The following is a 461373-nucleotide window of genomic DNA, read 5'->3' as shown; positions in this document are numbered from 1 at the left end:
ACGGATGAATTTGGTAATAAATATTATTATGACGAGCAGCAAAAAGTCAAGATTTATGAAATCAACGGCGAGCCTGTAGTTGTATTAGATGAATTGGTTTTGGTTAATAAACCAAGATTTAATAATCAGTTAGATAAAAATTACTATTATTTCCTTAATAAAAAACTGTACAGAGTGTATCCGCTATTTGTTACTGCACTACAACAGTATAGAGATATCCAGAAAGATATGAATGATATGGATAGTAAGGCTAAAAGAAAATTTGTAAGAGAACGACAGAATATGCTGGCAGATCAGTATGAAAAACAACTGAGAGATCTTACCACTACCGAAGGGCAGGTTTTTGCAAAGCTGATGAACAGAGCTACCGGAAAAAACGTCTATGAAATCATCAAAGAACTGAGAGGTGGATGGAGCGCTTTCTGGTGGAATGTAAAAGGAAAAATGGCCGATATTGATCTGAAAGACCACTACGATCCACATAACAACAGAACTGATGAATTTGTAGAGTCACTGCTTCAGTCCAATTGGAATTCAGGGTATCTGCAGCCTTATCCGGGAGCGAATGATTTTAAAGTCAAGAAATAATATAAATTCCTGTAAGAATACTTACAGGAATTTTTCTTTTAATTTATCAAATACAATCTTGTCTATCGGAAGAGGGAAAGGGTTGTCTGGTCTGTCTATGTCAATCCACTCTGTTTTTTCGATGCAGGGATCCAGGATAATAAAATCTTCTTCATTCACTATATCTACTATATAATATATGGTAAGAAGCTGTTCGTTTTCTTTGAAGCGGGAAACCAGGAAGTTTTCCTGGGTATAAAAATGTTCCAGGACATTGATCTTTACATTCAGCTCTTCATCAAACTCACGATGCAGGCATTCCAGTACTCCTTCACCATATTCCAATCCGCCACCCGGAAATTTCATTAAAGGTTCGCCGGCATATTCTTCAAATAAAGTCAGAACTTGTTTATCTTTTACTGCACACGCATACACTCTAATGTTGATCTTATCTATCATATATATAATGTATAATAATTTGTATAGCTAATGTAAGGATTTTTGTTGGAAAAAATAGCCGGATGATGGAAGCGCGAAGCTGGAAGTTTTAAAAATTTCCGAATTCATCTACCTTTATCCAGGCTTCCATTTTACAATTTAATTGCATTGATCATCTCTCTCTTTCCCGGAGGCCCCTGCTTTTTTTCAACCTGGAAATTCAGTTCCTGAAGAATTCTTCTTACGCTGCCTTTAGAAGAGTAGGTGGTTAATAATCCGTTAATGGCCATTTTGTCAGAAACCAGTTCAAATAATGGTTTTTCCCAAAGATCAGGCTGCACTCTGGCACCAAAACAATCGAAATAAACAAGATTGATTTTAGGCAAATCGATGTCTTTTAGGTCAAAAAAATCACATTCTATCTTTTTTAAGTGGAATCCACTAATAATTTCTACTGACTTCTCCCAATCTGCCAGATGAATTTTCTGATAAATATTTTTAAACTCAGGGTTGTCAAAATGTTCAAAGTAAGCCAAATCCTTAACTTCGGATTCATTTATGGGATATTTTTCAAGCGAAAAATAATTGATGACATGATTTTTGTCAGTTTTTAAATATTCATTAATTGTTACTAAAACATTCAAACCTGTTCCAAAACCGAGTTCTAAAATATTAATTTCGCAATCATTTATCAAATTTAGTCCGTTTTTAATAAACACATGTTCAGCTTCCTGAAGTGCTCCGTGATGAGAATGGTAGTTTTCATTTAATTCATTGATAAACAATGTTTTACTGCCGTCGTTTGTGGTCTTAATTTCTCTTTTCAAGCTATTTTTTTGTCAAATTTACTCTAAAATTTTTATATTTAGAAAATTATGTTAAATTTGTAGAACATCGTAAAAATTTTAAAAAATGATAATTCAAAAAACTGAAAACTCCAGAATTTCTACATTTGACCCTAACGATTTTTCATTTGGTGGTACTTTCATAGATCATATGATTATATGTGAGTATGAAAATGGGAAATGGGGTGATGTAAAATTAGTTCCTTACGGTCCGATTCCATTTACCCCTGCCATGATGGGAGTAAACTATGGACAAGCTTGTTTTGAAGGTATGAAAGCCTATAAAGATAAAGACGGGCAGGTTTTCCTTTTCAGGCCTGAAAAGAATTTTGAACGTATCAATAAGTCGGCAAAACGTCTTGCTATGCCTGAGGTAACTGAAGAAATGTTTTTAGACGGATTAAAAGCGTTGGTAGATATGGATAGAGAGTGGATTCCACAGGGGGAAGGAATGTCTCTTTATATCAGACCACTGATTTTTGCTACGGAGGAAGCTTTGAAAGCAAGAGTATCCAATAAATATATGTTTGCCATTGTTGCAACACCAGCAAAGAGCTACTATTCTGAGCCGGTATCTGTAAAAATCTCTGATCACTACTCAAGAGCGGCAAACGGAGGAGTAGGTTCTGCAAAAGCTGCAGGTAACTATGCTGCTTCTTTCTATCCTACTCAATTGGCAATAGAAGAAGGTTACGAGCAAATCATCTGGACAGATGATGCTACTCACGAATATTTTGAAGAGAGTGGTACAATGAATGTATTTGTAAGAATCAATGATACTATTTATACACCTCCAACTTCTGAGAAAATTCTTGATGGAGTAACAAGAGACAGCTTCATTCAGTTAGCTAAGAAAAGAGGAATCGAAGTAAAAGTAGAGCCAATTCCTGTGAAAACAGTGATTGAAGCTTTGAAGAACGGTTCTCTTAAAGAAGTATGGGGAGTAGGTACGGCAGTGGTAACTACTCAGTTCCAGGCTTTAGGATATGAAGGTGAAAAGCTTGAACTTCCAAGGTTATCTGATGAAGAAAGCTTTGCTGCTATTCTGAAGAAAGATCTGGTAGATCTGCAAAACAATCTTTCTGAAGATCCTTTCGGATGGAGAGTTGTGGTAGATCACGCTTTGGAAACAGTTTAATATTTTTTTAAATAAAACTATATAAAAGTCGGGGTTTTTCCCGGCTTTTTTTGTATTTATGTATTCATGTAAAAATGTAAAAATGACTTTTAATGACAGGATTCATTCAGTTGTTCTGTTGTATTGGCAGATTGATACATTCTTACATTCACATATTTCCGGGTCAAGTTTTGTAATTGATTCGCGAAATGTGTATTTTCGCAAAAGTTTATGAAAAAAATACTCTTCATATCAGTCATAAGCCTGTTGAGCTGCAACAGAAATGCACAGACGGCCCATCCTCCTGTAGGTGGTGTTTTAAGCCAAAAAGATCTGGATGTTTCTAAAAACAGGATGAAAAATCTTAACGTCATAGAAAGAGGCCAGATTCAGGATTGGATCAGTGGGCAGTCTGTGAAGTATTATCCTACGCAGCTTAATTACTGGGTAACGGCGGAAGGTTATGATCAGAGAGAAAGAAGAAAAGATGAAACTTTGATTTCCTATTCTTATGATCTGTATGATTTTGACGAGACTAAAATCTATGACCAGTCTTTTGAGAGAAGAGATGCCAAATTCGGGCACTTTGATGAACTGAGAGCTGTGGAGAACGCTTTGCGTTTTATACATGATGGAGAGGAAGTAACGCTTTTGGTACCGTCTTCTTTGGCCTACGGAACTTACGGAGACGAAAAGAAAATAGACAACGACATTCCATTAATCATAAAATTAAAAGCCCTATAATACATGAAATTGTTTAACAAGAATATAATTCTGGCAGCGGCAAGTATTTCGCTGATGAGTTGTACCCCAATTTATAAAAAAATGAACGTAGACAAAGAAATTTACGAAGGTCTTAATGACGGACTTTATGCCAATCTTCAAACTACAAAAGGTAACTTAATTGTAAAATTTGAAGACAAGAAAGCACCAGTAACTGTAGCCAACTTTATCGGTCTTGCAGAAGGGAAAATTGACAACAAAGCTAAGGCTAAAGGAGTTCCTTACTATGATGGAACTATTTTCCACAGAGTGATCAAAGATTTCATGATCCAGGGGGGAGACCCTAAAGGTACTGGAGCTGGTGATCCGGGATATAAGTTCGAGGACGAAAGAAACGACCTTAAACATACAGGAAAAGGTATTCTTTCTATGGCAAATTCGGGACCTAATACAAACGGTTCTCAGTTCTTCATCACTGAAGTTGCTACTCCTTGGTTAGACGGAAAACACACCATCTTCGGAAAAGTAGTAAAAGGTAACGATGTGATTGATGCTATTGCTAACGTTGAAAAAGGAGCTCAGGATAAGCCTAAAACAGATATCGTTTTAGAAAAAGTTTCTGTTTTCAGTAAAGGTGACGAGTACAAACACTACGATGCAGCTAAAACTTTCACTGAAGGAAAAGCTAAAATCGCAGAAAACAATAAGGCTTTTTTAGCCAAAGAAGAAGCTGAAAAGAAGAAAAGAGAAGAAGAATTCAAAGCTAACCAGGAGAAATTAGTTGAAAACTTAAAAGCTGGTATGCAAAAAACTGAATCAGGTCTTTACTATAAAATCACAAAAACAGCTGACGGTAAAGCTCCAAAAGCTGGTGACAACGTATCTGTACACTATGCAGGTAAATTAGTAGACGGAACTGAATTTGATTCTTCATTCAAGAGAAATGAGCCGATCGAAATTCCAATCGGAATGGGAAGAGTAATCAAAGGATGGGATGAAGGTATCCTGTTATTGAAAGAAGGTGAAACTGCTACATTATTGATCCCGCCGGCAATGGCTTACGGAGAAAGAGGTGCAGGAGGAGTGATCCCACCAAACTCTTGGTTGGTTTTCGATGTTGAGCTTGTAAAAGTAAAATAATTGAATCTTTTTAAGATATGAAAACCGTTCCGGAAGGGACGGTTTTTTTGTTTATACAAATACCGTAGAAATACGGATTTCAGCAAATGTCAATTACGTCTATCTTTACCCAACACTTATAAGAAACAAAATAAAAATATGTTTGATCTGAATTACGACCACATAAAAAAAGAAATTGAGTCAGAAACGTGTGAAGAACACGGTCTGCATCCGGAATTGATTAAAACAGATGAAGGCTTCGGAATAAAAGCATGTTGTGAACCTTTCAGAGAAAAGATGGTTGAAAAGTCCGGAAATATGATCGAAGAAGAAACCAAAAAGATTCTTGATGAAATGATGAAGGATCTGTTTAAAGAATAAGTTTTTACGATGTTAAGATAACTTTGTTATCACTGAGCTGCTCCGGATGGAGTGGCTTTTTTTGCTGAAAATAGGGTTTGTGATCAAAATTATGAAAACAGACAAACGATATATTTTTATTAATTTAAAAAACCGCCCCAAACAGGACGGTTTTTTCAGTAAAAATTAATTGAAAGTTATATGTTCTCTTATCTTTTCTTCATACTTGTCCCGGTCAGGGAACTGATGAATACAAGGCCGAAGCCGATATAAGCGGCAAATGCCGTCAGATATATAATTAAGCTGTTAAAGCTTGGTTTTAAGGCGTATACCAATACAGAAAAAGCAGCAAAACTTAATACGAGCAATAGGCTCCAGATGTTCATTTTTGCAGCATCTTCATTTCTCTTAAAAATCATTTCAAAAAAGGCTCTCATCATTACTTACATTTTAAGGGTTATACATTAATTAAATAAGATAAAGGCGTGCTCATCACGGTAAAAAGAATAAATTCCTTTACTGGGCTAAGGTTCATGATGACTTTGCCATTTATTTATATCGCAATACCGGGCTGAAAGTCCGGGATATTTTTGTTTTTTTTGAATCAATAAATGATTCCTGGTTATTGATGATACCAGTGAGATACGGGGTGCAAAATTGCTGTGAAAAATCAACGGGGGTTAATTAATCACGAACCCGTATCTGTTACGGCATCGTAGAAAAAAAAGGATTCATATACTAGATATGAATTTGAATCAGTGGAAAAACTGAAAATCCACAGAAAACCTTTTTTCTCATCCTTAGTGTTTTTTTAATTTTTTCTCAATATTTTACATGCTAATATCATGCCAAAGTGAATGTTTGGCGATTAACACTTTGTTTCACGGGATTGTTTAAGCTCCTGCTGAAACGTATTTTCATCTATTATTTCCTTAAACAAAGAAAAATTTTCTATTTTTGAGATCAGGTTGTTAGAAATAAAGAAAATATTACGGTATAATTTTTTTTCTATATTTAAAATACTTTAGAACAGTTTAGAAAATGAACCGGGAAAGTTTAAGAGACAGTATCAATATCTGTATAACCAATCTTTTAGGGTTGGCGAAAATTAATTGTTGGAATACCATTTCCCCCAACTTGTTTTTCATTCTGTCTGATTTTAATGAATTTAAAGAGCAGGATCCTACTGAACAGAGGATGTCCCGGAATAGGATCAATAATTCAAAAACATTGCTTACTTTAGATTCAGCACTGGATATTCTGCATAAAGAATGTAACGACCTTTACGACGTCAATCTTTATATTTTCCGGGCAAATAAAAGAGAAACTATTATAGAAATTCAATACTACAGAAAATCAAATTTTGATACTGATTACTTTGCGGTAGTAAAAGATAATCCACCAATGTTTCATTCTAAAGTTCCAATGCCTGTCTATGCATGGGAAGGAAGTAAATTTGATATCAATTGGGAATCCGGAGGTGGAATATATCATGACTGGAAAAGCTTTTTATGGAGAAATTTTTTGTGTAAACGTAAATTTAAAGGTAAAAAATACAGATAACACAAATAGCTTTATACAAATTTTATCAATATAATAATTCAAAACTCATTCCTCAAAAAATATCCCCAATCATCTGCGTCAATTTGTGAAATCCGTGATTATAAAAGCAATTTTAAAATCATTGTAAGTTTCGGCTAAAACCTGTTCCTATTGAATTCGTGTTATCCGTGAAATCATTAGTGCTATTTGTGTTTAATCTTAAAGCCACAAATGTTTTTGCACAAATTTCACAAATAGAATAAGACCAATCAATTCATCATATAAAGTTAAACGAGCTAAAGTAAGTTCCTGTTGAAATGATGAAAAGCTCCATTAAAAAAACAAAACCGCCTCTAAAGACGGTTTTTATATTTGTTACCAGTTTTTATCAATCATATAAATAATCTGTGTCAAAGCTGTAGCTCCCAATAAAAGCTCTCTTCGGTTCACCTTTTCAAAAGTATCTTCTTCTGTATGATGAATATCGAAATAACGTTGAGAATCCGGCATCAGTTCAGCGGCGGGAATTCCCATATCATGAAGAGGATATAGGTCTGTTCCGGAAAACCGCTCTTCAAAATTGTAAACTCCGTAAGGAAGGAAAAGATTTGACCAGCCTTTAATCTGATTTCTTTTGGCATCATCCATATCCAGGGCAATTCCTCTTGGTGCAAAGCCTCCGGCATCTGTTTCTATAGCAAAAAGATGTTTTTCATTGTTTTCTTTGGCAATTCTACCATATTGAATTCCACCTTTTACTCCGTTTTCTTCATTGGCAAAGCAGACTACCCTGATGGTGTGGTTGTTCTGAATTCCCAACTTTTTAAAGGTTCTCAGTACCTCAATACTTTGTACAATTCCGGTTCCGTCGTCATGAGCTCCTTCTCCTACATCCCAGGAATCAAGGTGTCCGCCAACAACAATGACGCTCTGGTCTTTTTTGCCGGTGATTTCCCCAATGACAGAATGGGAAAGCTTTTCACCTTTCATTCCACAGTTGGAATTAAGTTTAGCGGTAATTTTCTGATTTTTCAGTAAGGTTTCCAGTTCATCTGCGGTAGTACTTCCGATGGCTACTGCAGGTATTTTAGAGACTTTGTCCTCGTATCGCATTGCTCCGGTATGAGGTACATCATCAAAAGCAGATGACAGAGATCTTACGATGGCAAATTTACCTCCTTTTTTAGCAGTTAAAGAAGCTGCTGTAGTTCTGTATTTTGCTGCATCACCATATGCTTTGAAAGTCTCGACAAATGATTGGCTGAAAGGATAATTGAAGAATACAATTTTATCTTTCACTTTTTCAGCTGGAAGTTTGTCGTATTCTTCCATAGATTTTACCATGATGATCTCTCCTGAAATATCTTTTCCTCCTGTTCCTTCAGAATTTCCAAGGGAAAGCATTTTAAGACTTTTCCATTTTCCGTTAGATGTCTGGATGTGCAGAGATTCTTTTCCTCTTACCCATACCGGGATCATGACTTCCTGAAGCCAGACTTTATCAGCCCCGGCATCACGGAGTTTCTGTGCAGCCCATTGTACAGATTTTTCGTAAGCTTCAGATCCGCTTAAACGATGTCCGATGTTTTTTGTGAGCTCTCTCAGCTCTGTATATCCTTTTCCATTATTCAGGATTTCTGTAGAGATTTTTCTGAACTGGATGGAATCTTCTTTAGATTGGCCAAAAGCAGCCATTCCAAAAAGTAATAATGAAGTTCCTAGTATCTTTTTCATTGTTTACCAATTTTTATCAATCATATAAATAAGTTGTGTCATTACCGCAGAACCAAGTAAGAGTTCTCTTCGGTTGACTTTTTCAAAAGTGTCTTCTGCTGTGTGGTGAATATCAAAATAACGCTGCGGATCCGGAACAAGCTCAGCTGTGGGAACTCCCATTTCATGAAGCGGGGCAATATCCGATCCGGAATATTTACCTTCAAAATTGTAAACACCATAAGGTAAAAACAGGTTGACCCAGCTTTTGATCTGATTTCTTTGAGGATCATCCATTTCCAGGGAAATTCCCCGTGGTGAGAAACCTCCGGCATCTGTTTCTATAGCAAAAAGATGTTTTTCATTGTTTTCTTTGGCAATTTTGCCATATTGCTTTCCGCCTTTTGTTCCGTTTTCTTCATTGGCAAAGCATACAGCGCGGATGGTATGGTTATTTTGTATTCCTAATTTTTTAAATGTTCTCAGAACCTCAATACTTTGAACAATTCCGGCTCCGTCGTCATGGGCACCTTCCCCTACATCCCAGGAATCCAGGTGTCCGCCGACAACAATAACGCTCTGATCTTTTTTACCGGTAATTTCCCCGATTACAGAATGGGAAAGCTTTTCACCTTTCATTCCACAGTTGGAATTAAGTTTGGCTGTTACTTTCTGCTTTTTCAACAGGATTTCCAGTTCATCAGCAGAAGTATTTCCTATCGTAATGGCCGGTATTTTTGAAACGTTTTCATCATAGCGCATATTGCCTGTATGAGGTACATCGTCAAGAGCGGAAGAAAGTGACCGGATGATGGCAAATTTTCCTCCTTTTTTAGCTGTCAATGAAGCAGTGGATCTTCTGTAAGCACTGGCATCGCGGTAAGAAATGAAAGTCTGTACATTTCCCTGATTAAAAGGGTAGTTGAAGAATACAATCTTATCTTTTACCTTTTCTGCGGGAAGTTGGTCATATTCTTCCAGTGATTTTACCATAATAATTTCACCTGAGATATCTTTTCCGTTTGTCCCTTCAGAATTCCCGAGAGAAAGCATTTTAATACTTTTCCATTTTCCGTTAGATGTCTGGATGTGCAGAGATTCTTTTCCTCTTACCCATACCGGGATCATGACTTCCTGAAGCCATACTTTATCAGCTCCGGCATCACGGAGCTTCTGTGCAGCCCATTGTACAGATTTTTCATAAGCTTCAGAACCACTTAAACGGTTGCCTATCGTTTGGGTAAGTTCTCTCAGTTCATTATATCCTTTACCGTTGTTCAGGATTTCTGTGGAAATTTTTTTGAACTGAATGGAATCTTCCTTAGATTGGGCAAAAGCCATCATTCCAAAAAGCAATAATGAAGTACTTAGAATCTTTTTCATATTACCAGTTTTTATCAACCATAAAAATCATTTGTGTGATGGCAACCGCTCCGAGAAGCAGCTCTCTTTTGTTCACTTTGTCAAAAGTATCTTGTTCGGAATGGTGATAATCAAAATATCTTTGGGTATCAACCACCAGTTCCGCTAAAGGGATGTCAAGTTTTTTTAAAGGCGAAATATCCTGAATTGCCTCTGTCTGGTCAAAATCATAAACGCCATAAGGAAGGAAATATTCTTTCCATGGGTAAATTAATCTTCTTCTTTGAGGTGACATATCCAGAGAAAATCCTCGCGGAGAATAACCTCCGGCATCTGTTCCTAAGGCAAAAACGTGTTTTTCATCTCTTTTTTTTACGAAAGCAGCATACATCTCACGGCCCTGGCCTCCGTTTTCACTGTTGGCGTACAAAACTACGCGGATAGTGTGGTTATTTTCGTATCCCAATGCCTTCAGTGTTCTTAAAACTTCGATACACTGAACAACTCCTGTTCCATCATCAATGGCACCTTCACCAAAATCCCACGAATCAAGCTGAGCACCTAAAACAATGACTTTAGAATCTTTCTTTCCCTGAATTTCAGCAATAATATTTGGATTTGTAGTATCTCCTTTAGATTCAGCAGTCATGTTGATTTTAGCCGTGACTTTTTGCTTTTTCAATGTTTTTTCCAACTCATCTGCAGATCTTACTCCAATGGATAAAGCTGGAATTTTAACTTTATCATCTGGCTCATAGTAAATCATTTTAGCATGAGGAGTATCATCATTGGCTGTTGTAAGTGATCTTATAATTAATGCTTTTGCACCTGTTTTAGCAATGATAGAAGCGGAAATTAATTTTGATTTTGCGGTCTGTAAATAGGAGTCACTTGTATTGATGATTTTCGGGTCCATAGGAACATTCACGAAAACGATCTTGTCTTTTAACTGGCCTATTGACATGGCATTAAGCTCGGATGTGGAATTAATTAAGACAACTTCACCTGTCAGGTCTTTTCCGCCTGTTCCTTCAGAATTTCCAAAAGAAAGCATTCTGATATTTTTCCAGTCACCATTTCCGACTTTTATCTGTAAAGATTCTTTTCCTCTGATCCAGACAGGGGCTTTGGCTTCTTGTCTCCAGATCATATCAATACCTATTTCCTTGAATTTTTTTTCAGCCCATTCTACGGCTTTTGTATAACCGGGAGTTGCGCTGAAACGTGATCCGATCCCTTTTGTAAGTTCTCCAAGATTATCATAAGCCTTACCGTTGGTCATGATTTCATCTGAAATTTTTCTGAATTCATCATGATAATTGAATTTGGCAAGAGTTGTCTTTTTTGCCGGACTTTTTTGTGGCTTTTTTTGAGAAAATAAAAATCCACTCAAAAAGAGTGGAAGTATAATGAATATTTTTTTCATTTTTTATTTACCTTTCTTTTTCCTCTGATAAAAGTAGGGAAAAAATGGGAATTTATTAAGGTTTCATATCGTACATTACCAGAGCTGTAATCAATTTTGGTTCAATAAATGTACATTTCGGGGGCATGCTTAATCTTAGATCCGAAATTTTAATCATGTCATTAAAACTTACAGGATAAATTCCGAAACCAACTTTACCTTCACCACTGTCTACTTTTTCTTTTAAAAGATTGATTCCGTTGATATTGGATGTTCCTTTTACATAAGAAATAAGCTCAGAGCTGTCCGGATCTTCAATTTTCAGGATATTTTTGAAAATATACTTGTCAATAAGATGATGATCCAGGTTATCAAGAGACATTTCCTTGGAACGGAGATCATGCTTCACGTGAAGAGAGTAGAACTTCCCATCCATATACATTGAAATATGGAATTTCTGAGAAGGGTAGTAGGAGGTCTCTCCTTTTTCATGAATAAGGAAATAATGTTCAAGCTCCTTTAGAAAAGCTTCGGGAGAAATACCATTCAGGTCATGTAAAACTCTGTTATAATCATGAATTTTAATAGACTGATTGGAAACAATAAAACTGTAGACAAAGTTGTAAAGCTCAGTACCATTATGTTTTTTGTTTTTCTCTTTATGATATTTGGCATTTATTGCTGTAGAGCCAATTCTATGGTGTCCATCAGCAATATAAAATGAATCGATCTGATCTATTACTTCTTTAAACTGTTGTAGTTTCAGGCGGTTGTCTATTCTCCAGATTTTGTGTCTGATACCAATGGTATCCACATGGTTGAAGATAGGGACATTTTTTTCCTCATGATTCATTAGCAGCTCAATTTTTGAGTTGGCAGGATAAGTAAGCAATACAGGTTCTGCCTGTAGGTTTACTTTTTCAAGGTAATGAGCAAGTTTTTCTTTTTTCTGAGGAATGGTACTTTCATGTCTTTTGATTTTTCCATTCCAGAAATCTTCAATACTTGCCAATCCCAGAAGTCCTCTGAACACCTGTTTGTTGGGGTAGATCTGCTCATAAAGATAGTAGGCTGAATTGTCCTGGACCAATTTCTTCTCGTCCAGAAGCTCTTCAAATGTAGAACGGATCTTTCGCAGGTTCCGGTCAATATCTTTAGATTTACTTACAACATATGGTTTGATCATATTGATGTAAGTATTTTCAACTTGAGCCTTCTCAGTGATCTCTTCCTGGGTAAAATTATCCAGTGGATGGGTAGGGAAAGTGCTCTCGAAGTCTCTATGAGGTCTTATTCCACGGAAAGGTTTAAAAACAGGCATATTTATCTTATAGTTTCTTTTTGTAGCTTAATAATTTGTTCTGCAAGTTCGATACCGATTTTTTCCTGAGCATCTACTGTATTTCCTCCAACGTGTGGAGAAAGAGATAGGGCAGGGTTCATCAGTAAAGGTAGCTCCGGACTCGGTTCGTTTTCAAAAACGTCCAATGCAGCTCCGGCTATTTTTCCTGACTCAATAAAATCAATCAGTGTCACTTCATTGATGACACCTCCTCTTGCAGTATTTACAATATAGACCCCATCTTTCATTTTTTCAAACTGAGGGGTATCTATAATATATTCATTCGTTTTCGGCGTATTGATACTGATGAAATCTGCATTTTTCAGGAATGCATCCATATCATTGGTGGAAGTGATTTCAAAGTTGACAGACTGTCCGTCAAAGAAATTCAGGGTTAGAACTTCTGTTTTAGGGCTTCTTGTCAGAACGGTTACTTTCATTCCTAAAGAGATTCCTATTTTTATGACTTCCTGGCCAATACTTCCAAAGCCGATTACTCCTAATGTTTTCCCTGAAAGTTCATACGCATTGCTAAATGACTTTTTCATAGCACTGAAATGAGTATCTCCTTCCAGAGGCATCAGTCTGTTGGATTCGTGAAGGAATCTTGCCAGTGAAATGAAATGTCCAAAAACTAATTCTGCCACCGATTTTGAAGATGCCGTAGGAGTATTGATTATTTTAATACCCTTGCTTTTGGCATATTCCACATCAATGTTGTCCATCCCGATACCGCCTCTTCCTATAATTTTGAGACCGGGACATGCATCAATCAATTCCTTTCTCACTTTCGTTACACTTCTTACAAGAAGAACGTCCACATTATTATCGTTGATAAAATTAATAACGTGATCCTGAGCCACTCTATTGTCCAGGATTTCTATTCCGGCTTCTTTTAAAGCGTTTTCTCCTGCTTTTGAGATTCCATCGTTTGCTAAAACTTTCATGAGTTATTTGATTTAAAGATTGAAAAATATAAATATTTCAAAATTTTAAAACTGAGGCGCAAATTAATAAATTTAAATTAACTGCTTTTCAATCTTTCAATCTTTGAATTTTTAATGCTTTAATTATTTGATTGACTTCATTACATCTACCAAAACCTGTACACTTTCAATGGGTAAGGCATTGTATAAACTTGCTCTGTATCCGCCCAGGCTTCTGTGTCCGTTTAATCCACTGATTCCTGCTGCTTTCCATGCATTGTCAAACTCTTCCTTTTTGCTTTCATCTGTAATTTTGAAAGAAACATTCATCAGTGAACGGTCTTCTTTCACGCAGAAAGTTTCAAATAGGGGATTGCTGTCGATTTCGTTATATAGAAGTTTAGCTTTTGCTTCGTTTCTCTGTTCTGCAGCAGCAATTCCTCCGTTCTTTTCAAGATACTGAAGAGTAAGTAAAGAGGCATATACAGGGAATACCGGCGGCGTATTGTACATGGATTCCTTAGCGATATGCTGGGAGTAATCCAGGATAGAAAACATATTTTCTCTTCCTGTTTTTCCAAGGATTTCTTTTTTTATCACGACTAAAGTAACTCCTGCAGGTCCCATATTCTTCTGAGCACCGGCATAGATCAGATCAAATTTGGAAAAATCCAGTTGTCTTGAGAAAATATCAGAACTCATGTCACATACCATCAGCGTATCCACTTCTGGGAAAGATTTCATTTGAGTTCCGTAGATCGTGTTGTTGGAAGTGCAGTGGAAATAATCGTATTCTGCACCTATCGTATAGTCTTTAGGAATAAAAGAATAATTTTCTTCTTTTGAAGAACCTACTACATCTACTGTTCCTACTTTTTTTGCTTCTTTGATGGCCCCGGCTGCCCAAGTTCCTGTATCCAGGTAAGCTGCTTTTCCACCTACTTTCATAAGGTTGTAAGGAACCATGGCAAACTGCAGGCTGGCACCTCCCCCTAAATAAAGTACTTCATAATCATCACCAAGATTCATCAGTCTTTTTACAATTGCACGCGCTTCGTCCATTACTGCAACGAAATCTTTACTTCTGTGAGAAATTTCAAGAAGAGACAATCCAATACCATTGAAGTCAAGGATAGCCTGTGCAGATTTTTCAAATACCTCTTGTGGTAAAATACATGGCCCCGCGCTGAAGTTGTGCTTTTTGTTCATATTTTTATTTTTTGGTTGCTTCCGGATTGTACATTCCTTCAGCTTTATTTTTGGTTAAATTGAATTTTTGGACAAAAAAACCGCCTCACAGATCATGAGACGGAATTTTTTTATTCGCCGTGTAAGAATGCTTTTTTATTAAGCAGAGATTCTTCAGATTCTACGTGATCCTCGTCAGGAACACAACAGTCTACAGGGCATACCGCCGCACACTGAGGTTCTTCATGGAATCCTTTGCATTCTGTACATTTATCTGTTACAATGAAATATACATCATCACTTACAGGTTCCTGTGGTGCATCTGCATCTACAGTAAGTCCCGACGGCATTGTAATCGTACCTTGAAGAGCCGTACCGTCAGAAGCTTTCCAATCTACAGCTCCTTCATATATTGCATTGTTTGGACATTCCGGTTCGCAAGCCCCACAATTAATGCATTCATCAGTTATTTTAATAGCCATCGCTAATTTTTTTTAAATTTGCACAAAATTACAAAATATTCCCCAATTTTAAAGTAATTATGAATACCGAAAATCAAGTTTTAGGACTTATTAAATTAAGTGATTATATAAAAGCGTTTTTAGCGAAGAAACCGGAGGATCACAATGAGGATGATGCTGATATTGAATTATTGTTGAAAAGGTCTGAAATAGAGAACCCGTGGTTTACTATTGATAATCAGAAATTTGCTTTACAGCAGTGGGCAGATCTTTTAACTGAAGAAAATATCAAGAAGTGGCTTGGGAATTATTCAATCTCTAAAATATCAAAAAGAGTTGGACTTATTTTAGCCGGAAATATTCCTTTGGTAGGCTTTCATGATGTGATGTCCGTTGTTTTGGGCAATCATATTCCTGTTATTAAACTGTCTTCAAAGGATAAGCGTATGATTCCGTTTTTATTAAAGAAATGGAATGAATTTTCCAATGAGAGTGTAGTGTTTGAATTTGTAGAAAAATTAGAAAATTTTGATGCAGTTATTGCTACAGGAAGTAATAATACAGCCAGATATCTGGAGTATTATTTTAAAAATCATTTAAGCATTATCCGTAAGAACAGAACTTCTGTTGCGGTGTTGAAAGGTGATGAAACGAGTGAAGAACTGGAGCTGCTGGCAAAAGATATTTTCCAGTATTTTGGACTTGGATGCCGAAATGTGACGAGAATTTTTATTCCGCAGGATTTTGTCATTGACAGATTGTTTGAAAGTTTCTTAGAATTCCAGGATATCATTAATCATAATAAATATGCCAACAACTATGATTATAACAGAGCGGTTTATCTTTTGAATCAGGATAAATTTTGGGATAATAATTTTGTGATGCTGAAAGAAGATGATAAACTGTTTAGCCCACTTTCTGTAATCAATTTCAGCAGATATGAGTCTTTGGATGATGTGAAAACTTTTATTGCTGAAAATGAAGAAAATATTCAGTGTATAGTAGCAAAAGAAGAGATCGGGTTGAATGCGATTTCATTTGGTGAAGCGCAAAATCCAGGGCTTGATACTTATGCGGATAACGTGGATACAATGAAATTTTTAGAACTGGTCTGATTTTCGTATCTTCCATCACTTATTTCACCAGATAACAAAAATGAATACTATGAAAAAATTATTGTTGGGACTTGCTCTTGTGGGGGGACAGTTAGTGTTTGCTCAGAAGACGGGTGTGAAGGTTGAGAACAGTCAAAAGAAAGAGCAGCCAGCTGCTATAAGTAAGGAGAAAGTAAGTCTGTACAATGACAACTTTCTTAAGTTTGTTGAGGCTTTACAAGCTTCTGACCGTGCAACTATTGATGGATTACTTTCTGAGAAAGTAAAGGAAATTGTGACAGACAATGTTCTGAAAAAGGTCAAAGATGGCATTGACCCAAATAAAAAGCTTGAAATCTTAAAAGCAGGATATTATAAAACAATGGATGGTACCAATCATCCAAGTATTAAATATAAATATGCAGGAGAATCATCTTCCAAAGAAGCCATTACGGCTGTGTTTGAAGATGATGGGAAAATTCTGGGTGTATTGCCTGCGAAATAAGATTGAAAATTTATTTTCGATTAACTAAAAAATATTAACTATGATGACAGATGTTTTAGTCGCTCATTCTTCGGATGTGGAGAAGGCGAGTTTTTACAAGAAGACGTATTTGCATGTTGCTTTATCTATTCTTGCATTTATTGGGGTTGAAACGATATTATTGAAAACTGTTCCGAAAGAAATTATTTTCATGATGTTTGCTCAGAAATATATTTGGTTACTAATCATTGGAGTTTTCTGGTTAGCTTCTGTATTAGCCTCTAAATGGTCGCTTTCCCAAAGTAAATCTACTCAGTATTTAGGACTAGGTTTTTATATCCTTTTGGAGGCAATTATCTTTATGCCTCTGCTTTTCATTGCCACTAATATTGAAGGAGGAGCCAATGTAATCTTCCAGGCTGCTACTTTAACTATTGCTATGTTTGCAGGTATTTCTGCGGTAGCATTTACTTCTAAAAGAGATTTTTCTTTCTTAAGAAATATCATCGTAATTGGTGGATTTATCTCAATCGGGCTGATTGTAGGAGGAATGATCTTTGGTTTTAACCTTGGATTGTGGTTCTCAGTTGGAATGGTGATTTTAGCCTCAGCTACTATTTTATATCAGACCAGTAAACTAAAAGACTCATACGGGACGAATCAGTATGTAGGAGCGGCATTACAGCTTTTTGCTTCTATTATGCTTCTTTTCTGGTATATTCTGAGTATTTTGATGAGCAGAAGAAACTAATTGATAAGTTAATTTTATCTTTTAAAATAATAGTCCCGGTGATTCTTCATCGGGATTTCTTTTTTAAACACAAATGTCACAAATGATTTCACGGATAACACAAATTCAATAGAAATGAGTTTTAGCCCGTTTGTCTTTTATGATTATCTTCTGATGGCATTAGCCGAAAATTATATTGATTGTAATTTTTTTATAACCACGGATTTCACAGATTGACACAGATGATTGCGTATATTTATTTGTGAAATTTGTGCAAAAATATTTGTGCTATTCGTGTTTTAAGCCATAAGCCCAAAAAATCCTGATGATATTCTCACCGGGATTTTAATTGGTTATTCTTTACAATTTTTCATACAACTTCCAGCTTCATGTGACCGGTTAAAGTCCTTTGAAGTACATTCTACAGTTGAAATAAAAGATTCTTAAAGAATAGAAAAAGTATAGAAATGAGGAAAACCTCAGGTATTGTATTTTGTGTTTTTACAGTCTTTTGATTAAAAATAATCGCAAGATGTTATTTGTCAATTGATCCTAAAACCTTCTGAGCAAAAGAGTTTAAAGCATCTTTCTCACTCATTCCGTTCTGTACGTTGGCGTGAACTTCTAAAGCTCCACAAATGTTGGTAATCAATTCTCCTGCAACATTTAAGTCTTCTTCGCTTGTTCCTCTGAATTCGCAGAAACTTTCCAGTACTTCTAATGTTTTTTCAAGGTTTTCAGGAGTCTGATTCTGATAAAACTGTCTGATTACGGGTAATTTCATTATGCTAATTCGTTAAAAAGATTAATTAAACTTTCTGTCTGGTTAGATTGAACCTGGTTGACCAATTCACCGTTTTTAAAGATGGCGAAAGTAGGTAAGTTGTCTACTTTTGCTAATTTTCTGCTTTCAGGAAGCTTTTCAGCATCTACATATAAAAATGGAATAGAGTCATTTTCAGATGCTAATTTTTTGAATTTTGGTTTCATGATTCTGCAGTTTCCACACCATGTTGCGCCATATTGAACAACTACTTTTTCGTTGTCGTTAACTATATTTTGTAATGTATCTTCGGTTAATTCTGTGTACATAGGTTAAATTTTAAGAATTAAAATTTAACAATGTAACAATTTAATAGTGTATCAATGTACCAATAAAAAATATCTATTGCTACAACGATACATTGTTACATTGTTAAATTACTAGATTGTTAAATTGAATTAGTTCTTAGCTAAATATTCTGCTGTAGAAGTTCTGTCAGCTTTCATAGCGTCTTTTCCTTCTTCCCAGTTTGCAGGACATACTTCACCATGTTTTTGAACGTGAGTGTAAGCGTCGATTAATCTTAAGAATTCTTTTACATTTCTTCCAAGAGGCATATCGTTTACCGCTTCGTGGAAGATTTTTCCAGTTTCGTCGATAAGGTAAGTAGCTCTGTAAGTTACATTAGAACCTGTGAAAACTTCGTTTCCATCCTCATCATATTCAAAATCCTGATCAACAATTCCCAAAGTGTTTGCCAATTGTCTGTGAGTATCAGCTAAAAGTGGGTAAGTTACTCCTTCGATACCTCCGTTATCTTTTGGTGTGTTCAGCCATGCGAAGTGTACTTCGTTTGTATCACAAGATGCACCGATTACTTTAGTGTTTCTTTTTTCGAATTCACCTAAAGCCTCCTGAAAAGCGTGAAGCTCAGTAGGACATACGAAAGTGAAATCTTTAGGGTACCAGAATAAAAGAACTTTTTGCTGGTTGTTTACTGCTTCATCAAGGATGTTGATTCTTAGATCGTCACCCATTTCCGACATTGCGTCAATTGTTAAATTTGGGAATTTTTTTCCTACTAAAGACATAATTTTCTGTTTTTATATTTAAATTTCTATTGCAAAGATATGAAAGATTCATCTATCGAACAAACAAATATTGATAAATAAAATCTATAATTGTTTTTGGCGTGTTGTTAAATAAAAAAGCCCTGATATCAGGGCTTTTGTTTATATTAATAACCAAATATTTCAGTTAAATTAAGTTTTTTTACTTCACCTAATTTCTTCATATCGGCCTCATTCACTTTGTCTTGGGAAGCCACAAGGCAGTATGTGTAGTTTTTATTCTTCATTTCCTTATCATAGAAAGAATTGATATCTGTGAAAGACAGTTTTGGTGCCTGTTCGTAGACGTTCTTTCTCATGTCAAAACTGTTTCCAAGTTTTTGAGATTTCAGATAAGAGAAGATGATTCCGTCCTGAGTGATTCTTTCAGAAGCAATTGATTTTTTCAATCCGCTTTTTGCTGTTTCGAATAGCTGCTCAGATTTTGGAAGAGTTGTTAAAAGCTCATTCATGGCCGTCGTAGACTCATTGAATTTGTCTGCCTGCGTTCCTACATATGCCATAATCATATCCTTATCTGTTTTCTTGCTAGGAAGTGCAAAATATGAGTATGTAGAGTAGGCAAGAGCTTTAGATTCTCTGATCGTCTGGAAAACAATAGATCCCATTCCGCCTCCGAAATAGTTGTTGAACAAACTTACGGTAGGAGTTGTAGAAGGATTATACTGGTCAGAATTTCTTACCCAGAAAACTTCTGCCTGCACCATATCATAATGAGCGAATAATACCTTGTTTTTATCTGTTGGGATCTGAGCGAAAGTTTTAGACTTAGGAAGATCTTTCAGGGCTGCAGGAAGTTTGTGGACAGGTTTTAATGATGCCACCACTTCGTTTCCTGATTTCGGACCGTAATACAGTACCTTATGTTTGAAATTGAAGAGGTCGTGAAGTACATTAATAAGATCTTCTGCTTTTAATGCATCAAGCTCAGCATCGCTTAGTACATTGTTGAAAGGGTTTTGTGCTCCATACTGTGCGTAACTTCTCAGTCCGGCCATGATGGTTCCTTTGTTTTGTTTCGCATTCGCTCTGGCTTTTTTCAGTCTTGTTTTGTAAGCATCAAGAGCCCCTTGGTCTGCCTGGCAGTTTTTAATCAGATCTTCAAATAAAGCAATTGTTTTATCAAAGTTTTCATTTAACCCTTCAAGAGATACATAAGTTTCTTCATTTCCAGCTCCTACATTAAAGCTTGAAGCAAGTTTGTAGAATTCTTTACTGATTACTTCTGAAGATTTATCTTTAGTTCCTAAATACTGAAGATATTCTGCTGCTATAGGAAGAATTTTGTTATTCCATTTTCCTGAATCAAAGTGATAATACATTCTGAACAGCGCATTGTCTGTATTTTTTACAGAAAGTATGTCTACATCAGCTAATTTGTTTTTAGCAATGTCTTTATCATAATTCAGCCATACCGGAGCGATTGGGTTTTCAGGCATTTCATCAATCTTCTTAAGGAATGGAGACTGGTCTTCTCTGTTTACAGAAACTGGTGTGATGGTTGGTTTGTCAACTTTCACGATACTCTTGTCTTCTCCTTTTCTTTTATAAACCGCAACATAGTTGTTATTCTGAAGATATTCGGATACGAAATCCATGATGTCTTTCTTTGTAAGCTTGGAAATTTCATCAACATATTCCAACGATGCTTTGTGGTCAATGTCTGAAGTAAATTCATCCATCAGAATACTTGCTCTTGATGAATATTTTTCATCCTTCTGAATAATACCTTTCTTTTCGTTGTTGACGATAGATTGAATAAGATCATCAGAAAAATCTCCTTTTCTTAATTTATCAATCTCCTGAAGAAGAAGATTTTTTACTTCATCCAGAGACTGTCCTTCAGTTGGTTTTCCTTGTAAAAGTAATACTGAATAATCTTTTAAAGCATAAGAACCTGCATATGCTCCCAATAATTTTTGTTTTTTTACCAGATCAAGGTCAATCAATCCTGCCTGCCCGTTGGTAAGCATGTTTCCAACAAGGTTCAGCATTCTTGCGTCTTTCGTAGAAGCTCCTGGGAATCTGAAACCAAGCATTACATTTTCAGGATTAGGGCCTACAACTTCTTTTACAATAGGAGATGTAATTGCTTTTTCCTGTCCTACTTTATATTCAGGAATAGCTTTAGGTTTCATGTATGAGAAAGCCTTATCAATCTTTGCAATTACTTCATCCGGATTAAAATCTCCGGACATAATGATTCCCATGTTGTTGGGAACATAATAATTATTGTAATATTCTCTGATAGCATGCAGAGATGGATTTTTTAAATGCTCAATGGTTCCGATGGTTGTTTGTTTTCCATAGTTGTTGTTAGGGAAAAGATTGGCAAACATCGTATCAAAAACTTTATCTCCATCATCATCAAGAGATCTGTTTTTTTCTTCATATACCGCTTCAAGCTCTGTATGGAAAAGTCTTAAAACAGGCTCTCTGAATCTTTCAGCCTGCACAGCAAGGAATTTGTCAAGAACATTGGACGGCACATCTTCTGTGTACACTGTCTGTTCAAAGGAAGTGAAGGCGTTGGTTCCGTCAGCTCCCATACCAGCCATCATCTTGTCGTATTCATTTGCAATTGCATATTTGGCAGCCTCTCCTGAAACCTTATCAATCTCTTTGTAGATTTCTTTTCTTTTAGCTTCGTCCTTAGTCTGGTTGTACTTTTCGTAAAGAGCATCAATCTGGTCTAAAAGAGGTTTTTCTTTCGCCCAGTCTTTAGAGCCAAACTGATTGGTTCCTTTGAAAAGCATATGCTCCAGATAATGGGCAAGACCTGTGTGGTCTGCAGGGTCGGTTTTACTTCCTGCCTTTGTGGCAATATATGTTTGTATCCTCGGGTCCTTATTCGTAGGACTCAGGATAACTGTTAGTCCGTTCTTTAAGGTATAGTACCTTGCAGAAGTAGGATCATTGGTAACGTATTTGTACTTGTAGCCGTTAGAATTTCCTTCTTTCCACTGGAAATCCTGGCCAAAAGCATATCCTGCAAAACTTGCGGCTGCAATACTGGTTGCGATGGTTAGTTTTTTTAACAGATTCATTGCTGTTGTGCTTTATTTTTGGTTATTAATTTGTTAATTGAATTGTTCCAATAAATTTTTGATTCGTTTCATAGCTTCTCTCAAATCTTCCTCAGAAGCGGCATAAGAGAACCTGATACATTCCGGACTTCCGAAAGAGAATCCTCCAACACAGCCTACATGAGCATTTTCCAGAAGGAACATGGCAAAGTCATCAGAGTTTTTGATTTCGGTTCCGTTCAACGTTTTTCCGATATAGTGCGAAATATCCGGGAAGAAATAGAATGCAGCTTTAGGAAGTAATACTTTAAATCCTGGGATTTCTTTGATCAGTTCATACACAAGATCTCTTCTTTCTTTGAAAGCGTCAATCATATATCTGTATTCAGAAGGATCTGTTTTTAATGCAGTAATAGATGCTCTTTGTGCCATAGTGTTGGCTCCGCTGGTCATCTGTCCCTGTACTTTTTCACAAGCTTTTGCCAGCCATTCCGGACATGCAGAATATCCGATTCTCCATCCTGTCATTGCGAATGCTTTTGACATTCCGTTGATTACCGCTGTCTGTTCATAAACTTCAGGAAACTGTGCGATAGAAGTTGTTTTTGTTTCGTAATTGATATACTCGTAAATCTCGTCAGAAATTATTGTCACGTGAGGATATTTAGCGATAACTTTAGCGATTGATTTTAATTCGTCGTAGGTATAATAGCCGCCTGACGGATTACATGGAGAACTGAAAAGTACAGCTTTGGTCTTCTCTGTAATAGCTTCTTCAAGCTGTTCTGCAGTTACTTTAAAGTCTGTTAAATAAGATGTAGGAAGCATCACAGAAGCTCCACCCATCATTTTTACCATTTCATCATAGCTTACCCAATATGGAGCTGGAAGAAGAACTTCATCCCCATCATTGATAATGGATGCAAGAACATTCAGAATAGCTTGCTTAGCTCCATTTGAAACACAGATCTGAGTAGGTTTGTATTCCAGGTTATTATCTCTTTTTAATTTGTAAGCGATAGCCTCACGCAGTTCCAGAAATCCCGGAACAGGAGAATAGTGGCTGTAGTTTTGGTTGATGGCATCAAAAGCTGCCTGTTTGATATTGTCCGGGACATCGAAATCCGGTTCACCAAGAGTTAAGCTGATCACATCTATTCCATTGGCTTTCATTTCTCTGGCTTTGTTTGACATTACAAATGTCTGTGAGTATCCTAATCTTTTTACTCTATCTGAAAGTTTGTCCATCTATTTTTTGAATTTTAACAAATATATAATAAAAACGTTTTGCGGGAATAATAAAAGTGGGGCTAGTTTGAAGATTTTTGTCAGGTTTTGATCAATTGTATTCTGTTACGAAATCATTATGCTTTTTTGCAGTTGGGCAATTATCAATCTGTAAAAAGGGTAATTCATCATAAAAAATGACTTCTGAGACTCAGGGTTTTGTATCTTTAAAGAATCTAAGACCTATCCTATGAAATATTCCCTTTTTTTATTGCTGATTTCCTGTGCTGCTTTCTCTCAGAAATATTCAAAAGATGATGAAGTGAAAAAATATGTTACGCAGGTAAATGAAGATTCGTTAAAATCATACATTGGTAAGCTGGTAAGTTTTGGAACGAGGCATACTTTAAGTACAACAGATGATCCAAAACAGGGGATAGGAGCCGCAAGAAACTGGGTTATTAAAAAATTCAATGATTATGCAAAAAATTCCGGAGGCAGAATGGAAGTGTATCTTCAGCAGGAAGATATTCAACCGGATGGCAAAAGGGTTGATAAACCGGTCAGTCTGGGAAACGCCGTTGCTTTTCTGAAAGGTACAGATCCCAATGACAAAAGAATCTTTCTGATTGGCGGGCATCTTGATTCAAGGGTGACGGATGTGATGAACAGAACTTCCACAGCACCCGGAGCCAATGATGATGGCAGTGGAGTAAGTGCCGTTATTGAATCTGCAAGGATACTAAGCAGATCTTCATTTCCAGCCTCCATTATCTTTGTGGCTTTTTCCGGAGAAGAGCAATCTTTGCTGGGATCTAAACAATTGGCAGAAAAAATTAAAAGAGAAAATTTACAGCTGGAAGCCGTTCTGAATAATGATATGATTGGCAATCCTAAAGCAGGAGAAACAGGAGAAATCAATACCCGTACACTCCGTGTATTCAGTGAAGGCCTGCCGTATAGAGATTTAGACAAAAAGGCAATGACGATCAGGAATCTGGGTTTTGAAAACGACAGTGAATCCAGACAGCTGGCAAGATATATCAAAGAAATTACGGAACAATACGTTAAAGGACTTGAAATAAAACTGATCTACAGAAATGACAGGTTTTTGCGTGGAGGAGACCATACCAGCTTTGTTAATAACGGATTTCCTTCCGTAAGATTGACGGAGTACTATGAAAATTATGATCATCAGCACCAGGATATAAGAGTAGAGAATAGTAAACAATATGGTGACCTTCCGGAATTTATAGATTTTAAATACCTGAAAAAGAATGTGGCTGCCAATATTGCAGTACTGGCCAATCTTGCAAAATCTACTTCAAAACCTGAGAAAGTGGAAATGGATGTTAAGGAATTGACGAATTCCACAACGTTGCATTGGGAAAAACCAAAATCAGGAACTCCTGCAGGATATTATGTGCTGGCAAGGGAAACAGACAGCCCGGTATGGCAGAAAAAAATATTTACAACAGGGCTTTCCATTAAAGTTCCGCTTTCCAAAGACAATTATATTTTTGCCGTACAGACAGTCAGCCAGTCCGGGAACCTGAACGTTCCTGTAATTCCGGGTATTGCGAAGTGATGATCTCTGTTGAAAAACCGGGATCAGGGCCTGCCGGGAAAAGTAGATTTGAATACAAGAGAAATAAAACTTATTTTTGCTGTTTATAATAATTCACATGTCTGCATCGTTACTATTAAAATATTTCCCGGATCTTACTGAAAAACAGAAAGAACAGTTTTCAAAATTGGAAAATCTGTATAATGAATGGAATGAAAAGATCAATGTAATTTCCAGAAAAGATATGGAGTCTCTGTATGAAAAGCATATTCTACACTCTTTGGGAATTGCAAAAGTGATGGAATTTGCACCGGGAACGAGAGTCTTGGATATCGGAACCGGAGGCGGTTTTCCAGGAATTCCTCTGGCGATCCTGTTTCCTGAAACAGAATTCACTCTGATAGATTCTATCGGTAAGAAAATCAGTGTGGTACAGGCTGTAGCAGAAGGAGTAGGATTGACGAATGTAACGGCTATCCACGGAAGAGCAGAAAAGCTGAAAGAAAAATTCCACTTTGTAGTCAGCAGAGCGGTAACCCAGATGCCGGAATTCTTAAGATGGCTGAAAGGGAAGTTTGAAAAAGAACAGTTTAACCCTAAACATAACGGGATTTTATATTTAAAAGGCGGTGATCTTGCAGAAGAACTGGCCGGAATTAAATGTGAAATTTTCAACCTTAAACACTATTTTGATGAAGAATTTTTTGATACTAAAAAAGTAGTTTATGTATCAAAAGGTAATTTTAATTCCTGATTTTTATGTAAATAAGGAATAATTTTTGCTAATATTTGTTAATAATCAGAAAATTGAAGGTTATGAAACAACTTTTAAATATTGGATTTTCAGTATTACTGTTTGGCGGGCTTCTGGTTTCGTGTAATGATGACGATTACCATACAATCGAATCTATCGATAAGATCAAAATAGACAGCGTAAAAATTGTCAATGATACTATGGACGTTTTTGCGATACAGAGCATCAAGACTTATTCCACCTATCCATCTCATTGTGATGGCTTTTATGGTTATGATTATATTTACAATACTAATCTTGAAAGAACGGTTACTTCCTACAAATATATCACAAACGGACCTTGTACGCAGGGAAGTTATGTAGGAGCCAATCAAATCAATTTCAGCCCGCAAAGAAAAGGTACCTATACTTTTAAATTCTGGAACGGAGGAAATAACTGGATTACAAAAACAATTGTGGTAGAATAATGAGATTGACTTTTGTGTTGTGTTTATTGGCCGCTGAGATGGTATTCGGGCAAAAGATTACCTGGGAAGAAGGCAGAAAACTGACGTGGGATAATTTTAAAAGCCCGGTCAACAGGAAAAAAAATCCTGATGTAGCAGCATATACCCATTGCGGCTGGGAATTTTCCTCTATAAAATCTTCCAATCCAAAAGCGCCGGTTACCATTACCATTAAAACGATATTTAACGAAGAGAAATCCTGGAAGGATGTTAAAAAAATGGATGATTACATCCTGCTTCACGAGCAGAAACATTTTGATATTGCAGAATTATTTGTAAGAAAATTCAGAAAGGCAGTCGCTGAAAAAATCAGAACTTCCGGTGATTATAACAAATATTTCAAAGCAATTTATGATGGGATATCCACCGATTATCAAAACTTCCAGATGGCCTATGACAGAGAAACCCGTCACGGGATCAATAAAGAAAAACAGGCAGAATATAATAATACGATTTCTGAACAACTAGACAATTTAAAAAGCTATCAAGCCCCTTGAAATTCCTCAATAAGATCATTCACGAACTGCTAGCGCAAAACCAGGACCTTTCTGCGTTTAATATCATTCTGCCCGGAAAACGTCCCATTGTGTTTATCCGACAGATCCTGGAGGAAAATAATTATTCAGGGCTTCTTCCCAATTTTTTTACTGTTGAAGAACTCATCAATAAAATTGCCGATCAGCAGCCGATTCAGGGAATTCCGCTGTGGCTTTTCTCATTTGATGTGTATAGAAGTCTGAATCTTATTCCCCGGGATGATTTTTCGGACTTTTTGAAGTGGTTTCCTACACTGCAGAAGGATTGGGATGACATTCTCAAATTTTCAGACAGTGATCAAGCCGTTCTTCAGTATATGTTTGACGAGGAAAGGATCAAAGAATGGGCTCAGGATCTTGGTGAGGATGATGATGTCCCAAGAAAGAAGTTCCTTAATTTCTGGCAGAATATGAATGTTTTTCTCCCTGTTTTGAAGGAGAGACTGCAGGAAAAGAACTGGGCGACTTCGGGAATGATTCATGAGGCTGCGAAAGCTAAGATTGGAGATTTTGCTGAAAATACCAAAGAAGAGTTTGTCTTTTGCGGGTTCAATGCCTTTACCCCGGTGGAGGAAAAGCTGGTAAGAAGTCTTTTGAAATGGAATAAAGCGCAATGTTTCTTTCAGGCAGATCATTATTATTTCGATGACGAAAGACAGGAAGCCGGAAAGTTTCTGAGAAACCATAAAACCTGGAAAGAATTTGATGAAAACAGGTCTTTTCAATGGATAGAAGACGACTTTAATCAACCGAAAAAAATCAAGGTATACGAAGTATCCGGGAATGTAACCCAGACCAAAGTACTGCCTGAAATTTTTAAGGAAATCAATAATAAAACCTATTCCAATACAGCAGTGGTATTGCTGGATGAAAACCTTCTTCCTGCAAGTTTGGATGTGATGCATGGTGTGGATAACTTGAATATTACGATGGGATTTCCATTGAAGAATTTATCTTTCTCCAACGCTGTGAAACGTCTGTTTTATCTGCAGAAACAACTGGAAAAAAACAAATCTTCCTATTACTACAGAGATGTTTTCCCCATTCTGGAAGAGCTTCCTAAATCTGATGAAGACGAGCTTGTTATCAATGATTTTAAAGCCAAAGTAGAAGAAAGGAATATTGTTTATATTTCTAAAAATCTTCTTCATGAGTTGCTCAACGGGCTATCATACTTTAATCTTCTTCAGAAAGCTGAGGGAACAAATAGGTATCTGGATATGCTGATTACGTTCTGCCAGCAGGTAAAATGGCTGGAAATAGACGATATTCAGTATGAGAATGTTTCTCACTTTGAAAATGCATTCAGAATTATCAAAAATCAGCTGACTCCCTACAGTATTGAAATTAAAATGGAAACGCTGGAAATCCTGATCAACCAGCATATCAATTCTGAAAGTATCGATTTTCAGGGAGAACCGTTGAGAGGATTGCAGATTATGGGATTGCTGGAAACCCGTCTCCTGAATTTTGAAAACGTTATTCTACTTTCTGTGAACGAAGGAAAACTACCGCTTGGTAACTCTCAGAATACCTATATTCCTTTTGATATCCGAAGGTATTTTGATCTCCATACTTTCCTGGAAAATGACAGTATTTATGCTTATCACTTTTACAGGCTGATTCAGGATGCGAAGAATGTTCATTTACTGTACAATGCGTTAAGTTCAGGAGTGAATACTGGAGAGAAAAGCAGGTTCATCACACAGATTGAAATGGAAAGTTCGCATGAGATCGAGCACCTGATTATCGAAAATTCTTCTGAGCCAATTACCACAAAACCTATAGAAATTTCCAAAACGCAGATTGTACAGGAACGTCTTCAGAAATGGAAGGAAAAAGTATCTGCATCCCACCTTACAAGCTACCTCTATAATCCGATTGATTTTTATCTTTCCAAGATTTTGAATACCTCGGAAACGGATGAAATTGAAGAAGAGCTTTCTGTGAAAAATTACGGAAATCTGGTCCATTATTCACTTCAAGAAGTGTATGAGGTATTGAAAGGTAAGGTTTTAAAAGAAAGTGATTTAAAAGATTCAGTTAAAGCAATAGATCATTATATAAATATTGCCATTGAAAAACTGAAACACCAGCCGGAATTCTATGAGAAGGGAATGAATTATATTCATAAAGCCATTGCTAAAAAAGTGATTGAAAATATCCTTACTCATGATCTTGAATTGATAAAACAGGGAAACAAACTAGAGATTATTGATATCGAAAGAAAGTTTGAAAACATCAATTTTCCTCTTGACGGAAATGACAAAATTTCTTTTTTCGGATTCATCGACCGGATTGATAAACTGAACGGGACTTTAAGAATTATCGATTATAAAACGGCCAAGATCAAAAATCTCAGCGTGAAAATTGATGGAGACAATGTAGATGAATATTTCCATAGCAGTGAAAGAAAACAGGCGCTTCAGCTTTGTATTTATCATTATGTGGTGCAGCATCTTCCTGAGTTCTGGGGATACCCTATCGAAACGGGAATATGGAGCTTTGCAGATGCTAAAAAAGGAATGGTATCACTGCAGTTTGACAAAGGAAATATTGATGATGCCATGAAATCAGTGAAAAGTCTGATCCTTGAAATCCTGAATCCGGATGTTAATTTTGTTGAAACTATAAAAGCATATTAAAATTATTTAATATTGATTCAATGGTTTGTATTGCTTGAAAATCAATATGTTATTTTCTTAAAGTAATACACCGAAATACATTTATTTACTTCGCAGAAACGTCTGTAAAGCAGGTGACTTTTTTGTGTATCTTTACTTTTTATAACTTTTAAAGTTTCAATCGGATACACCAAGAATCAACAATGAAAAAGATCCTGATATTTTTTGCCATAGCTTTCTCTCTTACTATCAAGTCTCAGCAAAAGAATGATTCCCTGAATATTGCGCTTCAGAATGTGACCAAAGACACTAAATTCGGTCTTGCTCTCAGTGGTGGAGGTGCAAAAGGTTTTGCACACATTGGGATTCTAAAGATGATCGATTCATTGGGAATCAAGGTGGATTACATCACAGGAACCAGTATGGGTGGTATCCTGGGCGGTTTGTACGCGATGGGATATAATGCCGACCAGCTGAAGCATACGATCTATAAAATGGACTGGAACAGGATTCTGAGCAATAAAATTCCTTACAGCAAAGTCAATATCAGTGAAAAAGACGAATATGATAAGTATATTCTTGAATTTCCGGTAGTCAAAGGATTTCCAACTCTTCCAGGCTCGTATATTGAAGGGCAGTACATGGGAGAGGTCCTTAATACACTTACTTTCAATGCAAAACATATCAATGATTTCAGCAAACTGAAGATACCTGTTCAGCTTACTTCTTCCGATATTGAAAACGGAGGGCTGGTGATGCAGAAACAAGGCTCTTTACCACTTGCTATTCGTGCTACATTGGCAATTCCTGCGGCTTTTGCACCCGTTTATATTGATGGAAAGCTTTTGGTAGATGGCGGATTGGACCGTAATTATCCAGCCAATGAGGTTAGAGAAATGGGAGCGGATTTTGTGATTGGAGGATATACGGGCTTCAGGCTTTTTACCAAGAAAGAGATTGAAAATCCGATGAAAATGATTTATCAGACGCATGCCATCCGTTCGGTAGAGGATTTTAAACATCAAAAGGAGCTGTCTAATGTATTGGTAGACTTTGTAGATCCATTGGGTGATATTACGACGAAGGATTTTGCCAAATTCAGGAGGATCATCAAAATTGGAGAGGTAGAAGCGAGAAAACACCTTCCTGAGTTTGTAGCCTTGGCAGAAGCTCAGCGGAAAGCAGGAATCCAATATGAACATCAGATGATTGAAGAGGTGAAACTGCCTACTACAAAATTTACTTTTAACGAAGAAGACGGAACTCCTATCAATGATGCCGCGGAGATTGAAGTGCTTAAAAAGCAAATGGGGCTGACGGAAGGGAAGTATTACGATGCAAAAACCGTAAATGAAGCAATAGACAGAGTCTTTGGAATGCGCCAGTATGTAAAGGTGTATTATACCTATACGAATGAAAATGATGGTCTTGTGATGAATGTTTTTGTGAAAAGAGCAAAAAAAGGGGCTTTTAAACTGGCTCTGCATTATGACACGGAACAATCGGTAGGAATTATTGTTAATTATACTTACAGGAATATCCTTCTGAACAGATCCCGATTTCTGGCAACCGTAGATATTTCCGAACGTTTCAAGGCTAAACTTGCTTATCAGCAGTTCCTTGATAGCGGAGAGCGTTTGTGGCTGGATTTGGAAGCTAAGATGGTTAATCTTAAGAGTAATGATCTGAACTTCAGATTGTATGATGTAAGCGAAGATGGCAGCGATCGTTTTCCTAACCATATGTACCGTAATATCACCGGAAAGATTGCTCTGAATTATAATATTACTCCAAATGCCTACTTATCATTGGGAACGGAGTTCAGCACCGAAAGAATGTACAGCTTACTGGATAAAGTGGATCAGGCCAAAGTGGATAATTACAGTAAGAAATTATATAACCATAGCAATTTCAATACATTCCTGAAGTTTGAACAGAATAATCTTAATAAAAGATATTTTACAACAAGAGGAAATCATCTTCAGGTAAGCACAAGATTTTATTATGGTGACAGGTACCAGCTTTATGATCTGAATACAGTACAGCCGCTCCTGTATCTGATACTTAATCCAAAAGAATCTTATTATTACGAACCTGAAAACCTCGTTTCATTTACTTTAAATGAGAACTTTTTTTACCCTATCACAAGAAGACTGACTGTCAAAGCAAATGTGTTTTTGGGGGCAAGTTTCGGATCAGGGAAGGAAGGCAAGGTTCCATATCTTTTCCTGAATCAGAAATACAATCTTGGAGGAAGTGAGTATAATTATGATCTCTTAAGCCCTGAGTTCAACGGTCTTCGCCAGAAAGAGCTTCCTATGACCTCAGTTGCTAAAACAGCAATATCATTGCAGTACAGGATTATGAAAAGACTTTATCTTACCCCTTCCTTCAGCTATGGTAAAGTGAGTGAGGAGCTTTCTCCTTTTAAGGACAGTTTCGATATGTTTGGATATGGAGTAAACCTTGGATACGAATCTCTTATTGGTCCTATCAGTTTAAATGTTTCCAGAAACAGCCAGCTTGATTTTTCAAGAATATACTTTAGCGTTGGTTTTAAATTTTAAGCATCAGTTAGAATTTTTATCTTAATTAAATAATGCAAGTAAGGTTATTTATGATTTTGTATATCAGTTGTTTGTTGATATAAAAAAGCACTTCATTGCTGAAGTGCCAAAAATTAACTTGAAATGAGATATGAAGAGTGATTGATTTTACAGTTTTACTTTTTTATTAATAATTTTTCCATTAGAAAGCATGATTTGTACCAGATACACGCTAGATTCTAGGTTTCTGGATTCAAATAAAGGTTTATTGACTTCCTGCTGAACGATCAGAGTACCAGAAATACTGTAAATTCTGATGTTTTTAATGTCATTGGCGGATTTTGCAATGATCTGCTGTTTCTGAGCATAAATATCAGTACTGCTTTCTGATGATGGAGTATTGCCAACAGCTTTATTGAACTGAAGATTGTAATATGGCGTAACTACTTCAAACGTATAGTTTTTATTTTCCAGATCCTGAAGGTTGATTCCTCCGGCTTCACGGTACTGTTTTTGAGAAATGCTTTTTACTAACGTTTTATTTTCATCAAAAATATTCACAGCAGTAAGTTCTTCCTGATCAACTTTTAATTGTAAAAGCGATGCATTTGCTGATTGTACAATCTCGTTTTCTGCAACTTCTTTAGGGGTGTTTTTGATGTATGGAATTATTTTATTTTCATTGTTTTCCGATATTTTCAATAGATAAACTCCGTCTTTTAAAGTTGATAAGCTGCGGTCATTAGCTGTTCTGCTTTGAGCTTTTTCTTTGTTAAAATCCGTAATTTCAACCAATTGCAAGCTGCCCAAATCCGGTTTGATCTGTGAAGATAGCAGGGAAGGCTTTTCATTCGTTTTCTCAGCTGACTGCTTACCGAAGATAGACCCTGCAATAGCCCATTCATTAAGAAGCCCGCCACTTCGTAAAGTATTGAATTTGGCATTGGAAGCTAGAGTAAAGGGAAGAATTCCTCCTACGTGCCCAAGCGGTCCCCAGTAGAAAGAATCCAGCTTGTATTTATTCAGATCCCACCAAGGATAATATCCGCGCTGAACATCTATGGTTTTGGAAGTGTTTTCAGGTGGAATAGCTAAATCGACAGTAGAATGCCCCAATGTCATAGGTGTTTTGTTGTACCAATCGTACACATCTTTAGGTTTCATGCACTGTCTCAGCTTGTTATTGGGATTATTGGTGACATCATTTACGAAGCTGGTTGTAAAGAGTTTTCTCCATATTACAGGGCCCCATAAAAGTCCGCCATTATCCTGTACAACATGATAGTTGTATTTATCAAGGTATTCTGCAGAAATAACTTCTGAAATATTGCTATTGTATGTTTTATATCCCGTATTGTTGCAGGTGTGAAGAACATTGGCAAGGAATGAGGTAAACGGGTAAATATCTTTTTCCAGAACTCCTTTATTTAAAGTCACACCGGAGAAATCATACGGTCCGTCTCCCATATAAGCATATTTAAATTTGATATTATTGGGATTTGAAATGCTTAATCTTTTTAAAGTAGACATCGCAGCATGGGCCCCCTGGGAATATCCGGCTAAAAAGTACTCATCATAGCGTTTGACACCCAATTGAGCCAGTACTTTATTAGCAGCGGTAATGAAATCAATGGTAGCGCCTGCTTCTGTGGCATAATCTACATAAGGGTGTACTCCGTCTCCGGTTCCCATCCCTACATAATCAGGAGCCATTAAAATATAGCCATTGAGGACGTAAGACAATTCAACAACAAAACCTGCTGTTAATGCCCCTTTGAAATTAGACGGAACATTATTTCTGCTGTCTGTTGTGCCATGATTGGATACAACTGTTGATAATTTGAATCCTACATTGGGATACATTAGCAGTCCGGTAGCTTTTGCAAGAACATTGTTTTCGTTTTTGGTGTAATAAGTAATCTTGTAGCCCTTTAAGCCCACATTAAAACTGTTCAGATAGCTGGCAAATTCCGGAGCATCCTGATCACCAAGATTATTGGAGATAAAATTGATGACTCCCTGTGGTGTTAAATCCAGTTTCTGTTCTGCACTTACAACATCTCCAGCCTGCTGTGCAAAGTAGAATGGAGCGGTAAGACCTAGTAAAAAAGTTGTGATTTTTCTCATATTGATACATTTTCTATGGTATTAAGGTAATAACTTTAATAAATCTTTGAAAATATTGCAACATCAACAATTATTCATTGAATATCAATTCTCTGCAAAGTGAGTAAAACAAAAGAGTCTGACCATTGGCCAGACTCTTTCTTTATATGTTTGTCTTTCTTTAGAAAGCGTTAATTCCTGTAATATCTAAACCAGTGATTAACAAATGAACGTCATGTGTTCCTTCATAAGTAATCACAGACTCCAGGTTAGCAGCGTGTCTCATCATTGGGAATTCACCCATGATTCCCATTCCACCAAGGATCTGTCTTGATTCTCTGGCAATTTCAATAGCCATATTGACGTTGTTACGTTTAGCCATAGAAATCTGAGCCGGAGTTGCTTTGTGGGCATTTTTAAGATTTCCTAACTGAAGACATAGTAACTGAGCCTTTGTAATCTCTGTTAAGAATTCAGCCAGTTTTTTCTGTTGAAGCTGGTAAGAACCGATTGGTTTTCCAAACTGCTTTCTTTCTTTAGCGTATTGAACAGCAGTACAGTGGCAGTCAATGGCAGCACCGATTACTCCCCATGAAATTCCGTATCTGGCAGAGTTCAGACAAGATAAAGGTCCTTTCAGTCCTGTTACTCCAGGAAGAAGGTTTTCTTTCGGAACTTTTACGTCATTGAATACCAATTCTCCGGTTTTTGAAGCTCTTAAGCTCCATTTATTGTGAGTTTCAGGAGTGGTGAAACCTTCCATTCCTCTTTCAACAATCAGTCCCTGTACTTTTCCTTCTTCATTTTTTGCCCATACCACAGCGATATCGCATAGAGGAGAGTTAGTGATCCACATTTTAGCCCCATTCAAAAGATAATGATCTCCCATATCTTTAAAATACGTTTCCATAGAACCTGGGTCAGAACCGTGATTAGGCTCTGTCAATCCAAAAGATCCGATCATTTCTCCCGCAGCAAGCTTAGGAAGATATTTCATTTTCTGTTCCTCAGAACCGAATTCATTGATAGGAAACATCACCAAAGAGCTCTGAACCGAAGCAGCAGAACGTACTGCAGAATCTCCTCTTTCCAACTCCTGCATAATAAGACCATAAGAAATCTGGTCTAATCCTGAACCGCCATACTCAACCGGGATATAAGGTCCCAGTGCTCCGATTTTCCCCAATTCTCTCATAAGATTAGGTATATCTGTATGATTTTGAGCGGCATGATCAATCTGCGGCATTACAAAACTTTCAACCCAGTCTCTTACAGATTGGCGGATGAGTTTGTGTTCTTCAGTAAGTAAAGCATCAATTCCATAATAATCAGGGATGCTTGTAAGAGGATAATATGACATGATTTTTTGATTTGGTTAAAAGTAACATTTTTCGTGGTGTCTTGAAAATTTTTTTGAAAACTTATATTTCAGTTGGTTTTCAGACAGATAATGCTCTTTTTATTTGTTTATAAGATAAATTCTGTGTTTTAAGTCTCCTCATCATTGGATATAGGATACTGATTGGTAGAATTGTGGACCTTGCTTTTAAATTTATACAGATAGGGCGCTTTATTGGCTGAGCCATCATACAATTTTTCCAGTCTGTCAAGAATATTTAAACTTAAAATTTTACGCTGGAAATTATTTCTTCTGAATTTCTGTCCTAAAATAGTTTCATAAAGAGACTGAAGATCTTTCATCGTAAACTTTTCGGGAAGCAGATTGCTGGCCGCTACCTCTGTATTGATGTTCATCCGCAGGTATTCTAATCCTGTTTCTATGATTCGGTCATGATCAAATGCCATCTTAGGCAGATTGCTTACCTCAAACCACTCACAGCTTTCATTGAAGGCATCAGGGAAAGTATTGGCCATTGAAAAGTCAATAAGGCTGCAATAACCCACCGTGATGAATCTTTGAAAGATCCAGTGATCTTCAGGTACCTCAATTCCTTTGTTGTTGAGAAGGATCTGATGAACATTATTCTCTGTACGGTCTATTCTTCCGAACGTATGAAACTGTTTCAGAAATATATCTTTAAGATGTGTTCTTTCAAATAAAACCCTTGCTGCGGCTTCCCTTAAATCTTCATCATTGAAAACGAAACCACCTGGAAGTGACCATAAGTCAAGATCGTGATACTTTAAAAGCAGGACTTTCAAAATATTATTATGAAAGCCGAATATAGTACAGTCAACAGATATATGGGCAACAAAATCTTTGGTATCGATAAGTTCCCGAAGTGTTTCTTTACTTTTTGTGTCTTTGATTTTCATGGCTGTAAAAATAAAACTATTTTCTTTTTGAAACGTTAAAAAATACCAAACTAGTCACAAAAAGAAGAATTACGAAAGATAAGATATATATTGGATAAAAATTTAATAATTGTTTTTCGAACAGAACTGCCATGATAATCGAGCTTACAGAGCTGCCCAGTGAGGAAAAAATAACAATAAGAGAGGTGAATAAGTTTACTTTTTCCTTGTCCATCTGTGCAATCATTTTTGAATTAATGACAGGGTAGAGTGGTGACAAAAATAAACCGATCACCGGAAATAAAAAGAGAATTATCTTTGAATCTGCTGAATCAAAATACTGCACACCTACAATAATTGCCAATAAAGAAATGATAAAAGCCATACATGAAAGATAGTAGCCCGGCAATGAAAATCTTCGGATAATATTGGCTGTTACTGTTCTTCCCACATAAGAAAATACCGCCAGAAAAGATGTTGCCTGAAGGGCAAAAAATGAATTGACTTTCAGATGATTCTTATAAAAAGAGGGAAGCCATGAGTTGAATCCCTGCTCTACAAAAACGATAAAAAATATAACCCCAAGGAATAATGTTATAGAAGGAGTTACAAACCCTGAAAGTTCAGAGAATACACTTGTGTTTTCCAAAGGTTTGGCCTCAGAAATTGTAATTTTTGATAATAGGAATATTGTTAATGCAGATAAGAAAGCAATTAATAAAAAACAAAATTTCCAATATTCAGAATATTCACTGGATACCACCCATCCAAAACAGGTATTGACTACAAAGATTCCGATCATAAATGAAGCTTCTACACTGTTCATCGTCTTTGCCAGCGATTTTTCATCCGAAATATTATTCCTGATAATTCCAAAAACACAAATTTTACCAATGGCAAAACAGGCTCCAATGATGGCAAACCATAATTTGAAAAACCAGAAAACTTCTATAAATGGCAGCAGACAAGAACAAAAGCCAACAATTATCAAAGCCGAAATCAGTGCTTTTTTTGTTCCCGTTTTGTTAATGAAACTTACTGCAAAAAGAGAAATAAAAGCGATGGGTAAGTCTTTAAATGATTCTAAAAAACCCAATTCTCCATAGGTGATTTTCTCTTCAGACAGCTGCAGAATGATCAATCCCATACAGTTCAAAACCATTGAAAAAATAAGAAAGGTGAGTTTTAACGGAAGAGAAATTTTAGAAAGCTTGATGATCATTTTGGGAGACTTCTTTATTGTTTTTTTGTGAAAATTTATGAAATATTGATGCGAAGATAGGGCTTCTAACCCTGAAAAATAAAAGAAAAATTAAAATATTTATGAATAGAATGTTAATTAATTGAAAAAAAATATATTTTTATTGTCTCAATTTGAGAATTAAACAATAACTGTATATGAATGTAAGAATATCACGAAGCGTAGGAGTGGTTGCCGTCCTCTATTTTACGGCCAACTTCAGTGCCCAGACCACCAAGGCGAAGGACACAATTGCTAAAGAAAACAAAATAGACGAAGTTGTAGTGATTGGCTACGGTACTCAGAAAAAGAGTAATGTGACAGGTGCTATAGCAAGTATTAAAGCCAGCGATATTGAGAATATTCCATCCGGTAAGCCAGAACAGGTATTACAAGGAAGGGCTGCCGGAGTTTCTGTAGTGACGAACTCAGGACAACCTGGAGCTGCTGCTACTGTACGTGTAAGGGGTATTACCAGTTTTGGTGCAGGAAGTAACAGTCCTCTATGGGTAGTAGACGGTATTGTAGTAGACAATATCGGATGGCTTAACCAGTCGGATATAGAAAGTATTGAAGTATTAAAAGATGGTGCTTCATCCGCAATCTACGGTGTTTCTGCTGCAAAAGGAGTAATCCTGGTTACTACTAAAAAAGGAAAAAAAGGAAAACTGACCCTTTCGTATAATGGGTTTTATGGTTTTTCAAATGCTTCAAAAAAGCTGGATCTTCTGGATGCTACACAATATGCTAAAATTATCAATGAAGGTTTTGTAAATGATGGAGGAACTCCTAGATTTACTAATCCGGAATCATTTGGAAAAGGAACCGACTGGCAGGATGCTATTTTCGGGACAGGTGAAAAATCTTCTCACGAAGTAAGCATTACAGGAGGTAATGAAAAATCAACATACTATACATCATTTGGATATTTTGACCAGACGGGTATTGTAATGAGTGATATTTCCAATTACAAAAGAATTAATGCCAGATTTAACTCAACCCATAAAGTTACTGATTACCTTACGATAGGTCAAACCTTTGCTTATACACACGTAAAATCTCAGGGAGTAAGTGCCAATGAGGAATTTGGAGGTCCATTGGCTTCAGCAGTTAACCTGGATCCTATCACTCCGGTAGTGGTAACAGATTGGTCAATGGTAGATCCAAGTGGCTATACCAATCCTTACATCATCCGCGATTCTGAAGGACGTCCTTATGGAATTTCAAGATATGTAAACAATGAAATGACCAACCCTCAGGCTTTTCGCTACCTACAACAAGGGAATTATAACTGGTCTGATGATTTTGTAGGGAATGTTTTTGCTGAACTTAAGTTTCTGGATCACTTCACCTTCAAAACAAGTTTAAATGGTAAGAAATCCTATTGGGGAAGCCGTACTTTCACTCCGAAATACTATTTAAGCCCCAATTTTAACAATACCAGCTTCAACAGCCTGAATAAGGTAGATGAAAATAAGTTTGAGTGGAGCATGGAAAACACATTAACCTATCAGAATAAGTTTGGTGATCACAATATCAACATTATGGTAGGGCAGGGAGTATACCGATACAATATCGCTGGCGGAGCTAGTCTGACATACAGTAATCTGCCTATTGATAACTGGCAGGATGCTTCTTTCAATTTTAATATTCCTCAGGATAATATTACTGCAACAGGATGGGATGGGATTCAAACCCGTAAAGCATCTTATTTTGGTAGAATTATTTATGATTATGCAGACAAATATTTATTTACAGGAACAATTCGTAGAGATGGTTCTTCAAAATTTGCAACGAATCAGCACTGGGGAACTTTCCCGTCAATGTCCTTAGGATGGAATGTTCATAAAGAAAACTTCTGGCCAGAGAATAAAGTGGTAAATAACCTGAAGTTGAGAGGAGGTTATGGAGTATTAGGAAATGATGAAATGGATAACTTCAGATTTGCAAGTTTCATGGTTTCTGGAAGTAATTATACCAACTCCAGTAATAATATTATCATTGGTTATGCACCAAGTACAATGGAAAATCCCAACCTGAAATGGGAGCAGACAAGTCAGCTGAACATTGCTGCAGACTTAAAATTATTCAACAACTTTACCCTGACCGCAGACTGGTACAAGAAGAAAACAACCGATATCCTTAGACAAATCAATATTCCTGGTTATGTAGGGGTTCCTAACCTACCTTGGTCAAACGTTGGAGATATGGAAAACACAGGTGTTGAACTTGAATTAGGTTATAAAAAGAACTGGGAAGATTTCACCATCTCGGTGAATGGTAACTTTGCTACCATAAAAAACAAAGTTCTTAGATTAGAGGATGATATTGAATACTTCAACCTGGCTTCTTTCCAGACCATGGGAGCTGTATCCAGAGTAGCAGTAGGGCAGCCTTACGGATCATTTTACGGGCAGACTTATAGCGGGGTTTTCCAGAATCAGGCACAAATTGATAATTACGTAAATGCCAATGGAGTAAAATTACTACCTGATGCAAAACCTGGAGACTTTATCTGGCAGGATAATAACGGAGATGGGAAAATTGATGATAATGATAAAGTAAACTTAGGAAGCTCTATTCCAAAATATACTTTTGGACTTACCGTGAACATGAGCTATAAGAATTTTGACCTGATGATGTTTGCACAAGGGCAGGCTGGTAACAAGATTTTCCAGGGGTTGAGAAGATTAGATATTCCTGATGCGAATTACCAGACAAGAATCTTAGACCGATGGACAGGTGAAGGATCTACCAATGATAATCCGAGAATTACCCGTAATGACCCTAATCATAACTATTCATGGATGTCTAATTATTATCTTCAGAAAGGAGATTATGTACGTTTGAAAATTGTTCAGTTAGGCTATACCATTCCTCAGGATGTTACTAAACGCTTTGGAATGAGTAAAGTAAGGCTATATATCACAGGAGAAAACCTGCTTACTTTCACAAAATATACCGGATATGATCCGGAAATTGCAGGAAGGAATAATTCTGAGCAGGATATTATCGGGGTAGACAGAGCGTATTATCCTCAAGCCAGAACATTCCTGATAGGAGCTAATATTCAATTTTAATGACCAACAAAATGAAAAATAAGAATTTTATATATAAAGGACTTGCCGTTGCGTTTCTGACAGGTCTTAGTTTTACCAATATAGGTTGTAGTGATTCCTATCTGGATGATGTACAGAATTCAGGATCTTTTAATACTGATCTGTATTTTCAGAATGAGCAGCAGTCTTTTAGTGCACTGATTTCCGTATATGATGTTTTAAGAAAATATTCCAGCGGATTCGAGAACACAGTTACCTTCTTTAATGCAGGATCTGATGACTTTTATTCCGGTGGTGGAAGCTCAAATGATGGTGCGGGTATCCAGGGATTGAACAATTATATGATTAACCCGAATACAATGCCTGCCAGCTACTGGAAAGATTATTACCAGGGAATTGCACGTGCGAACCTCCTAATAGAAAGAGTTCCGGGAGCAAATATGAATGAAGATCTTAAAAAGAGATATATTGCAGAAGCCAAAGTTCTCCGTTCTCTATATTATTTTGAATTATTAAGAATGTTTGGAAATATTCCTTTAATTCTTAAAACCATAAAGTTTGATGACGATTACTGGAATATTCCACAGGCTAAGCCTAGTGATGTTTATACGCAGATAGAAAGTGATATACTTGCTGCTATTCCGGACCTGATGATGACACCTAGTATCAGTGATAAGGGGCGGATCACTCAGGGAACGGCCAGAGCTATATTGGGTAAAATTTATCTTTATGATAAAAAAATGCCTCAAGCAGCGGCTCAGTTTGCCGAAGTAAATGGCACACCGGGAGGAACCAGCCAGTATGGATACAAGCTTGTGGCAGATTATGCAGATTTATTTAAAGTTGCTCTGGAAACTGATCAGGATCCGAATAAATACAAATTCTTATCAGAATCTATTCTTGAAATAATGCATACCAACAAAGGAAGTTCCGACTGGGGGTTCTGGGGACAGGGAAAAGATGAAGGAAACTCCATCAATGTAATGGTTGGCCCTCGTTCTTACTCACTGAAAAATGTCCCGGGTAATAATGCACCAGATATCTATTCAGGCTGGGCATTTAATACTGTAACAGAGAATTTTGTAAGTTTTATGCAGGGAGATCCAAGACTGGATGTAACGGTTTTCAATGCAAAAAAACTGGTGACAGAAGGTAAAGTCACTTATGCTCCTGCTTTTGCAGATACAGGATATTTCCTTAATAAATATTTACCTACGAATGCTTTAAAAAGCTCACTTCCAGGTCCGGCTGAACTGAATTTCAGACAGAATTATATTGCTATAAGATTAGCAGATACTTATCTGATGGAAGCAGAAGCTTTAGGTGGTGCAGGGGCAAGAGCCCAGGCTTTATTAGATGCCGTAAGAACAAGAGTAGGCTTACCATCGGTTCCGGTTTCTTTACAGGCTATTAAAGATGAAAGAAGAAGAGAGCTCGCAGGAGAAGGACACAGATGGTTTGATCTTGTCAGATGGGGAGATGCTCCTTCTAAGCTTGCCTTCAAAGGGTTTAAAGCCAATAAAAATGAAATTCTTCCAATTCCTTTCAATGAATTGCCGAATACAGCTTTAAAACAAAATCCTGGTTACTAACACATGAAGTTTCACAACTTATATAGTTTCTTTAGAGGTGCCGCACTACTTAGTGGTGTGGCCCTTTTTTCTTTGTCGTGTACTTCAGTAGCATCCAATAAGGGAAATGAAGTGCAGTACTGGCTTACAAAAGGTGATGAAAGTGTAAAATTACAGCAGCAGACTTCGGTTAAATTTGTAAATAACACCAATAGCTTCCAGAATATTGAAATTGATGATTCTCAAAAGTTTCAATATGTTGATGGTTTTGGATATACACTAACAGGAGGAAGTGTTGAGGTAATCAACAGATTGTCGCCTTCCAAAAGAAAAGCGCTGCTTAACGAACTCTTTGGAAAGGATAAAAATTCAATCTCCATCAGCTATTTAAGACTTAGTATTGGTGCTTCCGATCTTGATGGCGAAGTATTTTCATACGATGATCTGCCTGAAGGACAGACTGATCCCTCTCTTTCAAATTTCAGCCTGGCAAAAGATAAAGTGTTAATTGCTATGCTGAAAGAAATTCTGACGATCAATCCTTCTATTAAAATCATTGCTGCACCGTGGTCAGCTCCGGTATGGATGAAAGACAATGGGAAGTCAAAAGGAGGAAGTCTGAAACCCGAATTTTATGGAACATATGCCCAATATTTTGTAAAATATATCCAGGGAATGAAAAAGGAGGGTATTACCATTGATGCAGTAACCCCTCAGAATGAACCTCTACATCCGGGAAATAACCCGAGTTTGTATATGCCGTCTAAGCAACAGGGAGATTTCATTAAGAACCATCTTGGTCCGGTTTTTAAAACCAATGGAGTCACCACCAAAATTGTTGTCTACGATCACAATTGCAACAAACCTGAATATGCTATTGATATTTTAAAAGATTCTGAAGCTAATCAGTATATAGACGGATCTGCTTTTCATCTGTATGAAGGAGATATTTCTGCATTAAGTACAGTACATAATGCTTTTCCGGATAAAAACATATACTTTACCGAGCAGTGGACCGGTTCAAAAGGAACTTTTACCGAAGATCTGAACTGGCACACCAAAAATGTAATCATAGGTTCTATGAGAAACTGGAGCAAAATTGCTTTAGAATGGAATCTTGCCAACGATCCAAAATTTGCCCCACATACAGAAGGCGGGTGTACAGAATGTAAAGGAGCCATTACAGTTTCCGACAGCGAAAACTTCACAAGAAATGTTTCCTACTATATTATTGCCCATGCTTCGAAATTTGTTCCGGCAGGATCTCAGCGTATTGCGTCCACACAGACGGATAAGCTTTCAACTGCGGCTTTTAAGACTCAATTTGGGAAAATAGTTTTAATTGTGCAGAACGATAGCCCTTCAGATGAGAATTTTAATATTAAATTTGCCGGGAAAACCGCTGCTGTAACAATTTCAGGACGTTCTACAGCAACCTATATTTTTTAATTTGATACTATGAAAAGAGTTTATTTCTTACTGGCATTTTCCGCATTGGGATTGAATGCTTACGGACAAAAGACAATTGATCAGAAAGTAGCAGAATTGCTGTCTAAAATGACCCTTGAAGAAAAAGTAGGGCAGATGGTCCAGTACAGTGGGTTTGAATACGCTACAGGGCCGCAGAAATCTAATTCAGCAGCCGTTTTAGAAGAAATTAAAAAAGGTAAAGTAGGTTCTATGCTGAATGTGGCAGGCTCTGAAGAAACCAGAGCTTTTCAAAAACTGGCGATGCAGTCAAGGCTGAAAATTCCTTTATTGTTCGGGCAGGACGTTATCCATGGATATCGTACCACATTTCCGGTGAACCTGGGACAGGCGGCAAGCTGGGATCTGGGAATGATAGAAAAATCGGAAAGAATTGCTGCAACAGAAGCTGCTGCTTATGGTATTCACTGGACTTTTGCTCCAATGGTGGATATTGCCAGAGATCCCAGATGGGGAAGAGTAATGGAAGGTTCCGGGGAAGATACCTACCTTGGAACAAAAATAGGATTAGCAAGAATCAAAGGATTTCAGGGCAGAGGTTTAGGAAGTCTTGATGCGGTAATGGCCTGTGCAAAGCATTTCGCAGCATATGGTGCGGCTGTAGGAGGAAGAGATTATAATTCCGTAGATATGAGTCTCAGACAGTTGAATGAAACTTACCTTCCACCATTCAAAGCCGCAGCAGAAGCAGGAGTAGCTACTTTTATGAACTCTTTCAATGATATCAACGGAATTCCGGCCACGGCCAACAAATATATTCAGAGAGATCTGCTAAAAGGAAAATGGAACTATAAAGGTTTTGTGGTTTCAGATTGGGGAAGTATTGGAGAAATGGTTCCTCACGGTTATGCCAAAGATGCTAACGAAGCCGCAGAAAGAGCAATACAAGGAGGAAGTGATATGGATATGGAAAGCCGTGTCTATATGGCAGAACTTCCAAAGCTGGTGAAAGAAGGGAAAGTAGATCCAAAACTGGTAGATGATGCAACGGGAAGAATTTTAACCAAAAAATTTGAAATGGGCCTTTTCGATGATCCTTACCGATTCAGTAATGAAAAGAGGCAGAAAGAACAGACCGATAATCAGGAGAACAGAAAATTCGGAAGAGAATTCGGATCAAAAAGTATTGTTCTTCTTAAAAATCAGGGAAATATTCTTCCCCTCTCAAAAACGGTAAAAACAGTTGCCCTGATCGGACCTTTCGGTAAAGAAACAGTGGCAAATCACGGATTCTGGTCTATTGCATTCAAAGACGATAATCAAAGAATCGTTTCACAATTTGAGGGAATTAAAAATCAACTGGATAAAAACTCTACTTTATTATATGCTAAAGGCTGTAACGTTGATGATCAGGATAAAAGCCAGTTTGCGGAAGCCGTTGAAACGGCAAAAAAAGCTGATGTTGTTATTATGACATTGGGAGAAGGTCACGCGATGAGCGGAGAAGCAAAAAGCAGAAGTAATATTGGGTTTACAGGCGTTCAGGAAGATTTGTTGAAAGAAATTGCCAAAACAGGTAAGCCAATTATTCTGATGATCAATGCCGGAAGACCTCTGATTTTCAACTGGGCATCAGACAATATTCCTGCAATCATGTACACATGGTGGTTGGGAACTGAAGCAGGAAACTCTATTGCAGATGTTCTTTTCGGTACTGTGAATCCAGGTGGGAAACTTCCAATGAGCTTTCCGAGAACAGAAGGCCAGATTCCCGTGTATTACAATCATTATAATACAGGAAGACCGGCAAAAAATAATACAGACAGAAACTATGTTTCCGCATATATAGACCTTGATAATGATCCGAAATATCCGTTTGGATATGGCTTAAGCTATACAGATTTCAAATATTCTGATATGGTTTTAAGCTCTGCAAGCCTTACAGGAAATCAGACCCTGAATATTAGTGTTACCATTTCCAACACAGGAAAATATGATGGTGAAGAGGTTGTTCAGCTTTATATCAGAGATCTTTTCGGGAAAGTAGTAAGACCGGTAAAAGAGTTGAAAGGATTCCAGAAAGTATTCATCAAAAAAGGAGAAAGTAAAAAGATAGATTTTAAGCTTACCCCGGAAGATCTGAAATTCTTTGATGATAATCTGAATTTTGACTGGGAAGGTGGAGAATTCGATATTATGATTGGAACCAATTCTCAACATGTGCAGACCAAAAGAATTAACTGGACGAAATAAAATTCAATTCAATAGGAACGGGTTTTAACCCGCTCATTAAAACGTCAGAAAAATGGCTTTAGCCAAAACTTAAAACCTAATACACATGAATTTCAAAGCTAAAAATATCATCAAAATATGTGCAGCAGGAGCTTTCTTCTTTTCTGTTTTGAATTGTGTTTCCCATAAACCTGATTCTCACAGAACCATGATCTGGAATGATGAATTTAATGGTAAAGGTCTTCCGGATTCATTAAAATGGAATTATGATACCGGAGGAAGCGGTTTTGGAAATGAAGAAGCTCAGTTTTATACCAAAAACAGGCTTGAAAATGCCAGAATGGAAAAAGGAAATCTGATTATTGAGGCTAAAAAAGAAAACTGGGAAAACAAAAAATATACTTCCGCAAGACTTTTAACCAAAGGAAAATTTGCTTTTCAATATGGAACCATAGAAGTAAGAGCAAAGCTTCCCAAAGGTCGAGGAACCTGGCCGGCAATCTGGATGATGAGTGAGAATATGAAAAAATGGCCGGATGACGGTGAATTGGATATTATGGAGCATGTTGGTTATAACCAGGGATTTATCCATGCTTCTGTCCATACTAAAAAATATAATCATATCCAGGGAACACAGAAAACAGATACTTTGTTTGTAAAGGATGCCAGCGAAAAATTCCATGTCTATAAAGCAGACTGGACCCCGGAAAAGATTGACGTTTACATAGATGACCAGAAATTTTTCACCTATGAAAATAAAGAGAAAAATAATGAGGCATGGCCTTTTGACAGACCTTATTTTATCATTCTAAATCTTGCTGTAGGAGGATTTTGGGGTGGAAAAGAAGGGATTGATGATACTATTTTTCCACAGAAGTATTACATAGACTACGTGAGAGTCTATCAAAATAAATAATGAAAATGAGGACAAGAGGTCCAAAAACAGAAAAAAAATCATGAGAAAACTAATTGTAAGTTGTTTTGTTGTAGGCGTTGTCATCAATGTCAGTGCGCAGAATTATTGGAAAAAGAATGCAGGAAAAACAGCTAAGGTGATCCTTACTAACTCGAAAGCGGATGAGAAGATGGTGGATAAAGGAGCCGTTAAATTTGAACAATTTGGACAACCCAAAGAAACAGAAGCCTGTATTTTTGTGGCTCCCCATTTTAAATATCAGAAACTTATAGGAATTGGCGGGGCTATCACAGATGCATCTGCAGAGACTTTTTATAAAATGCCAAAAAATAAACAGAAGGAAATCCTGGATGCTTACTTTGGCAAAAATGGGTTGGGCTATACGGTAGTACGTACCAATATGAATTCCTGTGACTTCTCCAGTGATTCTTACACTTATGTAGAAGATAATGACACTTCTCTGAAAACGTTCAACGTTGCTCATGATGAGAAGTATAAAATTCCGATGATCAAAGAAGCCCAGAAAGCGATCGGAAATAATTTCACATTTTATTTCTCCCCATGGAGTCCGCCAGCCTGGATGAAGTCAAATAAAAGCTTGTATAAAGGCGGAAGATTGGAAAATCAATACTACCAGACGTGGGCAGATTATTATATCAAATTCATCAAAGAATACGAAAAGAGAGGAATTAATATCTGGGGGCTGACTGTTCAAAACGAACCCATGGCTACCCAAAGCTGGGAATCATGCATCTATACTGCCGAAGAAGAAGGAGAATTCCTGAAAAAGAACCTTGGACCAACGCTTTGGAAGAATGGATATAAAGATAAAAAAGTAATGATCTGGGATCACAACAGAGACCTTATTTACCAAAGAGCAACCACCACTTTAAGTGATCCCGAAACATCAAAATATGCTAGCGGAATCGGATACCACTGGTATGAAACATGGAATAATAAAACGCAGCTTTTTGATAATTTAGCAGAAACTCACAGAGCTTTTCCGGATAAATTTCTGGCATTCACTGAAGGGTGTAAAGAACAGTTCAGTATGGATAAGATCTATGATGTAAGTCTGGGGGAACTGTACAGCAAAAATATGCTGAATGATTTCAACAAAGGAAATGCTTTATGGACCGACTGGAATATTCTATTGGATGAAACCGGAGGACCTAATCATAAAGGAAATTTCTGTTTTGCCCCGATTATTGCAGATACCAAAACAGGAGAGGTGTTCTATACCTATGAATACTATTATATAGGCCACGTTTCAAAATATATCAAGCCGAATGCTCAGAGAATCGGCAGCTCATCCAACAGAGCCGCGCTTACATCTTCTGCTTTTATGAATGAAAACGGACAATTGGTAACTGTTATTATGAATGATTCAGACAATGATATTGAAACAAACCTATGGATTGAAGGAATGGCTGCCAAACTGAATGCTCCTGCACACTCTATACAGACCGTAATTTTATAATATCATATTAATATTATTTTTGACAGATCCGGCGGCCTCTTCGAGGCCGCCGGGTTTATTTTATACAGCTTATTCATTCAAATTAATTACTGAATTTTTCTATTTGAAAAACTTTTCTATTTGATTCCAAATGAAAATGGATGAGGTGCCGGATAATAGAAAAAAGAAAACCCATGAATCCGTTTCATGGGTTTTCTTTTATGGTAAACGAAACTTTATCAGTTCGTTATTTTTTATTATTCAGTATCATATTTACTGATCACTCTCTGAGTAACCCCTGAGCTGCTGAAACCTCCGTCATGGAATAGGTTCTGCATGGTTACTTTTTTAGTAAGATCAGAGAATAAAGTTACACAGTAGTCAGCACATTCAAGAGCTGTAGCGTTTCCTAGTGGAGACATATCTTCTGCATATCCAAGGAATCCTCCGAAACCTTTCACTCCGCTACCCGCAGTAGTCATTGTAGGAGACTGAGAAACTGTATTTACACGTACTTTTCTTTCTCCCCAATAGTTTCCGAAAGTTCTTGCAATGCTTTCAAGATAAGCTTTGTTATCAGACATATCATTATAATCCGGGAATGTTCTCTGAGCCGCGATATAAGTAAGCGCCAAAATACTTCCCCATTCGTTCATACAATCTTTTTCCCATGCTACACGCATTACTTTATGGAAAGAAACAGCGGAAATATCCCAGCCTTTTTCCAACCAGTCGTAGTTCATTTCTGTATAATGTTTTCCTTTTCTTACGTTGATAGACATTCCGATAGAGTGAAGGATAAAGTCAATTTTTCCAAATTTTGCAACAGCGGCATCAAAAAGTTTTTCAAGATCTTCTATAGAAGTAGCATCAGCACCTATTACTTCAGAACCTGTTTTTTCTGCTAAACCATTTAGTTCTCCCATTCTTAAAGCAATAGGAGCATTGGATAAGATAAATTCAGCACCTTCTTCATGGCATCTTTCAGCAACTTTCCATGCGATAGATTGTTCATTAAGGGCTCCAAAAATAATTCCCTTTTTGCCTTTAAGTAAACCGTATGACATAATTTTTTAATGTTTATTATAATACAAATGTAGCAATAATTGTGGTTATGACATAATAAAAAATGGAGCCTTATCAATTTAAGACTCCATTTTACTGAAAATATTTATATGACTGAAATACTAATTGGTTTTCTTATTCCATTCTGCCTTTACATCCTCTGCCGCATCTTTGGTTTTTTCCCATGCCTCATCTGCTTTATCCTTAATATCCTCCCAGGCATCGGATACATTAGCTTTTACCCTGTCAAGCCAGTCTTCCTGGCTGGCCTCCTGATCATTATTCCGCTTCTCATTGATATAATCTTTGGCCTTGTCTGCCAATTCATTGATTTTCCATTTGGTTTTATCTGCTGCATTCTGTAAAGAGTTTTCTACATTATTTACTGCATTTTCCGCTTTGTTATACTCTGAATTGTTCATAATATTATAAATTTGGTTAGGTATCAGTAATTAAACAATAACCATTCCTAAAACAGGATGCCTCTGTTAAACTTTTCATAATCTTTTGTTATATTTTTCCAAATCAGTAGTATATTTAGTTGATAAAATTTGATAATTATGGAAACAATACGATGCGGATGGTGTGAAAAAGATGACCTCTACAGAAAATATCATGACGAAGAGTGGGGAAGACCTGTCTATGATGATGAAACAATATTTGAATTCCTGATCCTTGAAAGTTTTCAGGCCGGACTGAGCTGGTATACTATTTTATCTAAAAGAGAGAATTTCAGAGACGCTTTTGATCATTTTGATTATAAAAAGGTAGCAGTCTATTCAGAGGAGAAGATCGAAGAATTAATGAACAATCCAGGAATTATCAGAAACAGGCTTAAAATTCTGGCAGCAGTTACCAATGCTCAGCGATTTATGGAAATTCAGGAAGAATTCGGGAGTTTTTCCAACTATATCTGGAACTTTACGGGCGGGAAACCAATTGATAACAGTCCTGTGACTTTAGCTGATGTTCCTGCTACAACAGAAGTTTCTGATCTTATTTCAAAAGAACTTAAAAAAAGAGGGTTCAAGTTTGTTGGTTCTACAGTAATTTATGCCCATATGCAGGCTACCGGAATGGTAAATGACCACATCAGAGACTGCCTTACCAGAAAATAACAGTTGTTTTTCATTCAGAATTCAGGGATATTTTTAATGAAGCTTTCGGGAACGGATTTCCTTGCGGACATTTTGCCAGCTATTTCTAATGATGAGATACAGTGGGAAAAAAGCCAAAGGAAGCGGTGTTATGCCATTAAAGCCTTTCTTTATTGTTACATAGATACAGGCTGCCACAAGTATTCCCATAATAATACAAAAGGAAATATGTGCTGCGGAACGTTTTTTTTCTTCTTTTGTAAGTTCCTCAATGGAGAGTTCTGAAAGTTTATTGTTTTCAGGTCGATTTGTGTTCTTCATGTTTAAGGGTTAGTTTTTAGTTGGGCTAAAATAATCAAATAATCAAAGCCTGAAATACAATCCGAAATAAAATGTATTTAATTTTTTCACTTCACCAATTATTTGATAAATATTTTAAACAAAAATATTGTGCACAAATTAAATAAATTATCTTTGTTGATTAAAAAAGAAGATGATCCCTTTATCAGAACATTTATGTTTTAAAACCTATGCGGTTTCCCGGTATATCACAGGTTTATATAAACCCTATTTGGATGAAATTTCATTGACCTATCCTCAATATCTTGTCATGATTGTTTTGTGGGAACACGGCGGAATGAATATCGGAAAGATTGGCGGGCACCTTCACCTGGACAATGGAACACTTACTCCACTCCTGAAACGTATGGAAAAAAACGGTCTGATTATCCGAACCCGCAGTTCAGAAGATGAAAGAGTTGTACTGATCAATCTTACAAAGGAGGGTGCGAAACTTAAAGATAAAGCGAGGCATATTCCTGAAGCTGTTCAGAGCTGTATGCATCTGAGCAATGAGGTAAAAAGCCAGCTGAAGAATTCTTTAGACGAAATATTATCAACTCAACCTGTATCTGAAATATGAAGAAAATAGGAATTATCGGCCATGGCTGGTTGGGAAAGAGAATAGCCTCTTCCTTATCCGGAAAATATACAATCTCTGCAACGACAACAACAGAAAATAAAGCCAGTGATTTGAATAGCAAAGGAATAAATGCTGTAGTGGCTTCTTTCCCGGATTATCAGTTGGCAGAACCCATTTCCCAATGGTCTGAAATTAAAGATATGGATGTTTTGATTATTACCATTCCGGTCTCTGAAAAAAGCTGCTGTGTGAGTTCTTTATATAACAGAATTCAGAATTTGTCAGTTTTTATCGGAAGCTTTAAAGGACAGATATTTCTGATGAGTTCTACAGGTGTTTACCCAGATCTTCCCAAAGAATTTACAGAAGAAGATGTTCCATTGGAAAGTGTGTCAGGAGAAAGAATGCTTAAAAATAAATATCCGCAGCTTAATATCCTGAGATTAGGAGGCTTGATGGGAGACAACAGACTTCTGAAAAATTATAATGTGGGAAATCTGGACCTTGCAGTGAATCATATTCATTATGCTGATATCAGTGCCATTATCATAGAAATGATTGAAAGAAAAACAGAATCAAAACTCTATAATGTAACGGCTCCGATTCATCCGGCAAAAAGCCAGGTGATTAATGCACAGAAAAATATACCTGAAGGAGAGCATTTTGAAATAAAAGGGAAGAAGGTTTTATCGTCAAAACTGATTTCAGAGCTGGAGTATACATTTCATTATCCGGATCCACGAACATTTCATCTATAGTTAATTATAGTATTTAATTGATTATTACTTACAGAATTTCTTTTAACACCTCTGTCATTCCGCAGGAATCTCTACGCTATTTTTAAAGTTTTGTATTTAGATTCCTGCGGAATGACAAGGTGAGTGGTGAGTTCTATTCATTGTGAAAGGATCAAAACTCAGATTCAATAGAAACGGGCTTCAGTCCGTTTATCATTATAGAAACCTTCCAATGGTCTTAGCCAAAACATAAAAAACTCCGGAAAATATTTCCGGAGTTTTTATTTTATCGTAAACAGAATGAATTACTTAATAATTCTTTCCAATACCCAATCAATAAGGTTTTTCTCAGAAGCATGATGGTCTGCAGAGAACTCACCGCGTCTTCTGTTTGCAATAACGTTATTTACAGTAATTGCTTTATGGCCCAATAATTTTGAAAGAGCATAGATGGCAGAGGTTTCCATTTCGAAATTGGTGATTCCAAGGTCATTCAATGTTTCCAGGAATTTATCATCTACTGCTTTCAGACGAAGCTGTCTTCCTTGTGGAGCATAGAATCCTGGGAATGTTGCAGTATTTCCATGGTATTTGGCATCTTTGTAATAGTCACCCATTTCTTCAGCCCAGTCTGAGAAGTAAAGCATCGGCTTGATTTTTTCATAAGGGAATTTTTCAAGGAAGTTTTTAGAAAATTCATTTTCGAAGTTATAATCCTGATAAAAATGCATCAATCCATCTAATCCTACTACATTTTGAGTTACCAGCATGTTGTCAACCTGTACATCAGGGTTTACACTTCCACAAGTTCCCATACGGAAAAGTTCAAGAACTTTGTGCTCAGTCTTAAATTCTTTATTTTTAAGATCAATATTCACCAGGGCATCCAGCTCGTTCATTACAATATCGATGTTTTCAGTTCCGATACCTGTTGACATTACGGTAATTCTTTCTCCGCGAAGCGTTCCTGTATGCGTATAGAATTCTCTTTTATTTTTTTTGATCTCTACGGTATCAAAGTATTTTGAAACTTTCGCCACTCGGTCAGGATCACCTACAAGGATGATTTTGTCAGCAATATCTTCAGGTAAAAGATTCAGGTGGTATACACTTCCGTCTTCATTCAGAACAAGTTCTGAGGCAGCAAGTTTGTTTAGCATAATATGTATATTTTTTGTTTTTTTAATTAATCATAATGGCTTCTTTATAAGGAGATGGCATAACCTCGTAGATATCATTGTATTCTTCTACAATCCTTTTCTGGCCATTCATTACCTCATATACAGTAACAACCGTTTTTTCAATGTTTTTAGGATCTTTTCTCTGTGAAGTGATTTCGTAGAAATGATCGTCTTTTTTAAGAATAGAAATAAGTTCTTCCTTTGTTGAATTGTTGGAAGTCATCATTCCGGGAAATTCTGTTACAATATCTTTCAGATCCGTATAATTTTTATAGGGTTTTGTGACACCGTTGGAATACACATAAACATTGGGAATCTCTTTATCTTTTTCAAGGCGGATCAGGTAATAATCAGAACCTTTTTTCTCAGCGTATACAGCCATTTCCTGCGGCTTTCCGGACTGTTTTTCCGGTTGCTTTTTTTTCTGTGAAAATGCAGTCAGAGAAAGGAAACTTGCTGCAACAGCAAACCATAGTTTTGTTTTCATAATACTATTTTAGTTTTTTTGATGTGTTGAATTCAATTAAAAAAAATCCTCGCCCAATAATCTCCCACCATTATTTTTACCGGTATTTCGAAAAACCGTTTCCTTTAGAATAATGAATTTGATTTCGGGGTTTAAAATTAGTGAAAAATATGATATCAGAAATATAAACATTATTTAATCTGTTATTAAAACTGAGATAACATCAGATTGATACTTTTGCCGCTAAAAATTCATGAGATCTTATCCACTGCTTGTAATCGTCCTTTTGATAGGATTTGCAGTAATGTCTTTTAATCCTGTTTATAAAGGAAAAGAAAGCGAAAATACATTTGTCAATAAAGGGTTGTCCAACTTTAAAACCAAGCTTGAACAGCTGAAATCAGATGTTGATAAGTTCTCTGAAGACCGCATTTCTCTACAAGAATTACAGAAATCACTGAGCAGTACAAGAAATTCATTCAAAGAAATAGAATTTTATGTGGCTTATCATTATCCTGAATTTACGAAAACTCATCTTAACGCTGCACCTCTTTTCCATATTGAAGCTGCAGGAACATCAGCATATACACTTCCTCCTGAAGGGCTGCAGGTACTGGATGAACTTATATTTTCAGAAGAAGCAGCCAATGAGAAAGAAAAGATCAAAACCATTACTACGTTTTTATACAACAGCTATTCCGGGTTTTATCTAAGTGCTTTAAAAAACGGCTTAAGCAAAGGCAACAACAAGACATTACCTTTACGTGTAGAGCTGATCAGGATCTATTCACTCGGAGTTACGGGTTTTGATACTCCCGGTTCATTGAATATTTCCGAGGAAACAATCCATGCTTTTTCAGGGATGCAGAAATACATTAATGACGATCCTTATTTTAAAAATTATAATACTGGTAAGGCTAATCAAATATTAACAGAAGCAATCAGCTACCTTTCAAAAAATACCGATTTTGAAACTTTTGACAGAATTGAGTTTTATAAAAAATATGTACAGCCTTTGTACGAAGAGCTCGGAAAATGGGACGGAAGACCTGATGATCTTAAAGAATTTTCCGGTTGGAATGTAGGAAACAAAAACTTTTTCAGCAGTGATTTTTTAGATCCGTATTTTTATACCTTATTGAAATCCTCAGAAGATAATCCGGAACTCCGAAACCTTGGAAAATCTATTTTCTATGATCAGAACTTAAGCGGTAACGAAAAGATGAGCTGTGCAACCTGCCACCTGCAGGAAAATGCTTTTACAGATCTTAAAGCCAGATCACAAAGCAATGTAGAAGGAAAAACGGTTTTGAGAAATTCTCCATCTTTGTATAATGCTGTTTTTGCCAAAAGATTTTTCTATGATCTTCGTGCTTTTTATCTGGAACAGCAGGCAGAACACGTTATTTATAATGAACAGGAATTCAATACAAGCTATGAAAATATTATTCAGAAGCTAAAAACAAAACCTGAATATAAAAAGGCTTTCCGTGTAGCTTTCAAGGATGGAAAGATCAGTAAAGAAAACTTTTCAAAAGCATTAAGTTCTTATGTAGCTTCATTATACTCATTTGACAGCGATTTTGACCGTTTTATGAGAAATGAAAAGAATGTTTCCGATGATGTGAAAAAAGGGTTCAATCTGTTTATGGGAAAAGCCAATTGTGCAACCTGCCATTTTACACCTCACTTTTCCGGATTGGTGCCGCCTTTTTTTAATGAAAATGAATCTGAAGTGCTGGGAATACCTACCAGACCAATCAAACAACTTCCTGTGGAGCTTGATCAGGATCTGGGAAGAGGAAACAGTCCTGTAAAAAAAGAAAAATCATGGATTTATGATTACTCTTTCAAAACTGTTACAGTGAGAAATATTGCCCTTACCAAACCATACTTTCATAACGGAGCTTTCAATACATTAGAAGAAGTTCTTGACTTTTATAACGAAGGAGGCGGAGAAGGATTAGGATTAAAAATGAAAAACCAAACCCTTGCGCCGGATAAATTAAACCTTACCGAAACGGAAATAAAACAGATCATAGCCTTTCTGAATGCTCTTACGGATGTGAGTAAAGCGAAATAGGCGGGGTGAGAGTTACAGGGTTCGAGGGTGAGAGAGTTGGAGTGCTTGAGATTCGGATGTGAATTACAGGTCGTGGAGAGGTTTAGGATGAGAAGGCTTTGATGTATTTTAATGCTGACTATAAGAAATATGGGATTTGATGAACTTTAAGCAAGCTGCTTATTTTTTATCTTTATTTAATCATATCTCACCTCAAAAACTCCCACTCAACATCTAGAACTTCCACAACTCGCACCTCGTACCCCGCAACTTCAACACTCCAACCCTCAAACTCTCTCACCCCGAACCCTGTATCATTTAACAAAAAATTAATCCCATTAACATTAGGTTTTTGATAAGTTAATATTTGCTGATTTATATTTAAAATCCTATTAACAGAGGAAAAGCTCTAAAAAAATAGTTTTGCAGTGTCTAATAAATCAAATAAAAAATGAAGAAAAAACTACTAACAGTTGGAGCTTTGGCTATACTGGCCAGTTCTGGTATTCAGGCGCAGACATTGATATTCAATAAAAATGCGTCATGGAGCTATAAAGATAACAATCAGGCTCAGCCTGCCGGTTGGAATGCCAAAACCTATGATATTTCAACATGGGCGGTAGGAAACGGTCCGTTAGGGTATGGAGATCCTGTAACCACAACAATCAATTCAGGACTTACTACAGCTTATTTTGCTAAAGACTTTACAGTAGATTTTTCAACGCTTTCCGATAATATGGAATTGGGAGTAATGAGAGACGACGGTATTATAGTATACCTTAACGGAGAGGAAGTTGTAAGAGACAATATGCCTGCAGGTGCTGTTACTTTCAATACTTTTTCATCTACAACTATTGATGGGGCAGCAGAAAGTGTTTATAACCTTTTCTCTATTCCAAAATCAAAATTTGTAAACGGGGTCAACAGACTTTCTATAGAATTGCACAACAGAAGCACAACCAGTTCAGATTTAAGAATTGATGCATACCTGAAAACTACAGCCAATACAACTATTCCTGTAACTTGTAACGGGACGCATATCAGCTGCTTTACTTCAATTGTACCTACGGCACAGACCGATAAACTGATTATCCCTGCAGAACACAAATACCAGCTTATTTTAAAAGAAGGAGACAATTATACTGAAGGAGGAGGATTAGTGGGAGGTCAGAATGACTTTACAGCTTATGTTGCAAAAGCAGGAAGCAGTACGAACGGATATCTTTCTGTAAACCATGAAACGAATCCGGGAGGAGTTACCATGGCAGAAATCAATTATAATGCGATTTCAAAGCTTTGGCAGTTAACAAAGTCAAGAGCGGTAAGTTTCTCAGATCCAAGTTTGGTACAAACCATCAGAAACTGTTCTGGAGGAATTACCCCTTGGGGAACGGTAGTGACGGCTGAAGAATCTGTGACTTCCAATGATGTGAACAATGATGGCTACAAAGATTACGGTTGGTTGGTAGAAATTGATCCTGCAACAGCTCAGGTGATCTCTAAAAATACTGATGGTTCCAAAGGAAAACTTTGGCAGATGGGAATCATGAACCACGAAAATGTAGTGGTGAATAATGCAGGAACAACTGCTTATTTTGGTGAAGACGGTGGAACGCACATGGTGTACAAATATGTGATGGATACTCCAAATAACCTTTCTTCAGGAAACCTGTATGTTTTAAAATTGGATCAGGGATTATCAACTGCGGGAGATCCGGTAGGAACTACTGCAACATGGATTCAGGTTCCTAATAAAACAAAAGCAGACCAGAACAATACGGCATCACTTGCTCTGTCATTAGGAGGAACGAAGTTTAATGGAGTAGAAGATGTGGATATCAGTCCATTAGACGGGAAAATCTATTTTACAGCTAAAGGATTAGACAGAGTATACCGTTTACAGGATAACGGAACTACAGCTTCTCAGGTAGAGACATTTGTAGGAGGAGGTTCTTCTGTATATTCTTTCAATACTGCTCAGGGAATGAAATCTGAAGCTTGGGGAGACGGAAATGATAACCTTACTTTTGATGAACTTGGAAACCTTTGGGTACTTCAGGACGGAGGTAAGAACTATATCTGGGTCATTGCTCCGGATCATACACAGGCTAACCCTAAAGTAAAACTATTTGCTTCTATGCCGGCTGGTTCAGAACCTACAGGACTTACATTTACGCCTGATCATAAATTTGGTTTCTTCTCTATTCAGCATCCGGATTCAACAATCTCTACAGATGTGGATGCTACAGGAAATACAATCAATTATAAAGGGAAATCAGCAACCATCGTAATTGCACTTAAAAATAACCTTGGAACTGAAGGGACTTTAGGAACTATTGATACTAAAACTGCAGAAAATACAGTAACCGTAGCACCAAACCCAACTTCCGGAATCGTAAAAATCAATTCAGCAAAAGGATTGAAAGATATTTCTGTAACCGCTTACAGCATGGACGGGAAAATCGTTTATACGAAAAAGTTCAACGGAACTAACAAAGTATTGGATCTTGACTTTACACAACAGTTGGAAGGATCTCGTGTTTTAGTTTTAAATATTGAAGCTGAAGGAGGTTTCCAGAAAACAGTTAAACTTTTAAAGAAATAAATTATTTATAATTCTTGTCTGTCGGCAGCCTAGGTTGCTGGCAGACCTTTTATTTTTATGAAAAAACTTTTCTTACTTATTTCTCTGCTGTCACTTTCTCAGATCAAAGCACAGATTGATCCGGTGAAGTATCCCACTTTTACCAATATTGAAGACGCTTTAAAGAGTGAAAAAACAGTCTATAGTATGAGTTTCAGAGAGAAAGGTCTTTTTAATCTTCCTCCTCAGATTGTGAAGCTGGATTCATTATTTTTTCTGAATATCATGGCTAATAAGCTTGAGAAAATGGATCAGGAACTCTTTGAATTGAAGGAGCTGGAAATTTTAAATGTAAATGAAAACAGCATTAAATACATTCCGGATGAGGTAAGCAAGCTTAAGAAACTGACCTCTTTTTCAATGAATCTGAATAGCCTTACAAGCATTAATCCTAATCTTGCAAAGCTTCAGAACTTAAAAGTAGTGCATTTTGATGCCAACAACCTGAATACCTTTCCCGAAGCGCTTATGGAAATTGCAACGTTGGAAGAAATTAACCTTCAGGGAAATCAGATCAGTTTTATTGCAGACAAACTTGATCAGATCAAAAACCTGAGATTCCTGAACCTTTCCGATAATCAGATCAATGACCTTGGAAATTTATCTTTTCCTAAAAACTTAAAATATCTTGAACTGCAGCAGAATTCCATCAACAAGCTTCCGGAAAATCTCTTCAAATCTCAGCACCTTGAATTTCTGAATGTAAGCGGAAATAATATCTCGGAAATCTCACCCAAAGTAAAAGGGTTGAAAAACATTGTCAGCATGAATCTGGCCAACAATAATCTGAAAGATATTCCTGTAGAAATCAAACAGCTGAAAAATCTGAAAACTTTGATTCTTACAGGAAATCCTATAGAAAAATCTACAATTGAAAATTTAAAAACCTTACTGCCGGAAACCCAGATCTATTTCTAGATCTATCCGCCAACACGTTTGGTTTTATATCCCATTTCTTTAAGGATATTCATTATTTTATCACGGTTGTCCCCTTGAATGATAATCGTTCCATCCTTTTCAGAGCCGCCTATACCCAGGGTGGTTTTTATTTTCTTTGAGATTTTTTTCAGGTCATCCTCACTGCCTTCCCAGCCTTCAACAATCGTTACAGGCTTGCCGTTTCTCCCTTTTTTCTCAAATTTGCACACCAAAGGTTCTTTCTGCTTGAACTGCTCTTCAGGCATCTCAAAATCCTGCTCTTCATGATCAGGAAAAAGATTCTTCAATTGATCTCGTAAATCCATACCGCAAAATTAAAAAGATTTAATGACTAATGAAGGGAATTGTAGATGAAATTTTATGATAAAAATGATCTTTTTCATTCAATAGAAATTCATCTGATCATTCCCGGATTATCTGCGATATCATCCTGATGATCAATAATCAATAAAATTAGGTCCTTCAAATTCTTCTATTCATAGGAAATTAGGTAAATTTGTCTAACAAAAGTTTTACAAAATGTCGAAAAAAGCAATACTGGCAATTCTTGACGGATGGGGATTGGGAACAAACCCTAACGTTTCTGCAATAGATAAAGCAAATACACCATTCATAGACAGCTGTTACCAGAAATTTCCGCACACTACACTTGAAGCAAGTGGATTGGCGGTAGGTTTACCAGCCGGACAGATGGGGAATTCTGAAGTAGGACACATGAATCTGGGAGCCGGAAGAGTAGTATACCAAAACCTGGTGAAACTGAATATGGCGGTTGAGAACGGAACATTGGGTCAGGAAAAAGTGATTCAGGATGCTTTTGAATACGCAAAAAAAGAAAATAAAAAAGTACACTTTATCGGATTGGTTTCCAATGGAGGTGTACACTCCCATATCAATCACTTAAAAGGATTACTAACAGCGGCAAAAGAATTCGGATTAAATGAGAACGTTTTTGTTCACGCATTTACGGATGGCAGAGACTGTGATCCGCACTCTGGATTAGGATTTATTGATGAGCTTCAGAAGCATATGGATGCTACTACAGGAAAACTGGCAACAGTGGTAGGAAGATATTATGCGATGGACAGAGATAAAAGATGGGAGCGTGTAAAACTGGCCTATGATGCCCTTGTAGAAGGAGTAGGTGAACCATCAACAGATGCCTTGGCTTCTATTAAAGCTTCTTATGATAATAATGTTACCGATGAATTCCTGAAACCAATTATTTTAATGAATACTACAGCTACAGGAAATGTAGTGCCGGTGGCAAAAATTATTGATAATGACGTAGTGATCTGCTTCAATTTCCGTACAGACAGAGGTAGAGAAATTACAGAAGTTCTTTCTCAGAAGGATTTCCCGGAATATGATATGAAAAAGCTGAACCTTTATTATATCACATTAACGAACTATGATAAAACATTCCAGAATGTACAGGTCGTTTTTGATGAAAATGTATTAACGGAAACAATGGGAGAAATTCTTGAAAAAAATGGAAAAACCCAGATTAGAATTGCAGAAACAGAGAAATATCCACACGTTACCTTCTTCTTTTCAGGAGGAAGAGAGCAGGAGTTTGAAGGGGAGAAAAGACTGCTTTGTCCAAGCCCGAAAGACGTTCCTACCTACGATCTGAAGCCGGAAATGTCAGCATATGATATCACCAATGCTATCGTGCCGGAACTGGAACAGGGGACAGCTGATTTTGTTTGCTTAAATTTTGCCAATACAGATATGGTAGGGCATACAGGAGTTTTTGAAGCTGCCGTAAAAGCTGCTGAGGTTGTAGATCAATGCATTGAAAAAGTAGCAACAGCTGCTTATGAAAACGGATATGCTGTTTTTATTCTTGCCGATCACGGAAACTCAGACGTAATGATGAATCCGGATGGAACTCCTAATACACAGCACTCAACCAATCTTGTGCCTTTCATCGTAATGGATAAAGACCAGACCTGGAATTTAAAACCAGGAAAATTGGGAGATGTAGCCCCTACAATCCTTAAAGTAATGGGCGTTGAAATACCGGCTGCAATGACGGGAGATGTTTTAGTTGATTAAAATTCAATAATATTGTCAAAAGAATGCCGTTATACCTTGTATAGCGGCATTCTTTTATGATTTATGTCAGATAAAGTATGACTTGCATACTTTATTATGCGCTAAATAATAAATAAATCATATCTTTGTAAATTAAAACTGAATAGTAAAATGTATCAAAAGCTTGTAAGGAAAGAAGTAATGGGATTATTGGAAAAGGAAGTAGGTTCTTTTCTTGATAAATTTTTAACGCCAATTGAAAAAATCTGGCAGCCTTCCGATTATTTACCAGATCCTTCAAGCGAAGAATTTAAACACGACTTAGAAGAAATTCAGACTTTTGCCCGCGAAATGCCTTATGATCTTTTTGTAACACTGATCGGGGATTGTATCACAGAAGAAGCTCTTCCTTCCTATGAATCTTGGTTAATGGGAGTTGATGGAATCAATCAGGAAGAAAAATTAGGCTGGGCCAACTGGGTAAGAGCATGGACAGCTGAAGAAAACAGACACGGAGATTTATTAAACAAATATCTTTATCTGTGCGGAAGAGTAAATATGAGAGAAGTGGAAATCACTACTCAATACCTTATTAATGACGGATTCGATTTGGGAACAAGTATGGACCCGTACAGAAACTTCATTTATACAAGTTTTCAGGAAACAGCTACTAATATTTCTCACAGAAGAGTAGGAACGCTGGCAAAACAATCCGGAAACGGAAAATTGGCGAAAATGTGTGGGGTAATTGCTGCAGATGAAGCAAGACACGCTAAAGCATACAAACATTTCGTAGCTAAAATCCTTGAAGTAGACCCTTCAGAAATGATTCTTGCATTTGAAGATATGATGCGTAAGAAAATTGTAATGCCTGCTCACCTGATGAGACAGTCAGGACAAAAGGCTGGAGAACTTTGGGGACATTTCTCAGATGCCGCACAAAGATGTATGGTATATACAGGTCAGGATTATATCAATATTATGAAAGACCTTTTAGATGAATGGAAAATTGAGCATGTAAAAGGACTTACAGAAAAAGCAGAAAAAGCTCAGGAATACCTGATGAAACTTCCTGCAAGACTTCAGAAGATCACAGACAGAGTTTCTACTCCGGATCTTCAGTTCCAGTTTAGATGGGTAAAAAGCTAATAAGATCTGTAATATTATTTAAAATATAAAAGTTATTGAGTGCCTTTCTTTTTGGCACTCTTTTTATTTCTTATCTTTGCAAAGCTAAAAAAAGAACAAAATGTTAAATAATAAAAAGATTGCTGTTGACTTTGACGGGACTATTGTTGATGATGCTTACCCGGCAATCGGAAAACCGAAAACTTTTGCATTCGAAACTTTAAAAAGACTTCAGGCTGAAGGATACAGACTTATTCTTTGGACTTACAGACACGGAAAAACATTAGATGAAGCTGTAGAATTCTGTAAAAAAAATGGAATAGAATTTTACGCCGTAAACTCAAGCTTTGAAGGAGAAGTTTTTGATCATGAAACTCAATCCAGAAAATTAGATGCAGATTGGTTTATTGACGACAGAAATTTAGGAGGATTCCCAGGTTGGGGTGAGATCTATAACATTATTCAGGAAAGAATAGAATTCCGTGTAGAAGGAAAAGAAATTCTTGCCTATTCAAAACTTAAAAAAGAAAAGAAAAAAGGACTTTTTTGGTAGAATATAGAAATTAGAAGCTAGAAATTAGACGTTAGTTTTTAACGGCTAATCAAAGTTTCTGTTTTTATCGAAAAGAGTCTATAGATTGTTATAATATAGAAATACACATAATGCTGTACTCTAGCTTCTAACATCTGATATCTAATATCTATACAACAATGATTCAATTAAAAACGATAGACGAATTACGTCTTATGAAGGAGAGTGCCCGACTGGTTTCTAAAACATTGGGAATGTTGGCAAAAGAAATCAAACCAGGGATTACGACCTTATATTTAGATAAACTTGCTCATGATTTTATCAAAGATCATGGTGCTGAGCCTGCATTTTTAGGGTACGGAGGATTTCCAAATTCTCTTTGTATCTCTCCGAATGAGCAGGTAGTTCATGGTTTCCCAAACAATGATGTGGTAAAAGAAGGAGATGTTCTTTCTGTGGACTGTGGAGTTATTCTGAACGGTTTTGTAGGAGATCATGCCTACACTTTTGAAATCGGGGAAGTGAAGCCTGAAGTTAAAAAATTACTACAGGTTACCAAAGAATCTCTGTACAAAGGAATTGAGCAGTGTGTGAGAGGAAAAAGAATAGGAGATATCTCCCATGCAATCCAGGCACATTGTGAAAAAGAAGGATATGGAGTGGTAAGAGAGCTTGTAGGACACGGATTGGGAAGAAAAATGCATGAAGACCCACAGGTTCCTAACTACGGAAGACAAGGAAGCGGAAAAGTAATTAAAGACGGTTTAGCAATTGCTATCGAGCCGATGGTTAACATGGGAACTGAGAAAGTGAAGTTCCATAATGACGGCTGGACGGTAACAACTTTGGATAATATGCCATCTGCTCACTTCGAGCATGATGTAGCTGTAATCAATGGTAAGCCGGTATTACTTTCAACATTTGATTATGTATACGAAGCTTTAGGGATTGTAAGTGATGAAGAAAAGCAGTTCCAACTGGATTTTTAATGAAAAAGTTAACTAAGCTTTTACTGAATAAAATTCCACGTCCTATGCTTATTAAAATGAGCATCTGGGCAAGACCGCTTATTTATCAGTTTTTCAAAGGGGATGAGTTTTATGACCCTATTGATGGAAGATCTTATAGAAAATTTCTTCCATACGGATATGGAAAACAAAGAGAAAATGCTCTGTCTCCGGGAACGCTAAGTTTAGAGAGACACCGTCAGATGTGGCTGTATCTTCAGAACGAAACTGATTTTTTCATTAAAAATTATAAAGTTCTGCATATTGCTCCTGAACAGGAATTTTTAAGGAAATTCAAGAGAATGAGTAACCTGAACTATATTTCGGCAGACCTATACTCTCCGATTGTAGATGTGAAAGCTGATATCCTGGATTTACCTTTTGAAGATGAAAGTTTTGATATTATTTTCTGTAACCATGTTCTGGAACATATTGAAGACGATGCCAAAGCAATAAGTGAGCTATACAGGGTAATGAAGCCCGGCGGATGGGGGATTCTTCAGGTTCCGATGAAAAATTCATTGGAAAAAACCTACGAAGATTTTACCATTAAAGACCCTAAAGAACGCCAGAAACACTTCGGCCAATATGATCATGTCCGCTGGTACGGAATGGATTATTTTGACCGATTAAGAAAAGCAGGCTTTGAAACAGAACCTAACTTTTATTCACAGAAATTCTCAGAAGAAGAAATTAAAAAATATGGGTTAAGACACAACGAAATCTTACCTATAGTTTACAAAAAATAAGACAAAAACCCGTTTCAACTATTGAAACGGGTTTTTTATAATGTAATTTTATTCTTTAATAAAGGGGTAAGATTTATAATTTTCCACTGATACAATATATTGCCCTTTCTGTAGGCTGCTTGTATTAATTGAAGTTTTGCTGCGGTTAGTTCTGGTTTCAAATATCAGTTTTCCTGACAAGTCGTAAATCTTAAGCGGAAGGTCTTTTTCAATATTTTCAAGATGCAAAACCTCTTTTACAGGGTTTGGATACGCTTTAAAGATTTTTGTGGCTGCTTCAGCTTCTTTAGTGCTTAGTTGTGCAGTATTGTTATAATAGATTTTGTTTCCTGAAGGATCTGTCATCACCAGGGTTTTTACATTGCCATTGGTTGTAATTTGGTAACTGTATATGGAGGCATAAGCTCCTAAGCCATAAATGTCACAGTTTTTCTGATCATAAGCACGAACAGGCGCTGCATTTCCACCGTTATAAAACAAAAGAGTACATGAGCTTGATGTTTTGATAAGATTGTTGCTTCCGGGCATAATTCCGAAACCCATTATTGAAGTATTATAATACCTAGAATTAATAACATAGCTTGTTCCTCCCGCCGAATTAAATGTAGTGGCAGGAACTCCATTATCTATTAAAGGAGTATTAGTTGTCTGGCCGCTGCTTGTTACCATTTTAGAAATATACCAGCTATTGGAAAGTAATTCAGAGGTTTGCTGAGCGGTTAATAAACTGCCTGCTAAAAGGAGTATTATTTTTTTCATGAGTTAAAAGTTTCCCATAAAGATATAAAAGAATTCCTCTTTCTTGTTAAATTAATCAGATTCTAAAAATGATGTTAAAAAAACCGCCTTCATTACGAAGACGGTTCCATTTTAAATATTGATAGAAGTTTATGCACTTTTTAGTGTGAGGAAGACACAGCTTTTAAACCTACTACAGAACCAATAAGCGTTACAATAAAGAAAACTCTCCAGAAGCTTACGGGATCTTTGAAGAAAATAATTCCCATTAGAGCCGTTCCTACAGCCCCAATTCCTGTCCATACCGCATAAGCAGTACCAATTGGCAATGTCTGAGTAGCTTTGATCAGCAAAAGCATACTGATTGTCATTGTTACCAGAAAACCTGCATACCACAGGTACATTTCAGTTCCTGATGTTTCTTTTGCCTTACCCAGACATGATGCGAAGGCAACTTCAAATAATCCTGCGATAACTAATATTAACCAATTCATTTTTTAAATTTTTCTACTGCAAATTTCAGAATTTGATGTGAGAAAAAATTTTACAATTGTTAAAAAATGAAGATGTGGAAAGATTGAAGAAAGGAAGATGGGAGCTGGAAGATGGAAGAAAAATTAGGTGATCATAATCAATAGGAGCGAACTTTAATTCGCTTTCAATATAAATAATCATTCCTTTGACTTTAACCAAAACATACATAAAGAATCACAGAATTTTTAAATCTTTAAATTCTTCAATTTTTTAATTTACTTGATTTCTGCCCGTATTCTACTCAAGCTTACTTGCGTAATTCCAAGATATGAAGCAATATAACCCAGCTGAACTCTTTTAAGCAAGTCTGGCTGATAGGCTATAATATCTTTATAGCGCTCCAGCGAAGTTTTAAACTGTCTGGAAATAATAAGTTCTTCAGATTTTATCATTTCTGCTTCTGCCAGTTTTCGGCCCCAGTTGGCAATATGGATATCTTCATTAAACAGTTTTCTGAGGCTTTCTGTTTCCATTCTGTACAGATCACAGTCTTCCAGCAGTTCTATGCTTTCATAGCCGGGTTTATCCTCCACATAGCTTTTCATAGAAAGAATACACTGTCCCTCACTTCCAAACCAGAATGTAATATCATTATCAGCGGTGGAAGAATAGGCACGTGCGATCCCTTTACGGATAAAATAAAGATAGGGAATCACTTTATCAGCTTCCATCAGGCAAAAACCTTTAGGATGAGAAACCTCAGTGATATGCTCTTTTAAACTGTTTTTTGATGCTTCAGGAAGAAGGTAAACCTTATCAAGAATCTGGTCTATATTCATAAAGATGAATTCTAATATTCAAAAATATCAGTTTTAGGTGATGCAATACAAAATTATCTTATAATTTTTATCAGAAATCTTGTAATGAATGTGATCAGAATTATCCCGAATTCAACTTATTTATCGCCAAGATTACAAAGAATAGAGGCAAAATTCACATCCATTGGAGGGGTGGCAAAAATTCAAAGAATTTTTGCCGGGGTGGTTGAAGCTTCCAACATCCCTTATTTCACAATATGACTCTCTTTTTTCTTTTAAATATTGAGATTAACTGTAAAGACCAATTTTGTTTTAGTAACTTTGCAGTTCGTAATATTATTTTTATGCACAAAGCAGGATTTGTAAATATAGTTGGAAAGCCCAATGCGGGAAAATCGACCTTGCTCAACCAATTAATGGGAGAGAAGTTGGCGATTGTAACGCAGAAAGCTCAGACAACCCGCCACAGAATTTTTGGTATTTATAATGAAGATGACCTTCAGATCGTATTTTCTGATACTCCGGGAGTATTGGATCCAAAATACGGATTACAGGAAAAAATGATGGATTTTGTAAAGGACTCTTTACAGGATGCCGATGTTTTTCTGTTTATTGTAGACGTTACCGATAAAGCGGAACCTTCAGAATTTTTAATTGATAAACTGAATAAAATCCCTGTACCTGTACTTCTTTTATTAAATAAAGTAGATCAGACCGATCAGGCAGGCCTTGAAAAATTAGTAGAAGACTGGCACAACAGAATTCCGAAAGCTGAGATTCTTCCTATTTCTGCTTTAAATGCCTTTAATACAGAAGTCATTTTACCTAAAATAAAATCGCTGCTTCCTGAAAATCCTCCTTACTACGATAAAGATCAGTACACGGATAAACCCGAAAGATTCTTTGTAAATGAAGCAATACGTGAGAAAATTCTTTTGAATTATGATAAAGAAATTCCATATTCTGTAGAAGTAGTAACTGAGCAGTTCAAGGAGAAAGAAGGAATTATCTTTATAGATTCTATTATTTACGTAGAAAGAGATACTCAGAAAGGAATTATTATCGGGCACAAAGGAGAGGCCATCAAAAAAGTAGGAACTGAAGCAAGAATAGATCTTGAGAAATTCTTTACCAAAAAAATTCACTTAAATTTATTTGTAAAAGTGAAAAAAGACTGGAGAAAGAACGACAGAGATCTTAAAAATTTCGGTTACCGATAAACTAAAACGGCTGGAATCCCGTTGTATTAAAAGATTTTTATTACCTTAGTATAAATTTTTTAGTAAATGAACTATAATAATTCAAATTGGAGCTCAATACCTAAAGATGTTATTTTATTAGCAGTGAGAGTATTTGTTGGTTTTGCAATGCTGTCTCATGGCTTTCCGAAACTTCAGATGTTATTGGCGGGCGGTAAAATCGAGTTTTTCGATTTTATGGGACTTGGGCCTCAGATCTCTCTGATTCTTACAGTTTTTGCTGAATTTGTTTGTTCAATACTACTTATATTAGGGCTTTTTACAAGAGTTTCTTTAGGTTTTTTGGTCTTTACCATGATCATAGCTGCTTTTGCAGTACATGGAGCAGATCCTTTTGAGAAAAGAGAAATGGCGCTGGTTTATCTTTCCGTTTATCTTTTGCTTATGGTAATAGGGGCTGGAAAATTTTCTGTAGATCATATGATAGAAAGAAGAAAAAGAGCTTCAGACTGGTAATCTCACAATAAAAACAATACAAAATAAAAGAAAGGCACTTCAGAAAATGAAGTGCCTTTTCTGTTCTTAATAATTGCAATTTGGTAAGCAATCCCAGATCAACTTTCCGTTTTCATCTCTTACTCTGCAAGCCATAAAGCCTGCATCACATAATGGAGCATTTCCTCCTTTAATCGTTTTCAAATTGCTCTTTGATAATTTTCTTAAATTTTTCATATTATTTTAATTTGTAAGATAAAAGTAACGAAAAAATAAATATGACACCAAAAAGAGTCTTATTTTTTAGTGTTAGAAATATGTTAAAATTCACTACATTCGTAGAAAATGAATTTATATGAAGATAAAACTGACTATTTGCCTTCTGGCATTTCTCAATTTTTATGATGCACAGGAAAATATTACGTATCAGAAACCTTCTGCCGAAATTTTAAAACTGGCAGATTATGAAAGACCTCCAAGTGTTCTGATGAATAGCAAAAAAGACTGGGTAGTTTTTACTTATCGTCCCACATATAAAACACTTGAAGATCTCAGCCAGAATGAGATGAAACTTGGCGGGCTTAGAATCAACCCGGTTACTAATATTTCAAGCAGTATGACCTACTCAAATAATCTGAAGATCAGAAAGATCAATGATAAAAATGAGATTCAGGTAAAAAATCTGCCTTCCAACCCGAAAATTGCTTATGTTTCATTTTCACCGGATGAAAAGAAACTGGCTTTTACCAATACAACAAATAAAGGAGTAGAGCTTTGGATCGTAGATATGGAAACAGCTTCTGCCAAAAAAATTACAGCTGATAATCTGAATGCCAATTTAGGAATGCCTTATGTATGGTATAATGATTCTCAAAGCTTCCTGATCAGAACACTTCCACAAAACCGACCTGCTCTGATAGATGCAAGCAAAGATCTTCCAACCGGCCCGATTGTTTCAACAGCGGATGGTAAAGTTTCTCAGAACAGAACTTATCAGGACCTTTTGAAAAATCCTCAGGACGAAAAAAACTTTGAAACGCTTACTGCTTCTGAAATTTATAATGTAGACCTTACAGGAAATCTGAAAAAATTGAAAGACCAGGATATGTATGCCGGATTAAGCTTTTCTCCTGACGGAAATTATCTGATGGCTACAACGATTAAAAAGCCGTTTTCCTATATCGTTCCACTCAACAGATTTCCATCTACAACGGTTATTTATGATATGAAAGGAAATGCTGTAAAAACAGTGAATGAAGTTCCTTTGAACGAAATAATGCCAAAAGGATTCTCCTCTGTAAGAACCGGAAAAAGAGATATGACATGGAGAAGTGATGCTCCTGCTACACTTACCTATGCTGAAGCTTTGGATGGAGGAGATCAGTCTAAAACAGCGGACTACAGAGACGAGATATTTACCTGGGAAGCCCCATTTACAGCAGCACCAAAATCTTTCTTCAAAACGAAACAGAGATATGATGACGTAGTATGGACCAATGATCATTATGCCATTGTTTCTGAAGGCTGGTATGATACAAGAAATACAAAATCTTACCTGATAGATATCAATAATGGAGAATCTAAAGTGTTTGATGACAGAAATTATCAGGATGTTTACAGTGATCCGGGGCATTTTAACACCACGAAAAATCAGTACGGAAGATATGTAATAGACATGAAAGGCGGAAAAGCATACCTGATCGGAGATGGATTTACCAAAGATGGCCAGCACCCTTTTATTGACGAAATGGATGTGAAATCACTGAAAAAGAAAAGACTTTACACTTCCAATATAAAAAATGGCAAAGAAGAAATCATTGATATTCTTAATGCTTCAAAAGGTGAAATTCTTACTACCCAACAGTCACCAAGCCTTTATCCAAATTATTTCAAAAAGAATATTAAATCTAATAAAGCAGAAGCGGTAACCAACTTTGCAAACCCTTTTGAAAGCATCAAAGACGTTTACAAAGAAGTGATTACTTACAAGAGAAATGATGGTGTTACTTTAACAGGAACGCTTTATCTTCCTGCTAATTATGACAGGAAAGCGAAAAAAGAGAAGCTTCCGTTGCTGATTTGGGCTTATCCTACAGAATATAAAGATAAAAATACAGCAGGGCAGAACACCCAAAACCCGAACGACTTTACATTCCCATATTACGGATCTTTTGTATACTGGACAACGAAAGGATATGCAGTTCTGGATGATGCCGCTTTTCCGATTATTGGCGAAGGAAAAACTGAACCTAATGATACTTTTATCCCACAGCTGGTAGCTAATGCAGCAGCAGCAATTGATGCAGTGGATCATCTGGGATATATTGACAGAAAGAAAGTTGCTGTAGGCGGACATTCTTACGGAGCTTTTATGACAGCAAACCTTTTGACACATTCAAACCTTTTTGCATGTGGAATTGCAAGAAGTGGTGCTTACAACAGAACTTTGACACCATTCGGGTTCCAGAGTGAGCAGAGAAACTATTGGGATGTTCCGGAGATTTACAATACCATGTCTCCGTTCATGAATGCTGATAAAATGAAAACACCGCTTCTTCTGATTCACGGTGATGCAGATAACAACCCTGGAACATTTACTTTGCAGACGGAAAGATACTTCCAGGCATTAAAAAATCTGGGTGCTCCGGTAAAAATGGTTCTTCTTCCAAAAGAAGCTCATGGATATCAGGCTAAAGAAAACATCTTACACCTTTTATGGGAACAGGATCAGTTCCTTGAAAAGTGTTTGAAGAAATAAATTATAAAAGAGACTGTTTATCACAAACAGTCTCTTTTTTTGTTTAAAAAATATTAATTAAAACTTTATAGATGTAATTGCTTAAAGCGAAGCTTATCTTAATAATCTTATTAGCTTAATAAATCTTAATGGTTTAAATATTAAAGATACTTCAGAATTTCATCAACATTCTTAAGCTCCATAAAATTTGGATGTTCCAGATTGACATCATGCTGTTCATGGCTCCATGTGACATGGTAAGGAATATGAGCTGCTGATCCTCCGATTTCCAATACCGGAAGGATGTCTGATTTTATAGAATTCCCAAGCATCAGGAAGTTTTCAGGCTTGCAGTCCAGATGTTTCAGAAGCTTTTTGTAATCATTTTCTTTTTTATCACTCATGATCTCAATATGATGGAAATAATTCTGTAATCCGGAGTTTTTCAGTTTACGTTCCTGATCCAGGAGATCTCCTTTCGTAGCTACAACCAGCCTGTATTTCCCCTTTAAGCTTTCAAGTGTTTCTGTAACTCCATCCAATAATACAATAGGTTTCTGAAGAAGATTCTGACCCAGCAGAATGGCTTTATTCACCAGTTCCAACGAAGCAGTGTTATTGGAAACCCTGCCAATCGTTTCAATCATACAAAGCATAAATCCTTTTACACCATAACCGTACAGATGGAGATTCTGCATTTCCGCTTTAAATAATTCCTGTGATACCGAATGTTGTGGAAGATAATCCTCAAGCAGTATGCAGAATTCTTTTTCTGCCTCCTGAAAATAGGGTTCATTGATCCAAAGGGTGTCATCTGCATCAAAGGCGATTGTAGTAATATGATTATTCATTTTTGTTTTGTAATTTTCTGTTCGCAAAATTCAGTATAAAAATTAAATAAGCAAAGGACAATTGTCCCGGGTGAATATGTTAAGGACGAATCAGACATTTTTAAATTATCTTGACGATCTGTATGAAAAACAGAACGGTAGTGATGAGATTACATTACAATCTTTTTCTGCAGGGAATAAAATATTAGTACAGGATCATCAGCCTTCGCATGTGATGTTGATTAAAAAAGGGATTGTCAAGTGTTATTTTGTCGAAGAGAACGGGAAAGAATATATTTTAGAATTCCTAGGAAGTGGGGAAGTGATAGGGGAAGTGGAGCTTATCAAGAATATAAACTGTCTGTGCAGTATTGAAGCCCTCACGGAAGTGACGGTGTATGCAGTGAAAATTCCTGCTTTCAAATCTTTGATTAAAAACGATCTTGTCCTGAATAATTTTCTTTTAGAGTCTTTTGCAGAGCGGATTATCAATACTTCCAGCAGAGCGTCCTATCAACAGTTATATACGGTGGAACATACTTTAAGACAGTTATTGCAAATGCAGTCTAAGCAGAATATTCAGATTTCCAAAGAGAATATGGCGGCTTATCTCGGAATTGCGGTAAGAAGCTTGAATAGAATCTTGAAAGATTTGAAATGATTTTGCTGCAAACGCAAAGAATCTTACAATTATATGTCTTTAAAGTGCAAGAACATTTTGACTTCGCTCAATGTGAGATTTTCAGCAAATAAAAAGTAGTTTAATTTTCTCGCAGATTGAGAAGATTTTGCAGATCTTTTCATTATGATCTGTTTAATTTGCATAATCTGCGAGCGGTAAAAATAGTGGTATTCAATTTTATCGGAGATAAAATCTTCGCGCTTTAAAAACAGCAAAATCTTGCACTCCATTGCGTCTTTGCGATTTTAAATAAAGAAAGTTCTATATTTGATTGAAATGAAGAAATGTGTGTTTTATTTGAGGGGGTATTTTGTTTTAATATTGAAATTTAGATAAAATATTGAAATTTTATAGGGGTGATTTTAAATTTTAGTATTTTTGCATTAAAATAAGTTGAATCCAATATTCATGGAAAAATTAAAGTTCAGAAATGCTGAGTTGGAAGATTTAAACAAAATCGTAGCCATATATAATTCAACAATCGCTTCAAGAATGGTTACTGCAGATATGGAAGAAGTCTCTGTAGAAAGCAAACTAAAGTGGTTTGAAGAGCATAACCCTCAGACAAGACCACTTTGGGTGGTTGAAGATGAACAAAGCCAGATCATTGGTTGGGTAAGTTTCAGTTCATTTCATGAGAGAGCAGCATACAATGGAACGGTGGAAGTAAGCATTTATCTGGATGAAGCCTGCAGAGGAAAAGGGTATGGAAAAACCATTCTTCAGTATTGTATTGATAATGCCGGAAAATTTGGAGTAAAAAATCTTGTAGCGCTTATTTTCCTTCATAATGAGCCCAGTTTGAAGTTATTCAGACACTTTGGATTTGAAGATTGGGGAAGTCTGCCTAATGTAGCAATTTTGGATGGTGTTGAAAGAAGTCTTAAGATCTTAGGAAAGAGAATAGATTGGTAAAAAACAGAACTTAAAAAAATATAACTTAAATAAAAAAATAGCTGTCTTAAATTTGAACAGCTATTTTCTATTTATTCAGCATAATATATAGTAATAATTTTATTTCTCCATGTTTTTATCTGCTTCACAATTTCATCTAGATCTCTTCGGGAATTTAGGGCAATAACGCCATTGTATACAGGGTAATCATGAATATTTAAATTATAATGACTCAAAGCTTTTTGCGGAGATTCCAGTTCATTTTTTAAATATTTTGCCAAGATAAAAATCAATGAAATATTGGGCTCGGAATAATAGAGTTGAGAGTTGTCCTCTTCGTTAACGATTTTATAATCTTCTATGGTTGTTTTTAGATAGTGTTCAAAAGCAAGAATAGCCAGATTACATATTGATTCATGTTCATACTTTTCATCCATAGTTCCCCACCAATCAATGCTAAGTTCACTGTCTGATAAATAATTTAAAGCATTTTTAAGCCCATTAATGATGATCTTTAATCTTTCAAAGCTAAAATCATAAGTTTGGGCATCGTTTCGAAGGTCTTCTTTAGTTAAATCCATAGTTGACTTATATTTTCATCATTACGAAATTAGAAATAATAAAGTTCAATAAAAAACGCAGAGCTCAAAAACTCTGCGTCAATATTTACGATTTTTATTTTTTATGAATTCTGCTTAATTCTTTTCGCAGACATATTCAGGAATCGTTTTACCAGGAAAACAGCAGAAACTGTCAATCCTAATCCGAGTGCAATCCACATTCCGAATGCTCCCATTTCCAGGGTTACACACAAGAAATATCCCAAAGGAATGGTAATTACCCAATAAGCAATAAAAGTGTAAATAGATGGAATTTTCACATCCTGTAAACCTCTCAACATTCCTAAAGCAGTTACCTGAATTCCGTCAGAAAGCTGGAACAGCGCTGCGATAATCATTAGTTTTGATGCCAGGGTAATCACTTCCACTTCTTCTTTTTTGGTGAAAAAGGTTGGGAGTATATTTCTTCCTAAAATAAATACCAATCCACAGATACACATGAAAATAAAGGCAATCTTCAGGTTGTTGATTCCTACCTTTCTGAGTTCCACAAAATTCTGTTCACCCACTTTTCTTCCGATCATTACTGTAGAAGCAACACTAAACCCAACACATAAGTTAAAGGTGAAAGAGGCCATACTTAAGGCGATCTGGTGGGAAGCAATATCATGAGCAGAGATCAGTCCGCAGATAAATGCAGCTCCGGCAAAAGCGGTTACCTCAAAGAACATCTGTAGGGCTGTAGGCAGTCCCAGTTTCACCATTTTATCAAACATTTGCTTTGAGAAATCCTTAATTTTTAAAGAGAAGTCTTTGATATAGCGTCTTGTTTTTTCTTCTTTCACCAAAACAAAATACAGGAAAACAACCATGAAAATTCTGGAAATCAGGGTTGCCAGAGCAGAACCCTGTACACCCATTGCAGGAATTCCCCAAAGTCCTTTGATAAAGACATAGTTTAAGGCAATATTGATGATATTCGCGATAATAGTTGCCTTGGTAACTCCAATGGTATAGGACAAACCTTCGGAAACCTCACGAAGCGTCTGAAATGCCATAAATGGGATCATACTGACCACCATGATACTTAAGAAACCTACTGTATCAGGAATGATTTTGGCTGGCTGCCCGGAGTGATAGAGTAGTGGCATCCCCATAAGTAAGATTACCATCAGGATCACCCCAACAGCCATATTGATGATAAAACCGTGACTGAAAACAGAATTGATTGTAGCATGATCCTGTCTTGAATGTGCTTCCGAAACCAATGGAGGGATAGCAAATGAAAAGCCCAGAGCTAATACAAATATGGAGAAAAATACAGCATTCCCCAATGAAACGGATGCCAACGCATCAGCACCCAAAAGTTTTCCGACAATAATATTATCGAATAAGTTTACGGAAACCTGCCCCACCTGGGTAAGCATCACAGGCAGAGCCAAAGTCAGGCATTCTTTCGTATAGTTTTTGTTTAAAAATTTCATAATATTTTAAGATTCATATAGTTTATAATTCAAATAGGGCAAAAAAAAATTTGCAGTGGTAACACTGCAAATTTTTATAATATCGTAAATAATAGCTTTATTATTTCCTTACAAAACTTGCAACGTCACCTTCAGAAACAGTGTTTCCACCAAGAATAATCAATCTCTCCACAACATTCCTTAACTCCCTGATATTTCCAGTCCATGAAAGGGATTTTAAAGCATCAACAGCTTTATCATCAAACTTTTTCACAGCAGTACCATGCTCATCAGCAATCATACCTGAGAAATGCTCAACCAGCAATTTGATATCCTCTTTTCTGTCATCCAATGGCGGAACATAGATTTCAATAACAGAAAGTCTGTGGTAAAGATCTTCTCTGAATTTCCCTTCCTCAATTTCTTTCTGCATATTCTTATTGGTTGCTGCAATTACTCTTACGTCAACTTTTATTTCTTTATCACTTCCTACAGGAGAAACTTTGCTTTCCTGAAGAGCTCTCAATACCTTAGCCTGAGCAATAAGGCTCATATCACCAATCTCATCAAGGAAGATTGTACCGCCGTTAGCCTGTTCAAATTTTCCCTGCTTATCTTTAATAGCCCCTGTAAAAGAACCTTTTACGTGTCCGAAAAGTTCAGATTCAATAAGTTCAGATGGAATTGCAGCACAGTTTACTTCTATCATAGGGCCTCTTGCACGTTCACTTTGATTGTGGATGGCATGAGCTACCAATTCTTTTCCAGCACCGTTAGGTCCTGTAATCAGAACTCTGGCATCAGAAACGGCTACTTTTTCGATCATATCCTGAATCTTTTGAAGAGCAGGAGAATCACCGATCATCTGGTATTTTTTATTTACTTTTCTCTTTAAGGTTTTGTTTTCAGTCTGAAGATTTTTGTTTTCTTTCTTCAGGGTTTCCTTCACCAAAGCGTTTTTCACGCTCGTGATCAATCTGTTGATATCAATTGGCTTGGAGATAAAATCGTATGCACCCTCTTTCAAACAGGAAACAGCAGAATCAATGTCTGCGTGGCCTGAGATCATGATAAAAGTAGTTTCTGGTTTTAATGCGAGACTTTGCTTCAAAAGTTCAGTTCCAGAAAGTTTAGGCATTTTGATATCAGAGATCACCAATGCGAAATCTTCTTTTTCTACCTGTTTGTAACCTTCAAGGCCGTCTTCAGCGATAACAAATTCATAATCGGTTAATTCATCCGAAAGAATACTGTGAAGTACTCCCGAGATTGCTTTTTCGTCTTCTACTATAAGGATTTTTTGCATAGTTGCAAATTTAAATTTTTTGTTTCAATTATTAGCAAAAACTGTACCTAAATATTCTATTTTGAATAGTCTCTTCTTCCAAAAATTGCAGATCCAACTCTCACAGAGTTAGCACCACACTCAATAGCTGTCGGGAAATCATCACTCATTCCCATTGATAATGTATTTAGTGTTTTTAATTGATTTAATTCATCAAAAAGACCCTTCAGGATTAAAAATTCATTTCTTACCTGCTGCTCATCATTTGTGAATGTTGCCATTCCCATTAAACCGGTAATTTCAACATTAGGGAATTGACCTTCAAAATACAGCTGAAACAGATCTTTCGCCTCAGTGATTTCAAGTCCGAATTTACTTTCCTCAGCGGCAATTTTTACCTGCAGCAGAACCTTGATGACCCTGTTGTTCTTTCCTGACTCTTTGTTGATTTCTGCTAATAATTTTTCAGAATCCACACTTTGTATCGTATCTATGAAAGGAGCAATGTATTTTACTTTATTGGTCTGTAAGTGGCCGATAAGATGCCATTGGATATCCTGAGGAAGAAGAGGGGATTTCTCCATCAGTTCCTGTACCTTATTTTCTCCAAAAACTCTCTGTCCCAGATCATATACTTCCTGAACTGCAGAAGCGGGATGCGTTTTAGAGACAGCAACCAGCTGAACATTGGATGGCAGCTGATCTTTTATAGATTTATAATTTTCTTTAATACTCATAGATGCAAATTTCCGAAAATTCCCTGACAGTTGCCAGTGATGGATACATTTTACATTGTTTTTTTTATATGAAAATTAATTCAAAACTTCATTGATCTTAGGATATTGAGAAATCTTTCTGAAAACAAACTTGTTGCTTTTCTGTAATTTTTCAATAAACAGATCCAGCTCATTGATAGAGTCTGTATCTCTGAGATATTGATCATGAGTAAGGAAAACAAGGTGTCTTGAAGTTTTCTCAAGATCGTTAAAGAAAATACTGTCAACTTTCTTGATCATTGCTTCATGGCTTCCTTTTAAAGTCATTTTCTGGGAAGGTCTCCATTCAAGATCCCAGCCGATTACTTTATAACCTGCTTTTTTAAGACCATCTGCCGCTGCAGTAGAACTTTTGATATCGGTTACGTTAATATTGTTCAGCCTCCAGATATTTCTTCCGGGAGTTCTTGCTATTTTATCGGAAAGCTTCAGGCTGTCTTTGGCGATCTCAAAATCGTGGACTACAGACTCAGCATTTTTATAAAAATCAGTGTATTTGTTATGGGCGTGGCTAAAGCTGTGGTTGGCCAGTTCTACAAGAGGGTTTTGCTTCAGAAGCTGCAGATCATCTTTCTGTTTTTTGCTTCCATAGGCATGTTTCCCTACCAGAAAGGCAGTTGCACAAACATTTCTTTTGTCCAGGATTTTTAAAAGATTTTCGGTTCCCTGATTGGGTCCGTCATCAAAGGTAAGGTAGATCACTCTTTTATCCGGATCTATGCTTTCATCGTCCATTTTGGAGGGTATTTCTGCGGAAGGATGCTCCTGTGAATTGACGACGGGGTCGCTCTTCACTTCATTCTTGAAATTACAGCTATACAATAAAGCCGAAGTTGCACTCATCAATGCAAACATCCCGAGAAAAGTCTTATTTGTTGACTTTCCCGCAAAAATTTTTCTCATAAAGATAATGGAATTTAATTTGTTAAAAATCGTTAAAAATAACAGTTGAAAGTTAACAAATTACATGCCATGCTGTGCAGGTTTTTTCTTTTTAAGTTTATTTTAAGAACTTTATTTTAAAGGAGATTTCAATTGCTTGATCAATTGTAGATTTATTGTTTTGTTTTCTTTAAATCTTAACATTTATAAATGTGTAAACGATAGTCTTTTTCTATTTTTATTACACTTTTAATATTCTTCATTTGATAGGGAATTATTTTATTTTAACAATCAAATAATTGCAGCTGTTCGTTATTTTAAAATACTTTTTAAGTAAAGTGAATTTTTGATGGCTGCAGTTCCCCAGGTATTATTGAAAAATATAAAAGCGGTTCGTTGAGCGTTTTTAATCTTCCCGGCAAGTTCATTCAAAAAATGTTCGCTGTATTCAGATTTGTAAAGAAGGGGTATTCCGTGAAGCCTGTAATAGAGGATCTCCGGATGATTAATAATAAGTTCTTCAGGAAGATCACCTGGAAAACTTACACCTGAGAAGACGATATTATGTTGTTTTAAAAAAACGAATATTTCTTTTTGCCACCATGAGCTGTGACGGAATTCAATTACATTAAGGAATGTGTGATCAATAGAACTGATTATCCGTTCTGTATTTTCTGCTGTATTTTTAAAAGAAGGAGGAAGTTGATAGAGAAATCCTGCAAGTTTACCTTTCAGATTACTTTGAATGTGTTTGCAGAAGGCTGCAATGTCTTCCTTTGAATTTTCAAGGCGGTTTTGATGGGAAATGGATTTTGGAATTTTAATGAAAAACCTGAAAGAATCAGGAGTTTCATCATGCCATTTCAAAAGTGTTTTTGATGTTGGCTTTCTATAAAAGGTAGAGTTGATTTCTACCGCGTTGAATGTTTTGGAGTATAAAGAAAGAAAATCTTTACTTTGGGCATTTTCAGGATATAAAGACCCTTTCCAGTCGTTATTATAAAATCCTGAGCACCCTATGTAAAGATTTTCTTTTATCATAATGTTATTTTATATCCAGATCCACGGAGTTTAATCTCAATGAATTCAGAATCACAGACAGGGAACTGAAGCTCATTGCTGCAGCTGCAATCATTGGTGATAGCAGAATTCCAAAGAATGGATACAATAATCCTGCCGCTACCGGAACTCCCAGTACATTATAGATGAACGCGAAGAACAGGTTTTCTTTAATGTTTTTGAGAAGTTTTTCACTTAATAATTTCGCTTTTGCAACTCCCAGAATATCTCCTTTTAACAAGGTGATCTCAGCACTTTCAATGGCTACATCTGTTCCTGTTCCCATGGCAATTCCTACATTTGATTGTGCAAGGGCAGGAGAGTCATTGATTCCATCTCCGGTCATGGCTACAATCTTACCTTGCTTTTGCAGCCTTTTTACCTCATTCAGTTTATCTTCCGGAAGACAGTTGGCTTTGAAATGTTTGATTCCTAATTCATCGGCAACGGCTTTGGCTGTGTGCTCATTATCTCCAGTCATCATAATCACATCAATTCCTTCGCTCATCAGCTGTTTAACTGCTTTTTTGGAACTTTCTTTTATTTTATCTGTAAAGCTTATGAAACCAAGCACCTGCTGATTTTGTGCAATATAAGAGATCGTATGTGCCTTTGACTGTACTTCCACAGCTTTTTGCTTTAAACTTTCCGGAATGGTGATCTGATGTGAGGTTAACAGGCTTTCGTTTCCTAAATAAGCTGTTTTAACATTGATATTTCCTTTGACTCCTTTTCCCGAAATATTCTCAAACTGATCTACTTTTTCAGGAGTTATATTTTCTTCTTTCGCTCTTTTTATTACAGCATTGGAAAGTGGGTGCTCTGAATTCTGATTTAAAGAGAAAGCCAGTTTTAAAATCTGATTCTGATCTCCGGTTACGGTTTCAATATGTTCTACTGAAGGTTTTCCTTCCGTTAAAGTTCCTGTTTTATCCGTGATCAAAACATTTACTTTGTTCATTTGTTCCAGAGCTTCTGCGTTTTTGATCAGAATTCCGTTTTTGGCGCCTTTCCCGATTCCTACCATTAAAGACATAGGAGTTGCCAGTCCCAGGGCACACGGACATGCTACAATTAAAACTGCAACAGCGTTCACGAATGCAAATAAAGTTCTTTTTCCTTCCGGGCCGAAAAACTGCCACAGAATAAAAGTAAGTACGGCAATAAGAATTACAACGGGAACGAATACTTTTGAAACCTTGTCAGTGAGTTTCTGGATCGGAGCTTTGCTTCGGCTGGCTTCATTCACCATTTTAATGATCTGTGAAAGCAGTGTTTCATCACCTACTTTCTCAGCCTTCATGATGAATACCTGATTACCATTTATCGTTCCTGAAGAAACTTTATCATCTATATTCTTTTCAACAGGAACGGGTTCACCTGTGATCATACTTTCGTCTACAATAGAATTTCCCTCAGTAATTTTTCCGTCTACGGGAATTTTTTCACCCGGTTTTACTTTTAATAAATCTCCAATTTTTACCTGAGAAAGCAACACTTTCTTTTCTTCACCATTCACCATAAGGTTGGCTTCGTCCGGAGAAAGATTCATCAGTTCTTTGATGGCATTACCTGTTTTCTTATGAGCAGCAGCTTCCATCAGCTGGCCTAAAATAACAAGGGTTAAAATCACACAGACAGCTTCAAAATATAATGGAATTTCATGATTATGTCCACGAATTTCATGCGGAATAATGTCCGGAAATACTAAAGCCACAATACTGAAAATAAATGCGGCAGCCACACCCAGCGCAATAAGACTGAACATGTTGAGATTCCATGTTTTGAAAGAAACCCCTCCTCTTTTCAAGAGAAACCATCCGGAATAAAACATCACCGGAAGCGTTAAAGCAAGTTCGATAAATCCCTGAATCTGATGGGAAAAAGGAAAATTGATCAACATTCCGCCCATTGATAGAATGAAAACGGGAATCGTAAATGCTAGTGAAGTAATGAATTTTTTCTTTAATATATTGTATGTTTCATCCTCTTCATCATCACTGCTGTCCGGCATTCTTACGAGATCCATTCCACAGATCGGGCAGTCTCCAGGTTCATCACGAATAATTTCCGGATGCATAGGACATGTATATTTTGCAGTTTTCTTTTCAGGATACTTTACCAGGTCCATACCACAGACAGGGCATCCTACATTAGAATCATAGGTTTTGTCTCCTTCACAATACATTGGACAGTAATACCTGCCTGCCATTTCATCAGTTACTTTAGAAGCCTCGTGGTTATGGCTGTGATGATCATGATGATGATGAGCGTGGGAGTGAGAATGTTGTTGATGTGAACTTCCTTTTTGAACAAGCTCTTCCGTTATCGGTTCTAAATGCATATGGCAAACCGGGCAGTCTCCTTTTTCATCGTACACTTTATCTCCTTCGCAAAACATCGGACAATAATATTTTCCTATATTGTCTTTAAAGTTTTCCGGAAGATTGGTTGTGGAAAAGGTTGGTTTATGATTGGGGTCTTTGGCGAGTTTTTCTTCAATAGGTACCAGGTACATTTTGCAGACAGGGCATCTTTCACCTTGTTTAAAATATACTTTATCTCCTTCGCACTCCATTGGACAATAGTATACTGAAGACGGAGATACACGGTCCTGAGGTTTTACAAAGGCTTTCTCAGGATTATTTGGGTCTTCAAGTCTGTATTTTCCTATTTCTGCCAAAGCATCATTTAAAACTGAAAGCTTTACTCCATGACTGGAAGTAATTGTTGCGGTATTGTTTTCCAGATTGACATCTGCTTGAACACCTTCAACACTGTTCAGTTGATTTGAAATTTTTTTCTGGCAGCCGGAACAGGTCATTCCGAGTATTTTATACTGTTGTTCCATGATTCTTAAATTTATACTACAAATTTCCAAAATGGAATGCTAAGGTTGTTATAAATTTAAGGATAATAGTTATAAAATTAGGAGAGGATGAGTTTTAGGGTTGGAGAGTGTTAGAGTGGGAGAGTTGTAGGGTGTGAGCGTTTAAGAGTTTGTAAGTGAAATACAAATATTTAACTCCTTCACTCTCAAACGCTCAAACTCTCTTACTTATAGATTGTCAAGCGTTTTACGGTTATGTTCTTTAAGTTTTTTGAATTCAGTAGGAGGGAACCCGGTTATATTCCGGAATTGGGTAGAAAGATGCTGAACGCTTTTATAGCCAAGCTTTCCTGCAATTTCAGTAAGATTGAATTCGTTGTAGAGAAGAAGTTCTTTCACCTTTTCGATTTTCTGAAGAATGAAAAACTGTTCTAATGTAATATTTTCGTTTTGTGAAAATGCTTTGGAAAGTGAACTGTAGTCTTTATGAAGTTTTGAACTTAAAAATTCTGAAAGCAGAAAATCTTCAGCAATATCAAGATCGCTGATCTTTATAATGATCAGGTTTTTGATTTTTTCAACAATCTGATGCGCGGAATCCATGATTCTTTCAAAGCCTGTATCAAGCAGTTCTTTTTCTATGGCCTGCATTTTTTCAGGAGAAACTTCAGTTTCAGTTTCTGCTTCACCTAATACAACGGTGCTTGTTTTTACATTAGCATTACGGAAAATATTTTCTACTGCCGCAATGCACCTGTTGCACACCATATTTTTTATGAAGATTTTCATAGATTACTGTTTAATCTGTCTTTTACAAATTCAATCTGGGTTTTGCCATGGGGAGCAGGGTTGCCTTCCGCATCCAGGTTTACCATCACGATTTTTTCTACAGTAATAATAGTTTGATGGGTCATTTTATTCCGCACATCACATCTTAAAGTAACGGATGAGGACCCGAAATGAGTTGCCTCAATACCTATTTCTATAATGTCTCCCTGTTTAGCAGAGCTGACGAAATTAATCTCAGAGATAAATTTGGTGACTACTTTTGTGTTTTCTAACTGGATAATGGCATACAATGCGGCTTCTTCGTCAATCCATTGCAGGAGTCTTCCCCCAAAAAGAGAGTGATTTGGATTTAAGTCTTCAGGTTTTACCCATTTTCTGGTATGGTAGTTCATATCTTTTAATAATTTGTACCACAAATTTAGTGTTAAAAGCTGATGTTTTCAAAAGAATAGCATTTATTGATCTGAAAATAATGATTCATTTTCTCAATCATTTTCTTTTGGAACGCATGGCTTTTGTTTTTGTGACAGAAGTGCTATTCAATAAATCCTGATATTCTTTACTTTCTATAAGGAACAGAGCAATTTTCTTATCTGTATTATGATGGATTCCAAATCCATATCTTTTAGCTAATGGAGAAGATCGGAGGCATGCCTGACCTTTGGAAAAGAATTTTTCTCTTTCTTCCTGCTTTTTGCTTTCTGAAATATCATTTTTAATAGCATAACATTCAAAAATGATATCATCTGATGAATATTGATAGGGATTTTTTATAAGTTTCTCATATTGAAGACTGGCAATTGTTTTTTCTTTTTTCTCAGGAGGTATCTGAGCCTGGGAAACAGGGCAGTCTTCGGCTACTTCAATAAAGGTGTTGATGTAATTAGTTGTGTGTTGTTTCATCTTCTGACTTTTAATTGATATTTAATAGTAAGGGTGCTTATAAATAAAATACTATCTTGTGGATTATCAAAGTAATAGATCTCCAATATTGTTTTTATTTAAAAAAAATTAACTAATTTTATAATAACGAATTTTTAAATATAATTATTTGTAAATCAGTGTGTTTTATTGTGTTTGGGTTGTTTTTAACTTTAGAGATTCAACATAATGTGAGAAATATTTAAAAAAAGCTTTGATTTGAAATTTTTAATTGTATCTTGCATACGTTTATATTTGGAATCAATATTTGTTCATTAATTTATGTTGTTTTTCTTTTATATACCAAATTTTTATTAATTTTTTAATTTATTCAAAATGAACATTTTTGTTTCAAACATCAATTACGCAACTAAAGAGTATGAGTTGCACGATCTATTCGCAGAATTTGGAGACGTATCATCAGCTAAAATTGTTACAGACAGAGAAACTGGTCGTTCCAGAGGTTTCGGTTTCGTAGAAATGGGTGATGAAGAAGGAAAGCAAGCTATTGAAGCTCTTAACCAAAAAGAATTCAACGGAAAAGCTTTAAACGTATCTGAAGCTAAGCCAAGAGAAGAGAAGCCAAGAAGAAGCTTCGATAACAACAGAGGCGGAGGTTATGGTAACAACAACAATAGAGGCGGAGGCTATGGTAACGGTAACAACCGTGGCGGAGGCGGAAATCGTTGGTAAAAATATGGAGCGGCTTTTAAGCCGCTTTTTTTATGCAATTTAATTTCCAGTAAATCATTTGATTAGAGTTTTGTATTGAGATATCGAGGTGTTTTGGCATAATTTTAGAAAATTATCAATCAATCAAAAAGTAATTATAATGAAAAAACATTTATTAGCATTAATGATGGTGTTTGGTGGATTATTAATCAATGCACAAAACATTTATACTGGTCAGACCCTAGAGCAAAACAGAAAGTATTGGGCGAGTAACAACCGATATTATCTGATTTTTCAGAATGATGGTAACCTGGTTTTATACAATAGAGCGGGTGCTTCAATGTGGGATGCCAAAACAAATAATAAGGGAGTGAGAGCTGTTTTTCAGGAGGATGGCAACTTAGTAGTTTATACTCCGGGAAACGGAGTGGCTTTCAGTTCTAATACCAATGGAAGAAGAGCAGAAAGATTAACTGTTCAGGATGATGGTAATCTTGTGATTTATAATGGTTCAAATCCTTTATGGGCATCAAAAAGTGATTTGAAAAATGGCGGAAGAAATAATGGCTTTGGCCGTGGAAATGGTAATGTAAGTACAGGGCACAGATTCCGTAAGGGAGAAAAAGTGTTTTCTCCTAATGGAAGCTATTATTTAGCTTTCCAAAATGATGGAAACCTAGTTTTATCCTATGATAGCGGTGATGTAATCTGGGCAGCGGGAACTGATAATAAAGGAAGCAGAGCTGAATTTCAAAGCGATGGAAACCTTGTTGTATATGATTCTTATAATAAAGCTGTCTGGAGTTCAAATACTTCCCGCAGAGGAGCAAACAAGCTTTCCGTACAAAATGACGGAAACTTAGTAATCTACGGAGATTATACTCCATTATGGAGCTCAGGAACCAACAGATAAAACAATATTCTATATACAAATAAAAAAGACTGTCCTTGTGGCAGTCTTTTTTATTCATTATTTTAATCTTATCAGAATGTAAACATCCTCATAATAAATGCTGGCCAGTTCATTATCAGAATATTTTTCTTTTGTAATTTCATTGAAAATAAGCTTGACGTGGTATTTGCCCAAATCAGATTCCATTGCTATGTCAGGAACTCTTACGGTTCCGTTTTTGTTTTTATTTTTTTCAAATAATTGAATGATTTTCGGTCCGAAATCTACTTCTTCCTTAGAATTTAATCTCAGCCTCAATGAGGATTTATCAGTCAGCTGATCAGTGAGTTCAAACTGGTCTTCATTCAGCTTCTGTGGATCTCTGCTATAACGATGAAAAGTGAGTAAATATTGATAATTTTGGATGTCTATAATTTGCTTTTCAGGAACAAGGACAATTCTGTTCAGTTCATAAGGCTTATTTTTAACGGTGATATTTACATCCGAAAATTTATTTTGAATATTGTAATTAATATTATAAAATGCACCCTTTTCAATATTATCGGATAACTCGGATTGATCTTTTTGATTCAGAAGATCTGATAAAAATTCACTTTGTTTTCTTTCTGCCAGAAATTCAAACTTATCAGCAATTTCATTACGAACTGTATCCGTAATTTTTTTATTAAAATTAATTTTACCGGCACTGATTAACTGATTTTGATTTAAAATATTCATGAGTTCTGTCTTCTGACTTCTCTTGGCAACACTGAAAGCATTGAGATAAGGAAAAATTAAAGCAAAAGCTCCAAACAAAAATAAGCTGACCGGAATAAATTTTATCGTTGCTTTTCTACTGAAAATAAAGTAAATAACAATACTCAGCAGCCAAAGTGCTATAAGAAAAACAAAATATCTTGGTTCTGTATAGCCATATTCCAGAATTCTTGTGAAAATGGCTGTGAAAAGCAGAATGATCAAAGGAACAATGGTGTAGTAAAATGCTTTTGAGAATATCTTAACCCACGATTTTGCATTTTCTTCTTTTAATGGATGTACAAGAAGCAATGCCAGAACCCCAACAATGCTGTAGGCTAATACAAGATAGGAAACCCAACCTCTTGGAAGCTGCCAGTTCATCAGGATTTTAAAAGAATAAAAATAAAGAATTGCTACGTAAATAAGGAGTAGCGGGATTAAAATAAACTGAGTGAAAAACTTTAAAACAACAGGATATGTTCCATCTTTTTCAAGATTATTTAAACCTTTGTCACTAAATAAAAGAAAAATAAAACTGCTTCCGAAAATAGCCAGAACAAAAAATGTATCAGTATAAATTCTGTGATGAAAATGAAAATCAAAAAGTTTATCAACAGCTAAAATGGCCAATTCAACTCCGCCGGTCAAAACTCCTGTAAATACAATAGTAAGGAAGAAATTTACAAAAAGATTTTTGTTATACTGCCAGAATTGGAGCTCCTTGTCTTTTTCAAGAAACGGAACAAAAGAAACCAGCAAGTGGGAGAGAAGAGCTGTAACTGCAATGATATAGACGTAAACTTCGGTGAAATTATTCTTTTTATCCGGCAAAATACAATAGAATCCAACAAGAAAAGCAACACCACATAGGTGTAATAGTAATTCTTTCCCGATTCTCTGTGATACCATTTTCAGGGCAAACATCAGTGAAATTCCAAGACAGGCACAAATAGTGAACTTAATGTACGTGGTAACCTCCTCAAGCTCTGTTTCAGCAATGCAGATAGCACCAATTGCAGCTAATAAAGCCACTGCCAAAACCATTGGATAACGAAGGATTACTTCATTGGCCCGGCTTAAAGTTTCCTGGAATTTTGTTTTCATGATTTGGTGTTTTTGACAGTAAGATTAATCTTTTTTCTTCTTTTTCTTTTTGTCTTTTTCCTTTTCTTTCCCTTTGGTTTTCTTCTCTTTTTTAGGACTTAAGATTTCTTCAGCAATCTCAAACTTTGGTTCTTCAACTTTTGCTGGTTTTATTTCGATTTTTAAATCAAAATATCCTTTCATATCTTCCTGGGAGATTAATTTTTCGCTTAATAAAAACTCCAGGATTTCTTTCCCTGAATTATTAAAGAAGTTATGCGAAAGTTCTTTCAATAAGAATTTTTTATATCCTTCCAAAGGAACAAGCACCGAATATTTGAAAATTCTTCCTTCTTTTACAGTGGATAGATAGCCTTTTTCAACCAATATTTTCAAATAAGTAGAAACCGTATTCTGGTGTGGTTTAGGTCCCGGATGCTGCTCCATAACGTCCTTCAGATAGAAAGATTCCATTTTCCAAAACAGCTTCATAAAGTTTTCTTCTGCGGCAGTAAGATGATTTATTTTCATAGAGTACTCTAATGTTGAAATTGAATATTGCAATAAAGATAGATAAAAGATACCAAAAAAGCTATTCCAGCCCCCATAAATACTTCTTTTACTGTATGACGTTTTAAAATAATGCGGGTAATTCCGACCAAAGCGGCAATTCCCAGCCATAGCAGACCCATTTTCCAATCAAGACTAGAAAATAAAGCTGCTACAAATATATTGAATGCGGTATGCATTGAGCTTTTGATAAAAAGATTGCTGACCTGAAGAGCAAATAGAAGTATTAAAATAAAAAGCATGACAAGATCAACAGATCCGTTTCTGATGTAATCGAAAACAAGATAAGTAATCACACATACTGCGATAAATATATACAGTGTTTTTCTTTGAACCCGGTTGGATACGTCCATATTGGTATATCTTCCTGTTTTCACATTCCATACCAGCCAAATGACAACCGGAATAATAATCATTGCTAGTACGGGAATGAAGTACATCATAGAATCTTTAAGAGTGTATTCCCTGATGCTCATATATATGAAAAAAATAATCAGAGAGACCAGAGGATTAAAGAAGTCGGAAATGACTTTTGAAATTTTATGTAGTAATGAAGACTGTTTTTCTTCCATAATCAATTTTAAAAATCAAATATACCATTATAACCTCAAAAAACAAACGGAAAACAGAGGTGTTAAAGGTGCTGAATTATGTGAAAACGGCTCAATGTCAGTCACTTTTAATATGATGAAATATTTTCAGTTATTTTAAATTAATATTGAATTTTGCCGAAAATGTATACCTTTAACTAATTGGTTTTAATCATTAATATAATGAAATATCTATTCACAGTCTTCTTGATAATTGCAGGTTATTTTGCTTTTGGGCAAAAGCTTTCTCAGGAAAAAATTTCTACGATGCCAGCTCCTGTGCATCAGTTAAGGATTTATGAAGTTCCCAAAGAGAATAAACAGGTTTTTCTGGATCGTTTCCGGGATCATGCACTCAGGATAATGAAGAAATATGGTTTTACCATTGTGGCAACTTGGGAATCGGAATTCAGGGAAAAAACAGAATTTGTTTATCTGCTTGAGTGGAAAGATGAAGATGCAATGAAAACTGCGTGGGAAGGATTCATGGCAGATAAAGAATGGAAAGAAATTAAAGCCAGAACAGCAAAACAATATGGTAATTTCGTTAATGAAATTGAAGACAGAACCCTGAAACTTACAGATTTTTCCCCGGAAAAGAAGCTCTTGAAATAACCAAAAGATATATTAACAATAATTAAAGAGGAAAGAAATAGGATTATAAAAAGTACCGAATTTTGATATCTCCGAATTATGTGTTGTTTCAGAAAAACCATATGGATAGGCTGATTCCTTATATATCGCGGTAAGAATATAATGGATAAAACACTGCTTTATCTTTCTTTCAAGGGGTCGAAAATTAAGAATAATCCATTCGGCCTGCAAATAGATTTTACAGAAAAAACGAAAAGTTATCTATGTATAGAATAAAAACAAAGTTTTTTTCATAATTTTGCTCAACTATTTCATCATAAAAAAGCAAGAGCTAACACATGAAAGAATTTTCTAAAGAGGTATACCTGAAGTGGTATGAAGATATGACAATGTGGAGAAGGTTTGAAGACAAATGCCGTTCTCTTTACCTAAAACAAAAGATCAGAGGATTTTTACATTTGTATAACGGTCAGGAAGCTATTCCTGCTGGATTTACACATGCAATGGATCTGACAAAGGATAGTATGATTACTGCTTACAGATGTCACATCCATCCAATGGCGATGGGAGTAGATCCTAAAAGAATCATGGCTGAACTTTGCGGTAAAGCTACAGGTACATCCGGAGGTATGGGTGGATCTATGCACATTTTCAGTAAAGAACACCGTTTTTACGGAGGACACGGTATCGTTGGAGGACAAATTCCTTTGGGTGCAGGTATTGCTTTTGCAGATAAATATTTTGACAGAAAAGCTGTGAACATCTGTTTCTTTGGAGACGGAGCTGCTAGACAAGGTTCTTTACATGAGACATTCAACATGGCAATGAACTGGAAACTTCCTGTGGTATTTGTGGTAGAAAACAACCAATATGCAATGGGAACTTCTGTAAAAAGAACTGCCAACCACGAAGATATCTATAAACTAGGATTAGGATACGAAATGCCTTGTCTTGCTGTAGATGCAATGGATCCTGAAAAAGTAGCTGAAGCTGCTTATGAGGCTATTGAAAGAGCAAGAAGAGGAGATGGTCCTACATTCATTGAAGCAAGAACTTACCGTTACAGAGGACACTCTATGTCTGATGCTGAGCCATACAGATCTAAAGAAGAAGTAGCTATTCATAAAAATGATGACCCAATCGAGCTTGTAAAACACAGAATTTTAGAAAACGGATGGGCTACAGAAGCTGAATTGGAAGCTATGGATAATAAGTCAAGAGACTTTGTTGAAGAGTGTATCGAATTTATGGAAAATTCTCCATATCCAGAGACAGAAAAGATCTATGAGTATGTATATGCTCAGGAAAACTATCCATTCCTAGACAAATTAGAAAACTAAAAAATAAAAATTAATTTGAAATTTGAAGTTTGAAATTTCTGAAATCTCAAATCTCAAATCTCGAATCTCAAATCAATATAGATTATGGCAGAAGTAATTACGATGCCCCGCCTGTCCGACACGATGACGGAAGGTAAGGTGGCTAAATGGCATAAAAAAGTAGGAGATAAAGTAAAAGAAGGAGATATTTTAGCTGAAATTGAAACTGATAAAGCAGTTCAGGATTTCGAATCTGAAATAGAAGGTACCCTTTTATACGTAGGTGTAGAAGAAGGTGCTGCTGCTGCTGTAGACTCTGTTTTGGCTATTATCGGGAATGAAGGAGAAGATATTTCAGGATTGACAGGTGGAGCTGCTGCTCCCGCTGCAGGAACTGAAGAAAAAAAATCAGAAGAACAGCCTAAAGCAGAAATTGCTGCACCTGTTGCTGCAGAAGTTCCGGCAGGAGTAGAAATTATTACAATGCCAAGACTTTCTGATACAATGACAGAAGGTAAAGTAGCTAAATGGCACAAAAATGTAGGCGATACAGTAAAAGAAGGAGACCTTCTTGCTGAAATCGAAACAGATAAAGCGGTACAGGATTTTGAATCTGAATTCAATGGAGTATTATTGAAGCAAGGTGTAGAAGAAGGAGGTGCTGCTCCGGTTGATTCCGTATTAGCAATTATTGGCCCTGCAGGAACAGATGTTTCCGCTGTAGGAGCTCCAAAAGCAGCAGCTGCATCAACTGAAAAACCAGCTGAACAAAAAGCAGAAGTTAAAACAGAAGAAAAGGCAGCTCCTGCTGCAGATTCTTCATCTTCTGACAGAATAGCAATCTCTCCACTGGCTAAGAAAATGGCTCAGGATAAAGGGGTTGATATCAACAGTGTTCAGGGATCTGGTGAAAACGGAAGAATCGTTAAAAAAGATATTGAAAATTATCAGCCAGCTGCCAAACCGGCTGCTTCAGCTCCGACAGCAAGTACTGCTCCTGTTGCCGTAAGCTTTGTACAGGGTGAAGATACAGAGACTCCAAACTCACAGGTAAGAAATATTATTGCAAAACGTCTTTCTGAAAGTAAATTCTCTGCACCTCACTACTATCTGATGGTTGAGATCAATATGGATAAAGCCATTGAAGCAAGAAAAGAAATCAATTCTTTACCTGATACTAAAATCTCTTTCAACGATATGATCATTAAAGCAACTGCAATTGCTTTAAGAAAACACCCTCAGGTAAATTCAAGTTGGGCTGGTGATAAGATCATCCACAGAGGAAATATCAATATTGGTGTAGCAGTAGCTATTCCGGACGGATTGGTAGTTCCTGTATTGAAAAATACAGATCAGATGACATATACTCAGATTTCTGCATCTGTGAAAGATATGGCATCAAGAGCTAAGAGTAAAGGTCTTAAAGCTAACGAAATGGAAGGATCTACATTCTCTATTTCTAACTTAGGAATGTTCGGAATCGAAACCTTTACAAGTATCATCAACCAGCCAAACTCTGCTATCCTTTCAGTAGGAGCAATTATTGAGAAACCAATCGTAAAAGATAGTCAGATTGTAGTTGGAAACACAATGAAACTTTCATTGGCATGTGATCACAGAGTGGTAGACGGTGCTACAGGTGCTCAATTCTTGCAGACATTAAGAACATATTTAGAAAGTCCATTAACATTGTTACTGTAATTTTCTGAAATGAAAAATAGTAAAACCTCCCAAGCCGGGAGGTTTTTTGTTTTTGATAAATTAAAATGCAAATGACTGATAAAACCTATGAGGCTTCATAAACAACATTATAGGTTTATAAATAAATTCTGAAAAAGAAAATAATACTTTTTTACATATGTTTTATAGCCAAAATATGAAGAAAATAATTAAAAAAATTAATAGAAAAGACCTATATAAATGAATTAGAAAAATCTAATCGTAATAAAACTAAAATAAAATATAAACCGCTTCAAAAAGCGGTTTTTTATTTGAAGGCAATTCACTATTTTTGAATCATGATTAAAGCAAGAAATATCCATAAATCTTATGGGAATTTAGAAGTACTGAAAGGAGTTGATATTCATATCAAAATGGGTGAGGTGGTTTCTATTGTAGGAGAATCAGGAGCAGGTAAATCTACGTTACTGCAGATTTTAGGAACTTTGGATCATCCAACCCAGTCAAACAAATATGATACTGAAATTGAAATAGCAGGAGAATCATTTATTAATATGAATGATAAACAGCTTTCAAAGTTCAGAAATCAGAATATTGGTTTTGTATTTCAGTTTCATCAGCTTCTTCCGGAATTTACAGCGCTGGAAAATGTATTGCTTCCAACAAAAATAGCCGGAGCCAATGAAAAAGAAGCCCTTGAAAAGGCCTATGCTTTATTTGAAGATTTAAAAATAGAACAAAGACTGCAGCATAAACCCAATCAACTTTCAGGTGGAGAAGCGCAAAGGGTAGCTGTAGCAAGAGCTTTAATCAATTCACCCAAAATTATTTTTGCGGATGAGCCTACAGGAAACCTGGATTCCAAGAATGCAGATGATCTTCACAGATTGTTTTTTGATCTTAGGGATAAATACAACCAAACATTTGTCATTGTTACCCACAACCCGAATCTCGCAGAAATTACAGACCGAAAGCTCGTTATGAAGGACGGAATGATCATAGAATAGGAGTATATAACCCCAGATGATGAAACACTTTATTTTTCTTTTTTTAATTTTAATTTCCTGCTCAAAAGCTGAATCACAGCAGTTGAACTTACAGCATGTGCCTCAGGAAAAGATTTTGGAGATTAAAAATTATATTAAAGGAAAAGAGTATAATCAGGATCTTGCTGTTTTTATCAATTTTAAGATACCTTCCGGAAAATACCGTTATTTCATTTATAATCTGAAAAATAATACCATTGTACAGCAGGCCGTCGTATCCCATGGTTCAGGTTCAGTCATTCCACGGTCAGATGCTTTAAAATTCAGTAATGTTGAAGGTTCCTATCAGTCATCTCTGGGAAAATATGCCATTGGGGAAAGCTATGTAGGAAAGTTTGGTAAAGCTTACCGATTAAAAGGTCTTGATTCTACTAACAGCAATGCAATGCAAAGAGCTATTGTTCTTCATTCCTATGGATGTATTCCTGATGTGGAATCTCAGACTCCTGTATGCCTGAGTTTAGGGTGTCCAATGCTTTCGGTAAATGCACTTAAAGAAACAGCAAAATATGTTGATCAGTCGACAAAACCGGTGATCCTGTATGCATTTTATTAATTCATAATCTTTTTTTTTTCATGGCTATAAAATTTCTTGCAGAAGATGACAGACCCAGAGAAAAGTTTTTGCAGAAAGGCAAAAGCTCACTTTCTGATTCTGAGCTGCTGGCTATTATTATGGGAAGTGGAAATAGAGAGGAAGATGCTTTGGAACTAGCACGGAAAATTTTATCCTCAGTTAATAACAGTTGGCATCAGTTGAGCTTACTTTCTGCTAAAGATCTGATGAAATTTAAAGGAATTGGAGTAACAAAAGCGATTTCAATAATTTCAGCTTTAGAAATCGGAAAAAGAAGAACGGTACAGGAAATTCCTGAAAAAGCAGTGATTGGTAACAGTAATGATGCTTATCTTATTCTTCAAAACCAGCTTGCTGACTTAAGGACAGAAGAGTTCTGGGCTATTTTTCTTAACAACAGCAACAAAGTGATTCATGTTTCACAACTAACTCAGGGAGGAATAAGTCAATCTATTGTAGATGTCAGAGTTTTGTATAAAACAGCACTGGATCATTTTTCAACAGGTATTATCATTGCCCACAACCATCCTTCCGGAAGTTTAAAACCAAGCCGGGAAGATCTTAATATTACACAAAAAATAAAAGAAGCAGGAAATACTTTAAGTATCCAGCTTTTAGACCATATTATTGTCACGCAGGATTCCTATTTTAGTTTCTCGGACTCAGGATTATTATGATTAGAAGATTGAAATATCATGAAATTGATTTTGTAAAATATGCTCAATGTTTAGATAATTCCGAACAAAGAAAATATTCTGCTACAAAAGAATTTTTAGATACAACTTCTACAATGCCATGGGAAATTTTGGTTTATAAGGATTATGAAGCTGTGATGCCCGTACCTTTTGTAAGAAAATATGGGATGAAAATTGTTCATAATCCGAAACTTTGCCAGCAACTCGGTGTTTTTTCCACTAAAGATGATGTTGACCTTAATGAAGCTTTTTTAGAATATCTGGAAAAAAATTACATGATCAGGGCCTATTCGTTCAATGATGTAAACCAACTCCGAACGAAGATCAGAATTAAGAAGAACTTTTTATTGTATCCTGATACTTACGAGAAAATCCGTGCCAATTATTCTCCCAAAAGGAAAAGAAAACTTCGTTTAAGTGAAGAAGTTTTAAAAGAATCAGAAGTTAAAACCATTTCTTTTGACAAAGCAGAGACTTTTATAGAAGTCAACACAATAGGGCTGAGCAAAGACAATGATCTGTATGAATTCAGGAGGATTTTTGAAAGTTTTTATAAGTTGGGTTATCTGAAGTTCACTGCTTTTTATTATCAAAACAAGATTGTCAACGTAATTGCTACTTACACAGATTGTAATATGGTAGCACTTTTAGGTAATTTTAATGATAAGGATTATGTCAAATTATCAGGCGCATCAGTGTTGATTGATACTGTTATTAAAGAAAATATAGAAACTCATATTTTTGATTTTGAAGGGGGAGAGCTACCCAATATTGAAGAGTTTTTCAGAGGGTTCCGCCCGGAATTAAGACCTTACGGAATTATTGAAAATTCAAAAAAGAACCTCTTTAAAAAATTAGGCTATCTTATAATGAGAGGAAAGTCATTTTTATGGTGAAAAGCATTGTTTAGATTGGTTCTAATTAAGTAATATTCCGTAACTTTATAAAATCCTAGTCAAACATTTATGTTACAACAGATTCGTCAATACAAACTATCATATATGCTTTATAACTTGTTTAAAAAAAATAAGTTAAAACATAATATCCCACTGTATAAAAAATACGGTATTAATAAGAGTTATTTTTCAAGTATTTCGAGTAAAGATTTTGCAGATCTTCCTGCCAGCGATAGAAAGGTAGATTATGCAAAACTTGCAGAAACTCCTTTTTTTAAGAAGCTGACGGGAGAAAATAGAGAAAGCGCTCTTCAGTATGATGATAACGGGTATATGATTCTGAGAAACTTTCTGACGCCGGAAACAGCTGATCAAATTAATACAGAAATTGATAAGCTGATGGAAGATGGTACACTGAAGTTTATTTACGGAGGAAAACTGATGTTTGCTATTCATCATTCAGAAATTATTAAAAAAATTGGAAATGATAAGGAACTGTTAGACTTTTTATCTGTTTTACTGGACGGAAAATCTAAACTTTTTCAAAGTATCAACTTCATCAACGGAAGCCAGCAGAAAACCCATTCTGACAGTATTCATATGACGACTTATCCCTTGGGGGGATTGCTGGGAGTATGGATTGCCCTGGAAGATGTGGATGAAACCAATGGTGCCCTTCATTACATTCCTAAGAGTCATAAATTACCTTATTTCCTGAATTCTGATTATGATAACGAAGGTACAGACTGGAAAATCGGTAAGAAAAGTTACAGAGCTTATGAAACTTTCCTGGAGGATAAGGTAAAGGAGCTGGGATTGAAAAAAGAAGTCTTTAAGGCAAAAAAAGGTGATCTGTTGATCTGGCATGCCAACATTCTTCACGGTGGTGAGCCTCATATGGATAAAAAAAGAACAAGAAAGAGTCTTGTTTATCACTTCTTTGATGAAAATAGTGTTTGTTATCATGAAGTAACCCAAAGGCCTGCATTGTTTGAACTGTAATCCTTTATTATAAAAGCTTTTTATAAGTTTAAATGATAGTTTTTTTACATTTGTATACTTATAATATCAATAAATGAAAAAAAGGGAAAATATTCTTGTTTTTATATTTTCAATCTATGTGTGCTTCATGTCATACTACCTATATATCAACCATTATTACAACACTGATATGGAAGCTTATATGGGGTTGATTTATAAAACAGAATATCCCGAAATGAAAATTGAAGAGATTCATCAGAAAGTATATGATGAATTGAGGGAAAAGAACCCTGATTTTGCAGGATTAGGTCCTGTAGATCCAATGGTAAGAGAAGTGGCAGAAGGTGAAAGTACTTATTACAAAATATTATCACAGAATCCTAAAGCTTATGAAGAAGAATTACAGCTTTTTGCTGTAAAACCTTTTTATAATTTTATCAATTGGTCGTTCTTTAAATTGGGTTTCAGTGCATCAGCATCTAATTCTTTAATTTCAATTATTTCTTACGGCCTGATTCTTATTCTGATTTTCATTTTTTTGATAAAAATCCTGAAAAATTATAGTCTTGCTTTTATCATCACGATTTTAATTTCTCTGTTCAAACCCTTTGTGGAGTCCGGCAGACATGTCTCTGCAGATTCTTTATCATGCCTGTTGATTCTTTTAAGCTTCTATGTATTTTTAGTAAGAAGAAATTTTTTTCTCGCGGGTATTTTTGCTATGCTGTGTATTCTTACAAGGCCGGAATATTTTATTTTTTATTCTTTCCTGTATGGTCTTATTTATCTTTACAGAAATAAGCTTCAGGTGAAAACAGCTCCATTATTGATATCATACGGATACCTGTTTCTTTCTTTCTTTTTAATACAGGCTTTTAATCAGGTTTCATGGTCTACACTATTTATGAATCAGTTTACTAAAGTTCAGATTTATCCTGTCTCGCAGCCTGATCCGTTTTCTTTTTCAGATTATATTTATTTCATTAAAAGCAAAATAATGCTGGAGTTCAATGCTTCCTATTTTCCGGTTCTGTTGCTCTTTATTGTCATTATTCTGGCTAATCATTTCTCGTTCCATAATAAAAAGAATCAGGCTCAGGTCTTGTTTTTTGCAGTTATTTATGTAACAGTTATGCTTAGATTTTTAGTTTTTCCGTCTTTGGCCAATAGGATGATGACGGGCTTTTATCTCATAATTATACTTGCATTGATTTATATACAGATTTCTAAAGTGGATATATTTAAAAACTCTTTAGAAGACGGAAAATAATTAGTAATTTTGCAGTCTAAAATTATGACGAGTCTTTCAGGATATCTACCGTATGCATTTGCATTGATTATTGCAATTCCTTTTCTGGTTTTGCTCAGACAATTTGTACACTCGTACATTACCCTTAAAAATCAGGAAATCAAACTACTTACCGTGAAGTCGAATTCTGAGAATAAGGCACATTCTTACGAAAGAATGACCTTGTTCCTGGACAGAATGAAGCCGTCAAACCTTATCCAGAGGTTTGATAGAGAACTGGCTGTACATGAGTTTATTTTCCTTACCGAAAAAACAATCAATGAAGAATTTGAATATAACTCTTCACAGCAGTTATACATCACAAAAAATTCATGGAAGAATATCGTAGACTCTAAAAATGCGATCATAGAGTTGCTTCACAAAACTTATGACGGATTGAAAGGAGAGGTTCAGCTGGATGAATTTAAAACGATTTTCATCATGAACTACATGGAAGGCAATGATTATATTGTGGAAACAATAGAAGACCTAAGAAAAGAAATTTTAATAATAACTTAAAAAATAACAGATAAAATAATGATTCCAAATTTTAAAGCACATCCATGGCACGGAATTTCTGCAGGAGAAGATGCGCCAAATGTTGTAAACGTATTTGTGGAAATTGTTCCTTCAGATACTATTAAATATGAAGTAGATAAAGAAACCGGATACTTAAAAGTAGACAGACCACAGAAATTCTCTAACATCATTCCTGCTTTATATGGTTTTGTTCCAAGAACATACTGTGATAAGGAAGTAATGAGACTTGCTGTAGAATCAGGAGCTACTGATGTTACAATGGGAGATCATGACCCTCTTGATATTTGTGTTTTAAGTTCTCACAATATTCATGCCGGAGGTTTATTGATGGAGGCTATTCCAATCGGAGGTTTCAAAATGATTGACGGAGGTGAAGCTGATGATAAAATCGTTGCAGTAATGATCAACGACCATGCTTTCGGACACTTCAGAGATATTTCTGAATTGCCAGAAGCTGAAGTAAAAAGATTAATGCACTACTTCCTTACCTATAAAAATTTACCGGATGAGCCTGCAAAATGTAGAATCCAGGAGGTTTACGGAGCTGAGCACGCAAGAAAAGTGATTAAAGCATCTCAAACAGATTATGCAGATAAATTCGGAGGATAAGATTCTCTTAATTCAATACAATAAAAGGGTAGACAGTTTCTGTTTATCCTTTTTTATTGAAACAAAGTAAAGTTCTTTCCGGAAATTATACAACGAATTGTCATCACGGGCAGATATTAAGCAATCTTTTTTATTCAATTATTAAATCTGAATAGTTGAAATTATTCAAAGAATTTTCATGCAGGTAATTTCTCTGAAACCTTTATTCAATACCGTTTTTTTATAGATTTTGATCCATATTGTTTCGTTGCAGAATTATGATTATTTTGGATGATAAACATCATACTGTTAAGTTTTTTAATGCTTTGATGGTAATTATTTATTATATTTAATTTTCTATTACCAAAAAAATATTAAACTATGGATCTATTTGTGTTAGTGCCAATTTTTGGTGTCGTAGCGTTACTTTATACATTTCTTCAGAGCAACTGGGTAAATAAACAGAATGCCGGAAATGAAAAAATGAAAATAATCAGCGGTCATATTGCAGACGGTGCAATGGCTTTTCTAAAGGCTGAATATAAAATCTTAATGTATTTCGTGGTGGTAGTCGCCATTCTACTTGCCGTAATGGGATCAAGCAATGCCAACTCACATTGGAGTATTGGAATTGCTTTTGCTGTAGGAGCAGTATTTTCCGCATCAGCCGGCTTTATCGGAATGAAAATAGCGACTAAAGCCAATGTCAGGACAGCAGAAGCTGCAAGAACTTCACTATCGAAAGCTCTTAAAGTATCATTTACAGGAGGTTCTGTTATGGGAATGGGAGTTGCCGGACTTGCTGTTTTAGGATTAGGATCATTATTCCTGATTATTAAGCAGATTTTTGCGCCTGATGCCACAGTAGATTCTCATGAAATGGAAAAGACCATTGAAATTCTTACCGGATTTTCTCTAGGTGCAGAATCCATAGCCCTTTTTGCAAGAGTAGGAGGCGGTATTTATACAAAAGCGGCAGATGTAGGTGCTGACCTTGTTGGAAAAGTAGAAGCTGGAATTCCTGAAGATGATCCCCGAAATCCTGCAACGATTGCAGATAACGTAGGAGATAACGTAGGAGATGTAGCGGGAATGGGTGCCGACCTTTTCGGATCTTATGTTGCAACAGTTCTGGCAACTATGGTATTAGGCAGAGAAACGGTTTCCGATGATGCCTTCGGAGGCTTTGCTCCAATCCTTTTACCAATGCTGATTGCAGGAACAGGAATTATATTTTCAATGATTGGAACTCTATTTGTGAAAATTAATGATAATGAAGGTTCATCCACTTCCAGTGTACAGAATGCTTTAAACCTTGGAAACTGGGGAAGTATTGTTATTACAGCCATTTCATCTTACTTTCTGGTAACTTATATCCTTCCTGAAAAAATGATTTTAAGAGGGCATGAGTTTACTAAAATGGGAGTATTTGGTGCCATCATGGTAGGATTGGTTGTAGGTACTTTAATGAGTATTATTACAGAATACTATACCGCAATGGGTAAAAGACCTGTTTCCAGCATTGTGAAACAGTCTTCTACCGGACATGCAACAAATATTATCGGAGGGCTTTCTGTTGGTATGGAATCTACTTTACTTCCGATTATCGTATTGGCAGGAGGAATCTATGGATCTTATCTGTGTGCCGGACTTTATGGAGTTGCTATTGCAGCGGCAGGAATGATGGCTACTACAGCTATGCAGCTGGCGATTGATGCCTTTGGACCTATTGCTGATAATGCAGGCGGTATTGCAGAAATGAGTGAACTTCCCAAAGAAGTACGTGAAAGAACAGATATCCTGGATGCTGTAGGAAATACAACGGCAGCTACCGGAAAAGGATTTGCAATTGCTTCAGCAGCGTTGACAGCATTAGCATTATTTGCTGCTTTTGTTGGGATTGCAGGCATTGATGGTATTGATATTTACAGAGCAGATGTTTTGGCCGGCTTATTTGTTGGCGGAATGATACCGTTTATTTTTTCATCATTGGCAATCACTGCAGTTGGACAGGCAGCTATGGCTATGGTAGAAGAAGTAAGGAGACAGTTCCGTGAAATTCCTGGGATTTTAGAAGGAAAAGCACAACCTGAATATGAAAAATGTGTTGCCATTTCTACAGATGCATCCATCAGAAAAATGATGCTGCCTGGTGCTATAGCGATCATTTCTCCACTTTTAATCGGATTTATTTTCGGTCCTGAAGTGTTGGGAGGATTTTTGGCTGGTGCTACGGTATGTGGTGTTTTGATGGGAATGTTCCAGAACAATGCAGGAGGTGCCTGGGATAATGCTAAAAAATCATTTGAAAAAGGAGTGGATATCAATGGTCAGACTTATTACAAAGGTTCAGAGCCACATAAAGCATCTGTAACAGGAGATACGGTGGGAGATCCTTTTAAAGATACTTCCGGACCATCTATGAATATCCTGATCAAATTAATGTCCATCGTTTCTTTGGTAATTGCACCTACTTTAGCAGTATTGCATAAAGATAAAATCGAAGCCAATAGAAAGGCGAAAATTGAAAGTCTTACCGGTGTATCTGCTACAGCGGCTGGCCATACAGATCTTACAACAGTTCCGGTTTCCCCTGGTGAAGTTCAGGGACATCTTAATGAAAGTGGTGATTTTGTATATGAAACAGGAAATATTCAGAAAATAAAACTGGATGGAGGAAAAACAATTGCTATAGGAGATGGAAGCCAGCTTTACCAGCTTTATAATGTGGTGAAACAAAAAGATAAATCTGCCTTAGACCCCAATAAATGGTATACTATTGAAAACCTTTATTTTGAAACAGGTTCCAGTGATCTGAAAGCAGAATCCGCACTACAGTTGAATACTTTAGCTGAAATCTTAAATGCATATCCGGATTTGAAAATAAAACTCGGCGGATATACAGATAACAGTGGTAATGAAGATAGTAATATTAAGTTATCCAATCTAAGAGCTCAAACCGCGAAGCTGAAACTTCTTGAGTTAGGCATTTCTGCAGACAGAATAGAAGCGGAAGGATATGGATCACAGCATCCTGTATGTGAAGCTAATGATACTGACGAATGCAAAGCGAAAAACAGAAGGATTGATGTAAGAGTTCTGGCTCTTTAAAATCAATTTAAATACAATAGAAAAGCATCGCCCTGGCGGTGCTTTTCTATTGTATTAAAAAAATAAGCAAACAAAGTACCCATAATCATCTGTGAAAATCTGTGTAATCTGTGGGAAAAAATACATAGAAAAAATCAAAGATTCCTTTTTAAATGTTCTAAAGCCTGGATAATCAGTTCATCCTTTTTAGCAAAGCTAAACCTTACATAATCTGAATTTTGTCTTGAATTGTAAAAAGCCGAAAGTGGAAGACAAGATACTTTTTTCTCAATCGTAAGCCATTTTGAAAACTCCACATCCGTCATTGTTGCAGAAATATTCCTGAAGTTAACGATCTGAAAAACACTTCCTTCCGCCTGTTGCTCTACTTGGAGGGGAGTTTCCTGGATCAGCTGATTAAAAATATCTCTTTTATTCTGCATTATTCCTTTATTGATTGCCGGGTCAAATACATCCAGATACTTTGCGATAGCATATTGCGCCGGAGCATTGGCACTGTAAGAAATATACTGCTGATGACATTGAAATTTTACAGTTAAAGCTTCAGAAGAAAGCATGTAACTGACTTTCCACCCGGAAGTATGAAACATTTTACCAAAAGAAAAAATACAAAACGTCTTTTCCCTAAGCTCTGGATGCATAAAAGAACTGTAATGTTCAGCTTCGTCATAACAGTAGGTATCATATATCTCTTCAGAAATCAAATAAATATTACGGCCCTTAATCAGTTCATATAACTGATCCCATTCTTCCTTTCTCCATACTTTTCCGGTTGGATTCTGGGGAGAGTTTACAATAACAGCTTTGGTTTTTTCAGTAATGCAGTTTTTAAACAAATCCCAGTTGATCATAAAATCACTGCCAAGATCATAATAAACAGGGATTCCACCATTCATGACAACAGCAGGTCCGTAAGTATAGTAAGACGGCTGGATAATAATTACTTCATCATTCTGATTAAGAATTGATTTGAGGGAAGTATATAAAGCAAAGGTTGCACAGGGAACAATGGTGACTTCTTTATTTGTGATGCAGATTTTATTAGCCCTTTTGGCATTGAAACGGATGATACTTTCAATCAGAAGGGGATTCCCGGCAAGAGGTTCATAGTGATAAGTCTCTTTTTCGGCAGCTTCTTTTAAAAAAAATTTAAGTCGTTCATCAATATCAAAATCGGGAAGGCCCAGAGAAAGATCAAAGCTTCCGTGTCTGGTTGCCAGTTCGGACATTTCCGTAAAAAAGGAATAATGAGTAAATCCGTAAATTTTATCCACCTATTTTGTATTTTAATCAAATATAATAAAAATTCAATATTATTTTAAGTTTAAAATTGAAGTATTGTTAATTTTATAATGAATAACATATGATTTTGTGATTTTGATATCTCATGTGGGAATTCAATAAAAATTGTTATTTTTAAGAAATTTATTCTTTATGAAAAAAATACTTATCCCGTTATTGGGCATGGCTGTAGTGACCAGTTGTGGAACGGCAAAAATACCTGATGGGAATTCTTCACATCCTGTTTCTAGAAAACACAGTAAGGCATTTAACAATGCATACAAGGTGATTAACGCTGAGGATTTAAAGAAAAATCTGTATGTTATAGCAGCAGATGATATGGAGGGACGTGATACAGGAAGTAAAGGACAGAAGAAGGCGGGAGAGTATATGATTAACTACTATAAAAATCTTGGTATTTCCGGGCCTAAAGCATTAGGCTCATACTATCAGAAAGTTCCATCTGAATTTATGAGACAAAGAGGTGGAGGCAACCTTCCTGATTCTGAAAATATTTTAGCTTTTATCGAAGGAAGCGAAAAACCGGATGAGATTGTTGTGGTTTCCGCACATTATGATCATGTAGGTACAAAAAATGGAGTAGTATACAATGGAGCAGATGATGACGGAAGCGGAACTGTAGCTGTAATGGAAATTGCTAAGGCATTCCAGCAGGCTAAAAAAGCAGGAAAAGGGCCTAAAAGATCGATCCTTTTTCTACACGTTACGGGAGAAGAGCATGGATTATTTGGTTCAGAATACTATTCCGAAAATCCTGTTTTCCCATTAGCCAATACCGTTGTTGACCTTAATATTGATATGATTGGGCGTGATGATCCTGCCAACAGAGGAAAACAATATGTGTATGTCATAGGTTCTGAAATGTTAAGTTCTCAGCTTAAAGTAATTAACGAAGCAGCCAACAAGAGAACCAATAACCTGGAACTTAATTACAAATATGATGATTTGAATGATCCTGAACAATTATATTACCGTTCAGATCACTATAATTTCGCCAAACATGATATTCCTGTAGCATTCTTCTTTGATGGTATTCATGAAGATTATCATAAACCAACAGATGATCCTGAAAAGATTGATTACCAACTGTTAGAAAAAAGAACCCAGCTTATTTTTACAACAGCCTGGGATATTGCCAACAGAGAAGAAAGAATTGTGGTTGACAGAAAATAATCGTAAGATTTTAAGTTACACCAAATAGGAATCTTTGTCAAGGTTTTAAAACTTGACAAGGATTATGAGTAAAAAATATTTACGCCTTTGCGTTTATCAACAAATTACCATGAACATCATTATCCGAGAAGCAAGACCGGAAGATATTCCGCAAATACAGATTGTGAGAAACTCCGTGAAAGAAAACACACTGTCAGATCCAGGTTTGGTTACAAATAAAGACTGCGAGGAATTTCTTTTTCATAGAGGAAAAGGATGGGTATGTGAGGCAGAAGGTAAGATTGTAGGCTTTTCCATTGCTGACCTGAAAGAAAACAATGTCTGGGCTTTGTTCGTACATACTGATTTTGAAAACCAGAGAATCGGCAAAAAACTTCATGACATCATGCTCGACTGGTACTTTGAACAAAAGAAAGACAATCTATGGCTTGGTACTTCACCCGGAACACGGGCTGAGAATTTCTACAGAAAATCCGGATGGAAAGAAATGGGAACCCATGGAAAAGGAGAGATCAAGTTTGAAATGACCTATGAACATTGGAAAAATAAAACAGTATGACACCGAAGCTAAAATCCATCAGACCTTTTATCGGAGCACAGAATTTTGAGATCAGTAGAAATTTTTACAGAGATCTCGGGTTTGAAGAAGTTGTTCTGGAGCCCAAACTATTGCTGTTTAAGCGGGAAGAAATAGGCTTTTACCTTCAGGATTATTATACAAAAGATTGGGTTGATAATACCATGATCTTTATGGAAGTGGCCAATACAGATGAATTCTGGAAGGAGCTTTTATCTTTAAAGCTTACAGATGTTTATGAGAATGTAAAACTTACTCCTGTAAGAACGATGGAGTGGGGAAAAGAGTGTTTTGTGCATGATCCTTCAGGGATCTTGTGGCATTTTGGCGAGTTTTTTTAAGAGAATAGAATATGATTTACGCATTTGATACCTATTATTATGAGGATTATGCCAATACTGTATGTATTGCATTTGAGGATTGGACGTCTGAAAAAGAAGTGGAAGTTTTTGTAGAACAGACTGCTGTAAGCTCAGGATATGAAAGCGGGGCGTTTTACAAAAGAGAATTACCCTGCATTTTAAGTTTGCTGACGAAAATTGTATTAAAACCAGAAGATATTATCATTGTTGACGGATATGTTACTCTTGACAATGATGGGAAAATAGGTTTAGGTGGGCACCTTTATGAAGCATTGGAAGAAAAATGTCCTATTATTGGGATTGCAAAAAATGAATTTACAACTCCGGATTCCCAAAGGAGAAATGTGTTTCGCGGAGAAAGTAAAACACCACTTTTTGTGACGGCCAAAGGAATGGATGTAGATGAAGTTCAATTAAAAGTAGAACAAATGCATGGCACTTACAGAATGCCCACACTGCTTAAAAAACTGGATCAGCTGAGTAGAACATAAAAAGTTAAAGTCTTACTTATTACAGTAAGACTTTTTTAAAATATTTAATATACCAATCGGTATATTTTGATTATCTTTGTATTAGTCTCTTGTGAAAGTAAAGGGAATTTTTTTAATTATAAATATACCGATTGGTATTTAAAATTAATTCAAATGAAAGAAGTATTTATATTAGCTGCAAAGCGATCTCCGGTAGGTGGTTTTATGGGAAGCTTGTCCGGGCTTACAGCTCCTCAGCTTGGAGCAGCTGTAATTAAAAATGCCTATGAAAACATCGGATTGGCTCCGGAGCATATAGACAGTGTGTATATGGGAAATGTGCTCAGTGCCGGACTGGGCCAGTCTCCTGCAAGACAGGCAGCTATTTTTGCTGGAATTCCCGTAGATAAAGATGCAACAACGGTAAACAAAGTCTGTGCTTCCGGAATGAAGTCGGCAATGATTGGTGCTCAGCAGATTCAGCTTGGCCTGGAACATATTGTGATGACCGGGGGTATGGAAAGTATGAGCAATGTTCCACATTATGTTAAACTTCGTCAGGGAACAAAATTAGGAGATACCAGTCTTACGGATGGTGTGATCAAAGATGGTCTGTGGGATGTATACAATGATTTCCATATGGGAAGTGCAGCAGAGTTGGGTGTGAAGAAATATGGATTAACACGACAGCAGCTTGATGAATACGCTTTGTTTTCCTACCATCGTGCTCAGGAAGCAGCGAAAAACGGTAAGTTCAGCAATGAATTGATCCAGATATCAACTAACGGAAAGAAAGGACCTATAATTGTAGATAAAGACGAAGATATTGATAAACTTATTCCGGAGAAGATTTCTCTTTTGAAACCGGCATTTGAAGCAGATGGTACACTCACAGCCGCTAATTCCAGTAATCTGAATGATGGAGCTGCAGCAATACTATTAGGATCTTCACAGGCTCTACAGCAGCATAATCTTGAACCCTTAGCCAAAATCATAGCATATGCAGACGCGGCTCAGTCCCCGGAATGGTTTACCACTTCTCCGTCTATTGCCATTCAAAAGGTGCTGGAACAAACAGGTCTCAGTTTATCCGATATTGATTATTTCGAGATTAATGAAGCATATTCCTCAGTTATCTTATCCAACCAGCAGATTTTGGGTTATGATCTGAATAAAGTAAATGTATATGGTGGTGCGGTTGCTTTGGGACACCCTATTGGTGCTTCAGGAGCAAGAATTATCACAACATTAGTTAGTGTACTTCGTCAGGAAAAAGGAAGATTGGGGATAGCTGCCATCTGTAATGGAGGAGGCGGAGCGTCTGCTGTTCTCATCGAAAATGTAAGTTAACCGATTAGATTTCACTCTTTAAAGCAAAAAGATCTTTCTTGAAAAATAATTTAAGGAAGATCTTTTTTATGGGTAACAGATTGATTATCCATAAGTAAATTAAATTATTTAACATTCATTAATTGAATGCAAACCACCTATTTTTACTAAACTGACAAATATCATTACATTGTTATTTTTATTCATTCTAAATAAATATAAATTTGTCTCAAGAAATTTAATCAAAAAATGAAAAAAATAACTACTCTTTCTGGTATTGTACTTTGTTCACTGGCAAATGCACAACTGCAATATTGCATGCCTGCGTTCCAGTATGGAGCTGACAGCAATATGATCAGTAATGTTACCTTCGGAAGCATTAATAATTCATCGCCGGTTCAGTCCGGAAATGCGCAAATTTATGAGAATTTTACATCAATGTCTACAGATTTGCAACCCGGAAGTAATTATAATATATCTGTAACAGGTCCTTCCAGTACATTTCCGAGTGATGTAGTTGTTTTTATAGACTTTAATCAGAATGGTAATTTTGATGATGCTGGAGAAAGCTTCTACATTGGGAGACTTGAAGCAGCCAATCCGGCCAATGCATTTACGATCAATAATATTATAACAGTTCCTGCGAATGCTGCCAGTGGAAGTACAAAAATGAGGGTTCTCAAAAATACAAATGTCCAGGCCTACTCAAATCCAGCAGCTGCTAATTCTATAAGCTCAGCTTGTGACGCCAGCTTAAGAGCAGGGCAGGCTGAAGATTACACTGTCAATATTGTCGGAAATACAGCTAATTTCCCGGCTCCTTACTGTGGTACTGAAAATGTGACCAGCCTTACGGTAAGCGAAATAAGTAAGGTGGAATTTGCAGGAACTGTAAGAAACAGTGCCATTGATGGTAATTCAGACGTTCTTGAAAATTTTACGGCGACTGTCTTTACTGTAAACCGCGGAAATAGTTATCCTATAACGGTAACAGGAGGTACTCATGGACAGAATACTGTATCAGTGTATGCTTACATTGATTTCAACCATAATAATCAATTTGATGCTGATGAGAAGTTTAACCTGGGTTATCTGGATAATTCCAATCCGGTTACTACAACAGAATCAGGAATTACATCTGGTACTATTACAATTCCGGCAGGAGCACAGCTGGGAGAAACCCGTTTCAGATTGGTAAAAGCATATGAATCCAGTTCATGGATGGGAACTTTGGAGAATCTTCCTTGTCCTTCAGGATGGTTTATAGGGCAGGCAGAAGATTATACGCTTAATATTCAACCGGAAAGCCTTTCCACTGTGGATGTTTCTAAAGATACTTCTGCCAATGCTAAAATATATCCAAACCCTACAACAAATTCGGTGAATATCAGAATGAAAGAAGGGCTGGAGAAATATGAAATTTACAATATGTCAGGGCAGAAGATGTTGGAGGGAAGTTCGATGACAGTTTCTATGGACAATTTTATCCCCGGAACATATCTTATTAAAATCCTGACAAAGAATCATAAAACAGTCACAGAAAAGATTATTAAGAAATAGACACATCATATCTAAATCATATCCATATCAATTTTTGTTTTTTAATCGACAGGTCCTTTACCTGTCGGTTTTTATTTTTAAAAATATTTAAATATTATGAACCGGACTCCAGTAAATCCATAAGATCCTGTTTAGAGAATCCCTGAAGTTTTTTTCCATCAGTGGTGAGCAGATTCTGAGCCAGCTGTTTTTTCTTTTTCTGAAGGGTGAGAATTTTCTCTTCTACGGTATTTGAGCAGATCATCCGGACGGCAATTACATTTTTGGTCTGTCCTATACGGTAGCTTCGGTCAATAGCTTGGTTCTCCGCAGCAGGATTCCACCATGGGTCTACAAGGTAAATATAATCAGCCTGCGTTAGGTTGAGACCAACACCACCAGCTTTTAAGCTGATAAGAAACACCCGGATATCATCATTTTTCTGGAAATTCGATACTTTTTCTCCTCTGTCTTTAGTTTGTCCCGTTAAATATTCGAACTGGATATTGCAGCGTTCCAGTTCTGTCTTTATCAGATCCAGCATTCCGACAAATTGTGAGAAGACCAGAATTTTATGATCTTTTGATTTCCCAAGGATCTGTTCCATCAAAATCTCGATTTTAACGGCATTTTCACCGGAATATCCCTCTTTCATCAAGACAGGAGAATTACAGATCTGTCTGAGCCTGGTAAGTCCTGTAAGAACATGCATGCTGTTTTTGTTCAGGTCATCGTCATCATTGGCCGCAATAAACTCGCGAAGCTCTTTTTCATAAGCGTCATAGATTTTGCGCTGTTCTGCATTCATTTCACAGTAGATAACTGTTTCTGTTTTTTCAGGAAGCTCTTTAGCCACCTGTTTCTTGGTTCTTCTGAGGATAAATGGCTTTATCTTTTGCTGAAGCTCAGTGGCACGTTTACTGTACTCGAATTTATCAATAGGAATAGCATAAATATCTTTAAAATACTGCTTGCTTCCCAAAAGTCCCGGACAAGCAAAAGAAAGCTGGCTGTAAAGATCAAAAGTGCTGTTTTCAACAGGAGTACCGGTCAGTACAATCCTGTTTCTCGATTGAAGCAGCCGAGCCGCTTTATATCTTTCCGAGTTTGGGTTTTTAATCACCTGTGATTCATCCAGAAAAATATAATTGAAATTAAAATTTTTCAAAAACTTAATGTCCGAAAGAAGCATTCCATAAGTAGTGAGGACTACTTCATAATCAGGCATATGAGTCGTTGTCTTTGGCCGGTCTGCTCCATAATGCAGCAGGACTTTTATAGAAGGCGCAAACTTGCTGATCTCGTCCTGCCAGTTGAAAAGCAGGGAAGTAGGAACTACAATAAGATTCGTGGTGTGTCCCCGTTTTTCCCTCTGAGAAAGAATGAAAGCAATAATCTGAATGGTTTTCCCAAGTCCCATATCATCTGCGAGACACCCTCCGAAGTTGAATCCGTCAAGAAAATTAAGCCAGTTCAGCCCTTCATGCTGATAATCTCTGAGTTCAGCGTTAAGTTCAGCCGGGATATTGACGTTGGGAATATTTTTTACTTTGGAGAACTTGGTGGAATACGTGGTGAGTTCCTCCTGAACTTCCTGGCTCAGGATTTCCTTTTCAAATAATGAGGTAACTTCCGTAAAATTAATTTTCGGAATCTTTAAGAGCTCTTCGTCAATTTCTCCTGCATGAAAGTAAGCCGCAATCTTTTTCACCCATTCTTCAGGGAGAATCCCCAGGCTGCCATCGTCCAGCTGAACGAATTTACTTTTATTACGGATCGCCCGGTGAAGCTGTTTTAAAGAGGCTTCTTTAGGACCAAAACCCACTTTTAATTTAGCATTAAACCAATCCAGGCCACTGGTAATCTGAATGTTGATTTTTGCCCGGTGGGAATTTAATTTGTTGTTTTTTAACTCGTTAAAGCCTAATATCGTTATCCCTTCATTCCTCCAGATCTCAAATGCATCAAGAAACCAGTTGTTATCCAAGAATTTATCCCTGTGAAGATAAAAATACTGATAGCCGTCCATCTGCTCTTCAAAATCAGGGTGCTGTTGCATGATCAAAGAAGTAAAGCGGGCTTCTGCCGATTCATTTCTCTCTATTTTAAAGGGATTTCCATTCTGGTCCGTATCAAAAAGCTGTTTCCGGGAATACACAGGAACTTCTACGTCTCCGTATTTCATTACCGGTGTGATTCCTATATAATTTTCCTGTTGGCGGAGATAAATTACTTTTTCAGTCTGAAAATTCTTATCTTTAAGCTGTACTTTTGTTGCAGGCTGTATGTAGCTGTAATTTATATGAATACGTTCTTCTATAGCAGAGAGGATGTTTTGCATAAACACTTCATATTTTGAAGAATGAACCAGTAGAATTTCATTATTGGCCTTGAAGAACCGGATGATTCTGAGCATGTCCGGATCATCTACAAAGCTGAAAATGTTTCGGTTATATACAAAATACTCATTTCTGAGAACAATATTTTTGAAAGGAATGGAAATGTCATTAAACAGTAATTCTCCGGTTATTTCATAAAATGGATCTTTCTTAAATACAGATAATTGAACCTCGGCATCTAAAGTATTTAATTCAACGTGAGAAAGTGACTTTGCGGAAACCGTTTCTGCAATTTCCCGGTCGTGATAATAGACTTCCAGCTGAAGAGGATTCTGTACGATGAGTTTTAAAGCTTCCAGTTCCGAAGGGTTGTAATCTTCATTGTAATTATTCTGGAAAGAGGTAATGGCTGTATAAAATTTAATGTCTGCGGGTTTCTCTGCTTTCCAAATTAACTGCATGGCATCTACAGAAGTCACAGGATTTTTGATCTTGCCTGCCTGTGTTATTTCAGCTTCCATTAGGGAGAAGGTCATGTGGTTATAATAACGGTGCTTACCGATAACCAATATTTGTTTTTTTCCTGTTTCCAGCACAGTCAGTTCATCCAGTCTGGAAGGAAGCTGAGGAAGAAGATCTCTTTGAAGCATCACCTCATCTACAGGAAGCATTTCCTTGATCTTAGGAAGGATTTCAATTTTATCCTCTCTATATTCAAGCTGAAAATATTGATCCAGATCCGGTTCATTTTCCAGTCCATATCCTTTGGCTTTGGGGAGAAGGGCTTTTTTACGGAGAATATCATCAAAAAAAATGCGGTAATTTTTATCCTCAATAATACAATGGATAATTTCTGCCTGATGGGAACAAAGTTGGTCTTTCTGGTTATCACACGTGCAGGAGCAGAGTAATGAACTGCCAACCTTGCTGATGCTGACCATTGGAAAATCCTGTAATGAAGATTGCTTTGTAAATATTCCTGTATTGTTTTCAATAGCAGCAGGGTAGATTTCGCGAAAATCCCTGATTCCGATAAATGCACTGTCTGAGGTATGTTTCAGCAGGTCATATACGGAAAGTGTACTGATATTGATGTTGTCAAGAATATATTCTGCCATAAAAATAGATGGAGACAAACTTACAAAAAACAAATGTATTTAAGAATCCGTTTTGGCTACAGCTTACCCCATTTTGGCAACTCCTGTGTTTCTTCTAATGCTGAACTTTGTCCTGTAATTTTAAACAAAGAAAAATGAAAACAATTTTTATAACAGGTGCTTCTACAGGATTAGGAAAAGCAACTGCCCAATTATTTCAAAACAATGGATGGAGAGTAATCGCTACCATGAGAACCCCTGAAGCTGCTGCTGATCTTGCAGGTTTGGAGAACGTAACTGTACTTCCATTGGATGTTACCAATCCGGAGCAGATTAAGTCTACAGTAAAACAGGCTCTTGAACTTGGAGCAATCGATGTGGTATACAATAACGCAGGATATGGTTTAATAGGACCTTTGGAAGCGCTTTCTGATGAGCAGATCGTAAAACAGCTGGACACGAATTTACTAGGGGTTATACGTGTTACACAGGCATTTATTCCTTACTTCAGAGAACAGAAAAAAGGAATGTTTATTTCTACAACGTCTATAGGAGGACTTGTTGCATTCCCATTGGGCTCTACTTATCATGCTACCAAGTGGGCGCTTGAAGGATGGAGCGAAAGTTTAGCTTTTGAGCTTAATACTTTAGGAGTTGATATTAAAACGGTCTCTCCGGGAGGAATCAAGACCGATTTTGTAAGCCGCTCTCTGGACTCAGCATCCAGCCCTGCTTATGAAGATATGACGAACTCTCTGTTTTCTAAAATGGAAGGAATGATGGAAGCTGCTTCTACCCCTGAGCAGATTGCAGCAGTAGTGTATGAGGCTGCTACAGACGGTAAAAAGCAGCTGAGATATGTAGCCGGAGAAGATGCTAAGGCGATCTATGCACAGCGTCTTGAATTAGGTGATGAAGCATTCAGAGAGCAGTTTGGCAAACAGTTTATTTAATCAGGTTTTTGGAAGACAGTATAAAGTAAATCACATTTATACTGTCTTTTCAACCAAATAATTTATAATTTTATATCATGGAAAAGAAAGATAACATTCCTCTGAAAATTTCATCCATATCGGAACTGCACGACATGTTGCAGCTCCCTAAGCCGCTTCATCCGTTGGTAAGTCTTGTGGATAATACAAAGATGAGCATTAAAAAAGATATGCTCAAGAGAAGCTTTATCCTGAATTTTTATAAAATTTCGTATAAATATTCTACTGTTGGAAAAATGGGTTATGGACAGGGATATTATGATTTTAATGAGGGAGGAATGATGTTCACGGCACCTGGACAGGTTCTTTCCACTGATGAGAATGCGGAATACTGCGGTTATACGTTATTGGTACACCCGGATTTTATAAGAAGCTATCCTTTAGCAAAGAATATCAAAAACTTTGGTTTCTTTTCTTACGATACAAATGAGGCGCTTCATTTATCTGATCAGGAAAAAACAATGATAACTGGACTACTTGATAATATTGGAAATGAATTAAATACAGCTATTGATGAAGTGAGCCAGGACGTTATTGTTTCTTATATTGATGTTCTTCTCAATTACAGCAACCGTTTCTATAAAAGACAGTTTATCACAAGAAAGGCTGTAAATAGTGATCTGTTGACAAAAATGGATGTTGTACTGGAAAACTATTTCAATCAGCAGGAAACATTGAATAAAGGGCTTCCTACAGTAGAGTTTCTGGCCTCTACACTCAATCTGTCACCGCATTATCTGAGTGATATGCTTCGCAACCTTACAGGATTAAATGCCCAGCAGCATATTCATGAAAAACTGATTGAAAAGGCAAAAGAATATCTTACCACTACAGGTTTTTCTGTATCTGAAGTAGCATATGCACTAGGATTTGAGCATCCGCAGTCATTCAATAAGCTGTTTAAAAAGAAAACGGATAAAACTCCTCTGAGTTACAGGCAATCTTTCAATTAGATAAAAAATACCCGGTTCAAATGTCGGGTGTTTTTATTTTTATACTGACTTTGAATGTTTTTAGTCAGGATTTTGTTTTTCTTTTATCAAAACTTCAATTTTGTTTTTTGCAGTTGCCCATTCATCATCCAAAATACTGTAATAAGCTGCATTTCTTGTACTGCCATCGCTGAGAATTTTGTCTTTGCGTAAAATACCTTCAAATACACCACCGATTTTTTCGATGGCTTTTCTTGATCTGAAGTTATCATCTTTGGTTTTCAATTGTACCCTGTTTGTTTTCAGCACATCGAAGCAGAAGGTGAGTAGTAGTAATTTGCATTCAAGGTTGATGGCTGTTCCCCAGAATTCTTTGGTGATCCATGTCCATCCGATTTCCAGTTTTCTGTCTGCCGGATATATTTCAAAAAAACGGGTGGAACCAATCAGTTTTCCGGTTTCTTTATAGCGTATTATAAACGGGTATTGATTCCCGGTTTCTCTTTCTGACAAAGCAAATTCATACGTTTTATAAAACATTGTTTCCTCTGAACAGTCTGTAGGAATCATTTCCCAAAGTTCTTTATCTGAAGCAGCAGCATATAATTCTTCAAAATGCAGTTTTTCAAGAGGAATTAATTCCACTGTTTCTCCTTTCAAAACTGTCGGATAGGGAATCCATTTTTCTTTCATGATTCATTTTTATACATCGAAATTAATGAAAAATGAATATCCGTGTTCAAAAAACAAAGTGATTTTCTACCATAATAATCTAGTGCATTTCTGTTATTGGTTAAAATGGAACATAAAAATGACAAAAATGAACTAGATTTTAATGGGTGTGTCTATCTAAATTTGCAGAAGGAATTTTTATCATCCTGTTATAATGAACGAGAGAGAATCTTTTAATGCAAAAATGCCAACAGCCTGTTTTTTACTTTTCTTTGCCCATGGACTTGTCTTTTCTTCCTGGGCGAGCCGAATTCCTATCATTAAAACCGCGCTTTCCATCAATGAAGCACAATTGGGAACACTTTTACTTCTCATGCCGATAGGGCAGCTTTCAACAATGGTTTTAGCCGGAAAACTGATCAGTATCTATGGAAGCAGCGGCATTATTAAAAGATGCTTTTTGCTGTATCCTTTTTTTCTTTTGTTAATTGGTTTATCACCTTCTTACTGGACGTTGGGTGTTGTTCTGTTCTTCTTTGGAGTTTCCGGGAACATGTGTAATATAGCAATCAATACCCAGGCCATTGAAATAGAATCTATAACGAAAAGAACCCTTCTTTCTTCTTACCATGGAGCCTGGTGTTTTGCGGGGCTTACAGGGGCTGTTGTTGGTTTATTAATGATCAACCTTCATGTAGGAACCTTTTACCATTTTGTTGTTATTTTTATTCTGGTAGGAATACTTTGGTTCTACAGTAAAAGAAATCTGACCAATATTATCCATAAGGCAGAGCCGCAAACCCGTTCAATATTCAAGGCTGTGAATCCTACACTGGTTGGCTTGGGAATTATAGGATTTCTGAGTATGGCGATTGAAGGTGCTATGTTCGACTGGAGCGGGGTTTATTTTCAAACTATAGTTAAAGCCCCGGAAAATCTTGTTATACTGGGATATACAAGTTTTATTTTAATGATGACTTTAGGTCGTTTTATCGGGAACAGGATCATTGAGAAATATGGAAAAAAGATCGTTCTGCAGTGTTGTGGTATTCTGATGAGCGGAGGCCTTTTTCTAAGTGTTTTCTTCCCGGAACTGTGGATCTGTATCATTGCTTTTATGATTATTGGCCTTGGTAGTTCGCTGAGTGTGCCGTCCGTTTATAGTACAGTTGGAAAGGTAAGTACGGTAGCTCCCAGTATTGCATTATCATTTGTTTCCAGCATTTCGTTTTTAGGATTTCTGATGGGGCCGCCTCTTATCGGGTATATTGCTGAAAGTTTTGATCTCAGATATTCATACGGTCTTTTTGCCTGTTTTGGGATTTTACTGGCGGTTATGGCCGGGCAGATGAAAGTATTCAGAAAATCATAATGAATCTCTTTTGCTGGGAATTTTGTCATCGGTTAAGAGTTTTTTGATATGTTTTAGCTTATGATCGTTGATTAATCTTGCAATTCAAAATACTCTTTATCTTTATTAAAAATTTATTTTCATGAAACCGGTCTCAGGAATTGTAACCGAAACTACTATTCATAATTCTTTTTCCATAAAAAGGCTGGAGGATGATGTTCCATATTCAGAAGAATGGGTAAGACTCAATTATCATCATATTGTAATAATTGAAATTGGTAAAGGAGTACTTACGATAGACGAACATTCTTTTGATATAGCAGCTCATGAAATTTTTTTATTGGCTAAAGGCCAGATCTGCAGGTTTGAAAAAGTGTCTTCTGTTAGTGGTTATCATATTTCTTTCGGAGACTGTTTTTGGGAAAGAGTGCCTTCCAGTGCCAGTAATTGCAAGGCGGTCTTGTTTAATAACGCGGCTGCAAATCAAAAATTAATGCCGGATCAGACGGAAATAAATGAATTTTTAAACTTATTTAAAAATTTACTAACGGAATACAACGTTGAATCTTATACCAATCAAATGGATGTGCTGGCTGCCTATTTAAAGATTATCATGATCAAGCTGGCTAACGTAAAAATTGTAAAAGAAGAAACTTTTGACAGCCAGGATTATATCATTTACCGCAAATTTATGGAGCTGTTGAGCAGTAAGTATCATATTCTGCATGCGGTAAATGACTATTCAGAGCTGCTGAATATTACCCCACGGAGATTGAGCGAACTGTGTAAACGATGTGCTAATAAAAGCGCAAAAGAAATCATCAACGGACAGATTATTGCAGAGGCCAAAAGACTTCTTCAGTTCAGTTCTCATTCTGTAAAAGAAATTGCTTATCTGCTTAATTTCGGTACCTCAGAACAGTTCAGCCACTTTTTTAAGAAAAATACAGCAATATCTCCTGCAAACTATCGCAGTAATTTCATTCATATCGGAGTTTAATCTTTACCGAAATTTTGACATGTCATCGGCATTTATTGCTATTCTCAGGCATCTGTAATCACGATACCTTTGGATAAAATTATGTAAAGAGATGTCAGTAAATCGTATGAAAGAAGTTGCGGGAATCATCATCCCGGACAGTAAAATTGCCACAGAAGCAACGGATCTTCTATTGGAACACGGAACAGAATTTATTTACAATCACTCCCTGCGAGTTTTCCTGTTTTCCTCATTAAATGCAAAGCGGGAAAACAAGGCGCATGATTCAGAGCTGTTGTATGTTGCATCCGTGTTTCATGATCTGGGACTTGTTTCTCATTACAGCAGTCCTGATCTGAGATTTGAGGTAGACGGAGCCAATGCAGCAAGAGACTTTTTGAAAGGTCATGGTATTGCCCAGGATAAGCTTCAGCTCGTTTGGGATACCATCGCGCTTCACACTACTATTGGAATTGCAGAACACAAAGAGAATGAAGTCGCCTTAATGTATTCTGGAGTTGGGCTGGATGTGATGGGAGAAGGATATGAAAACTTGAGTACCGGAAATCGGGAGGAAATTATCAAAGCTTTTCCGAGAAATAATTTTAAAAAGAAAATTATTCCCACTTTTTTCGGTGGTTTTGAGCATAAAACAGAAACTACTTTTGGAAATATTAAAGCTGATGTTTGCGCCTTCATGATTCCGAATTTCCAAAGAAAAAACTTCTGCGACTGTATTTTACATTCGCCGTGGTCTGAATAAGCAAACTATACAGCCCTGAATATCCAAGGATAAACAGGGCTGTTATAAAATTATGGATATTTATATCCAGTTTTCTATGAGATGAAGCCAAAGTGCTTTTTCTTTATTCAGCAGAAAGATAGCTGATGATTTTCTTTTGGTTGTGACATCTCCTGTAACCTGAGTTTCAATATAAGTGGCCAATCCATGATGCTCAGAATGATTTGTTTCTATATTCTCAACCCGAATAGTGCGTTCAGGAAACTTTCCAAACACAGTTGGTAGCCAGTCTCCAAGCATAGGTAGAGTAACAATATCTCCGTTTCCATTAATCATCTTGAAATCAGGAGAGAATCCGGATAATAATTCCTTATAAAGATTTTCCTGATTTTCTGTTTTGCCTTGAAACCATTTTTCAATATTCCTGTGAAATTCTTCAATTTCCCAAATGATCTTTTCTGTATTGTTCATATTTTAAATGTATAGTATTTATTGATTTAAACCTGTTTTTCATCAATGAATTTTCTTAATCTGTTTCCTGCCCATAGTCCAACTACCTGAAAAATACCTATTATTCCTACAGACGCTGAGAATGCATCTGAGAATCCCAGAACTTTTATCAGATTAAAAAATAATGTTCCAATAACAGCTCCTCCGGTCACACTGCCAATCTGAATGCCAATGCTTACCAGACCGGAAGCCTGTCCCGCTTTATCTTTCGAAACCAGAGAAATGGCTGTCCGCATCATAACCGGCATAATGGTGCCATGCCCGAATCCGGCTATAAACAAAGAGATATGAGTGATTAAAGATGGTTTTTGCTGAAAATAAAAAGCAGCTGCACTTATCACAAAACCTGTCATCAACAATCCCAATCCTACGTAGATCACTTTAGCAGCGCTCAGTTTTATCCGGCTGGTAATCAAAGGTCCCAGGAAAAAAGCAAGCCCATATGGAATAATGGCCAATCCTGTCTCCATTGAATTCTTATGAAGAAACTGCTGCAAATAATAAGGATAGCAAATGAATAAACCTGCGGTAAAATTGTAAAAGAAAATGATCAGAAGGCTTAATGCAAAAGGTTTATGCTGCAGCAGTGCCGGATCTACAAGTACCGGACGATTTTTTTTCAGCTGCTTTATCTCGTATTTTAGAAACATGATTGATAAGAAGATTCCGGTAAATAGAATTCCAAAAATCCACCATGCCCATTCAAATTTTTGTCCAAAAATAAGAGGACAGATAAGCATAAGCAAAGCCAGAATTAATAATAAAGCTCCTGTAAAGTCAATACCTGTCTCTTCTTTCTTATTACCATTGTTCATGGTAAAATGTACACCCAGAATACAGATAATCGTAATCGGTACATTCACAAGAAATACCATTTCCCATGAAAAACTTCCCCAATGCATGCTTAAAAGAACTCCGCCAAGCAATTGTCCAACCACAGAAGCAAGACCAAATACCGAGCTGAAAAGACTTACTGCTTTAGGCTGCTCCTGATTACTGAAAAGATCCTTTATAGAAGCCAGTACCTGAGGAGCCAGCAGTGATGCTCCGACCCCTTGAAACAGTCTGAAAATGATCAGCCATGTAACATCAGGAGAAAATGCACAGGCGAGGGATGAAAACAGGAAAGTATATAACCCTGATATAAACACTTTTTTACGGCCGTAAATATCACCCAGCCGTCCGCCACAAACAACAAGCGCTGCATAAGTAAGCCCATAAATAGCAATAACCATCTGAAGCTGATGATCGCTGGCACTGAATGCTTTTTTGATAGACGGCAAAGCCATATTTACAATAAAATAATCCAGAGGCGAGAGAAAAGCACCTGTGATCAGAAAATTGAGTGCCTGCCACCGTTTCGGATGTGTATTCATATTTTTTTATGCAAAATTACCCGCTTTATGTTCTGTTAAAATTGTACTTTTGGAGGAAAAACCAGTGTGTAATGAAAGGACTGCATCTTGAAGGAATTGATGTAAGAGAAATAACATTGAAAGAGGGAGAAACCGTGTTTAAAACAAAGACTTTTCTCTCATTCATTTATATCGCCAAAGGCAAAGGTACGCTTGTGTATGATGATCGTAGTATTGATTTCTCGCAGGGTAAGCTTTTCATTATTCCGCAGCAGGAAGTATACCGCTTTCAAAGTGAAGCCGCTCAGCTTATCAGTATTCAGTGTCCAATTGAGTTCATCGATAAAATCCGTTTGGAAGCAGACCGAATTGAAAGTTGTGAAAATTTGTACAAATTGCAGTATATCAGCAATAATTACCACGCCAGAGCTGGATGTGTTTTCCGCAATAAAAATGATGAACATTTTGCTGAAACTCTTATTCTTCAGATCACCCGTGAATTTAAAAACAAAGCGGAAGACTATCTTATTATCCGAAACTGTATGTCAATCCTTCTTAATCTGATTGCCCGAAATATCATTCAGAGTGAAACTTCTGACCTTCAGGAAAATCGCAAAGCCTTTTCAATAATGAAGATCATCACTTATATTCAACAACATATCAAGGATCGTGAAAAAACCGGAATTCAGACTATTGCTGAGCATTTCGGAATTTCCGGAAATTATTTCGGAGAGTATTTTAAACAGCAAACAGGAGTTTCCTATCAGGATTATCTGCTGGACTATAGATTAAAATTGGTAGAAACGTATCTAAAATACAGCAGCATCCGATTGAGTGAAATTGCTTATGAACTCCAGTTTAGTGATGAAAGCCATCTTTCCAAACTTTTTAAGAAATACAAGGGAGTGACACCTGGTGAATACAGGAGAAACTTCAAATAGCCCTTTTTTATTAAGATTTTTAATTCAGTAAAAATAAATATAAAGTCAACTATATAGTTGACTTTATATTTTATATATTTGTTGTAAATATATTTCAGATGGATTTTGACTTTATTAAAGAATTAGGATATAAAGCTTTGGACAGCAGGCTGAAAAGAATCAGTGACAGGATGTCCCATGATGTTCGGAAATTTTATAAAGAATTTGAAATTGATGTTGAGCCCAATTGGTATCTGGTTTTTATGCTGCTGAAAAAAAAGGGTGAAATTTCAATTACCGATATTGCTGAACCGCTGGGATATTCACACCCATCAGTTGTAGTTATTGTCAAAAAAATGAATGAAAATGGTTATCTCATCATTAAAAAAGACAGTGTGGATAAACGAAAGCAGATCATTTCACTATCTCCAAAAGCCATTGAAATGCTTCCTCAGTTGGAGCAGATCTGGGACAGTTGTGAAAAGACAATCCTGAAAGTATTATCAGAAGATCTTGGGATTTTCACTTATCTGGATCATATTGATCAGGAATTAAAAGAAGAATCTTTCCATCATAGGTTTAAACATGAATATTTAAAATCAATCAAATCATGAAAGCATTAATTCTCATCACAGCATTTCTTTTTTCCAATCTTATGATTTCGGCAACGGAAACAAAAATCATGATAAGAGCAAAAGCGAGAGATGCCAAATTTATAGGAACTTCATTGGGCGGGGCTCATATCATCATCAGGAACAAACTCAATCAAAGAATTCTGGCAGAAGGAAATACAACAGGAAGTACCGGAAATACAGATCTGATTATGAAAACGCCCAAAGTCAGAGGAAACTCAATCACAGACGCACAGACCGGAGGTTTTATGGCTGCAGTGGATATTGATGAACCTACATTCGTGAACATAGAAGTGATTTCTCCTTTGAACAGCAAACAGGCTCAGGCGGTTGTAAGCACAGAGCTATGGCTGATTCCCGGGAAGCATATTTTAGGAGAAGGTATTATCCTTGAAATTCCGGGATACATTATTGATATTCTGAAACCTAGAACGCATCAATATATTGCATTGAACAGTATTAAAGATAAACCTTTCCTGTTTCAGGCTAATGTTGTCATGATGTGCGGATGTGTCATAGATAAAGGAGGTGTATGGAATTCCGATGAGATTGAAGTGAAAGGAATTCTGAAAAAAGACGGAAAATTTGTAAAAAATATAGACATGTCACTGGTTTCAACCAATCTTTTTGAAGGAAGTCATAGCATCAGTTCTCCGGGAAACTATGAGCTCGTGCTGTATGCTTATCATGAAAAAACGGGAAATACGGGTGTAGATAAGGTAAATTATGTAGTCTTCGAATAAACAGATTAAATGAAAAAGATTGTCTCCAAGATGTCATTCTGAATGTAGTGAAATGTAATGAAGAATCTCATGTGTTTGGTTATTAATGATTGAGACGACTTTTTATTCACAACAGATCATCATAAAACCTGAAGTTCTCTAAATACTTCAATAATTGCTTCTATAAGACCTCTATCTATATTTTTTTCCGCAGTAGCATCCGGAAGGAGAGCTCTTAAGTCACCGTGATCATCACGTTCAATAACAACTTCAGTTCCATCTACATCTACATATAATTTATATCCATAAGAGAATGTAGCAAGCTTTCCGTTGAAAAGCAGTTCTTTACCCTTATAGATTACCGGTACTTCAAATTCTTCCATTGCTGCGGGTATCTATTTATCTGACAAATGTCGGAAAATTTTAATTGATATTCATCATAGCTCAATACCAGAGCTGAATAATGTGACGTGTTAAAAACTCTATTTAGTAAAATCTGTATCTTTATCCGTAGTTATGAAATGTATTATAACGATAGAATGATAAAGTAGTTTGAATTACATGAAACATAAAGTTACCCTATTCTGGTTCAGACGTGATTTAAGGCTGGAAGACAATGTAGGTCTTTTCCACGCACTTCAGTCTGATGATCCGGTAATGCCCGTTTTTATATTTGATACTGATATTCTGGGAAAGCTGGAAGATAAAGAAGACCGCAGGGTTGATTATATCCATCAGGCTTTGATTGATATTAATATTTCATTGAAAAAGTATCATTCAAGAGTTAATGTATATTATGGTAAACCCATAGAGATATTCAGGAAATTATCTGAAGAATATCATATTCAGGGCGTTTTCTGCAATAGGGATTATGAACCTCGGGCAATTGAGAGAGATAAAGAAGTCTATTATTTTTTCACAGAAAAGAATATTCCTTTTAAAGCCTATAAAGACCAGGTAATTTTTGATAAAGACCAGATTATTAAAAAAGATGGTTCACCTTACACCGTTTACACTCCTTTTGCAAAGAAGTGGCAGGAAGCATTAACTCCTGAACATTATAAATCTGTTGAGTTAAATCTTATCAATCTCTTTTCACAGGAATATTCTGATATTCTTACTTTAAAGGAAATAGGTTTCAAAAAAACTGAAATTGATTTTACAAAACCATTTCTGGATGTTTCTATTATAGACAATTATGATCAATACCGTGATTATCCGGCTTTACAGCATACCACACAGCTGGGAATCGCTTTGCGCTTTGGAACAATCAGCATCAGGAAATGTATTGCCTTTGCATTGAATCATAATGCGACATGGCTTTCAGAATTGATCTGGCGTGAGTTTTTTATGCAGATTTTGTATCATTTTCCGCAGGTGGTACATCACTCTTTTAAAAAACAATATGATAATATCAACTGGCGTAACAATGAAGAAGAGTTTAAACACTGGTGTGAAGGAACTACGGGATATCCCATTGTAGATGCCGGGATGAGGCAGCTTAACCAGACAGGATATATGCATAATCGTGTGAGGATGATTGTGGCGAGCTTTCTCTGTAAACATTTGTTGATCGACTGGCGTTGGGGTGAAGCCTATTTTGCCTCAAAACTCAATGATTATGATCTGTCTGCCAACAATGGAAACTGGCAGTGGGCGGCAGGCAGCGGTTGTGACGCAGCTCCTTATTTCAGGGTTTTCAATCCGACGGCTCAGACTGAAAAATTTGATAAAGACCTGCTTTATATAAAAAAATGGCTTCCGGAATGGAATACGCCAGCATATCCTTCTCCTATAGTAGAGCATACTTTTGCCCGTGAAAGAGCTTTATCTGAATACAAAAAGGCATTAGCATAATTCACATAATATCAGCAAAATGCCCGGTAACAAAAACGTCACCGGGCATCAACCAATTGATATTAATATGAAAGTAACTGAATATTAAATCGTTTTCAGATACAGTTCCTGTAGTTCCTGAGCTGTAAATGCTTTGGAAGGTAAGTTCTGTACCAGTTCTCCCTGTTTCATAATTCCGATATTGGAAGCTACACTTACCGCATTGAAAATATCATGGGTAGCCATTAAAACAGTCCGGCCTTCTTTACCGAGCTGGCGCACAATTTCTGTAAATTCTGCGGTGGCTATAGGATCCAATCCGCTTGTAGGCTCATCAAGGAGCAATACTTTTGCATCTTTGGCGAGGGCAATGGCAATTCCTACTTTCTGGCGCATTCCTTTAGAATAACCTCCCAATGCTTTCTGGTGAGCTGTTTCCTGTAATCTGGTGCGCTTAAGGAGTGCAGATAATTCTTCTTTCTGATAATTAAATCCTGCAATTTTGGAGAAAAAATCAAGGTTTTCTATTCCTGTAAGATGCGGATATAAAAGCACTGTTTCAGGAATGTAAGCCAGATGCTTTTTAATTTTTTGCGGCTCATCTTTTACAGATATACCATTTATGAAAGCATCTCCGGAAGTCGCTTTAATGAGCCCCAGAAGAATATTGATCGTTGTACTTTTTCCGGCTCCGTTTTGTCCCAGAAGAGCGAAGATTTCCCCTTTCTTTACTTCCAGATTAAGAGAATGAAGGGCTGTGAAATCGTTGTATTTTTTATGTAAGTTGATGGTTTTTAACATAGTTTTCTGTATTTGTTTTGTGAGAGGATTATGAATAAAGCAATGAAGATAAGATAGGGCAGGAATAGCTGAACCCATTTCAAATGTTCAGACAAGCCGGATACCTGTATGGTTTGCTGTGCCCAGTTTATAGATTCGGCATTCTTTCCCGAGAAAATAAGCGGGTAGAAGAACAACCGTTTTTTCTCATGGAATTTCTTAAGTGAAGAAGCATATTGCAATTGATTATTCATATCAGTTCTCGCCAGATGACTCCCTACGAGCTGGGTATGAAGATTCGGAAGGAAATAGCCTAAATAGACGGCTGCCTGATTTCGTTTCTGCATTTTTTCGGTATACAATTCTGAAGATTTTGCAGACTCCAGATCTCCCATATGCTGCATGGCATAATACCAGGTCCAGGTAAAAGTATCATTTTCTTCTACCTTGAAATTTTTGTACTGAGGATATACTTTATAAAACTTTTCCATAGTAGGACGCTTGGCTTCATCCCATTTGTTGTGATAACCCTCTCTCTGTTCCATGACAGCTTTAAGGGACTCATGAACAGGATAGGTTTTTTGGATCAGGATATTACTGCTCATCGGAATAATAAAATTAGCGCTAACCCACACAATGAGAAGGATCAATGCATTCTGAGCTGATGATTTCCGAAAAGAAATAACCCATCTGCACAGCGCAAACCAAAACAGAATATAAAGCCATCCACTGATCACAAATGCAATATAATAAAGGTCTAAAGATATTTTTATCCAAACTGAAGCGATAATCATTAGAGTGAAATACACAGCCGTTACCGCACCCAGCCGGATGAGCATTTTATGATCCAGAAGCTTTTGTAAATTGCCACTTTGTACCGAAAGAAGCTTCCAGGTTCCTCTTTCTTCTTCTTCAGAAATCAGATTATAACAGAACGCGATAATCACCAATGGGAAAAGGAAAACAATCACAAAACTGAAATCAAAGTTTCCGACAGCAGCATTGGCAGGATTATAAAAATCAGAATTATAACGCTGTTCTTCAAGATTTCGGATAGTTACTCCCTGTATGGAAGGATTTAAATCACGCATTCCGATATTTAAAGCAGCCAGTCTGGGAGTTTCATTCACCAGATTAAATTTAATATAATAAAGAACCAATCCCAGATCATCTTTATGAAACTTTGTGTTCCTTTCTATGCTTTCTTTTTGAAATGCTCCGCTTTTGGAAATGATATCTTCATTCCTGTCCAGAAATTTTTTCCCTGTGTAAATAGCCATAATCCCGGCCATGAACAAAAATAACAATGCAATGATGTAGGCTTTGTTACGGTAAAATTGGGTATATAAATAACGATTCATTTAGATTAATTTTAATTTTCTTCCACTTATTTCAATTGCGAAAATGCATATTGCTAACCAAAGAACTAAAGCAATAGCAGGGATGAATTGCTCTTTCAAGCTGTCTGAAACAGCAGTATACTGATAATTAAAGTCAGGGAATTTCTTCCAGTTGTCTTTATCTATCACAGCAGGCGGTCCTCCTTTCTCCGGTTTAATATTGCTGATATGCTCAATCTGCAGATCATTTAAATGCTGAGCCATTTGATAGCGATACTCTTCAGCCTGCTTTTGAAATTGAGTATAAGAGAAAAAATCAGTGCCCGTTGCTATCATGGAAAAGTTTTTAAGAGCAATGGCTGGATTAATTAATCCCGAAATATCAGTGAGATTTTGTTGTCTGTGATAAATGGTCTGCAATTCTTTTTGATGTCTGATATAAATTTTGGAACTTATCTTTTCTCCTTCTTTCATGACAAATCCTCCATAGTTGAAAGGAAGTTCATTGGTGGTGTTTACCTTATAATGAGCAAGTAAAGAATCTTTAATTTTCTTAAAATGAGGATCGTCAGGATTGTGGCTATCCCCGGATTTTAAAATATCCTTTTCCAGATTGGTTTCAAAAGCAATACGGGAAGGAGCCGGATATAAATTCTGGGCAGCAAACTGAACCCCTTTTGGCAAAACAATAATGAAAAGAAGCCAGAAACCGATAAGGCTGATCAGTGCTGAAGATGTACTTTTACTGTTCGCAGAAACGAGAACCGTTAAAGTGCTGATGAAAAAGTAATACATCATATAAGCGGGCAGCAGGAACAACAAACGGATTAAAATATCTGTTGAATCTGTCGTTTGTGACAGCAGTGCGGCCACAAAAACTACAGGAATTACAGGAATCAGGAAACATAGGGAAAACAGCCACAGTCCCAGAACTTTTCCCCAGACAATATCTCTTCCCGAAGCGCCCTGCACACTGATGATTTTTAAGGTGGCATTCTCACGTTCCTGTACTATTAATCCAAACCCTAAAAAAAGAATAATCAAAGGAACAATACTCTGCAGAATAAAAGCACTGCTGAAAGCTCCGAATCTGACCAGAGTACCTGAACTTCCGGCTTCTGAAAGATTGGCTGTATTCTGTTTATGTGCTTCCAGAAATATGACGTTTCCAAGATAGTCGTCTAGCCCATTATCAAAAATATTTAGTGGATGTCCGATTCTGAAAACCAGATAACCATAATGAGCCATACGATGCGGATGCTTATCAGGTCTTTGTTCCCAATGCTCCCGGACTTCTTTCCGGTATTCCTTTATTTTTGAAAAGGAATCAGTGTATTTTGTAAAACCGATGCCAATGCTCAGCATACAGAAGAGGAGTACAGTAATGGTGATAAGCAGATTCTGTTTCCCTTTAAACAGGTCTTGCCAGGTCTTTCTCACCATCAGTTGTAAGTTTGAAATAGTCATAATTTAAAATTTGTAAGTAGCAGTTAGTAAATAATTTCTTGGTGTTCCCGGAAATAGCCTGAGGTAATTCTGAGCCCCGATCCAGTAGGCTTTATTGGTAATATTATTCAGATTAAAAGCCAGCTGGACAGATTTTGCAGGAGTATAATACAATGCAGCATCTATAGTAGTATATGCCGGAAGTTCAAAACTTCTTGTAAACCACGGCACTTTTGAACTCTGATAAAGAATCCCTGCTCCAATGCCAAAGTCTTTTATAAGCTCTATGGTTGAAAAATTGTAGCGTGTCCAGATATTGACAGAATTTTTAGAAGTATTTTCTTTCCTTTTCCCTGCAAGATCAGGATTGGTATCATCCAGTATTTTAGCATCAATATAGCTGTAACCTCCATAAATATGCCATTGAGGAAGGATGTGCCCGGAAAGCTCAGCTTCAAATCCACGGCTCCGGTCTGCACCTCGCTGTACAAGCTCATCAGGTTCTGAAGAATTGTTGGCATTGATTAAAATGTTTCTCTGGTTAATCTCATACACAGCAATATTCAATAAGAACCTTCCGAAAAGCTCTGCTTTCATCCCCAGTTCTTTAAGGTCTGAAGTCAATGGTTTAAATCGCGCTGCAGATTCGGTACCTGTGAGGCTGGAGGTATTGGGCATTAATGTTACCGTATTGGATTGCGGCTGGAATCCGGTAAGATAAGTTCCGTAAAAATTGATATGATCTGTAAGACTGTATGTAATCCCGAATCTGTATAGAACTTTATTATTTCGGAATGAAGACTCATTGGGCTCTTTGAAATTGGTGGTGTCCTGAAACCATTCCTGACGTATTCCTGATAGAATTTTAAACTTTTTCCATGTGAAAAAATGCTGGATATAAGCAGCGTGTGTAGTTGTAAGAGCAGAAGGAAGAGGAGTTATGATATTCAACGTATTAAAATCATTATTTTGATAGTTTTCTGCACCCGGATTCAGATCAAATGGAGTGACATTGGGTTTAGGAATAAGTATTCCGTTATAATTGAAAGTCTGGTAATCATCAGCGTTAGCAGGTTTGTAAGAAGGAGCTACAGAGCCGTTCTTTAACAGAAAACCTCTTGCGGCATTCTGCTGTCCGCCTTTACGCTTTTCCCAGATTTGACTGTCATAGCCTATTAAAGCCTGATGCTGAACAGCGCCTGTTTTGAATTTAAAATTAAAATAAGCATTAATATTGTCTACAGCCCAATTTTGCTTTCTTTGTACAAACTGCATCATCGCGAGGCTGGAAACCGGTTTGTTATCCATATCTGGAACAAAGGAATTGGTTGTTCGGTGTTCCTGCAGGTTTTCTCTCCAGTATTGCTTCATATAAGATGCATTAAAACTTATAGCTTCGTTAAAATGATGGGCAGCACTTCCCATTATAATCAGTTCCCTGGTTTTAAAAAAGTCATCAGGTGCTCCCAGGTTTAATGTTCTTGGAGTACTGTTCAGATCTGTTTTTCCTGCAACGGCACCGAAAATAGGCTGCCCTCTGTCCAGGTTTCCATAAAGATCATTAAAAATCATTTCTATATTCACAGATGTTTTTTCATTCGGAACAAATGTGATAGAAGGAGAAATTAAAACGCCACTGTTTTTAACATGATCCCTGAACGACTGAGCATTTTGGTAAGCGCCATTAAAACGATACAGCAAGGTTTTACTCTTATTTAAAGGGCCTGTAAGATCTGTGGTGACACGGTACGTATCAAAACTGCCTCCTGATAAACTGATCTCGTGACGGGAAACAGACAATGGTTTTTTGGTAACCATATTAATTGTTCCTCCGGGATCTACACTGGACATGGTAATGCTTGCAGGACCTTTGAAAACTTCCACACGCTCTATATTGGAAGTCATAGGCTGTAAAAAATAATACTGTCTGGTCCGCATTCCATTGATAATCTGCCCTTCTTCATTTTGACTGATCCCCCGAATGTTGTATTGGTTGTAATAACTGGAAGGAGAGACTCCGTTCACATTTTTCATAACATCTCCAAGCTGAAAAGCCTGGCGGTCGGTAATCAATTCCTTGGTAACCGTATTAAGAGTTAAAGGCAGATCTTTGTTTTTCATAGCAATCTTGGTGGCGGCAAAAGAGTAGTCGGAAGTATAATCTTTAGACTTTCTTCCGATAATTTCAACCGTTTGTACCATTGTAGATAAAGAATCTTCAGGGCGGGACTGCGCATACAGAAATGAGGATACGGTAATGAAACTTAAACTTAAAAGTTTCACAGAATTTGGGGAAATACAAAGAATTATTTCCGGATAATTAAAATTACTGGTAGTCATGAACAGGGATGTACGGACATTGAATATGCCCATTAATAAAAGGATATCTTTAAGTGTGTGAAAACACAGGTATCCACGGAATAACAGTACAGACTAAAAAATCTGTATATGAAAAATGGCAGCAGTATAAATTAAGCTGCTGCGAAAAATGAAGATGGGGGAGCCCGGGAGCTGAAGAAGTCGAGAAGACAACGGTATGAAATAGCTTTGGGCTGAGGCATTTCGTTGTCATTCGTAGTATTGATAACAAAATCCATATCCAAAGGTTCAGGAAGGAGAACATTGTTCATATGCATATGGAGCGCACACTGACATTCATCATCCTGTGAAAAGGTAGGAATTTTCTCTTCTTTGGAACCTTTTTTATAGATCACTTTACTTTTGGCATGATTAGCATGATCAAAACACGTTGTTACGCCGCTGACATTAGAAACAAATATCAGAAGTAAAGAGAAAACAAAAAAGACTCTGAGAAATTTTTGCATAATAAAAAACAAAAGTACAATTTAATTTGATAAAAATTGAATGATGAATGAAAAGTAACAGATATTTTTCAAGCGATAATTTCAAACCTAATGGTTTTATTCTTCGTTGCATACATGAAATATTTTCCATAGCAGTATGATCCGGATCATATTTTGTGATAGTAAACACTTGCTATATTTGGCCCATTGAAATTTCATATTTCTGACAAATTACAGTATAACCTTCCGGTGACTCGGGAGGTTTTTTTGTTTTTATAAGTTACAACCTCAATACATTCAGAGATTGGGCAAATTCAACAAACGTCCGCTAAAAAAGTGGAAAATAAAGTTGAAAAAGCCGAAGATAAACAGCAAACAAAAAAAGATTAGACACTAGAATTAAAATAGGGGTTTTTCCTCACGATTTTGGGATTTACAATTTTAATTTTGCTGAATAATACATAAAACTAAATACATGAAAACATCACAAAAAGGAATCAATCTGATTGTATCATTTGAAGGCTTCAGCTCAAAGCCTTATCTGGATTCAGCAGGAATTCCGACAATAGGATATGGTAACACTTACTATCCCGGAGGAAAGAAAGTAACGATGAGAGATCCGACAATCACAAAAGAAAAAGGAGTAGAATTATTCGCTGCAGTCCTGCCAACTTATGAAAAGATCGTGAATTCAAAAGTGAAAATAGCACTTAATCAGAATCAGTTTGATGCGCTGGTTTCTCATGCTTACAATACCGGAGGATCTGAGACTTTGTTTTCTCTCATCAACAAAAGAGCAGCAGATTTAGAAATCAGAAATTGGTTTACTACGAAATATATTGCTGCTGGCGGAAAAATATTAAATGGGCTTATCCGAAGAAGAAAGGCAGAAGCAGATCTGTTCTTTGGGAAATAGATATTCCCCACTGTTAGGTTGGGATTATTTATTAGCTAAAAAAGCCGTCAGATTCTTTTCTAATAAACTTTAATTCATGCTCTAAAAATTTATCATACCCGTAGAGTTATGACTACAGTCATATCCGTAAATTCCTGTTTGTATTATATTTGGAGATTGGATACTTCAAATTAGTTGAAAAGAGACATTTTTTTACCTCCTAATGCATAGGAGGTTTTTTTGTTGGGAAAGTATTAAATATATATGTGACCTCACCAGGGATCGAACCTGAATCTAAAGTTTAGGAAACTTTTATTCTATCCATTGAACTATGAGGCCTGATTTAAAAGAAGCTCTGTCTTTACTTTTCTAAACTTCATTCTCTGAAACTTTTTTCAAACACAAAGACAAAATTCAATCCATTATTAATAAGGAAGCTAAGAAACGACAATGTCGCAGATGAAGCTATACGTTTGCTTATGAAGAATCAACGAAGTTGATTACATCTTTGCTCCCTTTAGAATATAAATTTTATATTATTAAACCTTTGCGTCAAAATGTAAGCAGTACAAAATACTTTTTTCCAGATTTTGACTGAGTCAAATAATCTTCAGAAAGCGTTATTTAAAAAGGGTATATGGATAAAAGAATCTGCCCTTTAGGAGCAGATCCAGTAGATAAATACATCTCATTTTTTTAATTAGACAACAATAAAAAGCACAGCCGACAATGCTGTGCTTAAATTTTTATTTCAAATTTAATTGCAATTTCAATAGTAGTAAGAAAAGCAAATAAAGTTTCCACTTCGATTTTTATTACATAGTAAATGTAGTAATTATTTTAATACGAAATATGAATTTAATGTTAAAATTCACAAGTTATCCACAATTTGTTGTGGATAACTTTGCAGCTAGTTTAAAATCCAGGTTTTTGCTGCCTCAATATCCATATCCTTTCCTTCTTTCGGTTCTACAGGAATGTCCGGATCTATCTTTCCGTAATAGACTTTTCCGTAACGGTCCATTTCGTAAGAAGTGGCCAAAGCAAGACTTTTACCGTCACTTAAAGTATAAGGTCTGTTTGCTGAAGTATATCCTGCTGAAGGCTGCCCAATTAATTTTACATTGTTCTTTCCAATAAAAGCAATGGTGGTAGCTTCTCCGGAGCTTGCTGTACTTGGACCAATCAGCACCGCTATTTTTGACTGACGGCTCTTAAGCTCATAAGGTTCCTCAATTTTATGCGGACCAAACTTTCTGTTTTTATAGATCCATGGACTCTTTTTACCATTATAAACAAAATACCCCAGTGTTCCTTCACCGATCAGGCTTCCAAGTCCACTGATCATAGGGTGCATATTTCCTCCGGTGTTGGTTCTCAGGTCTACAATCCAGCCTTTAATCTTATTTTCAGAGTCCAGTTTTTTAATCATATTGTGAATCTGTAAGGCAAAAGCATCCCCAACTTCCGTATTTAAAGAAGCAAAACCCGGAACAGAAACATACCCGATGTTCTGGTCGATTAGTCTGGAATCAGGCTTTGCATCATTGGTATTGGTGGTTTTCAGCTTTTCTGTACGTTCTTTGCCATCAATGAAAGAATGGTTATCACCAGCCTCTCTCAGACTTTTGATGATATAATTTAAAGCGGTATCTGTATCATCAATGGTTTTCATTCCTTTTGCAAGGTAATTCAGATTGGTATCAATATTCTTCCAGTCTAATCTATCTGAAAAAATAGAATTCTTTTTCACAATATCTCTAAACTCCTGAATGTATTTGGCAGAAACTTTTGAAGGTTCCTCCTTTGAAAACGCAATTTTATTGAGCTCAAAATGATCAAACCAAACTGTTCCGTTCCCTGTAAATACCCCTCCAAGAAGCAGGCTTTTTACATTTTTATCAACAGTGAAAATTAAAGAATATTTTGTCCAGTCTTTATTCACAGCAATAGATTTTTGCTGTGATTCTGAATTTCCGAAGTCAATCATTTTACCATTTTCATCTTTTACCTGAGTCCATAGATTGATTATTCCATGGGTGTTTTCAGATTTTACATAGGCACTTATTTCTATTTTCTGTAATTCCTGAATGTCAAGAGGAACTTTTTGAGAGAAAGATTGAAAGTTTTTGGTATCATCAGATTTTCCTGTAAGCTGCATCGAGGCTTTTCCTCCGAAGTATTGTGTATAATCTACCTTTCCTTCGTATAAATCCGTTTTTTTAATATTCCAGTGATTGGGTAACCCATCTGTCATGTTTTCAAAACCGGCATTTTGTATTTGAGCTTCCACTGAGCAGAACAGAAATGCTGCTATCATAGTGTAGGTCAATTTTTTCATAGTTATTAATTTTGGCTAAAATAAAGAACTTGTCAACAAATATACACTCTGTTAACAAATTTTAGTAATGGTTTAGAAGGATTAACAAATTTTAGACTTTACATATGATTTCTTAAAATTACTGTTCAGAAAGATATTTTAACACAAAATCATTTAAGATTTTTTTCTCGTCATCACTGCCTTTATTGTCCATGTGACTATGGTTGATGGAGGTTGTTTGTACTGTCATAGAATACTTTTTTTGTTCTGCTTCATTGGGAAGTACACCTTCATCAGCCGGATAATCGTTAGAACGTAAAGTATAAATTTTAGGAACTGAAGTTCTTGGCAGGAACATTCTCCGGTTATCCATTGTAATCAGTTTATACACCAGGTTAGGGTGCTGATTACCGAATAATGCTGCCATATCACCACCATTGGAGTGTCCTATTAATGTCAGATGTTTATAATCCAGTTCCGGTTTTGTCTTTTTAAGTTCATTAATTACAAACAGAATGTTATCCGAACCATTTTGCCAGAAAGGCCTTCTTACCAACTGTAAATTTCCTTCTGTTGGTAAAGGGCTGTCTGTCGTCAGCTCATGTTGAATGCTTACCGTAAAATAACCTTTTGAAGCCAGTTTTTCCGTTAAATAAGAATACACAAAATAATCTCCGCCTTTATTGAAACCATACCCATGATTGAAGATGACGATCTGCTGGCCGGGAATCTTTTTATCAGCTTTTGGATAATAAAAGGCAACAGGAATCTTACGGTTTCTGCTTTGGTCAAACATAGCTAACGTATCCAGTTTTACTTCATAATTATGACTTTCAGTGTTTTTCTTTTGTACAGTACAGTCGGTTATAAAAATAGGAATGGCAAAAAGGGTAGAAAAGAAATACTTCATGGATTGTTTTTATTTGAAAGAATAAAAGAATGATCTTAGTTCATCTGCAAATATATGAGGTAATTCCAGGGCGGCAAAATGACCGCCTTCATCCATTTTTTTAAAGCTGGTTACATGTACAAAACGTTCTGCCCATTCTTTCGGAAACTGGGCTTCACGGGGAAATACGAGTACTCCGGCCGGAACATTGCTTTTGTGATGAACGTGAGTTCCGCTCCATAAAGCAGCAGCGTCTTCTTTATACATTCTGGCAGAAGATCCTATCGTTTGAGTTACCCAGTAAATCATAATATTGGTGAGGATTTCATCCTTTCCTCCAAAGGCAGTTTCTATTAATTCCGGTGGCGATCCGGCGTTGATAAAGCTTATGATCCAGCCTGCAAGTCCGATAGGAGAGTCGTTCAGTCCATAAGCAAGAGACTGAGGTTTGGTAGACTGTACCATCGCGTAAGCTCCTTCACTGTACCACCAGTGCTGGACAAACTGCGCGAATTGTTTCTCATCTTCACTCATTGTTGCCGGATCTTCCTGACCGGTTGGGTATCCTACATCTGTAAGATGAACGGCTTCCAGTACTTCCGGATACTTTGAAATCAATGCTTTTACTACTCCCATACCTATGTCACCTCCGGCAGCACAGAATTTTTCATACCCGAGTACTTCCGTCATCAGTTTTTTCCAAAGATCAGCAACTCTTTCACTGCTGACCGTCGTTTTATCAGAAAACCCAAATCCCGGAATTGAAGGGATAATCAGATCAAAACTCTGTTCGCCCTCGGTAAGCAATGGAATGATTTTATGAAAACGGTAATAGCTGTCCGGCCAGCCATGGGTAAGGATCAGTGGCTTAGGATTGGGGCCTTTTCCTCTGATGTACTGGAAGTGAATCAGAATTCCATCTATGCGGGTTGTATACTGCGGATACTGATTCAGCTGCTGTTCATGCATCTTCCAGTTGTAATCGTTCATCCAGTAGCTGGTAAGCTCTTTCAGATAAGCTTCGTTGGTGCCGTAGTTCCAGCCAGAGCCATCTGGTTCAGCCGGCCATCTGGTGTTTTGGATACGGTTTTTCAGGTCGGTTATTACCGATTCGGGAATGTTTACTGTAAATGGTTCCATATTATTATTTTGTTTTGGTGTAAGTGTTTTTTTTTTTTTTTTGGAATATGTTGATAGTAAGATTGTTATCAAAGTTAAACACTTTCTCTTTTAATAAATGTTGTCAAAATCATAAATTTTTTGATTTTTTAATGATGGAAAATAGGTAACTTTAATTCATTAAAATCTCGTAACACATATTACTATTATCAGGTGTTATTTTTAGCCCTGAACATCTTAGGTTCAATTTTCTGAACCCAATCCATTTTATATCATATTTAAAAGCAAAGACAATACGTCATTTGCAGTATCAACAGTCATTAGCGGTTAATCTGCTGTTGATTATTAATGTTTAATATTAAAAAAATCATTATGAAAACCTATAAAATTGCCATCATCGGCGGAACAGGAAAATCCGGACAATATCTGGTTCAAAACCTTTTGAAAAAAGGATATTCCCTTAAACTTTTAGTAAGACATCCTGAAAATTTTACCACTCAAAATTCCTTAATTGAAGTGGTAAAAGGAGATGTAAGAGATGAAACAGCTGTCCGTTCATTGATTGAAGGAGCTGATATTGTAATGAGCACTTTAGGGCAGCCAAAAGGAGAGAAATCTATATTCAGTGATGCTGCGAAAAATATAATCAGGGCGATGAATTATCATGGGATCAGTCGTTATATTGTAACCACAGGTTTGAGTGTGAATACACCATTTGATCAAAAAAATGAAAAGGTAAAAATGGCAACAGACTGGATGTACCAGAATTATCCTGAGACAACAGCAGACAAACAAAAAGAATACGAACTTCTTTTGGGAAGCAATCTGGACTGGACTTTGGTAAGGTTACCGTTGATTCATCTTACAGAAGAAAGTTTTGAAGCTGAAACAAGTCTCACAGACTGCAAAGGTGAAGGTATCAGTGCTGCAGATCTTGCTGAGTTTTTGGCTTCTCAGATTGAAAATTCTGAGTATATCAGGAAAAGCCCGTTTTTGTATAATCTGAAAGAGTAACTATTTTATTAATAAACAGAAGTAGTTGTCTCAGAAATGTCATTCTGAACACAGACTGACATTTCTGAGACAGCTGTTTCTGTTTTAATGTATTTTATTTCTTACGGCCATACATCAGGATGCGTTTAAATGCATAGATGGCTGGATATTTTGTAAACTTTTGTGCGATGCGTGATTTAAATTCAGTAATGAAACTTTCTTTCTGATCTCCTTCCAGACGTTCCAGGTAAGGTAATAAGGCTGTTCCTGAAATAAATTCATATAAAGCCTCATAATCATCTGCGATAATAGGATAAACCTTCTGGAAAATTTCTATATCCTGAATTCCGTTATCAAATAGGATCTGCGCATAATCATCCATCGAAAGCACCGGTGAATCACGGTTGAAATGATCTAACTGTGATATATAAGGTTCTTCATCTGCCATTTCCGTTAAAATCTGATTCAGGATATTTTCTTTCTGAACAGGCATCTGAATAGCTAACTGACCTCCGGGTGATAGCAGTCCAATGATTTTAGGAAATAAAGTTTCGTGATCATCAGCCCATTGTAATGCGGCGTTACTGAAGACAAGATCCCATTTCTGATCAGACTGTGCTGTTTCTTCAATAGTCTGAAGTTTAAAATGCAGATTTTCATTCTCATACTTCTTCGATTTTTCAAGCATTTCTGCTGATGAATCAATTCCTAAAAATGTAGAACCTGTTAGTTTTTCTGTTAAAATGGAGGTTTGTTCTCCGGTGCCGCAGCCTAAGTCAATGGCTTTTATATTGCTTTCAGACTTGATCAATGCAGCCAAATCGTAAAAGGGTTTGTAGCGTACATCTTTGTACTGATCGTATAGTTCGGGATTCCAAGGCATAAAGAAATAATTTTGTAATGGTTGAATAAAGATAGATAATCTAAATAAAAAATCGGCTGTTTTAAAACAGCCGATTTTATTTATTGTTCAAGTTTTTCTTTGATATATTTTGCCGTATAGGACTTTTTATTTTTAATGAGGTCTTCAGGAGTTCCTGCAAATACAACTTCGCCACCGTGTTTTCCTGCTTCCGGACCGATATCAATAATATAATCTGCACATTTGATAATATCAGGCTGGTGCTCAATAACTATCACGGAATGTCCAAGATCAATCAATGCCTGCAGTGATTTCAATAGCTTCTGAATGTCATGGAAGTGAAGTCCTGTGGAAGGTTCATCAAAGATAAATAAGGTTTTATCCGTTGTTACCCCTTTCACCAGGAATGAAGCCAGTTTTACACGCTGTGCTTCACCGCCGGAAAGTGTAGAAGAGCTTTGTCCAAGCTGCAGATATCCTAAACCAACTTCCTGAAGAGGTCTCAGTTTCGTTACAATCTTATCTTCATTGTTATCTTTAAAGAATTCCAGTGCTTCATTTACGGTCATATGAAGAATATCCGAGATGTTTTTCTCATCAAATTTTACTTCAAGGATCTCGTTTTTAAATCGTGTTCCTTTACAAACCTCGCATTCAAGCTCAATGTCTGCCATAAACTGCATAGAAACGTTGATAACTCCTTCTCCTTTACATTCATCACATCTTCCGCCATCTACGTTAAAAGAGAAATGTTTAGGCTTGTAACCCATCATTTTCGCTACTTTCTGTTTGGCAAAAAGATCACGGATGTCGTCGTAAGCTTTTAAATAGGTTACCGGGTTTGAACGGGATGATTTTCCAATCGGATTCTGATCAATCAATTCAATATTTTTAATCAGTTTTTTCGGGAATTCTACAGAATCATAATCTCCTTTTTTTCCACCCATTCCAAGCTGGATCTGAATGTCATTGGTAAGGATTTCTTTCATCAAAGTAGATTTTCCGCTTCCTGAAACCCCGGAAATTACAACCAGGCTTTCCAGTGGAACATCTACATCTATATTTTTAAGGTTATTCTGACGGGCTCCTTTAATGTGAATCCATTCTTTTCCTTTTCTTCGTTTTTTCGGAACTTCAATTTCCAGTCTTCCGGTAAGATATTCTGAAGTAAGCGTGTTGGCTTTTTTCAGGTCTTTATAATCTCCGGCAAATACCAGTTCACCACCAAGATAACCCGCTTCAGGGCCGATATCAATAATATAATCAGCGGCTCTCATTACATCTTCGTCATGTTCCACCACAATTACAGTATTTCCAAGGTCACGAAGATTTTTCAATACTTCAATCAGGTTTTCCGTGTCTTTAGAGTGAAGACCAATAGAAGGTTCATCCAGAATATAGATAGAACCTACCAAAGAACTTCCTAAGCTGGTCGCTAAGTTGATTCTCTGACTTTCTCCTCCTGAAAGGGTATTGGAAGTCCTGTTTAATGTTAAATATCCTAATCCTACCTTTAGTAAAAATTCAAGACGGGTTGTAATTTCATAGATCAGCCTTTTAGCAACTTCTTTGTCGTGATCTGAAAGCTTCAGCCCATTGATCACCGGAGCCAGTTCATCCAAAGGAAGTTCTATCATCGACTGGATGTTATGTCCGTCTACTTTTACCCAGCTGGTTTCTTCACGAAGCCTCAATCCTTCACATGTAGGACAAAGGGTTTTTCCTCTGTAGCGTGAAAGCATTACCCTGTACTGAATTTTATATAAGTTTTCTTCAAGCATTTTGAAGAAATTATTGATGGATGGGAAACTGTTTTTTCCGTCACCTTTCCAAAGGAAGTTTTTCTGCTCTTTTGTTAATTGGTGATAAGGTTTATGAATAGGGAAATCTCCAGCCTTTTTGATGAAGTCTTTTTTCCACTCACTCATAGTCTCACCTCTCCAGCTGACAACGGCATCTTCGTAGATAGATAATGTTTTATTGGGGATTACAAGATCTTCATCTATTCCGATTACTTTTCCATATCCTTCACATGCAGGACATGCTCCATATGGGTTGTTAAAGCTGAAAAAATGAACATTCGGTTCAAGAAACTCCATTCCGTCCAGTTCAAACTTATTGGAGAATTCTTTTACCTTTTCAGTATCTGTATTTTTTAATGAACAATAGCCTCGTCCTTCATAAAATGCCATCTGAATAGAATCTGCAAGTCTTTGTAAAAAACTTTCGTCCTCTTCATAGGAGAAACGGTCAATAACAAGATTGATCGCCATTCCTTTTTCAGGAGCAAATCCAAAGCTTTCCAGGTCTTCAATTCCTGCTAGGTTCCCGTTGATTTCAAGTCTTGTGAAACCTGCCAGCTTCAGAATATTCAGGGTTTCTTTGAAATTGTCCGCATCATATTCCAAAGGAGCTGTCAATAAAAAAGAAGTGTCTTTTTTGGAAGCTTTGATAAAATCTACCACATCAGAAACCGAGTCTTTTTTCACTTCTTCACCCGAAACAGGAGAAAAAGTTTTCCCGATTCTGGCAAAAAGAAGTTTCATATAATCATAAATCTCCGTAGATGTTCCTACCGTAGAACGCGGGTTGGAAGAAATTACTTTCTGCTGGATCGCAATAGACGGCGCAAGTCCTTTGATATCATCTACTTTTGGTTTTTCTAATTTTCCCAAAAACTGACGTGCATAAGAACTTAAACTTTCAACATATCTTCTTTGCCCTTCAGCATAAATGGTATCAAAGGCCAAAGATGACTTACCGCTTCCTGAAACTCCTGTAATAACAATCAGTTTATTCTTCGGGATCAGGACATCTATATGTTTCAGATTGTTAAGATGTGCATTCTTAACAAAAATCTGTTTTTTTATGTCTATTTCTGTTGTATTAGCCATATTTTGTTTATTCATAAAAGTGACTGTACAGCATTAAGGCCGTCAGTATAATGGTGTTTTGCCACTGAATATTTCAGGGCGGTCATCAATTGAACTTTTAAGCTATTCCTCAATCTATCTGATCCCTGTAACATCATTTTATTAAAAAGTACTGTTTAAAAATACAGTTGAAAAAGAATAGTTTCATCGTAAAATTAAGACCCACAAAATTACGAATTTTTACTGGAAATTTTATGCATATCTTATTGTTAAAAATTATTATCATAAACGGAAAATTAAGAGAAAAAAATTGAAATATAGTCATTGGAAAATGGTGAAATGAAACTGATTTTGTGATTTATTCTTATTTTATTGCTTATTCTACAGTATTCTGTATAGTTTTAGAAATTATGTTAACTTTTTTTATGAAACTATTGTTTTGTATTTTAAAATTATTTAAAATTGTATCCTTAAATATGTAATAAGAAATGAGAAAATTATTCAGAGATCTGGTTACACATTTAATGAAGAAAAGATAGAATTACTCCCTCACAAAGATGCAGCGCTATGCTGCATCTTTTTTTATGATAACTATCATTTGCCTGTCTTAGTGAACTCTCTTACTTTTGGGATCTGTTATAAAAAACTACGGAAACGATTATGATCAAAAAGATAGGAAGTGCTTTTTTTCTGGGATCTTTACTTTGGGTAAATGCACAGGAGAAGACAACAGATATTGAAAGCATTGAATTTCAGGGAAAATTTATCTCTACACCTTATAAAAGTGCTAACCAGAATATCAGCGTTATCAGCAGAGAAGATATTGTAAATTCTCCGGCTAAAAGTATAGACGAAATTCTTCAGCAGGTACCAGGAATGGATATCAGAAGGAGAGGAGCCAATGGGGTGCAGAGTGATATAGGTTTCAGGGGAAGCTCTTTTGAGCAGGTGCTTCTGCTTCTGAACGGAATCAGGATGAATGATTCCCAGACCGGACATAATAATATGAATATCCCGGTGGATCTTGATGACGTAGAAAAAATAGAAATCATAAAAGGGCCGGCTGCCAGACGTTTTGGACAGAATGCTTATGCCGGTGTTATCAATATTATTACCAAAGCTGTTCCTGGGAAAAAAGTGAAAATCAGTGCGGATGGAGGAGATTTCGGTACTTACGGCCTTGGATTCAATGCTCAGATAGGAAATGAAAAGTTTACTAACTCCCTTCAGGCTAATTCTGCTTCTTCAGAAGGGTATATGTTTAATACTGATTATGAGATCAGAAATGTCTTTTATCAGGGGAAACTGAATATTAAAAATGGAGATGTGAGAGTACAGGCCGGCTTTTCGGAAAAGAAATTCGGGGCTAATGGTTTTTATGCTTCCAGTGCAGCAACAAAACAGTATGAGGAAACGCAGGCTTCTATTGTAAGTGTGGCTCATCAGCAGACTTTTGGAAAGTTGAAACTTAATTCAAACGTATATTGGAGAAGAGGGCAGGATATGTACCTTTATGACAGATGGAATCCGGGTTTCTACCGAAACATGCACATTGGAAATAATGTAGGAGGCGAAGTGAATTCCATCTACCAATGGGGATTGGGAACAACCGGAATTGGTGTAGAACTTAGAAAAGAATTTCTGGTAAGCAGTAATCTGGGCGACAGAAACCGTTTTGTATCTCAGGTTTTCTTTGAACATCATTTTTCATTACTGGATAAGAAACTTAACATCAGTCCGGGAATTTCCTGGGCCAACTATTCTAAAGAAGGGAATTTCTTTTATCCTGGTTTGGATGTCGGCTATAACTTTAATCCTAATAGTAAAATCTACGGAAATATTGCAAAAGTACACCGTATACCAACCTTTACCGAACTTTATTATGTAAGCGGAACGGAACAGGGAAATCCGAATTTACAGCCTGAAAATGCGCTTTCATCCGAGGTAGGATATCAATATCAGAATAACAGAATTTTAGCTAAAATAAGCGGATTTTTAAGGAACTCCAGCAATTCTATTGACTGGGTTAAAAATGACCTTAAAGACAAAGTATGGTTTGCAGAAAATGTAGGAGACATCAAAACCAAAGGAATCGAAGCAGAGTGGAGCCACAGGCCGGTAGACTGGCTGAAATATACTATTGGGTATACTTATATTGACAGTAAATATGAAGAAAAGAATGGTTTGGTTTCAAGATATATTCTGGATAATCTGAAGCACCAGTTGGTTTCCAAATTAGAGGTGAAATTCCTGAAAAACTTTACCAATGAGCTTGTTTACCGTTACAACGAAAGAGTGAATCTGGGAACCTATAATCTTGTTGATGAAAAGTTGAGTTTTGCTAAAAAAGATTACTCAGTGTATGTATTAATTAACAATATTACCAATACGAATTATACGGAAGCGTTTGGAGTGGCAATGCCGCAAAGGTGGTTCCACATTGGATTTTCTTACACAATTAATATTAAGTAGGTGTTAATTCAATATTAATGAAAGTTAATATTAACAAATTGTTAAAAAATATACATTTGCAAAAATTTTTTATGAAACGTCTTATAGGCCTAGGTTTACTACTTGGAATTTCTTTTTTTAAAGCACAGGAACATATTTCCAGCTTCAATGCAGTGACTCTGACCTATAAGTTTCATCCGAAATTTTTCCTTTATGCAGAAGGGCAGATGCGTGGCAACGAAGATTATACCTATCCTGATTATTATGAGATAAAAGGGGGAATAGGGTATAATCTTACCAAAAACCACAAGCCTTTCGTAGGATTGGGAAGATATGTGAACTATAAAGAGCACAGCTTAAGCAGAGAGGAGTTCAGAGTATGGCTTCAGGATGTCATTGATATTAAAAAAGGCATCGTAAAGTTTGAAAACCGTTTTCGTGTTGAAAAAAGCTGGTTCTATGAGCCAAAAACAGATCTGACTTCCCAGAGAATGCGTTACAGATACCGTCTGAATGTAAGTGTTCCTTTAAATTCCAAAACCATTAAGAAAGGAACTGTCTTCGCTAATGCATATGACGAAATCTTCTTTGTAAGCCCAATGAAACCTAGTTTTGCCAGAAACAGAGTTTATGGTGGTTTTGGCTATCAGATTGATGATTACTTCGGAATCGTGAGCGGATATCTTTGGCAGCGTGAATTTGAAGCGAAAGGAAACAAAAATTTACATTTCGTCTATCTTGCGTTAAACATCAACATCGATGGAACGGATCATCACACAAAGACCTACGATTTCCCTGGTGCGGATTAATTCTTATTTAAACTTGACTGAAAGTTTAATAAATCCAGTTTAGAATTAAGATAGTGATCATTGAGTAATGCCCTATATTTTTCAATCAGCAAAGATACAGCACTTACTTCATGCTCAAGATATTGGTCTTTGTTGAAGTAAATATATTCAGAATCTACAAATTCCTGTAAAAGGGTTTTATCTTCATCGGTTAAGGCTTCCTTATAAGCTGAATTTTCAAGAAGTTCCCTGGTTTTTTGTTTAAAGGGTTCTTCTGCTTTTAATAGTTTAGCTCTATGTTTACGGATTTCGTCAAAGGGTAAAGTGACTGCCATGAACTGCAGATATACGGTGAACTCATTAAGGCTTTTCTGGAAATCATCAAATTCCTTATCTATGACTGCCAGGTTTTTATACTTGGCGAGCAGGTCTTTTTTCAGATCCTCATTAGAAATATGGTAATAATGCTGAAAGATAGCTTTGTCATTTTCCAGAAGCTCTTCTTGTACCTTTTTCAGTTCATTTTCCAGATCAGGAATAAGATTTCCTGCATCTTTTGCTTTGTATAGACTGCCATCAAATCTAAAGGTTTTTATTTCTTTAGGATAAGACACCAAGTATTGCAGAGTCTGTATATCACTCTCTATTCCGGATTTCTCGTAGACTAAAGATACTTTTTTATCACTGAAAAGATCGGAATCTTGATGAGGTGAAGAACTTGAAATTAAAGACTCAATATTTTCTACAATAGGATTATGTCTTTCGTAATATCCGTTAAAATCTGAGCTGAAAGTTTGATAGGTATTATTATCCAGATAGAGTTTTATAAAGCTTTCATCATCTATTACTTCTCCTACATCTTTTACACTGCGTAAAGTAAGAAATTTGGCGGTCATTATTTCGCAGATATTATCAAAACCACTGATGATTTCTTTTGCATATCTGTGGTCTGCAGCGGTATTTCTGGTTTTATTTGTTTTAATCCTTTCAATTCTTTTCAGGATATCGGGATGTGAAGTCCATTGATCTTCAATTTCTATTCTGGATTTATTATATCGGGTAAGATCTTCGGCATCTATTTTAGGAAGTCCGTTTACATAAGGATGATTATTTCTTTCACATAAAATTTTCATTAAAGAAATCTGGTTCTTATAAAGATCCTTTGGAAGATATTTTTGCTGGCTTTCAACATAAAAATTAAAAGAATAATTAAAAGCTGCATCACTCAATTCAAGCCTTAGTAAAGATGAAGCCTGCTCTTGAGGATTGGTAATAAAGGTTGAAATTGCATCAGCATGGTATTCCATTTCTCTCTGGAGAGATGCATGATTTTTGAAAAGAAAATTTGAAATACTTTTAAGAACAGATTGAAATGCATTGATGAAACTGACTGATATCAGACCAAAAATTTTAAAAACGGCATTGCCTCCCGAAAATTCCAATATAAAATTTTCATACTCTTTATTATTGTAAACCGTTTCAAAAATTATTTTTTCAGCCTGATTCACATAGCCACCCACCTTCATGCTTTTTTGAGAGAAATGTCCAAATTCATGGGCTAAAATAGTTCTTAATTCTCCTACACTGGTTGAATTGATAAGCCCAACACCAATCGTCAGATTTTTCTTTACCGGTAAAAACATACTCCAGAAAACAGAGTTATAGCTTACACTGGCATTCACGTCGGGTGAAAGAAAAACTTTTTGTGGAGCTTTTACTTTGGTTTCAGCTACAATTTCATCAATAATGGCAAACAGCGCAGGCTGGTGGGATCTGTTGACTTCTATCAGGTGGCGGGTGCTGTAATGCGTCTTTTTAAAAATGAATTTAACAAGAAATATAAACACAAAAACTCCAACACTTAATAATCCTGCTGCACCAAAAACTGTGAAGTAGTTGAGAGAAACACTTAACAGCTTTATTGCCCCATATCCTAATAAGAATATCATCAGGAGAGATGCGAGTATAAGTATCAGATAAATCAGGAAAAAAACCGAAATAGATACAATAGCAGAGACCAGCTTGGATTGATAAGCTGATGAAATTTTAGGAAGGTTATTAGTCATGTGTTTTTATTAATATTTCTCTATCAGATAACGATAGGCTTTCAGATATTTGTTGAATCTTTTAATATCCTTAGGCGTAAGTTCTCTGTTTACTCTTCTAAGGTCCATATTGTCACGAAGATCATTCAGTTTTACAGCAACAGAGAGCAAAGATCTTTCTGTTCTTTTAATGAAATCATCATAATCTTCTTCCGGATCAAATTTTGTAAGACAGCTGATAGCAAAAATGATATATTCAGGAAACCCTTCAGACCTTAAATAATCCAGACTGAATTCCTCCGGATGGTCTTCTACTACGTCATGCAGTACTCCAACGATTTTTTCGTCCAGTGTTTTACCATAATTCATTACACGCATTACGTGGGCTATGTAAGGGGCATGATATTTATCGGTTTGTCCTTTATGGGCTTTGTCGGCAATTTTGATTGCTCTATTCAGTAATTCTTCTTTTGTCATTTCTAATGAAAAATAGAGTACAAAAATAAAAAATGCCTTAAAAAAATAAGACATTTTTATCAAGATTATTTCAATTCAATTCAAAGATTTGCTTCATCCTCTACGTGAGCGTGTGGAGCATTGTTTTTTACAGATTCTATTCCGTTTTCCATGCCGTTGTCAGATTCATACATCTGGCTGGTTCCTATGATCTGTCCGTTTCCTGCCTTTAGATTGAAATAACATCTGCCGTCTTTGGCAGTATTTCTTTCAAATTTTGAATCTTCCTGTGAATAGGTCTTTACAGATCCTATTCCGTTTTCGCATGATGGTTTTGTGCTGTAGCCCTGGCTGGTTAAAATAACCTGTCCGTTTCCTGCTTTGAGGTTAAACTGAAAGTCTCCGTTTGTTCTTTTAGAGATAATAAATTTTCCCATGATAATAGTTTTTGTGATTATTTAGATGGTATTAGTTTTTTAGGATTCATCTGGATTTTGTTTGGGGTAATGGCGTTTAAAATTTTGTATTGCGAATAGTCCTTTTCGGGGTCTTGCAAAGCCAGATAGACCATAGTGTCACTAGGTTTTTTGATCAATATTTTATAAAGCCCTTTCTGATGATGAGTTGAAGTCAGTTCAAAATTTTTTAGCAAATCTTTATTCTGAATTTTTAAAGTATCTGCTTTATGAAAAGATATTAATTTATCTCTTTTTTGTGCCGTCAAAGCGGCCGATATAAGGAGTAAGGGAAATAATATAATTTTCATGTGTTATTTAATTTTAAATAAAAATAATATTTTTTTTTGAATAAAACCACTGAATCTCAGTAAATTCAATGGTAATAACAATAAGCAACGGTGAAAAATAAAAGCGCCTCAAAAATTGAGACGCTAAATCAAATTTATGTTATTAAAGACTAATAAGCTCCTTTCTCGATATAGTGAGCCGCCACTTTTTCAGTTAAAGCTACTACATTCGGATGGTTGGTATACTTCGTGAATCTTCTTAATCCGGAAAGCATCATTCTCTGTTCATCTCCTTCAGCGAAAGAAATGATTCCTTCTTTAGCGGCCGTGATGATTTTCTCAACAGCTTTGTAAAGGTTCAATTGAGCCATAGCTGCTTCTACAGATTCAGGTGAGAAGTGTTTCTCAGCTCTTAATACTGCAGATTCTGCCATATAAATCTGGTTTAGGATTTCAGAAGCATTCAATAATAAGTGCTGTTGTTTCTCAATATCCATCATGAATTTCTGAAGTGCAGCTCCGGAAACCATCAGGAATACTTTCTTAAGATTGGCAATAATTGCTTTTTCCTCACTCATGAATTCTGAATAATCAGGAACTTCAAATGAAGGGATACCCATCAATTCTTTGCTGATTGCCATTGCAGGAGATAAAAGATCTAATTCACCTTTCATTGCTCGCTTGATAAGCATTCCTACAGCTAATAATCTGTTGATTTCATTGGTACCTTCATAGATTCTTGAAATTCTTGAATCTCTCCATGCAGCTTCCATAGGAGTATCTTCAGAGAACCCCATACCACCGTATACCTGAATTCCTTCATCTGCTGTATGCTGAGCAAGGTCAGAAACGAATACTTTAAGGATTGAACATTCTACAGCGAATTCTTCTACACCTTTCAATTCTGCTTCCTGGTGGCTTAATCCACTTGCTACTAATTCATCTATTTTATCCTGAACATTTTTAGCCGCTCTGTAAGAACCTGCCTCACTTACGAAAACTCCCGTTGCCATTTCAGCAAGTTTCTTTCTGATTGCTCCGAAAGTAGAAATAGAAACACCAAACTGTTTTCTTTCATTAGAGTACTGGATAGAGTGGTTTAAGATTCTTCTTTGTGCATCAAGACAAGCTGCAGCCAATTTGATACGGCCTACGTTCAATGCATTTAAAGCGATTTTGAAACCATTGTTTCTTTCTCCTAAAAGATTTTCCACAGGGATTTTCATATCATTGAAGAAAACCTGACGGGTAGAAGAAGCACGGATACCTAATTTGTGCTCTTCTTCTCCGAAAGTTAGACTTTCAGGGTTTTCAAGTTCAGATCTGTTGATGACGAAACCTGTGATATTTTTATCATCATCAATTTTAGCGAATAATGTAAATGTATCTGCAAATCCTGCATTAGAAATCCACATTTTCTGACCATTAATGATGTAATGTTTTCCGTCTTCGGAAAGTTTTGCTCTTGTTTTTCCTGAGTTGGCATCAGAACCGGCATCCGGCTCTGTCAGACAGTAAGCTCCAAACTTAGCTCCTGTTGCTAAATCCGGAAGGTATTTTTTCTTTTGCTCTTCAGTTCCGTAAAGAACGATAGGAAGAGTTCCGATTCCTGTATGTGCTCCATAAGCCGTTGCTAATGAACCCGTAGTTCCGGAAATATAATCGCAGGCAAGCATTGTGGTTACAAAGCCCATTCCAAGACCTCCGTATTCTTCAGGAACAGCAATTCCCAACAATCCCATATCACCCAATTTACGCATTGTCTCTTCAGTAAATGCATAATCTTTCTTTTCAAAACGCTCTCTTTGAGGAACTACCTCTCTGTCTATGAATTCTTTTGCTGAATCACGAAGCATCTTTTGCTCTTCGTTCAGTTCTTCAATACTGAAAATTTCGTTTGCAGGAATTTGTTTGATTAGGAATTCCCCGCCTTTTAATGTAGCCATATGTTATTTTGTTATTTTAGATTGATTATTCTGTATTCAAGTATTCATGTAAAATGTATTTATGATCTTATGCTTGTGAATCATAAATACATTTTACGTAAATACATCAATACGCTTTAAAGTAGTTCAAAAATAGAAGCCGCTCCTTGCCCTGTTCCCACACACATGGAAACCATTCCGTATTTGTTGCCTCTTCTTCTCATTTCATCAAGAAGTTGAACCGTTAGCTTTGTTCCTGTACATCCCAGCGGGTGTCCAAGTGCAATGGCTCCTCCGTTTACGTTTAAGATATCAGGATTTAAACCTAATTCTTTTTTGATGGCAACGGATTGGGAAGCAAAAGCTTCATTAAGCTCGATCAGGTCGATATCTTTTAGTTCTAATCCTGCTTGTTTTAATGCCTTAGGAATAGCATAAATAGGTCCCATTCCCATGATTCTAGGTTCAAGTCCGGCAGCAGCATAAGCTACTAATCTTGCTTCAGGCTCCAGTCCTAATTCTTTGACCATTTCTTCACTCATTACCATTACAAAAGCTGCTCCGTCACTCATTTGGGAAGAGTTTCCGGCTGTTACGCTTCCTCCGTTGGCAAATACAGGTCTTAATTTTGCTAGGCCAGCTAAAGAAGTGTCTGCTCTTGGGCCTTCATCTATTGAAAAATCAAACTTTTTTGTCTGTAGTTTCTGATTTTCATCCAGGAAGTTATATTCTACAGGAATCGGAACAATCTGGTTGGCAAATTTTCCTTCCTGATTGGCTTTTAAAGCTTTCATATGAGATTCAAAAGCAAACTGATCCTGTTCTTCTCTCGTAATATTATATTGTTTTGCTACTTCTTCCGCAGTGTAACCCATTCCCCAGTAGTAATCCGGGTTTGTTTTTGCAATATCCGTTTCAGGAACCGGTTTGTAACCTCCCATTGGAATGTATGACATAGATTCTGTACCACCAGCGATGATACAATCTGCCATTCCAGCCTGAATTTTTGCAGAAGCAATAGCAATGGCCTCGCTTCCTGAAGCACAATATCTGTTGACGGTTACCCCCGGAACTTTATCCGTATTTAATCCCATTAAAGAGATCAGACGTGCAACGTTCAGCCCTTGTTCAGCTTCCGGCATTGCATTTCCTACGATAAGGTCATCAATTCTGTTTTTATCTAATTGTGGTAGCTCAGCCATTAATTTTTCAATAACGGTAGCCGCCATGACATCAGGTCTTGTAAATCTTAAACTTCCTTTTGGAGCTTTTCCAACGGCAGTTCTGAAACCCTTTACTATATATGCTGTTTTCATTTGTTTGTATTAATGTATTTACGTAAAATGTATTTATGATTTAAAATGCTTGAGTATTAAATTTTTGTTTCAATTTTGCCAACATATTTTGTATGTGTTTGATTTCAGAATAACTAATATTAAAATCATCATTTTTAAAGAATCCCAAATCATTAGCAATTAAGATTTGAGTTTCAAATTCAAATGAAGAGCCTAACGCAATATTCAGAAAATGTGAAAATTGAGCATCTGTATCCCGGCCTGCACCTTCAGCAATGTTAGAAGGAATTGAATATAAGCTTCTTCTTGACTGTGAAGTCAATCCGAACATTTCATCTTTTGGAAAATTACCTGAGGCTAAGTAAAATACTTTACAGAGTTTCATTGATTTCGTCCAAACTTCTAAGTCTCTAAAATTGTGCATCGTTAATACATTAATACTTTTTACATTTTACAAAAGATCTAATTTCTTAATGGTTTTCCGTTCTGTAACATGTACTGGATTCTTTCCAAAGTTTTTCTTTCTCCACAAAGCTGAAGGAAGGTTTCTCTTTCAAGATTCAATAGGTATTGTTCTGTAACGACTGTTGGTTCAGATAGATTTCCGCCTACCATCACGTTGGCCAGTTTATCCGCAATTTTCTTATCGTGTGCAGAGATGAAGTTTCCGGTTAACATCTGGTCTGTTCCTACATAGAACATTCCTAATGCATCTTTTCCAAGAACTTTTACTTTTTGCTCGATTGGCTGAGTATAGCCCTGTTCTGCTAATAGTTTTGCCACTTTTTTAGCTTCAGCAATCTGTCTGTTTTTGCTTACGGAAACGATGTCTTTACCTTTTTCAAGGATTCCCATGTCATAAGCTTCATAAGCAGAAGTAGCTACTTTACCCATTGCGATATTCATGAACGCATCACGAAGTCTGTTATTTTTCACATCATCGTTGTGGAATTCTCTGGAAGTTCTTAAGGTTAATTCTTTAGTACCACCTCCGCCAGGAATTACACCAACTCCCGTTTCTACTAGTCCTATGTACGTTTCTGCTGCTGCAACCACTCGGTCTGCATGCATTGTCATTTCACATCCTCCACCTAGAGTCATTCCGTGAGGAGCAACTACTACAGGAATAGAGGAGTAGCGTACTCTCATCATTGACTTCTGGAAGTAAGCGATTGCCATATTCAAATCATCCCAATCCTGCTCGATAGCCATCATAAGGATCATAGCAAGGTTAGCCCCTACTGAAAAGTTAGCTCCCTGGTTTCCTACAACTAAACCGTCATATTCTTTTTCTGCTAAATCAATTGCTCTGTTTAATCCATCAAGAACTTCGCCTCCAAGAGAATTCATTTTTGAACGGATCTCGAAGTTAATGATTCCGTCTCCTAAATCTTCAATAGCAGCACCGGAATTGCTCCAAAGCGTTTTGTTTTTTCTGATATTGTCTAAGATGATGAAAGCATCCTGACCAGGAATTTTGTTGTAGTCTCCTGAATTTTTATCAACGTAAATAGTTTGTCCTTCATCATTTACTTTATAGAAGGTTTCTACGTTTTTCACCCAGTCTGAAACTTCGTATCCTGCATCTTTTGCCAGTTCAATACCTTTTGCAACACCTACAGCATCCCAGATTTCAAATGGCCCGTTTTCCCATCCGAAACCAGCTCTCATAGCATCGTCTATTTTATAAACTTCGTCAGAGATTTCAGGAACCTTATGAGAAACATAAGCGAATAGTGCTCCTAAAGACTTTCTGTACAATTCACCTGCTTTATCCTTACCTCCAATCAGCACTTTGAATCTGTCAATTGGTTTGTCTATAGCTTTTGTTAATTCTAAAGTAGGGAATGATGATTTTCCTTGAAGTTCATACTCTAAAGTGTCAAGATTTAATCCATGAATTTCAGATTTTCCTTCTGCGTTTTTCACTTTTTTGTAGAAACCTTGTTCTGTTTTTGAACCTAGCCATTTATTATCCATCATTTTCTGGATATAAGGTGGAAGGGCAAATACATCATTGAAATCATTGGCTTCAGCACCACTCTGGCGAACTCCATTGGCTACCATTACCAAAGTATCAAGGCCTACAACATCAGCTGTTCTGAAAGTAGCAGACTTTGGACGTCCGATTACAGGACCTGTTAATTTATCAACATCAGAAACGGTAAGTCCTAATTTCTGTACATTATGAAGAAGATCCATCATTGAGAATACACCAATTCTGTTGGCGATGAAAGCTGGAGTATCTTTTGCTAAAACGGTTGTTTTACCTAAGAATTTCGCCCCGTAGTTCATATAGAAATCTATAATTTCAGGAGCGGTATCGTTGGTAGGGATAATCTCTAAAAGAGGAAGGTATCTTACCGGGTTGAAGAAGTGAGTTCCTGCAAAGTATTTTTTGAAATCCTCGCTTCTGCCTTCTGTAAGGAAATGAATAGGAATACCGGATGTATTAGAAGAAATCAATGTTCCCGGTTTTCTGAACTGTTCAATCTTTTCATAGACAGACTTCTTGATATCAAGTCTTTCTACTACTACTTCAATAATCCAGTCTGTGTTTTTTATTTTCGGAAGATCATCATCGAAGTTTCCGATTTTAATTCTGTCTGCAAACTTCGGTGAATAAAGAAGTGCAGGACTTGCTTTTTTAAGTTTTTCAAAGTTTTCGGAAGCAATTCTGTTTCTTACTACCTTATCATCTTTGGTCAAACCTTTTTTCTGTTCAGCTTCAGTAAGTTCAAAAGGAACAATATCCAAGAGTGATACTTCAACACCGATGTTGGCGAAGTGAGCAGCGATACCGCTTCCCATAATTCCCGAACCAAGAACCGTTACATGTTTGATTCTTCTTTTCATATGTAAATTTTTATTTTTATAATATTACATGATACCCAAAGGTTTCATCATAATTTATTTTCTGTTGTTTAATAATTCGTTTGCTATTTTCATGATTTCGGTCATCACGTCTTTGAAGGCATCCAGCTTTTCCGGAGCTATTTTTTCCATCACCTTCTTATTGAAATTGACAACAACTTCTTTTGACATGTTTCTGGAGTTTAAACCTTTATCTGTAAGCTTAATAATAACCTCTCTTTTATCAGTGGTTGTCTTTTCTTTATAGATATATCCGTTATCTTCCAGAAGTTTGATGATTCTCGTTAAGGAAGTGGGTTCAATAGCCATCTTTGGACCAAGATTGGTACTTCGGGTTCCTTCTTTGGGATCAATTTTAAGAAGAGTAAGCGCTTGTACCGCTGTGGAATCATGTTCCTGAGCTAGTTCTGTGTACATTTTAGAAACAGCCAACCAGGTCTGTTTTAAAATTAAATCTACGTTTTCTATTTTTTCTTTATTATTATCCATCATTTTTGCGCCAATGGTTTTACCCAAATTTAGTAAATATTATGCATGCATAGTATTTATTAACGTTAAATTTTGTTAATAACCTGATAATAAATAGATTAAATTGTATGATTAGCATAATACTATGCATGCATAGTATATGGATTAATTAAGGAAATCCCAGTATTAATGAATGTTTGTAACTAAATTTATGATTTCTTCAAAAGATTCACATTGGTATATTAAGGAATCTTTAGTAATTACCCAAAAGTCGTTCTGAAACTCGAAATTTAGGCCAGACAGGTCTTTTTGGAAGTTTTTTTGAAGCAGAGAATACAGCATTTCCTTATGAAACTGCGGTGCAGAGATAAAAGGCGGAATAAAAGTCTCATTAATTTGAAATAATGATGCATTGGTGAGTTCATCATGCTGAAGTAAAATATCCTCAACAATCCCAGAATACAAATGGTTTTTCTTTACATACCATATTTTGTCTGCAAACTCTTTGGCCAGCCGCCAGTCATGAGAAGAAAACAGGATAAGTTTATTTTGTTCTTTAGCCAGTTTTCTTAAAGTTTTAAGAATAATTATTTTATTTTTCTCATCCAGATGGGTAGTTGGTTCATCCAGAATGATGATTGGAGAATTTTGGGTTATTGCACGTCCGATAAATGCTTTCTGAAGATTTCCGTCCGACAGGTTTTTCAGAAGGGTATATCTATATTGGCTTAAATCCAGTTCTTCAATGATGTGGGCAACTTCTTCACGGTCTTCTTTTTTTAACTCAAAATAAAAAGGGTAGTAGATGTATTTTCCCAGAGAAATAAGATCTTCAACCGTATAATGCTGCGGAATGACGGACTTTGAAAAAACAATAGCAATATTCTCAGCAATTTCCTTTACAGAAAGACTTTTTACATTTTTTCCATTAATAGAAATCTCCCCATCCAGTAAAGGCAGCTGATGCAGAATAGATTTGATAAGCGTTGTTTTCCCTACACCGTTATTACCAATCAACAGACATACATCACCAAGCTTCAAATCCGCATTGGCATTGGAAATTAAGGTTGTATTGTAGCCGATATCAGCCTGTTTGATCTGTAAGTGCATGTTTAAAAGAACAATAGTATTAGAAATAAAAGGATAGGTAGAAAACTTAAAAATAGATATAAGAATTTATTTTTTTTAACTTTCCATAATGTGTAACCACCTAAAATAAGGCAGCCCCAGAATGCTGCAGGTAACGCAAGCATAATCCACCAATTATGACCCCAAGAATAAATCCAATGTAACCTCTGATTCATCCGAAACATTTTTGAATATTCCAGAAATACAAAACTTACTACAAACAAAATGATGTGTGCAGAAATTAGTTGTTTTTGTGTTATTTGAATTTTCATTGTTTCGTTTATAACTATATAAGTTTTACTTAATAAATCATGCTGAAAGCATCTCTTCAAAGTTGATTTAGATTCCTTCGGAATGACACATTACGAATATTTTCTCTTTTTTATTTCATGAAGAAAGTTAAGAATTTATTCCCAAAATATGCTTCATCTGCATAATCTGTGAGAGTTTTAAATTAATGATTTATATTTTCATTGATGTTTTTACACTTTATTCTGCTTCAGAAGCATCATCAGAATCACAGGGATTCCAAACACAGAACTTATCACATTCAAAGGAATCTGGGTTTTTTCTGCAATAACAGAGAAGAAAAGCATAATCAGCATCCCTAGAAACATATTAAGAATCCATTGCTGCCATAGTTTTGAGGGATTATAGACCAGTCTGCAAAAGTGGGGAACAATGATTCCGATAAAAAGGATAGGTCCTAAAAATGCCGTAACAGAAGCGGATAGGAGAGAGGACGCCACGATTATTAAAAGTTTCAACTGTTTCAAATTTACACCTAAACTTTGTGCATAGGAATTGCCCAGAGAATTTCCAATGAGTGGTTTTATCGCTCTGAAACAGATAAGCATACCAATTGAAACTAAAATAAACAACACATAAATCTGGTTTCTCGTTACCATATTATTCGCCCCGAAAGACCATAAAATATAGTTTTTCAGACTCTGGTTTTCTGCATAAAATTGTAACAGTGAGACAATAGCACCAGCAAATGCAGAGACAAGAAATCCAAAAATAATGAGATAGGATTTGTCCTGAAATCTATTGGACATTGATAATAATATCAGCATCAGGAGCAGACTTCCTCCAATAGCTGATAAGCTTAAGAAGCTGTTCTGCAGAAACTCAGGCAGTAAAATGTCATGAGAAAAGAAAATATAAAAGGCAACAGACAAACTGGCAACCGAAGTGATTCCCAATATATCAGGTCCTGCCAGCGGGTTTTGAAAATATTCCTGCATCAGAAAACCTGAAGTAGGAATTGAAATTCCGGCCAGCATCATTACCAAAACACGGTTGATGCGGATTTCAGCGATTTGATTATGATCAGAACTTTGGAAGAAATCCTGAAAATTTAAACTTAAAAATCCTGTGTTCAGATTGATGACAGCGCTCATAATAATGGCAATCAGGAATAGCAAACACAGGATTTTAAATCTTTTTGACATGATTCGGAAAGAGTTCAGTCTGTTTTTATTGTAAGAAAGAATCGATTTTTGAATTTAATACATCTTCCGTCATCATTCCCAGGTATTCATCGGTTTTATCACCTTTTCTCATGAAAGTAAAAGGAATAGAACCTCCGTCCCATTGTTTGAAATTGGAAGAGAAGAAATTTTGATCCAGTTTTTGTCCATCAAGTAAGATAACACTTTTCCCAAGCTTATTTTCAGTTGCAAAATTCTTTACAGCACCAGCCCAATCAGCTTTGTCGTCAAGATTGATGAAAGTGAATTTTACGGGCTTGCCCTTCAGTTCCTCCATTTTACTTTTAAAACTTGGAATCTCTCTCATGCATGGACCGCACCAGGTTGCAAAAAAGTTGGTAACATATAAAGTATCATTATTTTTTGCTAAATACTGACTTACATTTTCAGGAGAAAGTTCTTTGGGAATATACGTACTTTCCTCAGCACCTGTGGGTTGAGTTACAGAAAGAGAATCTGCAGCTGCTGTGTTTTCAGTTTTCTGGCCTTCTTTTTTACAGCTGTATAATGCAGTAAGGAGTAACGTGGATAAAATTATCTTCTTCATAAATTATTTTTTATCTATTTTTGAATTGAAGTTATGGAACAACAAATCTATAAAGGAAAACTGATACAGTTTCATCCGTTAAAAATAGCGAAAAAGGAAGAGCTGACCAAAAATACTTTTTCTCTGGAGTTTGATATTCCTGAGAATTTAAAAGAAAATTTCAGGTTTGAAGCAGGGCAGTTCGTCAGTATAAAATTTCAAGCCCATGGTAAAGAGGTTATTAATGATTATTCAATGACTTCGGCACCTTATGAGGGGAAAGTAAGTCTGGGAATAAAGATGAATTCTCCTGAAGGTGCTGCTTCCCAGTTATTTCAAAACTATAATGTAGGTGATGATCTGTGGGTGAGTGAACCCGGAGGAAGATTTACATTGGTTTCCAAGCCCAGTGAATTCAGGACTATTGTTGCTTTCGCAGCTGGTATAGGAATCACGCCCATTTTGAGCCACTTCAAGAATATTCTTCACACAGAATCCAGAACCCGGTTGTTTCTATTTTTTGGAAATAAAAGTTCAGAAGATCTGGTGTACCGTGATCAATTGGATAATCTTGCAAGAACGTGTGGTGACAGGCTTCAGATTTTTTACTTCTTCTCGCAGGAGAAAACTGGAGATCAGTTTTTTTATGGAAGATTGGATGCCAAGAAATTGAATCTTATCATTAATCAGATTCTCCATTTGGATGATACCGATGAAGAATCTACAATCTGGGATGCTGTAGACGAAGTGCTGATCTGCGGAAAAGGTGAAATGATAAAGACTTTGGCCAATGCCTGCTATCACCATGGAATTCCGAAAAAGAACATCCATTTTGAACTTTTTGAGGAATTTAATGATGATATTTATCCTGTAGAAAAAGAATTCCCTTTGATTGAAGATATAGAGATTGAATTTACCATGCTCGGAAAAAAATACACTACTTATCTTCCTGATAATAAGGATAAAATTCTGCAGCAGCTTCTGATTCAGAAGTTTCCGGTTCCTTATTCATGCAAATCCGGAATCTGTGGAAGCTGTGAATGTTCTTTAGAAGAAGGGGAAGTGGAACTGCTGGAGAATGAGTATCTTACTGAACGAGAAGAAGAGCAGGGGCATATATTGGCTTGCATGTCTATTGTGAAAAGTAAAAAAATAAAGCTTAACTTTGATCTTAGTTGAGAGTCATTAGGAACATATTTAACCTGGGTTTTATATCATTGGAATTGGGAATTCTGATGATATGTTTCTGTAATGTGTGGGTTTTCGGGCTTACCAACGGGAGAACCTATACCAAAATCTCAAAAATTCCACCAAGAGAGGTTGCATTGGTTCTGGGAACATCTCCGAAAATGAGATCCGGAAAATCTAATCCCTATTTCACAAAAAGAATGGATGCTGCGGCTCTTCTTTATCATCATGGGAAAATCAAGAAAATTATCGTAAGCGGGGAGAAGAGTACAGGTTACAATGAACCGAGAGCAATGAAAAATTACCTGGTTTATCTGGAAGGTGTTCCGGAAGATATTATTATGGAAGATCCTAAAGGTTTCAATACCTACAAAAGTATTCTCCGTTGTAAGGATGTTTATAAAAAGAAAAATGTCATTATTGTATCTCAGGGATATCATAACCTGAGGGCCTTGTTTTTTGCAAGAAACAATGATATGAATGCTTTGGGATTTGATGCTCAGGATGTCACAAAATCTGAAAGCTTCTACAGAAATCAGACGAGAGAAATCCTCGCCCGTGTGATTGCTGTAGTCTATTTTATTTTAGGCGTTTCTCCGGATTAGAAAGGATATCCGAACGCGATATTAACAGTAGGTTTGAAAGGCTGGAAATATTTGAATCTCCATCGGTCTCCATCAGGTTTATTCGGGTCATAGATCTTGTAAGCAAGGTCAATTCTGGCCGTTACATAGGCGATATTAACCCTTAATCCGAATCCGCTTCCGATACCCACTTGTTTCAGGAATTTATTGAATTTAAACTCATCTCCATATCCGTCATTATAGTTACGAAGACTCCAGGTATTTCCTATATCTGTAAATAAAGCTCCCTCATAAGTCTTATTGAACGGAATTCTGTATTCAATATTGGTGGTAAGCTTTACATTGTCTGTCATATAAGTACGTACTCTTTCATCCACCTGAGAATCTGCAGGACCTAATCCTCCAAATGCCACCCAGGCTCTGATATCGTTGGAACCTCCATTGAAATATGATTTGATGATCGGCATGTCCTGAGAATTTCCATAAGGTATCCCCACCCCGATAAACTGGCGAAGTACCAAGGTCTGGTTGCCATTGAATTTGAAATACTTTCTGGCATCAATATCAAATTTTACAAACTGTGCATATGGTAACCCGAAAATGGTTTTCTGGGGACCGGTAACAACACCTCCGTCGTTATCTTTTTTATTGAATAGGCTTAAAATGTTACCTGCAAGCTCAACTTTCCCATTGAAATAAAATGCGTTTGGATATTCTTTTTTCCCGATTTCACTGTATACAAAGTTATAAATCATGGAAGAAATAAGAACATCCTGCGTCTGCCTGTCTTTATTCACTAAGGTCCCTCTGAAGGCCGTCAAAAGATCTGTTCCTTGTTGATTAAGACTTGCACGGTAAGCGTCGTTCTCAATAATCTTTTTGGAAACTTCATCTACACTAAGTTTTCCATCTTTATAATCTTGTCCGGTTTGTGCAGTTTCCGGATTAAACATAAAATAATTCCCGAAAACTTCATCTTTTACCCTTCCGTCATTCACAAAATAATCGTAGTAGGCATCTTTATTTTTGGTAAGACTGACCTGAGTATTAAATAAAGTAAGCTTATGATACACCTGATCATTGACACTTGCCTGATAGTTCAGCCCAGTATTGAAAATCAATCTCCCCAAACCGATATTGTTCTGTATGGATGCCCCTAACAAAATAGATGAAGTAGGCGTATATCGTTTAGGAATGAATTTATAATAATTAAACGGAAGCAAAAGCCTTGGGAAATTCAAAGATGCCTGAGCTGATATTTCATAGGCGGCAACTCTTTTATCAATATCTTTCGTACTTCTGATAGATCCAAATGTTCCTGAAAGGCTTGTGGAAAGGTTTTCTGCCCCTCTGAAAACGTTTCGGGTGGTAAGGTCTACGGAAGGAGAGATACCAAGATTTAATACCTGGGAATAATTAATATCTGTTCCCAGTTTAAACTCGTACTTCGGAAGCGGTTTCAAAACATATAATACATCAACAATGCTGTCGTTAGGTGAAGCCATTCCTCCTTGTCTCAGGGAGTCTCTTGCCTTAACGATGCTAAAATTGTTCATCGCCAAAAGATTTCTCTTGGTAACATCAAGCTTGGTTTGATCAAAAACCTTTTTACTGTCCGGAATAATAGCTCTCCATATGGATGAAAGTTTATATTTATCATTCATCGTATGGAATCTTATTCTTCTTAAACTGTCTTTTTTGGTATTTTTAGGATAATCACCCGGTTCATCTATAATGGCAACATCTATATTTCCGAAAGTTGAAATCTTATATGGAGTATCCAGAGAGTCTTTATGAATTTCCAGTGTCAAAGGAATCTGCTTTCTGCTTTTAAGAGAATCTGCCACAAAATAGACTTCATCATTTGAAGCATTGAATCTATAGAACCCAAACTCCCTCATCAGATCCGTAATTCGGGTTACTTCTCTTTCAAGAACGGTCTGATCAAGAATCTGTCCTGATCTTACAAGACTTCTGTTCAGATTATAATTGTAATAACCTTTGATCCCCTGATCCGGAATATTGTAAAAATAATCCTTGATCCGGGTAGGTTCATTATGCTTAATAGAATAATGAACAGATGCTTTTTTAGAAGCAGAATCCAGAGTATGTTTGAATGTTACATCAGAATCCCAGTATCCTCTGTAGGTAAGTCTTTTCTTAATAGATTCAGCACTTTTTTCGCTTCTTGTCTGATCAAGTATTACCGGCGGTGTTCCCCAATTGTGCAATAAACGATCAAACAGCAGGCTTTTTCCAACACTGCTTTTCATATTGTATTTAAGGAATAAAGAGTCTCTCAGTTTCTGATTTCTCATCTCTCCGGGATAGGTCATGTATTCGTTAAGTATCGTATCGTATTTTGTATCAGCCATATTGTACAGAAGAAGACTTAATGGCATGAAAAGGAATTGCTTTTTATTGGGTTTTTGCTGAATATAATCTTTGAGTTCCTCATCGAAAAATTCTTTCTTATCCTCGAACCCTAATGTGTTCTTGGTAAGCAGATATTCGCCTTCAGGAACTTTTTTTGTTGTACTACAAGCATAAAGGAGACCAACAAATGTTGCAAATGAGATAATTTTATAATATTTTTGAGGAGAATTCTTATAATGCTTACAGCTCATACAATAAAAGTTTTACAATCTTTGGATAAAAAGAAGTTCAGACAAAAATACAATTTGTTTTTGGTTGAAGGTAATAAAATCATTTGTGAACTTTTTAATTCTAACTTTAAAGTTAAAGAAATATTGTCAACCGATCCACAAAAATTGGACCGTACTGATATTCCTGTTACCCATATCTCTGAAAATGAATTAAAAAAAATTAGTTTTCTTAAAACGCCAAAAGATTCCGTAGCGGTATGTTATCTTGCTGAGGAAGAAAAATTAGCGGATAAAAACATACAGTTGGTTTTGGATGGAATACAGGATCCTGGAAATCTTGGAACGATTATACGACTGGCGGACTGGTTTGGAATAGAGCAGATCATCTGCAGTGAAGATACCGTAGATGTCTACAATCCGAAAGTGATTCAGGCTACTATGGGCTCTTTTATCAGAGTGAATGTAGTATATACTGATCTTGTGGAATATCTTTCCTCAACAGAGAATATAAATATCGGAACGGATATGGAAGGGGAGGATATCTATACTTTTGAGAAACCTGAAAAAATCAATCTGATTTTAGGAAATGAAGGAAACGGAATGAGACCGGAAACTGAAAAGCTTTTACAAAAAAGTATCAGCATTCCAAGGTTCGGAAAATCCCAGTCTACAGAAAGCCTGAATGTATCAATGGCTGCCGGGATTATTCTGGGACAGTTATTTTCAAAATAGAAGCCAGAAACTAGAAGTTAGAGAATATCCAGTGATTTATACTAATTTCTAACCTCTAGTTTCTAACATCTAATTTCTATATCAACTGTTCCATGCTGGAAACACTTTTATTTTTCTGATATACTTCCATCTTTTTTCTGACATACTTCAGCGCTATAGGTGCAAGGTAAATCAATGCAGCACCAATCAGTTTTTTCTTCCAGTTGGAGCTTTTCATATTCTTTTTGGCGTAGTTTCCTACGATAGCAGTAACTCCTAGTTTAACGAGGCTGTCTGTAATATTTCCTCCTTTAAAAGCGGAACTAGCAATTCCTACAGCTGTATTTTTGTTAATCAGCAGGTCTTTTACTTCTGAGGTAAGCTGTTTGGCAATGACGTCCTTTCTCAGAACCACTTTTTCATCACCATCTTCATCTATCTTTTCCTGAAGGTACTGGTCACTTAATCCGTTGGTAAATGCACTTAGGCTTTCCTTCGTGTTTTTGAAGGTAAGAAGATTCTCCAGATCACTTATTTCACCTTGAAGCAGTTTTTTCTTTCTTCTTAATTCTTCTATGCTCTCGTATTTTCTGCCCATAGTTTAATGATTTAAAAATTTAATAACCTGATCTGCAACAGTATTGACAATCTTAGTTTTGAAGGCAACAACAAACGCCATTACCAATGCATAGAATGCAGCAACAATTAAGAATCCGTAAGAGTAATTATCCAATGCTTTTCCGATAAGGAAAGCGATTCCAAAATTGAAAAGGATAATAAAAAAAGCAAAAGCAACAAGCAGTACTACAAAGTAAGTAATGAGCCCGGCAGAAAGAGAAGACTTTTCAGTAGCTTCAATTTTCAGAAGATCTATTCTCTTGGAGGCGTATTCTTTAATAGTTTCTATCATTGTTTTTTTTTAAAGTTACAAAAAAAGGAACTTTCGCACAAAAGTTCCTTTCTGTAATTTACTTAAAAAAGATAAATTACTTATTTTTTCAGATCATTCAGTTCCGCTTCTACATCTTTTGCCAAATCTGCAGTTTTAGAAACAATCTGATCTTTGTATTTGTCATATCCGTCTTTCACAGTATGTGCTACGCTGCTTGCAGTTTCTTTGAAAGTAGAAGAAATATTGCCATATTGGTCTTTTACTTTTTCAGAAACCTCTCCGTATTTATTTTTAGCCTGATCTTTAAGATCATTTGCCTTATCCTTTATCTTTTTTCTGGTTTCTTTACCTTCTTCCGGTGCGTATAACATTCCTAAGATTACACCTGCCGCAGCACCTGCAAGAAGTCCTGCCAATATACCTGCTGTATTATTTCCTTTTCTAGACATTTTAAGTTTTTTAATAATTAATAATAGATTAGTTTTTACAGTAATAAAACTTACAATTTGTATACCAAAGGAGGCTTGAAGCCTATTAAAAATTGTTAAATCTTTTCGATGTGAGATAAAATAAGTTCTATGGTTTCTTCTTTGGTTAGTTCAGAATTATCAATAACGATAGCATCTTCAGCCTGCTTCAATGGGGCTATTTCACGCTCACTGTCAATCTTGTCACGTTCTATCAGGTTTTGTTTTACCTGCTCTTTATCTGCTTCTATTCCCAGACCTTTCAGTTCCAGAAACCTTCTGTTGGTTCTTTCGTCAATGCTGGCAGTAAGAAAGAATTTATAGTCCGCATTTGGCAGAACTACTGTCCCAATGTCACGTCCGTCCATAATAACACCTCCTTTTTCTGCCAAAGTGCGCTGTGACTGCAGCAAAAAGTCTCTTACCTCTTTCTGTTTGGCAACAAGGCTTACGTTGTCAGATACTATATTGGTGCGGATTTCCTTAGAAATATCCGTGTCATTAAGGAAAAGAATAAGGGTGCCGTCGTTATTTTTAAATTCAAGTTTGATCTGATTAAAAGAAGAGGACAGTGTGTTCAGATCAATCTCACCGTTTTCATTCAGACAATGCTGCAAAGCATACCAGGTAACTCCTCTGTAAAGCGCTCCTGTATCCATATGAATAAGTCCCAGTTTATCAGCAATGACTTTAGAGATAGAACTTTTTCCGGTAGACGAGTACCCATCGATAGCAATTACAGGTTTTTTCATACTGCAAATTTCAAGATTTTTTCTTAAAAATCAAGAGGAAGTAAGAAAATTTCAGAATAATTAAGAAAATTTCAGCCGGAAAGATTACTCTCCTCTATGGCTGGAAAGGTCCATGGAAATTCCTATCTGATTGACATTCGAAGAGTTGTGGTATCTTACATGAGCATAATCTATACGGAATCTGGAAACTTTCACTCCAAATCCTGCAGAAAGTCCTGAGAAGTTTCTTTGATCCGCAACTGCCAGTTCATTTCCTCTTTTAACATTATATCCCAGCCTGATATTGAAATTCTTTTCCGGAAACAATTCAGCTCCCAATGAAAAGTGGTCTGCAATTTTTCTGCCGGCTTTTACTTCCTGTCCATCAAGGTTATATTCTGAAGAAATATCAAATTTCTGAAGATCATGCGCTGTAATAGTGATCGCAAGAGGGAAGTTCTTGATTATTTTGGTGTACCCAAGATCAATTCTGAAAGGAAGATTTTCTCTTGTTCCATTGAATGACTTCAGCTGGAAACCAAAATTTCTCATCACTAAAGAAAGAACTTCTTTAGTTTTTTTATTATGATAGGTAACTCCCGCTGTTCCTGAAATTGCGGAAGAAGTATAGTTGTCAATTTTTGAGGTAACGAAATTAAGTCCTCCACCAATCGTCCAGTCTTCTTCAAACTGGTAGGCATAGCCTGCACCAATAGCTACATCTGAAGCTTTGAATTCTCCGTTTTCGAAACCGCTTTCATCCGTTCTGGGTGTGCTCCCATAGCTCATATATCTGGCATTGATGGTAGCCATATGGCCATTCTCAAAGTCTTTGGCATAAGCAATAGTTCCGTATTTTGAATCGGCAAGATAAGCTGTTGCATTTACAGAAAGCTGTTTGTCAGAATCTTTATTTAACAGGGCAGGGTTTGCAATAGCAAAGGAAACATCATAATCTCTTATCGAAATTGCATCACCACCCAAAGCAGCCTGTCTTGCAGATACAGGTACATTTAAGAACGGATAAACATTTGTTCCTGTTTGCGCATAAGAAACAATTCCTGATAGAAATAATGAAAAAATGATAATTTTCTTCAACTCAATTTATAATTAATGCAAAAATAATCCTTTTTCGTACTTTTCAAAATATTTCTTACATTATTTCTATTTAAATATTTTTCTTTTATCAATATCTTTAATGATTATATTTGCAAAATCAAATTCTGGGGAAACCCATACTAATAAAAAGTTACTAAAAATAAAAGATGAAATATAAAAGAATCCTTCTGAAACTAAGCGGTGAGGCCTTAATGGGAAACAGACAATATGGTATTGATACCGAAAGACTGCAGGAATATGCTGTTGAGATTAAGAAAGTAGTCGAAAAAGGCTGTGAAGTTGCGATCGTCATTGGAGGAGGAAATATTTTCCGTGGTGTTGCAGGAGCTGCAAAAGGAATGGACAGAGTACAGGGAGACTATATGGGAATGCTGGCAACTGTCATCAATGGTATGGCATTGCAGGGAGCATTGGAAGATGCAGGAATCAAAACAAGACTTCAGTCTGCTATCGAAATGGATAAAGTAGCTGAACCTTTCATCAAAAGAAGAGCAGTAAGACACCTTGAAAAAGGAAGAGTAGTGATCTTCGGAGCAGGAACAGGAAACCCTTATTTTACTACAGATACAGCAGCTACTCTAAGAGCCATCGAAATTGGAGCTGATGTGATTTTAAAAGGAACAAGAGTAGATGGAATCTATGACAGTGATCCTGAAAAAAATGCTGATGCTGTAAAATACAATTCATTATCTTTTGATGAAGTATTTGAGAAAAACCTTAAGGTAATGGATATGACTGCCTTTACTTTGAGCCACGAAAACAAATTGCCAATCATTGTATTCGATATGAATAAAGACGGTAACCTGTCAAAAATTGTAGACGGAGAAAATGTAGGTACTTTGGTTGATTTATAATCAATTTTAGTAGAAAAATATAAAAAAACACCTGCCACGATTATCGTGACAGGTGTTTTTGTTTTTATAATAGTTTTAACACCTATTTGTCTGCTTCAATATTTTGTGTGGCATTTTCCTTTTCAACCAGAGTGTAGTGGGAGAAAATCCATTCAATGATCTGATTTATTATTTTCATGATCATCTCAAATTCTGTGACAGCAGTTACTCCCGGTACTAGTTTCACAACGCCCGGTTTAGGTAATGGCTGTGGTAGAATAAGACCAGTTACCTGAGGATCAGATCCGGTTGCAGGAATACCATTATACATACCCACATGCTGTACTGATAACTGAAGCATATAATCCTGCAAGGTTGCCGGAGGTGTTTTGATGCTGATTGAGGAGCTGCTTGAGTGCTGCAGTTGGCCCGGAAGTGATTGGTTTTGTATCCTTGTATAGCTGGCTCCTGATTTTGAAGAATCATCAATAGCCATCTTCTGTAAAGCTTTTAATATGGAAGCTGTCATATTGGTAGTGGCCTGTCCATATATAGTTGCAATTTTTTCCAGTTCTGATACCGGCCACGCATGAGGGACAACATCCAGATCATTCCAGTGCATGGTATTCCAGCTTTGGTAAGTACCTGATTGTTGCTGCCATCCTGGTGGCAATGGCGGGAATTTGCTGTTGAACAGGCTGGCAAATGCTGCCTCACCCGGAGTTGGTCCTGCGGTAGGATATACAAGTGTTACACCGAATGCATTCAGATCTTTATTTTCTTTCAGATAAAGAGCAAGGGTAGGTGATAATGCTCCTGCAAGACTGTGTCCGCAAAATATAATAGCTGTACCCGGTTCCGGATTTAAGCCTGCAAGAAACTGCTGCAGTGTAGTTTTAGGTGAAGCTGCAGAATCAGGGCTTTCAAGTCCGAGAAGGATGCTTACACCGGTAGCGGTACCTTTTGAAATATAAGGATCAGTGCCATTATAAGCTGATGGAGCGAAATTGGAAGGGTTGTATGTTGTCCAGTTTACGACTTCTGCAACTGAGAAATCTTCTGTTTCCCAATCGTAAAGGGATGATGGATTAGTTGCTGCAATAGCTACAACATAAGCAGGCAATGTAGGGCCTCCCGGAAATGCAACAGCGTCACATTTCACTACGTATAATGCATTATCTGCAACTCCTGTAGGAACTCCCTTTTCATTTTTTTCCTCGATCAGGGCAGGCCCCCATACAAGATCCCAGTTTCCTAATATCGGCAGCACTGATGGATCAGCTGTTGAAGGTGTTGTTTGGTTCATTATTTTAACAGGAGGAACATTGTTAAAATAAAAAGATAAGTCATACTGAAGCTGTTGCTGTAGTTGAATACCCAAACCGTTGTAACCTCCGGCACGGTTGGCAAGACCAGCCATACCAAAAACTTGTTGATAGGCGTCTAAAGATGGATTTGTCATAATGTGATTGGTTTAAATTAGTTTATAAAGTGAATTCTTTTACATAAAATTCTCTTTTGTGTGATATTATAATCTCTGTTGAGAACTTTACTAAATGATAAAGTAAAATAAGCCATAAAAAATGGCTTGCAAATCAGTAGAAATAACCAAAATATCCTATAGGTATTTGTACCGGAAGACTTCATTTAGGATCATTAAAAGCCATCTTCTTTTTTCAAAACAGGGACAAGTACACAAAATCCATCTGTGAAATAGCTATTATTCAAAACAATCATGATCTGGACGCAGAACATTTTCATTATTAATACGGGTTTCCGTAAAATGTTTTATTTGGAATATTTCTATATTTGAGGAAAATTAATGCATGGAAAAAATATTAATTATAGCTTTATTAGTGGTAATGGCGCCCTTTAATGCTCAATCTAAGAAAAAGGTAGTAAAAGATACCTTTGTAAAAGATTACATAGAAATCCTTAAATCTCCTAGTGTCCCTCCTTATGAGGTCTCAATGTTTGATAGATATTTTTCGTTAGGAAATCAATATGAGAAACCAACTTTACTTGACGACAAACCCGAAGTTAAGTATAATGAAAAAATAGGTGTTTACACTTATGTTTTTAAGCTTGATGATGTAAATTATAGCTTGTATTTAAAGGAAAACAGAATAGTAGAAAAAATGATTACTGTCTTTGATATTACTCATTTTGTTGCATTATTGAAGTTGTATAATATAGAGAGTAGTGAATTTGTGTCGGGTAAAGGATTTAAGGTAAATGAGAATTATATTTTAGTATCTAAATCAAGGTTCGATGAATATGATAGCTATTCTTTTGATATTAGAAGTCCGGAGTTTTTCAATTTAAGGGACTTGTTAAATAGCAAAAAATAAAATATCCATGGGAAAATTAATTATTTTAATAACAACTTTTGTGGGAGTATTAGCTTTTTCGCAGGAGCTAAAATATGAAGAAGTGGTACATGTTGATTCAAGTGCAACGAAGGAAGAGCTATATAAGAGAGCTAGGACCTATTTATCCAAGAACTTTAAAGATGAAGGAGAATTATTCACAATAGAAGATAAAGATGATGGTGAACTTACTGGAAGTGGAAGAGTGCGATATTATACAAAGAAGATATTTGTAGGTGCCTTGTGTACTATTGGATATGTGAATTTCAAAATCAATGTATATCCTAAGGATGGCAGGTATAAATATGTCATACATTCACTGGTTCACGAAGGTACAGATTGCAGGAAAAATAGTGCTATTAATTATGGACTACTAACATTGAGCGATAAACCAGATAAATCAAAAGATGTTTTTCTTCGAAAAGGACCATGGCAAGATATAAAAGAAAAAACAGATTTAAGAATGATTGAGGTAATATCCGGATTAAAAGAAGCCATGAACAAGCAACACGAAACAAGTAAAGACTGGTAGATAAAATAAGTAAAAAACAACCCAAGTAATATGAAGGTCTCTTTTGTGGAGGCTTTTGTTATATTTGTGAAAAACTAAAAATTATGGAATTTGGAGACAAACTTTTTGAAAAAATACAAAGCCAGCTTTTCAAGATATTGGATTTGGCAGAAAAAATGCACGTAATGGAAGAGGCATTAAATTTTTACTACGACAAAATTTTTATGAGCCCTGATAAAACTATTATTTCTACTTATCCTATAGGATATAATGAAAACTATGGGGTATGGAGGTCTAGTACCGAACATAATATTGATTCTTATTTAAATTTTATCAACAATGATTGTCGGATAGGCATTCCTGTAGATGGCATAGCAAATCTTACAACTATCATGGAGGTAACATTTTCAGATGTAATACTAGAGATTGTGAAAGAGTACCCCAAAAAAATTGCTGATAAAGTAAAAATTGAAACTCCTAAAATTTTTCATTTCGAAACGCTTGAAGAATTACATCATTATGCGGCCAAAAAATTAATTAATAATATTTCATATAAAAGTCCTAAAGACTTTATGGAAGAGTTTAAAAATATTTCAGGAATAGATCTTAATGAATGTAAGCAATATCAGAAGTATATTGAGTTAAAAGCAACTAGAGATGTCTATGTACATGGTGTCGGCATTGCAAATGAAATTTATACAGGGAAAGTTGGTAAAGAATTAAAAAGAGCTGAAGAAGGAGAGCTTTTACCTTGTGATTTTGATTACTTGTATAAATCTTATGAAGTCTGCTTAAATATACTGGAATTTTTGGAAGATGAATGTCACAAGAAATGGAAAAGTGAAAAGTATGTTAGAATGGTGGATGGATTAAATTCTAGAATTTCCTAAACTAAAATCACTTTTACTGCAATACATTTATAATTACTCAGAAGAAAACAACATAGACACAAAATCTAGATATAGAAGCTTCCGATTTTGGTATTTGCAAATGAGATAAAACAACCATTTATAATCAATTTATTAAGTATTGTTTTTTAACGAAAAAGGATTTGCAAATGAAAATACAGAAGCCAGTCTTACCAAAATATGGAAATAATCATTATTTTTGCAGCACTGAATAGTAAAAAATAGTAAAAAACAGGCTATTTATAAAGCTTAACTATTTGATTATCAGTTGATATGAAAATATGTGTAATTTATCAAACTTTAATATAATAATGGAAGAATTAGATCTTATATTAGAATCTGTAAAACAAGACATGGATGCAGCAGTAAAGCACCTGGATCACGCATTTCAAAGAATTAGAGCAGGACGTGCTTCTACGGCAATGGTTCAGGATGTAATGGTAGAATATTATGGAGCTATGACTCCTATCAACCAGGTTGCGAATGTTTCTGTTCCGGATGCAATGACAATCTCTATTCAACCTTGGGACAGAACTGCGATCAACGCGATTGAAAAAGCGATCATCAATTCAAACTTAGGTTTTGCACCTTCTAATAACGGAGAAAACATTATCCTTAACGTTCCGCCTTTAACAGAGGAAAGAAGAAAGGAACTTGCAAAACAGGCTAAAGTAGAAGCTGAGAATACTAAAGTAACAGTAAGAAACGCAAGACAGGATGGTTTGAAAGAACTTAAAAAATTAGACGGAGTTTCTGAAGATGTTGTAAAAGGAGTGGAAGAAGAAATCCAGACTTATACGGACAAATATGTAAAACTTTGCGATGAGCATCTTAAGACAAAAGAAGCTGAAATTATGAAAGTATAATTTTCAGTTTTTTGAAAATAAAAAGAGGTTTCCGATGGGAAGCCTCTTTTTTTCTTTTAAATATGTTTGTTCTATTGATTTTAGATTATGTATTTAGTTTTTTTGGGTTAGAACTTTATCGTAAAGATGTCTCATTCCATAATATATTGATGAGTATTTGCGTTAATTCATTATATTTATAAAATTATTCCTGCAAACTGAATTTAAAACAGGAAATTAAACATTTTAAAAGTGATGACGAAGATTATTGGTGTAGGCAACTACATACCATCTGAAACGATAACTAATCTATTTTTTGATAAGCATATTTTTCTTAATGAGAAGGGAATATTATTAAAAGAAAATAATACATCTATTACAGATAAGTTAAAAAAAATTACAGGTATTGAAGAAAGAAGATATGCTCATAGTACAGAGGTTACTTCAGATCTTGGATTTATCGCAGCTAAGGCTGCCATTGAAAATGCAGGAATAGATCCTGAAACATTAGACTATATTATTTTTGCCCATAATTTTGGAGATGTTCGTTTTGGAACAGTTCAATCCGATGCGGTTCCAAGTCTTGCGGCAAGGGTAAAGCATTTATTAGGAATAAGAAATAACTTCTGCGTGGCGTATGATGTCCTTTTTGGATGTCCTGGCTGGATTGAAGGAGTGATACAGGCTAATGCATTTATTAAAGCCGGAATTGCAAAACGATGTTTGGTGATTGGCGGGGAAACTCTTTCCCGTGTAGTGGATATCCACGACAGAGATAGTATGATCTATGCTGATGGAGCAGGAGCGGCTGTGCTGGAGGTTAACAATGATGATGACTCCGGAATAAAGGCTCATTTGTCAGCTTCTTATACTTTTGAGGAGAAAGATTATCTGTATTTTGGGAAATCTTACAACAATGATAAATGTCCGGATACAAAATACATCAAAATGGATGGGCGAAAGATTTATGAATTTGCCCTTATCAATGTTCCTGATGCTATGAAAAAGTGTCTGGACAGCAGCGGATACTCCATCAGCCAGTTAAATAAGATTATTATTCATCAGGCTAATGAAAAAATGGATGAGGCTATCGTTAACAGATTTTACCAGTTGTATCATACGCCGGTTCCTGAAAATATAATGCCTATGGTTATTCATAAACTGGGAAATAGCAGTGTGGCTACCATTCCGTCCTTACTGACTATGATTCTAAAGGATGAACTGGAGCATCATAAAATCCAGAAAAATGATGTGGTTTTATTTGCTTCTGTGGGTGCGGGAATGAATATTAATGCCTTTGTTTATAAGTTCTAAACTTATCATGAAAAAAGCTGGAATTATGAAGAATAATTTTTAGTTTTAAGAATATAAAAAGAGGTTTCCATTGGAAACCTCTTTTGCTTTTACAGACATTTGATTGGTCCTTTCTGATTTTTATGTTGTAGCAGAGATTGATAAGTTGTAAGTAATTCATCAGTATTACACTGTACTTCTTTACTTGGAATATTGTCCGCTGTTTTTACTTTTTGATCAGATTTTATGCTGTATTTCTTTTCAAGGCATTTCAGTGGTTTGTTATTTTGAAGATAAATGCGGGTTTCTGTAATATCATCTTTAGTAATAGGTTTTTCAGGAGTACCACCATCAAAATTCCATACGGTTTCCTGTCTGAATATAAAAAAAGGTTTTCCATCTTTTATAAAATATTTTTCAGATCCTGAGAAATGGCTGTGTTCTGCATAAAAATGTTCTATCACTTTAATCTCATTTTTGTCAGAATAAAAGGTCACTTCACCTGAAGGTTCGTCATTGCAATCATAAGTAAACTTTGATTGACTTAGCTTTTTAGCCTCCAATTGAAGCTGAAGGGCAGCATATTCTTTTTTAATCTTATCAATAGGATCTTCCGCTACGCTGATTTGTGCTGTATCTTTTTTTACGGAAAAACTATCCATTGAAGCAGATTCTTTATGAACTGCTTTATCATTTTTACATGAAAAAATAAGAAACAGACCTGCTGTAAGAAATAGGATTTTCATAAGGTAAATGAGTTTGATGGCTGATAAAAATACAAAAAAAATAATGTCATAAAGAAGGGTTCAGTAGAAGGCCATTTTTTACATCCAGAATAATTCAACAAAAAAGCTCCGAAAAAAATCGGAGCTTTCTACTTTTATTACTTACATCAGAATTATTGATATCTCTGATGTTCTTTACTTTTGGTAAACCTTTTGGTAATAGGTTTGAATAATGCTTTGTATTTTTCAGCATCAAATAATTGTGAATCTGTAAGGGCTTTATAAGTCATCCATACTCCAAAAGGAAGAAGGATAAGGTTAGGAAGCCATGCTGCAAGATAAGGATTCATTTTTCCGCTCCAGGACATGTTTTCTACCCCAACATTCATTACATAAAAGATAATGAAAATCACAATGGCTATGATTACAGGAAGTCCCATTCCTCCTTTTCTGATAATAGAACCTAAACTTGCTCCAATCAGGAAGAAGATAATACAGGTTACCGAATAAGCTACAATCCTCTGCTGATAAATGACAACCTTACTGAAGTATTTTACATTGGAACTGTATTCATTCTTTTTAGACTCCAGTGTAGACTTCAGATTATCCAGTCTGTTGTAAGAGTTGTAAATAATTTCCAGCTTTTTGTCTCCTTTTATTGTGTCCAGTTTGATCTGTGTTTTTGGAGCTACTTTATGTTTGTTGCCCTTATCCATATAGGTTACAACAGAATTGGTTTGGTTAAGAACCTCGGAACCGATATTATCAAAGAACTGCTTATTATCTTTTTTGTTTTTGTTTATCGTTCCGTCAAGCTGATTATAGGTCTGAAAACGGTAGTCATCCGTGATCTGCTCTTTTTCGATCGCTTTATTAATGATTTCACTGATGTCAAAGTGTGAAACTAGTGTGTCGAATTTAATGGCCTGATCGGGTTGTTTCTGTCTTACATTATCTCCTTTTCCGGCAAAGGCATCTTCAAAGACATATCCGTTATACAATACAAGTTTCAGGAAATTTTTATTAGCTGCCGGAACAAACTTTCCTTTTTCTGCTACAACAGATTGTTGATTTTCGTAAGCATTGGCTTTTTTATGGACAAAAACTCCTTCAATATTTTCTCCGTTTTCCCCGTATATTTTATCAAACTTTACCATATACCCGGGAATCTGATCAATAAACTGTCCAGGAGTAAAGTTGATTGCCGGTTTTGTCTGGGCAATATTGAAAAGCATGTTTTTGGCTTTTTTCTGAAAATCCGGGATAATATTATTGGAGAAGAAAAACAGCATAATGGCAAGTGCCGTTGAGATTCCCAACAAGGGAGTCATAACCCTGGTCAAAGGAATTCCTGCCGCCTTCATTGCTGCAAGCTCATACCGTTCTCCAAATTCCCCGAACGACATGATGCTCGCAAGGAGAATGGTAAGTGGCAGCACCATACTGATGACGTTTACCCCAAGATAAAAAAGAAGTTTGAGGATCTGCCAGTAGCTTAATCCTTTTCCCATAAACTGTCCTAACTGAACCCAGATAATGTTTACAATAAAAATGAAAAACAATACGCTGAATATAAAGAAAAACGGTCCAAAGAAGGTTTTTATGATATATCGGTCTAGTATTTTTAACATGCGCCAAAATTAATCAAAAAGCCACAAAGTTTACTTGTGGCTTTTTATATTTTGTTATTTTTTTAACTTAAAAAGTAAATTTGCTTAGTTGCCAATTCACTTTCAGCTTTTTAAAGTTCTGTAATTACGTAATTTTTAAACTTATTCTTGTCAAAAACAAACATATTAGGGTCCAGTTGCTGATTTTCTTTGTATTCTTTAATCGCAATTACTGCCACATCTTTGTTGTTTCCGTGTTGTTCCAGTTTTACCATTTGCTTTTTAGCAGAATCTACAAAAAGATATACGAACTGTATTCCGTTTGCTTTTACCGGTGTAAGTTTAATAAAATCAGCATTTACACCATTTACCATCTTCTTACCATTATATGTTACATTATAATCGTTTCTGTAAGTTGTAAGATAGTTGATAGGGGAGAACATGGTACCGCTTCCGTTAGGCTTGGCAATTGTTACTTCCATGTCATCCGCGTTGATATTATAAATCTTGCTTCCGTCGAAGATCTGTTCCGTGTCCATGATCTTCAGTTTGTATTTTTCTCCCGCAGCATAATAAATACCTGGTTCTGTTTTCGTAACCTGCCCGTTAAGGCCGCTTCCAAAAGAAAATTTGAAGTAAGAATTCTTTTTAGAATTGTAGTTGGCTGTAATATCATCCAATATCTTTTTTGCCTTAGCATCAATCTTCTGAGCATTGGCCATACCTACTGCACCTACAACAAAACTTCCTAATATAACTTTTGAAATAATATTTTTCATTTTTTTATTTAATAATCTTTAGACATTTTAAATTTTGAAAGGTTAAATCATTCAATTTTTCCCTTAACTACGCAGATCTTCCAAAAACTGTTCCAAAGAATGTAGATCACTGATCAGGACCTCTCTTGCTTTAGCCCCGTTGAAGCCTCCAACAATACCGCTGGCTTCCAGCTGATCCATAATTCTTCCAGCTCTGTTGTAACCCAGTTTCAATTGTCTCTGAAGCATTGATGTAGATCCCTGCTGAGTAGACACAATAATTCTTGCCGCATCTTCAAAAAGAGCATCTTTTTCGTTCGGATCAAAAGTACCTACTGAGCTTGTAGAATCTTCAGAAACATATTCAGGAAGTAAGAATGCTGAAGCATATCCTTTCTGCTCACCAATAAATTCTGCAAGTCTTTCCACTTCCGGAGTATCTACGAATGCACACTGAAGTCTCAGGATCTCATTTCCGTTGAAATAAAGCATATCTCCCTTACCAATCAGCTGATCTGCTCCCGGAGAATCAAGAATGGTTCTGGAGTCTACACTGGAGATTACTCTGAAGGCAGCTCTCGCAGGGAAGTTGGCTTTGATCATACCGGTAATTACGTTTACAGACGGTCTCTGTGTTGCTACAATAAGGTGAATACCTACGGCTCTTGCAAGCTGTGCCAGTCTGGCAATCGGTAGTTCAACCTCTTTTCCTGCTGTCATGATCAAATCTGCAAACTCATCTACTACCAATACGATATAAGGTAAGAAACGATGCCCGTTTTCAGGGTTTAATTTTCTTTCAGCAAATTTTTTATTGTATTCCTTTAAGTTTTTACAGAAAGCATTTTTAAGAAGGTCATATCGGGTATCCATCTCAATACACAAAGAGTTCAGGGTATTGATTACTTTATTGGTATCTGTAATGATTGCTTCTTCTGCATCCGGAAGTTTTGCCAGATAATGTCTTTCGATTTTTGAATATAATGAAAGTTCAACTTTCTTAGGGTCTACCATCACGAATTTCAGTTCGCTCGGGTGTTTTTTATAAAGAAGGGAAGTAAGAATGGCGTTAATCCCTACAGATTTACCCTGACCTGTTGCTCCGGCCATTAATAAGTGGGGCATCTTTGAAAGGTCGGCCATGAAAATTTCATTAGAGATTGTTTTTCCGAAAACCACTGGAAGATCCATATCTGTATTCTGGAATTTCTGGGAAGCAATTACAGAACGCATAGAAACCATTGTAGGGTTTTTTCTTGGTACCTCAATACCGATTGTTCCTTTTCCAGGCATTGGAGCAATAATCCTGATTCCTAAAGCGGAAAGGTTCAATGCAATATCATCCTGCAGTTTTTTAATCGCGGATACTCTGATTCCTGCTTCCGGTACAATTTCATATAATGTAACAGTGGGACCAATGGTTGCCTTGATCTCTGCAATGCCTACGTTGAAGTTTTTCAGAAGGCCAACGATCTTATTTTTATTTTCTTCTAATTCTTCTTTATTAATGGAAATTTCTTCACTGCCATAATCTTTCAGTAGTTCTACAGGTGGCATTTGAAATTTAGCCAGATCAAGTTTGTGATCATACAAACCATGTTTTTCTACAAGTTCCTGTGACTGCTTCTCAGAATCATCCAGAATGTCAATTACAGGAGCTACTTCTACATTGAATTTAATGTTTTCCTGTGCAGCAGTGTTAGTGTTTACAGCAGAAGACGGAGCAGATGGTCTGATATCAAATGCTTCTTCCGGAGTAGAAACCGGGACAATAGGTTTTGTAGAAAGATTTAAACTTACCGGTTGGGCAACCTCTCTTGGCTCTGCTTCGAAAGAAGTGTGATTAGGAGTAGTAATGGTTTCTATATTGGAGGAAAGCGGAACTTCTGGAAATCCTTTCGGAATGCTTACAGGTTCTGGTTCTCTCATTGTATTGATTGAATTATTGGAAGTGTTGTTGGTAACATCACTTACCGTAACACGGGATGCTGCTGCCTCTTCAATTTCTTCAGCTTCCTCTTTCAATTCCTCATCTGCCTCGAAATCATCATTAGAGTCAGGAATCATAGATTTTACTTTTCCAATAGTATTTTCGTTGATCTTATCCAGTTTTGCTTTGATAGAACTTGGACGAAGATTAAATTCAAGAATAAAATATAAAAGAATACTGGCTGCCAATACGGTCCATAGGCCTACCGTTCCAATAATTGAATTAAGGTAATCCATAATCTGATATCCATATACGCCTCCTAAAACACCTTGTCCTTTAGTAAGTGCTCCCATAAAAATAGGAAGCCAGCAGATAAAAAATAATGAGTGCCCGAAAGTTTTCCATGGTTTGAAGATTTTCTTCTTAAGGATCAGTGTGCCGACTACAAGAAATAAAAATGCAATGATGAATGAAGCAATACCAATACTCTCGAAAATAAAGATATTTCCCAGCCAATCACCTGCCTTGCCAAAGATATTGGAAGATTTTATACTCTTGTCCAGCATCGTTCCTGCCTGGCTTTGATCTGCTTTCCAGTTCATTAAATAAGAAATGAATGAGAATGCAAGAACAGCCGATAAAAGTATAAAAGTAAGCCCGGAAAAAATACGTGGCTTAGATAAAATTTTGCCTGTTTCAGGCGATTCAGTCTGTTTTTTTTGTGTCTTTTTATCCATAATATCAATGTCGCAAATTTAATGTTTTTTCAACACTAAAAGAATCTTTTTTCTCCAAAAAACATTTTGGAAATCCCGCTTTTTACAACGATTATTTAAAATTTGATTATAAAATATTGTTCGCAATTATAAAATAAAAATAGGGCTATTTTTTTTGTTTATGCAAATCTGATGCTGTTAAATTATATTAACTAATCATATTTGTTTTTCTTTAAATAAGATAATAAAATTTCTGATTTAAATTTAGAGAAATGAAAAAAATAATAATATTAAAAATTATGATTGATATTATTTAAGCTCAAATGTATTTTTTGAACTAGTTCAAAGGTCAGGATTGGTAACCATTATAATTTTGTCTCAGAAATTTTACACATGGAAAACAGATTCAAAACTATTCTGACCTTAGGTCTGATATTTATTTCACTGATTACAATGAACGCACAAAAACAAAAAATGGAAAACACAGCATTATTAATTATCGACGTACAAAATGATTATTTCCCCGGAGGAAAAATGACATTGGAAAAAGCTGAGCAAGCCGGAGAAAATACCAGGAGAATTTTAGAGTATTTCAGGAGCAGTAATCTTCCTGTCATTCATGTCAAACATATCTCAACCAATGAAGGGGCTACTTTTTTTCTTCCGGATACAGATGGTGTTAAAATCAACCATCTGGTTTCACCGAAAGATGATGAAAAAGTAATTACCAAACATTTTCCTAACAGTTTCAGGGAAACAGATCTCATAAACTATCTCCAGTCAAAGAAAATCAAAAACCTGGTGATTACAGGAATGATGACAGATGTTTGTGTAGAGGCAACTACCAGAGCGGCTTTTGATTTTGGATTTAATAATACAATTATTGGAGATGCTACAGCAACCAGAAACCGTGAACTGGATGGGGAAGTGATAAAGGCTGAAGAAGTTCAAAGATCCTTCTTGGCGGGGATATCTGCTCTTGGAGATCTTTATGCCCGTGTAATAAATACTCATGAATTTTTAAAATAATATTATTCCGGGCAAGCAAAGACGCTAAGGATTTTATCTCCGATGAAATTTAAAACAGTTCACCTTGCTGAATATCTTCGATTTTCATGTGCCTTAAAATAAATACAAAGCATAATAAGCCTTCGCGCCTTTGCGTTTATCTAAAGAACAAAAGTGTTATGTAAAATAACTTAACATAACTTAATTCAATAAAGGTGTCAATAATTTTGATACCTTTATTTTGCTTAAATAAAACAATGTTCGATTTACTTCTTAAAAATATCAGTCAATACATACACCTTTCAGGAGAGGATTTTAAACAGTTTGTAAAGCTATTTGAATACAAAAAGTTTAAAAAGAAGGATATTGTTCTCAAAGAAGGAGACTATTGTGCTTTTGAAGGATTTGTTCTGAGTGGCTGTTTCAAAATCTATTACCTGAACGAAAACGGATTTGAACAAACCCTGTATTTCGCGGTAGAAGAATGGTGGATCACGGATATTGACAGTCTTATCAATAATGTTCCGAGTATTCTGAATATTGAAGCCCTTGAAGACAGTGAAGTATTGATGATTTCCAAAAAAGACAAAGAATATTTGTATGAGACCATGCCTCAGATAGAAAAACTTTTCAGGATAATGAACCAGAAGTCTTCGGTAGCACTGCAAAGAAGAATTCTTTCCTTAACGGGTAAAACGGCAGATAAGAGATATCTTGAATTTCTTGAAAAATACCCCGGATTAGAACAGAGAATTACTCAGCAGCAGGTTGCTTCTTACTTGGGAATTACCCATGAATTTCTAAGTAAAATCAGGAAGAAAATATTTGAAAAATAATTTAAAAATACTTTCGGAATAACTCAGAATATGGACTGTTTTTGAAAGTTTTCCGAACATGTAAATAGAAGTCTTCAATCACAAATATAGGTATTATGAATCTATATTTTTTCGGTTTTAGGAATTGAATTTTTCCTAATACTTCCGGGCTTATTAAGAATGTTTCAAAATAAGCAAAACAGAGGCCAAAGTGACAAAAAACAGCTTTTTTTAAGCTCTTTATGGTTTATCATGCTTATTTTTGCATGTCAAGTACAATAAATCATGAAGAAGCTCCAAGATATTCTTATCTCAACCAGGACAATGGCTGTATTGCTGCTGGTGTACGCATTTGCGATGGCTTATGCAACGTTCTTAGAAAACGACTACGGAACTCCTACAGCAAAAGCACTAATTTATGAGGCCAAGTGGTTCGAACTGATCATGGTCCTGCTCATTCTTAATTTCATAGGAAATATCGGAAGATACAGACTATGGAAAAGGGAGAAATGGCCGGTTCTTGTGTTTCACCTTGCCTTTATTTTTATTTTTATCGGAGGTGCCATCACAAGATACATCAGTTTTGAAGGAACCATGCACATCAGAGAAGGTGAAACTTCAAACGAAATCGTAACGGATAAAAATTTCTTTAAAATCCAGATCGAAGAAAAAGGTGATGTTCTTAATTATCAGGATGTTCCTTATCTGATGTCTCCATTGAATAAAGATTTCAAAGCTACCTATGACTTCCACGGAAAAGAAGTGAAAGTCTTTGCCAAGGAATACATTCAAAGAAAAAAAGACAGTCTTGTAGCTGAACCAAATGGTGCCGAGTATCTTCATTTGGTGTCTACCGGAAACACTGGAAGACAAAATATTTACATCAAACCGGGTGAAACAAAATCAATCAACGGAACTTTGGTGACATTCAACAGAGCTATTGAAGGAGCGGTTGAATTCAAAAATGAAGGAGGAAAATTATTCATCAAAACACCTGTAGATGCAAGCTATATGACCATGGCTACTCAGGCAACCGGAAGTACCGTGAAAGATGAATTCCAGCCTTTGGCATTGAGAAGTTTATATACAATCAACGAGCTGAAGCTTGTAGTTCCTGAAGGTCTTAAAAAAGGAAGACTGATGGCAATTGAAGGTGACAGAAAGAAAGATGCGAATGTTCCGGATATGCTTCAGGTTGAGCTTCAGGGCCCAAAAACAAAACAGTTGGTAGATCTTTCTGTTGAAAAAGGAAATCCTAATGCCTACAAACAGGTTACTATGGATGGATTAAATATTATGGTAGGATTCGGACCTAAAGTATACAATACTCCTTTCGCCCTGAAACTGGATGACTTCGTGATGGAAACTTATCCTGGAAGTTCATCTCCAAGTGCTTATGAAAGTCATGTGAAAATCATTGACGAAGGCAAAGAAACTCCTTATAAAATCTATATGAACCACGTTCTTAACCATAAAGGATACCGTTTTTTCCAGTCAAGTTTTGATCCGGACAGAATGGGAACAGTTCTTTCAGTAAACCATGATTATTGGGGAACTTTGATTTCTTATATCGGATATGGACTTTTATTCTTCGGAATGTTTGTGATCTTCTTCTGGAAAGGAACTCACTTCTGGAAATTAAATAAAATGCTGACTGATGCAAACAAGAAGAAAACAAAAGCAGCAACAATACTTTTAGTGTTCTTAAGCTTAGGTTTAAATGCACAGAAGATTGAAACTCATGGAACTACTGACGGAAGCAGAGAACATATTCATGTGGAAGGAGACAATCATTCTCACGCTCCGGCTCCATCTGCCCAGCCTCTTGATGGTGCTGCCCCAAAACAGAATTCTCTGGCTACACCGATGGGTAAAATGAGATCTATCTCTCCGGATGAAATCATAGCAAGAAACAAAATCAGTGAAGAGCATGCAGAAAAATTCGGATACCTTTTGGTGCAAAGTTTTGAGGGAAGAATTGTTCCTATCAATACTGAAGCATTGGATGTTTTAAGAAAACTATACAAGAAAGATAAATTCAAAGGAACAGACGGAAAGTATCTGACTGCTAACCAATGGTTCCTTTCAATCAATACAGATACCCCAAGCTGGACTATGGTTCCTATGATTAAAGTAGGAACGAAAGGAGGGGACGAACTGAAAAATAAAACAAAGGCAGATGAAGATGGATATACTTCACTGATGAACCTTTTCCCGGCAGATGCCAATGGTAATCTAACCTATATTTTAGAGCATGATTATAATACTGCATTCCGTAAAAAACCAGCTGAACAAACAAACTACGATAAGGAAGTAATTGCTGTAAACGAAAGAGTGCAGATCTTCAATGAGTTTTTCAGCGGTCAGTTTATGAGAATTGTTCCTGTGAAAAATGACGCCAACCATACATGGCATTCATGGTTAGATCAAAAATTCGAGCCGGACATGGAATCTCAGCAGGTGATGGGACCTTATTTTGCTGAAGCGCTTACCGCACAAAAAACCGGAGACTGGAGCAAAGCAGATACAGAATTGGCGAAGCTTTCAGAATACCAGCAGAAATGGGGTAAGGCAGTAGTTCCTGCTAAATCTAAAGTTGATCTTGAGGTTTTCATGAATAAAGCAGATATTAACTTTAAATTATTAATTTTCTATACTCTTATCGGAGGGCTTCTTTTAATCTTAGGATTTGTTGAGCTGTTTAAATCCAGCAAAGTTTTAAATAAAATCATTAAAGTAATCATTGCAGTTGGTTTAGTAGGATATCTATGTCATTTCTTAGGCCTTGTTGCAAGATGGTATATTTCAGGACACGCACCATGGAGTAACGGATATGAAGCTATTATCTTCATCTCTTGGGTAGGTATTACGGCAGGTTTATTATTATATAGAAACTCCAATGCATTGATTCCTGCAGCCGGATTTATGGTAGCTGTTATTATGATGGGATTTGCGCACGGAGGTTCTGCTCTTGATCCACAGATCACACCGCTGGTTCCGGTACTGAAGTCTTATTGGTTAATTGTTCACGTAGCCATTATTACATCCAGTTACGGATTCTTCGCCCTGTCGATGATCATCGCTGTAATCTCATTAGTATTCTATATTATATCCAATAAAGAAACGTATAAAATTCACCACGATACTACATTGAAAGAACTGGTAATTGTTTCTGAAATGTCATTAACTATCGGATTGTTTGCATTAACGGTAGGAAACTTCTTGGGAGGAATCTGGGCAAATGAATCGTGGGGTAGATACTGGAGCTGGGACCCGAAAGAAACATGGGCGTTCATTTCCATTATGGTATATGCCTTTGTATTGCACATGAGATTAGTGCCAGGATTGAGAAGCAGATGGGCATTCCATATAGCAACCATGTTTGCGTTCTGCTCAATGGTAATGACTTATTTTGGGGTAAACTATTACTTAAGCGGACTTCACTCCTATGCAGCAGGAGATCCTGTACCAGTGCCGGCTTGGGTATACATCGGAATAGGCACAATGATTCTTTTATCAGCTGTTTCTTATTTCAAGTTTAAAGCCTTAACGAAGAAATAGATTTTTGAATATATCAATTAAAATCCCGGAATTCATTTTCCGGGATTTTTTTATCTCTATTGTTGCTGGATTGGGGATGAGTTGTTTTAACGCTACGTTCGCAATGATGTATATTGTGATGAGTTATTGTTCGCAAAGACGTTTTACTCAGCAAGAGAAGAAGACATTTTAGTTAAGATAGAAGTTTTGTAAAATGTAAAGAACTTGTTTTTTTTAAGGTTCGCAATGATTTTGGTGATGAGTTGTCGTTCGCAAAGGCGTTTCACTCAGCAAAGAAACTAGTGATCTTAGCTAAACGAAGTGGCTTTGCGAACAAAATAAAATACATCCTAATGAATTAACCTCGCGAACTTTGCGTTAGCTAAAATACCCGAATCCTATATCCCGAAACTCGTAACCCTGAACCCCGAAACTCGCACCTCAAAAAAACAAAATTCATCATTCATAATTCAAAAATTATCATCATCTTTATGATATCAAAATAATATCAAAATAAAATTCAATTATGGAAAAAACATTAAAACCCATGTCGGGTTATCTTACATTGGTCATTTGCCTGGCCTTGTTTGCTGCAGCAGTATACTTCTTTGTTAGCGGAGTAGATCAAAGTATCGCTTATGTAGTTATATCTATGCTTTGCTTCCTTACTTCCTGCTTTTTTCTGAAAGGATTAATGATCATTCAGCCTAATCACTCAAGGGTGTTAAACTTTTTTGGAAAATATGTTGGGAGTGTAAAAGAGAACGGATTATTCTTTATCAATCCTTTGTATTCGTCACAGAAAATGTCTTTGCGTTCTGAAAATTTACAAGGACAGACTTTGAAAGTGAATGATAAAATGGGAAACCCTATTGAAATTGCAGTTGTCATCGTATGGAAAGTGGGAGATACTTACAAAGCCGCTTTTGATGTAGAACGTTATTCGGACTTTGTAAAGATGCAGAGTGAAGCAGCGGTACGTCATTTGGCTATGAGCTTTCCTTATGATAATTTAGAAGATGATCATGCTCCAATTACACTGAGAGAAGGAGGAGATAAAATCAATTCTATTTTGGAGCAGGAACTTACAGACCGTCTTTCCAAAGCAGGAATTGTGATTCAGGAGGCAAGGATTTCACATCTGGCTTATGCTTCGGAAATTGCTGGAGCAATGCTTCAGAGACAGCAGGCTACAGCTATTGTGGCGGCAAGAACCAAGATTGTAGAAGGAGCAGTAGGAATGGTAGACCTTGCCTTGAAAAAACTTTCAGAAGACAATATTGTTGAGCTTGATGATGAAAGGAAAGCTGCAATGGTAAGCAATTTAATGGTGGTTCTTTGTGGTGAAAAAGCTGCGACTCCAATATTAAATGCAGGAACGCTTTATAATTAAGAAGTGAAAGATTAACAGTCAGATTTTAGTACAGATCCTATCTATACTAAAATAATCAGAAATAATGTTAGAGAATTTTAGAAAATGAAATCGGAAAAAGCTCAAAACTCTTCAGAAAATAAAAGCAAAAAGTCTTTTGTGATAAGGATAGACGAGTCTACTTATAAACTCCTTGAAAAATGGGCAGGCGATGAATTCAGAAGTGTGAACGGGCAGATTGAATATCTGCTGCATGAAAGCCTGGTTAATGCTGGGAGGAAGAAGAAAGAGTAGTTTAAAAAGATGATTCGAGGAGTGTAAATGTTCTTTTCAGGGAACAGAGCTGTGAAAAGATAGTACTTCTTCTCTTTTTTAAATTACAGAAAATATAAAAAAGGATTCTTTTTTTAGCTTTTCAATAAATAAATAATAATTCAATTCACCTTATACCAAAAAGAAAGCAGAGAAATTTTCTCTGCTTTTTATTTTATACAACTTTGAAGACTATCTGCTCCAACGTAGAATATGACGAGCCAAATCAAGCCTTTAATGGTAAAGAAAGCAAGTCCTGCCCATCCCACACGCTTGAACCACTTCTTAAGCTTTGAGTTATTTTCTTGTGAATTTTCCATTTGGTGATTATCAAAATGATTACCCTGCAAAGATAAGCATGTTTATAATTAGTCCAAATAAAAAACACATTAAAAATTAAAGTTTTGAGGTTCGCATAATATTTTTATCTTTAGAGAGAACGAAAAGTAAGATTTTATGTCAAAAAAAGTAAAGGATTTCGGAATCGAAAAAACACTCAAAAACCTTGGTATTAAAGAAGAGAACAAAGGGACTTCAGTGGGCGGAAAATATTTCGCTTCAGGAAAAGTGATAGAAAGCATTTCTCCTGTGGACGGAAAGTTGATCGCTAAAGTAAAAACTTCCGGAGAAAGTGATTATGACAAAGTAATTGAAACTGCTCAAAAAGCGTTTCAGGAATTTAGGCTGATCCCGGCTCCCAAAAGAGGTGAGATCGTAAGACAGCTGGGCTTAAAATTAAGAGAATATAAAGAAGATCTTGGTAAGCTTGTTTCCTACGAAATGGGTAAATCATTACAGGAAGGACTTGGAGAAGTTCAGGAGATGATTGATATCTGTGACTTCGCTGTAGGACTTTCAAGACAACTTCAGGGGTACACCATGCACTCTGAAAGACCTGGGCACAGAATGTACGAACAGTATCATCCGCTAGGAGTAGTAGGAATCATTACTGCATTCAACTTCCCGGTAGCCGTATGGTCATGGAATACAGCATTGGCCTGGATCTGTGGTAACGTTACCATCTGGAAGCCATCTGAAAAAACACCGCTTTGTGCTATTGCATGCCAGAATATCATGATGGAGGTTATAAAGGAAAATAACCTTCCTGAAGGAGTTTCAAGTGTATTGGTTTCAGACCACGAAATCGGACAGAAACTGGTAGATGATAAAAAAGTTGCGCTTGTATCTTTTACAGGATCTACAAGAGTAGGAAGAATGGTTTCTTCTAAAGTAGCAGAAAGATTCGGGAAATCTATCCTTGAATTAGGTGGAAACAATGCTATTATCATTACGAAAGAAGCTGATATCGACATGTCGATTATCGGAGCTGTTTTCGGAGCTGTAGGAACTGCAGGTCAGAGATGTACTTCTACAAGAAGACTTATCATTCACGAAAGTGTATACAATGAAGTGAAAACAAGATTGACAAAAGCTTACGGGCAGCTGAAAATCGGAAATCCATTGGATGAAAATAACCATGTAGGTCCTCTGATTGATACTGACGCTGTAAATCAATACGAAGAAGCCATTAAGAAATGTAAAAAAGAAGGTGGTAAATTCGTTGTTGAGGGCGGAGTTTTAACTGGAAAAGAGTACGAATCCGGATGCTATGTGAAACCTTGCGTTGCAGAAGTGAAAAACTCTTATGAGATTGTTCAGCATGAAACATTTGCACCGATCTTATATCTGATTAAATACAAAACACTGGAAGAAGCTATTGCTATTCAGAATGATGTTCCACAAGGATTATCTTCTGCAATCATGACCCAGAACTTAAGAGAAGCAGAATTATTCCTTTCTCACGCAGGTTCAGACTGTGGTATTGCCAATGTAAATATCGGAACTTCCGGTGCTGAAATTGGTGGAGCTTTCGGTGGTGAAAAAGAAACCGGAGGAGGAAGAGAGTCCGGATCAGACGCTTGGAAATACTATATGAGAAGACAAACCAATACTATAAATTATACTGCTCAACTTCCTTTAGCACAAGGAATTAAATTTGATTTATAAAAGCTTTACTTAAAGCACTCAAAAAAACATAAAACTTAATAACCTGAATGATTAAATGTTTCATTCTCTGGACCATTTAATCATTCACTTATTAAATCACACTACAAATTTATTATGGAACAAACATTAGATATAAAAGCAAATAAAGTAAAAGAAACAGTAGGAAAACACGTGTTGGCAGACGGTTTCGATTTTGTGATGGATATTGAAAAATCACACGGTTCATGGCTTTATGATAAACTTACAGACAAAGAATACCTGGATATGTTCTCTATGTTTGCATCAGCATCCATCGGATACAATCATCCTTACCTTGTAGAAAGATCAGAATGGTTGGGAAGAATGGCTGTAAATAAGCCTACTTTGGCTGACGTTTACTCGGAAGAATATGCTCATTTCCTTGAGGTATTTGAAAGAGTGGTTATTCCTGAAGAATTACAATATGCTTTCTTTATCGAAGGCGGAACTCTGGGCGTTGAAAATGCAATGAAAGCATGCTTCGACTGGAAAACCCGCAAAAACTTTGCAAAAGGATTAGAAACAGAAGCAGGAATCTGCATTCACTTCAAACAGGCTTTCCACGGAAGAAGTGGTTATACTTTGAGCTTAACCAATACTTCTGATCCAAGAAAATATCAATATTTCCCAATGTTCAACTGGCCGAGAATTTTAAATCCAAAATTAAAGTTCCCGATTACAGAAGAAAACCTTGAAGAAACAATCAAAAATGAAAACCTTGCTTTACTTCAAATTGAAGAGGCTATTCTGATGCACCCTGATAAAGTGGCTTGTATCATCATAGAACCTATTCAGGCAGAAGGAGGTGACAATCATTTCAGAGACGAATTCCTGTTGGGATTAAGAAGAATCTGTGATGACAACGAAATCTTACTTATTTTTGATGAAGTTCAGACAGGAATTGCTATTACAGGAAAAATGTGGGCATTCCAGCACTTTACAGCAAAACCGGACATTATTTCTTTCGGTAAAAAAGCACAGGTTTGTGGTGTTTTAGCCAATAAAGAGAAGTTTGATGAAGTTCCGAATAACGTTTTCAAAGAAAGCTCAAGAATCAATTCTACATTTGGAGGAAACTTTATTGATATGCTTCGTTTCCAGCTGGTAATGGAAGTGATCGAAAAAGAAAACCTGGTTGAAAATGCAAGAGTGGTTGGCGATTTCTTATTGGAAAGCCTGAAAGCCCTTGCTGAAAAATATCCTGAAAAAATTTCAAATGCAAGAGGAAGAGGATTGATGTGTGCTATTGATCTTCCAACTGCAGAGCAGAGAAATCATTTGATGAATGAGCTTTTCAATGATGGATTGATCATTCTTCCTTGTGGAGATCAGTCTCTTCGTTTCAGACCTCATTTGAATGTTACTAAAGAAGAAATCCAACTTGCTTTAGATAAAATTGAAAGCAATATTAATAAAATTTAAAACCCGGGATTTGTAATTTTAAAAAAAACATCGTATATTTAGATACTCAAACAATTAGAATATGGAAAGAAGTACGAGAGTGTCAGTTTATGTAAGTGATAATCCTTCAGAAATTCAGTTGGTTAAGTCTAAATTGGATGATGCACAAATTGCAAATACCGTTGAAAATAACTATCTTACGTTTACCACTACACCAACAGCAACTTCGCTGAAGGTAATGGTAGATCTGGAAGAAGAAAAAAGAGCATTTGAAATTATTGATGCTTACCTTCAACAAAGTGAAAATCAATAAACAATTTCATAATTTTAAATTTTACTACTTCGAACCGAAAATTAATTAAGATTAATTTTCGGTTTTTTAATTAATTACAAACTATTAAAAGACAAACATTTCAAAGACTGAACGGACAGCTGTTCTGATTTTTAATCTTTAAATCATTCAATCTTTAAATCAAATTTTACAACATGAACCCAGAGATCAAACTAAGACAATCGCAAATTGAAGACAGAAACAGGATTTGGGAAATTATCCAGCAATCTATTGAAAGAAGAAGACAAGACGGAAGTACCCAATGGCAGAACGGATATCCTAACCTGGGGACAGTAGAAAGTGATATTGCTAAAGGTTTCGGACATGTTTTGACAGTAGACGGAGAAATTGCAGTATATGGAGCATTGATTCTGAATGATGAACCTGCTTACAGTACCATTGAAGGAGCATGGCTGAGTGATGGTGAATTTGTAGTGGTTCACAGAGTAGCTGTGGATGAAAAATTTGCAGGACAGGGAATGGTGAAGAAATTTTTTGATCACATTGAAGAATTTACCAAGTCTCATGACATTCAGAGTATTAAAGTAGATACCAATCATGATAATATTGCGATGTTGAAAATCCTTGAAGGCAGAGGTTATTCCTATTGCGGAGAGGTTCTTTTGAGAGACGGCATGAGAAAAGCTTTTGAGAAGATTATAATTTAAGCAAAAAGTTAAATCATCTTTCATTGAATTTTTAAACCGGCCTGTATTTATAAACTCTATCAGGTTTGTTCGTTTGGTTCTGAACTAATTTTTACTTTTGTTCAAATTTTTATATATGCACCAAAGTATAGAAATTGATGAGAAAATATTTCAGGATGCCGTAAGATTTTATGGCATTGTGTTCAACTTACCCCCTTTAGCATCAAAAATCTATTCCTACCTTCTTTTTGACTATGAGAAAGTAGGAATTACTTTTGACGAATTTGTTGAAGTGCTCTCTGCGAGCAAAAGTTCCGTTTCTACCAGTATTTCATTATTGTTAAATGCTCAGCTTATTGTTGACCGTAACAAAATGGATGAGCGTAAGCGGTATTTTTTCATCAATGATGAATACAAAAAAATACGATTCGAGAAAATTGTCCAGAAAATGCAGGACGAACTGAAACTATTAGATGATTTAAACAATTTTAAAAAAAGTAAAGACGATGGATACAATGAAAGAATAGAAGTTTACAAAGCACTCTTAAACAAAAACATAGAAAATATACAGGAATCTCTTAATAAACTATAAAATGAATAATAAGCTAGTTATACTTTCCATTGCAGCGCTTTCACTGACAGCCTGCAAAAAAGAAGCTCCGAAACAGGATGGTGCCAAGCCGTATCCTGTTGTTTCCGTGGAGTCAAAAAATATAGTGGGTTATCAGACGTTTCCGGCTACCATTCAGGGTAGGGTAAACAATGATGTACGTGCAAAAATACAGGGATATATTACCCAGGTATTGGTAGATGAAGGACAATATGTTACAAAAGGACAGCCTTTGTTCCGTTTGGAAACCAATATCCTGAACGAAAATGCGGCCGCTTCCAAAGCAGGAATAGGTGCTGCTGAATCCAGTGTTGCCGCTGCTCAGGCTTCTGTAAATGCTGCTCAGGTTGAAGTAAATAAACTAAAACCTTTGGTTCAGAAAAATATCATCAGTAATGTACAGCTGCAGACTGCACAAGCTCAGCTGGCACAGGCTCAAGCCCAGCTACAACAGGCCAATGCTTCCAAAAGACAGGCACAAGCCAATTACAAAGGAGTAGAAGCCAATATCGAATATTCCATCATTCGTGCTCCTATTTCAGGGGTGATCGGGAGGCTGCCGTTGAAAGTAGGAAGCTTGGTAGGACCGTCTGATCAGACACCTCTGACGACGATTTCTGATACGTCTGGGATCTATGCTTACTTTGCAATGAATGAAAAAGAATATTTTGATTTCCTTGAAAAATCTCCGGGAGCTTCTATGCCTGAAAAAATCAAAAACTTACCAATGGTTGAGCTTCAGCTGGCCAATGGAAGTCTTTATCCTGAAAAAGGAAAAATAGAAGCTATTACCGGTCAGATTGATCCTACAACGGGGACCATCCAGTTCAGAGTTGCTTTCTCGAATGCGCAGAAATTATTAAGTAATGGTAACAGTGGAACCATCAGATTCCCTCAGCATTATGATAATGTTCTTGTTGTACCTGAAAGTGCTACTTACGAGCAACAGGGTATTGTTTACGTATATAAAGTAGAAAAAGGAGATACGGTCAGAAATGTTGTTGTAAATGTTATTGACAGAATCGACAATTTAGCGCTTATCAAATCAGGAGTTAATAGAGGTGAAAAAGTTATTGCCGCTGGTATCGGAGGTTTGAAACCGGGAACAGCAGTGAAACCAAAGCCAATCAAAATGGATAGTCTTGTTCAATCAATAAAACCGAAATTCTAATGATAAAAAACTTTATTAACAGACCGGTTTTATCTACCGTAATCTCAATCTTGATTGTGATTCTCGGTGTGTTAGGACTGATCTCGTTACCGGTTACACAGTATCCGGATATTGCACCACCTACGGTAAGTGTTTCCGCAAACTATACGGGAGCCAATGCTGAGACGGTGATGAAAAGTGTAGTAGTACCTTTGGAAGAGCAGATTAATGGGGTGGAAGGTATGGATTATATCACTTCCAGCGCCGGGAACGATGGTTCTGCTCAGATCCAGGTTTTCTTCAAACAGGGAATAGATCCGGATATTGCAGCGGTAAACGTACAGAACCGTGTAGCCAGAGCAACACCTCTTTTGCCGTCTGAAGTAACGCGTTCAGGGGTTGTAACCCAGAAACAGCAGACCAGTGCCCTGATGTATATGTCTTTCTATTCTGAAAATAAAGATTTGGATGACGTATACCTTCAGAACTTTTTGAATATCAATATTATTCCAAACCTGAAAAGGGTAAATGGTGTAGGGGATGCCAACGTTTTCGGTGGTAAAAACTATTCCATGAGAATCTGGCTGGATCCTGCAAAAATGGCTGCCTACAGTGTAACTCCTACAGATGTTACCAATGCCATCAATGAGCAGAGTAGAGAAGCTGCTGCAGGTTCTATTGGACAGAATAGCGGTAGTTCTTTTGAATATATCATCAAATATGTAGGTAAATTCAACGATAAAGAACAGTATGATAATATTATCATTAAATCTCTGGCAAACGGACAAAATCTGATGCTGAAAGATGTTGCTAAAGTAGAACTGGCAGGACAGTCTTATACAGGAATCGGGGAGAACGGAAACAATCCTTCCATCAGTATGGGGATCTTCCAGACTCCGGGATCCAACGCACAGGAGATTATTAAAAATATCAAAACCTATCTGAAATCAGCCGAAGGAACTTTTCCAAAGGGCGTAAAGTATACTTTCAACTTTGATACCAACGAATTCCTGGAAGCTTCTATTGAAAAGGTAGTACACACCCTGATCGAAGCCTTCATTCTGGTATTTATTGTAGTATATATTTTCCTTCAGGACTTCAGATCTACGCTGATCCCGGCCATCGCGGTTCCGGTATCTATTGTAGGGGCGTTCTTCTTCCTGAATCTTTTCGGATATTCACTAAACTTGTTAACCCTTTTTGCATTGGTACTGGCGATTGGTATTGTAGTGGATGATGCCATCGTCGTCGTCGAGGCTGTTCATGCCAAGATGGAACATGGTATTTCAGATGCTAAAAAAGCGACAGTAGAAGCAATGGATGAGATTACAGGAGCTATTATTTCTATTACGTTGGTAATGGCTGCAGTATTTATTCCGGTGACGTTCATTACGGGGCCTACAGGGGTATTCTACCAACAGTTTGGTATTACGCTGATTATAGCAATCATTATTTCTGCGATTAATGCATTAACCCTGAGTCCGGTTTTATGTTCGCTATTCCTGAAACCTCATGCAGAGCATCATAAAGAGTATAAAAATTTAAATCTGCTACAGAAGTTTTTCTATAAGTTTAATATTGCTTTTAAAACAACTACTGAGCGTTACGGAAGAGGATTTGTATTCTTGTTAAGACATAAATGGGTTACCTTAATTATTTTTGCTGTTACCGGAGGAATCTTATTCTGGGCAAGCAGCACTATGAAGAAAGGTTTTGTACCTACAGAAGACAGAGGGATTATCTTTACAGATGTTCAGCTTCCTCCGGGGGCTTCTATGGAAAGAACGTATAATGCTTTGAAAACACTTCAGGCAAAAGCATTGAAAGTTCCGGGGGTACAGAATGTAACAATTTCTACGGGTAGAGGATTCTTATCCGGAAACGGAAGTAACAACGGTCTTGCCTTTGTGAAACTAAAACCATTCGAAGAAAGAAAAAAAGACGGACAGACTTCTGAAGATATTACCAAAAAATTATTTGGAATTGTAGGATCTGTTCCTGATGCCAAAGTGGTATTCTTCCAACCGCCAAGTGTACCAGGATTTGGTAACAGTGCAGGTTTTGAAATGGTATTGCTGGACAAGTCAGGTGGAGAATATGCAGATCTGGATGCTAAAACCAATGAATTCATCGGGAAGCTGATGCAGAGACCGGAAATTCAGTTTGCACAGACTTCATTCAATACTAAATATCCTCAGTATCAGATGGAAATTAATGTTCCGCTGAGCAAACAGCTTGGGGTTTCTGTAAATGATATTCTGGCTACCATGCAGGGGTATATTGGAGGTATTTATACTGCCGACTTTACCAAGTATGGAAAACAGTTCAGGGTTATGGTTCAGGCTCTTCCTGAAAACAGAAAAAACATCGAAAATCTGAATCAGCTTTATGTCAGAACAGGATCAGGTATCATGTCTCCGATCTCACAGTTTGTAACATTGACAAAAGCATATGGACCACAATCTGTAAGCCGTTATAACCTGTTTACTTCCGTGAAAGTGACAGGGGCAAACTCTGACGGATACAGTTCCGGGGATGCAATTACTGCCGTACAGCAGGTGGCCGATGAAACCCTGAATCAAAACTATGCAGTAGAATTTACAGGGTTAACCAGAGAAGAATTAAACTCAGGATCTCAAACCCTTCTGATTTTTGGGCTAAGTTTGATCTTCGTTTATTTTATCCTTTCTGCACAGTATGAAAGTTATATTCTTCCGCTGATTGTTGTTATTTCTCTTCCTCTTGGGGTAATGGGAGCTTATTTCGGGCAGAAGATTATGGGATTGGAGAATAATATTTACTTCCAGATTGCCCTGATCATGCTCGTGGGATTGCTGGCGAAAAATGCGATCCTTATTGTCGAATTTGCTGTTCAGAGAAGACATCATGGAGAAACAATTGTAATGTCAGCCATTAATGCAGCGAAAGCCAGAGTGAGACCTATCCTAATGACATCGTTCGCCTTTATTTTCGGTTTATTGCCGTTAGTTCTTGCAAGTGGAATTGGAGCAGTAGGTAACAGATCTATCGCTACGGGAGCGGCAATCGGACTATTGATAGGAACTGTTTTGGGATTATTCGTGATTCCGGTTCTGTATGTGATTTTTGAAACATTGCAGGAGAAAATTAAACCTATCAAAAAAGAAGATATCAGTTTAGCAGAATAAAATTAAGATTTAAGAAATTAGAAGTTAGAAATTTGAGACGAGTCTAAAGCTAACTTCTAACTTCTAAACTCTAACTTCTAATTAAAAATAATGAAGAGCTTATTAAACATCATAAAAGGAATCACTTTTTCAGTTTTCATACTCGGAGCCATCTCATCATGTATGGCAAGAAAAGAATATGAAAGACCGAAGAATGTGGTAGACGAAAAACTATTTCGTACAGATATGCTTCCTTCAGACAGTGCCAGCATCGCCAATATTTCATGGAAAGAAATATTCACAGATCCGATACTGCAGGGGCATATTTCTAAAGCGTTGGAAAACAACCTTGATATCAGAATCGCACTGCAAAGCATCAATTCTGCAGAAGCTTATCTGAAACAAAGTAAAGCTGCCTATCAGCCGACACTTTCTATAGGACCTAACTATACCTTCCAGACTCAGTCTATCAACACCCAATTTGGGCAGATCATTGGAGAAAGACGTTATGTAAACCAATTTGACATTACGGCAAGTATCGGATGGGAAGCAGATATCTGGGGAAAATTAAGGGCACAGGAAAAAGCACAGATAGCCACATATTTAGGAACTGTTGCTGCTCATAAAGCTGTTAAAAGCAGTCTGGTATCTTCCATTGCTTCTGCTTATTATCAATTGCTAACTTTTGATGCGCAGAAGAGAATTATTACGGAAACCATTGCTGTAAGAGAGAAAAACTTAGAAGCTACAAAGGCTTTAAAAACTTCAGGAACAGTTACTGAAGTAGCGGTACAGCAGAGTGAGGCTCTTGTTTTCAATGCCAAATCATTATTGATTGATATTGATACACAGATCCAGCTTCTTGAAAATACCATGAGTCTTTTAATGGGAGAATCTTCTCATTCTATTGAAAGATCTACACTGGAAGGACAGAATCTTCCAATTGATTTAAAATTGGGATATCCCACTCAGCTTCTGGCTAACCGTCCGGATGTAATGAGAGCGGAATACAGCTTAATGAATGCTTTTGAACTGACGAATGCTGCTAAAGCTCAGTTTTACCCAACTTTAAAATTGACAGGCAGCGGAGGACTTCAGTCTGTGGATATTGATCACTTATTCAGTGTGAATTCATTATTTGCGAATGTAGTAGCAGGACTGGCTCAGCCCATTTTGAACAAAAGACAGATCAAAACAAACTATGATGTAAGTCTTGCTGCTCAGGAAACTGCTTATCTGAACTTCAGAAAGACAGTTCTTACTGCCGGAAAAGAAGTTTCAGATGCCATCAGGGTTTTCTCTGTACAGGACTCATTTATTGAATTAAAACAAAAAGAGCTGGATGCCTATAAAAAATCTGTCGACTATTCCCAGGAATTGGTGAACTACGGTATGGCCAACTATCTTGAAGTATTGAATGCAAGCGTGAATTCATTGAATGCGGAACTTAATATTTCCAATGCACGATACAGTAAAATGAAAGCAGCTGTAGAGCTTTATCAGGCTTTAGGCGGAGGCTGGAAATAACTGTTTTTATTATATTATAAAACAAAAGCGTATGTCAGTAATGGCATACGCTTTTTATTGTACGTTTAGACATTAAGATATTAGGGTTTAATTAATTTGTATGTTAAAATTCTTTAAAATATAAAATCAACTTGCATTTATGTATTCAACTACGTAGTTTTGTACTTTAAAATTCAATCACTATGAAATTGCAGATACAACCCATAGGAAATTCTTATTCGGAACAGGCTATAGACCTGATTTTGACGATTCAGCAGAAGGAGTTTAATATTCCGATTACGATCCAGGATCAACCTGATCTTTTGCAGATTGAAAGTTTTTACACGGAAGCAGGAGGTAACTTTTGGGGAGCTTTTGTGGAAGGTGAACTGGTAGGTTCCATTGCATTGGTTAAGTTTGATGAAAGGGCAGGAGCGATCAGAAAAATGTTTGTTAAAAAAGAATTTAGAGGAAAAGAACTGAACATTGCCCAGGAGTTATTGGAAGTTTTAATTTCTTTCTGCCGCGAAAACAGAATTGATGATTTATATTTGGGAACCATAACGGTTCTGAAAGCTGCACAGCGTTTCTACGAAAGGAATCACTTTGTGAAGATTGAAAAAGGAAATCTTCCTGTAAAATTCCCTTTAATGAGTGCTGATGATATTTTTTATCATTTAAATATTGACTGAATATGAATGTAATCAACGAAGCAGGAATTCTTGCCATATCCACCAGACTGCACCGCCTCAGTGAACAATTGAGAAAAGATGGAGCATTGATCTATAAAGCATTCGGAATTGATTTTGAGCTCAAATGGTTTCCGGTCATCTTTACGATTTATAAAAAAGAAATTGCAAGCGTTGTCGAAATTGCCAATGAAATAGGGTACACACATCCATCCACTATAACCCTGCTCAAAGAACTCGAAAAACTGGAGCTGATACAATGGGAGAAAGACATACAGGATGAGCGCAAAAGACTGTTTAAACTGACTTCAAAAGGCCAGACACTTATTGAAAAAATGAAACCTGTATGGGAGCTGATGTCACAGATTCTGGGAGATATTACCGATAATAAGAATAATCTGCTGGCAGCTATTGATGAAGCAGAGGATAAAATTGCAAGTCAGTCTTTTTATCAGAGGGCATTGCAGGTGAAGAGTTCAAAGTAAAAAATTATTGTTATATAAAAAACAGCTGTACCTCGGGTATAGCTGTTTTTTATTCTATAATGATATCAAGTGTTTTTTTGAAAGGATGTATACTTTTTAGATATTCTTTGTCTTGTTCTGTTAATTCATTTGTTCCAAGAGCAATATCTTCCCAGGCTATTCCATCCTGGCGTTTAAGAACAAATTCAATAGACTCAATTTTGACTTTTTTATTAAGACCAAGTATTCTCAGATCTATCAGCTGCCCTTCTTTGATTTCTCCTTCTATAATTTGTCCTGTTAAGAAAAATTTTCTTCCTGTAATTTGTAAAGCATCGTTAAGCTTAAATTGGGCAACAGCTAAATGATGCCAGTTATAACTACAGTATCTGCATTGTTTTGCATGTGGAGTACGGGCAAGTTTGTTGCATTTCGGACAATTATTAAAAAAAACTTTTTCAGGAGTTTCAGTCATTATACGCGTTATAATGTTTTGCTTAAAGACCTCATAACCATTTTTTAATAGATTTATGATTTCAGGATCGGAACTTATCCAGCCTTTATCTATCATTATCTTTCCGAATTTTGGATTTTCATTACTTTTGAAAGAAGACATTTGATGTTTTAGGGCCAACTTTTCATGTTTAGTCATTAGGTTACTGAAATAGTTGATTATATAATCCGTCGTTTCGTGATCCATTTGAAAAGAGTTAAGTGATTTTAATTATTTGCCTTGTCTAATGTATTATTTATTTCTTTAAAATAGTCATATAATATAAACCCCGCCAAGATTTGGCGGGGTTTATTTAATTCATTCTTGGAATGATCTGTTTTAGAATCTTAAAGTTGCTGCAACAGACCAGGTTCTTCCAAAACCAAGGAATCCTGTATTACCGTCTGCAACACCCTGATATACTCTGCCAGCTTCCTGATACGTTTTTCCGGCATCCGGACCATTGGCAATTTTGTCACCTGCAAAAATATTGGAGCTCAATTCAGAAATATAATATTTGTTGAATAAGTTGTACACGTTAGCTCTCAATGTTAAAGATTTTTTCGCATCAAGTGTGAATTTGTAAGAAGCCCCTACATCAAATAAATGATAGCTAGGCAATTTTACAATTCCTTTTTCTCTTGCCGCTTCGGTAAGGAAGTTGATCGGGTTGAACTGAGCATAAAGCTTGTCATAATATTCCCAGTTAGCATCAATACTGAATGCTTTGGTGATATTGTAATCTGCTCCGATGCTCGCTGTTGTTTGAGCAGCATCTCCAACTTTCAGGTCTTTGATATTGATCACTCCTGTAGCTCCTGCTATTTCCTGGTTGGTTTGAACATCCAGAATGTTGAAGTTAGCGTTTCCTTTATATTTCCAGTTACCCAATGATACCATTCCTCTTAATCTAAGGTTAGTAAAAGGTCTTGCCTTTGCTTCCAATTCGATTCCCTGGTGTACCTGTCCTACATTCAATGCATTATAGAAATAAGCATTTCCAAGGCTTAACTGAGAGAATTTTGCCACATCTGCTGCCGTAGCATTGAATGTTCTTGAAATAAATCTGTCATCCCACTGCGTTCTGTAAGCATTGATGTTCACATCGATATAACGCGATTTGAAACCATATCCTAATTCCACAGAAAAGATTCTTTCATTCTTAGCATCATTATAGATATTCTGGTTTGAAGGGAACAAAGCGTTGAATAATGGCTGTCTTGAAATAACCCCGGTATTGAAAAATACATTGTGGTGATCATCTATATTATAGTTGGCACCTCCTTTTACGATATATCCTGTTTTGTGATACCATTTTGTTTCCTGGTTTCCTGGTGTATACAACATATAATCCACTCTCTTGTAGTACTGCTCGGAAACGGATCCCTGAACAGAAGCACTTAGCTTTTCAGAGCTGTATTCAACCATTCCATAGATACCAGCCCATTTTACCAAACCTTCGTTGTGAATAGATACTTTCTGAGCATCTTTAAGTTTCGTAAGAGGTTCAGGTTTTACAGTCTGATTGATAAAATATCCTTTTGGTGCATTGGCAGTATTAGGAACATACAATGCATCTGATCCTAACATATCTGTTACAATGTCATACAAAGCTCCTTTGTATGTTTTAAGATCAATCCCTCCGTTGAAAGTCCAGTTATTTTTTTTGTAATTAAGGTCTGCAATTACTCCATACCAGTCATGAGCATTGATACTCTGTTTTCTTACGATTCCATTGGTTCCGTTCAGAGTCGCTACATATTGTCCGTTATAATCAGTAGGAGAGCCTGCAGGTGCAGTGAAGGTTGATTTCTGGAAGCTATTTCCATTATAATCTGTTACCATACCACCTCTGTTATAACGATAAATCATATCCCAGTTGATCGTACCATCTCCACCTGCTCCATAATTCATGAAATTCATGGTTTGTCCGGCTGCGTTTTTGATAGAACCGTTAAGTCCGGTACCTCCGCCGCCACGTCCCCATGAACCATAAAGAACTGTAGAGAGTTTCAGGTTGTCATTCATTGTCCAGTCCCAGTTCAGGGATGCAATTGGCTTATGATAGAAGTTAGGTGCTAAATTGAATTGAGAACCATTCAGCATTCCTGTTTGTGGATTGTATCTTCTTCCGTAAGTTTCAAATTGCTGCAGTGTTGCCACATTGGCTCCGGTTGCAGAAGATCTTCTTGTATCGTGTACCTGAGGAGCTCCGGTAGCGATTAAATTGAACGCATGCTTTTCATTAGGCTTAAATCCTGTTGAGAAAAACCATGAGTAACCTTCTCCTTTTGTTCCATTGATGTATCCGTCACCTTGCCAGCGGGAAAGCAATACGGTTGTTCCCCATTTGTTTTTTAATCCTGAAGAGTACATTGCTGATATTCTGGAGTAGTTATCATTTCCAACTTCTCCTTTAACCATTGCTTTCTGCTCAGAATCCGTAGCTTTGGTTACAATATTGATCGTTCCTCCTACAGATGGAACTACAAATTTAGAAGCTCCCAACCCTCTCTGGATCTGAATATTGCTGGCAATGTCAGCCAATCCAGTCCAGTTGGACCAGTAAACGGTACCTCCCTGCATGTCATTCACCGGCTGTCCGTTGATGATTACTGCAATGTTAGCCCCGTCGAAACCTCTCATGTTAATTCTGCTGTCTCCGAATCCTCCACCTACTTTGGTCACATAAACGGATGGAGTAGACTTCATAATTTCAGGGAATTCTCTGTTTCCCAGTTTCTCCTGAATCTCTGCTGCTTTAATGTTGGAAACCGCAACAGGTGTTTTTCTCTCTTTGGCTGTTTGGGAAAGGTTTCTACCTACCAACATAACCTCATCAATAGATTTAGATTTCTCTAAAGAATCCTTCGTACTTTGCCCATAATATATGGCAGCCGTAGGTAATACAAGCGCTATAATTAGTCGCTTTTTAAAAGTAATGCTCATGAAATAAACTAGCGTGTTTGATTTTAAGGCTGCAAAGATGGATAATTATTTTTGAATTAAGTATTAAATCTTGACGAAGTGACATTCTATTGTGTGCATATAATGCATTATTACTCGTTTTTTTGGATGTATTAATTATTTCAGATATTTAATTTACAATTTGTTATAAAAGTGAATTATGCAAAAGAGAGGATTGTTTTTAACGAATAAAAATAATGATCTACTTCATCTAAAAATCTAACAGGATGTAGTTTTTTCTAATGGTGTTTAGGATTTGATTTATTTTGTATCATTATTTATATATTTGCAGATATTATTTGTATCAATTTATTACTTCAATAGTATAAACTTTTCTCTTATTAAAAAATAAAAAAATGACCCAGCTCAGTTTGTTTGATTCAGAAGATTTGTACGAATTTCCAAAAGATCTTTTGGAATACAGAGAGCATTTCCTGAGCAAGGATGAAGCGGACTGCCTTAAAAATCACTTGTTTGAAACAGCTCCGTGGAAACAACGTACCCAGAAAATGTATGATAAAACGGTTCTGACCCCACGCTTAACCGCCTGGTATGGTGATCCGAAAACGGATTATCCATTAGGAAATGGTGAAGTGGAGAATAACCTCTGGACTCCCGAACTGCTTTCTTTAAAACAAAAAATAGAAGAAACATTTGGCTATCAGTTCAATTCTGTATTGCTTAATCTTTACCGGGATCATAATGACTCTGTTGCCTGGCATCGGGATAAAGAAAGCAGATACGGCAGCCGTCCGGTAATAGCATCTTTAAGCTTAGGACAGACAAGGAATTTTGATTTCCGGAAAAAGGATCATCACCAGAGTAAATACAGCCTGCCACTTCCTCATGGTTCATTGCTGATTATGAAAGGAGATTTGCAGGAACATTGGGAACATCGGATCGCTAAATCTGTGACTTCTATGAAGGAACGTATTAATCTTACGTTCCGTTTGGTTCGGGAAGTGTAGTAATGGATAATTTGAAATATTCTATTTCAAATTAAAAGCCTGAAGTCCTTTCTTTTTCCACAAAAAAGCTGCACCTTTGCCTCCAACAATGGGGTGCTACAGATAACAGTGGCTGAGATGATACCCAGGAATGTATTTCCACACCTGATCCGGATAATGCCGGCGTAGGGATTGCTTACTTATCATCTCATCATTTGATTTCTAAAATTAATATGATGCAGGACATTTTAAAACAAATTACCTTACCGGAATGGTTCGGAGTCTTATTTTCAGTGATTCAGGTCTTACTGGCCCGTAAAAACAATGTCAACAACTACCTTTTCGGAATTGCAGGTATTTTGCTTACGTTGTATGTGATGCTTATTTCCAGGCTTTATGCTGAATTTACCTTAAATCTTTATTATCTGATTATGAGCATCTACGGATGGCTGTACTGGAAATTCGGGAAACAGAAATCTGAAATGCAAATCTCTGTGACCTCTGTTTCTGAAAAGTGGATTACCGGAGGAATTGTTCTTGGAACCTTTAGTTTATTTTGGTTCTTTCTTACTCATTTTACAGATTCGGATGTTCCCGTTTGGGATTCCTTAGTAAGTGCTTTTGCCTGGGCAGGAATGTGGCTTATGGCGAGGCGGAAAATTGAAAACTGGGTGATACTTAACGTAAGTAATATTATTTCCATCCCTTTGATGATTCATAAAGAATTATATCTCTATGCTGTTTTAACGTCGTTTTTGTTTTTAGTGGCAATTTCAGGATATATAGAATGGCAAAAAATCATAAAATCCAAAGCTAATGCTGAGTACTAAAGACATCAGACAGGAACTTCATGGAGTTTCTGTAATTTCTGATAAAGTGTTGCAACATATTCATGAAGAAGGATTCCTTAAGATCTGGGTACCGAAAAAATATGGTGGCTTAGGCTATCGTTTTGAAGAAGGTCTTAAAGCATTATTTGACTGGGCTGAAACCGATGGAAGTTTTGGCTGGATGCTGACGCTTTGTGCCGGAGCTAATTATTTTTCCAGAAATATCAAACCTGAAGTTGCTCAATTACTGTTTACCCATTCTAAAACCTGCTTTGGCGGAAGCGGAATGGTTGGCGGTACGGCAGAAAAACAAGAAGAAAATACCTATCTGATTAATGGTTTATGGAATTTTGCAACAGGAGCACCTCATCTGACCCATCTTACATTGAATGCCAAGATGACGGAAAACGGAATACCCCTAACAGATAAAGACGGCAATGAGATCATTCACTCATTCATCGTTCCGAAAGAGCAGGCTGAAATGATCCCCAACTGGAAATCTATGGGAATGAAAGCCAGCGGTACCTATTCTTTTATCATTGAGAATGTTATCGTAAGCGAAGATTACAGTTTTGTGTATGATACTTTTTTCACGAATGATACTCTGGATAGCATTCCATTCCGGATTTTTGCGGATTTGACACTTTTGGTGAATTATCTGGGGATGGCTTCTCATTTTATAGAAGAAGCGGAATATATTCGTCCTGAGATCAATTTCAAAAGATTTGCAGAATCTGTTGAAAAGCATTTAGAAAAGGTATTAACCATTGGCAGAGATGTAGAAAATATCCTCGGTGCTCACAAAGAGATTTCTGAAGATCAGCAACATGAGATTCATCAATATGGAGTAGAGCTGGTTCAAAAATTATCCCATCAAATTCTTACTGTTTATACACAGCTGGGAATCCGGGCAACAGATGTTCATTCTGCAGTTCATCAGGTGTTCTGTGACTATTTTACAGCAGCAATGCATTTCAATTTCAGACCTTCTGCTGATGAGCTAAACTTTTCTTTCTGAACAGAAAATATTTCTGTGAAAATCCGAGGATGAGTTATTGTTAAGGATTTAAAATTAATATATATTTAATACGATTGCCATAGCTTTTAGATACTTTTGTACCACCAGTTTTGAGTTCAAAGACGTATTAAAGAATGGATCATTTTAAAGAAATATATTCCGGTTACAAGCACAGGGTGTATTTTTTTGTGGCCAAATACCTTTCGGAAGAAGAAGATATTGAAGAAATTGTTCAGGATATTTTTATGCACGTCTGGAAGTATTTATCAAAAGCTCATTCTCCGTCAGAAATTGAAGCACTTATCTTTAAATCTGCCAAACAGGAAATTTCCAATTTCTACCGTAAAAGGAAAATGATTTTCGTTCCTCTCGAAAATTCTCCGGAAAGACAGGATGAAGAAAATACAGACATCGAGAAACAGGTACAGCAGGAAGACCAGCTCAAAAAAATAGAAAGTCTCCTGGAACAGGTTCCCGAAAGAAGCCGTGAGTTTTTCATCAAAAATAAAATCCAGAATCTCAGTCTTTTTACCATTGCTCAGGAAAATGATATTTCTAAAACTGCCGTTGAAAAACACGTTAACAAGGTTCTGAAATTTCTAAGAGCAAATTTGAATTTTTTTGTTTGAATTTTTCATTAAGAAACTAAATATTCATATTTTTCTTGATTGTTTTTTATAAACATGAATTTAAGTATGGTAGATTTGGATTACTGCTATTCTCTAAAGTTCTTATTTTTATAATTTAAAGCATCAAGTGATGGTCGTTTATTTAAGTTTTCAGGGATATTTATCCGTATTCCATTAAAAATTGAATATTCACTTTCATTTAATAAACTACTAGTATGGCAAATATAATTTTCATCAATTTTGATTAATCCATTATCAAATAAACGATGTAAGTCAGCTCTTAATAAAATTCCATTCATAGGATGATTAGAATAAACATTTCGATACTCTTGAATATGTGCTACATCTAATAATTCAGGAATATTACAATTTGAAATACAACATTTATTTTTATATACTTTTAATATTGTTGATTTAAATTGTTCTTGTCCTTTTCTTCCATTTTTTGTTGATTGACTATTATTTTCTCTTTCATCATTTATTAGAATAAAGTTTTCTTTTTTAGTATTTTCAGATAAAATATTTAGATCATCGCAATCAAAATATTTTATCTTTACAACTTGGGAAGCAAATTTTATATCAGAATTATTCAAATCAATAAAATCTTCCTCATCCCAAAATTCACAATTTTTTAGAACAATGCAACCAATAATATGAGAACTTACATCTATTATGTTACCCCGAAATTCTCTTGAATTTTTGTCTAAATAATTTTGAATTGATAAAATGAATTTAGATTTACTATTTCTTCCATTCCTAAATCCAAATTCATTCCATGCTTTTTCTGCAGTAATATTTTTATACTCTACAAATTCCCCAAATCCACCTATCTTTCTTATAGGTGATTTAAGCATGAAATATAATTTATTTCCTTCCATTAATCTTGTGATATTCCAAGAGGTTGGTGTCCAAAAGTTCACAAATGAATTGAATTCATTATTTTTTAAAAAGTCAAACCAGTCTTTATCAGTTGGTGAAATTGCAAACATTTAAAAGTAAGTTTTATGGTAATTATCCAAAAATACAGTTTTAACTTAAATTTTAATAGGCAAAATATTTATTTTAACCCAATATGAACAAATCGTTAAATCAAAAAATATAGGTTGACGATTACATACTTCCTGCGTATTCTCTAATAAAGATCAAAAAGGAGCATATGGATTTCGAAAATCAATGGAAATCAGTTAAAGATGAAAATCAGAAAATAAAGGATTCTGCAGATCAGCGAATCTGGAACGGGCTTGAGAATAAAATCAGATTCAGAAAGAATACAAATTGGTTTTTATGGGCTGCAGCTGTTCTTTTGCCCTTATTTACACTGATTACTTTGTTTTCTACTGGAAATGACATGAAATCTTCGGATCACCGGCAATTGGTTTTCAGAGCAGAAAAGATTCAAAAAGAATTTATGTTATCTGACGGAAGTATCATTACGCTGGAACCTGAAAGTGAATTGAGACTGACTGATGATTTCGGAAAGAAAACCAGGGATGTTTCTTTTAAAGGAAAAGCGTTTTTTAGTGTTGCTAAAAATAAGGCGCTGCCCTTTATCATTGATGCCAATGGATTTAAAGTAAAAGTATTGGGAACAAAGTTCCTGCTTGACCAGAGATCTGTAGATAAAAAAGTCTATCTGAAAGAAGGAAAAGTGAAAATTGATTACAACGGTCATACAACCTACCTTTTACCTAAAGAGACATGGCTTGCAGACAAAGACGGAGCTGAGAAGCATTTCTATGATCAGGATGTTGTAAGAACATTTGATTTTAATGAAATGAAATTCGGGCAGGCGGTTTCCCAACTGGAGAAGACTTACAATATCTCGATAACCTATCCTCAGCAGTATAAAGAGAATGTGGTAGACGGAGATATCACCGGAGATTTGGATAAAGTAATTAAAACCATAGGATTTCCATTTAATCTTACTGCAGGAAAACAATCAGAAAATCATATCATTTTAGAAAAATAATGCACCAGTAATTGGGGTTACCGATGCATTGAAAATAAATCAGTCAAATAACAACTAATTTCAGCAAAGCTATGAAAAAAACAACAATTAGCATGATGTTGTTGGGTCTTTTGTGTGCGCCACATTTTACCTACGCAGAGGCTAACAAATGTTTTCAACAGTCCGTTATTCAGCGGAGAACGCCTTTGATTAAAATCTTTGAAAAACTTTCAAAAGAGCATGGCGTAAAATTCTTTTATTCGGTTTCAGACCTGAAAGATATCCAGGTGGATGAATCTCAGGTTAACTATCAGTCGTTATCAGCATCTTTAGATTATCTGAAGAAAAATGTCGGTCTGGATTTTAATGTAGATCAAAAAACGGTAACTGTTCGTCTCAATGCAAGAGTGATGGCAAAAATTCAGAGAACTAATGCTCAACAGTCTGCAGAATATTTAAATCCAATTAAGGACACTGTAAAATCCAGAGAAAAAAACATTGATGAGGTTGTTTTGGTGGGTTATGGGAAGCAGAGTAAGAAAAATAATTCGGGTTCTATTTCTTCTATTGACGAAAAACAGATGAAGGGAGTAGCTTCCAGTAATTTCGGAGATATTATTGCAGGAAAAGCAACCGGAGTTCAGATTACTCAGGCTAATGCAACGCCGGGAGGTTCACCTTCAATAAGAGTGAGAGGTATTGGTACGTTGACGGCAGGTTCCAATCCTCTGATTGTTGTAGACGGACTTCCTTTAACTGAAGGTTCCAATCTGAATGCTATTGATCCTAATTCCATTGCTAAAATTGATATCTTAAAGGATGCCGCTTCCGCAGCCATTTACGGTTCCAGAGGAGCAAACGGAGTAATTATCATAGAAACAAAGCAGGGAAAAAAGGGGAGAATGGCTGTTTCTTTCGATTCTTATTACGGAATGCAGATGAGAAGTGATAATGTGAAACTGGTCAATGCTTACGATATGGCCACTTTTCTGAAGGAAGCCAGAGATAACAATTATCTTTCTAAAGGAAGCAACAGAAGTATTTCTGATAATAATGCCACAAGAATAAGCAAAGGAGCTTCTTTAAGAGAATTAATTCCTGATTATTTGGCACCTTACCTCGCAAAGGAGCCGGGATTAACAGATACCGACTGGCTGAATACCGTTATGAAACCAGCACCCATAAGCCAGACTTCATTAAATATTACGGGAGGAAGCGATAAGAGCAAATATGCTTTTACCATGAGTTATTTTAAGCAGAAAGGACTGGTTATCGGGACAGATTACGAAAAATTTTCCACAAGTATCAACCTTTCGACAGAGCTTACAGATAGATGGAAAGTGGGCGTAACAATGACACCGTCATATGCTACGGGAACTATTAATGCAGCAGAAAATTCAAGAAGCTACAATCCTTTGCAGATGGCTACGGCAATGTATCCTTTCTTTAAACCTTACAATGATGACGGAAGTCTTGCTATTTCTCAGCAGATCTTAGGAAATACAGCAACCGACGGAGCTTTGGTAGAAAATCCTGTTGCCGTTCAGGAAATGACCAACAGAAAATATACTTTATTTAAAACATTCGGAAATATCTTCACTGAACTTGAATTGTTGAAAGGTCTGAAATACAGATTGTCTGTAGGTGGAGATTATTCAAATTACGAATACAATTTCTTCGATCCTTCTACGGTAGGAGCTTACAGAGCAGCAGCTCCGGATGTTACTTTTGCCAACAGAACAGAGTATATCCGCAAAAATTATTTAATTGAAAACTTACTTTCATTTGATCAGAAGTGGGGCTCTCATAGGGTGGATGCTATTGCAGGACAGTCTTTTCAGCAGGAAGACAATACACAGCTTTTAACCGAAGCTACAGCATTTCCTGATAACAGTATCCGAAATATTGCGGGCGGAACTTCATTTAAAAATACATTAACACAATACAAATGGAGGCTGCTCTCTTATTTTACCAGGGTTAATTATACATTTGACAATAAGTATAACCTGATGGCTTCTTATCGTAGAGACGGTTCTTCACGTTTCGGGAAAAATTCTAAATGGGGAAATTTCTACGCATTCTCTGCAGGCTGGACAATCAGTAATGAAAATTTCTTTCCTGAAAATACAATCGTGACTGATTTGAAGCTTAGATATAGTTTAGGAAGCAACGGAAATAATCAGATTCCTAATTTCGGGGCACTTTCATTGATGAATCCTGATAATTATAATTTTGGAGGAATTTTAGTGCCGGGATATACAACGGCAACAGCTCCCAACCCGAATATTTCCTGGGAAAAGTCCAGATCAAACAACTTCGGGATTGATTTTTCTTTGTTTAAAAATGTACTGAACATTTCTGCAGATTATTATATCCTCAACAGAGACGGTTTGTTATTGGATGTTCCCGTTCCGCAGCAATCCGGTTTCAGCACCTCACTTCAGAATATCGGTGAGATCAAAAATTCCGGTTTTGAATTACAGATTGCGTCAAAAACTTTTACCATCGCTAAAGACTTTACGTATTCCGGAAGCTTTAATTTTTCCACCAACAAAAATGAAGTATTAGCGCTGGCAAACGGCCAGAACCAGATTATCACGGGAGAAAATAACTTCTCTGTAACCAAAGTAGGTGGCTCAATTGGTGAAATGTACGGTTACAATATCCTTGGAATCTATAAAACTCAGGAACAGATCAACAATTCACCACACATTACCGGAACAATGGTCGGAGATTATATTATGGAAGATCTGAATGGCGATGGAAAAATTGATGTCAATGATAAAAGAAGCTTTGGAAGCGGGGTTCCGAAATACATTCTCGGTTTTAATAATAATTTCAGATATGGGCTTTTCGAGCTGAGTTTCTCATTATACAGCGAAATTGGTAAGAAAATCTACAATGCCGATGCCGTAACCACTTTAGAATCAGGGGAAGGCTTCGGAATGGCTTCACAGTATTATTTTGACAACCGTTATAACGCAGTAACTAATCCTGATGGATTTTTTGGGATGCCGAATATGAATTTCTCCAACAACAGAAAAGAGGCCAGAACTTCAAATTTATACTTTAAAAATGCAGATTATGTAAGACTGAGATCGCTTCGTCTGGCTTTTAATTTCCCCAAATCTATGCTTGAAAATATGGGGATAGAAAACGCTCAGATTTATCTGGTAGGAAATAATCTTTTCACCTTGTCAAAATATAAAGGAATGAACATCGATGCTACTTCAGATAATGTTCTTACGCAGGGCTTTGATCAGGCTTATTATCCGGTAGCTAAAATTTATTCTATGGGCTTTAACCTTAAATTTTAAAATCATGAAAAAAATATTCATTACAATATTCAGTCTTTCGGTGATGTGCTCATGCTCGTCTGATCTTTTGAACGTTAACCCTGAGGCACAGAAAGTTTCATCACAATTTTATACTAATTCCTCTGAAATTGAGCAGGGTATCATTTCAGTGTATGGAGCGCTTCAGTATACCGGACAGTATCAGCTGGCTATGCCGGCTTTGGGAGAATTAGCTTCAGATAATACTTATGATGAGGTTCCTGCCAATGATGCCTTTACGTATGGTGAACTTGATTTTTTCACGATTCAGCCTAATAACAGCCTTATTGCAAGCGCGTGGAAGGACCATTATATCGGCATTCAGCAGGCAAACATTATTCTGGCGAGGATTGGAAAAATTTCTGATATGACGGATGCCCTGAAGAATACTAGGATTGGCGAAATGAAATTTCTGCGTGCGTTGATGTATTTTAATCTGGTGCGCATTTATGGTGATGTTCCGTTGGTTTTAAAGGAAACAACGAATGTTAACGACTATTTCGGGCAGCCAAGAACTCCTGTTGCAGAGGTGTATTCCGCCATAGAAAAGGATTTGAAAGAAGCTATTGACCTTTTACCGGTAACAACCACGCAAAAGGGAAGAGTGACTAAAGGAGCTGCGTTGGGAATTATGGGTAAAGTGCTTCTGACACAGAAGAAATTTGCTGAATCATTGACTTATTTGAATCAGATTGAATCTTTAGGCTACCAGCTTTTACCAGATGTCAATAAAATTTTTGATGTCACTAATAAAAATAATGCTGAAATTATTTTTGACGTACAGTTTACTTCCGGATTGAACGGAAATTCGGAGGGAAGCGCGGCATTTCAGATGTTCAGTCCTTCAGGATCGGTTTCAGGAGCCAAAGGACACAATCTTCCGACCAAGGAAGTTTACAACCTTTATTCAGCAGGAGATACCAGACGTTCTGCATATATTGGGCTTACTTCAAACGGAATTCCTTTCAGTAAAAAATTGGTAAAAACATCGAATACCATTGCTGATGGAGGAAGCAATTTTGTGGTGCTGAGATTAGCAGATGTTTTCCTAATGATGGCAGAATGTTTTGCCGAACAGAATGACTTTACCAACGCCAATGTATATCTAAATAAAATTAAAGCCAGAGCAGGAATTGCTGCTGTAAACCTTTCAACAAAAGATGCTTTGCTTAGTGAAATTGACCGTGAAAGAAGGCTGGAATTTGTAGGAGAGGGGCATCGTTGGTTTGACCTGGTGAGAACCGGAAAGGCTATTTCTGTTATGATGGCTCACTTTACTAATAATGCGGGTTACAGTACCGCACAGATCAAACCCCATCATCTTCTGATGCCGGTTCCGCAGGGACAGATCAATACAGACCCCGCTATCAAACAAAATCCCGGATATTAATTAAACATTTGAAATTATGCTAAACAATAAATTATTACAAGTATTTCTTCTTATTTTTTCTTCACTGTTCATTGCACAGCAAAAGAAAATTTCACTTTCTGATTTTCCTGATAACAGAGTAATGGTGGTAGCTCACCGTGGCGATTGGAGAGAGGCTCCGGAAAATTCGGTGTGGGCCGTGAAAAAAGCCATTGAAAAAGGAGTGGATATGGCTGAAATAGATCTTGCCATGACCAAAGACAGTATCCTGATCCTCATGCATGATCATACCATCAATAGGACGACAACAGGAAAAGGAAAACCGTCTGATTTTACACTGGAAGAAATCAAAAAACTGCATCTGAGAGACGGGCTGGGAGTGGAAACCCAAATGAAAGTTCCCACATTACAGGAAATCCTGGAAATCTCAGACGGTAAAATTCTTCTGAACCTGGATAAAGGTTTTGATTACATCAAACAGGTTTATCCCTTGGTGAAAAAACGAAATATGCTTGATCAGATTTTGTTTAAAGGCCACGAGTCTTACATGGAATTTAATCAGAAGTACGGAGATATTAAAAATGATATTCATTATATGCCTATTATCCAGTTAGATAAAAATGAAGATCTTAAAAAAATATCAGATTACATTCAAAACTATAAAATCTACGGCTTTGAATTTACAGTAGGAACAACAGAAAAAAATCTGATTGATTTTAAATCTTTAAGAGAAAAAAAGGTCAAAATCTGGGTCAATTCATTGTGGCCACACCATAATGCAGGAAATAATGATGATCAGGCCTTGGATAATCCTGATATGTATGATTGGTATATTAATAAAGGAGTCAACATTATTCAGACCGACCGTCCGAAAGAGCTTATCAATTATCTGAAACGTAAAAAGCTTTATTATTGAGCAATTTAATTTTTATAATATGACCAAAAATAGAAAGGTGGACTGCAATAGTCCACCTTTCTTTATATATACATATGTTCTGTTAAGACTGGATAAATTCCAAAAGATCTTTATTTATAGTTTCATGTTCTGTAGTTGGCATTCCGTGTGGAAAACCTGGATAGGTAATCAGTTTACCATTCTTTAATAATTTCGCTGATTTTATGGCAGAATTTTCGATAGGAACAATCTGGTCATCTTCTCCGTGTAAAACCAAAACCGGAATATCAACGGCTTTCAAATCTTCTGTGAAATCAGTCTCAGAAAATGCTTTGATTCCGTCGTAGTGAGCAACAATTCCACCCATCATTCCCTGTCTCCACCAGTTTCTCTGGATTCCATCTTTGATATTGGCACCTTCTCTGTTGTACCCATAGAAAGGAAATGTAAGATCAAAATAAAACTGGTTTCTGTTGTTCAGAGTTTGCTCTCTGATTCCATCAAAAACTTCCATTGGAACACCGTCAGGATTGTTCTCACTTTTTACCATAACCGGAGGAACAGCGCTGATTAATACAGCTTTTTTTGCTCTGCCATTGGCATATTTATGTACATAGCGGATTACTTCACCACCACCTGTAGAGTGTCCTATATGAACAACATCTTTCAAATCAAGAAATTCTACAAGTTCCGCAGCATCAGATGCATATTGTTCAATAGTGTGGTTGTAGATATTCTGGCTTGAACGGCCGTGACCTCTTCTGTCATGGGAAATTACTCTGTAACCTCTCTGTAAGAAAAAGATAACCTGTGCATCCCAATCGTCAGATGATAATGGCCATCCGTGGTGAAACATTAATACTGGTCCTTGTCCTTGGTCTTTGTAAAAAATCTCAGTTCCGTCTTTTAATGTAAATGTGCTCATAGTTTTAAATTTTTAATGTTAATTGTTGATTTATGTGATAATTTTTTGTTGTCTTATTTCTTTAGCAAATGTAGGACAGTTTGAGTTCACTGAAATTAATCTAGTTTAATTTCGTTCATATTTAATAAAAAATTTTTATTGGGATTTTTGCCTGCATTCTTTTGGAGAACCAAATTTTTACAGAAAAGGCACTAACCAAAGATAGTTAATGCCTTTTTTTGCTGTCATTCCAATATATATCCTTCTCCAGAACGAACTACTTGACTATTCAGTTTGATTGGGATTATATTATTCTATCCACAGATGTCCCATAGAATACGTTTTGGCTTTACCCGCCACAATCACTCTTTCTTTTTTGTTTTCACAATAGAGCTGTCCGCTTCTTTCAGACAGCTGACGGGCAAAAAGCATATCTTTTCCTAATCTTGAAGACCAGAAGGGAATGAGTGAGCAATGTGCAGAGCCGGTTACAGGATCTTCGAGAATAGATGACTGTGGCGTAAAGTATCTTGAAACAAAATCACTGTCTGTACCGGCAGCAGTCACCACAAGACCTCCAGGATCCAGATTGATAAGGTCAAAAACAGATCTTTCAATCCTGATGTTTTTGATGTCATCCTCAGAATCATATAACAAAATATAGTCTCTTGATTTGAAAACTTCTTTGGGCTGTATATTGAGCGATCTGGATATGCTGTCTGGAAGAGCCGCTGCTTCAGGCATTCTTGAAGGAAAATCCATATAATAAACGTTATCTTTAACATCAACCGTTAATTCACCACTTTTAGTTTCAAAAACAATTCTTTTGCTCTGATGGTTTAAAATTGAGACCAGGCAATGTGCTGTAGCGAGAGTGGCGTGTCCGCATAAGTCCATTTCTATTTCAGGCGTAAACCATCTCAGATGAATTGTACTGCCATTATCGATAAAGAAAGCTGTTTCGGCAACGGCATTTTCGCGGGCTATTTTTAAAAGCACCTCATCAGGTAACCAGTTTTTTAAAGGAACGACACATGCAGGGTTTCCATGGAAAATTTTTTCAGTAAATGCATCTATTTGATATAATTCTAACTTCATGATGATAAAAATTTCTGTCTCTAACGAAGATACTCTATTTTTTATACAACTGTTGATAGCGTTATCATCCTGCTGCTTTTTTTTAATTTGGTTTATAAGAGGTTAAGATTGGCTATTAATAAACTTTATCTATTATTATATCTTTAATTTTTATGAGCTAATAATGAATTTTTGTTAAAAAAACAATAAAACATGCAACAAAAAAAAACACTTTTTTTACTTGATTTTTTGAATCACTTCACTGCTATATACAATTAAAAATTCTCCTAGCAGAAAGGATTTGGTAAATTTTAATATAATATTATGATCTTGATCATAATATTATTGCTAGTATTTCACTATGTTTGGAATAATGAAACTAATACATGAAATAAGGATAACATAAAAACTTGTTAAACTAAAAAATTAATAAAGATTATCAAAGATTATGAAAAACTTATTTTCATTAAAAGGAAAGAGGAAGGAGCATATTATAAGGTACTTTAAAAAAAAAATGTACCAATTGATCGAAAAGGATGACTGGATCACTTTTACAATAAGAAATTGTTACAAGACAATGACTATCTCCTGTTTGATATGCAATGATTTGGTTACTTTAATTATCGTAAGGATAAAAGTGACTCCATTTTATGAAAAATATACAGTATTGTAGTATTGTCTCTGAACCTTCATAAGAATTATTATAACCATTAATAGTCATCATTACATTTATATTGATGACAGAATTTAATCTGCAATGTCTCCGATTTTTAATTCCATAATTTAAAGAAAATTTCCAAGGAGAGAAATGTATTGTACGGGATCAGATAATCCCCGGTGCTATTGGAATGAGAATACAATGGAATATCTAGATTCTTAGAATTCAATCCCTCATCAAGAGGGATTTTTTATTGTGGGTGTTCGTAATTTTTGGGTATTTGATTACACTTATTGTCTATTCAGCCACACTTATTAATTACATCTTGCCTTATTTCTCATACAATTATAATTTCACATCAGAATCAAAAAAAATAGTATGAAAAAATTATCAAGAAACGCGTTAAAATCTATTAGTGGCGGGTTCTCATGTACTTGTGGAACAAGATATATTGGAGAGTTTACTTCTGCCGAGCTTTGTATTTTCACCTGTAGTGTTATAATTAAAGCGCCAACAGACCCAGAAGTACATTAATTAATAAAGACCGTTTATTCGGTCTTTTTTTGTCCTATAGTATGATCATGAGGAATTATAACAGGGTTTCAAATTTTTATGAAATAAAAACCACAAAATAGTTGCATATTTTATTTAAATACTTACTTTTGTACCCGCTTCGCAATAAATGAAGACATGGGGGATTGGCGCAGTTGGCTAGCGCGTTTGACTGGCAGTCAAAAGGTCACGGGTTCGAATCCCGTATTCTCCACCTGGTGTAATTGATAAAATCTTCAAAATGCACAAAAGATTGATAAATCCTGCAAAAATTAAAAGTTTGCAGGATTTTTTTTCTCTCAATTAGCAACATTTTCAAATTAACTTATAACGTTTGTTGCAAAATCGTGGCAATTTTATTTCTACTGAATTGTTTGCAGTATTTTGATGACTAGCAAGTAAAAGATAGTAACGACTTGTTTTCAAAGACTTTTAGTTCAACTTTTTATAAACCTTTATACATAGAATTATGTTAGATAAAGTAAGCTATTTTTTGAATCTACATTTGTGGATATTTTTCCACACGCTGATAAATGTATTTCCACAGCATTCAAAGATTCCTGCATAGATATTAGAATATCTTTACCTCCGTAATAACAATATCAATTAAGATATATAAAACGATAACGAATGGTTAAGATTTATACAAAATTATTTTTTGCAGTGTTAGCTTTAAGCCCTGCTGTTGTTTTTGCCCAGGCAGGAAATGTTGGTATTAATACTGCGAATCCAGGTTCTACTATGGATATCTCCGGATCATTAGCGGCAAATTATAATGCTGTCAATACAAACTCTTATAATTTGACCTCATCAGACTTCCATGTCTCTTATAATGGGAGTTCCAATGCTATTTTTAATCTTCCTTCTGCAATCAGCGGGGTTGGAAATTATAAGGGACGTATCTATAGGATTAAAAATAATACAAACTTTAGCATTACAGTAAATTCTGCAGCACCTGAGACCATTAATGGAAATCCCAACGTTCTTGTACCAGCAAACCAAAGTATAGAATTAATTAATACTGGGCTTACGGGAGCAGCTTCGACTTGGGAAATACTTTCAAAAGGGACGTCTTCTACAGGAGATTATATTATTGTTAAGCCCAATGCTATTCAAACGGTATCTACCGGATCAGATGTGACGTTCGGATCTGTAATTGCATCCAATAATATTACTTATAATGCCGGTGTTTTTAATTTGAAAGCAGGCAAAACTTATGTGCTTCGTTGTCAGGTGCATGCTACAGAGTTCTCGTTGGCGGGTGGCTTCATGGTCTATGAATGGGTTGATGCTTTAAACAATTCTGTTCTTCCTTCCAGTACCACCGGAGTTGTTGATGCAATAAATAATTATCCTGCAACTTCAATAGGTGGCCAGCCGGAAGCCTATGCTATTTATAGACCTACGGTTGATACTTCTGTAAAAGTAAGATTAGGAGGAGCAGGAACAGCTCAGCTGAATCCTCAAATAGGATTTATGACCGTAACAGAACTTGCAGGAGGTAACGGAAACGGCGGAACAACAATTATTAATAACAATATTACCGCGAGTAACGGTCTTACTTTATCAGGTACAGATGTAAAACTGGGAGGAACTCTTTCACAAGCTACTGATATTGCAATGGCAGGAAATAATTTAAGTATCAACGGTACAGGAAAAGTCCTGATGGGAACCAATATAGTACCATCGGGAGCATCCAATGCCAGAGTTGTTATTGATAACGGGACTACGAATGGAGCCCTTCAGATAAAAGACGGCACCCAGCAGTTGGGATATGTACTGACCAGTGATGCCAACGGTTTAGCAACATGGTCATCAACTGTTACTACAGCATTTGCCAACAATTGGACGCCATATACCGGAGCATTGGTAAACCCTTTTACGGGGGGAACCGGAGGTGGCGGATTGAATACGGGAGTCCAGGTAACCATTCCGGCAAAGGGCTGGTATTTTTTCCGATGTGGAGTTGCCATCAATTCTGACTGTAATGATTACTTTTTCTATATCAACGGCATTGGAGATGTCTGGAGAAGTTATTGTGGATCAAATACTGCTGCATTCATGTTTCCAAGAGATCAAAACCGTGTACTATATTTTGCTACACCAGGAACTTATACTGTCTTAGCTGGTAAAACAAATGGAGTAGTACCAGCGTCTTTCAATGCCGGAAACCCTTCTTTTTATCTGGATTTTGTAAAATTCCAAAACTAATGTTGTAACTCTTATTAGCATAATAAAGTTCAACGATTCTGAAAACACATAATGCTTTACTGCAAGGTTTTATACCTTGCAGTATTTTTTTGTTGCCATAATATTTCATCTGTGAAAGCTTTATATTAGATCAGACTTTCTATTCAGTATCTTATCATCAGTTTAATGAGTCTTCAGAGTATTCTTTCTTTGGAATATAAAAACATCAGCTTCACAAGGAGCATCTGTTGAAATGCAGTCGAAAGTAAGAAAGGAGAACCATTTTACCGTAAGTATAGAGAATAATAATACTCCGAACAGAATGGCTGATCAGATTGAAACATTCACTAATGAATGTTCAATAATTGTTAGTTTTGTATATTGTATTTGGTGTGTAATCCATAGACGCTAAAGAAGAAAACAGAAAAACAAAAACATTGCGAAATGACTGACGTATTTGAAAATTACCTATCCTCAATAGGAGGACTATTAGCTGAGGAAATCAGCTTTTCTGAGCAGTTCTTCAAACCGATCCGTTTAAAGAAAGGTGATTTTTTAATTCGTGAAGATGAAATCTGCCGTCATATTGGATATATCGCTAGCGGTGCCGTAAAAGCATATGCCATCGACAAAGATGGAAAGGAAAATATTACCTGCTTCAAATTTGAAAATGAATTTGTTACATCGTTTCCGGAGTTTGTGGCGCAGGAAAAATCCAGAAGGAATATAAAGGCTATAGAAGATAGTATTGTTTATAGGATAAGCTACCCGGATTATGAGTATCTGCTTGGTAAGGTGACCGCTTGGAATGGAGTTATAAAATGGGTGATGGAGCAGGAGTATAACCAAAAGGAACGGTATCTGCTGAATTACAATAATAAGTCGGCTGTAGATAAATACCGGCATATTCTGTCTAGCGAACCGATGCTCGTACAGCGCATAGCGACGCAGGATCTGGCATCGTACCTGGGTATCACGCAGCGATCGCTTACACGGGCAAAGGGACAAATACATAGGCCCAGCGTATTATAGGACAAATGTCCTTATACAGTACTGATCAGCGATGTAGATTTGCACAAAAAAACGATGTTACGTCAAATTGCTCCCGAAGTATTCCAGATTTCACTGATGCCACGAAACAGTATCAATTGCTATATTATCGAAGGTGTATTGGTAGATTCCGGAATAAGGAATTCGTATACAACTGTAAAGAAAGCTCTCCAGAAAATCCCTGTTTATCAACATGTACTTACACATGCCCATGCAGACCATCAGGGCTGTAGCGATCAGATATGTGCTGAGTTCGCAATATCTTTACTCTGTCATCCTGACGAAGTTTTTAGGACTGAAACGGGTATGGTAACCAATGAATATCCAACTCCGCAACATTGGATAGCAAAGCTTCAACAAAAATACTGGGCAGGCCAGGGACATAAAGTTGAACGGACAATAGTTGAAAACGATAGAATTGGAAACTTTCGGGTAATAGAGACGCCCGGACATTCGGCAGGTCATATTTCTTTATTCCGTGAACAGGATGGTGTACTGATCATCGGTGATGTAGCGACAAATATGAATCTGCTCACAACAGCGACCGGTCTGAGGCTTCCGCCAAACATATTTACCTCGGATCAGCAGCGCAACATCAAATCGCTCCAAAAGCTGGCAAAACTGAATCCAACCATTATCTGCTTTGGCCACGGACCGGTCATGCGAAATACGGACCGGAAGTTTGAGCAATTTGTGGCTAAATGCAGCGAGACTGTTTAAAGATAAATTGCGTAATAATAACATTTTATCAACTTTAAATATTTCGATTTCTGTACAAATCCAACATGATCAGAACTAGAAAAAGAATGGACAATTAAATTACTGTCAAATAAATTTTGCCTACAAACAGGGGAAAGTGTGATTTATGTAAGTATGCCCCAAATAAGTGTAGCATATTGTACTTAAGAATACCCATATTTGTATACTGGTATTCAGTTGATTAAATCTGGATGCTGTAGTCTGTAGAACGAAATTTTCACAAGGCTAACAAGGTACATAAACTAAAAGGATAGATACTAGGAATAAGGCATAAACCGTGAAAAATATCTGGGATACTCAATTACACAATGAGCTATTAAAATCAAAATAGTAGATCTGTTTTAGTATTTTAATGAGTAAAGGGACGAGAGGCTATAGTCTCCGTTCCTTTATTATAAGATATCTGCAATGATATATTTATACACCAACACTATCTCATAGAAACTGATTATTACTTTAATGGGATGGTAGATAACAGGCAGCTTGACGGCCACCCAGGAGATAGGGGGGTGTCTCCATTAATCAAAATATTTGAATCATGAAAACGATACATCTCTTTCAGTTTAAAAATTCCATTTCCCGTAACATTCCATTTTTTAAGGAAGAATGCCGGATAGATAATCTTAATGATTTAATGGTCTATGATTTAATGAACACTGAAAAAGTGACCGAGTTTATTATCCGTGTTCATGAAGACTTTATTTTTGAAGATACTCCGAGGGAAGAGATTTTAATGATGTGTAAAAAAGCTGAAGAAACTATTGAGCATTATTTTGCAACAACAGTAGATGATTACGATGTTATTTAAGATGATAGCAATGTACAAGGATTTATAAAGTATATTAACACTAAAATTTATATCATGAAATTCCAGCAAAACTTACTGGATTATATTAGTACCTCACTCATTACAATTGGAGAGACGGTATCTATAGCAGAAAGCGTAACTTCAGGATTAGTACAGCTGGCTTTTTCGCAGATGCCTAATTCAACTCTATTTTATAAAGGCGGTATAACAGCATTTACATTACCAGAAAAACTTAGATTTTTGGACAGTAACCGTATTGAGGAACAAGGAAACAATTTTGAGACCCAGCATATGGCTGATATAATGGCAAGAAAGGTCGCTATGTCATTTGGAACAGACTGGGGAATATCTTCTACCGGCTATGCTGCTTGTACAAGGAATTCAGGCTTTCATATTTTTTCATTCTGTTCGTTTAGCTATAAAGGAGATATCATTCTTTCCAAACGAATAGAGCTTAATGATAAAACCCAGGCTCTGGATGCTCAACTGTATTACACTGAGTTCATTTTAGGAAGCTTTAAAGGTGCTCTGAATCAAATATTGATCTAAGAAAATATCAGAAAATTTGATGAAAGAATGGACTTTTAAAAAATAAAAACTGTTTATTTTGTTGTAAGGATATTTGTCAAATTCTCTAGATAATCGGGCTGTACTTTGAATAGTTTTTTTGTTTTGATCTACAAGAAGGTTCTGTGACAGATATAGCTGGTCTTTCTCATTTCTTTAGGTATTGTCTTATGGCTGCTGTGTCTTGTTTTCATTCTTTATATTTTTTCTATTAACTTGACAACTTAATTGGTAAATACAATTAATTCAAATAAAATCATAGTCATTCAGCCCAGCCACAAAGTAATGCTCAATGGTTTTCTGCGCTTTTTTACACATTGACAAAAGATCATTTCTGGATGTGTTCTCGAAAGTAAAATCGTCATTGGTTTTAACAATATATTCGGTTACTATTTCAATATTCATTATATCGAGTTCTGTAACATCATTCTTTAACCTATGTTCTTCTTTGAAGAAAGGAATATTGCGAAAAATTGAATTGTTAAACCGGAAAAGATGTATTGTTTTCACTGTAAAAATATTTAATAATATGAAAATTTAGTTTAATGTTTAATGGGGAAGCTTTTTCATTGGGATTATTGTATATTATTTTTTTTTGCCGTCCCTTTTTCAAAGGATTTTTGCTGTCTTATAAGGGAAATAAGATATTGTCTTAAATCTCTGATCGTAATATTTTTCTCTGCAAAAGAGAAAAATAATGGAGTTTCGTCTAAAAGGTCATACAGTTCAGGAAATTCTTTTTGAATTTCACCTGTTTTTTTTAATATCTTTTTTGTTAAAATTGATATGGTATCTACATTATTCATAGCCGCTTTTTATTATTGTTACTATCATTTTAAAGCGTTTATTTCCTTTTATAGAATGAGACTTATGGGCAGGAATGATAATGCATTCACCTTCTTCCATAAAATAAGAAGTTCCGTCTATAATGATTTCTGCTTTACCTTCAATAATCTGTGCAACAGCGTCAAAAGGAGAAATTTTTTCGGATAATCCTTCTTTGTCGTCAAACGATAAAGCACTGATATTGCCGGTTAGTTTTTCCATTATTGTCTTGCTGACTATAGAATTCGGAATGTATTCTACGATTTGGCGGGTAATATATACTTTTGATTTCTCAAGTTCTTTATGATTCATCACAGTCTGTTTAAGCATAAAAGAATAGAAGATATTGTAAATAAAAGGGATAGAACTGTCTAATATCCCATCCCTTTTTCAAGCTAAAACTTTTGATAAATATGTCTTTTTCATAGGCTTTAACTGTTCTTGAAAATAATTTATGAAAGATTAATTTCTTTGATAATACTGAGAACCTCTTCACGGTTTTTTCTTAATCTGTTACCGATTCTTTCAAGCATTTCCTTTTCTTTACCCTCTTCAAACTTCAGATCGTAATCCGTTAATATTGAGAATTTTTCTTTCAGTTGTTTGGACTGTTCATTCCAGTCTCCAGGAATTTTGAAAGACTCGTCGCCTTTGTTGTGATTTGTGTCCATAAGGTGGATTTTAATGTAACTTTATTGCTACAGTACAAAGTTGGGTGTTTAATAATCTATTGCATTACAGATTGTTTCTTTTATGTTGCAGATATCACACTTTTACAAAAATTACAGATTGTTTTGAGTGCCTGAGATAGTGTTGTTCATAAGCAACAAAAATTCGGTAGCTCTGATGAAGTAATGGAATTTATTGAGTCTGATGAAAAGATTACAACTTAAAATACTACTATATAATTTCAAATAAGTGATTGATTATTCGTACCTTGCTGAATAACTAAATTGAGCTGATGATCCGGGCTCTCAGTTTTCTTTTCACTATTTAATATTTCCGGTATATCATCATCTCTAGTCTGCTTCAAATCATTAATAAAACTGTTTTGAAAAGGAAAATATAAACCTGTTGATTTTTTCCAAAAGACAATTCAATTGTAAAAATTATTAATGCTTTTTATGAATATAAAAAAATATTTATGGATGTGGACGTTTTTGGTTCCTATCCTGGCGTGGTTCTCTTATGTCGGAAATTCTGTTTTTTCTTCAGGATATTACTCTGTGATTCTTGCCTTATTTTTGATGGGAAGCGTTTTAGCTGCGGTGTATCATTCTGAAGTCATTGCCCAACGTTTGGGGGAGCCATTCGGGACTTTACTTCTGGCATTTGCCATTACGGTCATAGAAGTAGGGCTTATTATTTCCATCATGATAGGAGCAAAAGGTTTAGAAACCATTACTCTTGCCAGAGATACGGTTTTTGCAGCAGTGATGATAATTCTTACCGGAATCATTGGAAGCTGCATTGTGATAGGTTCTTTAAGATATAGAGAACAAAGCTTTACTCTACAGGGGGTAAGTACTGCACTGATTACGCTTACCTCTGTTATTATTTTTGTGCTTATTCTGCCCAATTATACGGTAAGTCATCTCGGAGGTGAATATACTTCCTTCCAATTGCTTTTTATCGCCTTGATTTCTTTAGCGCTTTACCTTGGTTTTACCATGATCCAAACGCTTAGACACCGAAGTTTTTTCATTTCTCCACAAAATAAACTATCCGGAAACCAGCCTGTACAGAATAGTAATGAAATGATTTCCCGAAAACAATTGTATATCAGTTGTATATTATTGATTTTATCCCTGGGAATAGTCGTTTTACTGGCAAAGCTTCTTTCAAAGGATGTTGAACATATAGTTGTTTCAGTGGGTGCTCCAAGATCTCTTGTAGGTATTATCATTGCTGGTATTGTTCTCCTTCCGGAAGGATTGGCTGCATTCAGGGCTGCAAAAAGTGATGAAATTCAAACCTCATTAAATCTGGCTTTTGGTTCTGCTTTGGCAAGTATCGGGCTGAGTATTCCTGCGATTGCCATTATATCTGTAATAACCGGTATAAGAATGTCATTAGGGATAGATATCAAATCAACAATACTTTTGGGACTATCGCTTTTTATTATTACCGTTTCACTGGCAACGGGCAGAACCAATATCATGCAGGGAATTGTACTGATCGCTATTTTTTTAATTTACCTTTTTATTACTATAGTTCCATAAATTACCATGTAAATATATCTAAATATAGAGTAATTAAGGGGTTATTTTGGAAAACAGAGTCTTGCCATGAGATAGCTGACTGTTGATTCCGCTCCCTGGTTGAGATTAACATTTTTCTCTTCAAGGCCATCATAACATCCACCTGTTGCAGGGTTATAAATAATCTGATGTAAGTGATTCTTTCCTAAAAACCAACTAAAAGCATTCCTCATCATCTGCAAGTATTTTTCATCCTTAAAAACTTTATAGAATGTGGATAAAGCCAATATGGTATAAGCAACATCAATAGGCTGTTCACCACCAATTGTCTCAGGACTTTTAACCGTTTCTTTCTGCAGCCATCCATTGTTGGATATTACTTTGATGCCACCTTTAATAAAAATTTTGGAAAGTAAAAACTTGAATGATTCATTGGCAATCTGCTTATACATTTCGTTTTGGGTTGTAATCCATGCACACAATAAAGCCTCAGGGAGGACACTGTTTCCATAGGTAAGATAGCTTTCAAACCAATGCCAGTCTCTGTGTTTTTCATGCTGATACATTTTTACCAGTCTATTAGCCAGCTTTTTCAATAATGGAATATTGTTCTCAGAGTTTTGATAATGCAGTCCCTTTATGATAAAAGCCATTGCTCGGGTAGAATGGATGCTCTCAATAGATAAAAGACTTTTTTCAATGGCTGATTCTGCTTCATCATAAAACTCTTGAGGTAAAATATTCTTTATGGAAAGGAGGTATCCCAGTGCCCAGATAGCCCTTCCATTGGAATCTTCAAGATTGGTTTCATAATTCTGCTGAGCAAATTCCTTGTTTTGATTCACATAGTTAAGAAAACTACCATCCGGTTGTTGACAAAATTTAATAAATTTTAGATAAGTTGAGATTAAATCTAGGTCAGATTCATCTCTGTTCAGTTCGTAATGTCTGCAGGCTACAATCATAGCACGGGCATTATCGTCTAAAGTATACCCGGAATCTATATCAGGTTTATTGATTTTAGAAAACTGGATCATTCCAAAATCTGTTGTCATATTTTTGATATGGCTAAGATTGATGATGGGGAATGTATAATGTAATATCATGTTGTCTTTGCTGTGTTGTTGAAATAATAGGGCGTGCGAAATAGATGAATTCTCCCAGGCTGTGGGAGCCATTTTTTCCAAACTGTTTGAACGTAATTTTTCCTGTGTATTTTCATTTTTCAGTAATGTATTCACGGCAGCAGCGAGCTGTTTCGGAGTTTCAAAATCAATAATAATTCCCAGGTCTTCATTTAATACTTCTAAGGCATGTGGAATAGGAGTGGAGACAATAGGGCATCCACAACTAATTGCATAGGAAAAAGTGCCGCTTACCGCCTGATTTCTGTCTTTTGAAGTGAAAAGATAGATATTGGTAAGCTGAAGATATTCTAACAACTCCTCTAATGGAAGGTATTGATTAATAAAGTAAGTATGCTTTTCCAAATGGAGCCTTTTAATAGTATCCTGTAGAAAATCACGATATTTTTCACCTTCATGCTTAATAATACCAGGGTGCGTTTTTCCAATAATCAGAAACATTACATCCGGATTTTGGGCAATAATTTCAGGCAGAGCTTCTAAAGTGGTTTCAATATTCTTCCCGGACCCCAATAAACCAAATGTTGAAAGTACCTTTTTATCTTTAAATCCGTATTTCGTTTTCAGTGAAATTTTGTCGATAAATGGTAACAGGTGAGTTCCATGGGGGATCACTTTAATTTTCTCAGATAGAATATCATAGTCAACAGACAGGATGTCCGCAGAAATACCCGTCATTACAATAATAGATTTGCAGAAACTGCCGATTTCTTTTACTTTTTCTTTTAACTCCCAGTCTGGTTTTGGCAGAACTGTGTGAAAAGTAATGATGACGTCTTTCTCTAAATTTTGAAGAAAAAGCAGCAATCCGTTTTTGGCCTCAGTGAAAAATCCAAACTCATGCTGAAGCATAACCAGTTGAATTTTATCATTTTTGTTGATTTTATCAGCCAGCTCCAAATAAGAAATAGCATCGGATATATTTAAGCGATATTCAAGATTTTCTTCGTATCGATAATGCTCCTCTTCAGTTTCCATTGGACAGATGATGATGTTAAAAGATTCATTGAACTTTATCTGAAGAGATTTTATTAAATCCTGACAATACGTTGCAATACCACACACCTTAGGAGGAAAAGTACTTATAAAGATAATTTCAGGTTTATGATTAATTGTGTTTTTTCTATTTTGGACAGATCGTCTTTTTGTCTTTTCCTCCACATCTGATTTTATATTTTTATTCATGTTGATATCTATTTTAAAGTATGACATTCTGTATAGAATAGTCAGTTATGAAGTGTACTGTAGCAATTCCTTCAGCAATTCCGGGATATTTAAAGAAGCAACAGCAATTCTTTTATCTGCAGCTCCGTAGTAAATATGGAGTGTATCTCCTTCTGCAATGGCTCCGGTAGGGAAGCAGACATTGTTCACTTCTCCCTTCTGTTCCCATTCTTCTTCGGGTTTGAAAAGAGGATAAGGAAGTCTTGAAATTTCTTTTTCGGGGTTATCAAGATCAAGTAAGGCAGTACATGCACTGTAAACATACCCTTCAATGGTATCATGTACGCCATGATATATCAAAAGCCATCCATGCTCGGTTTCTATAGGGGGACATCCTCCGCCAATATAGCTTACTTCATGCTCATATAGGGGAGATAATACAATATGATCTTTAAAGTGAAGGAAATAATCTTTCCAGAAATCTGAATCCAGATCTTCAATGTTTTCTATACCTACAATTTGAATATCAGGTCTTATGCGATGAAGAAAATAAAGATTACCGTTAATTCTTCTTGGGAAAAATATCACATTTTTATCCCAGAGAAAGATGTCTTTATCCTTTGTATGAGTAGACGGAAGTTTGTTGAAACGTCTGTACTTTTCTGCTATTTCACCTTGGGATTCTGATAAAAATCTAAACTTGTTGTATGGAATTTTGGGAACAATAATGCCCCGTTTTTGCCATGATGTAAGATCCTCCGATACAGCAAGTGCTCCCAATGCATTAATCCCGTCATAACTGGTATAGGTAAGATAAAATAAATGATCGATTTTTACGATTCTTGGATCTTCAACACCATGTTTTTCGTATTCAAACTCGGGGATAATAACCGGATTGCTCAACCGGGTTTCTATAGTCTTATAATCTGATAGTATACAGTATCCGATACTGGAGAAATTATTCTTTGCAAGAGCCCTGTAAAATAAATGTATTTTTCCGTTATCCTTAATAACTGCGGGGTTTAAAACACCTTCACTCTCAAAGTCTAATGTCGTTTTTCTGAGTATAATTCCGTCTTTTTTCAGGGATACCATTTAGTTGCTGGTATTTTGGGCTTCGTTTTCCCTGTCTCTTCGTTTATTCATTTTTTCTTCCCGTTTCTCTTTTGCGGATTTCGCGGGTGGAGTTTTATCTGACTTCTTTTTTCCGTCTTTTTCTTTTGACATTGTGAAATATTTTTTGTTAACTGTAAATTTCAATCATTAAAAAAGGAAAGCTTTGCAATTGTCTTTCAATTTGTTGTATAAATCATAGATATTTTCGATTTAATAGAGTAACTTTGAGTAAACATCTGTTAATGAAATAATTGACAGTATAAATAGTAAGGGAGATGAAGTTGTATATAAAATATATGGTAAGTTTGCGCTGCAAAATGGTTGTTCATCAGGAACTGGAAAGGCTGGGCATTAAAAATGCTATTGTAGATTTGGGAACTGTAGAGTTATTGGAGGATATTAGCGCTGAACTAAGACAAATTCTGAAAGAAAACTTACTTAAAACAGGACTTGAGATATTAAATGACAAAAAGAGTATCCTGATAGAAAAAATAAAAAATGTAGTCATAGAAATGATTCATTATTCAGATGAGCTTCCAAAAGAAAATTTCTCAGATTATGTAAGTGAAAAATTAGGATATGATTATACCTACCTTGCGAATACCTTTTCTGAAGTGAAAGGTATGACACTCCAGCATTTTATCATTATCAATAAAGTAGAAAAGGTAAAAGAATTACTGCTGTATGATGAACTCAACCTTACAGAAATTTCTTATAAACTCAACTATAGCAGTGTGGCCCATCTCTCTAATCAATTTAAAAAAATCACAGGTCTTTCCCCTTCATTTTATAAGCAGCTGAAACAAAAGCGTTTGGGGAACCTGGAAGACCTGTAAAGTGTACCACAACTATTAAACAGTTATTTCCTGTGATTGAATATCCACATCATAATTTATTTAGAATTAACTGTTTTAATGGTGCTTTTCAGTTTTAATAATCTATCTTTAGCTCTAGAAATGGAGCCGAAAAAAGGTGTTTTCTTTATGAGATCATTAATTGATTTTTTCATTAAAGGAATTTGAATAAGTTATATTTATTGTTTTATATTCAACTGTATTGATTTTTCTATTAATGAATATCTGAGTTTGATCTGTTGTTTGTTCATTTGACCTGTATTATGAAGCATATTAAATTAATTGTTACCGACATGGACGGGACTTTTCTCAATTCCAGCCATGAAATGAGCCCTGAATTTTCAGATGTTTATAAGGAATTAAAAAAAAGAAATATTTTATTTGTACCAGCAAGCGGAAGGCAGATGCCCGGGATTACTCATTATTTCGGGGATATAGAGAGCGAGATCGGTTTTATTGCTGAAAACGGCGGTTATGTGATCTATAAAGATCAGGAACTTTTTGCTGATACCCTGGAGTATAAACATATTGTTGAGATCATAAAGACTGTTCGTGAAATACCGGGAGCTAAAGCGGTATTGTCAGCTAAGAAGTATGCTTATTATGAAACTGATGATCAGCAGTTCGTGGATTTTTTCTCAAAGTACTACACCAAAAATATGAAAAAAGATGATCTGACGGAAAAAATTGATGATATAGCCTTTAAAATTGCGGTCTATCATCCTGATGGTTCTGAAAAGCATCTTTATCCTGCTCTAAAAAAATTTGGAGACCTGGGTCTTGAAATTGTTATTTCCGGAGCGCATTGGCTCGATGTCATGAATAAAGATATCAATAAAGGGAATGCCCTGAAAATACTCCAGAAATCTCTGGGTATTTCTCCTGAAAACACGATGGCTTTCGGAGATTATATGAACGATATAGAAATGCTGAAGAATGCCAAATATTCTTACGCTATGAAAAACGCCCATCCCAATGTGAAGCAGATAGCTAATTTTGAAGCTTCTACCAACGATAGTTTTGGAGTATTGAAAACAATTAAGGATTACCTGCAAAACTGATATTTCCGAAATGATAAAAAGCTTATCTTCATTTGGAAATAAGTAAAATATAAAGCATGGAATTTTCACCTTTTAATAATGTTATCAAGCTTTGCCTTCAGGGGATGAGTATGGAGGATAAAGATATGCCTGAAGAAGCAATCAGGCTGTTTTTACAAGCCTGGGAAGAAGCCGAGGACGATCATGAAAAATTTCTGGCTGCTCATTATGTATCACGTCATCAAAAAACAGCTGCTGATCGTTTGAAGTGGCTTGAAACCTCTCTGGAGTTTGCTTTAAAAATAAATGATGACACGGTTAAAAGTGCATTACCCTCTCTTTATTTGAATATTTCCGGATGTCATGAGAATTTAGGAGATATGGAAATGTCAGAAAAGAACGCAGAACTTGCATTGTTATTAAAAAATCATCCTTCTGATAAAGGACCATTTTATCATGGAACAAAGGCCGATTTGCAGATTGGTGATCTACTGACTGCCGGCGGAATCTCAAATTATAAGTCAGAATTAAAAATGAATCACATCTATTTTACAGCTTTGATTAACGGAGCAGGGCTGGCCGCTGCTTTAGCAAAAGGCGATGGAGTAGAGCGTGTATATATTGTGGAGCCAACAGGTACTTATGAAAATGATCCCAATGTAACGGATAAGAAATTCCCCGGAAATCCTACCCGTTCTTATCGTTCCGAAATGCCTTTAAAAATTATTGGAGAGATTAAAGAATGGACAAAACCTAATCCTGAAGATCTTCAAAGGTTTCGTGAAAAATTAGATGACAGCAAAGGAGAGATCATCAACTAGACAGATTATTTGTCTTTCGTTTTCCTGTAATTTTATCAACTACTGTATTAATAATATAAAACAATAATAGCAATGAAAGTCATTGATTATGATTGTACGCATAAAGGGTGGGGTGAATATTTCATACATTTGGGATAAGTTTTTCATCCATCCAATAGTTTAGCCTCCAATGGGGCTTTTCTGTTGGATGATTTTAGCAAATCAATTAATAGGATGACGGATCGTTTGGTATTGTTTTGTAAATAGTTCAGGTGAAACCTTCATTTCCAACAATGATAAAATTCTATTGAACTGTCTTTTTAAATAAAAACCCTTATGAAGTTCCAGTGATTTTTTACCATAGTATACAATACAGATTGGGGTCTTATATTTCCCAACCATTTTCATATCTATTCCTGTAATATCAGTCCAGAGAAATTGATGCTGTCTCAAACCTCCTGTAAAGCGGATATCCTTATTTGAAATGATAAGTCTTAGCCGGGTATATATCAGCATACTAACAGCAATCAGTAAAAGTAATGGTACTAAAAAAATAATCTCCTGTGGAAGGTCTTTCTGCATGAGAAGACCAAATGCCGTCAAGACTAACAGAAGTCCGAAAACATAACAGATTATTTTTAACCATTGTGGTGAGGAAAAAGTTTCTTCAGTAAGTATCTGTTTCATATGATAATAGTACGATTTTTAAGTGATGTATTTATATTTTCGCTCTCACAAAAAATAGCATTGGTTATTTACAGCTTAAAATATAAACATTTTTAAAGTCTTTGATTGAATATGAAAATTAAAACAATTATGTTAAGCGGAAAGGTTTGAGTCCTGGATAAAAAAACAGCCACAATTGAATTGTGACTGTCTCTTTTTGAAATCAAATATCGAGTATTATAAAGATCTGGAACGGGCAATGTTGATAAGATACACAAGATGTGCAAACATGTTCCGTTTTACAGACTCTACTTTTATATCTCCGGTGGTCTGATTGATCGTAGTTACAAGATCAGTATTACATTGACCATTGAAGTTACCACTTCCTAAATAGTTCACAGTATTGGCAGTTGGATAAGAAATTCTCGGATAATCCGGTGCGGTCTGATTGGCAACAGCAGTTGTTCCGCTGAACCCTTTATTGTCGACATATCGGGCTGTCCAAGTACCTAAAAACTGCCCGTTACCTGTATTGATACCCTGTCCTACAATGATTTGGGTGTCTACAGGATTGGTAAATCCGGTACAGGATGTGTAATGATTTAAAGAAACCGTGCAGGAAGAAGCGTTATCAGTAGGTTGAAAACATTTTCCTTCGTAAACGGTGAACCTTTGTTCAGTGGAAGAAGTAGAAGTGTTCAATAAAGCTTTCGGAGCGAAAATTTCTTCAGGAGATATAAGCATTAAAACTCCTTGTGCATCCGCCGCAACAATTTTTTTTTCAGCATTTGAAAGTCCTCTTACTCTTACCAGGCCATTGACATCTAACGTTTGAGTAGGTGTAGATGTGTTAATCCCAACCTGGGCAATCAAATTCCCACAAATAGCAACTGCTGCCAAAAAGAATGTTTTTGTTTTCATGTTATTTTTTGAAAAGTTTAAATTTTTCACTAATATAGGAAATAAGTTTAAAATAGGGGTAGAAATAACCCGAAATCTAATATAAACTAATTGTAAACGGATATTGAATAGATTAATATCAGGTTTCAGGGATCACTTTTTAAATAACTCAAAATTTATACACCTTGTATTTGTTTGAAAAATATTTGTATTTTAGCCGAAATATGTTGCTTTTTAATAAACATATTGGACGCTAATTAAAATTCAGATAATTTGAATGAAAAAATTAGTAGATTTGCACGGAACAAAAAAATAATAAATATTAAGCACTATTCTCTGTGACGGATTTTTTAGGAGGGAAGTACATAGAGAATAACAGGATTTTAGGTTATAAAACTACTGAAACTATGAAGAAACTTTTTTTACTTTTATTAACGGCGTTTTTATTTATCGGCTGCAGCTCTAATGATGATACGATCTATGATTATGTAGGAACATGGTCAGGTTCTTATGAAGGAAATGATAAAGGAGTTTGGAACTTCGTGGTAGATGAGAGTGGTAAAGTGGTAGGAACAATGCATTCCGATGTTAATAATGAAAACTATAGTATTACCGGCAATTTAAGTGAGACAGGAGATCTTAACGCAAGAGTAGGACTTCCTTCACAAGGAGATTTTAAAGGAACGTTAACGACAGAAAAAAAAGGAAACGGAAACTGGTCCAACTCACTTCCTACACCTGCAAAGTCAGGGAGCTGGAAAGGAGAGAAGAAATAAAATAAGAAAGTCTGCAGAATCTACTGCAGACTTTTTTTTATTTAAACAAATCCCATGTGGGTAATATTATCATTTTCATTTTTCAATACTACAAAATAGAGCAGAAGATCATCCTCAGAAAAATACTTTTTAAAAGGTCTTTGCTGTTGCTGATTCCAGTTGACTATTTCTTCATTACTTTCTACGCTGTAATTTTGAGAATCTAATTTCAAAGTTAAAATCACTGCAAGGTCTGATGTACAACGATCATTTTTATAAAGAACCTGACCTTCAATTCTTATACAATCCGAAACATTATTAACTGTGCCTAGTTGAAATTCTCTCAAAAGTTTTTTTCCTGCTTCAGTTTTTAAACCATTTTCAACTGTTCGTTTTCCCCTTCCGGAAACCATATCCAAATCTTTGATTGCAGTCATAACCTTTGCGAACTTCTGGTAGAGGAGGGGATCACCTGCTTCTTTAATATATACTTCCAGACTTTTCCGGATTATCTTCCCAATTTTGGAGCAGTGCCCGAATTCAGAACTGTTCTGTCTTACTTTCTCATACGACGGACTTTTTTTAAAAGCAACTTTATTGAACCCGCTTTTCTTCCGAACCACATTTTTACCGTTCAGATTATAAAATACAAGGTCGCCTACAGCACCCGTGATTGTAATAAGACTTTCATATGTTGCCATATCTTCAAAATAGAGATCAAATATACCAATAAATACTTGAAAACAAAATTTTAACATATATTTATAATATAGTTGTAGTATAGTTATATTATAATTAAAATATAAAATGTATATTTGTAATGTGTTTTGTTAATTAATTATAAATCAGAAGAGTATGGGAACGGAATTATTTCGACAAAAAATGAAAATAAAGCAGATGGTTGTTGTACTGGCAGCATCTGTTTTTGTAGTTTCCTGTGGATCCTCCAAAAGTGCTACAAATAAAAAATCAAATACGAAAACAGTTGCTAAATCTGAGAACCTCAGAAAACTGGATTCAAAATTTGATGGCAACGTATCGAGGTCTATCAGTGATATTCTGAAGGATGCTGAAAAATACATCGGAACTCCGTACAAATTCGGAGGAAATACATCATCAGGATTTGACTGTTCCGGATTTACTGTAAAAGTATTTGAAGAAAACGATTTCAACCTTCCAAGAAGATCTTCTGATCAGGCTGAAGCCGGGAAAAATATTGATATCAAAGACGTAAAACCCGGTGATCTTTTGTTTTTTGCAACCGCAGGAGGAAGCAGAGTCTCTCACGTAGGAATTGTTCATGATATTGGTCCTGACGGAGAAGTAAAGTTCATCCATGCCTCTACCTCAAAAGGAGTAATGATTTCATCCCTGAACGAAAAGTACTGGAATAAGGCCTATCTTCATGCCCAAAGAGTGCTGTAAAATATTTTTAAATGATAGAGAACCGGACGTTTGCCTTTATTAAAACAGATAAAAAGCTGGTCAAGCTTTTTTTTAAAGATATTAATGTCATCAAAGGTCTCGGAAATTATGTAGAAGTTCATACCACAAATCATAAAAAATATATTTATTACAAAACATTGAAAGACCTCATTGAAAGTCTGCCGGAAGAATTTATGAGGGTTCATAATTCATATATTGTCAATCTTACCAATATAGAGTCTTTTGAAGACAATCATCTTATATGCGGCGAATTAAAGATTACCGTGGCCAAAAGCTATAAAGACTGTCTCAATTCCGCTCTCAATAAAATGATGCTTTAAAACTCATCCACATCAGAAAGAGAGTCATCCACATTCTATTTCTTACCCAGCGCATAAAAAAGTTTTTATTTCTGTTTTCTTATTCTAGTTTTACCCAAAACTTATAGAATGAATAAAGAAAATGCATTATACTACATCAAAACGAATACTATTATCGGAATAAAAGCAGGACAGAAGAGATCTGAGTTTCTGGAAATCTGGATGGTTGTTGTCCAGGATAGAGTATTTGCAAGATCATGGGGACTCGCCGAAAGAAGCTGGTACAATACATTTTTAGAAAATCCAGACGGAGAGATCCAATGTGGTGAAACGATTTATCCCATAAAAGCTCTGATTCCACAAGATATCAATGACCTTACTGAGGAAATTAATGAAGCATATTTGACAAAATATAATACTAGTCACAATATTCCATATTCACAGGGGATTATTCAGGAAAAGCATATTGCGAAAACTATGGAGTTTATTATTCTGGATTAAACAGGAATTAAAATATTCAATAGGAACGGATTAATATCCTGAGTGTAGACGAAGGGAGCCCGTTCAATAAAAAGCAAGAAATCAACCGGCTTTACAAAACTTATTTAATTATATTCTTTAATCATTTTTTAACCACCCCGTCAAAAATTCTTTGAATTTTCGCCACCCCTCCGGAGGAGGGGAATTTTTATGTTTCCGTTTGTAATCTTTCTACCATTCATCATTGCAATAGCATTGCATTATGAAACTTAGGAAATTTGCCTAAAACTATAATCCTATGGCAGATTTTATCCGATTTTTTATTCCTTTATATTTCATACTTTTTTTTATCATTTCCTTTGTTGGTATTAGTTATAAAGTAGCCAGACAGATTGGCAAAAATCCTAATGTTCTTCCCAAAGATGATTCTGCATACGGTCTGGTAGGGTTTTATTTTAAGCTGATTTTGTTTGCTTTGTTTATGTATACAATACTTCTTTTATTTTTTCCGGAATATATGTACGATGCATTTAAAATCAATATTCTGGAATATGACTTTTTTCATTACATAGGATTTGTTTTAATGATTGTTGCTTTGGTTTGGGTTATTCTGGCTCAACTGCAAATGAAAAATTCCTGGAGGATCGGAATTGACAGTACAACAAAAACAGAATTGGTTACTCATGGATTATTCAGGATTTCAAGAAATCCTATATTTTTGGGAATGACCATCAGCCTTGTCGGGTTTTTTCTTGTTTTTCCTACTGTCATTGCTTTTTCTTTTCTACTGATGGGAAATGTTTTGATGCAGATTCAGATCAGGCTTGAAGAAGAGTATCTCATAAAAGAGCACGGAGAAATCTATCTGACTTATAAAAAGAGGGTGAATCGTATGCTGAGCCTTTATTAAAAGCATAATGTTAAAAACCGTTTTGCTGAACTTTTTTGTATCTTTGGCCGGTATAATTTTTCAAACTAATTTAAATAAGAAACATGTCGTTACAACAAACTATTGAAAACATTTGGGATAATAGAGAATTATTGCAGAATGAAGACAGCCAAAAGGCGATCAGAGAGGTTATTTCTTTAGTTGATAAAGGTGAACTTCGTACTGCAGAGCCTACAGAAAACGGATGGCAGGTAAATGAATGGGTGAAAAAAGCTGTAGTAATGTATTTTCCAATCCAGAAAATGGAAACTATTGAAGTAGGCCCGTTTGAATTTCATGATAAAATGCCTTTGAAGAGAAACTATGCTGAAAAAGGGGTGAGAGTTGTACCACATGCAGTGGCGAGAGAAGGTGCTTACATTGCTCCTGGTGTTATTTTAATGCCATCTTATGTAAACATTGGTGCTTACGTAGATTCGGGAACAATGGTAGATACTTGGGCTACAGTAGGAAGCTGTGCACAGATCGGTAAAAACGTTCACCTGAGTGGTGGTGTGGGTATCGGTGGGGTATTGGAGCCGTTACAGGCTGCTCCAGTAATCATTGAAGATGACTGCTTTATCGGTTCAAGATGTATTGTTGTGGAAGGTGTTCACGTAGAAAAAGAAGCCGTATTGGGTGCAAATGTAGTATTGACAGCTTCTACAAAAATTATCGACGTTACAGGAGATACACCTATCGAAATCAAAGGAAGAGTTCCTGCACGTTCTGTTGTAATCCCTGGAAGCTATACAAAACAATATCCGGCTGGAGAATATCAGGTACCATGTGCATTGATCATTGGTCAGAGAAAGGAATCTACAGATAAGAAGACATCTCTGAATGACGCATTGAGAGATAATAATGTAGCTGTTTAGGATTAATATTGTAAGCTAATACCACAATCTTGAAAGAAAAATTCCTTAAAATACTATTAAACCCTAAATATATATTTGGGGTTTATCTTATTATATCGGTTGTTACAGCAATTTCCAAATACCTGAGAGGAGATTATGCGATTAATAATTACCTGATTTTTAAAAATGTATTCTTTAATACGATTCATCAGAAAAATTTATTTATCCATTATCCCGATCTTTATTTTGATTTAAATCATTATGGCGTATTTTTCAGTGCATTGATTGCACCATTTGCCATGATGCCGGATTGGCTTGGAATCTCACTTTGGAATATTGCCAATACTTTTATCTTCATCTATGGTATTTATAAACTGCCGTTTTCAGACAGTAAAAAAGCAATTTTCGGACTGCTTTGTCTTCAGGAATACATTACAGCGGCTTTAAGTTTACAGTTCAATGTAGCGCTGACAGGCCTTTTGCTGTTATCTGCAGTATACATTTACGAAAGAAAAGAAGTAAAATCTGTAACTGCCATTTTAATAGGAATATTTGTGAAAATTTACGGAATTGTAGGATTGACACAGTTTTTCTTCATTAAAAACAAAACTAAATTTATTCTTTCCGGAGTAGCGATTGCAGTATTGTTTTTCGTCCTTCCAATGGCGTATTCAAGTCCGCAGTTTGTGATTCAGTGTTATTCAGACTGGTTTCAGTCTATCGTAGAGAAGAATAATGAAAATCAGGTATTAGGAAATATGCAGGATATCTCGCTGATGGGCTTTGTAAGAAGAGTCTTAGGAGATGCATCCATTTCCAATCTCGTGTTTTTAGCGGGTGGATTACCACTTTTTGCCTTACCTTATATCAGAATTAAGCAGTATAAGCACTATGCTTTCCAATTGATGATTCTGGCTTCAACATTACTGTTTTTGGTATTGTTCAGCTCCAGTTCAGAATCTCCAACTTATATTATTGCAGTTGTAGGAGTCCTGATCTGGTTTTTCCTTCAGAAAGAAAGAACACCGCTTATTATAGGATTGCTTGTTTTTGTCATTATTTTCACTTGTTTTTCGACTTCAGATCTATTCCCGAAATTTGTAAAAGAAAACTATATCATCAAATATTCATTAAAAGCTGTACCTTGTATTGTGATCTGGTTGAGAGTGACTTATGAGCTCCTGACTAAAGATTTTGAGAAAAATTACAGCCTGAATTAATAAATATGAAGAAAATTTCAATTGTAATTCCCGCCTATAACGAAGAAGGAAACGTTGCTATGATCCATCAGAAAATTAAAGAAGTTTTCGATGGTTTAAGCAGCTATGACTTTGAAATCATATTTGTAAATGATGGTAGCAGAGACAATACCCAGCAAAAACTAGAAGACCTTTCCAGTCAATATGATGAAGTAAAATTCATTGAGTTTTCGAGGAACTTCGGCCATCAGCCAGCCGTAAAAGCAGGAATGGATAACGCTCAGGGAAATGCAGTTATTTCGATGGATGGAGATCTTCAGCATCCACCGGAGCTTATTCCGGAAATGATTCAGAAATGGGAGGAAGGCTATGATGTGGTTTTTACTTTCAGGACTTATCCAAAGGAAATATCTTTCTTTAAAAGAAAAACATCAGATTTATTTTACAAGCTTTTATCAAGTTTGTCAGACGTTAATTTGACGAAAGGAGGCGGCTCAGATTTCAGATTACTGGATGCAAGGGCAGTGGATGTAATGAGAAACTTTAATGAAGATGACTTATTCCTTAGAGGACTGACAAGCTGGATGGGGTTTAAACAGATAGGAATTGACTTTACCGCCGCAGAAAGACTTTCAGGAAAAAGCAGTTACAATCTTAAGAAAATGTTCACTTTTGCCTTTACAGGAATCACTGCTTTCAGTGTGAAACCTCTTTATCTGGCAGCATACCTTGGATTTTTATTCTCGGCACTTTCTGTGATCGGATATGGAACGTATGTGATTCATTCCTTTATTGCCGGAACTGAAATATCAGGTTGGGCATCCTTGATTATGACTATTGTTTTCTTTGGTGGACTTCAGCTTATTATCTTAGGAATTATGGGAATTTATTTAGGTAAAATATTCAAACAGGTGAAAGACAGACCTAATTATATTATTAAAAACAAAAATTTTTAGAATGGTTTTATTGAGTTTTGATATTGAAGAATTTGATATGCCATTAGAATATAAGGGTGAAATTCCCTTTGAAAAGCAGATTTCAATTTCACAGACAGGATTAGAGAGAATACTTGATATCCTTAAAAAATACAATGCCAAAGCTACTTTCTTTTCCACGGTAGTTTTTGCAGAAAACAGCAGACACCTTATCGAAAGGTTATTAAATGAAGGTCATGAACTGGCTTCTCACACGTGGTTTCATTCAGAATTTGAAAACAAACACCTTAAGGAATCAAGAGAAAGGCTGGAAGAATTATTTTCTACAAAGGTTACCGGATTAAGAATGCCGAGAATGATGCCTGTGAACGAAAAAGAAGTGGAAAAAGCAGGATATTCTTACAATTCCTCCATCAATCCTACGTTTTTGCCGGGAAGATATAATAATTTAAAAGTGTCCAGAACTTATTTCAAAGAAGGAAATGTGACTCAGGTCCCGGCTTCGGTTTCACCCAATTTCAGAATTCCTTTGTTTTGGTTAAGTTTTCACAATTTTCCTTTGTTTTTGTACAAAAAACTGGCTTCGGACAGTTTGAAAAAAGACAAATATCTGAACATTTATTTCCATCCATGGGAATTTGCAGAAATCAAAGATGAAGCCTTTAAGCTTCCTGGATTTACGGTAAAAAACTCAGGAAAAGATATGGTAGAAAGATTTGATTCATTTGTTGGATGGCTGAAACAAAAAGGACATACATTCGGTACATTTCAGGAATTCCAAAAACAGATACAACGATGAAGATTGCCTTTGATGCAAAACGGTTTTTCCACAATACCTCCGGTCTGGGAAACTACTCGAGAGATCTCGTAAGAATTCTTTCCGAATACGAACCGGAGAACGAATATCTGTTACTCAACAAAAACAAATCGGAGAGAGGAAAAGATATTCTGGAACGCCCAAATGTTCACTTTATTGAAACCTCAAAAGGAAATTTGTCACGCCAGCTGAAAATGGGTAAAGATGCCCAAAAACAGGGAGTTGATATTTTCCATGGATTATCCGGTGAACTTCCCTTAAAATGGGATCCAAAACCTATTAAAAAGGTTGTTACTATCCATGATCTTATCTTTGTAAGATATCCGCAGTATTATTCTTTTTTTGACAGGAAAATCCATTTCTGGAAATTTAAAAAAGCCGCTGATACGGCTGATAAAATTATTGCTATTTCAGAACAGACCAAAAGAGATATTATTCAATATTTAAAAATTCCTGAGGCTAAGATTGAAGTTATTTATCAGGGATGTCATCATGCTTTTAAAGAACAGCAGCCACCGCAACTGATGATGGCTGTAAAAGAGAAGTTTAAACTTCCCGAAAGATTTGTACTTAACGTTGGTACTATTGAAGACAGAAAAAATCTTCTGAATGTTGTAAAAGCGATTAATGGTACAGAAATTCCTCTTGTAGTAGTGGGAAGAAAGACTAAATACTATCAGAAAATAGAACGTTTCTTGAAAAAGAACAAAATGGAAAAGCAGGTATTGTTCCTGGAAGGAGTTTCTATGGATGAACTTGCCTGTCTTTATAAACTGGCAGATATTTTTGTCTATCCAAGCTTCTTTGAAGGCTTTGGAATTCCTGTCATTGAAGCACTTTTTTCCAAAACGGTTGTCGTTACCAGCAATACAAGTTGTCTGCCGGAAGCCGGAGGAAAAGACTCTATGTATGTGAATCCTGACAATGATCTTGATATCCGGGCCAAACTAAAATTTCTCTGGGAAAATGAATCCGAGAGAAAACGCCGTGAGGAAAAGGGTTTTGAGTTTGTTCAGAAGTTTAATGACGAGCCAATTGCTGAGGAGCTGATGAATTTTTATCAAAAAATTATCTGAAAAAACTTTGCATTTTAAAAATAAATCCTACATTTGCATCATAATTCAATACAATGAAACCAATATTTTTAGCATTACATCATTACTATCATCATCTCTGTTAGGCGGAATTGATTGATATAAGTATGTGCTAAAATCAAAAATAATTAAAACCGTCTGAGTAAATAGGCGGTTTTTTTGTTTCCTGAATTCTTCTCAGAAATTTCAATAAATCAGTTTTTATTTGCTCGGACCCAAAAAAGGCAAAATGAGTAAATTAAAAATTGCAATCCAAAAAAGCGGCCGGCTTTACGAAGAATCTCTACAGCTTCTCAAAGACTGCGGAATCTTTGTCAACAATGGTAAAGACCAACTCAAAGTTTCAGTAGATAACTTTCCGATGGAAATCATGTACCTTCGGAACTCAGATATTCCGCAATACCTGGAAGACGGAGTAGTGGATGTTGCTATTCTTGGCGAAAATCTCCTGATTGAAAAAGGTAAAAATATCACCACCATCCAGAAACTTGGTTTCTCAAAATGCCGTGTTTCACTGGCTGTTCCCAAAGAAGTAGAAACCGACGAAATCTCCTATTTTCAAGGTAAAAAAATTGCTACCTCTTATCCTAATACGCTCAAAAGCTTTTTAGAAAAAAAAGGAATTGTATCAGATATTCACGTTATTTCAGGTTCTGTAGAAATTGCTCCTAATATTGGCCTTGCAGATGGAATTTGTGATATTGTAAGTTCCGGAAGCACATTATTCAAAAACGGATTAAGAGAAACGGTCACTTTGCTGAAATCGGAAGCTGTTTTGGCTCAAACTCCCCAATTATCGGCTGAAAAAGAAGTCATTCTTGAAAAATTCGTATTCAGAATTAAAGCTGTTTTAAAAGCAAAAAATTCAAAATATATTCTGATGAATGTCCCCAATGAAAAAATTCAGAAAGTAGCTGAAGTTCTTCCGGTATTGAAGAGTCCTACAGTCATCCCATTGGCAGAAGAAGGCTGGAGCAGTATTCATTCTGTTATTGATGAAGAGCGCTTCTGGGAAGTCATTGACGAACTGAAAGAAAATGGTGCTCAGGATATTTTAATTATTCCAATTGATAAAATGGTTATTTAAAAAATGATAATGGTGAATGTTGGTTAACACGAAGACGCAAAAAAATAAAAATTAAGACTGTTGTAAGGCGCAAAGATTTTATCTGCGATAAAATTGAATACCGTATAAATATTCACATACTTGCTGAAAATCTTAGATTTTCTTGCGCCTTAAAAAAGATATATGAATTAAAAACTTTGCGCCTTTGCGTTCAAAAAAAATTGGGACATATAGCTTAATGGTTCAAAAAATATTAAAATAATACAATGAAAATATACAGATATCCCACACAGAGTACATGGAAAGATTTGGTAAAGCGTCCTGTTTTGGAACAGAAAGAAATTTCAGGCCTGATCGCAGAAATATTTACAGAAGTTGATAAAAACGGAGATAAAGCTTTAATAGAATTCAATAGAAAATTTGACAAAGCAGATACCCAAAAAATAAAAGTTTCTGATGCTGAAATTCAGGAGGCAGAAAAGCAGATTAATGATGAACTGAAACAAGCCATTAAACAGGCGAAAGAGAATATTTCAACATTTCACGCTTCTCAAAAACAGGAAATCCAGAAAATTGAGACTACGAAAGGAGTGGTTTGCTGGCGCGAAAATCGTGCTGTAGAAAAAATTGGAATTTATATTCCGGGAGGAACTGCTCCTTTATTTTCTACAGTACTGATGCTTGCGGTTCCAGCGAATCTGGCCGGATGTAAAGAAATAGTCCTTTGCACGCCACCGGATAAAAATGGAAATGTCAACCCAGCAATTCTTTATGCAGCAAAACTTTGTGGCGTTTCGGAAATCTTTAAAACAGGTGGAGCACAGGCTGTTGCTGCTATGACTTTTGGAACAGAAAGCATTCCCGCTGTTTATAAAATTTTTGGACCGGGAAATCAGTTTGTAGTAGCTGCCAAAGAATATGCTCAGCGTTATGGAATAGCTATTGATATGCCAGCCGGACCAAGTGAAGTTCTTGTCATAGCTGATGAGCAGGCTGTTTCTGAATTTTGTGCTGCAGATCTTCTTTCACAGGCGGAACACGGGAGTGATAGTCAGGTTGTTTTTATTACGACAGACCTTAAAGTATTTGAAGAAACAATAGAGGCTGTTGATAAGCAGATCAGAGACTTACCAAGAAATGAATTTGCAGCTCAGGCTTTGGGTAACAGCTCTTTTATTTTAGCGAATTCGTTGGAAGAAGCCCTTGAGTTTAGCAATCTTTATGCTCCGGAACACCTTATTCTGGCAATTAATGATTTTGAAAAATATATCCCTATGGTTCAGAATGCAGGCTCTGTTTTCCTTGGAAACTATTCTTGTGAGAGTGCAGGAGATTATGCCAGCGGAACGAATCACACTCTTCCTACCAATGCTTATGCGAAGAATTACAGTGGGGTGTCCCTGGACAGTTTCGTGAAAAAAATAACATTCCAGCACCTTTCAAAAGAAGGACTTCAGAATTTAGGAAAAACAATAGAACTCATGGCAGAAGCAGAAGGACTGTTTGCCCACAAAAATGCAGTCTCGATAAGATTAAAATAATAATTGTTGGAAAACGCAAAGAGGCAAGAAGAATATAATTGGAGCACGTGTTAAGACGCAAAGATTTTATCTCCGATAAAATTGAATAATGCATATAAAAACACAAAATAAAATTCAGACCCTTGCTGAAAATCTTTGATTTTCTTACGCCTAAAAAACATAAGATGAAAAACTTTGCGCCTTTACGTTTATCAAAAAATGAATCATTAAGAAAATAACTTAAAGGTTAAGAAAAGATTTAAAATAAAAGAAGTACAATGAAAAATAACAGTATCAAAACTCTGGTAAGAGAAAATATATTACAATTACAGCCCTACATCAGTTTCAGAGATCACAATGAATTCAATGCTCCCGTTTTGCTGGATGCCAATGAAAGTCCATTCGGGGAATGCAACCGCTATCCGGATTCTACTCAGAAAAGGCTTAAAAGCAAGCTTGCAGGGCTTAAAAATGTTTCATCCTCACAGATTGCCATAGGAAACGGAAGTGATGAGCTGATAGACCTTATCATTAAAATTTTCTGTGAGCCTAAAAAAGATGCCATTCTGATGATGAATCCTTCCTTTGCGATGTATGGTTTTTATGCAGCAATTAACGAGAATAAAGTTTTGAAACTGGATCTGGATGAAAACTTTGAAATTGTAAAAAATAATTTTTTAAAAGCTGCAGAAGATCCTTCATTGAAAATTTTCTTTTTGTGCTCACCCAATAACCCTACGGGAAACAGTGTAGATGATATTGAATTCTATATTCAGAACTTCAACGGAATTGTAGTGGTAGATGAAGCATATATTGAATTTTCTGGGAAAAAATCAAATCTGGAACTTTTAGATCAATATTCTAATTTAATCGTACTGCAAACATTTTCTAAAGCATGGGGAATTGCCGGAGCGAGAGTAGGTATGGCTTACGCATCTGAAGAGATTATCAGCCTGATCAATACGGTAAAAGCACCATATAATGTGAATGTTTTAAGCCAGGAACTTATTTTAAAGACTTTGGATGAAGAAAACAGACTTCAGGGAAATGTGAATCTTATTTTGGAAGAGAGAAAATGGCTGAAACAGCAGTTTGAAGGAATTGCATGCATTTCTAAAGTATTTTCAACGGATGCCAATTTCTTCCTGATCAGAATGGAAAATGTTGATTCAGTATATGCAAGAATGTTGGAAGAGGAAGTTTTAACCAGCAGAAGAGATCCTGCTATTCCGGGATGTATCAGAATCAATGTAGGAAATCGTGCAGAAAATGAAAAATTAATTAACCTTTTGAAAAGTATTTAACAATGAAAAAAGTACTCTTTATAGACCGTGACGGAACACTAATTATTGAACCGCCCACAGATTTTCAGGTAGACTCCCTGGAAAAGCTTGAGTTTTATCCCGGGGTTTTTCAAAATCTTTCAAAAATTGTGAGTGAGCTGGATTATGAGTTGGTGATGGTAACCAATCAGGATGGATTGGGAACGGACAGTTTTCCCGAAGAAAATTTCATAAAACCCCATGAAAAAATGTTGCAGGCATTTGAAAATGAAGGGATCATTTTTAGCGATATTTTAATTGATAAAAGCTTTGAATCCGAAAATCTTCCTACCAGAAAACCTGGAATAGGAATGCTGGGAAAATACATTTATGGGAATTATGATCTTGAAAATTCTTATGTAATTGGTGATCGAAGTACTGATGTGCAACTTGCTAAAAATCTTAAGTCTAAATCTATTTATCTTAATCAAAACTTAAATAGTGAAGCTGAGCTGTCAACAACAAAATGGTCAGAGATTTATCAGTTCTTAAAATCAGGAATGCGAAAGGCTAAAGTCTCCCGTAAAACCAATGAAACAGATATTGAAATCGAGGTCAATCTTGATGGAAACGGACGATCAGATATTTCAACAGGGCTTCACTTTTTTGATCACATGCTGGATCAGATTGCAAGACACGGAAATATGGATCTTACCATAAAAGTAAAAGGAGATCTTGCCGTAGATGAACACCACACTATTGAAGATACAGGGATTGTGCTGGGAGAAGCCATTTTAAAAGCATTAGGAAAGAAAAAAGGCATAGAAAGATATGGTTTCCTGCTTCCGATGGACGACTGTCTTTCTCAGGTGGCTATTGATTTCGGCGGCAGACCATGGCTGGTTTGGGATGCTCCGTTTAAAAGAGAAAAGATAGGAGATGTACCTACGGAAATGTTTGTTCACTTCTTTAAATCCTTTACAGATGCTTCAAAATCCAATCTGAATATCAAAGCAGAAGGAGATAATGAACACCACAAAATTGAATCCATCTTTAAAGCCTTTGCAAAAGCCGTTAAAATGGCAGTGAATCAATCGGATGCTAATTACAGTTTACCTTCTACAAAAGGAAGTTTATAAATATGATTGCTATAATAAAATACAACGGTGGAAATGTGAACTCTGTCCAGAATGCCCTCAACAGACTGAAAGTAGATTCTGTTATTACCGATGATCCCAAACAGATTTTAAAAGCTGACAAAGTGATCTTTCCAGGCGTAGGAGAAGCTTCATCCACCATGAAACTACTGAAGGAAAAAGAGCTTGATCTTTTGATTCCTAGCCTTAAACAGCCTGTTTTGGGAATATGTCTGGGCATGCAGCTGATGTGCAAGGGAAATGAAGAAGGAGAAACCGAAGGAATGGGAATTTTTGATATCAATGTCAGAAAATTTCCGGCAAAAGATATCGTTCCGCACATGGGATGGAATACTGTTTCAGGGCAGGCTTCGGCTCTGTTTTCAGGAATTGAAAAGAACAGTGATGTTTATTTTGTTCACAGTTATTATTGTGAGCTTTCGGACTTTACAACTTCTGTCTGTGATTATATTCTGCCATTCAGTGCTTCACTACAGAAAGATAATTTCTATGCAGTACAGTTTCACCCTGAAAAATCAGGAATTGTAGGAAATCAGATCGTTAAGAACTTTATAAATTTATAATGATGAAAATAATTCCGGCTATTGATATTATCGACGGTAAATGTGTCCGTTTATCAAAAGGAGATTACAGTACAAAGAAAATATACAATGAAGATCCTGTAGAAGTGGCAAAAGAATTTGAGAGTTTCGGCATTCAGTTTCTTCACCTGGTGGATCTGGACGGGGCAAAATCAAAGCATATTGTGAATCAGAAAGTTCTGGAAAATATTGCTCATTCTACTTCGCTGCATATAGACTTTGGAGGAGGCTTAAAAACTAAGGAAGATATTGAAACGGCCTTTAATTCCGGGGCAAAACAGATTACCTTAGGAAGTATTGCTGTTCAGAATCCTGAATTTTGCTATGAAATGATTCAAAAATATGGTGCTGAGAAAATTATTCTGGGTGCTGATTGTGAAAACAGGAAAATTAAAACCTCAGGATGGCTCGAAGAAAGTGATAATGACATCATTGATTTTATTCTTCAGTATCAGGAAAAAGGAATACAAACCACCATATGTACTGATATTGCAAAAGACGGAATGCTGGAAGGTCCGTCAACAGGGCTTTATATTGAGATTTTATATAAAACGTCCGTTCAGCTGGTAGCAAGTGGAGGAATCTCAGGGATTGCTGATGTGTATAAAATGAAAGATATCGGCTGTGCGGGGACAATCATCGGAAAAGCAATTTACGAGGGAAAAATAAGCTTACAACAACTTCAAAACTTTATTGAAAATGCTTAAGAAAAGAATTATTCCATGCCTGGATATCAAAGATGGAGCTACGGTGAAAGGGATCAATTTTGAAGATCTTAAAAATGCAGGAGATCCTGTAGAACTTGCCAAAAAGTATGAACTGGAAGGGGCCGATGAGCTTGTTTTTTTGGATATTACCGCTACTATTGAGGATAGGAAAACCTTTATAGAACTGGTCAAGGATATTGCAAAAGAGCTTAGCATTCCTTTTACGGTAGGAGGAGGAATTTCGTCTGTAGAAGATGTGAGAAAGCTTTTAGAGGCAGGTGCAGACAAGATCAGTATCAATTCCTCAGCGGTAAAAAACCCAGGACTTATTTCTGATTTAGCCAAAGAATTCGGAAGCCAGTGCGTTGTCGTGGCTATTGATACAAGACAAGTGGGAGATAAGGATCTGGTTCACATCAAAGGAGGAAGAGAAGCTACCGAACTCTCTACAGTAGAATGGGTACAGGAAGCAGCACGTTTGGGGGCAGGAGAAATTCTGCTGACTTCGATGGATGGTGATGGTACAAAAAATGGTTTTGATCTCAGGATTACAAAGCTGGTTTCAGAAACGGTCAGCATTCCGGTGATTGCTTCAGGTGGTGCAGGTACTGCAGATGACTTTGTTAAAGTATTTAATGAAACAAAAGCTACAGGAGGTTTGGCAGCCAGTATTTTCCATTTTAATGAAATAAGTATTCAGGATTTAAAACAACAGTTAAAAACTCAAAAAATAGAAGTACGATGAACATAGATTTTAATAAAGATAACGGACTTGTTCCGGTAGTTATTCAGGACAGCAGAACGCTGCAGGTTTTAATGCTGGGCTACATGAACGAAGAAGCTTTTGAAAAAACAAAAAAGGAAGGTATTGTTACTTTTTTCAGCCGCTCTAAAAACAGACTCTGGACAAAAGGTGAGGAGTCTGGGAATTTCCTGACTGTAAAAAGTATTGATATAGATTGTGATCAGGATACCATTTTAATTAAAGCTGTTCCTAAAAATGTGGTCTGTCATACGGGAAGTTTCAGTTGTTTCGGAGAAAAGAATGCTAAAGGGTTTCTGTATGAGCTTGAAGATAAAATCTCTCAAAGAATAGACACCAAAGCTGAAGGTTCTTATACCTATTCGCTCTACCAAAGAGGAATGAATAAAATGGCTCAAAAAGTAGGAGAGGAAGCCGTAGAACTTGTGATTGAAGCAAAAGATAATAACGAAGAACTTTTTAAAAATGAAGCAGCAGATCTTCTGTATCACTTCCTGATTTTATTAAAAGCAAAGGGTTTTTCACTGGAAGAAATAGAGGAAGTTCTTCAGAGCAGGAATAAATGAGCCCTTTCAAATCCATTAAAAGCTTTTAAGTTTAAAATTAACTATTGAGAATGTTCATAAAACACTTATTTTAGGGATTTTAAATGTTATTAATCATCACAAAAAAAAATGAAATAGATCTTAGGCATTTGGACAACTATTTGTATCATACCATTTATATATTTTCTGTTTCAGGATACATCTGCCAAAGGAGTTAGTATTACAGACTTAAAGAATACTTTTTTAATTTTTGCGGCAGGGCTATCATTAATTTATGTGTTAAAAAAAATAACCAGGTTTATAGATCAATCTTCTAAATCATGACTTCGTTATAAAAAGCTAAAAATCTAATGGACAATGGGCAATATATGCCTGCTGTTACAATATTGCAAAAATTAAATGGATTATCTCCAAAATCTGAAAATTACAGATTATTATTCATGGTGAATTGCTGGTTTCAATTGGGAGAATATGATTGGGCAATTGACATTGCCGAAAGGTTATTACAAGTGGATAAGCACAATGAATTTGCTTCTCAGATAAAATATCTGTCCTATTGTGAACTTAAAGATTTTGATAAAGCATTGGAAGAGATTATTCATTTTTTGTCATATAATGAAGCTGATCTTTATAAAATAACGCTGGAGGAATTATTGAAAGATATTAGAGATGGCTTTATTAATGAAGAGGCTATTGTTTCTAAAGTCAAAGAATTGGCATTAAAAAATAATTGTTTAAAATGAAAAACATTTAAACACGCTCATCTAAAATAGAACAGCAGGAATAATCCTGCTGTTCTTTTATTATAAATTGATTGATCTCTTATCTTTCGATCATAATATTCTTAACAAGGGTTTCTTCACCCATTTTCAATACTCCAATATATACTCCGTTCTGAAGACCGGAAACATTAATCTTTCTTTCATTATTTACTTTTAAAAGTGATCTTCCCAAAGAATTGCTGATTTCAAAGCTGAAGTTGGTTTCCTTAGAATCAGGTAATTCAATATTCAGGATATTGTTGGCTGGATTAGGATAAATTTTTACTGCTTCCAATGAGTTTTTAGATGCTGGTTTGCTCAGTGTAGTGGAAGCTGTTGCAAAATGCTGTAATGCTCCTACAGTTGCTTTTCCAATCTTATATACATACACAGGATCCATATTGGTGAAAGTATCCTTAGAGCTGTGAGGATAGGTGCTTCTTATCCTTTCAAAAAATCCGGTAATCACTTCACCTTTCTGTTCAAAAGGAATATAATCAGTATCTTCTGCCGGGTCCACAGCAGTTTGAAGAGGAGAGTAGAGTGCTGTACAGTTTCTCAATTGTTGAGTGACTGCTGCAGAAGCTGCATTGTTGCTGGAAACTCCTCCCTGGTCTTCGTCACAATATACAGTTGTGTTATTATTTCCTTTTACACCTCCTACCTGATCAAGATTGAAGACAAGTTTGATATCCAATTTGCGCACACCTCCCTGGTATACAACATTATTCACATAATGGCTGCTTCCTTTTAATCCCTGCTCTTCACCGGAAAAATGGATGAATTTTATTGAATATTCAGTAGGTACATTTCTCAGAATTCTTGCTGCTTCAAGAATAATAGATGTTCCGCTGCCATTATCATTCACTCCCGGGCCATAGATGGTATCGAAGTGTCCGCAGATAATAACATATTTGTTGGGATAAAGCGTTCCGGTTTTGGTAATGATTAAATTTTTAGAACTCGTGCTCCCAAAAGTAAAAGGACTTTCTTCTATCTGACTGGCGGTATATCCGTAAGAAAGATACTTATTTTTGATCCAGTTCAATGTATTGGTGTTGGCTACTGAGCCCGTAGTTTTTACGCCTAAATTACTAAACTCCTGAAGATTTGCAGTAATATTAGTTTGGGTAACCATATCCGCCCTGTCTTTATAAGCCTGGATAAAACTTTGAGCCCCGATACTCTGCATAAGGAATGCTGAGCACAAAAGTGTTGTGATTTTTTTCATATAAATAATATTATTTTGGTAATACTAATGTAGTAAATAAATCACAATAAAGTGTTTAATGTTTTAAAATAAAATTAAATTTTTACTATGTTATCAATATATTTAACGTTGAAATTGGCGTATGTGTTACAATACTGATAATTGATAAAAAGGAAAAACCTTTGAACTGCTTCAAAGGTTTCTATCATATAGTGAAAGTGTATTGCAAGCTATCTTTCAATCATCACTTTTCTTACCACAGTCTGATCTCCTGCTTTTAAAATCCCAAGATAAGCACCATTCTCCAATCCGGAAGCGTTAATTTTTGTTTCGTTGGTTCTCTTGAAAATAGATCTTCCCTGGAAGTCAGTAATTTCAAAAGTGAAATTCTTGATTCCGGAATCAGGAAGCTCAATATTGATGATGTCCTTTACGGGATTGGGATAGATTTTTACAGTTTCCAATGTATTTTTTGTGACAGCTTCATGTGTTCCCAATGTTCCTGTAGCAACAGCGAAATGCTGAAGTGCTCCCACAGATGCTTTTCCTATATTGTAAATGTATACAGGATCTGTATTGGCAAAAGTATCATTTACCGTATGTGGATAGGTACTTCTGATTCTTTCAAAAAATCCGGTAATCACTTCACCTTTCTGTTCAAAAGGGATATAATCTGTATCTTCTGCCGGATCCACGGCTGTAAGAAGAGGAGAGTAAAGTGCAGTACAGTTTCTTAGTTCCTGGGTTACAACGGTGGAAGCAGCATTGTTTGAGGTAAGTCCTCCCTGATCTTCATCACAATAAACAGTATTGTTATTATTTCCCATAACACCGCCTACCTGATCCAGATTAAAAACCAGTTTTATATCCAGAACACGGTTGTTTCCCTGATAGGCAACTGTGTTAGCGTAATGTGTGCTTCCTAAAAGACCTTGCTCTTCACCGGAAAAATGAATGAATTTTATAGAATATTCTGTGGGGACATCTTTCAGAATTCTGGCCGCTTCAAGAATAATAGAAGTTCCGCTTCCGTTATCATTGACTCCCAAACCGGTAATACTGTCGAAATGCCCGCAGATGATGACGTATTTATTAGGATATACTGTGCCTGTCTTTGTAATGACCAGGTTTTTAGAGTTATAACTTCCTGAAGTAAAAGGATCTTCTGCTATCTGGCTGGCAGTATATCCATAAGAAAGGTACTTGTTCTTAAGCCAGGTCAGTGCATTGGCATTAGCAGTTGTACCTGTTTTTTTTACCCCTAAATTAGCAAACTCCTGAAGGTAAGTCGTAATATTGGTCTGAGTTACCATATTCGCTCTGTCCTGATAAGCTTGAATGAAACTTTGGGCTCCAAGACTTTGCATGGTGATGGAAGCTAGTAAAAGAGTAGCGATTTTCTTCATTTTTATGATTGTAATACATGAAATACGGATAAAAACTGATCTTCATCTGTATTTCAAATCTGACATTATTTATTAATGATTATTTTTTTTGTTGTATTTCCTTTATCAGTCTTGATCGTAAAAGTATACACTCCGTTTTTTAAACCTGCAGTATTTATTTTTTCCTGATTCTCAAGAGCTAAAACAGTATTTCCTGCCATGTCGTTTACTTCAATTTTGAATTGTTTTACCTTTTGCTGAAACTCCACTGTTACAAGATCTTTCGCAGGATTAGGATAAATTCTGATGTCTTCTGATAGCTTTTGTGCCGCGGCTTCATGGGTGCTTAAAAAATTGTTCGATGTTGTGGCAACGGCAAAATGCTGTAATGCTCCCACAGCAGCTTTTCCGACATTGAGAACATACACAGGGTCGATATTGGCATACGTGTCACTTACTGTATGCTCATTATTACTTTGGATTGTTTCATAAAATCCGGTAATCGTATATCCTTTAGCTTCAAAAGGCATATAATCTGAGCTGTAAGCATGAGAAAGATTGGTCTGCAGAGGTGAGTAGAGGGTGGTGCAAGTCATCAGTTCCTGTGTCATAGTATTTGACATTGCATTATTGGAAGACATTCCGCCTTCATCTCTTTCACAGTTGATGGTGTTGTTATTATTTCCTATAAGACCTCCTACCTGATCAATATTTAAAACAAGTTTTATATCCAGAACTTTTGTGCCTCCCTGGTAAGCTACATTGTTTACATAATGGTTACTACCTACTAAACCTTGTTCTTCCCCTGAAAAATGAATAAACTTGATAGAATACTCTGTAGGAATATCTTTAAGAATTCTTGCCGCTTCAAGAATAATAGAAGTTCCACTGCCATTATCACTTACGCCAGGTCCTACGATGGTATCGTAATGCCCGCAGATAATGACATACTTGTTGGGATATAAAGTACCGGTTTTAGTGATAATCAGGTTTTTTGACGGATTACCTCCATAGGTGAAAGCATCTTCAGAAAAGTCACTGGCTGTATACCCGTAAGACAGATATTTATTTTTAAGCCAGTCCAGCGCATTATTATTAGCTGTTGTACCTGTTTTTTTTATTCCAAACCCGGCAAATTCCTGGAGATTAGTATTGATATTGGCTTGCGTAACCATATCAGCTCGGTTTTTATAAGCCTGAATAAAACTTTGTGCACCAATATTTTGCAGTGCAATGGAAGTCAGCAAAAAAACTGCAGCTTTTTTCATTTTGAATTTTTTTTAAGAATTGTAAATATAGCAATAAATCATAATTTATTATTGACAACCAAGTATTATTTGCTGGTATTGTTTGCTTTTTTAATAATTATATATCTTTTTATATTGTTTATTATTATGTTAATATTCATTAAATGAATTGTACTTGTTTATATTTTTCTATTATTTCAATTATTTCATGTTGAAAATTTAATATTTTATTGTTCAAACAGGTAAATGTTACTAGTGATATATCAAAATCGACTGGTGCTGAAACTGAATTTTGGCTGGAACTACATGAAGGTATAAAACAAAAAAATCCCGGGAAATCCCGGGACTTATATTGATAACAAAATCTATTCTACATTATTTTACTTGATCTACAACAGCTTTGAAAGCTTCAGGGTGATTCATTGCTAAATCTGCTAAAACTTTTCTGTTAAGTTCGATGTTGTTCTTTTTAAGAGCTCCCATAAATTGAGAGTAAGACATTCCGTGCTCTCTGGTTCCCGCGTTGATACGAGTGATCCAAAGTGCTCTGAAGTTTCTCTTTTTCTCTTTTCTACCACGGTAAGCATATTGCATTGCTTTTTCTACCGCGTTTTTAGCTACAGTCCAAACGTTCTTTCTTCTACCGAAAAAACCTTTAGCTTGCTTAAAAATTTTCTTTCTGCGAGCTCTTGAAGCTACGGCATTTACTGATCTTGGCATAATTTAAATTGTTTTTTTGAAAAGGGCGGCAACTGATGTTACTCTTATTTGCACCGTTTCAGGGTTAAAATGTTGAATTTGTTTTGAATTCTTATAAACCGAATATAGATTTATAAAAACTACTTAATTGCTAATTGACGTTGTACACTTTTCTCGTCCACTTTAGCTACGTAAGAAGTAGTAGTAAGATTTCTCTTCTGCTTAGTTTCTTTCTTAGTTAAGATGTGGCTTTTGTAAGCGTTCTTTCTTTTGATCTTACCAGATCCGGTAAGAGCAAAACGTTTCTTAGCACCTGATTTCGTTTTTAATTTTGGCATTGTTCTGCTTTTTTATTGTTTTTGTTATCAATATCTGTTTTGGTTACCCCTAAAGACATTAGGAATAATAGTGTGCAAAGATACGAAAAAAAACAATCCGAACTTTTATAATCTGTGATTTTATCGGATTGATATAAAAAAACGCCTCTGAAAAAAGATGGTTACATGATAAATCTAATTTTTTTGATAAAAGTCTGTTTCAAAATTAACTGTTTTAGATCCTGATAAAAAATCCTGATATTATGAAATCAACCAATACATAGTTTTTAATAACCTATCTTAAAATATGGCTGATAATCGGGATTGTAGTGTTTTTAAATTCTCTCTAATATTGATGAATACAATGAATAAAGTTTCGGTGTATATAAAGAACAATAATTTAATAGTCTTATTGAGAGGTCAATAAACCTTCTAAGACTCATTTTAAAATACTATATTATGCTTTCATCTGCAGATTTACACCTGGAAAGAGCACTATTTCTTGCCGTTTTGATTATATTTTTCGGAACAGGATTTTTATATATGCTCATTACTTTTATTATAAATTCTATACTAAAGAAAAATAAAACAGGAAGATATTATATTTTCGGATTTCTTATTTCCGGACTTATCGGAGTAGTCTTAACTGCGTTTTATTGTTATATAATATTATTTGAACAGGCTGTAGTCTATATGCCTTAAAAGATGTAAAGGAGCACATCCTAAACAAGAAATAAACTAAAAACCCCTATTATCAGGGATATTTTCATGTGACATCTTTGGCTACCTTTGGCTCAAAAATTTATTAAAAATAGGATGGTGAAAAATCTCATGATTTTGACTTCTTAACTTTTATAGCTTTCTTTTTCACACCCAATTAAAAGATAAATTCTTATTTCGAACAAACACTAAAAAAGTATGGGTAAAAACACTAGCCAAATAAATTGAGTGAAGAAGAAGCTGTAAAAGTAATAGTTGAGCGATAGCTGATGTCTTTCGGTTGATAATCAATGAATAAACTGACAATCCTGAAAACCGCTTAAAAAAATTATTATTAAGGTGAAGATCCGGCATTTAAAAATGAAAAGAAATTTCAGAAATGGAGATCTTTCGCTGAAAGCATGGTTTCAAAATAGATTAGCTGAGATTTACCTATATTTACGTTCCTTAATGGAATGAAATTTAATAAAGATAAGGGTTTGATATACAGGTTGTTATTTATATTTACTTTATGTGTTTGTCCGTTTTTTGTTCAGGCGCAGGATGTTTTAAGCAAATTAGAAAAGGAATACAGCCAGGCTTCAAACAATACAGCAGAGCAGCTCAATCTGGCTCCCAAATTCGCGACTGCTTTATTTTTTCATAATCTTAAATCTAAGTCTTATCAGATTTTAGAAACCAATATTTCCATTGCTGCAAAACAGACAGATGGAAAGTATGCCACAATTTTATACGCCGTACAAGCCATGAACTATCGGCTGGATAATAAAACAGCTGAGTCTTCAAAAAGTCTTGACATGGCAAAGGCATATAGCTTAAAAACGAATAGTAATGAAGCAAAAGGGTATGTACAATATGCAAAAGGCTGGATTCTAACCCGTAATAATAAAACGACCGATGCTGTTGCCGCTTACCTGAAAGCTATCGAATATTATGAAAACTCACCAACCACTTCCACACTGTATGGAAGATTGGGGAATGCAGCCAAGGAATTATCTGCCATTTATGCTGACCTGAATGAATATCAGCTGGAAGAAAAATACAGCAAACAATTTCTATTGTTAGCTTCCAAGCAAAATGATCCCAATCTTATCTTTGATGCTTACATGCGGATGGGATACGTATATGAACAAAAATATACACAGGATTCATCCAATACAATGTTTCGAAATAAAACAGAACAGTATTATTTACAGGCTATTGCTACTTTCAATAAAAACAAAGATGTAATGCTTAGCAGAAATAGCCTTTCATATGCTGCCATCAATTTAGCGAATTTATATACTGGGTTTGACAGTAATAAGGCAATGCAATATGCCCAGCTCGCTAATAAGGTGAGCCTTGAAATTGGTGATGCTATTCACATTGCTTCCTCCTTTGGAATTTTAGCAGAATTGGCATTACAGGATAAAAATTATGATTTAGCTAAGTCTTATTTTCTGAAAGCATCTATGGAAATTGGGAAAAGCCCTGTAAGAAATCATATGATAGAATTGTCTATCCTTGAATCTCTATCCAGAATCAGCGAAGAGCAGGGGAATTACAAAGAAGCACTGAGTTATTATAAAAGTTATGTTAATCAATACAAAAGTGTTTACGACCAGGAAAAACTGGATATCACCAAAAGATTAGAATCACAGTTTGATAAAGAGCGGCAAGAACAGAAATATATAAAACTGCAACTGGAAAGTGATAAAAAAGCACAGGAAATTAAGTTGATCAACATCCTTCGGGCACAACGTGAACAGGTCTACAACAACTTAAAGCTAGTGGAAGAAAATCAGCGGGAACGACTGAAATTTTCAGAACTTGAATCAGAAAAAAAAGAACAGCAGCTTCGTTTGGCAAAATTGGAAACCCAGCAAAAGAACAACGATATTAATAACTTCAAAAAGCTATTGGCATTCAAGGAAAAGATCAATACCTACTACATTTTTTTTATTATCTTTTTCATTGTTCTGATCCTCTTATTACTCTACGCCTATAAACAACGTGCCAAATCTATGAAACAAAGGGACGAACTGCATGCCCTGGCCATGGAAAAAGAGAAACAAAACTCGAAAATTTCCACCCTTACGGCATTGCTTGAAGGGCAGGAACAGGAACGTGGACGTCTTGCCCGTGATCTTCATGACGGATTGGGAGGATTGCTTTCCGGAACTAAGCATCAATTGTCCTATTTAAATCCTCATCAATCCGAAAACATAGAAGAAGGAATTTCAAAATCAATTGATCAGATTGATGGAGCGGTAGAAGAGTTAAGAAGGGTAGCACATAATTTAATGCCTGATTTATTAACCAAATACGGCCTGGAAGTAGCCATTCAGGAGTTTGCTTCCCGTATCTCCAATAGCGCACTGGAAATCCATACCGAATTTATCAATTACAGTAATTCCTTATCGAAAGAAAAGCAGCTGATCATATACAGAATTATTCAGGAATTGGTCAACAATGCCATAAAACATGCTGATACTTCCGAAATTATTGTTCAGATAAGTGAAGAAGAAAACCTGTTGAATCTTATCGTAGAAGATAATGGTAAAGGTTTCGACCATGCAAGCTTAGACGTTAGAAAAACAGCCGGGTTTCACAATATAGAATTAAGAGTCCAATTTTTAAAAGGAACGATGAATATCACCTCCGAATTGAATATTGGGACCAGTATAGAACTTCAAATTCCTATTCATTAAACATGATAAAAGTAGCCATAACAGATGATCATCCACTTCTCCTGGAAGGGCTGAAGAATATTTTAGGAAACAGCAATACGATAGATGTTGTAGATTGTTTCAGAAACGTTTCTGAAATGAATACAGGTCTGGCAAAACAAGCGGTCGATATTCTGCTGCTCGACATTAATCTGGTAGATATCAACAGCATCGAACTGATAAAACCATTGAAGAAAAAGTATGGAAATCTGCAAATTATTATACTGAGCGTTCACAATGAACTGCCTGTAATTAACAGTACCCTTGCTGAAGGTGCTTTGGGATACATTCAAAAAAATGCTTCAGTTTCCGAAATCCTTGAAGGGATCACTGCCGTATATGCCGGCAACCGGTTTTTATGCTCACAAACCAAGTCTGTTCTGGAGAAAAAAAATGGAGATGGATTAAATCAGGTCCCGAAACTGACACGAAGAGAAAAGGAAATTTTAGCCGAAGCAGCAAAAGGACTTACCACCAATCAAATGGCAGAAAAGCTATTTATCAGCCCGCACACGGTAGAAAGCCACAGAAAAAACCTTATTGAAAAATTTCAAACCTCTAATCTGAGTTCCGCTATTAAGCTGGCTATAGAATACGGTTTGGTGATCGAGTAAAATATTCATCCAGCAAAAAGGTCTGCTTACATCGTAAAAGCAGACCTTTTTTTATATAATCAAATAATTGGGTGTGTACTCATTAATCCTTGAACCTCAAAGCAGCCTGAAACAGGTTTTTCTTTCCTATTAAATCATACTCGTCGTTATATTCAGGTTGATACATTAGTATGAAAACTCTGCCGTCAAAATCCTTTAAATCAATGGGTTGATCCACCATAATATCATAAAAACGAGTGATCGTACGTGTAGCGGTCCATTGTTTTGCATTACCTTTAGGGTTTTTATCGAATCTATGATCTTTCACATCAGTATAATACCAGTACGAAGGCGCTGAATCCATTAAAAACATTTCTTTGTCCTTATTATACAATTCCTCAGCCATACCTGTATTCTGAAACCATGGAACCTCGGTGTTTAAAACACCCAGAGCTCCAGCATAAATATCTTTATTTGTAGTGGCTCCTACTAAAAACCCTTCAAGATTGGAAGACGTAATCTCAAATTGGAAAGTTGAATTTTTCAGGTCGTAGACATCATTTACAGGTTTAATCACTTTTCCGTCCTGTTTAATAACTACTTTCAGCGATTGTGCAAAAGTTATAAAACTTAGTAAACAAAAAAGGATGGTCAAACTTAATTTTTTCATTGTATCTCTTTAAATATTACCGCAAAGATATTAGACTTTAATACCATATACACTGGCTGGTTTCAGGGGTTTTTAATGATGTGGGGCAGAAGATTGAAGCTGGAGCGCGAAGTTATTGAAGTTCTATAACAGAATTTCAGGCGAATGTTATTCATTTTTATTTCTTAATAAGTTGCAATGATTAATCCCCAGTTTCCAGCCATAAAAAATTAATTTTACTCTTTTTAAAAAAAACTTTCCTAAAACAGATTCGCTTTCAGCTGAATTTTTATAAAAGCCGTTTTCTGTTTTTTACCATTGGCTGCAGATGAATTAAGCGGATAGACTTCTGCATAAAAGGTATCATTATCTGTCCAGAATGCCTTTTTATTATCAGCTATTTTGAAGTTGGTAAAATTCACGTATAAAAGATTGTCCTGTTTTTTGGTTTGTGGTTGGTATTTAGAAATAACAAAATTACTCCCCACATCATTATTGGATGAGACAGAGGTAACCCAGCCTTTAGTAGGAAGAATCTGCGGATAACCTTCTGTACCCAGTTCAAACATAACTGTATTTTTTATATTGTAAAAAGAATAGAAAGAATCTACAACTTCGTCAGAATTTTCTCTGAAAACCTCAAGGTTTAAATAAGGGGATCGTCCTACATATTCATTAGCCAAAGGTCCGGTTTCCGTAGATATATTTTCATGTTGTGTAATGATCTCTTTTCTGCCATTTTCAGTGTATACCCAGTCACCATTCTGCAATTGTATATTGGAGTTTCTCACTAATTCTTCACCCATTTTATTTTTTGAGTTTGCTTTAAATTCCTGCTCTGAAATCTCTGCAATGGTACCAAATTTTTTAAAAGATTTGTTTTTAAAATCACTTGATTCCTTAAATGTACTGCTTCTGATTTCATAAAGATCTACACCTTGTAATGTCAGTTCAAATGCGGCTTTAAATTCTGATTTCAGGACAAAAGCCTCAATGCTGTTTGAAATATTGTTATTAATGCTGTAATGAATAGAGTAGAAGTCTTCAAATTCTTCAAATCCGTAGTAATTATCGAACTTGTTATAAGCCATTTTCAGATGAGCACCATCTTTATTCGGAGACACAAAGAATTGTATAGAATCAAGTTTGGTAAATAATTGAAACGGAACATCCTGCACATTATCTACACCCTTTATTTTTTTGAAATCGGACAGCGTTATCTTTTTTTGCTTAACTTCAGTTTCTGCCTTGTTTTTTTCTGCCTTTGTATTCTGCTGATTGCATCCCACAAAAACAACCATAGATGAGATGAAGATTTGATTTAAAATTTTCATTTTATATTTTCTGGCAAATGTATCAGTATTCCGACCGGCAGCCAACAAAACTGCCTGATATAGGGAATAAATGGCTGAAAACAGGGATATATTGAATGGCAGAATTTGGACAATTTTACCAAACGATAAACTAAGTATTATAAAATTATTTATAAAAAATGAAAAACGTAATAACCAGCCTTTCAGTTGTCATAATACTGTTAGCTTCCTGCTCACCTGCTACAGAAAAAAAGTTTGAAAAAAATACGCCTCGAGATGCAAAACCAGCTCAGATTTCTACACCTGATCCGGGAAAGAATAATGTTGTAAAATCAGAGATTCCAAGTGAATTTTCAGCGTTGGTTCCTATTGATGTATTGAATGGTAAAAGCACAAATGTATATGAGAAATATGGGATAGAGTTCTCAGGGAATTGTTATTCATGCGATTTAGCAAGCTTATCCATTACGAAGAATAAAATGATATGGACAAACGTTTGCGATGAAAAAGATACATTTGAAATCAGAGATTTCTCATTCTCTGATGAAGGAAAAAAAACTATCTTAAAAACACCGGAAAGAACATATATTATAACTCAAATAGATAAGAAAGCACCTGTTTATGAATTAGTAATAGAAGGTCAGAAACTGGAATTAAAAAACAAAAGAGTATCCAAATATTTCACCACCCCAAAAGCTTTATCTCTTTTTACAGAGCATGATTGCGGTGATTTTGAAGGATAGTGAAGTTTTATAAATATTTTTAAAAGATTGATCGTTAATTCAGACGATAGAGCAATCTGGATCCACGATCTTTAAAGTTTTCCAGAAGTACTCAAAATAAAAAACCTCAAATTGCTTTGAGGTTTTATATGTAAAATAATGACTTAATTATTTTGCCGGTTTTTTAGGACTCATCATCATAATCATCCTTTTTCCTTCAAGTTTAGGAAGCTGGTCTACTTTACCCACATGCTCTAGTTCCTGAGCTAGTTTTAAAAGCAAAATTTCTCCCTGGTCCTTAAAGATAATCGAACGTCCTTTAAAAAATACGTAGGTTTTTAGCTTAGAACCTTCTTCAAGGAATTTTTCAGCATGCTTCTTCTTGAATTCGTAATCATGGTCATCAGTCTGAGGTCCGAAACGGATCTCTTTTACAACCACTTTTACTTGCTTAGCTTTAAGTTCCTTCTGTTTTTTCTTTTGCTCATATAAGAATTTCTTATATTCTAATATTCTTGCAATAAAAGGTTCAGCCTTATCAGAAATTACTACTAAATCCAATTCCTGATCCGCAGCAATCTGTCTTGCCTTGTCAATTGGATAAATTCCTGGCTCTACGTTATCGCCCACCAAACGAAGCTCTCTCACACGAATTTTATCGTTGATCAAGTGTAAGTCCTCCTGTACAGGACGTCTTTGTGGGCCCCTGTTGTTAAATCTTTGTGCTATTGTATTATAATTTTATTGGTTAATTACTTAATTTAATTGATTTAAATATTTAAAATTGAAAGATTCAGTAATTTTTTAATCTTTGAATCATTCAATCTTTTAATTTTAAATTTATATGGCTGCCTCCTTTTTAAAGTAAGCAACGAAATCCTCCAGTTTCATCACTCCAAGATCTCCTTCTCCACGTCTTCTTACAGAAATCGTGCCTTCTTTTTCTTCATTTTCTCCTACTACAAGCATGAAAGGAATCTTATTCAATTCTGCATCACGGATTTTCTTACCCGTTTTCTCGTTTCTGTCGTCAATCTGACCGCTAATATCGTGATTTTCCAAAAATTGTGAAACTTTTTTTGAATAATCTACATATTTTTCACTGATCGGTAGAATAATAAACTGATCCGGGCTTAGCCATAAAGGGAAATCACCTGCTGTGTTTTCCAGCAAAATAGCAATGAAGCGCTCCATAGAACCAAATGGTGCTCTGTGGATCATTACCGGTCTGTGTTTTTCATTATCATTTCCGATATAATGAAGATCAAATCTTTCAGGAAGGTTATAATCTACCTGGATAGTTCCCAGCTGCCATTTTCTTCCCAAAGCATCTTTCACCATGAAGTCAAGCTTAGGACCATAGAATGCCGCTTCACCATATTCTACTACAGTTTTTAAACCTTTCTTCTGAGCTGCATTGATGATTGCACTTTCTGCTTTCTCCCAATTCTCATCAGAACCGATATACTTTTGTTTGTTTTCAGGATCTCTTAATGATACCTGCGTTACAAAGTCTTCAAAACCTAAAGATTTGAAAACATAAAGAGTAAGATCAATTACCTTTTCAAATTCTTCAGAAAGCTGATCCGGAGTACAGAAAAGGTGGGCATCATCCTGAGTAAATCCACGAACTCTCGTTAATCCGTGAAGTTCTCCACTTTGCTCATATCTGTATACTGTTCCGAATTCTGCATATCTTTTTGGTAAATCTCTGTAGCTCCATTGTGAAGTTTTGTAAATTTCACAGTGGTGAGGACAGTTCATTGGTTTCAGCAAGAATTCTTCTCCTTCATTCGGAGTTTTGATCGGCTGGAAGCTATCTTCCCCATATTTATCCCAGTGTCCTGAAGTTACATATAATTCTTTTGCCCCGATGTGTGGAGACATTACAAATTCATAACCTCCTTTTTTCTGAGCATCAGAAAGGAAATTCTCTAGTTTTCTTCTTAAAGCAGTACCTTTTGGCAGCCAAAGTGGTAAACCGGCACCTACTTTTTCAGAGAATGCAAAAATTCCAAGTTCTTTACCTAATTTTCTGTGGTCTCTTCTTTTGGCTTCCTCCAATCTCTCAAGGTATTCAGTAAGATCTTTCTGCTTAGGGAAAGAAATACCATATACTCTTGTCAATTGAGGGTTCTTTTCATTTCCTCTCCAATATGCTCCGGCTGCATTTAAAATTTTAACCGCCTTTACAATTCCTGTATTCGGAATATGACCACCACGACATAAGTCTGTGAAATTATCGTGCGTTACAAAAGTGATTTCTCCATCATTAAGATTAGAGATCAGTTCCACTTTGTAAGGATTGTCTGCATATGTTTTTAAAGCATCTTCTTTAGAAACCGGATAAAGAGAGAAGGTAGAACCTTTCTTCGCGTTTTCTAAGATCTTTTTCTCAATCTTTTCAAAATCTTTTTCAGATAAACTTTCATCCCCGAAATCTACATCATAGTAGAATCCACTTTCGATGGCAGGGCCAATGGTCAACTTAGCATTAGGATAAAACTCAAGGATAGCCTGTGCCAAAAGGTGGGCAGAAGAGTGCCAGAAAGCCTTCTTTCCAAGATCATCATTCCAGGTCAAAAGCTGTACCGTAGAATCCGTGGTTATAGGTGTGGTAGTTTCTACTTGTTTATCATTAACAATTGCGGAAATGGTGTTTCTAGCCAATCCCTCGCTTATAGATTTTGCCACATCTAGAGGAGTCACTGCTCCCTCGAATTCTTTGACACTATTGTCTGGAAGTGTAATTTTTATCATTGTTTACTAAGAAATTTTAAGATGCAAAAATACGGAATTTTTAGATAAAATACTATATTAGCAATATATTTAAAATGAGAATTAATATTAAAAAAAAAAACAGGGGTGTTTTTGTCTCATTGAATTCCAGATTCAGTTTACTACAGAAAAATACTTCAGAATTTCCGGGTATGTATTTCCTTGTTATTAAGACTCGTTTTCCTTTTAAAACTCTTTAAAAACAAACAAATTACACTTCAATATGAATACGATAAATGTTGATCTGCATTGCGATTTATTGTGCTATTTATTAGAACCGGGCTCATTAATTGATGACAAAGAGCTTGGCTGTTCACTTCCTTATTTAAAAGAGGGAAATGTAAAACTTCAGGTTATGGCTATATACTCTGCAACAGGGGATAATAGTACTGTTTATGGAGCAAGACAGAGCGAAATATTCTCAGATTTCCTACAGAATGAAAATTTTTTCCTATTTGATGGTGAAAATTATAAAAACTCTGAGAACACAGATAAAGTAGGAGTTATTGCTTCTATTGAAAATGCATCCGGCTTTTGTGGCGAAAATGATACCCTGGAATCCGGTTTTAAAAATCTGGAAGCTATCATTGAAAAAACACAGCGAATTCTTTACCTGGGAATAACCCATCATACTGAGAACCGCTTTGGAGGAGGAAACTATTCTGAGGTAGGACTTAAAGATGATGGAAAAGTTCTGCTTGATTATATTTCAGAAAAAAATATTGCTATTGATCTGGCACATACCAGTGATCAGCTTGCCTATGGAATTCTGAATTATATAGATCAAAGAAACTACAGGATTCCTATTTTGGCAAGTCATTCTAACTATAGACAGGTACATGACAAAAAGAGGAACCTTCCAGATGAACTGGCAAAAGAAGTTATTAAAAGAAAAGGATTAATAGGCCTCAATTTTATCCGTAATTGTATTGATGAGAGAAATGCAGAGGTATTATATGAACATATTCAATACGGTCTTGATTTAGGAGGTGAAGATGCTATTGCTTATGGTGCAGATTTTTATTTTTGGAAAAACCATCCCGATAAATCCCGTTATCCAATTTTCTTTGAAGGATATGATGACGCATCTGCTTTTAATGCAATCAATAAAGAAATTGAAAAACGCTTTTCATCCGAACTGGTAGAAAAAATCAGTCATAAAAATGCATTACATTTTATAGAGAGTATGTATAAATAAAGCAGAATTTAAGATCATTTTATTCTCTCGCAGATTCAGCTGATTTCAAAGATGCACTTAAAAAGATCTGCTTAATTTGCTCAATCTGCGAGAGATTATTTTTTTCAACCAACGATTTTCAATGTTTAATTTTACATTAAATAAAATAGTGTAATTTATTGTAATAATGAATTTTACGTAATTTTATTTAATGTTTTCTTTTATACTTGACTTTCTGCTTGATGATCTCAATCACGTCCACGTTCTGGACTTTAGATTTGATCCATCCATGGATATCAATATAAAATAATGACCGTCTGTAATATTCATTTTTAGAAAACGCTTCCAGTTTTTTATCAAAACTTTCAAACGCTTTCTGCCTTTGATCCAAAACCTGATTATTAAGATTCTTAAAAAACTGAATACTCTCAAAGTGGAATTCTTCCGGCTTTTTCATTTTTTTAGCAAACTTTAAAGTAGAAGCAATAAATTCATCATAATCTTCATCATTACCTGATTCATATTTTGCCATTAAGATCAGAATTCTGGTATGGAAAAGCAGATCTTCCTGTACGTTTCCTCTAGATTCTATGACTCTCATAGAATATTCAATCGATTTGTCAAACATTTTACTGCCAAAGAACATGGCAGCCATTTTCAGATAGAGAATCATAAAATGATGTTCATCAATTCTTTCTCTGAGTTTTTCCATTTTTAATTCCACTTCAGGAATAAGCTTGGTTCCTGTGAAAAATTCGCCTTTTACAAAGTGGATATTCATCAGCGTATTGTAATGGGTAAGGAAAATAAGAGACTGAAGATTTTCATTCTGGATAAAATTCTCAGCATGTACCATTTTATTAAAATTCGCGAAATGCTCCTCCAGAATATCAATATTGCCATATAAAAACAGGATCTTCAATAGATAAGTATTCCCTTTGATATACCAAACCGGGTGGCTGTAAATCATTTCAGGCTTTTTATGAAAAAGATCAACCCATTGATAAGCATATTTCAAAGTGTATTTATAATCCTGCAAAAGCTGGTTCTTCCAGACATGAGCTTTATAATACCAAAGTTTTTCCGTGAAGTTTAGCTTCTCAGGGTTTATATTTTTAATCTGGGCATTAAAAACATCCATTACTTCCTGGCGGTCTGCATCATTTTTTACATAGCCGTGGGTAAGCATTTCACTGTATAATTTCAGAGAAAGGTTAGATAGTTTGGTGGTATAACGGTTCTGTTTGCTGATCTCTTGAGATTGCTTAATAAGCTCTTCAGCGCGGCCTTCAATACTTCGGGTAATGAATTGTGATTCAATTACTTTTTCAAGATCTATGATTTCAGATGCAATACTTTTTTCATCCAGTTCCAATGCAGACTGCTTGGTTTTGTCCAATATCTTCAGAGCCTGCTTGTAAAGTCCTTTCTGATACAGAATATTGGCAAAATCCAACTGTTCACGAAGCTGAATTCTATAATTCTGATGGCTCGGGTTCATACGAAGACTTACGAGGATCTGTTTGTAAAGATGGGCTTTAAGGTTGGAAAGCTGCTGTTTGGTAGAGATTTTTTTCTCAATAATTATACTTTCATCATATTCTTTCATCTTATCCATTTCGGAAAAGAGCAGCAGAAATTTGGCATCTACATTAATTCCGAGACGGTTGACATATAATTTAAACTGTCGTTTTTCAGAGGTGGTCAATGACTTTACCAATACAAACAAAAAATCTTTCTGCAATTCTGCCATTGTAAATTTTTATAAATTAAAACACTGATTAATAAATGAATACGATTGTTTTTTCAACTGTTGAATATTGTAATTTTCAAAAAAAGTGAAAATGGAAAAATATTGCAACCCGTAGTTTTGAACCAAAATTAAGTAAAAAACTTCACTTATGGATTCCGAAAAAATTGAAATTTTTGATACAACACTAAGAGATGGGGAGCAGGTTCCGGGATGTAAACTGAATACGGAACAAAAACTGATTATAGCTGAAAGACTTGATGAGCTAGGGATTGATATCATTGAAGCGGGATTCCCAATTTCCAGTCCGGGAGATTTTGAATCTGTTTCAGAAATTTCAAAACTTGTGAGAAAAGCTAAAGTATGCGGACTCACAAGAGCGAATAAAAAAGATATTGATACCGCAGCGGAAGCACTGAAGTATGCAAAGAGACCAAGAATACACACCGGAATCGGAACTTCCGATTCTCACATTAAATATAAATTCAACTCAACAAGAGAAGATATTATTGAAAGAGCTGTGGAGGCCGTAAGGTATGCCAAAACTTATGTGGAAGACGTAGAATTTTATGCTGAAGATGCAGGGAGAACAGACAATGAATACCTGGCGCAGGTTTGTGAGGCAGTTATCAAAGCAGGGGCTACTGTTCTGAATATTCCTGATACAACAGGATATTGCCTGCCGGAAGAATATGGACAGAAAATAAAGTATCTGAGGGAAAACGTAAAAGGAATTGAAAAAGCAGTGCTTTCATGTCATTGCCACAATGATCTTGGACTGGCTACTGCCAATTCTATTGCCGGAGCGATTAATGGAGCCCGTCAGATTGAATGCACCATCAATGGATTGGGAGAAAGAGCTGGTAATACGGCTTTAGAAGAAGTCGTCATGATCCTGAAACAGCACAAAGATCTGAATCTGCATACCAATGTGAATTCCAGAATGCTGAATGAAATGAGCACAATGGTTTCCGACCTGATGGGAATGTCTGTACAGCCCAACAAAGCTATTGTAGGAGCTAATGCCTTTGCTCACAGTTCAGGAATTCATCAGGATGGGGTGATTAAAAACAGAGAAACTTACGAAATTATCGATCCCGCGGAAGTAGGTGTGAATGCCTCTTCAATTATTCTTACTGCAAGAAGCGGCCGCTCAGCATTGGCTTATCGATTTAAACATATTGGATATGAGGTTACCAAAAACGAGCTTGATTATTTATATCAGGAATTTTTGAAAATCGCTGACCTTAAAAAAGAAATAGGCAACGATGATCTGAGCATGATGATGGATTCTTTCAGCAGAAAAATAGGATAGGTTTGATTTAAAATCAAGATAAAAGTAAAAATGAACAACAGTAAAAAGACACTTTTTGATAAAGTATGGGACGCTCATGTGGTAGAAACCATTCCTGACGGACCTCAGATTATTTATATAGACAAACATCTTATTCATGAGGTAACCAGTCCTCAGGCTTTTGCAGAACTGGAATCCAGAAATCTGGAAATATTCAGACCCGAGCAGATTGTAGCCACTGCGGATCACAATGTACCTACTTTACATCAGGAACAGCCCATTAAAGATGCTCTTTCAAGAAATCAGGTAGAACAGCTTACAGAAAACTGTAAGAAAAACAATATTGAGCTTTTCGGATTAGGACACCAATATCAGGGAATCGTTCATATCATCGCTCCTGAATTAGGAATTACCCAGCCGGGAATGAGTATTGTGTGTGGTGACAGCCATACATCTACGCATGGAGCATTTGGATCTATTGCCTTTGGAATTGGAACCAGTCAGGTGGCTCAGGTATTTGCCAGCCAATGCTTATTGCTTAACAAGCCAAAATCAATGAGAATTACAGTCAATGGTGAATTGAATGAAAATGTTCAGCCTAAAGATGTGATTCTTTATATTATTTCAAAAATAGGAACCGACGGAGGAACAGGATACTTCTGTGAATATGCAGGAAATGTATTTGAAGAAATGTCAATGGAAGGAAGGATGACAGTCTGCAACATGAGTATTGAAATGGGTGCCAGAGGTGGTATGATTGCTCCGGATGAAACCACTTTTGAATACGTACAGGGAAGAAAATTTGCTCCGGAAGGAGAAGATTGGAATGAAAAAGTAGCCTATTGGAAAACTCTGAAAACAGATGAAGGAGCAGCTTTTGATGAAGAACTCAGCTTTGATGCTTCAGATATCTACCCAATGATTACTTACGGTACCAACCCTGGAATGGGGATTTCAATCCGTGAAGTTATTCCGGCTCCGCAGAATGAATCGGAAGAGAAAGCGTTACAGTATATGGGATTGGAAGCAGGGCAGACCGTTAACAGTATCAATGTTAATTATGTTTTCATAGGAAGCTGTACCAATGCAAGAATAGAGGATTTCCGTTCTGCAGCTCAGTATATTAAAGGGAAAAATAAATCGGAAGCCGTACAAGCTCTGATTGTTCCCGGATCTCAACAGGTTGTTAAACAGATTTATGAGGAAGGATTGGATAAAATATTCAGTGATGCAGGATTCCAGATCCGTCAGCCAGGATGTTCAGCGTGCCTGGCCATGAATGATGATAAAATTCCGGAAGGAGCGTATTGTGTTTCCACTTCCAACAGAAACTTTGAAGGCAGACAGGGACAGGGTTCAAGGACGATTCTTGCCAGCCCGCTTACCGCAGCAAAAGCAGCAATAGAAGGTAAAATATCAGCTTTTGAAAGTTTAAACTAAACAGATTAAGAGTACATGCAAAAATTAGTTGTTTTAAAATCCCGTGCAGTTCCATTGCCGGCAGAAAATATAGATACAGACCAGATTATTCCGGCAAGATTCCTGAAAAGTATAGACAGAAAAGGGTTCGGAGAAAACCTGTTCAGAGATTGGAGATTCAATATCCAGACAGGAGAACCTAATCCTGATTTTGTTTTAAACAATCCTAAATTCAGTGGCCAGATTTTGGTGGCAGGAAATAATTTCGGTTGTGGAAGTAGCCGTGAACATGCAGCCTGGTCTTTAACAGATTATGGATTTAAAGTAATCATTTCCAGTTATTTTGCTGATATTTTCAAAGGAAATGCTCTGAATAACGGACTTCTTCCTGTAAAAGTTTCTGAAGAATTTTTAAAAGAAATTTTAGAAGGAATCAATGAGAACCCTGACAATGAGATCGCAATTGATGTAGAATTACAATCCGTAAGCTTTAAAGATACCACGGAGACTTTTGAGATTGATTCCTATAAAAAAATATGCCTGTTGAACGGTTATGACGATATTGATTTTTTAATCAGCAGGAAGCAGAAAATCACAAATTTTGAACTAAAGACACAAAAAACAAATGAGCAACAATTATTTTAAAATCGCAGTTCTTCCCGGAGATGGGATTGGCCCGGAAATCATAGCTGAAAGTATTAAAATATTAGATGTTATTGCCGAAGCTTTTCAATGTAAATTCCATTTTGACTATGGATTGATTGGGGCAGAAGCTATTTTCAAAACAGGGAATCCTTTGCCTGAAGAGACTTTGAAAATCTGTAAAGAATCTGATGCCGTACTTTTCGGAGCTATTGGTGATCCGGTTTTTGATAATAATCCTGAAGCAAAAGTAAGACCGGAACAAGGGCTGCTGAAACTTCGCAAAGAACTTGGGTTGTTTGCAAATATTCGTCCTTTGAAAACTTATCCTTCTTTAATTGATAAAAGTCCGCTCAAAAGAGAAATTATTGAAGGAGCTGATATCCAGATTTTCAGAGAACTGGTAAGCGGAATCTATTTCGGTGAAAAATTCACAGATCCCGATGGTGCGTATGCTTATGATGTCTGCAAATACAGTCGTGAAGATATTATTCCAATTGCGCATATGGCATTTCAGGAAGCTCAGAAAAGAAAGAAAAAGCTTACTCTTATTGATAAAGCGAATGTACTGGATACTTCAAGATTGTGGAGAAAGACGTGCCAAGAAATTGCACCGGAATATCCTGATGTACAGCTTGATTATATGTTTGTAGACAATGCGGCTATGCAGCTGATTCTTAATCCTAAGCATTTTGATGTTATCTTAACTGAAAATATGTTTGGTGATATTATTTCTGATGAAGCCAGTGTGATTGGAGGATCTATCGGATTATTACCATCTGCTTCAGTAGGAGAGAAGAATGCATTATTTGAGCCTATTCATGGGTCTTATCCACAGGCAAAAGGGAAAGGAATTGCCAATCCTGTTGCTTCTATTTTAAGTGTGGCCATGATGCTTGACCACCTTAATCTGCAGGCTGCAGCAGATAAATTAAGACAGTCTGTAGAACATGCTATTGAAAACAAATATGTTACGATTGATCTTAATACCAAACAGTATTACTCAACAAGTGAAGTGGGAAGCTTTATTGCCGACCATATCAGATATTCCGAGAAGTCATATTACAATTTTGAAAATATCAGGATCGGAAAATCAACCATTGTATAGAAACAAAAAGTTCAGTTAGATAGTTAGAAAGAAAAGTTCCGCCTCGTATGAGACGGAACTTTTCAATTATAAAGAAGCCTTATAGCTTTTTATTTCTTTGTATTATCCGTTTTTCCTGATTTGTTTTTTGACGATTTCTGAATATCTTCTTTATCAATATCAGGTGGATTGGTTTTTTTCGATGCTGCAGGAATATTCTGAAAATCCTGATTTTGCTGTTTGGTTTCTGCAGTATTAGCAGATTCTTTCTTGTTGGTTTTTTCTTTTTTATCCATGACTTTAAATTTTAAATTTCAAGAATATGGATAGTATCATTCAAAGGGTTTGCCAAACAGGAATTTTATTCTAAAGTCCCAGAATACCAATTTTCCCGGTTTTATCCTCAATCGTGTAATTTAAAGCCTTTGCCAGAACGAAAACATTATTCAGGTTTTCCATCAGCTGTTTGCGGCCCTCATTTCTCAACTGGTTCTGATCAATTGATTTTTCTGCCGTTTCTTTAGCTTTTGCTGTGACATTCTTAATATCTTTTTCCGAAATTCTGTTAATGAAAGAATCATCTAAAGATTGAATCTCAACACTCGGTGTAATTCTGATCTCAGCATCAGGAAGTTCTGTTATAATCAGTTTTTTGTTGATGGAATCTACTTCGATCTTCATTTTATTAAGATCATAAGAAACCTGTGCATTGGTCTTTGTATACGTAATAATGCTGTTGCTGGAAACTTCTTTCCCGAATACTTCATAACCCATTTTGGTTTTCTGCATACTGGACGTGTTCTGTTCCATCACCACCATCTTATTCATTTTGGAAATCTGATTGGTCAGGATATAATAATCCGACTGTTCAGTTTTAGTTCCCAAATTCAGACAAGACTTCAGACCAAAAAACAGAAGCACCATAGCACCGGCACCGGCTGCAAAGGATAAGATTGTTCTATAATTTCTCAAAATCTATTTAAAAATTTCTTTAATAACAGAGGAGTCGTTCTTTTTAAGGATTTCAACCAGATCTCTTTCAATGTAGCCTGTAGTAGGCATTTCTACAATTCTTCCAATCTCTTTTCCATATCTTTTCAGGATAATGGTAGGGACTTTCTGAAGATTATAAAGACTTTCATCTCCGGTAGGAGATTCTTTCTTACGGTTTACAGCAATAATATTTAATTTATTTTCCGGATAGTTTACGGCCTCCAATATTTTCATCAGTCTTGGAAAATCTCTGTGGCTGTCTTCACACCATGTTCCCATGAAAACAATCATGTCATAGGTACCGATTTTCCCTTTTTTTAATTCACTGACTGCTTTTTGGTCAAGGGCATATTCATCATGTTCCTTTACATACCAATCTGCATAAGGAGCTTTTAAAAACTGCTCTTTCAGTTGGTTTCCCAAAAGCATTTTGCCGTCTTTCTGAGTTTCAACCTCACGGTTTACTACTACTTTTTGAGCGCTAAGCTGTTGTGCAGCTAAAAATAAGCTTGAAAAGGCAACAATATTGGTAATAAATTTTTTCATATTATTTCTCGATAATTGATTTTAAATCAGCAGGAGAGTAGTATTTGTTTTTTAATACTTTATGATCTGCCTGTCTGTAAACGTTAAATTTTTCTCCGGACTTTTCATAAAAAGATTCTACTTCCTTCTCTTTGTAGAATTCAACTGTTTCCTTTGCCTGCTCTTCATTATCACACGCCTTCGACATATTGGAACGCTGAACTTCGTTGAATAGCTCTACAAATTTGCTGCCAAGTCCGAATTCCAGTACAGCACCACTCAAAACATATTGAAGATCACATAATGCATCTGCAATTTCTACAATATTATTATCTGCAATGGCCTGCTTCAGTTCGTTCAATTCTTCCTGTAAAAGTTCTACTCTGAGATTGCATCTTTCCGGAGAAGGAATTTGTGGTGTATCTAAAATAGGGGCTTTGAAAGTAGTATGGAATTCTGCTACTTGGTTCAGACTATCAATTTTATCCATGAATTTTTTTATTTCCCACAAAGATAGAAAAGGATTTGTAAAATGTGAAATGTCCAGAAGGAAATGTATGAATAAAGAGGCGGGGAGAATTATGATGTCAGATATCTGTACTTATTTATTTGATATTTGTAGAACCACAGATGACTCAGATTTTCACAGGTGTTTGTGTTTAAAATAGAATGATATATTCAATTGTGTTTTGAAAATTAAAGTATGAATAATAATCTGTGAAAATTTGTGGCCAAAATTTTATAAAAATCACAAAACCACAATTTAAAAATTGTGGTTTTGTTTTGAAGTGTTTTAATTCTATTCAATTATTTTAATTCTTCATATTTCCAGATGCCTGAGATGCTCAATATCATCAATCCCGGCTGTTTTTCACCATAGCTGAATACGCAGATATATTTTGAATGGCAGGAAGAACAATCTGTCCCAAAGTATAAAGTAGGAAGATCATTAACGGTCAGTTCTCCGAAATGAAGCATTCTTTGAGAAGTTCCGTTGACGATTCCGTGTTTTAATAACTCATCTTTGGATACAACTTTGTCTTCATTGTACACCTGGAAAATTGGAAATCCTGATTCGTAGGGTATTATTTCAACAGTATTTTCATGACCGCAATTACAGCAGGTAAAAGTGGTTATGGCTGCTGGAAGAGCCTCATCGTTCAGGAATGTGCTTTTTGTAACAGAAGCTTTTTTAGTAATGTTTATTTTTTTTGATATTGAATACATCTGAATAGGTTTATGGCTGAATAACTGTGCCTACTAAGTTAGGATATTTTCCGCTTGGACTTTTCTTGATGGTAACTTTTATGTAGCCTTCTTCTGCCAGTTTATTCCATGTTTTCTGATAGCCTGTGTTGATATCAATCGGAATTTTCCACATTGTTTGCTTTCCTTTACCCGCCTGGCTGAACCAAGGAATGATATCTGCTGTCTGGGTTTTAAACTGCATGGAATTGTTCAAAACATCAATCTCATAATAGAAATCGTACTTATCTTCAGGTTGGTTTAATGCTCTTTGGGTAAATGTATATGTGTATCCGTTGATGATAGGACTTGTAAAACTTCCTCCCAAAGTAGGAACACCCGTTCCGTTGTAACTGCCTACAGCTCCGCTGTATCTGTCAAATTTTTGCCCAACCTGTAAAGCAACATCATCAACGATATTGTAGCCTCCGTTGGCAGGCGGCCATCCGCCATTTAAATTATTGGCCTTAAAAAGCGATTCCAACTCGCTCCATTTTCCTCTTTTGTAAAGATCGTATGCCTGATTTCTGATGGATTGACTTACGCTGTTGTTCGTATCATAAGTTACTGCCAGTTCATCAGCGTTTTTGTAGAATACCGTGGTGACATCGGGATTGATGTTTATTACATCATCATTGTCTGAGCTACAGGCAACCGAGAACGAAGCAATAGTTAAAAAAAAGATGTACTTAAATAAATGTTTCATATAAAAAATTTTAAATTATTTTAAAAATAAGAGGTATTAGAAGGGGCTACCTTTTTGAAACATCATTCTTTACAAAAATCTTAAATGGATATACTGATATGAATAGTATTAATGTTTTTCTGGTCAATAAAAAATAATGATCAGAATTTAATTTAATAAAAGTTTTCTGGCATCAAATTGTTAAAAGATCAATTCTGCCAAAATAGGGTCGAAAGAAGCAACTGCATCAGACGTTCAAAAACGGCTCCGGAGCTCCCTTAAATACAAACTGGGTAAACGGTACAATAAAAGAATATTATTGTGCGATAAATTTAAATCAAAAAACTCAAATACCAGTTATTTTATTTTAAATAAAATGTTTTTATGAAATTAATTACAATAATAAATGTATTTGATGTGATATTTTACATTTTAAAAAAAAATAAAACTGCCCCGTAAAGGGCAGTTTTTTCACATCGTTTAATTTTAAAGAGATTAGTTTTTAATAAATCTCTTGGAAGATTCTCCAATTTGAATCATATAAGCACCTTTAATTAGATTGCTTACATTCACAGAGCCTCTTTGAAGTTTTCCTGAGTCAATTAGTTTTCCACCCATATCGAAGATTTTATATTCTTCTGAAGTTGTATTGGAAACATAAAGAATATCTCTAACAGGGTTTGGATAAAGCTTAATATCTGTAATCAGATCTTTTGTATTCTGAAGATCTCCTTTTCCTGAAGAAACGATATTAAGAGTGTAATCCTCAACCTGGCCATAAGTGAAAGCTTCACATGATGAAGTAGGGATTGAGCTATATTTCATCATTACTCTCATTCTTGTAGATCCAACAGTTGCTGTAGATGGAATTGTGATAGATCCGGTAACAGGAGTTGTTGTAGAACCAGCTTTTGTCCATGCCAGTTCTCCACTATCTGTAAAGTCTCCATCACCGTTGTAATCAATATAAACAGCATATGCTTCGCTGTATTTTGTAGATGTCCAAACCGGAGTAATAGAGATGGTATAAGCACTTCCTCTTGTTACATTGGTAGAAACTGAAGTGAAGTTTTCATAACCAGCTGTTCCTGTAGAAGTATTGTTAATAGATCCAAATGTTACATTTCCGATTCTTTCATCAGCTGTATTAGATGCTGAAGAAGAACAATATGAAACGGTTCCTCCTGCAAGAGTGGTAACACTTACTGTATTGCTGGAAACAGAAGTATTTCCTGCCGCATCTTTTGCTTTAACAGAGAAAGAATACGTTGTTGATGGAGTAAGTCCTGTTACAGTATAGGTAGTAGAGGCTGTAGAGCCTATTAATGAAGCACCCTGATATACATCATATCCGGTAACACCTACATTATCAGTAGCACCTGACCATGAAAGGTTAGTTGTAGTAGCAGTAGTTCCTGAAGCAGCAAGGGTAGGAGTTGTAGGAGCAACAGTGTCTGGAGTTCCGGAACCTGCATTTACAGAGATGTTGGCATTGTTTACATCAAAGAAAATGTGATTGGATCCTTTTACCATAATTCTTCCTGTAGTGGTTGTAGAATTAGGAATAGTTACTGCCTGTGAACCGTCATTCGGAGTTCCTGCCAATAAGGTAGTCCATGTATTTCCACTGTCTGTTGACCAAAGGATATCTACATTGGCTGCATTTACACCATTAGCTGTAGTTCCTGCCACGTTCCATGTAACCGTTTGAGAGCTTCCTCCGGCATACGTTGTGGCTGAATTCTGAGAAGTTATATTAAATGGTCCTGCAGTTCCGTTAACAGTGATTACAGCATCGTCAGAATTATTTCCTGAACCTCCTGCTTTGTTATCACGAACGGTAAATCTGAAGTTTAGTGTTCTGGCAACTGAAGAAAGTGCTTCTACTGTGATCTCAGATCCGGCTGTAGTAGTTGCGCCTGTTAATATAGAAGCCATTCTTGGGAAATATCTTGCAGGAGAGGTTGTTGGAACCCATGATCTGAAGTTCGGCCCTGAAGCTTTTGTTGCGCTGGCAGCTGAACTTGCTCCTGTCTGAGAAGAAGAAGCATTGTCCATTTGTTCCCAGATATAGGTTAAAGAATCTCCGTCAGCATCCGTTCCTGTACCTGTCAGGACAAATGGAGTTCCTTTTGGAATGGTATAATCTAAGCCTGCACTCGCTGTAGGAATTGAATTTCCTGTATTGGTATTGACAGAGCAGGTTTTAGCTTTGATATTATTTGTGATCTGCTGAATGCTTATTGCGTGGAAGAATGCATCAGAATGGGGTTGGATATCCTGACTGGTAATTCCTGCATATCCCATAATTGTTGATCCTGAACCCGGTTCCATATTGGCACCTGTTCCTTCGTTGTTCATAGAGAAGGTGTGGTTTCCACCAAATTGGTGTCCCATTTCGTGAGCCACGTAGTCGATATCGAAGTTGTCTCCTGATGGAATAGCATCTGCCGGAGAAGTGTATCCGCTTCCTTTTGAACCGTTTGTACAGATACAGCCGATACAACCCGCATTTCCACCACCTCCTGAAGCACCGAATAAGTGTCCGATATCATAGTTGGCCTCACCAATTACAGACGTTAAAGTGCTTTGTAACTGGGAATTCCAGCTGCTCATTCCTGAAGCTGCGGAATAAGGGTCAGTAGAAGCATTGGTGTAGATTACAGCATCGTTATTGGCGATCAGAACCATTCTTGCTGCGAAATCTTTTTCAAAAACACCGTTTACACGGGTCATTGTGGTGTTCATTGCAGCTAAAGCCTGGGCTTTTGTACCTCCGAAATAAGTAGTGTATTCTCCGGTACAGGATAAAGCCAGTCTGAATGTTCTTAGTTTGGCATCATCAGCGTTAGGTCTTGCCGCAAGAGCAGAGTTGGAAACTCCTTTCTGTGCAGCATCTACTACTGTACATTCAAACTTGTTAAGATCATCTTTTTTGTCAGATTTTCTGTACACTACATAAGTGGAAAGATCTTTGGTGTAGGGTTCAATGAAGACGGCAGATTTATCACCGTAAATTTCCATTGATGACAGTCCAAGCGGAGAAACGCTGAAATAGACTGTTGAATTAGGATCATCCAGACCTTGTCCTACGTAGGATTTGATATCCGGATATTTTGCTGCCAGTTCAGGGGCAAAATTGGAATTCTCCCTCACTTTAAAATTTTCCATTCTGCCTTCAGAATTTGGAAAAGAGATGATGAGTTCTGATTTTTCGCCTACAGCCAGTCTTTTGGGAGCTCTTGCCAAAACATTTTTCAATCCGTTGATATCCAGGCTGTAAACCTTAGGATTGCTGATGCCGGTTTTGTTTTCAAAAACCTCTGATGAAGTTTTTCTGGAACCTTCAGACCAAAGACGGTCAGTCTGTGCGAAAGAAATACCCGAGATAAGGAGCATTCCAATCAGCGTTAATTGTTTTTTCATATTAAATACTAAATTTGATTGTGGAATATCAAAGCTAATGAAAAATATATTATGAAAAACAAAATTTTTTAAGGGAAATTTAGAATGTTGCTTTAAAATATTATGCAGCACATTAAATATAATTGAAAAAGCTTATTAATAAAAGAAAAGTGAAAGTGACAAAATGAATTTTAATTTTAAAAAAAATAAAATAAGTGTATTTTTTTATTAATTTATTAAAATGAGACAATAAAATTTATTAATTATTGAATTATGTATGGATAATATTAGTAAATTGAATTTTAACAAATGTTGCCACACACCCTACATTCTGTTTACAAAAAAAGCTGTTTCAAAATGAAACAGCTTACTATAATTTATATAATCCTTAATTAGAATTTATCATCAGCAGTAGGACCGTAAAGCCCAGGGACTTTGTTCCCGGTTGATCTTAAATAAACAACCAGCTCACCTCTGTGATGGTACAAATGATTATAAAGAAAACCTCTTACTACCTGGATTCTTGGAGATGGCGGGAAAAGTACATTTCCGTTCATTTCCATTTTCCACTCATTAAAATAAGTGTTTTCATCCGAGTTTTCAAGAACTTTCTGGGCATTGGCAACATTTTCTTCAAATTTTGCCAGGATATTTTCCGCTTTGGAAATATCTCCTTTGTCATACTTGTACGCACCCATATCAAAAGTATCCTGATTGAAAGTGGATTCGTACCAATTGTATACTTCAGCAATGTGAGAGGCCAGCTGACCGGTTGTCCAGTTTTTTTCAGACGGTTTCCAGTCTAGTGCGCTGTCAGGGATTGCCTGTAAAATTTTTCTGGTGTTTTCAGCTTCGTGCAGAAATTCACCTAAAAGTGCCTGTTTAATCATTTGTATCGGGATTTAAAGATTTATTTTGTAATATCTCTTCCAATTACCAGTCTTTGGATTTCAGAAGTACCTTCACCTATGGTACAAAGTTTAGAGTCTCTATAGAACTTTTCGGCAGGGAAGTCTTTTGTATAACCGTATCCTCCGAAAATCTGAACTGCATTATTAGAAATTCTTACACAAGCTTCAGAAGCATACAGCTTAGCCATAGCTCCTTCTTTTGTCATTTTCTGTTTTGCGTTTTTCAGGGTAGAAGCTCTTTGGATAAGAAGCTCAGCCGCATCAATTTCTGTAGCCATATCTGCTAACATAAAATTGATAGCCTGGAAATCTGCAATAGGCTTTCCGAACTGATGTCTTTCTTTTGCATATTTCAAAGCAGCTTTGTAAGCTCCTCTCGCAGTACCTAAGCTTAGTGCAGCGATAGAAATTCTACCTCCATCCAATACTTTCATAGCCTGCTTGAAACCTTCACCTACTTCTCCTAAACGGTGGGAATCCGGTACGCGAACATTGTCAAAAATTAATTCTGCTGTTTCGGAAGCACGCATTCCTAATTTATTTTCTTTTTTCCCGGAAGTGAATCCAGGCATTCCTTTTTCTAAAACAAAAGCTGTAGAGTTATTCTTAGCACCTATTTCTCCAGTTCTTGTCATTACTACAGCAATGTCTCCTGAAATAGCGTGAGTGATAAAGTTTTTAGCTCCGTTGATAACCCATTCGTCACCATCTTTTACAGCGGTAGTAGACATACCTCCTGAATCTGAACCTGTATTGTGTTCTGTAAGTCCCCAAGCTCCGATTACTTTTCCGGAAGCTAACTGAGGAAGCCATTTGTGTCTTTGTTCTTCATTTCCAAATTCATAGATATGATTGGTACAAAGTGAGTTGTGTGCTGCTACAGAAAGACCGATAGATGGGTCAACCTGAGAAATTTCATCCAGAATAGTAACATACTCATGATAACCTAAACCAGAACCTCCATATTGCTCAGGAACAACAATTCCCATAAAACCCATCTCACCTAACTGGTGGAATAAGTCTTTTGGAAAAGTCTGGCTTTCATCCCACTCCATAATGTTCGGTCTGATGTTCTTTTCTGCAAATTCTCTAGCCGTCTCCGCTATCATTTTGATGCTGTCAATAGTCTCTGTATTCATATAATAATAGTTAGTGCCCAAAGATAACCAAATTGATGGAATGCTAAAATAAATTATTTCATTCATAATATTTAAGCAGTAATGCGTTTAATTTTCAATTTTTTATATCTTCAGAATTAATGTTTTCTTAATAAAATATTCACTCTTTTACGTTTTTTATTTCACTATTTTGGTTCCCAATTTTTAAGGCATGAAAAAATTTTTACTTCCTATCATTTTAGCTTCTTCTTTTATTTTTGCGCAGGCACCTGCCGGATATTATGATGGAACAGTTGGATTGACGGGATATGCTCTGAAGTCGAAACTTCACGATATTATTTCGGATAAAATGATTAACTGGCATTATGATGATCTGAAGGTGCTCTATAATCAGACCGATCTTGATAAATATTATGATCATGATGCTTCCAATACTCAATATCTGCTGGATATCTATTCGGAAAAGCCTTTAGGGCCGGATGCTTATGAATATAAGGCAGATCAGTTGATCGCGGGTGCAGGAGGAGAAGGTTTGGGCTATAACAGAGAGCATATGATGCCGCAAAGTACATTCAGTACAAGCTCTTCTATAAGTGATTATCCTATGTATTCGGATCTGAACTTCATTATTCCTGTTGATGCCTATATCAACCAGCGAAGGAATAATTATCCTTATGGAATAGGAAACAATACAAATCATTATATTTTTACCAATACTTCGAGGATATCCAATGCTGCAATTCCAAATTATCCCTATACCGGAAGAGTTTACGAACCTATTAATGAATTTAAAGGCGATATTGCAAGGACGTTATTGTATTTTGCAGTGAGATATGAGGGGAAACTTGGGTCATTTAATACAGCTTATACTACATCAGCCAATATAACACCGGCTACAGATCAGTGCCCGCTTGACGGAACTGAAGAAAGAGCCGTTGATCTTCCATATGTTGCCATGCTGAAACAATGGAGTGCTTCAGATCCTGTGTCGCAAAGAGAAATTGACAGAAATAATACTATTTATACGATACAAAAAAACAGAAATCCATTTATTGATCATCCTGAATGGATTGATCTGATCTGGTCTGAAACTCCTGATAATGTTGCGCCGGCAGCTCCCGGATCATTGGTTTCAACACAGCAGAACGCTTATTTTATTAATCTGAACTGGGCGGCTTCTCCTGATACCGATGTTTTAGGATACAGAGTTTATATGAATGGTTCCGCAACACCTGTAGCTGTTACAAAGGGAACTTCTATAAGCATAGACCACCTGAATCCGTCAACAACTTATACTTTTACTGTGAGAGCTTTTGATAAAGCCTATCTGGAATCTCCGTTCAGTAATACGGTTACAGCTTCAACAATTGCTTCAGATTCGTTTGCTCCGGATCTTATGATTACAAAATACATATCAGGAACCAATACAGATTTCGTTAAAAATAATGCTCTTGAAATTGTCAATAAAACGGGACATGAGGTAAATTTAAATAATTACAGAATTAATATTCAGTTTAAAAACAATTCTTCAGGAGCTATTTACAGTGGAGATACCTATGAATTGGAAGGTAAAGTTGGTAATAATGAAACTTTTGTTATTTTGAATCCAAAAGCTACTTTGTCATGCTATACCAATGATCAGGCAAGATTTGTAACGGCTTCTGATCCTATGCTGTTTGCAGGACAAAATTACGTGGAACTTGCTTACAATAAAACGGTTACTATAGATGCGATCGGCATAAAATATACTACCAATAATAACGGGAATATCTCTTTATATAGAAAAAACACCATCAATAAACCTGCAGATACATTCAATATCAGTGAATGGGATTCTTATCCGGCTAATTACTGTCAGAATTTGGGTGGCACACTATCTACTGCAGAGCTGATTACTGCCAATAATGAATTTACAATATATCCAAACCCGGTTTATGACAATCTTTATGTAAACGGAGAAACGGAAAAGGTAAAAACAGCCCAGATCATAGATCTTTCAGGAAAGGTGATCTACACAGAAAAAGATCCGTTCAGAAATAAGAAAAGTATTTCGGTGCAGGGGATTCCTACAGGATTGTATTTCTTAAAGCTTGATGAGAAAGCGCATCAGTTTATTAAAAAGTAAATAAAATCAGATTTAAATACTGTCAGCCAAACCTAACAGGTTTTAAAAACCTGTTAGGTTTATTTTTTCGCTTTACTCAAGTGAAAAATGTAGAGTTATAAAGTAAACGTAATAAGAAATTTTTATCAGTTTTTTACATTTTCATAATTTTACATTTTTTGTTAAAGGCTTAAAAACCTTATGGTTACTATATAATCGATATAAGCAGATTCACTAATAATCAATATCTATAAGTGTTTCTGCTTATATTTTTTATTTATAAGTAATTATGCTTATATTTGCAGTATGATAGCGGTTATTACCGGTGATATTATAAATTCACAGCATGCGGACACTGAAGTTTGGATTACCAGACTTAAAAATCTTCTCGAAAGATGGGGAAGCGCTCCCGGCACATGGGAAATCTACAGAGGAGATGAGTTCCAGTTCAAATGTAATATTGATGACGTTTTCTGGCGGTTTCTAGCCATAAAATCTCTTATTAAAAGTCAGGAAAATTTAGATGTAAGGATGGCCATAGGTATTGGTGAAGAAAGTTTCTCTTCTGAGAAAATCACAGAATCCAATGGTACAGCTTATGTACATTCTGGAAGACTGCTTAATGACCTTAAAAATGACGGACATACCGTTGCCATCAAAACATCCAGTGACCCGGTGGACAGGGATCTTAATATCCTGTTGAAATGGTCATCCAAAGATTTTGACAACTGGACTATGGCTACGGCAGAGATTATTCATGAAATGATCATGAATCAGGATATCACTCAGGAAGATCTTGCTAAAAGATTTGCTATTTCACAGTCTTCTGTAAGCCAGAGACTGAAACGAGCCAACTATGAGCTCATCGTGGAAACCAACCAGTATTTCAGAAAGAAAATCTCAGAACTATAGGCATGATCTTTATCAGACTCATATTGGCACATCTACTCGGAGATTTTATACTTCAGCCAAATTCATGGGTTGCAGATAAGGAAAACTATAAACTAAAAAGTAAGTTTTTATACTTTCACATTCTGATTCACACTGTATTAAGTTTTATTTTCCTTTGGGATCTGAAACTTTGGTGGGTAGCTGTTTTGGTGGGGATCACTCACTTCATTATTGATGCCGCCAAGCTTACATTTCAAAATGCAAAGACTAAGAAAAGATGGTTTTTCATTGATCAGCTGCTGCATGTTCTGGTGATTGCGGGAGTTTCTTTTTATTTTCAGGAATTCAGCTTCAGCTTTTTGCAGAATCAGGAGTTTTTGAAGATAATCATGGCCGCATTGTTTCTGACAACACCCGCATCTATTTTTATCAAAATCTTATTGTCATCATGGACACCTGCTCCGGATGGCCCCAACACTATTCAAACCGAATCTTTATCAAGTGCCGGAAAATATATCGGAATTTTAGAACGTCTGCTGGTCTTCACTTTTATCATGGTGAATCATTGGGAAGGCGTAGGTTTCATGGTGGCTGCCAAATCTGTTTTCAGATTCAGCGACCTTGCACAGGCTAAACAGAGAAAACTTACAGAATATGTATTAATTGGTACACTGCTGAGTTTTGGGCTGGCTGTCTTAACAGGAATAATTATAAAATAAATCAATAAATCTAACTACAATTTAGAAAGTAAAATTATGAGTCAAAAGAAAGAAATGTTGTACGAGGGGAAAGCAAAACAGGTATTTGCAACCGATAATCCTGATGAAGTAGTAGTACGTTTCAAAGACGATGCTACAGCATTTAACGCTCAAAAGAAAGGTCAGGTTGATCTTAAAGGGGAAATGAACAACGCCATCACAACCCTTATTTTTGAATACTTAAATGAAAAAGGAATCAAAACTCATTTCATCAAACAATTGGACGAAAGAGAGCAGTTGGTAAGAAAAGTATCTATCATTCCTTTGGAGATGGTGGTAAGAAACTACTCTGCAGGAAGTATGGCACAAAGATTAGGAGTGGAAGAAGGAATCAAATCTCCGGTAACCATCTTCGATATCTGCTACAAAAAAGACGAATTGGGAGATCCACTTATCAATGATCACCATGCTGTTTTCTTAGGAGCTGCTACTTACGAAGAGCTTGACGAAATGTATGAGCTTACTTCAGACATCAACGAAATCCTTATCGATCTGTTTGACAAGATCAACATCATCCTTGTAGATTTCAAAATAGAATTAGGTAAAACTTCAGATGGTGAAATCATCTTAGCAGACGAAATCTCTCCTGATACCTGCAGACTTTGGGATAAAGATACCATGAAGAAATTAGATAAAGACAGATTCAGAAGAGACTTAGGAGAAGTTACTGAGGCTTATGTTGAAATCTACAATCGTCTTAAAAATCTTTTACAGAAATAAGATTTCAGATACCAGATTTCAGATATCAGATGTTGGTGCTGAAAATACTTTGTTATTTAAAGCAAAATTAAAATTTGAAGTTAGCTTTTGATCTGAAATCTGACTTCTAAGATCTACAATTAGAAAAAATAGAAATGAAAAGTTTAGACATTCATAAAAGTGAATATTTAAAACAGTTTGAAACCCAGACTTACGGAAGAAATCTTTTCAGAACTCAGGAAGAGGAAAGACTGGATGCTCCCAATGAAGAGTGTGGGATCTTCGGATTGTATTCGGATAATGATCTGGATACTTTCTCACTTTCACAGTTCGGGCTTTTTGCATTACAGCACAGAGGCCAGGAAGCTTGTGGTATTTCCGTTTTAAAAGATGGAAGAATTACCAACATGAAAGATGAAGGACTGGTTTTAGATGTTTATAAAGACATTCAGGAACCTGAAACTTTTATGGGAAATTCTGCAATTGGACATACCCGTTATACCACTGCAGGAGATAAAAAGAAATATAACTTCCAGCCATTTTTCGCAAAAAACGAATATGACCAGATTATACTTTCTATAGCACACAACGGTAACCTTACCAATGCAAAAGAATTAAAACAAGAATTAGAAGCTGAAGGCGTAGTTTTCAGAGCTACATCCGATTCTGAGGTGATCCTGAGACTGATCCAGAAAAACCTTGATTTAGGTCTTCGCGGCGCTATTAAAGCAACTATGGAAAAGATCGAAGGAGCTTATTCCGTAGTGGGAATGACAAGAAATAAATTCTTTGCATTCAGAGACTTCAACGGAATCCGCCCATTGGTTTTGGGAGCTATAGATGAAAGATCTTATGTAGTAGCTTCAGAATCTGTGGCACTGGATGCTGTAGGAGCTCAATATGTACGTGATATTCTTCCTGGTGAGATCATTTATACCAATGAAAACGAGCCTGGAAAACTTCATTCTTATATGATGGATGAAGCAAAAGGAAAGCAGAGAATCTGTTCTTTTGAATATATTTACTTTGCAAGACCTGACTCTACCTTAGAAAACATCAATGTATACGAGATCAGAGAAAAATCTGGGGAGAAAATCTGGGAACAGGCTCCTGTAGAGGCTGATCTGGTGATTGGAGTTCCGGATTCCGGAGTTCCTGCTGCCATTGGTTTCTCTAAAGCTTCAGGAATCCCTTTCCGTCCTGTTTTGATTAAAAACAGATATATCGGAAGAAGTTTCATTGTTCCTACACAGGAAATGAGAGAAAGGGTAGTGAACCTTAAACTGAACCCGATCATTTCTGAAATGAAAGATAAAAGAGTAGTGATCATTGATGACTCTATCGTTCGAGGGACAACCTCTAAGAGACTTGTTAAGATTCTGAAAGATGCAGGAGTAAAGGAAATTCACTTCAGAAGTGTTTCTCCGCCAATCATTGCACCATGTTATCTGGGAATTGATACTCCTTCTAAAGATGATCTGATCTCTGCCAATATGACGACAGAAGAACTTAAAAATTATTTAGGAGTAGATTCCTTAGAGTTTTTAAGCATAGATAACCTGAAAGATATTTTAGGATCTGCAAACCACTGCTTCGGATGTTTTACTGAAGAATATCCTGTAGAAAAAGGAGAAGAGGTAGATTTATTCAATTAATCTCTTATTTTGAAATAATAAAAAAGGAAGAGCCGGGCTATAAACCCGGTTCTTTTGTTCTATAAATGTAGCAGAAGCTTAATATTCCTGTATTATACAATATACAATAGAGTTTTAATTTTATCTGATTAAAACTTCAGAATATGAAAAACGCATTTTTCACCGGTATTTTTCTGGTATTTACCCAACTTTACGCTTCACAATCTTTTGATAAACAGGCACACCGCGGAGGAAAATCTCTTTACCCGGAAAATACCATCCCGGCAATGAAGAATGCCTTAAAAATGAATATAACAACACTGGAAATGGATCTTGCTATCACTAAGGACAAAAAAGTGATTCTTTCCCATGATGCTTTCCTTTCTCCGGAATTGGTTACAAAGCCGGATGGAACCTATATTCCAAAAGATTCTGGTTTTTATTATAAGATTTATGAAATGCCTTATGCAAAAATTAAAACATTTGATGTAGGCCTTAAAAAACTTAATAACTATCCTGATCAAAAGAAAATGAAGGCTCAGAAACCTCTCTTTTCAGAGGTTATAGATGCATGTGAAGCTTATGCCCGTGAACTAAAGAGACCATTGCCCTTTTATAATATAGAAACCAAGACGCGTCCTTTCTCTGATAATATATTTCATCCGGAACCGAAAGAATTTGTTGATCTGATGATGAAGATTATTGTAGAAAAAAAGATCCAGGATAGAGTGATTATTCAGTCTTTTGATCCCAGAACCCTGGAAATCCTTCACAAAGAATATCCTAAAATCATGACCGCTTTACTGGTAGAAAAAGTGGATGATAAAAAACGGACTCAGCAGCAGTCTTATTTTAAAAATATTCCTGTGGAAAAATTCAAAATGTATCCTGATCATTTGAATGGAGTAGCCGGAGATATGAAGTTCCTGAGTTTTACCCCTTCTATTTACAGTCCTGAGCATAATCTTGTAACACCCCAATTGGTAAAGGAATGCCATTTATTAGGGATGAAAGTAATTCCATGGACCGTAAATACCAAAGAAAGATTGAAGGAATTAATGGATATGGGAATTGACGGAGTAATCAGTGATGATCCGAGAATATTTGAATAACTAAAAGATATTGTACCTATCAATATAAATAGCCGGAAGAGTTTCTTCCGGCTATTTTATGCGTGCAGATAACTGCACTTAGGGTTAAAAAATTGGTTCGTTTAATTAAAATTTATAATTCAGGCCTAACTGAAATACTCTGTTGTTGTTTTCAGCGGCAGGTCTGCTTTTGTCAATTTTGGTTAAGCTGTTTACGTATCTTGCACTTACACCGATGTTGGAAGTGATATCATATCCTAAACCAAGACCCAATCCGAAATTGAATTTGTTGATCATATCTTTGTCGATATCCTGAGAGTTTGAACTTGCAGTAGTGGTAGTAACTCCTCCTGTAGTACTTGCGACACTAGATTCTGATTTGTTTTTTCCATTAAGGAAATAACTGAATTCAGGTCCTGCTTCAATATAAAACTTGTCGATAGGTCTCATCTGAACCATTAACGGTACTGAAATGTAATTCATGTTTACTCTGCTCTGTACTTTAGTCTTTACATTTGTAACTCCATTGTCAGTTTCTGTAGAATACATTACATCTTTTGCCCCCATTTGGTTGAATAATACCTCTGGCTGGAAGCTGAATTGTTTTGAAATTGGAATATTAACAAATGCACCTGCGTGGAAACCTAATTGCTGACTATTGATTCCGAATTTCTGCTGGCTGAAATAAGCTGAGTTTCCTCCTGCCTTGATCCCGAATCTAATAGGTTGAACATCGTTTTTTAGTGGTGATGCATTTACTGTTTTTGTTTCTGTCTCTTGAGCAAAAGCTAACGTACCAGCAGTTAATGCTAATCCTAAAAATAACTTCTTCATAATTTTATTTTTTAATTTTACTATTTGTGTGTCGGATAATTTCTCAATCAGACTCCAAGTATTTTGCAAATTGCTTGCCAAAGTTGAAAAATGCTTATTTACAGGGGTTTTGAAAGGGTTTTTAGAAAGTTTTTTTTCAATCATTTATCCCTTTTTAATGAATAAACATATTGCCAAACTGAATATTTTATGAAAAGAGTTGAAGAGTCAGAAAGCTTTAATGTAGATAATTGAAATGATAAAAAATTAAAAAACAGGAGGAGTTTTTATAGTATCCGGACTGTTTTCAAGACCTGCAATAAAAATACCGAACCACTTATGGTCCGGTATCAATTTTGAAAATAATAAATATCTCTATTTAAACTTATAAGCAACTCCAATTTGAAGTGCATTATTTCTTACTTTATCATTGCATTGTAAAAAAGTCGCTAGCCGCTGCTTTACTACAAAGAGTTTTTTCATGATTTTAAAGTCTTGATTTTTCTTCATCGTGGCAAAATATCTGCCACACAGGAGAGAAGTGATAAAAATCATGCATTAAGCGAAAAAGTCAGGCTTAAACTAATGAACCTGACTTTTTCTATTGAAATCAAAATGTATCTAATTATTGAGCAAAATACACTTCTGTATGATGCTTTGCATTCTATGTGTTGACCAACTCAATGCTGTTTACGTTAAAAAGTTTATAATGGTAATAGTTAGATTTGAGTATTGAAATTCAATTGAACCAATACCTATTTTATTGTAAAAACAGAAACCATAAGTTGGAAATTTCCGAAATAGAGTACAATCACTACTTGATACGCAAATTTCTTGCCAAAAAACATCAACGCAATAAAAAAACCGGATTAAATTTAATCCGGCTTTGTATTGATTTGAAAGTCTGCTTTTAAAAGCGTACCTAAATTTTAGAATTTATAAGCTAAACCTACCTGGAATACTCCGTTTCTAGAAGCATCACCTGGGTTGTTTTTAGGGACATCAGATAATCCTGCAGTATATCTTAGGTTTACTCCGATATTCTGTGTGAAATAATATCCAGCTCCAAGACCAATTCCGAAATCAAAAGTTTTCAAATTGTCTTTAATATCTACAGATCCACCGTTACCTTTTCCTTTAGCACTGATAAGGAAACCGAATTGAGGGCCTGCTTCTACATATAAATTAGGAATAAGGTTGTACTGTAACATTACTGGTACTGCGATATAATCCGTGTTAAGTTTTAGATCACCGTTACCTTTATATTTACCACCCAAACCACTGTATAATACTTCTGGCTGTACAGAGAAGTCTTGTGCTACCGGAATGTTTGCAAACACACCTCCATAAAATCCAGCTTTTGAATTTAAGTCACTGTGAGAAATAGTAGAGATATTAAGACCTGCTTTTACACCAAATCTAACTGGAGAAGATGAAGCAGTAGAAGTTGAAGTCTTCTGAGCGAAAGTAAAAGTACCTGCTACTAAGGCAAGACCTAAAAGAATCTTTTTCATAAGTTTTATATTTTAATAGTTTTTAAGTTTTATTTAACATTTCATTAAGAATCAAATGTTGTGCCAAAGTTAAAATATGCTGTTAATCTACTATTTATGCTTATTCTATTTGTTATTTTTTTCTTTTGCATAAAAAAGCCAGGCTCAAAATGAGCCTGGCCTTACTTTAATTATAAAAATTTAACGAGAAAAGCTAAATAAGCTTTAGAATTTGTAATTTACTCCTATCTGGAATACACCATTCTTTACAGATCCTGTTCTGTCATATCCATACAGATATCTATGGCTTTTATTTACAATTTCAGATAGCCCTGCAGTATATCTTACATTCACGCCGATATTTTTGGTAATATTATAACCTGCTCCCAATCCGATTCCAAAATCAAAGCCTCTTGTTGCATCTTTAAGGAGTAAACTTCCTTCACTGTCCTTTAATCTTGCATCCATTAAGAAGCTAAATTGAGGTCCTGCTTCTACATAAAGCTTAGGAAGTACTTTATATTGAAACATTACTGGTATGGAAATATATTCTATTTCAAGCGTTGCATTACTGCCTCCTTTCTCTTTAGCTCCCGCAGCACTGTACAAAACTTCCGGCTGAACAGAGAAATCCTTAGCGACAGGAATATTCATAAAAACACCACCATAAAATCCCGCTTTTGATTTCATATCCATATTTGAAAGATTGGAAACATTAAGTCCTGCTTTTAAACCGAATTTGATTTTGGATGCAGAAGGTGTTGGTGAAACAGCTGCATCAGTTGAAGTGGATGTGCTTTGCGCAAAAGCAAAAGTACCTGCAATAAGTGTCAGGCTTAAAAAAATCTTTTTCATAGATTAGTTTTATTTCTACATTGTTTGACGTTCGGAAAGCAACAAACTATATGCCGTGAACCCCCTTGTGCAGGGACTTTATCATATTTTTAACAGAACTAAAATCAACAGTGTGGGATATATGTTTAATGTTATATCAAAGGATCAACGTTTTACCATAAAAAAAGACCAGATTAAAAAATTAATCTGATTTTTTTCTATTGAAAATAAAATTTTTTAGTGAGTGGGTGTACCTGTTAAATTAAGGGATAATGGTTCTAAAACATACTAATTAACATAATAAAATTCTTCGTAGGAGTAATTGAAATAATTATATATTTATATCTTAATTCTAAAACATTAATGATGGAGAATCTAAAAAAATTATCAAAAGTCTTTGGTATTTCCTTACTTTTTGCTTCGTTGAGTATTTCAGCTCAGACTCAGAATTCACAAGAGTTAACAAATGCTTTGAAAGACCTTACAGAAATGACTTCACAAGAAAAAAATGCACTGGGGTCATTTAAAATTAAAGAACCTATAGTTTTCTTCTTAGAAGATAAAAAGCTAAAATACGAAGACGTTAAGGCTGTATTAAATAACAAGGAGTACAAAGGAGTACCATATAAAAATTCAGCTGGTGAACTTCGTGCAATTGTTTTTAGAAAAAAAAATATACAGAAGAATTAAAAAATAATTTATCAAAGAAATGATGATAAACAAAGACGATTCAATACGAATTTGATCAATGTTTTACCATAAAAAAAGACCAGATTAAAAAATTAATCTGATCTTTTCTATTGAATATAAAATTTGTTAGTGAATGGGGTGCTTATTTGAATTTATAAGCTAATCCAACCTGGAATAGATTGTTTCTTGTAGCATCAGATCCGCTAGGTCTGTTTTTCGCTACATCTGTTAAACCTGCAACATATCTTGCGGTAAGCCCTAAGTTCGGAGTGAAATAATATCCAGCTCCAAGACCAATACCAAAGTTAAATGTATTTAGATTGTCTTTGTAATTATCTGTAGTGTTAGAATCTCCGTTAGACTCATTTTTGAACTTGTTTTTAGCACTTACCATGAAACCAAATTCTGGTCCTGCTTCCACATAAAGATTTGGAATCAGGTTATACTGGAACATTACAGGTACTGTAATATAATCTAATTTAGTAGAAGCTGAAAACTTTGTTCCTCCTAACGTATAATCTGATTTATTACCATATTGTGAATACTGAACTTCCGGCTGAACGCTGAATGAAGCTGCCAATGGAATGTTTGCAAATACACCTGCGTTGAATCCTATTTTAGATTTCTGATCATCAAGACCACTGTCTTTTGAAAGTGAAGAAACGTTCATTCCTCCTTTTACCCCAAATGTTACCGGATTAGAAGATGTGTTTCCTGTTTGTTGAGCGAATGCGAATGTTCCTGCAGTTAACGCTAATCCTAAAATTAACTTTTTCATAACTTTAATTTTTTAATTTTACTCTTTCTTAATTTTAAATTTTACTACTTGTTCAACATTTTTCAGTTGAACGCAGAGTATCTTTCAAATTGCTTGCCAAAAATATTTTTTATGATTAAAATCAATAAAAAAATCACTTAGTGTTTAAGTGATTTTTTAAATATTTAATTGATTTGTAGTGAGTTAAAAACTTAAATAAACATTTGTTTAGAAGAGGTCTAAATTGACAATTTTGTTAAAAACTAACTTTTAAACCTACTTTATTTTTCTAAAAAATAGTTAAGCATTATTCAATTTTCTATAAAAAGACAGAGATTCAAGGATATTTTCCTGGCTGCACTGATGGTCATAAGTACAAGAACCGATTCCGGAAAGCAGGGAAAAATTGATTTTACTGTCTGTATTCTTTTTATCATTCAGTAATAATGCGGTGATATCTTCATCTTTAAAATCATTGATATCCAGGTAAGGATAGTATCTCTGGACATTTTCAATGACCATATTTGCATCTGCTTCAGAAATAAGATTCTCCAGATAAGCCAGATGAGCTTCTGCAATCATTCCCATTGCAACCGCTTCTCCGTGAAGGATAGGATTTCCTTGCTGTAAGCATAAACTCTCCACTGCATGACCTATTGTATGCCCGAAATTCAAAGTTTTTCTGATATTCTGTTCGTGGAAATCTTTATCTACAACATCCTGCTTGATATTCATAGAAGTCTGAATATGCGGAATTACCGTTTCTACCTCCAGTTTACGAACCTGGATCAGCTGATCCCAATGATTTTTATCAGCAATTAATCCATGTTTAAGCATTTCAGCGAACCCGCTTCTCAGTTCTTTAAATGGTAATGTTTCTAAAAATTTCGGAAAAATAAAGATCTGTTCAGGGAAAGCGAAAGTTCCCACCATATTTTTATAGTGCATGAGATCAATCCCTGTTTTTCCTCCTATAGATGCGTCACACATTGATAAAAGGGTTGTAGGGATATTGATGAACTGGATTCCTCTTTTGTAAGTAGATGCCACAAATCCGCCCATGTCGGTAATCACACCGCCGCCAAGATTGATAACCAATGCTTTTCTGTCTGCCTGCATTTCCGTAAGAATTTCCCAAAGCTGATTGGCTGTCTGGATATTTTTCATTTCTTCTCCGGCTTCAATCTCTAAAATTTCAAAGCCAAGGTCTGTTTCCATATTTCCTAAAAGAATGGGAAGGCAGTATTCATGAGTGTTTTCGTCTACCAGAATGAAAATTTTGCTGAAAGACTTTTCATGAAGAAACGCGTTAAGCTGAGAAAAATTATCATTTAATATTGTTATCATCTTCTAATATTTGTAAAGTTAAAATGTAAACTATAGTGCAAAGTTATGATTCTTAATTTTTAACTCGTAACTAAATTACTATCTTTGCAGAAATTTTTAGAATGAGCAGAGATAATAATAATTCAGACAGATCAAAGAGACCAAGAATTTCAACCAAGAAAAGTTCTGATGATTCTCGTGCTTCCAGATCTGGAAATTCTTCAGGATCAAAACCTTTTAAAAAACCTTTTTCTAAAGACGGAGGTAAACCAGCTCCGGAACATAGAGGGTCTAACTCAAAATTTGACAAGAAACCTTTCAAGAGAAATACAGACAGCTCTGAAGGTTCCAACGAAGAAATGGGTTCAAAATCTGAAAGAAAACCATACATCACGAATAAAAGTGAGAGTTTTGAGAGAAAGTCTTTCGGAAAACCAAAAAGAGGAGGAAACAGTTTTGATACAAGAGATAAGTATGAAAGAGGTAGTCTGAAATATGGCAGAAGACCCTCTAATGGAGATGAAAGAGATGACAGAGCAAAATCTTTTGTACAAAAAAGAAGGTTAAATAAAATTGACAAAGATGTTCATAAGGATACTATCCGTCTCAATAAGTATATTGCCAATTCAGGGATTTGCAGTAGGAGAGAAGCTGATGATCTTATTACCCAGGGGCTGGTAGAAGTAAACGGAAAAGTAGTTAACGAAATGGGCTATCAGGTACAGAAAACCGACAGAGTAGTTTTTGACGGGCAAAATATTACTCCGGAAAAACCTGTTTATGTACTTTTGAATAAGCCAAAAGGTTATATTTCTACAACGAAAGATGACAAAGCCAGAAAAACTGTAATGGATCTTGTAGCTAATGCTTCTCCTTACAGAGTTTTCCCGGTTGGAAGATTAGACCGTTCCACAACGGGGGTAATTTTATTGACCAATGACGGACACATGACTAAAAAATTAACGCATCCATCTTTTGATGCTAAAAAGATTTATCATGTAACGCTGGATAAAAAGCTTACGGGTGAAGATCTACGTCTTATCGCAGAAGGAATCCGTCTTGATGAAGGAGTAGCAGTTGTTGATCAGATTTCGTACATTGAAGGAAAACCTAAAAATGAAATCGGAATTGAGATTCATATCGGATGGAACCGTGTTATCAGAAGAATATTCCAAAGATTAGGGTACGAAGTGGAAGCTTTAGACAGAGTAATGTTTGCAGGATTAACGAAGAAGAATATCAAGAGAGGACACTGGAGAATCCTTACAGAACTGGAAGTAAACAACCTTAAAATGCTTTAATTTCATGATGAATTATGAGTTATAAATAATGAATTATAGATTCAGGTTTCTAACTTATTCATTTTTTAAGATTAACTTTAAGGATAAAGAATAAAAAAGCGCAGAAAATAATTCTGCGCTTTTTTTGTATCAAGTTGTGAATTCCAGGATTCATAACTCATCATTTATAATTCATCATTAAAAAGAACTATCCCAATACCGTTACCCCTTTTTCAATCATCTCGTAGATGGCATCTCTGGCGTTGTCTGGTTTTACGTTGACGGCACGTGTTCCGTTGAAATGAAGACAAGTAACATATCCGTTAGCCACAGCATCCTGAGCAGTGAACTTCACGCAATAGTCTAATGCCAACCCTACGATTTCAACCAGTTGGATATCGTGATATTTTAAGAAATCATCCAGCCCGGTTTTCATAAAGTGATTATTATCCTGGAAACCGCTGTAACTGTCAATTTCTATATTTTTTCCTTTTTGTACAATATGGGTTACTTTGTCTCTGTTCAGATCTTTGTGGAATTCTGCCCCGAAAGTTCCCTGAACACAATGATCCGGCCACATAAACTGTGGAACACCATTTAAAATAATACTTTCTCCAACCTGTCTGCCATTACTGCTTGCAAAACTTTTGTGGCCTGCAGGATGCCAGTCCTGTGTAAGAACCACTTGATCATATGCATTTTCCTCCATCAGAAGATTGATATACGGGATAATTTCGTTAGATCCAGGGACTGCAAGGGCTCCGCCTTCACAAAAATCATTCTGTACATCGACTATTATTAACGCTTTTTTCATATTTTGATTTCTCGAATTTTTGATAAATTTACAAAACTAATCTTCAAAAATTTGTCCAAACCCAAATTATCGGACAAAACGGCAATGTAAATTTTTAATACTCCCTGAATGAAGGAGGTAAAATTGAAATAACTAAACTTTGTCTGAACTGTACTGGGATTTGAGGCATAAACCAAATATCAATAGCTTATCTTTGCAGTAAATAAGTATTTTATGTCATTTGAATCGTTAGGATTATCACACAATATTATTCGTTCTGTTAACAAACTAGGGTATTTAAAGCCATTTCCAATACAAGAGCAGGCGGTTCCTGTTATTTTGCAGGGAAAAGATCTGATGGGGATTGCACAGACAGGTTCCGGAAAAACGGCTTGTTTTGTAATGCCGATTTTAGAAAAACTACAGAATGCAGAAGTTAAAAAAGATCGTAATGTTCAGGTTTTAATATTGGTTCCTACACGTGAATTGGCAATACAGATTGATGAAGTTTTCAGAGCTTTTACAGAAAATCTGAAGCGGGAGGTTCGTACAATGGCTGTTTATGGAGGTGTTTCTATCAATCCGCAGATGAAAGGAATGTTTGGAGTAGAAGTTCTTATTGCCACTCCAGGACGTTTGTTAGACTTAATTGACCATAATGCATTGAGTATTTCAGGAATTCAGCATTTGGTGATTGATGAGGCGGATAAAATGTTTCAGCTGGGCTTTGGAGAAGAAATGAATAAACTTTTCGCGATGATGCCTGTAGTGAAACAAACTACTTTATTTTCAGCGACTTTAAATGATAAGGTTTCTGAAATGAAAGAACGTCTGTCTATCAATCCTACTATTATCGAAATTAAAAAAGAAGAGGTTGAAATTGATAATATCGAGCAGCTGGCCTATCATGTTTCTCCGGAAAATAAAGGCCCTTTCCTGCGTTATTTAATTAAAGAAAAAAAGGTGGAAAAGGCTTTGATCTTTGTTTCGTCTACAAGATCTGCAGATAACCTGGTAGAAAAGCTTAAAAAAAATAAAATTAAGGCGGTGGCTATTCACAGCCAGAAATCGCAGGGAGCCCGCAGGAATAACCTGGAAGAGTTTAAAGTAAACGGAGCCCAGATTTTGGTGGCAACAGATCTGATTGGCCGTGGAATTCATATCGAATCACTACCATGTGTGATCAATTACGAATTGCCGCGTTCCCCATTAGATTATATTCACCGTATCGGTAGAACAGGACGTGCTAATGAGAAAGGAACAGCAATCAGTATTCTGACAGATGATGAATTGCAGCATTTCAGAGTGATTCAAAAGAAAATGGGGAAAAAAGTAACCCTGCAAAGAACAGAAGGTATTGATTTACACGGATATTAATACCTGCTTTACAATAACAAAGGCTTTAGTTTTATAGAACTGAAGCCTTTTTATTGGATGGTGATATTCAGCCTTATAAATTGTTATAAGTACAATTAATGCTTTATTCACCTGAGATTCTTGAATTTTTGATAAATTTACACAAAATGATATTCGAAAAATTGTTCCTAAAAGATATTAATCGGACAAATCGACAATATTTAAAAATTAAAAACCCTTGAGCAATGAGTGATTTAGAGAAAAAAAAGTTTCCAATAGGCCAGTTTGAAGCTCCGGAAAATATCTGTGATACCACATTGGATACCTACATCAAAGTAATCAAAGACTTTCCCGGCAGACTAAAAAATCTCATTGAACATTTTACAGACGATCAATTGGATACTCCTTACAGAGAAGGAGGTTGGACTGTAAGACAACTTGTAAACCACCTTTCAGACAGTCATATGAATAGTTTTATACGTTTTAAGCTGGCTCTTACAGAAGATAACCCTACTATAAAACCTTATGATGAAGCGAAATGGGCTGAGCTCCAGGACAGCTATCATATGCCTGTGAAACCGGCTATGAGGATGTTGAAAGGAACACACCAGAGATGGGTTGTGCTTCTTAAAAGCCTTACGAATAAACAATTTGAAAGAACTTTTCATCATCCGGAGCACAATAAAAATTATAATTTAAGAGAAAGCCTTGCTTTGTACGTTTGGCATTGTAATCATCATTTTGCTCATATTGAAAATCTGAAGATAGAAAAAGGTTGGTAAGAAAACATCTTAATAATCCCATATATTATAAGGAAATTGTTGACCGAATTTCCATGTTATCTGAAAATTCCCTTGGAAGGTGGGGGAAAATGAACGTATGTCAAATGCTAAGGCACTGTGATCTAGTTCTTCAGGTAGCTTTGAGAAAAGTGGAACTTCCCCGTATCAATGTTGCGTATAAGACGATAGGGATATTCACTAAAGCAGAAATGTATGTCTTCAATAATGGAATTCCCAGAAACATGCCTACTTTTCAAAAACTAATCGTTAATTTTGAGTGTGATTTTGATGCATCAAAAACCAATCTGATGAAAACGCTGGAGGAATTCCTGGAAGCTTGTGAAAAAAGCCACCTGCCGGATCATCACAGATTATTCGGTGAAATGACTGAAAAAGACTGGACATTTCTTGAATACAAACATCTTGATCACCATCTAAAACAATTTAATGTATGAGTTTTTTTGATAAAATATTCGGTGGAAAAAACGAAACCCCTGACCAAAAAACATTCTGGAAAAAGATAGAGTCTGAAGAAGACCTTACAAAAGCTATAGAAGACTCTTTTCAGAATAGAATTGCTATATTTAAACATTCAACAAGCTGTTTTATCAGCAGAACTGTACTGAAGAACTTTGAAAAAGAAGTTGAAAATTCAGACCAGCCGGTCAATGTATATTATCTTGACCTATTGGCTCACAGACCTGTTTCCAATAAGATAGCAGCAGATTTTGAGATCAGACATGAAAGTCCGCAGCTGATTGTAATAGAGAACGGAAAGCCTGTAAACAATGCGTCACACCAGGATATTTCTTTAAGCCAGATTGTATCATGAAGAATATAAATGATTATTTAGCCAAAGTTTTAAATGTTCCCCTTCAAAATGTGAACACTTGCAGCCTGCACTATGAAGTAAAGAAAATTCCTAAAAATCAGTTTCTTCTTCAGTATGGTGAGATATGCCGGCATATATTCTTTGTAGAAAAAGGACTGTTGAAGATGTATTCCATTGATAAAAACGGAAAAGAGCATATTATACAGTTTGCCCCTGAAAGCTGGCTGATTTCTGACCGAAGCAGTCTTTATTTCAATGAAAAATCCATTTATTATATAGAAGCGGTGGAAGATTCAGAAATTCTGTTTCTACACCCTGATTTCTTTAATAAATTAGTGGAACAGTTTCCGAACAGTATTGAAAGAAGTGACTTTCTGCTTCAGAAACACATCAGAAGCCTTCAAAACAGAATCAACTCCTTGCTAGGTGAAACTGCAGAAGAAAGATACATGAAATTCATTAAAATGTATCCGGATTTACTTTTGAGAGTTCCGCAGTGGATGATTGCTTCTTACCTTGGAATTACTCCTGAGAGTCTGAGCCGTGTAAGAAAAGAACTGGCGAGAAAGAATTTCGTTCCGGATAATAAATAAAAAAGGCTGGAAGATGGGAGAGGGAAGCCTGATGCTCTGTAAACACAAAAGAACTTGATCGTTATTATTTAAACATCCTTATTAATAAGAATTGACATCATCTCTTCTTAAAACTATAATAACTCCCATCTTCCTGCCTCTATCTTCCTTCCTTTAAATAAATCTTTTTGGCAAGCTGCCCAACCAGTCTGAGCTTTGCCTGTGTATCTTCCGACCACGGAAGTCCTATGCAGAGTCTCATACAGTTTTCAAACTGCTCCTGCAAGGTAAACATTCTTCCGGGAGCAATGCTTATGTTTTGCTTGATGGCCAGATCGTATAACTCTGTTGTCCGTATCTTCTTGTCAAATTCTACCCATAAAGACAACCCTCCCTGCGGACGGCTGGTTCTGGTGCCTTCCGGGAAAGATTCCGCAATGGTCTGAACATAGTTCTGATAATTGTTTTGCAGGGTTCTGCGGAGCTGTTGGAGATGTTTTTCATACTTTCCGGATTTCAGAAAGTTGGCCACAGCTTCATTCACAATTGAAATAGAGGACGTGGAGTGCAGGAGCTTAAGCTTCATGATTTTATCTTTATACCTTCCTGGAGCAATCCAGCCTACACGATATCCAGGAGCCAAAGTTTTTGAAATAGAACTGCAATACAGAACACTCCCGTCTTTATCAAAAGATTTACAGCATTTCGGACGGGTAGAGCCGAAATAAAGATCTCCATAGACGTCATCCTCAATGAGCGGAATGTTGTTTTCCGAAAGTATTTTTACAATTTCCTTTTTATTTTCATCAGGCATACAGCTTCCCAATGGCGAATTGAAGTTGGGAATGAGCAGGCAGATATCTATTTTAGGGATTACTTTTTTTAAAGCTTCAATTTCTATTCCGGTAGTAGGATGGGTAGGAATTTCCAGTACTTTAAGGCCTAATCCGTTTGCCAGCTGTAGAATTCCCGGGTAGCATGGACTTTCAATAGCAATGGTATCGCCGGGTTTTCCTAATGCCATTAAGCAGAAAGACAAAGCATTCATTCCGCCATTGGTAGTGATAAGATCGTTTTCACTCAGATTTCCTCCCCATTGTAAAGAACGTATGGCAATCATTCTTCTCAACTTCAGATTTCCCTGAAGTTCTTCATATTCTGTACCTCCTTCTTTTAATTCCCTGATGGCGTTTACGATTTCTTTTTTCAGTTTTGCCTGTGGCAGAAGATCTCCGGACGGAATACCAATAGAGAAAAAAGTAAGATCCTTTTTCCCCATATTTTCATATACCTTACTGATCAGTTCATCCGGTTCATCGTTATTGGCAATCAATGACGGACGGCTCACTTCCGGTAAAGGAAGTTTTGCGGATAATAACTGGCTTACAAAATAACCGGATTGTGGCTTGGATTCTACCAAAGACTGGGATTCCAGCTCCAGGAAAACACGTTTGGCTGTATTCATACTTACCTGATGTTCATGACATAGCATTCTTACTGAAGGTAACTTGTCTCCGGCCTTTAAAATACCATTCCTTATCTGTTCTGCAATTCCGTCTGCAATTTCTGTATATAAAAATTCTTTGTTCATATTTTAAACTGTGCTCATGCAAATATACAAAACTGATACTGTGTTTATCGAATTATCCTTTCTAATTTTGAACCATCAATTAAAAGTTTCGATAAAATGATAACAAAACAAATATCAAAAGATGAAAATATAAGTGGATGGATCAACGGCTTTATAGGGGTAGTGCTATTCAGTGGTGGTTTGCCCGCTACCAAATTAGCTGTAATGGAAATGAGTCCAACCTTTGTGACGATAGTTCGTGCAGCTGTGGCAGGGATATTAGCTCTTATTGTATTATGGCTGGGTAAGGAAAAGCGTCCTGTTAAAGAACAGTTAACTTCTTTGCTCTTGGTTTCTCTTGGCTGTGTGGTTGGTTTTCCGCTTTTGTCAGCATTGGCTCTTCAATACCTTACTTCGGCCCATTCTATTGTGTTTTTGGGAATGTTGCCTTTGGCAACTGCTGTATTCGGAGTAATGCGTGGTGGTGAAAGACCTCATCCTGTATTTTGGTTTTTTTCTATTGTAGGAAGTCTTTTAGTGATTGGATATGCAGTTTCGCAAGGGATATCTGCCTCACCCATTGGCGACATCCTGATGCTGCTTGCTGTTATTTTATGTGGTATGGGCTATGCTGAAGGTGCTAAACTATCAAAAACATTAGGCGGCTGGCAGGTGATTTCCTGGGCATTAGTACTAGCGCTTCCCATTATGATTCCTTTATTTTTTATTTATTTTCCTGATGATATTCAGAATGTCAGTTTTCAGGGGTGGTTTGGAATGGCTTATATTTCTCTTTTCAGTATGTTTATTGGTTTTATATTCTGGTATAAAGGATTGGCGCAGGGTGGTATTGCTACTGTGGGACAGCTGCAGCTGCTTCAGCCTTTCTTTGGTTTGGCGTTGGCTGCCTGGCTTCTTCATGAGCAGGTAAGTATGGGAATGCTTGGGGTGACCGTAGGGGTAATCTTATGTGTTGCAGGAACCAAAAAATTTGCGAAATAATTAAAATTATAACGCGTATAAATCTTTTTGCTATTGCCTATAGAAAGCCTCGTTTCTCTGTGAAATGAGGCTTTTAGCTTCATAATCAAAATGTTGCAGTAAATTTTTGTCTTTTAAAATTACGAAATAGTGAATATAAAATGGATTTGTTATTAAATGTAGTTTGATAAGAATAAAAGGAATGATAATTAATAAAAAAATTAACATTATTTAACCTTTTTATTGATTATTAAGGTTCGGTTTTTGCATACAATTTAGACGTTCCATAATATTTTTACTAAGAAGAAGAAGACAATTTCAAAAACAGTTATTATGGTAATCGACGAAAATATTTTGATTTCAGCGGGAGCAGAAACGAAACGCTATGCACCTTCAGAAACTATATTCTTTGAAGGGGATATTCCTAACTATTATTATCAGATTATTAAAGGAGAAATAAAACTTAATAATTATAATGAGGAAGGAAAAGAGTTTATTCAAAATATCTTATCAGACGGGGAAAGTTGTGGAGAATCTGTGCTTTTTATAGATAAACCTTATCCTGTAAACGCAGAAGCTATTTCAGAATGTAGTGTTTTAAGGCTTCATAAATCTGCTTTTTTCAATCTGCTTAATCAATCTCCGGAATTGTATATGGAGGTAAACAGCTTTCTTTCAGAACGTCTTTATTATAAGTTTATTATGATGCAGAGTCTATCATCTCAAAATCCTTCTATACGGCTTAAGGGATTGATGGATTATCTTAAAAGTTCTCAAAAAGACCTGACTCCTTATTCTTTTTTAATCCCATTGACAAGGCAGCAGATGGCGAGTCTTACAGGCCTTTGTGTAGAAACTGCTATAAGGACTATCAAACATATGGAGAGAAATAAAATTGTAAGAATTGAAAACCGCAAGATTTTATATTAGAATCAAATTCAGATATATGATTTTGTGATTTTTTTATTTAAAACCTGAAGAAGATATGAAAACAATAAGCTGCATGAATATTGATGAAAGTCTTCTGTACTCTTTTGGTGCAGAAGACAGGAACTATAAAAAGGGGGAATCGGTTTTTAGAGAAGAGGATCATGCACTTTATTACTTTCAGATCAGTGAAGGGAAAGTAAAACTTAATAATTATAATGAAAACGGAAAAGAATTCATTCATAATATTTTAGGCAAAAAGCAGAGCTTCGGGGAGGCAATGCTTTTCCTTGATCAGGACTATCCAATCAATGCCATATGTCTTGAAGATTCCCGAATTATAAGACTTCCCAAAAATAATTTCTTTGAAATGATCAGACAGCATCCTGATCTTTCCCTGGAAATGAACGCCTGCCTTTCACAGGAAATTTTTTATAAATTAAAGATGATGCAGAGCCTGGCATCACAAAACCCCATGCAGAGGCTGAAAGGCTTACTTGATTATCTTAAAAGTTATCATGATGAAGACTGCCATCAATGTTTCCATATTGCATTTACAAGGCAGCAAATCGCCAATCTTACAGGCCTGCGTGTAGAAACAGTGATCAGAAACTTAAAAAAAATGGAAAAGGAAGGCATGCTCTCTTTAAAAGATCGTAAAATTTTATATTAAATATGATTTTCATGACTCAGATCATAAAAAAGTGAGTTATTCTTATGTACATTTGAAATAACAGTTTTCAATACCATTCCTAAGATCTTCACTGAGATGGATATACAAAATATTCATTTTTGAAATTACCGTTTTGTACCCATTACGGGTTGTAATAACCAATACTATAAAATCTTAAACTTAAATAAGATACTTAAAATACCTTTCACACCACTCACAATATATTAATCATGAAAGCTGCTGTATTGATTTGTTCAGCAGCTTTTTTCAACCTCTTGTATTATAATTTTAAATAATACCTCTTAAAATAAATAATATGAAATTTCAACAGAACCTTCTCGATTATATAAGTCACTTTCTTGTAGCTGCTGATGAATCTATTTCAATTGCTGAAAGTGTTACCTCCGGTTGTCTTCAACTTGCTTTCTCTCAGATGCCTAATGCTCCTTTATTCTATAAGGGTGGAATGACAGCTTACACACTACCGGAAAAAGTAAAACTCCTTAAGGTAAACAGACCTGGGCCTGATGATCATGACGAAGCAGCAGAAGCTATTTCTCAGACTATGGCTCTCAATGTAGCAAAGATGTTTGAATCCGACTGGTCTATTTCTACAACCGGTTATTGCAACCCAATCATCAATTCCGGATACAAAGTTTTTGCCTATTTTTCATTTGCTTACAAAGGAGAAATTATTCTTACAAAAAAATTAGAACTGCATCCCAAGACCCAGGCTTTAAATGCCCAGCTATATTATACAGAATTTATTTTGGGATGTTTTAAAAGTGAGCTCAACAGAGTTTTAATTTTAAAATAAATGTAGAGTTCAGTGGGATTAATTGGACGTTATTATCTTAATTTTTATTTAGTTTTGGCTTTGTCTGCATGATCGCAAAGTAAGATGCTGTGAATGCGGAAAGACTTTGATATCCTACCTTATATGCCACTTCGCTTAAGGTGTATTGCCGGGTATCTATCAGTTCAATACTTTTTAAAATTCTTGTCAGCTGCAGGTATTTTTGTAAGGTAATTCCTGTTTCATTTTTAAAAATTCTCTGGAGACTTCTCACAGACATTTGCGCTTTTTCGGCTAACGAATCAATGTCCAGGTTATATTTAAAATGAGTATTGATATCATTACATACAGGAATCAGTCTGGTATCCGCAGGAACAGGGATTTCCAGGCCGCTGCTTTCTTTGCAGAAGTTAGGAAGGCTTTTTAAAATCGCTTTGAAAAACAGATCCTGTTCTTCATTTTCATCCAATGACTGGTTCCATTTTGAAGCATATAAAAGCATCTCTTTTAAAACAGGGGGAACAGCGAATACCTGTACATTCTGATAGAATTCATCTTCAAAAACAGATTTAAACAGAAAAAGCATCAGATTTACAGTTTGTGCTTCAGAGGTAATTTTGTGGGCTTTTTCTGAGGGAATCCAAATAACATGATGCTGGGGAACAAGATAAATTTTCCGATCGATGTGAAAATACTGATACCCTTCCTCCACAAACGTAAGCTGGGCACGGTGGTGCTGATGTTCATGATCATCATGTTTCCAGTTTTTATCGCACCATACGTAAGCTTCTTTTTCAATAGAATCTACAAACTGGTTTTCCGTTTTTTCAGTCAGGCCACATTTCATATTGTCGTTTTGTATGTATATTTTGGCAAATTTAATAAAAACGCCAATAGTAATTTTGTACTGTCAATGTAATATTTACATTATTAATAAAAATTACAACCTATATCTTATTCAGAATGAAAAAACTATGTCTTTTTTTTATTTTAATTTTATTATCTAATATCACCAACATTATGGCACAAAATAAAGCTAAAATATTGGTTCTTATCCATTCAGACAATGGTGGAACTTACGAACTGGCCAAAGAGATCGCTAAAGGAATTGAAAGCGAAAATAATGCGGTTTCTTATATCAAATTAGTCAAAGCATCTCAACATCCCAATCTGAAAAATCTGCCTGTAGCAACAGTAGATGAACTGACAGACTATGATGGAATAGCTTTTGGGTCACCGGTTTATTTCGGGAATATCAGTACGGGAATGAGCGAATTTTTATCTAAAACCGTTCAGCTTTGGACGAATCATGCTTTAGAAGGAGTTCCGGCTGCGGTTTTCATGTCAGCAGGAAGCGGAGCAGGAAAAGAACTTGCCCTTCAGGCATTCTGGAACAGTCTTGCTGTACACGGCATGGTACTGGTATCTAACGGAATTCGTGGGACAGAAGAACTGAATAAGGCTGTTCCACAGGGAAATACAGTTTTAGGCGTGACAAGTATGGCTTCTTTAAAAGATGTTGAGAGACCTACCAAAGGAGAGAGAAATATTGCTGAGCTTCAGGGGAAAAACTTCGCAAAAATAGCACTGGCATTGAAGGACACACGTCCGAAAAAAAGTACATCTATCGTTGAAAATCATCAGAACTTTAATGAAATACTGAAACAGAAAAATATTATGCTTCCACAAGTTCCTAAACCTGCAGGAAACTATCAGCCGTTTGTCCGTTCAGGAAATCTGGTATTTATTAATCAGGTTGCTTTGAAGGATGGAAAAATTCTCAATCCGGGAAAACTGGGCGTTGAAGTGAATGAACAACAGGTAAAAGATGCTACAAAAGCTACTATGCTGAACGTTATTTCCGTACTGAAAGAAGCTGTAGGAGGAGATTTAAGCAGAGTAAAGCAATGTGTACAGCTTACAGGAATTTTCAATACAAAAGACGATTATACAAAGCATGCAGATTTAATGAATGTTGCTTCTGATCTGACTGTTGAAGTTTTTGGTGAAAAAGGAAAACATGCCAGAGCTACTTTTGGAGCATCTTCTATTCCGGTTCATTCCTCTGTCGAAATTCAGGCGGTTTTTGAAGTGGAGTAAATTTCAATAAAAAATCTGTGGTTACTGATTTAGCCGCAGATTTTCTCATATCTATGCTGTATCAATCGTTCCCAAAAAAATTAGAAAAATTTAGCAAAAACCTCTGAAATAATAGGAATACTTTGCTCCAGCTGTGCTTCAGAAAGGGCTCCATAGCTCAATCTGAATCCATTTATATGATTCTGGCCATATTGTTTCGGATGAATGATCTTAATATTTTTTTCCAATAACTGAGCGGTCACAACATCCCAATCCAATGGTAATTTAGGAACAATCCAAAAAGCAAGTCCGCCTTCAGGCAGTGTGAAATCTGCAATATCTTTCATGTATTTTTTCAGTAATTCAAAAACGAAATCTCTTTTGTTTTTATAATGAACAGTTGCTTTTCTGATATGCTTTTTTACAGCCCCTTCTTTTATCAGCTGAAGAACGGCCTGTTCCATAATGACATCTCCGTGCACATCAATAATCTTTCTCAGATTACCAATTTTCATCAGGAGTTCCTGATTTGCCGTGGCCAGGTAACCGATTCTCAAAGCGGGTGCAACAACCTTACTTAATGTTCCGATATACACATAATTTTGAAGTTCCGGAAAACTTGAAATTGGCAGAATAGGGCGGTAGCCGAAATGGAACTCATTATCGTAATCATCTTCAATGATCGTAATATTATATTGGTTTGATAATTCTATTAATCTTAATCTCCTTGATAAGCTCAGGGTAACAGTAGTAGGATATTGTCTGTGAGGAGTAATGTATATTGCCTTTATGTTCTCATGCTTTGTCAGGAGCTTTTCAATAACTTCCATACTGATTCCTTCTTTGTCCACAGGTGCAGGTAAAAGCTGTGCTCCTGCATATTCAAAAGCTTGCCACGCAGGCTGATATCCCGGTTCTTCTACAATAACCCTGTCGCCGGAAGTAAAAAGGGTCTGGGCGGTTAAAAACATTCCCATCTGGCTGCCTCGTGTTATAGAAATCTCATGTTCATGAATATGCATTCCACGCTGATGGTTGAGCATCTGGGAAATCATTTTGCGGAATTCCTTATCTCCATGTTCGTCTCCATAACCCATCATCTGCCACTTTGCCTTAATGCTGAAAATCTGCCTGTAGGCTCTTGCAAGCTCTGTTACAGGAGCAATTTTACTGTCCGGATGACCATCATCGAAATTGATTAAAATTCCACCAGATGCTCCTTGCTGATGTTGAGAACTATGGAGGATCTCGGTATTTCTTTCATTTAAAAGAGGAAGTCTTTCCGATACAAAAATACCTTTCCTTTCTCTTGAAATCACCCATTCCTCATTGATCAGTACCTGATAGGCTTCTACCACAGTATTTCTGTTGATTTTTAAGGTTTGTGCAAGATTCCGGCTGCCAGGGAGTGCATCTCCTGGTTTTAATCTTCCTGAACGGATATCGCTAATGATTGTATCTGCAATCTGTAGATAAACGGCTTTATCAAGCTTTTTATCAATTTCTAATTCTAATTTCCAAGGGCGCAGCATCTGGACTATCTATTTATGTAAAAACTGAATCATTTGAATAGTCCAAATATAAAATAATTTTGTCATGCAATAAAGCACAAAACCATAATAATTTTAAAATCATGGATAAGAAACAATTCAGTTCTAAAGATTTCCACGAAACTTTTGCAAGACCAAAGTATGTAAAGCCAAGCCATTTAATTCATAAGAATGTAGAAAATGCAGGTGAACATAATCAGTTTTCGACAGAAAGGAAACATCCGGTTTTCTTTGTAGATCTTCCGAGTAAGAATGTAAGTATGACAATTGGCGGACTCACTCCCGGGCAACAAACCAACAGGCACCGTCATACATATGAAACAGTATTATTTGTAATAGAAGGGAAAGGCTGGACGGAAGTAGAAGATGAAAGGGTACATTGGGAAGCGGGAGATGCTGTATATATTCCTTCATGGGCATGGCACAAACATCAGAACCTAAGCGATACGGAGCCTGCCAAATATATTGCCTGTGAAAATGCTCCTCAATTGCAGAACCTGGGCGTTGCGTTGAGAGAAGAGGAAGGCAGAGATCTTTAATATCAATATATTAAACCATTAAGTGAATATTTGATTACATTTTATTGATGTCGGATATGATTTTTTTTTAAAGCATTCTCTCTTAATGGTTTCAATCTTCTAACTAACTATCTAAATTTTTAAACCAGCAAAACATGAAAAATGTTCCATTTAAAGGGATTATTGCCTATCCCATAACACCTTTTGATGAAAATGAGAAAGTAAATATTCCTCTTTTCAAGCATCTCGTAGAAAGGCTGGTAGCTTCCGGAAGCCATGGAATCGCTCCATTGGGGAGTACAGGTGTAATGCCTTACTTATCTGATGAAGAAAAAGAAGAAGTGACGGAAGCTACTTTGCAGCAGGTAAAAGGAAGAATTCCGACTCTTGTAGGGGTTTCAAATCTTACAACGGAAAAAACCATTCACCATGCTCAGTTTGCAGAAAAAGCAGGTGCTGATGCAGTGATGATAATTCCAATGAGCTACTGGAAGCTAACTGACGACGAAATTGTAACCCATTATGATGCTGTAGCAAGTAAAATATCGATCCCGATTATGGCATACAATAATCCGGCAACAAGTGGAGTAGACATGTCACCCGCCTTGTTGAAGAGACTTCTTGAAATTCCTAATGTAACGATGATTAAAGAAAGTACAGGAGATGTTCAAAGGATGCACGCTTTGAGAAGAGAATTGGGTGAAGAAGTGGCATTCTATAACGGTTCTAATCCTTTGGCACTTGCAGCATTCTCCGCAGGGGCAAGGGGCTGGTGTACAGCGGCTCCAAATCTTATTCCTGAGTTGAATATCAGCCTTTATAATGCAGTTGAGGACGGTGATCTTGAAAAAGCAAAAGCCATTTTCTATCAGCAGTTTGATCTTTTAAAATTTATTGTGAACAAAGGGTTGCCAAGAGCTGTAAAATCAGGACTTACAATTCTGGGTGAAGACGGCGGAAATTTGAGAAGCCCTTTAAAACCTCTTCAGGAAAAAGAAACTGAAGAACTAAAAAATATTCTTAACCCCCTTATTAATTAATGCAATCTTATGAAAAAATCCATTTTTTATCATGCGGGATGTCCTGTATGTATCAGCGCAGAACATGACATCGTTAACCTTATAGGTTTGGAAAACGTTGAAATTATCCATTTGGGTAATGATAAAAACAGAATTGAAGACGCTGAAAAGGCAGGAGTAAAATCTGTGCCAGCTTTAGTAGCTCCTAACGGGAATGTACTTCATATTAATTTTGGAGCATCTATAGAAGATGTGAAAAATTAGCATTATTAATCTTGTATAAACGGCTCAATTCCTTGAGCCGTTTTCTATATCTCATAGATTCCACGAATTACGCAGATAATTGTTGAAAGATCTGCATAGTCTGTGAGAGAATTTATGGTTTATTTTGAACCTTCTAAATTATTGCATTTCCTTCTACACCATCAGAATTATTGGTTTTATGCCCTGTTATTGCAGAAGCAACAAAACTGAAGAGGCTGACTAGTTTTCCTGCCTTGGTATCCCAGTAATAGGTTTCTTTAGGTTCTACACGGATAATGGTAACATTGGGATCATCCTTTCCGTCAAACCATGCTTTAGCCAGAGGAGACCATTTATCTTCTATGGTAGCTTTATCTTTATAAACAGAAGCCTTTCCGTATACAGAAAGATATTGGGAATCACTATTATTCATAAAAAACAGCTGTACTCTTCGGTCTTCTTTTATTTCAAAATTTTTATTGCTTGTTCCGCTGCTGATAAACCAGAGATTTCCATTATCATCAGTTTCCTGCAGAGTCATGGGTCTTGAATTAACAGGAACGGTTTCCAATTCTGTACAGAACATACAAATTTTTGCACTTTCTGACAATTCTTTGATTTTTTTAATAGCCTCAAGATGGCTGAGATTCTGTGTTGACATACTATAATATTTTAGGTGGTTGGTATAGGCTAAACCATTCAAATACCTGACCAAAAGGCAATAAAACGTGGTACCTGGGCTTGATTTCTTTTCAGAAACTAATGGAGATTTGTTTGAAAATCCAAGGATAGCAGAAGATATTGCTTATTATCTCTCGCAGATTTTACGGATAAATGTTATCTTTTTCTGCCAATAAGTTTTGCGTACATTTGATGGATGCAGATTTCACCGCCTAAACATTTGGCCCCTTTTATCAGGCATTATATCTTTTTGGAAAATTCTGAAAGAGATATAAGAAATTTACGGCTGTTTACTGATGGCAGTTCCGGACTTATTTTATCTGGTGATATAAATCTGTATTCCGGTATTTCAGAAGATCGGATGCCGCTTTCTTTTTTTTATGGAACTCTAAATGGTTATAAAGATTTCTTTTCAAAAGGAAAATTTTCTTTGATTGCCATTGTATTCCAGCCCTATTTTTTAAATGTCCTTTTAAAAACTTCCGCCAAAGAGATTAGAAATCATATTGTCTCTGCTGAAGATATTTTAAAGGATAAGCTGAAAGTATTTCAGGAAAAACTTTTTAAGAAAACTAATCCTCTGACCATTATCAATGAGCTGAATATTTTTTTTACTGAATTTTTATCCAAAACAATGAGTACGGATCATAATGTTATAGTGGCTACACAGCAGTATATTCTTCAAAACAGAGGGCTTGTGTCATCTAAAGACTTAGAAAAATTCACAGGATATTCTGAACGTCACCTGGAAAGGAAATTTGAATTTCATATGGGAATATCTCCTAAAAAATATGGCAATATTACCCGTCTTCATTACTTTTTAAGCCTTATCAATAAAGGTATTGATGATAAAAGTATGACGATGCTTTCTTATGAAGCCGGATATTCTGACCAGTCTCATCTTATCAGGGAATTTAAAAACAATATCGGGCTTACTCCCAAACAGTATTTGAAGACAGAAAATAAAATGGCTGTCAATTTCATTGAGTTATAAATCAATATGTCGGTTTTTTACAATTTTTGATAAGCGGAGTCATCTAGTTTTGCTTAAAAAAAATCAATGAATATTAAAATTTCAACCGCACAATTTGAAAATAAAAGCGGTGATAAAGCTTATAATCTTTCTGTCATAGAAAAACTGGCCAGTCAGGCCGCTTCCCAGGGATCTCATGTCATTGCTTTTCATGAATGTTCCATTACAGGTTACACTTTTGCACGAAAACTTTCTAAAGAACAGCTTCTTGATATTGCGGAACGCATTCCGGAAGGGGATAGTATTCAAAAACTGCAGGAGATTGCAGCTCAGAATGACATCACTATATTAGCCGGGTTGTTTGAAAAAGATGAATATGATAATCTTTTTAAAGCTTATGTATGCGTTGATAAAACCGGACTGAAGGCTAAGTACAGAAAGTTGCATCCTTTTATCAATCCTCATCTTAATCCCGGTAATGAATATTGTGTATTTGATATCATGGGCTGGAAGTGTGGTATTCTCATCTGCTATGATAACAATATTATTGAAAACGTAAGAGCTACCAGACTTCTTGGTGCAGAGATTATCTTTATGCCCCATGTCACGATGTGTACTCCTTCCACAAGACCGGGAGCCGGATTTGTAGATCCTCATCTTTGGGAAAACAGGATAGCAGATCCTACGTCTCTACGTCTTGAATTTGAAGGAATGAAAGGCAGAGACTGGCTGATGAAATGGCTTCCATCAAGAGCTTATGATAACGGAGCTTATATTGTTTTTTCAAACCCTGTGGGGATGGACGATGACCAGCTGAAAAACGGATGTTCCATGATTATAGATCCTTTCGGAGACGTGATTGCAGAATGCCGCTCGTGGGATGATAGTTTTGAGTCTGTGGTTATTACTCCTGAAAAACTTAATCAGGCAGGAGGATACAGATATATTAAGGCCCGAAGACCTGAGCTATACAGGGATATCATAGGGCAGGAGCATTCATCTGAACAAAAAGTTGTATGGCTGGATGATAAGATCGTTTAAAAATAAAAACCCTCCTGCGACAGAGATCTGAGGAGGGTTTATTTTATTGACGGATTGTTTTTTGAAGATCACTCCAGGCACCGCCATTATAAATATGTTTGAACCCTTTTTCTTTAAGGATATTTTCTGCTTTTACACTTCGAAGTCCATGTGAACATACTGTGATGTATGTTTTTTCAGGATTCAATTCTACATATCGTTCTCTGATGGTTCCTAATGAAATATTGACAGCTCCTTCTATATGTCCCGTTTTGTATTCTTTTTCAGTTCTTACATCAAGAATGACGGCTCCTTTTTTAATCAGTTCAGACAATCCGTTATCTAAGGTCTGAAGACGATAAATTTTATATACAACATATACTGTAATAGCTATGCCGCACATGATCAGAATACTTTTCATAGCTTGCTTAAAATTTTCCGGTCAATATAAAATGTTCCGAACGGGATGAAACAAGCCAGAATGATCTTCCAGGTTATTTCTTTGAACTTCCAGTTCTGTTCTACACCAATGCTCAGCGTATTGAACAGAAAGAGCAGGAATAATGTTCCATGAACGGGGCCTAACAGTCTCACCAGTAAAGGATTTCCCATCCAGTATTTCATAGGAACGGCAATGCATACTAAACTTAGCAGGGAAATGCCTTCCAGAATCGCCAGAACTCTTAGCCTGCCGATTTTTGTTTTCAATAAATCTATCATAATTATCTGAAATAAGGTCTGTTTGCTAAAGGAGAAAAGGGCCACGGAATTGCAATGAAAATAATGATCAATGCAACAGAAAACCAGATGCCCATGGTTTTGAATTTGTCCTTGTCTGAAAATTTTCTTTTGGCTAAAGCGGAACCAATAGTAATTATCACAACAGCTGTAATCATCAATGAAATATGAATCAGTCCGAAAAACAGGTGTTCAAAAGATTCTTTGGCTTCATTAAAATTTTTCCAGAAGTATTGGATCACAGGACTTTTGAAATAGAATATCATTCCGATAATTAATTGTACATGAGCTATGGTAGCTGTCCAGTGTCTCACAGAGTTATCTGTTCCGGTAAATTTCCTGTCTGAGGAATATCCCTTGTAAGAACGATAAATGGCATACATCAGGCTTATTAAAACCAGCCAGCGTGTTTGAGAATGTAAAAAAGTAAGGGTTTGATACATTGGGTATTTTTTAGAACAGAGCAAAGGTAAAACAAAAACATACTAAGTAGTATGTTTTTAAGTAAAAAATTATTGCAAAGTTTTAAAATAAGACTTAAGTCCTTTTAAATAAATTAGATATACCTCTTTAGAATTTTCAACTTTTCCAAGATTTCTGACTCCCCAATAACCGGAAATAACAAAAACGCTCACTTCTCTGGCATTTACATCTTTCTTAATGATTCCTGCTTCCTTACCTTTTTCAATATTTTCTGAGAAAGCACTTTCCCATTCTTTTGAAAGTTCATGAAGAGCCTGGGTAAAGGCAGTATGCCATGGTGCCATTTGCTGTACAAAATTAGAAGTAGGGCAGCCGTATTCAACCTTTAAAAAGTCATTTTCCATCAGGAGATTGTAGATGATCTCATAAATATTGTCCAGTGGGTTCTTGTTATTCTGAAGAGATTCAATAAAATTACGTCTGAAATTGGGCTTCATCAGTTCGTTGATAATGGCCAATCCCATTTCATCCTTGGTTTTAAAATGATAATAAAAAGCACCCTTAGTCACCTGAGTCGTTGCAATAATTTCATCAATGCTTGTGGTCTGAAAACCTTTCACATAGATTAATTCGAACGCTTTCTGGAGAATAGTAAGACGGGTTGCTTCTGATTTCTTCATTAAAATGACTGATTAATGTACAAAGGAACAAATTTTATACTTAAAATGAAACTATCATTATTCTGATATATTAGTGTTATTTAAATAATTTTTATAATACAATTATTCGTCGGAAATTTGCCTTGTCAATATCAACAAAATACAAGACAATGAATTATCAAAAAGAAATACAGATCAATACTGCAACACAGACTGCTAAAAAAGGTCTTCCTGCAGCTTTATGGGCATTAACGATTAGTGCCTTCGGAATAGGAACTACAGAGTTTGTAATTGTAGGGCTACTTCCTACCGTAGCCTCTGACCTTGGAATAACCATTCCTTCTGCAGGGCTGCTGGTAAGCCTTTATGCAATAGGAGTAGCTATCGGGGCACCAATATTAACGGCATTAACAGCAAAAGTTCCACGTAAAATGCTTTTGGTTTCCATTATGATGCTATTTGTTATTGGAAACGGTCTGGCGTCTATTGCTCCCAGTTTTATAACATTAGTTCTGGCAAGAATACTTACGGGATTGGCCCATGGTGTTTACTTTTCCATAGGTTCTACCATTGCTGCTTCGCTGGTTCCTGAAGAGAAAAGAGCAACCGCTATATCCATTATGTTTGCCGGGCTTACACTCGCCATTGTAACAGGAGTTCCGCTAGGAACTTTCATAGGACAGCATTTCGGATGGAGAGCTACTTTTATAGGCGTTTCAATCCTTGGAATCATAGGGCTGATAGCCAGTTTGTTATTAGTTCCGAACAATCTGAAAAATGGAAAAACAGCTTCTATAAAAAGTCAGTTTAAAGTACTGGGAAACAGACGTCTGATTTTTGCTTTTTTAATGACAGCGATGGGATATGGAGGAACATTTGTAGTGTTTACTTATCTGTCACCTATTTTACAGAAAATTACAGGATTTCAGGAGTCTACCGTTACTTTTATCCTTTTGATTTATGGAATTGCCATTGCCCTTGGAAACCTGATTGGTGGGAAAGTAGCCAATAAAAACCCGCTGAAAGCCCTTTTATGGATGTTTGCAGCACAGGGATTGGTATTACTTGCGTTTTATTTCACGGTAAGCAGTCCGGTTTTAAGCATCATTACACTTTTCCTTTTAGGAGCATTATCGTTTGCTTCCGTGCCTGGACTTCAGTTATTAGTGGTACAGATTGCAGAAAAGGAACTTCCTGGAACTGAAGATGTAGCTTCAGGGATCAATATTGCCGCTTTTAATATCGGTATTGCAATCGGGTCTTATGCAGGAGGAATGATTGTGACTTCATCTTTAGGATTGGAAAGTACACCATGGATAGGGGCTTTATTTCTGTTAGTTACAGTATTGATTACAGTGTACAGTATCCGTTTAAGCAAGAAAAATTAAGATTTTTATCTGAATTATCAATCCATGTCAAGGTTTTAAACCTTAACATGGATTTCAATGTAAAGAAACTTTCAACTTTTTAGTAAAACTCATTTCTAGCATCAAAATCTATTGGAATTACCTTAGATTATCAGATTTCATAAATCTCAGCATCTGTAAACACAAAAAATATACTGTTCTTAGGAAGGTTTTTGGTATTCAGCCCTGTAAATTCACTGAAAGCAGGAAGCAACAACTGGCTGCTGCTGAGAGCAAAGCAGGGAAGTCTGATATTTTTTACAGCAGAATTAAGGACAATTCCTGGATGAATGTGTCCGGTAATCTGGAATCCTGATCTGGTTGTATCAAAATTGTGAATAAAAGTAATATCATCTATTTCCAGCCACTCAGATTTGTGATGAAAGCACAGCTTTTTTTCCAGTACTTCTGATATCCGGTCATGATTTCCTTCAATAAGATAAAACTGTATATTGGGATATTGGTTTTTCCAAATACAGAATTCATCCACATCAGAATTGTCTCCGGCATGTAACAGATCACCAACTACAATAAATTTTTCGGGCTGAAAATATTCAATCAATGCTGATAATCTTTCCAAGTCGCTTTTCATAATATGATTGGCGAGAGCAATACCATTTTTGCGGAAATGTGCTGTTTTTCCAATGTGAAGATCAGAAAGAATAAGAGCCTTTTCTTTTTCCCAGAATGCTGCACGCTGATTAGTCAGAATGAAAGTATGGCATTGGACAGAAATGCTTTTGGTTGCTATAAACACGCTTTATAATAGAAAATTTAATGTTTAAAGTTACGTTATATTAATTGAATCAGCCGACCTTCCGGCTTACATGAAACTTTTCATCAAAAACATAAGTCAGAGGAAAGCCAGTAGCTATTTCTCTTTCTAAAATTTCTTCAGGAGAAAGATGTTCAAGATACATGATCAGTGCACGAAGGCTGTTTCCATGAGCCACAATCAATACATTTTCGCCTTTTTTTAATAGAGGTCTTATCTGACTTTCAAAATAAGGAATGACTCTGTTGTAGGTATCTTTAAGACTTTCTCCTCCGGGAGGCACAACATCAAAAGATCTACGCCAGGTATGAACCTGCTCATCACCATATTTTAAAGCAGTTTCTGCTTTGTTTAATCCTTCCAGGTTTCCGTAAGAACGCTCGTTTAACGCTTTGTCTTTGATGACTGGAATATTGGGGTTTCCTATTTCATTGAGGATGATGGATAAGGTATGCTGAGCTCTGACCAGTGCAGAAGTAAATGCGATATCTATTCTTTCTCCTTTTAACGCAAGACCTGCTTTTTTGGCTTCTTCAATGCCGGTTTCGGTTATATCAATATCTTTCCATCCTGTAAATCTGTTTTCCAGATTCCACAGTGACTGTCCGTGACGGACCAAGAACAATTTTTCCATTATTTAAATTTTTTACAACTTCTAAGAAGGTATACTCTAAGTTACGATGATTATTTAAACTTATCAAGAAAATTAACTTAGAATATTAGGCTAAGAATAAGATTAAAACGATAAGTTTTTTTATTTGATTTTATAAATTTTGGAATCTCGCAAAGGCACAAAAAGATTAACAGGACTAAATTTTATCGGAGATAAAATCTTTGCGCCTTAAAAAAGCTTTTATTTTAATCTTTTTGCGCCTTTGCGATGATCCAATATCTAATGACATTTTCCTTTAGAAAAGTAAACTTATACAAGAAAGTAATAGTTGTATTGATCATCATAGATCATTTATATCAGACAGTTTCAGCATTCTCTTAATCCTTGCATCCAGTCCCTCACTCGAAAGTGTCTGCCTTAAGCTGTCTACTTTGATCGGGAAGCTGAGCGGGGTAAAAGAACGGGAATGTTTTAGAATAATTTCAGATTTTTCAATCCGTTTAAATGCTTCTACCAGCCGCTGCTCCTGAAGCTGCATATTAAAGACTTCCGTATAGGCCTGTTTTATTAAAAAGTGATTGGAATCATGGTCTTCCAGTACTTTAAAAATAAGCCCTGCAGAACTCTGCAATGATTTATTGGAGCGTTGTTGCCCGGCATAGTTTTGAATCACCATTCCTGAAATTACTGCAATATCTCTGAATTTTCTCTTCGCCATTTCAGCAGAATTGATACTTGCAATCACATCATTCATCAGATTATCTCTGGTTAAAATCAGGTGCAGATTATTTTCATTAAGCGGAATTTCTTTATCACTGAACAGCTCGAATCCGTAATCATTCATTGCCATTGAAAAGGAAATAGGGGCCAGTTTTGAGATACGGTAAGCAATCAAAGCTGCCATTACTTCATGCACGAGACGGCCTTCAAAAGGATACATAAACAAATGATATCCTTCACGGTTTTTAATCATTTCGACAAGAAACTCATCTTCTTTGGGAATATGGGAATTTTTTTCCTGATTGATCAGTAAAGGATGCAGAAATTTAAGCTCTTTTTCAGAAGTCCTGGGGTTTAAGGCATGTGACAATTTTTCTCTTAAAAAGTGTCCCAGATTGGTACTTAGAGGCAGTCTTCCGCCAAGATAACTGGGAACCAGAGCTCTTCCTTTGGCTGCTCTTACATAAACAGTCATATCTTTGATAATGACAACCTCAAGCGTACGTCCGGCGAGAATAAACTTTTCTTCTTTTTTTAATTTTGAAATAAAATATTCTTCAATCATTCCGATATACCCCCCCGAAATAAATTTCACTTTCAGCATGGCATCACTTACAATCACGCCCATATTCATTCTGTGGAGCATGGCTATCTTTCTTGAAGTAACTTTATAAAGGCCATCGTCCATAATAACGATCTTGTGGAATTCTTCATAGCTTTTCAACACGCTGCCGCCAATGGTAAGGAATTCCAGAATGCTTTTCCATTCTTCGTCCAGCATTTCCTGGAAGGCATATACTTTTTTGATTCTTTCATACAGCTCATCAGGATAAAAACCATCACCAACAGCCAGTGTCATTAGAAACTGAACCAGCACATCGAAACATAAAACCTGTGGCTCTCTGGGCTCAACAACTTTCTGTTTTACGGCTTCTTTTAACGCAGAAACTTCAATCAGTTCCAGAGAATGGGTGGGAACACAATAGATTCTGGAGGTTTCAAAAGGAGAATGGCCACTGCGTCCGGCCCTTTGGAGAAACCTCGCAACACCTTTGGCAGATCCTACCTGAATAACAGTGTCTACTGGTTTAAAATCAATTCCAAGATCGAGGGATGAAGTAGATACTACGGCTTTTAATTTTCCGGAGCTTAAATTTTCTTCAATCCAGATTCTTAAATGGGCATCAATGGAACTATGATGAATTGCAATCTGGCCTGCAAAATCAGGATGGGCATCCAGCAAAAGCTGATACCACATTTCACTTTGGCTTCTGGTATTCGTAAATACAATTGTGGACTTCGATTCAAGAATAATCGGGACAACTTTATCTGCGAGTTTGTTTCCAAGATGTCCTGCCCAGGGTAATATTTCGATTTCGTCCGGAAAAACCGGGAGAATATCTATTTTTTTGTGCTCTTTAGCTGTAATTTTTGTTTTTTTAATATCATACGGAATAAGAACTTCCATAGCTTCATCCAGATTTCCAATGGTAGCTGTAATGCCCCAGATTTTAATTTTCGGAACATATTTTCTAAGCTGTGAAACGGCTAGTTCTACCATGACACCACGCTTTGAGCCCAGTAATTCGTGCCATTCATCCACAGCTACACATTTCATATCTCTGAAAAAGGTTTCATGATTTTTCTGAGCAAGAAGTAAATGAAGACTTTCAGGAGTTACAACAAGAATTTCAGGCATCTTTTTTACCTGTTGTTGCCTTACCTTCGGATCAGTATCTCCGTTTCTTACGCCTACAGCCCAATCAAGTCCGATGTCGTCAATTGCTTCCTGCATTGCCTTCGCAATATCTTTGGACAGAGAGCGGAGAGGTGTGATCCAGATCATTTTCAATCCTTTTTTGTATTGCTCAGGATGATTCAGGAAATCTGAAATTAAGGCTAAAAAAACAGAAAAAGTTTTTCCAAAACCTGTCGGAGCCACTACCATTCCGCTGTACCCATTTCCAAACTTCTTCCAGGTTTCCAGCTGAAATTTAAAAGGGACAATCTCTTTACCGGTCATCCATTGCTGAATGATCTTAAATCCATCGGTATGTTCAAAAGCAGCCAATTCTATTTTTATTTAAATTTTTAACGCAAAAGAGCGCTAAGTTTTTATTTGATATTGTTTAATTTTCGATCGCAAGGGCGTTTCACTCAGCAACGACAATATTTTTCTATAGCTGAACAGAGTGCCGTTGCGATCGAAAAATATTACGCTATCATAAAAAGTCCTTGCGCCTTTGCGTTAAAATATTATTGTATTAATTTTTTTATTTCTTCAAGAGAGTCGATTTCATCTACTGTTTTGTCTTTCCGCCATCTTACAATTCTTGGAAACCTGAGGGCTACACCACTTTTATGACGGTTGCTTAAGCCTATGCCTTCAAAAGCAATTTCGAAGACCAGTTCTGCTTTTACTGTTCTCACAGGTCCAAATTTCTCAATGGCATTTTTGGTCACAAACCGGCTCACTTCCATTATTTCTTTATCTGTCAACCCAGAATAGGCTTTGGCGATGGTCACCAGATTATCTCCGTTTTTTACGGCAAAAGTATAATCGGTGTAATAGGCACTTCGTCTGCCGCTTCCTTTCTGAGCATAAATAAGCACTGCATCAATGGTAAACGGATTGATTTTCCACTTCCACCAGTCGCCTTTTTTTCGTCCGGAATGGTAAGGAGAATTTTTTTGTTTTAACATTAATCCTTCACTGTTTATGTCTCTTGAATTTTCACGAAGAGCATCCAATTCTTCCCATTTTTCAAAATCCAGACTTTTGGAAATTTTGATGTTTTGGGGATTTTCATTCAATAATAATTCTTCAAGCAAAGCTCTTCTTGCAGAGATGGGTTTTTCTCTTAGATCATTATTTTCAAGCTCTAGTAAATCATATGCAAAGACTTCTATCGGAATTTCCGACAGCATTTTTTTAGTTAAAGTTTTTCTGTTTAATCTTTTTTGTAATTCGTTGAAATTTAAAATTTTACCATCTTTTACTGCAAGTATTTCTCCATCTATCACAAAATTGCCTTTCATGGCTTTTACCACTTCTGCAATCTCCGGAAATTGTTCTGTTACGAGTTCTTCACCTCTTGACCAGATGAAGACTTCATTGTTTCTCCGAATGATCTGTCCGCGTATTCCATCCCACTTATATTCTACCAGCCATTCATCCGGATTTCCCAGTTCTTCAGTTTCTTTTTCCAAAGGATAGGCAAGACAGAAGGGGTAGGGTTTTGAGTTGTCGGGATTTACATTTTCTGCATCAATAAGTTCTTTGAAGGAAACTTCATCCGGCAGCCATTTACCCATTAAACTGTGCATCAATGCGCTAGATTCCTGTCCCGAAAATTTGGTCAGTGCATTGATTAATGTTTTGTCTGATACTCCAATCCGAAAGCTTCCGCCAATTAATTTATTAAAAATCAATCGTTCCGTATAGTCCAAACCATTCCATGAGTGCAATACAAATTCTTTTTTTTCTGTATCTATTTTCCCTTTTAAACTGACAATATCGTTCATCCATTCTGATAATGAACGGTCTATTTTTTCCTGTGGTGGCGGAAGAATTAATGATAACGTTTCTCCAAGATCTCCTACCGAAGAATAAGATTCCTGAAACAGCCAGTAGGGTAGTTTTGTGATTTCCAGAGCCCATTCTTTCATGTAATTGGTATTCACATTTCTTTTGGGTCGCTTCCCGGTAAATAAGGCAATAAACCACACTTTATCTTCATCAAGAGCACGTTCCAGATAATCGATGATGGCATCAATTTTAGCATTGGTCTTATTGGTGGTTTCCAACGCGTTGATAAGGTCTGCAAAATGTCTCATGATTCCGGGTTTTCAGATTTTTCTTCGTCATCGCCGTAAAGTGTTTCTACAACATCGGCTTTAATTCCGATTTCATTCAGATATTTTGAAAAGACCTCCGTTTGTCCGTGGGTGACGTGCACAATCTCAGCTTCCGTTGCTTTTACGGTCTGGAGCAATCCCTTCCAGTCTGCATGGTCACTCATTGCAAAGCCTGCATCTGCACTCCGCCATCTTCTGGCGCCACGAACCTGCATCCAGCCGGAGCATATTGCTGTGGCCGGATCTGGAATTTTCTTAATGATATTACTGTCTAGTAAAGCAGGAGGAACAATAACAATTTCATGTTCCATTTCTTTCGGTCGTTCTCTGAAATCTGCAATTGTATATTCGGGAAGATTAATTCCTGCTGTTTCAAAGGCTTCATTCAGTTTTCCGATAGAATAATGGACGTATATTTTTCCTAATTCTTCCACCGCCTTCATAATACGTTGGGCTTTTCCTAAAGAATACCCAATAAAGACTGATGTTTTATTGTTTTCCTTATTCTTCAGTACCCAGTTCTGAAGCTTTTTATTTAAATCCGGAACTTCAAGCCAGTTGTAAATGGGAAGTCCAAAAGTACTTTCTGTGACAAATTCATTGCATTTTATCAGCTCGAAAGGAGTGCTCAGTCCGTCATCCTGTACTTTATAATCCCCCGAAATAACAGTCACATACCCTTTATATTCAAGTCTGATCTGTGCAGAACCAATAATATGTCCTGCAGGATGAAGAGAAAGCTTTACCCCATTGATAATTATAATTTCTCCATATTCCAGACTCTGGCATTCGATATCAGTTCCGATTCTCTGATGCAGAATAGGTTTGGTAAAATGGTGACAAAGATATTTTTTCATTCCCCAACGGGCATGATCGGCATGGCCATGGGTAATAACCGCTATGTCAACAGGCCTCCAGGGATCTATATAGAATTTTCCCAATGGACAGTAAATTCCTTTTTTTGTAAATGTGATTAATTTCAATGGTGTGGCTGGTTTTTATAGAATAAGCTTCAAAAACTTAACCAATTTATAACAAACTGTTTATTTTTTATCGATTAAAAAGTGAAATATCAAGCCAACTTTCAGTTGTATGAATGAATATTTATAATAGGGTTCGGCTAAAGCCAATGATGATATTTTTTTATTAAATGGGCTAAAGCCCATTTCTATTGATATTCTGTAGTGTTAAAAATAATGTCAGGAAGGATTACAACAAGATTTAAAAGCATATACAAGCTGTTTCGAATAGAAACAGCTTGTATAGTTTATTTTTAATTCAGCACATCATTTACGAAGTCAATCCATTGATAATCCGGAATTGTTTTATCTATAAAATAATCGGGTTGAATTCCTTTTCCGTCAATGGCCATATCCGGAATACGGAAGCTCTTAGAGAGTGAATATCCGAGTTTGAATTCATTGCAGGGAGAATTTACGAAATACATATTGGAAATATCCAAAACACCGGCTGTTGTGGTTCCAAAAAGCTTTACTTTTTTGCTTTGTTTGGCTGCCAGTAAAAATTCTTCCGCTGTACTGCCATTCCCTTCATTAATGATAATTCCTACGTTCTTTGGATAAGGTGTAATTTTATCCATTTTATTGATTCCTACAATATTTCCATCATCCTGTAGACTTACAAATTTGCCTAAATTCTTGCTTAATTTATCGTAAGCCTTCTTCAGATATTCTCTTTCTTCAACCGGCATTCCATATTTCTGGTAATTATCATAAAAGTCTAACATTCTCTGATTATTCAGTTTTGTAGAATAAAGCTGCGTTCTGACACTTCTTATAGGATTTGTGTAGAGATATGGAATAATTTTAGAAAAACTGTTATCACTGCCGCCACCATTATATCTGATATCAATAATGAGGTTTTCTGTACTTTCAATTTTAGATTGATTGGCTGTAATGACACTGTCAATATCTTTTTTCAAAGCACCATTGAATGAAGGGATTCTCAAAAGCAGAGTAGTTTTATTAAGCTCTTTCAGGAAAGGTTTTTGAGCCAAAATCGCCTGATAGTAAGTTTCAATTCCTTCTTCTTTTTCAAATTTCGGGGAAACTCTCTTCATGGTAAAATCATTAATTTCCAGATAGTTTTTTCCAACAAGTCTCATGTTATGAATTTCCTGTCCAGTCTTATTTCTCAGATAATAAGTTCCTTTAGTTTTATCAGCGTTAAAAGTCAGTTTTAATTCATAAGGTTTCCAGTTTTCTGCTCCGGATTTAATGATAAAACCTTTGTAGACGTCTCCAAATTTTTTAATTCCTATTGTATATGGATCAACTTCCCAGATTCCTTCAATATCTGTGTCTTTTTTAGAGACAACTTCTTTTTCAAATTTTTTAAGATCTAATTTTACCGTTTCTGTTTTACTGTCTATCGCTGAGACTGCTGGCTGAGGCTGGGCCTGCTGGTTATCTTTTTCGATCATTTTGATAGAAATATGACCAGATCTGAAGAATTTAAGCCATTCATAAAGGGTCTGTTGGCATTCTGTATCAGATTTTACATTTTTAATTTTGCTCAGAAATTCATTATTATGAGCCTGATAAGCCGGAATTCCTTTTTTATCAATCATATATTGATACCCGGCATCATTTTCCTCGAATGTTTTTTTTACCCATTGAAAGTTGCTTTCACAAGTACAGTTTTGAGCAAAGCTAAAAGAAGAGGAGGATAAAAAAATTAAAAAGAGTGTCTTAATTTTAAGCATACATGGTTTTTTTAGTTTGAAAGCTACAAATCTAACGATAATTCTATTTTTTTATGATTTTAAAAGAGCATTTATTTAGCAAGAAATTACTTTTTTACTTGGTTATCTGAACTTTTCAGCAATATAAAATTGAACGCTGCAGCAATATTAAACTTCCTGAAATCTCAGAAATTTGTATCATCATTAAAAAAGAATACAATGAGTAAAACAATTTTAATTACAGGTGCAGCAAGTGGATTCGGAAAGATTGCTGCTTTTGATCTTGCTAAAAAAGGGCATAAAGTAATTGCCACTACACAAGTCTATCCTCAAATGAGTGATTTAATCCGTGAAGCGAAAGAACAGGGAATTGACATTACGGTGGATAAACTGGATGTAACCAGCCAAAGAGATGTAGATTATATCTTAAAGAAATATGATGATATAGATATTCTGGTCAGCAATGCCGGAATTATGGAAGGCGGCCCGATTGCAGAACAGCCGGTAGATATTATACGTTCTATGTTTGAAGTGAATGTATTTGGTGCATTAAATCTTGCACAGGGATTTATCAAAAAGTTTGTTGAGAAGAAAAACGGTAAGATTGTTTTCACATCTTCAATGGGAGGTTTATGGACGGTTCCGTATGTGGCAGCTTATTGTGCATCAAAGCATGCATTGGAATCTATTGCTGAAGGGTTGAGAACGGAGCTTGCTCCATTCAATATCAAAATTGCAACTTGTAATCCAGGAGTATTTGGAACAGGATTTAATGACAGGGGAGTAGATTCTATTTTTCATTGGTATGATCCGAAAATTAACTTCACTCCGGAATCAGCTTTTGATGGTGCGGCAGAATCTTTGGCCCACCAGCTGAATCCACAGTCTATGGCGGAGGTGATTGTAAATGTAGCTTTAGATGATGAGAGTCATTTCAGAAATGTACATCCAAAAGAAACTGAAGATTTTGTAAAACAGCTCCAGGCAGATGCATGGACCGCAAAAAGCTAAATATCATGGAATTAAATTATAACACAGCAGAAAAAGCCTTACAGGCAGCCAAAGAAAAGGCATTATCTTTGAATATTCCTGTGAGTATTTCTGTGGTAGATACCGGAGGACACCTTGTTGCATTGGCAAGACTGAACAGTGTCTACGGAGTGATTGATTTTGCCATTAAAAAAGCAAAAACCGCTGTCATGTTTGGAGTAGACAGTGATTTGATGGGAGGAATTATCTCAGAAACCGGAATTCACGGCTACGGAATGCTGAATTCAAATGATGGGCTTCTGACTATTGCAGGTGGTGTTGTCTTAAAAGATACAGCCGGAAAGATCATTGGTGCAATTGGTTCTTCAGGAGGAACTCCGGAGCAGGATAAAGAAATTGCTGAGGCAGGAGCGCGGGCTATTGTTTAAATTTCAGATATTTGTATAATGGAAAACAATTCTTCTGAGATCATATTTGATAAACTGGTTTATTCATGTGCCTTTGAATCTTACAGAGGGCATGAGGAGTTTATTCCGGATCATTTTCTGGGATTTCAGATCTCCGGAGAGACCCATGCTTTCCACGAACAGGGGAAAACGGTGATTAAAGAAAATACAGTGGTTCTGGTCAGGAAAAATCAACTGATCAGAACTATTAAATATCCTTCAGCTCATGAAAAGTATCAGTTTATCTCAATCACACTTGATGATGAAACACTGAGACAGTACGCCACTGAAAACAAGATAACCATAAACAGCAATTTTCCAGGGAATCAGCGGTTGTTTTTTGAACCCGATGATTTTTTTAAGAGCTATTTTGCTTCTCTTATTCCTTACATTAATAAAACACAGGAAATCCCGCCAAAATTAGCTGTTTTAAAGGTGAAAGAGGCCATAGAACTCCTTTTATTGAGTAATCCTGATCTTAAAAATCTTCTTTTTGATTTTTCTGAACCTCATAAAATTGACCTTGCAGAGTTTATGAATAAAAACTTCATGTTCAATGTATCGGTAGATGCTTTTGCAAGACTTACAGGTCGTAGTCTGTCAGGTTTTAAAAGGGATTTTAATAGAATATTTGAGATGACACCTAAACAGTGGCTGAAAGAAAAAAGATTAAAGGAAGCCTATTATTTAATTAAAAACAGAGATAAAAAACCTTCAGAGATCTATCTTGATCTGGGTTTTGAGAATTTATCCCATTTTTATTCTTCTTTCAAAAAGAAATTTGGAGTTACCACTACAGAGGTATAGCTTTTAACCATTAAAAAAACGCAAATTATACTATAGTTTAACTGTTGGAAAAGCGCAAAGACGCAAGAAAAGTTTTTCAATGTGATGATTATAAGCCGCAAGGATTTTATCTCCGATAGAAATTAACACTGAATATTTCAAAGCATTATTTTATTGTTGATTAATCACAAAATCTGCGAGAATCTATCAATCATTTATGATTTTCCTATGTCTTTGCGTTTTCCTACATGTTATTAAGGGATCATATTTTCAGCTCTTAATCTTTCAAAGACATTGATAAAAGAATCTTCTGTGCTTGTATAAGCAGTAAAGCCAAGTTTTCTGCTTTTTGATAGATCACACATCACTTCCAGAGGTCTTCCAAGATCCAGATCAGTATGCCATGCTGAAGACAGACGGTCAAGATTGCTTTCTTTTAGCTTATATTTCTCTGCAATGGCTGTCCAGGTTCCGTGATCGTTTTCAAGTTCCTTTTCAAGAGGCCTTATTGTACCATCGAAGCCTTCTGCTTCTACACCGAACCAGTCTGCTAATCTTTTCCACAGCCATTTCCATCGGAAAACATCTCCATTGGCAATATTAAAAGCCTGATTTTTTGCTGATTCTGTAGATGATGCCCAGACCAACTGCTTAGCTAATATTCTGGCATCTGTTACATCAGAAACACCATTCCACTGAGCTTCAGATCCAGGCCAGGTAAATTTTCTTCCTGTTTCCTTACAGATGCTGGCATATATGGCCAATGTGGTTCCGATATTCATCAGGTTTCCTACCGCATACCCAACTACTGTGTGAGGCCTGTGAATGCTCCATGTAAAACCGTCTCTTTCTGAAGCTTTGTATACCTCGTCTTCCTGTGCATAATAAAAGTTGGGGAGAGGAAGTCTTGGATGTTCTTCTCTTACTGGTGTTTCAGGTAAAACTCCTTCTTTAGCGTATGCCTCAAATGGTCCCAAATAATGTTTCAATCCTGTAACCAAAGCCACATGCTGAACTGACTTTTTGGGAGATAAAATGTTTAACAGATTTCTCACCAGCATGCTGTTGACACGGATATTTTCTTCTTCAGTATCATTGCGCATCCATGTGGTAAAGTAAATATGAGTGGGAGAGATGTCTTCCAGTGCTTCTGCAAGATTCTGCTCATTCATCAGATCTGCTTTAATCGGACGAAGACCAGGGATATTTGTATTGGGGTTTCTGGATAATCCGTATGTTATCCAACCCTGTGCAAGCAGTTCTTCTGCAAGATTGCTTCCTGTAATTCCGGTAGCTCCTACTACCAATGCAATATTTTCCATAAGTATTGTAAAATTTCTTGTACAAAATTATGGCTGGATAGAAGCTTTTATGCTTGATTTGAATCATGTGTTTGGGTTGATCTGGATCAAGTGTTACTCAGGGAATTCTTTTTACGGATCCTGCTCACAGTTTCTGGGGCAAGACCAAGATAAGAGGCGATAAGATTATGAGGGACTCTTTTGATCATTTCAGGGTTCTTTTGTGCCAGCTGAAGGTATTTTTCTTCGGCTGTATAGCTATTGGACACAATGAGCCTGTAATCTTTCGTGACGAGGCTGTTTTGGTATAAGATTCTGAAATACCGGTCCATCACAGGGATTTCTACCATCATTTTTTCGTAGTTTTCCAATGTAATCATCAGGACTTCAGTTTCTTCAACAGCATCAATATTCAGTACCGATTTTTCCTGATTGATAAAACTGTTGAAATCTGAGATCCACCAGCCTTCAAAGGCAAACATATTGATGTGTTCATTTCCTTTTTCATCCAGAAAATAAGATTTTAGCAAACCTTTGCTTACAAAAGACAGTGATTTGCAGATATCTCCTTCCTGAAGCAGATATTGTTTTTTACGAAGTTTTTTAAGGGTAAAGAAAGACTGAACCTGATTTTTCTGTTCGTTTGTGATATCAACCTTATTTTCGATATGGGAAAGCAGCACTTCAAACATTAAATAAATATTTCATCAAAAATACTACTTTCAGCAGCAACCAGGATCTTATTTTTCAAAATCATAAAGGTTAATTCCTATGTGTTCATTTTTCCTTTTTACAATTCTGGTATTCAATGGATAGAATATAAATTCTGCAGCTCCCTGAATTTTGGCTTCTAAAAGATGTCCGGCCAAAGCCGTATAATCTTCTCTTCCCAATGTAATATGAAGATGTAGAGTTGGTCTTCCCTCTATCTCAGATATATTTCCGGAAATATTGGTGACCTCCATTTGTTCTTTGAAAGTCTTATCCACATATTTTTTGGTTACCGGATTAAAGAACCGGAGAGTGGCTTTACTCACAGCTCCTATCCCGGTAACTTCTCCTGCCTGAATATTTTGATCCTGAATAAAGTCCGTTAAAGCTTCTACAATATTGGAATGATTGTCAAGACTTACTATATAAATCTGATCTACTTTTCTTGCAGACCAATGGTTTCCTTTGTAATTCATGATCTCCTTATTTATCCTATTGTTTTTAAATAATTGATGATTCCTATAACATCATCCTGACCAAAGCCTTTGTCATGGGCATTTTGATAGGTCTGGATCAAGGCTTCAGATAAAGGATAATCAGCGCCTGCATTTTTGGCTAGAAGGATGTCTTTAAGCATCAGATCAAGGGCAAATGCCGGAGCGTATTGGTCTGCTATTAATAAGGGTGTTTTTACTTTGGTAGCACCGCTTCCACTGGCACTTTCATTAATGATTTCCAGCATATCTGACCTTTCAATTCCTAATTTTCCGGACAGCAAAACAGTTTCTGCCAGTCCCTGATAAATAGTGGACAGAAAATAATTGATAGAGAGTTTTCCTGCGATCCCTTTTCCGTTTTCACCCAAATGTTTTACAGATTTTCCCATTTTCAAAAGATAAGGCATGGCGAACTGGATATCCTTTTCTTCACCTCCAGCCATAATGATCAGTGTTCCTTCCTTTGCTGGCTGGGTACTGCCCGCTACGGGAGCATCAATAAAGGAAGCTTCTTTTATTTTCAAAGCAGCTGCGGTTTCTTTTGAGGCTTCAGGAGAAATGGTACTCATATCTATAAAGAGCTTTCCTTGAATGTTTAAAGGAAGGATTTCTTCATATACTGCTTTTACAGCACTGTCGTTGGTCAGCATTGTGAATATAATATCACTGTTTTGTACCAGATCTTGAATTTGATTACAGACAGTAGATTTTTCAGCAAAATCCTTGGCTTTTTCAGGAGATCTGTTGTAAACCGAAAGTGGAAATCCTGCTTTTTCAATATTCTTTGCCATGGGGTGGCCCATATTTCCTAATCCGATGAATCCGATTTTTTCCATTGTCCTATTTTGTATTTTGTTAGTAATTAAGTTTTATGTTTTCAATCTCCTGAATGAAAAGGAGTTATTTGAATGTAGATAGATGAAAGTATAAAACACGTCTGTTTTGCAGCAAAATATCGACCAAACAATCACTTTACGAAATTAAGTTTTAATTATATTTTTATCCATAAGCTTTTAAAACCGGAGAAACTTTCAGAAATTTGCAGCAAATAAGAATCAATGAAGATTGTAGATATAGACAACTGGAACAGAAAAGAACATTTTGAATTTTTTTCTAATATGGCAAGCCCTTATTTTGGATTTACAACGGAAGTAGACTGTACAAAAGCATATGACACAGCGAAAGAAAAAGGGTATTCATTTTTTGCTTATTATTATCACAAATCTATGGTGGCTGTCAATAAAGTAGATGAATTAAAACTCAGAATTATTGATGGGCAGGTGATACAGTTTGATACAGTTCATGCCGGCAGCACCATTGGAAGACCAGATGGAACTTTCGGTTTTTCATTCACTCCTTTCTCAGAAGATTTCGAAACATTCAATGCTTCTTTGCAGGAAGAGATAAAAGGGGTACATGAGACTTCTGGTTTGAGATTAAGCAATGAAAGACTGGGAAAAGACCACATCAGACACACGACTATTCCATGGAATTCGTTCACTGCAATATTGCATCCTACAGATTTTAATACAACAGAATCAGTTCCTAAAATCGCTTTTGGAAGGTTCAATATCAAAGAGGGCAAAAAATATCTTCCGGTTTCCATTGAAGCACATCATGGATTGGCAGACGGAATTCACATTGCTAAATATCTTGAAGAGTTTCAGAAAGAACTGGATCAATAATAGATACACTATATAATGTATTTGAAATCCGGATTTATTGTAAATCCGGATTTTTAGTATTGATACTTCTTTTTCATTTCGGTATGAATACGCAGAAAACATTGATCGAGATCATAAAAAGTAAACATAGGAATCTATTACATTTACAATTATGAAATGGCAAAGCAGATAATGAGGAAACGGGCTGATAAAAGCAGTTATGATATTTTAGTTCAAGATGTAACGTGGTATCTATGTGGTACACGGTTTTAATAAAATTTTAATCATTTTGTCTTTCTTTGCCTGTATAAAAATAAACCGAAATTTATAGGTGATGTTTTTTTACTTAATCATTTGCTGAATACAATTAAATGTTGTTTATCATTGGATTACATTAAAAAAACAATTAATTTTTGAATATATAGAAATCATTTTGTTCATGATATTACATTATCAGGAAACAGATTGATGAGATAAAAAAGCTTTATACTGATGCTCAAAAGTTATTGCATCTGAAATAAGTAGAGATGAAAAAGTAATATGAAAAATAGAAAACCTGAAACTAACTTAGAGGATTTAAAACAAAAGATTCTTGTACAGGACGAGATAATGGCGTTGGCGAAAGCAAATTCCCCTCGTCTCTTGAACAAATTCAGACTGGTTTATCCTGATTTTTTTAAAAAGTTATCCGATATACAGCCTTCCCTTAAAAATTCTGAACTGATCTTTTGTATTTATCTTAAGCTCAATATGACGACTAAAGAAATTGCTACGTGTATTTTTGTTACCCCAAAAGCAATACAAAACAGAAAAAACAGGATCAGAAAAAAACTGAATATTCCTTCTGAATTTGATATCTATAAATGGTTTAATGAAATTTAAACCATTTTTTCGACATTTATATTTCTACTACGGCTTTATCCAGATCATGATACAAAAGGATTTTCCAATTGTTTTCTCTTGCATCTTTTTCCCACTGAAGTCTTAATTCCATTGCTTTTCTGCCGTCAAAGTCACTTTTATAGGCTACATGGTATTTTAAATAAGAAGCCTGCGGAAGGTCATCAGCTCCATAGAAAGCCGTTTCTTCATTTTCTCTGATCCAGAAAACCTGCATAAAAGGAGTGTGTCCTCCTGCCACTTCATAGGAAATTTCATCTGTGATCTGCCCTTTATCTTCATTCATCCAGGTAATATTGGGGAGCTGAATCAATTTTTCCAATATATCAAAGTCAAAAGAAGGATTCCCTTTCTTTTCCATTGCAAAATCAAGTTCACGTTTCTGTATATAGATCTGAGCATTAGGAAAAGCAGCTTCAAAACCATTTTCGGTAAGCTTTACAGCCCCTTCAATATGATCTTTATGAAGATGGGACAGCAGTAACTTTGTGATTTGCTCAGGACGGATATTTTCCTTTTCAATAATTTCTGAAACCACCGTTTTTCCGGACTCATTTTTCCAGCCAATTCCAGCATCCAAAAGGATATAATCATTTTCAGTAATAATAAGAAACGGCTGAACAGACATTTTAATTCCTCCGATCTTATCAAAATTTTCTTCTGTTAAAAGAGTAAAGTCTTTGGTTTTGCTTGCCGAAAAATTACCTTCTTTGAGTGGAATGATTTTCATGCTGCAAATTTCCTTAATATTTCTAACATTCAAAAGGTTTTCCATCAATATATATCATCAATAAAAACAATCATACAGACAGAGTGTTGAAATCATTCTACTTACCGGAGAATCCTATATTATTCACAGAAATGTAAAAGCATGGAACGAATAATTTCTTTTTTTAATGATTATCTTTGATCTCTTAAAATCTGACAGTATACATCGTTATCTGTTTTCAGACAGCTTTCAATTCAAATAAAAACTTTATACGTAATGCAGGAGAGTTCTTCCCAGGGTATTTCCCGGACTGTTATCTGGCTTATGGCCATTATTTCAGGGCTGGTAGTCGCCAACAATTATTATAATCAGCCTTTACTGGCACTTATTTCAGAAGAACTGCAGGTTTCTGAAAGCGCAGCAAGTAAAATTTCAGTACTTACACAGATTGGTTATGCATTGGGCCTGTTGCTGATTGTTCCGCTGGGTGATAAATTTTTTCGCAAGAAATTAATCTTAATAGATCTGTTTCTCGTTTTTGGATCCCTTTTATGGATGACTTTTGCCACCGAGCTGTGGATGTTGTATGCTGCCAGTTTGCTCATCGGAGCTACATCGGTTATTCCGCAATTGTTTGTTCCTATTGCAGCGGAACTTTCATCAGATAAAGAAAAATCCTCCAATATCGGATTGGTAATGTCTGGACTGTTACTGGGAATTCTTCTTTCCCGTTTTATAGGAGGAATAGTAGGTGAAGTGTGGGGCTGGAGAGCAATGTTTGGTATTGCAGCAGGACTGATGATTCTGGTTTGGCTGGCTGTCTATAAAATGCTTCCGGAACTGTCTCCTAATTTTAAAGGAACTTACAAAGAATTGATGCGTTCTGTTGCCCACCTTGCAAAAACACAACCAATTCTTCAGCTGGCATCATTCCGTGGAGCTATGGCATTTGGGTCTATGTGTGCTTTATTTACAACCTTGGTGTTTCACATGGAAAAGCCGCCTTTTAATGCCGGATCATCCGTAGTGGGAAGCTTTGGACTAGCAGGTGCTGTAGGAGCTTTAGCTGCGGCCAAAGTGGGAAAATTACAAAAGTATCTGGATATTAACCGGATTATCTTATATTCTTTATTGATTGTTATTGGAAGCTGGGGTTTTACCTATTTTGCCGGAGAAACGTATTGGGGACTTATTGTAGGAGTAATTCTTGTGGATTTGGGAGTACAGTCAAGTCACATAATGAACCAGACCAATTATTTCCTTATTAAATCAAATGCTGTAAACAGGCTGAATACCGTGTATATGGTATCTTATTTCATCGGAGGATCATTAGGAACATGGCTGGCATCTGTTGCGTGGCAAAAGGCTCAGTGGAGTGGAGTATGTTTTGTAGGAACGGTATTTGGCGTATTGGCTTTGATTGCCCATGTTCTGTTTTGTAAAAAAGTGAATAAATCATAGAAGGGGGCATATTTGTTTTATGCTTACCTTGTTTGGAGTTTCGGGGGATTTTATCGCAGATAAAATCCCCCGAAACTTTTTTATAATAATTCTTCTGCATTTTCCTGTACCTGCATCATTTCCCTGTGTTTTCCTCCCCATTCATCAAGCTGCTTCCAAATAGGAATCAGCTCTCTGGCAATATCTGTAAGCTCATAATCTACTCTTGGTGGAACTTCTGCATGAACGGTTCTTTTTACCAAGCTTTCTTTTTCCAGTTCTCTCAGCTGCAGGGTAAGCATTCTTTCTGTTATTCCGCAAATAGAGTTTCTGATTTCACTGAAGCGTAGTTTTCCGTCCTTTAATTTGTTTAAAATAATCAGTTTCCAACGCCCTCCAATTTTACATACTGCATAACTCAGATCACATCCCTGTATATATTGTCTGTTGATATTATTCGTTGAATTTTCTTTGATTTTGCCCATAACTTACAAATTTGTTAGTACCATACATTTAGCTGTATACAGTGCAAATGTAAGGTTTGAGATTTAATTTTGTTCAACAAAACAGAAAATAGACTGCAATAGAAGAACAATAGCGCTCAAGTTCTCAGCAGAAACATTAACAACTTAAATCAAAATACAATGCAATTAACGCCTAAGATAACACAGATTTTAAATCATTTAGAAACCATACAGCCCTTCAATCCTCAGGATTCTTTAGACGGAGCAAGAAAATTTCTTGAAACCATGTCTCTTCAACTTAGTGGGAAGAAAGAATCAGTAAACATGATTGAAGAGCTGCATATTCCACAGGAAAATCATCAGATTCCTATCAGGATTTACCGTCCTAAAGGAAAAGATGTTCAACAATCACCAGCTATTATTTATATTCATGGAGGATGGTTTATTGCCGGTGGGTATGAGACTCATGATGCTGTAGTCCGTAAACTGGCCAATAAAACCGGATCAGTCGTTATTTTTATAGATTACCGTCTTGCTCCCGAACATCCTTTTCCTGCTGGTTTAAATGATTGTATTGATGGTGTAAAATGGGTATTTGAAAATGCAGAATCTCTAGGAATTGATCCTGATAAAATAGGAATCATAGGAGATAGTGCAGGTGGTGCTTTATCAACAGCAGTTTCTACCCAATTAGAAAAACGGTTGAAATTTCAGGTATTGATTTATCCGGCGGTAGATAATCAATTGAATTCAAAGACCTGGGAAACGTATGAAAACGGTCCGGTTCTTAATAAACAAGGCGGTATAGAAGCCTGGGCTGGCTATCTTCCGGAAGAAGAAAAAGGGAATCCTCTTGCTATTCCTGTTTTGATCAAAGATTTTAAAGAAACACCACCCACTTTAATTATTCTGGCAGAGCATGATCCTTTATTGGATGATGGAAAGCAACTTTCTGAAAATATGAAAAATGCAGGAGTTGAGCTTACAACAAGTCTTTACAAAGATATGGTTCACGGTTTTATGCATATGGGAGAGTTGTTGGAAGAAGTACAGTCAGCCGTAGATGAAATGGCTGTTTTTGCCCATCAAAATTTGAAATCTGACGAATAAAAAGTATCATGAAAAAATATGCATACATTGGATGTCTGGGATTTATAGCGGTTATTACAACGGAGTTTGGTGTCATTGGAATTCTCCCGCAAGTTGCAGAGCATTATAAAATCAGTATAGACAAAGCAGGGTATCTGCTGAGCGCTTTTGCATTAATTATCGCTCTTACAGGACCTTTTATGACCTTACTTACATCAGGTTTTGACCGTAAAAAAATAATGCTCACAGCCATTTTCATGTTTCTGATTACAGGATTTGTATCTTCTTTTTCGCCTCCTTTCTGGCTGTTGATGCTGGTTAGGATTTTACCGGCATTTCTTCAGCCCGTGTATATTGCGTCAGCATTATCTGTAGCAGTCTCCCAAGCGGATGACCGGAAAAAAAATGAACTGATGGGAATTGTATTTAATGGAGTTGCCATTGCAATGGTCACAACGGTTCCTTTTGCCACATGGATTGCAGGTCTTTGGTCCTGGGAGTATTCATTTATGATACAGACTGTAGTAAGTCTGATTGCTTTAGCAGTCATTTATTTCCTTCTTCCTCCGATGCCTGTAAAAGAGAAAAAATCTTATGGAAATCAGGTCAGAATCCTGAAACAGCCCCCATTTATTCTGAGTACGCTGACTAACTTTTTTATGATTACTGCATGGTTTTCTACCTATAGCTATTTTGCAGATTATCTGAATAAAGCCAAAGGAATGGATACTTCAATGGTGAGTTACATGCTTTTGTTATTTGGAATTATTGGAGTGATAGCCAATGGAGTTGCCGGAAAAATGCTTAATAAAAATGTAGCAGCTACAACCGCTATTTTCCTTTCCGGAACTATCTTAGTGCCCATTCTTCTCTATTTTTCTGATGGAAATTTATGGGCAACGATTGCCGTTATCGGAATCTGGGGATTTCTGTATTCACCCAGCTTTTTGAATGCATCTACCTATATGATCTCTTCAGCTCCGGAATCACTGGAATTTGCCAATAGTCTTGCCACATCATTCGGAAACCTGGGAGTAACAGTAGGAACTACAATCGGAGGATGGATAATCGTTACAAAAGGAGTAGAGTATATTCCATGGATAGGTTTGTTTTTCGGGCTTCTTGCATTTCTGATGATGATTTTAAAAGGTATATTGGAAAAGCGTAGTCAGGTACTTTCCACCTGTCAGAATTAAACTGTAATAATTTTTGTTACATTAAATAAAATACACTATCTTTGTGCTACTAATTTGATTTAAAATTAAATACAATGAAAATAGAAATCTGGTCGGACGTGATGTGTCCGTTTTGCTATATCGGAAAGAATAATTTTGAGCAGGCTTTGAATAAGCTTCCTTTTAAAGATGAAGTAGAAGTGGAGTGGAAGAGCTTTCAGCTGGATCCAAGTTTAGATCCGAAAGAAACTCAGGATACCATTCAGTATTTTAGAGAAAAAAAAGGTTTTCCTGAAGCTCAGGCTACCCAAATGCTTGGGCAGGTAACTCAAATGGGAAAAGAAGCCGGAATTGATTTTAATTTTGGAAAAGCTTTAATTACCAATACTTTCAGTGCTCACAAACTGCTTCATTTGGCTAAAAAGCATAACAAATCCAATGAAATGGAAGAAGCATTATTTATTGCTCACTTTATTGATGGGAAAAATGTAGGAGATACAGAAGTTTTGATCGCTCTTGCAGAAAGCTTAGGAATTGATAAAGAGGAAGCAAGACAAGCAGTTACAACAGATCAATGGGATGATGAAGTGAATCAGGATATTCAGGAGGCGAGAAACAATGGAATTTCCGGAGTTCCTTTCTTTGTTCTGAATGGTAAATATGCCGTTTCCGGCGCTCAGCCTGTAGAAGCGTTTGAGAATGCGCTTCAGCAGACTTACAAAGAAAGCGTAAGTCCGTTTAAGGATCTTTCCGGTGAAAACGGAGCTTCCTGTGATGCAGACGGATGCAGCATTTAAGATATCAAAACCCCAAAATAAAACTATTTTGGGGTTTTTAATTTAATAGAGTCTTGTATCTTTGTATTACAGCAACACCAGCTGTATAAATCTGATTTCTCAATGATAAAAATTAACAACGAAACTCATTATTCAATTGATGATACCCTTTTTGTTTTTGCATTAGATTCCGAAGCAGGAACCGTTTTCGATGATAAAAATAAATTAATTACCGGCATCGGAAAAGTAAATGCTGCAATCGAATTAACCAAAGAGATTCATGCAAGAAAACCTAAACTGATCGTGAATTTAGGTTCTGCGGGAAGTAAAGGATTCCATAAAGGAGAAGTGGTATGCTGTACAAAATTTATTCAGCGTGACATGGATGTAAGAGGGCTTGGATTTAAACTATATGAAACCCCGCTGTCCGGAGTGCCGCCTGTACTGGAATATGGTCTTAGAATGGATACTCTTAAAGAAGGAATCTGCGGAAGTGGTGACAGTTTTGAAATGAACCATTCTGAAACTGATTATAATATTGTAGATATGGAAGCCTATCCGTTAGCATTGATTGCCCAAAAGGAAAATATTCCGTTTCTATGCCTGAAATATATCTCCGACGATGCAGGTAGTGATGCAGCAGACGATTGGAGCGTACAGGTACATCTGGCTTCTGAAGCCTTTAAAAAAATACTGTTTTCATAAATAATATAATCCTGAACAAAGTTTCAGGATTTTGTTTTCTATTTGTATTTTTACTTCCAACCCATCACTACTATGAAAGTTACTTTTTATGAGCCTGTACATTCTGTTTTGAAAAACTACATTCAAGGATATTATTTTATAGAAAAAGATGATGATCAGGAACCTGTCAAATATCTTACATTTCCAGACAATTACTTTATTGTATCAGCATGTCAGGATGTATTTGTTACGCAGGATAAAGGGTGGGTAGAAATTACCAGATCTTCATCCGAGAATATCGTGGTTGATTTTGTATTCAGATGTTCTGTTCCTACAGAAATTTTTTATCGGGAATCAGTTAATGAAGTTACAATCTACTTTAAGCCGTTAGGTATTTATCATTTTTTTAATGCTGATAAAAGCGAGGATCTGGAACAGGAAATCAATCTTTCAGACCTTACAGATATGATGGATACTGTTTTAAAAGAGCCTGACAGGAAAATACAAATTGAAATCCTTGAAAATTATTGTCTTTCCAGATTCCGGCAGAGAGACTTGCATTTGGCTTATGCAATATTGAATGATTTTGAAACAGAATTGAGTATCGAAGAAATTGCTGTGAAAAATAAAATTACAAGACAATATGTAAACAAGATCTCTCAGCGATATCTGGCTAAGCCAGCTTCAGAATTCAGAAAAATACAGCGGTTTCGTAAGGTTTTGATTTCAAATAAAAAATCCAGAAATCTTACAGAACTTTCCTACGAAAATCTATTTTATGACCAATCCCATCTCATTAAAGATTTTAAGGAACTCACCAAAATAAGTCCCGGAAAATTCTTTGAGAATGTAGATACTGAACAAAATAATGTTTGGTTATTTATCTGAGTTTCCATTTTTACAATTCATAGAAAACTCATTGAAATACATTTGTTGAAATATTAAATCCTTATTTCAATGAAAAAATTATGCGTTGGGCTTTTCCTTTTTACTTTCTTATTCTCGAATGCCCAGAAAAGTGGTACTTCCACAGTTCTTACTGATATTACAGAAAAAGTAAAAGACTATTATATTGATAAAGAAGCTTATAAAAAAGCAGATTCTCTATTCCGGAATGAATTGAATAAGGGAGCGTTTAATGCTCTCAATAAAAAAGAATTTGCAGCGCTGCTCACTCAAAAGTTAAGAACAACCATTAAAGACGAACATTTTTTCGTTAAATATCTCGAAAATTACATGCCTGAAAAACAGATGAGTGAGAAAGAAAAAGAGAAATTGAATAACGAACATAACAGTCTTGAAAACTTCGGATTTGAAACGGTTCAAAGACTCCCGGGTAATATTGGTTACATCAACTTTAAGGGTTTTGCCTCTCCTGAAGCCAGTGAAAAAACATTGGCAGCTGCTATGAATTTTGTTGCCAATACCCATGCTCTTGTTATTGACCTCCGGGAAAACGGAGGTGGAGAAAACGGAATGGTTCTTCTCTTCTGCAGTTATTTTTTTGACAAAAAAACAGATCTTTATACTACATATTTCCGGCATAATAACAAGACTGTTTTAAACAGTACCCAGCCTGAGGTTTCCGGACAGAAATATCTACATAAAAAAATTTATATTCTTACCAGTAAAAATACTTTTTCCGCAGGAGAAGCAGTAGCTTACTTCTTGCAGCAGTATAAACTTGCTGAAGTGATAGGTGAAAAAACAGGAGGTGCAGCTAATCCTGTAGATCATTTTATTATTCAAAATCAATATTTACTGCTTGTCCCGGCAGGAAAAATAACATCTTTAGCAAGCCAAAAAAACTGGGAACATATAGGAGTAATTCCTAATCAGGAAGTAAAAAGCGAAGATGCTTTAAAGGCCGCTCACATTAAAATTTTAAAAAATATAATACTTGCGGAAACAAAAACAGAATTAACCATACCTGAAATAAAAAATCTTATTAATAAATTAGAAGAATAAATATTCTGCTATGTCATCAATAATCATCAATACATCCGGCGAAAAAGACCTTGAGATACTTCAAAACATTGGTATACAAACTTTCACTGAAACGTTTGCAGAAGATAATACGGAAGAGGCCATGAAAAAGTATCTGGAAGAAAGCTTTAATACTGAAAAGATCAAATCTGAGCTGAATAATCCCGAGTCTTTTTTCTATATTGCCTGGGAAGAAGACAATCCTGTAGGTTACCTGAAAGTCAATTCTGGCAAGGCACAGACAGAACTTCAGGATGATACAAGCCTTGAAATTGAAAGAATTTATGTAAAGAAAAGCCATCACGGGAAAAAAGTAGGACAGCTTCTTTATAACCAGGCTTTAGAAACAGCCCGGCAACTTCACAAATCATATCTGTGGCTTGGGGTTTGGGAAGAAAATCTGAGAGCTTTACAATTTTACAGAAAAAATGGATTCATTGAATTTGATAAGCATATTTTCAGATTGGGAGAAGAAGAACAGACAGATCTCATGATGAAAAAAATATTGGACTAATTTTTTACCCACAGATCTCACAGATTTTCACAGATAATGATGTCTACCAAAATGAACAATTCAGAATTTGTAAAGCATATTAATCGGTACTATCCTTTATCCGAAGAAATGATTCAGGATTTATTGGATATCTGTACGGAAGAATACTATCACAAGAATGATCTTCTGCTGGAATCCGGTTCCATGGCAAGGTATTATTATTTTATCAAATCCGGACTGATAGGGTATTATACAGTAGATGAACTGGGAAATAATATTTATAAAATCTTCTTCGAAGAAAACAGCTTTGTAGCTTCCACAGCAGCTATTATTAAAAATGAACCCAGTGATTTCAATATCATTGCACTGGAAGACTGCTCGGTGATACAATATCCCGCAAAAGCCTATCGTGAATTACTGGAAAAGCATCATGATCTGGCACTTTTTCATCTTTGTTATCTGGAAAAAAACTGGGTGGTAAAAAAAGAACCTCTGGAAGTTTCTTTAAAATACGAAACGGCAAAAAAACGGTATTTACAATTGCTTGAAAATAAGTCCCTTTATAATAGATTAAAACAGCACCACATCGCTTCTTATCTTGGAATAACACCTACACAGCTAAGCCGGATAAAGAAGGAAATCAACTGATATTCCTAAGTCAGGAAATAAATTAACAAAAGCTTCAACATATGTTGAGGCTTTTTCTCTTTTTCTGACGCAATTTTGCTCTGTCATAAGATCATTGGTACACTATATGTTCTACAATTTAGAGGCCCATGATTATCATTAATTAAACATTTTTCAGCATGAAGAAGCTTATCAACATTGTATTTGTATTAACTGCATGTATTCAGTTATCAGCACAAAAAATTATTCATCAGGAAATTTTCAGTCCGAAAATGAATAAAAAAATTAAAACAGTAATCATTACCCCCGATCTCCAACCTAATACAACTTATCCGTCTGTCTATATTCTTCACGGTTTTAGCGGCAATCCGGACAGAATCATTAAACAGGATATTCCGGATCTGGTAAAAAAAGCACAGGAACTTAAAACAATCTATGTACTTCCGGATGGAAACTGCAGTTCGTGGTATGTGGACAGTCCAATCGTTAAGGATTCACAATATCAAACCTTTATCGGAAAAGAGCTGGTAGAGTTCATTGATAAAAACTATCCGGTGAAGGCAGAGAAAAAATTTCGTGGAATTTTAGGATGGAGTATGGGAGGTTACGGAGCTACCAATATCGGAGTTACTTATAATAAAACATTTGGTATCGTGGGAAGTTCTTGTGGAGCATTAGATTTCAACTCTTTCGGAGAAGGCTATCAGAAATATATGGTGAATAAAGTGCTGGGACCGCTGGAATCTATCAATCCCAATTTCCTTACCGACAGCAAAATAAAGTTAATGGCAGGAGCAGGACAGCAATATATTTTCGATTGTGGAACTGAAGATACCCAAATGATCAATATGAATAGAAACTTTCATAAAAAACTGACAGAAATGAAGATCCAGCATCTCTACACAGAGTCTTTGGGAGGACACGTCCCGGAATATTGGAGCAGATCATTATCTGAACAATTGTCTTTATTTGACAGATTCTTTAAACAGTAAATTATAAGCTTTTAAGTTTTGGCTAAAGCCCACTTCTATTGATATAAAAACTAATCAATATTCAATAGGAACGGGCTTTAGCCCTTTTTAATAAATAAATATAAATTCCGATGGCTTTAGCCAAAACTTAAAATCAAATAAAAAAATCCTTTTTGAGCCATGCCCAAAAAGGATTTCGATTGATTGATGTTCAAAATGCTAACAGGTCAGCATATTAAAAGTGTTGAAAGTTTTTACCCAAATGTTCCTCTATCACAAAGAAAGGATCTTCTGTAAGCGTATGTGCCCTCATATCAATAAGGCTCACTTTACTCATCATACGAAGCATGATTCTTCTTTCGCACGGATGTTCTATTCCGTCAATATTTCTTACTCCCGCACGGAAAGCAGATCTTCCGTGAGCACATAAGTGATTGTTTACCAAAATAACGTCTCCTGCCTGAGGCGTAAATCCTGAGTAAATCAAATGTCTGGCTTCTTCCCAGAACTCATGCAGTGTACTTTGCGCTTCCTCCGATTGTTTTATGCTGGAATTGAAAAGCTGTTCTGCGGCATCAAATCGCATAAACGGAAGACTGTAATTGCCATACAGTACAGAATCCAATGTCTCTTCTTCATTATCTCCCGTTTCCAGGTTGGCATCTTTCGGGATTTTATAAATACGCTCAAAAAGAGGTCTGTAATTTTCCCCAATAGACTCATGAGAACGGATAGAATAAAGCGTAGAAGGAACCTGTTCCTCATTTCTTACATACATAAAGCTTAAAAAGTCCGCCTGATGTTTCAGAAAAGCATCTTCTGTGTGTACGTATAAATCTGTTGAAGATCCTGATCCTGTCTGTGTTTCCTTCATTTTTTCATCAGGAATAATGGCATGGATCAATCCACCGCCTTTACGCTGTGAATAATATTGTACAGGTTTTGAAGGAAGTGCCCCATGGATAAGTGCACACGCAAAACCATATAAATTAAATTTTGAATAATCTGCCGCCTGCCAATTCGGAGGGGTAGATCCTATATCCTCCTGATCAATATCCATTAATCCGGTAAAGATCAGTGCACCATACTGATTTTTTGAAAAGTCACTCGCAAAATCAGCCGCTATATTTAAAATTCTCTCCGGTAAGAAATAAGACGCCAGCTGATGTACATGCTTTATAAAATCACGGTTTTCATAATTGTCATACTTTTTCTGAAGGTGCAGAGCTGCATCTTTTATCATTCTTCTTTCCTGAGAGGTGACTTCTATGACCGTAGGAAGCAGTTTTACCGCTGTTGAACAGTCTTTATCTAAAATTTCTGTAGAATTCATTAAAAAAAATTTGGTGTTAAGTAATAATTTTTATCTTTGTTTTTAATTATTCTAAATAACAATAACTGGTTCAAATTTAGTAATAATTACGTAATCACCAAATAAATTATAATAAAAAATGTAAAAATTAAAAACCTGACTATCAGATATATATAATCGTATATCGAAAAAACCACAACAACTCACAGATTTAAAAAATCACATTACAAAACTTTTATGAACAACAATTTAATATCCCTAGAAGAGCTCGCAAGCACCACTTCACCTCACATTTCGGGGAATTTTGGGAATATTTTTCACCCTGACAATTATGATCATTATCGTAATGCTGTCAATAGTACTTTAGACCTGGTTCAGGAATTTCTTCACAGAAACAACAAGCCTTTCAGTGGTATAGAAGCCAAAACAATGAAAGGAATGGTACAACAGATTGATCTTAATCAAAAACTTTCCAATTATAACGAGCTTCTGGCAGAAGTAGATGATATTTATGTAAAACATGCCACAGCTTTTCACCTACCACAATATGTAGCGCACCTTAACTGTCCTGTAGTAATCCCGGCTTTAGCAGGAGAAATCCTTGTAAGTGCCATCAATTCTTCACAGGATACTTATGATCAGAGTGCAGGCGGAACCTTTATGGAAAGAAAACTGATCGACTGGACTGCCGGTCAGATCGGATATAATACGAATGAAAGCGACGGTGTTTTCACAGCGGGGGGCTCACAGAGTAATTTAATGGGATTGGTCATGATGCGTGACTGTTTTTCTCAGAAAAGATATAACCACAACATTAAAATGGATGGTCTGCCAGCGGAGGCAAGCCGTTTCAGAATATTTGTTTCAGATAAATCTCACTTCAGCAATCTGAAAAATGCTTCCATTATGGGACTGGGTGAGAAAAGTATTGTTAAAGTTCCTACCGATGACCGTTTCCGTATGGATATTTCTCTTTTGAAAAAATACATCAAGAGAGAAGAACAGCTGGGAAATATTCCTATTGGTATTGTAGCAACAGCTGGAACTACAGACTTTGGAAATATTGATCCATTGGATGATATCGCCAATATTGCGGAACAATATAACATCTGGATGCACGTAGATGCAGCTTACGGTTGTGCTTTATTATTAAGTGAAAAATACCGTGATCTGATTAATGGTATTGAAAGAGCAGATTCTGTAACGATTGATTACCACAAATCATTCTTCCAGCCTATCAGCAGCAGTGCTTTTATTGTTAAAAATAAAAAAGAACTGTTGATTCTTAAACACCACGCCGATTATCTGAATCCGAAAGAAATGGACGAAGAGGAGATTCCGGCACAGATCAATAAATCCATTACTCAGAGTACGAGAAGATTTGATGCTTTAAAACTTTGGTTTACCATAAGAATGATGGGTAAAGAACAATTAGCAGAATACACAGACACCGTGATTGATCTTACCAAAGATGCGGCTGCAATGATTACTGAAGATGCAGATTTTGAGCTTCTTTCAGATTCTGACTTAAGTGTTCTTGTTTTCAGATATGTAAATCCGGAAATCAGTGATCTGAATGCGCTGAATCAATACATCAAGATGAAACTGTTCTACAGTGGAGAAATCCTTGTAGCAAGTACAAAAGTGGATGGAAACTTCTATCTGAAGTTTACGTTCCTGAACCCGATTACGACTACAGAAGACATTCATCAAATTCTCACCACAATCAAAAATCATGGAAAAGACTTTAATTCAGAAAAATAGAACAGGAGAAAAAGCCCGGGAAATTACTTTCAGAATTCTGTTGAACGGAATGTTGAGAGAACTGGGAAACGGAAAATTCTATCAGGGCGTTCCGAAATATGATCTTCTGACAGCAAAAGCACTTCAAAACAGTGATTATTCATTGTTTATGAGGTTTGAAATGAAGAAAAGCGGACTGTTTTTATTTGCTCCGGTTTCTTATCGTTCCGAAACTCTTTTTCATGAATACGGACCTGTTTTGTGGGCGGTAGATCACCAAAATCAGGAAGTTTTTGAAGTGAATGATCAAAAGCTTACTGAACTGGTTTACAGAGAACTTTCTGACACTACAAACGAAACGGGTTTCAGAAACTTTGTGGAAAGAATTCAAAGCAGCTTAAGAAATCTGGAACTGACAACAGAAGCCTGTCTTCAGGATGATCAGCTGTTGACCTATTCTTTCCTTGAATCTGAACAAATGCTTCCTGCCGGACACAATCTGCATCCTTTCACCAAATCAAGAATGGGATTCTCTGAGGAAGAACAGCTTTTATATGGTCCAGAATTCGGGAAAGGATTTCAACTGGATTATTTCCTGATTCACAAAGACTGCATCACGGAAAAATCTCTTCCAGGGATTTCAGCAAAAGAAATCTTTGAAAAATGGACTTCTTTACCGGAAAGCTACGATTTTGAAAACACAAATGATTTTTATATAGTTCCATGCCATCCATGGGAAGCACAATATCTTTTATCAACCGAAGAATATCCTGAAATGTTGGGTTCCGGGAAAATCATTCACATCGGACCTTTGGGTGAGGATTTTTATGCAACATCTTCTATAAGAACAGTATATAATCCGGACTTTAGCTGGATGTTAAAGTTCTCTTTGCATGTTTTAATGACTGGTTCTGTAAGAACAAACAGCTTAAAAGATCTCAACAGAGGATACGCTTCCGCAATATGGTGGCAAAATGTAAAGACTTCATTTGAACAAAATTTCCCGAATTTTAAATTACTGTTGGAACCTTCCACGTTAAGTGTTCATTATGAGGGAAAAAATATGGACAGTCTGAATATACTGCTCCGCGAAAATCCTTTTTCAAATGAAGATAAAGTGATTCTGTTAGCAAGACTTTGTCAGGATGAATCTACAGATGGGTTTAATTTTACAACGCATTTCTTTAAGAATGTTGCGAATCAATTGGGTGTAGATGCAGAAAAAGCAGCTATTATCTGGTTTGAAAAGTATGTAAACCTGTTGCTTTCTCCTTTAAACAGATTGTACAATCAATTAGGCATGGCTCCTGAAGTTCATCAGCAGAATCTGCTTGTACAATTGGATAATCAATTGCTTCCTCAATCTATTTATGTGAGAGACGGACAAGGTTATTTAATCAAAGACAGTTTTAAAGGAAAATATGAATCATTGATCAAAGATTATCCTGAAATTGAAGATCTTTTCATCAGAGATGAGCGTCTTCTGGATATTGTTTCTCATCATCTTTTGGTAAGCAACCTGAGTGCACTGATTGCTTCCATAGGTAAAACAGGTCTGGTTAAAGAAAGAAGATTAATCCATATTCTGTACAGAGAGTTTGAAAATCTTCATGAAACTGAACCTTCCTCATTAACGGATTATGCATTGAATCAAAGATATTGGGCAGTAAAATCAAACCTTCAGTCGGCGGTTGCTGATGTAGATGGAGGTGTGAATGCTTCTTCAATTTCTTATGCTAAAGTTCCGAACCTTCTTCACAAACATTTCTTCTCGGATCAGCTAATCAATCCGCAGGGAACGGAAGTTTTCTTTAAAAGGTATTTCCAGAAAGAAGACGTAACCATGAGTATGCGTCCTATAGATCTTGAAAACGACCTTGAAATGCTGCATGAATGGTTCAACCGTGAACATGCCGTAAAAATCTGGCAGATGAACTGGCCGATAGATGAGCTTGAAACCTACTACAGACTGATGCTTCCAAGTGATGAAGCGCACAGTTATATCATTGCAGGAAACGATGAACCTTCTTGTAATATTGAAGTGTATTGGGCCTGCAGAGATATCGTAGGCGATTATTATGAAGTACTGCCTACCGATTATGGAACACACCAGTTTATTGCACCTATTGATCCTAAAAAGAAATTTGTATCTCCATCCACTCAATCTATGGTTGACTATGTTTTTGCACAGCCACAGGTAGGAAAAATGGTAGGAGAAGGATCTGTAGACTCTCTTGCATCTATGATGAATAAAGCCCATGTAGGCTTCAAAGTAGATAAAGTAATAGAAATGCCTCATAAAAAAGCCAATCTGAACTTCTGTTACAGAGAATGGTACTGGGAAAAATTCCCACAGAATAAAGAGGTACAAATCACCACAAACATCACAAAAAATGACTAACGAAGCCGTATACAATGTAATAGGCATAGGTATAGGTCCTTTCAATCTGGGACTTGCCGCATTATCTAATCCGATTTCGGAACTGAAAACCCTTTTCCTGGACCAGAGAGATGGTTTCGACTGGCACCCGGGACTGATGATTGACCATGTAACCCTGCAGACCCCATTTTTATGCGACTGCGTATCCATGGCCGATCCTACCAATCCTTTAAGCCTTTTGAATTATTTGAAGGAAACCGGAAGGCTGTATAAGTTTTTTATCAGAGAAGATTTTTTCATTCCGAGAAAAGAATACAACCGTTACTGCCAATGGGTGATTGCACAGCTTCCACAATGCCGTTTTTCTACTCAGGTAGTGGATATTACTTATAAAGATGGTTTATATTATGTAACTACGATTCACACCAAAACCAAAGAAACTACGGTTTTCAAAACGGAAAGACTGATTTTAGGAACAGGGACACAGCCTCATATTCCTTCTTTCATTCCGAAGGATGATTCCCGTGTTATTCATACAAGTTCTTATCTGTATAGAAAAGAAGAACTTTTGTCTCAGGGTAAAAAAATAGCAATTATCGGTTCTGGCCAGAGTTCAGCAGAAGTTTTTTATGATCTTCTTCAAAACAGGAATGAAGAAACACAACTGGGATGGTATTCCCGTCCGGACAGATTTTTCCCTATGGAATATTCTAAGTTGACACTGGAACTTACTTCACCTGATTATGTAGAATATTTCTACAACAGAAGCGAGTCTGCAAGGAAAACCATTTTAAGCAAACAGCAGGCTCAGTTTAAAGGAATCAATTATGATCTGATCAATGATATTTACGACTTTATTTATGATCTGAATATCGATAATGCTGATCCTAATCTTAAAATTATTCCAAACAGTCAGCTGAATAGAGTAGACAACAGCAATCCGGATTTCATCAATCTTGAGTTTACCCAACTGGAACAGGAAGTACCTTATGATCAGGAAGCTGATTATCTGATTTTGGGAACAGGATACCGCTATCACGAGCCTGCATTCTTAAAGAATATTCAGGATAGAATCAAAAGAGATTCCAGTGGATTGTTTGATGTCAATAGAAATTATTCAATAGACCATAACGGAGGAGAAATTTATGTACTTCATGCTGAAGTTCATACCCACAGCTACATTTCAACAGATCTGGGAATGGCTGCGTACCGTAATTCCTACATCATCAATGATATTTTGGGAAGAGAGCATTATAAAATTGAAAAGAAAATTGCTTTCCAGGATTTCGATGTAGAAAAATATGCTGATTTACCAACTGCCAAAATTTAATCAAAAAATGAACACCAACTTAAAAAATACAGTAAGCCAAGAAAACTGGAATCAGGCCAACAGAAACCTAATGGCCAAAACCATCGCAGAATTGATGCACGAAGAGCTTCTAAAACCGGTGGTAACCTTTGAAAATAAAAACGGATATACTGTTTTTACCCTTGAAACCGGAGTTGAAAATATTGTCTACAGCTTCCGCGGACAGGAAAGAATGATGGATTACTGGCATATTGATAAAGACAGCATTACAAAAACAGAAAACGGTGAAGATTTGTCTTCTGTAGATGTAGCAGCTTTCTTTCTGGAAATGCAGACTGTTTTTGACTTAGACCCTTATACAATTGCAAGATATACTGAAGAATTACTGCATACTTTGTATTGTGATGCCTTAATCTTATCAAGAGGAGTAATGTCTTCAAAAGAGCTTGCAGATGCGGATTATCAGACGGTAGAGCATAATATGACCGGACATCCGTGGGTGATTGTAAACAAAAGCCGATTAGGTTTTTCTCCAAGAGATCTTAAAACATTTGCCCCTGAAGCCGATGAAAATTTAAAAGTAATCTGGCTGGCTTCTCATAAAAGCAGATCGTCATTCCAGGCTTTGGAACACATTAACAGAGATGAGTTTTACCGTTCTGAAATAGGAGAGGATTTATATAATGATTTTCAGCAGCAGCTATTAAGCAAAAGAAAAGTTGTTGAAGATTATCATTTTATTCCTGTACATCCATGGCAGTGGGAACATAAGCTTCAGATTCATTTTGCCGGAGATATTGCTTCCGGACTTTTAATACAATTAGGAGAGGGTAGCGATAAGTACAGTCCGCAGCAAAGTATCCGTACTTTATTCAATGTAGATCATCCTAAAAAGAGATACCTGAAAACGGCTGTTTCTATTCTGAGTACGGGAAATATCAGAGGATTATCACCTAAGCAGATGAAAATTGCTCCAGCCATTACAGATTGGGTAAAAGGCTTGATTAAAGATGATGCTTACCTTGAGAACAAAGAAACTATTTTCTTGGGAGAAGAAGCTGCCATCACCTATCTGCACCCACAATATGGAGCTATTGCGAGCGTACCTTATCAATATAATGAATTCCTTGGCGCATTATGGAGAGAAAGTGCTGAAAACTATCTGAAAGAAGATGAGCAAATGGTAACCATGGCTTCTCTGCTTTATGTAGATGAGAGTGGAGTTCCATTGGTTCAGGCATTCGCAGAAAAAGCAGGTGTAAGTATCAAAGAATGGATTGAAAGCTATCTTGATGCCTATCTTACGCCTTTGTTACATATCTATTACACACATTCATTATGTGTAACGCCACATGGAGAAAACATTATGGTGGTTTTGAAAAACGGAGTTCCAAAGAGAATCGTAATCAAAGACTTTGTGGATGATATTGTACTTACCACAGAAGCAAGAGAAAAACTTCCTGCACATCTTGCGGACGGTTTGATTCAATCTTCCAATAAAGAAAATATTCCGTTGTTTATTTTACTTGGCGTTTTTGATGCTTTCTTTAGATATCTGTCGAATGCTTTGCATACCTATTCCAACTTTAATGAAGAAACATTCTGGGAGCTGGTTCACAACTGTGTAGAAAATTATAAAGCGGAGAATACCCATCTTCAGGAACGTTACGAAAAATATGACCTGTATGTGCCTGCATTCAAAAGATTCTATATCAACAGTCTGCGTCTGAAAAATAACGGTTACAGTGAAAACAAGGCATTTGCCATTCCGAGAAAAGACGGAGCACTGCCTAATCCGCTGTATCAGATTGCCAATAAAAATTCAGTAGCAGCAGTATGAGGAAATTCCTGCATATACTAAAAGAAGGAGCGGTTTTTACGTATGGAGCCATAGCCGGAAAGAAAGTTGAACTGACTTCCGGAAGTATCAACCGTTCCATCTTTAGTCTTGCCATTCCTATGGTGATGGAACTTGTCATGGAATCTGTTTTTGTGAGTGTCAATTTATTGATTATCGCAAAATTAGGCGACAAGGTTCTTGGTCTTGTGGGAATTACAGATAACTACATCAACTTTGCTTATGCCATAGCAGTAGGTTTGGGAATTGCAGCAGCAACTCTGACCGCCAGAAGAGCAGGTGAAAAAGATAAAGAAGGAATGGGCAGAACAGCCCAATACATCATCTTGCTGGCTCTGTTTTTTGCAGTGCTTATTGGTGGAATTTCCTGCTTTTTTGCATCAGAAATCGTTGATTTTCTGGGCATCAATGCCAGTACGGTAACCGAAGGTGTTTCTTTCTCAAGACTGGTCTTCCTGAGTATCGGGCTTGTAATTCTTCGTTTATCTGTAAATGGACTTTTCAGAGGGGCTGGTGATGCCGATATTGCTATGAAATCACTTTGGATCTGCCATATTTCCAATATCATCTTTGCAGTGATCCTTGTTTTTGGATTAGGATTTATTCCTGCTTTTGGATTGATGGGATTGGCGTATGCTACAGTTTTATCAAGGCTTTTAGGGGTTTTATACCAGGCTTTTGTATTTGCCACAGGAAAAACCAGCATCAGTATCAGAGTTCCTTTACAGCTTGATATTCCATTACTGCAAAAGATTTTGAAAATAGCTTTTGGAGGATTGGTTCAATATATCATCCCAACATCCAGCTGGCTGATTATGGTGAAGATTATCTCCACTTTCGGAACTACAGCGCTTGCAGGATATATCATTGCCCAGCGTATTGCTTCTGTAGCTACGATGCCTGCCTGGGGAATAGGAAATGCTGCCGGAGTTCTTACAGGACAGAACTTAGGTGCCGGAGAACCGGAACGTGCTGAAAAAACTGTTTGGAGAGCCGGAACCATCAATATGACTTATCTGGTACTTGTAGCCTTATTCTGGCAGATTGCTGCGGAATATGTGGTGAAATTTTTCACTACAGAACCGGAAGTTGCTAAATATGCGGTTCAATACATCCATGTGGTCTCTATGGCGTATCTGCTGTTAGGATTCACCATGGTGATCAGCCGTGCTCTGAATGCAGCCGGAAACATTTTGCAGGTAACGTTGCTGTACCTCGTGATGTTTTATGTGATTCAGCTTCCGCTGGCTTATCTCTTAGGAGTAAGGTTTCAGTGGGAACTGAGAGGAATATTTACCGCTATTGTTTCCTCGGAAATAGTTTTGGCTGTACTATTCCTCATGATTTTTAAAAATGGAAAATGGAAAACTATAAAAATTTAAAATGAACACTACAGAAGAATTTTATGAAATTATCGCCTCTGCCATCGCAATAAAGAAAGAATTGGTAGATGAAAAACTAACATATCAGGAAATCCCGGAATGGGATTCTATGTCTCACCTTCTTATCGTAGAAGCGCTTGAACAGTTTTATCAGATCAAGTTTGATTTTAACGATATTCTGGAGATGGGAACCGTCGGAAAGATTCGCGAAAAAATGAAAAAATACGAAGTATTCGTAGAAAACTAAGCATATGAAAATTTTAGAAAATGTAATTGCCAATAAGAACTTGGGGTTTACAGATGCTTCCACCGGTACAACAATACCGGTGGGAACACTGTACCGGTCTTTAGGCTTAAACCCGGTAGAAAAAGGGCTGCTCTTTTTATACAATGACAATCAGTTGTCAAGTATTGAAGTGCTTCTCAATTTTTATGGAACAGCACACACGATTGCGGTATTGGGACAGAAACTGCATGAGGAATTCAAAGAACGTATTGAGGCGGAATATCGTCCGAAATACATCTTTGATCCGCAAAGAGAAGCCATTGAAGGATATACTCTGAAAGCATTCTCAGATAACATCAACATCTTTGCAAAGGATGATTATAAGAGTGAAGTTACCATTCACCCTGACATCAAAATCCTTTTGAGTACTTCAGGGACAACAGGTGTTCCGAAATTGGTTAAATTATCTGACGAAAGCCTTTATCAGAACGCATTGAGCATCCTTCAGTACATGCCGGTTCAGGGAACGGATGTAGTTCCTTTAAATGTTCCGATCAACTTTGTATACGGATTTTCTATTTTCACTACCAACTGTATGCGTGCCGGAAGAATCGTGTGTACAGATAAAGACATTATGCAGAAAGCATTCTGGGATGAAATGGAAGAGTACGGTTACAGTACTCTGGGCGGAGTTCCTTTCCTTTATGAAAATCTGAACAGGATAGGATTCTTCAGAAAAGATTCGCCAAGTCTTAGATATTTTACCCATACCGGAGGAGTGATTAACGCTGAATTGAGAAAAACTATTTTCTCTTATTGTCACGAGTTTAAAAAAGATTTCTTTGCACAATACGGACAAACGGAGGCAGGAGGAAGAATGGCTTACCTTACTACAGAAGGATTGCTGGAAGAAGAAACATCAATCGGAAATGTAGTAGAAAGAGGAAGCTTCAAAATTGATCCTGAAACGGATGAATTACTTTTTTCTCACGTGAGTATTTTCGGAGGTTATGCCAATAAACTGGAGGATCTTGCCACATATGAGCAGCCTTCCGTACTGCATACCGGAGATACCGCCAGAAAAGGTGAAAACGGAATTTATTACATCACAGGTAGAATAAAACGTATCATGAAGCTTTTCGGGATACGTCTTAATCTCGATGAGGTAGAATTCATTCTTAAAAATGAAATGCAGGGCAATACCTTCGTATGTCTGAATGCCAATGATAAAAAAATCGTGGTACTGTATGACAATCCGGAAATAGATCCTCAGATCATCACCGAAACCATTAAAAATAAACTGCGTATCAACCCACAATATGTACGCACTGAACTTATAGAATCATTCCCATTATCACAAAACGGTAAAATAAACTATCCCCTGTTACAAAACTTACAGCATGAAAACATCTAAAACCCTTATATTACTTCTTGGTCTTGCTTTATCTTCAAACTCGCTTTCTGCACAACAGGGCGACAGAATTCATGGCAAAATCATGCTGTCTGAAAAAGCACCGGTAAAAAACGCTGTTTTAAGGCTTGTCAACACGTCTTATCAGGCAAAAACCAATAATTTAGGAGAATATTACTTTGAAAATGTGCCACCTGGAGAATATACGCTTCAGGTGGTTTTAAATGATATCGAACTGATGAGGGAACCCATCCAAATTCAGAAAGATGTCTATGAAATTCCTGCGATCTACGCTCCTTTACACAATAATGTGATTGAAGGAATTACAGTATACGCAGTAAGCAGAAATAAATTTTTGGATAAAGACAGTACTTCAGTGGCTAAAATGCCATTGAAAGTTCTTGAAAATCCACAGGCTTACACAAGCATCAACCAGCAGATCATGAAGGAACAGCTTACTTACGATATTTCGGAAGTATTGAAAAACGTTCCGGGTATGGTAAAAATGCAGGGAAGTCCGGGAAGAGGTTCAGGAGACGGAAGTTTCTATTACAGCCTTAGAGGTTTTCCTACCAAAGTATCAATGGTAGACGGAGTTCCTGCAACCACCAACGGAGAAATAGATCCTGCCGATCTTGAGCGTCTTGAAGTAATCAAAGGACCTGCAGGAACATTGTATGGAGGTGCGGTAACTTCTTTTGGAGGTTTGATTAATGCGGTAACCAAAAAACCGAAAGATTATTTCGGGGGAGAAGCTTCTTATCTGATGGGAAGTTATAACCTGAACCGTGTAACCGCTGATGTTTACGGTCCGATTACAGAATCCAGAAATATGTTATTCCGTTTGAATGCTGCTTATCAGTATCAGAACGGATTCAGAGATTCTGAATTCAGGAAATCATTCTTTGTAGCACCTACAGTAAGTTATCAGGTTAATGAAAGATTGAAATTTAACTTAGGAGCTCAGATCTATAATTATGAAGGAACTAATACTCCAATTATTTTCCTTCCGAGAACAAGGCAATATTTTGCCCACAATCCTGACGAGTTAGGCTTCGACTGGAAAAGATCTTACTCCAATAATGATATGACCTTAAAAGCTCCATCTATCAATGTAAAAGCAGAAGCAAACTACAAAATTTCAGATCAATGGACTTCACAGACTTTGCTTTCAAGAAACTTCAGAAAAACAGAAGGTTTATATCAATATCAGTTTATCAGAGGAAATACAAGTGATGCCATGCTGGAACGTAACGTACAATGGCAGAATTCAGAAGCCTCTTCTACAAGTATTCAGCAGAACTTCAATGGACAATTTAATATTGGTAAAATTAAAAATAAGGTGTTGATTGGGCTAGATTATCTGAATCAGACAATCAATAATAACCATTCTCCAATTGTAGTCTTTGATAATGTCAACGGACAAAGCTTAGAAGGATATCCGAATATTTCTAAAGATCTTGCTCTTCAAAAAATCCAGGCATTTACTCAGACAGCTATTCAGGCAGGTAAAACACCTTTAGTAAGAAATAATTCTGCATCAAACCTTTATGGAGCTTATATTTCAAACGTTACTTATATTACAGACCGTTTGATTACCCTTTTAAGCTTGCGTATGGATCATTACGAAAGTAAAGGACAGCTTAACCTGAATGATAACAAACGTACCGGTGATTTCAACCAGACTGCATGGTCTCCAAAAGTGGGAATCGTATACCAGATCCTTAAAGATCAGCTATCTGCTTATGGTAACTATATGAATGGTTTCAGCTATACAGCACCTGTTGCACAGCAGCTTCCGGACATTAGCGGAGAGATGAAACCTCAGATGGCCAATCAGTGGGAAGTGGGATTGAAAGGAAACCTTTGGAGAAACAAGATTAATTTTACTGTTTCATATTACGATATTCTTGTTGACAATATCCAGAGAGGAAGCGGTGTAATCCGTGACGGAAAAGAGTACAACATTGTTGTTCAGGATGGAACACAAAGAAGTAAAGGGATTGAAATTGAAACCATCATGAACCCTGTTCAGGGATTAAATATTATGGCCGGATATAGCTATAACCACAGCCGATATGAAAAAGCAGATCCCACTGTAGAGGGACGCCGCCCTGAGTCTGCAGGTCCTGCGAATGTATTCAATTCATGGATCAGTTATATCCTTCCAATCAAAGGACTTCAGGGACTTGGAGTTGGTTTTGGAGTAAACCGTGTTGGAAAACAGATTACCGGAAACAAAACCGTTACCGGACAGTTTGCATTCCCAGCCTATACTTTAGTGAATGCTTCCATCTCCCTTGAAAAAGAAAGATACAGATTAGGATTTAAAATGAATAACCTGGGCAATGTACAATATTTTGCAGGGCAGGGAGTGGTAGTCGCTCAGATGCCTCGTAATTTTGTTGCTGAGGTAAGCTTTAAATTTTAAGAATGAAACTGAAGTTTAGAAAAATTGCATATCAGTTACATCTATGGCTCGGACTAACGTCCGGGCTTATAGTTGTTATCATGGCTGCTACAGGATGTATTCTGGCTTTTGAAGAAGAATTAAAACACTTTGTTCACCCCAACAGATATTTTGTTGAAAACATCGGAAGGAAAAAACTTTCATTAGCTGAGCTTACGGAAAAAGCAGAAAAAGCACTTCCCGAAGGTTTAAAGGTCAAAAGAGTAGTCATGTCTTCCGATCCCTCACGAACCTACGTATTCCGTACCTTAAAAATGAACGACGAAGCATGGACGTATTGGGGAACTTATCTTTATTATTATCGAATTTATATAGATCCTTACACCGGAAAAGTACAGGAATTAGAAGACGCTAAAAAAGACTTCTTTGAAATTGTACTGGATCTTCACAGAAGGCTTCTGTTGGGTGAAAAAATCGGGAAAACGATTACCGGTTATTCCACATTGATATTGGCTGTAATCCTTCTATCGGGGCTTGTGATATGGTATCCCCGAAAAATGAGTAAAGCCATGCTGAAAGGAATGTTTTTCATTAAAACATCCGCCAATTGGAAAAGGATTAACTATGACGCTCATAATGTGTTGGGATTCTATGCCATTATTCCTTTACTTTTAATCTCTTATTCCGCATTGATATGGAGCTTTGAAGATGTAGACAAATGGGTAAAGAACACATTGAACGGCAATACTCCCACAGAAAAGAAAGCTAAGAGTACAATTCCTTCCGAAGAATTTTCAAACCGTAAAGATATCCTGAATTTGATTGGAAATACCATGGAAAAAGGATTGAAAGACAAGAAATCAGCACTTGTCAATTTTCCAAGATCGGAAGAAGGAACCTATTATGCTGAACTTACTTATGACGGAAGGCAATACAGGAATGAACATTTTAATTTTGATCAATATTCAGGAGATATTTTAAAATCTCAATCTTATAAAAACAAAAATATCGGATATGGAACCGCATTAAGAGAAAGGAATTATGATCTTCACACTGGAAGCATCCTGGGACTGACCACCAGAGTCATCTATTTTCTGGCAGCACTTATAGCACTGTCACTACCAATTACCGGTTTTATTATCTATTTGAATAAGAAAAAGAAGAAACCAAAACATAAGAAAAACAAAGTGATTTTTCCTTCCCATCATTGATAAAGAGAAGAGATTATCTCAAAAGTGTCATTCTGAATGAAATGAAATGGAGTGAAGAATCTCATATATGGTATTATTGAGATTCTTCCTTCGTCAGAAATCGAAGATTGGACGTAGTCAATGACAAAAGTTAAATGATTTCAATTTTGAGATGACCCGTTTACTTTTTCATTCAAAAGTAAAAATATCCAGTATCAATTTTATCGCAGATAAAATCCTCGCGCCTTAAAAACAAAACGTTATAATCTAACTTGCGCCTTTGCGTTCAAAAATAAAATAATCTCTTTTTTTGGAAAATCGCAAAGGCGCAAATTTTTTAATATTAATGCATTTTTAACACGCAAGAAATATGATATAATTTTTCACAAACTTTATAAGTATCTATAAAAAATCTGCAAAATTCCCTAAATCTGCGAGAAATTTAATTACCCAACCAATTCTTTCACATTTTTTGAAAAAACCTCAATTCCTTTGTTCATCTCATCAAAATTAAGATCTCCAAACCCCAGACGCATTGCCGTAAGCCCTTTATTCTGATACAGCAATGTTTTGGGAATGAAAAGATTGTCTTTTGCACAATTTCTGCTCAGCTGCATCAGATTCAGCGGAATATTCCATTCTAACCATATTGCCAGCCCTCCGGAAGGCTTTTGAAAAGTAATAAAATCCCCAAGATTCTCTTCCAGCAACACAGAAAAATGGTCACGCCTTTCCTGATATACCTTTAAAGATTTTTTCAGATAACGGTTAATTTCCCCTTCTGCAATCATCTCCCCAAGCGCTCTTTCCATCAGAATATCTCCCTGACGGTCAATGATACCAAGATATTTACGCATTTCTGTCATCAGATTCTCGGGAGCAACGATAAATCCTGTTCTGAATCCCGGAGCTAAAGATTTCCCGAAAGATCCAATATAGATCACCATTCCGTTTGTATCGGCACTGGCTAAAGGAAGAATAGGACTTTTATCGTAATGAAACTCATAATCATAATCATCTTCCAGAATAATAAATCCGTATTCATTGGCTAATTCCAATAACTCAAATCTTCTCTGAGCACTTAAAGCAACGGTAGTAGGATAGTGATGATGAGGTGTCAGATAAAGCATCCGTATTTTTTGCTTTTTACAGGCGTCCCTTACACTTTCCACTATAATTCCTTCCTCATCAATGGGAATGGAAACAATATCAACCCCAGCTTTCATAAAGATCATATTGACGGAGAAATAGCTCAAAGCTCCTACCAATACTGTATCACCAGCCGAAAGAAGAATTTCGGAAACAATATAAATACTCATTTCCGTACTTCGGGTGATGAGCAGATTGTTTTTGGAGATCGGAAGTCCACGGGAAAGATTGAGGTATTGGGATAAATGTTCTTTAAAAAATTCACTTCCGTCATGATTATAATGTCCAAAAGCTTTTTGGTTAGATTTACGTTTCAGGATAGAACTGTAAAACCGCGAATGCTGTCCGATTTGGGTTAAACGAATATCCGGCACCCCATCATTAAAGACATACTCACAGTCAGAATGTTCAAAAGGATTATCGAGAATATTGGATGTTTTGAATGAAAAACCAGTCGAAACAGGATAATTTTGAAGATTATTCTGCTCAAAATCGTTCAATTTAACAGGTTTTTCCTGATCTTTTCCGATCACAAAAGTTCCTTTGTTTGGAAAACTCTCCGTCCAGCCCTGGGCCGACAATTCATCGTACACCGCAACAGCCGTATTTCTGTGGATTTCCAACATTTCACTGAAAGTTCTTGTTCCGGGAAGCTTTGTCCCGAAAGGCAAAAATCCTCTCTGAATTGCATTAATCAGCTGATTGGCAATCTGTAAATAGATAGATGTCTCTGATTTTCTATCAATCTTAATAAAACTTTCGTAAGGAATCTTAACCGGACTATCCATAATATCAAAACTGGCACAATACAACCATCCGGCAATATACTACTTTTGACATCAAAATAAAAATCTATGGAATTTCATCATCTGTTAAAAAAAATTGTACAGGAAGGAAACACCCACGCCAAGTGGCTGAACACACTTTCTTTTATGGAAAATGCCGGTGCAAGGAAAATATCAAAATGTGAACATCCAACATTGGTTTCTCAGATCCAGCTGAAACATGCCGCTGAAGAGCACCGCCACGCTTATTACTTAAAAAAACAAATCGGGAAAATAAATCCTGAACTCTGCAAAACTTACGAAAGTACAGAACTTCTGGCTCCTGTAGCAACAAGCCAATATCTTCACTCATTGGATATTAAAGCCTGCCGCTATCTTCAGAAAGCTTTCAATCTTGATAAAGTAGATATTAAATATGCAGCTTATCTTTTTGTAACCTATGCTATTGAGGTTCGTGCCGATGAGCTTTATCCTGTATATCAGCAAGTACTTACGGAAGCTTCTTCTAAAATTATGGTAAAATCGATCATTCTTGAAGAAGAAGGACACCTGGAAGAAATGATTCATCAGCTCAATGAATTTGCTCCAGACTGGAAGCATCATGCAGAACATATTTTAACCATAGAAAAAGAATTGCATGAAGAATGGATCAATGCTGTTACCCGGGAAATTGCTCAGTTGAATTATGCTTAGCAACAGCTTTCGTTTTCAGGAATCTCTTGACAAAAGAAAAGAGGAGGGAACGTTAAGGCGTTTAAAGCTTCAATCTAATGGAATTGATTTTTATTCCAATGATTATCTGGGGTTTGCAAAAAATAAAGAACTTCAATATTTACTCTTGCAAAAGGTTAAGGATAATCCTCAGCTGCTTTCCGGAAGTACAGGCTCAAGGTTAATCAGTGGGAATAGTGAAATTGCAGTTTCTGTTGAAAATGAAATTGCGCAGAAACATCAGTTTGAATCTGCATTGCTTTTTCCGTCAGGATATAATGCAAATTTGGCTTTATTCTCTACACTTCCGAACCGTCATGATGTTGTTATTGTGGATGAACAGATTCATCGGTCGGTACATGATGCGTGCAAACTTTCGAATGCTAAAAAATTGAAATTCAAACACAATGATCCTGAAGATCTTGAAAATATTTTAAAAAAACAGGAAGGTCATTGCTATATCGCGATAGAAAGTCTCTATTCCATGGAAGGAGATTTTGCTCCTCTTCAGGAAATCGCTTCGATTGCAGTTAAATACAAAGCCTCTTTGATTGTAGATGAAGCCCATGCATTTGGAGTTTTTGGATATGGATTGATTGAAAAATATCAATTACAACATCAGGTTTCAGCGGCAGTTATGACCTATGGAAAAGCTCTCGGAGCCCATGGAGCGATAATTCTCTGTAATGAAACGGTGAAATCTTACCTGATCAATTTTGCAAGTCCGTTCATTTACACGACATCAGCACAGGATTTTCAGTGGATGAGTATAAAAACAGGATATGAATTTTTAGATCAGCATTATGAACTGGCGGTAAAACTTCAGGATAATATTAAAATTTTCAGAAGTCGAAATTTACAATCTCCATCGGCAGAAACAAGTCCGGTTCAAGCTATTGTAATTCCGGATAATCAAAAACTTAAAAGATTACAGGACATTTTATCTGAGGAAGGTTTTTTAACCTATGCCATATACAGCCCTACGGTAAAAGAAGGAAGTGAACGTCTGCGAATATGCCTCCACAGCTTTAATACAGAAGAGGAAATTATGAAACTGACAGGAATTATTAAAGAATTTATTTAAAGCAACAACACAACTAAAGAAATAACCTTTCAAAACCCGGAACACGAATCCCGAATCACGAAAACATGAAATTATTTATAACAGGAATAGGAACCGAAATCGGAAAAACAGTCTGCTCAGCCGTTTTGGTTCAGCATTTTAAAGCAGAATACTGGAAACCCATACAGTCCGGAGATCTTCACTATACGGACAGTCATAAAATTGAAATATGGACAGATACTAATGTGTGTCATCCGGAAACCTACCGTCTGCAATTGGCTGCCTCACCACATCAGTCTGCAAGAGAAGAAAATATTACCATCAATCTGAATGATTTTCAATTACCAGAAACAGAAAATCCACTGATTGTAGAAGGAGCCGGAGGTCTTATGGTGCCCATTTCAGACACTACTTTCATGATAGATCTGATTGAAGAATTAAATCTTCCGACAGGATTGGTAGTCAGAAATTATTTAGGATGCATCAATCATAGCTTATTATCAATCATAGCATTACGACAGAGAGATATACAACTGGAATATTTGATTCTTAACGGGAATTTCCCCGAAGATACAGAAAGAGTGATCTGCAGTTTTATCGAAAAAGAAACAAAAATTATAAAGATTCCTGAAATCAACAATACGAATAAGGAATCTATACAAAATGCTGCAAAGCAATTAACAATAACAAAAATAGGATAATGGATACAAAAACAACATTGAGAAACAACTGGACTAAAGAAGAAATTGAGGAAATTTATCACCTTCCTCTGATGGAACTGATCTATAAAGCAGCCACTATACACCGCGAATGGCATGATCCTTCTGAAGTACAGATTTCTACACTGTTATCTATCAAAACCGGCGGATGCCCTGAGGACTGTTCATACTGCGGACAGGCAGCCCGTTATCATACGAATATTAAAGTACAAGCTTTATTACCTACAGAAACGGTAATTGCTCATGCACAAAAAGCAAAAGATTCCGGGTCTTCCAGATTCTGTATGGCTGCGGCATGGCGAGAAGTTCGTAATAACCGGGACTTTGACAGGGTAATTGATATGGTGAAAGGTGTAAATGATCTTGGTCTGGAAGTTTGTTGTACACTGGGAATGCTTACCGAAGAACAGGCGATCAGACTTCAGGAAGCTGGATTATATGCTTACAATCACAACCTTGATACTTCTGAGCAATATTATGAAGAAATCATCTCTACCAGAACTTTTGACAACAGAATCAATACGATAAATAATGTAAGAAAAGCAGGGATCACAGTATGTTCCGGAGGAATTATCGGACTTGGTGAAACCCACAGAGACAGAATTTCAATGCTTCTGACGTTGGCAACGATGCCAAAACATCCGGAATCTGTTCCTATCAATGCATTAGCAAGAGTAGCGGGAACACCTTTAGAGGATAATGAAAAAGTAGACACGTGGGAAATGGTAAGAATGATCGCTACAGCAAGAATTGTAATGCCTTCTTCTATGGTAAGATTAAGTGCCGGCCGTATAGAAATGTCTGAAACAGAACAGGCATGGTGCTTTATGGCAGGAGCTAATTCTATTTTCACAGGAGAAAGAGAAACCTTACTGGTGACGCCTAATCCGGGAGTTTCTGAAGATATGCAGATGCTGCAGACATTAGGGCTGAAACCTATGATGAAAAAAGAAACATGCTGCTAGATAATTATGAATGATAAATTATGAGTGATGAGTTGGATTACTGTTATTATAGCACTTGTTATAAAATTTGTTTTTGAATTTTTATATACTGCTCTATAAGTTGGAAAACACAAAGGCGCAAAAGCTTTTGTAGTAAGTAATATTTTAAGGCGCAAGGATTTTATCTCCGATAAAATTGGATATTGTAAATTTTATTCTCTCACAGATTATGGAAATTAAGCAGATAACTATGAAAAAAATCTGCAAAATCTGCGAGCGGATCATTTGCAGAAAATCTTAGTGTATTTGCGATTAATTCAACATTCAACACAACATATTCAACTAAATTATTATTAGATCCAATTTCATCACTCATTATTACTTTTTACATCAATATATGAATACAATAACAAAAGAAATCAGCCTGCAACAGAGAGATAAAGCTGTCAACTGGCATCCCTATACGCAGATGAAAACAGCTGATGATATTATTCCCATTGTAAAGGGAAAAGGAGTTTACCTTTATGATAATGAAGGAAAACAATATCTGGATGTCGTTTCATCATGGTGGGTAACGCTGCACGGGCATTCACATCCTTATATTGCACAACGTGTTTTTGAGCAGTTGAATACACTGGAACAGGTGATTTTCGCAGGATTTACCCATGAACCTGCTGTAAAGCTTTCGGAAAATTTACTCAAACTTCTTCCGGCTGGCCAGGAGAAAGTTTTTTATTCGGATAATGGTTCTACAGCAGTAGAAGTTGCTTTAAAAATGTGCATTCAATATGCATACAATAAAGAGAAAAAGAAGACGAAGATTTTAGCTTTTAAAAATGCCTACCATGGGGATACTTTCGGGGCCATGTCTGTAAGTGGAAAGAGTTTCTGGACAAGACCTTTCGAAAGCATGCTGTTTGAAGTTGTGTTTATTGACACACCCAATGCAGAAAACCTGGAAAGCCTTCGGTTGCAGATTAAAGAGCTTGCTGATGAAGTAGCCTGTTTTATCTATGAGCCTTTAGTTCAAGGGGCTGCAGGAATGTTAATGTATAAAGCTGAAGATCTTAGCCAGCTGATGAAATTTTGCAGAGAAGAAGACGTTCTTATGATCCAGGATGAAGTTTTTACAGGGTTTGGAAGAACAGGTAAGCTTTTCGCAGCAGATTATCTTACAGAAATCCCGGATATTATGTGTTTTTCAAAAGGACTTACCGGAGGAACCATGCCTATGGGAATCACGACCTGTTCTGATGAGATTTACAATGCCTTTCTTTCTGACGACCGTCATAAAACCTTATTTCACGGGCATTCGTTTACGGCTAATCCTTTAGCCTGTACAGCGGCTCTTGCCAGTATGGAATTACTACTTACAAGTGAAACTCAAATGAATATCAACCGCATTACTCATCAACATTCTGAGTTTGTGAAGGCAATTGCTTTACATCCTCATGTAGAAAAGGTTCGACAAATCGGAACTATTTTAGCGTTCGATTTTAAAACCGGGAATGGTACTTCTTATTTCAATGAAATAGGGAAGAAGCTTTACAATGAATTCTTACAGAGAGGGATTATCATGAGGCCGTTGGGAAATGTAATCTATCTGGTTCCGCCATATTGTATTACCTCCGAAGAATTGGATTTTGTATATCAGAATATTATGGAAGTTCTGGATCAGTTTAGAGATTAAATGATCCCTTCAAGTAATAGTTTTTTAATTTTTTTAACCTTATAGGTTTCCAGAACCTATAAGGTTTTTAGGGTTTTATATTCAGCGTATTATTTCCGCAATAGTTGCCTGATTTTCTTAGAGCTCCTGTTCTGCTTTCCTCAAAATAGTAATCAATTCTTTCAATTCATCTTTATTGAAATCCAGTAAATTCTGATTAAAATGATTGGATGGGATTTTTATATAATTAACCCACGAAGAAAGCTTCTCCCGGTAAACACTCCCAAATTCAATATTATTCATGGTAACAAATTTATACTTTGCTTCCTGATTCGCCTTTTCATTTTCTCTCTGTACCACAGTCTGAAGAGCCTGAATCAGTCTTCCCAACTCATTTTTGTCAACCGTAAGTGTTTTTTTAGATATTTCGTCGAAGGTTTCATATTCATACATGATTCCCAGCAAAGTTTCTGATGAATTATCAGACATATCTTTTGTGATAATCTTTTGAATATTGAGGTTTTTAAATTTACCCAGATGGATGATTTTTTTCTCAATTAATGTCCCTTTTCTAGAATTTACAGTAAGGCCGCGGGATGTGGTATTTGATCTTTGAATTGTAGGCGGCGGCGTTATCTGTGCCGTCACCCATGCACTTAATGCACAGGAAGTCAGTATAATGATTCTTCTCATTTATAGAATTGTTATTAGTTTTTTTAATATATTTTTTTACTTCTTAATTAGTTTTTTTGTAGAAAATTTTCCATTTTCAAAAATAGCTTTTACCAAATAAACTCCTTTAGAAAGTTCAGAAACATCAGAATGATTTTCTATTAAAGTTTTTAATAGTCTTCCATCAAGAGAATAAATCTCTATTTTATCAACTTTTTCTTTTGATTGATAAATAAAATCATGCTGTACAGGACTTTCAAAAGTAATTTCAGGGTTATTTTTTACAGCTTCTCTCGTTGATAATGTAGCAGTATTATTTAAAAGATATTTAACAATCTCTGTTGTAGGTCCGTCTCCGTATACAATTATATTATTATCAAAAGCCTTTATTGCATTAACAGAATGATAGAGTAAATTAGAATCGGTTTCTACATATTCTCCAAATATAGAATCAACAGATCCGTTTTGATTAAGTTTAGTGATATAATAAGCGGGAGCATTATTAAAATCTGCAAAACCTGCAACATAATAAGAACCATTTTTCTCATAGATATCGTGAAATTCAAGGCCAAGTGTACCATTATAACTGAATGTGGTATCCGGCGTCCCATCAGCATTCACTCTTCCTATCGTAGCAGGGTTGGATGTTCCAAGTTTTGCATATATCATTTTATTACCCGAATCTATTTTTACAACATTAGCATCCACTCCATCAAACAAAACTTCTCCATTGTTCCCAAATCCAGTCATAGGCTGTCCGTCAGGAGTATATTTTTTTATGGTAGTGTGTCCCCAAAAAATAAGATTGAGCTGATGATCCAAAATAATACGGGGAATCCCATACACCGATAGTTCACCATTATTCCCAAAACTGTTATCTGATGTGCCGTCGGCATTTAATCTGAATGTATGAGTATAAGAATCAAGGTGTCCGAAAGAATCTATACCAATGCCAGAAACAATGATTTTATTTCCCTGTTCTATAAGGTTATTTTTTATATTGAAATTATCCTGATAGTAATTGGCTAATACCTTTATTCCGCCATTTGAAAACGAAGAGTCTAATTGCCCGTTGGAAAGTAACCGAACTACATCTAAATAATTAATACTATTTGCAGAATCATATCGTTTTAACAGTAACGTCAGTTTATCATTGGCATGTCTTATAAATCCAACAAGAGCGTCTGATGCATAATTCAATGCCGTTTTACCGTTATTTCCAAAAGTCAAATCAAGAGAACCATTGTAACTTGTCGCTTTTGAGATGATTAACTGATTAGTATTGGCGTCAAAGGACTGATAAAATACCGTATTGGTTGTTTCGGTTAGCTCTCCCAGATAAGAGGTTCCCGTTTGAAGGTTGTAAATTCCGTTTGAAGCAAACGCAGGATCTTTGGAAATAATTTGAGCAAAAGAAGCTTGTGCTACGAGAGTAAGCACAAATAATAATTGTTTTTTCATTGTTTGGTTTTTTTATAAAAATTTTGAGGTTATAATATGTAACCCTATAATATATTTTTAAGTTGAGTTTCCAAATGTATGATAAAATTTAAGAAAAGTAAAGAGATACTCAGATTTTGCTATATGAGAGACATTTTATTAGAATAGGGTCAGATAGTAACAAAAAAGAGTTTTACCTCAGTCCATTACCCCACAAATGAAGCTCAGAAAGAATAGGACCCAGTTTTTGACCTTTTTCGGTTAATTTGTAATACACTTCAGGCGGAAAATTGTAGACTTCAATCCGTTCAATAATAAGATCTTCTTCAAGCTGTTTCAATTGCTCTGAAAGTACTTTCTTGGAAACCCGGGGCATATTTCGCCAAAGTTCCACAAAACGCACCTGATCTTCTTCAAAGAGGTTGTGCAGGATCAGCGGTTTCCATTTACCCGAAAGAATATCCAGGCTTCGTCTTAATCCACAATTTTTAAATTCTTCAAAATTCATAAGTCGATTGAATATTTATGGTTAACCTTTTGGTAACCTTCGATTGTTTTACCTTAATCAGGCAATAGCTTTACCCTACAAACTTAGTCAAAATGAAATTACAATTATGGCGCAATGCAACATTGCTATTGAATATTGATGGAATTTCCATCCTCGTAGATCCAATGCTTGGAGAAAAAGGCTTTATGGGAAAAATACCTATGACAGATAGTGAATTGCTAAACCCTCTCGTAGATCTGCCTTTTAATAAAGAAGAATTAAATAAAAAATTAAGAGGAATAGATGCAGTTGCTGTTACCCATCTTCACCCTGATCATTGGGATGCCACAGCTATCGAACTTCTGAATAAAAATATTCCAATCATCTGTTCAGAAGCTATTTCGGAACAAATTAAAGCACAGGGATTTACAAGTGTTGTTACGGTGAATAATCAGCTTCAATGGAATAATATTGAAATATCTACAACCAAAGGCCAGCATGGAACCGGAGAAATCGGAGAAAAAATGGGAATTGTGAATGGTTTTGTTTTTAAGACAGGAAATAAATCAGTTTACATTGCAGGAGATACTATCTGGTATGATGAAATTGCTCAAGAAATTGCTCAACATCAGCCACAACACATCATTGTTGCAGGAGGTGCCGCCACCTTTTCTGTAGGAGACCCTATTATCATGACCAGTGAAGATATTATAAAAGTCTGCAAATACGCTCCTGAATCCACTGTTTGGGTAACCCATCTTGAAGCCGTAAGCCATTGCAGAGAAGACCGTCAATTTATTCAGGCAAAAATTAATGAAAATGGATTAGAGAAAAGATGTTTTGTTCTGAATGACGGAGAAGAACTTGACCTTCATTTTTAATTTAAAGGGCTCTTAAAAAGAATTAATACAAAATAAAACAAAAAAGGATAGAACTCATTTCTATCCTTTTTTATTTATCAAATGGTAATTTTAATCTTCTACACACTTATTTCTCGCAGCTTTCATTCCAAAATACAACATCAGTAATACCGCAAAGCTTAACAAATAAAATGAACTGTTCCAGGAAATATCCCAATCATGAAGTTTTCCAAATAAAGGAGGCCCAAATGCGGCAATCAGGTATCCTACAGACTGTGCCATTCCCGATATCTTAACTGCATTGATACTGCTTTTCGTTCTCGTAGAAAAAAACAGAATTGACAGGCTGAAAGACAATCCATTAGAAATACCTATAATAACAGCATTTACATAGATCCACTGAGATTTCATGAAAACAAACATCATTGTACTTCCAAACATCAGAGCACATATAAAAAGAATCATAAGTCTCTGATCTTTCATCTTGCTGGCAATAATCGGACAGCAGAACGTCACAGGAATCATGGTAATCTGGATTACAAAGAAAACCCATCCGGAGCTTTCCCCCTGCATATGAAAATCTGCAAGAAATGAAGGCAGCCAGGCCACCAGACAATAATAGAATAAAGACTGCAGCCCCATAAAAATACTGATGTTCCATGCCTGGGCAGATTTAAACATATTAAAATCAGAAGTACTGAGTGCCGTTTTGGGCTGATTCGGATTTCTTTTATTAAATATGAACTCCAATGATAAAACCAGAAAGCCTAGTGCTGCAATCACCAGCCAGATTCCCAGGGAGCCCTTCCATCCAAACCCGGTGAGTTCCCCGATTTTCACACTGAAACCAGAAGCCAAAGCCGCAGTAAGATTCATGGATACTGCAAAAATTCCTGTCATGAGGCCAATCTGCTTCGGAAAATTATTTTTAACATATCCCGGGGTGACCACATTTCCGATACATATTCCTAAGCCAATGAATATAGACCCTAAAAACAATAGCCAAAGAGAACCGCTGATTCGTAAAAATAAACCAAAACTTAAAATAATAAGAGAATATATTAGAAGTGTACTGATACCAAGCTTATTAGAAAACTTACTTACCAGCACAGAACATGCAGCAAACATAAACAGTGGAATAGAGGTTAGCAGACTTACCTGAAAATTATCCAGTTTCAATGCATCTCTTATCTCTCCTAATACAGGGGCTACTGCCACAATGGGTGAACGGAGGTTACTGGAAATTAATATAACTACAACAACGTTAATGATTAATAAAACATACGAAGCATTCTTTTTTACTTCATTCTTCATCATGATAAAAACTTTTCTGCAAAATTAACATAGTAATTTTGTTTAATTTTGCCAAAGTTTTAACCTTAAACGACATGAACGCTAACGACAGCATAAAAGTAGATGAACTGAAAAAACCTTATTTCGTATGGTTTGAAGAAAACTGGGTTCATGATGATGTTCTTCATCACCATCAGAAAGGTCAGCTCGTATATGTTGAGAGTGGTTTTCAGTATATTACTATTGAAGAAAAAATCTATTTGCTTCCTCAAAATCATGCTGTATGGATACCTCCCAATGCCGTCCACAAAACAAATTCCCATTCTGAAAAGATCAAACTGATGATTATGTTTGCGGAGATCAGTACCAAAGAATCTTTCTATCATGAAGTGAGTGTATTTTCTGTTCCTTCTGTTTTGAAAGAAATGATAAAATATGCAGAGAAATGGTCTAAACTTATGACTCCGGATCATAATGAGAACCTATTCCTGAAAGCGCTGTTCAATGAACTTCCACAGTTTGTAGAGCATTCCCTGATTCTTCATATCAGCCTTCCTAAAGATAAACGCCTTACTAAAGTCATAGAATATCTGCACAATCATTACCGCAAGGAAATCAAAATGGAAGACCTCAGTGATAAAGCACTTTTATCTTTCCGCACACTTGAACGTATTTTCAAAAAAGAAACAGGTCTTACCCTAAGCAAATACCAACAAATGCTTCGTATCATCAAGAGTCTTGAGTATTTAAGTTCTGGGAATCTTACGATTTCAGAAACAGCTTATGAAGTAGGGTACAAGAGTGTTCAGGCCTACACCAGAAGTTTTCTGTCTGTGATGCATTTCAGGCCAACTGATTTTATTAAAACAATTCAATAGCCGTTTAAAGCAACTGCAGGGGCAGTTAAAATATGGTAAAAAAGAGACTTATAGAGATATTAAAACATTCAGTATTCCTTTATAGAAAAGAAATTAACTTGTTAAAAGAAGGATATAATTCACATTTTACAACATTTTCCACTTCAACAATCAATATTCAATTATGACATTGTTGAAAATAAAAAGGTCTCCACAAATGGAGACCTTAAAAAAACACAAATGATGAAAAAAAATTATTTCGATTCACAAATATAAACAAAAATCATGTTATGCAAAACATCATAAGCTCATTTTTTTTAAAAATTATTTATTTTAAGTAAAAATAACTATTCTCTAAATGATTTTAGTTTTCTTTAGGATTCCGAAATTCTTTACACAAAAACATATCCTGCTAAATATAATTCGCGTCCTGATGAATTGTATGCCGTTTTTTACCCCAAACAGAGAAGTTGTAAAAAGTGAATTATTATAAAAACAAAGCTTCTTTAAAACAATATTTAAACAAATGTTTAACTTTTTTATGACTCTACTCATAAAAATCTAAAAAATCTTTGCAGTAATTTCTCCAAAACATATTGTATGAGTGCAAAAAAATTTAAAGGAGTGCCTAAACAAAAAATTGGAGGTTTCCATGATACAGAAACCAGAAAACTATTTGATCAGGATTCCATGTCGCTAAAATTTGAAACATTAAAAGAGAGGCTTTTCTCAGTCAATAAATGGCAAAGTTACTGTGGGGAGGCATTTACAGCATTTAAACTTTATAATTCCAGCGGCCATCCTGTAGATCGTGAGCCACAAAAAGGAGATTTTATCAGGATTGACATTCCAGGACCTGGAGAACCTGGTGCTAAAGGATATGATTGGGTAGAGATTACAGATATCTGTTTCTACCAGAACAGCTTTGCTGAAAGTATAACAATGACCTGCAGACCATCCAGAAATCCGGAAGATAAAAAGAAACGCCATATTGCTCATTTTTACAGTTCAGGAGCAAGCTCTACCTTTATGATATCAAAAAGTCCTGCTCATTTAAAAGCAGCAGTGTATGGACGAAATGAAAGACCTAATCTCAATGCCAAGCTCTTTGATGCCATCAGGAATCTTGTTATCGCTGCCGGAGGAATGATGGGAACTGCTAAAATACAATGGAAACAGCTTACAGACGGTTTACTGGATTTTGAATAACCTTTTTCTACCTTTTTTGATCTAGATCAAAGTTTAGTATTTGTTGTACAGGGACATTTGCACCCGAATATTTTAAACAAAATTTATGAGTACAACATTAGAAAAAGGACAGACTATTAATTTTTTCCGGGCAACCACTCCCATTATCATTTCGGTATTTGGGGTTTACCTTACCATAGGAATTGCGTTGGGAGTACTTCCTGGGTTTGTTCAGAACACATTAGGTTTTGACAGCATTATTGTGGGGTTTGTCATTGGCCTGCAGTCACTGTCAACACTTTTAACCCGTGCTTATTCCGGAAAAATCACAGATACCAGAGGAGCTAAGAAAAGTAAAATGTCTGGTGTAGTATTAGCTGTTATTGCCGGGATTGTTTATGTACTGGCAGTATTATTTCAGGCTAATCCGCTGATGGCACTTGTCTTTCTGTTGCTGGCAAGGATCATCCATGGTGTTGGTGAAAGTTTTCTGGTTACCGGAGCATTAACGTGGGGAATAGGGCTGGCAGGACATTTTAACTCCGGGAAAGTAATGACATGGAACGGTATTGCCATGTATGCAGGAATTGCAATCGGAGCACCTGTAAGTATCTGGTTGAGTAAAGAATACAACATACTACCTGCTTTTATCCTTATAGCCTTACTTCCGCTTGTAAGCTGGCTTTCTACTGCAAAGCTTCCTTCTATTACTGTAGATAAAGATCATGTGCGAACACCTTTTTACAAAGTCATCGGTGCAATATCAGGCCAAGGACTGAGTCTTGCTTTTTCATCAATGGCATTTGGATGTATTGCTTCTTTTATTGCTTTATTTTTCTCACAAAAGAGTTGGGGTGACGTTTCACTTGCCTTTATGATTTTCGGAATATGTTACGTTCTTACCCGAATTTTCTTTGCTTCATTTCCTGATAAATACGGAGGTTTTAAGATTGCTTTGATCTCTCTGATCATCGAAGTAGCAGGACAGCTGCTGATCTGGACATCTGTTTCCAAAACATTAGCCGTTATTGGATGTGGATTGACAGGGGTTGGATTTTCATTGGTCTTCCCGGCTTTGGGAGTTCTTGCCATTCAAAAAGTAAAACCACAAATGAGAGGAACAGCATTGGGAGCATATGTAGCATTCGTTGACCTTTCATTAGGAATGGCAGGCCCCATTGCAGGATTAATTGCCGGCTGGTTTGATTATCAGACTGTATACCTGTTCGGAGGAATCAGCTGTATAATTGCAATGATTATTTTACTATTTAATAAAAAATAAAAATGGAAAATTCTCTAATATCTCAAGTAAAAGAAACGAAAAAAATACGTTCTGTATTTATCATTAAAAATAAACAATATCTTACTCCTCACCTTATCCGTGTCATATTTGAAATTGATGAAAATCAGGCTGAACTGTTAGCCAATGTACGTTCCGGTTCTAATAATAAAATCTTTATACCGACTGAAGAGGTAAGCTCCCCTTTAATCAGAACGTATACTAACAGAAAAATAGATCTTGAAAACCGGGAATTAAGTATAGATTTCGTTGCCCATGGTGATAACGGACCTGCTTCTATCTGGGCATTACAAGCGAATCCCGGTGATTCATTGGAAATAGGAATGAAAGAAAGTACAAGACCTTTAGTTCCCGATGCAGATTTTTATCTGCTGGCGGGAGATGCAACAGCATTACCTGTCATTTGTGCTATTGCAGAACAATTTCCTCCGTATGTGTCGGCAAAGATACTATTAGAGGTGGCAGGCAAAGAAGATGAACTTATCCTGTGTTCTGCAGCAGATATTTCAATTGAATGGCTGCACAATCTTCATCCGGAAAAGGGAAGCCGGCTCTCAGAAGCCGTTAAATCTGTTCAGTTTCCACCAGGTGTTTTGAAAGAATATGTTTATATCGCAGCAGAATATACAACAGTACACGAGCTTCGTAATTACTTCAAAACGACCTTGGAATGGGATCCGCATGGTTTATACATTTGCTCATACTGGAAAGCCGGGAAGGCAGAAAACTCATAGCTAGAACAGAATAAAAAGAAGTAAGCAAAGCCATTTATTACTATTTTTGCTTACATGCAGGAACTTTTAACGTCATATATTAAAAACAGAATATCGGTCACGGATAAAGAATTGGAAACTATTCTCTCTTATTTCAGACTTATCCAATTAAAAAAGAATGAAATGCTCCTTTCCAATGGACAAAACAGCCAGAGAACATTTTTTGTAGTGAATGGCTGCCTCCGTATATTTTTCATCAATGAAGAAGGGCAGGATTCCACCCGATATTTTGCCTTTGAAAATCAATTTGCCACTGCACTTACCAGTTTTATTACTTCTGAACCCTCTGAGGAATTTATTGAAGCCGTGGAGGATTCAGAAGTATATTATATTAGTCATAAGAATTTTTATCACCTTCTGGAAATTATCCCGCAATGGGAAAAATTTTACAGAATATATCTGGAAACAGCTTATGTGAACAATACCAAAAGGCTGATGTCTTTCCTTATACAGGATGCTCTTGAAAAATACCGCCAGCTTCTGGATGAAAATCCGGTTGTCGTAAGAAGACTTTCTAACAAATTGGTGGCTTCTTACCTTAATATTTCTCAGGAAACACTAAGCAGACTAAAGTCCAGGCTTTAATTTTTGTTTGATAAATCTAACATTATTTAGAAATAGCTATTATTTATTTAAACCATTTTTAAACTGGTTAAAATTATCAAAAAATTAATACCAGAGCCTGTTTAAGAAAAATTTAAGCCTTATATTTGCACCAATGTTAAAATGGTTCTCCATATTATGCTCGATGATGTATGTGCTGGCTACCACCAATGCGGGGGAAGTACTGAAGGTACCTATGTTTGTGGAACATTTTATGGAATACCACGGAAGTTTATCAGAATTTGTGATAGAGCATTATGATAATCACAAACAGGATTCTGACTGGGATACCGATCAGAAACTGCCGTTTATTAATCCTCCCATCGTATTAACTGTACATGCCCAGCTTCCGGAACTTACATTCGAAATAAAAAAGCCTAAAGAAATTACTGTTTCCAAGAAAAACAGTATCTACAAGGAAAAAGATTTTTCCAATCATTCGCTTTCTCAGATTTTCCAGCCTCCACGGCTTTCTTAATTGATTTTATACTGACATTGCTTTAGCCTTAAAGCAATCCATTTATTATTACATATCAATTTAACCTTTCGTGCATTATAACTCTGTTTATGATGTCTTTGCTATAATTTGTTTAAATTTTTCAGGATGATAAATTTACAATAAAGTGCATGAGGATCAGGAAAATATTTTCTCTTCTGTAGCTGCAATCGTAAAAAACAAAGACTTCAACAGCTTTTATAAGGCATTCCGGGTTATCAATTAATAGTTTTTTTCATGTTAAATAAAATTATTGAGTTTTCTGTAAAGAATAAGCTCATCATTGCTCTGTTTACAGTGGCACTTATCCTTTTTGGGATCTATGAAACTACCAAGCTGCCCATCGATGCCCAACCGGATATCACAAATAATCAGGTTCAGATCATTACGACTGCTCCTTCTTACGGGGCAGCAGACATAGAACGTCTTGTTACATTTCCTATCGAACAGGCTACCAGTAACATCAGCGGAATTACGGAACTTAGAAGTTTCTCACGTTTCGGACTGTCATTAGTCACTGTGGTTTTTGATGATAAGACAGATGTCTACTGGGCACGCCAACAGGTTCAGGAGCGTTTACAGCTTGTTCAGGACAACATCCCGGCAGGAATCGGCAAACCGGAACTGGGACCTATTTCTACCGGATTGGGGGAAATTTTCCAATATGTGGTAAGAGCCAAAAAAGGGTATGAAAATGTCTATGATGAAACTGAACTCAGAACCATTCAGGACTGGGTTGTCAGAAGACAGCTTCTGGGAACTAAGGGAGTAGCTGATGTCAGCAGTTTCGGAGGGAAACTGAAGCAATATGAAATTGCCATTAACCCCAACAAGCTTCAGGCATTCAATATCAATATTAATGATGTTTTTGGAGCGTTGGAAAAGAATAACCAGAATACCGGAGGTGCTTATATCGAGAAGAAAGAAACTGTTCTTTTTATTCGCAGCGAAGGGCTTCTGGGAAGTACTGAAGATATCGGAAGTATTCAGGTTGCAGAAACCAAAGAAGGTATTCCGGTACATATAAAGGACGTTGCTTCTGTGAAGATAGGGTATGCAACAAGGTATGGCGCCATGACCTATAATGATACGGGAGAAGTATCCGGAGCTATTGTTCTGATGCTGAAAGGGGAGAATGCCAACGTAGTGATTGGAAATATCAAACAAAGACTGGAAAAAATCCAGGAATCATTACCTGAAGGTGTTGTTATTGAACCTTTTCTTGACCGTGCTAAAATGGTAAACAACACCATCAGTACAGTAAAAACAAACCTGATGGAAGGAGCTTTGATTGTTGTTTTCATTCTGGTTTTGTTTTTAGGAAACTTCAGAGCGGGATTACTGGTAGCATCTGTAATTCCTTTAGCGATGCTTTTCGCGATCATTATGATGAATATTTTCGGTGTAGGAGGGAATCTGATGAGCCTTGGAGCCCTTGATTTCGGGCTTATCGTAGATGGAGCTGTCATCATTGTAGAAGCGGTACTGCATCAGCTGGCCCACAAAAAGCATTTTGGAAAAGATAATATGCTCAGCAAAAAAGAAATGGATGACCAGGTTTCCGGTTCTGCTACCAAAATGGTTAACAGTGCGGTTTTCGGTCAGATCATTATCTTAATTGTATATCTTCCGATTTTTACACTTCAGGGAATTGAAGGTAAAATGTTTAAGCCAATGGCTCAGACGGTAGCTTTTGCCCTGATTGGCGCATTTATTCTTTCCCTTACTTATATTCCTATGATGAGCTCTCTGGTACTGAGCAGAAAGAAAAAAGAAAAAGAAAATATTTCAGACCGCGTAATGGGCAAAGTGGAAACAGGCCACCAGAAAATCCTGATAAAGGCCCTTAAATATAGAAAAACCATTATTCTGGGCGTCTTGGTACTGTTTATTGGTGCTGTTGTTACCCTTTCCAGAATGGGTGGAGAATTCATCCCGTCCCTTGAAGAAGGTGATTTTGCGGTTGAAATGAGAATACTCCAGGGAAGCAATATTAACGAAACAAAAAAAGCAACCACTCAGGCAGCCAATATCCTTTTAACCCAGTTTCCAGAAGTAGAAAAGGTGGTCATGAAAATTGGTAGTGCAGAAATTCCTACAGAACCTATGCCAATGGATTCCGGAGATATGATTATTGTTTTAAAACCTAAAAAGGAATGGACTTCTGCCAAAACATTTTCTGAACTTTCTGATAAAATGAGTAAGGCATTAAGCGTTATTCCGGGATTGACAACCAGTTTCCAGTTTCCTGTACAAATGCGTTTCAATGAGCTGATGACCGGAGCCAGACAGGATGTGGTATGCAAAATCTATGGTGAAGATCTGGACAGTCTTGCCACCTATGCAAAAAAGATAGGAAGCATCATCAATACAGTAAAAGGAGCTCAGGATCTTTATATTGAACCTGTAGTAGGTGCTCCGCAGGTTGTGATAGATTATAACCGTTCTGAACTTTCCCGATATAATATTTCGGTAGCAGATATCAACAGAGTGATCAATATGGCTTTTGCCGGCCAAACCGCAGGTGCTTTATATGAAGGTGAAAAGAAGTTTGATATCGTTGTCCGAATGGATAATGAACATAAAAAAGATATTACCAGCATCCAAAGCCTTCTGGTTCCTACGACTTCAGGAGAGCAGATTCCTTTGTCGCAATTGGCTAAAGTGGAACTTAAAAACAGTCCGAACCAGATTCAGAGGGAGGATACCAAAAGAAGGATTATCGTAGGCTTTAACGTAAGAGGAAGAGATGTTCAGAGTATTGTGGAAGAGCTTCAGCAAAAGGCTGGTAAAAGCCTGAAATTATCACCTGGATATACCGTTTCCTATGGAGGAGCTTTTGAAAACCTGAATGAAGCCAAGGCAAGATTAGGTATAGCTGTTCCTATTTCGCTAGTAATGATTTTCCTGTTATTGTTCTTTGCTTTTGGCTCTGTAAAACATAGTTTGCTGATCTATACAGCCATTCCATTGTCTGCGATAGGAGGTGTTTATTTTCTGGCGTTGAGAGGAATGCCATTCAGTATTAGTGCAGGAGTAGGATTTATCGCTTTATTCGGAGTTGCGGTACTTAATGGAATTGTTTTGATATCAGAATTTAACCGATTGAAAAAGAATGGAATAGCTAATACCAACAGAATTGTACTGATAGGAACAAAAATCAGGCTTCGTCCAGTTTTAATGACTGCTTTTGTGGCTTCTTTAGGATTTCTTCCAATGGCCATCAGCAACGGTGCCGGAGCAGAAGTGCAAAGACCTTTGGCAACTGTGGTAATTGGAGGTTTGATGCTCGCCACACTTTTAACCCTTTTTGTACTTCCTATTCTCTATGTTTTGTTTGAAAATATTAATAAAGATAAAATGAAAAAAAACAATTATAAAAAACTGTCAGTTTTCTTATTGCTGATCTCTTTCGGAAGTTTTCAGGCTCAGGAAAACATTACTTACGACCAGGCTTTGGAAAAGGCTTATCAACAGAATGGCACCCTTAAAAACTCAAAATTAATATCAGACTATCAGGAAAAACTCAAAGCCAGCTATCTGGATATTCCTCAGCTGGAAGTTACAGGAGGATTTGGGCAGATTCAGGGAGAAGAAACCGACAATTCATTCGGAATCTCTCAAAGATTTAGCTTTCCTACAGTATATTCAAAGAGAAAACAAATGCTGGATGCGGAATGGTCTGCCAGTATCATCAATCAGAATCTGACCAAAACACAGCTTACCAAAGAAGTTACAGACGTTTTCTACAGAATATTAGTCCTTCAGGAGAAGAAAAAAGTATTGGAATATATCAGCCAGATGTACAATAATTTTGCTGACAAGGCCGGATTAAGATTAAAGAAAGGAGAAGCCAATATTCTGGAGGAATCAACCGCTGAAATCCAGAAAGAACAGGTAAAAGTACAGTTGAACACTCTTGAAAATGATCTGAATGTGGCAAAACTTCAGCTTCAGGTATTACTTCAGTCCGAAACTTCTTACCAACCTGTTGCCGATAAACCAACGATGAATATCGGCCTTCAGATTTCCGAGGAAATGGTAAAACAACATCCTGAGCTTCAGTATCTGCAGCAACAGATCAAAGTAGGAGAGGCAGAAGTACAACTGGAGAAAAGCAAACTTCTTCCGGACCTTCTTGTTGGGTATACCAATCAAAGTATGAAAAACATCAACAATAACCGTTTCAATTCAGTTCAGGTAGGTGTAGGAATTCCATTGTTTACAAAGGGACAAAGGGCAATGGCAAAAGCTGCACAGGCAAAAATTGCAATCTCCGAAAATCAGTATCAGAGAAAAGAAATTGAACTTAAAAACAGATTGAGACAACAGCTGAATAATTATATGAACCAACAGAGAATCATTGAAAATTATGAACAAAAACAACTTCCAAAATCCGAAACCATTTTAAAAACCGCACAGAAACAGATGGAAGTAGGAGAGATTGATTATCTGGATTGGGTAATATTGGTGAACCAGGCCGTAAAAACCAAAGCAGATTACATAGATCAACTGGAAAAACTGAATCAGATCAGTGCTGAACTTCAATTCTTAATTTCAAAATAGTAACGTCATGCATTTCAAGAATATATCAATATACAGCCTTGCTTTAATCCTTACTTTATCCTCATGCTCAGGAAAAAAAGAGGAAGAAAAAACGGTTTATGAAAATACAAAATTTACCAAAAACAATGAAAATTCGGTTCATCTTACGGAGAAGCAGATTCAGTCTGTAGGATTGACAACAACCACTATTCAGAACAGGAATATGGAAAAACTGATACGGTTGAACGGAAAAGCAGAAATTGCACCGTCCCACATCAGTTCGGTTTCCAGTATTATGGGCGGGCACATTAAGTCTATTAACGTAATTAATGGAAGCCATTTCAATAAAGGGCAGGTTTTGGCAGTTGTTGAAGATCCACAGTTCATACAGCTTCAGCAGGATTATCTGGTGACAAAAGCACAGCTTGAAGCTGCAAGGCTGAACTTTAACCGTCAGAAAGACCTTAATACAAGCAAAGCCAGCAGTGATAAGACCATGCAGACCGCCCAGGCAGATTATTCTACCCTGAATGCTACTTTAAAAGGACTTGAAGAAAAATTGAGAATCATCGGAATCAATGCCAAAGGTTTGAGTACCGGAAATATCAGAAGTAAAATCAATATTTATGCTCCGTTTACAGGTTTTGTGAGCAAAATTCTTGTGAACAACGGACAATACATCAATCCGGCAGATACTTTATTTGAGCTGATCAATCCGACAAGATTACTTTTAGAATTAAAAGTTTTTGAAAACGATGTGAATGATGTAAAAGTGGGTCAGGAAATTTTGGTCTACAACAATCAGAATCCGGATGTGAAATCAAATGCTAAAATTGTCAGCGTAGTTCCTAGTATTGAAAACGGAGGTTCTGCAACTGCGGTTGCCAAATTATCTTCTGTAAATTCTGAATTTGTAAAAGGAATGTACGTGAATGCCGAAGTAAATATCAGCAGCCGTTATACAATGGGACTTCCTAACGAAGCAGTAGTATCTTTTGAAAACAAAAATTATGTTTTTGAAGATCTCGGAAAGTCAAATTACAAAATGATTCCAGTCGTAACAGGAATTTCTGATGATCAGTTTACAGAGGTATTAAAAGCAGATTTTTTAAAGGACAGGAAAATAGTACAGAAAGGAGCTTACAGCCTTCTGATGATGCTTAAAAACAAAGCAGAATAGATTTAAATTCATATCATAGAATCAAAGGATCAGTCGAAAGATTGATCTTTTTTTGTTTTATAAAGGGCTCAATCATAAAGCTTCTTCAGTGACAAAGTTGTACCTCTTTGCTTTCTCAAAATAAGCATTTGAATCATGCTACTTTGCATTAAAAATCACAAAAACATGATATTTGACATGTTTTTCGTATTGAGAAATATTATTTAATGCATAATTCATTTTAAAATAATACATTTAGGAAGTGAATAGTTTTTAAAGGATTTTTTAGATGAATAAGAAAAGAACTTTTATCGAAAATTTATGACAAAAAAACCTTTGCACAACTTCCATATTCCGGTAATGGGACTGGCTTACACCATAGACAGCCCGATCCGTGTTGCCCAATATGGAATTTCTTCTGTGATCTCCATCATTGACGATGAAATCCTGGAAAAGATGAAAAACTTTTATAATAAAAAGTTTAATCTCGACTATTTTGGAATTTCAACAAAGACAGATGATTACAGGGCAAAAAGAATTACTGCCTATCTGGATATGGTGGATGATATCGTGAATGAAAAATTTGAATCTTTCAAACAGGAAATCAGCAAAAACAAAGAGGCTTTAAAAGACTTTATAGCCATACTTCCGAATACTTCGGATCTTAAAACAAGTCTTCAGAATCTTATAAATCAGAAAGAGAACTGGAGCTCCAATATTAAAAACTTCATAGAATCCAACCTGAGACCCGGAAGCATTGACGTCAATATCATGACGAAAGTGGATAAAGACAATTATCAGAACAACGAACAGCTTCCTGTGATGTACAACGATGCCCATGCTTCACTGCGGGGATTTGCCAAAAGCAAACTATCATCATCAATGGTTCTTTCTGCAGGAATGAATCCTCGTCTGTACAGCTATATGGAAGAATTTGAAGACTTTTTCCCGGATGAAAACGGAAAGATCAAAAAGAAAATCATTCTTAAAGTAAGCGACTTCCGTTCTGCAATGATCCAGGGAAACTTTCTGGCTAAAAAAGGATTGTGGGTTTCAGAGTACAGAATAGAATCCGGGTTGAACTGTGGAGGACATGCCTTTGCCACCGAAGGAATGCTTCTTGGGCCGATCATGGAAGAATTTAAGCAGAAAAAAAATGATCTGATACAGTCTGCACATGCCTTAATGACGGCTGCTTTGGAACAAAAAGGAAAATGTATTGTTTCTGAGCCTTTGGAAATGAAAATTACTGTTCAGGGTGGAGTTGGAACTTCCGAAGAACATGAGTTTTTATTGGCCAATTATCATGTAGACAGTGTAGGATGGGGTTCTCCGTTTTTACTGGTACCTGAAGCCACTTCGGTAGATACAGAAACCCGGAATCTGCTTGTAAAATCCAAAGAGCAGGATTTGTATCTGAGTAATATTTCGCCATTGGGAGTGCCTTTCAATACGGTAAAAGGAACATCCAATGAAACATTGAAATATGAAAAAGAAGCTAAAGGAAAATACGGCAGTTCCTGCCCCAAAAAGCTTCTGGCATTAAGTAAAGAATTCTCACCGGAAGGAACCTGTACCGCTTCCAAAAAATATCAGGATATCAAACTGAAAGAATTATATGCCGATCAGGAAATCTTAACAGAAAAGGAATTCAATAAACGAAAATCTCAGATTACCGATAAAGCCTGCCTGTGTGTAGGACTTGTGAATGCTGCCTATATGGAACAGAATCTTGAAATCAAAGGTGAAAAGCAAGGTGTTGTGATATGTCCAGGACCCAATATTGCTTTTTTTGATAAGGAAGTTTCACTTTCGGAAATGGTAAAACATATTTATGGAAACACCAATATTCTTTCCCATACTCAACGTCCGAATATGTTCATCAACGAACTGAAAATGTATGTTGATTATCTGAGAAAGGAAATTACAGAATCATCAGTACAGATTACCCATTCCCAGACAAAAAAATGGAATGCTTTCAAAAAGAATGTACTTGAAGGAATAGAATATTATCATGATCTTTTTAAAGGATCATCATTCTTCAGCAACGGATTATCAACCATCAACCTGCAATTACAGGAATATAAACTCCAGCTTACTGCTATTGAGGTTCCGCAGATTGAAAAATAACCGTATTTTTTAATTGATAGATAATAAAAACAGCTTTCAAAACAAGGCTGTTTTTATTTTTTTGAACGGTTTTGTTGGAAAATACAGAGACACAAAGATTTATAAAATTATTGTGTATTTAAGGTGCAAGAAAAATCAAAGATTTTCAGCAAGATTAATTTTCTCGCAGATTATGGAAATTGAGGAGATTTTTTTATTAGGATCTGCGAGAGTTTTAAAATATACAGTGTTTAATTTTATCGGAGATAAAGTCTTTGGCACAATGCAGGTGAAATTTCTTTGCCTCGTTGCATTTTCAACAAAATAATAGTCAAAAAAACTTAGGAAACATCAGCAATTCCATTTATAATAACTATAGCAGGAATGGCTATTTTGAATATCCTCAGGGCTTAATATTCCTTACCTTAGAGCTCACTTAGTAAAATTATTTTTATGGAAAAAAGAAAAATCAAAAACACCGATTTAACGATTGCTCCAATCAATTTCGGAGGAAATGTTTTTGGATGGACGCTGGATGAAAAACAGTCTTTTGATATACTGGACCGCTTTGCAGAAGCAGGATTTAATTTTGTAGACACTGCAGATACCTATTCATGGTGGGTAAACGGAAAAGGAGGACAATCTGAAGAGATCATCGGAAAGTGGATGAAAAGCCGTTCCAACCGTAATGATATCGTTTTGGCAACAAAAGTAGGTTCTGAAACGAAGGAGCATGGCTATGATGTCAGCAGAAAGCACATCTTACAATCAGTAGATGAATCGCTGCAAAGGCTTCAGACGGACCATATTGATCTTTATTATACTCATTTTGATGATAATGTCACTCCGGTAGAAGAAACACTTTCTGCTTATGATGAGATTATTAAAGCTGGAAAAGTACGCTATATTGCGGCTTCCAATTTATCACCGGAACGTTTGAAAGCATCATTTGAAGCTGCAGAAAAGAATAATCTTCCTAAATATGTTGCTTTACAGCCTCATTACAACTTAATGGAGAGAGAAGGCTTTGAACAAAATTATGCCCTTCTGGCAGAGCAGTTTGATTTAAGTGTATTTCCATATTGGTCTCTGGCAGCAGGATTCTTAACGGGTAAATATCGTGATGAAGCAGATCTTGCAAAAAGTGCGAGAGGTGAAGGAGTAAGGAAATATTTAAACCCAAAAGGACTTGAAGTCCTAAAAGCATTAGATCAGGTAAGTGCAAAACATAATACCACTCAGGGAACGGTTTCTCTGGCATGGTTGTTATCTAATCCTTTGATCACAGCACCTATTGTAAGTGCAACGAGTGCCTCTCAGCTTGAAACAGTATTTAATGCTCCGAAACTTATTTTGGATCAGGAAGATATTGATCTGCTGAATAATGCAAGCAACTAATTTTTTCAACTTTCATTATAGACTAAAATTAAATCCGTTCATTACTGAACGGATTTTTATTATTTGACGATGCTAACCACCCCGTCAAAAATTCTTTGAATTTTCGCCACCCCACCAAAGGAGGGGAATTCAGGTTTTTCATTGTTATATTAATCAGAATATTCTTTCAACAGCTGTCTGTAGCTCATCAATATTGAGGATTTTGAAATAAAGCCTACAAAATCATTATTTTCGCTCACTACCGGAAGGTTCCATACGCCTGTATCATCAAAAGTCTGAAGAATATCCAAAGGTTTATTTTCACGGTGAAGTATAGCCGGTGGAGTTTTCATAATCTGAACAACGAGCTGGGAAGCATCAATTTCTTTGTTAAAAAGATAAGGTCTTATATCATCCAGAGTAAGAACTCCTTTCAATTTTCTGCTTTCATCCACAACGGCAAAAATATTTTTGTCTCCATTCTTCACCATTTCAAACAATTCTGTAACAGAAGCATTTTCATTAATCGTCTGTGAATATTTATCAATAAAATCTTCAGTTCTTAAAGCGAAAAGAAGGTTTTTATCATGTTTATTTGTGAATATTTTTCCTTCATCGGCTAGTGATTTTAATTCCGGAGAAATCGGAGAGAACCATTTGGCAATAAGATAAGAAATGATGGAAGCAATCATCAGAGGGATAAACAGGTCATATCCGAAACTTGATTCTGCAATCAGAAATATAGCTGTAAGCGGGGCATACAAAACACCGCTCATTGCTCCGGCCATTCCAACCAGTACAAGATTAGTCACAGGAACATCTGTAAAACCAATATGCTGGCAAACCAGTGCAAATAAATATCCCAAAGTTCCACCGGCAAAAAGAGAAGGGGCAAAATTACCTCCGTTTCCGCCGCTAAAGATTGTAAATGAAGTTGCAAATGCCTTTAAAAGCAATACAAGAACTAAAAATATAATAATTGTCCAGTCTCCGATCTCAAAATATCTGAAAAAACTGTTTTCAATAATAGAATAAGTGTTCCCATTGGTAAAGGCCTTTACAGTCTCATAACCTTCCCCGAACAGCGGAGGAAAAAGAACACATAGCAGAGAAAGTACAGCTCCTCCAAACATTGCTTTACGCATTCTGGAAAGCTGAAGTCCTTTTATAAAATGTTCTACTTTTTGGGAAATAATTACAAAATAACGGGCATACAAACCAGTTACAAGCCCTAAAATAAGGTAATAAGGAACATTTTTATAATTGAACGGATCTCTTGTATAAAACCTGAAAAGAACATCTTCCTGAAGTAAAATCCTAGACAATAAACTTCCACAGACAGCAGCCACCACCAAAGGAATAAAATCTGTAAAAACAACCCCGGTCAACAGAATTTCAAATGCAAACATAATCCCGGCAATAGGAGCATTGAATGCAGATGCAATCCCCGCTGTAGCACCGGCAGCCAGCAATAAAGTTCGTTCTTTGTAACTTAATCTGTAGGTCTGTGCATAGTTGGAACCAATGGCAGCTCCGGTAACGGCAATAGGACTTTCCAATCCTGCTGAGCCTCCCAATCCAACGGTAACAGCACTTTGTATCACCTGAGAATACATCTTAACCGAGGCTACAATACTGGAATTCTGTGCAATTTCGTATAAAATAGCTCCGATACCTTTACGATCCTGACCTTTAAATATTGTCAGAACGATCATCGTAGTGAGAACAATTCCTAAAAAAGGAAAAACGATATAAAATAATATCTGATATTCAAAATGAACTTTATTGGTAATGAAATAATGAATATTGTGTACCAGAGTTTTCAGAATAACTCCTGCAAGACCCGCTGTACAGCCTACCAGAATTCCGGAAAGAACAAGAAACTGATTTCTGCTCAGCCTGTTGTTCAGCCAATGCAGAATAAGCTCATAACTGCGTGCTTTTTCCAATCCGTATTTCTGGAAATCTCTTTTAAATTTAAGGAAGCTAAGGTATTTTTTTTTGTTGTGAATTTTCACCTTGGAAATATTTTACACTATCATCAGATTGATAAAGCAGCGTAAATTTATGAAATATATCACAAAAAACCTCATTTTGGAGCTATACACTTGCTCTATCGTTTCTATTTTTGTAATTTATATTTTAATTTAAAATTCAAAATTTCTTCTAAATTTGGTAATAGATTTATCACATGAAAATTCTCATCATTGAAGACGAAGCCGCTCTTGCTCAAAGTATTTCCGAATATCTGTCCGGAGAAAATTATCTCTGTGAAGCTGCCAGTACATTCGGCGAAGCTATGAGTAAAATAGAAGCATTTGAGTATGACTGTATTTTACTGGACATTATGCTGCCGGATGGAAATGGCCTTACAATTTTGGAAGAATTAAAAAAACAACAGAAACAAGACGGTGTAATTATTATTTCCGCTAAAAATGCTCTTGATGATAAGATTGAAGGACTGAAACTGGGTGCCGATGATTATCTCACTAAACCCTTTCATCTTTCTGAATTGATGGCAAGAGTATATTCTATTATCCGGAGGAAGCAATTCAGCAGTTCCAATGTGGTGAAGCAAAATGAACTTCAGATTGATTTATTAGCCAAAACAGTAGCGGTAAATGATGAAGTAATTTCCCTGACAAAGAAAGAATTTGATCTTTTAATTTATTTTATCGGCAACAAAAATAAAGTCATCTCCAAAAGTACCCTGGCGGAACATCTTTCCGGTGACTTCGCAGATATGCTTGATAATCATGATTTTGTATATGCTCATGTGAAAAACCTTAAGAAAAAACTGTATGACGCCGGATGCGGGCATTATCTTAAAACAGTGTATGGAACGGGGTATAAATGGGAAAGCTAGATTAATTATGAATTATAAATGATGAATTATAAGTTATGAGTGAAAAGAAAAATGTACTGAAAGATAAGAGTTTTAGTTTTGCAATAAGGATTATTAATCTTTATAAATACCTTTCAACTCATAAGAATGAATATGTTCTTAGTAAACAGCTATTAAGAAGCAGAACAGCGGTAGGAGCTTTAATAAGAGAGTCACAGAATGCAGAAAGTAAAGCAGATTTTGTTCATAAACTCGCTATTGCTCAAAAATAATATGATGAATCTATTTATTGGATTGAGCTTTTATTTCATACAGATTATTTATCATCTACTGAATTTGAAAGCATAAGTAAAGAAGCCACAGAAATATTAAAAATAATCCGAAGCATCATCATTACATCAAAAAACAAATAGTCTTTCATAGAAAATAACAATTCATAACTCATAATTTATAATTCTTAATTATGTTGAAGCCTTTACTTACCAAAACCACAAAACCCTTTCTTATCTATGTACTTATTGTACTTATGATAAGTATTCCCGTGTATTATTTTGTGGTAGATACGATCTGGAAAAGCGAACTGGATGAGCACAATCAGATTATTGTAGAGAAAACGGCTTATGAATTTAACCAATTACAACTTTCAGAAGAAGCGCTGAACAAAAGCCTTGAATTATGGAATCATATTCAGCCTGAAACGAATATTGAAAAGATTTCAACTCAACAAATAAAACGGGATAGCGTTTATACTTATGAAAAACACCTTCCTTTTATTTCAGAACAAAAAAAGGAACGCTACAGATGTCTTGAAAAAGTAATTTATATTCACGGCAAACCTTATCTGTTTACCATACAGACGAATATTGAGGAATCTCATGAAACGATAGCCGTAATTGCGATGATCACCATATTCTTCTTTGTGGTGATTGTTCTCGGGCTTTTATATCTTAACAGAAAACTTTCTTCATCTATCTGGAAACCGTTCAGGAGTACATTGGATCAACTGAAAACCTTCAATCTTAACAGTCAGAATACAATAAAATTTCCGGTTTCTGATACTGCTGAATTTGAAGAACTTAATCAGTCTCTTTATAGATTGATGGAACGTAATATTTCTACCTATAAAACTCAGAAAGAGTTTACTGAAAATGCTTCTCACGAATTACAGACTCCGCTCGCTATTATTAAAAATAAGCTGGATCTTTTGCTGCAGGATCAGAATCTTACTGAACAGCAATACAGAATCGCTGAAGATATGAACAGGGCCCTTACAAGAAGCTCGCGCATCAATAAAAACCTTTTGCTGCTTGCTAAAATTGAAAATAACCAGTTTGACAGTTCAGAAATTATTTCGTTTGACCATTTGCTTCAACAAAGTATTGATATTCTCGGGGAACATGTTGAACAAAAAAATATTTCTATTCATGAAGATCTCTCAAACAGTGTACAGGTGAGGGGAAACAGTATTCTGACAGAAATACTGATCAACAATCTCATCATCAATGCCATCCGTCATACTTCTCCAGGAGGTTCTATCTCTATACAACTGACAAATTCTTCTTTTGAGGTTTCCAATTCGGGTACTGAAAAGCTGAATGAGGATTTGCTTTTCAAAAGATTTTCAAAACTGTCAACAGATAACAGCGGAAGCGGCTTAGGCCTTTCTATTATTCAGGAAATCTGCAGGTTTCATCATTGGACTATCAGCTATAGGTTTGAACACAATCATCATATCTTCACTGTTAAATTATAGTTAATAAATTTTACAGCTCCGGCAATTCAAAATTTCTTCTAAATCACATTGCACCTTTGTATAGAAAATACTGAGGTGATATTTTATTAAGAAATGATTGGAAAAATTGTCCCTTATCCGCAGGAACGATTTGACTTTCTGAATCAATATCATTTTCGGCATCTAAAAACAAAGCAAAATGAGAACAGCAAACAAAGTCGCAGCCGTTACACTCCTTTTCTGGCTTATGAAAGTGGTAGCAACTACATTGGGAGAAACCTTGGGAGATTTTATTTCTATGACCCTTAATTTAGGATATGTTGTAGGAATTTTGGTTACACTCGCATTTTTTATTCTCATCCTATCTGTACAGCTTCGTGTAAAAAAATATATTCCCGCAATCTATTGGATGGTGATTATAGGAACAACAACTTTAGGAACAGAAATCTCCGATTTTATCGACCGTACTTTAAAAACAGGATATCTGGCTGGGAGTCTGATTTTGCTTTTCGGCCTTTTAACCTCCTTATTTCTATGGTACAAAAAATATGAAAACCTCGAGGTCTATCCGATTTTTGAAAGAAACAAAGAATTCTATTACTGGACGGCTATTTTATTTTCCAATAGTCTGGGAACAGCTTTTGGGGACTTTCTGAGTGATAATTTAGGACTCGGCTATATGACAGGAGCTTTAATTACAGGGCTGATCATATTAGTGGTTGTGGCGCTTCATTATTTTACAAAAATCAATCATGTTGTCCTGTTCTGGATTGCTTTTGTTTTTACCAGACCATTTGGTGCCACATTTGGAGATCTTTTGACAAAACCTTTAGCTAAAGGAGGTCTGGATCTTGGAACACTCAATGCTTCCCTTATATCTCTTACCCTCATGGTTTTGATGATTATCATTTCACAAAGACAGCACAGCCGGGAATTACCCTTGCAAAACGAATAATTAATATTTCCCTTATAACGAACTTTTTAAAGAAAATAAAGACTAACAGAATGAATAAAACAGCCTTGTTATTTTTTCCAACCTGTATGGCAATTTCTTCCCTTGTTTCAGCGCAGACAGCTTCTGTAACGGCATCTGGAAGAATCACCAATAAAGATAAAGCAGCAATACCTTACGCCCATATTATTTTAAGAAAAGAAAAAGACAGCACTTTTACAGCCGGAACCATTACCAATGAAGAAGGACGATTTTCCATTACAGGCATAAAGCCGGACCACTATCTTCTGGAAGCTTCCATCACAGGATATAATACATACACACAGCCTATTTTTATAGGAAGTCTTTCAGAGTTTCTTGAAATCCCCACTATTGAACTGGCTCAGAAACAGGAAAATGAAACCAAAATAGAAGCCATCACTATTACCGCTTCTAAAAAGAATGAAATAGACAGCCGCCTTGATAAAAAAACTTATTCAGTAGCAGACAATATCAGCCAAAGTGGTGGTTCTGTATTACAAAGCATGCAGAATCTTCCCGGAATTACCGTACAGGATGGTAAAGTACAATTAAGAGGGAATGATAAAGTAACAGTACTTATTGACGGCAAACAGACTGCACTCACCGGATTTGGAAGTCAGACAGGACTCGACAATATTCCGGCTTCTGCCATTGATAAAATTGAAATCATCAACAATCCTTCCTCGAAATATGATGCGAACGGAAATGCGGGGATCATCAATATTATCATGAAAAAGAATAAACAGAACGGATGGAACGGAAAAGCAGGATTCACAACAGGGTTAGGTTCACTTTGGGTAAGAAAAGAAAACCTTCCCACAATAAGACCTCAATATACACTAACACCTAAAATAAATCCATCACTGTCTGTTAATTACAGAAAAAATAAGGTGAATATATTTTTACAGGCTGATAATTTATATACCGAAACCCTTAATAAAAATGAGTTTGTAACCCGTACTTATGATAATGGAACTGTTATCAATTCTCAGCTGAAAAGAAACAGAAACACAAATTTCTTCACCACTAAAGCAGGTATAGACTGGACTATTGATCCGCAAAATACATTAACCATTTCAGGGATGTATGGAAGCGAAAAGATCATCGACAGGGGAGATCAGCCGTTTTTCAATGGAGATATGTCCCAACGTCTCCGCCTGTGGCAGTTTCTGGAAGACGAATTGAAAACAACCGTAATGGGAACTGCTTCTTACCAGCATAAATTCAAAGAAGCCGGGCATGTGCTGAACGTAGGTTTCAATTATACTTTCCATAGAGAGGATGAAAAATATTTCTACGATAATTATCTTCCTTCTTCTACAGGAACTGATGCCTTCAAATTATTATCTGATGAACAGGTTTATGATTTCAATGTAGATTATGTAAAACCTTTAAAATACGGACGAATAGAAACCGGAATTAAACTAAGAAACAGAAGCATTCCTACCAATATGAATTTTATTCCCGGTGCCAACTCTGTTCTGGATGCTTCTGCAGGAGGGAAAGCTGATTATAAAGAATTCATTCCTGCGGTGTACGGAAATTATGTTTTTGAAAATGAAAAATGGGAAGCTGAACTGGGATTGAGGCTGGAATATGTGAAAATTCAATATGACGTAAATCCTAACCATCCAACATATAAAAGTGATGGATACAATTATACGCAGCCATTTCCTAATTTCAGACTTGCTTATAAACTCGATGACCGCAATAAGTTCTCTGTATTTTACAATAGAAGAGTAGACCGTCCTAATGAAGTTGACATCCGTATTTTTCCAAAGTATGATGATGCAGAAATCATTAAGGTAGGAAATCCGGCACTGCGCCCTCAGTTTACAAACTCTATTGAACTTGGATATAAACACAATTGGGATAACGGATACCTGTATTCTGCATTATACCACCGCTTTGCCAATGGAACCATAACAAGAATTTCAAGCATTGTTCCGAACAGCACTCTTATTTATGCCATATTCCAGAATGCCGGAAAAAGCTATAATACAGGGCTGGAAACGATATGGAATCAAAAGATATCTGATTTATATTCATTTAATGTCAATGGAAATCTATACCGCAATCAGATCAATGCTTTTACCGTAGAAAACCTGTATCCAAAGCCTAATACTTTTTCTGCAGACCGCCAGACTGCCATTTCAGGAAATATCAAGATGAATAACGTTTTTCATTTTTCAAAGGGATTGGATATGCAATTTACGCTGGTGTATCTGGCACCGGATATTATTCCACAGGGAAAAATAAAATCCAGGTTTTCTATGGATGCAGGTGTGAAAAAAGCCATTCAGAAGGGGAAAGGCGAATTATTCTTAAATGCCACAGATTTACTCAACACAATGGTCATCAGAAAGTCTGTTCAGGGCAGCGGGTTTGCTTATACCAGCAATGATTATTATGAAACCCAGGTGATCCGGCTGGGGTACAGCTATAAATTTTAATACAGAATTGAATAATTATAAATGTGATTTAGGATGAAAAAGCACTTTCAAAAAATGATGATGTATATCTTGGTTTTGAGTTCAGCTTTAAGCACAATCCATGCTCAGAATACAAATGACACAATTGAAGTTCAGAAACCTGTACAGGACAGTATGATCACTACAGAAATTCAAAAAAGCAAACTGAATTATAAAAGTCTGATCATTCCTACAGCATTCATTGCCTATGGAGTAGCAGGTTTGACAATGAATAATCTGAAGCAGCTTAATATCTCTACAAAAGTTGAGATCAATGAACACCAGCCTACACAAATAAAACTGGATAATTATACCCAATATGCCCCTGCAGTCATAGTATATGGCCTGAATGCAGCGGGAATAAAAGGGAAGCATAACCTGAGAGACCGTACTATCATTTATGCTTCTTCACAACTGATTGCGGCAGCCTTTACAATGCCTTTAAAGTACCTTGTAAAAGAGGAAAGACCGGACAGATCGAATACTTTATCTTTTCCGTCAGGACATTCCGCTACAGCATTTTCTTCAGCACAGTTTATGTTCCGGGAATATAAAGACAGTAATTTCTGGCTGAGCATTTCAGGATATCCGTTTGCTATTTTCACAGGGGTATACAGAATGCTTAATGATAAGCACTGGCTGGGGGACGTTGTGGCAGGAGCCGGATTTGGAATTCTTTCTACTGAACTCGCCTATTGGCTGTTCCCAAGAATTGACAATTTATTACGGGGGAAAAATAAGAGTAAAAATACCTTATCGTCTACGATGGTAATGCCATTTTATCAGAATAAAATTGTAGGAATAGGGCTGGTAAAAACCTTCTGATATAAAAGAGGCTGTCTCAAAAGTCAAACAATTGGCTTTTGAGACAGCCTCTTTTCATTATACGACTTTCGCCTTACGGACTATTTTTGCCAATAAACCTGGAAAGAATCTCTTCAGATAAACTGCCATTACTTCTTTACCTCCTATGGCTTTTTGTTTTTTCTGTTTTTCAATGGCATAGAGCATTTTTTTTGCAAAAATATCTACAGGCATTCCGTTTTTCGTGGCATCATCCATTGTACCTTGTGATGAACCGTCCCCGGTAACAGCATTAACAGAAATATCTGTTTGTATAAACCCCGGACAAATAATTGTTATCATTATATTCTGACTGAATAATTCTGCCCGTAAAGCATCGAAAAAACCATGTAAAGCATGCTTTGCTCCGGCATACCCACTTCGCATAGGAGCACCGAATATTCCCATAAGACTGGATACAACGGCAATCTGCCCTCCCTTATTACTAATCATATAAGGCACAGTTGCTTTAGTAAGGGCTACCGTTCCAATATAATCAACATCTATCAGCTGTTTATCTACTTCAATATCTGTTTCCATCGCTAAAGAACGTTGAGATAGTCCGGCATTGTTAATCAGAATATCAATCTTTCCAAACTGTTCTGATGCTTTCGCTGCAATGGCAGGCATATCTTTATAATTTTTCAGGTCTAAAGGAATCACCGCATACCGGTCTGTATTCAATTCTGCTCTTTCAGCCACCAAATGTAACTGTTCTTCTTTTCTTGACGAAAGGATTATTTTGGCGTTGCTGTTCTTTGCCAGACTTTTTACCAGGGCTTCTCCGATACCTGATGATGCTCCGGTAACCCAAATCACTTTATGATCGAAATAACTGCTCATATTTGTACTATTATTTAATTTTTAAGCCCGCAATATATTTTCCGGCTTTCATTCCTGAAAAAATACAGCCTCCTAAAAATGTTCCTTCCAATGCTCTGTAACCATGCATTCCGCCACCGCCAAAACCAGCCGCTTCTCCTGCAGCATACAGTCCTTCAATAATACTGTCGTTATCATTTAATACCTGACCATCCAGGTTGGTTTTAATACCACCCAAAGTTTTTCGGGTCAGAATATTAAGGCGTACAGCAATCAAAGGTCCGTTTTCCGGGGCTAAAATCTTATGAGGAGCCGCTACACGTCCAAGTTTATCTCCTAAATAATTCCGGGTATTCCGGATATAATTAACCTGGGTATCTTTTGAAAATTTATTGTCTAATTCTCTGTCCCTGGCTTCAATCTGAGATTTTATTTTTTCATATTTCAACAGGTTATTTCCGGCCAGTTCATTCATTCTTTTAACCAGATCTTCCAGATTATCCGATACAATAAAGTCTTTTCCATGTTCCTTAAAAGCTTCTACAGGACCGGGGGCTTTTTTACCGAAAATTCTTTTCAGAAAAAGAGAGTAGTCCTTATTGGTAATATCCGGATTCTGTTCTGAACCCGAAAGAGCAAATTCCTTTTTGATAATTTTCTGAGTGAGGATAAACCACGAGTAAGAAAACCCGGTTTCCTGTATATATTGTAAAGTTCCCAATGTATCAAATCCGGGAAGAAAAGGAGCGGGGAGCCGTTTTCCTTCAGCATCAAACCATAAAGAAGAAGGTCCTGGTAATATCCGGATTCCGTGGTTGGGCCATATGGGATTCCAGTTTTGTAAACCTTCTGTGTAATGCCACATTCTATCACGGTTGATAATATGAGCTCCTGCATTTTCTGCAATACCAATCATTTTGCCATCTACATAGGCAGGAACACCACAGACCATATTTTCCGGTGCTTTTCCTAGTCTTTCGGGCCAGTTTTTCCTTACCAGCTCATGATTGGCACCAATTCCACCGGAAGCGATGATGATGTTTGTAGCTGTATATTCAAATGTTGAGATAACATTTCTATTAGTCTCAGCTCCTCTTTCTTTAGTATCGTTTTCCAGAATATCACCTTTGAGGCCTTTTATTTTTCCATTTTCCACTAGTAATTCTGTCACTCTGTGTCTGAACTTCATCTCCAGCAATCCTTTTTCCTTAGCTTTGTACGCTTTTTCTACGAAAGGTTTTACTACGCCTGTACCAGTTCCCCAACTTACATGAAAACGAGGTACCGAATTTCCGTGTCCTGTTGCTGAACCGTCACCACGTTCTGCCCAGCCAACCATAAACATCAGCTTGATCCCTAATTTGGAAATGTATTCATATTTTTCACCGGAAGCAAATTTCAGGTAAGCTTCTGCCCATTGACGAGGCCAGTAATCCTCCGGACGATCAAAACCTGCAGTCCCTTTCCAGTCCTGAAGTGCCAGTTCATAAGAGTCTTTGATTCCCACTCTTCTTTGCTGGGGTGAATTGATGAGAAACAAACCACCGAATGACCAGAATGCCTGCCCACCTATGTTCTGCTCAGTTTCCTGATCCAAAAGGAGTACTTTTTTTCCGGCATTGGTAATCTCCATCGCGGCAGTAAGCCCTGCCAGTCCGCTTCCTATAATGATGGCATCAGGCTTAAATGTTTCTTCCATTTTCCAGGTGTTTTTATTGAATGATACTTCCTATAAATGTATTAAATATTTAAATGAAACAATTAAAAAAATCTTAATACTTTTATTGTTTGCATAGAATAGAAAAATGAAAGAAAATCATAAATACCAGGCATTTGCAGTGTTAAATGACAGAACACGCCAGCCCATTGAGGCAGAATCAATTATTATCCAGCTGGAGGAGGAGGAAATTGAAATTCCACTGGCATCATTACATCCTGTTTTTCAAGGGAAATTAACCCTCGCTACCGGATCAGCCATTCAGGGCAGAGAGAATGACAGGGAAAGCGCTGTCCGGCTTATCATAGAACCGGGAGCTTCTAATGTGATTCATATAACTCCAAAAAAAGGCTGATATCTCCAAAAAATCCTATGAATGCTAATTTTCCTGTATTTAAAACAGATCCCTCAATAAAACATTTTTATCTTTGTGAAAAATAGAAGTATGAAGTATTTGTTTATCATTGCCTGCTTTATCTGCTCCATTTTCAGCCAGGCACAGCAAAAACAGGATCCATGGAAAGACAGCCAGCTGATGGATCCGGCATTACTGGCTTCCCGAATCGAAAAGCATAAAACAAAAGATCTGGTGATTATTTCAGTAGGTCCGGAAGCCATAATCAAAGGTTCTGTAGACATTGGCCCAACACATGAACCTGAAAATCTGGAAAAACTTAGAAATTATCTTAAAGATATTCCTAAGAACAGAGAAATTATAATCTACTGCGGATGCTGTCCTTTTGTAAAATGTCCTAATATACGTCCTGCTTTTACATTACTGATGGAAATGGGCTTTAAAAATGCTAAGCTTTTAAACCTTCCGAAAAACATTAAAATAGACTGGCTGGATAAAAACTATCCTACAAATGATTAATATGAAGACTGGTTCTACGCTATTATTTTTAATGATTTTCTCAGGGACTGTTATGGCCCAAAGTGCAATAGAAATAGGTAAGAAGGCTCCTGAAATTACTATGAACAAGGCAGACGGAACCTCATTTGCTCTTTCAGCTTTAAAAGGTAAAGTAGTTCTGATCGATTTCTGGGCTACCTGGTGCGCTCCCTGTGTAGAGGAGCAACCTGAGCTGAAAACATTCTACGAGACGTATTCTGAGCAGGTAAAAAATAATAAGTTTGAAATTCTGGGGGTTTCTTTAGATAAAAATAAGGAAAGCTGGCAGAAAGCAATTGACAGGTTTAATATCAAATGGATACAGATCAGTGATTTAAAATTCTGGAAAAGTCCTGTAGCAAAACTTTACGAAATTGATGAACTTCCTTTTAATGTCATCATCGACGGGCAGGGAACAGTTTTAGCTAAAAATCTTCATGGTAAAGATCTGGAGGAGTTTTTAAAGAAAACTTTAAGTCAGAATTAAGAATATACAACCTTACGGATATGAAAGAGCAGTACACCAATTACTGCTCTTTATTTTTTCATATACGCTTAAAAGCAATTGATATACCATGCAAAGCAATCTTTTCCTTTGTTTTATAGCTTTGATGTATGAAAAAGAGTTTCTTTCTTCGTTTTGGGTTGTCAGTGATATTGCTGATGCATAGTGTGATTTCTATTTTTAGTGGAGATGTTAATCATTTCGGGCATGATTACCTGGACAGTATAGGGTTTAGTCCTATTGGAATTTATATAGCATGGGCCATAAAACTTACTCATCTTTTCTCTGTGGTATTACTTTGGTTTGACCAATATATAAAGCCGGTGGCTATAGCTAATATTCTCATTTTTATTTTTGGAATTTATTTCGTTCACTGGCAAAATGGCTGGTTTGTAGTGGGAGGAGGAACCAATGGAGTAGAGTTTAATGTCTTGCTGATCTTCAGCTTTCTGAACCTTGTGTACCCTGAAATTTATTTAAAAAGAGAAAACCGTTTTCCACATGAAAAGGATATTTAAGGTTTCTTAAAATCAATAGTTTTTATTTAAACTTCCCTTGAATACAACTCAAATAGTGTAGTTTGTAGATCATTACCTTAATTTGGTCGACATATATTTCTATATTTGATTGAACTAATAGTACTTTGTATTCTTAAAATCATGACCCACCTGAAATCATACAAAATATCTAAATGGCAGATTCATTTGCTGTTTTGGATATTGTATTATATCCTTGAAGTTTACCTTGACTTTTATTGGTCCAGGTATCAGTTTCCGGATTTCAAATGGTCAATAAGACTTGTGAATACTCTGATCCTGGAGCTAGGATATCTTTTAATTAAAATACCGCTTGCCTATGCTTTGCTGTATGTATTTGAAAAAGTTCATACTAATGTTGTTTTCAAATACATTCTCTATATTTTTATTGTGATCACTGCTGTTTTGGGGCATCGCTTTTTAACGCATTTTATCATTTATCCCTATATTTATGGAATTACAGAAACTTTGGATGGAAAATATCCGTCAGGGTTCATCAATGGCTATGTGGCATTCAATTCTTTTATGGATCTGATTTTTATGGTAGGTCTGATTTTCGGGGTTGAAATTACCCGACAGAAAAATCTCCTGAAAGAACAGATCTCCCAGTTAAAGTCTGAAAAACTGGATCAGGAACTCACGATGCTGAAGGCACAAATCAATCCGCATTTTCTGTTTAATACCCTCAATAATATTTATGGACTGGCTCTGAAAAAAGCTGATGAAACTCCGGATGTTATCCTTCAGCTTTCCAAAATAATGCGGTATAATATCTATGAAGCAGCTGAAAAAAGCATTTCTCTCGGCAAGGATATTGAAAACATCAAAGATTTCATACAGATCCAGAAAATCCGCCACCGCCATCTTACCATCAACTTTACTGAAGATATTGACAATCCTTCCCAGGAAATCTCTCCGCTGATTTTGATACAATTTGTAGAAAATGCCTTCAAACATGGCGTTTCTGAAAGTTTAGGCGAAACATTTATTACTATCGATATCCGGTTGAAAAATGGAATTCTTACTTATTTCATAGAAAATTCCAAAGAAGAAAAACTTCATGCACATTCCACAAAAATAGGGCAGAAAAATATCCGGAGACAACTTGAACTGCTTTATCCTCAACACATACTTTCTGTGGAAGATCAAAGTGACCGCTATAGTGTAACATTAATCATAGATTTCCATGACACACCCAGCCTCTAAAAAATACAACTGCATTATTGTAGAAGATGAGCCTATTGCCGCAGAAATTCTGGAAAGTTTTATTTCCAGAGATCCGGAACTGAATCTTATAGGAAAATGTGCAGATGCTGTACATGCCAGTAATCTTTTAAGCATTCATGAGGTTGATCTTATGTTTTTGGACCTCCATCTACCTGTTGTAAAAGGCTTTGACTTTCTGAGAAAAATAAAAAATCCTCCATTAGTTATTGTTACCACGGCCTATCATCAGTATGCGGTGGAAGGCTACGAACTTGATATTGCAGATTATCTGATGAAACCTATTCCGTATGATCGTTTTCTGACGGCCATTGGGAAGTTCAAATATTTAATGGAAGCAGAGGATGCTTTACTGGAAATGTCTGAACGTGATTATATCTTCATCAACAGTGGAAAAAAGCAGGTTAAAATCATTCTGCAGGACATTTTCTACATCGAGAGCCTAAGAGAATACATTCATATCCATACAAAATCAGAGACTCTCACTTTTAAAATGCCTATCAGTAAAATAGAAGAGATTTTAAACCCCAAAATGTTTATCCGCATTCATAAGTCTTATATCATTTCAAAAGGCAAAATAGAAGTCAAGTCAGCCAATATTATTCAGATTAATGGGAAAAAACTTCCTGTGGGGAGGACGTACAAGCCGTTGTTGGAGATTTAAAAAGCGTTTAAACCACCCCGTCAAAAATTTTAAATTTTTGCCACCCCTCCGAGAGAGGGCAATTTTCAGCCGTTCAAATTAAAATTCAGGAAAATGGAAATTGTATAGTTTCTGTTTCACAGTTTATAATTTTAGTAGATTTTATCGTGTTGTTGATATATATCTTTCCCTAAAATCTTCATAATTTATCCAAATTTACCTGACAAAAGATATTTTTATTCCTGATTAAAAAAGTCTGGAATGAAAGTAGAATCACCGGAATTATAGAAAACCAAATGAGATAAATGTGGTTAGTTTATTATGCTAATGTTGAATGATGATTGGCTTAATGATTAGTAATAATCTTAAGCCAATTTTTTTTAGAGGAATATCTTATTTTAAAATATTTTGAGCCCAACTATTCCTACAACAATCAGTAATGCAGAGAGCAATCTTAAAATACTTGCTGAGTCCTGGAAAAACAGAATCCCGACCAATAAAGTTCCTACAGCACCAATTCCAGTCCATACTGCATAGGCTGTTCCAATAGGGATGCTTTTCTGAGCGTACCAGAGAAATCCGCCGCTAACGGTCATACATACGATTGAAAATATGATCCAGCTCCATTTATTATTTTCCGGTTGTTGAGATAATTTAAGTCCTAAAGGCCATCCAATTTCAAAAATTCCTGCGATAATTAATGCAATCCAGTTCATACTATTTATTTTTAATGATGTTGCCGTTATTGAAAGACCGTCATTAAAAATGAGTTCTTCACAATAAAAGATCCCATCTCAATTACTACTGCAAAATTACCATTATCTGTTCACGTTCAATAAAATAAACTGTGTGACCCTACAAAAAACAGAGATAGAGTGTATCAAACAGACTGTGAACCGTTCAATACTTCTGAACGAAATGGTAAGTCTGAATAGTTTTAATATTGATATCTTTATAGCATAAAAAGAAAATAAGGAAGTATTTTATTTCTATAAATCCAGTCATTTAAATTATGTTAACAGACATCATTGCCGTTCATCTTAACGTTATTTTTTGTGGAATCAATCCCGGGTTAAAATCCTCCAATGACGGACATCATTTTTCAGGAAAGAGTAATCGTTTCTGGAAGGTTCTTCATCAGTCAGGTTTTACTCCTTATGAAATTGAAGCAGAGAATGATACATCTATTCTTGATTACGGATTGGGACTCACAACGGCTGTCGCAAGAGCAACCTCCCGCGCTGACGAACTTTCAAAAGATGAGTTTGATGATGCTCTGGACACTTTTAAGATAAAAATAACAGCATATCAACCCCAATATGTGGTCTTTCTCGGCAAAGCTGCTTACAAGGCTTTTTCTAAAAAGAAAGAAATTCTATGGGGGCTACAGGAAGAAGATTTCTGTGGAGCCAAGGTATGGGTTTTACCGAATACCAGCGGTCTGAACCGTGGATTTTCACTTGCTGATCTTGTTTCCTGTTACAGCAGTTTTTATCAGGCTATTAAAAATAATCAGAACTCATCACAGACAATATCAGAAATACAATAGGAGAGTGACAAAACTGCTTTTCAATTTTTGTACCCTATCTTTTACATCTACACCACCAAAATCACACTTAAGGGAAAAAACAATACATTTACTAATCTGATTCTCCCAGTTAATTATTCATCCTCCCCAGATATTTGATTGTTTGATACATTTAAAACTCAAACCATTAAATAGTATTATGAAAACAAAAGAGTGCGAATTCATTAAAAGACATTTTGTTTTATTGGATTCAACAACAGGGGATCTATGCTCAGGCATACCACAGCAATGCTTCAAAAAACTGAACCGATTTTTACTCTGTTCGGCCCTTATTACGGTATTCTCATCTCAATTCAGAGCACAATCCAGAATCAGTGAGCCTGTGAATGAAAAACCTTACCCGGCTGATCAGGTTGTTTCTTTGTATGGTAAAGAAAGGAATAGTTTTTCCAGCGATATTCAGCGAAGATCAGCAAATACGGCTCCTATTGAGCTTCGGTCAAAAGAAATCAAAGAGGTATTAACAGGGCAGGACTATTTCCCTGCTGATCTTTTTTTAAATGAGGGGGCAAAACCTCCTTCCGGACACAATCCTCAGGTTCGCCATTATGACAACCAGAATGTTATTTTTGACGGACAAAAGCACGAGAACATCCGGGTTGATGAAATCATCGATCAGTACACCTTAAAGGATGCAGATATTGATTACTACTATGACAATGCTTATTATCTCTTCCGTGATGCTTCAGGAAATACTATTGCAACCGTATATTATATTGACCGGACTGTAGGATTTTTAAAATCTGAGTATAAAGTTGTCAGCAAAGGGAAATCCCTTGTTACATTTCCTCTGCTTGTCGCTCCCAATCCTGCCAAACATGTGATTAATATTACTTATCAGGTGGAAAAAGAGAGCCAGGCCAGTCTTCAGATCATAGATATGAATGGCCGTACTGCAGATACTATATTCAGCGGTAAGCAGATCAAGAGCGGAAAACATACAACACAGCATAACATCAATCTTCCGGCCGGCAACTATCTGATTCAGTTCAATGCTCAGGGACAGGCGCCTGTAACTCAAAAAATCATTGTTCAATAAAATGCAGTCAATTATGAAAAAACTAATTATACTTTTAACCTGCATGTTATGGAGCATGACATGCATTAATGCCCAATGTCCCAACGGTGATGCTGAAATGGGTAATTTCAGCAACTGGCAGACTTATGTTGGAAGCAACACAACAGGAACACTAAATTTATCAACCTTTACTCCCAGTCTTTCACCTACCCAGCATACCGTGACGGGAATAGGCAATGACCCCATATTAGGAGCTTCTCTACCAATGGTGGGAGAGGGCAGCAGTGCTTTCAGATTAGGAAATTCTACCGCTATGAACGGTGCGGAAATCATGTCTTATACTTTCACAGCAGGAAGTTCTATATCATTTATGTATGCTTTGGTTTTGCAGGGAGCCCACAGCGATTCTATGATCAATGGATTTTTCAGTTACTGGGTAAGCAGAACTAACGACCTTGCCAGCAGTACAGCACCTGGTAATCTGGTCATTGGACCTGTTAAAATTAACGGCAGCAACGTAGCTGATCCATTCCTTCAAACCACAAGCTATAATGGTGAACCTCTCTCGTGGAAGGAGTGGCAGACCTTATGTCTTCCTATCCCTTCTCAGGATGTCGGCCAGCAGCTGACCATCTATTTTGCAACTGCAGACTGCAGAGATAGCGGACATTTTGGCTATGCCTATATTGATGCGCTTTGCAAGCCGGTACCTCCTGTACCAGTACTTGTAGGACCTTCTACAGTATGCAATATTGATGACCCCATTCTTTTTAGCGGAAGCCGCACAACCAATGAATCTCAATATGTATGGTTTGCCCAGGAATGTGATGCCATAGGGAACCTCATTGGAACTCCGCCTTTTGCAGTCATACGTAATGGGCCGGCAGGAACCTACAGCTTACGGTCCAGCGGGATAAATTTACAAAGCGGACATTATTATAAAGTCACCCTACAGGTTCGTAACTGTACCAGTGGCTGGGTAGTGATTTCCAAAATTGTTAAAATAGAATTTCCTCCCATTCAGACGAGCAATAAGGTCATCTGCTGTGGTTCAAGTATTAAATTGAGGGCTAATGTTACCGCTCCTGGTAATGGTACAGTCACCAGTTACAAATGGTATGATGAAGCAGGGAATTTTATAGGTAATGGCAGCTTATCATTTACCGGACCTATTGGCGGACCATTTGTTCCTTCTAATGATATCACTGTGACTCCTACCAAGTGTACCAAATACAGAATCGAATTTGAATATAACGGCTGTAAAAATTCACAGTGGGTATATGTTACTCTTATTCAGAATGTCAGAGGTGCTTTTGGCTGTGTAAGTTATAATAATTGTACAGGGTCAGGCACTGTGAAATTTGATCCGTGGATCAAGCTTTGCGGTAATGAAACTGAAGTAGGTCCTGATTACAACTTCCATATGCAGCAGGCTACAAACAGCATTAAGTATTCCTGGAATACAGGCAGTACAAGTGATACCTCTGCCGTTACAGGAAATACAGCCTCAACAGTAACTGTCACAAGTGTTTGCGGAACGAATACGGCAACAATCACTCCTCCGGTTTTTACAGGGGCTTTTCCAGGCTTGTTTAAACCTACAGGGATGTCTGTGACCAATCCATTTGTTATTTATAACACGATGATGAACCAATATGCCATACCCGCATACAATGCCTATTCGTATGAACTTAGTGTGTATGACCGCTGGGGAACCCGTGTTTACTACAAATATGAAACAACATGTCTCGGTTTTTATAATGGCCAGATCAGATGGGATGGAAGATACACTCCTGATGCAAATGGCAACCCTGGACCATATGTCAATATTCCCGGAGTATATTCCTGGAATCTTAAGCTGACCAATTGTACTGGCAGTGAAAATTTCAAAGGTGATGTAACTTTTATACAGTAATTTGATTTTCAGATTCAACATTATAAAAAATCCCGATCTATTTTGTGTCGGGATTTCTTTTTGCTCTTAAGGCTGTATTAAAGAGCAACTCTTACGCTTTATTGGGTTTACTTACATATTTGTTCCCTTTTACAAAAAATCGCCAGGGTAAAAGTGCATCTTCCTGGGCATAAGCAACACCTATACGGGGAGCTTTTATAATATCATCAGGAGCATATTGAATTTCGTGATCTTCAATCCATATTTCATTTCCATCCATATTTTTTTTATTAAAAGATTTATCAATCCCTAAGGCTTTGGCTACAGATCCGGGGCCGGAAGAAATAGCCGCTTTATCAGCAGGCATATTCCGTCTGAATTCCATGATATCTTTTCCTATCAGTGGTTCAACAGCTCTGATTAATACCGCGTGAGGCTCGTCTTTTACAGAGGTTACAATATTGAACAGATGATGAATCCCATAACATAAATAAACATAAGAAATACCACCATGACTATACAATGTTTCAGTGCGGTCTGTCTGCCGGCCGCCATAAGCATGGGAGGCTTTATCCAGTACTCCGAAATAGGCTTCCGTTTCTACAATAATTCCGGCTGTTGTTTCACCATTAATAGCTGTAAAAAGAATTTTCCCCAGAAGATCCTGAGCCAGAAAAAGAACATCTTGATTGGAATAATAGGAGAGTGGCAGTTTCAAATGATTGGGTTTTATGAATTTAACAGGTTAAAAATAAGGATATAAAAACAATTTTCATAAAGTTAAACAGATTGTCACTACATTTGAAATGAGTGATTGATATTCACCCAACCTAAAAGCAAAATTATGATGAAATCCTTTAATCTGACACTGTTTATCTTTACTTTTTGTCTGGCAGCATTGTCATTCAATATTCCTTATCAGCAATCTTATCAAAAAATGATTGTCGGAAAATGGCAGCCTATACTTTCCTCTACTGAAGGAATTGAAGCAAACGGAAAGCGGACAGTAAAAAATTATCAATTAAACCGCAGTGACCTCATGCAGTTTAATGCAGACGGCTCCATTATTGATAGCGGACAGCTTTATTTTTCGTATGAATTACATTCTGAAGACAAAATCTTATCTTTATTTGACGGGGGTAATTATGAGAGAAAGTTTGAAATCACTCAACTAGACAAAACAACCATGAAAATTGTCATGAAAGAAACTGACAAATATAAAGGAGAGCCCTTTCAGATAACCTGGACGATTGTATTTAAAAGAAAATAAACATCTTCAACATAAAAAAGTCCCACATTACGGTGAGACTTTTTTATAGATGATCTTATCTTCCTCCGGGAGGACAGTGCTCTTTCAGATATTTTGTAAACATGGTAGTCAAGTGCAGTGATGTTCCTTCTCCTTCGTCAATAGAATGAGTACGGTTAGGATAGGACATCAGCTGAAACTGCTTATTGTATTTTACCAGTTCGTTGATGTATACTTCTGTATTCTGGTAATGTACATTATCATCGCCGGTTCCGTGAACCAGCAGAAGATTTCCTTTTAAATTTTTAGCATAAGCCAATGGAGATCCATTGACAAAATCTTCTCGGTTTTCCTGTGGAAGCCCCATATATCTTTCCTGGTAGATATTGTCATAGAATAACTGATTAGCAACGGGAGCAATTGCAATCCCCGTCTGGTAAATATCAGGATATTGCCCTAAAAGATTCAGGGTAGATGAACCTCCGCCGCTCCATCCCCATACGGCAACCCTTGAAGTATCTACATAAGGCCATTTTGCAAACAAAGCTTTGGCACCCATTGCCTGATCACGGATATTAAGCTGTCCTATTTTACGATACACCGATTTTCTCCATTCACGACCTCTTGGAGCAGGTGTTCCACGGTTTTCGAGAGAAACATACAGATAGCCGTCTTCAGCCATATCTCCGGCATATAACCAATTCCAACCGGTATAAAATTCGTCTGTTACCGTTTGCATAGCGGGTTCTCCATACACTGTAAAAACGATAGGATATTTTTTATTGGGGTCAAAATTTTTAGGCTTTACTACCCAGCCATCTAATGTAATACCATCCTGTGTCGTAATCTGAAAAAATTCAGCTTTAGACTTAGCTGGATCAGCCTTTGCAGATCTTTTGGCAGCTACAAGCTCTTTATGCTCCGGAAGTGATATTACTGCATCTGCGGAAAATGCATTGATACTGTTATTGGTAAACATAGCAATCTTTCCATTAGGCGATATGGTATAACTATTAGAACCTGTATAGGATGCCGGGGTTACTTTTTGGGCATTTCCTCCTTTCATACTTACTTTATACAGGTATTTCTGAGTGGCATTATTTGGGGAAGCTAAGAAGTAAATCTGTTTGTTCTGAACATCAAAAAATTCCGGCTTAATCACATCGAAGGCATCTTTCGTAATCAATGTTTCCTTACCGTTCATATCTATTTTATAAATATGTCTCCATCCGTCTTTCTCAGAAAGCCATAGAAATTCTTTTCCATTATCAATCCAGTCCCAGCCCTTCGGATCATTGTCATTCCAGCGGGACTTTATATCAATCCATGCAGCATCTTTTTCCGTATGAATGGTTTTACTGTTTCCGGAACTGGCATCTGCCACGATGATTTTACTTTGATTCTGTTTTCTGTTCAATTGCTGCAGAATAACGGATTTAGAATCCAGTACCCATTCCATTCTCGGAATATAGTTTTGCATTTCATCTCCTGCAATATCAGCTTTCTTTGAAGATTTGGAAGCAAGGTCATAGAACCAGATACTACATCCTGAGGGATTTTCACCCACTTTGGGATACTCTACAGGAACTGTAAATGAATACAGGCTGTCTGTATTATTAATCATCAGGAAGTTTTTTGTGCCTCGCGCATCCAGTTTCCAGTAAGCAATTTTGTTTCCGTCGGGTGACCATCGGAAACCATCCTGAGTCCCAAACTCCTCTTCATATACCCAGTCGAAAGTACCGTTAATCATTCCGTCTGTGCCATCGGTAGTGATCTTGGTAAGCTGGTTATTTGAAAGATCTTCAACATAAATATTGTGTTTAGATACATACGCTACTTTTTTGCCATCGGGTGAATATTTTGCAAACATCAGTGATGAAGCTGGCAAGCCTTTTCCAAGCCGGGTAAGCTTTTTAGTGTTTTTATCGAAAATCCAGTAGTCTCCACGGGTGTTGTCTCTCCATACTTTCTTGGTATTGGCAAAGAGTAATAAACTTTTGTCATCCGGAGATACCTGAAAACTTTGTACCTGCAGTGCTTCAGAACTTCCTGCAGGAACCAGTTCATTGCTGTTTAAAAGGGTCTGGTCTTTTCCGGGATGCAGCACATCAACAATTTCAACTCCTTTTTTAGTAAACGAATAATAGGCATTGCCATCCGGAGTCCATTGTGTTTTTTGTGCTGCCAATGGTGACAGACACAGGAAGTATAATGCAATAGCTGTTAGTTTTTTTATGTTCTTCATAGATAGTTTTTAATTAATTTCAGCTCTGTAATTTTCAATTTCTTCAACCGTTTTAATCAGTCCGTTCCCCAGAAGTCTGTACCCGTTATCTGTAATCAGGAAGTCATCTTCCACACGGATTCCTCCGAAGTTTCGGTATTCATTTACTTTATCGTAATTGATAAAATCTGCATTTTTATTTTCAGCCTGCCAGATGTCAATCAGTTCCGGAATCATGTAAATGCCGGGTTCAACGGTCACTACAAATCCGGATTCAAGGGCTTTCCCCAAACGTAAAGATTTAAGACCGAATGTTTTGGTATCCTTTGGTTCTTCTTCGGTATAACCAATATACTGTTCTCCAAGATCTTCCATATCATGGACATCAAGTCCCATCATGTGCCCCAATCCGCATTGGAAAAACAGGGTATGAGCATGGTTATGTACCGCTTCTTCAGGATTGCCTTTCATCAATCCAAGATCAATAAGACCTTCTACAAGATGCTGTGAGGCTTTCAGGTGAATATCCCTGAACTTAACTCCAGGTTTCAGAAGCTGCTGGGCATTGTTGAAAGCATTCAGTACAACTTCATACATTTCCTTTTGTTTTGTACTGAAAGTTTTGCTCACAGGAAACGTTCTGGTAAGGTCTCCCGCATATCCCATTGCAGTTTCCGCTCCGGAATCATTAAGGAAAAGATCTCCCTCTTTCAAAGTATTGAGACGATAATGATTATGCAGAATTCCTCCGTTTATGGTTACAATCGGAGGGTAGGACATCTTACATTCTTTATTGGCTGCCAGATATTGGATGGCATTGGCAATTTCATATTCTTTAACACCTGGTTTAGCCAGACGCATTGCCAGCAGATGCATTTCATTGGATACATTCACCGCCTGTTCTATCTGTACGATTTCCTGAGATTCTTTGATTGAACGTTGCTTTACAATGGCTTTAATCATCTCTACAGAAGGCTGTAATGCTGCTATTTTAATACCTAGAAGATCGGCAAGCAAAATTTTATTGGAAGACTGATATGGAGGAAGATAATGTACCTTTCTGCCGGAAGCCTGTACTTTTAGAATATATTGAGCAAGTTCTGCATAGGGCAAAGTTTCCTGTACTCCGGATTTCAGACTTTTCTCTTTCAGTGTTTCCTGTCTGCCCATCCATACAATATCATCTATACTTAATTCATCTCCGAAAATAATAGTCTTATTTTCATCAATATCAATAATGGCAGCAATACGGGATTCCTGAATTCCGAAATAATATAGATAAGTACTGTCCTGACGGAAATAATAAGGATTGTGTTCAAAATTCACAGGGTTCTCTATATTTCCCAAAAACAATAAAATTCCGTTGGCAACATTATTTTTTAATACTGTTCTTCTATCCTGATAGGTTTGTGTTGAAAACATATTATGAATACTTTTTAATTTAAAGCTTTAAAGTTACGATTTTGTACTATTGACCGCTCTTTATTCGTGAAAATAAAGATAATGTAAAGTTTGGATTTTAATATGATATCCAGTGTTCATATTTTGCTTAAATTCGGTCATATTTTAACCTTTTAAATACATTAGCTCATAAAATACTGATTCAATGAAGAGTCTCCAGTTTTCAGTCCCTGCCGACACGAACAAAAGCATCCGCATTCAGGAAGATATAATGCCCAATTTCTATCCTTACTTCCATCGCCATACAGAAACCCAGATCATGTGGATTATTAAAGGACATGGAACACTGGCTATAGAACAAAACCTCTTTAATTTTGAGGCAGGTGACATTTTCTATCTTGGCGCTAATCAATCACATGTTTTCAGGGGCAATTTTGATAAAAATGAAAAACAAAAAGTTCATTCTATCTCTATTTTTTTTGATCCTTATAAAAAAATTGCAGCATTTTTCGACTTACCGGAATTCGGAGAACTTAAAAATTTTATTGCCCATTCAGAAGTAGGCTTCCAGGTGACTCCTAAATTAAAAATAAGCATCGGGGAAAACATTGCAGCATTACAAAAAACAGAAGGAGTAGACCAGATCATAGATTTTATCAGGATTTTGAGTCACCTTATGCAAAACAGGCATCTCCACATCCCTTTATCCGCAGAAAAGAAGCTGCCTGATCATATTTCAGACTATGATCAAAGAATTATAGATGCCCAGACTTTTATTAAGAAGAATTTTGCCCAAACTAAACTTACCCTCGACCTTATTGCCAAAGAAGCCTGTATGACTCCTCAGGCTTTTTGCCGCTCTTTTAAAAAACGTACCCGCATTACTTATATTGAGTATCTTAATGAGCTTCGCGTACAAAGAGCCTGCAAACTTTTGACATCCAGCAGCATGTACAGTATTTCTTCTGTTGCTTTTAATAGTGGGTTCAACAGCCTTACCAATTTTAACCGGGTTTTCAAGTCCATTATGAAATATTCACCTAAAGAATACCTTAAACACTATAAAGAGGCTACCATAGAGCAATAAAAACAACCTGTTAAAATACGGTTAATATCTATTAAAATATTAACATTTACCGTTTTGAAATTCTGCTAGTTTTGGATAAATATTATTTGATATGAGTACAAAACTAAACTGGGAAGGTATTTATCCTGCTGTATTAACTCCTTTTACCAAAGAAGGTGAGATAGACTTTGAAATGTTTGCTCTCAATACAGAAGCCCAGATCCAAGCAGGTGTTCACGGAATCATTCTCGCAGGAACATTAGGTGAAGCCAGTGCTTTGGAAACTGAAGAAAAATTTGAGCTGCTGAAATATGCAAAAAAAATAACACAGGGAAGAATTCCAGTTATTCTTAACCTTTCCGAAAATACTACCAAAAATGCAGTAACCTTTGCTAAGAAAGCAAAAGAATTTGGTGCAGATGGTCTGATGCTCCTTCCTCCAATGCGTTATAAAGCTGATAGCCATGAAGTTGTTGAATATTTCAAAGCCGTAGCTTCTGCTACAGATCTTCCTATCCTCATTTACAATAATCCTGTAGATTATGGAATATATGTTTCCCTTGAAATGTTTGAAGAGCTTATTGAATATCCAACCATACAGGCTGTTAAAGAATCTACAAGAGATCTTGCGAATGTAACCAGAATGATTAACCGTTTTGGAAAAAGAATCAAAATCCTTGGCGGAGTAGACACCATTTGCCTGGAAACCCTTATGCTTGGAGCCGATGGCCTTGTAGCTGGCCTTGTGGATGCTTTTCCCAATGAAACAATGGCTATGTACAACTACGTTAAAGCAGGTCAATATGACAAAGCCGTAGCAATCTACAGATGGTTTATGCCATTACTGGAACTCGATATTCACCCTAAACTTATCCAGTACATCAAGCTGGCTGCTACAGCAGAAGGAATAAGCAGTCCTTACGTAAGAGCGCCACGTCTGGAGCTACATGGCGAGGAAGCTGAAAAAGTTAAAAAGATCATTGAAGACGGCATAGCCAACCGACCGGCATTAGATTAACCTCAGAAAAAAAACTATGATTGAAGAAACATCAACACAAAATATTGAGAGGAGAATTCAGATGGCTGCCGAAGCCTATCAGTTTCTGAAAAATACCACTGTAAAAGAACGGGCAGCCTTTATGAACGCAGTTGCCGACCAGATTGAAGCACTGGGAGAAGAACTTTTGACAACGGCTCATGCTGAAACCTCACTTCCTTTAGCAAGGCTTACCGGTGAAAAAGCAAGAACAACGGGACAATGGAGAAGCTATGCAAAAGCTGTAGCCACAGGAACATATACAGAACCACGAATTGATCTTGCACAACCTGACTGGCAAAAAGGAGATATCAGAAAATACAATGTAGGAATAGGCCCTGTAGTTGTTTTCGGAGCCAGTAATTTTCCGTTTGCTTTTTCTACAGCGGGCGGTGATACAGCGAGTGCCATTGGGGCAGGCTGCCCAGTCATTGTAAAGGCTCATCCGGCACATTCTGAGACTTCACAAATGATGGCTGATGCTATCACGGCTGCTGTTACAGCATTCGAATGGCCTGAAGGGATCTTTAGCCATATTACCGGAGCATCCTATGATATTGGGACTTATTTGACTCAGCATCCGGATATACGGGCTGTTGCATTTACCGGTTCATTCAATGGAGGAAAAGCCCTGTTTGATATTGCGAACCTTCGTGAAAATCCTATTCCCGTATTTGCAGAAATGGGAAGTATCAATCCTGTATTTGCGCTGAAACAACTGCTTGAAAACAAAGCAGAAATATTAGCAAAAGAATATATTACTTCTTTAACGTTAGGAGTAGGACAGTTTTGTACAAATCCGGGAGTGTTTATTGCATTGAAAGGGAATTCTCTTGACCGCTTTATCAATACTTTAAAAGATGAAATTCAGAAGGTTGCTCCCGCTAATATGCTTCACAAAGGGATATTTGAAAGTTTCGAAAAAAACAAAAAAATCGCAACAGAACAACCTGATGTTGAATTAATTGCATCAGTAAATAAAGAAACAGAAGACTGTCTGGGAAGCGCTTCCGTTATAAAAACCAATGCCAGAAACTTCATGAATAATCCTGTATTGAGTGAAGAAGTCTTTGGCCCATTTGGTATTATTGTAGCATGTGAAACGGATGAAGAAATAATGAATGTTGCTCAACAGCTGAAAGGACAGTTAACCATTACCGTAGCAGCTACCGATGAAGACCTCCGGAATCATTTTATGCTGATCAACTTTCTGAAGGATAAATGTGGAAGATTACTGTTCAACGGAATGCCTACAGGAGTAGAAGTTGTTTATGCCATGCAGCATGGAGGTCCTTTTCCTTCCACTACTGATTCCCGCTTTACCTCTGTAGGCCCGGATGCGGTCAAGAGGTTTATCCGCCCTGTTTCTTTCCAAAACTGGCCGGATGAATTTTTGCCGGAAGAGCTTAAGAATGAAAATCCTCTACAGATCAGCAGACTAGTAGATGGAGAAATGAATTCAGGATCATTAATATTACAGACAACATGAACAGAACATTTTTTTGTATAGATTCGCATACCTGTGGCTGCCCTGTACGTCTTGTTGCGGGAGGAGGCCCCATTTTAAAAGGAAAATCCATGATGGAGCGCAGGCTTCATTTTATGAAAGAATACGACTGGATCCGGAAAGGACTCATGTTTGAACCCCGTGGTCATGATATGATGAGTGGAAGTATTTTGTATCCGCCTTTTAGCGAAGAAAACGATATCGGAGTATTATATATTGAAACCAGTGGATGTCTACCCATGTGCGGACACGGAACAATAGGAACCGTAACGATTGCCATAGAAGAAGGTCTGGTTTTCCCTAAAGTCCCCGGAAAGCTGCGCCTTGAAACACCAGCAGGACTTATTCTCATCGATTATGTACAGGAAGGTAAAAAAGTAACCTCTGTAAAATTAACCAACGTAAAATCCTTTTTGTATGCTGAAAATCTGGAAGTGGAATGCCCTGATCTCGGATTGATAAAAGCTGATATAGCTTATGGCGGAAATTTTTACGCTATTATAGACCCCCAGGAAAATTTCAGGGATATTTCTGATTTTACAGCCAGCCAGCTTATTCATTATGGAAAAATCATCAGACAATTACTTAATGAAAAATACCAATTTATTCATCCTGAGAACGAACACATTACCGGATTAAGCCATATTCAATGGACAGGTAATCCCAAAGATCCCAAAGCAAGTGGACGAAATGCTGTTTTAGTGGGAGAGAATGCTCTGGACCGTTCACCATGCGGAACAGGTACTTCTGCAAGAATGGCTCAATGGTATGCTAAAGGAAAATTAAAAGAAGGAGAAGAATTTATCCATGAAAGCTATATCGGATCCCAGTTTATAGGAAGAATTGAAGGAACGGATACTGTAGACGGGAAATCTGCAATTATTCCGTCAGTAGAAGGTTGGGCAAGAATTACAGGTTATAATCATATTATTATTGACGATGAAGATCCTTACTGGCAGGGATTTCAGGTAATGTAAACAAACATATGACACAGAATAAAGGAAAAGCACTCATTATTGGTGCAGGAATAGCTGGTTTAAGCTCCGCTTATTATCTTTTACAGAAAGGCTGGAGTGTAGAAATTCTGGAACAGAATGATCTTTCCAACAATTGTTCTTATGGTAATGCGGGGATGATTGTGCCCAGCCACTTTACTCCATTAGCCGCGCCAGGAGTTGTTGCACAGGGAATCCGTTGGATGTTTGATAGCAAAAGTCCGTTTTATGTAAAGCCTTCATTGAATACAGATTTGTTCTCCTGGGGATTGAAGTTTTTGAAACATTCTAACCAAAAACATGTTGATTATTCCGCAGCTGCTATCCGGGATCTTAATCTTGCGAGCAGCAAACTGTATAATGAGATTGCCTCAAAGGATGAATTTGATTTTGAGCTTAATCAAAATGGCATTTTAATGCTCTATAAAATGGAGAAAGTAGCAGAAGAGGAGATAGAACTTGCTCATAAAGCAATCAGTATGGGATTACCTGTTGATATTCTGGACAAAAAAGGAATTCAGGAACTCGAGCCCAATATCCGGCTGGACGTTATTGGCGGGGTCAATTATAAATGTGACGGCCATATGAATCCGATGAAACTGATGAAGCAGATGATCTCTTATCTTAAAAATAATGGTGTCGTTTTTCATACCCATCACAAGGTAACCGGATTTGAAACATCAGAAAACATGATTAAAGCAGTAATTGCCAATGATAAAAAGTTTACAGCAGACCGTTTCGTCATGACCGGAGGCTCATTTCTCCCTGAACTGGCTCAGAAAGCAGGAATCAAAATTCAATTAATGCCTGGAAAAGGATATTCTTTCATGCATACCCCTGAAAATCCGGTTAATACCCTGAACCATGCAGCTTTATTACTGGAAGCAAGAGTGGCTGTCACTCCTATGAATGGTCAGATCCGCTTCGGTGGAACTATGGAACTGGCTTCCCATCATGATAAAATTAACATGAAAAGAGTAGAAGGTATCGTCCGGTCTATTCCTCAATATTTACCTGACTTTCAGATACATTACAAAAAAGAATCTGAAATCTGGTTCGGCTACAGGCCCTGCGCACCGGATGGACTGCCTTATTTAGGACAATCTTCCCAATTAAAAAACCTGATTATAGCAGGCGGCGGCGGTATGATGGGTTTAAGTTTAGGACCCATTTTTGGAAAAACAGTTTCAGAACTTGCCAATGACCAAAAGCCAACGGTTGAGATAAAGATATTCAACCCTGAAAGATTTAGTTAGAAAACACCACATAACACACAAATCAAGCCAAAAAACAATTTGATTATTCAAATAATTTATTAACAACCAAATCCAAAATTTATGAAAAAATTTAAATTACTAGTACTTGTTTCCCTATTTCCAATAATAGGTTTTGCGCAAGAAAACAGACCTCGTGAGTGTAAAGCAGATGAAATGATGAAAAAACATTTTGAACTGCACCCTAAATCTAAGGCTGAATATGAAAATTTTGAGAAATACACCCAAGATTTCGTAAAAAAAATGGGATCAGACAAAAATTCATTGAATAATAGGATCAACAATCCAACGTACATCATCCCTGTGGTTTTTCATGTCTATGGAGAATCTCAAAGCAATGTAAAAGTAAATTACCAAAAAGTAGTTGACTTACTGGAACAAATCAACTTAAATTTCAATGGAATTAACACGGATTCAAATACTGTGGATCCTGATTTCCAATCTATCAGAGGAGCGATAAGCATTGAATTTCGCTTAGCTAAAATTGATCCAACCGGAAAAGCAACAAGCGGAGTGGTATTTCATCCTTTCAAAGGCGGATATGGCAATGGAGGTGGATATGATGCAGAAATTGGCGCAGATGCATGGGATAATACAAAGTATATGAATGTGTATATACAAAATGATCTATATTCTAATAAAGATTTATATCAATCAGGAGTTGCCTGGTATCCGGATTCATACATGACTTCAGTAAATACAGCCAGAGTTGTTTATAATGGACGTTATATATTTAATGCTGCAGGAACAACGGCTTCAAACGAGTTTTCTGATACATTTACTCACGAATTTGGGCATTGGTTAAATCTTCAGCACACGTTTAATGTTCCATGTTCAACTGCAAACCCAACTAATGATGGTGATGGAGTTGCTGACACCCCTGTAGAAAATAATTCTTCCGGATTAGGATGTTCAGCGGGTAACAATTGTCTTGGACAAAAAGTGAACGTTGAAAACTATATGGGATACAATGGTTCTTCCGGTTGTTATAAAATGTTTACCAATGGACAGGTTAGCAGAATGCTGGCAGCATTAAACCATCCTTCGCGAATGAATTTATGGCAGCCTGCCAACTTAGCCGCAACCGGAGTTGCTAATACTCTACCTAAATTAACCCTTAGCAACAGTACATTTACAGAGAACTTAAACAATAATGGAGCCGTGTCATTAGATGGAACAGTAGCATCTGCCCCTACATCAACGATTACGCTAAACGGAGCAACATTTGCCGTACCAAATGGAACAACTCTTACTGCAGGAACACATTTCACTTCTTCATTACCAGCAGGACTAACAGCAGCTATAGCAGTTACAAGCCCTACTACTGCTACGCTTACCATAAATGGTGCTGCAACCAGTCATCCTAAAAGTCAGGTCCTGAATTCATCAATTACGTTTCTGAATCCAGCTATAACAGGAGGTGTAACTTCATTAGGATCAACAACAGCTTTAGCATTAACTTTCTCTTATAAAGATCCTTATAAAATAGTTACAGGAACTCCTCTGGAAAGTTATGCCAACCCAACACCAACAACAGTAACCACCAACTCCGGGGCAACTTGGAAATATTTTATCATTAACCCGGAGCTTAGTGATGATGCAGGGTATGGTGCCTGGTACTATGGAGCAAATCAATTAAAATTGGAAACCTATTGGAAAGGATTAGTTTGCCAAACAGGAACAAGAAATATCAGTTTAATTCCAGCCTGTACCACCATAACGAATGCAAATAATATAGGCTATCCAACTGGGACTCCCGGACAACTTGACGTATACACTCCTACATACACTAACTGGTCTGGCAAAACCGCTTATGTTGGTTTTAGAAACCAATTCGAAGGTTACAATATTAACGGCTATTTCAAACTGATTGTTGGGGCCAATGGTTCAGGTTATTCTGTAACTGAGTTTGGATATAATACACAACCAAATGGCAGTATTACAACCCCTTGTGCATTATCATCATTATCCACTTCAGATGTTGATACAACAAACTCAGAAACATCTATCTATCCAAATCCAGTTTCTGATGTATTAAATATTAAAACAAAAGGGAAAATTAAATCAATTTCTGTTTATGATATGTTTGGAAGAAAAATGAATGCTAAAGTTATTGGTGATAAGGTTGATGTTAAACACTTCCTAAGCGGAACTTATTTAATTGATATTGAAACTTCTTTAGAGAAATCTTCCCAAAAATTCATTAAAAAATAAGATCAAACGCTAACGCTCAGTTTGGAAAGGAACAAGCTGCATTCTGGATATCAAAAAACTAAGCAAACCCAAATCCCACCACTACAACACCTATTGGAAATCTGAGAGATGTAAGTAAAAAATATTCAGGCTCTTCTAAAGTTAGGCTTAGTTTATATGCTTATGGACAATATTCTGGGGGTGGTGGTCTGCAAGGCCATCAACCTCCAGATTATTATTTCAAAGCAGTTACAGACTGGTTTAAAACTTTTTAAATAACAAAACACTTTTCTCAGAAATATGGATAATAGTTTAGTATTCATATGCAGTTGATTGGGCTTAATTTTTAAGCCCAATTTTTTATTTTATTTATGTACTTTTATTCTTTGATAACAATATCCAATGCATTACAAAAACGACAGCATCATCATCCGCGAATTTTCTCCTGAAGAATTTTCTTTATTCTCCACTCTTTTTCAAAATGAAAACGTTACCCGATATCTTCCTTACAAAACTCCAGAAGAATATAAAGAAATGTTTGACAAAGCATTGTCTGATTATGAAGCAGGACCATTCAGCAGATGGGGAATATTCAACACCCAGAATAACGATTTTGTAGGAATGTGTCTTGCCAGAGTTTTCCTTGATAATCCTGACCAGTTAGAAATAGGATATACCTTAGGAGAAAATTACTGGGGCAAAGGACTCGGAACCGAAGTTTGTAAAGCCCTTGTTGATTATTGTTTATCATTAAATCATCAGAAAGATATCGTAGCAGTAACCGATCTTGATAATATAGGTTCTCAGAAAGTTCTTCTGAAAAGCGGTTTCAGGAGAATTGAAAATCTGATTCGTGAGAATGAAGAACTTGCTTACTTTTTATTACAGAAGGAGTAAACAGATCCTGATACTTAAAACCGGGGTCTCAGAATTCTCCTCCACTGGAGGGGTGGCGAAAATTCAAAGAATTTTTGACGGGGTGGTTTTATACACTTCTACTTCAAACTCCTTCCACACAAAACATTTCATTTATCAGATAATTTATCATAACTTGCAGAAATTATGATGTCAAAACGTTGCAAATATGCACTTAAAGCAATGGTCAGATTAGCAAGGAATTATAACCAGGGCTTTCTGCCAACCTCTGTTATTGCACAAGATGAAAACATCCCCAAGAAATTTCTGGAACAAATTCTTCTCGAGCTTAAAAGAGCTAAGCTTGTCAACAGTAAGCAAGGTAAAGTAGGAGGATATTACCTTCTTAAATCTCCTGACGATGTTTCATTAGCAGATATTTACCGTATTTTTGATGGTCCTATTGCTCTTACACCGTGTGTTTCTTTAAATTTTTACGAAGCATGTGACGATTGTGTAGATGAAGCAGTCTGCTATCTGAGAAAAGAACTCATGATCGTTCGTGAGAAGACCAGAACAAGCATGATGGAAGCCACACTTACTAAGTTTATAAATAAAGATTAAAAAAATTTCTATTTAAATTCTACTATTTTGATAGGAGTTATAGAATTTTATATATATTTGCAAGACTTAAATCTCAATTCAAAATGGAATACAGTCTGAAAAATGAATTCGAAAATATTGCAAAAGAGGCTTCTGAAGCTTCTTTTCAAACTAATGGGCTGCAATTACTGACTGAAAGATTCCCAGGTAAAGTAATCTTTTCAACCAGTTTCAGCTATGAAGATCAGGTCATCACTCATCTGATAAAAGATTTAAATATTGAAATATTCACCCTGGATACGGGAAGACTTTTTGAACAGACCTACGAAACCTGGACTTCCACAAAAGCTTTCTTCAAGAAAAATATCAAAGCTTATTATCCGGATACGGAAGAACTCAGAGAATTTGTAACAGAAAATGGTCCGGACTCATTTTACCAATCTGTAGAAAAGAGGAAAGCATGCTGTACTATACGGAAGGTTCATCCTTTAAAAAAAGCACTGGAAGGCTATAAAGTATGGATCACAGGACTTAGATCTGAACATTCTGCCAACAGACAGAATATGCCACAGCTGGAGTGGGATCCGGATAACAAAATCATAAAATTTCATCCTATTCTTCACTGGACTTCAGAACAAGTGACAAATTATGTAAAAGATCATCATTTACCATACAATCATCTTCACAAAAAAGGATTTGTAAGCATAGGATGCGAACCCTGTACCAGAGCAATCAAAGAAGGAGAAGATTTCAGAGCGGGCCGATGGTGGTGGGAAGATGCCAATAAAAAAGAGTGTGGTCTGCATATTCATCAATAAAAAAAGAAAAAAATGTCAATACATCAGTTAAACTATTTAGATCAATTAGAGGCCGAATCTATTTACATATTAAGAGAAGTGGCAGGTCAGTTTGAACGTCCGGCCTTATTATTCAGTGGAGGAAAAGACAGTATTGTACTAGCTCATCTGGCTAAAAAAGCATTCTTCCATGGAAAAATTCCATTCACATTTGTGCATGTAGATACCGGGCACAACTTTCCGGAAGTCTTGGATTTCCGTGATCAGCTGGTAAAACAGTTGGATGTTAATCTTGCAGTCAGAAAAGTGGAAGACACTATTAAAAGTAAAAAACTGACTGAGGCTAAAGGTAAATTCCCAAGCAGAAACTGGCTGCAAACCTACACGCTTCTTGATACGATTGAAGAATTTGAATTTGATGCCTGTATTGGAGGAGCCAGAAGAGATGAAGAAAAAGCCCGCGCCAAAGAAAGAATCTTCTCAGTACGTGATGAATTTGGACAATGGGATCCTAAACTTCAGCGTCCAGAGCTTTGGAATATTTTCAACGGGAAAATTCACAAAGGAGAAAATGTAAGAGTTTTCCCCATCAGCAATTGGACAGAACTTGACATCTGGAACTATATCCGAAGAGAAAAAATCGCACTCCCTTCCATCTATTTCTCGCATGAAAGAGAAGTAATCGATTTTAATGGACAATGGCTTGCCAATTCATCGCACGTTTTCTTGGAACCTGAAGATATTATCACCACAAAAAAAATCCGTTACCGTACCGTAGGAGACATGACATGCACTGCAGCTGTGGAATCTAATGCTGTTACAATAGATGCGGTAATCGAAGAAATTGTAGCAACCAGAATTTCAGAACGTGGTGAAACCAGAATTGATGACAGGGTAACAGAAGCCGCAATGGAAGACCGAAAAAAAGGAGGCTATTTCTAAATAAGCAATCAGCGATGAGTAATAAGTAATAGGATAAACACTTTTACTTCTTAAACAGCAAAATATTACTCATTGCCCATTACTCATTACTTATAATTAAAATCGGATGGATATATTAAGATTTATAACAGCAGGAAGCGTAGATGACGGTAAAAGTACCCTTATCGGCAGACTGCTTTACGATAGCAAAAGTATTTTACAGGATCAGTTGGAAGTCCTTGAAAAACATTCTAAAAACAAAAATGAAGACGGAGTAGACCTTGCCCTTTTAACGGATGGTCTGCGCGCAGAAAGGGAACAGGGAATCACCATTGATGTTGCCTACCGCTATTTTTCAACCACAAAAAGAAAATTTATCATTGCTGATGCTCCGGGACACGTGCAGTATACCCGCAATATGATCACCGGAGCGTCCAACTCTGACCTGATGGTCATCCTGATCGATGCACGAAAAGGTGTGATTGAACAGACCAGAAGACATTCTATCATCGCTTCTTTATTACAGCTGAAGAAAGTTGCTGTAGCCATCAACAAAATGGATATGGTAGATTATTCCGAAGAAGTTTTTGAAAACATTAAATCAGAATATTCAAAAATTGCAGAAAACCTTGGATTAAACGATGTCAGTTATTTCCCAATCTCAGCACTGAAAGGAGATAATATTGTTTCAAAATCTTCCAGAACAGACTGGTACGAAGGAAATTCCCTGCTGGAATATCTTGAAGAAGTAACTTTACATGAAGAAAAAAACAACGGAAGCCGTTTTCAGGTTCAGTATGTCATCCGTCCTCAAACAGAAGAATTGCATGATTACAGAGGATATGCCGGACAAATATTAAGCGGAAAATTCACAAAAGGAGATAAAATCCACATTCTTCCTGCAGATCTGACCACTGAAATCACCAAAATTGAGATCAATGGCGTTGAAAAAGAAGAAGCCTTTGAAGGCCAGCCAGCTGTGATTCACCTTGCTCATGATGTAGATATCAGCCGGGGAGATATTTTTGCCACGGAAGAGCATGTTCCGACAGTTGAAAAAGACCTTGAAATTCTTTTATGCTGGCTAGATCAGAAACCGTTGCAGCCAGGGAATAAATACCTTCTGCAGCAAAACAGCAGACTTGTAAAAGCAGTTGTAAAAGAGGTAGATTACAAAATCAATGTCAACACCCTGATCAGGGAACAGACTGATGGCGAAATTAAACTGAACGAAATTGTAAAAGTTATACTCCGTACAGCACAGCCTCTGGTGTATGACAGCTTTACCAATAATAAAACAACGGGCTCGGCTATTCTGGTAGATGAAACGTCTAATTCAACGGTAGCAGCCTGCATAATTCAATAGAAAAATGGCAATTTCCGATCAATTAATACAAAGAATTCATCAGACCAAACAAAATAATATTCATGGATTCTTTGATAAAATAAAGACCAAAAAATGGGTGAAGGATTTGTACGAAACACTTTTCCTTCCTCAGAATGAGAATACTGAAGATCAGCTGAAAAGAAATTTTGAAGCACTTCAGAAAACACTTTCTGATCAGATCAATACGGTAACAGGAGATAAAAATCTTACTGAAAAACAAGTCAGTCAGTTTTTTGAGGCTTTACCTGAATTATATCATCAGCTGGTTCTGGATGCAACATCTATTTTGGAATTTGATCCTGCCGCCGATTCTCTGGAAGAAGTATACCTGGCATATCCCGGCTTTTTTGCCACGTATGTCTATCGTATTTCGCATCAGCTTTGGACTCAGAAAGTAAAAATTTTGCCCCGTGTCATTTCAGAATATGCCCACAGTAAAACCGGAATTGATATTCATCCGGGAGCCATTATCGGAAAGTCTTTTTTCATTGACCATGGAACAGGAATCGTGATTGGAGAAACTACCTTTATCGGGAACAATGTCAAAATCTATCAGGGAGTAACCCTCGGAGCGTTGAATGTTTCCAAAGAAAAAGCCCATCAGAAAAGACATCCCAACATTGAAGATGATGTGATTATCTATTCGGGAGCTACAATTCTGGGAGGTGAAACTACTATAGGCAGAGAAAGTGTTATAGGAGGAAATGTGTGGGTAACACAGGATGTCCCCGCCAACTCTCTGGTCTACCATAAAAGTGAAATAAAAATAAAGGATAATAGCTCATTACCGGAATCATTAACCTTTGTGATTTAAGAAAAAACAAAAATAAAAAGTACATTGATATGAAATTTCAGAATGCATTAGAAACGATTGGAAATACACCCGTCGTAAAAATTAATAAACTCTTCAATTCAGATCATGAAATCTGGATCAAACTTGAAAAAAGCAATCCTGGTGGAAGCATTAAAGACAGAATTGGCTTGGCCATGATTGAAGATGCAGAAGCAAAAGGATTATTAAATAAAGACAGCGTTATTATAGAACCTACAAGCGGAAATACAGGAATAGGACTTGCTTTGGTAGCTGCTGTAAAAGGATACAAACTCATCCTTGTCATGCCTGAAAGCATGAGTATAGAGCGCCGCAAAATCATGGAAGCTTACGGAGCGGAATTCGTATTGACTCCAAGAGAAAAAGGAATGAAAGGTGCTATTGAAAAAGCGAATGAACTGGCTGAAGAAACGCCCAACTCATGGATTCCAAGACAGTTTGACAACCCTGCCAATGTAAAAGTACATGTAGAAACCACCGCTCAGGAAATTGTAAAAGACTTTCCGGACGGGCTGGATTACATCATTACAGGAGTAGGAACCGGAGGACACATCACCGGAATCGCAAAAACGGTAAAAGAAAAATATCCTAACGTAAAAGTAATTGCTGTAGAACCGGAATTATCTCCTGTACTAAGCGGAGGAAGCCCGGCACCACATCCATTACAGGGATTAGGAGCGGGATTTGTTCCTTCCATTCTGGATATTACCCTTTTGGACGGAGTAATTACAGTAGGAAAGGAAGAGGCTTATGAGTATGCCCTTAATGCCGCTAAAAAAGAAGGTCTTTTTGTTGGAGTTTCCACTGGAGCCGCTTTAGCAGCCATCGCCAAACATTTACCGGAAATACAACCTAACGCTAAAATCCTTACCATCAATTACGATACCGGAGAAAGATATCTGTCCATAGAAGGACTCTTCTAAATCCCTAATTAACACCTACTTCAATGAAAACAAATATAAAATCACCAAAGGTCTTCCTTATCGGTGCAGGACCCGGTAACCCTGAACTGATTACTGTAAAAGCAGTAAAAGCTATTGCAAAAGCAGATGTCATCTTATGTGACCGCCTTGTAAGTCCGGAAATTCTTGAAACCTACGTCAATGAAAATACAGAAATCATCTATGTAGGAAAAGAATGTAGCAAAAACGCATCCACCCCTCAGTCTCATATCAATACTTTGATGGTAGAATATGCCGTTCAGAACAAAACCATTGTAAGACTGAAAGGAGGTGACGTTTCCATATTTTCCAACATTCTGGATGAATTGCAGGCTTTAAAACAGAATAATATTCCTTACGAGATTATTCCGGGAATTACAGCAGCTTTAGGAGCAGCAGCATTTGCAGGGATGCCTTTAACAGCAAGAGGATATTCCACATCCGTTCGTTTTCTGACGTATTATAAATCAGAGATCGTAAGTGAAGAATACTGGAAAGAGCTTGCTTTAACCAATGACACCCTTGTTTTCTATATGTCTAAAGGAAATCTTACCCCTCTAGTGGAAAAATTGAAAGCACTTCAGATTTCAGGTGATAAAAAAATTGCAGTCATTGAACAGGCTACGACTCCTTTTCAAAAGGTGTACACATCATCATTTGATGATTTTAATGAAAAATTCGGAGATAAGAACTTTGCTTCACCTTCTTTGGTTGTTGTGGGTAAAATTGTGAATCTCCATGAAGAGTTTTCATGGCTTGAAAATGCAGAGCAGGAAGGTCTTTATTTCAAATCAGTGGAAAACGGAAGTCTAATCCCTACAACTCAAAATTTCTTTGAATATGCTGTCTGAAACTAAATTAAACGTATTAAAACAAATATCCGGAGACCTCTCCAGAGACGAAGCCATCTGGGCCAGCGGATATCTTGCCGGTATTGCCGGAGGATCTTCGCTTACAGCCGTTCTGCCACCACAAGAAACGAATACTATTGTACAGAATACCGTAAAGAAAATAACGTTGGCTTATGGAACGGAGACCGGAAACAGTAAAAAGCTCGCTACCACGCTGGCAGGTATCGTTAAGAAAAAAGGGCTTCAGGTAAAACTGACTGATCTTTCCCAATACAAGCCAAAAGATTTGGCTAAAGAAGAATTCTTTTTTGTAGTGATCAGCACTCAGGGAGAAGGTGAACCACCAGCTCTAGCCAAAAAATTCTACGATTATATTTATGAAAATGAAATAAATCTTAGCGGACTAAAATTCGGAGTACTGGCACTGGGAGACAGCAGTTATCCTCTGTTCTGCCAAACCGGAGAAGATATAGATTCACGTTTTGAAATATTGGGAGCTCAGCGCATCATTCCGTTAAAGAAATGTGATATTGATTATGAGCAGGAAGCTTCTCATTGGATAGAGCATGTATTTGAAACCGTTCAAAAAAATACTGGTCAGAGTACAAAAAATGTTTCAGTTCCAAAGGTTTCTACCGGAAGAAAGAAGTTTCAGGGAAAAGTTTCAGCCATCATTAATCTGAATGATATTACGTCTGAAAAAGAAACGTATCACATTGAAATTGAAACAGAAGAAGTACTTGCCTATCAGCCTGGTGCAGCTTTGGGAGTGATTCCATTCAACTCGAAAGAAGTAGTACATGAAATTATTACTCTGACAGGAATTGATCCTCAGAAACAGATCGAAACAACAAAAATTACGGATACCGTAAAAGAACTCTTGTACAAACATCTTAACATCAGTTATCTGCTTAAATCTGTGGTTGCACAATATGCAAAAATAACGGGACATTCCATTCCGGAAGTAAGATTAAGCCTTCTTGATCTCCTTAGGATTTATCCTGTAAAAAATGCGGATGAATTTGAAGAAATCATACAGATATTAACCGCTCAGGCACCTCGTTTATATTCAATTTCTTCCTCTGTGGAAGCTCATGGTGATACGGAAATTCATATTACCGTTGCAAGATCTGAGTTCTTTATAGACCATCAGAAACACAACGGATTATGCAGTGGTTTTTTGAGTGAATTTAAAGAAGGAGAATACGTAGAGTTTTATATTCAGGATGCAGGACATTTCAAACTTCCGGACGCTGATAAAGATATCATTATGATTGGTCCCGGAACAGGGATAGCTCCTTTCAGATCATTCCTTTGGGAACGTGATGCAACCGGAGCAGAAGGAAGAAACTGGCTGTTTTTCGGAGACAGAAACTTTGTATCAGATTTTCTTTATCAGGCAGAACTTCAGGACTTTCTTAAAACAGGCAGCTTAACGCATTTAGACCTTGCTTTTTCAAGAGATACAGCCGAGAAAGTATATGTTCAGCACAGGTTAGAACAAAAAGCACAGGAAGTATTTTACTGGCTGGAAGGTGGAGCCTCTGTATATGTATGCGGAGCCAAAGAACCAATGGCCTACGATGTAGAACAAACGCTTCTCACGATTATCCAGACGGAAGGAAAGCGCAGCAAAGAAGACGCTGTACTTTATCTGGAAGATATGGAGATGAGCGGCAGATATGCGAAAGATGTGTATTAAAAAGAAGTACTCGTAAAAATTAAAGGAAACAATTATGAACAATGATAAAGAAAACCTTTCACCCGTAGAAAGGATTAAAACCAGCAGTAATGGGCTCAGAGGATCTTTAAAAGAGAGCCTTGCTGATCAATTTACCGGAGCCATAAGGGAAGATGACCAGACTCTGATCAAATTTCATGGAATGTACCAACAGGACGACAGAGACCGAAGGGAAGAGCGTGTCTCCAAAAAACTGGAATGGCTGTATTCTTATATGATCAGATTAAGGCTTCCCGGTGGCTTTTTAACTCCGGAACAATGGGTAGGGTTGAATGAAACAGCAGAAGATCATTCCACAGGAACCATTAAAGTAACGACAAGACAAACGATTCAGCTTCATGGTATTTTAAAATCTCATTTAAGACCTACCATTCAGAGCTTCAATCTTCAGCATCTGGATTCTATTGCAGCCTGTGGGGATGTCAACAGAAATGTAACCTGTACAGCTAATCCTTCGGAATCACCTTTGCAACAGGAAGCTTACGAACTGGCGGGAAAAATCAGTGAAATGTGCCTTCCAAAAACTAAATCTTATTATGACATCTGGATTGATGATGAACTTCTGGTAGACCGTAAAGCAGAGGAAGATCCTTTATATCAGGACAGATATCTTCCGAGAAAACTGAAAATAGGAATCGCAGTCCCTCCTAATAATGATGTGGATGTATTCATCAACGATATTGCCCTAATCGCAATTATCGAAAATGATAAAATTGCTGGTTATAATATTGCTGCCGGAGGAGGACTGGGAGCAACCCACGGAAATGAAGCTACTTATGCCCGTCTTGCCTCTGTACTTGGATTTGTAGATACGGAAGAAAAAGTATTGAAGGCTGTCTATGAAATCATCACGGTTCAAAGAGACTTCGGAAACAGAAGCGACCGAAAATTATCAAGATTAAAATATACGATTGATAAATTGGGTATTGACCAATACAGAGCTGAAGTAGAAAAAAGAACAGGTTTCAGTTTTGAACCTGCCAGAGAATTTAAGTTTGAACAGCGAAAAGACCGTTATGGCTGGATCCAGAATCACGAAGGAAAATGGTTTTACACCGTATTTGTAGAACACGGAAGAATCCTTAATACAGCGGAATATCCTTTAAAATCAGGGTTATTAAAAGTAGCACAAACCGGTAAAGCCAATTTCCGTTTTACCTGTAACCAGAACCTTATCCTGGCTGATATTGACGAAAAAGATAAACCAGAAATTGAACATATTTTAAAAGATCACGGAATTTCAGAGTATACCAATGGAGCAAGTGCCCTGCGTAAAAATTCTGTTGCCTGCGTGGCCTTAAACACTTGTTCACTGGCTTTAGCAGAAGCTCAGCGTTATCTGCCATCCTTGGTTACCAAAATAGAACCTATTCTTGAAAAATATGGTCTTTTGGAAGAGGATATCACCATCCGTATGACCGGCTGTCCTAACGGCTGCGGAAGGTCTCCCAATGCCGAAATAGGATTTGTAGGTACAGCTTACGGAAAATACAATCTTCACATCGGCGGAGACCGTTTAGGAATGCGACTGAACACAAAATTTAAAGAAAATATTGGTGAGGAAGAAATTCTTACCACTCTGGATGAACTTTTCGGGATTTATGTACAGAAAAGACTTGCAGAAGAAACATTTGGCGATTTTTCATACCGTTATTTACACACCTTAAATTAATTATATGGCTAATTTTCATTATGATCTGAAAAAAAACAAAAAAAATCAATCTCTTCTTTTAGGCGGACGAATGTGTATGTGTTGTTGATTCTTAAATAACAATACATACAAAGCTGTTTGAAGTTTTTGAATTATTATGGAAGTCGGCAATAATATTAATGGCTTAAACCACCCGTCAAAAATTCTTTGAATTTTCGCCACCCCTCCAAAAGAGGGGAATTCTAAGCCCTTCAATTGTAATATTAACCAATATAGAAGACTTTCATCATAGAAGTAAAAAATTCAGACAGCTTCATTCTCAACCTAAAAAAATGAAGAAAAAATGAAAAACAAAAAGCAGGGAAATTTTCTGCCAAAAGCAGGTATTATCGCATTCACATTTCTATTTTTTAACCTGGCAGAAGCACAGCAGCAGCTTATAGAGCTTAGCGGAAACATCAAAAATACAGATACACGCAAAAGTCTTGACTCTGTAAAAATACAGATCGAAAATACACAGGACATTGCAATAACTGATAAGCTGGGTAACTTTAAGCTCAGAACAAGAGTTACCATTCCATTCCGGGTGGTCATTCAGAAAGATGGTTTCACAGGTCAAACCGTTGAAATACTTTCGCCTTCCAACAAAATAACGATAGGGCTGAACCCTCAAAATACAATCATCGATGATGTGGTAATCTCAGCTTCCAGAGTTCCGGAAAAGATATTAAGATCACCTATAGCCATTGAAAAAATTGATATTAAAACCATCAGGGAAAGTCCTGCAGCCTCATTCTATGAAACATTGGAAAATGTAAAGGGGTTACAGCTTTTAACATCAAGTCTTACGTTGAAAATTCCTAATTCGAGAGGTTTCAATTCGCCTAATAATTTCCGATTCATGCAGCTGGTAGACGGAGTAGATGTACAGTCGGCAACGTTGGGAGTACCATTGGGAAATGCAATAGGTCCTACAGAACTCGACATCCAGTCTATAGAGGTCACTCCCGGAGCCGCTTCAGCATTGTACGGGATGAATGCCATCAACGGATTGGCAAGTTTACAGACCAAAGATCCGTTTACTTCTGAAGGAATAAGCCTTTATTTCCGTGGCGGGGTGAATCATGTAGACAATGTCAATCATAAAATAAGTTCTCTGGGAGAAAGTGCTATCCGCTTTGCAAAAGTCATCAATAAAAACTTTGCGGTAAAAGTTAATGCATCCTATTTCAGCGGAACAGACTGGATCTCCAACAATTTGACTGATCAGAATCCAGGATCTTTGGTTACAGCCAATCCTAATTTTGCTCTGCCCAATAATCCGGCTGAAGATCTCTGGAATAAATACGGTGATGAAAGAAACAACCGAGTTGCCGTAAAAGTTGATTACAACGGTAAACCTACTACATTCAACGTTTCCAGAACAGGATATCTTGAGAAAGATCTTGTAAGTCCGGATGTGAAAAATATCAAGTTTGATGCTGGATTATACTACCGTTTCGGAGATCAGTGGAGAACATCTTACGTATACCGGTATGGTTTACTGGACGGAACTTTCCAGAGAGGAAATAAAATCCGTTTGCAGAATGCTACTGTTCAGAACCATAAAATAGAACTGACAGGAAAGGAATTGACCTTCAGGGCTTATGTATCGATAGAAAATACAGGAGATTCTTATAATCTAAAACCTTTGGCAGATAATCTTGATCTCACCAATCTTTCCAATACCAACTGGAAAAATATATTCCAAACAGCTCTTCAGAATAATCTGAATGCAGGAGCCAATCTTAATGACGCTTTTATTCTTGCTCGCCAACAGGCAGATAAAAACAGAGTCGTACCGGGAACTGCAGCCTTCGAACAGTTGAAAAATACCATTGTCGGAATCAACAACTGGGATTCGGCCAATGGAGGCGTAGCAGGAGCTCCGGCAACAGGAGGAGCCAAGCTTGAACAGAAATCTCGTTTCTATCAGGGCGAACTTACCTACGATTTCAGCAGGTTTGTGAAGATCTTTAACCTTCTTGCTGGTGTAGATTACCGTTTGTACAGCATTACTCCGGATGGAAACAATTTTGTTGATTTCGACCGTCCGGTGAATGAAAGAAACATTCCTTTAGCCAACGGCACCTTTGGGAAAGATGTTATTTATCAGAAATATGGAGCTTTTGCACAGATTACCAAGCTTTTCTTTGATGATAAATTAAAAATCAACGCTGCTTTACGGATCGACAGAAACCCGGAATTTGAAGCCAAATTAAATCCGAGAATCAGTATAGTTTATTCTCCGGTTAAAGAGCATAATTTCAGAGCTTCTTTCCAGAACGGATATCGTTTTCCGTCGTTGTTTGAAGCCCTTTCTTTTGTGAACAACGGAAATGTAAGAAGAGTAGGTGGACTTTCAAAAGTAAACGATGGATTAGGCTATCTGGAGAATTCCTACACATTAGCTTCCATTGATAGATTCACTTCAGCAGTGAATACAGATATAGATGCCGGAAAAACCCAGGCTCAGGCAGCTCAGGATAATCAACAGCTTTTAACCGTAGCCAATCTGCAGAAATTACAGCCGGAAAAGATCAATTCATTTGAAGTAGGGTATAAGTCTACTTTTTTCAATAATAAACTGGTACTGGACTGGGATTTCTATTACAACATTTATGAAGGATTTCTTGGGCAGGTAGAAGTAGCGGTTCCAAAAAACAGCCAGGTAGGAAGCAATACTGCTGTTCTTGCAATGCTGGATCGAAGCAAACAGGACCGATACAGGGTATATACCAACAGTAACAACACCTATAAAAGCTATGGAACGTCTTTAGGGATTCGTTATAATATTACAGGAAATTATAATGTCAATACCAATGTTTCATATAATGATCTTGCTTCCAACAATTCTTCAGATCTGTTTATTACCGCTTTCAATACCCCGAAATGGATGGTAAATGTAAGTGTAGGAAACAGAGAAATTGTTAAAAATATAGGGTTTACCCTTGTGGCAAGATGGCAGAGTGGCTTTATGTGGGAAAGTCCTTTAGCATCAGGAGCAATTCCAGCCTATTACACGATTGATGCTCAGGCTACATGGAAACTTCCTGAAATTCGTGCGAATATTAAAATTGGGGCTACCAATTTACTGAACCGCCGTTATTTCCAGTATGCAGCAGGTCCTGAAATCGGAGGGCTGTATTATCTCGCTTTTACTTATGATTTAAAACTGTAATCAGGATGAGCAATTCATTATATCCCATATTTTTAAAACTTGAAAACCTGTCACTGCTGGTCATCGGCGGCGGCAAGGTAGCTCTCGAAAAACTGGAATCCGTACTGGGTAATTCACCGGAAACTTCCATCAAACTGGTAGCCCAGGAAATTATCCCTGAGGTAAGAACCTTACAAAATCAGTTTTCCAATATAACTCTGCACGAAAGAGCCTACAATGATCTTGATTTTAATGATACTGATCTTGCCATCATTGCGGTAAATGATATTGAATTAGCAGGGGAAATCAGAGAAAAAGCCCAGAAAAAAAATGTGCTGGTCAATATTGCAGACAAGCCGGATTTGTGTGATTTTTATTTAGGTTCCATTGTCAAAAAGGGAAGTCTCAAAATTGCCATTTCCACCAACGGAAAGTCCCCGACCATTGCTAAAAGATTAAGGGAAACCTTTACAGAAGTTATTCCAGATGAAATGGATCATGTATTGGATAATATGCAGAATATTCGCAATCAGCTCACCGGAGATTTCAATTATAAGGTTAAAGAACTCAACAAAATTACTACAGAATATCTGTCTGACGGAAAAGTTGCTGCAAAACCGGACATGGAAATTGAAAAGCTCATCAATATTACCAAAACCGCTCAGAGAAAAGCTAATATTTACCTTGCAATTATTGGAGTTTTGCTTCTTTTCGGGTTATTTGGGCTTGTGGTGTACCAGTTCAATCTTTCCGGTGATATTCAGTATTTTCTGAATAAGGATGGTCATATTTTTTACTGGATGCTGTTTGCCGGTTTCATGGCAGAAATTGTTGCCGGATCTATGGGAATGGGGTATGGAGTGATATGTACCACTATACTTTTACTGCTAAATGTTCCGCCACCTGTTGTGAGTGCAAGCATCCATTCTGCGGAGTCTTTTACTACTGCTGCCGGAAGTTTCAGTCATTATAAACTGGGAAATGTCAATAAAAAAATGGTATGGGTATTATTCCCGCTGGCTATTGTAGGTTCTATCATAGGTGCTTTAACGCTGTCTCATTATGGCGAACATTATGCTCATATTGTAAAACCTATTATTGCCTGCTACACATTATACCTTGGGATCAATATCTTAAGAAATGCGTTCAAAGATAAAAAATCGGGGCAAGCTAAAACCAAACGAAAAACAAATCTCAGAGTATTGGGACTGGTAGGTGGTTTTATTGATTCCTTTGCAGGAGGCGGTTGGGGCCCATTGGTGACCGGAACACTGATTAAAGAGGGAAGAATTCCCCGTTATGTAGTAGGAAGTTCTACCGTGGCCAAGTTTTTATTGACGATAACAAGTGCCATTACATTCATTTTCACGATTGGAATTCATCACTGGAATATTGTTTTGGGATTTTTGCTAGGTGGCGTTTTTACGGCTCCATTTTCAGCAATGTTGACCTCAAAACTTCCAACGAAGAAAATGTTTGTTGTGGTTGGAATAGTAGTAATCCTTATGAGTCTTATTACAATAGCAAAATCCCTTTTGTCATAAAAGACGGTTGTAAAAAGTATGGTTTTAAACGCAAAGATTTGATGTGTTAATTCTTAATATTTTAAGGGAGCAAAGCTTGAATCAATTACATTAATTTTTTCTAAGCATACTTATATCTAACGCAAAGATTTTAATGTTTTACTTTAATTTGAGAAATCAAAGGTGGAAAATAAATGATATGGTCTGTTGACACTATCATTGCTCATTTTTAGTAAAAATCTGAAACCATTAAAACTTTGCGTTTTTCTATTTTAAATACTTTTTTAAACCGTATGCTTTTGTATGTTTAAGGTATGCAAAGGCGCAAGGGTTTTATCTCCTATAAAGTAGAATAGAGCATAGTTTTTTTTATCTCACGCTGATTTTGCAGATTACGCAGATATTTATATAAATCTGCGTAATCTGTTTTATCTGCGAGAAAATTTATAACACATCTCTTACTAAAAATCTCTGATTTCCTGCACCTAATTATATATTTTAAAACACCTTTCGCCTTTGCGATTATCCAACAAAAAAACAGCTCTTAAAAAAGAGCTGCTTAAACTAATTAATTATTTAAGATCTGTTTTTTTTAAAGTATCAATTCCAAATCCTGTGCAACCCTGAAACAAGAACAGGAGCAGGAACAAAAGATACAGTACCTGAGGTAAATAAAGGAAATAGCTCAGCCATGTAAAAGGATCCATTTCATATACTCCGGTTTCAGATTTTATAGGAATAAGTTCCTTTGGAATGGAACTCAGATCATGCGTAAATAAGGCAACAAGTATAATGATAATTAAAAATGCAGAGCTTATTCTTGTCCAAAAGCCCAGCATTAAAAATAAACCGAATATACATTCACAAAAAGCGGTAAAATTGGCGGTAAACTGAGGAAATGGAAATCCTATAGTACTGATGGTATTGAACATATACCCCTGAAAAATAGGATGGAAAAGTTTATTGAAACCTGCTATAAAAAAGAATAATCCAATTAATATTCTGCAAATTACGTAGATGCTGACTGTATTTTTTTCGAGGTTTGATAATATTGTTTTCATTATTTTTTTAATTCATTGATTGATTACATCAACATGACAAAACCATGAACAATAGCTGGTCATGTGATGTTGATTAAATAATAGGATTCTGTTTGTTAATTTCAGATCGTGTTCTTTACGGGTATCTGAAATCTACATTTTTATTTTGGGAGGAATCCAGATAGAATTAAAAAATGAATAATAGGGTGGATCATCATACAAAAAATAGCGGTTATTGATTTCCTGATCCATAAATTTTTCAAATGCAAAAGAATGAAAAGAAGCGGTAAAAAACAGAGAAAAGCCGGAACAATAATTACTGTTGCACTTTATTGGAGTTCTGTTGTTTTCTTCCAGATCAATTTTATTGCATTTTTTATGAGATGTCTCTTCCTGACTGTAATTTTGTTTGATTTTGATAGAAGAAAATTGGGAATTTTCAGTTTTTAGGATCACCAAATGGACTAGCATTAAAAATACATTAAATACCTGTATATACCGCCATAATCCATTTCTTTCCCCCATAAATACCATAGAATTAAAACAAATATAGTAAAATATTCATAGCTGCCTTCTACATGAATGCCTGTTTTTCAAGTTCAGAAACTACTACTTTAGCCATTTCTTTAGAGCTAAACGGATTTTGTCCAGTAATCAAACTGCCATCAACTACAACATTGGAAGTCATAGGAATAAATGCTTTTCTGTAATGTACATTCCGCTCTTTAAGGGCTGCTTCCAGATTAAAAGGAACTTCATTTTTTCTTCTTGCCAATGTTTCTTCAAACCAGTCAAATCCGGTAACAGCTTTACCTTTAATCATATATTCTCCATCCGAAAGTCTTACGTTCAGTAATCCTCCGACCCCATGACAAATCGCAGCAACCATTTTATTGCTTTCATACTGATCTCTGAGAATCTCCTGTAAAGTAGTATTATCAGGAAAATCATACATGGTAGCATGTCCTCCCGCAAGATAAATACAGTCGAAGGAATCATTTTTTACCATATCAAGGCTTTTTGTCTGAGCCAATTCATTCATAAATACCGGATTTTCATAATAACTTTTTGAAATACCATCAAGCACCAGAGGTTTCAGACTTTCCGGGTCAATAGGAGTATTTCCACCTTTAGGAGAAGCTATGGTAATCTTCCATCCTTTCTCCTTTGCCGCGTGGTAAATATGGGTAAGCTCGCTCAGCCATAATCCGGTTTTAAGATGACCACTGGCATATTGTTCTATGTTTGTTACAATTAATAAGATAGTTTTCATCATGATATCATTAATTAAAAGACTTTCTGAACTCCAATGGAGAAACAGCCGTCTGGTTTTTAAATAAGCGGTGAAAAGACTGGGGATGTTCAAATCCTAAATTATAGGCAATTTCAGAAACGGACATTGTGGTGGTAGAAAGCAGCTCTTTTGCCTTTTCAATCATTCTGTTCTGAATATGCTGCTGCGTTGTTTGTCCTGTATGGACTCTCAGCATGTCACTCAGATAATTAGGGCTTATATTCATTTGTGCTGCTACGAACTGCACGGTGGGAATCCCATTGATCAACAGTTTTTCACTTTTAAAATAATCATCGAGTAACGTTTCAAGCTGAGTCAAAAGATCATGATTCACTTTTTTTCGGGTTAAAAACTGACGGTTGTAGAATCTGTCACAGTATTTTAACAGCAAATCAATGTTGGATACCAATAAATCCTGAGTAAAACCATCCATATTGGCTTCAATCTCCCTATTGATATTGTCCAGAATATCCGTTATAGATTTTTCTTCTTTTTCGGAGAGATACAACGCTTCATTGGCAGAATAAGAGAAGTATCCATACTCTTTTATAACAGAAGCCAACGGATATCCCTGCAGGAAATCGGGGTGAATAACCAATACACTTCCCCTAACCTCAGAAAGCAGAATATCTTCAAACTGCAGAACCTGATGAGGAGCAATAAAATACATGATTCCATCCTCAAAATCATAATAGTGCTGTCCGTATTTGCATCTTCCTGCACAATCTTTTTTAATAGAAATCACATAAAAATCTGTAGTCACCGCACTCAGAATAGTTTCCGGATCTACATTCACTTCATTAAAATCAAACACACTGATCAAAGGGTTGGAAGGTCTTTTCAACTTCAGATATTTGTGTAATGCTGTAATGGAGGTTACTTTTTCAGGAGCTTTCATTTTATTTCTTTTTTACCGCCCTTCCATAGGAGGGGAATGTTTTGTCCTTCGGTTGTGGTGTTCGTTTTTCTAAGTTACCCATTTTTAACGTGATTATTTTGCCGTCTGCTGTTCTTTTTTTATCTGCTCAATTCCCTGTCTGTAAGTGGTTACCTGAAATTCCGGAAATCTTTTTCTGAATTTTGAATCATCAAAAAGGTTATCATACCCATATCTTGGAAGCAGTTCCAGTAATTCTTTTGCATTTTTGTTGAATAAAGATCCTATTTTAAAAGCCAGTTTCGGAATTACAGAATACTTAAATTCTTTACCATAAATCTGAGAAACCAAAGCAATGAACTCTTCATAATTCAGTTTATGATCATCTACCGGTAAATGCCATGTCTGTTTATAGGCATCAGGCGTATTTCCTATTAAAGCTGTTGCACGGCTTGCATCAGGAGTCCAGATCAGGCTTCGCAGCTTACTGTCTCTCAAAGGAACTTTTAGTTTTTTATCTTCTTTAATTGCATTGAAAATAAGACTATTGGTAATACTTTGAGTTTTTCCCGGTCCATAAAATTCAGGAGCTCTGCAGATGACAGCCTCTATTGTTCCTGCTTCCATTTCTTTTAAAAGCATTTCCGTCATCCGTTTTCTCACCATTCCTTTTCTTCCTACAGGAGAGAATAAGGTTTGTTCCGTTAAGACCTCATTATTTTGAGGGTACATATAGGTATTGTCAAAAAAAACCAGTTTGGTACCATTGATTTTACAGGCTTCAATGACGTTTTTCAAAATCACCAGGAATTGCTTTTCCCACAGATCTGTATCCATAGGAAGTCCAAGTGTGAAATAAGCAATCTCGCTTCCTTTAACGGCTTCTATAGCTTTTTCTCTGTCTGATAAATCTGCAGAGAAAATAGTATCAGTATCATTTACTTTTTTAGCATTTCTGCTGACAATGCGGATGTCTGAAGTATAATTTTTTTTCAGTTCTCTTGCCAGTTCTTCACCAATCTGTCCATTGGCTCCTAATATGGTTTGCATCATTTCTAATTTTGAGGGTTATGTATTGCGTTCAAAATAAATAGAATATTTTCAGTCGCTATTATTTATGATGCAAAATTCGGGCATAATTATAAAAACAAGGTAGCTAAATCCATGGAAGTTGTAACATAATCTCTGATGACATAAAAAAGCCGGGAAAGAAAAGCTAACAGTGTTCGAATAATATAGTATTCTCTTCGTTTTCTTTACTTTCCCGGCTCTTAGAATTTTCTTTTATCATTTCCTGTCTAAAGCCAGATAATTGTCTTCTATTCTGCTGATCAGGATGTAAAACAAACCTGCATAGATCATCTGAATTCCCATGGCTTCCCAATTTTCAACCGTACTGCATCCAAAAAGCAGCAGGATAATCAGGGATGCGCCAGCTATAGTGGCAATGCGGGTTTTAAAACCAACCATCAGCAGTAATCCGATCATCAATTCTAAAAAGGGGAGTGTAATCCCGAACAGATGTACCAATGGCTGTGGAAGCCAGCTTGTTTCAAAACCTTTCATCATTCCTGATGCAAAGTCCTGTAGTTTTACAAGACGAACCAATCCGTGCCCTAAAAGGTTAATTCCCATAGACACGCGAAGGAAAAAATAGGCTGTTTTTGTATTATTCATAAAGGTATTTTTGGATGGAAGACCGAAGAAGGAAATTATACAGGTCATAAAAGTACTTTGCAGACTTCAATACCTTCTTTCCTCCAGCTTCCCGCTTCTTTACTTAGTTAAACTTTTCTTCACTGTTATCAACAAGAGTGTCAGGATCATTTATAACCATTTTGGCAATATCATCCTTTCTCATAAAGACTACCCCTTGTTTTTCTTTAGTATATTTAATAAATTCCTCCATAGCATGCATCATTGCAGGAGTTCCACCGATTCTGTCGTGAAAGCTGATGCTCATCATTCTTCTTTTGGAAGCTCCTTCTTCATAAAGACGGTCGAATTCAAATTTCAATTGGTTTAAAAACTGATCAGGGCTCCAGTGTTTTCCTTCAATATTGACGATATCATTGTTACGAAGGGTATAAGGAATGACAACAAAATTTTTCCCTTTTACTTTGGTAATAAAAGGTTCATCATGGCTTAAATCATCAATATGATACAGAAAACCAAGATCCTGTAACACTTTAAGGGTATTCGGGCTTCTTCTGAGCCAGTTACAGTTATAGCCAACAGCTTTCTGGCCTGTAATTTTTTCAACAGCATCTACACCTTTCTTTACAAAATTCAGTTCATCAGCATAATTCTTATTCCACTGATTATCCCAGGTAAAACCATGAGCTGCAATTTCATGACCTCCGTTTGCAATAGCTTTTGCCACTTCCGGATACTTTTCCGCTGCTGTTCCCACTACATGGGAAGTTACTTTAATGTCATATTTTTTCCATAGATCCAGCATTCTGTAAATTCCTTCATTTCCTCCGTAACGATACCAGCTTTCTGCCGGAAGATCCGGGTTGCCTTTAGGAAGTGGAGTACTACTGAAAGGACTTTCAGCGTCTTCAGGCTGTCCGCCTGTTTCAAACTGCATAGAAACGGAAATCACCAATTGAGCTCCATTCGGCCATTGTTTTTTTGTTAGAATTTTTGTTTCAGATTGATCTTTTTTTGCCCTTTTATCCTTATCATGATCAGAAAAAGACATCAGAACAATTGTTGAAGCAACTAACAGTATTGATTGTTTTATATATTTCATTTTGAATGTATTTAATAGAGCAAAATTGGTCAATAATGAATTATGATATATTGTAAGAATTAATGGTAAATTTGTAAAAATCCATTCTTTCATGAAACGAATCGTTAACTTCAATTCTTTTAATGTTTTCAGCATCGAAAAAGAAATCTGGGATGTTGAGTATCATAATCATAACTTTTATGAACTCATTATCATAGAGAATGGAAAAGGATGTCATCATCTCAATAATATTACTTTTCCTTATAAAAAAGGGGATGTTTTCCTTCTGAGACCAAGTGACGGGCATGAATTTTCCATTACCAGTAAAACATGTTTCATCTATATAAAATTTACGGAACAGTATATCTGGCAAAACCTTTTGTCCAACAAAAATAATGAGCTTAAAAAAGTGGTCCAACTTCTGATGGAAGACCATTCTTTTGTCTATGAATCGGTGATTCAAAGTAAAACGGACAGGGAACATCTGCTACAACTTGCACGTATCCTTCTCTATGAGTTCAACCATAAAAATACGTACAACAAAGAAATCACAACCGATCTTTTTTCCAGTATCATCACTATTCTGATCCGAAATACAATGCATAATAGTACTACCAAAAACTGGGTCACACAAAACGTAAGCAGAATTGAAAAGATGTTGTATTATATCAACATTAATGCTTTAGATGCAGATAAAATGAAAATTGAAAACCTGGCTAAAGAATTTATGCTGTCCCCTAATTATATCAGCATTTATATCAAAAAACAAACAGGCTTTTCTATACAACAGCATGTTATACAGCATAAAATGAAAACTGCAGAAAAACTTTTGCTTCAGAGCCATTATAATATCAGTGAGATTGCCGATAAACTGGGGTTCAATGATGCCAGTCATTTCAATAAAATATTCAAAACATATAAAGAAATGTCTCCTTCTGAGTTTAAAAAGAATAGTTTATCTTACTGACCTTCCGGATTATATATTTTTCATATCTTTAATAATCAAACCTTTAAGCCCATGAAAACGAGTGCGGGTATTTTGCTTTTTAAAAAAGAAAAAGATAGTCTGTATTACTTTCTTGTTCATCCTGGCGGGCCTTTCTGGAAAAATAAAGACCTGGAAGCATGGTCTATTCCAAAAGGAGAGCTGCTTCCAGATGAAAATCCATTGGAACGTGCATTAACGGAATTTAAAGAAGAAACAGGAAAAACAGTGAAAGGGAACTTTATTGAGTTGTCACCCATTAAGCAAAAAGGAGGAAAAATAGTTTACGCCTGGGCATTGGAGGGGCATATTGATACTTCAGCACTTTACAGCAATACCTTCTCTATGGAATGGCCACCCAAATCCGGCAAAATAATAGAAATTCCCGAAGTAGATCAATGGGAATGGTTTGCTTCAGAAGAAGCACAGCAACGGATCAATACGGCACAGAAAGGTTTCATAACAGAACTTGAAAATATAGTAAAAAAACAGTAACACCTTAAAACAAAAACCATGAAAAAATTAAACAGAAAAACATTAAAAAACATTGTGGGAAAAATTGGTATAGAGCTGAATCTTCCTCTTCCTGTAGGCATCTGTCTTGGAAATCTGCTTTCCTTATGCCCTCCTCATTCTCATTGCCGCGCAGATGAAAGATGCTATCCTGATGCAGCGGGTCCCTGTATCAACGGACAGTGTCCTTCAGGCTATCACTGCCATTCAGGAGAATGTGTAAGATAAAATATCAAAACAAAAAAACGTTTATCAGACTGATAAACGTTTTTCATTATATATTAAAGTTTCACCTCTTTATTATTCCTATCGCTTTTAATGCGCTCGATGTTAAAAAGATGTCATCAAAAACGGTAAGTGATTCTACATCATGATATCCTGAAGGAATCAGGTCGTTCTTATTAAAAGATAATTCAATGGAAGCATCATATGAAGCAATGATTCTCACTTTTGAATATCCGTTATAGTCTACTTTAAAACCTTCAAACATACAGTTCTGTTCTGCCTTCTGATATTCGGCATATTCTTCAAATCCTGCAACATCTGTTCTTTTCCCGTCATTATGATCGAGAGACTTCCATTCCGTATAATTTTTGGGTTCTTTCAGAATATTTCCTTCACGATCTAAAGGAACAAACATTCCAAGAGTCAGGCGCTTCTTTAAAAAATTGGCATAATTATTCATCAGATTCAAAATCTGAAGATCAGCATATCCTTCGTGTGAATAATATTCCAACACGAAAGTTGTCATCGGAATCAGCTTATGAGAAGCATCAGTCGGCATAATTAGTCTTTAATTTTTTTTGGCCGATAAAAATAGTATTTTTATTTACTCTACCCAATGGAAGTAGGTGAATAGGATGGAATTTATACCCATTCTGAATAACAATAAGTATAGGACAACCCTTCATTTTTCAGTATTTTTGATGGGAATAACTCTATTACAATAACGAATCTACCTGTTAAAACCAGTGATTTTTGCCTTATACAAATTATTATATGTTGAAAAAGATATTATTAGGAGCCAGCATCATTCATTGTTGCTTTTACAATACTATGGCTCAGAGCCCCGGCCAACAACCGGTTTATACATCCGAATGGGGACACCTTTACCGTGATCAGGGAAATAATAAGGATCTTCTGGGAGTGTTTTCTACCGAGGCACCTGTTTACCTTCTCGATTCCACCCGAACACAATACAAAGTACAGGTAAGCAATGGCGATATTGGTTTTATAGACCGCCAGTCTTTACAAAAAACGATGCGTGGTAAAAAGTCTTCCGGAGAACCTGCCCAATATTTCAATAGAGGATCACAAGGATTCCAATGTCCGCATTTCTATGTACAGGTATCGGAACTGCGTGTACGGAAAGCTTCTACAACAGAAAGCATCCCGGTAAGGAAAGCATCTTTAAATGAAATGGTCTGTATTGATTATGTGCCTTTATATCAGGATGGCTGGATCTATATTGGGGATCATTTCCACGAAAATCCCGAATATATCCAAATGAAATATCTGGGTGCTGAACTTACCTACGAAAAAGTTCTGAAAGACTATCTGGCAGTAAAGGGTAAAGACAAGGAAAAAGAAGTGGCTCAGGTTGGAAGACTACGTGAAATGGCATGGCTGGAAGATAAAAATCTTAAACAAGCCTTAAACTATTGGAAAGAGTCATATGCCAATACCAATGTAGAAAACTCAAAAGTAGATATTGACTTTGAGCTTCTTCTTGCAGATCAATTTGGAAAAAAACCAGAAGCTAAAGCTTATGAAAAAAAACTTAAAGCTTTAAATCTACATTTTATATGGAAGGAAACTGCCCTTTTTGACGGAAAAATTACAGGTGCACAGATGAAGCAGCTGGAGATGCAGAAGATTAAAGATATTCCAAACATGTCGGAATGTGGCTGGGAACCCCAATATTTTTACAGAACACCCAATATCATTATTGCTTTTGAAGAATATAAAGGAAAAGTTTCCGGAAGTATCTATAAAATGTCTTTCAGTAATGGTGAAATTTTAGTTTTGGGAAATGAACGTATGGATTCCCATTATGATGAAAGAAATTTTGTAACCCGTTTTGGTGATATGCTGTCTGCACGCTGGATTTCGTCCCCACACGAATATTACATCCAGAACGGAGATGCAGGACTCTTTATTTTTACTTTTAAAGAGGGAAAACTTTTCAGCTACGAATGTATGTACTATTGCTAGATATATTTAATCATAATATGTTCAATTTCTAATATTTATATTTCATGATCAATGATCCTATTTTCTTAGCTTCTGACACTGCTTTATTGGGCTACAGAATAGCAGAACTTGTTGCTGACAAACTACAAAAAGGATATTTACTTGGATATCGGCACCGTGATTTTTGCGGAATGGCTATGAAAATGGATGAAAAAAATCAATTTTTATACGGAGAACTTTATGATGGGATTGATTTTTCAGTTCCAACGGTTTTTAAAAACAGAGAATCATTTGTTATATGGCTTTCTGAACAATCCACCGCATCACTGGCCAGACTGGATGATGATGATTTTTATAGAGGAAACCAGGTAATTACAAGACAACGCTTACTGGAATTTATAAAAGACTAATGATGTGCTAAAAAATCCAGTCCAATTCTCCAACAAGAGTGATTAAATATAAAGCTGTATCTTTACATTACCAAACAAAATATTATATGTCATTTATTACACCGGAAGGAGCCAGGAAGGCTCAGCTATCCCTATCAGAAAGAGCACCCGTTGCTCATGCTATTCTCTCAGGAGCAGAGAATATTTCGAAATACAACAGTGGAGTATGTCATGATGTGGTAGCCTATGCTTTGTATATGCGTGGCGCCTCCATAAGTCCTGCTCAGCTGGCAGAATCAGCCGGACAAAAATGGTTAACTGTATTTAACTATCCTTTAGGAGAAAAGTGGGACGGATATTCACCCATTCCTGCAGGAAAAGCTATTGGTTTCTACAGACTTATTGATAAAAGCTGGTTTCATTCAGCGGTTACAACAGGAAAAGGAAATGAAATAAGATCTGTTAACGGATTTTCATTAGGATCTGCATGGTCTGTACCTGTAGATATGAAATGGGTATTAGGCAAAAGAAATTCTGATGGCACATTCAATTATGATGGTACCAAAATAGAAGTCTATATCTCTTCTTTATAGTTGAAATTTCATTGTGATAAAAACAGGCAGACTTGCAAATTAGCGAATCTGCCTGGCTTTTTATATATCATTCTAAGCATCAGCACATTTCGGACAGATCCCGCTGATGATAAAATTGTATTCCTGTGCAATAAAATGTTCCGGTAAACTGATTTCCGGAATTGCATTTTCAATACACGTTACAGAATTACATTCTTTGCAGTTGAAATGAACATGATTATGAAAATGCTTTTCATGAGTACATTTTCCACTGCACTTCGCAAAATTCACCACCCCGTCAATATTAACAATCTTGTGGATAGCTCCTTCATTTTCAAGTCTTTCCAATACTCTGTAAATCGTTACCCTATTGCATAGATCACCCAATTTTTTTTGAATATCTGAGTGGGTAAGGGCTATTTCTGAGTCATTGATAAGACTTAAAATTTCAGTTTTAGCATGCGTATTTCTAACTTGTTTCATATTTTAATGCAACAAAGTTGCGTTATTTGAATTTTTATTTATACTTTTGCAACAAAGTTACGATAAGAAAATTAATCCATACTATTATGAAGTCAAAAATTCTTGATGCTGTAGGAATCTCCGCTGCTGTTTTATGCCTGATTCATTGTATAGTCTTTCCGTTATTACTGATTGTTCCTTTGGGAATATCACATAATCCCTATATTGATTTAGGTTTCCTTTGTATTGGTACCATTGTCGTATTCAGGGTAACCAGAAAAATAACCAACCACTGGCTGAAACTTTTATTCTGGATATCAGTTTCTCTCATTTTTATTTCTGTACTTATCGACCTGATATTTGAAATTCATGTTCCTCTGATCTATTTTGGAGCTGCAGGTTTAATTACGGGCCATATCATCAATTTTAAAAATCATAAACATTAAAATACATGACGAAGAAACTTCCTGTAACGGTACTCAGTGGCTTTTTGGGAGCTGGAAAAACCACATTGCTCAATCATATTCTCCATAATAAACAAGGCTTGAAAGTAGCTGTCATTGTGAATGACATGAGCGAAGTTAATATTGATGCCCGTCTTGTTGAAAATCAAAATACTCTTTCAAGAACAGAAGAAAAGTTAGTAGAAATGAGCAATGGGTGTATCTGTTGTACACTCCGCGAAGATCTGATGATAGAAGTTGAACGTCTTGCTCACGAAAATCGTTTTGATTACCTATTGATAGAGAGTACAGGAATCAGTGAACCTATTCCGGTTGCCCAAACCTTCACCTATATTGATGATGAGAGTGGAATAGACCTTTCCCGTTTCAGCTATGTAGATACAATGGTAACTGTAGTGGATTGTTTCAATTTTATGAAAGATTTCGGGTCCAATGAACTATTGATGGATCGTGATCTTACCGATATGGAAGGAGATTACAGAACAATTGTCAATCTTCTTACAGACCAGATTGAGTTTGCGAATGTGATTATTCTAAACAAAACAGATCTTATCAACTCTGAAACACTTGGATTTTTAAAAGCTGCCATTAAAAAATTAAACCCTGATGCTGTCATTCTACATTCAGAATTTGGTAAGGTTGAACCTCAGCAAATTTTAAATACGCAGCTTTTTGACTTTGATAAAGCACAATCTTCAGCTGGCTGGCAAAAAGAATTACAATCCGAACATCATACCCCTGAAACTGAAGAATATGGAATCAGCTCACTGGTTTTCAGAGATAGAAAACCATTTCATCCTGTGAGACTCTGGAACTATTTGAATCATCATTATCCTGAAGGAACAATAAGGGCAAAAGGCTTATTCTGGCTGGCCTCAAGAACAGACGATGCTTTGAATTTTTCCCAGGCCGGAGGTTCTTTCCGTCTGGAAAAGGCTGGGGTATGGTGGGGCAGCATGCCCATGAACCAACGGGTACAGTATTCTTCGTTTGCAGAAAATCAGGAATTTATAGAAAGCAGATGGGATAAAACCTGGGGTGACAGAATCAATGAGCTTGTGTTTATTGGGCAGAACCTGGATAAAGATCAAATGTTATCAGACCTCCAGCATTGCCTTATTAATGAACAGGAAAAAGAACTGCTTGATCAGAAACAACCTTTTGAAGATCCTTTCCCAAAGAATATTTAAAATTAACCTTTAATTGATGCAACTTGGTTTGATAAAAAACTAAATACAACAACTTATCATCTTATTTCAACACAATATGGACAGAAGAAAATTTCTAAAAGGTTCAGCATTACTTTCAGGGTTATTGACCTTATCACCATCTGATCTCTGGAGCTTCGGGAAAACTGTAGAAAATCCCAGGAAAGGAAAAGCAAAGAATATCATCTTTATGGTAAGTGACGGAATGAGTCTTGGAACACTTTCAATGGCTGATCTGTATTCCCGGAATATTTTGGGAAAAGGGAGTAACTGGCTCAATCTGTATCATGAGAAAAAAGTGACACGAGCTCTGATGGACACTGCCTCTGCAAGTTCTATTGTAACTGATTCCGCTGCAGCAAGTTCCGCTTTCGGAGGAGGAATAAGAGTGAAGAACGGAGTCCTGAACATGGGGGCCAACGGTGAAAAACATCTTCCCATATGGCAGCAATATAAAAAAGCAGGAAAGAAAGCAGGCTGTGTGACAACCGTTACTATTACGCATGCCACTCCTGCAGGATTCTGTGTAAATTCTTCAAAAAGAAATGCAGAACCCCAAATCGCTGAAATGTATGCAGACCTGGAATTGGATGTGCTGTTAGGAGGCGGAGATGAATTTTTCAATCCAGCAAAAAGAGAAGACAAGAAAGATCTCTATTCTGTGTACAGCAAAAAGGGATACAGGATTCTAAAAACACAAAACGACTTGAAAGAAATCAAAAAAGGAGAGAAATTATTAGGAATATTCAATTCAGGAGCACTCCCTTACAGTATTGACAGAGTTCATGTTCCGGAATTTAAAAATACACCAACTCTTGCTGAAATGGCAAAGACCGCCATTGATCAGTTGAAAGATCATCCCACCGGTTTTGTCCTTCAGATAGAAGCCGGAAAAGTAGACTGGTCAGCCCATGCCAATGATGTAGCAGCACTCATTCACGATCAGCTGGCATTTGATGAGGCTGTAAAAACAGTAATGGATTTTGCCGAAAAAGACGGAAATACATTCGTTATCATTACTACAGATCATGGAAATGCCAATCCCGGAACGATTTACGGAACTGATGCTACCAAAAAGTTTAACAGTATTTCAGAATATCAATATACCAACGAATATATTCTGAACAAGATTCAGAAAGACTATTCAGTAAAAGACATTAAAGACTGGATCTATGAAGGCAACAAAATCATTCTGAATGATGATGAAGCCAAACATCTTCTGAGTTTCTACAACGGACTTGAAAAAGAAGAAGAAGGGCTTTATAATTATAAAAAACTGCCTTTCAAGCTTTATTCAGAAATTCAGAAAAGCAGAAATTCAGTAGGATGGATCAGTATGGATCATTCGGGAGATTATGTGGAAGTAGCAGCTTATGGGCCTGGAAATGAACTTTTACAGCCTTTTATTAAAAATACAGACCTGCATGATCTTATGCTGAAAGCCTGTTTGATATAGACATTCATATTTTTTCATATTTAATTATTTGGGAGAGTGCAAGGCGGATTGAGTGTGTCCGCCTTGTTTTTTATGTATCCATCATTATTCACTTACATGCTCTTTATAATATCTCCCAATCTTTTCAGTGCATTTTCTACTTTATCATTCCAAACATTATTGCAGCTGATCCGGATATAGTTTCTATAATCCCCGCTATTGGAAAACAACGGTCCAGGGGCAAAATTTACAAACTGATCAATGGCTTTTTTCTGAAGTTCAAACACATCAATATGGGCAGGCAGCTCTATCCACACTACCAAACCTCCTTCGGGCTGGCTCATCCGGATATCAGGAGGAAAATATTTTTCTATTGCCTGAATAGTCAGTAGCATCAGTCTATGCAGTTCAGGCCGAAGCTTGCGCAGATGACGGTCATAGGCTCCTGTTTTCAGCAACTGCAACAAAGAAGACTGTACAATGCTTGCCGTTGCAACATTAGTAACAGTTTTCAATTTGATCACCTGTTCTGTAAACCTTCCTGCAGCACACCATCCGATTCTGTAACCAGGTGCAGCCGATTTAGAAAAAGAAGAACAAAGCATAACCCAGCCATGATGGTCGTAGCTTTTTATAGTTGTTGGGCGTTGTGTCTGGAAATGTAAGTCTCCATAAATATCATCTTCTATGACCGGAATTTCCATTTTTTCAGCAAAAGCGGCTATTGCTGATTTCTTTTCATCATTTAAAGTAATTCCATTTGGATTATTAAAATTTGAAATTAAAAGACATGCAGAAATTCTTTGTTTGCTGCAGATTTCTTCCAATTCCTGAATATTGATGCCGGTCAAAGGACAACCGGAAAATTCGATTATTTTAAGATCAAGGCTTTCTATTGTCTGCAATATACCATGGTAAATTGGGGACTGCACAAGTACAGTATCACCCGCTTTTGCTACAGCTCGCAGACATAGATTGACTGCTTCCAAAGCACCATTCGTAATAACCACATCATCAGCCGACATATTAGCCTGCCAAAGGAAAGACCTTCGAGCAATTTCCGTTCTCAACTGACTATTTCCTACAGCAGGCTCATACTGTAAATGCCGGCCTGTTAAATCCCTGGAAGCCTGCTGTAAACTTCTCCGCAAAGCATTAAAAGGTAGAAAATCCGGATGTAACACAGCATTAAAAAATGAAACATAAGATTTGTTTTCCGAATCAGGAAATGATACTTCCTGTAACACTTTTCCAATCGCTATTTTTTGAGCAAGGGTGCTATTTTCTGACTGCTTTGGAAGACTTACAGAAGAAACAGAGGTTCGGAGCACAATAAATCCCGACCTTTCTTTTCCGGCTACCAGACCTTTATCTTCCAATAAAGTGAAAGCTTTCAGAATAGTCCCGACACTTATTTTCAATTGTTGCCGGATACTGCGTAATGATGGAAGTTTGGCCCCCACGGGATACGTTCCGTTATTGATGGAAATCTCAAACTGATCTGCAAGTGCTATGTATTGAAAATCTTTCATCTGTTATACTAATATATTCATTTTTTGTATCTGTTACAATATAATAAAGATATCTACTTTTACTGAACAAAAAAATAAGAAGAATATGAAAAAATTAGGATTGGTAGGAGGCATCAGTTGGGCTTCTACTTTAGACTACTACCGTCTTTTAAATGAAGGAATTAATCAGCAATTAGGTGGATTGAATTTTGCGGAATGTATTATATATTCTGTCAACTTTAACCATTTTCAGCAATTTAATGCAGATTACGACTGGGATGCGACTTTTGAACTTCTGTATAATGCCGCCGAAAATTTAAAAAAGTCAGGAGCAGAAGCTATTGTACTTTGTGCCAACACAGCCCATATTGTTGCCGACAGGATTGAAGAGAAAATAGGATTACCACTCATCCACATTACAACGGCTACAGCCAATGCCGTTAAACGAAAAGGATTAAAAAAAATTGGTTTATTAGGAACAAGTTATACGATGGAGCTTGATTTTTATAAGGATAAACTAATCGAAAGTGGTCTGGAACCTCTTATTCCTGAGAAAAGTGAAGACAGGGATTATATAGAGGATATTTTAAGAAATGAATTAAGCAGAGGCATTATTAATCCTGAAACCAAAAAAAATTATCTTAAGATTATTCAGGAGCTTACAGACCGTGGAGCAGAGGGGATTATTTTAGGCTGTACAGAAATTCCACTTCTGATCAAACAGGAAGATGTCTCTGTTCCGGTATTTGATACTATTCAGATTCATGTAGATGCAGCTGTAGCATTTGCCGTTTCAAAGCGCAACATAACAGCAGTCTCATAAAACACTAAAATACAGTTCAATTCAAAAGAAACCAATAATAATCAATGAGTTCGATTTATTAATGGTTTCAAACATAAGTACCATATTATTTAGATATGGTACTTTTTATTTTCATAATGACAATTATTTCTTTTTTTGGTCTCCGATATAACAAATGGGGATATAATTCTTCAATTTTTTAAATATTTCAGAACTACAAAAGATAGATAATATACCTCTATGGAAGATAAAAAAGATCGTAACTCATGGATATTTCACGATTTTATTTTTCTCTTTCGAGAAGTCCATTTTTGATTTTAATACGACATGTTTTGTCGCTGTTAGGAGATAATTTTACATCAGAATAAAATGAATTTCAATATAAATAAGGAGAATTAAAGAATAAATAGTATGATTTACCGCAGACTGTATTAAAGTAATTTTCATGTCTTAAAAAATATTAAATTCGCTACGTTTTAATAAAACTAATCACTAACTCAGAAAACAACAATACGGGAATGAAAAAAATCTATCTCGGTGCATTTACCTTATGCACTGTCCTGGGATTAGCTCAGGAAGTGGTGTGGCAGAAAGACATCAAATCCTCTACTCAGGATTTTCTTAGCCAGGTCACTACAACTATCGATCAGCAGTATCTGATAACGGGAAGCTCGATTCAGAGCGACAAATTACAGCAAACGAGCAAACAAAACAACGGCTATGATTTTCACCTTGTAAAATTGAACCAGCAGGGAGAAGAAGCCTGGGAAAAATACTTTTCCGGACAAAATCATGATTATTTATCAGCAACCGTGACCACACAGGACGGTGGATTTCTATTAGCCGGAACATCCTATTCTGGAAAAGGTCTGGATAAAAAAGAAGATTCCAAGGGTGGGTCAGATATTTGGCTGATCAGAATCAATGAATTCGGTGATGAATTGTGGCAAAAGACTTTAGGAAGTTCTTCAGATGAAGAAGCCAGAGCTGTAATCCAAACTCCAGACTTAGGATTCTTTGTTGCAGGGAATGTTCAAAACTCTTCAAAAGGTTATGGCTCTAAAGATGTCTTAATTACCAGAATCGATAAAAACGGAAAAGAACTCTCCCAATTAATCTTAGGCGGAAAAGGCTTAGACGAAGTGGAGAAAATGATTCCGACGAAAGATGGAGGAGCGCTATTGGGAATTTATTCGAGGAGTTCAGCTGTACAAAGTAAAATGTATAATGTACAAAGTCCTCAAAATACATCCGACACCCGACATCTGACAACTGTACAAAAACAAAGCGAAAACTTCGGTGAAGGAGACTACTGGATTGTCAAATTAGACAAAAACGGAAAAGTAGAATGGGAAAAGAACTTCGGAGGCAAAGGTGATGATCATATCAGAACCCTTGCATTAACGTCAACAGGCTTTATCATTGGTGGAGAATCAAGGTCAGAAAGATCAGGCAATAAAACGGTGGGCATTGAAGAAGGAACAGATCTTTGGCTGATTTCTTTAAATGAAAGAGGTGATGAACAGTGGCAGAAATCATACAATTTCAAGAACCGTGATATCCTGATGGGAATGAGCGTGATTCATTCCGCAGATGATAAATCTTCCAAGGGCATTCTATTAGGAGGTTATACCCAAGCTGAAGGAAGAATACAGAATGATGATGAAACCTTCTGGATGCTGTATTTGGATCACAATGGCAATGAACAGTTGAGAAAACATGTGAAAGGAGAATTCAGACAAAAAGAAGAGAGACTTTCTGACTTAAAACTGAATAGAGATGGTTCTATTATATTGGCAGGAACCAGTGCAGAAGAACTGGGTAAAGAGAATTGGAAGGTTGTGAAACTGGGAGACAAACAGGTAAATGATCTGATTGAAAAATATGACATTAAGATTTATCCAAATCCAGTATCAGATTATGCTTACGTAGAAATCGGCTTTGATTTCAAAGGTGCTGATATTCTGTTGTATGATATGTCTGGAAGACAACTTCAGAATATTAAAACCAAGAACAGAGTGACAAAGATTAATACACAGGCTTTGGTTCAGGGAGCTTATCTGGTGACTATAAAAACTGATACCAACAAAACGGCGAATGCCAAATTAATTAAGAAATAAAAACACAATGAAAAGAAATATTACAAGCTTATTCTTTTACTTGTCTATTGGCGTGGCTTTCGCGCAAACTACGGGAAGCAAACAGTCAACGCTTCCAAATATCATTCCTCCATCTGCTGAATCCTATAAACTGGGAGCATTTGGAAATCTTCCGGTAAGCCTTTTCACAGGGAATGCCAATATAGATATTCCTGTAACATCTTTTGCAACTGAGAATATTAATATTCCCATCAGGCTTAATTATTTTTCCAATGGAATCAAAGTAGATGACATGAACGGTTCTACGGGACTTGGTTGGAATCTTATTTCCGGAGGGGTGATCACAAGAGTGATAAGAGATTTACCTGATGAGGATAATCAATCCAATATAAATATTCCAACCAATATTGGAGATTTGGGTGCTAATACGACTGCTGCTATGCAATTTTTCCAGGATGCGTCCTTTGATGATATAGATACAGAGCAGGATCTATATATGGCGAGCTTTGGAGGGATGCAGATCAAATTCGTCTTTGATAAAAAAGGAATACCAGTTATTTATTCCCAAAAAGATGTTGTCATTGAGGGAACCAGTGGTGGAAATTCTTTTACGATAACGGTAGATAATGGAACCAGATACTACTTTACCGATAAGGAAACTACTTCCAACCGTACCGCTGGTGCAGGACATTCTCTCATATCAATTTCCACTACAGCCTGGTATTTGACAAAAATTGAGGATATTACCAGCGGAGAAGTTGTATTTATTGAGAATGTAGATGGTGGGTATACTGGTACTATGAGCCAATCACAGACCTTATCATATACTACTCCTAATGATGGTCCTATGACATCGGGTTGCGGAAACCCGGCATTTATCAGATACCCTCAAGTAAGTGAACTGATCAGCCATAACCAGACTGTTACCGGAAAACAGATTAAAAGAATTTATAGTAACAATCCTTCTTATGGAGAGATTATTTTTGATTACCTGCAATCGGGAGGCAGTGGAGACTATAAGAGATTACAGAAAGTTACCAAAAAAGTTAATGGCAGTATAATTAATGATGTTACTCTCAATTACAACCTTACCGCTAATAACCGTCTGTTCCTTACTTCGGTAGTGGATGGTGTTTTAAATACTACCTATGGCTTTGAGTACAACTTACCGGATGTATTTCCTCCAAGATTGGCCTTTAGCAGGGACAGCTGGGGATATTATAACGGCAATACCTCCAACACTAATCTGGTTCCTTACAAAGAAAAGGTATCTATGTGGAGTTCATACAATGGAGCATCACAATCGGTCGTTCCTCAGCACACGGCTATTGGGATACTTCAAAAGGTAATTTATCCTACAAAAGGATCTACGGAGTTTACCTATGAAAACCATACTGCAATTGAGCAAAATGTAATGCTCAGTCCATCGGAAAGAACAGGAACTCAGATTAAAGCCACGGCAGATGATAATAATGGTCATGTTGAAAATACGGTGGCTTTTACTCCACTTCGAACAGAAGACATCACTCTGGGAGGAAGTGCCCAGTTTAACAATGCTTGTGACCCTGCCGAGCAGGTTACCGGGAAACACAGGGCAATTGTGAGCCTCTTAAAGTCCAATGGTCAGGCTGTTCCATTATTTTTTAAAACTCCTGCTGGAGTGGTTACAGATGCGGGTAATTCGGTTACTTTTCCTACCAATAATGGAGCAGGCCTTTTTGCCCATGTTCAGAAAGATGAACCTTTAACTCTTAAAGTTTGGACGCTATTTGTTTGTACCCGTTCCACAGCATCTGCAAGTTATACAACCAAGGAGGCAGTTTATGGAGACAAAGAAGGACCAATTGGTGGGCTACGAATTGCTAAGATTGTAGATACTTCGGAAAATGGGGTAGCCAATACAAGAAAATTTGTTTACCGTGATTTGAATGAGCAAAACACCGAGGCTGTTGTATTAAGAACTCCAGCATTTGAGGAGCAGCTTCTTTATACCAGAACTTGTAGCACAAATAACCCCAACTTACCAAGCGGATCTGTTCCTACAGGTGTAGAAAGATTTCCTTATACAATGGTGACTTCTTCTAATATTAACCAGCTATTTGCTACTCATCCCAATGTATTTTATAAAACGGTGCAGGAAATTGTAGAGGGAAAATCCAATATTATCCATAATTATTCTATTAGTTCAGATGATTTTGGTAAAGTAATTCACGGAGATAATATCCGAAACTCCGTCTGGACAAACTTTGGGTGGAATAATGGGCGCGAACTTTTGACTAAGTATCTGGATGCCGGAGGTAATCTGGTACGCACTGTAGAGATGAATTATGAAGAGGACAATAGCAGAAAATATCAGGTGGATGGCTTTTCGATCAGAAAAAATTATGATAATCCTGTCACTAAGAATGAAACAAAACTCTGTACAGCAGAAGATGTGGCAAAAACCATTTCGTATAATTATTGTACTGCCAGCCATTCTCATAAATACAATGCTGTGGATGGGTATAAAAACTGTCAGGCAGTAGGTGCCCAAAATATCACTCAAACATATAATGATGTCTGTTTTGGTAAACCTGTAGGACTAATTACCTATGAAGATAAGCTGGATAATCTTGATATTGTACAATACAAAAACATTTCCCGTTTCGAGTACCTGAAATCACAGAAAACAACAGACTACCTGAATGGGACTGCAATGAAAACGGAGACCCAATATTTCTATAACAATCCAAAACATACCCAGATAACCTCTCAGAAAACTATTTTTCCGGACTTGTCTACTACAGAAAAGACGTATCAGTATGCTCACGAGAAAAGTAACCAGCTGATGATTAATAAGAATATGGTAGCTATTCCACTGGAAACAAAAACACAGCAAACAGTAGATAATATTACCAAAGTGACATCAAGGGAAGAAACTATTTATCCAACCGCGCTGCCTCATACGGTTACCGGAAATCTGGTGCTTCCATTATCTGAATACTCTTATGATACCCTAAGTCCTACTATTTCTTCTAAGGATGTTACTTACGAAAAATATGATGAAAAAGGGAATATTCTTCAATACAGAGAAAAAGACGGAACTCCTGTCAGCTTTGTCTGGGGATACAACAAGACCAGGCCGATAGCAAAAATTGTAGGAGCGTTATATAGCCAGGTGGAAGGTTTGATCAGTACGATAGTAGCCAGGTCCAATGAAGATGCAGCTGATCCAACGAAAGAAGCCGAGCTGTTACTGGCTCTTGATGCCTTTCAGCCCGTTGGGATGACAACCAAGTATACTTACGATCCTTTGGTGGGGATAACAACCATTACACCACCTTCAGGAATTAGAGAACTCTATGTTTATGACAGTGCCAAGCGATTGAAGCAAATTCAGGTAAGGGAAAGAGACAATGCTGGAACTTACAGCTTCAAAGTGGTCAAAGAATTCAAGTATAACTATAAACAGTAAGCACAAATGAAAAAAATACAACTATTAGGTCTGCTGTTTACAGCAATGATGACCTATGCACAAAGTACCACAGAAAACTATATACAATCCAAAACCTGTCTAAGTGGTGATTGCAGCAAAAAAACAGAGTCTATTACCTATTTTGATGGATTAGGACGACCAAAGCAGATTGTTAGTGTAAAAGCGACCACTACAGGGAAAGATTTAGTAACCCCCATTATTTATGATGAGTTTGGGAGACAGGTTAAGGATATTCTTCCTGTTCCGGCTAATACTCTCAATTCAGCAATACATACTGGAATTGTGAATGAAAGTACGGCTAATTCGTATTATGGTGCAGCCAATGCCTACACAGAAAAGGAGATAGAAAATTCTCCATTAGACAGAGTATTGCAAGTGGCCCAGCCGGGTGATCCATGGAAGATGGCAAGTGGACATACGCAAAAGCTTAAATATGAAGTCAATCAGGCCTCAGAGGTAAAGAAATTTATCACCAATACTACTACAGGTGCAGATAATAAAACAATTTCTTCAGTATCTATAGCATCAGGAGGTGGCTTTTATGATGCAGGAACATTATACAAAAATACAGTAACCGATGAGGACGGAACTCCGGTTATTCAGTTTCAAAATGGACGTGGTGAGACCGTACTGGTGCGTAAAACAGACGGGACACAAAACATAGATACCTATTATGTATACAATGAATACGGACAAAAGGTATTTGTGATTCCTGCTCTGGCAGTAAATAAAATTGAACAGAACAACAATGTTGTTACCACCGATATAGTAAATAGCCTTTGTTACCAGTACAGGTATGATGGTTTGGACAGACAGGTAGAGAAAAGACTGCCGGGAAGGGACGATTGGGAATCTGTGGTGTACGATGCTTCTGACCGCCCGGTGCTTACCCAGGATGTGAACCTGAAAAGTAAAGGACAATGGCTGCTCACCAAATATGATCTCTTTGGCCGTATTGCCTATACCGGACTCATTGACGGGGGAAACCGGGCAGATCTACAAGGGCAGATTAACAGTCTTGTGATCAGCGAAACACCTACTGCTACAGGTTTTAGCAAAAATGGGATTGTAGTATATTACACCAATACTCTTTTTACTAATTTTCAGACTCTTCTTTCTGTTAATTACTATGATTCTTATCCAAGGGATGCCAAGGAGTTTCCTTCTGCAAAAATCCTCGATCAGTATGTTGTCAATGAAGATAAAGCAGTTAACGGAGGGGTAAGTACTCAAGGTATGCCCACAACATCATATGTGAAAAATATTGAGGATGATAACTGGACGAAAACCTATTTCTATTACAACACAAAAGGAGGTAAGGTAGCTGAAAAAAGCTGGAATCATTTAGGGGGTTACACTAAAAAAGAGTTTAAGCTTGATTTCTCCGGTGCTGTGGATGAAAGCTATACCTATCACAAAAAAGGAAGTGCAGATGCAGAAGTAGTGATTAAAGAAAGGTTTGTGTATGATGACCAGAAAAGACTGCTGAAGCACTATCACAAGGTGAACAGCCTGACGGAAGAATTGCTGGTAGAAAACACCTACAACGACCTGGGACAGCTTGTTAATAAAAAAACAGGCAACACCACCGGTACTCCTTTACAGTCTATTGACCAGACCTATAATATCCGCGGATGGATTACAAAGGTGAATGATCCTACGAGCTTAAACGGGAAGCTTTTTGCTTATGAGCTTAAATATCATAACCCTGTTTATTCCACAGTTTCTACCGGGAAATACAATGGGAATATTACGGAAATAGATTGGCAGGCTGCTGACGGTGGAACGTTCAGAAGATATAATTATCAGTATGATGGATTGGACCGTTTAAAAAGTGGGATCTATTCTGAACCCAATGCTACTGTTCCTCAAAATAATTATTATAATGAATCCCTTACCTATGATGTAAACGGAAATACCCAGACCCTGAAGAGAAACAGGTTATTATCAAATGTAGGAGCACAGCAGATGGATGATCTTAGTTATGTTTATTCTGGTAACAGACTTACCACAGTAAACGATGCTTCTGGAAATTATGCAGGTTATCCGAGTACTTCAGGAAATCCTATTACCTACGACAGTAATGGGAATATGACAAGTCATTTGGATAAAGGCATGTTACAGATTGATTATAATTACCTCAATCTTCCTAACTATATTAAATTTGACAAAGAGTATGTATCGCATGATTGGTTGAATACTTATTATGTTAATACAAAGTACCTGTATAATGCCGCTGGGAATAAGCTGAGAAAAATCCATACCTATGGGGCAGGAAGAACCAACTTAGAAACGATTGACAAAACTGATTATCTTGATGGATTTCAATACACCAATGATGTATTAAGTTTCGTTCCTACTTCAGAAGGCTACTATGATTTCGTTCAAAATAAGTATATTTACAACTATACAGATCAGGTAGGAAACATCAGACTGGCGTATTATAAAGATGCTTCCGGTAACCTGAAAATTGACAGAACCAACCATTTTTATCCTTTCGGGCTAGAGTTTGGAGGAGATTTGAATATTTCTATTTCATTAACGCCAAATTATAGATACTCTTCCCAAGGACAGGAAAAACAGACAGAAACAGGGTGGAGTTCTTACCGATGGAGGAATTATGATGCTGCAATGGGAAGGTTCTTTAATGTGGATCCTTTAAGTGAAAAATATAACACCTGGTCAACCTATGCTTTCAGTGGAAACAGAGTGGTTGATTCAAGGGAACTTGAAGGGTTAGAACCTATGGAAATAAATAAAACTACTAAAAACTTAGTTATTGTAACTCAAGGATGGGTAGGGAATCCACCTAATGGGGCAACACAAGCTCAAAATTTTGTTAAAACAAATAAGGATGGAGGAATAGATTATGATGGTATAGGAATTATTAATAATCTTAATAGCAAAACAACACAAGTTGGTATCTTTGCCTCTTCAAAAGGGGAAAATACTAAAAATGATATTTTATCCTCGATTCAAAGCTTTAGAAAACAGAGCCCAAGCGGTAAATTAATTATGGTTGGACATAGTATGGGTGCTGACAATGAGATTGAACTTATAAATGAACATCCTAATATCAAAGTTGATTTATTATTTACATTAGATATAGCTGATGATCCAAGAGTTGGGATTGATGATGATAAAATACCATCTAATGTTAAAACAGCCGTTAATTATTATAATAAAAATGATGGATTCATGCATTCTGGGATAGGTGGAGAAGATATTGAAATTAATGATCCTTCAAAAACAAAAGGAATAAATGTACCTGTAAGTGCAGCCCATACACAAATTGATAATAAATATCGCTATAATGCATACAATGCTGTAGTAAAAGAGTTAAATACAAAAGAAAAAAAGAAACCATGAGAAAAAATATTATAATTTTACTAATTAATATTGCTTATTTCCTTTTAATAGTAATTTTTTCTAAAAGTGATTATACATTCTTAACGACACAAAATGTTATGATTACTCTTTCTTTAATAGGCGGTTTATATAGTTTATATGGCGGCATTGATTCAATAAAAATCAAAAACAATTTTAAATGGTTGTTTTTATCAATTAATGTGTTGTTTTTTTTAATATATTCTTATGGATTATATTTTGATATAGTAGCTTATAATAAATGATTTTCTGATGTGATGGTTTTCCCTATTATAAACTATTAAGATTCTGTCTGAAATTTGAAAATAGGTAGAATCTAGTGCTAGAACTTTTTAAGTAAACTAAAAACAGATAATCTAAAGGTTATCTGTTTTATTCTTAGAGAGTGTAACCCCAAGCTATGGATACTCTTCTCAGGGACAGGAAAAACAGTTAGAAACAGGATGGAGTTCTTACCGATGGAGAAATTATGATGCTGCAATGGGAAGGTTCTTCAATGTGGATCCACTGGCGGAATCATATAACACCTGGTCTCTATATGCCTTCAGTGGAAACAGAGTAGTTGATGCTAGGGAGTTAGAAGGTTTAGAGCCTAAAAAAGTAAATGAAGTAAGTCTTCCTGGCGATCCTGAAGAATTTGCAGAATTAACTATTGGTGGTATCAATAGTCTAAGAGCTGCGGTAGCCAACAATGTCGCCAGAACAGTTAACTTTTTCACCAATGATGCGGTAAGAAATAAGTTTGTAGTTGATGAAGACGGCGGGATGACTTTGCTTACAGGTGTTCCTAAAGAATCCTTTAAAGAGAAAGTCGTAAATGGTGCTCTTGATTGGGGCACTATAGCTCTATCTGTTAGTGGCGGACCCGAAGGAATGCTGACGGTACAAGGAGGAAAAGTTCCTGCTTTAAGAGCTTTTGAATCAGTTAAGGAGTTTCAAAGATTAGAAAAGAGAGCTGCAAAATTGAGCCAAAAACCACGTCCTAATTTGCCCTTTACTAAGGCTGGCAAGAAAGTAGTTATTGATTTAAATGCTCATAAATATGCAGGGAAAACAAAATGCGCAAAATGTAAGGTTGAAACCGTTCCAGCAAAACAATCAAAAAAAGGAGTTGTACCGGATAAGAATGAAACACAGGTTGATCACATCGAAGCAGAATCTCTTGGAGGAAGCGGAACACCTAATAACGGTCAAGTTTTGTGTAGAGACTGCAATATTAAAAAGAGTAATAAAAGAGAATAGACATGGAAAATAGAACAAAAGTTTTTTTTGTACAGCAAATTGATGAAAATAAATATGAGACTGAATCACTATGGTGTAAGGTTGAAAACAGTTTATTTATTGTAGATAATATTCCCTTCGTTGCCGAAAGAGTATCTCTTGGTGATATAATAGAAGTGGAATTTGATGAGGATGATAAACAATATTATTTTGAAGATTTTATTTCTAATTCAGGTAATACTACTGTAAGGATTTATGTATACAATGATTATGAAAGTAAAATTGAAGAGATAAGAAGTCACCTGAAAGAGGAAGGCTGTGATTCTGAGGTTTTTTCTGAAAGAAATATCATAGCAGTGAATGTACCACAAGCAGTTTCATACAAACCGATTAAAAAGTATTTGGATGATGGTGAAGGAAATATGTGGTCTTATGAAGAATCTTGTTTAGAACATGAATATTGAAGCAATGAAAGGCAAAGTAACAGTTGTATACTATGATGCTAATCAAGAGATCGCTGAAGAAAAGCTGTGGATCGAAAAGAAAAATGATTTGGAATATCAAATAAAAAACATACCCTTTTTTGCACCTAATTTGGCATATAATGATATAGTATCGGTTGAAAATGATGAAGGAGAGTTATATTTTGAGGATTTAATTCATTCTTCAGAACATAGTACTATACAAATTGTATTTTTTAATACGGAAAGTATAAAAGATGTAACGAATGATATTGAAAAAATGGACTGTTCTTGGGAAGGAATAGATGATCAACATATTATAGCTGTTGACGTGCCTGAAAATGTGGATTATAAGAAAATCCGAAAATATTTAGATATACAATTTGGAGATAAGGTTTTAGATTACAAAGAAGCATGTCTTTCTGAAACACATTCTAGCAATCTCTAAATCTAAATCTGTTAATGATATTTAGGGTATTGAAAACAATACCCTAAATATTTAATTTCAAAACTGGCAATAAAGTGCAGGTAATAATTATTCAAGATTTCAAAACAGATGAAAGTAATAGACATTTAGAAAAGTACATCGGTGAAATATCTAGAGGTGCAGATATTGATGATAGAAAATATAATGTAACGATTGCATTATATGATAATATTCCTTTTGAAGATATTAGGACATATTCTACACTTGGAATGAACCGCTATTTTATAGAGTATTATTATGAATTTATTTTTGTGTGCATGGCAAAATATAATGAAAATGAAATAGCTTCTTTTTTAACGAGTTTTGCAGAATATTTAATTGATGGTGAAAAAGGGATATGCAGAGGTGATGTTTTATCATTTGACTTTACAATGACTTCAGAAACAAAAATAAATTCATTGTATTTTACATTACCTTTTTATTTTAACGATGAGCTACAAGAATTACAACTAGAAGATAAAGGAATTGTTTTTCCTTTAATAATCCCTGTTTATCAAGATGAAGCAGAATTGATAAAAGAAAAGGGCTGGAACGCTTTTGAAGATTTTTTAGAAGAAAATGAGATAGATAATCTTTGGGATTTGAATAGGGAAGCTTATGTATGGTGATTTCTGGTAATGTTTCAGATATGTTGGTAATACATTAGGGTATTGATTTCAATACCCTAAATTTTAAGAGCCAATACTACTTATAAAAATTACTGGAGAAAATATGAACAGCAATAATATTGATAATGTCTTTCAATTTATAAGACTAAACGAATTGGATAGTGCTGAAAGTGAAATTAACTCTTTCAATGTTAATGAATTTATTAATGATTTTGGAGAAATCTTCTACATGAAGCAATTGCATTTGAAGCAATTGATATTGTGAAGTTTTTATTAAGTTGTCAAATAGATATTAATCACTCTGATCAAAATGGAAAAACACCATTACATTATAGTGCTGCTCATAATGATTTTGAATCAACTAAATTACTATTAGACAATGAGCTTATCGAAATCAATAAGAATGATAAATATGGTAATAATCCACTTTGGGTTGCTGTCTTTAATGCAAGAGGTTATTATGATATTGTGAAATTATTAAAAGATTTTGGTGCAGATCCAAATTCGAAAAATAACAATAATAAATCTCCTTTAGACTTTGCAAAGCAAATTGGAGATGAAGAATTAATAGATATTCTTGAGCCTTAATACTAAGGTTTTAAAAACTAAAGAAGGTATCTATTTTAGATGCCTTCTTTTTAAAAATCATTTCGATAAACATAATTGATTGGAAAATATTATAACATACAAAGGGATTCAAATAAATGCAGTAGATAATCTTTACGTGGATACAGAAGGATTAGATTCTTATATTTCTAAAGAAATTAGAGTTACCATTGGTGATAATCAACCTGAAAACTATATAGAGGTTATTAAGTACATTATAGATTATATTGTAGATAGTAAACCAATTATATCTGAAAATCAAAATATTGGCTATTATTCGTGGCTTTTGCAATTTAGACTGGATCAAGATAACTGCTATGATATATATGAAGCAAACTCTGACGGTAGTAACTTTAATAAAGGTTGCGATACGGCAATATCAGTTGTTAGGCTACAAAGTGAAACATGTTGGCAGCAGAATCTTATTCCTTTCTTTCCAAACTTCAATCAATCAGTTGTTATATCAGATGGTGTTTACGAAGGAAAGGATATTGAAGGAATTAGATATGATTCACCTCAAGATGAGAGTGGATGGTACCTTATCACTGATGATTACAATGATGATATTAAGTCATTAAAAATGGTGCATTTTTATCATGTTGCATTTGCTCGGCCTGATATTTTAAAGTACTTAGCAATACCTTTCGGATACAGATTCCTAATGAAGGATGGAAATATTGAAATACGTCAGGATGAAGAGGAATAACTCTCAATCTAAAAATAACTCAAGATTAGCGTATCAAAAAGATATGCTGATCTTCATAATAAAAGCATTTGCGTGAAATTAATATTTATAGTTTTTGCTAGTTTTTTTGTCTGTGATAATTCGAAAATAATTGGCACAGAGTATTCTACTTGTTCAGACTTTAAATCTGGGAAATTTGAATTATTGAATAAAAAAACAAATAAAAGATATCTTATACAAAGATCCAATGATTTTCAAGTAGAAGAAACTTTTGATCTTTTTACAAATAAAAAGATATTGAAGGATAGATACTATAAGTTACTATGGAAGAGTAATTGCCAATATATATTACTATTAGATCTTACCAAAAGCCAGCATGACGAAACTGACAAGTATATTAACTCTCATGGTGGTTATCTTTGTACAATCAAAAAGATAGAGGGGAAATGTGCTATTATTGAAACTCAATTTGAAGGAGATGTTTTCGCTTCTGAAGTTTGCAAAGTCCAGTAAAAGACAAATTAATGCATTAATCCTAGTAATTACTGATAATCAAAATATTTACTTTTAGGTTTTTGATAGAAATGTTCATATTACTATCTCCAAGGGTTAATAACTTACAACAAAGAATTTATACATTAAGTACCATATCCGGTGATATGGTACTTTTTATTTTCATAATGCCAATTACTATTTTTTTTCATCTCCAATATAGCAAATGGAGATATAATTCCTTAATTTTTCGGTACTAAAAAACCTTTATCATGAAAATAGCAACTTATAACGTCAACGGAATCAACGGACGGCTGCCTGTTTTGCTGAAATGGCTGAAAGAAGCTTCTCCGGATATTGTCTGTCTTCAGGAACTGAAAGCACCCCAGGAACGTTTCCCCTTACAGGAAATTAACAAAGCAGGCTATGAAGCTATCTGGAATGGGCAAAAAAGTTGGAATGGAGTCGCTATACTGGCAAAGGGCAGAGAAATTACGGAGGTGCAAAGATCTTTACCAGGTGATCCGGAAGATATTCAAAGCCGTTATATTGAAGCAATCATTGATAAAATGGTTATCTGCTGTCTTTATCTCCCGAATGGCAATCCTTATCCCGGGCCTAAATTTGATTATAAATTATCCTGGCTCAAACGTTTTAAAAGAAGGGCAAACCAACTCATCACAATGGAACTTCCAGCCATCCTGATCGGCGATTTCAATATTATTCCTCAACCTATTGATGTTTACAAACCTGAACGCTGGGAAAATGACGCTCTATTCAGAACAGAAGTAAGAAAAGCCTTTAAAGATCTCCAGACAAAAGGCTGGCTTGATTCAATACGAAGTCTTTATCCGGATGAAAAAGTCTATACCTTCTGGGATTATTTATATAAAGCTTATGACAGGAATGCAGGCATAAGGCTGGACCATATTTTATTGAGTCCTTATCTTCAGCCCCGATTAGCTTCCGGTGGAGTAGACAGCCATGTACGCAGCTGGGAAAAAAGCAGCGATCATGCTCCGGTGTGGATTGAACTAATGGACAAATTATAACTCAGGAACAGCAAGATCGTAGTATACATTATAATATGCTCCCGGTTTATAAAATCAGGAGCATATTATAATGTAATATTAAGACTGTTTTCTGCGGCGGCCGGAAACCTTTTTATCAAGATCTCTGATATCCTGTCTCAGCTCACGGAACATTTCTTTAAAATTATAACTTTCATAGTCACCAGGCTCGAAATCTTCCGGAAAAATTCCTGAAGCATACTGCCAGATTTCTACAACTTCTTCAAACGGAATTTCATAAGGCTCATAAAAAGAGTTATCAGCGCTTACACAGATTGAGTTTTCTTTTCTTTCCTTAAAACGTTTATAGGTAATCCCGTCATTCAGCGTTACAAAAACATAGGTTTTCCCCTGTTTCAAATCATTGATTCCTTCCACATATTTTCCTACAATATAGGAACCGTTTCTGAATGGAGGCATAGAATCTCCATCTGCAGGGAATGCCCTGTATTTTCCATTAGTAAGAAAGGGAAGAGCAATACGCTGAAGACTCTCAATATAATCTACATCACTGTAACCTTCAAGATATCCCATAGAAGCTTTTTGGGGGATAATCTCTATCGTATCATTTCCATGGGTATCTACCGCTACCGGAAGAACAATTCTGTTGTCCGGCAGTTTCAGCATATCATCTATAGGGTACTTCTGGATATCTACGGACAGCATAAGATCAATGCTTACATGAAAATATTTAGAAATTTTTATAAGAAGTTCGATAGGAGGTTCAGATATTCCGTTCTCATATTTTGAATACCGGACTCTGGAGATCATCAGTTCATCGGCTACATTTTGTTGAGAGAGCTTTCTCTTGGCTCTTAAGAAGCGTATATTATTTGAAAAAATTGACATTGATAAAAGTATGTAAGCAAAAATACAAAATTTGCGAGCGTTACCAACCACCGGAGCAGGTTTTACTATAAGATATAAGGAAATTTAACTGGTTCGGTCTCCATTTTCACTAAAAAGGAAAAAATTTTCACATCTGAACGGTCAATTTTAACATGCTGAAAGCTGATTTTTGAACAAATATAGAAGGCCCTGCATAGTTTAAACAATAATCATTAATAAATTGAATTTAGTACATAAATAATAACTCTAAATTTCACAAATTGAGTTATTATTTTTAACATTTAGTAAATCAATCACATATAAGTGAAAATGATATTTTTATTAAAACACATATATATTAATGAAATATTAAATAATAAAAACATATAATTAATTTATTGAAAATAATTTGCAATTGTAATATTATTATTCATATATTCGTGATGTAATAATCATATAAAATTATAGTTATGAAAAACTTAAAAAAATTAGACAGAAACGAGTTAAAAGCTATTTCAGGTAATGGATTACTAGATCCAATTGGTACTTTACTAGGTGGACTAGGAGGTGTAGTTGGTGGAGTAGTAGGCGGAGTAGGTACTATCGTTGGTGGTGTAGTTACTGGCGTAGGATCTACTGTTGGTGGTGTAGTTGGTGGTGTAAGCACTGTCGTAACTAACGCATTATGCCAAACACAATGTGTTGTAAATGGTGTAATCCACATCAAATTACTTGAGTGTGGTTCTACTTGCTAATCAGTAAGAATAGACATTAAAAATCATTCCGCTCTTTTCAGAGCGGATTTTTTTATATCCATACAGAAAATAAAATACAATTTAAAATACTTTAAATCAATTATTTAGACTCGTCTTATGTTCTTTACTATA

423 protein-coding genes, 2 tRNA genes, 3 pseudogenes and 1 riboswitch (1 of these 429 only partly in view) are annotated in these 461373 nt (G+C 36.3%); of the genes and pseudogenes, 262 read left to right on the top strand and 166 right to left on the bottom strand.

Features of this window, described 5'->3' with window-relative positions:
* A protein-coding gene (locus SFA27_RS12915) for a DUF4294 domain-containing protein (protein ID WP_047375381.1) crosses the window boundary here: on the top strand, nucleotides 1–588 show its 3' portion. It extends 117 nt beyond the left edge of the window; the window shows 588 of its 705 coding nt (coding positions 118–705); the start codon falls outside the window, past its left edge; its stop codon occupies nucleotides 586–588.
* 21 nt (nucleotides 589–609) lie between these two features.
* On the opposite strand, the gene SFA27_RS12910 is transcribed toward SFA27_RS12915, so the two are convergent.
* Together SFA27_RS12910 and mnmD are read right to left on the bottom strand one after the other, a co-directional pair.
* Nucleotides 610–1026 (bottom strand): NUDIX domain-containing protein, encoded by a 417-nt coding sequence (locus SFA27_RS12910; protein WP_079241390.1) that lies wholly within the window; start codon nucleotides 1024–1026, stop codon nucleotides 610–612.
* A gap of 131 nt (nucleotides 1027–1157) precedes the next feature.
* Nucleotides 1158–1832, bottom strand: a complete 675-nt coding sequence (gene mnmD / locus SFA27_RS12905) for a tRNA (5-methylaminomethyl-2-thiouridine)(34)-methyltransferase MnmD (protein ID WP_047375377.1) — start codon at nucleotides 1830–1832, stop codon at nucleotides 1158–1160.
* An 85-nt stretch (nucleotides 1833–1917) separates the two neighbouring features.
* On the opposite strand from mnmD, the gene SFA27_RS12900 reads away from it, so the two are divergent.
* The 4 genes from SFA27_RS12900 (at nucleotide 1918) to SFA27_RS12885 (ending at nucleotide 5190) form a co-directional block, all read left to right on the top strand.
* Nucleotides 1918–2988 carry a branched-chain amino acid aminotransferase gene (locus SFA27_RS12900; protein ID WP_047375375.1) on the top strand — a complete coding sequence of 357 codons (1071 nt, stop codon included), beginning with the start codon at nucleotides 1918–1920 and terminating at the stop codon, nucleotides 2986–2988.
* A gap of 210 nt (nucleotides 2989–3198) precedes the next feature.
* Entirely contained in the window at nucleotides 3199–3711 is a 513-nt protein-coding gene (locus SFA27_RS12895; protein ID WP_047375374.1) for an FKBP-type peptidyl-prolyl cis-trans isomerase, read from the top strand.
* A gap of 81 nt (nucleotides 3712–3792) precedes the next feature.
* Entirely contained in the window at nucleotides 3793–4830 is a 1038-nt protein-coding gene (locus tag SFA27_RS12890) for a peptidylprolyl isomerase (protein WP_407298170.1), read from the top strand.
* A 138-nt stretch (nucleotides 4831–4968) separates the two neighbouring features.
* Nucleotides 4969–5190: a hypothetical protein gene (locus SFA27_RS12885; RefSeq protein ID WP_047375370.1), complete on the top strand. Its 222-nt coding sequence runs from the start codon at nucleotides 4969–4971 to the stop codon at nucleotides 5188–5190.
* 188 nt (nucleotides 5191–5378) lie between these two features.
* On the opposite strand, the gene SFA27_RS12880 is transcribed toward SFA27_RS12885, so the two are convergent.
* Nucleotides 5379–5609 carry a hypothetical protein gene (locus SFA27_RS12880; protein WP_156118359.1) on the bottom strand — a complete coding sequence of 77 codons (231 nt, stop codon included), beginning with the start codon at nucleotides 5607–5609 and terminating at the stop codon, nucleotides 5379–5381.
* A gap of 601 nt (nucleotides 5610–6210) precedes the next feature.
* Here SFA27_RS12880 and SFA27_RS12875 point away from each other — a divergent pair.
* Nucleotides 6211–6732, top strand: a complete 522-nt coding sequence (locus SFA27_RS12875; protein WP_407292512.1) for a hypothetical protein — start codon at nucleotides 6211–6213, stop codon at nucleotides 6730–6732.
* 354 nt (nucleotides 6733–7086) lie between these two features.
* On the opposite strand, the gene SFA27_RS12870 is transcribed toward SFA27_RS12875, so the two are convergent.
* From SFA27_RS12870 to SFA27_RS12840, 7 genes are all read right to left on the bottom strand, one after another.
* Nucleotides 7087–8445 (bottom strand): M20/M25/M40 family metallo-hydrolase, encoded by a 1359-nt coding sequence (locus SFA27_RS12870; protein WP_407292510.1) that lies wholly within the window; start codon nucleotides 8443–8445, stop codon nucleotides 7087–7089.
* Between the two features lie 3 nt (nucleotides 8446–8448).
* Nucleotides 8449–9807: a M20/M25/M40 family metallo-hydrolase gene (locus SFA27_RS12865; protein WP_407292508.1), complete on the bottom strand. Its 1359-nt coding sequence runs from the start codon at nucleotides 9805–9807 to the stop codon at nucleotides 8449–8451.
* A 1-nt stretch (nucleotide 9808) separates the two neighbouring features.
* Complete coding sequence (locus SFA27_RS12860; protein WP_407292506.1) at nucleotides 9809–11212, bottom strand: M28 family peptidase; 1404 nt, start codon at nucleotides 11210–11212, stop codon at nucleotides 9809–9811.
* A 55-nt stretch (nucleotides 11213–11267) separates the two neighbouring features.
* Complete coding sequence (locus SFA27_RS12855) at nucleotides 11268–12512, bottom strand: DUF1015 domain-containing protein (RefSeq protein WP_047375364.1); 1245 nt, start codon at nucleotides 12510–12512, stop codon at nucleotides 11268–11270.
* Between the two features lie 2 nt (nucleotides 12513–12514).
* Nucleotides 12515–13480 (bottom strand): D-2-hydroxyacid dehydrogenase, encoded by a 966-nt coding sequence (locus SFA27_RS12850; protein ID WP_407292503.1) that lies wholly within the window; start codon nucleotides 13478–13480, stop codon nucleotides 12515–12517.
* A gap of 123 nt (nucleotides 13481–13603) precedes the next feature.
* Nucleotides 13604–14668, bottom strand: coding sequence for a 3-phosphoserine/phosphohydroxythreonine transaminase (serC, locus tag SFA27_RS12845; protein ID WP_047375362.1), 1065 nt, complete (start codon nucleotides 14666–14668; stop codon nucleotides 13604–13606).
* A 110-nt stretch (nucleotides 14669–14778) separates the two neighbouring features.
* Complete coding sequence (locus SFA27_RS12840; protein WP_047375361.1) at nucleotides 14779–15129, bottom strand: 4Fe-4S binding protein; 351 nt, start codon at nucleotides 15127–15129, stop codon at nucleotides 14779–14781.
* A 59-nt stretch (nucleotides 15130–15188) separates the two neighbouring features.
* Here SFA27_RS12840 and SFA27_RS12835 point away from each other — a divergent pair, with 59 nt between their 5' ends.
* Genes SFA27_RS12835 through SFA27_RS12825 form a run of 3 tightly spaced genes read left to right on the top strand, consistent with a single transcriptional unit; the run spans nucleotide 15189 to nucleotide 17437 of the window.
* Nucleotides 15189–16223 (top strand): acyl-CoA reductase, encoded by a 1035-nt coding sequence (locus SFA27_RS12835; protein WP_264518130.1) that lies wholly within the window; start codon nucleotides 15189–15191, stop codon nucleotides 16221–16223.
* A 49-nt stretch (nucleotides 16224–16272) separates the two neighbouring features.
* Nucleotides 16273–16707, top strand: coding sequence for a peptidylprolyl isomerase (locus SFA27_RS12830; protein WP_264518129.1), 435 nt, complete (start codon nucleotides 16273–16275; stop codon nucleotides 16705–16707).
* 40 nt (nucleotides 16708–16747) lie between these two features.
* On the top strand, nucleotides 16748–17437 hold the full coding sequence (locus SFA27_RS12825) for a Bax inhibitor-1 family protein (RefSeq protein ID WP_047375356.1): 690 nt from the start codon (nucleotides 16748–16750) through the stop codon (nucleotides 17435–17437).
* Nucleotides 17438–17951: 514 nt separating this feature from the next.
* On the opposite strand, the gene SFA27_RS12820 is transcribed toward SFA27_RS12825, so the two are convergent.
* The 5 genes from SFA27_RS12820 to SFA27_RS12800 form a co-directional block, all read right to left on the bottom strand.
* Entirely contained in the window at nucleotides 17952–18200 is a 249-nt protein-coding gene (locus SFA27_RS12820) for a DUF6952 family protein (RefSeq protein WP_002980002.1), read from the bottom strand.
* Complete coding sequence (locus SFA27_RS12815; RefSeq protein ID WP_213279141.1) at nucleotides 18200–18508, bottom strand: co-chaperone YbbN; 309 nt, start codon at nucleotides 18506–18508, stop codon at nucleotides 18200–18202. The genes SFA27_RS12820 and SFA27_RS12815 overlap by 1 nt, the downstream gene beginning before the upstream one ends.
* 129 nt (nucleotides 18509–18637) lie before the next feature.
* Complete coding sequence (locus SFA27_RS12810; RefSeq protein WP_034698496.1) at nucleotides 18638–19270, bottom strand: peroxiredoxin; 633 nt, start codon at nucleotides 19268–19270, stop codon at nucleotides 18638–18640.
* Between the two features lie 146 nt (nucleotides 19271–19416).
* Nucleotides 19417–22356, bottom strand: a complete 2940-nt coding sequence (locus SFA27_RS12805; protein ID WP_407292498.1) for an insulinase family protein — start codon at nucleotides 22354–22356, stop codon at nucleotides 19417–19419.
* A 33-nt stretch (nucleotides 22357–22389) separates the two neighbouring features.
* On the bottom strand, nucleotides 22390–23583 hold the full coding sequence (locus tag SFA27_RS12800) for a pyridoxal phosphate-dependent aminotransferase (protein ID WP_407292496.1): 1194 nt from the start codon (nucleotides 23581–23583) through the stop codon (nucleotides 22390–22392).
* Between the two features lie 229 nt (nucleotides 23584–23812).
* Here SFA27_RS12800 and SFA27_RS12795 point away from each other — a divergent pair, with 229 nt between their 5' ends.
* The 6 genes from SFA27_RS12795 (at nucleotide 23813) to SFA27_RS12770 (ending at nucleotide 32116) form a co-directional block, all read left to right on the top strand.
* Nucleotides 23813–25150, top strand: coding sequence for a M20/M25/M40 family metallo-hydrolase (locus SFA27_RS12795; protein ID WP_407292494.1), 1338 nt, complete (start codon nucleotides 23813–23815; stop codon nucleotides 25148–25150).
* 97 nt (nucleotides 25151–25247) lie between these two features.
* Nucleotides 25248–25883, top strand: a complete 636-nt coding sequence (rsmG, locus tag SFA27_RS12790) for a 16S rRNA (guanine(527)-N(7))-methyltransferase RsmG (protein WP_047375341.1) — start codon at nucleotides 25248–25250, stop codon at nucleotides 25881–25883.
* A 62-nt stretch (nucleotides 25884–25945) separates the two neighbouring features.
* Entirely contained in the window at nucleotides 25946–26350 is a 405-nt protein-coding gene (locus SFA27_RS12785) for a hypothetical protein (RefSeq protein ID WP_047375340.1), read from the top strand.
* Entirely contained in the window at nucleotides 26350–26886 is a 537-nt protein-coding gene (locus SFA27_RS12780) for a DUF922 domain-containing protein (protein ID WP_407292490.1), read from the top strand. The genes SFA27_RS12785 and SFA27_RS12780 overlap by 1 nt, the downstream gene beginning before the upstream one ends.
* Nucleotides 26883–29570, top strand: a complete 2688-nt coding sequence (locus tag SFA27_RS12775; protein ID WP_407292487.1) for a PD-(D/E)XK nuclease family protein — start codon at nucleotides 26883–26885, stop codon at nucleotides 29568–29570. The genes SFA27_RS12780 and SFA27_RS12775 overlap by 4 nt, the downstream gene beginning before the upstream one ends.
* A 182-nt stretch (nucleotides 29571–29752) precedes the next feature.
* Nucleotides 29753–32116, top strand: a complete 2364-nt coding sequence (locus SFA27_RS12770) for a patatin-like phospholipase family protein (RefSeq protein ID WP_407292484.1) — start codon at nucleotides 29753–29755, stop codon at nucleotides 32114–32116.
* Nucleotides 32117–32263: 147 nt separating this feature from the next.
* On the opposite strand, the gene SFA27_RS12765 is transcribed toward SFA27_RS12770, so the two are convergent.
* The 4 genes from SFA27_RS12765 to SFA27_RS12750 form a co-directional block, all read right to left on the bottom strand.
* Complete coding sequence (locus SFA27_RS12765; RefSeq protein WP_407292481.1) at nucleotides 32264–34222, bottom strand: T9SS C-terminal target domain-containing protein; 1959 nt, start codon at nucleotides 34220–34222, stop codon at nucleotides 32264–32266.
* A 160-nt stretch (nucleotides 34223–34382) separates the two neighbouring features.
* Nucleotides 34383–35561, bottom strand: coding sequence for an acyl-CoA dehydrogenase family protein (locus tag SFA27_RS12760; protein ID WP_047375331.1), 1179 nt, complete (start codon nucleotides 35559–35561; stop codon nucleotides 34383–34385).
* Between the two features lie 128 nt (nucleotides 35562–35689).
* Nucleotides 35690–36478, bottom strand: a complete 789-nt coding sequence (locus SFA27_RS12755) for an NrtR DNA-binding winged helix domain-containing protein (protein ID WP_264518120.1) — start codon at nucleotides 36476–36478, stop codon at nucleotides 35690–35692.
* Nucleotides 36479–36494: 16 nt separating this feature from the next.
* Nucleotides 36495–37679 carry a sugar MFS transporter gene (locus SFA27_RS12750; RefSeq protein ID WP_264518119.1) on the bottom strand — a complete coding sequence of 395 codons (1185 nt, stop codon included), beginning with the start codon at nucleotides 37677–37679 and terminating at the stop codon, nucleotides 36495–36497.
* 176 nt (nucleotides 37680–37855) lie between these two features.
* Here SFA27_RS12750 and SFA27_RS12745 point away from each other — a divergent pair, with 176 nt between their 5' ends.
* The 6 genes from SFA27_RS12745 (at nucleotide 37856) to SFA27_RS12720 (ending at nucleotide 48383) form a co-directional block, all read left to right on the top strand.
* Nucleotides 37856–40777, top strand: a complete 2922-nt coding sequence (locus SFA27_RS12745; protein WP_407292478.1) for a SusC/RagA family TonB-linked outer membrane protein — start codon at nucleotides 37856–37858, stop codon at nucleotides 40775–40777.
* A gap of 11 nt (nucleotides 40778–40788) precedes the next feature.
* Nucleotides 40789–42348, top strand: a complete 1560-nt coding sequence (locus tag SFA27_RS12740; RefSeq protein ID WP_047375820.1) for a RagB/SusD family nutrient uptake outer membrane protein — start codon at nucleotides 40789–40791, stop codon at nucleotides 42346–42348.
* Nucleotides 42349–42351: 3 nt separating this feature from the next.
* Nucleotides 42352–43776, top strand: coding sequence for a glycoside hydrolase family 30 protein (locus SFA27_RS12735; protein ID WP_407292475.1), 1425 nt, complete (start codon nucleotides 42352–42354; stop codon nucleotides 43774–43776).
* Between the two features lie 9 nt (nucleotides 43777–43785).
* The gene (gene bglX / locus SFA27_RS12730) at nucleotides 43786–46008 is read left to right on the top strand and encodes a beta-glucosidase BglX (RefSeq protein WP_407292472.1); all 2223 of its coding nucleotides are present in this window, start codon (nucleotides 43786–43788) and stop codon (nucleotides 46006–46008) included.
* Nucleotides 46009–46093: 85 nt separating this feature from the next.
* Nucleotides 46094–46903 (top strand): family 16 glycosylhydrolase, encoded by an 810-nt coding sequence (locus SFA27_RS12725; protein WP_407292470.1) that lies wholly within the window; start codon nucleotides 46094–46096, stop codon nucleotides 46901–46903.
* A 40-nt stretch (nucleotides 46904–46943) separates the two neighbouring features.
* The gene (locus tag SFA27_RS12720; protein ID WP_264518114.1) at nucleotides 46944–48383 is read left to right on the top strand and encodes a glycoside hydrolase family 30 beta sandwich domain-containing protein; all 1440 of its coding nucleotides are present in this window, start codon (nucleotides 46944–46946) and stop codon (nucleotides 48381–48383) included.
* Nucleotides 48384–48619: 236 nt separating this feature from the next.
* On the opposite strand, the gene SFA27_RS12715 is transcribed toward SFA27_RS12720, so the two are convergent.
* Both SFA27_RS12715 and SFA27_RS12710 read right to left on the bottom strand, forming a co-directional pair.
* The gene (locus SFA27_RS12715; protein ID WP_047375319.1) at nucleotides 48620–49429 is read right to left on the bottom strand and encodes an enoyl-ACP reductase; all 810 of its coding nucleotides are present in this window, start codon (nucleotides 49427–49429) and stop codon (nucleotides 48620–48622) included.
* A gap of 120 nt (nucleotides 49430–49549) precedes the next feature.
* Complete coding sequence (locus tag SFA27_RS12710) at nucleotides 49550–49849, bottom strand: hypothetical protein (RefSeq protein WP_047375318.1); 300 nt, start codon at nucleotides 49847–49849, stop codon at nucleotides 49550–49552.
* A gap of 138 nt (nucleotides 49850–49987) precedes the next feature.
* Between SFA27_RS12710 and SFA27_RS12705 the strand changes: the two genes are divergently transcribed.
* A complete protein-coding gene (locus SFA27_RS12705; protein WP_407292467.1) occupies nucleotides 49988–50545 on the top strand; it encodes a DNA-3-methyladenine glycosylase I in 558 nt (185 codons plus the stop codon).
* Nucleotides 50546–50578: 33 nt separating this feature from the next.
* On the opposite strand, the gene SFA27_RS12700 is transcribed toward SFA27_RS12705, so the two are convergent.
* Nucleotides 50579–50845 carry a hypothetical protein gene (locus SFA27_RS12700; RefSeq protein ID WP_047375314.1) on the bottom strand — a complete coding sequence of 89 codons (267 nt, stop codon included), beginning with the start codon at nucleotides 50843–50845 and terminating at the stop codon, nucleotides 50579–50581.
* Between the two features lie 172 nt (nucleotides 50846–51017).
* On the opposite strand from SFA27_RS12700, the gene SFA27_RS12695 reads away from it, so the two are divergent.
* Both SFA27_RS12695 and SFA27_RS12690 read left to right on the top strand, forming a co-directional pair.
* A complete protein-coding gene (locus SFA27_RS12695; protein ID WP_047375312.1) occupies nucleotides 51018–51446 on the top strand; it encodes a MarR family winged helix-turn-helix transcriptional regulator in 429 nt (142 codons plus the stop codon).
* Nucleotides 51443–52204 (top strand): hypothetical protein, encoded by a 762-nt coding sequence (locus SFA27_RS12690; protein ID WP_407292462.1) that lies wholly within the window; start codon nucleotides 51443–51445, stop codon nucleotides 52202–52204. Before SFA27_RS12695 ends, SFA27_RS12690 begins: the two co-directional genes overlap by 4 nt.
* 284 nt (nucleotides 52205–52488) lie before the next feature.
* Here SFA27_RS12690 and SFA27_RS12685 read toward each other — a convergent pair whose 3' ends face one another.
* Nucleotides 52489–53343 carry a nucleoside phosphorylase gene (locus tag SFA27_RS12685; RefSeq protein ID WP_407292459.1) on the bottom strand — a complete coding sequence of 285 codons (855 nt, stop codon included), beginning with the start codon at nucleotides 53341–53343 and terminating at the stop codon, nucleotides 52489–52491.
* Nucleotides 53344–53365: 22 nt separating this feature from the next.
* Complete coding sequence (locus SFA27_RS12680; protein ID WP_407292456.1) at nucleotides 53366–53851, bottom strand: hypothetical protein; 486 nt, start codon at nucleotides 53849–53851, stop codon at nucleotides 53366–53368.
* A 232-nt stretch (nucleotides 53852–54083) separates the two neighbouring features.
* Between SFA27_RS12680 and SFA27_RS12675 the strand changes: the two genes are divergently transcribed.
* From SFA27_RS12675 to SFA27_RS12665, 3 genes are all read left to right on the top strand, one after another.
* Nucleotides 54084–55913, top strand: coding sequence for a cytochrome-c peroxidase (locus SFA27_RS12675; RefSeq protein WP_407292454.1), 1830 nt, complete (start codon nucleotides 54084–54086; stop codon nucleotides 55911–55913).
* Between the two features lie 430 nt (nucleotides 55914–56343).
* Nucleotides 56344–58497, top strand: coding sequence for an alkaline phosphatase PhoX (locus tag SFA27_RS12670; protein WP_407292451.1), 2154 nt, complete (start codon nucleotides 56344–56346; stop codon nucleotides 58495–58497).
* A 57-nt stretch (nucleotides 58498–58554) separates the two neighbouring features.
* A complete protein-coding gene (locus SFA27_RS12665) occupies nucleotides 58555–59454 on the top strand; it encodes a leucine-rich repeat domain-containing protein (RefSeq protein ID WP_407292448.1) in 900 nt (299 codons plus the stop codon).
* Nucleotides 59455–59456: 2 nt separating this feature from the next.
* Here the strand turns inward: SFA27_RS12665 and SFA27_RS12660 are convergent, their stop codons facing one another.
* Entirely contained in the window at nucleotides 59457–59780 is a 324-nt protein-coding gene (locus tag SFA27_RS12660) for a translation initiation factor (protein ID WP_047375296.1), read from the bottom strand.
* Nucleotides 59781–59994: 214 nt separating this feature from the next.
* On the opposite strand from SFA27_RS12660, the gene gpmI reads away from it, so the two are divergent.
* The 5 genes from gpmI (at nucleotide 59995) to SFA27_RS12635 (ending at nucleotide 64931) form a co-directional block, all read left to right on the top strand.
* The gene (gpmI, locus tag SFA27_RS12655) at nucleotides 59995–61536 is read left to right on the top strand and encodes a 2,3-bisphosphoglycerate-independent phosphoglycerate mutase (protein WP_407292445.1); all 1542 of its coding nucleotides are present in this window, start codon (nucleotides 59995–59997) and stop codon (nucleotides 61534–61536) included.
* A gap of 150 nt (nucleotides 61537–61686) precedes the next feature.
* Nucleotides 61687–62664 (top strand): acyl-ACP desaturase, encoded by a 978-nt coding sequence (locus SFA27_RS12650; protein WP_047375291.1) that lies wholly within the window; start codon nucleotides 61687–61689, stop codon nucleotides 62662–62664.
* Between the two features lie 100 nt (nucleotides 62665–62764).
* Complete coding sequence (locus SFA27_RS12645; RefSeq protein WP_047375289.1) at nucleotides 62765–63196, top strand: BT0820 family HAD-type phosphatase; 432 nt, start codon at nucleotides 62765–62767, stop codon at nucleotides 63194–63196.
* Between the two features lie 158 nt (nucleotides 63197–63354).
* Nucleotides 63355–64164: a type I methionyl aminopeptidase gene (map, locus tag SFA27_RS12640; RefSeq protein ID WP_255815025.1), complete on the top strand. Its 810-nt coding sequence runs from the start codon at nucleotides 63355–63357 to the stop codon at nucleotides 64162–64164.
* Nucleotides 64164–64931: a class I SAM-dependent methyltransferase gene (locus SFA27_RS12635; protein WP_407292441.1), complete on the top strand. Its 768-nt coding sequence runs from the start codon at nucleotides 64164–64166 to the stop codon at nucleotides 64929–64931. Before map ends, SFA27_RS12635 begins: the two co-directional genes overlap by 1 nt.
* 48 nt (nucleotides 64932–64979) lie before the next feature.
* Here the strand turns inward: SFA27_RS12635 and SFA27_RS12630 are convergent, their stop codons facing one another.
* The 3 genes from SFA27_RS12630 to SFA27_RS12620 form a co-directional block, all read right to left on the bottom strand.
* The gene (locus SFA27_RS12630) at nucleotides 64980–65690 is read right to left on the bottom strand and encodes a T9SS type A sorting domain-containing protein (protein ID WP_407292439.1); all 711 of its coding nucleotides are present in this window, start codon (nucleotides 65688–65690) and stop codon (nucleotides 64980–64982) included.
* 140 nt (nucleotides 65691–65830) lie between these two features.
* Nucleotides 65831–66163, bottom strand: coding sequence for a multidrug efflux SMR transporter (locus SFA27_RS12625; RefSeq protein ID WP_034696733.1), 333 nt, complete (start codon nucleotides 66161–66163; stop codon nucleotides 65831–65833).
* Nucleotides 66164–66418: 255 nt separating this feature from the next.
* Nucleotides 66419–66982, bottom strand: coding sequence for a Crp/Fnr family transcriptional regulator (locus SFA27_RS12620; RefSeq protein WP_047375282.1), 564 nt, complete (start codon nucleotides 66980–66982; stop codon nucleotides 66419–66421).
* Between the two features lie 323 nt (nucleotides 66983–67305).
* Between SFA27_RS12620 and era the strand changes: the two genes are divergently transcribed.
* Nucleotides 67306–68181, top strand: coding sequence for a GTPase Era (gene era, locus SFA27_RS12615; RefSeq protein ID WP_047375280.1), 876 nt, complete (start codon nucleotides 67306–67308; stop codon nucleotides 68179–68181).
* Nucleotides 68182–68247: 66 nt separating this feature from the next.
* Nucleotides 68248–68676, top strand: a complete 429-nt coding sequence (locus tag SFA27_RS12610; protein ID WP_047375278.1) for a DoxX family protein — start codon at nucleotides 68248–68250, stop codon at nucleotides 68674–68676.
* 66 nt (nucleotides 68677–68742) lie between these two features.
* Here SFA27_RS12610 and SFA27_RS12605 read toward each other — a convergent pair whose 3' ends face one another.
* Nucleotides 68743–68892: a bacteriocin-like protein gene (locus SFA27_RS12605; RefSeq protein ID WP_156118358.1), complete on the bottom strand. Its 150-nt coding sequence runs from the start codon at nucleotides 68890–68892 to the stop codon at nucleotides 68743–68745.
* A gap of 118 nt (nucleotides 68893–69010) precedes the next feature.
* Between SFA27_RS12605 and SFA27_RS12600 the strand changes: the two genes are divergently transcribed.
* Nucleotides 69011–71413, top strand: coding sequence for a prolyl oligopeptidase family serine peptidase (locus SFA27_RS12600; protein WP_407292433.1), 2403 nt, complete (start codon nucleotides 69011–69013; stop codon nucleotides 71411–71413).
* A gap of 140 nt (nucleotides 71414–71553) precedes the next feature.
* Here SFA27_RS12600 and SFA27_RS12595 read toward each other — a convergent pair whose 3' ends face one another.
* A complete protein-coding gene (locus tag SFA27_RS12595) occupies nucleotides 71554–72243 on the bottom strand; it encodes an HAD family hydrolase (protein WP_407292430.1) in 690 nt (229 codons plus the stop codon).
* A gap of 76 nt (nucleotides 72244–72319) precedes the next feature.
* Between SFA27_RS12595 and SFA27_RS12590 the strand changes: the two genes are divergently transcribed.
* Nucleotides 72320–72883: a Crp/Fnr family transcriptional regulator gene (locus SFA27_RS12590; protein ID WP_407292428.1), complete on the top strand. Its 564-nt coding sequence runs from the start codon at nucleotides 72320–72322 to the stop codon at nucleotides 72881–72883.
* A 429-nt stretch (nucleotides 72884–73312) separates the two neighbouring features.
* Nucleotides 73313–73819, top strand: coding sequence for a GNAT family N-acetyltransferase (locus tag SFA27_RS12585; RefSeq protein WP_407292425.1), 507 nt, complete (start codon nucleotides 73313–73315; stop codon nucleotides 73817–73819).
* A 71-nt stretch (nucleotides 73820–73890) separates the two neighbouring features.
* Here SFA27_RS12585 and SFA27_RS12580 read toward each other — a convergent pair whose 3' ends face one another.
* From SFA27_RS12580 to SFA27_RS12535, 10 genes are all read right to left on the bottom strand, one after another.
* Nucleotides 73891–74379 carry a hypothetical protein gene (locus tag SFA27_RS12580; protein ID WP_407292422.1) on the bottom strand — a complete coding sequence of 163 codons (489 nt, stop codon included), beginning with the start codon at nucleotides 74377–74379 and terminating at the stop codon, nucleotides 73891–73893.
* Nucleotides 74380–74480: 101 nt separating this feature from the next.
* Entirely contained in the window at nucleotides 74481–75842 is a 1362-nt protein-coding gene (locus tag SFA27_RS12575) for an MATE family efflux transporter (protein WP_264518101.1), read from the bottom strand.
* Between the two features lie 100 nt (nucleotides 75843–75942).
* Nucleotides 75943–77127, bottom strand: coding sequence for a sigma-54 dependent transcriptional regulator (locus tag SFA27_RS12570; protein ID WP_047375267.1), 1185 nt, complete (start codon nucleotides 77125–77127; stop codon nucleotides 75943–75945).
* 56 nt (nucleotides 77128–77183) lie between these two features.
* Nucleotides 77184–77843: a YggS family pyridoxal phosphate-dependent enzyme gene (locus SFA27_RS12565; RefSeq protein ID WP_407292418.1), complete on the bottom strand. Its 660-nt coding sequence runs from the start codon at nucleotides 77841–77843 to the stop codon at nucleotides 77184–77186.
* A gap of 75 nt (nucleotides 77844–77918) precedes the next feature.
* Nucleotides 77919–78785, bottom strand: coding sequence for a polysaccharide deacetylase family protein (locus SFA27_RS12560; RefSeq protein ID WP_407292416.1), 867 nt, complete (start codon nucleotides 78783–78785; stop codon nucleotides 77919–77921).
* Between the two features lie 291 nt (nucleotides 78786–79076).
* Nucleotides 79077–79805 carry a DUF72 domain-containing protein gene (locus SFA27_RS12555; protein WP_407292413.1) on the bottom strand — a complete coding sequence of 243 codons (729 nt, stop codon included), beginning with the start codon at nucleotides 79803–79805 and terminating at the stop codon, nucleotides 79077–79079.
* 4 nt (nucleotides 79806–79809) lie between these two features.
* Nucleotides 79810–82674, bottom strand: a complete 2865-nt coding sequence (locus tag SFA27_RS12550; protein ID WP_407292410.1) for a heavy metal translocating P-type ATPase — start codon at nucleotides 82672–82674, stop codon at nucleotides 79810–79812.
* 207 nt (nucleotides 82675–82881) lie between these two features.
* Nucleotides 82882–83442 (bottom strand): helix-turn-helix domain-containing protein, encoded by a 561-nt coding sequence (locus tag SFA27_RS12545; RefSeq protein WP_407292407.1) that lies wholly within the window; start codon nucleotides 83440–83442, stop codon nucleotides 82882–82884.
* Nucleotides 83439–83834, bottom strand: coding sequence for an acyl-CoA thioesterase (locus tag SFA27_RS12540; protein ID WP_407292405.1), 396 nt, complete (start codon nucleotides 83832–83834; stop codon nucleotides 83439–83441). The genes SFA27_RS12545 and SFA27_RS12540 overlap by 4 nt, the downstream gene beginning before the upstream one ends.
* Before the next feature lie 97 nt (nucleotides 83835–83931).
* Nucleotides 83932–84345, bottom strand: coding sequence for a DUF6157 family protein (locus tag SFA27_RS12535; RefSeq protein ID WP_407292402.1), 414 nt, complete (start codon nucleotides 84343–84345; stop codon nucleotides 83932–83934).
* Nucleotides 84346–84699: 354 nt separating this feature from the next.
* On the opposite strand from SFA27_RS12535, the gene SFA27_RS12530 reads away from it, so the two are divergent.
* Together SFA27_RS12530 and SFA27_RS12525 are read left to right on the top strand one after the other, a co-directional pair.
* Entirely contained in the window at nucleotides 84700–85056 is a 357-nt protein-coding gene (locus SFA27_RS12530; protein ID WP_047375252.1) for an RNA-binding protein, read from the top strand.
* A gap of 139 nt (nucleotides 85057–85195) precedes the next feature.
* Entirely contained in the window at nucleotides 85196–85948 is a 753-nt protein-coding gene (locus SFA27_RS12525; RefSeq protein ID WP_407292399.1) for a hypothetical protein, read from the top strand.
* 57 nt (nucleotides 85949–86005) lie between these two features.
* Here the strand turns inward: SFA27_RS12525 and SFA27_RS12520 are convergent, their stop codons facing one another.
* The 3 genes from SFA27_RS12520 to SFA27_RS12510 are packed head-to-tail and all read right to left on the bottom strand — an operon-like array spanning nucleotide 86006 to nucleotide 88911.
* Nucleotides 86006–87790, bottom strand: coding sequence for a DUF4153 domain-containing protein (locus SFA27_RS12520; RefSeq protein WP_407292396.1), 1785 nt, complete (start codon nucleotides 87788–87790; stop codon nucleotides 86006–86008).
* A 24-nt stretch (nucleotides 87791–87814) separates the two neighbouring features.
* Nucleotides 87815–88300, bottom strand: coding sequence for a BlaI/MecI/CopY family transcriptional regulator (locus SFA27_RS12515; protein WP_407292393.1), 486 nt, complete (start codon nucleotides 88298–88300; stop codon nucleotides 87815–87817).
* An 8-nt stretch (nucleotides 88301–88308) separates the two neighbouring features.
* Nucleotides 88309–88911, bottom strand: coding sequence for a phosphatase PAP2 family protein (locus SFA27_RS12510; protein ID WP_407292390.1), 603 nt, complete (start codon nucleotides 88909–88911; stop codon nucleotides 88309–88311).
* A gap of 201 nt (nucleotides 88912–89112) precedes the next feature.
* On the opposite strand from SFA27_RS12510, the gene SFA27_RS12505 reads away from it, so the two are divergent.
* From SFA27_RS12505 to SFA27_RS12450, 12 genes are all read left to right on the top strand, one after another.
* On the top strand, nucleotides 89113–89544 hold the full coding sequence (locus SFA27_RS12505) for an NIPSNAP family protein (protein ID WP_047375246.1): 432 nt from the start codon (nucleotides 89113–89115) through the stop codon (nucleotides 89542–89544).
* A 317-nt stretch (nucleotides 89545–89861) separates the two neighbouring features.
* Entirely contained in the window at nucleotides 89862–90863 is a 1002-nt protein-coding gene (pdhA, locus tag SFA27_RS12500) for a pyruvate dehydrogenase (acetyl-transferring) E1 component subunit alpha (protein ID WP_047375245.1), read from the top strand.
* A gap of 84 nt (nucleotides 90864–90947) precedes the next feature.
* Entirely contained in the window at nucleotides 90948–92543 is a 1596-nt protein-coding gene (locus SFA27_RS12495; RefSeq protein ID WP_407292385.1) for a 2-oxo acid dehydrogenase subunit E2, read from the top strand.
* A 317-nt stretch (nucleotides 92544–92860) separates the two neighbouring features.
* Nucleotides 92861–93529, top strand: a complete 669-nt coding sequence (locus tag SFA27_RS12490) for an ABC transporter ATP-binding protein (protein WP_047375239.1) — start codon at nucleotides 92861–92863, stop codon at nucleotides 93527–93529.
* 82 nt (nucleotides 93530–93611) lie between these two features.
* On the top strand, nucleotides 93612–94124 hold the full coding sequence (locus SFA27_RS12485; RefSeq protein ID WP_407292382.1) for a murein L,D-transpeptidase catalytic domain-containing protein: 513 nt from the start codon (nucleotides 93612–93614) through the stop codon (nucleotides 94122–94124).
* A gap of 20 nt (nucleotides 94125–94144) precedes the next feature.
* The gene (radC, locus tag SFA27_RS12480; RefSeq protein ID WP_047375234.1) at nucleotides 94145–94822 is read left to right on the top strand and encodes a DNA repair protein RadC; all 678 of its coding nucleotides are present in this window, start codon (nucleotides 94145–94147) and stop codon (nucleotides 94820–94822) included.
* Nucleotides 94819–95736, top strand: coding sequence for a hypothetical protein (locus SFA27_RS12475; RefSeq protein ID WP_407292378.1), 918 nt, complete (start codon nucleotides 94819–94821; stop codon nucleotides 95734–95736). Before radC ends, SFA27_RS12475 begins: the two co-directional genes overlap by 4 nt.
* 105 nt (nucleotides 95737–95841) lie before the next feature.
* Nucleotides 95842–96738 (top strand): phytanoyl-CoA dioxygenase family protein, encoded by an 897-nt coding sequence (locus SFA27_RS12470; protein ID WP_407292375.1) that lies wholly within the window; start codon nucleotides 95842–95844, stop codon nucleotides 96736–96738.
* Nucleotides 96739–96811: 73 nt separating this feature from the next.
* Entirely contained in the window at nucleotides 96812–97987 is a 1176-nt protein-coding gene (locus tag SFA27_RS12465; protein WP_407292371.1) for a hypothetical protein, read from the top strand.
* Nucleotides 97988–98011: 24 nt separating this feature from the next.
* Nucleotides 98012–98524, top strand: coding sequence for a hypothetical protein (locus SFA27_RS12460; protein WP_047375228.1), 513 nt, complete (start codon nucleotides 98012–98014; stop codon nucleotides 98522–98524).
* A gap of 18 nt (nucleotides 98525–98542) precedes the next feature.
* On the top strand, nucleotides 98543–99154 hold the full coding sequence (locus SFA27_RS12455) for an inorganic pyrophosphatase (RefSeq protein WP_047375226.1): 612 nt from the start codon (nucleotides 98543–98545) through the stop codon (nucleotides 99152–99154).
* Between the two features lie 360 nt (nucleotides 99155–99514).
* On the top strand, nucleotides 99515–102244 hold the full coding sequence (locus SFA27_RS12450) for a sodium-translocating pyrophosphatase (protein ID WP_407292367.1): 2730 nt from the start codon (nucleotides 99515–99517) through the stop codon (nucleotides 102242–102244).
* Nucleotides 102245–102378: 134 nt separating this feature from the next.
* Here SFA27_RS12450 and SFA27_RS12445 read toward each other — a convergent pair whose 3' ends face one another.
* Nucleotides 102379–103518 (bottom strand): aminotransferase class I/II-fold pyridoxal phosphate-dependent enzyme, encoded by a 1140-nt coding sequence (locus SFA27_RS12445; RefSeq protein WP_407292364.1) that lies wholly within the window; start codon nucleotides 103516–103518, stop codon nucleotides 102379–102381.
* Between the two features lie 160 nt (nucleotides 103519–103678).
* Here SFA27_RS12445 and SFA27_RS12440 point away from each other — a divergent pair, with 160 nt between their 5' ends.
* From SFA27_RS12440 to SFA27_RS12415, 6 genes are all read left to right on the top strand, one after another.
* Nucleotides 103679–104719: a M28 family metallopeptidase gene (locus SFA27_RS12440; protein WP_407292361.1), complete on the top strand. Its 1041-nt coding sequence runs from the start codon at nucleotides 103679–103681 to the stop codon at nucleotides 104717–104719.
* 109 nt (nucleotides 104720–104828) lie between these two features.
* Nucleotides 104829–105278 (top strand): GNAT family N-acetyltransferase, encoded by a 450-nt coding sequence (locus tag SFA27_RS12435; protein ID WP_407292359.1) that lies wholly within the window; start codon nucleotides 104829–104831, stop codon nucleotides 105276–105278.
* Complete coding sequence (locus tag SFA27_RS12430; protein ID WP_407292356.1) at nucleotides 105275–105637, top strand: VOC family protein; 363 nt, start codon at nucleotides 105275–105277, stop codon at nucleotides 105635–105637. Before SFA27_RS12435 ends, SFA27_RS12430 begins: the two co-directional genes overlap by 4 nt.
* A gap of 11 nt (nucleotides 105638–105648) precedes the next feature.
* Nucleotides 105649–106149, top strand: a complete 501-nt coding sequence (locus SFA27_RS12425; protein ID WP_047375216.1) for an endonuclease V — start codon at nucleotides 105649–105651, stop codon at nucleotides 106147–106149.
* 153 nt (nucleotides 106150–106302) lie between these two features.
* Nucleotides 106303–107478 (top strand): acetyl-CoA C-acyltransferase, encoded by a 1176-nt coding sequence (locus SFA27_RS12420; protein WP_407292351.1) that lies wholly within the window; start codon nucleotides 106303–106305, stop codon nucleotides 107476–107478.
* 228 nt (nucleotides 107479–107706) lie between these two features.
* Nucleotides 107707–109017, top strand: coding sequence for a T9SS type A sorting domain-containing protein (locus SFA27_RS12415; RefSeq protein ID WP_407292349.1), 1311 nt, complete (start codon nucleotides 107707–107709; stop codon nucleotides 109015–109017).
* A 94-nt stretch (nucleotides 109018–109111) separates the two neighbouring features.
* On the opposite strand, the gene SFA27_RS12410 is transcribed toward SFA27_RS12415, so the two are convergent.
* A complete protein-coding gene (locus SFA27_RS12410) occupies nucleotides 109112–112453 on the bottom strand; it encodes a DEAD/DEAH box helicase (protein ID WP_407292347.1) in 3342 nt (1113 codons plus the stop codon).
* A 134-nt stretch (nucleotides 112454–112587) separates the two neighbouring features.
* Here SFA27_RS12410 and SFA27_RS12405 point away from each other — a divergent pair, with 134 nt between their 5' ends.
* Together SFA27_RS12405 and SFA27_RS12400 are read left to right on the top strand one after the other, a co-directional pair.
* Nucleotides 112588–113385 (top strand): SDR family oxidoreductase, encoded by a 798-nt coding sequence (locus SFA27_RS12405; protein WP_407292344.1) that lies wholly within the window; start codon nucleotides 112588–112590, stop codon nucleotides 113383–113385.
* 77 nt (nucleotides 113386–113462) lie between these two features.
* A complete protein-coding gene (locus SFA27_RS12400; protein WP_047375206.1) occupies nucleotides 113463–114377 on the top strand; it encodes an AraC family transcriptional regulator in 915 nt (304 codons plus the stop codon).
* Between the two features lie 60 nt (nucleotides 114378–114437).
* On the opposite strand, the gene SFA27_RS12395 is transcribed toward SFA27_RS12400, so the two are convergent.
* On the bottom strand, nucleotides 114438–115049 hold the full coding sequence (locus SFA27_RS12395; protein ID WP_407292342.1) for a GNAT family N-acetyltransferase: 612 nt from the start codon (nucleotides 115047–115049) through the stop codon (nucleotides 114438–114440).
* Between the two features lie 193 nt (nucleotides 115050–115242).
* Here SFA27_RS12395 and SFA27_RS12390 point away from each other — a divergent pair, with 193 nt between their 5' ends.
* The 3 genes from SFA27_RS12390 (at nucleotide 115243) to SFA27_RS12380 (ending at nucleotide 118121) form a co-directional block, all read left to right on the top strand.
* Nucleotides 115243–116400 carry an MFS transporter gene (locus SFA27_RS12390; protein ID WP_407292340.1) on the top strand — a complete coding sequence of 386 codons (1158 nt, stop codon included), beginning with the start codon at nucleotides 115243–115245 and terminating at the stop codon, nucleotides 116398–116400.
* Nucleotides 116401–116521: 121 nt separating this feature from the next.
* A complete protein-coding gene (locus SFA27_RS12385; protein WP_407292336.1) occupies nucleotides 116522–117379 on the top strand; it encodes an AraC family transcriptional regulator in 858 nt (285 codons plus the stop codon).
* Nucleotides 117380–117470: 91 nt separating this feature from the next.
* Nucleotides 117471–118121 carry an HD domain-containing protein gene (locus SFA27_RS12380; protein ID WP_047375199.1) on the top strand — a complete coding sequence of 217 codons (651 nt, stop codon included), beginning with the start codon at nucleotides 117471–117473 and terminating at the stop codon, nucleotides 118119–118121.
* A 60-nt stretch (nucleotides 118122–118181) separates the two neighbouring features.
* On the opposite strand, the gene SFA27_RS12375 is transcribed toward SFA27_RS12380, so the two are convergent.
* On the bottom strand, nucleotides 118182–118571 hold the full coding sequence (locus tag SFA27_RS12375; RefSeq protein ID WP_407292332.1) for a hypothetical protein: 390 nt from the start codon (nucleotides 118569–118571) through the stop codon (nucleotides 118182–118184).
* A 26-nt stretch (nucleotides 118572–118597) separates the two neighbouring features.
* Nucleotides 118598–119986, bottom strand: a complete 1389-nt coding sequence (locus tag SFA27_RS12370; protein ID WP_407292329.1) for an MFS transporter — start codon at nucleotides 119984–119986, stop codon at nucleotides 118598–118600.
* A gap of 71 nt (nucleotides 119987–120057) precedes the next feature.
* Here SFA27_RS12370 and SFA27_RS12365 point away from each other — a divergent pair, with 71 nt between their 5' ends.
* From SFA27_RS12365 to SFA27_RS12355, 3 genes are all read left to right on the top strand, one after another.
* Nucleotides 120058–120906, top strand: coding sequence for a helix-turn-helix domain-containing protein (locus SFA27_RS12365; protein ID WP_407292327.1), 849 nt, complete (start codon nucleotides 120058–120060; stop codon nucleotides 120904–120906).
* 98 nt (nucleotides 120907–121004) lie between these two features.
* Nucleotides 121005–121499, top strand: coding sequence for a MarR family winged helix-turn-helix transcriptional regulator (locus tag SFA27_RS12360; RefSeq protein WP_047375190.1), 495 nt, complete (start codon nucleotides 121005–121007; stop codon nucleotides 121497–121499).
* Nucleotides 121496–122260, top strand: coding sequence for a hypothetical protein (locus tag SFA27_RS12355; protein WP_047375188.1), 765 nt, complete (start codon nucleotides 121496–121498; stop codon nucleotides 122258–122260). The genes SFA27_RS12360 and SFA27_RS12355 overlap by 4 nt, the downstream gene beginning before the upstream one ends.
* A gap of 119 nt (nucleotides 122261–122379) precedes the next feature.
* Here the strand turns inward: SFA27_RS12355 and SFA27_RS12350 are convergent, their stop codons facing one another.
* On the bottom strand, nucleotides 122380–122622 hold the full coding sequence (locus tag SFA27_RS12350) for a hypothetical protein (protein ID WP_407292324.1): 243 nt from the start codon (nucleotides 122620–122622) through the stop codon (nucleotides 122380–122382).
* Nucleotides 122623–122800: 178 nt separating this feature from the next.
* On the opposite strand from SFA27_RS12350, the gene SFA27_RS12345 reads away from it, so the two are divergent.
* Complete coding sequence (locus SFA27_RS12345) at nucleotides 122801–124096, top strand: cryptochrome/photolyase family protein (RefSeq protein WP_407292322.1); 1296 nt, start codon at nucleotides 122801–122803, stop codon at nucleotides 124094–124096.
* 84 nt (nucleotides 124097–124180) lie between these two features.
* On the opposite strand, the gene SFA27_RS12340 is transcribed toward SFA27_RS12345, so the two are convergent.
* The 5 genes from SFA27_RS12340 to SFA27_RS12320 all read right to left on the bottom strand — a co-directional run bounded on the left by SFA27_RS12340 (nucleotide 124181) and on the right by SFA27_RS12320 (nucleotide 130466).
* Nucleotides 124181–124876: an ABC transporter ATP-binding protein gene (locus SFA27_RS12340; RefSeq protein WP_407292319.1), complete on the bottom strand. Its 696-nt coding sequence runs from the start codon at nucleotides 124874–124876 to the stop codon at nucleotides 124181–124183.
* On the bottom strand, nucleotides 124870–126216 hold the full coding sequence (locus SFA27_RS12335; RefSeq protein ID WP_407292316.1) for a DUF3526 domain-containing protein: 1347 nt from the start codon (nucleotides 126214–126216) through the stop codon (nucleotides 124870–124872). The genes SFA27_RS12340 and SFA27_RS12335 overlap by 7 nt, the downstream gene beginning before the upstream one ends.
* Nucleotides 126217–127662 (bottom strand): ABC transporter permease, encoded by a 1446-nt coding sequence (locus SFA27_RS12330; RefSeq protein WP_407292313.1) that lies wholly within the window; start codon nucleotides 127660–127662, stop codon nucleotides 126217–126219.
* Nucleotides 127663–127665: 3 nt separating this feature from the next.
* Entirely contained in the window at nucleotides 127666–129981 is a 2316-nt protein-coding gene (locus tag SFA27_RS12325; RefSeq protein ID WP_407292311.1) for a TonB-dependent siderophore receptor, read from the bottom strand.
* Nucleotides 129982–130112: 131 nt separating this feature from the next.
* Nucleotides 130113–130466: a hypothetical protein gene (locus tag SFA27_RS12320; protein ID WP_047375178.1), complete on the bottom strand. Its 354-nt coding sequence runs from the start codon at nucleotides 130464–130466 to the stop codon at nucleotides 130113–130115.
* Between the two features lie 454 nt (nucleotides 130467–130920).
* Between SFA27_RS12320 and SFA27_RS12315 the strand changes: the two genes are divergently transcribed.
* A complete protein-coding gene (locus SFA27_RS12315) occupies nucleotides 130921–131361 on the top strand; it encodes a lysozyme (RefSeq protein WP_407292308.1) in 441 nt (146 codons plus the stop codon).
* Between the two features lie 246 nt (nucleotides 131362–131607).
* On the opposite strand, the gene SFA27_RS12310 is transcribed toward SFA27_RS12315, so the two are convergent.
* The 4 genes from SFA27_RS12310 to SFA27_RS12295 form a co-directional block, all read right to left on the bottom strand.
* Nucleotides 131608–131679: transfer RNA gene (locus SFA27_RS12310), tRNA-Arg, on the bottom strand.
* A gap of 571 nt (nucleotides 131680–132250) precedes the next feature.
* Nucleotides 132251–133681, bottom strand: coding sequence for a S41 family peptidase (locus tag SFA27_RS12305; RefSeq protein WP_407292307.1), 1431 nt, complete (start codon nucleotides 133679–133681; stop codon nucleotides 132251–132253).
* Nucleotides 133682–133799: 118 nt separating this feature from the next.
* The gene (locus SFA27_RS12300) at nucleotides 133800–134570 is read right to left on the bottom strand and encodes an alpha/beta hydrolase (protein ID WP_407292304.1); all 771 of its coding nucleotides are present in this window, start codon (nucleotides 134568–134570) and stop codon (nucleotides 133800–133802) included.
* A gap of 9 nt (nucleotides 134571–134579) precedes the next feature.
* Entirely contained in the window at nucleotides 134580–135689 is a 1110-nt protein-coding gene (locus tag SFA27_RS12295; protein ID WP_407292302.1) for an epoxide hydrolase family protein, read from the bottom strand.
* A gap of 351 nt (nucleotides 135690–136040) precedes the next feature.
* On the opposite strand from SFA27_RS12295, the gene SFA27_RS12290 reads away from it, so the two are divergent.
* Nucleotides 136041–136682, top strand: a complete 642-nt coding sequence (locus SFA27_RS12290) for an NAD(P)-dependent oxidoreductase (RefSeq protein WP_407292299.1) — start codon at nucleotides 136041–136043, stop codon at nucleotides 136680–136682.
* A gap of 94 nt (nucleotides 136683–136776) precedes the next feature.
* Here SFA27_RS12290 and SFA27_RS12285 read toward each other — a convergent pair whose 3' ends face one another.
* Nucleotides 136777–137544, bottom strand: coding sequence for a methyltransferase domain-containing protein (locus SFA27_RS12285; protein ID WP_407292297.1), 768 nt, complete (start codon nucleotides 137542–137544; stop codon nucleotides 136777–136779).
* Between the two features lie 80 nt (nucleotides 137545–137624).
* On the bottom strand, nucleotides 137625–140417 hold the full coding sequence (uvrA, locus tag SFA27_RS12280; protein ID WP_407292294.1) for an excinuclease ABC subunit UvrA: 2793 nt from the start codon (nucleotides 140415–140417) through the stop codon (nucleotides 137625–137627).
* Nucleotides 140418–141056: 639 nt separating this feature from the next.
* Between uvrA and SFA27_RS12275 the strand changes: the two genes are divergently transcribed.
* Both SFA27_RS12275 and SFA27_RS12270 read left to right on the top strand, forming a co-directional pair.
* Nucleotides 141057–142868, top strand: a complete 1812-nt coding sequence (locus tag SFA27_RS12275) for a TonB-dependent receptor plug domain-containing protein (RefSeq protein ID WP_407292292.1) — start codon at nucleotides 141057–141059, stop codon at nucleotides 142866–142868.
* Nucleotides 142869–142939: 71 nt separating this feature from the next.
* Nucleotides 142940–143656 (top strand): DUF2490 domain-containing protein, encoded by a 717-nt coding sequence (locus tag SFA27_RS12270; RefSeq protein ID WP_047375163.1) that lies wholly within the window; start codon nucleotides 142940–142942, stop codon nucleotides 143654–143656.
* On the opposite strand, the gene SFA27_RS12265 is transcribed toward SFA27_RS12270, so the two are convergent.
* The 12 genes from SFA27_RS12265 to SFA27_RS12210 all read right to left on the bottom strand — a co-directional run bounded on the left by SFA27_RS12265 (nucleotide 143653) and on the right by SFA27_RS12210 (nucleotide 156611).
* Nucleotides 143653–145701, bottom strand: a complete 2049-nt coding sequence (locus SFA27_RS12265) for a M48 family metalloprotease (protein WP_407292289.1) — start codon at nucleotides 145699–145701, stop codon at nucleotides 143653–143655. The genes SFA27_RS12270 and SFA27_RS12265 overlap by 4 nt on opposite strands.
* 9 nt (nucleotides 145702–145710) lie before the next feature.
* Complete coding sequence (locus SFA27_RS12260; RefSeq protein WP_047375800.1) at nucleotides 145711–146157, bottom strand: phosphohydrolase; 447 nt, start codon at nucleotides 146155–146157, stop codon at nucleotides 145711–145713.
* Between the two features lie 80 nt (nucleotides 146158–146237).
* Nucleotides 146238–146573, bottom strand: coding sequence for a YegP family protein (locus SFA27_RS12255; RefSeq protein WP_407292286.1), 336 nt, complete (start codon nucleotides 146571–146573; stop codon nucleotides 146238–146240).
* Nucleotides 146574–146590: 17 nt separating this feature from the next.
* The gene (locus tag SFA27_RS12250) at nucleotides 146591–146902 is read right to left on the bottom strand and encodes a hypothetical protein (protein WP_264518058.1); all 312 of its coding nucleotides are present in this window, start codon (nucleotides 146900–146902) and stop codon (nucleotides 146591–146593) included.
* Between the two features lie 149 nt (nucleotides 146903–147051).
* Nucleotides 147052–148827, bottom strand: a complete 1776-nt coding sequence (locus SFA27_RS12245) for an acyl-CoA dehydrogenase family protein (RefSeq protein ID WP_047375155.1) — start codon at nucleotides 148825–148827, stop codon at nucleotides 147052–147054.
* Between the two features lie 116 nt (nucleotides 148828–148943).
* A complete protein-coding gene (locus SFA27_RS12240; protein WP_047375154.1) occupies nucleotides 148944–150122 on the bottom strand; it encodes an acetyl-CoA C-acyltransferase in 1179 nt (392 codons plus the stop codon).
* A 40-nt stretch (nucleotides 150123–150162) separates the two neighbouring features.
* On the bottom strand, nucleotides 150163–150525 hold the full coding sequence (locus SFA27_RS12235) for a four helix bundle protein (protein ID WP_047375152.1): 363 nt from the start codon (nucleotides 150523–150525) through the stop codon (nucleotides 150163–150165).
* Between the two features lie 38 nt (nucleotides 150526–150563).
* On the bottom strand, nucleotides 150564–152957 hold the full coding sequence (locus tag SFA27_RS12230; RefSeq protein ID WP_264518053.1) for a 3-hydroxyacyl-CoA dehydrogenase/enoyl-CoA hydratase family protein: 2394 nt from the start codon (nucleotides 152955–152957) through the stop codon (nucleotides 150564–150566).
* Nucleotides 152958–153011: 54 nt separating this feature from the next.
* A complete protein-coding gene (locus SFA27_RS12225; protein WP_034694513.1) occupies nucleotides 153012–153464 on the bottom strand; it encodes a MarR family winged helix-turn-helix transcriptional regulator in 453 nt (150 codons plus the stop codon).
* Nucleotides 153465–153629: 165 nt separating this feature from the next.
* On the bottom strand, nucleotides 153630–154553 hold the full coding sequence (locus tag SFA27_RS12220; protein WP_407292280.1) for an ABC transporter ATP-binding protein: 924 nt from the start codon (nucleotides 154551–154553) through the stop codon (nucleotides 153630–153632).
* Nucleotides 154554–155053: 500 nt separating this feature from the next.
* Nucleotides 155054–156025, bottom strand: coding sequence for a FecCD family ABC transporter permease (locus SFA27_RS12215; protein WP_407292277.1), 972 nt, complete (start codon nucleotides 156023–156025; stop codon nucleotides 155054–155056).
* 25 nt (nucleotides 156026–156050) lie between these two features.
* Nucleotides 156051–156611 (bottom strand): TlpA family protein disulfide reductase, encoded by a 561-nt coding sequence (locus tag SFA27_RS12210; protein ID WP_047375144.1) that lies wholly within the window; start codon nucleotides 156609–156611, stop codon nucleotides 156051–156053.
* A gap of 33 nt (nucleotides 156612–156644) precedes the next feature.
* Here SFA27_RS12210 and SFA27_RS12205 point away from each other — a divergent pair, with 33 nt between their 5' ends.
* Complete coding sequence (locus SFA27_RS12205; RefSeq protein ID WP_047375143.1) at nucleotides 156645–157769, top strand: ferredoxin--NADP reductase; 1125 nt, start codon at nucleotides 156645–156647, stop codon at nucleotides 157767–157769.
* A gap of 56 nt (nucleotides 157770–157825) precedes the next feature.
* Nucleotides 157826–158383 carry a vancomycin high temperature exclusion protein gene (locus tag SFA27_RS12200; RefSeq protein ID WP_149385600.1) on the top strand — a complete coding sequence of 186 codons (558 nt, stop codon included), beginning with the start codon at nucleotides 157826–157828 and terminating at the stop codon, nucleotides 158381–158383.
* On the opposite strand, the gene SFA27_RS12195 is transcribed toward SFA27_RS12200, so the two are convergent.
* A complete protein-coding gene (locus tag SFA27_RS12195) occupies nucleotides 158380–160989 on the bottom strand; it encodes a BamA/TamA family outer membrane protein (protein WP_047375140.1) in 2610 nt (869 codons plus the stop codon). The genes SFA27_RS12200 and SFA27_RS12195 overlap by 4 nt on opposite strands.
* Here SFA27_RS12195 and SFA27_RS12190 point away from each other — a divergent pair.
* The gene (locus SFA27_RS12190) at nucleotides 160975–161700 is read left to right on the top strand and encodes a TrmH family RNA methyltransferase (protein ID WP_407292273.1); all 726 of its coding nucleotides are present in this window, start codon (nucleotides 160975–160977) and stop codon (nucleotides 161698–161700) included. The genes SFA27_RS12195 and SFA27_RS12190 overlap by 15 nt on opposite strands.
* 76 nt (nucleotides 161701–161776) lie before the next feature.
* Here the strand turns inward: SFA27_RS12190 and SFA27_RS12185 are convergent, their stop codons facing one another.
* From SFA27_RS12185 to porQ, 5 genes are all read right to left on the bottom strand, one after another.
* Nucleotides 161777–162277, bottom strand: coding sequence for a hypothetical protein (locus SFA27_RS12185; protein ID WP_047375134.1), 501 nt, complete (start codon nucleotides 162275–162277; stop codon nucleotides 161777–161779).
* Nucleotides 162278–162280: 3 nt separating this feature from the next.
* The gene (locus SFA27_RS12180) at nucleotides 162281–162589 is read right to left on the bottom strand and encodes a phage holin family protein (RefSeq protein WP_034694332.1); all 309 of its coding nucleotides are present in this window, start codon (nucleotides 162587–162589) and stop codon (nucleotides 162281–162283) included.
* A gap of 80 nt (nucleotides 162590–162669) precedes the next feature.
* The gene (locus SFA27_RS12175; protein ID WP_047375131.1) at nucleotides 162670–163020 is read right to left on the bottom strand and encodes a YtxH domain-containing protein; all 351 of its coding nucleotides are present in this window, start codon (nucleotides 163018–163020) and stop codon (nucleotides 162670–162672) included.
* A 95-nt stretch (nucleotides 163021–163115) separates the two neighbouring features.
* Complete coding sequence (gene cmk, locus SFA27_RS12170; protein ID WP_047375130.1) at nucleotides 163116–163790, bottom strand: (d)CMP kinase; 675 nt, start codon at nucleotides 163788–163790, stop codon at nucleotides 163116–163118.
* Between the two features lie 84 nt (nucleotides 163791–163874).
* Nucleotides 163875–164867, bottom strand: coding sequence for a type IX secretion system protein PorQ (porQ, locus tag SFA27_RS12165; RefSeq protein ID WP_047375129.1), 993 nt, complete (start codon nucleotides 164865–164867; stop codon nucleotides 163875–163877).
* Nucleotides 164868–165034: 167 nt separating this feature from the next.
* Here porQ and pyrH point away from each other — a divergent pair, with 167 nt between their 5' ends.
* Nucleotides 165035–165742, top strand: a complete 708-nt coding sequence (gene pyrH, locus SFA27_RS12160; RefSeq protein ID WP_047375127.1) for a UMP kinase — start codon at nucleotides 165035–165037, stop codon at nucleotides 165740–165742.
* An 82-nt stretch (nucleotides 165743–165824) separates the two neighbouring features.
* Here the strand turns inward: pyrH and SFA27_RS12155 are convergent, their stop codons facing one another.
* Nucleotides 165825–167183: a lipase family protein gene (locus tag SFA27_RS12155; RefSeq protein ID WP_407292267.1), complete on the bottom strand. Its 1359-nt coding sequence runs from the start codon at nucleotides 167181–167183 to the stop codon at nucleotides 165825–165827.
* 364 nt (nucleotides 167184–167547) lie between these two features.
* Between SFA27_RS12155 and SFA27_RS12150 the strand changes: the two genes are divergently transcribed.
* The 5 genes from SFA27_RS12150 (at nucleotide 167548) to SFA27_RS12130 (ending at nucleotide 171668) form a co-directional block, all read left to right on the top strand.
* Nucleotides 167548–168072 carry a hypothetical protein gene (locus SFA27_RS12150; protein WP_407292264.1) on the top strand — a complete coding sequence of 175 codons (525 nt, stop codon included), beginning with the start codon at nucleotides 167548–167550 and terminating at the stop codon, nucleotides 168070–168072.
* 7 nt (nucleotides 168073–168079) lie between these two features.
* On the top strand, nucleotides 168080–168622 hold the full coding sequence (locus SFA27_RS12145; RefSeq protein ID WP_407292261.1) for a DUF4468 domain-containing protein: 543 nt from the start codon (nucleotides 168080–168082) through the stop codon (nucleotides 168620–168622).
* Between the two features lie 83 nt (nucleotides 168623–168705).
* Nucleotides 168706–169491 (top strand): hypothetical protein, encoded by a 786-nt coding sequence (locus SFA27_RS12140; RefSeq protein WP_407292259.1) that lies wholly within the window; start codon nucleotides 168706–168708, stop codon nucleotides 169489–169491.
* Between the two features lie 329 nt (nucleotides 169492–169820).
* Entirely contained in the window at nucleotides 169821–170375 is a 555-nt protein-coding gene (gene frr, locus SFA27_RS12135; RefSeq protein ID WP_047375125.1) for a ribosome recycling factor, read from the top strand.
* Between the two features lie 231 nt (nucleotides 170376–170606).
* Nucleotides 170607–171668: a 3-oxoacyl-ACP synthase III family protein gene (locus SFA27_RS12130; protein ID WP_081995437.1), complete on the top strand. Its 1062-nt coding sequence runs from the start codon at nucleotides 170607–170609 to the stop codon at nucleotides 171666–171668.
* Nucleotides 171669–171757: 89 nt separating this feature from the next.
* Here SFA27_RS12130 and SFA27_RS12125 read toward each other — a convergent pair whose 3' ends face one another.
* The 4 genes from SFA27_RS12125 to SFA27_RS12110 form a co-directional block, all read right to left on the bottom strand.
* A complete protein-coding gene (locus SFA27_RS12125) occupies nucleotides 171758–172393 on the bottom strand; it encodes a hypothetical protein (RefSeq protein WP_407292254.1) in 636 nt (211 codons plus the stop codon).
* Nucleotides 172394–172545: 152 nt separating this feature from the next.
* Nucleotides 172546–174003, bottom strand: a complete 1458-nt coding sequence (locus tag SFA27_RS12120) for an LptF/LptG family permease (RefSeq protein ID WP_047375115.1) — start codon at nucleotides 174001–174003, stop codon at nucleotides 172546–172548.
* A gap of 110 nt (nucleotides 174004–174113) precedes the next feature.
* Entirely contained in the window at nucleotides 174114–174761 is a 648-nt protein-coding gene (locus tag SFA27_RS12115) for an outer membrane lipoprotein carrier protein LolA (protein WP_047375113.1), read from the bottom strand.
* Nucleotides 174762–174824: 63 nt separating this feature from the next.
* Entirely contained in the window at nucleotides 174825–177407 is a 2583-nt protein-coding gene (locus SFA27_RS12110; RefSeq protein ID WP_047375111.1) for a DNA translocase FtsK, read from the bottom strand.
* Between the two features lie 372 nt (nucleotides 177408–177779).
* On the opposite strand from SFA27_RS12110, the gene SFA27_RS12105 reads away from it, so the two are divergent.
* From SFA27_RS12105 to SFA27_RS12035, 15 genes are all read left to right on the top strand, one after another.
* On the top strand, nucleotides 177780–178415 hold the full coding sequence (locus tag SFA27_RS12105) for a cysteine hydrolase family protein (protein ID WP_407292250.1): 636 nt from the start codon (nucleotides 177780–177782) through the stop codon (nucleotides 178413–178415).
* Between the two features lie 236 nt (nucleotides 178416–178651).
* A complete protein-coding gene (locus SFA27_RS12100; protein ID WP_047375110.1) occupies nucleotides 178652–179230 on the top strand; it encodes a Crp/Fnr family transcriptional regulator in 579 nt (192 codons plus the stop codon).
* Nucleotides 179231–179494: 264 nt separating this feature from the next.
* Nucleotides 179495–182770, top strand: a complete 3276-nt coding sequence (ccsA, locus tag SFA27_RS12095; protein WP_047375106.1) for a cytochrome c biogenesis protein CcsA — start codon at nucleotides 179495–179497, stop codon at nucleotides 182768–182770.
* Between the two features lie 505 nt (nucleotides 182771–183275).
* A complete protein-coding gene (locus SFA27_RS12090) occupies nucleotides 183276–184142 on the top strand; it encodes an SPFH domain-containing protein (RefSeq protein WP_047375105.1) in 867 nt (288 codons plus the stop codon).
* Nucleotides 184143–184226: 84 nt separating this feature from the next.
* Nucleotides 184227–184415 (top strand): hypothetical protein, encoded by a 189-nt coding sequence (locus SFA27_RS12085; protein ID WP_047375099.1) that lies wholly within the window; start codon nucleotides 184227–184229, stop codon nucleotides 184413–184415.
* A gap of 474 nt (nucleotides 184416–184889) precedes the next feature.
* A complete protein-coding gene (locus tag SFA27_RS12080) occupies nucleotides 184890–186440 on the top strand; it encodes an aldehyde dehydrogenase family protein (RefSeq protein WP_047375091.1) in 1551 nt (516 codons plus the stop codon).
* Between the two features lie 114 nt (nucleotides 186441–186554).
* The gene (lat, locus tag SFA27_RS12075) at nucleotides 186555–187880 is read left to right on the top strand and encodes an L-lysine 6-transaminase (RefSeq protein ID WP_047375090.1); all 1326 of its coding nucleotides are present in this window, start codon (nucleotides 186555–186557) and stop codon (nucleotides 187878–187880) included.
* 61 nt (nucleotides 187881–187941) lie between these two features.
* Nucleotides 187942–188172: a DUF2007 domain-containing protein gene (locus SFA27_RS12070; protein WP_047375088.1), complete on the top strand. Its 231-nt coding sequence runs from the start codon at nucleotides 187942–187944 to the stop codon at nucleotides 188170–188172.
* A gap of 173 nt (nucleotides 188173–188345) precedes the next feature.
* Nucleotides 188346–188858 (top strand): GNAT family N-acetyltransferase, encoded by a 513-nt coding sequence (locus SFA27_RS12065; RefSeq protein ID WP_047375086.1) that lies wholly within the window; start codon nucleotides 188346–188348, stop codon nucleotides 188856–188858.
* 115 nt (nucleotides 188859–188973) lie between these two features.
* Nucleotides 188974–189429, top strand: a complete 456-nt coding sequence (locus tag SFA27_RS12060; protein WP_047375082.1) for a transcriptional regulator — start codon at nucleotides 188974–188976, stop codon at nucleotides 189427–189429.
* Nucleotide 189430: 1 nt separating this feature from the next.
* Nucleotides 189431–190618, top strand: coding sequence for an efflux RND transporter periplasmic adaptor subunit (locus tag SFA27_RS12055; protein ID WP_407292244.1), 1188 nt, complete (start codon nucleotides 189431–189433; stop codon nucleotides 190616–190618).
* Nucleotides 190618–193764 carry an efflux RND transporter permease subunit gene (locus SFA27_RS12050; RefSeq protein ID WP_047375079.1) on the top strand — a complete coding sequence of 1049 codons (3147 nt, stop codon included), beginning with the start codon at nucleotides 190618–190620 and terminating at the stop codon, nucleotides 193762–193764. The genes SFA27_RS12055 and SFA27_RS12050 overlap by 1 nt, the downstream gene beginning before the upstream one ends.
* Before the next feature lie 90 nt (nucleotides 193765–193854).
* Nucleotides 193855–195270: an efflux transporter outer membrane subunit gene (locus tag SFA27_RS12045; RefSeq protein WP_052184588.1), complete on the top strand. Its 1416-nt coding sequence runs from the start codon at nucleotides 193855–193857 to the stop codon at nucleotides 195268–195270.
* A 182-nt stretch (nucleotides 195271–195452) separates the two neighbouring features.
* Entirely contained in the window at nucleotides 195453–195941 is a 489-nt protein-coding gene (locus SFA27_RS12040) for a GNAT family N-acetyltransferase (RefSeq protein WP_047375078.1), read from the top strand.
* 2 nt (nucleotides 195942–195943) lie between these two features.
* Nucleotides 195944–196423: a MarR family winged helix-turn-helix transcriptional regulator gene (locus tag SFA27_RS12035; RefSeq protein ID WP_407292239.1), complete on the top strand. Its 480-nt coding sequence runs from the start codon at nucleotides 195944–195946 to the stop codon at nucleotides 196421–196423.
* 49 nt (nucleotides 196424–196472) lie between these two features.
* Here SFA27_RS12035 and SFA27_RS12030 read toward each other — a convergent pair whose 3' ends face one another.
* Together SFA27_RS12030 and SFA27_RS12025 are read right to left on the bottom strand one after the other, a co-directional pair.
* Nucleotides 196473–197102: a hypothetical protein gene (locus SFA27_RS12030; protein ID WP_407292237.1), complete on the bottom strand. Its 630-nt coding sequence runs from the start codon at nucleotides 197100–197102 to the stop codon at nucleotides 196473–196475.
* 132 nt (nucleotides 197103–197234) lie between these two features.
* Nucleotides 197235–199844 carry a TonB-dependent receptor gene (locus SFA27_RS12025; RefSeq protein ID WP_407292234.1) on the bottom strand — a complete coding sequence of 870 codons (2610 nt, stop codon included), beginning with the start codon at nucleotides 199842–199844 and terminating at the stop codon, nucleotides 197235–197237.
* Nucleotides 199845–200218: 374 nt separating this feature from the next.
* On the opposite strand from SFA27_RS12025, the gene SFA27_RS12020 reads away from it, so the two are divergent.
* From SFA27_RS12020 to SFA27_RS12005, 4 genes are all read left to right on the top strand, one after another.
* Nucleotides 200219–200830, top strand: a complete 612-nt coding sequence (locus tag SFA27_RS12020) for an alpha-ketoglutarate-dependent dioxygenase AlkB (RefSeq protein ID WP_264518038.1) — start codon at nucleotides 200219–200221, stop codon at nucleotides 200828–200830.
* A gap of 79 nt (nucleotides 200831–200909) precedes the next feature.
* Nucleotides 200910–201018: riboswitch (TPP riboswitch) on the top strand.
* A gap of 24 nt (nucleotides 201019–201042) precedes the next feature.
* Nucleotides 201043–201639 (top strand): nicotinamide riboside transporter PnuC, encoded by a 597-nt coding sequence (pnuC, locus tag SFA27_RS12015; RefSeq protein WP_407292231.1) that lies wholly within the window; start codon nucleotides 201043–201045, stop codon nucleotides 201637–201639.
* Nucleotides 201626–202657: a hypothetical protein gene (locus tag SFA27_RS12010; protein WP_407292229.1), complete on the top strand. Its 1032-nt coding sequence runs from the start codon at nucleotides 201626–201628 to the stop codon at nucleotides 202655–202657. Before pnuC ends, SFA27_RS12010 begins: the two co-directional genes overlap by 14 nt.
* A 134-nt stretch (nucleotides 202658–202791) precedes the next feature.
* On the top strand, nucleotides 202792–203286 hold the full coding sequence (locus SFA27_RS12005) for an RNA polymerase sigma factor (protein WP_407292227.1): 495 nt from the start codon (nucleotides 202792–202794) through the stop codon (nucleotides 203284–203286).
* Between the two features lie 86 nt (nucleotides 203287–203372).
* Here the strand turns inward: SFA27_RS12005 and SFA27_RS12000 are convergent, their stop codons facing one another.
* Nucleotides 203373–204275 (bottom strand): HNH endonuclease, encoded by a 903-nt coding sequence (locus SFA27_RS12000; protein WP_407292225.1) that lies wholly within the window; start codon nucleotides 204273–204275, stop codon nucleotides 203373–203375.
* A gap of 167 nt (nucleotides 204276–204442) precedes the next feature.
* Here SFA27_RS12000 and SFA27_RS11995 point away from each other — a divergent pair, with 167 nt between their 5' ends.
* From SFA27_RS11995 to SFA27_RS11980, 4 genes are all read left to right on the top strand, one after another.
* A complete protein-coding gene (locus tag SFA27_RS11995; RefSeq protein WP_407292222.1) occupies nucleotides 204443–205255 on the top strand; it encodes a FecR family protein in 813 nt (270 codons plus the stop codon).
* 71 nt (nucleotides 205256–205326) lie between these two features.
* Nucleotides 205327–208551 carry a SusC/RagA family TonB-linked outer membrane protein gene (locus SFA27_RS11990; RefSeq protein ID WP_407292219.1) on the top strand — a complete coding sequence of 1075 codons (3225 nt, stop codon included), beginning with the start codon at nucleotides 205327–205329 and terminating at the stop codon, nucleotides 208549–208551.
* Nucleotides 208552–208555: 4 nt separating this feature from the next.
* Complete coding sequence (locus tag SFA27_RS11985; protein ID WP_407292217.1) at nucleotides 208556–209959, top strand: RagB/SusD family nutrient uptake outer membrane protein; 1404 nt, start codon at nucleotides 208556–208558, stop codon at nucleotides 209957–209959.
* 16 nt (nucleotides 209960–209975) lie between these two features.
* Nucleotides 209976–210854, top strand: coding sequence for a glycerophosphodiester phosphodiesterase family protein (locus SFA27_RS11980; RefSeq protein WP_407292214.1), 879 nt, complete (start codon nucleotides 209976–209978; stop codon nucleotides 210852–210854).
* Between the two features lie 82 nt (nucleotides 210855–210936).
* On the opposite strand, the gene SFA27_RS11975 is transcribed toward SFA27_RS11980, so the two are convergent.
* Together SFA27_RS11975 and SFA27_RS11970 are read right to left on the bottom strand one after the other, a co-directional pair.
* Entirely contained in the window at nucleotides 210937–211758 is an 822-nt protein-coding gene (locus SFA27_RS11975; protein WP_047375045.1) for an alpha/beta fold hydrolase, read from the bottom strand.
* Nucleotides 211759–212046: 288 nt separating this feature from the next.
* Nucleotides 212047–212835, bottom strand: a complete 789-nt coding sequence (locus SFA27_RS11970; RefSeq protein WP_407292211.1) for a PhzF family phenazine biosynthesis protein — start codon at nucleotides 212833–212835, stop codon at nucleotides 212047–212049.
* 1329 nt (nucleotides 212836–214164) lie between these two features.
* Here SFA27_RS11970 and SFA27_RS11965 point away from each other — a divergent pair.
* From SFA27_RS11965 to SFA27_RS11940, 6 genes are all read left to right on the top strand, one after another.
* Nucleotides 214165–214238 (top strand) — tRNA-Ala (locus SFA27_RS11965).
* Nucleotides 214239–214654: 416 nt separating this feature from the next.
* Entirely contained in the window at nucleotides 214655–216235 is a 1581-nt protein-coding gene (locus SFA27_RS11960; protein WP_407292209.1) for a hypothetical protein, read from the top strand.
* 423 nt (nucleotides 216236–216658) lie between these two features.
* Nucleotides 216659–217246, top strand: a complete 588-nt coding sequence (locus SFA27_RS11955) for a Crp/Fnr family transcriptional regulator (protein WP_407292207.1) — start codon at nucleotides 216659–216661, stop codon at nucleotides 217244–217246.
* A 54-nt stretch (nucleotides 217247–217300) separates the two neighbouring features.
* Nucleotides 217301–217984: an MBL fold metallo-hydrolase gene (locus tag SFA27_RS11950; protein WP_407292205.1), complete on the top strand. Its 684-nt coding sequence runs from the start codon at nucleotides 217301–217303 to the stop codon at nucleotides 217982–217984.
* 577 nt (nucleotides 217985–218561) lie between these two features.
* A complete protein-coding gene (locus SFA27_RS11945) occupies nucleotides 218562–218831 on the top strand; it encodes a heme oxygenase (RefSeq protein WP_407292203.1) in 270 nt (89 codons plus the stop codon).
* A gap of 54 nt (nucleotides 218832–218885) precedes the next feature.
* Nucleotides 218886–219380, top strand: coding sequence for a CinA family protein (locus SFA27_RS11940; protein ID WP_407292200.1), 495 nt, complete (start codon nucleotides 218886–218888; stop codon nucleotides 219378–219380).
* Nucleotides 219381–219644: 264 nt separating this feature from the next.
* Here the strand turns inward: SFA27_RS11940 and SFA27_RS11935 are convergent, their stop codons facing one another.
* The 4 genes from SFA27_RS11935 to SFA27_RS11920 all read right to left on the bottom strand — a co-directional run bounded on the left by SFA27_RS11935 (nucleotide 219645) and on the right by SFA27_RS11920 (nucleotide 220894).
* The gene (locus SFA27_RS11935; protein WP_264518026.1) at nucleotides 219645–219803 is read right to left on the bottom strand and encodes a hypothetical protein; all 159 of its coding nucleotides are present in this window, start codon (nucleotides 219801–219803) and stop codon (nucleotides 219645–219647) included.
* Nucleotides 219804–219973: 170 nt separating this feature from the next.
* Nucleotides 219974–220204 carry a hypothetical protein gene (locus tag SFA27_RS11930; RefSeq protein WP_407292197.1) on the bottom strand — a complete coding sequence of 77 codons (231 nt, stop codon included), beginning with the start codon at nucleotides 220202–220204 and terminating at the stop codon, nucleotides 219974–219976.
* Nucleotides 220197–220535, bottom strand: a complete 339-nt coding sequence (locus SFA27_RS11925) for a cupin domain-containing protein (RefSeq protein WP_407292194.1) — start codon at nucleotides 220533–220535, stop codon at nucleotides 220197–220199. Before SFA27_RS11925 ends, SFA27_RS11930 begins: the two co-directional genes overlap by 8 nt.
* Before the next feature lie 140 nt (nucleotides 220536–220675).
* Nucleotides 220676–220894: a hypothetical protein gene (locus SFA27_RS11920; protein WP_047375024.1), complete on the bottom strand. Its 219-nt coding sequence runs from the start codon at nucleotides 220892–220894 to the stop codon at nucleotides 220676–220678.
* A 453-nt stretch (nucleotides 220895–221347) separates the two neighbouring features.
* Here SFA27_RS11920 and SFA27_RS11915 point away from each other — a divergent pair, with 453 nt between their 5' ends.
* Nucleotides 221348–222445 carry an ionic transporter y4hA gene (locus tag SFA27_RS11915; RefSeq protein WP_047375787.1) on the top strand — a complete coding sequence of 366 codons (1098 nt, stop codon included), beginning with the start codon at nucleotides 221348–221350 and terminating at the stop codon, nucleotides 222443–222445.
* A gap of 41 nt (nucleotides 222446–222486) precedes the next feature.
* Here the strand turns inward: SFA27_RS11915 and SFA27_RS11910 are convergent, their stop codons facing one another.
* Genes SFA27_RS11910 through SFA27_RS11900 form a run of 3 tightly spaced genes read right to left on the bottom strand, consistent with a single transcriptional unit; the run spans nucleotide 222487 to nucleotide 225960 of the window.
* Nucleotides 222487–224754, bottom strand: coding sequence for a glycosyltransferase (locus tag SFA27_RS11910; protein ID WP_407292189.1), 2268 nt, complete (start codon nucleotides 224752–224754; stop codon nucleotides 222487–222489).
* Nucleotides 224755–224799: 45 nt separating this feature from the next.
* A complete protein-coding gene (locus tag SFA27_RS11905) occupies nucleotides 224800–225828 on the bottom strand; it encodes a pesticidal protein Cry7Aa (protein WP_407292186.1) in 1029 nt (342 codons plus the stop codon).
* Nucleotides 225829–225960 carry a hypothetical protein gene (locus tag SFA27_RS11900; protein ID WP_255815204.1) on the bottom strand — a complete coding sequence of 44 codons (132 nt, stop codon included), beginning with the start codon at nucleotides 225958–225960 and terminating at the stop codon, nucleotides 225829–225831. It lies immediately after the preceding gene.
* Nucleotides 225961–226124: 164 nt separating this feature from the next.
* On the opposite strand from SFA27_RS11900, the gene SFA27_RS11895 reads away from it, so the two are divergent.
* The 3 genes from SFA27_RS11895 to arr all read left to right on the top strand — a co-directional run bounded on the left by SFA27_RS11895 (nucleotide 226125) and on the right by arr (nucleotide 228564).
* Nucleotides 226125–226685 carry a helix-turn-helix domain-containing protein gene (locus SFA27_RS11895; RefSeq protein WP_407292182.1) on the top strand — a complete coding sequence of 187 codons (561 nt, stop codon included), beginning with the start codon at nucleotides 226125–226127 and terminating at the stop codon, nucleotides 226683–226685.
* Between the two features lie 281 nt (nucleotides 226686–226966).
* Nucleotides 226967–227764 (top strand): HAD family hydrolase, encoded by a 798-nt coding sequence (locus SFA27_RS11890; RefSeq protein ID WP_264518019.1) that lies wholly within the window; start codon nucleotides 226967–226969, stop codon nucleotides 227762–227764.
* Between the two features lie 365 nt (nucleotides 227765–228129).
* Complete coding sequence (gene arr / locus SFA27_RS11885; protein WP_407298169.1) at nucleotides 228130–228564, top strand: NAD(+)--rifampin ADP-ribosyltransferase; 435 nt, start codon at nucleotides 228130–228132, stop codon at nucleotides 228562–228564.
* A 201-nt stretch (nucleotides 228565–228765) separates the two neighbouring features.
* On the opposite strand, the gene SFA27_RS11880 is transcribed toward arr, so the two are convergent.
* A complete protein-coding gene (locus SFA27_RS11880; RefSeq protein WP_264518017.1) occupies nucleotides 228766–229230 on the bottom strand; it encodes a hypothetical protein in 465 nt (154 codons plus the stop codon).
* Between the two features lie 216 nt (nucleotides 229231–229446).
* Entirely contained in the window at nucleotides 229447–230130 is a 684-nt protein-coding gene (locus tag SFA27_RS11875; protein ID WP_407292179.1) for a hypothetical protein, read from the bottom strand.
* 386 nt (nucleotides 230131–230516) lie between these two features.
* Here SFA27_RS11875 and SFA27_RS11870 point away from each other — a divergent pair, with 386 nt between their 5' ends.
* A complete protein-coding gene (locus SFA27_RS11870; protein ID WP_047375013.1) occupies nucleotides 230517–230885 on the top strand; it encodes a hypothetical protein in 369 nt (122 codons plus the stop codon).
* 41 nt (nucleotides 230886–230926) lie between these two features.
* Here SFA27_RS11870 and SFA27_RS11865 read toward each other — a convergent pair whose 3' ends face one another.
* The gene (locus tag SFA27_RS11865; protein WP_407292176.1) at nucleotides 230927–231565 is read right to left on the bottom strand and encodes a hypothetical protein; all 639 of its coding nucleotides are present in this window, start codon (nucleotides 231563–231565) and stop codon (nucleotides 230927–230929) included.
* A 154-nt stretch (nucleotides 231566–231719) separates the two neighbouring features.
* Between SFA27_RS11865 and SFA27_RS11860 the strand changes: the two genes are divergently transcribed.
* The 18 genes from SFA27_RS11860 (at nucleotide 231720) to SFA27_RS11775 (ending at nucleotide 247263) form a co-directional block, all read left to right on the top strand.
* The gene (locus SFA27_RS11860) at nucleotides 231720–232289 is read left to right on the top strand and encodes a C40 family peptidase (RefSeq protein WP_407292174.1); all 570 of its coding nucleotides are present in this window, start codon (nucleotides 231720–231722) and stop codon (nucleotides 232287–232289) included.
* Between the two features lie 11 nt (nucleotides 232290–232300).
* Nucleotides 232301–232630, top strand: a complete 330-nt coding sequence (locus SFA27_RS11855; protein WP_047375009.1) for a LytTR family DNA-binding domain-containing protein — start codon at nucleotides 232301–232303, stop codon at nucleotides 232628–232630.
* Between the two features lie 108 nt (nucleotides 232631–232738).
* Complete coding sequence (locus tag SFA27_RS11850) at nucleotides 232739–233110, top strand: DUF2255 family protein (protein ID WP_407292172.1); 372 nt, start codon at nucleotides 232739–232741, stop codon at nucleotides 233108–233110.
* 277 nt (nucleotides 233111–233387) lie between these two features.
* Nucleotides 233388–233999: a methyltransferase family protein gene (locus tag SFA27_RS11845; protein ID WP_407292169.1), complete on the top strand. Its 612-nt coding sequence runs from the start codon at nucleotides 233388–233390 to the stop codon at nucleotides 233997–233999.
* 83 nt (nucleotides 234000–234082) lie between these two features.
* Nucleotides 234083–234895, top strand: coding sequence for a 2,3,4,5-tetrahydropyridine-2,6-dicarboxylate N-succinyltransferase (locus SFA27_RS11840; protein WP_047375006.1), 813 nt, complete (start codon nucleotides 234083–234085; stop codon nucleotides 234893–234895).
* A gap of 29 nt (nucleotides 234896–234924) precedes the next feature.
* Nucleotides 234925–236094: a glycosyltransferase 87 family protein gene (locus SFA27_RS11835; protein WP_047375004.1), complete on the top strand. Its 1170-nt coding sequence runs from the start codon at nucleotides 234925–234927 to the stop codon at nucleotides 236092–236094.
* 5 nt (nucleotides 236095–236099) lie between these two features.
* Nucleotides 236100–237029: a glycosyltransferase family 2 protein gene (locus SFA27_RS11830; protein WP_407292165.1), complete on the top strand. Its 930-nt coding sequence runs from the start codon at nucleotides 236100–236102 to the stop codon at nucleotides 237027–237029.
* Between the two features lies 1 nt (nucleotide 237030).
* On the top strand, nucleotides 237031–237807 hold the full coding sequence (locus tag SFA27_RS11825; RefSeq protein WP_407292163.1) for a polysaccharide deacetylase family protein: 777 nt from the start codon (nucleotides 237031–237033) through the stop codon (nucleotides 237805–237807).
* Nucleotides 237804–238901, top strand: a complete 1098-nt coding sequence (locus SFA27_RS11820; RefSeq protein ID WP_407292161.1) for a glycosyltransferase family 4 protein — start codon at nucleotides 237804–237806, stop codon at nucleotides 238899–238901. The genes SFA27_RS11825 and SFA27_RS11820 overlap by 4 nt, the downstream gene beginning before the upstream one ends.
* A gap of 247 nt (nucleotides 238902–239148) precedes the next feature.
* Nucleotides 239149–240006 (top strand): ATP phosphoribosyltransferase, encoded by an 858-nt coding sequence (hisG, locus tag SFA27_RS11815; protein WP_264518009.1) that lies wholly within the window; start codon nucleotides 239149–239151, stop codon nucleotides 240004–240006.
* 245 nt (nucleotides 240007–240251) lie between these two features.
* A complete protein-coding gene (hisD, locus tag SFA27_RS11810; protein ID WP_407292158.1) occupies nucleotides 240252–241526 on the top strand; it encodes a histidinol dehydrogenase in 1275 nt (424 codons plus the stop codon).
* Nucleotides 241527–241783: 257 nt separating this feature from the next.
* Nucleotides 241784–242809 carry a histidinol-phosphate transaminase gene (gene hisC / locus SFA27_RS11805; protein WP_047374995.1) on the top strand — a complete coding sequence of 342 codons (1026 nt, stop codon included), beginning with the start codon at nucleotides 241784–241786 and terminating at the stop codon, nucleotides 242807–242809.
* Between the two features lie 2 nt (nucleotides 242810–242811).
* Nucleotides 242812–243906: a bifunctional histidinol-phosphatase/imidazoleglycerol-phosphate dehydratase HisB gene (gene hisB, locus SFA27_RS11800; protein ID WP_407292154.1), complete on the top strand. Its 1095-nt coding sequence runs from the start codon at nucleotides 242812–242814 to the stop codon at nucleotides 243904–243906.
* A gap of 2 nt (nucleotides 243907–243908) precedes the next feature.
* A complete protein-coding gene (gene hisH / locus SFA27_RS11795; protein WP_407292152.1) occupies nucleotides 243909–244487 on the top strand; it encodes an imidazole glycerol phosphate synthase subunit HisH in 579 nt (192 codons plus the stop codon).
* Between the two features lie 2 nt (nucleotides 244488–244489).
* A complete protein-coding gene (hisA, locus tag SFA27_RS11790; RefSeq protein ID WP_407298168.1) occupies nucleotides 244490–245212 on the top strand; it encodes a 1-(5-phosphoribosyl)-5-[(5-phosphoribosylamino)methylideneamino]imidazole-4-carboxamide isomerase in 723 nt (240 codons plus the stop codon).
* Complete coding sequence (gene hisF / locus SFA27_RS11785; protein ID WP_407292149.1) at nucleotides 245205–245957, top strand: imidazole glycerol phosphate synthase subunit HisF; 753 nt, start codon at nucleotides 245205–245207, stop codon at nucleotides 245955–245957. Before hisA ends, hisF begins: the two co-directional genes overlap by 8 nt.
* Nucleotides 245954–246541 (top strand): bifunctional phosphoribosyl-AMP cyclohydrolase/phosphoribosyl-ATP diphosphatase HisIE, encoded by a 588-nt coding sequence (hisIE, locus tag SFA27_RS11780; protein WP_047374988.1) that lies wholly within the window; start codon nucleotides 245954–245956, stop codon nucleotides 246539–246541. The genes hisF and hisIE overlap by 4 nt, the downstream gene beginning before the upstream one ends.
* Nucleotides 246542–246870: 329 nt before the next feature.
* The gene (locus SFA27_RS11775; protein ID WP_407292146.1) at nucleotides 246871–247263 is read left to right on the top strand and encodes a tetratricopeptide repeat protein; all 393 of its coding nucleotides are present in this window, start codon (nucleotides 246871–246873) and stop codon (nucleotides 247261–247263) included.
* Between the two features lie 79 nt (nucleotides 247264–247342).
* Here SFA27_RS11775 and SFA27_RS11770 read toward each other — a convergent pair whose 3' ends face one another.
* The 5 genes from SFA27_RS11770 to rpmI all read right to left on the bottom strand — a co-directional run bounded on the left by SFA27_RS11770 (nucleotide 247343) and on the right by rpmI (nucleotide 252160).
* Nucleotides 247343–248512 (bottom strand): M28 family peptidase, encoded by a 1170-nt coding sequence (locus SFA27_RS11770; protein ID WP_407292144.1) that lies wholly within the window; start codon nucleotides 248510–248512, stop codon nucleotides 247343–247345.
* 209 nt (nucleotides 248513–248721) lie between these two features.
* Entirely contained in the window at nucleotides 248722–249897 is a 1176-nt protein-coding gene (locus SFA27_RS11765) for a M28 family peptidase (protein WP_407292142.1), read from the bottom strand.
* A gap of 65 nt (nucleotides 249898–249962) precedes the next feature.
* On the bottom strand, nucleotides 249963–251144 hold the full coding sequence (locus SFA27_RS11760) for a M28 family peptidase (protein WP_407292140.1): 1182 nt from the start codon (nucleotides 251142–251144) through the stop codon (nucleotides 249963–249965).
* Nucleotides 251145–251498: 354 nt separating this feature from the next.
* Entirely contained in the window at nucleotides 251499–251843 is a 345-nt protein-coding gene (rplT, locus tag SFA27_RS11755; protein ID WP_034694451.1) for a 50S ribosomal protein L20, read from the bottom strand.
* 119 nt (nucleotides 251844–251962) lie between these two features.
* On the bottom strand, nucleotides 251963–252160 hold the full coding sequence (gene rpmI / locus SFA27_RS11750) for a 50S ribosomal protein L35 (RefSeq protein WP_002979658.1): 198 nt from the start codon (nucleotides 252158–252160) through the stop codon (nucleotides 251963–251965).
* A 438-nt stretch (nucleotides 252161–252598) separates the two neighbouring features.
* Between rpmI and SFA27_RS11745 the strand changes: the two genes are divergently transcribed.
* The 3 genes from SFA27_RS11745 (at nucleotide 252599) to SFA27_RS11735 (ending at nucleotide 256181) form a co-directional block, all read left to right on the top strand.
* Nucleotides 252599–252841, top strand: a complete 243-nt coding sequence (locus SFA27_RS11745; RefSeq protein WP_407292136.1) for a hypothetical protein — start codon at nucleotides 252599–252601, stop codon at nucleotides 252839–252841.
* A gap of 473 nt (nucleotides 252842–253314) precedes the next feature.
* A complete protein-coding gene (locus tag SFA27_RS11740; RefSeq protein ID WP_081995432.1) occupies nucleotides 253315–255549 on the top strand; it encodes a histidine kinase in 2235 nt (744 codons plus the stop codon).
* A 2-nt stretch (nucleotides 255550–255551) separates the two neighbouring features.
* Complete coding sequence (locus SFA27_RS11735; RefSeq protein WP_407292132.1) at nucleotides 255552–256181, top strand: response regulator; 630 nt, start codon at nucleotides 255552–255554, stop codon at nucleotides 256179–256181.
* Nucleotides 256182–256263: 82 nt separating this feature from the next.
* On the opposite strand, the gene SFA27_RS11730 is transcribed toward SFA27_RS11735, so the two are convergent.
* Both SFA27_RS11730 and SFA27_RS11725 read right to left on the bottom strand, forming a co-directional pair.
* Complete coding sequence (locus SFA27_RS11730; RefSeq protein ID WP_407292130.1) at nucleotides 256264–256830, bottom strand: hypothetical protein; 567 nt, start codon at nucleotides 256828–256830, stop codon at nucleotides 256264–256266.
* Nucleotides 256831–257069: 239 nt separating this feature from the next.
* Nucleotides 257070–258143, bottom strand: coding sequence for a resolvase (locus tag SFA27_RS11725; protein ID WP_407292127.1), 1074 nt, complete (start codon nucleotides 258141–258143; stop codon nucleotides 257070–257072).
* Nucleotides 258144–258301: 158 nt separating this feature from the next.
* Between SFA27_RS11725 and SFA27_RS11720 the strand changes: the two genes are divergently transcribed.
* Entirely contained in the window at nucleotides 258302–258865 is a 564-nt protein-coding gene (locus SFA27_RS11720; protein WP_407292124.1) for a hypothetical protein, read from the top strand.
* Between the two features lie 147 nt (nucleotides 258866–259012).
* Here SFA27_RS11720 and infC read toward each other — a convergent pair whose 3' ends face one another.
* Together infC and thrS are read right to left on the bottom strand one after the other, a co-directional pair.
* Nucleotides 259013–259513 carry a translation initiation factor IF-3 gene (gene infC, locus SFA27_RS11715; protein ID WP_185097810.1) on the bottom strand — a complete coding sequence of 167 codons (501 nt, stop codon included), beginning with the start codon at nucleotides 259511–259513 and terminating at the stop codon, nucleotides 259013–259015.
* A 171-nt stretch (nucleotides 259514–259684) separates the two neighbouring features.
* Nucleotides 259685–261604, bottom strand: coding sequence for a threonine--tRNA ligase (gene thrS / locus SFA27_RS11710; RefSeq protein WP_264517994.1), 1920 nt, complete (start codon nucleotides 261602–261604; stop codon nucleotides 259685–259687).
* A 241-nt stretch (nucleotides 261605–261845) separates the two neighbouring features.
* Here thrS and SFA27_RS11705 point away from each other — a divergent pair, with 241 nt between their 5' ends.
* Nucleotides 261846–262820 (top strand): dipeptidase, encoded by a 975-nt coding sequence (locus SFA27_RS11705; RefSeq protein WP_264517993.1) that lies wholly within the window; start codon nucleotides 261846–261848, stop codon nucleotides 262818–262820.
* Between the two features lie 187 nt (nucleotides 262821–263007).
* Here SFA27_RS11705 and SFA27_RS11700 read toward each other — a convergent pair whose 3' ends face one another.
* On the bottom strand, nucleotides 263008–264552 hold the full coding sequence (locus SFA27_RS11700; protein WP_264517992.1) for a hypothetical protein: 1545 nt from the start codon (nucleotides 264550–264552) through the stop codon (nucleotides 263008–263010).
* Between the two features lie 148 nt (nucleotides 264553–264700).
* On the opposite strand from SFA27_RS11700, the gene SFA27_RS11695 reads away from it, so the two are divergent.
* The 4 genes from SFA27_RS11695 to leuB are packed head-to-tail and all read left to right on the top strand — an operon-like array spanning nucleotide 264701 to nucleotide 269012.
* Nucleotides 264701–265864 (top strand): 2-isopropylmalate synthase, encoded by a 1164-nt coding sequence (locus SFA27_RS11695; protein WP_407292119.1) that lies wholly within the window; start codon nucleotides 264701–264703, stop codon nucleotides 265862–265864.
* A 30-nt stretch (nucleotides 265865–265894) separates the two neighbouring features.
* Nucleotides 265895–267283, top strand: coding sequence for a 3-isopropylmalate dehydratase large subunit (gene leuC, locus SFA27_RS11690; protein WP_407298153.1), 1389 nt, complete (start codon nucleotides 265895–265897; stop codon nucleotides 267281–267283).
* A 15-nt stretch (nucleotides 267284–267298) separates the two neighbouring features.
* On the top strand, nucleotides 267299–267907 hold the full coding sequence (leuD, locus tag SFA27_RS11685; RefSeq protein WP_407298152.1) for a 3-isopropylmalate dehydratase small subunit: 609 nt from the start codon (nucleotides 267299–267301) through the stop codon (nucleotides 267905–267907).
* Nucleotides 267888–269012 carry a 3-isopropylmalate dehydrogenase gene (gene leuB / locus SFA27_RS11680; RefSeq protein WP_407298151.1) on the top strand — a complete coding sequence of 375 codons (1125 nt, stop codon included), beginning with the start codon at nucleotides 267888–267890 and terminating at the stop codon, nucleotides 269010–269012. Before leuD ends, leuB begins: the two co-directional genes overlap by 20 nt.
* An 89-nt stretch (nucleotides 269013–269101) precedes the next feature.
* On the opposite strand, the gene SFA27_RS11675 is transcribed toward leuB, so the two are convergent.
* The 9 genes from SFA27_RS11675 to SFA27_RS11635 form a co-directional block, all read right to left on the bottom strand.
* Entirely contained in the window at nucleotides 269102–269287 is a 186-nt protein-coding gene (locus tag SFA27_RS11675; RefSeq protein ID WP_047374953.1) for a hypothetical protein, read from the bottom strand.
* A 70-nt stretch (nucleotides 269288–269357) separates the two neighbouring features.
* Complete coding sequence (locus SFA27_RS11670) at nucleotides 269358–269963, bottom strand: DUF4230 domain-containing protein (RefSeq protein WP_047374951.1); 606 nt, start codon at nucleotides 269961–269963, stop codon at nucleotides 269358–269360.
* 3 nt (nucleotides 269964–269966) lie between these two features.
* Complete coding sequence (locus SFA27_RS11665) at nucleotides 269967–270530, bottom strand: thioredoxin family protein (protein WP_047374949.1); 564 nt, start codon at nucleotides 270528–270530, stop codon at nucleotides 269967–269969.
* Nucleotide 270531: 1 nt separating this feature from the next.
* The gene (locus tag SFA27_RS11660) at nucleotides 270532–270999 is read right to left on the bottom strand and encodes a nucleoside triphosphate pyrophosphohydrolase family protein (protein ID WP_047374946.1); all 468 of its coding nucleotides are present in this window, start codon (nucleotides 270997–270999) and stop codon (nucleotides 270532–270534) included.
* 317 nt (nucleotides 271000–271316) lie between these two features.
* Nucleotides 271317–271736 (bottom strand): hypothetical protein, encoded by a 420-nt coding sequence (locus SFA27_RS11655; protein WP_047374944.1) that lies wholly within the window; start codon nucleotides 271734–271736, stop codon nucleotides 271317–271319.
* Nucleotides 271737–271746: 10 nt separating this feature from the next.
* Entirely contained in the window at nucleotides 271747–272460 is a 714-nt protein-coding gene (locus SFA27_RS11650) for a hypothetical protein (protein WP_407298150.1), read from the bottom strand.
* Nucleotides 272461–272934: 474 nt separating this feature from the next.
* Complete coding sequence (locus SFA27_RS11645; protein WP_407298149.1) at nucleotides 272935–275865, bottom strand: reprolysin-like metallopeptidase; 2931 nt, start codon at nucleotides 275863–275865, stop codon at nucleotides 272935–272937.
* A gap of 371 nt (nucleotides 275866–276236) precedes the next feature.
* Entirely contained in the window at nucleotides 276237–276734 is a 498-nt protein-coding gene (locus SFA27_RS11640; RefSeq protein WP_077417525.1) for a DinB family protein, read from the bottom strand.
* A 20-nt stretch (nucleotides 276735–276754) separates the two neighbouring features.
* Complete coding sequence (locus tag SFA27_RS11635) at nucleotides 276755–277894, bottom strand: acyl-CoA dehydrogenase family protein (RefSeq protein WP_047374936.1); 1140 nt, start codon at nucleotides 277892–277894, stop codon at nucleotides 276755–276757.
* Between the two features lie 190 nt (nucleotides 277895–278084).
* On the opposite strand from SFA27_RS11635, the gene SFA27_RS11630 reads away from it, so the two are divergent.
* The 6 genes from SFA27_RS11630 to SFA27_RS11605 all read left to right on the top strand — a co-directional run bounded on the left by SFA27_RS11630 (nucleotide 278085) and on the right by SFA27_RS11605 (nucleotide 285071).
* Complete coding sequence (locus SFA27_RS11630) at nucleotides 278085–279998, top strand: endonuclease (RefSeq protein ID WP_407298148.1); 1914 nt, start codon at nucleotides 278085–278087, stop codon at nucleotides 279996–279998.
* 285 nt (nucleotides 279999–280283) lie between these two features.
* The gene (locus SFA27_RS11625) at nucleotides 280284–280889 is read left to right on the top strand and encodes a SatD family protein (protein ID WP_264517984.1); all 606 of its coding nucleotides are present in this window, start codon (nucleotides 280284–280286) and stop codon (nucleotides 280887–280889) included.
* A 2-nt stretch (nucleotides 280890–280891) separates the two neighbouring features.
* Nucleotides 280892–281587 carry a DUF3307 domain-containing protein gene (locus SFA27_RS11620; RefSeq protein ID WP_264517983.1) on the top strand — a complete coding sequence of 232 codons (696 nt, stop codon included), beginning with the start codon at nucleotides 280892–280894 and terminating at the stop codon, nucleotides 281585–281587.
* 36 nt (nucleotides 281588–281623) lie between these two features.
* Nucleotides 281624–282346 carry a phosphoribosylaminoimidazolesuccinocarboxamide synthase gene (gene purC, locus SFA27_RS11615; protein WP_027372243.1) on the top strand — a complete coding sequence of 241 codons (723 nt, stop codon included), beginning with the start codon at nucleotides 281624–281626 and terminating at the stop codon, nucleotides 282344–282346.
* A 134-nt stretch (nucleotides 282347–282480) separates the two neighbouring features.
* Entirely contained in the window at nucleotides 282481–283980 is a 1500-nt protein-coding gene (gene purF / locus SFA27_RS11610) for an amidophosphoribosyltransferase (RefSeq protein ID WP_047374927.1), read from the top strand.
* A gap of 143 nt (nucleotides 283981–284123) precedes the next feature.
* A complete protein-coding gene (locus SFA27_RS11605; RefSeq protein ID WP_407298147.1) occupies nucleotides 284124–285071 on the top strand; it encodes a glycerophosphodiester phosphodiesterase family protein in 948 nt (315 codons plus the stop codon).
* Nucleotides 285072–285176: 105 nt separating this feature from the next.
* Here SFA27_RS11605 and SFA27_RS11600 read toward each other — a convergent pair whose 3' ends face one another.
* The 3 genes from SFA27_RS11600 to SFA27_RS11590 form a co-directional block, all read right to left on the bottom strand.
* Nucleotides 285177–285884, bottom strand: coding sequence for a porin family protein (locus tag SFA27_RS11600; RefSeq protein ID WP_407298146.1), 708 nt, complete (start codon nucleotides 285882–285884; stop codon nucleotides 285177–285179).
* Nucleotides 285885–286792: 908 nt separating this feature from the next.
* On the bottom strand, nucleotides 286793–287377 hold the full coding sequence (locus SFA27_RS11595; RefSeq protein ID WP_047374921.1) for a porin family protein: 585 nt from the start codon (nucleotides 287375–287377) through the stop codon (nucleotides 286793–286795).
* A 204-nt stretch (nucleotides 287378–287581) separates the two neighbouring features.
* Entirely contained in the window at nucleotides 287582–288211 is a 630-nt protein-coding gene (locus tag SFA27_RS11590) for a porin family protein (protein ID WP_047374919.1), read from the bottom strand.
* Between the two features lie 345 nt (nucleotides 288212–288556).
* On the opposite strand from SFA27_RS11590, the gene SFA27_RS11585 reads away from it, so the two are divergent.
* Nucleotides 288557–288880, top strand: a complete 324-nt coding sequence (locus tag SFA27_RS11585; protein ID WP_407298144.1) for a hypothetical protein — start codon at nucleotides 288557–288559, stop codon at nucleotides 288878–288880.
* A gap of 142 nt (nucleotides 288881–289022) precedes the next feature.
* On the opposite strand, the gene SFA27_RS11580 is transcribed toward SFA27_RS11585, so the two are convergent.
* Nucleotides 289023–289658 carry a porin family protein gene (locus tag SFA27_RS11580; protein ID WP_105682390.1) on the bottom strand — a complete coding sequence of 212 codons (636 nt, stop codon included), beginning with the start codon at nucleotides 289656–289658 and terminating at the stop codon, nucleotides 289023–289025.
* Nucleotides 289659–289937: 279 nt separating this feature from the next.
* Nucleotides 289938–290984, bottom strand: coding sequence for a 3-dehydroquinate synthase (gene aroB, locus SFA27_RS11575; RefSeq protein ID WP_047374915.1), 1047 nt, complete (start codon nucleotides 290982–290984; stop codon nucleotides 289938–289940).
* Between the two features lie 338 nt (nucleotides 290985–291322).
* On the opposite strand from aroB, the gene SFA27_RS11570 reads away from it, so the two are divergent.
* Nucleotides 291323–292264 (top strand): pseudouridine synthase, encoded by a 942-nt coding sequence (locus SFA27_RS11570; RefSeq protein ID WP_047375767.1) that lies wholly within the window; start codon nucleotides 291323–291325, stop codon nucleotides 292262–292264.
* Nucleotides 292265–292451: 187 nt separating this feature from the next.
* On the opposite strand, the gene pncA is transcribed toward SFA27_RS11570, so the two are convergent.
* On the bottom strand, nucleotides 292452–293057 hold the full coding sequence (gene pncA / locus SFA27_RS11565) for a bifunctional nicotinamidase/pyrazinamidase (protein ID WP_047374914.1): 606 nt from the start codon (nucleotides 293055–293057) through the stop codon (nucleotides 292452–292454).
* A gap of 213 nt (nucleotides 293058–293270) precedes the next feature.
* Between pncA and SFA27_RS11560 the strand changes: the two genes are divergently transcribed.
* The 5 genes from SFA27_RS11560 (at nucleotide 293271) to SFA27_RS11540 (ending at nucleotide 296599) form a co-directional block, all read left to right on the top strand.
* Nucleotides 293271–294413 carry a DEAD/DEAH box helicase gene (locus SFA27_RS11560; RefSeq protein WP_047374912.1) on the top strand — a complete coding sequence of 381 codons (1143 nt, stop codon included), beginning with the start codon at nucleotides 293271–293273 and terminating at the stop codon, nucleotides 294411–294413.
* A 224-nt stretch (nucleotides 294414–294637) separates the two neighbouring features.
* Nucleotides 294638–295174: a YfiT family bacillithiol transferase gene (locus SFA27_RS11555; RefSeq protein WP_047374909.1), complete on the top strand. Its 537-nt coding sequence runs from the start codon at nucleotides 294638–294640 to the stop codon at nucleotides 295172–295174.
* Complete coding sequence (locus tag SFA27_RS11550) at nucleotides 295168–295629, top strand: DUF1569 domain-containing protein (protein ID WP_264517978.1); 462 nt, start codon at nucleotides 295168–295170, stop codon at nucleotides 295627–295629. Before SFA27_RS11555 ends, SFA27_RS11550 begins: the two co-directional genes overlap by 7 nt.
* Nucleotides 295626–296006: a bacillithiol system redox-active protein YtxJ gene (gene ytxJ / locus SFA27_RS11545; RefSeq protein ID WP_047374907.1), complete on the top strand. Its 381-nt coding sequence runs from the start codon at nucleotides 295626–295628 to the stop codon at nucleotides 296004–296006. Before SFA27_RS11550 ends, ytxJ begins: the two co-directional genes overlap by 4 nt.
* Nucleotides 296003–296599 (top strand): Crp/Fnr family transcriptional regulator, encoded by a 597-nt coding sequence (locus SFA27_RS11540; protein ID WP_047374905.1) that lies wholly within the window; start codon nucleotides 296003–296005, stop codon nucleotides 296597–296599. The genes ytxJ and SFA27_RS11540 overlap by 4 nt, the downstream gene beginning before the upstream one ends.
* A gap of 139 nt (nucleotides 296600–296738) precedes the next feature.
* Here the strand turns inward: SFA27_RS11540 and SFA27_RS11535 are convergent, their stop codons facing one another.
* The gene (locus tag SFA27_RS11535) at nucleotides 296739–298169 is read right to left on the bottom strand and encodes a PLP-dependent aminotransferase family protein (protein ID WP_047374902.1); all 1431 of its coding nucleotides are present in this window, start codon (nucleotides 298167–298169) and stop codon (nucleotides 296739–296741) included.
* A gap of 96 nt (nucleotides 298170–298265) precedes the next feature.
* On the opposite strand from SFA27_RS11535, the gene SFA27_RS11530 reads away from it, so the two are divergent.
* From SFA27_RS11530 to SFA27_RS11515, 4 genes are all read left to right on the top strand, one after another.
* Nucleotides 298266–299150 (top strand): DMT family transporter, encoded by an 885-nt coding sequence (locus SFA27_RS11530; RefSeq protein ID WP_407298143.1) that lies wholly within the window; start codon nucleotides 298266–298268, stop codon nucleotides 299148–299150.
* A 312-nt stretch (nucleotides 299151–299462) separates the two neighbouring features.
* Nucleotides 299463–300059 carry a Crp/Fnr family transcriptional regulator gene (locus SFA27_RS11525; RefSeq protein ID WP_047374899.1) on the top strand — a complete coding sequence of 199 codons (597 nt, stop codon included), beginning with the start codon at nucleotides 299463–299465 and terminating at the stop codon, nucleotides 300057–300059.
* A 55-nt stretch (nucleotides 300060–300114) separates the two neighbouring features.
* Entirely contained in the window at nucleotides 300115–300729 is a 615-nt protein-coding gene (locus SFA27_RS11520; protein WP_052184585.1) for a Crp/Fnr family transcriptional regulator, read from the top strand.
* 316 nt (nucleotides 300730–301045) lie between these two features.
* Nucleotides 301046–301546, top strand: a complete 501-nt coding sequence (locus SFA27_RS11515) for a CinA family protein (protein WP_407298142.1) — start codon at nucleotides 301046–301048, stop codon at nucleotides 301544–301546.
* Nucleotides 301547–301583: 37 nt separating this feature from the next.
* Here SFA27_RS11515 and SFA27_RS11510 read toward each other — a convergent pair whose 3' ends face one another.
* Entirely contained in the window at nucleotides 301584–302372 is a 789-nt protein-coding gene (locus tag SFA27_RS11510; protein WP_264517975.1) for an AraC family transcriptional regulator, read from the bottom strand.
* Between the two features lie 173 nt (nucleotides 302373–302545).
* On the opposite strand from SFA27_RS11510, the gene SFA27_RS11505 reads away from it, so the two are divergent.
* On the top strand, nucleotides 302546–303625 hold the full coding sequence (locus SFA27_RS11505; protein ID WP_407298141.1) for an Atu1372/SO_1960 family protein: 1080 nt from the start codon (nucleotides 302546–302548) through the stop codon (nucleotides 303623–303625).
* 80 nt (nucleotides 303626–303705) lie between these two features.
* Here the strand turns inward: SFA27_RS11505 and SFA27_RS11500 are convergent, their stop codons facing one another.
* A complete protein-coding gene (locus tag SFA27_RS11500) occupies nucleotides 303706–305136 on the bottom strand; it encodes a PLP-dependent aminotransferase family protein (protein WP_407298140.1) in 1431 nt (476 codons plus the stop codon).
* A 101-nt stretch (nucleotides 305137–305237) separates the two neighbouring features.
* Here SFA27_RS11500 and SFA27_RS11495 point away from each other — a divergent pair, with 101 nt between their 5' ends.
* The 3 genes from SFA27_RS11495 (at nucleotide 305238) to SFA27_RS11485 (ending at nucleotide 306955) form a co-directional block, all read left to right on the top strand.
* Nucleotides 305238–305693, top strand: coding sequence for a cupin domain-containing protein (locus tag SFA27_RS11495; RefSeq protein ID WP_034698222.1), 456 nt, complete (start codon nucleotides 305238–305240; stop codon nucleotides 305691–305693).
* Nucleotides 305694–305827: 134 nt separating this feature from the next.
* Nucleotides 305828–306712 carry a dihydrodipicolinate synthase family protein gene (locus SFA27_RS11490; protein ID WP_264517973.1) on the top strand — a complete coding sequence of 295 codons (885 nt, stop codon included), beginning with the start codon at nucleotides 305828–305830 and terminating at the stop codon, nucleotides 306710–306712.
* Between the two features lie 9 nt (nucleotides 306713–306721).
* Nucleotides 306722–306955, top strand: a complete 234-nt coding sequence (locus tag SFA27_RS11485) for a hypothetical protein (protein WP_047374883.1) — start codon at nucleotides 306722–306724, stop codon at nucleotides 306953–306955.
* A gap of 133 nt (nucleotides 306956–307088) precedes the next feature.
* Here SFA27_RS11485 and SFA27_RS11480 read toward each other — a convergent pair whose 3' ends face one another.
* On the bottom strand, nucleotides 307089–307595 hold the full coding sequence (locus SFA27_RS11480; RefSeq protein ID WP_047374882.1) for a pyridoxamine 5'-phosphate oxidase family protein: 507 nt from the start codon (nucleotides 307593–307595) through the stop codon (nucleotides 307089–307091).
* A gap of 216 nt (nucleotides 307596–307811) precedes the next feature.
* Between SFA27_RS11480 and SFA27_RS11475 the strand changes: the two genes are divergently transcribed.
* Both SFA27_RS11475 and SFA27_RS11470 read left to right on the top strand, forming a co-directional pair.
* The gene (locus tag SFA27_RS11475) at nucleotides 307812–308609 is read left to right on the top strand and encodes a helix-turn-helix domain-containing protein (RefSeq protein WP_407298138.1); all 798 of its coding nucleotides are present in this window, start codon (nucleotides 307812–307814) and stop codon (nucleotides 308607–308609) included.
* Between the two features lie 66 nt (nucleotides 308610–308675).
* The gene (locus SFA27_RS11470) at nucleotides 308676–309629 is read left to right on the top strand and encodes a nitrilase family protein (protein WP_407298137.1); all 954 of its coding nucleotides are present in this window, start codon (nucleotides 308676–308678) and stop codon (nucleotides 309627–309629) included.
* Nucleotides 309630–309672: 43 nt separating this feature from the next.
* Here SFA27_RS11470 and SFA27_RS11465 read toward each other — a convergent pair whose 3' ends face one another.
* The 4 genes from SFA27_RS11465 to SFA27_RS11450 all read right to left on the bottom strand — a co-directional run bounded on the left by SFA27_RS11465 (nucleotide 309673) and on the right by SFA27_RS11450 (nucleotide 311449).
* A complete protein-coding gene (locus tag SFA27_RS11465) occupies nucleotides 309673–310029 on the bottom strand; it encodes a rhodanese-like domain-containing protein (RefSeq protein WP_047374875.1) in 357 nt (118 codons plus the stop codon).
* Nucleotides 310026–310328: a DUF3817 domain-containing protein gene (locus SFA27_RS11460; protein ID WP_047374873.1), complete on the bottom strand. Its 303-nt coding sequence runs from the start codon at nucleotides 310326–310328 to the stop codon at nucleotides 310026–310028. The genes SFA27_RS11465 and SFA27_RS11460 overlap by 4 nt, the downstream gene beginning before the upstream one ends.
* A gap of 2 nt (nucleotides 310329–310330) precedes the next feature.
* A complete protein-coding gene (locus SFA27_RS11455; RefSeq protein WP_047374872.1) occupies nucleotides 310331–310789 on the bottom strand; it encodes a hypothetical protein in 459 nt (152 codons plus the stop codon).
* Between the two features lie 69 nt (nucleotides 310790–310858).
* Nucleotides 310859–311449, bottom strand: a complete 591-nt coding sequence (locus tag SFA27_RS11450; RefSeq protein ID WP_407298136.1) for a TetR/AcrR family transcriptional regulator — start codon at nucleotides 311447–311449, stop codon at nucleotides 310859–310861.
* Nucleotides 311450–311598: 149 nt separating this feature from the next.
* Between SFA27_RS11450 and SFA27_RS11445 the strand changes: the two genes are divergently transcribed.
* Nucleotides 311599–312816, top strand: a complete 1218-nt coding sequence (locus SFA27_RS11445; RefSeq protein ID WP_407298135.1) for an MFS transporter — start codon at nucleotides 311599–311601, stop codon at nucleotides 312814–312816.
* A gap of 130 nt (nucleotides 312817–312946) precedes the next feature.
* Here the strand turns inward: SFA27_RS11445 and pdeM are convergent, their stop codons facing one another.
* The 6 genes from pdeM to SFA27_RS11415 all read right to left on the bottom strand — a co-directional run bounded on the left by pdeM (nucleotide 312947) and on the right by SFA27_RS11415 (nucleotide 321525).
* Nucleotides 312947–313591, bottom strand: coding sequence for a ligase-associated DNA damage response endonuclease PdeM (gene pdeM, locus SFA27_RS11440; RefSeq protein ID WP_407298134.1), 645 nt, complete (start codon nucleotides 313589–313591; stop codon nucleotides 312947–312949).
* A gap of 49 nt (nucleotides 313592–313640) precedes the next feature.
* Entirely contained in the window at nucleotides 313641–314243 is a 603-nt protein-coding gene (locus tag SFA27_RS11435; protein ID WP_185097808.1) for a 2,3-diphosphoglycerate-dependent phosphoglycerate mutase, read from the bottom strand.
* Between the two features lie 319 nt (nucleotides 314244–314562).
* Nucleotides 314563–317013, bottom strand: a complete 2451-nt coding sequence (locus SFA27_RS11430) for a ligase-associated DNA damage response DEXH box helicase (protein ID WP_407298133.1) — start codon at nucleotides 317011–317013, stop codon at nucleotides 314563–314565.
* A 185-nt stretch (nucleotides 317014–317198) separates the two neighbouring features.
* Nucleotides 317199–318779, bottom strand: coding sequence for an ATP-dependent DNA ligase (locus SFA27_RS11425; protein ID WP_407298132.1), 1581 nt, complete (start codon nucleotides 318777–318779; stop codon nucleotides 317199–317201).
* A complete protein-coding gene (locus SFA27_RS11420) occupies nucleotides 318776–319783 on the bottom strand; it encodes a ligase-associated DNA damage response exonuclease (RefSeq protein ID WP_407298131.1) in 1008 nt (335 codons plus the stop codon). The genes SFA27_RS11425 and SFA27_RS11420 overlap by 4 nt, the downstream gene beginning before the upstream one ends.
* Nucleotides 319784–320073: 290 nt before the next feature.
* Nucleotides 320074–321525, bottom strand: a complete 1452-nt coding sequence (locus SFA27_RS11415) for a S41 family peptidase (protein ID WP_407298130.1) — start codon at nucleotides 321523–321525, stop codon at nucleotides 320074–320076.
* 198 nt (nucleotides 321526–321723) lie between these two features.
* On the opposite strand from SFA27_RS11415, the gene SFA27_RS11410 reads away from it, so the two are divergent.
* From SFA27_RS11410 to SFA27_RS11400, 3 genes are read left to right on the top strand one after another with little or no spacing between them, the layout of a single operon-like run.
* The gene (locus tag SFA27_RS11410; RefSeq protein ID WP_407298129.1) at nucleotides 321724–322515 is read left to right on the top strand and encodes an SDR family oxidoreductase; all 792 of its coding nucleotides are present in this window, start codon (nucleotides 321724–321726) and stop codon (nucleotides 322513–322515) included.
* A 5-nt stretch (nucleotides 322516–322520) separates the two neighbouring features.
* Nucleotides 322521–322922 carry a heme-binding protein gene (locus tag SFA27_RS11405; protein WP_264517961.1) on the top strand — a complete coding sequence of 134 codons (402 nt, stop codon included), beginning with the start codon at nucleotides 322521–322523 and terminating at the stop codon, nucleotides 322920–322922.
* An 18-nt stretch (nucleotides 322923–322940) separates the two neighbouring features.
* Nucleotides 322941–323747, top strand: coding sequence for a helix-turn-helix domain-containing protein (locus SFA27_RS11400; RefSeq protein ID WP_407298128.1), 807 nt, complete (start codon nucleotides 322941–322943; stop codon nucleotides 323745–323747).
* Nucleotides 323748–323980: 233 nt separating this feature from the next.
* Here SFA27_RS11400 and SFA27_RS11395 read toward each other — a convergent pair whose 3' ends face one another.
* The 4 genes from SFA27_RS11395 to SFA27_RS11380 all read right to left on the bottom strand — a co-directional run bounded on the left by SFA27_RS11395 (nucleotide 323981) and on the right by SFA27_RS11380 (nucleotide 327086).
* Nucleotides 323981–325048: an SDR family oxidoreductase gene (locus SFA27_RS11395; RefSeq protein ID WP_407298127.1), complete on the bottom strand. Its 1068-nt coding sequence runs from the start codon at nucleotides 325046–325048 to the stop codon at nucleotides 323981–323983.
* Nucleotides 325049–325134: 86 nt separating this feature from the next.
* Nucleotides 325135–325719 (bottom strand): Crp/Fnr family transcriptional regulator, encoded by a 585-nt coding sequence (locus tag SFA27_RS11390; RefSeq protein ID WP_407298126.1) that lies wholly within the window; start codon nucleotides 325717–325719, stop codon nucleotides 325135–325137.
* Nucleotides 325720–325767: 48 nt separating this feature from the next.
* Nucleotides 325768–326214 (bottom strand): PPC domain-containing DNA-binding protein, encoded by a 447-nt coding sequence (locus SFA27_RS11385; RefSeq protein WP_407298125.1) that lies wholly within the window; start codon nucleotides 326212–326214, stop codon nucleotides 325768–325770.
* Nucleotides 326215–326225: 11 nt separating this feature from the next.
* Nucleotides 326226–327086, bottom strand: coding sequence for an NAD(P)-dependent oxidoreductase (locus SFA27_RS11380; protein WP_407298167.1), 861 nt, complete (start codon nucleotides 327084–327086; stop codon nucleotides 326226–326228).
* A gap of 207 nt (nucleotides 327087–327293) precedes the next feature.
* On the opposite strand from SFA27_RS11380, the gene SFA27_RS11375 reads away from it, so the two are divergent.
* Both SFA27_RS11375 and SFA27_RS11370 read left to right on the top strand, forming a co-directional pair.
* Nucleotides 327294–327920, top strand: a complete 627-nt coding sequence (locus tag SFA27_RS11375; protein WP_047374850.1) for a chloramphenicol acetyltransferase — start codon at nucleotides 327294–327296, stop codon at nucleotides 327918–327920.
* A gap of 519 nt (nucleotides 327921–328439) precedes the next feature.
* Nucleotides 328440–328781 (top strand): hypothetical protein, encoded by a 342-nt coding sequence (locus tag SFA27_RS11370; protein WP_052184581.1) that lies wholly within the window; start codon nucleotides 328440–328442, stop codon nucleotides 328779–328781.
* 16 nt (nucleotides 328782–328797) lie between these two features.
* Here SFA27_RS11370 and SFA27_RS11365 read toward each other — a convergent pair whose 3' ends face one another.
* Entirely contained in the window at nucleotides 328798–329529 is a 732-nt protein-coding gene (locus SFA27_RS11365; RefSeq protein WP_407298124.1) for an MBL fold metallo-hydrolase, read from the bottom strand.
* 255 nt (nucleotides 329530–329784) lie between these two features.
* On the opposite strand from SFA27_RS11365, the gene SFA27_RS11360 reads away from it, so the two are divergent.
* Nucleotides 329785–330969 carry an MFS transporter gene (locus SFA27_RS11360; RefSeq protein WP_264517955.1) on the top strand — a complete coding sequence of 395 codons (1185 nt, stop codon included), beginning with the start codon at nucleotides 329785–329787 and terminating at the stop codon, nucleotides 330967–330969.
* 80 nt (nucleotides 330970–331049) lie between these two features.
* Here SFA27_RS11360 and SFA27_RS11355 read toward each other — a convergent pair whose 3' ends face one another.
* The gene (locus tag SFA27_RS11355; RefSeq protein ID WP_047374845.1) at nucleotides 331050–331433 is read right to left on the bottom strand and encodes a helix-turn-helix domain-containing protein; all 384 of its coding nucleotides are present in this window, start codon (nucleotides 331431–331433) and stop codon (nucleotides 331050–331052) included.
* A 159-nt stretch (nucleotides 331434–331592) separates the two neighbouring features.
* Between SFA27_RS11355 and SFA27_RS11350 the strand changes: the two genes are divergently transcribed.
* The 9 genes from SFA27_RS11350 to SFA27_RS11310 all read left to right on the top strand — a co-directional run bounded on the left by SFA27_RS11350 (nucleotide 331593) and on the right by SFA27_RS11310 (nucleotide 339234).
* A complete protein-coding gene (locus tag SFA27_RS11350; RefSeq protein WP_407298123.1) occupies nucleotides 331593–332522 on the top strand; it encodes an alpha/beta hydrolase in 930 nt (309 codons plus the stop codon).
* Between the two features lie 8 nt (nucleotides 332523–332530).
* Nucleotides 332531–333697 (top strand): MFS transporter, encoded by a 1167-nt coding sequence (locus SFA27_RS11345; RefSeq protein ID WP_264517953.1) that lies wholly within the window; start codon nucleotides 332531–332533, stop codon nucleotides 333695–333697.
* Nucleotides 333698–333771: 74 nt separating this feature from the next.
* Nucleotides 333772–334473 carry a DsbA family oxidoreductase gene (locus SFA27_RS11340; RefSeq protein ID WP_047374839.1) on the top strand — a complete coding sequence of 234 codons (702 nt, stop codon included), beginning with the start codon at nucleotides 333772–333774 and terminating at the stop codon, nucleotides 334471–334473.
* A gap of 102 nt (nucleotides 334474–334575) precedes the next feature.
* The gene (locus SFA27_RS11335; RefSeq protein WP_047374838.1) at nucleotides 334576–335157 is read left to right on the top strand and encodes a nucleosidase; all 582 of its coding nucleotides are present in this window, start codon (nucleotides 334576–334578) and stop codon (nucleotides 335155–335157) included.
* Between the two features lie 72 nt (nucleotides 335158–335229).
* Nucleotides 335230–336024 (top strand): AraC family transcriptional regulator, encoded by a 795-nt coding sequence (locus tag SFA27_RS11330; protein WP_047374837.1) that lies wholly within the window; start codon nucleotides 335230–335232, stop codon nucleotides 336022–336024.
* A 69-nt stretch (nucleotides 336025–336093) separates the two neighbouring features.
* Nucleotides 336094–337104: a S41 family peptidase gene (locus SFA27_RS11325; RefSeq protein ID WP_407298122.1), complete on the top strand. Its 1011-nt coding sequence runs from the start codon at nucleotides 336094–336096 to the stop codon at nucleotides 337102–337104.
* A gap of 10 nt (nucleotides 337105–337114) precedes the next feature.
* Entirely contained in the window at nucleotides 337115–337636 is a 522-nt protein-coding gene (locus SFA27_RS11320; protein WP_047374835.1) for a GNAT family N-acetyltransferase, read from the top strand.
* A gap of 51 nt (nucleotides 337637–337687) precedes the next feature.
* Nucleotides 337688–338263, top strand: a complete 576-nt coding sequence (locus SFA27_RS11315; protein ID WP_407298121.1) for a Crp/Fnr family transcriptional regulator — start codon at nucleotides 337688–337690, stop codon at nucleotides 338261–338263.
* A 158-nt stretch (nucleotides 338264–338421) separates the two neighbouring features.
* Nucleotides 338422–339234: an alpha/beta hydrolase gene (locus SFA27_RS11310; RefSeq protein WP_407298120.1), complete on the top strand. Its 813-nt coding sequence runs from the start codon at nucleotides 338422–338424 to the stop codon at nucleotides 339232–339234.
* Between the two features lie 214 nt (nucleotides 339235–339448).
* On the opposite strand, the gene SFA27_RS11305 is transcribed toward SFA27_RS11310, so the two are convergent.
* A complete protein-coding gene (locus tag SFA27_RS11305; RefSeq protein WP_407298119.1) occupies nucleotides 339449–340546 on the bottom strand; it encodes a TauD/TfdA family dioxygenase in 1098 nt (365 codons plus the stop codon).
* A 216-nt stretch (nucleotides 340547–340762) separates the two neighbouring features.
* Here SFA27_RS11305 and SFA27_RS11300 point away from each other — a divergent pair, with 216 nt between their 5' ends.
* From SFA27_RS11300 to SFA27_RS11260, 9 genes are read left to right on the top strand one after another with little or no spacing between them, the layout of a single operon-like run.
* Nucleotides 340763–342289, top strand: coding sequence for an aspartate aminotransferase family protein (locus tag SFA27_RS11300; RefSeq protein WP_034698137.1), 1527 nt, complete (start codon nucleotides 340763–340765; stop codon nucleotides 342287–342289).
* On the top strand, nucleotides 342261–344669 hold the full coding sequence (locus tag SFA27_RS11295; protein WP_407298118.1) for a GNAT family N-acetyltransferase: 2409 nt from the start codon (nucleotides 342261–342263) through the stop codon (nucleotides 344667–344669). Before SFA27_RS11300 ends, SFA27_RS11295 begins: the two co-directional genes overlap by 29 nt.
* The gene (locus SFA27_RS11290) at nucleotides 344662–345978 is read left to right on the top strand and encodes a lysine N(6)-hydroxylase/L-ornithine N(5)-oxygenase family protein (RefSeq protein ID WP_407298117.1); all 1317 of its coding nucleotides are present in this window, start codon (nucleotides 344662–344664) and stop codon (nucleotides 345976–345978) included. The genes SFA27_RS11295 and SFA27_RS11290 overlap by 8 nt, the downstream gene beginning before the upstream one ends.
* A 7-nt stretch (nucleotides 345979–345985) precedes the next feature.
* Nucleotides 345986–347797, top strand: coding sequence for an IucA/IucC family protein (locus SFA27_RS11285; protein WP_407298116.1), 1812 nt, complete (start codon nucleotides 345986–345988; stop codon nucleotides 347795–347797).
* Nucleotides 347794–349197 carry an MATE family efflux transporter gene (locus SFA27_RS11280; RefSeq protein ID WP_407298115.1) on the top strand — a complete coding sequence of 468 codons (1404 nt, stop codon included), beginning with the start codon at nucleotides 347794–347796 and terminating at the stop codon, nucleotides 349195–349197. The genes SFA27_RS11285 and SFA27_RS11280 overlap by 4 nt, the downstream gene beginning before the upstream one ends.
* Before the next feature lies 1 nt (nucleotide 349198).
* Entirely contained in the window at nucleotides 349199–349444 is a 246-nt protein-coding gene (locus SFA27_RS11275) for an acyl carrier protein (RefSeq protein ID WP_047374822.1), read from the top strand.
* Between the two features lie 4 nt (nucleotides 349445–349448).
* Nucleotides 349449–350837: an AMP-binding protein gene (locus SFA27_RS11270; protein ID WP_407298114.1), complete on the top strand. Its 1389-nt coding sequence runs from the start codon at nucleotides 349449–349451 to the stop codon at nucleotides 350835–350837.
* Nucleotides 350824–353265, top strand: coding sequence for a TonB-dependent siderophore receptor (locus SFA27_RS11265; protein ID WP_407298113.1), 2442 nt, complete (start codon nucleotides 350824–350826; stop codon nucleotides 353263–353265). Before SFA27_RS11270 ends, SFA27_RS11265 begins: the two co-directional genes overlap by 14 nt.
* Nucleotides 353266–353267: 2 nt before the next feature.
* Nucleotides 353268–354455, top strand: coding sequence for a PepSY-associated TM helix domain-containing protein (locus SFA27_RS11260; protein ID WP_407298112.1), 1188 nt, complete (start codon nucleotides 353268–353270; stop codon nucleotides 354453–354455).
* A gap of 425 nt (nucleotides 354456–354880) precedes the next feature.
* Here SFA27_RS11260 and SFA27_RS11255 read toward each other — a convergent pair whose 3' ends face one another.
* Nucleotides 354881–356371, bottom strand: a complete 1491-nt coding sequence (locus tag SFA27_RS11255; protein ID WP_407298111.1) for a PLP-dependent aminotransferase family protein — start codon at nucleotides 356369–356371, stop codon at nucleotides 354881–354883.
* Nucleotides 356372–356437: 66 nt separating this feature from the next.
* Here SFA27_RS11255 and SFA27_RS11250 point away from each other — a divergent pair, with 66 nt between their 5' ends.
* The 5 genes from SFA27_RS11250 to bioA all read left to right on the top strand — a co-directional run bounded on the left by SFA27_RS11250 (nucleotide 356438) and on the right by bioA (nucleotide 361495).
* On the top strand, nucleotides 356438–357061 hold the full coding sequence (locus tag SFA27_RS11250) for a hypothetical protein (protein ID WP_407298110.1): 624 nt from the start codon (nucleotides 356438–356440) through the stop codon (nucleotides 357059–357061).
* Nucleotides 357054–358163 (top strand): aminotransferase class I/II-fold pyridoxal phosphate-dependent enzyme, encoded by a 1110-nt coding sequence (locus tag SFA27_RS11245; protein WP_407298109.1) that lies wholly within the window; start codon nucleotides 357054–357056, stop codon nucleotides 358161–358163. Before SFA27_RS11250 ends, SFA27_RS11245 begins: the two co-directional genes overlap by 8 nt.
* A 65-nt stretch (nucleotides 358164–358228) precedes the next feature.
* Nucleotides 358229–358843: a dethiobiotin synthase gene (gene bioD / locus SFA27_RS11240; protein ID WP_407298108.1), complete on the top strand. Its 615-nt coding sequence runs from the start codon at nucleotides 358229–358231 to the stop codon at nucleotides 358841–358843.
* The gene (bioB, locus tag SFA27_RS11235) at nucleotides 358843–359826 is read left to right on the top strand and encodes a biotin synthase BioB (protein WP_264517935.1); all 984 of its coding nucleotides are present in this window, start codon (nucleotides 358843–358845) and stop codon (nucleotides 359824–359826) included. Before bioD ends, bioB begins: the two co-directional genes overlap by 1 nt.
* Nucleotides 359827–360202: 376 nt before the next feature.
* Nucleotides 360203–361495 carry an adenosylmethionine--8-amino-7-oxononanoate transaminase gene (gene bioA, locus SFA27_RS11230; RefSeq protein WP_407298107.1) on the top strand — a complete coding sequence of 431 codons (1293 nt, stop codon included), beginning with the start codon at nucleotides 360203–360205 and terminating at the stop codon, nucleotides 361493–361495.
* Nucleotides 361496–361612: 117 nt separating this feature from the next.
* On the opposite strand, the gene SFA27_RS11225 is transcribed toward bioA, so the two are convergent.
* The 3 genes from SFA27_RS11225 to SFA27_RS11215 all read right to left on the bottom strand — a co-directional run bounded on the left by SFA27_RS11225 (nucleotide 361613) and on the right by SFA27_RS11215 (nucleotide 364094).
* Entirely contained in the window at nucleotides 361613–362167 is a 555-nt protein-coding gene (locus SFA27_RS11225; RefSeq protein ID WP_407298106.1) for a hypothetical protein, read from the bottom strand.
* A gap of 36 nt (nucleotides 362168–362203) precedes the next feature.
* Nucleotides 362204–363607: a T9SS type A sorting domain-containing protein gene (locus SFA27_RS11220; protein ID WP_407298105.1), complete on the bottom strand. Its 1404-nt coding sequence runs from the start codon at nucleotides 363605–363607 to the stop codon at nucleotides 362204–362206.
* A gap of 172 nt (nucleotides 363608–363779) precedes the next feature.
* Nucleotides 363780–364094, bottom strand: coding sequence for a winged helix-turn-helix transcriptional regulator (locus SFA27_RS11215; protein WP_407298104.1), 315 nt, complete (start codon nucleotides 364092–364094; stop codon nucleotides 363780–363782).
* 92 nt (nucleotides 364095–364186) lie between these two features.
* On the opposite strand from SFA27_RS11215, the gene SFA27_RS11210 reads away from it, so the two are divergent.
* Nucleotides 364187–364954 (top strand): MBL fold metallo-hydrolase, encoded by a 768-nt coding sequence (locus tag SFA27_RS11210; protein WP_407298103.1) that lies wholly within the window; start codon nucleotides 364187–364189, stop codon nucleotides 364952–364954.
* A gap of 90 nt (nucleotides 364955–365044) precedes the next feature.
* Here the strand turns inward: SFA27_RS11210 and SFA27_RS11205 are convergent, their stop codons facing one another.
* Nucleotides 365045–366250 carry a CynX/NimT family MFS transporter gene (locus tag SFA27_RS11205; RefSeq protein ID WP_407298102.1) on the bottom strand — a complete coding sequence of 402 codons (1206 nt, stop codon included), beginning with the start codon at nucleotides 366248–366250 and terminating at the stop codon, nucleotides 365045–365047.
* A 71-nt stretch (nucleotides 366251–366321) separates the two neighbouring features.
* On the opposite strand from SFA27_RS11205, the gene SFA27_RS11200 reads away from it, so the two are divergent.
* The 10 genes from SFA27_RS11200 (at nucleotide 366322) to SFA27_RS11155 (ending at nucleotide 380654) form a co-directional block, all read left to right on the top strand.
* A complete protein-coding gene (locus tag SFA27_RS11200) occupies nucleotides 366322–367104 on the top strand; it encodes a helix-turn-helix domain-containing protein (RefSeq protein WP_047374788.1) in 783 nt (260 codons plus the stop codon).
* Between the two features lie 579 nt (nucleotides 367105–367683).
* On the top strand, nucleotides 367684–368292 hold the full coding sequence (locus SFA27_RS11195; RefSeq protein ID WP_407298101.1) for a hypothetical protein: 609 nt from the start codon (nucleotides 367684–367686) through the stop codon (nucleotides 368290–368292).
* Nucleotides 368293–368377: 85 nt separating this feature from the next.
* A complete protein-coding gene (locus tag SFA27_RS11190; protein WP_407298100.1) occupies nucleotides 368378–369553 on the top strand; it encodes an MFS transporter in 1176 nt (391 codons plus the stop codon).
* A gap of 2 nt (nucleotides 369554–369555) precedes the next feature.
* Complete coding sequence (locus tag SFA27_RS11185; protein ID WP_407298099.1) at nucleotides 369556–370305, top strand: siderophore-interacting protein; 750 nt, start codon at nucleotides 369556–369558, stop codon at nucleotides 370303–370305.
* Between the two features lie 54 nt (nucleotides 370306–370359).
* A complete protein-coding gene (locus tag SFA27_RS11180) occupies nucleotides 370360–370929 on the top strand; it encodes a Crp/Fnr family transcriptional regulator (RefSeq protein ID WP_047374785.1) in 570 nt (189 codons plus the stop codon).
* 133 nt (nucleotides 370930–371062) lie between these two features.
* A complete protein-coding gene (locus SFA27_RS11175; RefSeq protein ID WP_156118354.1) occupies nucleotides 371063–371425 on the top strand; it encodes a hypothetical protein in 363 nt (120 codons plus the stop codon).
* Nucleotides 371426–371680: 255 nt separating this feature from the next.
* Nucleotides 371681–376009, top strand: a complete 4329-nt coding sequence (locus tag SFA27_RS11170) for a CusA/CzcA family heavy metal efflux RND transporter (RefSeq protein ID WP_407298098.1) — start codon at nucleotides 371681–371683, stop codon at nucleotides 376007–376009.
* Between the two features lie 7 nt (nucleotides 376010–376016).
* Nucleotides 376017–377168, top strand: coding sequence for an efflux RND transporter periplasmic adaptor subunit (locus SFA27_RS11165; protein WP_407298097.1), 1152 nt, complete (start codon nucleotides 376017–376019; stop codon nucleotides 377166–377168).
* A 300-nt stretch (nucleotides 377169–377468) separates the two neighbouring features.
* Nucleotides 377469–379277: a hypothetical protein gene (locus SFA27_RS11160; RefSeq protein ID WP_407298096.1), complete on the top strand. Its 1809-nt coding sequence runs from the start codon at nucleotides 377469–377471 to the stop codon at nucleotides 379275–379277.
* A gap of 432 nt (nucleotides 379278–379709) precedes the next feature.
* On the top strand, nucleotides 379710–380654 hold the full coding sequence (locus SFA27_RS11155; RefSeq protein ID WP_407298095.1) for an aldo/keto reductase: 945 nt from the start codon (nucleotides 379710–379712) through the stop codon (nucleotides 380652–380654).
* 149 nt (nucleotides 380655–380803) lie between these two features.
* Here the strand turns inward: SFA27_RS11155 and SFA27_RS11150 are convergent, their stop codons facing one another.
* The gene (locus SFA27_RS11150) at nucleotides 380804–382651 is read right to left on the bottom strand and encodes a chloride channel protein (RefSeq protein ID WP_407298094.1); all 1848 of its coding nucleotides are present in this window, start codon (nucleotides 382649–382651) and stop codon (nucleotides 380804–380806) included.
* Nucleotides 382652–382824: 173 nt separating this feature from the next.
* On the opposite strand from SFA27_RS11150, the gene SFA27_RS11145 reads away from it, so the two are divergent.
* The 6 genes and pseudogenes from SFA27_RS11145 to SFA27_RS11120 all read left to right on the top strand — a co-directional run bounded on the left by SFA27_RS11145 (nucleotide 382825) and on the right by SFA27_RS11120 (nucleotide 389479).
* Nucleotides 382825–383499, top strand: a complete 675-nt coding sequence (locus SFA27_RS11145; protein WP_047374770.1) for a response regulator transcription factor — start codon at nucleotides 382825–382827, stop codon at nucleotides 383497–383499.
* Between the two features lie 35 nt (nucleotides 383500–383534).
* Nucleotides 383535–383891: pseudogene (locus SFA27_RS11140) on the top strand (four helix bundle protein).
* Nucleotides 383892–383941: 50 nt separating this feature from the next.
* Entirely contained in the window at nucleotides 383942–385231 is a 1290-nt protein-coding gene (locus SFA27_RS11135) for a sensor histidine kinase (RefSeq protein ID WP_407298092.1), read from the top strand.
* A gap of 178 nt (nucleotides 385232–385409) precedes the next feature.
* Complete coding sequence (locus SFA27_RS11130) at nucleotides 385410–386165, top strand: membrane protein (protein WP_047374769.1); 756 nt, start codon at nucleotides 385410–385412, stop codon at nucleotides 386163–386165.
* Between the two features lie 50 nt (nucleotides 386166–386215).
* Nucleotides 386216–388636 (top strand): TonB-dependent receptor domain-containing protein, encoded by a 2421-nt coding sequence (locus SFA27_RS11125; protein WP_407298091.1) that lies wholly within the window; start codon nucleotides 386216–386218, stop codon nucleotides 388634–388636.
* A 33-nt stretch (nucleotides 388637–388669) separates the two neighbouring features.
* Nucleotides 388670–389479, top strand: coding sequence for a phosphatase PAP2 family protein (locus SFA27_RS11120; protein WP_407298090.1), 810 nt, complete (start codon nucleotides 388670–388672; stop codon nucleotides 389477–389479).
* A 57-nt stretch (nucleotides 389480–389536) separates the two neighbouring features.
* Here the strand turns inward: SFA27_RS11120 and SFA27_RS11115 are convergent, their stop codons facing one another.
* Together SFA27_RS11115 and SFA27_RS11110 are read right to left on the bottom strand one after the other, a co-directional pair.
* Nucleotides 389537–390340 carry an SDR family oxidoreductase gene (locus tag SFA27_RS11115; protein WP_407298089.1) on the bottom strand — a complete coding sequence of 268 codons (804 nt, stop codon included), beginning with the start codon at nucleotides 390338–390340 and terminating at the stop codon, nucleotides 389537–389539.
* Between the two features lie 10 nt (nucleotides 390341–390350).
* On the bottom strand, nucleotides 390351–392018 hold the full coding sequence (locus SFA27_RS11110; protein WP_264517914.1) for an FAD-binding dehydrogenase: 1668 nt from the start codon (nucleotides 392016–392018) through the stop codon (nucleotides 390351–390353).
* Between the two features lie 106 nt (nucleotides 392019–392124).
* On the opposite strand from SFA27_RS11110, the gene SFA27_RS11105 reads away from it, so the two are divergent.
* The 6 genes from SFA27_RS11105 to SFA27_RS11080 all read left to right on the top strand — a co-directional run bounded on the left by SFA27_RS11105 (nucleotide 392125) and on the right by SFA27_RS11080 (nucleotide 395857).
* The gene (locus SFA27_RS11105; protein WP_407298088.1) at nucleotides 392125–392391 is read left to right on the top strand and encodes a hypothetical protein; all 267 of its coding nucleotides are present in this window, start codon (nucleotides 392125–392127) and stop codon (nucleotides 392389–392391) included.
* A gap of 90 nt (nucleotides 392392–392481) precedes the next feature.
* Nucleotides 392482–392910, top strand: coding sequence for a rhodanese-like domain-containing protein (locus SFA27_RS11100; protein WP_407298087.1), 429 nt, complete (start codon nucleotides 392482–392484; stop codon nucleotides 392908–392910).
* Complete coding sequence (locus SFA27_RS11095; protein WP_407298086.1) at nucleotides 392903–393415, top strand: TlpA family protein disulfide reductase; 513 nt, start codon at nucleotides 392903–392905, stop codon at nucleotides 393413–393415. The genes SFA27_RS11100 and SFA27_RS11095 overlap by 8 nt, the downstream gene beginning before the upstream one ends.
* 128 nt (nucleotides 393416–393543) lie before the next feature.
* Nucleotides 393544–393951 carry a DoxX family protein gene (locus SFA27_RS11090; protein ID WP_407298085.1) on the top strand — a complete coding sequence of 136 codons (408 nt, stop codon included), beginning with the start codon at nucleotides 393544–393546 and terminating at the stop codon, nucleotides 393949–393951.
* A gap of 141 nt (nucleotides 393952–394092) precedes the next feature.
* Nucleotides 394093–395175 (top strand): sensor histidine kinase, encoded by a 1083-nt coding sequence (locus SFA27_RS11085; RefSeq protein ID WP_156118353.1) that lies wholly within the window; start codon nucleotides 394093–394095, stop codon nucleotides 395173–395175.
* Nucleotides 395156–395857: a LytR/AlgR family response regulator transcription factor gene (locus SFA27_RS11080; protein ID WP_407298084.1), complete on the top strand. Its 702-nt coding sequence runs from the start codon at nucleotides 395156–395158 to the stop codon at nucleotides 395855–395857. Before SFA27_RS11085 ends, SFA27_RS11080 begins: the two co-directional genes overlap by 20 nt.
* A 377-nt stretch (nucleotides 395858–396234) precedes the next feature.
* Here the strand turns inward: SFA27_RS11080 and SFA27_RS11075 are convergent, their stop codons facing one another.
* Nucleotides 396235–396552, bottom strand: a complete 318-nt coding sequence (locus tag SFA27_RS11075; RefSeq protein WP_047374748.1) for a multidrug efflux SMR transporter — start codon at nucleotides 396550–396552, stop codon at nucleotides 396235–396237.
* Between the two features lie 296 nt (nucleotides 396553–396848).
* On the opposite strand from SFA27_RS11075, the gene mug reads away from it, so the two are divergent.
* From mug to SFA27_RS11060, 3 genes are all read left to right on the top strand, one after another.
* Nucleotides 396849–397385, top strand: a complete 537-nt coding sequence (gene mug / locus SFA27_RS11070; RefSeq protein ID WP_407298083.1) for a G/U mismatch-specific DNA glycosylase — start codon at nucleotides 396849–396851, stop codon at nucleotides 397383–397385.
* Between the two features lie 178 nt (nucleotides 397386–397563).
* Nucleotides 397564–398463, top strand: coding sequence for a T9SS type A sorting domain-containing protein (locus SFA27_RS11065; protein ID WP_407298082.1), 900 nt, complete (start codon nucleotides 397564–397566; stop codon nucleotides 398461–398463).
* A gap of 13 nt (nucleotides 398464–398476) precedes the next feature.
* Nucleotides 398477–400357 (top strand): hypothetical protein, encoded by a 1881-nt coding sequence (locus SFA27_RS11060; protein ID WP_407298081.1) that lies wholly within the window; start codon nucleotides 398477–398479, stop codon nucleotides 400355–400357.
* Between the two features lie 91 nt (nucleotides 400358–400448).
* Here the strand turns inward: SFA27_RS11060 and SFA27_RS11055 are convergent, their stop codons facing one another.
* Entirely contained in the window at nucleotides 400449–401054 is a 606-nt protein-coding gene (locus SFA27_RS11055; RefSeq protein WP_407298080.1) for a DNA-3-methyladenine glycosylase, read from the bottom strand.
* Nucleotides 401055–401180: 126 nt separating this feature from the next.
* Between SFA27_RS11055 and SFA27_RS11050 the strand changes: the two genes are divergently transcribed.
* Entirely contained in the window at nucleotides 401181–401606 is a 426-nt protein-coding gene (locus SFA27_RS11050; protein ID WP_047374740.1) for a hypothetical protein, read from the top strand.
* Nucleotides 401607–401661: 55 nt separating this feature from the next.
* Here the strand turns inward: SFA27_RS11050 and SFA27_RS11045 are convergent, their stop codons facing one another.
* Together SFA27_RS11045 and SFA27_RS11040 are read right to left on the bottom strand one after the other, a co-directional pair.
* Entirely contained in the window at nucleotides 401662–403833 is a 2172-nt protein-coding gene (locus tag SFA27_RS11045) for a DPP IV N-terminal domain-containing protein (protein ID WP_407298079.1), read from the bottom strand.
* A 9-nt stretch (nucleotides 403834–403842) separates the two neighbouring features.
* Nucleotides 403843–405234, bottom strand: coding sequence for an aminopeptidase P family protein (locus SFA27_RS11040; RefSeq protein ID WP_407298078.1), 1392 nt, complete (start codon nucleotides 405232–405234; stop codon nucleotides 403843–403845).
* 184 nt (nucleotides 405235–405418) lie between these two features.
* Here SFA27_RS11040 and SFA27_RS11035 point away from each other — a divergent pair, with 184 nt between their 5' ends.
* The 18 genes from SFA27_RS11035 to SFA27_RS10950 all read left to right on the top strand — a co-directional run bounded on the left by SFA27_RS11035 (nucleotide 405419) and on the right by SFA27_RS10950 (nucleotide 428606).
* Nucleotides 405419–406300, top strand: a complete 882-nt coding sequence (locus SFA27_RS11035; protein WP_407298077.1) for an AraC family transcriptional regulator — start codon at nucleotides 405419–405421, stop codon at nucleotides 406298–406300.
* A gap of 91 nt (nucleotides 406301–406391) precedes the next feature.
* Nucleotides 406392–407297 carry a dihydrodipicolinate synthase family protein gene (locus tag SFA27_RS11030; protein ID WP_407298076.1) on the top strand — a complete coding sequence of 302 codons (906 nt, stop codon included), beginning with the start codon at nucleotides 406392–406394 and terminating at the stop codon, nucleotides 407295–407297.
* Between the two features lie 16 nt (nucleotides 407298–407313).
* Nucleotides 407314–408804 (top strand): aldehyde dehydrogenase (NADP(+)), encoded by a 1491-nt coding sequence (locus tag SFA27_RS11025; RefSeq protein ID WP_407298075.1) that lies wholly within the window; start codon nucleotides 407314–407316, stop codon nucleotides 408802–408804.
* Nucleotides 408801–409799, top strand: a complete 999-nt coding sequence (locus tag SFA27_RS11020) for a 4-hydroxyproline epimerase (protein WP_407298074.1) — start codon at nucleotides 408801–408803, stop codon at nucleotides 409797–409799. The genes SFA27_RS11025 and SFA27_RS11020 overlap by 4 nt, the downstream gene beginning before the upstream one ends.
* 8 nt (nucleotides 409800–409807) lie before the next feature.
* Complete coding sequence (locus tag SFA27_RS11015; RefSeq protein WP_407298073.1) at nucleotides 409808–411073, top strand: NAD(P)/FAD-dependent oxidoreductase; 1266 nt, start codon at nucleotides 409808–409810, stop codon at nucleotides 411071–411073.
* Nucleotides 411074–411154: 81 nt separating this feature from the next.
* Nucleotides 411155–413305: a M43 family zinc metalloprotease gene (locus SFA27_RS11010; RefSeq protein WP_407298072.1), complete on the top strand. Its 2151-nt coding sequence runs from the start codon at nucleotides 411155–411157 to the stop codon at nucleotides 413303–413305.
* Between the two features lie 381 nt (nucleotides 413306–413686).
* Nucleotides 413687–414181 carry a GNAT family N-acetyltransferase gene (locus SFA27_RS11005; protein WP_407298071.1) on the top strand — a complete coding sequence of 165 codons (495 nt, stop codon included), beginning with the start codon at nucleotides 413687–413689 and terminating at the stop codon, nucleotides 414179–414181.
* A 165-nt stretch (nucleotides 414182–414346) separates the two neighbouring features.
* A complete protein-coding gene (locus SFA27_RS11000) occupies nucleotides 414347–414763 on the top strand; it encodes an Rrf2 family transcriptional regulator (RefSeq protein WP_052184575.1) in 417 nt (138 codons plus the stop codon).
* An 83-nt stretch (nucleotides 414764–414846) separates the two neighbouring features.
* The gene (locus SFA27_RS10995; RefSeq protein ID WP_407298070.1) at nucleotides 414847–415560 is read left to right on the top strand and encodes a phosphoadenylyl-sulfate reductase; all 714 of its coding nucleotides are present in this window, start codon (nucleotides 414847–414849) and stop codon (nucleotides 415558–415560) included.
* Between the two features lie 12 nt (nucleotides 415561–415572).
* Nucleotides 415573–416481 carry a sulfate adenylyltransferase subunit CysD gene (gene cysD, locus SFA27_RS10990; protein ID WP_407298069.1) on the top strand — a complete coding sequence of 303 codons (909 nt, stop codon included), beginning with the start codon at nucleotides 415573–415575 and terminating at the stop codon, nucleotides 416479–416481.
* A gap of 106 nt (nucleotides 416482–416587) precedes the next feature.
* The gene (locus SFA27_RS10985) at nucleotides 416588–417826 is read left to right on the top strand and encodes a sulfate adenylyltransferase subunit 1 (RefSeq protein ID WP_407298068.1); all 1239 of its coding nucleotides are present in this window, start codon (nucleotides 416588–416590) and stop codon (nucleotides 417824–417826) included.
* Nucleotides 417827–417830: 4 nt separating this feature from the next.
* Nucleotides 417831–418661: a serine O-acetyltransferase EpsC gene (gene epsC, locus SFA27_RS10980; RefSeq protein WP_047374718.1), complete on the top strand. Its 831-nt coding sequence runs from the start codon at nucleotides 417831–417833 to the stop codon at nucleotides 418659–418661.
* A 29-nt stretch (nucleotides 418662–418690) separates the two neighbouring features.
* On the top strand, nucleotides 418691–419602 hold the full coding sequence (gene cysK / locus SFA27_RS10975) for a cysteine synthase A (protein ID WP_407298067.1): 912 nt from the start codon (nucleotides 418691–418693) through the stop codon (nucleotides 419600–419602).
* Nucleotides 419603–419625: 23 nt separating this feature from the next.
* A complete protein-coding gene (gene cobA / locus SFA27_RS10970) occupies nucleotides 419626–420471 on the top strand; it encodes a uroporphyrinogen-III C-methyltransferase (protein ID WP_407298066.1) in 846 nt (281 codons plus the stop codon).
* Nucleotides 420461–422173, top strand: coding sequence for a sulfite reductase flavoprotein subunit alpha (locus tag SFA27_RS10965; RefSeq protein ID WP_407298065.1), 1713 nt, complete (start codon nucleotides 420461–420463; stop codon nucleotides 422171–422173). Before cobA ends, SFA27_RS10965 begins: the two co-directional genes overlap by 11 nt.
* 34 nt (nucleotides 422174–422207) lie before the next feature.
* Entirely contained in the window at nucleotides 422208–423884 is a 1677-nt protein-coding gene (locus SFA27_RS10960) for an NADPH-dependent assimilatory sulfite reductase hemoprotein subunit (protein ID WP_407298064.1), read from the top strand.
* A 322-nt stretch (nucleotides 423885–424206) separates the two neighbouring features.
* The gene (locus SFA27_RS10955; RefSeq protein WP_407298063.1) at nucleotides 424207–427083 is read left to right on the top strand and encodes a TonB-dependent receptor; all 2877 of its coding nucleotides are present in this window, start codon (nucleotides 424207–424209) and stop codon (nucleotides 427081–427083) included.
* A gap of 5 nt (nucleotides 427084–427088) precedes the next feature.
* Nucleotides 427089–428606, top strand: coding sequence for a TSUP family transporter (locus SFA27_RS10950; protein ID WP_407298062.1), 1518 nt, complete (start codon nucleotides 427089–427091; stop codon nucleotides 428604–428606).
* Between the two features lie 551 nt (nucleotides 428607–429157).
* On the opposite strand, the gene SFA27_RS10945 is transcribed toward SFA27_RS10950, so the two are convergent.
* The 6 genes from SFA27_RS10945 to SFA27_RS10920 form a co-directional block, all read right to left on the bottom strand.
* The gene (locus tag SFA27_RS10945) at nucleotides 429158–429646 is read right to left on the bottom strand and encodes a DoxX family protein (RefSeq protein ID WP_407298061.1); all 489 of its coding nucleotides are present in this window, start codon (nucleotides 429644–429646) and stop codon (nucleotides 429158–429160) included.
* 553 nt (nucleotides 429647–430199) lie between these two features.
* Nucleotides 430200–430901, bottom strand: a complete 702-nt coding sequence (locus SFA27_RS10940; RefSeq protein WP_407298060.1) for a type 1 glutamine amidotransferase domain-containing protein — start codon at nucleotides 430899–430901, stop codon at nucleotides 430200–430202.
* A gap of 7 nt (nucleotides 430902–430908) precedes the next feature.
* Nucleotides 430909–431817 (bottom strand): helix-turn-helix domain-containing protein, encoded by a 909-nt coding sequence (locus SFA27_RS10935; RefSeq protein ID WP_407298059.1) that lies wholly within the window; start codon nucleotides 431815–431817, stop codon nucleotides 430909–430911.
* A 93-nt stretch (nucleotides 431818–431910) separates the two neighbouring features.
* The gene (locus SFA27_RS10930) at nucleotides 431911–432846 is read right to left on the bottom strand and encodes an NAD-dependent epimerase/dehydratase family protein (protein ID WP_407298058.1); all 936 of its coding nucleotides are present in this window, start codon (nucleotides 432844–432846) and stop codon (nucleotides 431911–431913) included.
* A gap of 237 nt (nucleotides 432847–433083) precedes the next feature.
* The gene (locus SFA27_RS10925; RefSeq protein WP_264517885.1) at nucleotides 433084–433473 is read right to left on the bottom strand and encodes a MauE/DoxX family redox-associated membrane protein; all 390 of its coding nucleotides are present in this window, start codon (nucleotides 433471–433473) and stop codon (nucleotides 433084–433086) included.
* Nucleotides 433474–433576: 103 nt separating this feature from the next.
* Nucleotides 433577–434554 (bottom strand): polysaccharide deacetylase family protein, encoded by a 978-nt coding sequence (locus SFA27_RS10920; protein ID WP_407298057.1) that lies wholly within the window; start codon nucleotides 434552–434554, stop codon nucleotides 433577–433579.
* 91 nt (nucleotides 434555–434645) lie between these two features.
* Between SFA27_RS10920 and SFA27_RS10915 the strand changes: the two genes are divergently transcribed.
* From SFA27_RS10915 to SFA27_RS10905, 3 genes are read left to right on the top strand one after another with little or no spacing between them, the layout of a single operon-like run.
* The gene (locus SFA27_RS10915; protein ID WP_407298056.1) at nucleotides 434646–435500 is read left to right on the top strand and encodes an AraC family transcriptional regulator; all 855 of its coding nucleotides are present in this window, start codon (nucleotides 434646–434648) and stop codon (nucleotides 435498–435500) included.
* A 51-nt stretch (nucleotides 435501–435551) separates the two neighbouring features.
* The gene (locus tag SFA27_RS10910; protein WP_047374692.1) at nucleotides 435552–436013 is read left to right on the top strand and encodes an NUDIX domain-containing protein; all 462 of its coding nucleotides are present in this window, start codon (nucleotides 435552–435554) and stop codon (nucleotides 436011–436013) included.
* Between the two features lie 18 nt (nucleotides 436014–436031).
* Nucleotides 436032–436259, top strand: a complete 228-nt coding sequence (locus SFA27_RS10905) for a hypothetical protein (protein WP_407298055.1) — start codon at nucleotides 436032–436034, stop codon at nucleotides 436257–436259.
* A 61-nt stretch (nucleotides 436260–436320) separates the two neighbouring features.
* Here the strand turns inward: SFA27_RS10905 and SFA27_RS10900 are convergent, their stop codons facing one another.
* Complete coding sequence (locus SFA27_RS10900; protein WP_047374688.1) at nucleotides 436321–436815, bottom strand: hypothetical protein; 495 nt, start codon at nucleotides 436813–436815, stop codon at nucleotides 436321–436323.
* 215 nt (nucleotides 436816–437030) lie between these two features.
* Here SFA27_RS10900 and SFA27_RS10895 point away from each other — a divergent pair, with 215 nt between their 5' ends.
* The 3 genes from SFA27_RS10895 to SFA27_RS10885 all read left to right on the top strand — a co-directional run bounded on the left by SFA27_RS10895 (nucleotide 437031) and on the right by SFA27_RS10885 (nucleotide 439206).
* Nucleotides 437031–438245, top strand: a complete 1215-nt coding sequence (locus tag SFA27_RS10895) for a hypothetical protein (RefSeq protein ID WP_407298054.1) — start codon at nucleotides 437031–437033, stop codon at nucleotides 438243–438245.
* A 44-nt stretch (nucleotides 438246–438289) separates the two neighbouring features.
* Nucleotides 438290–438634, top strand: a complete 345-nt coding sequence (locus SFA27_RS10890) for a hypothetical protein (protein WP_047374684.1) — start codon at nucleotides 438290–438292, stop codon at nucleotides 438632–438634.
* Nucleotides 438635–438720: 86 nt separating this feature from the next.
* On the top strand, nucleotides 438721–439206 hold the full coding sequence (locus tag SFA27_RS10885; protein WP_047374682.1) for a hypothetical protein: 486 nt from the start codon (nucleotides 438721–438723) through the stop codon (nucleotides 439204–439206).
* A gap of 72 nt (nucleotides 439207–439278) precedes the next feature.
* Here SFA27_RS10885 and SFA27_RS10880 read toward each other — a convergent pair whose 3' ends face one another.
* Nucleotides 439279–439668: a Fur family transcriptional regulator gene (locus SFA27_RS10880; protein ID WP_047374680.1), complete on the bottom strand. Its 390-nt coding sequence runs from the start codon at nucleotides 439666–439668 to the stop codon at nucleotides 439279–439281.
* An 86-nt stretch (nucleotides 439669–439754) separates the two neighbouring features.
* Here SFA27_RS10880 and SFA27_RS10875 point away from each other — a divergent pair, with 86 nt between their 5' ends.
* From SFA27_RS10875 to SFA27_RS10865, 3 genes are all read left to right on the top strand, one after another.
* Nucleotides 439755–440093, top strand: a complete 339-nt coding sequence (locus SFA27_RS10875; RefSeq protein ID WP_047374678.1) for a MerC domain-containing protein — start codon at nucleotides 439755–439757, stop codon at nucleotides 440091–440093.
* Nucleotides 440094–440098: 5 nt separating this feature from the next.
* The gene (locus tag SFA27_RS10870; RefSeq protein ID WP_407298053.1) at nucleotides 440099–441301 is read left to right on the top strand and encodes a GTP-binding protein; all 1203 of its coding nucleotides are present in this window, start codon (nucleotides 440099–440101) and stop codon (nucleotides 441299–441301) included.
* Nucleotides 441302–441377: 76 nt separating this feature from the next.
* Nucleotides 441378–442775: an alkaline phosphatase gene (locus SFA27_RS10865; RefSeq protein ID WP_407298052.1), complete on the top strand. Its 1398-nt coding sequence runs from the start codon at nucleotides 441378–441380 to the stop codon at nucleotides 442773–442775.
* A gap of 92 nt (nucleotides 442776–442867) precedes the next feature.
* Here SFA27_RS10865 and SFA27_RS10860 read toward each other — a convergent pair whose 3' ends face one another.
* The gene (locus tag SFA27_RS10860) at nucleotides 442868–444286 is read right to left on the bottom strand and encodes a PLP-dependent aminotransferase family protein (RefSeq protein ID WP_407298051.1); all 1419 of its coding nucleotides are present in this window, start codon (nucleotides 444284–444286) and stop codon (nucleotides 442868–442870) included.
* An 85-nt stretch (nucleotides 444287–444371) separates the two neighbouring features.
* Between SFA27_RS10860 and SFA27_RS10855 the strand changes: the two genes are divergently transcribed.
* The 14 genes and pseudogenes from SFA27_RS10855 to xth all read left to right on the top strand — a co-directional run bounded on the left by SFA27_RS10855 (nucleotide 444372) and on the right by xth (nucleotide 459640).
* Nucleotides 444372–445088, top strand: coding sequence for an aspartate/glutamate racemase family protein (locus SFA27_RS10855; RefSeq protein ID WP_047374671.1), 717 nt, complete (start codon nucleotides 444372–444374; stop codon nucleotides 445086–445088).
* Nucleotides 445089–445585: 497 nt separating this feature from the next.
* Nucleotides 445586–447187 (top strand): T9SS type A sorting domain-containing protein, encoded by a 1602-nt coding sequence (locus SFA27_RS10850; protein WP_407298050.1) that lies wholly within the window; start codon nucleotides 445586–445588, stop codon nucleotides 447185–447187.
* A gap of 7 nt (nucleotides 447188–447194) precedes the next feature.
* Nucleotides 447195–450620, top strand: coding sequence for a hypothetical protein (locus SFA27_RS10845; RefSeq protein ID WP_407298049.1), 3426 nt, complete (start codon nucleotides 447195–447197; stop codon nucleotides 450618–450620).
* A gap of 6 nt (nucleotides 450621–450626) precedes the next feature.
* The gene (locus tag SFA27_RS10840; RefSeq protein WP_407298048.1) at nucleotides 450627–454010 is read left to right on the top strand and encodes a DUF6443 domain-containing protein; all 3384 of its coding nucleotides are present in this window, start codon (nucleotides 450627–450629) and stop codon (nucleotides 454008–454010) included.
* Entirely contained in the window at nucleotides 454007–454273 is a 267-nt protein-coding gene (locus tag SFA27_RS10835) for a hypothetical protein (RefSeq protein WP_407298047.1), read from the top strand. The genes SFA27_RS10840 and SFA27_RS10835 overlap by 4 nt, the downstream gene beginning before the upstream one ends.
* A 181-nt stretch (nucleotides 454274–454454) precedes the next feature.
* A pseudogene (locus tag SFA27_RS10830) lies at nucleotides 454455–454601 on the top strand (RHS repeat-associated core domain-containing protein); the annotation flags it as partial.
* 192 nt (nucleotides 454602–454793) lie between these two features.
* Complete coding sequence (locus SFA27_RS10825; RefSeq protein ID WP_407298166.1) at nucleotides 454794–455270, top strand: HNH endonuclease; 477 nt, start codon at nucleotides 454794–454796, stop codon at nucleotides 455268–455270.
* 2 nt (nucleotides 455271–455272) lie between these two features.
* Nucleotides 455273–455713 carry a DUF4265 domain-containing protein gene (locus SFA27_RS10820; RefSeq protein WP_407298046.1) on the top strand — a complete coding sequence of 147 codons (441 nt, stop codon included), beginning with the start codon at nucleotides 455273–455275 and terminating at the stop codon, nucleotides 455711–455713.
* The gene (locus tag SFA27_RS10815; protein ID WP_407298045.1) at nucleotides 455703–456158 is read left to right on the top strand and encodes a DUF4265 domain-containing protein; all 456 of its coding nucleotides are present in this window, start codon (nucleotides 455703–455705) and stop codon (nucleotides 456156–456158) included. The genes SFA27_RS10820 and SFA27_RS10815 overlap by 11 nt, the downstream gene beginning before the upstream one ends.
* A gap of 74 nt (nucleotides 456159–456232) precedes the next feature.
* On the top strand, nucleotides 456233–456805 hold the full coding sequence (locus SFA27_RS10810; protein ID WP_407298044.1) for a suppressor of fused domain protein: 573 nt from the start codon (nucleotides 456233–456235) through the stop codon (nucleotides 456803–456805).
* A gap of 228 nt (nucleotides 456806–457033) precedes the next feature.
* A pseudogene (locus tag SFA27_RS10805) lies at nucleotides 457034–457393 on the top strand (ankyrin repeat domain-containing protein); the annotation flags it as partial.
* A gap of 79 nt (nucleotides 457394–457472) precedes the next feature.
* Complete coding sequence (locus SFA27_RS10800; protein ID WP_407298043.1) at nucleotides 457473–458117, top strand: hypothetical protein; 645 nt, start codon at nucleotides 457473–457475, stop codon at nucleotides 458115–458117.
* A gap of 72 nt (nucleotides 458118–458189) precedes the next feature.
* Nucleotides 458190–458609, top strand: coding sequence for a hypothetical protein (locus SFA27_RS10795; protein ID WP_407298042.1), 420 nt, complete (start codon nucleotides 458190–458192; stop codon nucleotides 458607–458609).
* Between the two features lie 251 nt (nucleotides 458610–458860).
* A complete protein-coding gene (gene xth, locus SFA27_RS10790; protein ID WP_407298041.1) occupies nucleotides 458861–459640 on the top strand; it encodes an exodeoxyribonuclease III in 780 nt (259 codons plus the stop codon).
* A gap of 78 nt (nucleotides 459641–459718) precedes the next feature.
* Here xth and SFA27_RS10785 read toward each other — a convergent pair whose 3' ends face one another.
* Nucleotides 459719–460507 carry a helix-turn-helix domain-containing protein gene (locus SFA27_RS10785; protein ID WP_407298040.1) on the bottom strand — a complete coding sequence of 263 codons (789 nt, stop codon included), beginning with the start codon at nucleotides 460505–460507 and terminating at the stop codon, nucleotides 459719–459721.
* A 449-nt stretch (nucleotides 460508–460956) separates the two neighbouring features.
* Here SFA27_RS10785 and SFA27_RS10780 point away from each other — a divergent pair, with 449 nt between their 5' ends.
* The gene (locus SFA27_RS10780) at nucleotides 460957–461241 is read left to right on the top strand and encodes a bacteriocin-like protein (protein ID WP_047374658.1); all 285 of its coding nucleotides are present in this window, start codon (nucleotides 460957–460959) and stop codon (nucleotides 461239–461241) included.
* The last annotated feature ends 132 nt before the right edge of the window (nucleotides 461242–461373 follow it).

This window comes from Chryseobacterium sp. HR92 (genome assembly GCF_045689405.1).
GTDB classification, from domain to species: domain Bacteria; phylum Bacteroidota; class Bacteroidia; order Flavobacteriales; family Weeksellaceae; genus Chryseobacterium; species Chryseobacterium viscerum_A.
This window is presented reverse-complemented; position numbering and strand designations above follow the sequence as displayed.

Coding starts and splice junctions, on each gene's coding strand:
- SFA27_RS12910 (WP_079241390.1), bottom strand. CDS start 1,026: ATGATAGATAAGATCAACATTAGAGTGTATGCGTGTGCAGTAAAAGAT.
- SFA27_RS12900 (WP_047375375.1), top strand. CDS start 1,918: ATGATAATTCAAAAAACTGAAAACTCCAGAATTTCTACATTTGACCCT.
- SFA27_RS12895 (WP_047375374.1), top strand. CDS start 3,199: ATGAAAAAAATACTCTTCATATCAGTCATAAGCCTGTTGAGCTGCAAC.
- SFA27_RS12890 (WP_407298170.1), top strand. CDS start 3,793: ATGAACGTAGACAAAGAAATTTACGAAGGTCTTAATGACGGACTTTAT.
- SFA27_RS12885 (WP_047375370.1), top strand. CDS start 4,969: ATGTTTGATCTGAATTACGACCACATAAAAAAAGAAATTGAGTCAGAA.
- SFA27_RS12880 (WP_156118359.1), bottom strand. CDS start 5,609: ATGATGAGAGCCTTTTTTGAAATGATTTTTAAGAGAAATGAAGATGCT.
- SFA27_RS12875 (WP_407292512.1), top strand. CDS start 6,211: ATGAACCGGGAAAGTTTAAGAGACAGTATCAATATCTGTATAACCAAT.
- SFA27_RS12870 (WP_407292510.1), bottom strand. CDS start 8,445: ATGAAAAAGATACTAGGAACTTCATTATTACTTTTTGGAATGGCTGCT.
- SFA27_RS12865 (WP_407292508.1), bottom strand. CDS start 9,807: ATGAAAAAGATTCTAAGTACTTCATTATTGCTTTTTGGAATGATGGCT.
- SFA27_RS12860 (WP_407292506.1), bottom strand. CDS start 11,212: ATGAAAAAAATATTCATTATACTTCCACTCTTTTTGAGTGGATTTTTA.
- SFA27_RS12855 (WP_047375364.1), bottom strand. CDS start 12,512: ATGCCTGTTTTTAAACCTTTCCGTGGAATAAGACCTCATAGAGACTTC.
- SFA27_RS12850 (WP_407292503.1), bottom strand. CDS start 13,480: ATGAAAGTTTTAGCAAACGATGGAATCTCAAAAGCAGGAGAAAACGCT.
- serC (WP_047375362.1), bottom strand. CDS start 14,668: ATGAACAAAAAGCACAACTTCAGCGCGGGGCCATGTATTTTACCACAA.
- SFA27_RS12840 (WP_047375361.1), bottom strand. CDS start 15,129: ATGGCTATTAAAATAACTGATGAATGCATTAATTGTGGGGCTTGCGAA.
- SFA27_RS12835 (WP_264518130.1), top strand. CDS start 15,189: ATGAATACCGAAAATCAAGTTTTAGGACTTATTAAATTAAGTGATTAT.
- SFA27_RS12830 (WP_264518129.1), top strand. CDS start 16,273: ATGAAAAAATTATTGTTGGGACTTGCTCTTGTGGGGGGACAGTTAGTG.
- SFA27_RS12825 (WP_047375356.1), top strand. CDS start 16,748: ATGATGACAGATGTTTTAGTCGCTCATTCTTCGGATGTGGAGAAGGCG.
- SFA27_RS12820 (WP_002980002.1), bottom strand. CDS start 18,200: ATGAAATTACCCGTAATCAGACAGTTTTATCAGAATCAGACTCCTGAA.
- SFA27_RS12815 (WP_213279141.1), bottom strand. CDS start 18,508: ATGTACACAGAATTAACCGAAGATACATTACAAAATATAGTTAACGAC.
- SFA27_RS12810 (WP_034698496.1), bottom strand. CDS start 19,270: ATGTCTTTAGTAGGAAAAAAATTCCCAAATTTAACAATTGACGCAATG.
- SFA27_RS12805 (WP_407292498.1), bottom strand. CDS start 22,356: ATGAATCTGTTAAAAAAACTAACCATCGCAACCAGTATTGCAGCCGCA.
- SFA27_RS12800 (WP_407292496.1), bottom strand. CDS start 23,583: ATGGACAAACTTTCAGATAGAGTAAAAAGATTAGGATACTCACAGACA.
- SFA27_RS12795 (WP_407292494.1), top strand. CDS start 23,813: ATGAAATATTCCCTTTTTTTATTGCTGATTTCCTGTGCTGCTTTCTCT.
- rsmG (WP_047375341.1), top strand. CDS start 25,248: ATGTCTGCATCGTTACTATTAAAATATTTCCCGGATCTTACTGAAAAA.
- SFA27_RS12785 (WP_047375340.1), top strand. CDS start 25,946: ATGAAACAACTTTTAAATATTGGATTTTCAGTATTACTGTTTGGCGGG.
- SFA27_RS12780 (WP_407292490.1), top strand. CDS start 26,350: ATGAGATTGACTTTTGTGTTGTGTTTATTGGCCGCTGAGATGGTATTC.
- SFA27_RS12770 (WP_407292484.1), top strand. CDS start 29,753: ATGAAAAAGATCCTGATATTTTTTGCCATAGCTTTCTCTCTTACTATC.
- SFA27_RS12765 (WP_407292481.1), bottom strand. CDS start 34,222: ATGAGAAAAATCACAACTTTTTTACTAGGTCTTACCGCTCCATTCTAC.
- SFA27_RS12760 (WP_047375331.1), bottom strand. CDS start 35,561: ATGTCATATTATCCTCTTACAAGCATCCCTGATTATTATGGAATTGAT.
- SFA27_RS12755 (WP_264518120.1), bottom strand. CDS start 36,478: ATGAAAATCAAAGACACAAAAAGTAAAGAAACACTTCGGGAACTTATC.
- SFA27_RS12750 (WP_264518119.1), bottom strand. CDS start 37,679: ATGATCATCAAGCTTTCTAAAATTTCTCTTCCGTTAAAACTCACCTTT.
- SFA27_RS12745 (WP_407292478.1), top strand. CDS start 37,856: ATGAATGTAAGAATATCACGAAGCGTAGGAGTGGTTGCCGTCCTCTAT.
- SFA27_RS12740 (WP_047375820.1), top strand. CDS start 40,789: ATGAAAAATAAGAATTTTATATATAAAGGACTTGCCGTTGCGTTTCTG.
- SFA27_RS12735 (WP_407292475.1), top strand. CDS start 42,352: ATGAAGTTTCACAACTTATATAGTTTCTTTAGAGGTGCCGCACTACTT.
- bglX (WP_407292472.1), top strand. CDS start 43,786: ATGAAAAGAGTTTATTTCTTACTGGCATTTTCCGCATTGGGATTGAAT.
- SFA27_RS12725 (WP_407292470.1), top strand. CDS start 46,094: ATGAATTTCAAAGCTAAAAATATCATCAAAATATGTGCAGCAGGAGCT.
- SFA27_RS12720 (WP_264518114.1), top strand. CDS start 46,944: ATGAGAAAACTAATTGTAAGTTGTTTTGTTGTAGGCGTTGTCATCAAT.
- SFA27_RS12715 (WP_047375319.1), bottom strand. CDS start 49,429: ATGTCATACGGTTTACTTAAAGGCAAAAAGGGAATTATTTTTGGAGCC.
- SFA27_RS12710 (WP_047375318.1), bottom strand. CDS start 49,849: ATGAACAATTCAGAGTATAACAAAGCGGAAAATGCAGTAAATAATGTA.
- SFA27_RS12705 (WP_407292467.1), top strand. CDS start 49,988: ATGGAAACAATACGATGCGGATGGTGTGAAAAAGATGACCTCTACAGA.
- SFA27_RS12700 (WP_047375314.1), bottom strand. CDS start 50,845: ATGAAGAACACAAATCGACCTGAAAACAATAAACTTTCAGAACTCTCC.
- SFA27_RS12695 (WP_047375312.1), top strand. CDS start 51,018: ATGATCCCTTTATCAGAACATTTATGTTTTAAAACCTATGCGGTTTCC.
- SFA27_RS12690 (WP_407292462.1), top strand. CDS start 51,443: ATGAAGAAAATAGGAATTATCGGCCATGGCTGGTTGGGAAAGAGAATA.
- SFA27_RS12685 (WP_407292459.1), bottom strand. CDS start 53,343: ATGCTAAACAAACTTGCTGCCTCAGAACTTGTTCTGAATGAAGACGGA.
- SFA27_RS12680 (WP_407292456.1), bottom strand. CDS start 53,851: ATGAAAACAAAACTATGGTTTGCTGTTGCAGCAAGTTTCCTTTCTCTG.
- SFA27_RS12675 (WP_407292454.1), top strand. CDS start 54,084: ATGAGATCTTATCCACTGCTTGTAATCGTCCTTTTGATAGGATTTGCA.
- SFA27_RS12670 (WP_407292451.1), top strand. CDS start 56,344: ATGAAGAAAAAACTACTAACAGTTGGAGCTTTGGCTATACTGGCCAGT.
- SFA27_RS12665 (WP_407292448.1), top strand. CDS start 58,555: ATGAAAAAACTTTTCTTACTTATTTCTCTGCTGTCACTTTCTCAGATC.
- SFA27_RS12660 (WP_047375296.1), bottom strand. CDS start 59,780: ATGGATTTACGAGATCAATTGAAGAATCTTTTTCCTGATCATGAAGAG.
- gpmI (WP_407292445.1), top strand. CDS start 59,995: ATGTCGAAAAAAGCAATACTGGCAATTCTTGACGGATGGGGATTGGGA.
- SFA27_RS12650 (WP_047375291.1), top strand. CDS start 61,687: ATGTATCAAAAGCTTGTAAGGAAAGAAGTAATGGGATTATTGGAAAAG.
- SFA27_RS12645 (WP_047375289.1), top strand. CDS start 62,765: ATGTTAAATAATAAAAAGATTGCTGTTGACTTTGACGGGACTATTGTT.
- map (WP_255815025.1), top strand. CDS start 63,355: ATGATTCAATTAAAAACGATAGACGAATTACGTCTTATGAAGGAGAGT.
- SFA27_RS12635 (WP_407292441.1), top strand. CDS start 64,164: ATGAAAAAGTTAACTAAGCTTTTACTGAATAAAATTCCACGTCCTATG.
- SFA27_RS12630 (WP_407292439.1), bottom strand. CDS start 65,690: ATGAAAAAAATAATACTCCTTTTAGCAGGCAGTTTATTAACCGCTCAG.
- SFA27_RS12625 (WP_034696733.1), bottom strand. CDS start 66,163: ATGAATTGGTTAATATTAGTTATCGCAGGATTATTTGAAGTTGCCTTC.
- SFA27_RS12620 (WP_047375282.1), bottom strand. CDS start 66,982: ATGAATATAGACCAGATTCTTGATAAGGTTTACCTTCTTCCTGAAGCA.
- era (WP_047375280.1), top strand. CDS start 67,306: ATGCACAAAGCAGGATTTGTAAATATAGTTGGAAAGCCCAATGCGGGA.
- SFA27_RS12610 (WP_047375278.1), top strand. CDS start 68,248: ATGAACTATAATAATTCAAATTGGAGCTCAATACCTAAAGATGTTATT.
- SFA27_RS12605 (WP_156118358.1), bottom strand. CDS start 68,892: ATGAAAAATTTAAGAAAATTATCAAAGAGCAATTTGAAAACGATTAAA.
- SFA27_RS12600 (WP_407292433.1), top strand. CDS start 69,011: ATGAAGATAAAACTGACTATTTGCCTTCTGGCATTTCTCAATTTTTAT.
- SFA27_RS12595 (WP_407292430.1), bottom strand. CDS start 72,243: ATGAATAATCATATTACTACAATCGCCTTTGATGCAGATGACACCCTT.
- SFA27_RS12590 (WP_407292428.1), top strand. CDS start 72,320: ATGTTAAGGACGAATCAGACATTTTTAAATTATCTTGACGATCTGTAT.
- SFA27_RS12585 (WP_407292425.1), top strand. CDS start 73,313: ATGGAAAAATTAAAGTTCAGAAATGCTGAGTTGGAAGATTTAAACAAA.
- SFA27_RS12580 (WP_407292422.1), bottom strand. CDS start 74,379: ATGGATTTAACTAAAGAAGACCTTCGAAACGATGCCCAAACTTATGAT.
- SFA27_RS12575 (WP_264518101.1), bottom strand. CDS start 75,842: ATGAAATTTTTAAACAAAAACTATACGAAAGAATGCCTGACTTTGGCT.
- SFA27_RS12570 (WP_047375267.1), bottom strand. CDS start 77,127: ATGCAAAAAATCCTTATAGTAGAAGACGAAAAAGCAATCTCGGGAGTA.
- SFA27_RS12565 (WP_407292418.1), bottom strand. CDS start 77,843: ATGAGTATTAAAGAAAATTATAAATCTATAAAAGATCAGCTGCCATCC.
- SFA27_RS12560 (WP_407292416.1), bottom strand. CDS start 78,785: ATGAGAAAAATTTTTGCGGGAAAGTCAACAAATAAGACTTTTCTCGGG.
- SFA27_RS12555 (WP_407292413.1), bottom strand. CDS start 79,805: ATGATAAAAGAAAATCTTTACATAGGGTGCTCAGGATTTTATAATAAC.
- SFA27_RS12550 (WP_407292410.1), bottom strand. CDS start 82,674: ATGGAACAACAGTATAAAATACTCGGAATGACCTGTTCCGGCTGCCAG.
- SFA27_RS12545 (WP_407292407.1), bottom strand. CDS start 83,442: ATGAAAATCTTCATAAAAAATATGGTGTGCAACAGGTGCATTGCGGCA.
- SFA27_RS12540 (WP_407292405.1), bottom strand. CDS start 83,834: ATGAACTACCATACCAGAAAATGGGTAAAACCTGAAGACTTAAATCCA.
- SFA27_RS12535 (WP_407292402.1), bottom strand. CDS start 84,345: ATGAAACAACACACAACTAATTACATCAACACCTTTATTGAAGTAGCC.
- SFA27_RS12530 (WP_047375252.1), top strand. CDS start 84,700: ATGAACATTTTTGTTTCAAACATCAATTACGCAACTAAAGAGTATGAG.
- SFA27_RS12525 (WP_407292399.1), top strand. CDS start 85,196: ATGAAAAAACATTTATTAGCATTAATGATGGTGTTTGGTGGATTATTA.
- SFA27_RS12520 (WP_407292396.1), bottom strand. CDS start 87,790: ATGAAAACAAAATTCCAGGAAACTTTAAGCCGGGCCAATGAAGTAATC.
- SFA27_RS12515 (WP_407292393.1), bottom strand. CDS start 88,300: ATGAAAATAAATCATCTTACTGCCGCAGAAGAAAACTTTATGAAGCTG.
- SFA27_RS12510 (WP_407292390.1), bottom strand. CDS start 88,911: ATGGAAGAAAAACAGTCTTCATTACTACATAAAATTTCAAAAGTCATT.
- SFA27_RS12505 (WP_047375246.1), top strand. CDS start 89,113: ATGAAATATCTATTCACAGTCTTCTTGATAATTGCAGGTTATTTTGCT.
- pdhA (WP_047375245.1), top strand. CDS start 89,862: ATGAAAGAATTTTCTAAAGAGGTATACCTGAAGTGGTATGAAGATATG.
- SFA27_RS12495 (WP_407292385.1), top strand. CDS start 90,948: ATGGCAGAAGTAATTACGATGCCCCGCCTGTCCGACACGATGACGGAA.
- SFA27_RS12490 (WP_047375239.1), top strand. CDS start 92,861: ATGATTAAAGCAAGAAATATCCATAAATCTTATGGGAATTTAGAAGTA.
- radC (WP_047375234.1), top strand. CDS start 94,145: ATGGCTATAAAATTTCTTGCAGAAGATGACAGACCCAGAGAAAAGTTT.
- SFA27_RS12475 (WP_407292378.1), top strand. CDS start 94,819: ATGATTAGAAGATTGAAATATCATGAAATTGATTTTGTAAAATATGCT.
- SFA27_RS12470 (WP_407292375.1), top strand. CDS start 95,842: ATGCTTTATAACTTGTTTAAAAAAAATAAGTTAAAACATAATATCCCA.
- SFA27_RS12465 (WP_407292371.1), top strand. CDS start 96,812: ATGAAAAAAAGGGAAAATATTCTTGTTTTTATATTTTCAATCTATGTG.
- SFA27_RS12460 (WP_047375228.1), top strand. CDS start 98,012: ATGACGAGTCTTTCAGGATATCTACCGTATGCATTTGCATTGATTATT.
- SFA27_RS12455 (WP_047375226.1), top strand. CDS start 98,543: ATGATTCCAAATTTTAAAGCACATCCATGGCACGGAATTTCTGCAGGA.
- SFA27_RS12450 (WP_407292367.1), top strand. CDS start 99,515: ATGGATCTATTTGTGTTAGTGCCAATTTTTGGTGTCGTAGCGTTACTT.
- SFA27_RS12440 (WP_407292361.1), top strand. CDS start 103,679: ATGAAAAAAATACTTATCCCGTTATTGGGCATGGCTGTAGTGACCAGT.
- SFA27_RS12435 (WP_407292359.1), top strand. CDS start 104,829: ATGAACATCATTATCCGAGAAGCAAGACCGGAAGATATTCCGCAAATA.
- SFA27_RS12430 (WP_407292356.1), top strand. CDS start 105,275: ATGACACCGAAGCTAAAATCCATCAGACCTTTTATCGGAGCACAGAAT.
- SFA27_RS12425 (WP_047375216.1), top strand. CDS start 105,649: ATGATTTACGCATTTGATACCTATTATTATGAGGATTATGCCAATACT.
- SFA27_RS12420 (WP_407292351.1), top strand. CDS start 106,303: ATGAAAGAAGTATTTATATTAGCTGCAAAGCGATCTCCGGTAGGTGGT.
- SFA27_RS12415 (WP_407292349.1), top strand. CDS start 107,707: ATGAAAAAAATAACTACTCTTTCTGGTATTGTACTTTGTTCACTGGCA.
- SFA27_RS12410 (WP_407292347.1), bottom strand. CDS start 112,453: ATGGCAGAATATATTCTTGACAACATCAATATCAGTACACTTTCCGTA.
- SFA27_RS12405 (WP_407292344.1), top strand. CDS start 112,588: ATGAAAACAATTTTTATAACAGGTGCTTCTACAGGATTAGGAAAAGCA.
- SFA27_RS12400 (WP_047375206.1), top strand. CDS start 113,463: ATGGAAAAGAAAGATAACATTCCTCTGAAAATTTCATCCATATCGGAA.
- SFA27_RS12395 (WP_407292342.1), bottom strand. CDS start 115,049: ATGAAAGAAAAATGGATTCCCTATCCGACAGTTTTGAAAGGAGAAACA.
- SFA27_RS12390 (WP_407292340.1), top strand. CDS start 115,243: ATGAACGAGAGAGAATCTTTTAATGCAAAAATGCCAACAGCCTGTTTT.
- SFA27_RS12385 (WP_407292336.1), top strand. CDS start 116,522: ATGAAACCGGTCTCAGGAATTGTAACCGAAACTACTATTCATAATTCT.
- SFA27_RS12380 (WP_047375199.1), top strand. CDS start 117,471: ATGTCAGTAAATCGTATGAAAGAAGTTGCGGGAATCATCATCCCGGAC.
- SFA27_RS12375 (WP_407292332.1), bottom strand. CDS start 118,571: ATGAACAATACAGAAAAGATCATTTGGGAAATTGAAGAATTTCACAGG.
- SFA27_RS12370 (WP_407292329.1), bottom strand. CDS start 119,986: ATGAATACACATCCGAAACGGTGGCAGGCACTCAATTTTCTGATCACA.
- SFA27_RS12365 (WP_407292327.1), top strand. CDS start 120,058: ATGAAAGGACTGCATCTTGAAGGAATTGATGTAAGAGAAATAACATTG.
- SFA27_RS12360 (WP_047375190.1), top strand. CDS start 121,005: ATGGATTTTGACTTTATTAAAGAATTAGGATATAAAGCTTTGGACAGC.
- SFA27_RS12355 (WP_047375188.1), top strand. CDS start 121,496: ATGAAAGCATTAATTCTCATCACAGCATTTCTTTTTTCCAATCTTATG.
- SFA27_RS12350 (WP_407292324.1), bottom strand. CDS start 122,622: ATGGAAGAATTTGAAGTACCGGTAATCTATAAGGGTAAAGAACTGCTT.
- SFA27_RS12345 (WP_407292322.1), top strand. CDS start 122,801: ATGAAACATAAAGTTACCCTATTCTGGTTCAGACGTGATTTAAGGCTG.
- SFA27_RS12340 (WP_407292319.1), bottom strand. CDS start 124,876: ATGTTAAAAACCATCAACTTACATAAAAAATACAACGATTTCACAGCC.
- SFA27_RS12335 (WP_407292316.1), bottom strand. CDS start 126,216: ATGAATCGTTATTTATATACCCAATTTTACCGTAACAAAGCCTACATC.
- SFA27_RS12330 (WP_407292313.1), bottom strand. CDS start 127,662: ATGACTATTTCAAACTTACAACTGATGGTGAGAAAGACCTGGCAAGAC.
- SFA27_RS12325 (WP_407292311.1), bottom strand. CDS start 129,981: ATGACTACCAGTAATTTTAATTATCCGGAAATAATTCTTTGTATTTCC.
- SFA27_RS12320 (WP_047375178.1), bottom strand. CDS start 130,466: ATGCAAAAATTTCTCAGAGTCTTTTTTGTTTTCTCTTTACTTCTGATA.
- SFA27_RS12315 (WP_407292308.1), top strand. CDS start 130,921: ATGAAAACATCACAAAAAGGAATCAATCTGATTGTATCATTTGAAGGC.
- SFA27_RS12305 (WP_407292307.1), bottom strand. CDS start 133,681: ATGAAAAAATTGACCTACACTATGATAGCAGCATTTCTGTTCTGCTCA.
- SFA27_RS12300 (WP_407292304.1), bottom strand. CDS start 134,570: ATGAAGTATTTCTTTTCTACCCTTTTTGCCATTCCTATTTTTATAACC.
- SFA27_RS12295 (WP_407292302.1), bottom strand. CDS start 135,689: ATGGAACCATTTACAGTAAACATTCCCGAATCGGTAATAACCGACCTG.
- SFA27_RS12290 (WP_407292299.1), top strand. CDS start 136,041: ATGAAAACCTATAAAATTGCCATCATCGGCGGAACAGGAAAATCCGGA.
- SFA27_RS12285 (WP_407292297.1), bottom strand. CDS start 137,544: ATGCCTTGGAATCCCGAACTATACGATCAGTACAAAGATGTACGCTAC.
- uvrA (WP_407292294.1), bottom strand. CDS start 140,417: ATGGCTAATACAACAGAAATAGACATAAAAAAACAGATTTTTGTTAAG.
- SFA27_RS12275 (WP_407292292.1), top strand. CDS start 141,057: ATGATCAAAAAGATAGGAAGTGCTTTTTTTCTGGGATCTTTACTTTGG.
- SFA27_RS12270 (WP_047375163.1), top strand. CDS start 142,940: ATGAAACGTCTTATAGGCCTAGGTTTACTACTTGGAATTTCTTTTTTT.
- SFA27_RS12265 (WP_407292289.1), bottom strand. CDS start 145,701: ATGACTAATAACCTTCCTAAAATTTCATCAGCTTATCAATCCAAGCTG.
- SFA27_RS12260 (WP_047375800.1), bottom strand. CDS start 146,157: ATGACAAAAGAAGAATTACTGAATAGAGCAATCAAAATTGCCGACAAA.
- SFA27_RS12255 (WP_407292286.1), bottom strand. CDS start 146,573: ATGGGAAAATTTATTATCTCTAAAAGAACAAACGGAGACTTTCAGTTT.
- SFA27_RS12250 (WP_264518058.1), bottom strand. CDS start 146,902: ATGAAAATTATATTATTTCCCTTACTCCTTATATCGGCCGCTTTGACG.
- SFA27_RS12245 (WP_047375155.1), bottom strand. CDS start 148,827: ATGGCTACATTAAAAGGCGGGGAATTCCTAATCAAACAAATTCCTGCA.
- SFA27_RS12240 (WP_047375154.1), bottom strand. CDS start 150,122: ATGAAAACAGCATATATAGTAAAGGGTTTCAGAACTGCCGTTGGAAAA.
- SFA27_RS12235 (WP_047375152.1), bottom strand. CDS start 150,525: ATGCACAATTTTAGAGACTTAGAAGTTTGGACGAAATCAATGAAACTC.
- SFA27_RS12230 (WP_264518053.1), bottom strand. CDS start 152,957: ATGAAAAGAAGAATCAAACATGTAACGGTTCTTGGTTCGGGAATTATG.
- SFA27_RS12225 (WP_034694513.1), bottom strand. CDS start 153,464: ATGGATAATAATAAAGAAAAAATAGAAAACGTAGATTTAATTTTAAAA.
- SFA27_RS12220 (WP_407292280.1), bottom strand. CDS start 154,553: ATGCACTTACAGATCAAACAGGCTGATATCGGCTACAATACAACCTTA.
- SFA27_RS12215 (WP_407292277.1), bottom strand. CDS start 156,025: ATGTCAAAAAGATTTAAAATCCTGTGTTTGCTATTCCTGATTGCCATT.
- SFA27_RS12210 (WP_047375144.1), bottom strand. CDS start 156,611: ATGAAGAAGATAATTTTATCCACGTTACTCCTTACTGCATTATACAGC.
- SFA27_RS12205 (WP_047375143.1), top strand. CDS start 156,645: ATGGAACAACAAATCTATAAAGGAAAACTGATACAGTTTCATCCGTTA.
- SFA27_RS12200 (WP_149385600.1), top strand. CDS start 157,826: ATGATATGTTTCTGTAATGTGTGGGTTTTCGGGCTTACCAACGGGAGA.
- SFA27_RS12190 (WP_407292273.1), top strand. CDS start 160,975: ATGCTTACAGCTCATACAATAAAAGTTTTACAATCTTTGGATAAAAAG.
- SFA27_RS12195 (WP_047375140.1), bottom strand. CDS start 160,989: ATGAGCTGTAAGCATTATAAGAATTCTCCTCAAAAATATTATAAAATT.
- SFA27_RS12185 (WP_047375134.1), bottom strand. CDS start 162,277: ATGGGCAGAAAATACGAGAGCATAGAAGAATTAAGAAGAAAGAAAAAA.
- SFA27_RS12180 (WP_034694332.1), bottom strand. CDS start 162,589: ATGATAGAAACTATTAAAGAATACGCCTCCAAGAGAATAGATCTTCTG.
- SFA27_RS12175 (WP_047375131.1), bottom strand. CDS start 163,020: ATGTCTAGAAAAGGAAATAATACAGCAGGTATATTGGCAGGACTTCTT.
- cmk (WP_047375130.1), bottom strand. CDS start 163,790: ATGAAAAAACCTGTAATTGCTATCGATGGGTACTCGTCTACCGGAAAA.
- pyrH (WP_047375127.1), top strand. CDS start 165,035: ATGAAATATAAAAGAATCCTTCTGAAACTAAGCGGTGAGGCCTTAATG.
- SFA27_RS12155 (WP_407292267.1), bottom strand. CDS start 167,183: ATGACAAATCCATCTTTAGACGCCTATCAACAAGTTTTTGGTATGGCT.
- SFA27_RS12150 (WP_407292264.1), top strand. CDS start 167,548: ATGGAAAAAATATTAATTATAGCTTTATTAGTGGTAATGGCGCCCTTT.
- SFA27_RS12145 (WP_407292261.1), top strand. CDS start 168,080: ATGGGAAAATTAATTATTTTAATAACAACTTTTGTGGGAGTATTAGCT.
- SFA27_RS12140 (WP_407292259.1), top strand. CDS start 168,706: ATGGAATTTGGAGACAAACTTTTTGAAAAAATACAAAGCCAGCTTTTC.
- frr (WP_047375125.1), top strand. CDS start 169,821: ATGGAAGAATTAGATCTTATATTAGAATCTGTAAAACAAGACATGGAT.
- SFA27_RS12125 (WP_407292254.1), bottom strand. CDS start 172,393: ATGAAAATCCTATTTCTTACAGCAGGTCTGTTTCTTATTTTTTCATGT.
- SFA27_RS12120 (WP_047375115.1), bottom strand. CDS start 174,003: ATGTTAAAAATACTAGACCGATATATCATAAAAACCTTCTTTGGACCG.
- SFA27_RS12115 (WP_047375113.1), bottom strand. CDS start 174,761: ATGAAAAATATTATTTCAAAAGTTATATTAGGAAGTTTTGTTGTAGGT.
- SFA27_RS12110 (WP_047375111.1), bottom strand. CDS start 177,407: ATGGATAAAAAGACACAAAAAAAACAGACTGAATCGCCTGAAACAGGC.
- SFA27_RS12105 (WP_407292250.1), top strand. CDS start 177,780: ATGGAAAACAGATTCAAAACTATTCTGACCTTAGGTCTGATATTTATT.
- SFA27_RS12100 (WP_047375110.1), top strand. CDS start 178,652: ATGTTCGATTTACTTCTTAAAAATATCAGTCAATACATACACCTTTCA.
- ccsA (WP_047375106.1), top strand. CDS start 179,495: ATGAAGAAGCTCCAAGATATTCTTATCTCAACCAGGACAATGGCTGTA.
- SFA27_RS12090 (WP_047375105.1), top strand. CDS start 183,276: ATGGAAAAAACATTAAAACCCATGTCGGGTTATCTTACATTGGTCATT.
- SFA27_RS12085 (WP_047375099.1), top strand. CDS start 184,227: ATGAAATCGGAAAAAGCTCAAAACTCTTCAGAAAATAAAAGCAAAAAG.
- SFA27_RS12080 (WP_047375091.1), top strand. CDS start 184,890: ATGTCAAAAAAAGTAAAGGATTTCGGAATCGAAAAAACACTCAAAAAC.
- lat (WP_047375090.1), top strand. CDS start 186,555: ATGGAACAAACATTAGATATAAAAGCAAATAAAGTAAAAGAAACAGTA.
- SFA27_RS12070 (WP_047375088.1), top strand. CDS start 187,942: ATGGAAAGAAGTACGAGAGTGTCAGTTTATGTAAGTGATAATCCTTCA.
- SFA27_RS12065 (WP_047375086.1), top strand. CDS start 188,346: ATGAACCCAGAGATCAAACTAAGACAATCGCAAATTGAAGACAGAAAC.
- SFA27_RS12060 (WP_047375082.1), top strand. CDS start 188,974: ATGCACCAAAGTATAGAAATTGATGAGAAAATATTTCAGGATGCCGTA.
- SFA27_RS12055 (WP_407292244.1), top strand. CDS start 189,431: ATGAATAATAAGCTAGTTATACTTTCCATTGCAGCGCTTTCACTGACA.
- SFA27_RS12050 (WP_047375079.1), top strand. CDS start 190,618: ATGATAAAAAACTTTATTAACAGACCGGTTTTATCTACCGTAATCTCA.
- SFA27_RS12045 (WP_052184588.1), top strand. CDS start 193,855: ATGAAGAGCTTATTAAACATCATAAAAGGAATCACTTTTTCAGTTTTC.
- SFA27_RS12040 (WP_047375078.1), top strand. CDS start 195,453: ATGAAATTGCAGATACAACCCATAGGAAATTCTTATTCGGAACAGGCT.
- SFA27_RS12035 (WP_407292239.1), top strand. CDS start 195,944: ATGAATGTAATCAACGAAGCAGGAATTCTTGCCATATCCACCAGACTG.
- SFA27_RS12030 (WP_407292237.1), bottom strand. CDS start 197,102: ATGGATCACGAAACGACGGATTATATAATCAACTATTTCAGTAACCTA.
- SFA27_RS12025 (WP_407292234.1), bottom strand. CDS start 199,844: ATGAGCATTACTTTTAAAAAGCGACTAATTATAGCGCTTGTATTACCT.
- SFA27_RS12020 (WP_264518038.1), top strand. CDS start 200,219: ATGACCCAGCTCAGTTTGTTTGATTCAGAAGATTTGTACGAATTTCCA.
- pnuC (WP_407292231.1), top strand. CDS start 201,043: ATGATGCAGGACATTTTAAAACAAATTACCTTACCGGAATGGTTCGGA.
- SFA27_RS12010 (WP_407292229.1), top strand. CDS start 201,626: ATGCTGAGTACTAAAGACATCAGACAGGAACTTCATGGAGTTTCTGTA.
- SFA27_RS12005 (WP_407292227.1), top strand. CDS start 202,792: ATGGATCATTTTAAAGAAATATATTCCGGTTACAAGCACAGGGTGTAT.
- SFA27_RS12000 (WP_407292225.1), bottom strand. CDS start 204,275: ATGTTTGCAATTTCACCAACTGATAAAGACTGGTTTGACTTTTTAAAA.
- SFA27_RS11995 (WP_407292222.1), top strand. CDS start 204,443: ATGGATTTCGAAAATCAATGGAAATCAGTTAAAGATGAAAATCAGAAA.
- SFA27_RS11990 (WP_407292219.1), top strand. CDS start 205,327: ATGAAAAAAACAACAATTAGCATGATGTTGTTGGGTCTTTTGTGTGCG.
- SFA27_RS11985 (WP_407292217.1), top strand. CDS start 208,556: ATGAAAAAAATATTCATTACAATATTCAGTCTTTCGGTGATGTGCTCA.
- SFA27_RS11980 (WP_407292214.1), top strand. CDS start 209,976: ATGCTAAACAATAAATTATTACAAGTATTTCTTCTTATTTTTTCTTCA.
- SFA27_RS11975 (WP_047375045.1), bottom strand. CDS start 211,758: ATGAGCACATTTACATTAAAAGACGGAACTGAGATTTTTTACAAAGAC.
- SFA27_RS11970 (WP_407292211.1), bottom strand. CDS start 212,835: ATGAAGTTAGAATTATATCAAATAGATGCATTTACTGAAAAAATTTTC.
- SFA27_RS11960 (WP_407292209.1), top strand. CDS start 214,655: ATGGTTAAGATTTATACAAAATTATTTTTTGCAGTGTTAGCTTTAAGC.
- SFA27_RS11955 (WP_407292207.1), top strand. CDS start 216,659: ATGACTGACGTATTTGAAAATTACCTATCCTCAATAGGAGGACTATTA.
- SFA27_RS11950 (WP_407292205.1), top strand. CDS start 217,301: ATGTTACGTCAAATTGCTCCCGAAGTATTCCAGATTTCACTGATGCCA.
- SFA27_RS11945 (WP_407292203.1), top strand. CDS start 218,562: ATGAAAACGATACATCTCTTTCAGTTTAAAAATTCCATTTCCCGTAAC.
- SFA27_RS11940 (WP_407292200.1), top strand. CDS start 218,886: ATGAAATTCCAGCAAAACTTACTGGATTATATTAGTACCTCACTCATT.
- SFA27_RS11935 (WP_264518026.1), bottom strand. CDS start 219,803: ATGAATATTGAAATAGTAACCGAATATATTGTTAAAACCAATGACGAT.
- SFA27_RS11930 (WP_407292197.1), bottom strand. CDS start 220,204: ATGAATAATGTAGATACCATATCAATTTTAACAAAAAAGATATTAAAA.
- SFA27_RS11925 (WP_407292194.1), bottom strand. CDS start 220,535: ATGAATCATAAAGAACTTGAGAAATCAAAAGTATATATTACCCGCCAA.
- SFA27_RS11920 (WP_047375024.1), bottom strand. CDS start 220,894: ATGGACACAAATCACAACAAAGGCGACGAGTCTTTCAAAATTCCTGGA.
- SFA27_RS11915 (WP_047375787.1), top strand. CDS start 221,348: ATGAATATAAAAAAATATTTATGGATGTGGACGTTTTTGGTTCCTATC.
- SFA27_RS11910 (WP_407292189.1), bottom strand. CDS start 224,754: ATGAATAAAAATATAAAATCAGATGTGGAGGAAAAGACAAAAAGACGA.
- SFA27_RS11905 (WP_407292186.1), bottom strand. CDS start 225,828: ATGGTATCCCTGAAAAAAGACGGAATTATACTCAGAAAAACGACATTA.
- SFA27_RS11900 (WP_255815204.1), bottom strand. CDS start 225,960: ATGTCAAAAGAAAAAGACGGAAAAAAGAAGTCAGATAAAACTCCACCC.
- SFA27_RS11895 (WP_407292182.1), top strand. CDS start 226,125: ATGAAGTTGTATATAAAATATATGGTAAGTTTGCGCTGCAAAATGGTT.
- SFA27_RS11890 (WP_264518019.1), top strand. CDS start 226,967: ATGAAGCATATTAAATTAATTGTTACCGACATGGACGGGACTTTTCTC.
- arr (WP_407298169.1), top strand. CDS start 228,130: ATGTCAGAAAAGAACGCAGAACTTGCATTGTTATTAAAAAATCATCCT.
- SFA27_RS11880 (WP_264518017.1), bottom strand. CDS start 229,230: ATGAAACAGATACTTACTGAAGAAACTTTTTCCTCACCACAATGGTTA.
- SFA27_RS11875 (WP_407292179.1), bottom strand. CDS start 230,130: ATGAAAACAAAAACATTCTTTTTGGCAGCAGTTGCTATTTGTGGGAAT.
- SFA27_RS11870 (WP_047375013.1), top strand. CDS start 230,517: ATGAAGAAACTTTTTTTACTTTTATTAACGGCGTTTTTATTTATCGGC.
- SFA27_RS11865 (WP_407292176.1), bottom strand. CDS start 231,565: ATGGCAACATATGAAAGTCTTATTACAATCACGGGTGCTGTAGGCGAC.
- SFA27_RS11860 (WP_407292174.1), top strand. CDS start 231,720: ATGGGAACGGAATTATTTCGACAAAAAATGAAAATAAAGCAGATGGTT.
- SFA27_RS11855 (WP_047375009.1), top strand. CDS start 232,301: ATGATAGAGAACCGGACGTTTGCCTTTATTAAAACAGATAAAAAGCTG.
- SFA27_RS11850 (WP_407292172.1), top strand. CDS start 232,739: ATGAATAAAGAAAATGCATTATACTACATCAAAACGAATACTATTATC.
- SFA27_RS11845 (WP_407292169.1), top strand. CDS start 233,388: ATGGCAGATTTTATCCGATTTTTTATTCCTTTATATTTCATACTTTTT.
- SFA27_RS11840 (WP_047375006.1), top strand. CDS start 234,083: ATGTCGTTACAACAAACTATTGAAAACATTTGGGATAATAGAGAATTA.
- SFA27_RS11830 (WP_407292165.1), top strand. CDS start 236,100: ATGAAGAAAATTTCAATTGTAATTCCCGCCTATAACGAAGAAGGAAAC.
- SFA27_RS11825 (WP_407292163.1), top strand. CDS start 237,031: ATGGTTTTATTGAGTTTTGATATTGAAGAATTTGATATGCCATTAGAA.
- SFA27_RS11820 (WP_407292161.1), top strand. CDS start 237,804: ATGAAGATTGCCTTTGATGCAAAACGGTTTTTCCACAATACCTCCGGT.
- hisG (WP_264518009.1), top strand. CDS start 239,149: ATGAGTAAATTAAAAATTGCAATCCAAAAAAGCGGCCGGCTTTACGAA.
- hisD (WP_407292158.1), top strand. CDS start 240,252: ATGAAAATATACAGATATCCCACACAGAGTACATGGAAAGATTTGGTA.
- hisC (WP_047374995.1), top strand. CDS start 241,784: ATGAAAAATAACAGTATCAAAACTCTGGTAAGAGAAAATATATTACAA.
- hisB (WP_407292154.1), top strand. CDS start 242,812: ATGAAAAAAGTACTCTTTATAGACCGTGACGGAACACTAATTATTGAA.
- hisH (WP_407292152.1), top strand. CDS start 243,909: ATGATTGCTATAATAAAATACAACGGTGGAAATGTGAACTCTGTCCAG.
- hisA (WP_407298168.1), top strand. CDS start 244,490: ATGAAAATAATTCCGGCTATTGATATTATCGACGGTAAATGTGTCCGT.
- hisF (WP_407292149.1), top strand. CDS start 245,205: ATGCTTAAGAAAAGAATTATTCCATGCCTGGATATCAAAGATGGAGCT.
- hisIE (WP_047374988.1), top strand. CDS start 245,954: ATGAACATAGATTTTAATAAAGATAACGGACTTGTTCCGGTAGTTATT.
- SFA27_RS11775 (WP_407292146.1), top strand. CDS start 246,871: ATGGACAATGGGCAATATATGCCTGCTGTTACAATATTGCAAAAATTA.
- SFA27_RS11770 (WP_407292144.1), bottom strand. CDS start 248,512: ATGAAAAAAATCACAACACTTTTGTGCTCAGCATTCCTTATGCAGAGT.
- SFA27_RS11765 (WP_407292142.1), bottom strand. CDS start 249,897: ATGAAGAAAATCGCTACTCTTTTACTAGCTTCCATCACCATGCAAAGT.
- SFA27_RS11760 (WP_407292140.1), bottom strand. CDS start 251,144: ATGAAAAAAGCTGCAGTTTTTTTGCTGACTTCCATTGCACTGCAAAAT.
- rplT (WP_034694451.1), bottom strand. CDS start 251,843: ATGCCAAGATCAGTAAATGCCGTAGCTTCAAGAGCTCGCAGAAAGAAA.
- rpmI (WP_002979658.1), bottom strand. CDS start 252,160: ATGCCAAAATTAAAAACGAAATCAGGTGCTAAGAAACGTTTTGCTCTT.
- SFA27_RS11745 (WP_407292136.1), top strand. CDS start 252,599: ATGCTTTCATCTGCAGATTTACACCTGGAAAGAGCACTATTTCTTGCC.
- SFA27_RS11740 (WP_081995432.1), top strand. CDS start 253,315: ATGAAATTTAATAAAGATAAGGGTTTGATATACAGGTTGTTATTTATA.
- SFA27_RS11735 (WP_407292132.1), top strand. CDS start 255,552: ATGATAAAAGTAGCCATAACAGATGATCATCCACTTCTCCTGGAAGGG.
- SFA27_RS11730 (WP_407292130.1), bottom strand. CDS start 256,830: ATGAAAAAATTAAGTTTGACCATCCTTTTTTGTTTACTAAGTTTTATA.
- SFA27_RS11725 (WP_407292127.1), bottom strand. CDS start 258,143: ATGAAAATTTTAAATCAAATCTTCATCTCATCTATGGTTGTTTTTGTG.
- SFA27_RS11720 (WP_407292124.1), top strand. CDS start 258,302: ATGAAAAACGTAATAACCAGCCTTTCAGTTGTCATAATACTGTTAGCT.
- thrS (WP_264517994.1), bottom strand. CDS start 261,604: ATGATAAAAATTACACTTCCAGACAATAGTGTCAAAGAATTCGAGGGA.
- SFA27_RS11705 (WP_264517993.1), top strand. CDS start 261,846: ATGAATACGATAAATGTTGATCTGCATTGCGATTTATTGTGCTATTTA.
- SFA27_RS11700 (WP_264517992.1), bottom strand. CDS start 264,552: ATGGCAGAATTGCAGAAAGATTTTTTGTTTGTATTGGTAAAGTCATTG.
- SFA27_RS11695 (WP_407292119.1), top strand. CDS start 264,701: ATGGATTCCGAAAAAATTGAAATTTTTGATACAACACTAAGAGATGGG.
- leuC (WP_407298153.1), top strand. CDS start 265,895: ATGAACAACAGTAAAAAGACACTTTTTGATAAAGTATGGGACGCTCAT.
- leuD (WP_407298152.1), top strand. CDS start 267,299: ATGCAAAAATTAGTTGTTTTAAAATCCCGTGCAGTTCCATTGCCGGCA.
- leuB (WP_407298151.1), top strand. CDS start 267,888: ATGAGCAACAATTATTTTAAAATCGCAGTTCTTCCCGGAGATGGGATT.
- SFA27_RS11675 (WP_047374953.1), bottom strand. CDS start 269,287: ATGGATAAAAAAGAAAAAACCAACAAGAAAGAATCTGCTAATACTGCA.
- SFA27_RS11665 (WP_047374949.1), bottom strand. CDS start 270,530: ATGAAAAAATTTATTACCAATATTGTTGCCTTTTCAAGCTTATTTTTA.
- SFA27_RS11660 (WP_047374946.1), bottom strand. CDS start 270,999: ATGGATAAAATTGATAGTCTGAACCAAGTAGCAGAATTCCATACTACT.
- SFA27_RS11655 (WP_047374944.1), bottom strand. CDS start 271,736: ATGTATTCAATATCAAAAAAAATAAACATTACTAAAAAAGCTTCTGTT.
- SFA27_RS11650 (WP_407298150.1), bottom strand. CDS start 272,460: ATGAAACATTTATTTAAGTACATCTTTTTTTTAACTATTGCTTCGTTC.
- SFA27_RS11645 (WP_407298149.1), bottom strand. CDS start 275,865: ATGAAAAAACAATTAACGCTGATTGGAATGCTCCTTATCTCGGGTATT.
- SFA27_RS11640 (WP_077417525.1), bottom strand. CDS start 276,734: ATGATTAAACAGGCACTTTTAGGTGAATTTCTGCACGAAGCTGAAAAC.
- SFA27_RS11635 (WP_047374936.1), bottom strand. CDS start 277,894: ATGAATACAGAGACTATTGACAGCATCAAAATGATAGCGGAGACGGCT.
- SFA27_RS11630 (WP_407298148.1), top strand. CDS start 278,085: ATGAAAAAATTTTTACTTCCTATCATTTTAGCTTCTTCTTTTATTTTT.
- SFA27_RS11625 (WP_264517984.1), top strand. CDS start 280,284: ATGATAGCGGTTATTACCGGTGATATTATAAATTCACAGCATGCGGAC.
- SFA27_RS11620 (WP_264517983.1), top strand. CDS start 280,892: ATGATCTTTATCAGACTCATATTGGCACATCTACTCGGAGATTTTATA.
- purC (WP_027372243.1), top strand. CDS start 281,624: ATGAGTCAAAAGAAAGAAATGTTGTACGAGGGGAAAGCAAAACAGGTA.
- purF (WP_047374927.1), top strand. CDS start 282,481: ATGAAAAGTTTAGACATTCATAAAAGTGAATATTTAAAACAGTTTGAA.
- SFA27_RS11605 (WP_407298147.1), top strand. CDS start 284,124: ATGAAAAACGCATTTTTCACCGGTATTTTTCTGGTATTTACCCAACTT.
- SFA27_RS11600 (WP_407298146.1), bottom strand. CDS start 285,884: ATGAAGAAGTTATTTTTAGGATTAGCATTAACTGCTGGTACGTTAGCT.
- SFA27_RS11595 (WP_047374921.1), bottom strand. CDS start 287,377: ATGAAAAAGATTCTTTTAGGTCTTGCCTTAGTAGCAGGTACTTTTACT.
- SFA27_RS11590 (WP_047374919.1), bottom strand. CDS start 288,211: ATGAAAAAGATTTTTTTAAGCCTGACACTTATTGCAGGTACTTTTGCT.
- SFA27_RS11585 (WP_407298144.1), top strand. CDS start 288,557: ATGGAGAATCTAAAAAAATTATCAAAAGTCTTTGGTATTTCCTTACTT.
- SFA27_RS11580 (WP_105682390.1), bottom strand. CDS start 289,658: ATGAAAAAGTTAATTTTAGGATTAGCGTTAACTGCAGGAACATTCGCA.
- aroB (WP_047374915.1), bottom strand. CDS start 290,984: ATGATAACAATATTAAATGATAATTTTTCTCAGCTTAACGCGTTTCTT.
- SFA27_RS11570 (WP_047375767.1), top strand. CDS start 291,323: ATGGGTTCAAAATCTGAAAGAAAACCATACATCACGAATAAAAGTGAG.
- pncA (WP_047374914.1), bottom strand. CDS start 293,057: ATGAAAAAAGCGTTAATAATAGTCGATGTACAGAATGATTTTTGTGAA.
- SFA27_RS11560 (WP_047374912.1), top strand. CDS start 293,271: ATGTCATTTGAATCGTTAGGATTATCACACAATATTATTCGTTCTGTT.
- SFA27_RS11555 (WP_047374909.1), top strand. CDS start 294,638: ATGAGTGATTTAGAGAAAAAAAAGTTTCCAATAGGCCAGTTTGAAGCT.
- ytxJ (WP_047374907.1), top strand. CDS start 295,626: ATGAGTTTTTTTGATAAAATATTCGGTGGAAAAAACGAAACCCCTGAC.
- SFA27_RS11540 (WP_047374905.1), top strand. CDS start 296,003: ATGAAGAATATAAATGATTATTTAGCCAAAGTTTTAAATGTTCCCCTT.
- SFA27_RS11535 (WP_047374902.1), bottom strand. CDS start 298,169: ATGAACAAAGAATTTTTATATACAGAAATTGCAGACGGAATTGCAGAA.
- SFA27_RS11530 (WP_407298143.1), top strand. CDS start 298,266: ATGATAACAAAACAAATATCAAAAGATGAAAATATAAGTGGATGGATC.
- SFA27_RS11525 (WP_047374899.1), top strand. CDS start 299,463: ATGGTAATCGACGAAAATATTTTGATTTCAGCGGGAGCAGAAACGAAA.
- SFA27_RS11520 (WP_052184585.1), top strand. CDS start 300,115: ATGAAAACAATAAGCTGCATGAATATTGATGAAAGTCTTCTGTACTCT.
- SFA27_RS11515 (WP_407298142.1), top strand. CDS start 301,046: ATGAAATTTCAACAGAACCTTCTCGATTATATAAGTCACTTTCTTGTA.
- SFA27_RS11510 (WP_264517975.1), bottom strand. CDS start 302,372: ATGAAATGTGGCCTGACTGAAAAAACGGAAAACCAGTTTGTAGATTCT.
- SFA27_RS11505 (WP_407298141.1), top strand. CDS start 302,546: ATGGCACAAAATAAAGCTAAAATATTGGTTCTTATCCATTCAGACAAT.
- SFA27_RS11500 (WP_407298140.1), bottom strand. CDS start 305,136: ATGCTGCGCCCTTGGAAATTAGAATTAGAAATTGATAAAAAGCTTGAT.
- SFA27_RS11495 (WP_034698222.1), top strand. CDS start 305,238: ATGGATAAGAAACAATTCAGTTCTAAAGATTTCCACGAAACTTTTGCA.
- SFA27_RS11490 (WP_264517973.1), top strand. CDS start 305,828: ATGAAAAATGTTCCATTTAAAGGGATTATTGCCTATCCCATAACACCT.
- SFA27_RS11485 (WP_047374883.1), top strand. CDS start 306,722: ATGAAAAAATCCATTTTTTATCATGCGGGATGTCCTGTATGTATCAGC.
- SFA27_RS11480 (WP_047374882.1), bottom strand. CDS start 307,595: ATGTCAACACAGAATCTCAGCCATCTTGAGGCTATTAAAAAAATCAAA.
- SFA27_RS11475 (WP_407298138.1), top strand. CDS start 307,812: ATGCAGATTTCACCGCCTAAACATTTGGCCCCTTTTATCAGGCATTAT.
- SFA27_RS11470 (WP_407298137.1), top strand. CDS start 308,676: ATGAATATTAAAATTTCAACCGCACAATTTGAAAATAAAAGCGGTGAT.
- SFA27_RS11465 (WP_047374875.1), bottom strand. CDS start 310,029: ATGAAAAGTATTCTGATCATGTGCGGCATAGCTATTACAGTATATGTT.
- SFA27_RS11460 (WP_047374873.1), bottom strand. CDS start 310,328: ATGATAGATTTATTGAAAACAAAAATCGGCAGGCTAAGAGTTCTGGCG.
- SFA27_RS11455 (WP_047374872.1), bottom strand. CDS start 310,789: ATGTATCAAACCCTTACTTTTTTACATTCTCAAACACGCTGGCTGGTT.
- SFA27_RS11450 (WP_407298136.1), bottom strand. CDS start 311,449: ATGAAGAAATCAGAAGCAACCCGTCTTACTATTCTCCAGAAAGCGTTC.
- SFA27_RS11445 (WP_407298135.1), top strand. CDS start 311,599: ATGAATTATCAAAAAGAAATACAGATCAATACTGCAACACAGACTGCT.
- SFA27_RS11435 (WP_185097808.1), bottom strand. CDS start 314,243: ATGGAAAAATTGTTCTTGGTCCGTCACGGACAGTCACTGTGGAATCTG.
- SFA27_RS11425 (WP_407298132.1), bottom strand. CDS start 318,779: ATGAGACATTTTGCAGACCTTATCAACGCGTTGGAAACCACCAATAAG.
- SFA27_RS11415 (WP_407298130.1), bottom strand. CDS start 321,525: ATGCTTAAAATTAAGACACTCTTTTTAATTTTTTTATCCTCCTCTTCT.
- SFA27_RS11410 (WP_407298129.1), top strand. CDS start 321,724: ATGAGTAAAACAATTTTAATTACAGGTGCAGCAAGTGGATTCGGAAAG.
- SFA27_RS11405 (WP_264517961.1), top strand. CDS start 322,521: ATGGAATTAAATTATAACACAGCAGAAAAAGCCTTACAGGCAGCCAAA.
- SFA27_RS11400 (WP_407298128.1), top strand. CDS start 322,941: ATGGAAAACAATTCTTCTGAGATCATATTTGATAAACTGGTTTATTCA.
- SFA27_RS11395 (WP_407298127.1), bottom strand. CDS start 325,048: ATGGAAAATATTGCATTGGTAGTAGGAGCTACCGGAATTACAGGAAGC.
- SFA27_RS11390 (WP_407298126.1), bottom strand. CDS start 325,719: ATGTTTGAAGTGCTGCTTTCCCATATCGAAAATAAGGTTGATATCACA.
- SFA27_RS11385 (WP_407298125.1), bottom strand. CDS start 326,214: ATGAATTACAAAGGAAACCATTGGTCTGCAAGAAAAGTAGATCAGATT.
- SFA27_RS11375 (WP_047374850.1), top strand. CDS start 327,294: ATGAAGATTGTAGATATAGACAACTGGAACAGAAAAGAACATTTTGAA.
- SFA27_RS11370 (WP_052184581.1), top strand. CDS start 328,440: ATGAAAAATAGAAAACCTGAAACTAACTTAGAGGATTTAAAACAAAAG.
- SFA27_RS11365 (WP_407298124.1), bottom strand. CDS start 329,529: ATGAAAATCATTCCACTCAAAGAAGGTAATTTTTCGGCAAGCAAAACC.
- SFA27_RS11360 (WP_264517955.1), top strand. CDS start 329,785: ATGCAGGAGAGTTCTTCCCAGGGTATTTCCCGGACTGTTATCTGGCTT.
- SFA27_RS11355 (WP_047374845.1), bottom strand. CDS start 331,433: ATGGGCAAAATCAAAGAAAATTCAACGAATAATATCAACAGACAATAT.
- SFA27_RS11350 (WP_407298123.1), top strand. CDS start 331,593: ATGCAATTAACGCCTAAGATAACACAGATTTTAAATCATTTAGAAACC.
- SFA27_RS11345 (WP_264517953.1), top strand. CDS start 332,531: ATGAAAAAATATGCATACATTGGATGTCTGGGATTTATAGCGGTTATT.
- SFA27_RS11340 (WP_047374839.1), top strand. CDS start 333,772: ATGAAAATAGAAATCTGGTCGGACGTGATGTGTCCGTTTTGCTATATC.
- SFA27_RS11335 (WP_047374838.1), top strand. CDS start 334,576: ATGATAAAAATTAACAACGAAACTCATTATTCAATTGATGATACCCTT.
- SFA27_RS11330 (WP_047374837.1), top strand. CDS start 335,230: ATGAAAGTTACTTTTTATGAGCCTGTACATTCTGTTTTGAAAAACTAC.
- SFA27_RS11325 (WP_407298122.1), top strand. CDS start 336,094: ATGAAAAAATTATGCGTTGGGCTTTTCCTTTTTACTTTCTTATTCTCG.
- SFA27_RS11320 (WP_047374835.1), top strand. CDS start 337,115: ATGTCATCAATAATCATCAATACATCCGGCGAAAAAGACCTTGAGATA.
- SFA27_RS11315 (WP_407298121.1), top strand. CDS start 337,688: ATGAACAATTCAGAATTTGTAAAGCATATTAATCGGTACTATCCTTTA.
- SFA27_RS11310 (WP_407298120.1), top strand. CDS start 338,422: ATGAAGAAGCTTATCAACATTGTATTTGTATTAACTGCATGTATTCAG.
- SFA27_RS11305 (WP_407298119.1), bottom strand. CDS start 340,546: ATGAATTCTACAGAAATTTTAGATAAAGACTGTTCAACAGCGGTAAAA.
- SFA27_RS11300 (WP_034698137.1), top strand. CDS start 340,763: ATGAACAACAATTTAATATCCCTAGAAGAGCTCGCAAGCACCACTTCA.
- SFA27_RS11295 (WP_407298118.1), top strand. CDS start 342,261: ATGGAAAAGACTTTAATTCAGAAAAATAGAACAGGAGAAAAAGCCCGG.
- SFA27_RS11290 (WP_407298117.1), top strand. CDS start 344,662: ATGACTAACGAAGCCGTATACAATGTAATAGGCATAGGTATAGGTCCT.
- SFA27_RS11285 (WP_407298116.1), top strand. CDS start 345,986: ATGAACACCAACTTAAAAAATACAGTAAGCCAAGAAAACTGGAATCAG.
- SFA27_RS11280 (WP_407298115.1), top strand. CDS start 347,794: ATGAGGAAATTCCTGCATATACTAAAAGAAGGAGCGGTTTTTACGTAT.
- SFA27_RS11275 (WP_047374822.1), top strand. CDS start 349,199: ATGAACACTACAGAAGAATTTTATGAAATTATCGCCTCTGCCATCGCA.
- SFA27_RS11270 (WP_407298114.1), top strand. CDS start 349,449: ATGAAAATTTTAGAAAATGTAATTGCCAATAAGAACTTGGGGTTTACA.
- SFA27_RS11265 (WP_407298113.1), top strand. CDS start 350,824: ATGAAAACATCTAAAACCCTTATATTACTTCTTGGTCTTGCTTTATCT.
- SFA27_RS11260 (WP_407298112.1), top strand. CDS start 353,268: ATGAAACTGAAGTTTAGAAAAATTGCATATCAGTTACATCTATGGCTC.
- SFA27_RS11255 (WP_407298111.1), bottom strand. CDS start 356,371: ATGGATAGTCCGGTTAAGATTCCTTACGAAAGTTTTATTAAGATTGAT.
- SFA27_RS11250 (WP_407298110.1), top strand. CDS start 356,438: ATGGAATTTCATCATCTGTTAAAAAAAATTGTACAGGAAGGAAACACC.
- SFA27_RS11245 (WP_407298109.1), top strand. CDS start 357,054: ATGCTTAGCAACAGCTTTCGTTTTCAGGAATCTCTTGACAAAAGAAAA.
- bioD (WP_407298108.1), top strand. CDS start 358,229: ATGAAATTATTTATAACAGGAATAGGAACCGAAATCGGAAAAACAGTC.
- bioB (WP_264517935.1), top strand. CDS start 358,843: ATGGATACAAAAACAACATTGAGAAACAACTGGACTAAAGAAGAAATT.
- bioA (WP_407298107.1), top strand. CDS start 360,203: ATGAATACAATAACAAAAGAAATCAGCCTGCAACAGAGAGATAAAGCT.
- SFA27_RS11225 (WP_407298106.1), bottom strand. CDS start 362,167: ATGAGAAGAATCATTATACTGACTTCCTGTGCATTAAGTGCATGGGTG.
- SFA27_RS11220 (WP_407298105.1), bottom strand. CDS start 363,607: ATGAAAAAACAATTATTATTTGTGCTTACTCTCGTAGCACAAGCTTCT.
- SFA27_RS11215 (WP_407298104.1), bottom strand. CDS start 364,094: ATGAATTTTGAAGAATTTAAAAATTGTGGATTAAGACGAAGCCTGGAT.
- SFA27_RS11210 (WP_407298103.1), top strand. CDS start 364,187: ATGAAATTACAATTATGGCGCAATGCAACATTGCTATTGAATATTGAT.
- SFA27_RS11205 (WP_407298102.1), bottom strand. CDS start 366,250: ATGATGAAGAATGAAGTAAAAAAGAATGCTTCGTATGTTTTATTAATC.
- SFA27_RS11200 (WP_047374788.1), top strand. CDS start 366,322: ATGAACGCTAACGACAGCATAAAAGTAGATGAACTGAAAAAACCTTAT.
- SFA27_RS11195 (WP_407298101.1), top strand. CDS start 367,684: ATGAGTGCAAAAAAATTTAAAGGAGTGCCTAAACAAAAAATTGGAGGT.
- SFA27_RS11190 (WP_407298100.1), top strand. CDS start 368,378: ATGAGTACAACATTAGAAAAAGGACAGACTATTAATTTTTTCCGGGCA.
- SFA27_RS11185 (WP_407298099.1), top strand. CDS start 369,556: ATGGAAAATTCTCTAATATCTCAAGTAAAAGAAACGAAAAAAATACGT.
- SFA27_RS11180 (WP_047374785.1), top strand. CDS start 370,360: ATGCAGGAACTTTTAACGTCATATATTAAAAACAGAATATCGGTCACG.
- SFA27_RS11175 (WP_156118354.1), top strand. CDS start 371,063: ATGTTAAAATGGTTCTCCATATTATGCTCGATGATGTATGTGCTGGCT.
- SFA27_RS11170 (WP_407298098.1), top strand. CDS start 371,681: ATGTTAAATAAAATTATTGAGTTTTCTGTAAAGAATAAGCTCATCATT.
- SFA27_RS11165 (WP_407298097.1), top strand. CDS start 376,017: ATGCATTTCAAGAATATATCAATATACAGCCTTGCTTTAATCCTTACT.
- SFA27_RS11160 (WP_407298096.1), top strand. CDS start 377,469: ATGACAAAAAAACCTTTGCACAACTTCCATATTCCGGTAATGGGACTG.
- SFA27_RS11155 (WP_407298095.1), top strand. CDS start 379,710: ATGGAAAAAAGAAAAATCAAAAACACCGATTTAACGATTGCTCCAATC.
- SFA27_RS11145 (WP_047374770.1), top strand. CDS start 382,825: ATGAAAATTCTCATCATTGAAGACGAAGCCGCTCTTGCTCAAAGTATT.
- SFA27_RS11135 (WP_407298092.1), top strand. CDS start 383,942: ATGTTGAAGCCTTTACTTACCAAAACCACAAAACCCTTTCTTATCTAT.
- SFA27_RS11130 (WP_047374769.1), top strand. CDS start 385,410: ATGAGAACAGCAAACAAAGTCGCAGCCGTTACACTCCTTTTCTGGCTT.
- SFA27_RS11125 (WP_407298091.1), top strand. CDS start 386,216: ATGAATAAAACAGCCTTGTTATTTTTTCCAACCTGTATGGCAATTTCT.
- SFA27_RS11120 (WP_407298090.1), top strand. CDS start 388,670: ATGAAAAAGCACTTTCAAAAAATGATGATGTATATCTTGGTTTTGAGT.
- SFA27_RS11115 (WP_407298089.1), bottom strand. CDS start 390,340: ATGAGCAGTTATTTCGATCATAAAGTGATTTGGGTTACCGGAGCATCA.
- SFA27_RS11110 (WP_264517914.1), bottom strand. CDS start 392,018: ATGGAAGAAACATTTAAGCCTGATGCCATCATTATAGGAAGCGGACTG.
- SFA27_RS11105 (WP_407298088.1), top strand. CDS start 392,125: ATGAAAGAAAATCATAAATACCAGGCATTTGCAGTGTTAAATGACAGA.
- SFA27_RS11100 (WP_407298087.1), top strand. CDS start 392,482: ATGAAGTATTTGTTTATCATTGCCTGCTTTATCTGCTCCATTTTCAGC.
- SFA27_RS11095 (WP_407298086.1), top strand. CDS start 392,903: ATGATTAATATGAAGACTGGTTCTACGCTATTATTTTTAATGATTTTC.
- SFA27_RS11090 (WP_407298085.1), top strand. CDS start 393,544: ATGAAAAAGAGTTTCTTTCTTCGTTTTGGGTTGTCAGTGATATTGCTG.
- SFA27_RS11085 (WP_156118353.1), top strand. CDS start 394,093: ATGACCCACCTGAAATCATACAAAATATCTAAATGGCAGATTCATTTG.
- SFA27_RS11080 (WP_407298084.1), top strand. CDS start 395,156: ATGACACACCCAGCCTCTAAAAAATACAACTGCATTATTGTAGAAGAT.
- SFA27_RS11075 (WP_047374748.1), bottom strand. CDS start 396,552: ATGAACTGGATTGCATTAATTATCGCAGGAATTTTTGAAATTGGATGG.
- mug (WP_407298083.1), top strand. CDS start 396,849: ATGTTAACAGACATCATTGCCGTTCATCTTAACGTTATTTTTTGTGGA.
- SFA27_RS11065 (WP_407298082.1), top strand. CDS start 397,564: ATGAAAACAAAAGAGTGCGAATTCATTAAAAGACATTTTGTTTTATTG.
- SFA27_RS11060 (WP_407298081.1), top strand. CDS start 398,477: ATGAAAAAACTAATTATACTTTTAACCTGCATGTTATGGAGCATGACA.
- SFA27_RS11050 (WP_047374740.1), top strand. CDS start 401,181: ATGATGAAATCCTTTAATCTGACACTGTTTATCTTTACTTTTTGTCTG.
- SFA27_RS11045 (WP_407298079.1), bottom strand. CDS start 403,833: ATGAAGAACATAAAAAAACTAACAGCTATTGCATTATACTTCCTGTGT.
- SFA27_RS11040 (WP_407298078.1), bottom strand. CDS start 405,234: ATGTTTTCAACACAAACCTATCAGGATAGAAGAACAGTATTAAAAAAT.
- SFA27_RS11035 (WP_407298077.1), top strand. CDS start 405,419: ATGAAGAGTCTCCAGTTTTCAGTCCCTGCCGACACGAACAAAAGCATC.
- SFA27_RS11030 (WP_407298076.1), top strand. CDS start 406,392: ATGAGTACAAAACTAAACTGGGAAGGTATTTATCCTGCTGTATTAACT.
- SFA27_RS11025 (WP_407298075.1), top strand. CDS start 407,314: ATGATTGAAGAAACATCAACACAAAATATTGAGAGGAGAATTCAGATG.
- SFA27_RS11020 (WP_407298074.1), top strand. CDS start 408,801: ATGAACAGAACATTTTTTTGTATAGATTCGCATACCTGTGGCTGCCCT.
- SFA27_RS11015 (WP_407298073.1), top strand. CDS start 409,808: ATGACACAGAATAAAGGAAAAGCACTCATTATTGGTGCAGGAATAGCT.
- SFA27_RS11010 (WP_407298072.1), top strand. CDS start 411,155: ATGAAAAAATTTAAATTACTAGTACTTGTTTCCCTATTTCCAATAATA.
- SFA27_RS11005 (WP_407298071.1), top strand. CDS start 413,687: ATGCATTACAAAAACGACAGCATCATCATCCGCGAATTTTCTCCTGAA.
- SFA27_RS11000 (WP_052184575.1), top strand. CDS start 414,347: ATGATGTCAAAACGTTGCAAATATGCACTTAAAGCAATGGTCAGATTA.
- SFA27_RS10995 (WP_407298070.1), top strand. CDS start 414,847: ATGGAATACAGTCTGAAAAATGAATTCGAAAATATTGCAAAAGAGGCT.
- cysD (WP_407298069.1), top strand. CDS start 415,573: ATGTCAATACATCAGTTAAACTATTTAGATCAATTAGAGGCCGAATCT.
- SFA27_RS10985 (WP_407298068.1), top strand. CDS start 416,588: ATGGATATATTAAGATTTATAACAGCAGGAAGCGTAGATGACGGTAAA.
- epsC (WP_047374718.1), top strand. CDS start 417,831: ATGGCAATTTCCGATCAATTAATACAAAGAATTCATCAGACCAAACAA.
- cysK (WP_407298067.1), top strand. CDS start 418,691: ATGAAATTTCAGAATGCATTAGAAACGATTGGAAATACACCCGTCGTA.
- cobA (WP_407298066.1), top strand. CDS start 419,626: ATGAAAACAAATATAAAATCACCAAAGGTCTTCCTTATCGGTGCAGGA.
- SFA27_RS10965 (WP_407298065.1), top strand. CDS start 420,461: ATGCTGTCTGAAACTAAATTAAACGTATTAAAACAAATATCCGGAGAC.
- SFA27_RS10960 (WP_407298064.1), top strand. CDS start 422,208: ATGAACAATGATAAAGAAAACCTTTCACCCGTAGAAAGGATTAAAACC.
- SFA27_RS10955 (WP_407298063.1), top strand. CDS start 424,207: ATGAAAAACAAAAAGCAGGGAAATTTTCTGCCAAAAGCAGGTATTATC.
- SFA27_RS10950 (WP_407298062.1), top strand. CDS start 427,089: ATGAGCAATTCATTATATCCCATATTTTTAAAACTTGAAAACCTGTCA.
- SFA27_RS10945 (WP_407298061.1), bottom strand. CDS start 429,646: ATGAAAACAATATTATCAAACCTCGAAAAAAATACAGTCAGCATCTAC.
- SFA27_RS10940 (WP_407298060.1), bottom strand. CDS start 430,901: ATGATGAAAACTATCTTATTAATTGTAACAAACATAGAACAATATGCC.
- SFA27_RS10935 (WP_407298059.1), bottom strand. CDS start 431,817: ATGAAAGCTCCTGAAAAAGTAACCTCCATTACAGCATTACACAAATAT.
- SFA27_RS10930 (WP_407298058.1), bottom strand. CDS start 432,846: ATGCAAACCATATTAGGAGCCAATGGACAGATTGGTGAAGAACTGGCA.
- SFA27_RS10925 (WP_264517885.1), bottom strand. CDS start 433,473: ATGAATAATACAAAAACAGCCTATTTTTTCCTTCGCGTGTCTATGGGA.
- SFA27_RS10920 (WP_407298057.1), bottom strand. CDS start 434,554: ATGAAATATATAAAACAATCAATACTGTTAGTTGCTTCAACAATTGTT.
- SFA27_RS10915 (WP_407298056.1), top strand. CDS start 434,646: ATGAAACGAATCGTTAACTTCAATTCTTTTAATGTTTTCAGCATCGAA.
- SFA27_RS10910 (WP_047374692.1), top strand. CDS start 435,552: ATGAAAACGAGTGCGGGTATTTTGCTTTTTAAAAAAGAAAAAGATAGT.
- SFA27_RS10905 (WP_407298055.1), top strand. CDS start 436,032: ATGAAAAAATTAAACAGAAAAACATTAAAAAACATTGTGGGAAAAATT.
- SFA27_RS10900 (WP_047374688.1), bottom strand. CDS start 436,815: ATGCCGACTGATGCTTCTCATAAGCTGATTCCGATGACAACTTTCGTG.
- SFA27_RS10895 (WP_407298054.1), top strand. CDS start 437,031: ATGTTGAAAAAGATATTATTAGGAGCCAGCATCATTCATTGTTGCTTT.
- SFA27_RS10890 (WP_047374684.1), top strand. CDS start 438,290: ATGATCAATGATCCTATTTTCTTAGCTTCTGACACTGCTTTATTGGGC.
- SFA27_RS10885 (WP_047374682.1), top strand. CDS start 438,721: ATGTCATTTATTACACCGGAAGGAGCCAGGAAGGCTCAGCTATCCCTA.
- SFA27_RS10880 (WP_047374680.1), bottom strand. CDS start 439,668: ATGAAACAAGTTAGAAATACGCATGCTAAAACTGAAATTTTAAGTCTT.
- SFA27_RS10875 (WP_047374678.1), top strand. CDS start 439,755: ATGAAGTCAAAAATTCTTGATGCTGTAGGAATCTCCGCTGCTGTTTTA.
- SFA27_RS10870 (WP_407298053.1), top strand. CDS start 440,099: ATGACGAAGAAACTTCCTGTAACGGTACTCAGTGGCTTTTTGGGAGCT.
- SFA27_RS10865 (WP_407298052.1), top strand. CDS start 441,378: ATGGACAGAAGAAAATTTCTAAAAGGTTCAGCATTACTTTCAGGGTTA.
- SFA27_RS10860 (WP_407298051.1), bottom strand. CDS start 444,286: ATGAAAGATTTTCAATACATAGCACTTGCAGATCAGTTTGAGATTTCC.
- SFA27_RS10855 (WP_047374671.1), top strand. CDS start 444,372: ATGAAAAAATTAGGATTGGTAGGAGGCATCAGTTGGGCTTCTACTTTA.
- SFA27_RS10850 (WP_407298050.1), top strand. CDS start 445,586: ATGAAAAAAATCTATCTCGGTGCATTTACCTTATGCACTGTCCTGGGA.
- SFA27_RS10845 (WP_407298049.1), top strand. CDS start 447,195: ATGAAAAGAAATATTACAAGCTTATTCTTTTACTTGTCTATTGGCGTG.
- SFA27_RS10840 (WP_407298048.1), top strand. CDS start 450,627: ATGAAAAAAATACAACTATTAGGTCTGCTGTTTACAGCAATGATGACC.
- SFA27_RS10835 (WP_407298047.1), top strand. CDS start 454,007: ATGAGAAAAAATATTATAATTTTACTAATTAATATTGCTTATTTCCTT.
- SFA27_RS10825 (WP_407298166.1), top strand. CDS start 454,794: ATGACTTTGCTTACAGGTGTTCCTAAAGAATCCTTTAAAGAGAAAGTC.
- SFA27_RS10820 (WP_407298046.1), top strand. CDS start 455,273: ATGGAAAATAGAACAAAAGTTTTTTTTGTACAGCAAATTGATGAAAAT.
- SFA27_RS10815 (WP_407298045.1), top strand. CDS start 455,703: ATGAATATTGAAGCAATGAAAGGCAAAGTAACAGTTGTATACTATGAT.
- xth (WP_407298041.1), top strand. CDS start 458,861: ATGAAAATAGCAACTTATAACGTCAACGGAATCAACGGACGGCTGCCT.
- SFA27_RS10785 (WP_407298040.1), bottom strand. CDS start 460,507: ATGTCAATTTTTTCAAATAATATACGCTTCTTAAGAGCCAAGAGAAAG.
- SFA27_RS10780 (WP_047374658.1), top strand. CDS start 460,957: ATGAAAAACTTAAAAAAATTAGACAGAAACGAGTTAAAAGCTATTTCA.